Source organism: Allobosea sp. OK403, from assembly GCF_900113835.1.
Classification (GTDB): Bacteria; Pseudomonadota; Alphaproteobacteria; order Rhizobiales; family Beijerinckiaceae; genus Allobosea.
Window position 1 is genome coordinate 572671 of sequence record NZ_FOQV01000001.1, and the last position, 461373, is coordinate 1034043.

General features: G+C 64.6%; 392 protein-coding genes, 4 tRNA genes and 9 pseudogenes (1 of these 405 only partly in view). 199 read left to right on the forward strand and 206 right to left on the reverse strand.

The window, feature by feature from the left end; all coding sequences use genetic code 11:
• Window positions 1-16: 16 nt before the first annotated feature.
• The 9 genes from BMZ97_RS02465 to BMZ97_RS02505 all read left to right on the forward strand — a co-directional run bounded on the left by BMZ97_RS02465 (window position 17) and on the right by BMZ97_RS02505 (window position 5566).
• Window positions 17-445 carry a DUF192 domain-containing protein gene (locus BMZ97_RS02465; RefSeq protein ID WP_244546259.1) on the forward strand — a complete coding sequence of 143 codons (429 nt, stop codon included), beginning with the start codon at window positions 17-19 and terminating at the stop codon, window positions 443-445.
• A gap of 118 nt (window positions 446-563) precedes the next feature.
• A tRNA-Pro gene (locus BMZ97_RS02470) sits at window positions 564-640 on the forward strand.
• A gap of 68 nt (window positions 641-708) precedes the next feature.
• Window positions 709-1014: an ETC complex I subunit gene (locus BMZ97_RS02475; RefSeq protein ID WP_092165107.1), complete on the forward strand. Its 306-nt coding sequence runs from the start codon at window positions 709-711 to the stop codon at window positions 1012-1014.
• 72 nt (window positions 1015-1086) lie between these two features.
• Window positions 1087-1163: transfer RNA gene (locus BMZ97_RS02480), tRNA-Arg, on the forward strand.
• A gap of 223 nt (window positions 1164-1386) precedes the next feature.
• The gene (locus BMZ97_RS02485) at window positions 1387-2091 is read left to right on the forward strand and encodes a hypothetical protein (protein ID WP_139221135.1); all 705 of its coding nucleotides are present in this window, start codon (window positions 1387-1389) and stop codon (window positions 2089-2091) included.
• Window positions 2092-2304: 213 nt separating this feature from the next.
• Complete coding sequence (locus BMZ97_RS02490; protein ID WP_092165111.1) at window positions 2305-2520, forward strand: alkylphosphonate utilization protein; 216 nt, start codon at window positions 2305-2307, stop codon at window positions 2518-2520.
• A gap of 205 nt (window positions 2521-2725) precedes the next feature.
• Window positions 2726-4414 carry an ArnT family glycosyltransferase gene (locus tag BMZ97_RS02495; protein ID WP_092165113.1) on the forward strand — a complete coding sequence of 563 codons (1689 nt, stop codon included), beginning with the start codon at window positions 2726-2728 and terminating at the stop codon, window positions 4412-4414.
• A gap of 73 nt (window positions 4415-4487) precedes the next feature.
• Window positions 4488-5240, forward strand: coding sequence for a glycosyltransferase family 2 protein (locus BMZ97_RS02500; protein ID WP_092165115.1), 753 nt, complete (start codon window positions 4488-4490; stop codon window positions 5238-5240).
• The gene (locus tag BMZ97_RS02505) at window positions 5237-5566 is read left to right on the forward strand and encodes a lipid-A-disaccharide synthase N-terminal domain-containing protein (protein ID WP_092165117.1); all 330 of its coding nucleotides are present in this window, start codon (window positions 5237-5239) and stop codon (window positions 5564-5566) included. The genes BMZ97_RS02500 and BMZ97_RS02505 overlap by 4 nt, the downstream gene beginning before the upstream one ends.
• Window positions 5567-5654: 88 nt before the next feature.
• On the opposite strand, the gene BMZ97_RS31115 is transcribed toward BMZ97_RS02505, so the two are convergent.
• Window positions 5655-5825 (reverse strand): hypothetical protein, encoded by a 171-nt coding sequence (locus tag BMZ97_RS31115; RefSeq protein ID WP_175525399.1) that lies wholly within the window; start codon window positions 5823-5825, stop codon window positions 5655-5657.
• Window positions 5826-5922: 97 nt separating this feature from the next.
• The gene (gene metC, locus BMZ97_RS02510) at window positions 5923-7113 is read right to left on the reverse strand and encodes a cystathionine beta-lyase (RefSeq protein ID WP_092165119.1); all 1191 of its coding nucleotides are present in this window, start codon (window positions 7111-7113) and stop codon (window positions 5923-5925) included.
• A 256-nt stretch (window positions 7114-7369) separates the two neighbouring features.
• On the opposite strand from metC, the gene BMZ97_RS02515 reads away from it, so the two are divergent.
• From BMZ97_RS02515 to BMZ97_RS02550, 8 genes are all read left to right on the forward strand, one after another.
• Complete coding sequence (locus tag BMZ97_RS02515) at window positions 7370-8395, forward strand: amino acid ABC transporter substrate-binding protein (RefSeq protein WP_092165120.1); 1026 nt, start codon at window positions 7370-7372, stop codon at window positions 8393-8395.
• Between the two features lie 147 nt (window positions 8396-8542).
• Window positions 8543-9565 (forward strand): amino acid ABC transporter substrate-binding protein, encoded by a 1023-nt coding sequence (locus BMZ97_RS02520; RefSeq protein ID WP_092165122.1) that lies wholly within the window; start codon window positions 8543-8545, stop codon window positions 9563-9565.
• 169 nt (window positions 9566-9734) lie between these two features.
• Window positions 9735-10757 (forward strand): amino acid ABC transporter substrate-binding protein, encoded by a 1023-nt coding sequence (locus BMZ97_RS02525; protein ID WP_092165124.1) that lies wholly within the window; start codon window positions 9735-9737, stop codon window positions 10755-10757.
• 149 nt (window positions 10758-10906) lie between these two features.
• On the forward strand, window positions 10907-11929 hold the full coding sequence (locus BMZ97_RS02530; protein ID WP_092165126.1) for an amino acid ABC transporter substrate-binding protein: 1023 nt from the start codon (window positions 10907-10909) through the stop codon (window positions 11927-11929).
• Between the two features lie 205 nt (window positions 11930-12134).
• A complete protein-coding gene (locus BMZ97_RS02535; RefSeq protein WP_244546201.1) occupies window positions 12135-13328 on the forward strand; it encodes an amino acid ABC transporter permease in 1194 nt (397 codons plus the stop codon).
• Between the two features lie 10 nt (window positions 13329-13338).
• A complete protein-coding gene (locus BMZ97_RS02540) occupies window positions 13339-14718 on the forward strand; it encodes an amino acid ABC transporter permease (protein ID WP_092165128.1) in 1380 nt (459 codons plus the stop codon).
• Window positions 14719-14813: 95 nt separating this feature from the next.
• Window positions 14814-15530, forward strand: coding sequence for an amino acid ABC transporter ATP-binding protein (locus BMZ97_RS02545; protein WP_092166536.1), 717 nt, complete (start codon window positions 14814-14816; stop codon window positions 15528-15530).
• 190 nt (window positions 15531-15720) lie between these two features.
• Window positions 15721-16023 (forward strand): hypothetical protein, encoded by a 303-nt coding sequence (locus BMZ97_RS02550; RefSeq protein ID WP_092165130.1) that lies wholly within the window; start codon window positions 15721-15723, stop codon window positions 16021-16023.
• 84 nt (window positions 16024-16107) lie between these two features.
• On the opposite strand, the gene BMZ97_RS02555 is transcribed toward BMZ97_RS02550, so the two are convergent.
• Together BMZ97_RS02555 and BMZ97_RS02560 are read right to left on the reverse strand one after the other, a co-directional pair.
• Window positions 16108-17280 carry a glycerophosphodiester phosphodiesterase gene (locus tag BMZ97_RS02555; RefSeq protein ID WP_210188200.1) on the reverse strand — a complete coding sequence of 391 codons (1173 nt, stop codon included), beginning with the start codon at window positions 17278-17280 and terminating at the stop codon, window positions 16108-16110.
• 80 nt (window positions 17281-17360) lie between these two features.
• Window positions 17361-17615 carry a DUF6356 family protein gene (locus tag BMZ97_RS02560; protein WP_244546202.1) on the reverse strand — a complete coding sequence of 85 codons (255 nt, stop codon included), beginning with the start codon at window positions 17613-17615 and terminating at the stop codon, window positions 17361-17363.
• Between the two features lie 116 nt (window positions 17616-17731).
• Here BMZ97_RS02560 and BMZ97_RS02565 point away from each other — a divergent pair, with 116 nt between their 5' ends.
• Window positions 17732-18211: an Lrp/AsnC family transcriptional regulator gene (locus tag BMZ97_RS02565; RefSeq protein WP_092165131.1), complete on the forward strand. Its 480-nt coding sequence runs from the start codon at window positions 17732-17734 to the stop codon at window positions 18209-18211.
• Between the two features lie 22 nt (window positions 18212-18233).
• Here BMZ97_RS02565 and BMZ97_RS31120 read toward each other — a convergent pair whose 3' ends face one another.
• Entirely contained in the window at window positions 18234-18374 is a 141-nt protein-coding gene (locus BMZ97_RS31120) for a hypothetical protein (RefSeq protein WP_175525400.1), read from the reverse strand.
• Window positions 18375-18647: 273 nt separating this feature from the next.
• Window positions 18648-18857, reverse strand: coding sequence for a hypothetical protein (locus BMZ97_RS02570; protein ID WP_092165139.1), 210 nt, complete (start codon window positions 18855-18857; stop codon window positions 18648-18650).
• 110 nt (window positions 18858-18967) lie between these two features.
• Between BMZ97_RS02570 and BMZ97_RS02575 the strand changes: the two genes are divergently transcribed.
• Together BMZ97_RS02575 and guaA are read left to right on the forward strand one after the other, a co-directional pair.
• Window positions 18968-20266 (forward strand): RsmB/NOP family class I SAM-dependent RNA methyltransferase, encoded by a 1299-nt coding sequence (locus BMZ97_RS02575; RefSeq protein ID WP_092165148.1) that lies wholly within the window; start codon window positions 18968-18970, stop codon window positions 20264-20266.
• A 49-nt stretch (window positions 20267-20315) separates the two neighbouring features.
• Window positions 20316-21881 carry a glutamine-hydrolyzing GMP synthase gene (gene guaA / locus BMZ97_RS02580; protein ID WP_092165150.1) on the forward strand — a complete coding sequence of 522 codons (1566 nt, stop codon included), beginning with the start codon at window positions 20316-20318 and terminating at the stop codon, window positions 21879-21881.
• A 749-nt stretch (window positions 21882-22630) separates the two neighbouring features.
• On the opposite strand, the gene BMZ97_RS02585 is transcribed toward guaA, so the two are convergent.
• Window positions 22631-24028, reverse strand: a complete 1398-nt coding sequence (locus BMZ97_RS02585; RefSeq protein WP_244546203.1) for a DUF2252 domain-containing protein — start codon at window positions 24026-24028, stop codon at window positions 22631-22633.
• A gap of 157 nt (window positions 24029-24185) precedes the next feature.
• Window positions 24186-25193, reverse strand: a complete 1008-nt coding sequence (locus BMZ97_RS02590) for a hypothetical protein (protein ID WP_139221136.1) — start codon at window positions 25191-25193, stop codon at window positions 24186-24188.
• 390 nt (window positions 25194-25583) lie between these two features.
• Here BMZ97_RS02590 and BMZ97_RS02595 point away from each other — a divergent pair, with 390 nt between their 5' ends.
• On the forward strand, window positions 25584-25952 hold the full coding sequence (locus BMZ97_RS02595) for an ABC transporter permease (protein ID WP_280141719.1): 369 nt from the start codon (window positions 25584-25586) through the stop codon (window positions 25950-25952).
• Between the two features lie 163 nt (window positions 25953-26115).
• Entirely contained in the window at window positions 26116-26661 is a 546-nt protein-coding gene (locus tag BMZ97_RS30565; protein ID WP_139221137.1) for a hypothetical protein, read from the forward strand.
• Window positions 26662-26975: 314 nt separating this feature from the next.
• Here BMZ97_RS30565 and BMZ97_RS02600 read toward each other — a convergent pair whose 3' ends face one another.
• Window positions 26976-27878 (reverse strand): LysR family transcriptional regulator, encoded by a 903-nt coding sequence (locus BMZ97_RS02600; RefSeq protein WP_092165156.1) that lies wholly within the window; start codon window positions 27876-27878, stop codon window positions 26976-26978.
• Between the two features lie 124 nt (window positions 27879-28002).
• On the opposite strand from BMZ97_RS02600, the gene BMZ97_RS02605 reads away from it, so the two are divergent.
• Entirely contained in the window at window positions 28003-28554 is a 552-nt protein-coding gene (locus BMZ97_RS02605; RefSeq protein ID WP_092165158.1) for a carboxymuconolactone decarboxylase family protein, read from the forward strand.
• 67 nt (window positions 28555-28621) lie between these two features.
• Window positions 28622-29254 carry a pyridoxamine 5'-phosphate oxidase family protein gene (locus BMZ97_RS02610; RefSeq protein WP_092165160.1) on the forward strand — a complete coding sequence of 211 codons (633 nt, stop codon included), beginning with the start codon at window positions 28622-28624 and terminating at the stop codon, window positions 29252-29254.
• A gap of 259 nt (window positions 29255-29513) precedes the next feature.
• Here the strand turns inward: BMZ97_RS02610 and BMZ97_RS02615 are convergent, their stop codons facing one another.
• On the reverse strand, window positions 29514-30077 hold the full coding sequence (locus tag BMZ97_RS02615; RefSeq protein WP_092165162.1) for a TetR/AcrR family transcriptional regulator: 564 nt from the start codon (window positions 30075-30077) through the stop codon (window positions 29514-29516).
• 50 nt (window positions 30078-30127) lie between these two features.
• On the opposite strand from BMZ97_RS02615, the gene BMZ97_RS02620 reads away from it, so the two are divergent.
• A complete protein-coding gene (locus BMZ97_RS02620) occupies window positions 30128-30703 on the forward strand; it encodes a dihydrofolate reductase family protein (RefSeq protein ID WP_092165164.1) in 576 nt (191 codons plus the stop codon).
• Window positions 30704-30781: 78 nt separating this feature from the next.
• On the opposite strand, the gene BMZ97_RS02625 is transcribed toward BMZ97_RS02620, so the two are convergent.
• The 9 genes from BMZ97_RS02625 to BMZ97_RS02665 form a co-directional block, all read right to left on the reverse strand.
• Window positions 30782-31594 (reverse strand): glycosyltransferase family 2 protein, encoded by an 813-nt coding sequence (locus BMZ97_RS02625; RefSeq protein ID WP_092165166.1) that lies wholly within the window; start codon window positions 31592-31594, stop codon window positions 30782-30784.
• A 29-nt stretch (window positions 31595-31623) separates the two neighbouring features.
• Window positions 31624-32388, reverse strand: a complete 765-nt coding sequence (locus BMZ97_RS02630; RefSeq protein WP_092165168.1) for a response regulator transcription factor — start codon at window positions 32386-32388, stop codon at window positions 31624-31626.
• Between the two features lie 251 nt (window positions 32389-32639).
• Complete coding sequence (locus BMZ97_RS02635) at window positions 32640-33359, reverse strand: LuxR C-terminal-related transcriptional regulator (protein ID WP_092165170.1); 720 nt, start codon at window positions 33357-33359, stop codon at window positions 32640-32642.
• A 319-nt stretch (window positions 33360-33678) separates the two neighbouring features.
• The gene (locus tag BMZ97_RS02640; RefSeq protein WP_092165171.1) at window positions 33679-34341 is read right to left on the reverse strand and encodes a response regulator; all 663 of its coding nucleotides are present in this window, start codon (window positions 34339-34341) and stop codon (window positions 33679-33681) included.
• A complete protein-coding gene (locus tag BMZ97_RS02645) occupies window positions 34338-35519 on the reverse strand; it encodes a sensor histidine kinase (protein ID WP_175525401.1) in 1182 nt (393 codons plus the stop codon). Before BMZ97_RS02645 ends, BMZ97_RS02640 begins: the two co-directional genes overlap by 4 nt.
• On the reverse strand, window positions 35494-36051 hold the full coding sequence (locus BMZ97_RS31125; protein WP_175525402.1) for a methanogen output domain 1-containing protein: 558 nt from the start codon (window positions 36049-36051) through the stop codon (window positions 35494-35496). Before BMZ97_RS31125 ends, BMZ97_RS02645 begins: the two co-directional genes overlap by 26 nt.
• 951 nt (window positions 36052-37002) lie before the next feature.
• Window positions 37003-37875 (reverse strand): glycosyltransferase family 2 protein, encoded by an 873-nt coding sequence (locus BMZ97_RS02655; RefSeq protein WP_244546204.1) that lies wholly within the window; start codon window positions 37873-37875, stop codon window positions 37003-37005.
• Window positions 37876-37889: 14 nt separating this feature from the next.
• Window positions 37890-38546 carry a class I SAM-dependent methyltransferase gene (locus tag BMZ97_RS02660; RefSeq protein ID WP_244546205.1) on the reverse strand — a complete coding sequence of 219 codons (657 nt, stop codon included), beginning with the start codon at window positions 38544-38546 and terminating at the stop codon, window positions 37890-37892.
• 137 nt (window positions 38547-38683) lie between these two features.
• Entirely contained in the window at window positions 38684-41545 is a 2862-nt protein-coding gene (locus tag BMZ97_RS02665) for a right-handed parallel beta-helix repeat-containing protein (RefSeq protein ID WP_092165178.1), read from the reverse strand.
• 350 nt (window positions 41546-41895) lie between these two features.
• Here BMZ97_RS02665 and BMZ97_RS02670 point away from each other — a divergent pair, with 350 nt between their 5' ends.
• Window positions 41896-43245, forward strand: a complete 1350-nt coding sequence (locus BMZ97_RS02670; protein ID WP_092165180.1) for a lipopolysaccharide biosynthesis protein — start codon at window positions 41896-41898, stop codon at window positions 43243-43245.
• A complete protein-coding gene (locus tag BMZ97_RS02675) occupies window positions 43245-43964 on the forward strand; it encodes a 4'-phosphopantetheinyl transferase family protein (protein ID WP_175525403.1) in 720 nt (239 codons plus the stop codon). Before BMZ97_RS02670 ends, BMZ97_RS02675 begins: the two co-directional genes overlap by 1 nt.
• A 2-nt stretch (window positions 43965-43966) precedes the next feature.
• Here the strand turns inward: BMZ97_RS02675 and BMZ97_RS02680 are convergent, their stop codons facing one another.
• The 6 genes from BMZ97_RS02680 to BMZ97_RS02700 all read right to left on the reverse strand — a co-directional run bounded on the left by BMZ97_RS02680 (window position 43967) and on the right by BMZ97_RS02700 (window position 60005).
• On the reverse strand, window positions 43967-46216 hold the full coding sequence (locus BMZ97_RS02680) for a condensation domain-containing protein (protein WP_092165195.1): 2250 nt from the start codon (window positions 46214-46216) through the stop codon (window positions 43967-43969).
• Window positions 46217-46222: 6 nt separating this feature from the next.
• Window positions 46223-54157 (reverse strand): non-ribosomal peptide synthetase/type I polyketide synthase, encoded by a 7935-nt coding sequence (locus BMZ97_RS02685; RefSeq protein WP_139221138.1) that lies wholly within the window; start codon window positions 54155-54157, stop codon window positions 46223-46225.
• The gene (locus BMZ97_RS02690; RefSeq protein ID WP_175525404.1) at window positions 54150-56186 is read right to left on the reverse strand and encodes an amino acid adenylation domain-containing protein; all 2037 of its coding nucleotides are present in this window, start codon (window positions 56184-56186) and stop codon (window positions 54150-54152) included. Before BMZ97_RS02690 ends, BMZ97_RS02685 begins: the two co-directional genes overlap by 8 nt.
• Before the next feature lie 530 nt (window positions 56187-56716).
• Window positions 56717-57325 carry a hypothetical protein gene (locus tag BMZ97_RS30570; RefSeq protein ID WP_175525405.1) on the reverse strand — a complete coding sequence of 203 codons (609 nt, stop codon included), beginning with the start codon at window positions 57323-57325 and terminating at the stop codon, window positions 56717-56719.
• Entirely contained in the window at window positions 57297-58721 is a 1425-nt protein-coding gene (locus BMZ97_RS02695) for a mannose-1-phosphate guanylyltransferase/mannose-6-phosphate isomerase (RefSeq protein ID WP_092165201.1), read from the reverse strand. The genes BMZ97_RS30570 and BMZ97_RS02695 overlap by 29 nt, the downstream gene beginning before the upstream one ends.
• Window positions 58722-58757: 36 nt before the next feature.
• The gene (locus tag BMZ97_RS02700) at window positions 58758-60005 is read right to left on the reverse strand and encodes a polysaccharide biosynthesis/export family protein (RefSeq protein WP_092165203.1); all 1248 of its coding nucleotides are present in this window, start codon (window positions 60003-60005) and stop codon (window positions 58758-58760) included.
• A gap of 381 nt (window positions 60006-60386) precedes the next feature.
• Here BMZ97_RS02700 and BMZ97_RS02705 point away from each other — a divergent pair, with 381 nt between their 5' ends.
• The 9 genes from BMZ97_RS02705 (at window position 60387) to BMZ97_RS02745 (ending at window position 74934) form a co-directional block, all read left to right on the forward strand.
• Window positions 60387-61370 carry a UDP-glucuronic acid decarboxylase family protein gene (locus BMZ97_RS02705; protein WP_092165205.1) on the forward strand — a complete coding sequence of 328 codons (984 nt, stop codon included), beginning with the start codon at window positions 60387-60389 and terminating at the stop codon, window positions 61368-61370.
• On the forward strand, window positions 61370-62161 hold the full coding sequence (locus tag BMZ97_RS02710) for a WecB/TagA/CpsF family glycosyltransferase (RefSeq protein ID WP_092165206.1): 792 nt from the start codon (window positions 61370-61372) through the stop codon (window positions 62159-62161). Before BMZ97_RS02705 ends, BMZ97_RS02710 begins: the two co-directional genes overlap by 1 nt.
• Before the next feature lie 92 nt (window positions 62162-62253).
• Window positions 62254-63267, forward strand: coding sequence for an NAD-dependent epimerase/dehydratase family protein (locus BMZ97_RS02715; RefSeq protein ID WP_092165207.1), 1014 nt, complete (start codon window positions 62254-62256; stop codon window positions 63265-63267).
• 354 nt (window positions 63268-63621) lie between these two features.
• On the forward strand, window positions 63622-65010 hold the full coding sequence (locus BMZ97_RS02720) for a sugar transferase (RefSeq protein WP_244546206.1): 1389 nt from the start codon (window positions 63622-63624) through the stop codon (window positions 65008-65010).
• 161 nt (window positions 65011-65171) lie between these two features.
• Window positions 65172-67295 carry a GumC family protein gene (locus tag BMZ97_RS02725; protein WP_175525406.1) on the forward strand — a complete coding sequence of 708 codons (2124 nt, stop codon included), beginning with the start codon at window positions 65172-65174 and terminating at the stop codon, window positions 67293-67295.
• A gap of 452 nt (window positions 67296-67747) precedes the next feature.
• On the forward strand, window positions 67748-70009 hold the full coding sequence (locus tag BMZ97_RS02730) for a right-handed parallel beta-helix repeat-containing protein (RefSeq protein WP_092165210.1): 2262 nt from the start codon (window positions 67748-67750) through the stop codon (window positions 70007-70009).
• Window positions 69945-71924: a type I secretion system permease/ATPase gene (locus BMZ97_RS02735; RefSeq protein ID WP_175525407.1), complete on the forward strand. Its 1980-nt coding sequence runs from the start codon at window positions 69945-69947 to the stop codon at window positions 71922-71924. Before BMZ97_RS02730 ends, BMZ97_RS02735 begins: the two co-directional genes overlap by 65 nt.
• Window positions 71921-73324, forward strand: a complete 1404-nt coding sequence (locus tag BMZ97_RS02740) for an HlyD family type I secretion periplasmic adaptor subunit (RefSeq protein WP_092165212.1) — start codon at window positions 71921-71923, stop codon at window positions 73322-73324. Before BMZ97_RS02735 ends, BMZ97_RS02740 begins: the two co-directional genes overlap by 4 nt.
• Before the next feature lie 200 nt (window positions 73325-73524).
• A complete protein-coding gene (locus tag BMZ97_RS02745) occupies window positions 73525-74934 on the forward strand; it encodes a mannose-1-phosphate guanylyltransferase/mannose-6-phosphate isomerase (RefSeq protein ID WP_092165214.1) in 1410 nt (469 codons plus the stop codon).
• 102 nt (window positions 74935-75036) lie between these two features.
• On the opposite strand, the gene BMZ97_RS02750 is transcribed toward BMZ97_RS02745, so the two are convergent.
• Window positions 75037-75276 (reverse strand): hypothetical protein, encoded by a 240-nt coding sequence (locus BMZ97_RS02750; protein WP_092165216.1) that lies wholly within the window; start codon window positions 75274-75276, stop codon window positions 75037-75039.
• Window positions 75277-75605: 329 nt separating this feature from the next.
• Here BMZ97_RS02750 and BMZ97_RS02755 point away from each other — a divergent pair, with 329 nt between their 5' ends.
• Together BMZ97_RS02755 and BMZ97_RS02760 are read left to right on the forward strand one after the other, a co-directional pair.
• Window positions 75606-77969, forward strand: coding sequence for an Orn/Lys/Arg family decarboxylase (locus BMZ97_RS02755; RefSeq protein ID WP_092166549.1), 2364 nt, complete (start codon window positions 75606-75608; stop codon window positions 77967-77969).
• Between the two features lie 21 nt (window positions 77970-77990).
• Complete coding sequence (locus tag BMZ97_RS02760) at window positions 77991-78554, forward strand: GNAT family N-acetyltransferase (protein ID WP_092165218.1); 564 nt, start codon at window positions 77991-77993, stop codon at window positions 78552-78554.
• 54 nt (window positions 78555-78608) lie between these two features.
• Here the strand turns inward: BMZ97_RS02760 and ppk2 are convergent, their stop codons facing one another.
• The 3 genes from ppk2 to BMZ97_RS02775 all read right to left on the reverse strand — a co-directional run bounded on the left by ppk2 (window position 78609) and on the right by BMZ97_RS02775 (window position 81077).
• Complete coding sequence (gene ppk2 / locus BMZ97_RS02765) at window positions 78609-79508, reverse strand: polyphosphate kinase 2 (RefSeq protein ID WP_092165221.1); 900 nt, start codon at window positions 79506-79508, stop codon at window positions 78609-78611.
• Between the two features lie 420 nt (window positions 79509-79928).
• Complete coding sequence (locus BMZ97_RS02770; RefSeq protein WP_092165223.1) at window positions 79929-80120, reverse strand: hypothetical protein; 192 nt, start codon at window positions 80118-80120, stop codon at window positions 79929-79931.
• Window positions 80121-80177: 57 nt separating this feature from the next.
• Window positions 80178-81077, reverse strand: a complete 900-nt coding sequence (locus tag BMZ97_RS02775) for a LysR family transcriptional regulator (RefSeq protein WP_092165225.1) — start codon at window positions 81075-81077, stop codon at window positions 80178-80180.
• A gap of 173 nt (window positions 81078-81250) precedes the next feature.
• Here BMZ97_RS02775 and BMZ97_RS02780 point away from each other — a divergent pair, with 173 nt between their 5' ends.
• The 5 genes and pseudogenes from BMZ97_RS02780 to BMZ97_RS02800 form a co-directional block, all read left to right on the forward strand.
• On the forward strand, window positions 81251-83401 hold the full coding sequence (locus tag BMZ97_RS02780) for a hydantoinase/oxoprolinase family protein (RefSeq protein ID WP_092165227.1): 2151 nt from the start codon (window positions 81251-81253) through the stop codon (window positions 83399-83401).
• A gap of 18 nt (window positions 83402-83419) precedes the next feature.
• Complete coding sequence (locus BMZ97_RS02785) at window positions 83420-85189, forward strand: hydantoinase B/oxoprolinase family protein (protein ID WP_092165229.1); 1770 nt, start codon at window positions 83420-83422, stop codon at window positions 85187-85189.
• A 215-nt stretch (window positions 85190-85404) separates the two neighbouring features.
• Window positions 85405-86220 (forward strand): NAD-dependent epimerase/dehydratase family protein, encoded by an 816-nt coding sequence (locus BMZ97_RS02790; RefSeq protein ID WP_092165231.1) that lies wholly within the window; start codon window positions 85405-85407, stop codon window positions 86218-86220.
• A 148-nt stretch (window positions 86221-86368) separates the two neighbouring features.
• The gene (locus BMZ97_RS02795) at window positions 86369-87652 is read left to right on the forward strand and encodes an NAD(P)/FAD-dependent oxidoreductase (protein WP_092165233.1); all 1284 of its coding nucleotides are present in this window, start codon (window positions 86369-86371) and stop codon (window positions 87650-87652) included.
• A gap of 86 nt (window positions 87653-87738) precedes the next feature.
• Window positions 87739-87918 (forward strand): annotated as a pseudogene (locus BMZ97_RS02800) (IS5/IS1182 family transposase); the annotation flags it as partial.
• A gap of 30 nt (window positions 87919-87948) precedes the next feature.
• On the opposite strand, the gene BMZ97_RS02805 reads toward BMZ97_RS02800, so the two are convergent.
• The 9 genes from BMZ97_RS02805 to BMZ97_RS02845 all read right to left on the reverse strand — a co-directional run bounded on the left by BMZ97_RS02805 (window position 87949) and on the right by BMZ97_RS02845 (window position 97116).
• A complete protein-coding gene (locus BMZ97_RS02805) occupies window positions 87949-88995 on the reverse strand; it encodes an amino acid ABC transporter permease (protein ID WP_092165235.1) in 1047 nt (348 codons plus the stop codon).
• Entirely contained in the window at window positions 88992-90104 is a 1113-nt protein-coding gene (locus BMZ97_RS02810) for an ABC transporter permease subunit (RefSeq protein WP_175525408.1), read from the reverse strand. The genes BMZ97_RS02805 and BMZ97_RS02810 overlap by 4 nt, the downstream gene beginning before the upstream one ends.
• A 10-nt stretch (window positions 90105-90114) precedes the next feature.
• Window positions 90115-91179, reverse strand: a complete 1065-nt coding sequence (locus BMZ97_RS02815; protein ID WP_210188202.1) for an amino acid ABC transporter substrate-binding protein — start codon at window positions 91177-91179, stop codon at window positions 90115-90117.
• Between the two features lie 127 nt (window positions 91180-91306).
• Window positions 91307-92296 carry a D-2-hydroxyacid dehydrogenase gene (locus BMZ97_RS02820; RefSeq protein WP_092165238.1) on the reverse strand — a complete coding sequence of 330 codons (990 nt, stop codon included), beginning with the start codon at window positions 92294-92296 and terminating at the stop codon, window positions 91307-91309.
• Window positions 92274-92780, reverse strand: a complete 507-nt coding sequence (locus BMZ97_RS02825; protein WP_210188203.1) for a cupin domain-containing protein — start codon at window positions 92778-92780, stop codon at window positions 92274-92276. The genes BMZ97_RS02820 and BMZ97_RS02825 overlap by 23 nt, the downstream gene beginning before the upstream one ends.
• A 9-nt stretch (window positions 92781-92789) precedes the next feature.
• A complete protein-coding gene (gene leuB / locus BMZ97_RS02830) occupies window positions 92790-93863 on the reverse strand; it encodes a 3-isopropylmalate dehydrogenase (RefSeq protein ID WP_092165239.1) in 1074 nt (357 codons plus the stop codon).
• A gap of 60 nt (window positions 93864-93923) precedes the next feature.
• Window positions 93924-94529 carry a 3-isopropylmalate dehydratase small subunit gene (gene leuD, locus BMZ97_RS02835; protein WP_092165240.1) on the reverse strand — a complete coding sequence of 202 codons (606 nt, stop codon included), beginning with the start codon at window positions 94527-94529 and terminating at the stop codon, window positions 93924-93926.
• A gap of 1 nt (window position 94530) precedes the next feature.
• Window positions 94531-95961, reverse strand: a complete 1431-nt coding sequence (leuC, locus tag BMZ97_RS02840; protein WP_092165241.1) for a 3-isopropylmalate dehydratase large subunit — start codon at window positions 95959-95961, stop codon at window positions 94531-94533.
• A gap of 84 nt (window positions 95962-96045) precedes the next feature.
• Complete coding sequence (locus tag BMZ97_RS02845; protein WP_092165242.1) at window positions 96046-97116, reverse strand: LysR substrate-binding domain-containing protein; 1071 nt, start codon at window positions 97114-97116, stop codon at window positions 96046-96048.
• Window positions 97117-97728: 612 nt separating this feature from the next.
• On the opposite strand from BMZ97_RS02845, the gene BMZ97_RS02850 reads away from it, so the two are divergent.
• The 5 genes from BMZ97_RS02850 (at window position 97729) to BMZ97_RS02870 (ending at window position 103906) form a co-directional block, all read left to right on the forward strand.
• The gene (locus BMZ97_RS02850; protein ID WP_092165243.1) at window positions 97729-98391 is read left to right on the forward strand and encodes a DUF1028 domain-containing protein; all 663 of its coding nucleotides are present in this window, start codon (window positions 97729-97731) and stop codon (window positions 98389-98391) included.
• A 165-nt stretch (window positions 98392-98556) separates the two neighbouring features.
• Window positions 98557-100065: an ABC transporter substrate-binding protein gene (locus BMZ97_RS02855; RefSeq protein ID WP_092165244.1), complete on the forward strand. Its 1509-nt coding sequence runs from the start codon at window positions 98557-98559 to the stop codon at window positions 100063-100065.
• 1 nt (window position 100066) lies between these two features.
• Complete coding sequence (locus tag BMZ97_RS02860) at window positions 100067-101023, forward strand: ABC transporter permease (RefSeq protein ID WP_092165245.1); 957 nt, start codon at window positions 100067-100069, stop codon at window positions 101021-101023.
• Window positions 101023-101874: an ABC transporter permease gene (locus BMZ97_RS02865; protein WP_092165246.1), complete on the forward strand. Its 852-nt coding sequence runs from the start codon at window positions 101023-101025 to the stop codon at window positions 101872-101874. Before BMZ97_RS02860 ends, BMZ97_RS02865 begins: the two co-directional genes overlap by 1 nt.
• Window positions 101867-103906, forward strand: a complete 2040-nt coding sequence (locus BMZ97_RS02870; RefSeq protein WP_092165247.1) for a dipeptide ABC transporter ATP-binding protein — start codon at window positions 101867-101869, stop codon at window positions 103904-103906. Before BMZ97_RS02865 ends, BMZ97_RS02870 begins: the two co-directional genes overlap by 8 nt.
• Window positions 103907-104196: 290 nt before the next feature.
• Here BMZ97_RS02870 and proX (BMZ97_RS02875) read toward each other — a convergent pair whose 3' ends face one another.
• The 9 genes from proX (BMZ97_RS02875) to BMZ97_RS02915 all read right to left on the reverse strand — a co-directional run bounded on the left by proX (BMZ97_RS02875) (window position 104197) and on the right by BMZ97_RS02915 (window position 114471).
• On the reverse strand, window positions 104197-105237 hold the full coding sequence (gene proX, locus BMZ97_RS02875) for a glycine betaine/L-proline ABC transporter substrate-binding protein ProX (RefSeq protein ID WP_244546207.1): 1041 nt from the start codon (window positions 105235-105237) through the stop codon (window positions 104197-104199).
• Window positions 105238-105368: 131 nt separating this feature from the next.
• Entirely contained in the window at window positions 105369-106316 is a 948-nt protein-coding gene (locus BMZ97_RS02880) for an ABC transporter permease (protein ID WP_092165248.1), read from the reverse strand.
• On the reverse strand, window positions 106309-107502 hold the full coding sequence (locus tag BMZ97_RS02885) for a quaternary amine ABC transporter ATP-binding protein (protein WP_092165250.1): 1194 nt from the start codon (window positions 107500-107502) through the stop codon (window positions 106309-106311). The genes BMZ97_RS02880 and BMZ97_RS02885 overlap by 8 nt, the downstream gene beginning before the upstream one ends.
• A 193-nt stretch (window positions 107503-107695) precedes the next feature.
• The gene (locus BMZ97_RS02890; RefSeq protein WP_092165252.1) at window positions 107696-108010 is read right to left on the reverse strand and encodes an NIPSNAP family protein; all 315 of its coding nucleotides are present in this window, start codon (window positions 108008-108010) and stop codon (window positions 107696-107698) included.
• Window positions 108007-108852, reverse strand: coding sequence for an alpha/beta fold hydrolase (locus BMZ97_RS02895; protein WP_092165254.1), 846 nt, complete (start codon window positions 108850-108852; stop codon window positions 108007-108009). Before BMZ97_RS02895 ends, BMZ97_RS02890 begins: the two co-directional genes overlap by 4 nt.
• Window positions 108853-108855: 3 nt before the next feature.
• Window positions 108856-109944 carry an LLM class flavin-dependent oxidoreductase gene (locus BMZ97_RS02900; RefSeq protein WP_092165256.1) on the reverse strand — a complete coding sequence of 363 codons (1089 nt, stop codon included), beginning with the start codon at window positions 109942-109944 and terminating at the stop codon, window positions 108856-108858.
• Between the two features lie 38 nt (window positions 109945-109982).
• Window positions 109983-111494, reverse strand: a complete 1512-nt coding sequence (locus BMZ97_RS02905) for an aldehyde dehydrogenase (RefSeq protein WP_092165258.1) — start codon at window positions 111492-111494, stop codon at window positions 109983-109985.
• Window positions 111495-111509: 15 nt separating this feature from the next.
• A complete protein-coding gene (locus BMZ97_RS02910) occupies window positions 111510-112490 on the reverse strand; it encodes a flavin reductase family protein (RefSeq protein ID WP_092166555.1) in 981 nt (326 codons plus the stop codon).
• Between the two features lie 175 nt (window positions 112491-112665).
• Complete coding sequence (locus tag BMZ97_RS02915) at window positions 112666-114471, reverse strand: helix-turn-helix domain-containing protein (protein ID WP_092165260.1); 1806 nt, start codon at window positions 114469-114471, stop codon at window positions 112666-112668.
• Window positions 114472-114618: 147 nt separating this feature from the next.
• Between BMZ97_RS02915 and BMZ97_RS02920 the strand changes: the two genes are divergently transcribed.
• Window positions 114619-115209 (forward strand): amino acid synthesis family protein, encoded by a 591-nt coding sequence (locus BMZ97_RS02920; RefSeq protein ID WP_092165262.1) that lies wholly within the window; start codon window positions 114619-114621, stop codon window positions 115207-115209.
• Between the two features lie 102 nt (window positions 115210-115311).
• Here BMZ97_RS02920 and BMZ97_RS02925 read toward each other — a convergent pair whose 3' ends face one another.
• Window positions 115312-116718, reverse strand: coding sequence for an aminotransferase (locus BMZ97_RS02925; protein WP_092165264.1), 1407 nt, complete (start codon window positions 116716-116718; stop codon window positions 115312-115314).
• 15 nt (window positions 116719-116733) lie between these two features.
• Complete coding sequence (locus BMZ97_RS02930) at window positions 116734-118212, reverse strand: NAD-dependent succinate-semialdehyde dehydrogenase (RefSeq protein WP_092165266.1); 1479 nt, start codon at window positions 118210-118212, stop codon at window positions 116734-116736.
• Between the two features lie 129 nt (window positions 118213-118341).
• On the opposite strand from BMZ97_RS02930, the gene BMZ97_RS02935 reads away from it, so the two are divergent.
• From BMZ97_RS02935 to BMZ97_RS02945, 3 genes are all read left to right on the forward strand, one after another.
• Window positions 118342-118809 carry an Lrp/AsnC family transcriptional regulator gene (locus BMZ97_RS02935; protein WP_092165268.1) on the forward strand — a complete coding sequence of 156 codons (468 nt, stop codon included), beginning with the start codon at window positions 118342-118344 and terminating at the stop codon, window positions 118807-118809.
• A 191-nt stretch (window positions 118810-119000) separates the two neighbouring features.
• Window positions 119001-120035, forward strand: coding sequence for a glycine betaine/L-proline ABC transporter substrate-binding protein ProX (gene proX, locus BMZ97_RS02940; protein ID WP_092165270.1), 1035 nt, complete (start codon window positions 119001-119003; stop codon window positions 120033-120035).
• Window positions 120036-120145: 110 nt separating this feature from the next.
• Window positions 120146-121333, forward strand: a complete 1188-nt coding sequence (locus BMZ97_RS02945) for a M20 metallopeptidase family protein (RefSeq protein WP_244546208.1) — start codon at window positions 120146-120148, stop codon at window positions 121331-121333.
• A 150-nt stretch (window positions 121334-121483) separates the two neighbouring features.
• On the opposite strand, the gene BMZ97_RS02950 is transcribed toward BMZ97_RS02945, so the two are convergent.
• From BMZ97_RS02950 to BMZ97_RS02975, 6 genes are all read right to left on the reverse strand, one after another.
• Window positions 121484-121963 carry a DUF4189 domain-containing protein gene (locus BMZ97_RS02950; protein ID WP_092165274.1) on the reverse strand — a complete coding sequence of 160 codons (480 nt, stop codon included), beginning with the start codon at window positions 121961-121963 and terminating at the stop codon, window positions 121484-121486.
• A 10-nt stretch (window positions 121964-121973) separates the two neighbouring features.
• Window positions 121974-122651, reverse strand: a complete 678-nt coding sequence (locus BMZ97_RS02955; protein ID WP_092165276.1) for a hypothetical protein — start codon at window positions 122649-122651, stop codon at window positions 121974-121976.
• Window positions 122652-122664: 13 nt separating this feature from the next.
• Complete coding sequence (locus BMZ97_RS02960; RefSeq protein WP_092165278.1) at window positions 122665-123255, reverse strand: invasion associated locus B family protein; 591 nt, start codon at window positions 123253-123255, stop codon at window positions 122665-122667.
• 7 nt (window positions 123256-123262) lie between these two features.
• A complete protein-coding gene (locus tag BMZ97_RS02965; protein WP_092166556.1) occupies window positions 123263-127387 on the reverse strand; it encodes a YadA-like family protein in 4125 nt (1374 codons plus the stop codon).
• 17 nt (window positions 127388-127404) lie between these two features.
• The gene (locus tag BMZ97_RS02970) at window positions 127405-127839 is read right to left on the reverse strand and encodes a hypothetical protein (protein ID WP_244546209.1); all 435 of its coding nucleotides are present in this window, start codon (window positions 127837-127839) and stop codon (window positions 127405-127407) included.
• A 431-nt stretch (window positions 127840-128270) separates the two neighbouring features.
• Window positions 128271-129221 carry a LysR family transcriptional regulator gene (locus tag BMZ97_RS02975; protein WP_092165282.1) on the reverse strand — a complete coding sequence of 317 codons (951 nt, stop codon included), beginning with the start codon at window positions 129219-129221 and terminating at the stop codon, window positions 128271-128273.
• A 572-nt stretch (window positions 129222-129793) separates the two neighbouring features.
• Here BMZ97_RS02975 and BMZ97_RS02980 point away from each other — a divergent pair.
• The 3 genes from BMZ97_RS02980 to BMZ97_RS02990 are packed head-to-tail and all read left to right on the forward strand — an operon-like array spanning window position 129794 to window position 132961.
• A complete protein-coding gene (locus tag BMZ97_RS02980) occupies window positions 129794-131044 on the forward strand; it encodes an efflux RND transporter periplasmic adaptor subunit (RefSeq protein WP_244546210.1) in 1251 nt (416 codons plus the stop codon).
• Window positions 131041-132267 (forward strand): ABC transporter permease, encoded by a 1227-nt coding sequence (locus BMZ97_RS02985; protein WP_092165286.1) that lies wholly within the window; start codon window positions 131041-131043, stop codon window positions 132265-132267. Before BMZ97_RS02980 ends, BMZ97_RS02985 begins: the two co-directional genes overlap by 4 nt.
• Entirely contained in the window at window positions 132260-132961 is a 702-nt protein-coding gene (locus BMZ97_RS02990) for an ABC transporter ATP-binding protein (RefSeq protein ID WP_092165288.1), read from the forward strand. Before BMZ97_RS02985 ends, BMZ97_RS02990 begins: the two co-directional genes overlap by 8 nt.
• Here the strand turns inward: BMZ97_RS02990 and BMZ97_RS02995 are convergent.
• From BMZ97_RS02995 to ftsH, 5 genes are all read right to left on the reverse strand, one after another.
• Window positions 132933-133844, reverse strand: a complete 912-nt coding sequence (locus BMZ97_RS02995; protein WP_139221140.1) for an ABC transporter ATP-binding protein — start codon at window positions 133842-133844, stop codon at window positions 132933-132935. The two genes, BMZ97_RS02990 and BMZ97_RS02995, sit on opposite strands and share 29 nt — an antisense overlap.
• Before the next feature lie 108 nt (window positions 133845-133952).
• A complete protein-coding gene (locus BMZ97_RS03000; protein ID WP_244546211.1) occupies window positions 133953-134753 on the reverse strand; it encodes an ABC transporter ATP-binding protein in 801 nt (266 codons plus the stop codon).
• 35 nt (window positions 134754-134788) lie between these two features.
• Window positions 134789-135364, reverse strand: coding sequence for a YeeE/YedE thiosulfate transporter family protein (locus tag BMZ97_RS03005; protein WP_244546212.1), 576 nt, complete (start codon window positions 135362-135364; stop codon window positions 134789-134791).
• 11 nt (window positions 135365-135375) lie between these two features.
• Window positions 135376-135996: a YeeE/YedE thiosulfate transporter family protein gene (locus BMZ97_RS03010; RefSeq protein WP_348272090.1), complete on the reverse strand. Its 621-nt coding sequence runs from the start codon at window positions 135994-135996 to the stop codon at window positions 135376-135378.
• Entirely contained in the window at window positions 135993-137834 is a 1842-nt protein-coding gene (ftsH, locus tag BMZ97_RS03015; protein WP_092165296.1) for an ATP-dependent zinc metalloprotease FtsH, read from the reverse strand. The genes BMZ97_RS03010 and ftsH overlap by 4 nt, the downstream gene beginning before the upstream one ends.
• Window positions 137835-138024: 190 nt before the next feature.
• Between ftsH and BMZ97_RS03020 the strand changes: the two genes are divergently transcribed.
• Window positions 138025-138237: a ChaB family protein gene (locus BMZ97_RS03020; protein WP_092165298.1), complete on the forward strand. Its 213-nt coding sequence runs from the start codon at window positions 138025-138027 to the stop codon at window positions 138235-138237.
• A gap of 137 nt (window positions 138238-138374) precedes the next feature.
• Here BMZ97_RS03020 and BMZ97_RS03025 read toward each other — a convergent pair whose 3' ends face one another.
• The 4 genes from BMZ97_RS03025 to BMZ97_RS03040 form a co-directional block, all read right to left on the reverse strand.
• Window positions 138375-139358, reverse strand: coding sequence for a zinc-dependent alcohol dehydrogenase family protein (locus BMZ97_RS03025; protein WP_092165300.1), 984 nt, complete (start codon window positions 139356-139358; stop codon window positions 138375-138377).
• On the reverse strand, window positions 139355-140101 hold the full coding sequence (locus tag BMZ97_RS03030; protein WP_092165302.1) for a CBS domain-containing protein: 747 nt from the start codon (window positions 140099-140101) through the stop codon (window positions 139355-139357). Before BMZ97_RS03030 ends, BMZ97_RS03025 begins: the two co-directional genes overlap by 4 nt.
• 759 nt (window positions 140102-140860) lie before the next feature.
• The gene (locus BMZ97_RS03035) at window positions 140861-141508 is read right to left on the reverse strand and encodes a BON domain-containing protein (protein WP_092165304.1); all 648 of its coding nucleotides are present in this window, start codon (window positions 141506-141508) and stop codon (window positions 140861-140863) included.
• 591 nt (window positions 141509-142099) lie between these two features.
• Window positions 142100-142552 (reverse strand): host attachment protein, encoded by a 453-nt coding sequence (locus BMZ97_RS03040; protein WP_092165306.1) that lies wholly within the window; start codon window positions 142550-142552, stop codon window positions 142100-142102.
• 142 nt (window positions 142553-142694) lie between these two features.
• Between BMZ97_RS03040 and BMZ97_RS03045 the strand changes: the two genes are divergently transcribed.
• Entirely contained in the window at window positions 142695-143951 is a 1257-nt protein-coding gene (locus BMZ97_RS03045) for an MgtC/SapB family protein (RefSeq protein WP_092165308.1), read from the forward strand.
• Window positions 143952-144041: 90 nt separating this feature from the next.
• On the opposite strand, the gene mgtA is transcribed toward BMZ97_RS03045, so the two are convergent.
• Window positions 144042-146699, reverse strand: a complete 2658-nt coding sequence (mgtA, locus tag BMZ97_RS03050) for a magnesium-translocating P-type ATPase (RefSeq protein WP_092165310.1) — start codon at window positions 146697-146699, stop codon at window positions 144042-144044.
• Window positions 146700-147050: 351 nt separating this feature from the next.
• Here mgtA and BMZ97_RS03055 point away from each other — a divergent pair, with 351 nt between their 5' ends.
• Window positions 147051-147662 (forward strand): hypothetical protein, encoded by a 612-nt coding sequence (locus BMZ97_RS03055; protein ID WP_092165312.1) that lies wholly within the window; start codon window positions 147051-147053, stop codon window positions 147660-147662.
• Window positions 147663-147804: 142 nt separating this feature from the next.
• Here the strand turns inward: BMZ97_RS03055 and BMZ97_RS03060 are convergent, their stop codons facing one another.
• Window positions 147805-148749, reverse strand: coding sequence for a helix-hairpin-helix domain-containing protein (locus BMZ97_RS03060; RefSeq protein ID WP_244546213.1), 945 nt, complete (start codon window positions 148747-148749; stop codon window positions 147805-147807).
• A 194-nt stretch (window positions 148750-148943) separates the two neighbouring features.
• Here BMZ97_RS03060 and BMZ97_RS03065 point away from each other — a divergent pair, with 194 nt between their 5' ends.
• Complete coding sequence (locus BMZ97_RS03065) at window positions 148944-150557, forward strand: MBL fold metallo-hydrolase RNA specificity domain-containing protein (RefSeq protein ID WP_092165314.1); 1614 nt, start codon at window positions 148944-148946, stop codon at window positions 150555-150557.
• 247 nt (window positions 150558-150804) lie between these two features.
• Here the strand turns inward: BMZ97_RS03065 and BMZ97_RS03070 are convergent, their stop codons facing one another.
• Both BMZ97_RS03070 and BMZ97_RS03075 read right to left on the reverse strand, forming a co-directional pair.
• The gene (locus BMZ97_RS03070) at window positions 150805-151377 is read right to left on the reverse strand and encodes a nitroreductase family protein (RefSeq protein WP_092165316.1); all 573 of its coding nucleotides are present in this window, start codon (window positions 151375-151377) and stop codon (window positions 150805-150807) included.
• An 82-nt stretch (window positions 151378-151459) separates the two neighbouring features.
• Window positions 151460-152980: an aldehyde dehydrogenase family protein gene (locus tag BMZ97_RS03075; protein WP_092165318.1), complete on the reverse strand. Its 1521-nt coding sequence runs from the start codon at window positions 152978-152980 to the stop codon at window positions 151460-151462.
• A 144-nt stretch (window positions 152981-153124) separates the two neighbouring features.
• On the opposite strand from BMZ97_RS03075, the gene adhP reads away from it, so the two are divergent.
• The gene (gene adhP, locus BMZ97_RS03080; RefSeq protein WP_092165320.1) at window positions 153125-154198 is read left to right on the forward strand and encodes an alcohol dehydrogenase AdhP; all 1074 of its coding nucleotides are present in this window, start codon (window positions 153125-153127) and stop codon (window positions 154196-154198) included.
• 86 nt (window positions 154199-154284) lie between these two features.
• On the forward strand, window positions 154285-154755 hold the full coding sequence (locus tag BMZ97_RS03085; RefSeq protein WP_092165322.1) for a hypothetical protein: 471 nt from the start codon (window positions 154285-154287) through the stop codon (window positions 154753-154755).
• Window positions 154756-154760: 5 nt separating this feature from the next.
• On the opposite strand, the gene BMZ97_RS03090 is transcribed toward BMZ97_RS03085, so the two are convergent.
• On the reverse strand, window positions 154761-155501 hold the full coding sequence (locus BMZ97_RS03090) for a response regulator (RefSeq protein ID WP_092165324.1): 741 nt from the start codon (window positions 155499-155501) through the stop codon (window positions 154761-154763).
• 137 nt (window positions 155502-155638) lie between these two features.
• Here BMZ97_RS03090 and BMZ97_RS03095 point away from each other — a divergent pair, with 137 nt between their 5' ends.
• Window positions 155639-156397 carry a Crp/Fnr family transcriptional regulator gene (locus BMZ97_RS03095; protein WP_244546214.1) on the forward strand — a complete coding sequence of 253 codons (759 nt, stop codon included), beginning with the start codon at window positions 155639-155641 and terminating at the stop codon, window positions 156395-156397.
• Window positions 156398-156429: 32 nt separating this feature from the next.
• Window positions 156430-158361, forward strand: a complete 1932-nt coding sequence (locus BMZ97_RS03100; RefSeq protein WP_092165326.1) for a hybrid sensor histidine kinase/response regulator — start codon at window positions 156430-156432, stop codon at window positions 158359-158361.
• A gap of 71 nt (window positions 158362-158432) precedes the next feature.
• Here BMZ97_RS03100 and BMZ97_RS03105 read toward each other — a convergent pair whose 3' ends face one another.
• The 4 genes and pseudogenes from BMZ97_RS03105 to BMZ97_RS03120 form a co-directional block, all read right to left on the reverse strand.
• The gene (locus BMZ97_RS03105; RefSeq protein ID WP_092165328.1) at window positions 158433-159608 is read right to left on the reverse strand and encodes an acetate/propionate family kinase; all 1176 of its coding nucleotides are present in this window, start codon (window positions 159606-159608) and stop codon (window positions 158433-158435) included.
• A gap of 22 nt (window positions 159609-159630) precedes the next feature.
• On the reverse strand, window positions 159631-162024 hold the full coding sequence (locus BMZ97_RS03110; RefSeq protein ID WP_092165330.1) for a phosphoketolase family protein: 2394 nt from the start codon (window positions 162022-162024) through the stop codon (window positions 159631-159633).
• Window positions 162025-162219: 195 nt separating this feature from the next.
• A pseudogene (locus BMZ97_RS03115) lies at window positions 162220-162408 on the reverse strand (RpiB/LacA/LacB family sugar-phosphate isomerase); the annotation flags it as partial.
• A 51-nt stretch (window positions 162409-162459) separates the two neighbouring features.
• Entirely contained in the window at window positions 162460-162714 is a 255-nt protein-coding gene (locus BMZ97_RS03120) for a hypothetical protein (RefSeq protein WP_092165332.1), read from the reverse strand.
• A gap of 59 nt (window positions 162715-162773) precedes the next feature.
• Between BMZ97_RS03120 and BMZ97_RS03125 the strand changes: the two genes are divergently transcribed.
• Genes BMZ97_RS03125 through BMZ97_RS03135 form a run of 3 tightly spaced genes read left to right on the forward strand, consistent with a single transcriptional unit; the run spans window position 162774 to window position 165294 of the window.
• Window positions 162774-162995, forward strand: coding sequence for a hypothetical protein (locus tag BMZ97_RS03125; RefSeq protein WP_092165334.1), 222 nt, complete (start codon window positions 162774-162776; stop codon window positions 162993-162995).
• On the forward strand, window positions 162995-163225 hold the full coding sequence (locus BMZ97_RS03130) for a hypothetical protein (RefSeq protein ID WP_092165336.1): 231 nt from the start codon (window positions 162995-162997) through the stop codon (window positions 163223-163225). Before BMZ97_RS03125 ends, BMZ97_RS03130 begins: the two co-directional genes overlap by 1 nt.
• Window positions 163222-165294: an ATP-dependent helicase gene (locus BMZ97_RS03135; RefSeq protein WP_092165338.1), complete on the forward strand. Its 2073-nt coding sequence runs from the start codon at window positions 163222-163224 to the stop codon at window positions 165292-165294. Before BMZ97_RS03130 ends, BMZ97_RS03135 begins: the two co-directional genes overlap by 4 nt.
• Window positions 165295-165516: 222 nt before the next feature.
• On the opposite strand, the gene BMZ97_RS03140 is transcribed toward BMZ97_RS03135, so the two are convergent.
• On the reverse strand, window positions 165517-166929 hold the full coding sequence (locus BMZ97_RS03140) for a M20 family metallopeptidase (RefSeq protein ID WP_092165340.1): 1413 nt from the start codon (window positions 166927-166929) through the stop codon (window positions 165517-165519).
• Between the two features lie 234 nt (window positions 166930-167163).
• Here BMZ97_RS03140 and BMZ97_RS31510 point away from each other — a divergent pair.
• Window positions 167164-167376: pseudogene (locus BMZ97_RS31510) on the forward strand (transposase); the annotation flags it as partial.
• Window positions 167377-167768: 392 nt separating this feature from the next.
• A complete protein-coding gene (locus tag BMZ97_RS30575) occupies window positions 167769-167951 on the forward strand; it encodes a hypothetical protein (RefSeq protein ID WP_139221141.1) in 183 nt (60 codons plus the stop codon).
• A gap of 271 nt (window positions 167952-168222) precedes the next feature.
• Here BMZ97_RS30575 and BMZ97_RS31700 read toward each other — a convergent pair whose 3' ends face one another.
• Both BMZ97_RS31700 and BMZ97_RS03145 read right to left on the reverse strand, forming a co-directional pair.
• Window positions 168223-168348 carry a hypothetical protein gene (locus BMZ97_RS31700; protein WP_280141707.1) on the reverse strand — a complete coding sequence of 42 codons (126 nt, stop codon included), beginning with the start codon at window positions 168346-168348 and terminating at the stop codon, window positions 168223-168225.
• A 174-nt stretch (window positions 168349-168522) separates the two neighbouring features.
• On the reverse strand, window positions 168523-170562 hold the full coding sequence (locus BMZ97_RS03145; protein WP_092165342.1) for a heavy metal translocating P-type ATPase: 2040 nt from the start codon (window positions 170560-170562) through the stop codon (window positions 168523-168525).
• A gap of 148 nt (window positions 170563-170710) precedes the next feature.
• On the opposite strand from BMZ97_RS03145, the gene BMZ97_RS03150 reads away from it, so the two are divergent.
• Entirely contained in the window at window positions 170711-171040 is a 330-nt protein-coding gene (locus BMZ97_RS03150; RefSeq protein ID WP_092165345.1) for a hypothetical protein, read from the forward strand.
• Window positions 171041-171684: 644 nt separating this feature from the next.
• Here the strand turns inward: BMZ97_RS03150 and BMZ97_RS03160 are convergent.
• The 4 genes from BMZ97_RS03160 to BMZ97_RS03175 all read right to left on the reverse strand — a co-directional run bounded on the left by BMZ97_RS03160 (window position 171685) and on the right by BMZ97_RS03175 (window position 178069).
• A complete protein-coding gene (locus tag BMZ97_RS03160; protein WP_092165349.1) occupies window positions 171685-172218 on the reverse strand; it encodes a hypothetical protein in 534 nt (177 codons plus the stop codon).
• Window positions 172219-172542: 324 nt separating this feature from the next.
• Window positions 172543-172911, reverse strand: a complete 369-nt coding sequence (locus BMZ97_RS03165) for a hypothetical protein (protein WP_092165351.1) — start codon at window positions 172909-172911, stop codon at window positions 172543-172545.
• Window positions 172912-173139: 228 nt separating this feature from the next.
• Entirely contained in the window at window positions 173140-176865 is a 3726-nt protein-coding gene (locus BMZ97_RS03170; protein ID WP_092165352.1) for a vitamin B12-dependent ribonucleotide reductase, read from the reverse strand.
• Window positions 176866-177337: 472 nt separating this feature from the next.
• Window positions 177338-178069 carry a TetR/AcrR family transcriptional regulator gene (locus tag BMZ97_RS03175; protein WP_092165354.1) on the reverse strand — a complete coding sequence of 244 codons (732 nt, stop codon included), beginning with the start codon at window positions 178067-178069 and terminating at the stop codon, window positions 177338-177340.
• A gap of 104 nt (window positions 178070-178173) precedes the next feature.
• Here BMZ97_RS03175 and BMZ97_RS03180 point away from each other — a divergent pair, with 104 nt between their 5' ends.
• Entirely contained in the window at window positions 178174-178911 is a 738-nt protein-coding gene (locus BMZ97_RS03180) for an NIPSNAP family protein (RefSeq protein ID WP_092165356.1), read from the forward strand.
• A gap of 71 nt (window positions 178912-178982) precedes the next feature.
• Window positions 178983-179393 carry an NADH:ubiquinone oxidoreductase subunit NDUFA12 gene (locus tag BMZ97_RS03185; protein WP_092165358.1) on the forward strand — a complete coding sequence of 137 codons (411 nt, stop codon included), beginning with the start codon at window positions 178983-178985 and terminating at the stop codon, window positions 179391-179393.
• On the opposite strand, the gene BMZ97_RS03190 is transcribed toward BMZ97_RS03185, so the two are convergent.
• Both BMZ97_RS03190 and BMZ97_RS03195 read right to left on the reverse strand, forming a co-directional pair.
• Window positions 179366-180079, reverse strand: coding sequence for a cysteine hydrolase family protein (locus BMZ97_RS03190; RefSeq protein ID WP_092165360.1), 714 nt, complete (start codon window positions 180077-180079; stop codon window positions 179366-179368). The two genes, BMZ97_RS03185 and BMZ97_RS03190, sit on opposite strands and share 28 nt — an antisense overlap.
• A gap of 70 nt (window positions 180080-180149) precedes the next feature.
• Window positions 180150-181493 (reverse strand): Nramp family divalent metal transporter, encoded by a 1344-nt coding sequence (locus BMZ97_RS03195; RefSeq protein ID WP_092165362.1) that lies wholly within the window; start codon window positions 181491-181493, stop codon window positions 180150-180152.
• A gap of 246 nt (window positions 181494-181739) precedes the next feature.
• Between BMZ97_RS03195 and BMZ97_RS03200 the strand changes: the two genes are divergently transcribed.
• Window positions 181740-182357, forward strand: a complete 618-nt coding sequence (locus BMZ97_RS03200; RefSeq protein WP_092165364.1) for a DUF2155 domain-containing protein — start codon at window positions 181740-181742, stop codon at window positions 182355-182357.
• 62 nt (window positions 182358-182419) lie between these two features.
• Here the strand turns inward: BMZ97_RS03200 and aat are convergent, their stop codons facing one another.
• From aat to BMZ97_RS03225, 5 genes are all read right to left on the reverse strand, one after another.
• Window positions 182420-183100, reverse strand: a complete 681-nt coding sequence (gene aat / locus BMZ97_RS03205; protein ID WP_092165382.1) for a leucyl/phenylalanyl-tRNA--protein transferase — start codon at window positions 183098-183100, stop codon at window positions 182420-182422.
• Between the two features lie 181 nt (window positions 183101-183281).
• Window positions 183282-184646, reverse strand: a complete 1365-nt coding sequence (accC, locus tag BMZ97_RS03210; RefSeq protein ID WP_092166576.1) for an acetyl-CoA carboxylase biotin carboxylase subunit — start codon at window positions 184644-184646, stop codon at window positions 183282-183284.
• A gap of 44 nt (window positions 184647-184690) precedes the next feature.
• Window positions 184691-185152 (reverse strand): acetyl-CoA carboxylase biotin carboxyl carrier protein, encoded by a 462-nt coding sequence (gene accB, locus BMZ97_RS03215; protein ID WP_092165384.1) that lies wholly within the window; start codon window positions 185150-185152, stop codon window positions 184691-184693.
• Between the two features lie 77 nt (window positions 185153-185229).
• Complete coding sequence (aroQ, locus tag BMZ97_RS03220) at window positions 185230-185688, reverse strand: type II 3-dehydroquinate dehydratase (protein WP_092165386.1); 459 nt, start codon at window positions 185686-185688, stop codon at window positions 185230-185232.
• A gap of 103 nt (window positions 185689-185791) precedes the next feature.
• Window positions 185792-186661 carry a DsbA family protein gene (locus BMZ97_RS03225; RefSeq protein ID WP_244546215.1) on the reverse strand — a complete coding sequence of 290 codons (870 nt, stop codon included), beginning with the start codon at window positions 186659-186661 and terminating at the stop codon, window positions 185792-185794.
• A 111-nt stretch (window positions 186662-186772) separates the two neighbouring features.
• On the opposite strand from BMZ97_RS03225, the gene BMZ97_RS03230 reads away from it, so the two are divergent.
• Together BMZ97_RS03230 and BMZ97_RS03235 are read left to right on the forward strand one after the other, a co-directional pair.
• Window positions 186773-187963 carry a pyridoxal phosphate-dependent aminotransferase gene (locus BMZ97_RS03230; protein WP_244546216.1) on the forward strand — a complete coding sequence of 397 codons (1191 nt, stop codon included), beginning with the start codon at window positions 186773-186775 and terminating at the stop codon, window positions 187961-187963.
• Between the two features lie 90 nt (window positions 187964-188053).
• The gene (locus BMZ97_RS03235) at window positions 188054-190327 is read left to right on the forward strand and encodes a mechanosensitive ion channel family protein (protein ID WP_092165390.1); all 2274 of its coding nucleotides are present in this window, start codon (window positions 188054-188056) and stop codon (window positions 190325-190327) included.
• A 130-nt stretch (window positions 190328-190457) separates the two neighbouring features.
• Here the strand turns inward: BMZ97_RS03235 and BMZ97_RS03240 are convergent, their stop codons facing one another.
• Window positions 190458-193262 (reverse strand): Rne/Rng family ribonuclease, encoded by a 2805-nt coding sequence (locus tag BMZ97_RS03240; protein ID WP_092165392.1) that lies wholly within the window; start codon window positions 193260-193262, stop codon window positions 190458-190460.
• Window positions 193263-194001: 739 nt separating this feature from the next.
• Here BMZ97_RS03240 and BMZ97_RS03245 point away from each other — a divergent pair.
• The 3 genes from BMZ97_RS03245 (at window position 194002) to prfB (ending at window position 199164) form a co-directional block, all read left to right on the forward strand.
• Entirely contained in the window at window positions 194002-195222 is a 1221-nt protein-coding gene (locus BMZ97_RS03245; protein WP_139221143.1) for an N-acetylmuramoyl-L-alanine amidase, read from the forward strand.
• Between the two features lie 164 nt (window positions 195223-195386).
• Entirely contained in the window at window positions 195387-197831 is a 2445-nt protein-coding gene (locus BMZ97_RS03250; RefSeq protein ID WP_092165396.1) for a penicillin-binding protein 1A, read from the forward strand.
• A gap of 204 nt (window positions 197832-198035) precedes the next feature.
• A protein-coding gene (prfB, locus tag BMZ97_RS03255) for a peptide chain release factor 2 (RefSeq protein WP_139221144.1) occupies window positions 198036-199164 on the forward strand; the annotation gives its coding sequence in 2 pieces (ribosomal slippage) (window positions 198036-198104 and window positions 198106-199164; 1128 coding nt in all).
• A gap of 297 nt (window positions 199165-199461) precedes the next feature.
• Here the strand turns inward: prfB and BMZ97_RS03260 are convergent.
• Together BMZ97_RS03260 and BMZ97_RS03265 are read right to left on the reverse strand one after the other, a co-directional pair.
• Entirely contained in the window at window positions 199462-200808 is a 1347-nt protein-coding gene (locus BMZ97_RS03260; RefSeq protein ID WP_092165417.1) for a M23 family metallopeptidase, read from the reverse strand.
• A 103-nt stretch (window positions 200809-200911) separates the two neighbouring features.
• The gene (locus BMZ97_RS03265) at window positions 200912-201376 is read right to left on the reverse strand and encodes a peroxiredoxin (protein WP_092165419.1); all 465 of its coding nucleotides are present in this window, start codon (window positions 201374-201376) and stop codon (window positions 200912-200914) included.
• 220 nt (window positions 201377-201596) lie between these two features.
• On the opposite strand from BMZ97_RS03265, the gene BMZ97_RS03270 reads away from it, so the two are divergent.
• On the forward strand, window positions 201597-205061 hold the full coding sequence (locus BMZ97_RS03270; protein WP_092165421.1) for a hypothetical protein: 3465 nt from the start codon (window positions 201597-201599) through the stop codon (window positions 205059-205061).
• 73 nt (window positions 205062-205134) lie between these two features.
• On the opposite strand, the gene tyrS is transcribed toward BMZ97_RS03270, so the two are convergent.
• Entirely contained in the window at window positions 205135-206397 is a 1263-nt protein-coding gene (gene tyrS, locus BMZ97_RS03275; RefSeq protein ID WP_092165423.1) for a tyrosine--tRNA ligase, read from the reverse strand.
• A gap of 218 nt (window positions 206398-206615) precedes the next feature.
• Window positions 206616-207296 (reverse strand): alpha/beta hydrolase, encoded by a 681-nt coding sequence (locus BMZ97_RS03280; RefSeq protein ID WP_069691513.1) that lies wholly within the window; start codon window positions 207294-207296, stop codon window positions 206616-206618.
• A gap of 300 nt (window positions 207297-207596) precedes the next feature.
• Between BMZ97_RS03280 and BMZ97_RS03285 the strand changes: the two genes are divergently transcribed.
• From BMZ97_RS03285 to BMZ97_RS03330, 10 genes are all read left to right on the forward strand, one after another.
• Window positions 207597-208802 (forward strand): cysteine desulfurase family protein, encoded by a 1206-nt coding sequence (locus BMZ97_RS03285; protein WP_092165425.1) that lies wholly within the window; start codon window positions 207597-207599, stop codon window positions 208800-208802.
• A gap of 57 nt (window positions 208803-208859) precedes the next feature.
• Window positions 208860-210332, forward strand: coding sequence for a Fe-S cluster assembly protein SufB (gene sufB / locus BMZ97_RS03290; RefSeq protein ID WP_092165427.1), 1473 nt, complete (start codon window positions 208860-208862; stop codon window positions 210330-210332).
• Complete coding sequence (locus BMZ97_RS03295) at window positions 210329-210781, forward strand: hypothetical protein (RefSeq protein WP_092165429.1); 453 nt, start codon at window positions 210329-210331, stop codon at window positions 210779-210781. The genes sufB and BMZ97_RS03295 overlap by 4 nt, the downstream gene beginning before the upstream one ends.
• Window positions 210782-210834: 53 nt before the next feature.
• Window positions 210835-211587 carry a Fe-S cluster assembly ATPase SufC gene (sufC, locus tag BMZ97_RS03300; RefSeq protein WP_092165431.1) on the forward strand — a complete coding sequence of 251 codons (753 nt, stop codon included), beginning with the start codon at window positions 210835-210837 and terminating at the stop codon, window positions 211585-211587.
• A complete protein-coding gene (locus BMZ97_RS03305) occupies window positions 211587-212936 on the forward strand; it encodes a SufB/SufD family protein (RefSeq protein WP_092165433.1) in 1350 nt (449 codons plus the stop codon). The genes sufC and BMZ97_RS03305 overlap by 1 nt, the downstream gene beginning before the upstream one ends.
• Window positions 212936-213139, forward strand: coding sequence for a tautomerase family protein (locus tag BMZ97_RS03310; protein ID WP_092165436.1), 204 nt, complete (start codon window positions 212936-212938; stop codon window positions 213137-213139). The genes BMZ97_RS03305 and BMZ97_RS03310 overlap by 1 nt, the downstream gene beginning before the upstream one ends.
• 1 nt (window position 213140) lies before the next feature.
• Complete coding sequence (locus BMZ97_RS03315; RefSeq protein WP_092165438.1) at window positions 213141-214379, forward strand: cysteine desulfurase; 1239 nt, start codon at window positions 213141-213143, stop codon at window positions 214377-214379.
• A 28-nt stretch (window positions 214380-214407) separates the two neighbouring features.
• Window positions 214408-214788, forward strand: a complete 381-nt coding sequence (locus BMZ97_RS03320; protein WP_092165440.1) for an SUF system Fe-S cluster assembly protein — start codon at window positions 214408-214410, stop codon at window positions 214786-214788.
• Window positions 214789-214831: 43 nt separating this feature from the next.
• The gene (locus BMZ97_RS03325; protein WP_139221145.1) at window positions 214832-215155 is read left to right on the forward strand and encodes a hypothetical protein; all 324 of its coding nucleotides are present in this window, start codon (window positions 214832-214834) and stop codon (window positions 215153-215155) included.
• 88 nt (window positions 215156-215243) lie between these two features.
• Complete coding sequence (locus BMZ97_RS03330) at window positions 215244-216131, forward strand: PhzF family phenazine biosynthesis protein (protein ID WP_092165443.1); 888 nt, start codon at window positions 215244-215246, stop codon at window positions 216129-216131.
• A 68-nt stretch (window positions 216132-216199) separates the two neighbouring features.
• Here the strand turns inward: BMZ97_RS03330 and BMZ97_RS03335 are convergent, their stop codons facing one another.
• Both BMZ97_RS03335 and BMZ97_RS03340 read right to left on the reverse strand, forming a co-directional pair.
• Complete coding sequence (locus BMZ97_RS03335; protein ID WP_092165444.1) at window positions 216200-216562, reverse strand: MmcQ/YjbR family DNA-binding protein; 363 nt, start codon at window positions 216560-216562, stop codon at window positions 216200-216202.
• A 13-nt stretch (window positions 216563-216575) separates the two neighbouring features.
• Entirely contained in the window at window positions 216576-217649 is a 1074-nt protein-coding gene (locus BMZ97_RS03340; protein WP_092165445.1) for a malate/lactate/ureidoglycolate dehydrogenase, read from the reverse strand.
• 183 nt (window positions 217650-217832) lie between these two features.
• Between BMZ97_RS03340 and BMZ97_RS03345 the strand changes: the two genes are divergently transcribed.
• Together BMZ97_RS03345 and BMZ97_RS03350 are read left to right on the forward strand one after the other, a co-directional pair.
• The gene (locus BMZ97_RS03345) at window positions 217833-218228 is read left to right on the forward strand and encodes a HesB/IscA family protein (protein ID WP_175525409.1); all 396 of its coding nucleotides are present in this window, start codon (window positions 217833-217835) and stop codon (window positions 218226-218228) included.
• Between the two features lie 8 nt (window positions 218229-218236).
• Complete coding sequence (locus BMZ97_RS03350) at window positions 218237-218596, forward strand: TfoX/Sxy family protein (RefSeq protein WP_092165446.1); 360 nt, start codon at window positions 218237-218239, stop codon at window positions 218594-218596.
• Here BMZ97_RS03350 and BMZ97_RS03355 read toward each other — a convergent pair.
• Together BMZ97_RS03355 and BMZ97_RS03360 are read right to left on the reverse strand one after the other, a co-directional pair.
• Complete coding sequence (locus tag BMZ97_RS03355) at window positions 218556-219614, reverse strand: GGDEF domain-containing protein (protein ID WP_175525410.1); 1059 nt, start codon at window positions 219612-219614, stop codon at window positions 218556-218558. The two genes, BMZ97_RS03350 and BMZ97_RS03355, sit on opposite strands and share 41 nt — an antisense overlap.
• Window positions 219615-219810: 196 nt before the next feature.
• Window positions 219811-221376 (reverse strand): DEAD/DEAH box helicase, encoded by a 1566-nt coding sequence (locus tag BMZ97_RS03360; RefSeq protein ID WP_092165449.1) that lies wholly within the window; start codon window positions 221374-221376, stop codon window positions 219811-219813.
• 213 nt (window positions 221377-221589) lie between these two features.
• Between BMZ97_RS03360 and BMZ97_RS03365 the strand changes: the two genes are divergently transcribed.
• Window positions 221590-222300 carry an alpha/beta fold hydrolase gene (locus tag BMZ97_RS03365; RefSeq protein WP_175525411.1) on the forward strand — a complete coding sequence of 237 codons (711 nt, stop codon included), beginning with the start codon at window positions 221590-221592 and terminating at the stop codon, window positions 222298-222300.
• 106 nt (window positions 222301-222406) lie between these two features.
• Here BMZ97_RS03365 and BMZ97_RS03370 read toward each other — a convergent pair whose 3' ends face one another.
• From BMZ97_RS03370 to parE, 3 genes are all read right to left on the reverse strand, one after another.
• On the reverse strand, window positions 222407-222667 hold the full coding sequence (locus tag BMZ97_RS03370; protein ID WP_139221146.1) for a hypothetical protein: 261 nt from the start codon (window positions 222665-222667) through the stop codon (window positions 222407-222409).
• Between the two features lie 116 nt (window positions 222668-222783).
• The gene (locus BMZ97_RS03375) at window positions 222784-223716 is read right to left on the reverse strand and encodes a LysR family transcriptional regulator (RefSeq protein ID WP_092165453.1); all 933 of its coding nucleotides are present in this window, start codon (window positions 223714-223716) and stop codon (window positions 222784-222786) included.
• Between the two features lie 195 nt (window positions 223717-223911).
• Window positions 223912-226002: a DNA topoisomerase IV subunit B gene (parE, locus tag BMZ97_RS03380; RefSeq protein ID WP_092165455.1), complete on the reverse strand. Its 2091-nt coding sequence runs from the start codon at window positions 226000-226002 to the stop codon at window positions 223912-223914.
• Between the two features lie 292 nt (window positions 226003-226294).
• Here parE and BMZ97_RS30580 point away from each other — a divergent pair, with 292 nt between their 5' ends.
• Together BMZ97_RS30580 and BMZ97_RS03385 are read left to right on the forward strand one after the other, a co-directional pair.
• Complete coding sequence (locus BMZ97_RS30580; RefSeq protein WP_139221147.1) at window positions 226295-226495, forward strand: hypothetical protein; 201 nt, start codon at window positions 226295-226297, stop codon at window positions 226493-226495.
• Between the two features lie 203 nt (window positions 226496-226698).
• On the forward strand, window positions 226699-227931 hold the full coding sequence (locus BMZ97_RS03385) for a glycosyltransferase family 4 protein (RefSeq protein WP_092165457.1): 1233 nt from the start codon (window positions 226699-226701) through the stop codon (window positions 227929-227931).
• 27 nt (window positions 227932-227958) lie between these two features.
• Here BMZ97_RS03385 and BMZ97_RS03390 read toward each other — a convergent pair whose 3' ends face one another.
• From BMZ97_RS03390 to BMZ97_RS03415, 6 genes and pseudogenes are all read right to left on the reverse strand, one after another.
• Entirely contained in the window at window positions 227959-228813 is an 855-nt protein-coding gene (locus BMZ97_RS03390) for an FkbM family methyltransferase (protein ID WP_175525412.1), read from the reverse strand.
• A gap of 286 nt (window positions 228814-229099) precedes the next feature.
• Window positions 229100-229258: pseudogene (gene glnA / locus BMZ97_RS30585) on the reverse strand (glutamine synthetase); the annotation flags it as partial.
• Window positions 229259-229314: 56 nt separating this feature from the next.
• Window positions 229315-230703, reverse strand: a complete 1389-nt coding sequence (locus tag BMZ97_RS03400; protein WP_092165463.1) for an MATE family efflux transporter — start codon at window positions 230701-230703, stop codon at window positions 229315-229317.
• Window positions 230700-231191 carry a winged helix-turn-helix transcriptional regulator gene (locus tag BMZ97_RS03405; RefSeq protein WP_092165465.1) on the reverse strand — a complete coding sequence of 164 codons (492 nt, stop codon included), beginning with the start codon at window positions 231189-231191 and terminating at the stop codon, window positions 230700-230702. The genes BMZ97_RS03400 and BMZ97_RS03405 overlap by 4 nt, the downstream gene beginning before the upstream one ends.
• A gap of 184 nt (window positions 231192-231375) precedes the next feature.
• Window positions 231376-232785: a type I glutamate--ammonia ligase gene (gene glnA, locus BMZ97_RS03410; protein ID WP_092165467.1), complete on the reverse strand. Its 1410-nt coding sequence runs from the start codon at window positions 232783-232785 to the stop codon at window positions 231376-231378.
• A gap of 97 nt (window positions 232786-232882) precedes the next feature.
• Window positions 232883-233221 (reverse strand): P-II family nitrogen regulator, encoded by a 339-nt coding sequence (locus BMZ97_RS03415; RefSeq protein WP_066620066.1) that lies wholly within the window; start codon window positions 233219-233221, stop codon window positions 232883-232885.
• A 311-nt stretch (window positions 233222-233532) separates the two neighbouring features.
• Between BMZ97_RS03415 and BMZ97_RS03420 the strand changes: the two genes are divergently transcribed.
• Window positions 233533-235050, forward strand: coding sequence for an NAD(P)H-hydrate dehydratase (locus BMZ97_RS03420; protein WP_348272091.1), 1518 nt, complete (start codon window positions 233533-233535; stop codon window positions 235048-235050).
• A 107-nt stretch (window positions 235051-235157) separates the two neighbouring features.
• On the opposite strand, the gene BMZ97_RS03425 is transcribed toward BMZ97_RS03420, so the two are convergent.
• Both BMZ97_RS03425 and BMZ97_RS03430 read right to left on the reverse strand, forming a co-directional pair.
• Entirely contained in the window at window positions 235158-235700 is a 543-nt protein-coding gene (locus BMZ97_RS03425) for a PRC-barrel domain-containing protein (protein WP_092165469.1), read from the reverse strand.
• A 989-nt stretch (window positions 235701-236689) separates the two neighbouring features.
• Window positions 236690-236764: transfer RNA gene (locus BMZ97_RS03430), tRNA-Lys, on the reverse strand.
• Between the two features lie 161 nt (window positions 236765-236925).
• On the opposite strand from BMZ97_RS03430, the gene BMZ97_RS03435 reads away from it, so the two are divergent.
• From BMZ97_RS03435 to BMZ97_RS03485, 11 genes are all read left to right on the forward strand, one after another.
• The gene (locus BMZ97_RS03435) at window positions 236926-238014 is read left to right on the forward strand and encodes a hypothetical protein (protein WP_092165471.1); all 1089 of its coding nucleotides are present in this window, start codon (window positions 236926-236928) and stop codon (window positions 238012-238014) included.
• A 34-nt stretch (window positions 238015-238048) separates the two neighbouring features.
• Window positions 238049-238360 carry an FtsB family cell division protein gene (locus BMZ97_RS03440; RefSeq protein WP_092165473.1) on the forward strand — a complete coding sequence of 104 codons (312 nt, stop codon included), beginning with the start codon at window positions 238049-238051 and terminating at the stop codon, window positions 238358-238360.
• 297 nt (window positions 238361-238657) lie between these two features.
• A complete protein-coding gene (gene pdhA, locus BMZ97_RS03445; protein ID WP_069693804.1) occupies window positions 238658-239638 on the forward strand; it encodes a pyruvate dehydrogenase (acetyl-transferring) E1 component subunit alpha in 981 nt (326 codons plus the stop codon).
• Window positions 239639-239712: 74 nt separating this feature from the next.
• Window positions 239713-241101, forward strand: coding sequence for a pyruvate dehydrogenase complex E1 component subunit beta (locus tag BMZ97_RS03450; protein ID WP_092165475.1), 1389 nt, complete (start codon window positions 239713-239715; stop codon window positions 241099-241101).
• A gap of 14 nt (window positions 241102-241115) precedes the next feature.
• Complete coding sequence (locus BMZ97_RS03455) at window positions 241116-242453, forward strand: pyruvate dehydrogenase complex dihydrolipoamide acetyltransferase (protein WP_092165477.1); 1338 nt, start codon at window positions 241116-241118, stop codon at window positions 242451-242453.
• Between the two features lie 13 nt (window positions 242454-242466).
• Window positions 242467-243906, forward strand: a complete 1440-nt coding sequence (gene lpdA / locus BMZ97_RS03460; RefSeq protein ID WP_092165479.1) for a dihydrolipoyl dehydrogenase — start codon at window positions 242467-242469, stop codon at window positions 243904-243906.
• Between the two features lie 83 nt (window positions 243907-243989).
• Window positions 243990-244238 (forward strand): GlsB/YeaQ/YmgE family stress response membrane protein, encoded by a 249-nt coding sequence (locus BMZ97_RS03465; protein WP_069691545.1) that lies wholly within the window; start codon window positions 243990-243992, stop codon window positions 244236-244238.
• Between the two features lie 51 nt (window positions 244239-244289).
• A complete protein-coding gene (locus BMZ97_RS03470) occupies window positions 244290-244628 on the forward strand; it encodes a GlsB/YeaQ/YmgE family stress response membrane protein (protein WP_244546217.1) in 339 nt (112 codons plus the stop codon).
• Window positions 244629-244798: 170 nt separating this feature from the next.
• Window positions 244799-245083: a GlsB/YeaQ/YmgE family stress response membrane protein gene (locus BMZ97_RS03475; RefSeq protein WP_092165481.1), complete on the forward strand. Its 285-nt coding sequence runs from the start codon at window positions 244799-244801 to the stop codon at window positions 245081-245083.
• A gap of 101 nt (window positions 245084-245184) precedes the next feature.
• The gene (lipA, locus tag BMZ97_RS03480; protein WP_092165483.1) at window positions 245185-246189 is read left to right on the forward strand and encodes a lipoyl synthase; all 1005 of its coding nucleotides are present in this window, start codon (window positions 245185-245187) and stop codon (window positions 246187-246189) included.
• 16 nt (window positions 246190-246205) lie between these two features.
• The gene (locus BMZ97_RS03485) at window positions 246206-246685 is read left to right on the forward strand and encodes a type II toxin-antitoxin system RatA family toxin (RefSeq protein ID WP_092165485.1); all 480 of its coding nucleotides are present in this window, start codon (window positions 246206-246208) and stop codon (window positions 246683-246685) included.
• Window positions 246686-246693: 8 nt separating this feature from the next.
• On the opposite strand, the gene BMZ97_RS03490 is transcribed toward BMZ97_RS03485, so the two are convergent.
• Together BMZ97_RS03490 and BMZ97_RS03495 are read right to left on the reverse strand one after the other, a co-directional pair.
• Window positions 246694-247191, reverse strand: coding sequence for a CinA family protein (locus BMZ97_RS03490; RefSeq protein WP_092165487.1), 498 nt, complete (start codon window positions 247189-247191; stop codon window positions 246694-246696).
• Between the two features lie 4 nt (window positions 247192-247195).
• The gene (locus BMZ97_RS03495; RefSeq protein WP_244546218.1) at window positions 247196-248392 is read right to left on the reverse strand and encodes a bifunctional 2-C-methyl-D-erythritol 4-phosphate cytidylyltransferase/2-C-methyl-D-erythritol 2,4-cyclodiphosphate synthase; all 1197 of its coding nucleotides are present in this window, start codon (window positions 248390-248392) and stop codon (window positions 247196-247198) included.
• Between the two features lie 281 nt (window positions 248393-248673).
• Here BMZ97_RS03495 and dusB point away from each other — a divergent pair, with 281 nt between their 5' ends.
• A complete protein-coding gene (gene dusB, locus BMZ97_RS03500; protein WP_244546260.1) occupies window positions 248674-249615 on the forward strand; it encodes a tRNA dihydrouridine synthase DusB in 942 nt (313 codons plus the stop codon).
• Here the strand turns inward: dusB and BMZ97_RS31130 are convergent.
• A complete protein-coding gene (locus BMZ97_RS31130; protein ID WP_175525371.1) occupies window positions 249596-249751 on the reverse strand; it encodes a hypothetical protein in 156 nt (51 codons plus the stop codon). The genes dusB and BMZ97_RS31130 overlap by 20 nt on opposite strands.
• Between BMZ97_RS31130 and BMZ97_RS03505 the strand changes: the two genes are divergently transcribed.
• The 8 genes and pseudogenes from BMZ97_RS03505 (at window position 249698) to BMZ97_RS31710 (ending at window position 258765) form a co-directional block, all read left to right on the forward strand.
• The gene (locus tag BMZ97_RS03505) at window positions 249698-250774 is read left to right on the forward strand and encodes a two-component system sensor histidine kinase NtrB (protein ID WP_092166582.1); all 1077 of its coding nucleotides are present in this window, start codon (window positions 249698-249700) and stop codon (window positions 250772-250774) included. The two genes, BMZ97_RS31130 and BMZ97_RS03505, sit on opposite strands and share 54 nt — an antisense overlap.
• 20 nt (window positions 250775-250794) lie before the next feature.
• Window positions 250795-252243: a nitrogen regulation protein NR(I) gene (ntrC, locus tag BMZ97_RS03510; protein WP_092165510.1), complete on the forward strand. Its 1449-nt coding sequence runs from the start codon at window positions 250795-250797 to the stop codon at window positions 252241-252243.
• Between the two features lie 286 nt (window positions 252244-252529).
• Window positions 252530-254788 (forward strand): sensor histidine kinase NtrY-like, encoded by a 2259-nt coding sequence (locus BMZ97_RS03515; RefSeq protein ID WP_092166583.1) that lies wholly within the window; start codon window positions 252530-252532, stop codon window positions 254786-254788.
• Complete coding sequence (locus tag BMZ97_RS03520) at window positions 254785-256152, forward strand: nitrogen assimilation response regulator NtrX (protein ID WP_092165512.1); 1368 nt, start codon at window positions 254785-254787, stop codon at window positions 256150-256152. Before BMZ97_RS03515 ends, BMZ97_RS03520 begins: the two co-directional genes overlap by 4 nt.
• Window positions 256153-256364: 212 nt before the next feature.
• The gene (gene hfq, locus BMZ97_RS03525) at window positions 256365-256613 is read left to right on the forward strand and encodes an RNA chaperone Hfq (protein ID WP_069691554.1); all 249 of its coding nucleotides are present in this window, start codon (window positions 256365-256367) and stop codon (window positions 256611-256613) included.
• Between the two features lie 5 nt (window positions 256614-256618).
• Window positions 256619-258010 (forward strand): GTPase HflX, encoded by a 1392-nt coding sequence (gene hflX / locus BMZ97_RS03530; protein WP_092165514.1) that lies wholly within the window; start codon window positions 256619-256621, stop codon window positions 258008-258010.
• Window positions 258011-258058: 48 nt separating this feature from the next.
• Window positions 258059-258280, forward strand: a pseudogene (locus tag BMZ97_RS31705) (SDR family NAD(P)-dependent oxidoreductase); the annotation flags it as partial.
• A 74-nt stretch (window positions 258281-258354) separates the two neighbouring features.
• Entirely contained in the window at window positions 258355-258765 is a 411-nt protein-coding gene (locus BMZ97_RS31710; protein WP_280141720.1) for an SDR family oxidoreductase, read from the forward strand.
• Between the two features lie 45 nt (window positions 258766-258810).
• On the opposite strand, the gene mazG is transcribed toward BMZ97_RS31710, so the two are convergent.
• The gene (gene mazG, locus BMZ97_RS03540) at window positions 258811-259659 is read right to left on the reverse strand and encodes a nucleoside triphosphate pyrophosphohydrolase (RefSeq protein WP_092165516.1); all 849 of its coding nucleotides are present in this window, start codon (window positions 259657-259659) and stop codon (window positions 258811-258813) included.
• Between the two features lie 37 nt (window positions 259660-259696).
• Here mazG and arfB point away from each other — a divergent pair, with 37 nt between their 5' ends.
• A complete protein-coding gene (arfB, locus tag BMZ97_RS03545; RefSeq protein ID WP_069691557.1) occupies window positions 259697-260116 on the forward strand; it encodes an alternative ribosome rescue aminoacyl-tRNA hydrolase ArfB in 420 nt (139 codons plus the stop codon).
• Window positions 260116-260679 carry a regulatory protein RecX gene (locus BMZ97_RS03550; RefSeq protein WP_244546219.1) on the forward strand — a complete coding sequence of 188 codons (564 nt, stop codon included), beginning with the start codon at window positions 260116-260118 and terminating at the stop codon, window positions 260677-260679. Before arfB ends, BMZ97_RS03550 begins: the two co-directional genes overlap by 1 nt.
• 66 nt (window positions 260680-260745) lie before the next feature.
• Here the strand turns inward: BMZ97_RS03550 and BMZ97_RS03555 are convergent, their stop codons facing one another.
• Window positions 260746-261726: a Bug family tripartite tricarboxylate transporter substrate binding protein gene (locus tag BMZ97_RS03555; RefSeq protein WP_092165518.1), complete on the reverse strand. Its 981-nt coding sequence runs from the start codon at window positions 261724-261726 to the stop codon at window positions 260746-260748.
• Between the two features lie 250 nt (window positions 261727-261976).
• Here BMZ97_RS03555 and BMZ97_RS03560 point away from each other — a divergent pair, with 250 nt between their 5' ends.
• Window positions 261977-262474 (forward strand): class I SAM-dependent methyltransferase, encoded by a 498-nt coding sequence (locus tag BMZ97_RS03560; RefSeq protein ID WP_092165520.1) that lies wholly within the window; start codon window positions 261977-261979, stop codon window positions 262472-262474.
• Window positions 262475-262544: 70 nt separating this feature from the next.
• Here the strand turns inward: BMZ97_RS03560 and BMZ97_RS03565 are convergent, their stop codons facing one another.
• From BMZ97_RS03565 to BMZ97_RS03575, 3 genes are read right to left on the reverse strand one after another with little or no spacing between them, the layout of a single operon-like run.
• A complete protein-coding gene (locus tag BMZ97_RS03565) occupies window positions 262545-264044 on the reverse strand; it encodes a tripartite tricarboxylate transporter permease (protein ID WP_092165522.1) in 1500 nt (499 codons plus the stop codon).
• A gap of 14 nt (window positions 264045-264058) precedes the next feature.
• Window positions 264059-264508 carry a tripartite tricarboxylate transporter TctB family protein gene (locus tag BMZ97_RS03570; protein ID WP_092165541.1) on the reverse strand — a complete coding sequence of 150 codons (450 nt, stop codon included), beginning with the start codon at window positions 264506-264508 and terminating at the stop codon, window positions 264059-264061.
• A 15-nt stretch (window positions 264509-264523) separates the two neighbouring features.
• A complete protein-coding gene (locus tag BMZ97_RS03575) occupies window positions 264524-265519 on the reverse strand; it encodes a Bug family tripartite tricarboxylate transporter substrate binding protein (protein ID WP_092165543.1) in 996 nt (331 codons plus the stop codon).
• A gap of 244 nt (window positions 265520-265763) precedes the next feature.
• On the opposite strand from BMZ97_RS03575, the gene BMZ97_RS03580 reads away from it, so the two are divergent.
• From BMZ97_RS03580 to kdgD, 3 genes are all read left to right on the forward strand, one after another.
• Entirely contained in the window at window positions 265764-266756 is a 993-nt protein-coding gene (locus BMZ97_RS03580) for a Bug family tripartite tricarboxylate transporter substrate binding protein (protein WP_092165545.1), read from the forward strand.
• Window positions 266757-266807: 51 nt separating this feature from the next.
• The gene (locus BMZ97_RS03585; protein WP_092165547.1) at window positions 266808-267713 is read left to right on the forward strand and encodes a LysR family transcriptional regulator; all 906 of its coding nucleotides are present in this window, start codon (window positions 266808-266810) and stop codon (window positions 267711-267713) included.
• A 115-nt stretch (window positions 267714-267828) separates the two neighbouring features.
• A complete protein-coding gene (gene kdgD / locus BMZ97_RS03590; RefSeq protein WP_092166586.1) occupies window positions 267829-268779 on the forward strand; it encodes a 5-dehydro-4-deoxyglucarate dehydratase in 951 nt (316 codons plus the stop codon).
• Between the two features lie 100 nt (window positions 268780-268879).
• Here kdgD and BMZ97_RS03595 read toward each other — a convergent pair whose 3' ends face one another.
• Window positions 268880-270430: a cation:proton antiporter gene (locus tag BMZ97_RS03595; protein ID WP_092165549.1), complete on the reverse strand. Its 1551-nt coding sequence runs from the start codon at window positions 270428-270430 to the stop codon at window positions 268880-268882.
• A gap of 187 nt (window positions 270431-270617) precedes the next feature.
• Window positions 270618-271622: a LacI family DNA-binding transcriptional regulator gene (locus BMZ97_RS03600; RefSeq protein WP_092165551.1), complete on the reverse strand. Its 1005-nt coding sequence runs from the start codon at window positions 271620-271622 to the stop codon at window positions 270618-270620.
• A gap of 202 nt (window positions 271623-271824) precedes the next feature.
• On the opposite strand from BMZ97_RS03600, the gene BMZ97_RS03605 reads away from it, so the two are divergent.
• From BMZ97_RS03605 to BMZ97_RS03635, 7 genes are all read left to right on the forward strand, one after another.
• Window positions 271825-273105, forward strand: coding sequence for an ABC transporter substrate-binding protein (locus tag BMZ97_RS03605; protein WP_092165553.1), 1281 nt, complete (start codon window positions 271825-271827; stop codon window positions 273103-273105).
• A 70-nt stretch (window positions 273106-273175) separates the two neighbouring features.
• Window positions 273176-274117, forward strand: coding sequence for a carbohydrate ABC transporter permease (locus tag BMZ97_RS03610; RefSeq protein WP_092166588.1), 942 nt, complete (start codon window positions 273176-273178; stop codon window positions 274115-274117).
• Complete coding sequence (locus BMZ97_RS03615) at window positions 274114-275166, forward strand: carbohydrate ABC transporter permease (RefSeq protein ID WP_092165555.1); 1053 nt, start codon at window positions 274114-274116, stop codon at window positions 275164-275166. Before BMZ97_RS03610 ends, BMZ97_RS03615 begins: the two co-directional genes overlap by 4 nt.
• 16 nt (window positions 275167-275182) lie before the next feature.
• Window positions 275183-276265: an ABC transporter ATP-binding protein gene (gene ugpC, locus BMZ97_RS03620; protein ID WP_092165557.1), complete on the forward strand. Its 1083-nt coding sequence runs from the start codon at window positions 275183-275185 to the stop codon at window positions 276263-276265.
• Window positions 276266-276326: 61 nt separating this feature from the next.
• Window positions 276327-278612, forward strand: a complete 2286-nt coding sequence (locus BMZ97_RS03625; RefSeq protein ID WP_092165559.1) for a glycoside hydrolase family 31 protein — start codon at window positions 276327-276329, stop codon at window positions 278610-278612.
• A 119-nt stretch (window positions 278613-278731) separates the two neighbouring features.
• Window positions 278732-280279, forward strand: a complete 1548-nt coding sequence (locus BMZ97_RS03630; RefSeq protein ID WP_092165561.1) for an ABC transporter substrate-binding protein — start codon at window positions 278732-278734, stop codon at window positions 280277-280279.
• A gap of 32 nt (window positions 280280-280311) precedes the next feature.
• Complete coding sequence (locus BMZ97_RS03635) at window positions 280312-281655, forward strand: MmgE/PrpD family protein (RefSeq protein ID WP_092166590.1); 1344 nt, start codon at window positions 280312-280314, stop codon at window positions 281653-281655.
• Here BMZ97_RS03635 and BMZ97_RS03640 read toward each other — a convergent pair.
• A complete protein-coding gene (locus BMZ97_RS03640; RefSeq protein ID WP_092165563.1) occupies window positions 281642-282559 on the reverse strand; it encodes a LysR substrate-binding domain-containing protein in 918 nt (305 codons plus the stop codon). The genes BMZ97_RS03635 and BMZ97_RS03640 overlap by 14 nt on opposite strands.
• Before the next feature lie 92 nt (window positions 282560-282651).
• Here BMZ97_RS03640 and BMZ97_RS03645 point away from each other — a divergent pair, with 92 nt between their 5' ends.
• From BMZ97_RS03645 to BMZ97_RS03670, 6 genes are read left to right on the forward strand one after another with little or no spacing between them, the layout of a single operon-like run.
• Entirely contained in the window at window positions 282652-283770 is a 1119-nt protein-coding gene (locus BMZ97_RS03645) for an NAD(P)/FAD-dependent oxidoreductase (RefSeq protein ID WP_092165565.1), read from the forward strand.
• Window positions 283751-284047: a (2Fe-2S)-binding protein gene (locus tag BMZ97_RS03650; protein ID WP_092165567.1), complete on the forward strand. Its 297-nt coding sequence runs from the start codon at window positions 283751-283753 to the stop codon at window positions 284045-284047. The genes BMZ97_RS03645 and BMZ97_RS03650 overlap by 20 nt, the downstream gene beginning before the upstream one ends.
• A complete protein-coding gene (locus BMZ97_RS03655; protein WP_092165569.1) occupies window positions 284044-285465 on the forward strand; it encodes an NAD(P)/FAD-dependent oxidoreductase in 1422 nt (473 codons plus the stop codon). The genes BMZ97_RS03650 and BMZ97_RS03655 overlap by 4 nt, the downstream gene beginning before the upstream one ends.
• Entirely contained in the window at window positions 285462-286592 is a 1131-nt protein-coding gene (locus tag BMZ97_RS03660; protein WP_092165571.1) for an NAD(P)/FAD-dependent oxidoreductase, read from the forward strand. The genes BMZ97_RS03655 and BMZ97_RS03660 overlap by 4 nt, the downstream gene beginning before the upstream one ends.
• Window positions 286589-287533 (forward strand): ABC transporter permease, encoded by a 945-nt coding sequence (locus BMZ97_RS03665; RefSeq protein ID WP_092165573.1) that lies wholly within the window; start codon window positions 286589-286591, stop codon window positions 287531-287533. Before BMZ97_RS03660 ends, BMZ97_RS03665 begins: the two co-directional genes overlap by 4 nt.
• Entirely contained in the window at window positions 287530-288399 is an 870-nt protein-coding gene (locus BMZ97_RS03670) for an ABC transporter permease (protein ID WP_092165575.1), read from the forward strand. Before BMZ97_RS03665 ends, BMZ97_RS03670 begins: the two co-directional genes overlap by 4 nt.
• Here the strand turns inward: BMZ97_RS03670 and BMZ97_RS03675 are convergent.
• Genes BMZ97_RS03675 through BMZ97_RS03690 form a run of 4 tightly spaced genes read right to left on the reverse strand, consistent with a single transcriptional unit; the run spans window position 288391 to window position 294435 of the window.
• A complete protein-coding gene (locus BMZ97_RS03675) occupies window positions 288391-289722 on the reverse strand; it encodes a lysine N(6)-hydroxylase/L-ornithine N(5)-oxygenase family protein (protein ID WP_092166591.1) in 1332 nt (443 codons plus the stop codon). The two genes, BMZ97_RS03670 and BMZ97_RS03675, sit on opposite strands and share 9 nt — an antisense overlap.
• Window positions 289722-291563, reverse strand: coding sequence for an IucA/IucC family protein (locus BMZ97_RS03680; RefSeq protein ID WP_092165577.1), 1842 nt, complete (start codon window positions 291561-291563; stop codon window positions 289722-289724). The genes BMZ97_RS03675 and BMZ97_RS03680 overlap by 1 nt, the downstream gene beginning before the upstream one ends.
• Window positions 291560-292645, reverse strand: a complete 1086-nt coding sequence (locus BMZ97_RS03685) for a GNAT family N-acetyltransferase (protein ID WP_092165579.1) — start codon at window positions 292643-292645, stop codon at window positions 291560-291562. The genes BMZ97_RS03680 and BMZ97_RS03685 overlap by 4 nt, the downstream gene beginning before the upstream one ends.
• A complete protein-coding gene (locus BMZ97_RS03690; RefSeq protein ID WP_092165581.1) occupies window positions 292642-294435 on the reverse strand; it encodes an IucA/IucC family protein in 1794 nt (597 codons plus the stop codon). Before BMZ97_RS03690 ends, BMZ97_RS03685 begins: the two co-directional genes overlap by 4 nt.
• Before the next feature lie 180 nt (window positions 294436-294615).
• Here BMZ97_RS03690 and BMZ97_RS03695 point away from each other — a divergent pair, with 180 nt between their 5' ends.
• Window positions 294616-295746 carry an MFS transporter gene (locus BMZ97_RS03695; protein WP_244546220.1) on the forward strand — a complete coding sequence of 377 codons (1131 nt, stop codon included), beginning with the start codon at window positions 294616-294618 and terminating at the stop codon, window positions 295744-295746.
• 501 nt (window positions 295747-296247) lie between these two features.
• Window positions 296248-297075, forward strand: coding sequence for a helix-turn-helix transcriptional regulator (locus BMZ97_RS03700; protein WP_175525413.1), 828 nt, complete (start codon window positions 296248-296250; stop codon window positions 297073-297075).
• Between the two features lie 13 nt (window positions 297076-297088).
• On the opposite strand, the gene BMZ97_RS03705 is transcribed toward BMZ97_RS03700, so the two are convergent.
• The 3 genes from BMZ97_RS03705 to BMZ97_RS03715 are packed head-to-tail and all read right to left on the reverse strand — an operon-like array spanning window position 297089 to window position 300951.
• The gene (locus tag BMZ97_RS03705; RefSeq protein WP_244546221.1) at window positions 297089-298348 is read right to left on the reverse strand and encodes an MFS transporter; all 1260 of its coding nucleotides are present in this window, start codon (window positions 298346-298348) and stop codon (window positions 297089-297091) included.
• Window positions 298345-298719 (reverse strand): hypothetical protein, encoded by a 375-nt coding sequence (locus BMZ97_RS03710; protein WP_092165597.1) that lies wholly within the window; start codon window positions 298717-298719, stop codon window positions 298345-298347. The genes BMZ97_RS03705 and BMZ97_RS03710 overlap by 4 nt, the downstream gene beginning before the upstream one ends.
• A gap of 6 nt (window positions 298720-298725) precedes the next feature.
• Window positions 298726-300951 carry a TonB-dependent receptor gene (locus BMZ97_RS03715; RefSeq protein ID WP_092165599.1) on the reverse strand — a complete coding sequence of 742 codons (2226 nt, stop codon included), beginning with the start codon at window positions 300949-300951 and terminating at the stop codon, window positions 298726-298728.
• A gap of 366 nt (window positions 300952-301317) precedes the next feature.
• On the opposite strand from BMZ97_RS03715, the pseudogene BMZ97_RS03720 reads away from it, so the two are divergent.
• The 3 genes and pseudogenes from BMZ97_RS03720 to BMZ97_RS03735 all read left to right on the forward strand — a co-directional run bounded on the left by BMZ97_RS03720 (window position 301318) and on the right by BMZ97_RS03735 (window position 303642).
• Window positions 301318-302171, forward strand: a pseudogene (locus BMZ97_RS03720) (LysR substrate-binding domain-containing protein).
• Window positions 302172-302451: 280 nt separating this feature from the next.
• Window positions 302452-302664, forward strand: a pseudogene (locus BMZ97_RS03730) (DUF1275 family protein); the annotation flags it as partial.
• A 273-nt stretch (window positions 302665-302937) separates the two neighbouring features.
• Window positions 302938-303642, forward strand: coding sequence for a spermidine synthase family protein (locus BMZ97_RS03735; protein ID WP_139221148.1), 705 nt, complete (start codon window positions 302938-302940; stop codon window positions 303640-303642).
• Between the two features lie 15 nt (window positions 303643-303657).
• Here BMZ97_RS03735 and BMZ97_RS03740 read toward each other — a convergent pair whose 3' ends face one another.
• From BMZ97_RS03740 to BMZ97_RS03770, 7 genes are read right to left on the reverse strand one after another with little or no spacing between them, the layout of a single operon-like run.
• Window positions 303658-304188: an NADH-quinone oxidoreductase subunit B family protein gene (locus tag BMZ97_RS03740; RefSeq protein ID WP_092165606.1), complete on the reverse strand. Its 531-nt coding sequence runs from the start codon at window positions 304186-304188 to the stop codon at window positions 303658-303660.
• Between the two features lie 9 nt (window positions 304189-304197).
• Window positions 304198-305715, reverse strand: a complete 1518-nt coding sequence (locus tag BMZ97_RS03745) for a hydrogenase large subunit (protein ID WP_092165608.1) — start codon at window positions 305713-305715, stop codon at window positions 304198-304200.
• Between the two features lie 15 nt (window positions 305716-305730).
• Window positions 305731-307179: a hydrogenase 4 subunit F gene (locus BMZ97_RS03750; protein WP_092165610.1), complete on the reverse strand. Its 1449-nt coding sequence runs from the start codon at window positions 307177-307179 to the stop codon at window positions 305731-305733.
• Window positions 307176-307838: a hydrogenase-4 component E gene (locus BMZ97_RS03755; RefSeq protein ID WP_092165612.1), complete on the reverse strand. Its 663-nt coding sequence runs from the start codon at window positions 307836-307838 to the stop codon at window positions 307176-307178. Before BMZ97_RS03755 ends, BMZ97_RS03750 begins: the two co-directional genes overlap by 4 nt.
• A complete protein-coding gene (locus tag BMZ97_RS03760; RefSeq protein ID WP_092165614.1) occupies window positions 307839-308795 on the reverse strand; it encodes a respiratory chain complex I subunit 1 family protein in 957 nt (318 codons plus the stop codon).
• Window positions 308786-310798 (reverse strand): hydrogenase 4 subunit B, encoded by a 2013-nt coding sequence (gene hyfB / locus BMZ97_RS03765; protein WP_092165616.1) that lies wholly within the window; start codon window positions 310796-310798, stop codon window positions 308786-308788. The genes BMZ97_RS03760 and hyfB overlap by 10 nt, the downstream gene beginning before the upstream one ends.
• Window positions 310799-310809: 11 nt before the next feature.
• Window positions 310810-311118 (reverse strand): helix-turn-helix domain-containing protein, encoded by a 309-nt coding sequence (locus BMZ97_RS03770; protein ID WP_092165626.1) that lies wholly within the window; start codon window positions 311116-311118, stop codon window positions 310810-310812.
• Window positions 311119-311266: 148 nt separating this feature from the next.
• Between BMZ97_RS03770 and BMZ97_RS03775 the strand changes: the two genes are divergently transcribed.
• Together BMZ97_RS03775 and BMZ97_RS03780 are read left to right on the forward strand one after the other, a co-directional pair.
• Window positions 311267-311542 (forward strand): hypothetical protein, encoded by a 276-nt coding sequence (locus tag BMZ97_RS03775; RefSeq protein ID WP_092165628.1) that lies wholly within the window; start codon window positions 311267-311269, stop codon window positions 311540-311542.
• Between the two features lie 22 nt (window positions 311543-311564).
• Window positions 311565-312185 (forward strand): hypothetical protein, encoded by a 621-nt coding sequence (locus BMZ97_RS03780; RefSeq protein ID WP_092165630.1) that lies wholly within the window; start codon window positions 311565-311567, stop codon window positions 312183-312185.
• A 72-nt stretch (window positions 312186-312257) separates the two neighbouring features.
• Here the strand turns inward: BMZ97_RS03780 and BMZ97_RS03785 are convergent, their stop codons facing one another.
• Window positions 312258-313889 (reverse strand): Na+/H+ antiporter, encoded by a 1632-nt coding sequence (locus tag BMZ97_RS03785; RefSeq protein WP_092165632.1) that lies wholly within the window; start codon window positions 313887-313889, stop codon window positions 312258-312260.
• 875 nt (window positions 313890-314764) lie between these two features.
• Window positions 314765-314878 (reverse strand): annotated as a pseudogene (locus tag BMZ97_RS30590) (IS3 family transposase); the annotation flags it as partial.
• Window positions 314879-315456: 578 nt separating this feature from the next.
• On the opposite strand from BMZ97_RS30590, the gene BMZ97_RS03790 reads away from it, so the two are divergent.
• Window positions 315457-315837, forward strand: coding sequence for a c-type cytochrome (locus BMZ97_RS03790; RefSeq protein WP_092165634.1), 381 nt, complete (start codon window positions 315457-315459; stop codon window positions 315835-315837).
• Here the strand turns inward: BMZ97_RS03790 and BMZ97_RS31520 are convergent.
• Together BMZ97_RS31520 and BMZ97_RS03800 are read right to left on the reverse strand one after the other, a co-directional pair.
• A pseudogene (locus tag BMZ97_RS31520) lies at window positions 315838-316804 on the reverse strand (hypothetical protein); the annotation flags it as partial. It lies immediately after the preceding gene.
• Between the two features lie 179 nt (window positions 316805-316983).
• Window positions 316984-317634 (reverse strand): TetR/AcrR family transcriptional regulator, encoded by a 651-nt coding sequence (locus BMZ97_RS03800; protein WP_092165635.1) that lies wholly within the window; start codon window positions 317632-317634, stop codon window positions 316984-316986.
• A 148-nt stretch (window positions 317635-317782) separates the two neighbouring features.
• Between BMZ97_RS03800 and BMZ97_RS03805 the strand changes: the two genes are divergently transcribed.
• Window positions 317783-318418: an isochorismatase family protein gene (locus tag BMZ97_RS03805; RefSeq protein ID WP_092166594.1), complete on the forward strand. Its 636-nt coding sequence runs from the start codon at window positions 317783-317785 to the stop codon at window positions 318416-318418.
• 6 nt (window positions 318419-318424) lie between these two features.
• Here BMZ97_RS03805 and BMZ97_RS03810 read toward each other — a convergent pair whose 3' ends face one another.
• The 5 genes from BMZ97_RS03810 to BMZ97_RS03830 all read right to left on the reverse strand — a co-directional run bounded on the left by BMZ97_RS03810 (window position 318425) and on the right by BMZ97_RS03830 (window position 324584).
• Window positions 318425-319231 carry an MBL fold metallo-hydrolase gene (locus BMZ97_RS03810; RefSeq protein WP_092165636.1) on the reverse strand — a complete coding sequence of 269 codons (807 nt, stop codon included), beginning with the start codon at window positions 319229-319231 and terminating at the stop codon, window positions 318425-318427.
• A gap of 13 nt (window positions 319232-319244) precedes the next feature.
• Entirely contained in the window at window positions 319245-320069 is an 825-nt protein-coding gene (locus BMZ97_RS03815; RefSeq protein ID WP_092165638.1) for a TatD family hydrolase, read from the reverse strand.
• A complete protein-coding gene (gene metG, locus BMZ97_RS03820) occupies window positions 320069-321628 on the reverse strand; it encodes a methionine--tRNA ligase (protein WP_092165640.1) in 1560 nt (519 codons plus the stop codon). The genes BMZ97_RS03815 and metG overlap by 1 nt, the downstream gene beginning before the upstream one ends.
• A 22-nt stretch (window positions 321629-321650) precedes the next feature.
• Window positions 321651-322721: a DNA polymerase III subunit delta' gene (locus tag BMZ97_RS03825; RefSeq protein WP_092165642.1), complete on the reverse strand. Its 1071-nt coding sequence runs from the start codon at window positions 322719-322721 to the stop codon at window positions 321651-321653.
• A gap of 150 nt (window positions 322722-322871) precedes the next feature.
• Window positions 322872-324584, reverse strand: coding sequence for an IlvD/Edd family dehydratase (locus BMZ97_RS03830; protein ID WP_175525414.1), 1713 nt, complete (start codon window positions 324582-324584; stop codon window positions 322872-322874).
• Between the two features lie 287 nt (window positions 324585-324871).
• Here BMZ97_RS03830 and BMZ97_RS03835 point away from each other — a divergent pair, with 287 nt between their 5' ends.
• From BMZ97_RS03835 to BMZ97_RS03860, 6 genes are all read left to right on the forward strand, one after another.
• Window positions 324872-325879 carry a LacI family DNA-binding transcriptional regulator gene (locus BMZ97_RS03835; RefSeq protein WP_092165644.1) on the forward strand — a complete coding sequence of 336 codons (1008 nt, stop codon included), beginning with the start codon at window positions 324872-324874 and terminating at the stop codon, window positions 325877-325879.
• A 110-nt stretch (window positions 325880-325989) separates the two neighbouring features.
• On the forward strand, window positions 325990-327240 hold the full coding sequence (locus BMZ97_RS03840) for an ABC transporter substrate-binding protein (RefSeq protein WP_244546261.1): 1251 nt from the start codon (window positions 325990-325992) through the stop codon (window positions 327238-327240).
• Between the two features lie 248 nt (window positions 327241-327488).
• Window positions 327489-328337: a carbohydrate ABC transporter permease gene (locus BMZ97_RS03845; RefSeq protein ID WP_092165648.1), complete on the forward strand. Its 849-nt coding sequence runs from the start codon at window positions 327489-327491 to the stop codon at window positions 328335-328337.
• Window positions 328334-329140 carry a carbohydrate ABC transporter permease gene (locus tag BMZ97_RS03850; protein ID WP_092165650.1) on the forward strand — a complete coding sequence of 269 codons (807 nt, stop codon included), beginning with the start codon at window positions 328334-328336 and terminating at the stop codon, window positions 329138-329140. The genes BMZ97_RS03845 and BMZ97_RS03850 overlap by 4 nt, the downstream gene beginning before the upstream one ends.
• A 9-nt stretch (window positions 329141-329149) precedes the next feature.
• Window positions 329150-330196, forward strand: coding sequence for an ABC transporter ATP-binding protein (locus BMZ97_RS03855; RefSeq protein WP_092165652.1), 1047 nt, complete (start codon window positions 329150-329152; stop codon window positions 330194-330196).
• A gap of 4 nt (window positions 330197-330200) precedes the next feature.
• The gene (locus BMZ97_RS03860; RefSeq protein WP_092165653.1) at window positions 330201-331499 is read left to right on the forward strand and encodes an MGH1-like glycoside hydrolase domain-containing protein; all 1299 of its coding nucleotides are present in this window, start codon (window positions 330201-330203) and stop codon (window positions 331497-331499) included.
• Window positions 331500-331537: 38 nt separating this feature from the next.
• On the opposite strand, the gene tmk is transcribed toward BMZ97_RS03860, so the two are convergent.
• From tmk to BMZ97_RS03875, 3 genes are all read right to left on the reverse strand, one after another.
• Window positions 331538-332173, reverse strand: coding sequence for a dTMP kinase (gene tmk / locus BMZ97_RS03865; RefSeq protein ID WP_210188206.1), 636 nt, complete (start codon window positions 332171-332173; stop codon window positions 331538-331540).
• 163 nt (window positions 332174-332336) lie between these two features.
• Complete coding sequence (locus tag BMZ97_RS03870) at window positions 332337-333557, reverse strand: D-alanyl-D-alanine carboxypeptidase family protein (RefSeq protein ID WP_092165655.1); 1221 nt, start codon at window positions 333555-333557, stop codon at window positions 332337-332339.
• A gap of 49 nt (window positions 333558-333606) precedes the next feature.
• The gene (locus BMZ97_RS03875) at window positions 333607-334689 is read right to left on the reverse strand and encodes a septal ring lytic transglycosylase RlpA family protein (protein ID WP_092165656.1); all 1083 of its coding nucleotides are present in this window, start codon (window positions 334687-334689) and stop codon (window positions 333607-333609) included.
• A 548-nt stretch (window positions 334690-335237) separates the two neighbouring features.
• Between BMZ97_RS03875 and BMZ97_RS03880 the strand changes: the two genes are divergently transcribed.
• Window positions 335238-335327: transfer RNA gene (locus BMZ97_RS03880), tRNA-Ser, on the forward strand.
• A 372-nt stretch (window positions 335328-335699) separates the two neighbouring features.
• On the opposite strand, the gene BMZ97_RS03885 is transcribed toward BMZ97_RS03880, so the two are convergent.
• Window positions 335700-336596 carry a LysR family transcriptional regulator gene (locus tag BMZ97_RS03885; RefSeq protein WP_092166597.1) on the reverse strand — a complete coding sequence of 299 codons (897 nt, stop codon included), beginning with the start codon at window positions 336594-336596 and terminating at the stop codon, window positions 335700-335702.
• A gap of 135 nt (window positions 336597-336731) precedes the next feature.
• On the opposite strand from BMZ97_RS03885, the gene BMZ97_RS03890 reads away from it, so the two are divergent.
• On the forward strand, window positions 336732-337121 hold the full coding sequence (locus BMZ97_RS03890) for a hypothetical protein (protein ID WP_092166599.1): 390 nt from the start codon (window positions 336732-336734) through the stop codon (window positions 337119-337121).
• A 63-nt stretch (window positions 337122-337184) separates the two neighbouring features.
• Complete coding sequence (locus BMZ97_RS03895; protein ID WP_092165658.1) at window positions 337185-337811, forward strand: NAD(P)-dependent oxidoreductase; 627 nt, start codon at window positions 337185-337187, stop codon at window positions 337809-337811.
• Window positions 337812-338133: 322 nt separating this feature from the next.
• Here BMZ97_RS03895 and BMZ97_RS03900 read toward each other — a convergent pair whose 3' ends face one another.
• Window positions 338134-339660, reverse strand: coding sequence for an MFS transporter (locus tag BMZ97_RS03900; protein ID WP_092165660.1), 1527 nt, complete (start codon window positions 339658-339660; stop codon window positions 338134-338136).
• 170 nt (window positions 339661-339830) lie between these two features.
• Here BMZ97_RS03900 and BMZ97_RS03905 point away from each other — a divergent pair, with 170 nt between their 5' ends.
• Window positions 339831-340688 (forward strand): LysR family transcriptional regulator, encoded by an 858-nt coding sequence (locus tag BMZ97_RS03905; RefSeq protein ID WP_175525415.1) that lies wholly within the window; start codon window positions 339831-339833, stop codon window positions 340686-340688.
• Between the two features lie 170 nt (window positions 340689-340858).
• Here the strand turns inward: BMZ97_RS03905 and BMZ97_RS03910 are convergent, their stop codons facing one another.
• Window positions 340859-341242, reverse strand: coding sequence for a c-type cytochrome (locus BMZ97_RS03910; RefSeq protein ID WP_092165664.1), 384 nt, complete (start codon window positions 341240-341242; stop codon window positions 340859-340861).
• A gap of 582 nt (window positions 341243-341824) precedes the next feature.
• Between BMZ97_RS03910 and kdpA the strand changes: the two genes are divergently transcribed.
• From kdpA to rimO, 18 genes are all read left to right on the forward strand, one after another.
• Entirely contained in the window at window positions 341825-343540 is a 1716-nt protein-coding gene (gene kdpA, locus BMZ97_RS03920; RefSeq protein WP_092165666.1) for a potassium-transporting ATPase subunit KdpA, read from the forward strand.
• 27 nt (window positions 343541-343567) lie between these two features.
• Window positions 343568-345598, forward strand: a complete 2031-nt coding sequence (kdpB, locus tag BMZ97_RS03925; protein ID WP_244546262.1) for a potassium-transporting ATPase subunit KdpB — start codon at window positions 343568-343570, stop codon at window positions 345596-345598.
• A 23-nt stretch (window positions 345599-345621) separates the two neighbouring features.
• Entirely contained in the window at window positions 345622-346212 is a 591-nt protein-coding gene (kdpC, locus tag BMZ97_RS03930; RefSeq protein WP_092165668.1) for a potassium-transporting ATPase subunit KdpC, read from the forward strand.
• Window positions 346212-348932: a sensor histidine kinase gene (locus tag BMZ97_RS03935; RefSeq protein WP_092165669.1), complete on the forward strand. Its 2721-nt coding sequence runs from the start codon at window positions 346212-346214 to the stop codon at window positions 348930-348932. Before kdpC ends, BMZ97_RS03935 begins: the two co-directional genes overlap by 1 nt.
• On the forward strand, window positions 348929-349624 hold the full coding sequence (locus BMZ97_RS03940; protein WP_069691613.1) for a response regulator: 696 nt from the start codon (window positions 348929-348931) through the stop codon (window positions 349622-349624). The genes BMZ97_RS03935 and BMZ97_RS03940 overlap by 4 nt, the downstream gene beginning before the upstream one ends.
• A gap of 191 nt (window positions 349625-349815) precedes the next feature.
• Complete coding sequence (locus BMZ97_RS03945; RefSeq protein WP_092165670.1) at window positions 349816-350130, forward strand: 2Fe-2S iron-sulfur cluster-binding protein; 315 nt, start codon at window positions 349816-349818, stop codon at window positions 350128-350130.
• On the forward strand, window positions 350130-350486 hold the full coding sequence (locus tag BMZ97_RS03950; protein WP_092165671.1) for a DUF2849 domain-containing protein: 357 nt from the start codon (window positions 350130-350132) through the stop codon (window positions 350484-350486). Before BMZ97_RS03945 ends, BMZ97_RS03950 begins: the two co-directional genes overlap by 1 nt.
• Window positions 350487-350489: 3 nt before the next feature.
• On the forward strand, window positions 350490-352160 hold the full coding sequence (locus BMZ97_RS03955; protein WP_092165677.1) for a nitrite/sulfite reductase: 1671 nt from the start codon (window positions 350490-350492) through the stop codon (window positions 352158-352160).
• Entirely contained in the window at window positions 352147-352668 is a 522-nt protein-coding gene (locus tag BMZ97_RS03960) for a DUF934 domain-containing protein (protein ID WP_092165678.1), read from the forward strand. The genes BMZ97_RS03955 and BMZ97_RS03960 overlap by 14 nt, the downstream gene beginning before the upstream one ends.
• Window positions 352669-352744: 76 nt before the next feature.
• Entirely contained in the window at window positions 352745-352912 is a 168-nt protein-coding gene (locus BMZ97_RS31140; protein ID WP_158516247.1) for a hypothetical protein, read from the forward strand.
• Window positions 352909-354366, forward strand: coding sequence for a siroheme synthase CysG (gene cysG, locus BMZ97_RS03970; protein ID WP_092165680.1), 1458 nt, complete (start codon window positions 352909-352911; stop codon window positions 354364-354366). Before BMZ97_RS31140 ends, cysG begins: the two co-directional genes overlap by 4 nt.
• A 262-nt stretch (window positions 354367-354628) precedes the next feature.
• Window positions 354629-355666: a sulfate ABC transporter substrate-binding protein gene (locus tag BMZ97_RS03975; protein ID WP_092165681.1), complete on the forward strand. Its 1038-nt coding sequence runs from the start codon at window positions 354629-354631 to the stop codon at window positions 355664-355666.
• 3 nt (window positions 355667-355669) lie between these two features.
• Window positions 355670-356515: a sulfate ABC transporter permease subunit CysT gene (gene cysT, locus BMZ97_RS03980; protein ID WP_092165682.1), complete on the forward strand. Its 846-nt coding sequence runs from the start codon at window positions 355670-355672 to the stop codon at window positions 356513-356515.
• On the forward strand, window positions 356508-357401 hold the full coding sequence (gene cysW / locus BMZ97_RS03985) for a sulfate ABC transporter permease subunit CysW (protein WP_092165683.1): 894 nt from the start codon (window positions 356508-356510) through the stop codon (window positions 357399-357401). Before cysT ends, cysW begins: the two co-directional genes overlap by 8 nt.
• A 14-nt stretch (window positions 357402-357415) precedes the next feature.
• Window positions 357416-358462 carry a sulfate/molybdate ABC transporter ATP-binding protein gene (locus BMZ97_RS03990; RefSeq protein WP_092165684.1) on the forward strand — a complete coding sequence of 349 codons (1047 nt, stop codon included), beginning with the start codon at window positions 357416-357418 and terminating at the stop codon, window positions 358460-358462.
• A 65-nt stretch (window positions 358463-358527) separates the two neighbouring features.
• A complete protein-coding gene (locus BMZ97_RS03995) occupies window positions 358528-358965 on the forward strand; it encodes an OsmC family protein (protein WP_092165690.1) in 438 nt (145 codons plus the stop codon).
• Complete coding sequence (locus BMZ97_RS04000; RefSeq protein ID WP_092165691.1) at window positions 358962-359831, forward strand: sulfurtransferase; 870 nt, start codon at window positions 358962-358964, stop codon at window positions 359829-359831. Before BMZ97_RS03995 ends, BMZ97_RS04000 begins: the two co-directional genes overlap by 4 nt.
• Before the next feature lie 99 nt (window positions 359832-359930).
• The gene (gene rimO / locus BMZ97_RS04005; protein WP_092166601.1) at window positions 359931-361250 is read left to right on the forward strand and encodes a 30S ribosomal protein S12 methylthiotransferase RimO; all 1320 of its coding nucleotides are present in this window, start codon (window positions 359931-359933) and stop codon (window positions 361248-361250) included.
• A gap of 6 nt (window positions 361251-361256) precedes the next feature.
• Here rimO and BMZ97_RS04010 read toward each other — a convergent pair whose 3' ends face one another.
• Together BMZ97_RS04010 and BMZ97_RS04015 are read right to left on the reverse strand one after the other, a co-directional pair.
• Window positions 361257-361637, reverse strand: a complete 381-nt coding sequence (locus tag BMZ97_RS04010) for a hypothetical protein (RefSeq protein WP_092165692.1) — start codon at window positions 361635-361637, stop codon at window positions 361257-361259.
• Between the two features lie 111 nt (window positions 361638-361748).
• Window positions 361749-362723 (reverse strand): quinone oxidoreductase family protein, encoded by a 975-nt coding sequence (locus BMZ97_RS04015; RefSeq protein WP_092165693.1) that lies wholly within the window; start codon window positions 362721-362723, stop codon window positions 361749-361751.
• Window positions 362724-362831: 108 nt separating this feature from the next.
• Between BMZ97_RS04015 and BMZ97_RS31145 the strand changes: the two genes are divergently transcribed.
• Complete coding sequence (locus BMZ97_RS31145; RefSeq protein WP_175525416.1) at window positions 362832-362969, forward strand: hypothetical protein; 138 nt, start codon at window positions 362832-362834, stop codon at window positions 362967-362969.
• Between the two features lie 156 nt (window positions 362970-363125).
• Window positions 363126-364301 carry a UbiH/UbiF family hydroxylase gene (locus BMZ97_RS04020; protein WP_092165694.1) on the forward strand — a complete coding sequence of 392 codons (1176 nt, stop codon included), beginning with the start codon at window positions 363126-363128 and terminating at the stop codon, window positions 364299-364301.
• Between the two features lie 69 nt (window positions 364302-364370).
• Here the strand turns inward: BMZ97_RS04020 and BMZ97_RS04025 are convergent, their stop codons facing one another.
• Together BMZ97_RS04025 and BMZ97_RS04030 are read right to left on the reverse strand one after the other, a co-directional pair.
• Window positions 364371-365498: a CaiB/BaiF CoA transferase family protein gene (locus BMZ97_RS04025; protein ID WP_092165698.1), complete on the reverse strand. Its 1128-nt coding sequence runs from the start codon at window positions 365496-365498 to the stop codon at window positions 364371-364373.
• 36 nt (window positions 365499-365534) lie between these two features.
• Entirely contained in the window at window positions 365535-366506 is a 972-nt protein-coding gene (locus tag BMZ97_RS04030; RefSeq protein WP_092165700.1) for an AEC family transporter, read from the reverse strand.
• 285 nt (window positions 366507-366791) lie between these two features.
• Between BMZ97_RS04030 and BMZ97_RS04035 the strand changes: the two genes are divergently transcribed.
• Both BMZ97_RS04035 and hspQ read left to right on the forward strand, forming a co-directional pair.
• Complete coding sequence (locus BMZ97_RS04035) at window positions 366792-367841, forward strand: HpcH/HpaI aldolase/citrate lyase family protein (protein WP_092165702.1); 1050 nt, start codon at window positions 366792-366794, stop codon at window positions 367839-367841.
• 127 nt (window positions 367842-367968) lie between these two features.
• Entirely contained in the window at window positions 367969-368298 is a 330-nt protein-coding gene (gene hspQ / locus BMZ97_RS04040) for a heat shock protein HspQ (protein ID WP_069691631.1), read from the forward strand.
• 102 nt (window positions 368299-368400) lie between these two features.
• Here the strand turns inward: hspQ and BMZ97_RS04045 are convergent, their stop codons facing one another.
• Window positions 368401-369210, reverse strand: coding sequence for an invasion associated locus B family protein (locus BMZ97_RS04045; protein WP_092165704.1), 810 nt, complete (start codon window positions 369208-369210; stop codon window positions 368401-368403).
• Window positions 369211-369537: 327 nt separating this feature from the next.
• On the opposite strand from BMZ97_RS04045, the gene BMZ97_RS04050 reads away from it, so the two are divergent.
• Window positions 369538-371304 (forward strand): extracellular solute-binding protein, encoded by a 1767-nt coding sequence (locus BMZ97_RS04050; protein WP_244546223.1) that lies wholly within the window; start codon window positions 369538-369540, stop codon window positions 371302-371304.
• A 10-nt stretch (window positions 371305-371314) separates the two neighbouring features.
• Window positions 371315-372334 carry an AMP-binding protein gene (locus BMZ97_RS04055; protein WP_092165708.1) on the forward strand — a complete coding sequence of 340 codons (1020 nt, stop codon included), beginning with the start codon at window positions 371315-371317 and terminating at the stop codon, window positions 372332-372334.
• A gap of 3 nt (window positions 372335-372337) precedes the next feature.
• On the opposite strand, the gene mfd is transcribed toward BMZ97_RS04055, so the two are convergent.
• The 3 genes from mfd to BMZ97_RS04070 are packed head-to-tail and all read right to left on the reverse strand — an operon-like array spanning window position 372338 to window position 376692.
• The gene (mfd, locus tag BMZ97_RS04060) at window positions 372338-375886 is read right to left on the reverse strand and encodes a transcription-repair coupling factor (protein ID WP_092165710.1); all 3549 of its coding nucleotides are present in this window, start codon (window positions 375884-375886) and stop codon (window positions 372338-372340) included.
• Window positions 375883-376383: a hypothetical protein gene (locus BMZ97_RS04065; RefSeq protein WP_092165712.1), complete on the reverse strand. Its 501-nt coding sequence runs from the start codon at window positions 376381-376383 to the stop codon at window positions 375883-375885. The genes mfd and BMZ97_RS04065 overlap by 4 nt, the downstream gene beginning before the upstream one ends.
• Window positions 376384-376395: 12 nt before the next feature.
• Window positions 376396-376692 (reverse strand): FAD assembly factor SdhE, encoded by a 297-nt coding sequence (locus BMZ97_RS04070; protein WP_092165714.1) that lies wholly within the window; start codon window positions 376690-376692, stop codon window positions 376396-376398.
• 158 nt (window positions 376693-376850) lie between these two features.
• Here BMZ97_RS04070 and recG point away from each other — a divergent pair, with 158 nt between their 5' ends.
• Window positions 376851-378953, forward strand: coding sequence for an ATP-dependent DNA helicase RecG (gene recG / locus BMZ97_RS04075; RefSeq protein ID WP_092165716.1), 2103 nt, complete (start codon window positions 376851-376853; stop codon window positions 378951-378953).
• 38 nt (window positions 378954-378991) lie between these two features.
• On the opposite strand, the gene BMZ97_RS04080 is transcribed toward recG, so the two are convergent.
• From BMZ97_RS04080 to glmU, 3 genes are all read right to left on the reverse strand, one after another.
• Complete coding sequence (locus BMZ97_RS04080) at window positions 378992-379702, reverse strand: DUF502 domain-containing protein (RefSeq protein WP_092165718.1); 711 nt, start codon at window positions 379700-379702, stop codon at window positions 378992-378994.
• A gap of 200 nt (window positions 379703-379902) precedes the next feature.
• On the reverse strand, window positions 379903-381729 hold the full coding sequence (gene glmS, locus BMZ97_RS04085) for a glutamine--fructose-6-phosphate transaminase (isomerizing) (protein ID WP_092165720.1): 1827 nt from the start codon (window positions 381727-381729) through the stop codon (window positions 379903-379905).
• Window positions 381730-381848: 119 nt separating this feature from the next.
• Window positions 381849-383219, reverse strand: a complete 1371-nt coding sequence (gene glmU, locus BMZ97_RS04090; RefSeq protein ID WP_092166602.1) for a bifunctional UDP-N-acetylglucosamine diphosphorylase/glucosamine-1-phosphate N-acetyltransferase GlmU — start codon at window positions 383217-383219, stop codon at window positions 381849-381851.
• A 324-nt stretch (window positions 383220-383543) separates the two neighbouring features.
• Between glmU and BMZ97_RS04095 the strand changes: the two genes are divergently transcribed.
• A complete protein-coding gene (locus BMZ97_RS04095) occupies window positions 383544-385103 on the forward strand; it encodes an OpgD/OpgG family glucan biosynthesis protein (protein WP_175525417.1) in 1560 nt (519 codons plus the stop codon).
• Window positions 385104-385120: 17 nt separating this feature from the next.
• On the forward strand, window positions 385121-387277 hold the full coding sequence (mdoH, locus tag BMZ97_RS04100) for a glucans biosynthesis glucosyltransferase MdoH (protein WP_092166604.1): 2157 nt from the start codon (window positions 385121-385123) through the stop codon (window positions 387275-387277).
• A 17-nt stretch (window positions 387278-387294) separates the two neighbouring features.
• Here mdoH and BMZ97_RS04105 read toward each other — a convergent pair whose 3' ends face one another.
• The 8 genes from BMZ97_RS04105 to tpiA form a co-directional block, all read right to left on the reverse strand.
• Window positions 387295-387699 carry a DUF350 domain-containing protein gene (locus BMZ97_RS04105; RefSeq protein ID WP_092165722.1) on the reverse strand — a complete coding sequence of 135 codons (405 nt, stop codon included), beginning with the start codon at window positions 387697-387699 and terminating at the stop codon, window positions 387295-387297.
• A gap of 36 nt (window positions 387700-387735) precedes the next feature.
• Window positions 387736-388611 carry a VOC family protein gene (locus BMZ97_RS04110; RefSeq protein WP_092165724.1) on the reverse strand — a complete coding sequence of 292 codons (876 nt, stop codon included), beginning with the start codon at window positions 388609-388611 and terminating at the stop codon, window positions 387736-387738.
• A gap of 79 nt (window positions 388612-388690) precedes the next feature.
• A complete protein-coding gene (locus BMZ97_RS04115) occupies window positions 388691-389860 on the reverse strand; it encodes a glutathionylspermidine synthase family protein (protein ID WP_092165726.1) in 1170 nt (389 codons plus the stop codon).
• A gap of 1 nt (window position 389861) precedes the next feature.
• Window positions 389862-390467, reverse strand: coding sequence for a DUF1190 domain-containing protein (locus BMZ97_RS04120; protein ID WP_092165728.1), 606 nt, complete (start codon window positions 390465-390467; stop codon window positions 389862-389864).
• A gap of 12 nt (window positions 390468-390479) precedes the next feature.
• On the reverse strand, window positions 390480-390881 hold the full coding sequence (locus BMZ97_RS04125; protein WP_092165730.1) for a DUF350 domain-containing protein: 402 nt from the start codon (window positions 390879-390881) through the stop codon (window positions 390480-390482).
• A gap of 80 nt (window positions 390882-390961) precedes the next feature.
• Window positions 390962-392590, reverse strand: a complete 1629-nt coding sequence (locus BMZ97_RS04130) for a CTP synthase (RefSeq protein ID WP_069691647.1) — start codon at window positions 392588-392590, stop codon at window positions 390962-390964.
• Window positions 392591-392834: 244 nt separating this feature from the next.
• Window positions 392835-393233, reverse strand: a complete 399-nt coding sequence (gene secG, locus BMZ97_RS04135) for a preprotein translocase subunit SecG (RefSeq protein WP_092165732.1) — start codon at window positions 393231-393233, stop codon at window positions 392835-392837.
• Between the two features lie 145 nt (window positions 393234-393378).
• Window positions 393379-394140, reverse strand: coding sequence for a triose-phosphate isomerase (tpiA, locus tag BMZ97_RS04140; protein WP_092165734.1), 762 nt, complete (start codon window positions 394138-394140; stop codon window positions 393379-393381).
• Window positions 394141-394338: 198 nt separating this feature from the next.
• Here tpiA and BMZ97_RS04145 point away from each other — a divergent pair, with 198 nt between their 5' ends.
• Entirely contained in the window at window positions 394339-396252 is a 1914-nt protein-coding gene (locus tag BMZ97_RS04145) for a peptidylprolyl isomerase (protein ID WP_244546224.1), read from the forward strand.
• Window positions 396253-396254: 2 nt separating this feature from the next.
• The gene (trpE, locus tag BMZ97_RS04150; protein WP_092165736.1) at window positions 396255-397778 is read left to right on the forward strand and encodes an anthranilate synthase component I; all 1524 of its coding nucleotides are present in this window, start codon (window positions 396255-396257) and stop codon (window positions 397776-397778) included.
• A 127-nt stretch (window positions 397779-397905) separates the two neighbouring features.
• Here trpE and BMZ97_RS04155 read toward each other — a convergent pair whose 3' ends face one another.
• Window positions 397906-399096 (reverse strand): patatin-like phospholipase family protein, encoded by a 1191-nt coding sequence (locus BMZ97_RS04155; RefSeq protein ID WP_139221150.1) that lies wholly within the window; start codon window positions 399094-399096, stop codon window positions 397906-397908.
• 140 nt (window positions 399097-399236) lie between these two features.
• Here BMZ97_RS04155 and BMZ97_RS04160 point away from each other — a divergent pair, with 140 nt between their 5' ends.
• From BMZ97_RS04160 to lexA, 6 genes are all read left to right on the forward strand, one after another.
• On the forward strand, window positions 399237-399854 hold the full coding sequence (locus BMZ97_RS04160; RefSeq protein ID WP_092165740.1) for an anthranilate synthase component II: 618 nt from the start codon (window positions 399237-399239) through the stop codon (window positions 399852-399854).
• A 15-nt stretch (window positions 399855-399869) separates the two neighbouring features.
• Window positions 399870-400883: an anthranilate phosphoribosyltransferase gene (trpD, locus tag BMZ97_RS04165; RefSeq protein WP_092165742.1), complete on the forward strand. Its 1014-nt coding sequence runs from the start codon at window positions 399870-399872 to the stop codon at window positions 400881-400883.
• A gap of 7 nt (window positions 400884-400890) precedes the next feature.
• Entirely contained in the window at window positions 400891-401703 is an 813-nt protein-coding gene (gene trpC / locus BMZ97_RS04170) for an indole-3-glycerol phosphate synthase TrpC (RefSeq protein WP_092165744.1), read from the forward strand.
• Complete coding sequence (gene moaC / locus BMZ97_RS04175; protein WP_092165746.1) at window positions 401700-402185, forward strand: cyclic pyranopterin monophosphate synthase MoaC; 486 nt, start codon at window positions 401700-401702, stop codon at window positions 402183-402185. Before trpC ends, moaC begins: the two co-directional genes overlap by 4 nt.
• Entirely contained in the window at window positions 402182-403393 is a 1212-nt protein-coding gene (gene glp, locus BMZ97_RS04180) for a molybdopterin molybdotransferase MoeA (protein ID WP_092165748.1), read from the forward strand. The genes moaC and glp overlap by 4 nt, the downstream gene beginning before the upstream one ends.
• A gap of 81 nt (window positions 403394-403474) precedes the next feature.
• Window positions 403475-404194: a transcriptional repressor LexA gene (gene lexA, locus BMZ97_RS04185; protein WP_092166609.1), complete on the forward strand. Its 720-nt coding sequence runs from the start codon at window positions 403475-403477 to the stop codon at window positions 404192-404194.
• Here the strand turns inward: lexA and BMZ97_RS04190 are convergent.
• Window positions 404188-406431: a ComEC/Rec2 family competence protein gene (locus BMZ97_RS04190; protein ID WP_092165750.1), complete on the reverse strand. Its 2244-nt coding sequence runs from the start codon at window positions 406429-406431 to the stop codon at window positions 404188-404190. The two genes, lexA and BMZ97_RS04190, sit on opposite strands and share 7 nt — an antisense overlap.
• A 200-nt stretch (window positions 406432-406631) precedes the next feature.
• Here BMZ97_RS04190 and gltX point away from each other — a divergent pair, with 200 nt between their 5' ends.
• The 3 genes from gltX (at window position 406632) to BMZ97_RS04205 (ending at window position 410749) form a co-directional block, all read left to right on the forward strand.
• Complete coding sequence (gene gltX / locus BMZ97_RS04195) at window positions 406632-408050, forward strand: glutamate--tRNA ligase (protein ID WP_092165752.1); 1419 nt, start codon at window positions 406632-406634, stop codon at window positions 408048-408050.
• 285 nt (window positions 408051-408335) lie between these two features.
• Window positions 408336-409625, forward strand: coding sequence for a citrate synthase (gene gltA / locus BMZ97_RS04200; protein WP_092165754.1), 1290 nt, complete (start codon window positions 408336-408338; stop codon window positions 409623-409625).
• Window positions 409626-409789: 164 nt separating this feature from the next.
• Complete coding sequence (locus tag BMZ97_RS04205) at window positions 409790-410749, forward strand: Bug family tripartite tricarboxylate transporter substrate binding protein (RefSeq protein ID WP_244546264.1); 960 nt, start codon at window positions 409790-409792, stop codon at window positions 410747-410749.
• An 8-nt stretch (window positions 410750-410757) separates the two neighbouring features.
• Here BMZ97_RS04205 and lpxB read toward each other — a convergent pair whose 3' ends face one another.
• From lpxB to frr, 11 genes are all read right to left on the reverse strand, one after another.
• The gene (gene lpxB / locus BMZ97_RS04210) at window positions 410758-411939 is read right to left on the reverse strand and encodes a lipid-A-disaccharide synthase (RefSeq protein WP_092165759.1); all 1182 of its coding nucleotides are present in this window, start codon (window positions 411937-411939) and stop codon (window positions 410758-410760) included.
• The gene (gene lpxI / locus BMZ97_RS04215) at window positions 411936-412802 is read right to left on the reverse strand and encodes an LpxI family protein (protein WP_175525418.1); all 867 of its coding nucleotides are present in this window, start codon (window positions 412800-412802) and stop codon (window positions 411936-411938) included. Before lpxI ends, lpxB begins: the two co-directional genes overlap by 4 nt.
• Window positions 412799-413608: an acyl-ACP--UDP-N-acetylglucosamine O-acyltransferase gene (gene lpxA / locus BMZ97_RS04220; protein ID WP_092165763.1), complete on the reverse strand. Its 810-nt coding sequence runs from the start codon at window positions 413606-413608 to the stop codon at window positions 412799-412801. The genes lpxI and lpxA overlap by 4 nt, the downstream gene beginning before the upstream one ends.
• A gap of 29 nt (window positions 413609-413637) precedes the next feature.
• On the reverse strand, window positions 413638-414096 hold the full coding sequence (gene fabZ, locus BMZ97_RS04225; protein ID WP_069693828.1) for a 3-hydroxyacyl-ACP dehydratase FabZ: 459 nt from the start codon (window positions 414094-414096) through the stop codon (window positions 413638-413640).
• Window positions 414097-414220: 124 nt separating this feature from the next.
• A complete protein-coding gene (gene lpxD, locus BMZ97_RS04230; protein ID WP_092165765.1) occupies window positions 414221-415282 on the reverse strand; it encodes a UDP-3-O-(3-hydroxymyristoyl)glucosamine N-acyltransferase in 1062 nt (353 codons plus the stop codon).
• Between the two features lie 37 nt (window positions 415283-415319).
• On the reverse strand, window positions 415320-417770 hold the full coding sequence (gene bamA / locus BMZ97_RS04235) for an outer membrane protein assembly factor BamA (protein ID WP_244546265.1): 2451 nt from the start codon (window positions 417768-417770) through the stop codon (window positions 415320-415322).
• Between the two features lie 294 nt (window positions 417771-418064).
• Window positions 418065-419213 carry an RIP metalloprotease RseP gene (rseP, locus tag BMZ97_RS04240; protein ID WP_092165769.1) on the reverse strand — a complete coding sequence of 383 codons (1149 nt, stop codon included), beginning with the start codon at window positions 419211-419213 and terminating at the stop codon, window positions 418065-418067.
• 47 nt (window positions 419214-419260) lie between these two features.
• Window positions 419261-420415: a 1-deoxy-D-xylulose-5-phosphate reductoisomerase gene (dxr, locus tag BMZ97_RS04245; RefSeq protein WP_092165771.1), complete on the reverse strand. Its 1155-nt coding sequence runs from the start codon at window positions 420413-420415 to the stop codon at window positions 419261-419263.
• Window positions 420416-420428: 13 nt separating this feature from the next.
• Entirely contained in the window at window positions 420429-421253 is an 825-nt protein-coding gene (locus BMZ97_RS04250) for a phosphatidate cytidylyltransferase (protein WP_092165772.1), read from the reverse strand.
• Window positions 421250-422011, reverse strand: a complete 762-nt coding sequence (locus BMZ97_RS04255; RefSeq protein ID WP_092165773.1) for an isoprenyl transferase — start codon at window positions 422009-422011, stop codon at window positions 421250-421252. Before BMZ97_RS04255 ends, BMZ97_RS04250 begins: the two co-directional genes overlap by 4 nt.
• A 94-nt stretch (window positions 422012-422105) precedes the next feature.
• On the reverse strand, window positions 422106-422669 hold the full coding sequence (gene frr / locus BMZ97_RS04260; RefSeq protein ID WP_092165774.1) for a ribosome recycling factor: 564 nt from the start codon (window positions 422667-422669) through the stop codon (window positions 422106-422108).
• On the opposite strand from frr, the gene BMZ97_RS31815 reads away from it, so the two are divergent.
• The gene (locus tag BMZ97_RS31815) at window positions 422626-423273 is read left to right on the forward strand and encodes a VOC family protein (RefSeq protein ID WP_348272093.1); all 648 of its coding nucleotides are present in this window, start codon (window positions 422626-422628) and stop codon (window positions 423271-423273) included. The two genes, frr and BMZ97_RS31815, sit on opposite strands and share 44 nt — an antisense overlap.
• A gap of 43 nt (window positions 423274-423316) precedes the next feature.
• On the opposite strand, the gene pyrH is transcribed toward BMZ97_RS31815, so the two are convergent.
• From pyrH to BMZ97_RS31150, 16 genes are all read right to left on the reverse strand, one after another.
• A complete protein-coding gene (pyrH, locus tag BMZ97_RS04270; RefSeq protein ID WP_069691669.1) occupies window positions 423317-424024 on the reverse strand; it encodes a UMP kinase in 708 nt (235 codons plus the stop codon).
• A gap of 208 nt (window positions 424025-424232) precedes the next feature.
• Window positions 424233-425156, reverse strand: coding sequence for a translation elongation factor Ts (gene tsf, locus BMZ97_RS04275; protein ID WP_092165775.1), 924 nt, complete (start codon window positions 425154-425156; stop codon window positions 424233-424235).
• A 179-nt stretch (window positions 425157-425335) separates the two neighbouring features.
• On the reverse strand, window positions 425336-426340 hold the full coding sequence (locus BMZ97_RS04280; protein WP_092165776.1) for a 30S ribosomal protein S2: 1005 nt from the start codon (window positions 426338-426340) through the stop codon (window positions 425336-425338).
• Window positions 426341-426592: 252 nt separating this feature from the next.
• On the reverse strand, window positions 426593-427003 hold the full coding sequence (locus tag BMZ97_RS04285) for a pore-forming ESAT-6 family protein (protein ID WP_092165777.1): 411 nt from the start codon (window positions 427001-427003) through the stop codon (window positions 426593-426595).
• Between the two features lie 133 nt (window positions 427004-427136).
• Window positions 427137-427577 carry an EVE domain-containing protein gene (locus BMZ97_RS04290; RefSeq protein ID WP_092165778.1) on the reverse strand — a complete coding sequence of 147 codons (441 nt, stop codon included), beginning with the start codon at window positions 427575-427577 and terminating at the stop codon, window positions 427137-427139.
• 10 nt (window positions 427578-427587) lie between these two features.
• On the reverse strand, window positions 427588-427959 hold the full coding sequence (locus BMZ97_RS04295) for a VOC family protein (RefSeq protein WP_092165779.1): 372 nt from the start codon (window positions 427957-427959) through the stop codon (window positions 427588-427590).
• Between the two features lie 69 nt (window positions 427960-428028).
• Window positions 428029-428721 (reverse strand): helix-turn-helix transcriptional regulator, encoded by a 693-nt coding sequence (locus BMZ97_RS04300; protein WP_092165780.1) that lies wholly within the window; start codon window positions 428719-428721, stop codon window positions 428029-428031.
• 9 nt (window positions 428722-428730) lie between these two features.
• Entirely contained in the window at window positions 428731-429459 is a 729-nt protein-coding gene (gene pncA / locus BMZ97_RS04305) for a bifunctional nicotinamidase/pyrazinamidase (protein WP_092165781.1), read from the reverse strand.
• Window positions 429460-429531: 72 nt separating this feature from the next.
• On the reverse strand, window positions 429532-430350 hold the full coding sequence (locus BMZ97_RS04310) for an FkbM family methyltransferase (protein ID WP_092165782.1): 819 nt from the start codon (window positions 430348-430350) through the stop codon (window positions 429532-429534).
• An 87-nt stretch (window positions 430351-430437) separates the two neighbouring features.
• A complete protein-coding gene (dnaE, locus tag BMZ97_RS04315; protein WP_092165783.1) occupies window positions 430438-433911 on the reverse strand; it encodes a DNA polymerase III subunit alpha in 3474 nt (1157 codons plus the stop codon).
• Window positions 433912-434282: 371 nt separating this feature from the next.
• Window positions 434283-434969 carry an ABC transporter ATP-binding protein gene (locus BMZ97_RS04320; protein WP_069691677.1) on the reverse strand — a complete coding sequence of 229 codons (687 nt, stop codon included), beginning with the start codon at window positions 434967-434969 and terminating at the stop codon, window positions 434283-434285.
• Window positions 434970-434989: 20 nt separating this feature from the next.
• Window positions 434990-436288, reverse strand: a complete 1299-nt coding sequence (locus tag BMZ97_RS04325) for a lipoprotein-releasing ABC transporter permease subunit (protein WP_092166612.1) — start codon at window positions 436286-436288, stop codon at window positions 434990-434992.
• 49 nt (window positions 436289-436337) lie between these two features.
• Window positions 436338-437669 (reverse strand): proline--tRNA ligase, encoded by a 1332-nt coding sequence (gene proS / locus BMZ97_RS04330; RefSeq protein WP_092165785.1) that lies wholly within the window; start codon window positions 437667-437669, stop codon window positions 436338-436340.
• Window positions 437670-437798: 129 nt separating this feature from the next.
• Window positions 437799-438299 carry a pantetheine-phosphate adenylyltransferase gene (gene coaD / locus BMZ97_RS04335; RefSeq protein ID WP_092165787.1) on the reverse strand — a complete coding sequence of 167 codons (501 nt, stop codon included), beginning with the start codon at window positions 438297-438299 and terminating at the stop codon, window positions 437799-437801.
• Between the two features lie 49 nt (window positions 438300-438348).
• Entirely contained in the window at window positions 438349-440451 is a 2103-nt protein-coding gene (locus BMZ97_RS04340; RefSeq protein ID WP_092165789.1) for a methyl-accepting chemotaxis protein, read from the reverse strand.
• 117 nt (window positions 440452-440568) lie between these two features.
• Window positions 440569-440706 carry a hypothetical protein gene (locus BMZ97_RS31150; RefSeq protein ID WP_175525419.1) on the reverse strand — a complete coding sequence of 46 codons (138 nt, stop codon included), beginning with the start codon at window positions 440704-440706 and terminating at the stop codon, window positions 440569-440571.
• A gap of 170 nt (window positions 440707-440876) precedes the next feature.
• On the opposite strand from BMZ97_RS31150, the gene abc-f reads away from it, so the two are divergent.
• Complete coding sequence (gene abc-f, locus BMZ97_RS04345; RefSeq protein ID WP_092165791.1) at window positions 440877-442757, forward strand: ribosomal protection-like ABC-F family protein; 1881 nt, start codon at window positions 440877-440879, stop codon at window positions 442755-442757.
• A 126-nt stretch (window positions 442758-442883) separates the two neighbouring features.
• Here the strand turns inward: abc-f and BMZ97_RS04350 are convergent, their stop codons facing one another.
• Genes BMZ97_RS04350 through BMZ97_RS04365 form a run of 4 tightly spaced genes read right to left on the reverse strand, consistent with a single transcriptional unit; the run spans window position 442884 to window position 445816 of the window.
• A complete protein-coding gene (locus BMZ97_RS04350) occupies window positions 442884-443372 on the reverse strand; it encodes a nuclear transport factor 2 family protein (RefSeq protein WP_092165793.1) in 489 nt (162 codons plus the stop codon).
• A 42-nt stretch (window positions 443373-443414) separates the two neighbouring features.
• A complete protein-coding gene (locus tag BMZ97_RS31525; protein ID WP_244546225.1) occupies window positions 443415-443825 on the reverse strand; it encodes a hypothetical protein in 411 nt (136 codons plus the stop codon).
• A complete protein-coding gene (locus BMZ97_RS04360) occupies window positions 443822-444274 on the reverse strand; it encodes a DNA polymerase III subunit chi (RefSeq protein ID WP_092165795.1) in 453 nt (150 codons plus the stop codon). Before BMZ97_RS04360 ends, BMZ97_RS31525 begins: the two co-directional genes overlap by 4 nt.
• A gap of 48 nt (window positions 444275-444322) precedes the next feature.
• A complete protein-coding gene (locus tag BMZ97_RS04365; RefSeq protein ID WP_092165797.1) occupies window positions 444323-445816 on the reverse strand; it encodes a leucyl aminopeptidase in 1494 nt (497 codons plus the stop codon).
• A 161-nt stretch (window positions 445817-445977) separates the two neighbouring features.
• Between BMZ97_RS04365 and lptF the strand changes: the two genes are divergently transcribed.
• The 6 genes from lptF (at window position 445978) to BMZ97_RS04395 (ending at window position 453954) form a co-directional block, all read left to right on the forward strand.
• Window positions 445978-447168 (forward strand): LPS export ABC transporter permease LptF, encoded by a 1191-nt coding sequence (lptF, locus tag BMZ97_RS04370; RefSeq protein ID WP_092165799.1) that lies wholly within the window; start codon window positions 445978-445980, stop codon window positions 447166-447168.
• A complete protein-coding gene (gene lptG / locus BMZ97_RS04375; RefSeq protein ID WP_092165801.1) occupies window positions 447168-448256 on the forward strand; it encodes an LPS export ABC transporter permease LptG in 1089 nt (362 codons plus the stop codon). Before lptF ends, lptG begins: the two co-directional genes overlap by 1 nt.
• Before the next feature lie 36 nt (window positions 448257-448292).
• Window positions 448293-450851, forward strand: coding sequence for an LPS-assembly protein LptD (locus BMZ97_RS04380; protein WP_092165803.1), 2559 nt, complete (start codon window positions 448293-448295; stop codon window positions 450849-450851).
• A gap of 34 nt (window positions 450852-450885) precedes the next feature.
• Window positions 450886-451902, forward strand: a complete 1017-nt coding sequence (pdxA, locus tag BMZ97_RS04385; protein ID WP_092165805.1) for a 4-hydroxythreonine-4-phosphate dehydrogenase PdxA — start codon at window positions 450886-450888, stop codon at window positions 451900-451902.
• On the forward strand, window positions 451899-452747 hold the full coding sequence (gene rsmA, locus BMZ97_RS04390) for a 16S rRNA (adenine(1518)-N(6)/adenine(1519)-N(6))-dimethyltransferase RsmA (protein WP_092165807.1): 849 nt from the start codon (window positions 451899-451901) through the stop codon (window positions 452745-452747). The genes pdxA and rsmA overlap by 4 nt, the downstream gene beginning before the upstream one ends.
• A 211-nt stretch (window positions 452748-452958) precedes the next feature.
• Window positions 452959-453954 (forward strand): Bug family tripartite tricarboxylate transporter substrate binding protein, encoded by a 996-nt coding sequence (locus tag BMZ97_RS04395; protein ID WP_092165809.1) that lies wholly within the window; start codon window positions 452959-452961, stop codon window positions 453952-453954.
• Between the two features lie 73 nt (window positions 453955-454027).
• On the opposite strand, the gene gmk is transcribed toward BMZ97_RS04395, so the two are convergent.
• The 7 genes from gmk to fabD form a co-directional block, all read right to left on the reverse strand.
• Entirely contained in the window at window positions 454028-454675 is a 648-nt protein-coding gene (gene gmk, locus BMZ97_RS04400; RefSeq protein ID WP_092165811.1) for a guanylate kinase, read from the reverse strand.
• Between the two features lie 6 nt (window positions 454676-454681).
• Complete coding sequence (locus BMZ97_RS04405; RefSeq protein WP_092165813.1) at window positions 454682-455563, reverse strand: YicC/YloC family endoribonuclease; 882 nt, start codon at window positions 455561-455563, stop codon at window positions 454682-454684.
• A 234-nt stretch (window positions 455564-455797) separates the two neighbouring features.
• On the reverse strand, window positions 455798-457186 hold the full coding sequence (gene mltG / locus BMZ97_RS04410) for an endolytic transglycosylase MltG (RefSeq protein WP_244546226.1): 1389 nt from the start codon (window positions 457184-457186) through the stop codon (window positions 455798-455800).
• A gap of 146 nt (window positions 457187-457332) precedes the next feature.
• Window positions 457333-458598, reverse strand: coding sequence for a beta-ketoacyl-ACP synthase II (fabF, locus tag BMZ97_RS04415; RefSeq protein WP_092165817.1), 1266 nt, complete (start codon window positions 458596-458598; stop codon window positions 457333-457335).
• 54 nt (window positions 458599-458652) lie between these two features.
• Window positions 458653-458886, reverse strand: a complete 234-nt coding sequence (locus BMZ97_RS04420) for an acyl carrier protein (protein WP_054207921.1) — start codon at window positions 458884-458886, stop codon at window positions 458653-458655.
• A gap of 259 nt (window positions 458887-459145) precedes the next feature.
• Window positions 459146-459883, reverse strand: coding sequence for a 3-oxoacyl-[acyl-carrier-protein] reductase (gene fabG, locus BMZ97_RS04425; RefSeq protein ID WP_092165819.1), 738 nt, complete (start codon window positions 459881-459883; stop codon window positions 459146-459148).
• A 31-nt stretch (window positions 459884-459914) separates the two neighbouring features.
• Window positions 459915-460859: an ACP S-malonyltransferase gene (gene fabD / locus BMZ97_RS04430; protein ID WP_092165821.1), complete on the reverse strand. Its 945-nt coding sequence runs from the start codon at window positions 460857-460859 to the stop codon at window positions 459915-459917.
• A gap of 328 nt (window positions 460860-461187) precedes the next feature.
• On the opposite strand from fabD, the gene rpsF reads away from it, so the two are divergent.
• Window positions 461188-461373: the 5' portion of a 30S ribosomal protein S6 gene (gene rpsF, locus BMZ97_RS04435; RefSeq protein WP_092165831.1), read on the forward strand. Its footprint extends 279 nt past the window's final position; only the first 186 of its 465 coding nucleotides appear in the window; the start codon lies at window positions 461188-461190; its stop codon lies off the right edge, out of view.

A 461373-nucleotide genomic window follows, 5' to 3' on the forward strand; every position in this document is an offset into this window, starting at 1 on the left:
CCTTGCCTGGATCGCCCTGGCGGCTGGGCCATCTCCCGCTCTGGCGCAGGCCGCGGCTCCGGCAGCCGGGCTCGAGCAGCTCGTCATCGTCAGCGGCGGCACGCGCCATGTCTTCCAGGTCGAGGTCATGCGCACGCCCGACCAGCGTGCCAAGGGGTTGATGTACCGCAACTATATGCCCGAGGATCGCGGCATGCTGTTCGATTTCGCTCGCACCGAACCGGTCGCGATGTGGATGCAGAACACCTATATTCCGCTCGACATGCTCTTCATCCGCGCCAACGGCACGATCTCGCGCATCGCGGAGCGCACAGAGCCGCTGTCGACCCGCACGATTCCCTCGGGCGAGCCGGTGCTCTCGGTGCTGGAGATCAATGGCGGCGTCGCCGAGAAGCTCGGCATCAAGCCCGGCGACAAGGTCGAGCATGTCTTGTTCAAGCGTTGAGCGGTTTGGCGGCTGATTCGGTCGTCGCCTGATTCTTGTCATCGCTTGAATCTTGGCTTTCACTTGCGGCGCAAGCCCGCACCGTGATAGCCAACCGCGACGCGAGGAATGGCTCAGTCGGGGTATAGCGCAGCCCGGTAGCGCATCTGCTTTGGGAGCAGAGGGTCCCAGGTTCGAATCCTGGTGCCCCGACCAGCCTTCTCGCTTCGAAACGGTTCGCCACCGGCGGGCCTGGGCAATTCTGGTGACGGCCGAGCGAGACCATGACCGCACGCATTTACCGCCCCGCCCGCACTGCGATGCAGTCCGGCACCGCCAAGGCCGATCGCTGGCTGCTGGAATATGAGCCGGAGCGTCCGCGCGAGATCGAGCCGCTGATGGGCTGGACCTCGTCTGGCGACATGAAGAGCCAGCTCAAGCTCTGGTTCGACACTGAGGCGGAAGCCGTCGCCTACGCCACGCGCAACGGAATCGCCTACCGGGTCGAGCAGCCCCATGAGGCCAAGCGCCGCTCGATGGCCTATGCCGATAATTTCAAGTTCAGCCGCGTCGGACAGTGGACGCACTGATCAATATGCGCCGCGTCCTGCGTGGCGCGCGAGCTTCCCAGACAGGCGAGGGCGCTTGCGCCCGAGCCCACCGGGCCCGTAGCTCAGATGGATAGAGCAGCAGCCTTCTAAGCTGCTGGTCGCTGGTTCGAATCCAGCCGGGCTCGCCATATTTCACCGGGGTTTTCGCCACTTCGGCAGCCTTGGAAATTTGGAAGGAGGTTGCCACCTTCCAAATCGGTTTCACGAATCGCTCCTAGCGCAGCCCCTGGCCCGATCGGCCTGACAGGTCTTGTCGCGTTCGACGGCCGTGTCGACCCTCTGCCCCAGCGCATGACGAAAACGCTTGTTGCTCCGACACGAGGCGAATAGCTTAGTGTGACGTTGCGTTATGTGCTCGGCGGCACGGTTATCCTTGGACGGCTCTGGGGGGAGTTGATGCTGGAAAACTATCTGCGTCGTGGCGTTCGGCTGAAATGGATGCCGCCGCGCTCACAAACCAGCGACAATAACGGCGCCGTGATACCGACGCCGCCCTTGTCGCCGAACCCGATAAACTATGATGGGATGGACGACCAAATTCTGGCGAACTTCCACGCCAATACGCTGGGCCTGAGGGTGGGTCAGCCGATCCCCTATCGCTGGCTTTCATACGTCGCCGGCCGCACCACCACCATGCCGCTTGCCGGTGGCGATGTCCTCACCGGACCGATGAGCGGCTGCCTGATTGCGACCTGGACGGATGGCGGCGCGAAGATCGCGCATGTCGGCACCATCGACAACAACCCCGCGGCCAGCACGAAAGTGAAACGGACCTTTGCCGCAGAAGCGGGCGCAGCGGGGGACCTGACCGCTTTCAACCCCGCGGCCGTCTGGACCCCGGGCGAGATCGCTGCCGCCATGGGCACGCGCGCCATGGGCTTCCAGATTTACGCGCTCGTGACCGGTCTCGGCGGCTATTTCTCCGTGCTCATCTTCGAATTGCCGATCGGCCAGGGCAACAACCTCGCCGGGCGTGGCTTCCAGCGTGTCGTCGGAGGGATCAAGCCGGTGCCGGTGATGGCAGGCGTGCGGCTGCGTGCCTTTCTGATGTCCTGAGCAGCGCCGCGCGAGCGCTTCCAACTTGTCCTGGGAAAGGCAGGTGGCTATAGGACACCTGCGTTGGAATAGGTCTTGTCAGATCAGCTAAAGCGCTAAGCCTTCCAGGCTGCTGGTCGTTGGTTCGAATCCAGCCGGTCTCACTATTTCATCCGCCTTGCGCGAAAGCGCTGCGCCTTTGGCGCGTCAAGGCTTCAGCTTTCGGGAATTGCCATGAGCGACGTCAGGGACAGCAACGGCACGGCGCTGAAGGACGGCGATTCCGTGACCTTGATCAAGGATCTCAAGGTCAAGGGAACCTCTGTCACGCTGAAGCGCGGCACGCTGGTCAAGAACATCCGCCTGACGGACGATCCGGGCGAGATCGAGTGCAATGCCGAGAAGGTGAAGGGCCTCGTGCTGAAGACCGAGTTCCTGAAGCGCGCCTGAGCCGGGCCGTGCGTCCGCGGCCGGCGCTTGCAGCTCTGCGACAGGCGGCGTAAACCGCGCCGGTCATGGCTTTAGGGGCATGGCTCCGCCTTGATCGCGCCCGAAAGGCTCGTCATCCGGGCACGGCTCCGCTACGGGCTTTTGCTCGTGATGAGGGCTGCCACACCGGCACGTCACGAGCGCGACCTCGGTCGCAAGGATCACTATGGTTTCGCTGAGCCCTGCGATCGAGCGCATCACGAGCTTTGCTTCGGCGAGCCATCTGCGCGCTTGCGCCCTGCTGGTCCTGCTGGCGCTCGCCGCCTTCCTGCCGGGCTTCAGCACGCTCCAGCCGCTCGACCGCGACGAGCCACGCTTTGCGCAGGCGAGCAAGCAGATGCTGGAGAGCGGCGATTTCGTCGATATCCGCTTCCAGGCCGAGGCGCGCCATAAGAAGCCCGTCGGCATCTACTGGCTGCAGAGCGCGGCGGTCTCGGCCGGCGCGGCTCTGGGCGTGCCCCAGGCGCGGACCCAGATCTGGCTTTACCGCTTGCCCTCGCTCGTCGGCGCCGTGGCGGCGGTGCTCCTGACCTATTGGGCGCTGCTCGCTTTCGTCAGCCCGCCATTGGCACTGCTCGGCGGGGCATTGATGGCGGCCTGCGTTCTGCTCGGCGTCGAGGCTCGCATCGCCAAGACCGATGCGGTGCTGGCCGCCTGCGCGGTCGCGACCATGGGGGCGCTCGCGCGGACCTGGCTCGACTGGACGCGCTCGCTCGCCTTCGTGCCGAGCCGCTGGAACTGGCTCGTCTTCTGGGGTGCCACCGCGATCGCCTTGCTGATCAAGGGGCCGATCGTACCGATGGTCTGGGGCCTCGCCATGATCGTGCTCTGTGTGAGCGAACGCGGCGTCCGCTGGTTGAAGCCGCTGCGCTTCGGGCCGGGCCTGCTGCTCTGCCTCATCGTCGTGCTGCCCTGGTTCATCGCCATTATGATGAAGACGGGCGGCTCCTTCTTCACTGAGAGCGTCGGCCAGGACATGCTCGGCAAGGTCTCCGAGGGCCAGGAGAAGCATTGGGGGCCGCCTGGGCTCTATCTGCTGATCTTCTTCGGCACCTATTGGCCGGCGGCGGCATTCGCGGCGATGGCGATCCCCTTCGCCTGGGTGCGCCGGCGCGAACCGCAGATCCTTTTTCTGCTGGCCTGGATCATCCCGTCCTGGATCGTCTTCGAGGCGGTGCCGACCAAGCTGCCGCATTATGTCCTGCCGCTCTATCCGGCCATCACCGCCCTGCTGCTGCTGGCACTCGTCAATGGTGGCATCGACCGCTTCCGGCGCGGCGCCGTGGCGACCGCTGCGCTGGTGCTCCTGGTTCCACTCGCGCTGGTCGGGGTGATCCTCTACGGCAACTGGACGCTCGACCAGACCTTGCCTTATCTGGCGTTGCCGCTGCTTGCTTTAATGCTGCTCGTCGCCTGGCGCGTGGTCGCGGCCTTCCGGCGTGGTGATCTCGAAGGCGCACTCTGGCGCTGCGTGCTGGCGAGCCTGCTGCTCGGCGCCGGCGTCTACGGGTTCGCGGTCGAAAGCCTGCGTTCGTTGAAATTGTCGCCGCGCCTGGCCGAGACCGTCGCCACGGCCGGCTGCACCGATCCCAAGGTCATCACGGCGGGTTATCGCGAGCCGAGCCTGGTCTTTCTGACCGGGACCGATCTCGCCATGGCGGCGGATGGTGCGGCGGCGGCGTCCTTCCTGGGTCAGCCCGGCTGCCGCATCGCCTTTGTCGAGAAGCGCCTCGCGGCCGAGTTCCAGACGGCGATCTCCCAGGCCGGACTGACGCCGCGGCTGCTGACCACGCTGAACGGTTTCAACCTCAATGGCGGCCGCCGGCTCGAGATCGCGGTGTTCGCGCGCCCGTGAGCCAGATGAATGTTCCTTGCCCCGCAGCCCCGCTTGACGCAGGTTGCGCGCCGTTTTCCCGGATGATGTTCCGTTGACCGACAGCCCCTTAGTTCCACAGCCGATTCTCAGCGTCGTCGTCCCCGTCCGCAACGAGGTCGGCAATGTCGGTCCCTTGCTGGCCGACATCGAGGCCGCCTGCGCCACGATCGGCGATTTCGAGGTGATCTTCGTCAATGACGGCTCGAGCGATGGCACCGCGCAGGCGCTGGCGGCGCTGATGGCGAGCCGGCCCTGGCTGCGCGTCGTCACTCACGCCCAGTCCTGCGGTCAGAGCGCGGCCGTGCGCAGCGGCGTGCGCCACGCCCGCTCGGCCATCGTGGCGACGCTCGACGGCGATGGCCAGAACGACCCGGCTTTCCTGCCGCGCATGCTGGAGGCGCTGCAGCAAGCGGGTCTCCAGGCCGGGCTCGTGCAAGGGCAGCGCGTCGGGCGCAAGGACACTGGTTTCAAGAAGCTGCAATCGCGCATCGCCAACGGCGTGCGCGGGCGCATCCTCAAGGACGGCACACGCGATACCGGCTGCGGCTTGAAATGCTTCCGCCGCGAGGCTTATCTCGCCTTGCCCTATTTCGACGCGCTGCACCGCTTCATGCCGGCTCTGATGGCACGTGAGGGCTATGGCATCGTGCATGTCGAGGTCCGTGACCGGCCCCGGCTCACCGGTGTCTCGAATTACGGCTTCTTCGACCGGCTTTGGGTCGGTATTCTCGACCTTGCCGGTGTCTGGTGGCTGATCCGCCGGCGCAAGCGCATTCCTCAGATCGTGCCGGACACGCAATCATGATCATCTCGATTGGCCACGCCGTATCCGACTATATCTATGACGTCTTCGTGCTGAAGTTCGACTTCTGGCTCGCTTTCGGCATCATCGCGCAATTGCTCTTCACGGCGCGCTTCCTGGTGCAGTGGCTCGTCAGCGAGCGCGAGGGCAACTCCGTGATGCCGCTCTCCTTCTGGTACTTTTCGATGGCCGGCGGCGCGATGACGCTGGTTTACGGCATCGTCAAGCGCGAACCGATCATCATCATGGGCCAGGCGCTGGCGGTGGTGATCTATGTGCGCAATCTCATGCTGATCTTCAGCAACCGCAAAAGGCGCTCGGCCTCATAGAGCATTGCGCGAAAAATCGGGTACCGGTTTTTCGCAGAAGCAATGCTCTAAACCCCAGGAATCGATCACGTTTTTTCGCACTCGGACATTACCGTCCGAATGCGACTTGATCGAGCGTCAGGTCGTCGGGCGAAAACCCGTAGCGTGCCATCATGCTGCGGTGCCAGGCGCTGCCGAGCTGGCTGCGCAAGGCCTCATCGAAACGCCGCCTGAAACCAGTAGCCGATTTGGCGAAGGCAAAAGCGCCGCGAGCCGACATCACTGCCTCCCGCCGTCCCGCCTTCCCCGGGAAAGCAGAAGGGCGGTTCGTCGAGATAGGCGAAGACGATCGGGCCCGATGGGCTATTCGCCACGCCTCAGCTCGCCGCGCGCAGCCGGGCGAAGCCGGCGTCGAGATCGGCCTTCAGATCCTCGAGGTCTTCCAGCCCGATATGCAGGCGGATCGTCGGGCCCTTGAAATCCGGCGTCGTCGCCGTGCGGTAGGGCTTGCAGTCGAAGGGCAGGACGAGGCTCTCATAGCCGCCCCAGGACGCGCCCATGCCGAACAGGGTCAGGCCGTCCAGCATGGCGCCGACGGCCTGCATCGCGACAGGTTTCAGCTCGATCGCGAAGAGCGAGGAGGCGCCGGTGAAGTCGCGCTTCCAGAGTGCGTGGCCTGGGTCGCTCGGCAGCGCTGGGTGCAGCACCCGCGCCACTTCCGGGCGCTCGCTCAGCCACTGCGCCATGTCCAGGCCGGCCGGCATCTGCTCCTTCAAGCGAATATGCATGGTGCGGATGCCGCGCAACGTCAGGAAGGCGTCCTCGGGCGCGATGATGACACCGAGCGTTTCCCAGCAGCCCCGGACCAGCTTGTAGAGTTCGGGCGTGCGCGCCGAGACGGTGCCGATCAGCACGTCGGAGTGTCCGGCATAATATTTCGTGCCGGCCTGTACCGAGATGTCGACGCCGAATTTGTGGCTGTCGAAGAAAAGCGGCGTCGCCCAGGTGTTGTCCATCAGCACAAGCACGTCGCGGGCATGCGCGGCTTCCACGATGGCCGGAATATCCTGCATCTCGAAGGTCTGCGAGCCCGGCGCTTCGGTCCAGACCGCCCTGGTGTTCGGCTTGAACAGCTTTGCGATATCGCCGCCGATGGCGGGATCATAATAGCTGACCTCGATGCCCAGGCGCGGCAGCATCTTGTCACAGAAGTTGCGCGTCGGCCGGTAGACGCTGTCCGTCACCAGGACATGATCGCCGGCTGAAAGCACTGCCAGCATTGGCAAGGTGCAGGCGAGCAGGCCCGAGGGGCAGACGACGACGCCCGCGCCGCCTTCCATGGTATTCAGCGCCGCGATCAGCGCGTCGATCGTCGGATTGCCTTGCGTACCGTAGGTGTAGCGCGACTTCCGGGCGAGGAAATCCTCCATATTGGGATAGATCACCGTCGAACCGCGCACGATCGCGGGGTTGACGAAGCCATAGCTATCGGCCGGATCACGGCCTGCGAGGACGAGGCGGGTCTTCTCGCGCAGGCGCGCGAAGTCAGGCGGGGACAGCTTTTTCATGGATGGAATCGCAAGGCCGTTTCTGGTTCCGGGTCAGGCTTGACCACCCTTGGAAACTTGCATGTGATGCGAAGGCGGGAAAGAGGCGTGCCGGATATGGGCCGTTGCTTGACGCTCATGAGCGTCTCTGGCAATCGACCTTGGGGACGCCGTTCAATTCCTGTGCAATCAGAGCGGGCAAAATGCCTGCAAGCGGCGAAGCCGATGACGGCCTGCCGGCCCGGCCGGACAGGAGACCTCAATGGGAGAGAGAGCAATGAAGAAATTCTTGGCAGCCGCGATCGCAGGGCTTGGGCTCGCGGTCACCGCGACAGCGGTTTCGGCGCAGGCGCCTGCGACTTTGGCTCAGGTCAAGTCGCGCAACATCCTCAACTGCGGTTCCAACACCGGTCTCGCCGGCTTCGGCGTGCCGGATGCCCAGGGCAACTGGGTCGGCCTCGATGTCGATTACTGCCGCGCCGTCGCCGCGGCGATCTTCAATGATCCGGCCAAGGTGAAGTTCATCCCGCTTTCGGCGAAGGACCGCTTCACCGCACTGCAGTCGGGCGAGGTCGATCTGCTCGTCCGCAACTCGACCTGGACGATGTCGCGCGACGCCTCGCTCGGCCTGCTCTTCACCGGCGTGAACTACTATGACGGCCAGGGCTTCATGGTCCGCAAGAAGCTCGGCGTCACCTCGGCGCTGCAGCTTTCGGGCGCCTCGGTCTGCACTCAGCAGGGCACCACGACCGAGCTGAACCTGGCCGACTTCTTCCGCGCCAACAACCTGAAATACGAAGTCGTCGCCTTCGCCTCCTCCGACGAGACGGTCAAGGCCTATGACGCTGGCCGCTGCGACGCCTTCACCACCGACGCCTCGGGCCTCTATGCCGAGCGTCTGAAGCTGACGGCGCCGGACGATCACATGGTCCTGCCCGAGATCATCTCCAAGGAGCCGCTCGGTCCGTCCGTCCGCAACACCGACGCGCAGTGGTTCAACCTGGTGAAGTGGGTGCACTACGCCATGCTGAACGCCGAGGAGCTCGGCGTGACCAAGGCCAATGTCGACGAGATGCTGAAGTCGCCCAATCCCGAGATCAAGCGTCTGCTCGGTGTCGAGGGCAAGTTCGGCGAAGGCATCGGCCTCACCGCCGATTGGGCCTACCGCATCGTCAAGCTGGTCGGCAATTACGGCGAATCCTTCGAGAAGAATGTCGGCCAGGGCTCGCTGCTGAAGATCGCGCGCGGCCAGAATGGACTCTGGACCAAGGGCGGCCTGCAATACGCTCCGCCGGTTCGCTGACATCAAACCAAATCCGGGCGCCGACATTGTTCGGCGCCCGGGCTGCTCACGCCAATGCCGAATAGGTCCTCATAAACCGCAGAATATGCGGCCCTGAGCGCTCAGAATATGCGAGAGCGGATGAACCGCTCCGGATAGGGGACTACCATGAAACGATTGCTCGTCGCGGCGCTCGCGCTTGCCGCATTCCTTCCTGGCATTGAACACGCCCAGGCCCAGACCTCCTCGCTCGCAACGGTCAAGAACCGCGGCGAACTCATTTGTGGCGTCAGCCCGGGCTTGGCCGGCTTCGGCATACCTGATGCCCAAGGAAACTGGGTCGGCCTCGATGTCGATCTGTGCCGCGCCATCGCGGCCGAGATCTTCAACGATGCCGGCAAGGTCAAGTTCGTTCCGCTGTCGTCGAAGGACCGCTTCACCGCGCTTCAGTCCGGCGAGGTCGATCTGCTGTCGCGGACGAGCACCTGGACGATGGCGCGCGACACGGCGCTCGGCTTGAGCTTCTCGACCGTGAACTATTATGACGGCCAGGCCTTCCTGGTTCAGAAGAAGCTCGGCGTCCAATCCGCCCTCAAGCTCGATGGCGCGTCGATCTGCTTGCAGCAGGGCACGACGACTGAACTGAACGTTGCGGATTTCTTCCGCGCCAACAAGATCAAGTACGAGGTCGTCGCCTTCGACAAGGGTGATGAGGCGATCAAGGCCTTCGAATCCGGGCGCTGCGATGCACTGACCGACGACTCCTCCGCGCTCTACGCGCTGCGCCTGAAGCTGACCGCGCCCGAGGATGCCGTCGTCCTCCCCGAGATCATCTCCAAGGAGCCGCTCGGTCCGGTTGTCCGCAGCAGCGACATGCAGTGGATCAACCTGGTGAAATGGACGCATTTCGCGATGCTGAACGCGGAAGAGTTCGGCATCACCAAGGCGAATGTCGACGAGATGCTCAAGTCGACCAACCCTGAGATCCGGCGCCTGCTCGGCGTCGAAGGCAAGTTCGGTGAAGCGGTCGGCCTGAGCAATGACTGGGCTTATCGGATCGTCAAGCTCGTCGGCAATTACGGCGAGGCGTTCGAGCGTAATGTCGGCGCCGGTTCCATGCTCAAAATTGCCCGTGGAAAGAATGCGCTGTGGACCAACGGGGGATTGCAGTACGCTCCACCGGTCCGTTGATCGCTTCAGCGGAGCGTCGGTTCTGCCGGCGCTCCGTTCGCGGTTTGGTCGCGTCGGCTTTATTTTGTGGGGGAAGGAGGGGAGGATACCAGGCGAGGATCGCTTGGTCCGGGACTTGCTAGCATTTCGAGAACGGGAAGAACCCGTTCCGCCAACAGGGGAAACAACCATGAATAAGTTTTTCGCAGCCGCGCTCGTCGCGGCGGCAACTGCAGCTTGCATCGGCGGAGCGCAAGCGCAGACTGGCACGCTTGCCCAGGTCAAGAACCGCGGGATTCTCCATTGCGGTTCGGGGACAGGCCTTGCCGGCTTCGGCATTCCCGACGCGCAGGGTAACTGGACAGGCTTGGACGTCGACCTCTGCCGCGCGGTCGCGGCGGCGATCTTCAACGATCCGCTGAAGGTCAAGTTCATCCCGCTCTCGGCCAAGGACCGGTTCACCTCGCTGCAATCGGGCGAGGTCGATCTGCTCTCGCGCACGACGACCTGGACGCTATCGCGCGACACCGCGCTCGGGCTCAATTTCGCGGGCGTGAACTATTATGACGGCCAAGGCTTCCTGGTCCGCAAGAAACTCGGCATCGACTCCGCCTTGAAGCTGGCCGGGGGCTCCATCTGCACGCAGCAGGGCACGACCACGGAACTCAATCTCGCGGACTATTTTCGGTCCAACAAGATGAAGTACGAGGTCGTTGCCTTCGCGAGCAACACCGAGACCGTCAAGGCCTATGAGGCAGGCCGCTGCGACGCCTTCACCACGGATGCCTCGGGTCTTTATGCCGAGCGCCTGAACCTGACGACGCCCGCCGACCACATCGTCCTGCCCGAGATCATCTCGAAGGAGCCGCTCGGTCCTGTCGTTCGCCATGGTGACGACAATTGGCTCGACATCGTCAAATGGACGCATAACGCGATGTTGAACGCCGAAGAACTCGGCATCACCCAGGCGAATGTCGATGAGATGCTGAAATCGGACAATCCCGAGATCAAGCGCTTCATTGGCACCGAGGGCAAGTTCGGCGAGCCGATGGGCCTGACCAATGACTGGGCCTACCGGATCATCAAGCATGTCGGCAATTACGGCGAGGTCTTCGAGAAGAATGTCGGCCAGGGCTCGCTCCTGAAGATCGCGCGCGGCCAGAATGCGCTCTGGACCAAGGGCGGGCTGCAATACGCGCCGCCGATCCGCTGAAGCATCGCGAGCATACGGCGCCGGCTTCGTTCTGGCGCCGTATCGATCCCGGCCCCGCGCCGTCCGTTACGCATCGAAAGCGCATGGTCCGGGACTTGCTAAGCGTTTTAGGTGCGGGCGAAAGCCCGCACCTAAAACAGGGGAACGCAATGAAAAAAGCCGTCACGTCAGCACTGGTGCTCGCATCGCTCGCTCTCGGCGCGGGGGTTGCCCAGGCCCAGACAGGGTTGCTTCCGCAGATCAAGGCGAGGGGTGTTGTCACATGCGGCACGAGCCCGGGCCTCGCCGGTTTCGCGATGCCGGATGCGCAGGGCAATTATACAGGCATCGACGTCGATCTTTGCCGCGCCTTGGCGGCCGCGATCTTCAACGACCCGCAGAAGGTCAAGTTCGTGCCGCTCTCGTCGAAGGACCGCTTCACGGCGCTGCAGGCCGGCGAGGTCGATCTGCTCTCGCGCACCACGACCTGGACCTTGTCGCGCGACACCGCGCTCGGCCTCAATTTCGCAGGCATCAATTATTTCGACGGCCAGGGCTTCATGGTCCACAAGAAGCTCGGCATCGATTCCGCGCTCAAGCTTGCCGGCGCTTCGGTCTGCGTCGCACAAGGCACGACCACCGAGCTGAACCTTGCCGACTTCTTCCGCGCCAACAAGATGAAGTACGAGGTCGTGGCCTTCAGCAGCGGCGACGAGACGATCAAGGCCTATGAATCAGGCCGCTGCGACGCCTTCACCACGGACTCGTCGGGTCTTTACGCCGAGCGCCTGAAGCTCCAGGTTCCGACGGACCATATCGTGCTGCCCGAGATCATCTCGAAGGAGCCGCTCGGCCCGGTTGTCCGCCATGGCGATGACAATTGGCTCGATATCGTCAAATGGACGCATAACGCGATGTTGAACGCCGAGGAGCTTGGCATCACCAAGGCCAATGTCGATGAGATGCTGAAATCGGAGAACCCCGAGATCAAGCGCTTCGTCGGCACCGAGGGCAAGTTCGGCGAGCCGATGGGCTTGAGCAATGACTGGGCTTATCGCATCGTCAAACTTGTCGGGAACTATGGCGAGGTTTTCGAGAAGAATGTCGGTACGGGCTCGCCGCTGAAGATCGCGCGCGGTCTGAACGCACTCTGGACCAAAGGGGGGCTGCAATACGCGCCGCCAATCCGTTGAGGCGCTCTAGCGCGTTTTCGAGCGAAGTGGATACCGGTTCGCATGAAGAAAACGCGTTAAAACAAAGGCCTAGAGCAATTGAACGATCCAATGGGATCGGAAATTGCTCTAGCGCAACGGTCTGAGATCAGAAGGAAACATCCGGCGGCGGCTCTGGCCGCTGCCGGTTCACCTGCCGCAATCAAAACAAAAAAGGGCGTAACACGTGTCGACCATTCCGACCGAGACGGTTCAGCCGGGCAAGGCCTCGCTGCTCTACGATCCCAAGATAAGGGGCTATGTCTACCAGCTGGCCCTGCTCGCCGTTGTCGGCTTCCTGCTCTATTCGGCCGCGTCGAACGCCATCACCAATCTGCGCGCGCAGAAGATCGCGTCCGGCTTCGGTTTCTGGCACAATGCCGCGGGTTTCGACGTCAACCAGAAGCTGATCCCATTCAGCGCCTCGGGCTCGACCTATGGCGAGGCTTTCTATGTCGGCCTTCTGAACACGCTGCTGGTCGCCTCGATCGGCATCGTGCTGTCGACCTTCCTCGGTTTCTTCGTCGGCGTGGCGCGGCTCTCCAGCAATTGGGTGCTGTCGAAGCTCGCGATGATCTATGTCGAGGTCATCCGCAACCTGCCGCTGCTGCTGCAATTGTTCTTCTGGTACAACGCGGTGCTGAAGCCGTTGCCCAATCCGCGCCAGTCGATCGAATTGCCGGCGGGTGCGTTGCTCAACAATCGCGGCCTTTACCTCCCCGATCCTCAGCTCGGCCCCGGCGGTTCGCTCATCGTCTGGACGTTCCTGATCGGCATCGTCGCCTCGATCATCTTCCGCATCTGGGCCCGCAAGCAGCAGGAGGCGACCGGCAAGCAGTACCCTGTCGGCTGGATCGCGCTCGGCTTGATCGTGGTGCTGCCGTTCTTCGTCTATCTCGTCACGGGCCGCCCGATCTCGTTCGTCTACCCGGAGATCGCCGGCTTCAACCTGCGCGGCGGCATCCAGATCTTCCCGGAATTCGTCGCGCTGCTGCTGGGTCTTACGACCTATACTGCGGGCTTCATCGCCGAGGTCGTGCGCGCCGGCATTCTCGCCGTCTCGAAAGGGCAGACCGAGGCCGCCAATGCGCTGGGTCTGCGCGCCGGGCCGACCTTGAAGCTCGTCGTCATTCCGCAGGCCATGCGGGTGATCATCCCGCCTCTGACCTCGAACTACCTCAACCTGACCAAGAACTCCTCCCTGGCGGTCGCGATCGGCTATCCCGATCTCGTCCAGGTCTTCACCGGCACGGTGCTGAACCAGACCGGGCAGGCGGTCGAAGTGGTCGCGATCACCATGGCGGTCTATCTCACGATCTCGCTCGTCACCTCGTTTTTCATGAATATCTACAACAAGCGCATGGCGCTGGTGGAACGGTGAGGGCGCCACGATGACAGACGCAACGCTCGAAAATTCGCCTTACGCCTTCGTACGCAAGGAGACGCTGCCTCAGGAAACCGCGCCGCTTTCGGTCGCGGGGCCTGTCGCCTGGATTCGCGCCAACCTGTTCTCCGGCCCGGTCAATTCGATCCTGACGCTGCTATGCATCTACATCGTCGTGACCACAGTGCCGGAAATGGTGCGGTTCTACTTCATCGACGCCGTCTGGAGCGGCACCAACCGCGACGCATGCCTGGCCGACAAGATCGGCCGGCCGGTCGGCGCCTGCTGGGCCTATATCGGCGACCGTTTCCAGTACTTCATCTACGGCTCCTACCCGGTGCCGCAACGCTGGCGCGTCAACATCGTCTTCGCCATGTTTGCGCTTGGCGTGGTCTGGCTGCTCTGGGAAAGGGCGCCGCTGAAGAAGGTCGGCTTCTTCTTCTTCTTCGTCCTGCTGCCGATCGGCGCCTATGTGCTGCTGCTCGGCGGCCCCAATGCCGAAGGCTTCTTGCGCTGGCTCATCGGCCTGACGCTGGTGCTGATGGTGGTCTATCTGGTGCTGTCCTTCGTGCCCGCTCTGGCGCGTTTCTGGATCGGCCCTGCCTTCCTGGCCGTCGAGGAGGCGCTGCCACCCTGGAAACGCTTCTACCGGCCCAAGCGCCTGATCCTGATGTCGCTGGTCGTCTTCGGCCTGATCGCGATCCTGGCCGACCAGGTCGGCTTGCCGCGTGTCGACACCGGCCTCTGGGGCGGCATGACGGTGACCTTCCTGATCGCGGCGGTCGGCATCGTCTTCTCGCTGCCGCTCGGTGTCATCCTGGCGCTGGGACGGCGCTCGAAGCTGCCGATCATCCAGCTTCTCTCGGTGATCTTCATCGAGTTCGTCCGCGGCGTGCCGCTGATCACGGTGCTGTTCATGGCCAACACCATGCTGCCGCTGTTCGTGCCGCAGGAATATTCGCCGGACCGGCTGCTGCGGCCGCTGGTCGGCGTCGCACTCTTCGCCGCCGCCTATATGGCGGAGGTTATTCGCGGCGGCCTGCAGGCGATGCCGAAGGGCCAGTATGAAGGAGCGATGTCGCTCGGTCTGGGTTATTGGCAGATGATGCGGCTGATCATCCTGCCCCAGGCGCTGCGCATCGTCATTCCGGGCATCGTCAATACGTTCATCGGGCTGTTCAAGGATACGACGCTGGTCACCATCGTCGGCATCTTCGACTTCCTGCGCACCATCGAAGCGACCCTGGTCGATCCGACCTGGGCGACGCCGACCACGCGCGCGACAGGCTATGCCTTCGCCGCGATGTTCTATTTCCTGTGTTGCTGGGGCATGTCACGTTACTCGATCTCGGTCGAGAAGCGGATGGCCGCCGGTCAGAAGCGCTGAAGGGACAAATCAACATGACCATGGCAGAAACGAATACCGCGAGCCGCCCCGCCGCGCTGAAGCAGACCTCGCTGAACACACCGACCGCGGTCGAGATGATCGGCGTCAACAAGTGGTACGGCGAGTTCCACGTGCTGCGCGACATCAACCTGAAGGTCGAGCGCGGCGAGAAGCTGGTGATCTGCGGACCGTCGGGCTCCGGCAAGTCGACGATGATCCGCTGCATCAACCGCCTGGAAGAGCACCAGAAGGGCTCGATCATCGTCGACGGCACCGAACTCACCAACGACCTGAAGAAGATCGACGAGATCCGCCGCGATGTCGGCATGGTGTTCCAGCACTTCAACCTGTTCCCGCATCTGACGATCCTGGAGAACCTGACGTTGGCGCCGATCTGGGTCCGCAAGATGCCCAAGAAGGATGCCGAGGAGATCGGCATGCACTATCTCAAGCGCGTCAAGATTCCCGAGCAGGCGGCGAAATATCCTGGCCAGCTCTCGGGCGGCCAGCAGCAGCGCGTCGCCATCGCGCGTTCGCTCTGCATGAGCCCCAAGATCATGCTGTTCGACGAGCCGACCTCGGCGCTCGACCCCGAGATGGTCAAGGAGGTACTCGACACCATGGTCTCGCTCGCCGATGAGGGCATGACCATGCTCTGCGTCACCCACGAAATGGGCTTTGCCCGCCAGGTCGCCGACCGGGTCATTTTCATGGATGCCGGGCAGATCGTCGAAATGAACGAGCCCAACGCCTTCTTCAAGAACCCGCAGCATGAGCGCACGAAGCTCTTCCTGAGCCAAATCCTGCATTGAGTTCAATTTCGGCAGATTAGGATTTTTCCGATGGCGCACCGATTCTTCCGGTGCGCCATTTTTTGTTGCGATTGAATAATCGTCGACGAGCGATTTTATTACCGCCTTGGGGGTAGGGCGGTGCGTAAACTGCACCTAATGGGAACAAAGCGGTGTCCGGCAGGTTCTTCATCAAACCGGAGGAAACACCATGAACCGCTTCATTCCCGCTCTCGTCGCCACTCTCGTGATGACAGGCGGCGCCTATGCCCAGTCGATCAACATCGGTCCCGGCGGCGTCGGTGTCGATACGCGCGGCCCGCGCGAGCGCGTCATCGAGCGCGAAGTTCGCCGTGATGACGGCGACGGTTACGATCGTCGCTCGGACCGTGGTTATCGACGCGACGATCGTCGTCGCGCCGAGTTCCGCGACCGCGAGCGCTGCCGCACGGTCGTCACGCGCGAGGAGACACGCCGTGGCGTGATCAAGACGAGGCAGCGCGTCTGCAGCTGATCGACAATCCAGCTTCGGCGAAACCCGAATCGAAAGGCCGTCCCGCTCGCGCGGGGCGGCCGTTTTTATGCGCCGTTTGGCAGCCTATTTGCCGTCACGCGCTTTCACGGCCGCGTCCGGGAAATCCGAGAACAACCCATCGATGCCGAGGTCGAAGAACGCCTTGTATTCGGCGCTCGGATCGCCCTTGTAGTTCGAGGCTAGGCGCTTGGGCTCGCTGCGGAAGGTCCAGCTATGGACGAAGAGCCCGGCAGCGTGGGCATTCCTGACGACATCGGTCGCCGGCAGTAGCACGCGGTCGCGCTCGTCGATCACGCCGTCCTTATTCAGATCCTGGGGCTTGCCGTCATCGCCCAGGACCAGCTTGGCTGGCAGGATGTAGGGCTTCCAGGGGGCGACACCGTCGGCATAGGTCTTGATCTCCTTCAGCCCTTCAGCCGTGACGAGATCCTTGAAACTGCGCTTGTCGCCGGTGACGACGAAATCATAGGGCTTGTCGAAGGGGGCGGCCAGAACGACGCCGCCATCCTTGTCGACATCGTCGGCATCGACGAGCTGGATGAGGCGCAGCTGTGTCTTGCCGCGGAGATATTTCAAATTTGCGGTCTCGAAGCTCTGGATGATCACGGGCGAGGATTTCTCGGTCCAGCCGGCGGCCTTGAGCGCGACGAGCAGGCGGTCCTCGAGCGGCAAGCCGATCGCGGCATGGAAGATCGAATGCTTGGTCTCGGGATAGATGCCGATGACGCGCCCAAGCCGTGTGCTCTCGGTCTTGGCGAGGTCGATGATCTCCTGCAGCGTCGGAATCTCGTATTTGCCGTTATGGGTCTGGTCACGATCGGCAAAGGCCTGCTTGGCCCGCAGGGTCTTGATCTCGGCGAGCGTGAAGTCGCCGGCGAACCAGTCGGTGGTGTCGATGCCGTCGATCTTGCGCGTGGTCTTGCGGCTGGCGAATTCCGGCCTGGTCGATACATCGGTCGTGCCGCTCATGATCGGCTCATGCCGTGCGACCAGCACGCCGTCCTTCGTCGCCACGAGATCGGGCTCGATGAAATCGGCGCCCATCTCGATCGCGAGCTTGTAGGACTCGAGCGTGTGCTCGGGCCGGTGGCCGCTGGCGCCGCGGTGGCCGATGATCAACGGTTTCTGGCCCGACAAGGTCGGGGTGGCGGTCTGGGCCATCGCTTCAGGGGCGGCCAGCGCGCCGCAGGCGAGGCCAGCCAGCATCGTGGCACAGAGCAAGGTCGCTTTCAGCATCGGTCCGGTCCCTGGTCGCGTTATCGTTGGCGCGACCATGATCAGGCGATGTGACAGGCCGGTGAAGCCGAAGGGGCGGCCTATTCCGCCGGGGCGACCTGCACTGGAGCTGCAGGATGGGCGCTGCGACGATCCATGTCGGCGACCATCCGGCGCGCCATGGTACTGGCGGTCTTCTCGAAGCAGAAGGGCAGGAAGGCATGGACGAAGGCGCAGAACGAAGCCGCGAACATGCGCCCGGAATAGCGCATCGCGACGCCGAAATGCTCGCCATAGGTCTCGCCGACCGTCTCGGGATGCTGCGTGAAGAGTCTGACCAAGTTGGGTTGTGGCATCGCGTTCTCCCAGATGTCCCGGAAGAGTGCCCATACGGCAGGAAGAGCGCTTCCCAATTATCAGAAAGAAATCCAGGATATCGGGATCATATCCCTGTTGTAAGGCAAAACTCAGTATGGCGTCCCAAAATCCGAGCCTCGATCCATTCGATCTCGCCATCCTGCGTGAGTTGCAGCGCGATTCGACCCGCAGCATCGAGGATCTCGCCGCGCTGGTGAATCTCTCACGCAATGCCTGCTGGCGCAGGATCAAGCTGCTGGAGGAGGCCGGCGTCATCCGCGCCCGCGTCGCGCTGGTCGAGGCGTCGAAGGTCAATGCCGGGCTGACGGTGCTGATCCGGATCAGGACGAGCCAGCACAGCGCAAAATGGGCGGAGGCGTTCCGGGATACGGTCAGGGCCCTGCCGGAGATCGTCGGCGCCTATCGCACCTCGGGCGAGGTCGATTACATCCTGCGGGCTCGTGTGCCGGACGTCGCAGCCTATGACAGGCTCTATCAGCGTCTCATCGCCCGCATCGACATGGTCGATGTCGCGGCGAGCTTCGTCATGGAGGAGATCAAGGACACGACCGAAGTGCCGCTCGGCTACGCTTGAGCGACACTTCGGTCGGCATTCGTCAGTAGCGGTTCTCGAGCGTCGTCTTGGCGTCGAGGCGCTTCTTGGCCGGCGGCGTCAAATCCGGCGGCGGCGTGGTGGCGCAGGCGGCAAGCGCCAGCGTCATGAGCGCAGCAAGGGTGAGGCGGCTGAGGCGGATCATCGGCGGTTCCATTCGGTGGGAGCGGATCGCTTCTTCTTTCCGCCGATGCTGACGCCTCGTCAAGCAAGCTGTCTTACGCTTGGACCAATCACAAACGCGTGCGGGAAGGGAGCCTGCCGTCGATTCCGCTCCGGCGGCAGGGCGCCCCCTCGGGACGCGGGGGCAGGGATGGCTAGAGCGTTTTCGAGCGAAGTGGACACCGGTTCGCGTGAAGAAAACGCGCCGAACAAAGACCTAGAGCAATTGAACGATCCAATCGGATCGAAAATTGCTCTAGAAGGTCCGGTTCTCCATCCGGGTGGTCGCATCCGGCGAGCTTGCCGAAGGCTTCAGCGGTGTCGCTAGCGGCTGGCCCTGCGTTTTCGACGTGCTCGTGAATGACGGATTCGAGCCCATGCTGGCGTGGAAACCGTCGCTCTCGATGCACCCTGCCAGTGACAGGGCCAATGCAGTCAGGATTGTGATAGGGATGATGCGGATCATGACCGTACCTCATGAAATACCGGCATTGCCGGTCTCGCCCCCGCCGATTAATTGTGCCATCACCGCGTCGATTTTGTGTCGCGCATGCCGGCACGACACGGATCCGAAATATGACGCCCGCCGCCCGCATCAGCGCCGCCATCGAGGTGCTGGACGACCTCATCCAGCGCCGCCGCCCAGCCTCTGATGCGCTGAAGGATTGGGGCCTTTCACGGCGTTTCGCCGGCTCCAAGGACCGTGCGGCGATCGCCTCGCTCGTCTATGACGCGTTGCGCCGCAGGGCGTCCTCGGCCTTCGTCATGGCGGCGGAAACACCGCGCGCGCTGGTGCTCGGCATGCTCGCCGGCCTGCGCGGCCTCAGTGCCGAGGAGATCGCGCTGCTCTGCTCGGGCGAGAATCACGCGCCCATGCCGCTCGATGCCGAGGAACAGGCAAGGCTCGCTGCCTTCTCGCTCGATGGCGCGCCCGACTGGATCCGCGCCGACGTCCCGGAATGGCTGTGGCCGGCCTTCTCCGGGGGCTTCGGCACCGACGCGGTGGGCGAGGGCCAGGCGCTGGCCGGCCGCGCGCCGATCGACATCCGCACCAATCGCCTGAAATCGAGTCGCGACGCGCTGATGGCGGATCTGGCCCATGCCTCGCCCGAGCCCGGCGCCTGGTCACCCGATGCGCTGCGCTTCCAGCCCGGTCATGACGGGCGCGGACCGTCATTGCAGGCGGAGCCGTCCTTCTTCGCCGGCGGCTTCGAGATCCAGGATGAGGGCTCGCAGCTCGTTACCTTGCTGGCCGGCGCGCAGCCGGGCCAGACCGTGATCGATCTCTGCGCCGGGGCTGGCGGCAAGACGCTGGCGCTGGCCGCGCTGATGGGCAATCAGGGGCGTCTGTTCGCGACCGACCTGGACAGCCGCAGGCTTGCGCCGCTGCATGAGCGGCTGGCGCGTTCAGGCGCAACCAATGTCGAGATCCGCATTCCGCGCAGCCGCGGTCACGAACCCCTGATCGACCTCGCGGGACAGGTCGACCTTGCTTTGGTCGATGCACCCTGCACGGGCTCGGGCACCTGGCGGCGCAATCCCGATGCGAAATGGCGCGTGCGGCCGGGCGCTTTGGCCGAGCGCATCAAGGACCAAGCCGAGGTTCTGGCGCGCGCGGCGCGGCTGGTGAAGCCGGGCGGGCGCATCGCCTATATCACCTGCTCGATGCTGCCGGACGAGAATGACGAGGCCATCCGGGCTTTCCTCGCGCGCCATGCCGGTTTCGCGGCGGTGCCGCTTGCCGACGTGCTGGCCTCGAGCGAAGGCGACTTTGGTTTGCTCGCCCGTTTCGCCACGGAATTCGGTCTGCAGCTCTCGCCGCGCCGCACCGGGACGGACGGATTCTACCTGGCTTGCACGCAACGCATTGCCTGAAGGCCAACAGGACGTTGCACGCGCGCGCGCGATCCATTAACCGAACGCGATGACGAGCGAAAAAATTCACGACTCCATTCTCATCATCGACTTCGGCAGCCAGGTGACGCAGCTGATCGCGCGTCGCGTGCGCGAGATCGGCGTCTATTGCGAGATCGCGCCATTCCAGTCGGCATCCGAGGCCTTCCAGCGCCTCAAGCCCAAGGGCGTGATCTTCTCCGGCGGCCCGGCCTCCGTGCCGGATGAGGGCTCGCCCCGCGCGCCGCAGGAGGTGTTCTCGACTGGCCTGCCGGTGCTTGGCATCTGCTACGGCCAGCAAACCATGGCGCATCAACTCGGCGGCAAGGTCGAGAGCGGCCACGCAGCCGAGTTCGGTCGGGCCGATGTCGAGATCGTCACGCCTTCGGCGCTGTTCGAAGGCATTTGGGAGGAGGGCGGTCGCTACCCCGTCTGGATGAGCCATGGCGATCGCGTTACGCAGTTGCCGGCTGGTTTCTCGGTCAAGGCGACCTCGGAGAACGCGCCCTATGCGGTGGCGAGCGACGAGGATCGGCGCTTCTATTCGACCATGTTCCACCCCGAGGTCGTGCATACGCCCGATGGCGGCAAGCTGCTGCGCAACTTCGTCGTGACCATCTGCGGTTGCGTGCCGGACTGGAGCATGGCGGCCTATCGCGCCGAGACCATCGCCAAGATCAAAGCGCAGGTCGGCAAGGGCCGCGTCATCTGCGGCCTCTCCGGCGGCGTCGACTCGGCTGTCGCAGCCGTGCTGATCCATGAGGCGATCGGCGCTCAGCTCACCTGCGTCTTCGTCGACCACGGCCTGATGCGGATGAACGAGGCCGAAGAGGTCGTGCGCTTGTTCCGCGACAGCTATAACATCCCGCTCGTTCATGTTGAGGCCGAAGCGCTTTTCCTCTCCGAGCTCGCCAAATGCGGCGCCGATCCGGAAGCCAAGCGCAAGACCATCGGCCGGCTCTTCATCGAGGTCTTCGACGAGGAAGCGAAGAAGCTCGGTGGTGCTGATTTCCTGGCCCAGGGCACACTTTATCCTGACGTGATCGAGAGCGTCTCGTTCTCAGGCGGTCCGTCGGTGACGATCAAGTCGCACCACAATGTCGGCGGCCTGCCCGAGCGCATGAAGATGAAGCTCGTCGAGCCTTTGCGCGAGCTCTTCAAGGACGAGGTCCGGGTGCTCGGCCGCGAACTTGGCCTGCCCGAGGCTTTCGTCGGTCGCCATCCCTTCCCCGGCCCCGGCCTCGCCATCCGCTGCCCCGGCGAGATCACCAAGGAGAAGCTCGACATCCTGCGCAAGGCCGATGCGATCTATCTCGACGAGATCCGCAAGGCCGGGCTCTACGACGTGATCTGGCAGGCTTTCGCCGTGCTGCTGCCGGTGCGCACCGTCGGTGTGATGGGCGACTACCGCACCTATGACCACGTGCTGGCACTGCGCGCCGTGACCTCGGTCGACGGCATGACGGCCGATTTCTACCCCTACGACATGGCCTTCCTCGGTCGCACCGCGACCCGCATCATCAACGAGGTCAAGGGCATCAACCGCGTCGTCTACGACGTGACCAGCAAGCCGCCCGGCACGATCGAGTGGGAATGATTTTGGCCGACCCGAACGCCGCCGATAGCACGCCATGGTACGACGTAAGCTACTGAAAACAAAAATAAATCACCTCGATAGCGATCGGCAGCTATCGGTAGGTAGAGTTTGGCACTGGCGGTCCGTCTGACGGACCTTGGGCACATTGCTTAGCCGCATTTTTGAAAGCACCGCCGTGGGCAATGAGTCTTGTGACGGTGCTTTCTTCATATTAAACCATTGAATTCAATGGATAATATCTGTCTCGAGGCCTCGAATTTGTGCTGACGGTACTTTTCAGGAGCCAGTAGGGACGCTGACGGACGCCGCCATCAAGACATTGAAACCAAAAGAGAAAATTTAGAAAGTTGCTGACCGTGACGGCATGTATGTTCGCGTCATGCCCAGTGGTGCGATCTCATTTCACTTAGAGCGTTTTCGAGCGAAGTGGACACCGGTTCGCGTGAAGAAAATGCGATAAAACAAAGAGTTAGAGCGATTCGGAGAAGCGCGGAATTGCTCTAGACTAAAGGCTCAACGGCCGTCGGGAGACCGTCTACCTGGGCAGGTACGGGCGTGATGGCATCTCGGTCCTCCTGTCTGCCAAAAGACATACTCCAGGGTGGACCAATTCAACGGGAGCGGATCAAACAGGGCCGGGACCCCAAACTGAGATCCGTCGAAGAGGGACTATCGTTTTTGGCGTCAGCTGATCGACACTTTCCATCCTGCCCCCCACTCGTCGCCTGAGCGTCTGGAGCGACGCCCGTTCAAGCGCGGGCTTTCATGGCCGATCTAACCGACGGTGCCACCTTCGGTTTTGTGGCCGTGCCTTTCTCGGCAACAGCGCTCCTTGCTACGACGAGTGCGGCATGATCCAGTCGCGTTTGCTCCGCGTAAGCCATAGAGAATTCGGCAATCGCATCGTCAAATGAACGACCTTTGCCCATATATCCAGCAATCATGGCTGCGTCGCCAGTTCGAGCGTGAGCTCTCGCCAGTGTTCGGCCACATAGCGCGGCATAGTCGGCGAGAGCTTCTGCCTCCACCAATTCCCCGATCGACCCGAGCCGGCGGTTTTTGAGCTGACGGATATAGAAGTGTCGGCCCGAGGCTTGGTCTTGGGTCCAGCCGAGAAAAATATCGCTTGCCGCTTGTAGCGCTCGTTGACCTTCGACGACACGCTGGCCTTGGTGTCCTTGACGACGAAGGTGAGGATCGATTCTTTCAAGAACCGAATGCTGCGCCTCTTTGATTTGCAGGAAGAGCGGCGCCTTGTCGCCTGACATGAACAGTCCGATCGCGCAAAACGTTCCGACACTACCGACACCGACGACTTTGAAGGCGAGATCGACAAGATTGTATCCATCGACGACATACCGGCGATCCGGTGCAAGTGTTTCGCGATAGGCGGCAAAGACGCTCGCGACATCAAGATCTTGGCCTGAATCGTCGTTTTGTAGGTGATAGATGAGCGGCGGGCTATCGGCGATGCGAGGTTTGTCACCGGCGACAAGGTGCGGAAAGTTGTCGTCCTGTTCCAGCCCACCACCACGCGCCTTGCGGATAATCGTCCCAAGCTTCCGTCGCAAATTTTTATCAGTAATCGTTGTAATCTGCTGCTCAAGGTCTATCCGGCTGTGCCAGACCTGCAGAGGAGACAGCGCGTAGGTGGCAAAGATGCGCTCGCGGTAAGCTGTGACTGTCGCTTCGCTGAGCGCGCGTGCCCGTTTCTCCGAAAGATTCGCTGCAAGGGCTGCAACCGCGACACTGGCCGCGAGACGCTTGAGATCGACTGTGAAATCGACACCTGGTAGCGTCTCATCGAAGTCATTGATATCGAAGAGGATATTGTCCTCGGGCGTGGCGAAGGCGCCAAAGTTCATGAGATGGCAATCGCCGCAAGCCTGAACAGGAATCCCAACCATCGGCGCGTTCGCTAGATCCGCGGCCATCACTGCGGCCGCTCCGCGCAAAAAAGTGAAAGGGCTCTGAAGCATGCGGGCGTAGCGCACCGGCAGAAGTGATTGGACCCGGGAGGGATCGCTCTCAGCCAGGATCGCTACCGGATCTCGGCCTTTGAAGCCGTTAAGTTTGGAATGCTGCTCGCGAGGCACTTGTACGCGCAACGCCTTGCCGTTCTTGAAGCGCTCCTGGCTCGATTGCATGTGGCCATCCATAGGAGTTCCTTCCTCTTCCGACGCCCAAACTACGTCATGGAAGCGTGAAAGGCGACGGACTGCAATTCAGTTGCGCGGCGAACTGCGACCGGTCATGCCGCAGAGACCGTCCGAACCCCGAGAGATCTCCATCGGGCCGGAAGGGTTAGAAATCGTGATTGAGTTTCAGCTTGACGATGTGCTGGGAGAAGTTCGTGAGGTCGAGATCGTTCCTGGTTCCCTTGGCTCGGCCATCGACTTGAAGATTCCAAGCTCCAGACAGCGCCCAGCTCTTGGTGAAGGCCCAATAGAAATTTGGCCCCAGGAAGGTGGCGTAACCGAGTTGCTTGTTGAACGCCATGCTGTCGTAGCGTCGGAAATGACTGCCTTCGGCCCCGACAAACAGGCCATCGGAAATCTGATAGGCCAGAGCCGCGCCAAACCGCGCGATCGAGGTATTGGCATAGCCGTTCCGAGGACCCCCGAGATCCTGAAAATTCCAGTCATAGCTCACGTTGAGCGCGCCGTAGAGCTTTCCGGCTACCAATTCCTTGTCGGCGAAGATCGAGAAGGCCGTGTCGTAGACGTTGTCCGACCGCCCAACGACGGTGTAGTAAGCGCCGTTGGTCGCCGCGCCTTGCAGGACAAGATCGAAGGTTAAGCCAAAGCCATGGGGATCGCGGCCCAATAGCTTATACTTCAATTCGATGCCTGCTCCCTCCGTCGAGCCATTGCTCTTGACGCCGAAGGTTTTGGAGCCGGTGACGCCGCCAAAAACATATGGATCGACTTCGACGCAAGGGTAGGGGCTATAGGTCGCCTGAAGATTGCCGGAATGGGAATTCAAATAGCCTGCGCGCGTGCCAAACGAGCCGCCGTAAGTCCCGGACAGCGACAAGCCCTTCCAGTCGTTGACATCGGAACCGCCATTGAAGCCGAAGACATCGTTCACAAGGCCATTCTTTTCCAGGCAGGCCTGAGACGCCTCCGGCGGGGCAGGCGGGCTTTTCTTCCCAGGCACGTCGGCGGCGAAGGCGGCGCTGGAAGCCAGTAGCAAAGCGACGCTCGCGACGATCCGTGAGAGAGATTTAAAAAATACAGGTCTGGATTGACTGCGATCATCGCGGCGCACCCTTTGGCTAGCTGGTTCTGCGATGAAATTATTGTTTGGCACGGTATTGGCTCCTGTCGATTGATCCGGTTGAGGCCTCGAGAAACGGCAAATCCTGCAGCTCGTTCTGAGTGGAAATGTTTGCGGTCACCGGCATCGACGGTTCCGGGGCATCAGGGTCACATGTTGCTCCGGCAGAATTTTTCGGCTGCCCCGGTCGCTGGCGGATACAGCGTCAATGGCGTGGAATAGGACAAATCTCATATCTGCGCCTATGGGAGCGCTGCTGGAATTAAGAGCCTCGCATAAAATCCCGACGACAGGAATCGGGACTGGCCCAAAATACAACGCATCTGCTGCGGGCATCAACATTTAGCCGGCTCTATCGACGGGGCGGTTCCCCGTTGATTGCGCTTGATTACTTCGATCGGAGCGCTGATCCGCCCCCGCTGACTGGTCCGCGCGGAAACCCTGCGCTTGCGCAACATGGATTTTGTCCTGGCCTGCCGGACGATGGGCATGTCCGACACGCGGATCATATTCCGTCAGATTCTACCGAATTGCGTGGCACTCATTGTCGTCGCCTCCTCGGTGCTCGTGGCGACGGCGATCATCATCGAAGCGAGCCTCTTCTTTCTCGGGTTGGGCGATCCCAACGCAACGAGTTGGGGAACCATGATCGGGGCCGCACGGCCATCATTGCGCACGGCATGGTACATGACGCTGGTACCTTCGGCGGCTGTGATCGCAACGGTGCTCGCGCTCAATTTGATCGGCGACGCCTTGAACGACGCACTCAATCCCACACGGAAAGAACGCTAGCTCTTCGTCGCTTTGGCGCAGTTCCGGACCTGCCGAAAGCATGGATACTGAGTCTGACCGTCTAGAAGTAGAATGGCGACATTCCCGAACGCCAGCGGTGTGGTCATCGATTGAGCGACCAAGCCATCAGGTGCTATCGAGGCGTTCAGCACGGAGCAAGAGTATGTCGAACGATCGCCCTCCGGGGGAGGCAATCCGGGCGTTTTTTGAAGCTGCCGGGAACGAGAACCTCTTCCCCAACTGCCCTTTTCGGCGAGAGCTCTCTCATTTGCATGAATTTGATGCCGCGTCGGCCGACAGGATTCTGGGCCATATGCTCGGTCACATCATAGACCACAGGGCAGGTCAGCCGTGCCGCAATGAGTCGGGTGAAATGATATCAGCAATCAATCAGGATGATATTCAGCATGAATTGCGGTTCATTTACAATGATTGCAATAATCCTCGGCTGAATGAAGACAGAAAATCCGGCGCAGAACTTGATCCAGCCGATCTTGATTCGTATCGGTCTCCTGAATATCATGGGTTTGATCCTGAACAGCGAGGGTGTTTCGGTGCCGATGCGCGCGCGGAACTGATGGCGGAAGCCATTCGAGCCTATATGCAGAATCCAAACTACTTGAAAATGGTAGCGCCGAATGTGGCCGCCCGCATCCGGGCCGCGGTGAATCCAAATCCAGCCCTGAACCAGATCATTCAATTCAACTGAAGGTCGCCGACAGGATCACGGTGAGACGCTCGGCCAGGGGGAGGCCGGTGGAGCCTCACGTGAGCGATGTTCCATGGCGCGAAATCGCTCGGCCTGCGGGCGCGCGCAATTTCGCGCGTTGCGGAGCAAGACCAGCCAAGGAGAGCCGCGCCTTTGCGTCCAGACCGAGCGCCAGCGGCCGGCAACCCTACGGGCCTATGAGACGGGCGGGCCCTTCTCCGCCCATCGGCGGTGACCGAGGAGGTCAGAAAAACCTGTTCGGGCAGGCGGCGGCGCGGACGGCCTGACGCGCGGCCCGATCTCGGTGGTCGTCGTCAGCCCAGGGTGGTGAAGGACCAGTCCGTGTCCGTCACCGCCATGTCGATGAAGGCGCGCACCTTGGCCGAGAGCAGGCGCGATGTCGGGTAGACGATCTGGATCGGCAGGGGCGGGCGCTCGTACTCCGCAAGGACGATCCTGAGCGCGCCGGAGCAGATGGCGTTGGCCGCTTGATAGGCTAGCACCATGGTCAGCCCGCCACTGCTGATGGCATGCTGGATGGCGGTGTCGGCACTGTTGGTGACGAAGGATGCGTCGATCGTGACGCGCGCCTTCGCCCCATTCTGCTCGAACTCCCAGTCGCTCCCGGGCGCAAAGCCTGAGAAATGGATGCAGCGATGCGTGCGGATGTCGGCGGGATCGCCGGGTGCGCCACTGCGAGCGAGATAGTCCGGCGAGGCGACGACGACACGCCTCGTCTCGCCGATGCGGCGTGATCTTAGGCTGGAATCCGCCAGATGACCGATCCGGACGGCGGCGTCGACGCCCTCGTCGATCAGGTTAATCATCCGGTCTGAGAGGATAAGTTCGCCGTGCACGGCGGGGTAGCGCGAGAGGTAAGCCGAGAACAGCGGGCCGACATGCAAGCGGCCGAAGACGAGCGGCGCCGAGACAGTGAACCGGCCTGACGGCTCAGCTCGCGTTGCCTGCAGGGAGGCATCTGCCTCGTCGAGCTCGGCGAGGATCCGGCGCGCCTGAAGCAGATAGCGCTCGCCTTCGTCGGTGGGCGTCACCAACCGTGTCGTGCGCTGCAGCAGGCGCACGCCGAGATGCTCCTCCAGTGCTGCCACGAGCCGCGTCACGGCAGACGGAGAGAGGCCGAGCCTGCGCGCCGCCGGCGCGAAGCCGCGCAGTTCCGCGACCTTGACGAAGGCTGCCAGCGTCGCGAACCGGTCCATGGCGATTGCTCCTCTGAGCGCAATAGTGAGATGATAACTGAAAGGATTATCGTCTTCTGGCGCAAGTTTTATCTCTCCGGTGGTCAAGGCGCCGCTCCCGATGCGCCGACCCGGAGAAGAAACCATGTCCGCGATTCACACCCCCGCCTCGATCGCTGAAGCCCCCGAGGGCGCTCGTGCCGCCCTGACCGCCGTCGAGAAGCAGCTCGGCTCGGTGCCGAACCTGTTTCGCGTCGTGGCCAACTCGCCCGCTGCGCTCGAAGGCTATCTCGGCCTCAACGGCGCCCTGGCCAAGGGCAGGCTTGATGCACGCACCCGCGAGCGGATCGCGCTCGCCGTGGCGCAGGTCAATGGCTGCAGCTATTGTCTGGCGGCGCACAGCTATCTCGGCAAGAACCTCGCCAAGCTCGATGACGCCGAGATCCTCGCCAACCGCCACGGCCATTCCAGCGACGCCAGGGCTCAGGCTGCTATCGCCTTCGCCGTGAGCATCGTTCGCGAGCGCGGCCATGTCGGTCCTGACGCCGTCGCAGCGGTCAAGACGGCGGGCTATGACGACGCGCAGATCGTCGAGATCGTCGCCCATGTCGCGCTGAACACGCTGACGAACTACGTCAACGAGGTTGCCGGCACGGTGATCGACTTTCCCGCCGTTGAGCTGCGCCTGGCCTCCTGAGCGCCGGCCCCCCACCTTTTCGCAAGAGCTGGCGACGCCGAGACGTCGCCGGTTCGGGAGCGTCCCGATGTCAGAGACTGAATTTGCCAGCGACATCGCCTTCACGCCGGCGGTGAAGGCGGTCCAGAGCCGCAGGGGCTCGCGTGGCGGCTATCGCAAGATGGAGGAGCGTGGCGGCTGGCAGACGACCGTCACTCCCGATCTCGCGACCTTCATCGCGGCGCGCGACAGCGTCTTCCTTGCGACCGCGAGCGCCGACGGCCAGCCCTATATCCAGCATCGCGGCGGGCCGCCCGGCTTCCTGCGCGTGCTTGATGAGCGGACGCTGGGCTTCGCCGATTTCCGGGGCAACCGGCAATACGTCACGATGGGAAATCTGTCGGAGAACCCGAAGGCCCATCTCTTCCTGATCGATCATGCGAGCCGGCAGCGTATCAAGATCTGGGGCAGGGCGCGTGTCGTCGAGGGCGATAGCGCCCTGATCGAGACGCTGCGCGTTGCGGGCTATGCCGGAGTGCCGGAGCAGGCGCTTCTGTTCGACATCGCCGCCTGGGATGCCAACTGCCCGCAGCATATCCCGCAGCTTCTAGCGGCCGACGCCGTCGCCGCCGCGCTCGCGGAGCGCGACCGGCGTATCGCGACGCTGGAGGCCGAGATTTCCAGGTTGAAAGCGGCTGGATTCGGGGCGTCGCTCGGCTAAATCGGACCCTGCCCGGGGAAACGTCTGAGCCCCCCCAGCGCCGTCGCTGCGTTGAACCCGTCATATTCGCGGCTGAACGGTGCTTCGCTCTGATAGGCGAGGGTGATAGCCCAGGTCGCTCGTTGCGAGGATCAGGCTCTGCATGGGATTTCCTCCAGGGGGCGACCAGCCCAGGGCCGCAGCAGCATGTAGCGAAGAGTACGATGGCACTTTCGCCACCAGTCACGGTTTGAAGCTTGAAGCGCGATCCCGTGATCCGTCACATCGCGCCGACGCTCCGACACCAATCTTCAAGTACGGCCTGGATGCTCGCGTCAGGATCGGTATCGCGCTTGAATGCCCACCAGATGAGAGCGCCTTGCCACACACTGGCCATCTGCCAACCCATTCGCTCGGCATGCGCAGCTTGGTTAGTTAGCCGCCTGCCCAAGGCTGTGGCGAGATAGGTCCCCCAAGCGGCTCCCCGCGCCCGAAGCGTCGGATTTCGAATATCCTCCCGCAATAGAAGGAAGCCGTCGGTCAGGTTGTACTCGGCGCTGCCATCGGGCATGAGCCGCAACAGCATCGAGACGGCACCAGCTGGATCGGCCGGCGCTTCGGCATCAGCTGCTGCGGTAACGGCTTCGAGGCGATCCCACGCGTGTAGCAGAACGGCCTCGATCATCGCCTCGCGAGTGCCGAAACGCTGCACGAGCGTGGGGGCGGACAGCCCCACGGCGCGAGACGCCTTGGAGAATGAAAACCCCTCCGGCCCTTCCTTCTCCAGCGCCTCCAACAGCTTTTCGAGCGCTGCGCTGTCCGAAATCGTCTTGCTTCTACCCATGCGATAATTATAAACGATCATTCGTTTATAATAAAGTGGAGGCGCCGTGCATGGCCAAGATCCTAGGGTACATCGCAACCAGCCTCGACGGATTCATAGCCACCGAGGAGGACAGCCTTGAATGGCTGTTTGAGTACAATGACCTTGACCTTGGCGAGCACGATTATCGGAACTTCATCAAGCGCATAAGAACAGTCGTCATGGGCCGGGGCACTTATGACTTTCTCGCTAGAGACGATTCGCCCTGGGCCTATGGCGAGCAGCGTGTGCTGGTTGTCACGTCTCGGCCGATTCCGAATCCAAAGGGACAGCTGGAGACGCGCAGCGACGTCGATGATCTTATCACGGAGTTACAAGGCCTCAGCGACGGGGGCGTGTGGATACTCGGCGGTGGGCAGTTGCAGATGGCCTTCATCGAACGATGCGCGCTGGACGAAATCGAAATCTATGTGATGCCGGAACTCATAGGCGGTGGGCGACCACTCTTTCCCTCCGCCGGCGTTCGCACGCGCCTCCGATTGCTTCAGACCAACGCGCTCGACCAAGGTTGCGTTCGCCTTCACTACGCCTTCGACCATTCTCCTCGAAGCGAAGATGCCAAGCCACCGAAAACCGCGGGGCGATGAATGGACGCCAGTCACTATGGCGGCCGAACGGTGCTTCGCTCTGATAGGCGAGGGTGATAGCCTAGGTCCCCCGCAGCGTCAGAAATGGGCTTTAGGCTGGAGCTTCAGCGTGGTTCGCGTGGAATCCGCCACTTTCGACAGCAACCAGTCGGGATTGCCGAGGTTGAAATAAGCCTTCAGCAGAAAGCGCCAGAACAGACGCTGCGCGTTCGAGGAAGGCCCGTGGCGCGCCAGTATTCTTGCGCACTCGGCCGTGGTTCGGCTGCCATGGATCGCGCTGTTGTTCACTCCGGTTCGCCGGAAGCAAGCAATCGGCCGATCGATCCGGCCGTAGGGCTCCTTCGTCAGGGCTCGGCAGAACATCTCGTAATCGCCGGCGTCCTTGTAAGCGATGTCGAAGCCGCCCAGTTCCTCGAAGAAGCTCCGCGAGAAATAGGTCGCCATGTGCATGATGGGGTTCCAGCCCAGACAAGCGAGCATTGCGGGCGTTACCCAATTCGGAGGGGCCGCGAGGCCGCCGAGGCTATGCCCTTTTGAATCGGTCCATCTGATGGCTCCGACGACCCAGCGCCGGCGGCTTTCGCGGTAAGCTTTTACCACCGCAGCGGCAGCGCCTTCGAGCATCACGTCATCGGCGCCAAGAAAGCCCAATAATTCACCGGAAGAATTGAAGGACCCTTTGTTGATGGCGTCGAAGATTCCGCTGTCCTTGCCCTGGAGCGCGCGCAGCCCACAGCCTAGCGCGAGCTCGACGGTTCCGTCGGTGCTGCCGCCGTCGACGATCACATGTTCGATGTCGATATCGCGCGTCGCATTCCGACGCGCGGACTCGATGCATTCCTTCAGATACTCGACGGCGTTCAGCGTCGGGGTGACGATTGTCACGATCATGGAACTGCCCTGCCGTTACAGCCGGTCGGTTACGAGAGCTGGGGCGAGGGGGCCGCTTCCGGTCTTGCGGCGATCATCGGCAAGGTCTCATCCTCCGCCATGTCGCTCGCCATGTCGTCCTCCGCCACGACCGGAATCCGGGTTGCCGCGTTCTGCATGGCCCACATGGCTGCCTGGGTGCGGTTCCTGACACGCAACTTGCGCAAGATTGCCTTGACGTGGACTTTCACGGTCGCCTCGGCGATCTCGAGCTTGCGCGCGATGACCTTGTTGGATTCGCCCAGCATAAGCCCCTCCAGAATGCTGACCTCCCGCCCGGAAAGGCCTGAGAAGGGCGACCCGTCGGCCCTGCGCTGCGCGCCTTGGAGAAGGCGCTGCGGTGCGACCGCGACTTCTGAGAGCTGTGACAGAAGCTCGGGTGGAAAGACGGCTCCATTCGCGATGACGACCTCCAGAGACATGATGAGGTCATGCGCGGAGATGGACTCGACAAGATATCCCACCGCTCCCAGTTGCACGGCGCGGTGCATCAATTCGCGGCTGCCGCGCAGGGCGAGGGCCACGATCTTGGCGCTCTTGAACTGCCTCTTGATGTCGCCGACGATGGAGCAGGACATGTCGTCGATCACGACAATGAAGAGATCGGGGGATTTTTGACCGTTCTCGTGCCTATGAAGATCGAGGCTGGCGGTTCGTTGGCTCACCCGGAAACGCGCGCCGTTCAGTAGCTGTGTAATACCTTCCCGGAGCAGTGCGTTGTCGCTTAACACGGCGGTCTCGATGAGTTCAGACATCGCATTTCCCCATTACTCGACACAAAAACTGATACGATAACGGCCTACTGAGACTACAGCACATCCATTAATCTGTTTGAGACATCCTGAGACCAGATTTGCATCTGGTAATCAATTGGAGCACCAGAGCTGCGCAAATTGGCATATGCGCCAGAAAATCATCGTTAATAATTAGTTCATTCGGATGTGTCCGTCTTGTCAGGAAAGTACGACCCTCGTAAGGACAAACCTTACAAGACAAGGCCTGATTGTTATTGACGAGGCTTGATCTTGCGCTGGCGCGGCTTGCTTCGCGACTGCGGATCGATCGCGGACGTATGGATTAGATCTCTGGCGATTACGGCAGCTTCCGTCCGATTCCGAACATTGAGGACACGCATCAACCCCGAGACGTGAATCTTCGTGGTTGGCTCCGCGATGTGGAGTGCCTGGGCAATTTCGCGGTTCGAAAGCCCATCCGCCAGGAGTGTCAGGACATCTTTCTGTCGCGGCGTTAATCCGAACGGGCTCTGCTGCAAGCTGGAGCGCCGTTGTCGAACCGCGGGAGGACGATGGCGTTCGGTAGCGGAGCCGAACGGAGTCAGCGCGCGCGGGATCGAGAGGCGCCCGGCAAGGACCTCTCTGACTGCTTCGACGATCTCGTCATCCCGCTGCAGCGTTGAAATGAAACCGTGGAATCCTTCAGCGATGTAGTGCAGAACTTGGTCGAAGGTACCGTCGGTTGAGATGACGACATAGCGTGTCAGCGCTGAGGCGCGCTTGAAATCCCAGATAATGCTGGGACTCGCCGCTCCCATCAGGTTCAGGTTGACGAGCGCAAGATCGATGTGTCGTTCTGCCTGCAGGGCGCGCATCAGGCTGTCGAGATCGCCAGCTTCCAGAAATTCGGCCTCCGGCAGCGCGGCCTGCAGGACGACGCGCAAACCTGTACGGTAGAGAGCATGTTCGTCGGCAACGAGAATCCTGACCATGGTTCGTGCCGCCGATCCGGTCGCCCTTTGCAGTCGGGAGGCGCAGCAATTCTTGACGCAACTTCCGCTTGGTTACAGGCGGCTATCGAGGCCCTGCCCCCCAGTTCCCCATGCACTGTGGTAGCGGGAACGGTCCTGCAAGTCGCTACGCCCTTCAGGAGAGGGGACCGCATTGTGCATGGCCATCATTTCTCGACGATGCCAAGCTGAGTACTCCGCACAGGTCTGAATGCGACGGCTCAGGGCGCCGATGGCTTAGAGCAGGATGCGAAAAAGTGGGCACCGGTTTTTCGCATTGATCCGGCTCTAGTCAGTGCCATCAGATATCGAGAATCCAACCGTGGCTGGCGCCGTATCTGATGATGTCGAGGCGCGAGTGCAGCATCAGCTTCTTGCAGGCCCTGTACCGGTAGGTCTCGACCGATTTGATACCAAGGCCGACGCGCCGGGCGATCTCCTTATTGGAATGACCGACGGCCGCGAGGCGCAGGACCTGCACTTCGCGGTTGGTCAATGTCCCGTTCGCAACGGCTGCGGGGGCTGGGCTGGGGGCCTGGGAAAGCTTGCGAATCCATTCGGAGCGGAACTCTTCCAGCTCGGAATCGATATAGATGCCGCCGCTCAGCACCGTCCTGATGGCTTGGGTGACCTTGTCGCTCGACGAAGCTTTGAGGACGTAGCCGCGAATGCCTGTCTTCAGCGCCTTCTGTACGTAGCTCGACTCTTCGTAATGGGTCAGCATCACGATGAGGGTCGCGGGGGCCCCTTCAAGAATGCGCTCGGCCAGTGCGAGGCCGCTCATGCCGGGCAGGCCCATATCGAGAATGACGATGTCGGGGTTTCGGTCGCGGACGAGCGCGAGCGCCTGGGAGCCGGACGTGGCTTGTCCCACGAATTCGAGATCAGGCAAGCCGAGTACGAGAGCCCGTAGCCCAGTCAGGATGATCGGGTGATCGTCAACCAGTATGATGCGCGCCGTCATGGCGGGGCACTCTGCTGCGGTTCGGGCCGCAATGGCGCGACTGCCGTCACGATTGTGCCCTTGCCGAAACGCGGACCGATCTGCAGCGTTCCGCCGATGCCGTTCATGCGTTGCTGCATCCCGCGAAGCCCGATGCCTGAACTGCCGAGTTCTCCCTGCTGCTGTGCTTCCGTCGACAAGCCCACACCATCATCGGCGATCGTGAGCGAGACCGACTGGCAGTTGAATTCCAGCACGATATCGATTTTCTGTGCGCCAAGCGCGTGCCTGAGCGCATTCGTCAGCGCCTCCTGGGCGACCCGGTACAGGGCGCTTTCGAGGGCGGCGGGCAGCGCGTCGGACTCCACTCCCTTCTTCTTGAAGGAGAGGTCTAGTCTGCCGTCCGTCGTGAACCAAACGGCCGTGATCTCGATGGCTCGGCTGAGGCCGAGTTCCTCGACAATCCGCGGCCGGCCGCCGACGACGGCATGATGGATCTTGCGACCAACCTCGGAGACATGCACGGCGAGGTCGTTGAGACGGGCTCGTGCCGGGCCGTGGGCGGCGTCTCGCATGCGTCGCAGTTCCACGAGGACGAGGGCCATCTCCTGGCCCGCGTGGTCATGGAGATCCTGGGCAATGCGCTCACGCTCATCAGTGCGGATATGTTTGATCTCGTCCTGGAGTCGGCGATTCTGCGCTTCCGCGACACGCAGCGCCTCGGCGACGAAACAATATTGCTCGACCAGGCGCAGGCGGTCGCTGCGCAGTTCGGCGGATTGCTCCATGGCAAGGCGCCAGTGCCGCTCGGTCCTTAATCTCTTCATACACTCTGCGCGCGCCGCAAACCTTGCATCACGCACAGGGAGGAGGCGCAGCAGAAGGCTGGCCGGGCGGCTTTTGCGTCGCGGAACCAAAGCGTTGCCAAAGCAGCGATAGTCGAAGGCGCCGCCCTCTCCGTTGAAGCTGACTTTTTCGATCAACGGCTGTCGGGAGCCTGAGCAGCGAATGAGATAGGTTCGCAGGGCTTCGGCGCGGCCGGAGCAGATGTCGAAGAGCGACGATATCGAAGTTTGGGGGGAGAGCGCCAAGTGCGCTGCACGATTCCGCGCATGGATGCTTCCGTCGCAGCAGGCAACGAGAGACGGCTCGAGATAGGTTTCCAGGTCTAACTCAGTTCGAAGCTGCAGATGCATCATCGCGGAAGTATTCCCTCGTATCTGGATGCAGTTCTGTTCGCTTGAGGTGAAGCACGACGCGGCATGCGGCGGCTCCCCTGGCGATCGTCTGTTCGAGATCGACGGCTGCATAGCCGACTGCATTAGCTGTCATCACGCCGAAGATATTCGACGTCAGCATGCAGAGAGATGGGTGGTTGATGACGGCCTGTCCCAGGGGGCACTTGCAGTTGCCCAAGACGATATGGTCTTCGTCTTCCTCGATGATGAAGAAGGCGCCGTCAGCGCGCCTGTTCAGGTCGATCAGGACTGCAAGAAGCTGATCTCGGTTGAGATTCTGAACGCCAAGTGCTGTCTTATACTGTTTTTCGATGTCCGATCCCAATCGCGCAGCGATACTGCTGACATAGGCACATGCATCTTCGGCACCGGCGGTGGTTTCGAGCAAATCCGCCATGCCGGCGACCAGAGTCTCGAAGAGACGATGATGGTCGAAATCGACGGCCAGCGAGTCAATACTGGGCGATGTCGCATTGGCAATGATTGGGGGCACGTTGACTGGCCCTCCTGAGCAGATTGCTGATCGGATAGGGGCATTCGAGCGGCGGAGTTCGTGCAAGGTCGATTATACGGCATGCAGGATCTGCGAGTGTTTCCTTTCTTCGATAATCATATTTTTGTAATTGATCTGTATCAAGCTAATGCAGATCTTATGTTCCTTGGTGCGGAAGGAAAGTAGCTGAATGAATGCAACTCAATTGATAATATGCAATTATAGGTTGAATTTAAAATTTGCGTCCCGATCGTTTCATAGCATTTAATCAGTTAAGATATCAAGGGTTGTTATCACATATGCGCGATGCGTTAGGAGATCGGCGCCGCGGTGTTTCTAAGGCGTGGCCAGGAACGCCGATGGCGCAAGAACTAATTAGTTTGAATCTGTATCAGGCACGCTCTGAGCCGAAGAAATGGCTCTCTCCAATTCAGGAATACGTTCATTTTGTCATATAGTACCATATTGAACGAAATTTGCCCGCTGGAATTTAGATATAAAATATAAAACAATGATCATGAAAAATTAATTTGAAAATAGTTGTTTATTTTATTTAACTGATTTAAAGCATGTAAAGAGCGGCTTGCCTAAATATATAAGGAATTAGACGTAGAGTCATTGGTTGCATAATAAGGGTATTTTACGGATAAACTGAGTTGAATTTTTACAAATACTGCAATTAAATGAGATAAAGCATTCAATCGCCAGAAAGTGACATGATTGTATCAAGTATTTGTGTCGATTCCACTGCGTCATTTTAGGTAATCTGTGGCAGGCGTTCACTGAATGTGGTAAACGAGACCGGGTGCGGCACGGTGCCAACGCGCGGCTAGTCAGGCTTTTCAGCGTTATGACCGACGGCGCTTGCATCGCGGCCTATGGTTGATTCCTGGGTACGCTCTCGGCGGCTACCAGCACGTCGCCGTGATGATGGAAGGCGATTGCCCGCATTCACCTGGCGGTCGAGGAGCCGGGCGCCTTGAGCGAAAGATGTGTCTGTAGCAGCAGTAAGGCGACAAGTTTCCGAAGCCGTCGCCAGGCGAATGGCAGGAAGCTCTGCTGGGAGTGGTCGACGGGTGTATGCAGGATCAGACCGGGATCGATGAGCATCCTCGCGCCAGTCCTCTCCGCGAGGCGGCGGTTGAAGACCAGGTGCTCGCAGATGCTGGGGCCGGGCTGGAGATAGCTTCCGAGGCGATAGGCGTCGGTGCGGTAGAGACACAAGCCGTTGAAGGTCGAGGCGCATTCGATCTCGCGATCATCGGTGAGCGCCTGCTGGTGCGGATAGATCCTTGAGCGAAAAAACCGATAATAGGCGAAGATGTTGCTCCGGCTTCCCGCCAGCTCTTCCAGCAGCGTGTCGAAGGATCTGTGATCGTCCTGGAAGGCCAGGAGATCGTAGTAGTGCGGCCGTGATGTCGCCGAAACCCCGAAGATGCCTGGCCGCTCGAGTTTGGCTGCGGCCGCGAGCAGGGCGGTGATCGATGGGGGGCTCGCGATGACGTTGTCGATGTCGAGGACACCGACGAAGCGGGGTTCGAGCCTGGCTGCTTCGAACTCGTTCTTGAGCCGCTCGCGACCGAGAGCCATTCGCCTGAGCCGGTCGCGCTCCTCCGCCATGAAGGGGGTCGGCACCAGAACGATCCGCCCGTTGGCCGCTTCGCGCTGAAGCAGCTCCCGGGTTCCGTCGCGCGAGCCATTCTCGCCGATGAATGCGACGACGCTCAGCCCTTCGGCCCGCAGCGCGGCGAGTAGACCAAGGAAGGAGGGGATCGTCGCGGCGCAATCCCTGGCCAGGGACAGGAAGACGACATCGGGGCTCATCATGGCTTTCCCGCTCAGCTATCCCAGGCCTTGAGGGCGATCAGCGATTTCGCGAGGAACAGGACGTTCTCGGTCACAACCCGCGCATCCGGAAAGAGCTCGGCGATCTGCGCCCGGTCGAGCATCGACGTGCCTTCCACGATCTGCATGGCGTGGTCGAGCGAGGTCGCCTTTGCGTAGAAGCCACGCGCCTTGCGCGACACCATCCGCCGTTGCACCGGCTGCGGCAGCCAATGCAGGATCGGGGCGTTGCTGTGAGGGTCCAGCGGGAACCAGAAATTCGGCGTCTGCACGTAATAGCGCGGAGCCAGCCGCCTGATCTCGGCGGCGACGCGCTTCATGTCGTCCCAGCGACCGACATGCTCTATCAGCGAATTGGAATGGACGAAGTCGAAGCTGAGATCCTCGAACTGCGCGACGTTGCGGGCATCCCCCTGAACGACGTGGAAACGCGGATCGGGTGATGGCTCCCTGGCTTCGATGTTCAGGAGCCAGATTTCGACACCTGAAGCCGGCATGTCGAACCGCCAGTACTCGGCGTCGCCTCCCAGGTCGAGAATCCGGCACGACCCTCGCGTCCTGATCACGCTCTCGATGATCGGGCGGATATAGGTCTTGAACCTTTCCTCGCGGAAATGCGCGCGACGGAATGATTGCGGGATCATGGTCATGGCGCCTTCGCCTCGCGCTAGCCGTGCCGGTCCGGAGCCTGATTCTAACGGCAATCCGTCCGGCGGCGGCCGTCTTCGAGGACTAGGCCTATTGAGCTTGCGGACTACGCCGTTCTGGTGAGATCGGGAGGGAGTGGCTAATTCGGCCGGATGATCCGTCCGTTTGCCTCCTGGCCGAGAGTGCGGAACGCGTCATATGAAATCGGCGCGTGCCCCCAGATGAAGAGCGCGGCCTCGGTCGCCTGCTGCAGCACATAAGTGTTGCGGTCGAAAAGATTGTCACCCGTTTCGATGATCCCGAAATTCGGGCTCGCCGTCGCGACATCGCTCGCGCCGCCCGACAGGCCGGTGGGCCCCTCATAGATCACCTTATTGTCGTGCACGGCGTTGCCGACGGTCCTGTAGAGCGCCTTTGCATGGCCGGCGCTCGCGGGCGGCTGATCGAGCCGCTCGCGGCCCTGATCGACGAGCACGATGCCGCTGCTGCCTTCGCTTACGGTGACCGTGTTGCCGTAGACGCTCACCCGCTCGCAAGCCGCGATCTGGATGCCGGCGCCCCAGACCCAGAAACTGCCTTGCTGGCCGCCGCGCCCGGTCCCGTTGAGGCGGACGATATTGTTGCGGATGATGGCGTCGAAGCTGATCTCGTAGAAGATTCCAGCGTCGGAATTTCGCTCGACGAGATTGCCTTCGATCAGCGCGCCGCGGCAATCGACATCGCACCAGAGGCCTGAGCCGTAATTGTCATGCACATGATTGCCGCGCAGCGTCAGGCGCTCGACATCGCCCGCCTTGACGCCGCCAGCCTCCCAGCCTGCGTCGAAACCATAGATGTTGTTCTCGTAGATCTCGTTGCTCTCGATCACGACATCTGCGCCGTTGGGCGAGATCCCGAGCTGGCCGTTGTGATGAACCTTATTGCCGCGCACGACGCTCCGATCGCCGGTCGCGATTCCCGCTCCGCTGTTGAAGCGAACCTCGTTGTCTTCGATGAGCCAATCCGTGGCGCGGGGGTTCTCATCGCCGAAAATCGCGCCCTGCTGGGCCGGCGTCGCATATTTCTCCACGATCAGGCCTTTGACGGTGACGCCGCGTGCACCGTCATTGCGGAAGGCATAGGGCTGCAGCGTTCGCTCCAACGTGCGGCCGCGCGGATCATCGGCGAGGTAGGACCGCCCCGTTGCCGGGTCGTCGAAGACGGTCCCCGGCCGCAGGCTGGCGAGCTCGGCGACCGGTTCGAGCGGCTGACCGTCGAGGAAGAAGCGCACCGGATCGTTGCAGCGCGGACGCGAAGTCAGGCAGGTGCCGAAGGCCCGATGACCCGGACGTGGCGTTGCGGTGACCCAGAAGGGGCCTGACTGGCGCAAATCCGTAACCAGCTCGGCTCCGTTCAGGATGGCACCGGGTTGGCCGATGAAGACCTGTCCGTCCTTCGGCGCGATGAGCTGAGCCCGATATAGGCCGGGCCCGATGCAGAATGTCGCTCCCGGCGCCGCCTTGGCGACGAGAGCCTGAATGGTTGCGCCGGCAGGAACCTGGATCGATCCGCTCGGGCATTTGGTGATCTCCGTGGCTTTGGATGGAGGGCTACCCAGGCAGGTCGCCGCCAGCAGCGCAGCCGCGCCGGCGATATGCGCCCCGGTGCCTGCCAAGCGCCGGGGCCGGGCGGGCGCGATGACATGCAAGCCGCGATAGACCATCAGCGAGCCGAGGCCGACCCCGAACAGGATCCAGAACGGAATGCCCAGCATCGGTCCTTCGAGCGCGACGTCGAAGGATGCGTCGATGATGATCGAGGCGAGATAGCAGCTGAGGAAGATGAAATAGCGCGACCAGTCGACATCGCCACGCAGCCAGGCCAGGCGCGCCGCACGCAGCATGGCCAGGAGCCAGCTGGCGCAGGTGAGGAGCCAGAGCGTCAGGCCAGGCACGCCGCTTCTGGCGAGATAGGTCATATGGACGCTGTGCGGGCTGCGCAGCAGCGGGCCGCCGCGCTCGAGGCCGACCACGAACCCGTCGGCTTCCGCCAGATTCACGCCGAAACCCTTGCCGGACCAGAAATAGGGCCCGTGGAATGTGTAGTTCCGGATGGCTTCCCACCAGTTCAATCGCCATTGCTTGGTGCCGTCGAGATTATTGGCCTGGCTGGGCGCGGCGATGCTCACGACATTGTCGACCAGCGCGCGGGCGCTGATCGGCCGCTCGCCCCGCGGCAGGTCGATCTCGAGATCGGCCACATAGGCCAGGCCCATGATCAGCGCGATGCCGCCGCCGACGATGATGAGGCGGCGCAGCTGGCCGCTCAGCACCATGGCCAGGACCAAGGGCGCCAGCAGGGCCAGCATGCCGCCGCGGCTCTGACTGGCGATCAGCAAGGCCGCGGCGAGAGCGGCAACGAGCCAGACGCGCCCGACACTGCAGAGGCCGACGAGCACAAGCACGAGCGCGCCGCAGAGATGGGCCGCGAGCTCTCCCGAACGAACCGAGATGACCTCCACATCCTGGCCGGGCAGCTTCGGGATCGAACTGCCTAAAAATCGCGCAACGAGATAGAAGATGATGGCGATCGGGATGAGAATGCGGGCGTGCAGCCTGAAATAGCCAACGATCTGGGCGATCCTGGCCGGGCGCTCCACCAGCAGCGCCGCGACAATGAAGGCAAAGCCGGCATAAAGCGCGACCGCACCGTCTCGCGGTGCGTCGATTCCATAGGCTCCCAAGCCCTGTAGCGTGCGCAGCAGGACCCAGGCCATGAGCAGGGCCGCGCTAACGGCCGGCACCGTGGCCACAAGCACCGTCATGCAGCCCGAGGCGAGGAACGCCAGCAGCCCGAGAGCGAACAAGATCTCGCCGATGAAAAGGGGAGGCAGGCCGAGATAGGCGAAGCTCTTCCCGAAAAGGACATATCCGGCGAAGCCGAGCGCCAGCGCAGGCAAATAGCGATCGGTCGCCCGCCGGTCGGCAAAGCCCTCTGCCAGAGCTGGCGGCCTTCCTTTCATGATCCATCCTCGCTCTGCGCGGCGACCAGCCGGTGGACGGCGAGGGTATCGCGCGGCCGCTTCGAAGCATGATGGGATTTGGAGGTAGCCATCCAGGCGAGGGCGATGCTTCACCCCGTTCTGGGCAGTCCCTTTGCGCAACGCCGCTGCCGCGGGAACGACGCTAAGCTTGCATGGGAGCGATACGGTCGGGCCGTCGTCCGTGATCGACCCTGAGTTGAGAACATGGCCCATGCGGCAGACCGGCACCCACTTTTCGCGGAAGGCTCTGGCGGAGGCGGAATGAAACGCAGCTTGCGGATGAGATCGGCGGGAGCTTCACTCCCCGACCAGCTTCGGAGCGGGTGACCATGGCGCTCTATCGGGGCATGCCGGGCGGCCATGCGCTGAGCGGTGGCAAGGCGCGCTTGCGCCCGATGCTCGGTCCCGTGCTGTCCTTTGGCGATCAGGCGCTCTCCAGCGCCTGCAATTTTCTGACGACCATCCTGCTCGCCAGGGCACTGGGTCTCGAAGCCTTCGGGCTGTACACGATGGTCTGGCTCGCGCTGTATTTCGCCATGAGCCTTCAGCTCGGCCTGATCGTCAGTCCCATGATGAGCATCGGGACGAAAGAGGAGGGGGCTGAGGCGCAAGCCTACTACTCCGTGGTCTTCCTGCACCAGGCCGGTTACGTCGCTGTCGCCAGCATTGCGATCTTTGCCGTCCTGACCTTCGCTGCGGGCGCGGTGCCGCCGCTCGCTGGCCTTGCATTGCCGGGTTCGGTAGCTGCAGCTGCCTATCTGACCCAGGATTTCCTGCGGCGTTATCTGTTCGCGCGCCGTCGGCCGGCAGGTATCCTGCTGATCGATACGATCAATCAGGCCGTGAAGCTCGGGGCGCTTGCGGCTCTCTGGCACGCTGGCATGATCAGCGTCGCGGATTCGCTATGGGCCGTCGCTGGCGCTGCCACGATCTCGGCAATCTGTGGCCTGTGCATGTCGGGACCGTTTCGCTGGAAGCCGGAGATTCTCGCCGAGGTCACGGGTCGGCAATGGCGATCGGCGCGGTGGCTCGTTCTCACCGGATCGGTGCAATGGGTGCTGAGCTATAGCGGCCTGCTGGTGACGGCCGGACTCTTCGGCCCCAAGATCCTTGGCGCGCTGAGGGCGGCCCAGAGCGTGCTCGCCGTATTGAACGTCGTGCGCGAGGCGCTGGATAACGTTGTTCCACCGCTGGCCGGACAGGCATTCGCGGAGGGCGGGTTGCCTGGTCTTAGGCAGACGCTCGGTCGCGCGATGCTGTTTGCAGCACTGACTGGTGCCTCGGCCGTGATCGGCCTTGGCCTGTTCGGCCCGTGGCTGTTGCATCGGCTCTACGGCGGCGAGATACTTGAGTTCGACTGGGTGATCGTCTGGTATTCGTTCGCCTTCCCGATGGCGCTCATGACTCAGGCTCTGGGCTGCGCCTTCCGGGCGCTGGAGCGCACGCGACCGATCTTCCTCGCAACGTTCGCTGGCGGCTGTTTCAACCTACTTGCGGTCTATCCGGCTGCGGTCTTCTTCGGCGTTGCGGGGCTGATCGCGGTCACGCTGCTGTCGGAGCTTACCGTCGTGATCGTCCTGACGATCCAGGTGGTACGGGTGCCGGGCATGATGTCTGGCGAGCCCCGTGAGCGCACTCGCTCTGCCGGCGGCAGGGCGGTTGCTGTGCCGCTGCCATGATGCCGATCCCGTCATCGCAGGTGCATCTCTGGTGCTGCCACATCGATCTCGGCAGCACCGAGGCGCAGGAACGGCACTGGGTCCTGTCCGATGACGAACGCGCCCGTGCCGACCGTTTCCATGATGCGAAGGCGCGGCTCGCATTCGCCGCGGCGCATAGCTGGCTGCGGCATGTTCTGGCCCTCTATACGCTCGCCTCGGCGTCGCAGCTGCGCTTCGTCGAGACGATGTTCGGCAAGCCGATCCTTGCGAACGGGCACAGGAGGCAACCCATAGCCTTCAATCTCAGCCATTCCGGCGAATTAGCCATCGTCGCGGTGTCGGCCGGAATGGCGGTAGGCGTCGATATAGAGCGCATTCGGCCGGTCTCTGCCGAAGTCGCGTCGGGGTGTCTGGCACCCGGCGAGATCACGGCGCTCGCAGCGCTCGCGCCCGCGCTCCGCAATGAAGGCTTCATCCGCTGCTGGACGCGCAAGGAAGCCTGTCTGAAGGCGATCGGTGTCGGCCTGAACGCGGCGCCGTCGAGCTTCGAAGTCTCGCTCGACCCGTTCGTGGCGCAACTTCTGGCAGTCCATTCCGATCCGAGCGAGGCCGATCGCTGGCAACTCGCCAACCTGCGGCCGGCGCCGGGTTATTGCGGTGCGCTGGCGGCGCGGCATCGCGGTTGGTCCGCGATCTGGATGGCGCGCCCAGTGCTGGCGAGCGGAACTCTGCGCTGAGGTCAACTAGGGCGCGTCGCTTCGATGATTCGTTCGGCCATGGTCCGCGAACCGGCTTGCGAGAACGCACCTTCATGGCCTTCTCCCTGAAGGGCGAAGCAAGGCGTTCCGGCAGGTAAACGGCCCGTCCAGCCGAGGGTCGGGTCGGGCGGCCAGCCGTCGGGGATCGCTTCGCTGCGGAAGAGCAGAACGCGGCCGTGATAGCTGGGCGGAGTATAGCGCTGGACCAATATTTCGAGCTCGTCCGTCGTGCGCCAGAAATCGGCTTCGTCGGTGGCTTCGTCGGCGGCTCTCCAGAAGAGCAATCGCTTTGCCCGCCGCATGGCGGCGGTCGATTGCAGCCAGAACGACATGCGGGTCACAAAGCTGCGTGCCCCCGCGTGCCAGAACCGCCGGGCGAAGCGCCTCGCGCGCCTCAGTCTGAAGAGCAGGCGCGCACCGTAGGGTTGCCGCAGGAAATAGCCCGGCGCCCAGCAGTCGATCAGCACGAGCAGATCGACTTCGCGCCCGCTCGCCGCAAGCTGCCTGGCCACTTCGCACGCGATCACGCCGGACCGGCAGAAGCCGGCGATCCGATATCGCCCCTCGGCTCTGGTTGCGAGGATCGCATCGCAATAGGCAGCCGCCAGCTGTTCGATCGCGGCCGGCGCCGCGCCGTCCACGAGCGGGTCGAGCAGTTGCAGGGCAACAAAGGGCTGATCGGGGCCGAGTTCCTGCGACAGCGGCCGATACAGGCGCAGATTATGGGCTGTGTGATTCAGCGCGAACAGGGTCGGCTGCGTGCCGCTCTGTTGCAGCCAGGTCCGGCGCAGCGCCGTGGCATCGACCACAGGCGACGGAGCCGGACCTGCAGGAAGCCACAGCGGGGATGCGATCGGCAGGGAGGTCGGAGCCGGACGGGGCAATCGCTCGGTCGGGCTGGCGAGCAAGGCTTCGGCAAGGCTCTCGTAGCGCGCCACCAGCTCACTCGCAGTCGCCTCGTCATAGAGATCGCGATGATATTCGCAGGTCAGGCGCCAGCCTTCCTCGCGCTCGACCAGAATGAAATTGAGGTCGTAGAGCGCTCCCGGCAGGGGTGAGGGAATTCCCGATAGCTGAAAGCTGTCATTGGCGAGCACACCGATGAAGGCGCGCTGCACGATGAAGTTGACCGAGACCGGCGCCCTGCTGGCGTCCCCGTGGGTCGGCAGCATCGGGGCGACCTTGTCGAATGACCATTGGTGGTGGTCGACCGCTTCCTCGAAGGTGTCGCGAGCGGCGCGGCAAAGGTCGAGAAAGCATTGTTCCTCCGTGAGCTGCGTACGCAGCACGAGCGTGTTGACGAACGGGCCGACGATCGCTTCGAGCTCGACCTCGTCGCGGGCTGCCATCTGCGTGCTCAGGACGATGTCGGAGGCACCGGTGCGCTGGTGCAGCAGCGCCAGGAGCACGGCATAGGCGGCGGAGAAGAACGTCGCGCCTTCGTTGCGTGCCAGCTCGGCGAGCTTCGCGGTCAAGGGGCGGGGCAGCAGCCTGGAGAGTGAGGCGCCGCTCGTGCTGCGCGTCGCAGGGCGCGAGTGATCGGGCGGCACCTCGACGACGAGGGCATTGGCAAGCTTACGCGCCCAATAGGCTTCCTCGTCTTCGAGGCCACCGCCGGCAATGTCCTCATGGCTTCCCTCAGCGAAGTCGGAATATTGCAGCGCGAGATCGGGGAGGGCGGGTTTACGGCCGCGGCCTAGCGCCTGATAGGCGGACACGAAATCCTTGGCGATGATGCCCATCGACCAGCCGTCGCTGACGATGTGGTGGGCCATGACCAGGATCACGGCGTCGGCGCGGCTCTTGCGGAGCAGCGTCGCCCGCAGCAGCGGGGCCTCGCTCAGGTCGAACCCCGTGCGCGCCTCGGCCTGTGCGATACGATCGGCTTCTGTGGTGCGATCGGCTTCCGGCAGGCCGGACAGGTCGATCTCGGCCAGCTTGAAGGGCACATGCTCCGCGATGGCCTGAACGGGGTGGCCATCGATGACCTGAATGGCCGTCCGGAGGCTTTCGTGCCGGTCCAGGATCGCCTGGAACGCATCCTGCGCCAGGCTGGCGTCCAGATGGCCGCGTATCCGCCATTTGACGACGATGTTGAGCGCGGGCGTGCCCGGGTCCCTGCTGTCGAGTTGCCAGTAGCGCTCCTGGGCCGGCGAGCACCGTGCCGTCATCACGATGCGGTCCGGTTCGCGAGTATGGGTTTCGGGATCACGCGAGAACTGGTTTGCCATGGTTGTTCAACCCCGCTCGCGCTGTGGGACGGCGCCTGGTTCGCCTGGCTGCGCGGCGTCGCGCGATTGCCGCCATGGCCGCTTCCAGAATGCCGAAGCGACGGCCGGTTCGGTGACGCCTTCGTCGGGAAGCGCTGCAGCGACGCTGGCGATCGTCCGGTTCCGGAAAAAGTCCCGGGCCGCGAGCTTCAGGCCCTCGCGCCGCGCCCGCCCGGTAATCTGGAAGATGCTGAGGGAATCGGCTCCGAGATCGAACAGATCCTCGTCGACGCCGATATCCTCACGTCGCAGCACATCGCACCAGATGCGGACCAGGATGTCCTCGACGTGGGTGCGGGGCATAACCTTGCCGGCCTGCGGCACCGCGATCTCCGCGTCGGGCGTGGGAAGAGCGGCGCGATCGAGCTTGCCGCTGGCGTTGAGAGGCAGCGCCGGCAGGCCGACCCAGGCCGTCGGCACCATGTAATCCGGCAACTCCTGCGCCAGCAGCGTCCGCAACTCGCTTGATGGCGGGCTTTCCGCGCCGGTGACGTGGTAGCAGACCAGACGGGCCTGGTTCGGGACGTCCTCGCGCAGGATCACGGCCGAGACGAGGCCGGTCTTGCGCGCGAGGACAGCCTCGACTTCCCCGGGCTCGATCCGGAAGCCACGCAGCTTCACCTGGTGGTCGAGGCGTCCCAGATGCTGGATGCGGCCATCGGCGAGGTATTTGGCGCGGTCGCCGGTGCGGTAGGCCCTGGCGCAGGTGCCGGGATCGACCGGGTTGGCGATGAAGTTCTTGGCCGTGAGCCTTGGGTTGTTGGCATAGCCGCGTGCCAGGCCCGCGCCCGCGATCAGCAATTCGCCGGGAATGCCGACTCCGACGGGCTGGTCATTGTCATCGACGATGTAGAACTGCGTGTTGGCGATCGGCAGGCCGATGGTGATGACGTCGTCATCGGGTAGGATGCGAGCGACTGAAGACCAGATGGTGGTCTCGGTCGGTCCATACATGTTCCACAGCTCGCCGCCGCCTTCGAGAAGCTTGCGGGCGAGTTCGAGCGGCAGGGCCTCACCGCCGCAGAGCATCCGGAAGCCCGGGCGCGAGCGGAAGCCGGCCTCCAGCAGGAGCCGCCACGTCATCGGCGTCGCCTGTAGAACGGTGGCGCCGCTCTGTTCCAGCCGTGCCAGAAGTTCCGTTCCGTCCTTCGCCTCCTCGGCGGTCGCGATGGCAACCCGGCCGCCCCGGATCAGCGGCAGCAGAAGCTCCAGCGCCGCGATATCGAACGTCACCGTGGTGACGGCGAGGATGGTGTCGGTGCTGGCGAAGCCCGGCTCGTCCGCCATCGCGAACAGCAGGTTCGACAAGCCGCCATGCGTGACCTCGACGCCTTTCGGCGCCCCGGTGGAACCCGAGGTATAGATGACATAGGCAAGGTGAGCGGCTGAAACCGGCGCCGTCCGGATGCCGGCGAGCTTGCAATCGGTCTGCTCCACATCGATCGGGATGACGCCTTCGTCGAGCTCGAGGACGGACGGATCTAGCGGGCCGGCGGTCAACAGCGCGACGGCTTCCGAGTCCCTCAGGATCGTCTGGATCCGCGCCCTGGGCATCATCGGGTCGAGCGGCACATAGGGGAAGCCGGCCTTCAGCGCGCCCAGCATTGCGGCAATGAGCGCCGGAGAACGCGTGATCAGGAGCCCGACACGGCTCTCGGGCGTGTCGATCCGGGCCATGAGTTCGGCCGCGATACGGTCCGCCCAGGCGTTGAGTTCGGCATAGGACAGGTGCTCATCGCCGAACGACACGGCAATGGCGTCGGGCTGTTGCTGGGCCTGCTGCTCAAAGGCCGCGATGGCGCCCGCCTCGATCTGGAAGGTGACCTGCGTGTCGTTCAGATCCGAGACCAGACGTTGGCGTTCTCCGCCTTCAATCAGCGGCAGCGCGGCGATGGTCATATCGGGATTGGCCGCGATGGCCGCCAGCAGCGTGCGGTAGTGCCCCAGCCAACGGTCGATGGTCGCAGCATCGAAGAGATCGGCACCGTAGAAGCAGTCGATCCGCAGCCCGTCGTCGGATTCCCCGATGTTGAAGTAGATGTCGAAGGTGGAGAACGATTTGGGGTTAGGCTCCGCGCTGGCGCTGACGCCGGGCCCGAAGTCGAGATTGCCTGCCAGACGCTCGAGATTGAACTGCACCTCGACGAGCGGCAGCCGGCCCGAGACGGGCGGGATGCGCAACCGCTTCAGAAGCGCACCGAGCGTGAAGCTTTGATGGTCGTAGGCGTCGAGAATGATGCGCCCGACCTTGTCGAGATGGGCCGAGAACGGCTCGGCCGGATCAATGGTGCCTCGGATCGGCAGGAAGTTGACGCAATGGCCGATCGGCGTGGGGCCCTCCAGCTGCGACTGCCCGGCGGCGGGTACGCCCACGACGAGGTCGCGCCCGCCCGAGAGCCGTAGCAGCAGGACCTGGAAAGCGGCGAAGAGCGTGGTGAACAGGGTTCTCCGGCGCCGCGCGCCGGCCGCCTTCACACTGCGATAGAGCTCGGCATCGATGAAGCTCGTGCGCGTGCCGCCGCGGAAGCTGCGCAGCGCTTGCCGCGGCCGGTCCGTCGGCAATTCCAGCGGGGCGGGAATGTCCGAGAACATCCCGGCCCAGTATGTTCCGGCCTCATTGACGCGCGAATCCTGGCGCATCAGCTTCGCATACTCGGCGAACGGCATCGGGGCCTTGAGGCTGCCGGCGCCGGAGCGATAGGCCGTGGCGATCTCGTCGAGCAGGACATTCGTCGACCAGCCATCGCAGACGATGTGATGCGCCGACAGGATCAGCACATGCCGATCATCGCCGAGCCGGATGATCTCGGCTTCCGCTACCGGGCCCTCCACGAGATCGTAGGGGCGGCTGGCATAGGCCTCGATCGTGGCGCGCAGGGCTCCCAGCGGATCGGGTTCGCCACGCAGATCGCTCATGGCGACCGGAAAGCTCCCCGATGGCGCGATCTGCATCGTCTCGCCATCCCCGGAGAACCTGGCATGCAGGATCGCGTGCCGGGCGGCGACCTGCCTGACCGCCTCCGCGAGGCGGGGTGCGTCGATCTCGCCTTCAAGCGTCAGGCTGATGGACTCGTTGAAAGCGGCGCTGGCCTCTGCACTCGTCTGAGCCGAAAGCCAGATTTCCGTCTGGGCCTCCGTCAGAGGAAGTTCGGTCTCGGAACGTGCTATGGAAATCTCCGCCGCGCGGCTTTCGACCGTGCTGCCAGGCAACATCCCGTCCCGGCGCATGAGCTGGAGGCTTTCGCGGAAAGCCTGGAGGATCGCGGCGATTTCGGCATCGCCGTGCTGCGTCGTCAGGAAGCAGGGATAGTGCTCCTGGATGAAGATGCCGCGGGCCCGCAGATGGTAATGCAGCAGGCTGCCCAGCCTGTGGTCGCGGCCCGGCTCGAAATAGAGAACGCTGCCATAGCTTTCGATCGGTACATCCCAACCGACCTCCACGAAGGCGCGCTTCAGCTCCTCGGCCAGATGTCGCATGCGTTTGGTCAGCGCCTCCATGAGCGCCGGCCCCTTGTCCCTGACATGCTTCAGTACGGCGACGGTCGCGGCCAGGGCGAGCGGATGCCTGACGAAGGTTCCCGCGAAGAAAGTGACGCCGACCTCGGGCGCGCTGTTATCGCCGAAGCGCCAGGCGCCGCCGTCGAGCGCATCCATGAAGCGGGGCGTTCCCGCCAGCAGGCCGACGGGCAGGCCGCCGCCCACGACCTTTCCATAGGTGGCTAGATCGGGACGGATCCCGAGCAGCGCCTGTACGCCGGCCGGATGGACCCTGAATCCGGTCACGACCTCGTCGAAGACCAGCGCCGTGCCGGCCTGTTCGGTGATCTCGCGAAGCGTCTTGAGGAAGGCGGCTGGCAGGTATCCGGGCCGCCGGCTCTGCACGGGTTCGACGAGAACGGCAGCAAGCTCATGAGCGTGCTCGCGGAGCCAGGCGAGGCTTTCATCTGTGCCGTAGTCCAGCACGGTCATGCGACCGACGGCCTCTGCCGGGATACCCGGCGCGGCGGGCACGGAGCGGCGCTGCTCGCCCGCGCCGACACCCCGGACCAGAACCTCGTCGAACTGGCCATGATAGGCGCCGGCGAAAGCGACGATGCGATCGCGGCCGGTCACGGTGCGGGCAACGCGCATCGCAGCCATCACGGCTTCGGAGCCGGTATTGCAGAAGGCGACGCGGGCATGGCCGGTGAGCTCGCAAAACAGCCTGGACGCCTCGTGTGCGAGCGGCGATTGCGGCCCGATGGCAAAGCCTTCGGCAAGCTGGGCCTGAACGGCCTCGACGATGAAATCCGGGGCGTGGCCGAAGGCCGTCTGGCCGTAGCCGTTGACGAGGTCGATATAGGCGTTGCCATCGACATCCCAGATCCGTGCGCCTTTCGCCCGTGCGGCGACGATCGGATAGACCATCTCCTTCCAGTCCGCGGCGAAGCCCGAGACGGTGCGCGGGTCGGCGAGCATCGGGCGATGCTGGTCCGCGAGACGCTTGGAATTCTGGGTCTTGCCGACATAAAGCGCCGTCAGCCGGGCGATATGCGCGCGCTGCGCCTCCGTGAGCGCCTCATTGCCTGTCCGGATCAGGGCCCGGAACCGTGTGGCCGGGCCGGCTGCGGCCGCAGCGTTCGGCGCAGCGGGAGCATTCTCCGGTGGAAGCTGTACGGGGGGTGCCGTCTTCACGCTGGCAGGCGAGGTCGCCTGTCCGCTCAAGACCTGCAACTGACGCTCCATCAAACGCGACATCGCGTCGAGTTGCTCGCGCATCAGTACGTCAATAGCCGAGCCGTCTGGCCGGCCAACGTCGATGGCGGCAGCGAGGGAGGCCGCGGGCAAGGCAAGGCATGGGGCAGGGGATGGAGCGGCCTTCGCCGCCATCTGCACCGTGATGGCAGGCTGCGCGATTTCCTGCGGCTTAAGCTCGGCAATGTGGCGCGCCACCTCGTCGACATTTGGAAGATCGTCGAGAAGCTGCCGAAAGCGGATCTGCACGCCGAACGTCGTCTGCAGGCTTTGGGCAGCCTGTGTCAGCAGCAGCGAGTCGAAGCCGAGCTCAAGGAAGCTCGCGCCGGTCTCGGCTTCGCCGAAGGGCCGGCCCGACAGGTTCTCGAAGATGGCGGCGACGCGGGCGCCGAGACCCGAGCGGCCTGAGATGAGGTCGACATCAGCTTGGCGGTTCATGGCCGGTTCCTGATCAGGTTGACCTTGATGAAGAGTGTCGGGGGCGATGACGGGTATGGCCGGTATGCCGCCAGTGGAGGCTGCGGGAGCCTCGACCCAGTGGCGGCTGCGCTCGAAAGGATAGGTCGGCAGCGAGACGCGTCTGCGGCTGCCTTCGCCATGATAGGCAGTCCAGTCCGGCGCGATGCCGGCACACCAGAGGCGCCCGAGGGCGGCCGCGAGCATTTCTCCGGCGTCGCCCTGCATCGCAGGCAGGCACGAGATGACGGCTCGGCCGGCGCCAGCCCCTTGCAGTGCGAAGCTCGCCAGCGCAGCACCGGGACCGACCTCGAGCAGCACGGGAGACAGCTCGCGCACCAGGGTGGCGATACCATCGGAGAAGCGGACAGGCTCGCGGGCATGCCTGGCCCAATAGGATGGATCGGTCGCTTGTTCGGCGGTGATCCAATCGCCGCTCACACCCGAGACATAGGGCAATTCGGGCGGGTTGAGGCGGATGGCCGCGACCGCTTCGGTGAACGGCTCGATCAACGGGTCGATCATGCCGGAGTGGAAGGCATGCGAGGTCTGCAGCCGGCGATGCGTCACCGTGCGCCGCGTAAGCTCCGCTTCCAGCGCCTCGATCACCTCGAATGGGCCGGCGAGCACGCTCATGCCGGGAGCGTTGACCGCTGCCACCGAGACGCCGTGACGAGCCAGCGCCGCAATCTCGGCATCGGGCAGGCGCACGGCCAGCATCGCCCCGCCCGGCAGATCCTGCATCATGCGGCCGCGCGCCGCGACGAGCGACAGCGCATCCTCGAGCGAAAAGACGCCGGCGAGGCATGCCGCGGCGAACTCGCCGACGCTGTGGCCGATCATCGCGGCAGGACGCAGGCCCCAGCTCGTCAGGAGCTGCGCGAGAGCGTATTCGACCGTGAAGATCGCGGGCTGCGCGAGCACGGTCGCCGAGAGGCGCTCCGGATCGGCGCCGCCATTGCTCGGATAGAGCTGGCTGCGCAGATCGAGATCGAGGCGGGGCTTCAAGATCTCGCAGCAGAGATCGACGGTCCGGCGATAAACCGGCTCTCCGGCATAGAGCTCCCGCGCCATTTGGGGGTATTGCGACCCTTGTCCGGGAAACATGAAGACGAGGTCGCCCGAGCCGGTCACCGCCGCAGTGTGAGCGGTATTCTGCTTGCGCAGCGCTTCGGCGGCCGCACCATGGCTGCTGCCGGCCACGGCAATGCGGTGGGCGAAATGACGTCGTCCCGTCTGCAAGGTGAAGGCGATGTCGGCGAGATTCTGTTCGGGGTGCGCGTCGAGATGCTGCGCGAGCCGATCCCGTGCATGGCCGAGGGCGACTGCGCTCCGGGCCGAGACCGTCAGGATCTGGCTGTTGCGTGCCGGGGCCTCCGCTTCGGTCGCGGGCGCCTGCTCCAGCACGAGATGGACGTTGGTTCCACCGACGCCGAAGGCGCTGACACCCGCACGGCGCGGTCCTTCCTCGGCGGGCCAGCCCTGCAGGCGATCCGCGATGAAGAACGGGCTGTTCGGCAGATCGAGAGCGGGGTTCGGCTGCGTGACATGCAGGCTCGCCGGCAGCGTTCCGGTCGCGACCGCGAGCGTGGCCTTGATCAGGCCTGTGACACCGGCTGCCGCATCGAGATGGCCGATATTGGATTTGACGGAGCCCAGCGCGCAGAAGCCGCAATCCTCGGTCGTCAGGCGGAAGGCCGCGGTCAGCCCGGCGACCTCGATGGGATCCCCCATCGGTGTGCCGGTTCCGTGACACTCGACATAGCCGATGGAGCGCGCCTCGATATCGGCGGCGGCGTGAGCCATGATGATCGCCGCCGCCTGGCCGTCGACGCTGGGCGCCGTGAAGCCGACCTTGCCGGCGCCGTCATTGTTGAGGCCGACGCCGCGGATGACGGCGTAGATGTGATCGCGGTCGGCGACGGCATCCTCCAGCCGTTTCAACGCCACGAGGCCGGCGCCGCTGCCGAAGACGGTGCCATTGGCGCCGCTGTCGAAAGTGCGACAATGGCCGTCCGTCGAGACCATGCCGCCATCTTGGGCAAGATAGCCTCGTCGCTGCGGGAAGGTGATCGAGACGCCGCCTGCCAGGGCCATGTCGCAGCCGTGGTTAAGCAGACTCTGGACGGCTTGAGAGGTGGCCAGAAGCGAGGTCGAACAGGCCGATTGGACCGCGACGCAAGGGCCGGTGAGACCGAGCTTGTAGCCGATGCGCGTCGCGGTGAAATCCGAGGCGGAACCGACCAGCATCGAAAGGTTGCCGATCTGAAAGTTCGACGTGTAGTCGGCGATGGCGGCGCGGTCCTGGAACAGGTTGTGCAACAGATAGGTGCTGGATGTCGCGCCGGCGAAGACACCGATGCACTGGCCGGGCCTGGCGGGATCGTAGCCTGCATCCTCGAGTGCTTCCCACGCACATTCCAGCAACAGGCGCTGTTGCGGATCGGTGACGGCGGCCTCGCGCGGCAGCATGCCGAAGAAGGGTGCGTCGAAAAGCTCGACACCTTCGAGAAGGGATCGGGCTGGGACATAGTTCGGGAGCGCGCGCGTCGCCGCATCGAAACTGTCCTCGAGCGCGGCGGGATCGATCCGGGTGATGGATTCCACCCCGTCCAGAAGGTTCTGCCAGAACGCGCTGATATCGGCCGCGCCGGGAAAACGACCGGCCATGCCGATGATCGCGATGGCGCCGCCGGGGAGGGGGTCACTCATGGGAACCGCCAGCCGGCGCGGCACTGAGCGAGGATACCGTCAGCCCGCGTGAACGCATCCCGCGTTCGCGCGCCGCGGCAAGGGCGCCGAGCGTGCCGTGGCCCGCGGGCGTCAGATGGCTGGCCAGGGCGCGTAGGTTCGGGCGGCGGTAGAGATCGATCAGGCCGAGGCCCGTCATGTCATGGGCAAGGTCATGGGCAAGGCGCCGATAGAGTTCGGCCATCAGCAGCGAATTGCCGCCGAGATCGAAGAAATTATCGTCGATGCCGACAAGGTCGATCCGGAGGACATCGGCGACGACCTCCGCCAGCCGCCGTTCCAGCGCATTGCGCGGCGCGCAATAGGGCGCGGCGGTGTCCGGCCGCGACCGGCCCGGCTCGGGCAGCGCAGCCCGATCGAGCTTGCCGTTCACCGTCAGCGGGAGATGCGGCACGAAGACGAAGGCCGCCGGCACCATGTGATCGGGCAGGGTCGAGGCGAGATGGGCCTTCAGCGCGGCAGGCGAGGGGCGTTCGCCACCCTCCGTCACGAGGTAGCCGACGAGGCGATCATGCCCGCCGCCATCGGCACGCAACAGCACCGCAGCCTGCCTGACCGTGGGATGCGACAGCAGCGCCGTCTCGATCTCGCCGAGCTCGACGCGGAAGCCGCGAATCTTGATCTGCTGGTCGGCCCGGCCGAGATATTCGTATTCGCTCTCGTCGATCTGGCGGGCAAGGTCGCCCGAGCGGTAGAGCCTGGCGCCTGGCCGGTGCGGGTGCGGCACGAAGCGAGCGGAGGTGAGGTCGGGCCGGTTCAGATAGCCGCGCGCAAGTCCCGCCCCCGCGACGAAGATCTCGCCGATCTCGCCTGTGGGAACCGGCAGCAGGGTGTCGCCGTCGAGCAGCAGAATGTCGAGGTCTGCAAGCGCCCGGCCGATCGGGCAGGAGCGCCGCGTTGTGTCGGTTGGCGACAGGGGACGATAGGTGACGTGAACTGTGGTCTCGGTGATCCCGTACATGTTGACGAGACGGGCGTGCTCGCCGCGGCGGTCGTACCAGCCTGCCAGGCGCCTGGGGTCCAAAGCCTCGCCGCCGAAGATGACGAGCCTCAGCGCGAGCCGATCGCGCCCCGAGCGGTCGCGATCGGCCTGGTCGAGGGCGGCGAATGCAGACGGTGTCTGGTTGAGGACCGTGACGCCTTCGTCGGCGAGCAGGCGCAGGAAGGCGGCGGGGTCGCGCGTCGTGCCTTCCGGCACGATCACGAGGCGCCCGCCATAGAGGAGCGCTCCCCAGATCTCCCAGACGGAGAAATCGAACGATACGGAATGGAACAAGGTCCAGACATCGCCTGGCTGGAAGGCGAACCAGGTCTGCGTCGCAGTGAACAGCCGCGTGACGGCCGCGTGTTCGACGGCGACGCCTTTCGGGCGTCCGGTCGAGCCGGAGGTATAGATCACATAGGCGAGGTCGCCAGCCTCGGGCAGATGCCTGGGCAGCGGATGCCTCGCCGTATCGGCGCCTGCGTGACTGTGCGGATCGAGCCACCGCCGACCGGGGGGCAGCCAGCCGGCACAATCGGATGTCGCGACGATGATCGAGGCATCGGCGTCCTCGACCATGAAAGCGAGGCGCTCGCCGGGATAGGCGGGGTCGAGCGGCAGATAGGCGGCGCCGCTCTTCAGAATGGCGAGCATCGCCACGATCAGCTCGAGCGAGCGCGGAAGGCAGAGCCCGACGATGGCGCCAGGCTTCGCCCCCATCGCGACCAGCCGATCCGCCAGCTGGTCGGCGCGGTCGTCGAGCTCGGCATAGGAGAGGTTGGCCGAGCCAAGCGACAGCGCGACATGGCGCGGCTGCGCGGCTGCTCGGGCGCAGAACAGGGTGACGAGGGTCTCGGCTTCGACTGGGGCCGCAGCGCTTGCGGTCCTGTCGGATGGCGGCGTTTGCGCCGAGATGGCCGCTTCATTGAGAGCGGCTCCGGATGGAGCTTGCGACCGGCCGCAATCCTGTGTGCGACGGGGGGCGGTTCTGTCGAGGATCTGGGTCATGAAGGGCAGGCTATGCGCCAAGACCCGGCGACAAAATGGGAGCAGTTGGAGTAACACCATCTTCCCAGAAGTCAGCGCGTTCCGCGCAATTGGGCAGCGCCCGATGTTGCCCATCGGGCATGTCTGCGCAGAAGAGCGTTGCTCTGGAGTGGGCCGGCCTCTGCCGTTTCGCCAGGCCTTCAGCCGGAAACAAAGCCCTGAACAGGTCGCGACATGGCGTCGTGTCGAGGCCGGCGAGGCTCGGTGGAAGCGCGTGACAGGCCGCCTCGAAGCTCCTGCACATGCTGTTCTGGCCGCGATGATATCGATCGGCTCGAAAGCGGGTCTGGTCGAGCCGGCGTCGCCCATGAGCAGAAGAAGGCCGCGAGCGCGGCGGCGCTGGCGCCGTTTGCCGGGAACTGGGTTTCGATGCCATCCGCGCCGTGATTGCGCGCGTGAGCCGAAGCCATCCTGGAGGACGTCGCGCTCGGCCGCCCCCGGATTGCTTCGTCGCTTTGTTTCTTGCAATGACGGTGCGGTTCAGGCTGAAATCATCCGTCTCTTATCCAAGAGTGAGAGCACGATCGATGCGAAAAACCGGTACCCGCTTTTTCGCATCCTGCTCCAGGGCGAAGATCGTGGCCGGGCCACCTTGCCTCCGCCCGCACGGTGACGGCCCGGACGAACAAGCGCGTTGCGGGTTCGGCGAGAAGGATCGTCAAGGCGAGGAGGAACAGGACCACCGTTGCCCGCAGACGGGTGGGGGGCGGTGCGATGGAGCGCGTTTGCAGCACAGGCTGGATCGCCGGCCGGTCATGGGAGATGGAAACGGGCGCAACCCGTCGCAGCGCTTGTCTGGCAGGCGCGCCGAACGTCGCCGTCATCAGTTCAGCACCGCCTTCGTCGACCGCCAGCCAATGCTTTGCAAAGGCCGAATGCTGGACCGCAGGCAAACCCGTCTGGGAGCGCTCGCCGTCGCGGTCTTGCCGGGCAGGGTTCTCCGACGTTGCCAAAGGCGCCTCCATCTGTGTCGCGATGCGCTCCCAATCGCCCGCAGCGGAATCATCGCCGGCTGCAGTGCTGGCTTCGAGATCCGCTGCAGGATGATAGCTTCGGTTCAGCGTCTCATCGTCAGACCCAATGTTGGACGGCGTCGACACGAATGACGTCGTCTTCGCCGAGATAGCTTCCATTCTGGACGCTGATGAGTTCAAGCGGCTCGATACCGCGGTTCTCCAGCTGATGGATGGCCCCCAGCGGGATGAAGATGTGCTCGCTCCTGCCGAAGCGACCGATCGTCTCGTCGATGGTCACGGTGGCTGTGCCACGGACCACCACCCAGTGCTCGGATCGGAAGCGATGCTTCTGCAACGACAGGTGCCCTTGGGGCGAGACGATGAGCCGCTTGACCTGGAAACCCTCGCCGGAATCGACGATCTGGTAGGAGCCCCAGGCGTAATGAACGCTTGAGTGTGTCTCGGCCTGGCTGCAGCCCTTGCTGCGCAAGAGCTCGACGATCTGCTTGACCTCCGCTGCGCGGCTGCGGTCGGCGACAAGAACGGCATCCCGGCTCGCGACGATGATGAGATCCTCCACGCCGAGGACGGAGGTCATCGGCCCGTCCGTCGAGACCAGGCAATTATGCGCGTCGAACAGTTCGACATTGCCGCGGCGGGCATTCCCGCTGCCATCATGGTCGCTCAAGGCCCACAGGGCGTCCCAGTTCCCGACATCGGACCAGCCGCAGGAGGTGGCAATGACGGCGGCTCGTTCCGTGCGCTCCATGACGGCGAAATCGATCGAACGCTTCTCAGCCTTCACGAAATCGGCCAGGGCCAGGGCAAAAGCGCCATCCTCGTCTCGTCCGTTCGCGAGAGCGGCTTCGACCGCCTTCACCGTCGCCGGTTCGAAGGAGCGATATTCCTCGATCAGCGTTTGGGCGCCGAACAGGAAGTTGCCCGAGTTCCAGAGCCAGCCTTTGAGGAGATATTCCGCAGCACGGTGTCCGTCAGGCTTCTCGGCGAAGCGCTCGACGCGCCGGGCTTCGCCCTCGAGGACAACCCCAGGCTCGATCCAGCCATATTCCGTGCAGGCATGGCGCGCCGTAATCCCGAATGTGACGAGGCGTCTGGCGCGGGCGGCGGGAAGGCCGTTCGCAACGGCGTTCCGGAAGGCCGCCGGGTCGGTAACGACATGGTCGGATGCGACCACGAGGACAGGGGTGTCCGCGTGTTGGCTTGCGCTGTCTTGGCTCGCCGCGACCATGCAACCGGCAAGGATGGCAGGCCCGGAATCGCGCCGCTCGGGCTCGAGCACGATATCGGCCGAGGCGTTTATCTCCGCAAGCTGCTTCTCCGCCAGGACGCGATGAGTGTGGTTGGTCAGGATGATCGGCCGCTCGAACAGCTTGTGCCGCAACCGCAGGACGGTGTCCTGGAATGTCGAGCGCTCACCGAGGAGCATAGCGAACTGCTTCGGGAGAGAGTTCCGGGATGTGGGCCACAGCCTTGTCCCGGCGCCGCCGCACATGATGATCGGACGTATCTTCGAAGGCATCTGGGATCCTCTCGGCGGCGTAGCGGCGACGGGGCGTTACCGGCTGGCAAGGCCCGTGAGTGAGCGAATGCTTGTCTGAGTCTCTTCAGACTGTTTGCTGTCGATCGCCCCTCGCTTCGGCGTGATCTGGATGATGTCGCCCGGCTGCAGGGAGGTTTCGAAGCTCGCCTGGATCGTTGCCGGTGCGAGACCTGTTTGGCGCGTGATCCGGAGGTCCCAGTCGGTCGCGGCACCGGATCCCTCGCTGGCGGCCAGCCTGCGGCGCCGGCTCTCGGCGATTTCGCGCGCGGTCGGAATGCTGCGCTCGACCTCCAATATCTTCTGCCGTGTTTCCTGGAGCTCGAGGACGACGCGGCGCATATAGGTCGTGTCGAGTTCCCTTAGCCGAAGCGTCAGCTCGCCCAGCGCCGTTTCGTTCTTGGCGAGTTCGGCCTTGATGCGGGCGGCCTCGCTGCGCGTGCGGGCATATTCGCGCTCGCGCTCGACCTGAACGGTTCGCAGCCCATTCCCGGTCGCGGCGAGCTTGTTGTATTCGGCCGATTGCTCTTGTGTCAGATCGACCTGGCGCTTGGCCAAGTCGGCCTGCTCGGTCAAAGCGGTCCTTTCGGATGCGAGCCGTGCGACCTGCTGGCTCAGCAATTCGCGCTCGCCCTCGCGCGCACGGCGCTGGAAATCGAGGATTTCCTGCTCTCCAGCCATGATCTGGGCGCTGCCCGGCGTCCGCGCTGCCAGCAGCGCGAGCTGCTTCATGCCGTCACGCTCGGCCTCCAGCCGGAGCCGTCTCGCCATCAGCGTCTGGAGCGATGTGCCGAGCAGTTGCTCGCGCTCGTCGGCAAGCAAGAGCTCGGACCTGAGTACGGCGAGCGACTCGTCGCCGACGCGATAGCCGCCGGCCAACGCGATGGCTCCCAGAACACTGAGTCCGTGCCGGAAAGGATAGGTCCCCGGCGAGCGAACCTCACCCATGACGTAGACGGGCTTCAGTTCGGCGATCCGCAGGCTGACGACGGCATCGCGAAGATAGCCGTCCATGAGTGCACCGCGGATGCGCCCCTCCGCTTCGGGCGCGGTGAGCCCGCCGATCCGGATGCGCCCAGCCAGGGGCATGTTCACCGCGCCTGCTCCATCGAGCACGAAGTCGCCGGAGAGATCCGACTGGCCGAAGACGGAGATCGTGACCTTGTCGCCGATCGAGAGCGTTTCGTCCGCTTCGCGTTCCGCCGCCGACGCGCTTTGCCCCATGAGGAAGCTTGGCATCATGAAGAACAGGAAAGCGAGCAGCACCGGGAGGGAATACCGCAGGCTGCGTCGTCCCGAGCTGCCGAGATGCGCAGGTGTTCCGGATGTGGGACGAGGTCCCCGTTGATCAGTTGAGGCGTGCAAGGTCAGCTCCGACCGTCCTACCCAGGCAAATCCCAGGATGGGATGCCGGGCGGCGTCAGGATGTCAGGACTAGGCCTGCTTTCCGCGTTGCCATTCAGGCCAAGGCGCGTCGCCACGGGATTAACCCCAACGTGCTGTGCGGCTGTCGCAGCCGCGTCAGGACATCACGCTGGGGCGCGGGCTCCCACCAGAGGATGACCCTCCCAAAGCGTCCTTTGAGAACGGAATGCTTACGGCAAAGCTGCCGGCTCGTTCCCGTGTACGACCCGGCGGAGTTCCGACATGCAGAAGCGTATTCTCGTCACAGGCGGTGCTGGCTTTCTCGGTTGCCATCTTTGCGAACGCCTGGTCGCTCAAGGTCATCAGGTCCTGGCGGTCGACAACTACTATACGGGTCGCCGCGAAAATCTGAGCGCGCTTCTCGGACAGCCTCAGTTCGAGGTGATGAGGCACGACGTGACCTTCCCGCTCTATCTCGAGGTCGATGAGATCTACAATCTCGCCTGCCCCGCCTCGCCGGTGCACTATCAGCGCGATCCCGTGCAGACCACGAAGACAAGCGTGCTCGGGGCGATCAACATGCTCGGCATGGCCAAGCGGCTCGGCATTCCGATCCTGCAGGCCTCGACCAGCGAGATCTATGGCGATCCCGACGTCCATCCCCAGGTCGAGGACTATCGCGGATTGGTCAGCATCAGCGGACCGCGCGCCTGCTACGACGAGGGCAAACGCTGCGCCGAGACGCTGTTCTACGACTACAACAGGCGCCACGGCGTCGCGATCCGCGTAGCCCGCATCTTCAATACCTATGGCCCTCGCATGAATCTCGAAGACGGCCGCGTCGTCTCGAATTTCATCGTCCAAGCGCTGCGCAACGAACCGATAACGCTCTACGGAGACGGTCAGCAAACACGAGCCTTCTGCTTCGTCGACGACCTGGTCGAGGGGCTGATGCGCTTGATGAACGTCACGCAACCGCTGGACGGCGCGGTCAATCTCGGCAACCCGGTCGAGACCTCCATGGCAGAAATCGCGAAGCTGATCGTTTCGATGACGGGTTCGCGCTCGCAGATCGTCTTCAGGCCGCTGCCCCAGGATGATCCGCGCCAGCGCTGCCCCGACATCGGCAGGGCGCAGGAACTGCTGCACTGGAGCCCCAGGGTCCCGCTGCGCGAGGGCCTCGAGCGCACGATCGCCTATTTCGACGATGTGCTGTCGAGGATTCACGATCCTGTGCGGCGGGTCGAGGTCGCGAGGGCCAGCTGATGACATCGCAAACCCCGATTCCTCGCGCCCGGATCATGGGCGTGAATGTCAGCGCCATCACGATGGCGGATGCGCTGCGCGCGATCGAAGACTGGATCGGCCGGAAGGCTCACCACTTCGTCTGCATCACCGGCGTCCATGGGGTGATCGAAAGCCAGTCGGATCCGGCGCTCATGGCGATCCATGAACATGCCGGGCTGGTTACGCCAGACGGGATGCCGCTGGTCTGGATGGCCCGCAAGCTCGGCCATCGGCATACGCAGAGAGTCTACGGCCCGGATCTGATGCTGCAGCTCTCCGCATTGTCGGCGGAGAGGGGCTATCGCCAGTATTATTTCGGCGGCGCTCCCGGTCTTGCCGAGCGCCTGCGCGACCGTCTCACGGAGCGTTTTCCGGGGCTTGCCGTGGCAGGCACCTTCTCGCCGCCGTTTCGGCCCGCCCCGGCCGAGGAGGACGAGGAGATGGTGCGCATGATCAACGATGCCAGACCCGATATCGTCTGGGTCGGGCTCAGCACTCCGAAGCAGGAATACTGGATGGCCCAGCATCTCGGCCAGATCGATGCGCCGGTCATGATCGGTGTCGGGGCAGCTTTCGACTTCCTCGCCGGCACGAAGCGCCAGGCGCCGCTCTGGATGCAGCGAACCGGGCTCGAATGGCTGTTTCGGCTGTTGTCGGAGCCACGGCGACTCTGGCGCCGCTACGGCAAGATCGTGCCGCAGTTCATGGTTGGAGCCAGCTTGCAGCTTCTTAGGGCGAAGGCCGCGGCAGCGGCTACCCACAAAAGATAGATCGTCTCAAGAGAGGTATAATTCGGTTTGGCGACTGCTGGATAAAGTAAAAATCGATATCCCTGAAACTGAATACTCGGTGGAGTGGTCTAATGTCTCAAAAACCTGTTTTGGTCACGGGCGCTGGCGGCTTTATTGGCTTCCATCTGGTCAATTACCTGAAGAATCGAGGCTACAAGGTCCGGGCCGTCGACATCAAGGACCCGGAGTATCAGGTCAGCACGGCGGACGAGTTCAGGATTCTGGATCTCCGCGAGCTTGACGACTGCCGCGAGGCCGTTCACGGCGTGTCCGAGGTCTACAACCTTGCCGCGGATATGGGTGGCATCGGCTATATCTCCGGCGCGCACGCCTCGATCACCTACAACAACACGATGATCAGCGCTCAGATGCTCAAGGCCGCGCACGACGCCAAGGTCGAGCGCTTCCTGTTTTCGTCATCGGCCTGCGTCTACCCGCAGCATCTCCAGGATGTCCCCTCGGTGGTGCCGCTGAAGGAAGAAGATGCGTTCCCGGCCGATCCGGAACCCGGATACGGGCTGGAGAAACTCTATACCGAAAAGCTGTGCCAGTACTTCATGGAAGATTACGGCTTCCAGACCCGGCTGGTCCGCTTCCACAATGTCTACGGACCGCTCGGCACCTATGACGGCGGCAAGGAAAAGGCGCCCGCCGCCATCTGCCGCAAGGTCGCGCATGCGAACTCCGGCGACACGATCGAGGTCTGGGGAGACGGCAAGCAGACGCGCTCCTTCATGTACATCGACGATTGCGTCGAGGGAATCTATCGCATCATGCGGTCGGATTATTCCGGGCCGCTGAATCTCGGCACGGATGAGCTCGTCGACGTCAGCGGGCTCGTCGACATCATCGCCGAGATCGCCGGAAAGACGATCCTCAAGCGTTTCAACATCAATCGCCCGCAGGGCGTCCGCGGCCGCAACAGCGACAACACCCGCCTGCGCGAAGTGCTGGGATGGGAGCCGCTGATCCATCTCAGGCAGGGGCTGATTCCGACCTATGCCTGGATCGAGGGACAGGTGAAGGCCGGCGGGGCCGACCGTCAGGCTTTGATCGAGCCGATTCCGAGGGTTGCAGCCCAATAGAGCCGGATGACTTCAGATAGGTTCACACCGTGCTCCTGCCTGAAATCTGAATCCGTCTCTCATCGAAGAGTGAGAGCAGGATCGATGCGAAAAACCGGTTCCCAGTTTTCCGCATCCTGCTCCAGAGCGATTTCGAGCGAAGTGGGTACCGGTTCGCGTGAAAAAGTCGCGTTAAAACAATGATCTAGCGCAATTGTACGATCCAGATCGATTGGATGTTGCGCTAGCGCAGCTAGGTTCCGCCATCACGTGGCACGGGAGTTCGCTATGCCGGACGTTGTCACCACCGTTGTCCCATCCGCGATCGCCATCGCAAAGCCTGGCCACCAGCTCGGTGCGAACGTGGAGCCTGCAATGCGGCGGCAGCTCGTCGCCGCTGCGCTGCTGGCGGGAGATCTCGTCGCACTAACGATCGTCGCCGGCATCCTGCAGCTCGGCGCGACCATGGCGGCTGCCGATACCAGAATCGACATGGCGAGCCTGATGTTGGTCTGGGTTCCGGCGCTATGCGGGGCACAGGCCTGCTTTGGGCTGTATGGCTCGGAGCGCGCCGAACCTGTCGACAGGCTGCGCCGGCGCACGCTCGGCAATGTCACGGCGGCAGCGGGGGTGATGTTGTGGCTGATGATCGCAGCGCCGCCCTCCCATTTCTGGGGCTTCGTCGTCATCGGGGCGGCGCTGACCATTCTGCTCGGCTATTATGTCGAGGCGCTCGTCCGGAGCGTATTGCTACGCCACTCGCTGTGGACCGCCCCCACCATCCTTTACGGAACGATGTCGGCCTGCGCGGCTCTTGCACGCAATCTGGTTTTACGACCGGAGCTGGGGCTGAGGCCGGTCGCCATACTGAGCGATGATGACGGCTATGCCTTGTCCGACGCCGGACAGATGGCCGGTATTCCGGTCATCACTTCCGGACAGGCCAATGTCATCTCCTCGCGGATCGAGGTCGCTCTTTGCGCATCGGGCGATCTGCGCGGAGAAAAAGCGGACTGGCTTGCGCGCCTGCCTTTGCGCCAGATCTTCGTCGTTCACGACGCCTCGGCGCTTCAGGTCCTGAATCCGCGGCTAAGGGCGATGGGCGGGTTGCTGGGGCTCGAGCTGCGCAGCACCATTCACATGCCGCGCAATCTGCGCCTGAAGCGCATTGCGGATCTCGCGGTGGCGATACCGCTTGCTCTTCTGGCGCTGCCCGTGGTCGTCCTGTTCGCGCTTGCCGTAAAGGCGGTCGACGGCGGCTCCGCCTTCTATGCGCAGCCGCGGATCGGCCGAAACGGCCGCATCTTCAATGTCTACAAGCTTCGCAGCATGTATGCGGACGCCGAAGCGAGGCTGGCCGCGCATCTTAGCGCCGACAGCGCCGCACGGCAGGAATGGGAGCGATTCTTCAAGCTGTCGAACGACCCTCGGATCCTGCCCGGGATCGGGCATTTCATCCGCCGGTCCAGCGTCGACGAGCTGCCGCAGCTCTGGAACGTCCTGCGCGGCGATATGAGCATCGTCGGGCCGCGGCCGTTCCCTGCCTATCACAGCCAATGTTTCGACGCCGCGTTCCAGGTCTTGCGGACGAGCGTGCCGCCTGGCCTGACGGGCTTGTGGCAGGTGACCGACCGCAGCGATGGCGACCTCGCGGTCCAGAAGCAGCAAGATAGCTTCTACATCCATAACTGGTCGTTCTGGCTGGACTTCTACGTCCTGCTCCAAACCGTTCCGGCAGTGCTGCTGGCGCGAGGTGCGAAGTAACGCGCCGCAAGCGGTTTCGCGTTTGCGGGACGCCTGGGGCGCAGTCGACCGAGACCTTCACTCGGGTCAATCGAGATCAGCCGGGGCAAGCCATCATGGATTTCTTCAGCGAAATGCGAGGCCCTCGCCAGCCGGCGATGTTGTCCAGCCACTATGATGCCGTGAGCTTCAATGTTCTCGCCATGCTTTGGCAGCGACGCGCGCTGATCCTGTCGACGGCCTGCGGCAGCATGCTGCTTGCAGCTTTGGCCACGATGATCATGCCGCCACGCTATGCGGCCGATCTGGTGCTGCAGTTCGACTTCACGCGCGAGGACGCCCCGCATGGAGGCGGCAAATCGAGCAGCGTCGCGCTCGATGCCTCCACGCTCGTCGAAAGCGAGGCGCGGATCATCCGCTCGCTTGCGACGGCGCGCGCCGTCGCGTCGCGCATGGGGCTCGATAGCGAGCCCGAGAAGCCGGCTTCGTCCCTGTCCGGCCTTGTGGCGGGCGCAGCCGAGCTGATCTTTTCTTCGCCGGTTCGCAACCGCATCCGGGAGTTTCTGGGGCTTGGTGGCGCAGGCCCCATGACCGTGCCGGCGAGGCGCGACATCGTCGCGCAGAGATTGCTGTCGTCGCTGACGGTCAGCAACGATGCGAAAGCCTATCTGATCACCCTTAAATATCAGGACACCGACCCCGATCGCGCCGCGCGCATCGTCAATGCCTTTGGCCTTGAATATCTGCGGCGGAAAATGGAGGCCACTGCAAGCGCCTCGCAGCGCTCCAGCCAGTGGTTTGGACTGCAGGCGCAGGAGGCGCGCGCCAATCTCGTCAGGATCGACAAGGAGATCGAGGACTTCCGTGTCCGGACCGGCTTCGTCGAGCTCGGCCAGGACGGGGCAGACATGCAGCAGCAGCAGCTTCGCGACATGCTGGCCCAGCTCAATGCCGCCTCGGTCGCGCGCCTTGGGGAGGAGACGCGCCTGAACCGCGCGCAGGTATCGCTTGCTGCCGGCAATGTGCCGCAGGCGACGGATCTCGGCGGGTCTCCGGTCGTTCAGGCGCTTCTGGACGAGGAAGGAAAGGCGCGCAGGGCCCTGGACGAGATGGTCAGTTCGGCCGGTGATCGCCACCCTGCGGTCGCCCGGCTCAAGCTGACGCTCGCATCGGTGCAGGAGCGGCTCAAAAAGCAGCTGGCGCAGTCGGTCGCCAATATCGAAACCGATGTTCAGGCTGCCCGCGCCGCCGAGGCTGCGCTGACGCAGCGCGTCGCAGCGCTCCAGACGAAATCCATTGAGTCCAGAGGACTGGAAGGCCAGCTGAAAACCCTGCAGGCCGAGGCGACCGCCGCGCGCGATCGGCTGAAGCAGCTCTCGGACGCACAGCAGCAGTCCAGCGCCGTGAGCGAGTTGAGGCCTGTCGTGGCGCAAATCCTGGCGCCCGCTGAAGTTCCCTCGCTGCCGGCTTCCGCCAGCCCCGCGCTCGTGCTCGGCCTCGCTTTGATGGGCGGGCTTGCCGCCGGGGGATCGCTCTCCTATGCGTTGGAGAAGCGCGACCGCGGTTTCCGCAGCGAGAACGAGTTCGCGGCAGAGACCCGCGTCAACTGCGTCGGCCTTCTTCCCAATCTCGAGCACTATCCGGGCGGTTTGGAAAGTCTCGTCTTCGCCGAAGCGGTGCGATCGACGGTGGCCAGTTTGTTCCCTCCGACCAACCCGCCGAAGGTCGTGCTGATCACGTCTTCGGCGCCAGGCGAGGGCAAGTCCTTCGTCGCCTCGGCGATGGCCCGCGTGCTCGCGAAGATGGGGCAGCGGGTTCTGGTGGTGGATGGCTCGCCCCGGCGCTTGCTGCTCGGCGAAAACTTCCCGCACGAAGCCCTGCTCGACCAATGCCTCCCTCAGGCTGGCGATGTCAGCGCCGCGGGTGGGACACCCGTCGCGACAGTCCGGCGAGCGTCCGGCCTACGGGACGGCCAGAACGTCTACTCGAATCCGGCGTTCGAGGCGATGCTGCGCGAGGCGCGGGCGAGGTACGACATCATCCTGTTCGAGGTCGCGCCAGTCCTGCTTTCGGCCGACAGCGCATTGCTGCGCGAGCACGCCGACACGGTGCTGCATGTCGTCAAATGGAACGATACGCGCAAGACGACTGTCGCGACGACGCTCGATCATCTCGCCCGGCTGGGGTTGGATGTCGGGGGCATCGTGCTCAATTGCGTCGATCTCGAGGAGCAGGGGCGCTACAACGCTTCCGATCGCGGTCAGATCTACCGGGACTACAAATCCTTCTATCAGGCTTCGGCATGAGCAGGCGCTCGCCTCACCCCGCTCCGCCCTTGCCAGCCTTGCCGGCAGCCGCGGAGTTCAGCTGTCAGGGCTGTGGTTCGCCTGCGGTTTCGCTGCCGCGCGACCTGTCTGGCCAGGGGCTCGTGACCTGCGATCGCTGCGGGCGACCTGTCGCGACTCTCGCCGCCTTCCGGAACTACGTCGAACGCCTGGCGGCGGGCCCCCAGATCTGCGACCACCATCTGACGGTTTGCCATTCCAGCGCGGCAGAGCCTTCTCCATCCACAGGATGGGGGATAATTCTGTAAGATGCAGCGCGTTGATATAGTGTGCCAATTTTGAACAATTAGTACTGACGTACTAATTCTCTACGATATAAATTCGCCTTTCTGGGTAGAATAGCCTTGCCATCCCGGGGTATCTAGGAGGCGAGACCACGCCAATAGCGTTCTCGCCTTGAAAGGAACCCCTTTATGGCTAATTTCTACGTTTCCTCAACGGGAAATGACAACAATTCCGGACTTGATGCATCGTCAGCCTTCGCGACTTTGGAACGTGCTCAGGAGGCTATGCGGCAAAGCGCCGGCGCCGACACGACCTACCTCGCCGGAGGTACCTATCATCTCGACACTCCTCTTCACCTGACATCCGCCGATTCCGGCTCGTCCTTCGTGGGCATGGCCGGGCAAGACGCCGTGGTCAGCGGCGGCACGCCGGTGACCGGCTGGACGCAAGGCGCGAATGGCATCTGGTCGGCCCATGTCGACGATGCCCAGGTCCTGCAGCTCACGGTCAACGGCGTCCAGCAGGTCCAGAGCCGCTTTCCCAATGTCGATACCAGCGATCCCATCCGCGGCGGTTGGCTATGGGGGCAGGCACTGCCCAGCGGGTCCGATCCCAGCAAATCGCTTGCCTTCAACCCGTCGGATTTCCCCGCCGGTCATGCGCCGCAGATCGGCGAGACGGTCACGGTCTTTTCGGAGAACGGCTACGCCAACGACCACCTGACCATCGCGTCCATCAAGGGCAACGTGATGACCTTCACCACCGCGGCCAATTACGATCTGGGCCCGGCGAGTCGGTTCTACGTTTCGGAGAAGACGCCCGACAGCGTCGGCGAATGGTCGTTCGACAGCCAGACGCACACCGTGCTGTTCAAGGCTCCGGCAGGCTTCGACGGCCAGGGGGCCGTGGTCTCAAATGATCACAGCTTGTTCGTTGTCGATGGCGCCAAGGATGTGAGCATCAAGGGCCTGACCTTGACCGATACGGCTGCAGTTGCAGGCGACCCCGCCACTGCGGCGATCGAGGTGCACGACGCAACCGGATTGACGGTGCAATCGAACCACTTCGTCAATGTCGGCATTGGCGTGGTGCTGCATGGCGACAGCAGCGGAAACCTGATCTCGAACAATAACTTCGAGCATATCTGGTCTAGCGCAATCGCGTTGGCCCCTGGGACCAGCGGCAACCACATTTCGAATAACGCGATCGATCATTCGAACGAGGCCTTCGTTCAATTTGGCTCGATCGACATGCAGGAATCGGCACACAATCAGATCGATCACAACACGATCACCAATGTGCCGCGCTTCGGGATTTCGGAAGTCAATTACGACCCCGGCCAGGTCTCGGGCGGAAACGTCATCGAATACAACGATATCCGCCATTCCGGTCAGCAGACGCCCGATGTCGGCGCCATCTACCTGTTCTCGCAACAGGATCCCGGCGCGCTGGGGGATACGATCCGATACAACCACATCGTCGACACTGGCGGCCTGAACACGCATGCCGGAGGATTTGTGGCCGGCAACGACATGAGCTCCGGCATCTATCTCGACAACCTTGCCAGCAACGCGCAGATATACGGCAATTTCGTTCAGGGAACGGCCTTCAGCGGCATTCTCATCCATGGCGGATCGAACAACCAGATCCACGACAACACGCTGCTGGACAACGCGAAATACGGCATCGCAACCATCGGCGTCGATGGCTACACGATCTCCGGAAACGAGACCCATCAGAACTTCATTCAGGTCTCGGGGGACGGTAGCAACACGATCGACACCGATCAGACGGACCCGCACCTGATCCACGACAATGTCTATTACAACCCCAATGGCGCGGTGTTGACGGTGGCCGATGTCTCGCTCTCGGGCTTTCAGCATAGCGGCGGCGATGCCGGCAGTGTCGAGACGACGCAGGGCGGCTTCGTCGATGCCGCACATGGCGACTACAGCTTTACCGCTGGATCGGTCGCGCAATCGCACGGCATCGAATCGGCCGCGTTCGGGTCTGCCGGAGCCACGATTGCGGCTTCCGTGCCGGTCACAGACACGCCGGTGACTACTCCGGCCACCGGCGAAACGCCGCCGGTCACGGTCGATCCAACGACGCCGGCGGCAGTCGATCCGACGACGCCGGTCACGGCGGACCCGACGACGCATGTCGCAGAAACGCCTCCGGTCACGGCGGAGCCTGCACCGTCGACTGTCGAGCCGCCGACCACCAGCCCGACCGGCAGCCCGGACGTCATTTCTATCCCCGCGGTCGTAACGCCCCCGGCGGTCACCACGCCGGTTGTGCCCTCGGTCCCGGCGGCCCCGTCTGACCCGGGTAGCCATCATGTCTCAGGGGGCGACCACAGCGCTGGCGGCAACTGGCTCCATGATGTCGCCGCGCGCCTCCAGGACAACAGCGACCACCACCAGTCCTCGCACTGGCACTGGCACTAATAGGTCGCGGGCCGAGCCCATGTCGCCCCGGCTCCACGGTTGGAGCCGGGGCGACCTTTCCAGGTTGATCCTGGCCGGCGCTCATTCATCGCCTGTCGGGCAGGCATCCGCATGGTTCCGTTCGCCGGAGCTTCGCGATCACTCCCAGGAATCCAAAGTCAGGAATCCAAAGTCTATGCTCTCGCAAACGGTCCGCAGTCTGACGCCCGCATTCGCTTCGCTTTTCGGGCTGTCCTTCGTGCTCAACCTGTTCGTCTTCGTGTCCCCGATCTATACGATGCAGATCTATGATCGGGTGCTGACAAGCCGGAACGGCACGACGCTGGTCATGCTGTCGCTGATCGTGCTTGTCCTGTTTGCAGCTTATGCCGCACTCGAGCATTTCCGCAGCCGCGCGCTCGTTCAGCTTGGTTTATGCGTGGATCGGGCGCTGTCCGAGCCGGCTTTCGAGGCTGCTTTTCGCGGCGCATTGGAGGCGAAGGGCTCGCAGCAGGTCGTGCCCATTCGTGACGTGGAAACCTTGCGCGCCACGCTGTCGGGCAGCCTCGTGCCGGCTCTCATGGATGCGCCTTGGGTCCCGATCTATCTTGCGCTCTGCTTCGTCCTCCATCCGGCGATCGGCGTCGTCGCCACGGTTGGAGCGGTCGCAATCCTGGGCGTGGCCCTGCTGAACGAGCGCATGACCAAGAATTCCCTGGTTCGCGCATCGGATCTCGGCCACAAGGCGAGCGAACGCCTCGCCGCGTCCCTTAGGAATGCCGAAGTCATCAAGGCATTGGGGATGGGCCGGGCGATCCGCGGCGAGTGGCAGGCCCAGCACGAGCGAGCTCTCGAACATCATACGCTGGCGGCCAACCGGGGCGGAACGCTGCTGGCGGTCACCAAGCTGTTGCGGCTCGCGCTCCAATGCGCCGTGCTGGGCGTCGGAGCTTATCTCGCCATCCATCAGGACATCGCGGCAGGCGTGATCTTCGCCGCATCCCTGATCATGGGACGGGCCCTTGCCCCCATCGAGGGCGCCGTTGGTCAGTGGAAGAGTTTCGTGTCTGCCCGCAGTGCCTTCCGGCGGCTGGGGGCGGCCTTGAAGACGCCGTCCGACCGCCGAGGCATGACGCTGCCGCATCCGGCCGGGTCGCTGCGCGTCGAGGGGTTGAGCGTGCGCGCTCCAAACGGGCAGGCGTTGCTTCTGCACAATGTCTCGTTCGAGGTGGAGCCCGGCGAGATCGCGGCGGTCATCGGGCTGACCGGTTCCGGCAAATCCTCGCTCGCTCGGGCGCTGGTCGGCGTCTGGCAGCCCGCTCAAGGCGTCGTCCGCCTCGACGGCACCGACATCAGCCACTTTTCCGAAGAGCAACGCGGTCGCGTCCTTGGCTACCTCCCGCAGGATGTCGAGCTGTTCGCCGGAAGCGTGCGCGACAACGTCACCCGCTTCGATCCCTCCGCCACGGACGAGGCGGCCGTCGCTGCCGCTTCCGCCGGCTCGGCGCACGACCTTATCCAGAGCTTCCCGGACGGGTATTCGACGCAGATCGGTGACGACGGCGCGACCCTCTCCGGAGGGCAGCGGCAGCGGATCGGCCTGGCGCGAGCGCTTTATGGTCAGCCCGCGCTGGTCGTGCTCGACGAGCCTAACGCCAATCTGGATATGGATGGCGATGCTGCGCTCGGTCGCGCATTGTCGGGCCTGCGCGCCGCGGGCGCGATCGTCGTCGTGATCACGCACCGCCCGCAGCTCCTGTCGCAGGTCGACAAGATCATTCTCATGCAGAAGGGCCAAGCCGTCAGGGTCGGCTTGCGCGATGAAATCCTGCCGGTGCTGCTGCAGCCCGGCGCCGGGGCGCGCGTTCAGCCGCCACAGCGCGTTCAGCCGCGGGGCGGCGAGCCGGTTTCGGTGGCAAGGTGGGGTCGGCGATGAAATTCGCATTCAATTTTGCAGCCTGGTTCGACCTTGCGGCCTGGCGCCAGCGCCTTGAGCCAGCGCTTGCCGTCCTGACGCCTCGCTTTCCGCAGGCCGGGCTCCCTGTCGAGGGCGGCGGCGACTGGCGCGCGCCGGTCCGGAAGGGCTACATCGTCGTTGCCGTCGTGCTGGGTGTGGGCGGGCTCTGGTCGGTGACCGCTCGCCTCGACAGCGCCGTCGTCGCCCATGGCAGCGTTGTCGTGGAAAGCGACCGCAAGGCGGTTCAACATCTAGAAGGGGGGTTGGTCGAGGCCATCGTCGCACGCGACGGCTCGGAGGTTCGATCCGGCGAGATCCTGCTCAGGCTCGATACGACGCATGCGGCCGCGCAACGCAGCGTGGCGCAGTTGGGTGTGCTGCAGGCATTGGGCGAGGAGGCGCGGTATGCGGCCCAGATCGACCGGCTCGATCACATCGTCTTTCCAAAAGAGCTGACCGATGCTGCGGAGACCGGAGAGGTGCGCCGTATCATTCTCGACCAGGAACGGCTCTTCAAGGAGCGGGCTTCGGCCCAGAAGCTCGAAGTCTCCATTCTGGGCGAACGGCTGTCGCAGTCCCAAAAACAGCGCGACTCGACCGAGGCACAGCGCGATTCCGCCGTCACCCAGGCGGCCAGCATCAAGGACGAGCTCGCCAAGCTGCAGCCTCTGGCCGATCAGGGCTACATCGCGGCAACGCGCATCAACCCGTTGCGCCGGTCGTTGACGGAGTTTCAGGGTCGGATCGGGTCGCTGGAGGCCGATTTGATGCGCCTCTCCGTCGCCAACGACGAAATCCGGCTGCAGACGAGCCAAATCGGTTTCCGCGCTGCCGAGGAGGCCTCGACGAAGGTCGCGGAATGCCGGGTGAAGCTCGCCGATGCGCGCGAAAAGCTGCGGATGGCCGAGGATGTGCTGGCGCGTGCGGAGGTTCGCGCGCCGCGCGCCGGGCGGGTCGTCGCCTCGAAGGTCCATACGGTGGGAGCGGTGGTCAAGCCGGGCGAGACCATGATGGAAATCGTGCCGCAGGACGATGAGCTCGTCGTCACCGCCAAGATTTCGCCCCTGGACGTGAACAACCTTCGCCCGGGCATGGCTGCGGAGGTGCGCCTGCCCTCGTTCAAGGGCCGCGCGACGCCCTTCACGGTTGGCGAGGTCAAATCCGTCGCAGCCGATACGCAGCGCGACGAGGTCTCGCAGCAGATGGCCTATGAGCTGCGCGTCAGCATTTCGGCATCGGGCTTCCCTCCGAAGATCCGCGCCAAGCTCAAGCCGGGCATGCCGGCCGATGTCTTCGTCCCGACCGGTGAACGAACGGCCCTGGCCTATCTGATGCAGCCATTGCGGGATTCCATGCGTTCGGCCTTCAGGGAGGAATGAGTCCGAGCCGCGGGGCCGAGTGCGCTCATGGGGCAGCAGGACCGGTTTGTTCGGCGCGGCCCGGGCCATATACGGCTGACTGCGCGCGCGGCATGCACGACGCAAACAGGGTAGCGCGAGCCAAAACAGGGTACGACCGAATCGGGGCTATTGCCGGAAATGCGCCGTGCTAGATCAGCGTCTCCGAGGAGCTGATCGGCATGCATCCGAAGATCATTCCTGTTGTGATGTGCGAAGGGGCCGGCATTGGTCTGTGGCCTGTCTCTCGCGACTCGATGCCCAAGCAGTTCATCCCGCTCTTTGGCCGGGATTCCGCTTTTCAACGCACGGCAAAACTCCTGTCCGACGCGACAGTCTTTGACAGGCTCATTGTCATTGCCAGCGCGGAACACCGTTTCACCGTCGCCGATCAGCTGCAGGTAATCGGCGTGAAGGCCGAGATTGTGGTCGAGCCCGTCTGTCGCGGCTCGGCTGCCGCTGTGGCGATTGCGGTCGAGCTCGGCCTTGCGCGCGATGGCGCTGCGCTCGTCGGGGTCTTCGCCGCCGACCATGTCGTGCAGGACGGCAGGCTTTTCGTCGAGACCTGCGCCAGGGCGGCCGTCGTTGCGGCGCAAGATGGTATCGTGACGATCGGGATACCCCCGGCCTATCCTGCAACGCGCTACGGCTATATCCGCCCCGGCTCGGAGATCACGGACGGCGCGCATCGGGTCGAGGCCTTCGTCGAGGCCTCCGATGCCGTGCAGGCGGCGCGCTATCTCACGGACGGCTATCTCTGGAATTCGGGCAACCTCATTTTCAATGCGGCGACGATGCGCGCCGAACTCGAGACTTTCGAAGCCGATGTCATGGCGTCCGCCGGCGAGGCCGTTGCGAAGGGCGGTCGCGACCTCGGATTCCTGACGCTCGAGCCTCTCGCTTTCGCCGAGGTGCCGAAGGTTTCGATCACCGCCATCATGGAGCGAACGCAGAAGGCATCCGTGATCGCCGGGCAGTTCGGCTGGTCGGATGTCGGGTGCTGGTCCGCGGTCTGGGAGCTTTCCGAGAAGGGGGCGAACGGCAATGTCGTCGAAGGGCGCGGCTATGTGTTCGATGGTGCCAACAACCTGCTGCGCTCCGAGGACGCTCTTCTGGCTGTCGTGGGCGTCGATGACATCGCCGTCATCGCGACGCGCGATTCCATCTTGGTGGTGCCGAAGGCGATGGCCGGAAAAGTGACCGACGTCGTTGCTCTGCTCACGGCAAATGGCGAGCCGGAAGCCGGCAGCCATCGCGAAATCCACCGGCCCTGGGGCAAATACCTTTCGATCGATCTCGATACGCGTCACCAGGTCAAGCGCATCACAGTCAAGCCTGGCGGAGTCCTGTCCCTCCAGAAGCACTACCACCGAGCCGAGCACTGGGTCGTGGTGCGCGGGACGGCCGAAGTCACGCGCGATGACGAAACCATCATCGTGCACGAAAACGAGTCGATCTACCTGCCGATCGGCTGCGTCCACCGCATGGCGAATCCCGGCAAGATCCCGCTCGATATCATCGAAGTCCAGGTCGGTTCCTATCTTGGCGAAGACGACATCATCCGCATCGAGGATATTTACAAGCGATGCTAAGGTGAGGGGCCTGGGGCTGAGGCTGAGCCCTGGGACTTCTGTCCTGTGCGGGCTCTTGCCTTCTGCGAGGTGACCGGCAAGCTAAATGCGGTCCACCTGAAACTACTCTTCGCCACGTCGCTGCAAGGCAAGCCGGTGGAGTTTGCGCGCCGCTGGCCTGTCGGTTTCGCACCGATCGATCATCACCGCGAGCGCGGCCAGCACGATGTCCTTTTTCGAGGCCTCGGGATGCTCGACGCGAACTGCGTTGAACAGGTCCTTCGCATCCGAATAATGATGGGTGAGCCGAAGCAGCGTCGCATTCAAGCTTTTGCGCTTGGACGGCATGTCGGAGCCCTTCATGCTACTAGCCCGGCGCGCAGCGGTTGAGGAAGACCGTGCTGCCGCCGCGCGACAACTCAGTCGAACGGTCGCTTTGGGAGCTAGCCTTCGATGTTGTCGATCGTCAAGGCAGTCCCAATCTGCTCGATCGACGTCGTCACAAAGTGAGGGCGATAGAGCATTGCGCGAAAAAGTGGGTACCGGTTTTTCGCTAGAGCAATGCTCTAAACTGTTAGAATCGATCACGTTCTTTCGCATTCGGACGGTTCCGTCCGAATGCGACGTGATCTGGTCGCCGGACTGTCATGGAACTCGCCGACATCTTCGGGGATCCAGCCAGCGGAGCAGACATGGACTATTTCAGGCGCTTCACCTTTTTGTTTGCGACGCCGAGTTTCGACGCAGAGGATCTCGAAGGCATAAGGTTCAACCAGATCGTCGATGAGATCGAGCGATCCGGCTTCGAGGTCGTGAAGGCTCGCAAGCTCGAAGACGCCGAGATCGCTGTGCAGACCGATGCCGCCATCGGCTGCATGGTCGTCGACTGGGGCAAGAAGGGCCTTGAGGGCAAGACGGCGGCCCTGATCAATCTGATGCGCCGCCGCGGGCTCGACTTCCCCATCATCCTGCTGATCCGCCGCAAGCGCTTCGAGGATTTGCCCGTCGAGGTGCTCGACTTCATCGACGGCTATATCTTCCTGTCCGAGGAGACGCCGCCCTTCATCGCAAAAAGCCTGATCAGCCGCTTGAAGCAATATGCCGAGACGCTGAAGACGCCCTTCTTCGGTGCGCTCGTCGACTATGCCGAGGAGGGCAATCATCTCTGGACCTGCCCTGGGCACAATGGCGGCGTGTTCTACAGCCGCAGCCCCATCGGCCGGGTCTTCATGGAGCATCTCGGCGAGGCCGTCTTCCGCGACGACCTCGACAATTCCGTGCTCGATCTCGGCGATCTCCTGACCCATGAGGGGCCGGCTCTGAAGGCGCAGAAGGAGGCGGCCCAGATTTTCGGGGCGGAGAAGACCTATTTCGTCCTCAACGGCACCTCGACCTCCAACAAGGTGGCGCTGGCGGCGCTCGTGACCGATGGCGATCTTGTCCTGTTCGACCGCAACAACCACAAGGCGGCCCATCATGGCGCCCTGATGATCGGTGGCGGCGTTCCGGTCTATCTGCCGACGATCCGCAACGCCTGGGGGCTGATCGGCCCGATGCGCTGGGACGCCTTCGACGAGGAGGCGCTGCGCGAGCGCATCCGGACGCATCCGCTGGTCAAGGACCCTGACGCCTGGCAAAAACCGCGCCCGTTCCGCGTCGCCGTGGTCGAGCAATGCACCTATGACGGCACGATCCACAGCGCCCAGATGATCCTGAAGCGCATCGGCCATCTCTGCGACTACATCCTGTTTGATGAGGCCTGGGCCGGCTTCATGAAGTTCCACCCGCTCTATGCCGGGCGCTTCGCCATGGGGCTTGCCGATCTGGGGCCGGACTCACCCGGCATCATCGCGACGCAGTCGACGCATAAGCAGCTGGCGAGCTTCTCCCAGGCCTCGCAGATCCACATGAAGGACCGGCATATCCGCGGCCAGAAGCGCCGCGTCGAGCATCGGCGCTTCAATGAGAGCTTCATGCAATATGCCTCGACCTCGCCTTTCTATCCGCTCTTCGCCTCGCTCGACGTCGGCGCGCAGATGATGAAGGGGCGCTCCGGCGAAGTGCTCTGGGATGACACGATCCGGCTCGGCATCGAGCTGCGCAAGAAGATCCGCGCCGTGCGGCGCGAATTCGAGGAGAAGGAAATCCTGCCGGAGCGGCGCTGGTTCTTCGAGCCCTTTGTGCCCGACCGTGTGACGATCCCCGACGCGTCGCGCGAGGGGGCGGTCCATGACGTCGCCTGGGAGACGGTCGGCACCGACCAGCTTGCCAGCGACCCCTCCTATTGGCAGCTCGCTCCGGGCGCCGCCTGGCATGGCTTCTCCGGCCTGGAGCCGGGCTTCGCCATGACCGACCCCAACAAGCTGACGCTGCTGACGCCGGGCTTCGACCGCGCCACGGGCGGCTATGCCGAACATGGCATACCGGCGCCGGTCGTCGCCCAGTTCCTGCGCGAGAACCGGATCGTCGCCGAGAAGAACGACCTTAACTCGCTGCTCTTCCTGCTGACGCCGGGCGTCGAAGCCAGCAAGGCCGGCACGTTGATCAGCGGGCTCGTCGCCTTCAAGAAGCTGCACGACGACAATGCCTTGCTGGAAGATGCGATCCCGGAATTCTACCGGCGCCGGCCTGCACGCTATGACGGTGTCCGGCTTCGCGATCTCTGCGGCCAGATGCACCGCTTCTTCCGCGAGGCTGATGTCAGCGCGTTGCAGGCTAGGCAGTTCTCAGCCGAACATCTGCCAGAGATCGCCATGTCGCCCCATGACGCTGCGCGCTGCCTCGTGCGCAACGATGTCGACTACCTGCCTATCGACGCCATCGCCGGGCGCATCGCCACGACGCCCTTCGTGGTCTATCCGCCCGGGATCGCGACGATCGTCCCCGGCGAGCGCCTGACCGAGCGAGCCCAGCCCATGATCGACTATCTCAAGATGTTCGAGGCGAGCTTCAACGCCTTCCCTGGCTTCGACGTCGAGATCCAGGGCGTCTATCGCGAGGTCAATGCAGCCGGACGGGTGCGGCTCCACACCTATGTCGTCGGCGAACAGGCTTAAGTCTAAAGGTAGCGACGCGCCATGGAGAGCCAAGTCCCGATCACCATCCGCCCGTCGCGTGATAGCGATGTCGAGCCCATGCTGGCGATCTATCGCCGCCATATCCGGCGCGGCATCGAGGCCGGCGTCGAGGACACCGGCACGCCCCAGCCCGACGACCTGCGCGACCGGCGCAAGAATCTGCGCAGCCGTCGGCTGCCGCATCTGGTGGCGACGCTCGGTGGCGAGGTCGTCGGCTATGCCTATGTCGTGCTGTTCCGCAAGCGCCCAGCCTATCGCTACACGGTCAAGCACTCGATCTATGTTCACCACGACCATCTCGGGCGGGGGATCGGGCGATCGCTGCTTCAGGCGCTGATCGATTCCTGTGCGGCTGCCGGGTTTCGTCAGATGATCGGCTATATCGATGCCGAGAACGCCGCTTCGCTGGCGCTTCACGAGCGGTTCGGCTTCGCCAGGGTCGGCCTCCTGCCTGGCGTCGCCTATCGCTACGGCAAATGGTCCGACAGCGTGATGGTGCAGAGATCGCTTGGCGCCGGGGCTACGGCGCCGGTTGCGACAAATGGGCTTCCTCCGGCCTCCTGAACACTTGGATTGGTGCTCACGCGGCCGGAGGAGGGGCGCTTCAGCCGAGCAGCCTCAGTACAGCTCCGGGACGTAGAGTTCGGGCGGCACGGGGTGCCGGGAATAATCCGAATTGCGCACGCGCTCGGGCAGGATGATGTCCGATTTCGGCACGCTCTCATACGGGATCTGGCCGAGCAGATGGGTGATGCAGTTAAGCCGCGCCCGCTTTTTGTCGACTGCCTGAACGACCCACCACGGGGCCGTCTCCGTATGGGTGCGGGCGAGCATGTCCTCCTTTGCGCGTGTGTAGTCCTCCCAGTGGACGCGGCTCTCCATATCCATGGGCGAGAGCTTCCATTGCTTCAGGGGATCCTCGATCCGCATGCGGAAGCGGAATTCCTGCTCTTCATCGGTGATCGAGAACCAGTATTTGATCAGGATGATGCCGGAACGCACGAGCATATGCTCGAAATCCGGAACCGAGCGGAAGAACTCGTCGAGTTCAGCGGGCGTGCAGAAGCCCATGACGCGCTCGACGCCGGCGCGGTTGTACCAGCTGCGGTCAAACAGCACCATTTCGCCGGCCGTGGGCAGGTGCTGCACATAGCGTTGAAAGTACCATTGATGGCGTTCGCGCTCGCTGGGCGCCGGCAGGGCGACGACGCGGCAGATCCGCGGATTGAGCCGCTGCGTGACGCGCTTGATCACGCCGCCCTTGCCAGCCGAGTCACGTCCCTCGAAAAGAACGACGACCTTGAGCTTCTTGTACTGGATCCAGTCCTGAAGCCGCACGAGCTCATGCTGTAACCGGAACAGTTCCCTGAAATAAACCTTGCGGTCCAGCGTTGCGCCCGTCGGAGCCATACCTTCGGAGACGAGTTCGTCGAGCCGGTCCTCCTCGAGCTGCATCTCGAGTTCTTCGTCGAAGCTGTCTGCGATTTCGGCTTTAATGCGCTCCAGATCGTTCGTCATGAATGCGGACCTTTAAATCGGCTTTTAGAAGATGATCGGCGATTTCGGAGATGGGTGGGCACGCTGTGGCGCCGCGATCGTAAAGACCGCGACGAGACGCAGGCTCGGAAGCTGAATCTCGCGCTGCGGACTGACGTCCTCCAATCTCCCATGGCGGCAATCTCGTCGGCGCAAATGACGTGACGATGAAGGTGACGGGCATGCGCGTCTCGCGGGGAGGCGGCACGGCTTTGATGCCCGGGTGGCAGGGCGATCGATCCTGCCCAATGGCCTGTGCGGTATGACAGAGCCGCAGCTGCGCCGACACGCCGGATTCGATCAGAACGGCTCGATCCGAGAGGCCAGGGCGCGAGCGGTTAGCCGATGTCCATCGATCGATCGGGGCTTCGGCGCTATCGGCCCCGCATGGCGGACAGACATCTATTGCGCGAGCGCCGCGCGTTGCTTGAGGAGGGCGTCGAGTATGTCCTGCTGCTCGTTGATGCGGTCCGCGTTGCGGTCTTCGTCGGCAGCGCCTGAAAAGGCAGACGCTTGTTCCATCAGTTCTGCGAGGTTGGCGCGGGCGATGGCGATGCGCTCATCGAGTTCGGCGAGGGTGGCGGCGTCAGGCATGGGCTCGTCCTTTCGGGTTTGATCACATTGTCTGCGGAGCGATCTTGATTGGGCTCCTCAAGCAGCGTTCGGCTTCCAGTCGACGACCTCGACCGCGAGACTTGCCGCCGCCTCGATGACCGGTCGCGCCGGCATCGTGACATAGGACGCGGTGAAATTCATCGGCGTGGGAACCCAATCGCAGTTGAGGGCGACGAGTTCGCCGGATTCAAGGAAGCGCTCCACCAGCGGCGACGGCAAGGTCGCGATGCCCAGACCGTCCAACGTCATGTTCAGACAGGCCGCCAGATTGCTGGATGAGACCGGGCGGCTGAGCCGGCTGCTGTTGCGCTTGAAATAGTCGACGACCTCGGCATAGGGCCGCGTATTCTTCGCATGTGTGAGAATGGGAAACCGGGCGAGGTCATCGGCCCCGGCAGGGTCGGGCAGGGCTGCCGCGAAGCGGGGTGCGGCCACCCATGGCAGCGCAACCGTTCCCAGCGGCAGATTGGCGACCGAGAGGTCAGAGACCGGTCCGTTAAGGAAGGCTATGTCGAGCGAGCCGTCGATGAGATTGCGCTGGAGGTTGAAGGTGAGGTCAACGCTCAATTCGACGACGACGTTGGGGAAGCGGACGGCCATCTCGCGCAGGAAGCGATGGAGCCAGGTCTGGGCGACGGTTTCCGCGACCCCGAGCCGCATGACGGATTGCCGGCTTGTCGTGTCGCCCGCCTGGAGCAGCGCCTCGGTCGCCTCGAGCGCCTTTGCTGCCAAGGGAAGCAAGGCCTGGCCCTGATCGGTGAGCACGACAGAGCCCGCGTCGCGTTCGAACAGGCGTTGGTTGAGGACCCTTTCAAGCGCCGAAATGCGCGCCGAAATATTCGGCTGGGTCGTATTCATCTGCTCGGCGACACGGCGGAAATTCCGAAGCGAGGCCAGCCGGACGAAGGTCTCGATCTGTTTGAGCGTGATCTGCATGGCCCCACCCGGCCTGCGTCGCCTCTGTCAGGCGTCGCAGGATAGATATTTTCTATCATCTCAAGATAATCAAATAATTAGACGTGATTGTCGATCGCAGCCATCTTTTCACCGGTCAGGATGGGCCGGCAGCATCGCCGGGCTCTCCGAGATGCATTGAAAGGTGGCTTTCCGTGAGCGGTGTTGCATCGTCCCAAAGTACATCGTCCCGAGATACATCGTCTCATGGCAATCTCGGCGCCGATATCGGCGGCACCTTCACCGACGTCGTGCTGGAGATCGGTGGCGAGACCTTTTCGGCCAAGGTGCTGACGACCTATGACGCGCCCGAGCGCGCCATCATCGAGGGCATGCACCGCGTCTGCGCGAAGGCAGGCGTGCCCCCCGCCGCGATCGGCCGGATCATCCACGGCACGACGCTCGCGACCAACGCGCTGATCGAACGTCGCGGCGCGAAGACGGCTCTGATCACGACGGAAGGCTTCCGCGATGTGATCGAGATGCGCACGGAGAGCCGGTTCGAGCAATACGACCTCAACCTGACGCTGCCCCAGCCCCTGCTGCCGCGTAACCGGCGCTATACGCTGCGCGAGCGCATTGGCGCCAATGGCGCGACGCTCATCCCGCTGTTGCGTGAAGATGTCGTGCGCCTCGCCGAGGAGATCGCGCAAGCGGGCTATGAGAGCGTCGCCGTCGGCCTGATCCATTCCTATCTCGACCCGGCGCATGAACGGCTGGTCCGCGAGGTTCTGCTGGAGCGCATTCCGGGGCTTGCAGTCTCGATCTCCTCCGAGGTTTCGCCCCAGATGCGCGAATATGAGCGCTTCAACACTGTGGTGGCGAACGCCTACGTCAAGCCGATGATGAAGCGCTATCTCGCCAGCCTCGCAGCGAAGCTGGCCGATGAGGGCGCCGACTGCCCGATCTTTCTGATGCATTCGGGCGGCGGGATCATGTCGCTGGAAGGGGCGGCGGAATTCCCGGTCCGCCTCGTCGAATCCGGACCTGCGGGCGGGGCGATCTATGCAGCCGATGTCGCGGCGCGCTTCGGCCTCGACCGTGTCTTGTCCTTCGACATGGGCGGGACCACGGCCAAGATCTGCCTGATCAAGAACCAGACGCCGAAAACCAGCCGGGTTTTCGAGGTGGCGCGGAGCTACCGCTTCAAGAAGGGCTCCGGCATGCCGATCTCTATTCCCGTGATCGACATGGTCGAGATCGGTGCCGGCGGCGGCTCGCTCGCCCAGGTCGACTCGATGCGCCAGATCCGGGTCGGCCCGGAGAGCGCCGGTTCGGAGCCGGGGCCCGCCTGCTATGGCCGTGGCGGAACAAGGCCCGCGGTGACCGATGCCGATGTGATGCTCGGCAAGATCGACCCCGCCAGCTTCGCTGGCGGCAGCATGGTGCTGGACATCGCCGCATCGCGCCGGGCCGTGCTGGCAAATGTTGCCGACACGCTGGGGATGACGGACGAGACCGCAGCCTTCGGCATCGTCGAGGTGGTCGACGAGAACATGGCCAATGCCGCCCGTGTCCATGCGGTCGAGAATGGCGAAGATCTCTCCGGCTACACGATGATTGCCTTTGGCGGTGCGGCACCGCTCCATGCCGGGCGGCTCTGCGAAAAGCTTGGCATCCAGCGCCTGCTCGTGCCGCCGGGCGCAGGCGTGGGCTCGGCGATCGGCTTCCTGCGGGCGCCCTTCAGCTTCGAGGCGACGCGCAGCCTCTATATGCGTCTGGCTGCATTCGACGCGTCGACGGTGCGCGGTCTCCTGTCGGAGCTCGAAAACGAAGCCACGACCTTCGTGCGCTCCTGCGACGCGCAGGCGCCGCTCAGCGTCGAGACCAAGGTCTATATGCGCTATGTCGGCCAGGGCTGGGAAATTCCGATCGACGTCAGCCACGCCGCACCGACGATCGATGCCTATCGGGACCTGTTCGAGGCCGAATACGCCAAGCTGTTCTCCCGGACCGTCCAGGGGCTGGATATCGAGATCACCGTCTGGGCGGTCAATGCCAGCACGGCGAAAGCGGTGCCGGAGAGGGCCAAGGCCCTGGGAGCTCTGCTGCCTCTGACGGCGATCTCGCAGCGCGAGGTCTTCGATCCCGCCCATGGGGCTCGGCTGATGGCAAGCGTGTTCCAGCGATCGCAGATCGCGGTCGGCCGGGTTGCGGCGGGGCCCTGCGTCATCATCGAGGACGAAACCACCATCATCGTGCCGACGGGCTGCTCGGCGACATGCCGCAGCGATGGCTGCATCGAGATCTTCAAACACGGATCCGAGCCTGCGAAAGCGCGCTTGGCCGAGATGGTCGAGGCTTGAGCCATGACACAGCTATCCATGACACAGCTATCCACCGTTGCGCTGCAGGTGATGTGGAACCGCCTGATCTCGATCGTCGAGGAACAGGCCCAGGCCTTGATCCGCACGGCCTTCTCGACCTCGGTGCGCGAGGCCGGAGACCTCTCGGCCGGTGTCTACAACCGGGCCGGGCTGATGCTGGCGCAGGCCGTGACCGGCACGCCGGGCCATGTCAACGCCATGGCCGATGCTGTCGCGCATTTCATCCGCGAGATCGGGCCGGCGAATATTCTTGAAGGCGACATCTACATCACCAACGACCCCTGGATGGGGACCGGGCACCTTCACGACATCACGGTCGTGACGCCGTCCTTCTACCAGGGCCGGCATGTCGGCTTCTTCGCCTGCACGGCTCATGTCGTCGACATCGGCGGGCGCGGCTTCGGGGCAGACGCCAACTCCGTCTATGAGGAAGGCCTCTACATCCCGATCATGAAGTTCGCCGACCAGGGCAAGGTCGACCAGCCCTTCGTCAGGCTGGTGCGAGGCAATATCCGCGAGCCCGATCAGGTCGTCGGCGACATCTTCGCGCTCGCGACCTGCAATGATGTCGGCCATCGCCGGCTGATCGGTATGCTCGACGAATTCGCTCTCGACGGGCTCGAGCAGGTCGGAGATTTCATCCTCGAGAATTCGCGCCGGGCGACGCTGGAGAAGATCGCCGCGCTGCCCCGCGGCGAGGCCGAGGGCTCGATGCTCAGCGATGGCTTTGCCACACCGATCGAGCTCAGGGTCAAGGTCACGATCGGCACGGACGAGGTTTGCGTCGATTTCGCCGGCTCTTCCGGCGTCGACCCCAAGGGCATCAACTGTCCGATGGTCTATTCCAAGGCCTATGCCTGCTATGCGCTGAAATGTGCGATCGCGCCCGAGATCCCCAATAATGCGGCCTCACTGGAACCCTTCTGCATCACCGCGCCGGACAACACGATCGTCAACGCCCTGCACCCGGCGCCGGTCGCGCTGCGCCATGTCATCGGCCATCTGATCCCGGATACGGTCTACAACGCGCTCGACAAGCTTCTGCCAAGGACGGTTCCTGCGGAGGGGGCAGGGCCGCTCTGCAACTTCCAGGTTTCGCTCCGGCCGGCCTCGGAGGCGTCGCGCCTGGCCGGGGCAAGGCGCGCCGAGGTGCTGATGTTCAACTGCGGCGGCTCGGGCGCACGCCCGACGCTCGACGGCATGAACACGACCGCCTTCCCATCCGGCGTCATGACCATGCCGATCGAAGCGACGGAGCATGCCGGCCCGATCATCATCTGGCGCAAGGAGCTGCGGCCTGATTCCGGCGGTGCCGGCCGCTTTCGCGGCGGGCTTGGTCAATTCATGGAGGTTGGGGCCGTCGAAGGGCATGTCTTCGACATGTCGGCGATGTTCGACCGCGTGAAGCATCCGCCGCGCGGACGCCTGGGCGGCGCTGACGGCGCTGCGACCGAGATCCGGCTTGACGACGGTACGACCATGGCAGGCAAGGGGCGCCAGGCCGTTCCCGAGGGCCGCAAGGTCATGCTGTCGCTGCCTGGCGGCGCCGGCTACGGTCCAGCCGCCGAGCGCGGCCGCGCCGAGGTTCTGCGCGACCTTGCGCTCGGCTACATCTCGGCCAGCACCGCCAGAATCGATTACGGGCTTGGCGACGCCGAGATCGCGGCGGTTGAAGCCGGACTGAAGCGCGGCGAACTGCCGTCGGCTGGAGCGTTTTCGAGCGAAGTGGTCGCCGGTTCGCGTGAAGAAAACGCGTTAAAACAATGACCTGGAGCAATTGAACGATCCCGCTGGATCGGAAATTGCTCTAGATGACGATGCGTCATGACATGAGAGCAATGCTCTAAGCTTTTAGAATCGATCATGTTTCCTGCATTCTGACGGAACCGTCCGAATGCGACGTGATCTAAGGATGCCGATGATCCCTATCGCTGCCGCGCTGGCATGGTGTGGCGGTCAGCCTGTGACGACGCGAGGACCGAATGCCACATTACGACCGAATCCTGATCACCGGCGCGGCCGGCCGTCTCGGCTCGCAGCTTCGCACCGGCCTTGCGCCGTTGGCCAGGACGATCCGCGTCGCCGATCGCGAGCCGCTCGGCCCGCTTGCCGCCAATGAGGAGCAGGCGATCTTCGACCTCGCGGATATGGAGGCGACGATCGCGGCGACCGAAGGGTGCGACGCCATCGTCCATTTCGGCGGCGCGCCGACCGAGCGCGAGTGGCAGACCATCCTCGATGCCGGTATTCGCGGCTCCTACCACATCTACGAAGGTGCCCGGAAACACGGCGTCAAACGCATCGTCTACGCGTCATCGGTCCATGCGATCGGCTATCACGAGGTTGGGGCCCAGATTTCGGTCGAGGCGCCGGTTCGCCCCGACTGCCTGTACGGCGTCGGCAAGACCTTCGTCGAAAGCCTGAGCCGGCTCTATTGGGACAAGTTCGGCATCGAGACGGCGTGCCTGCGCATCTTCTCGTCCTTTCCCGAACCCGTCGACCGCCGGATGCTGTGGTCCTATCTGTCATTCGCCGATTGCGTGCGCCTCGTCGAAGCCTCGCTGACGGCGCCCTTCGTCGGCCACACCATCTCGTTCGGCACCTCGGACAACAAGGTCAAGGCCGTCGACAACAGCGGCGCCGGCCATCTCGGCTACCGCCCGCAGGACAGTTCGGAACCGTTTCGCGCCAAAGTCGAAGCCAACGCGCCGGCTCTCGACCCGAAATCTCCGGCCGGCCGATATCTTGGCGGCAAGTTCTGCGAGATGGGCCATCCCGACGACGAAACGACGGCTTAAGCTCGCGGATAGCCCATCGATCCGTCATTGCGAGCACAGCGAAGCAATCCAGAGGCGGCAGAGCTCGACGTCCCCCTAGATTGCTTCGTCGCTGCGCTTCTCGCAATGACGGTTGGGTCTGAACACAAAAGTTGAACGGAGCAGACATATGCTGGATGACAAGCGGTCGCATGGGCTGTGGGAGCTGTCCGCGCCGCCTCCGCCGCCGACCGCCGCCCTGACCGGCGCCGTCTCGGCCGATGTGGTCGTCGTCGGCGCGGGTTATACCGGGCTGTCGGCGGCCCTGCATCTCGCCAAGGCGGGCAGGTCGGTTATCGTGCTCGAAGCCGTCGAGATCGGCTTCGGCGCGTCCGGCCGCAATTCCGGCTTCGTCAATGCCGGCCTCTGGGTCATGCCCGACGACCTGATCGCGACGCTCGGCCCGGTCTATGGCAACCGCCTGATCGGGCTGCTCGGCGAGGCGCCGCGCGAGGTCTTCGCTCTGGCGGAACGCTATGGCATGCAATGTCAGGCCGACCACCGCGGGACCTATCACTGCGCTGTCGGCGCCAGCGGCCTGAAGCAGCTTCAGGCGCGCCAAGCGCAGTGGAGCCGTCTTGGCGCAAAGGTCGAACTTCTGAGCGCCAGCGACACGCAGTCCAGGACCGGGGCCACCGGCTATACCGGCTCGCTGTTCGACCCCCGCGCCGGCACGATCCAGCCGCTCGCCTATGCACGCGGCCTGGCGAGCGCCGCGATGACGGAGGGCGCCACCATCCACACCGGCAGCGCGGTGACGTCCTTCGACCGCATTGGCGATGTCTGGCAGGTCAAGACCGCCGGCGGCAGCGTCAGTGCCGATTGGCTCATCCTGGCGACGGACGCGTATTCGACCGGGACGACCTCCGCCATCCGCGAGGAGCAGGTCCATCTGCCCTATTTCCATGTCTCGACCGCGCCGCTGAGCCATAATCTCCGCAAGACCATCATGCCGAATGGCGGCGCGGGCTGGGACACCAAGACCATCCTGAGCGGCTTCAGGCTCGATGCGGAGGGGCGGCTGATCGTCGGCAGCGTCGGCGCGCTGCGCGGGACCGGGCTCAGCGTTCATCGCGCCTGGATCAAGCGGCATATCCGCAAGCTGTTTCCGCAACTCGGCGAATTCGAGCTCGAAACGGAATGGTACGGCAAGATCGGCATGACGCCGGATCACCTGCCGAGGCTGCACAGCTTCGGCCCGAACGCGATCGGCTTCAACGGCTACAACGGACGCGGCATCGCGCCAGGTACGGTCTTCGGACGCGAGCTCGCCCGCCTCATACTCGGCGAAATCGAGCTCGAAGGCATGCCGCTGCCGGTGTCCGAGGTCGCCATGCCAGCTTTCCGCGCCGTGAAGGAGGCCTATTATGAGGTCGGTGCGCAAGTGGCGCATCTTCCGATCGCGCCAGCATGACGCGCTTGGCAGGCAGCTGAAGAAGTGGCTGACCGGATCGTCTTGGAGATGATTCACTCTGTCTGCGGCAGGAGCAGGGTCTGACGATGCGCGGACAAGAGCATCGGTCGGATAGCCTGTTCAGCTACGTGCACCTGGAAGAACAGGTTCCTCCGGATCATCCACTGCGAGCGATCCGGGCTTTGGCGGATGAGGTGCTAGCGGGCCTGAACAGTCTCTTCGAGGCGCTGTATTCGGCAATGGGCCGGCAAAGACCATCTAAACCAAGAGTCAGAACAGACTTCTTCAGCAGCCTGCTAGCGCCCGCTGAAGCGACTGTTCAGCCGCCGCTCCATCAATTGACCTGAAAGAGACATCAGCAGGCACCAGACGAAGAACAGCATCGCGGCGAAGACATAGGCCTCTGTGGAGAGCCCCAACCAAGCAGGATCCTTGACCGACTGGGCGGCCACTCCGGTGAGGTCGAACAGGCCGACGATCGAGACCAGCGAGGTATCCTTGAACAGGTCGACCATGATGTTGACGATGCCGGGAACGGCGATACGCATCGCTTGCGGCAGCAGGATCAGGAGAGCGACTTGCGGCTTCCTCAACCCCAGAGCCGCTGCAGCCTCCGTCTGGCCCGTCGGAATATCCTGGAGCGCGCCCCGGAACACTTCCGCCATATAGGCCGAGGTAAACAGCACCAGCACGATCATCGCCCGCATCAGATTATCGACTGAGACGCCTTTGGGCAGGAAGAGCGGCAGCATCACCACCCCCATGAACAGCACGGCCAGCAGCGGCACCGCGCGCCAGAATTCGATGAAGACCGTCGCGGCCCAGGAGATGGTCCGGCTTTTCGACAGCCGGGCGAAGGCGAGCGCGATGCCGGCGGGAATCGAGACCAGCACAGCGACAAAGGCCAGAACGAGATTGAGCATCAGCCCGCCCCATTCAGAGGTCCGCACCGGGACGAGCCCGAGGATGCCACCGGCGAGCAGCACGGCGCCGACGGGGACGCTCGCCATCAGCATCAGCAGCCACCGACCCTTACGCCGTTCGTCGAGCACGCAGCCGGCGAGGCTCGCGACGACGACGGCGAGAGCGAGATGGACCCGCCATTCCTGTTCGGCTGGATAATTGCCGTAGAGAAAGAGCTTCAGCTTGGCGCCGACAAAGGCCCAGCAGGCGCCGCCCGCCGCGCAGCCGGTCTTGCTCTGCGCGATCCAGGTCGCTCCAGAGAGCGCCCAGCTCCAGAGCTGCGGCACGATCCAGGCGAGCAGCGCGAGCATGACCGCCGTCACGAGGCTGTTGAACCAGGAGCCGAACAGCGCCTTGAATGAGAGCCTCATCGTCTTCATCGCCCGGGGATCTCCAATCGACGGTTCCAGGCGTTCATGAGCGAGGCGAGGATCAGATTGAGTCCGACATAGATCGTCAGGATCATCAGCATGATCTCCACGCTGCGGCCGGTCTGATTCATGATCGAGCGCGCGAATACCTGCACAACTTCGGGGAAGGCCACGGCGGCACCGAGCGTGGTCGCTTTGACGACGTTGAGATATTGGTTGGTCAATGGTGGAATCATCGCGCGCAAGGCCTGCGGCAGGATGACCAGGAACATCTCTTGGTGCCATTTCAACCCGAGGCTGGCTGCCGCCTCGCGCTGGCCCTTGGCGACGCCGCCGATGGTAGAACGCACGATCTCGGCGATGAAGGCCGAGACATAGACCGAGACGCCGATCCAGACGGCGAGAAGCTCTGGCGTCAGCAGCCAGCCGCCGCTGAAGCCGAAGCCGCGCAGAACCGGTCGGTTCCAGGACGCGGCGAAGGCGAAGAACAGGGTTGCCAGCGCGGCGGCCAGGAGCGCCGCAGGCACGCGCTGGCGCCATTGAGCGCGCAGGAGGGCAAGGACGCTCAGGGCTGCGACCGGCCACACCGCCCAGCTCCAGCCCCATTCGGGCACGGGCACGAACAGCCCGCGCACGTTGAGATAAATGTCAGGCCCCAGCACGATGCTGGCGCGGGCAGGCGGCAGAAGCTGCAATGCGCCGATATAGAGGAAGATGATCTGCGTCAGCAGGGGTACGTTGCGCACGCACTCGATCCCCGCATAGGACGCGCCCGAGGCGAGCGGATTGCCCGAGAGCCGCATCAGCCCGAGCAGCAGGCCGAGCGCACTGGCGAGCAGGATCGCGATCGCTGCGGTGAAGAGCGTGTTCACCAGCGCGACGAGCAGCGCGTAGCCGTGGCTCTGGCCGAGCTGCCAGGGCAGGATGTGGAACGAGATATCGACGCCGAACGGATCGTGCAGGAAATCGAAGCTGAAATGCATGCCGCGCTGGGCCATGTTCTCGGCGACGTTGTGGCCGAGCCAGGCGAGGAAGAGGGCCAGCGCGACGACGCCGGCGAGCTTGAGCGCAAAGCGCCGCGAGGGACGCCACGGCGCCCCCGCTCCGATATCCTGCACGAGCGCCATCTCAGCGGAAGGGCAGCGGGTAGTGCAGCCCGCCATGGCTGTAGAGGTTGTTCTGGCCGCGCGGCAACTGCAGCCCCTTGGCACCGAAATGCATGTCGTAGAGTTCGCCGTAATTTCCGACTGCCTTGATGACGCGTACGACCCACTCGTCATCGAGGCCGATCATCTTGGCGAGCCCGGCATCGAGGCCAAGGAAGCGCCGGATCGCCGGCTTGGTGCTGGTCCGGAAGCTCTCGATATTGTCGCGGGTGATCTCGTATTCCTCGGCAGTCTTCAAGGCGGCATCGACCCAGTAGACGATGTCGCGCCAACGATCGTCGCCGCTGCGTACATAGGGGCCGAGCGGCTCCTTGCTGAGATTGTCGGGCAGGATCATCCAATCATCGACCTTCTGCATGGTCGAGCGCACGGCGGCGAGGCTGCCGGTGTCGTCGCTATAGCCGTCGCAGCGGCCGGCTTCAGCGGCTTTCGCTGCCTCCTCGGATTTGTCGAAGGTCAGCGTGGCGATCTTGATGTTGTTGGCGCGCGCGAAGTCGCCGATGTTCAACTCCAGGCTGGAGCCGGCGAGGGTGCAGATCGTGGCGCCGTTCATCTCCGCCGCCTTGGCGACATTCAGGCTCTTGCGCACCATGAAGCTCTGCCCGGCATAGAAATTGACTGCTGTAGGCTGCAGGCTCAGCGAGGCGTTGCGCGAGAAGGTGTGCGTGCTGTCACGGATCAGCACGTCGATGTCGCCCGATTGCAGCAAGGTGAAGCGTGTGGGCGTGGTAGTGGGCACGAAGCGCACCTTCTCGACATCACCGAGCAACGCAGCTGCGATGGCCCGGCAATAATCGACATCGAGCCCCTGCCATTTGCGGGCGCCGTCCTGATAGGCGAAGCCTGGAATGCCGGTGTCGATGCCGCAATTGAGCTGGCCGCGCTGCTTGATCGCGGCGGCCGTCGGGCCCGGAGCCGGCAGCGCGCCCTGAGCCTGCGCCGACGTCGCTGCGAAACCCGTCGCGCATAATGCGAGCAGGACGCCGCTGATACGAGCCTTGGTGATCCATTTCGATCGCATCGTCATTCCCCTGTTCTGCATCGGTTTGATGGTTCCGATGTCGATAAGTCAGCTAAGCGCGTCCGGTCGATCGGCCCAAGTCGCGTTCTGCGACCGTGCCGTCGCGAGGTGCGATGCCTGCCGATCGGCGCGTTCAATAGCCCCGTTCCGGGGGCGCCAGATTGGGAGGGCGCCCGTCAGTGAGGTAGGCGTCGAGGCTCTCCAGGAAGAACGCGGCCGAGCGCGATTTCCAATCCGAGACGCTGTCGGACATATGCGGCGTGATCGTCAGGTTCGGGACGCTCCAGAGCGGACTATCCTGCGGGAGCGGCTCTTGTGCGAATACGTCGAGGATCGCGGCGCGGAGATGGCCCCTGGCCAGGAGCCGGGCCAGCGCCGCCTCGTCGACGATGCCGCCGCGCGCGGTGTTGACCAGGATCGTGCCGTGCTTGAGGCGTTCCAGCATGGCCGCATCGAACAGCCACGTCGTTTCTTGCGTCAGCGGAAGATGGAGCGAGACGAAATCGACACTGCCGATGATGTCAGCAAGCTCGCTCGTGGCCAGAACCGTATCGAGATGGGGCGCCGGTGTGGGGTGCGCACGGATGCCGATCGTCTTCATGCCGAAGGCTTTGGCCCGCTCGGCGACCGTCATGCCGATCCGCCCGAGCCCGACGATCAGTAGCGTCTTGCCCTTGACGCCGGTCCAGCCTGTCGCCTCCCAGTGGTGGGCGACTTGCCGGCGCGCATAATCGCCGAAGCCGATATTGGCGGACAGGATTGCGCCGATGACATACTCCGCCATGAAATCGCTGAGCACGCCGGCCGAATTCGAGACCATGAGACGTGCGTTGTCCCAAGGCGCGAGATGGTCGAGCCCGACCCCGGCATAATGCAGCCAACGCAAGCCCGGCGTCGCCAGCATTGGCGCCGTCGTCGCGCCCCTGAAGCCCGGCATCTTGTACTGGAAGACGACCTCCGGACGGTGGTGCGTCAGCGCTTCGGGGAGATCGCCCGGTCGCGACGCGACCGCGACCCGTTCGCCGCCGCGATGCAGGATGGATGCGAGATGGTCGCCTGGCGCCGGGTCGATCACCAGGATGCGCGGAGTGGCTGCCGGCTCAGCCAAAATAGCTGTCGCCATAGATCAGCTCGACTTCCTTGTTGGCGGTCGAGTTGCCGTCGACCGGCTTGCCATGAATGTCCAGGCGCTCGAGCACATCACCGTCATGGCCCTTGTCGGAGCCCACGCGCAGCATGACCAGCGGCTCTCCTTCCCCGGCCTTGAACCAATAAAGCGCCGTATCGGGCAGGAACACGCCCTCATGCTTGCCGACGACGCGCATCTCGTCATTGGGGCCATGGAATTCCGCCGTGCCCTGCAGCACGACGAAGACATGATCCTCGTTGGGATGCCGATGCAAACCGTTCTCGCCGGCCTGGGCATAGGTCTTGAGTACGACCGACATCGTGTCGCTCGCCGCCATCAGCGTGTCGGCCCGCCCCTGGACTGGGAGCCGGGTACGCAGCTTGAAAAAGGTCGGCCCCTTGGTTTTGGCCAGTTCGGCCATCTGCCCGTGCATATCCGCCGTGGTGTTGGCCGTCGCCTTCATGGCTTGGTCGGTCATTGGGTGCTCCTATGATGCCTGAGTGAGTTGCGCGATGACGGCGTCGCCCATTTCGCGCGTGCCGAGGACGCGCGCGCCAGGCTCGGCGATGTCGGCGGTGCGCAGGCCCTGCGCCAGAACTTTGCGCACGGCCTGTTCGATCCGGTCGGCATCGGCCGTCAGCCCGAAGCTGAAACGCAGCATCATTGCTGCCGAAAGAATGGTGGCGAGCGGGTTTGCGATGTTCCGGCCCGCGAGATCGGGCGCGCAACCATGGACCGGCTCGTAGAGGCCCTTGCGGCCGATACCGAGCGAAGCCGACGGCAGCATGCCGATCGAGCCGGTCAGCATCGCCGCCTCGTCGGAGAGGATATCGCCGAAGAGATTGCTGGTGACGATGACGTCGAAGTCCCTGGGTGAGCGCACGAGCGTCATCGCAGCGGCGTCGATGTAGAGATGCGAAAGCTCGACATCGGGGAATTCTGCGGAGACCTCGATCACGACCTGGCGCCAGAGTTCGCCGGTTTCGAGCACATTGGCCTTGTCGACCGAGCAGAGCTTGCCGCGCCGCGAGCGCGCGGCCTCGAAGCCGACCCGCGCGATCCGAGCGATCTCGCGCTCGTCATAGCGCATGGTGTTGAAGCTTTCGCGGCCATGCGGGCCGGTCCTGTCGCCACGCGGTTCGCCGAAATAGATGTCGCCGGTCAACTCGCGCAGGATCAGGAGGTCGAGCCCTTCGATCACGTCCGGTCGCAAGGTCGAGGCCCCGATCAACTCAGGGAATAGCCGGATCGGGCGGAAGTTGGCGAAGAGTTCGAGCTCCGTGCGCAGCGAGAGGAGCGCGTCGCCCGGGCGTAGGCCACGCGGCAGCGTCTCGTATTGGAAGCCGCCCTCGGCGCCGAACAGGATCGCATCGCTCGCCTTGACGAGCGCCAGCGTCTCCGGCGGCAGCGGATGGCCCGTTGCCTCATAGGCCGCCCCGCCGACGAGCGCCTGCGTGAAGGCGAAGGGCCGCTGCGGACTTTCAATGGCGCGCAGAACCTTGAGCGCTTCAGCGACGACCTCGGGGCCAATCCCGTCCCCGGGCAATACGGCGATCTTCATGATGTCTGGCCTTTTCGGCGCGCCCGAGGCAGCGCGATTATGGGAATGCTGCGGTTCGTCTCAGAGCCAGGCGCTGTGAGCACGCCGTAGCTCCTCGAAGGTGGAGATCTCGTCGGCAAGGCCGAGCGTGAAAGCGATCTCATCCTGACCCGTCAGCAGGAGCTGGCGGTTGAAGTCGTCGATCGCGAAGGGGAGGTCCGGCTGCCCAGAGCGCGAAACCCTGAGGTTTTGCAGGTCAATGGCCAGTCGCGTCGAGGGATCAGCCTCGCAAGCGGCGAAGAGCGCTTCGATCTCCATGCCCGGCAGCACGACCGGCAGCAGGCCGTTCTTCAAGGCGTTGGCGTAGAAGATGTCGCCGAAGCTGGGCGCCACCACCGCACGGAAGCCGTAATCGAAGACCGCATAGACCGCCTGTTCGCGCGAGGAACCGCAGCCGAAATTCTCGCCCGCGATGAGGATGCGGGCGTCCCGATGGGCTGGGTTGTTGACGATATAGTCGGGCCTTTCGGCGCCGACCGCATCGAAGCGCAGGTCATGGAAGAAATAGCGGCCAAACCCGTCGGCGCGCGGCTTCTGCATAAAGCGCGAGGGCAGGATGCGGTCTGTGTCGATATTGGCGCCGCGCATTGGCAGCGCCCGGGCTTCCAGTCGCTCGAACGGTTCCATCTCAGGCGCTCCATGCAAAGGAGCGCGGCGCAGGCTGCTGCCGAATATCGGTCAGGCAACCGTTGACCGCGGCGGACGCGGCCATCGCGGGACTCAGCAGGTGGGTTCGCGCACCCGGTCCCTGCCGGTTGACGAAGTTGCGGTTGGTCGTCGCGGCGCAACGCTGGCCTGCTGGTACGGCATCGCCATTGATCGCGATGCACATCGAGCAGCCCGCCTCACGCCAGGCGAAACCAGCCTCCTTGAAGATTCGGTCGAGCCCCTCGGCCTCGGCCTGCCGCTTCACCAGTCCCGAGCCGGGCACGACGAAGCTCGGCACGACCACCTTGCGGCCGGCGATGACGGCTGCGGCTTCGCGCAGATCCTCGATGCGACCATTGGTGCAGGAGCCGATGAAAACGCAGTCGACCGGCAGTCCCGACAGCCGCATGCCAGGCGACAGGCCCATATAGGCAAGTGCGCGCCGCGCATGCTCACGCCGCACCAGATCGACGATCAGATCAGGGTCGGGCACCAACTCGTCAATGCCGATCGCATCCTCCGGCGTCGTGCCCCATGTCACCATCGGGCTGAGAGCGGAGGCATCGAGCGCGACCTCGCGATCGAAGCGGGCCTGCGGATCCGAGGCGAGACGGCGCCAGGCGGCGGCGGCTTTGTCGAACAGGACCCCTTTGGGGGCAAAAGGGCGATCGGCGAGATAGGCAATCGTCGTCTCGTCGGGCGCGATCATGCCGCCCCGCGCCCCGGCCTCGATCGACATGTTGCAGACCGTCATGCGGCCTTCCATCGACATCCGCGCAATGGCACCGCCGGCATATTCGATGACATGGCCGGCCGCGCCGCCGACGCCGATCCTGCCGATGATGGCCAGGATCAGGTCCTTGGCGCAGACGCCGGGGCTGAGCGTGCCCTCGATGCGGATACGCATGGTTCCGGGCCGGCGCTGCCACAGGCTCTGGGTCGCCACGACATGACTCAGTTCGGAGAATCCGATGCCGAAGGCGAAGGCGCCGAAGGCGCCATGCGTCGAGGTATGACTGTCCGCGCAGACGATCGTGCTGCCGGGCAAAGTCAGGCCCTGCTCCGGCCCCATTACATGAACGATGCCCTGGCGCGGATCATCAAGACCAAACAGCGTCATGCCCGTCCTAGCCGCCGTACGCTCCAGCGTCTCGACCATGCCGCGTCGCTCCGCATCGTCATCGGCATCGAAGCGGCGTTTCGTCGTGGGGATGTAGTGATCCGGAGTGCCGAAGCTGCGCTCCGGCCGCCGCATTGGGACGCCGCGATCAAGCACCGAGGGAAAGACATCGGGAAGGATATCGTCGGCGACATAGAGGCGATCGACATAAAGCAGCGTCTGGCCGTCGCCACGCTGTGTGACGACATGGTCGTTCCAGACTTTGTCGAACAAGGTGAGCGATGGGGCCATGGACGCCACGAGCCTGCAGTCTGGGTTGCCTGCCTCGCCGCCGGGCCGGATGATCCGGGACCGGTTGCGAGGTCGAGGCGAAGACTAGAGGCGGGGCAGGATGGGGGAAGTCGCCTCTCGTGAGGCGGGGATCGCGTCTTGCGATGGCTCGTCTCGCGATGGTTCGCCTTGCCCGGCCTTGGAGATCAGGTGCTGCAGCAGCAGGCGGGCAGCATGGGGCAGGCTCGCGGGGTCTCGTGTGCAGATCTTGTGTTGACGTATCGCCCAGGGCTCGTCGAGCGCGATCGCTCGGATATTGATCGAGTTGACGATGCGCCGTGCGAAGAGCTCCGGCACGACGCCGACGCCCAGCCCTGCCTCGACCATGCGGCACATCGCATCGAAACTGCCGACCCTGATGCGTCCCCTGATCGAGCGCCCCATGGTCGAGGCTGCACGCAGCAACAGCAATTCGATCGAACTGCCCCGTTCCTGCTCGATCAGGTCATGCTCGAGCACGTCCGCGAGCTTCAGAGAGGGCCTGCCGGCAAGCTCGTGCTCTGTCGGCACGACCACCAACAACCTGTCGCGGTGATAGGGGTGGACCGTCAGGTCTGCGGTCGGGAGATGTCCGGCGAAGAGGCCGATATCCGCGGCGCTCTCGGCGACCGCCCTGATGATATCGGGGCTGACCTTGGCCTCGAACTCGACCCGGATCTGGGGATGCAAGGCCAGAAATTCCGCCAGTTCCTCGGGCAGATAGCCAAAGATAGTGGAATCATTGGCGAAAACCCGGACATGACCGCGCACGCCGGACGAGTGGTCGAAGACCTCGCTCTCCAACTGCGCCAGATCGCGCAGGATGACACGCGAATGATGCAGGAAGACCCGGCCGGCGGGCGTGGCATCGACTCCCTTGTGATGGCGCTTGATGAGCGGCACGCCGACGGCGTGTTCGAGATCGGAAATGCGCTTGCTGACGGCGGAAGCGGCGATGTTCTCGCGTTCGGCCGCCTTGGCGATGCTCTGCTCCTCGATGATGGTGATGAAGAGCTTCAGGGTCAGCAGGTCGATGCGCGCCAGCAGGCCGCGCCCTGGCAGGACAGGCAGCGCGGCTTCTGCCGTGACTGGGGAAACGGGAACCGTTCTGCGCGATCTGTCGAAGCGATCAGCCATCTGCGCATTGTCCTCCCGGCGCTTGGCTATCGTTGGAGCCGATAACCGCTCCTGAGTCATATAAATTCATGATCCGAGTCCATTTTCTGGACTGCTGGAAGGTAGAGTTTTCCAGCCTTTGTCACGATGGCGGGCCGGCATAAGCCTCTTTCTCTTCCGTCGGACGGCAGTGCCTGGACATGGCTTTCATCCTTCGAAAGCCGGGGTTGCCGGTCAATTGCATCGCTTCAAACTATCTGCCTTGAGGGGCGTATCCAGCTGTCGGATGAATTTGAAGCGGCCTGCGAGCGGGGGCGTCCGAGATCGGTATTCGCCGGCCAAATGGCACCATCGCATAAAGCATAGCTGCACCGATTGCTGCGCCTGCCCATTCGTCACACTCTGATTCTGCGGGAAGCCGGTCAACTGGGGATGCTCCAGCCGATCTTTCTCGCGGCGCCGCTGGCCGAGGCTCGGTTCTTGCTGGCGGCAGAATGGGACTGCGGAGAGGTTTTCAATGTCCGATGGAGAGGCAATGCAGAATGACGCGACAGCGAGCGATCGAGGGATCTTTGTGTGGATCGCCCCAATGGCTGGACACAGCCTTGTTCGCGAAGCGATGAGCCGGCTGCGATGACGTATTCGATTGCCGGCATGTGCCAACGGACAGGCATGTTCGGTCTTGCGGTCACGACATCGTCGATTGCCGTGGGAAGCCGCTGCCCCTTTGCGAAAGCCGGTGTCGGGGCCGTTCTGACCCAGCATTGCACGGATCCCCGGCTGGGGCCGCGAGGCATAGCTCTGCTCGAGGAGGGCAAGACGGCGGCGGAGGTCATCGCCATCCTCACGGATGCCGGGCCCGAGATCGAGCACCGGCAGCTCGCGATCATCGACAGGCACGGTGGCACGGCCTGGTTCCATGGCAAGCGCATCCTGTCGACCCATCACGCCTCTGAGGCCGCCGGTTGTGTCGCAATCGGGAACATCATCCGCACGCCCTCCGTCATCAGCGCGATGACCGAGACCTTCGCAAGCCTTCCAGAGTCCCATCTCGGTGAAAGGCTGATGGCGGCGCTGGAGGCCGGGTACGAGGCGGGTGGAGAGCTGAAGCAGGAGAAGTCCGCCGCCTTGCTCGTCGTCCACAAGGAAACCTTCCCGCTGGTCGATCTGCGGGTCGATTACGACCGGGCCGCGATCTCCCAGCTGCGCTTCCTTTGGGAGAACTACACGCCTGTCATGGCCTCCTATATCGAGCGCGCGCTCGATCCCGAAGCCTCGAAATACTGGGTCAAGTGAGCCGCGTCGCCTTCCCCTGATTAAAGTGCTTTCGAGCGAAGAGGGCCCCGGTCCGCGCGAAGAAAGCACATCAAAACAAATACATAGGGCGCCTGAGCGATCCGATCGGATCGGAAACTGCTCCAGGACGATCATTCCACGCCGCATCTGTGAAGGAGAACAGCCGTGACGATCCTCTCCCGCCGTGATCTTGTCGCGGGTGCCGGCGCTGCCGCCTTGCTCGGCCCCATGCCCGCCCGCGCTCAAGGCGCCAATATTGCGCGTATCGCCATGGCCGGTTCGATCCGGACGCTCGACCCCACCATGACCAGCAGTGCCGACGAGTACATCTACGACGTGCTCGTCTTCAACGGCCTGGTCCGGATCAAGGAAGACATGACGATCGCCCCCGACCTAGCGGAAAGCTGGAGCTGGGACGCGAGCCTGAAGTCCTGCACCTTCAAGCTGAAACCGGGCGTGAAGTTCCATAACGGACGCGAAATGACTTCCGCCGACGTGGTCGCCACCTTCCGCCGCATCATCGACCCGGCTACCGGCGCGATTGCCCGTAATACCTTCGAAATGATCGAGGCGATCGAGGCGAGCGACCCGCTTACCGTCACCTTCACGCTGAAATATCCCTATGCCGGCTTCGTCGACATCCTCGGCGACCGCCAGGCCAAGATCGTCCCGGCAGACGCCATCGAGACCATGGCGACCCAGCCCATAGGGACGGGTCCGTTCCGGTTCCGCAGTCACACGCCCGGCGACCGGATCGTGCTGGTGCGTCACGACGACTATTTCGAGAAGGGCCTGCCCAAGCTCGCCGGCGTCGAGCTGCGCATGATGCCCGAGATGAGCTCACGGTTGAATGCGCTCAAGGCGGGAGACATCGATATCGTCTGGGAGCTGAACCCAGAGGATATCAAGGTGCTGCGCGAGAACCCCAATTTGCGGGTCGAAAGCGTCACCTCTGCATCCTGGGATACGGCGGTGATGAACAACACCATCGCGCCGTTCAACGATGTGCGTGTCCGCAAGGCTTTCCATCTGGCCGTGGACAAGCGCGACGTGATCGATCTGACGCTCTTTGGCGAAGGGGCGCCGGTTCACAGCCCGATCGCGCCGTCGAGCGCGGCTTTTGCAACTGATCTACCGATCGCCAAATCCGATCCGGCGGCGGCGCGAAAGCTGTTGCGCGAGGCCGGTTATCCCAACGGCGTCAAGGTTCCGCTGGTCATTCCGGTCGGCCGCGCCACACGCGAACGGCTTGGCGTCACGCTGCAGCAGCTTGCCCGTCCCGGCGGCTTCGACATCGAGATCCAGCGCGTACCGGCGGCACGCTATCTGGCGGAGGTGTCCGGCAAGGCGCCGCTCTATGTCGACGGCTATCTGGCGCGCCCGACGCTCGATACGGCGACTTATTCCTTCCTCCACTCGACCGGCGTCTTCAACAATCTGCTCTGGCACTACAACAATCCAGACGTCGACAAGACGCTGGAGGCGGCGCGAAAAGCCATCGACCCCGTCCAGCAGCGCGAGCACTATGTCCAGCTGCAGCGCCTGCTCTACGACAATCCGCCCGGCTTCTTCGCTTATGCGGTGAATTTCGGCTGCGCCTATCGTAGCGCCCTGAAGGGCGTCACCGCCCATCCGATGCGCTGGTTCGATCTGCGCAACGCAAGCTTCGCCTGACATGCTGGTCTATGCCGCGCGCCGCATCCTGGGCATGGTCGTCGTCCTCTTCGCCATGTCGGCAGTGGTCTTCGCGGCAATCCATCTGCTGCCCGGCTCGGTCGCGCATATGGTGCTGGGCGAATACGCCACGGCCGACGCCGTGGCGGCGCTGGAGCTGAAGCTCGGCCTGCGCGACCCGATCCTGGTGCAATACTGGCGCTGGCTCTCGGGCGTGCTGCATGGCGAGTTCGGCCAGGCGCTCTCGATCGATCAGCCGGTCGCCAGGCTGATCGGCGGGGCGCTCGAACGCTCGGCTGTGCTCGGCGGCATGAGCCTGCTGCTGGTGGCGCTCATGGGCATCGCGCTGGGCATTCATTCCGCCGTCCATCGCGGCTCGCTGAGCGACCGTGTTCTGACCATGATGCAGTACACGCTGATCGCCATCCCCGAGTTCTTCTGGTGCACCGTCGCCATCATCGTCTTCGCGGTCTGGCTCGGCTGGCTGCCGGCAACCGGCTATACGCCGCTGGCTGATGCCGGCCTGCTGCAATGGCTGCGGCATCTGATCCTGCCGGTGATCTGCCTGTCGCTGGGCCTGACGGCGCATGTCTCGCGCATGGTGCGCTCGTCGATGCTGGAGGCGATCGAGAGCCGCTACGTATTGGCCGCGCGCGCCAAGGGCGTGCCCGAGCGGCTGGTGCTGCTGCGGCACGCGCTGCCCAACGCCATGCTGCCGGCGATCACGGTGCTCGCCATCGACGCCGGCATCCTGATCGGCGGCATCGTCGTGGCGGAAACCGTGTTCTCCTTTCCGGGGCTGGGAAGCCTGTTGATGTACGCCATCCAGAACCATGACATCCCGCTGCTGCAGGCCGGGATGCTGGTCGTCACAGCGGTCTATTCGCTGGCGACGCTCGTCGCCGATCTCGCATCGGCCATGCTGAACCCGCGCATCCGGTTGGGGGGCGCGCACTGATGACGGCCGTCGCGCAGAAACGCCGCCGCCGGCATGTGCCGCTCATTCTCGTGGTGGGAGCCGCCATCGTTGTCTGCATGGTCCTGATCGGGCTGATCGGGCCCTGGATCGCGCCTTACGATCCCACGATGTTTGCGGTCCGCAGCCGCATGCAGCCACCCTCCGGCCTGCATTGGTTCGGCACCGACGAGTTCGGCCGCGACGTGCTCTCGCGCATCCTGGCCGGCGGCTATTATTCGCTGGCGATGGGCTTCGGAGCGACTGCGATCAGCCTTATCGTCGGTGTTCCGCTGGGGCTGATGGCGGCGTTCTATCGCGGCTGGGTCGACGACGTAATCATGCGGATCATCGACCTGATGATCTCGCTGCCGCCAATCCTGGTCGGGCTGCTGATTTTGGCCGTGACCTCGCCGGGGCTGGGCAAGACCATCGTCGCTGTCGGGCTAGTCTACGTGCCGATCATGACGCGCCTGACGCGCTCGGTGGCGCTCAGCGTGCTGGCGCAGGATTTCATCGAGGCCGCCGCCGCCCGTAAAGAGAAGACCTTCTACATTCTCTGGCGCGAGGTTCTGCCGAATGTCTGGCCGACCATCATCGTCGAGACCTCGTTGCGCATCACCTTCGCGATCCTGCTAGGTTCCGCGCTCTCCTTTCTCGGTCTCGGCCCGCAGCCGCCCGCCAGCGAATGGGGCTTGATGATCGCTGAAAGCCGGCCCTTCCTCGATCGCGCGCCCTGGATCGGTCTTGCGCCCGGGCTGTGCCTCTGCGTCCTGCTGGTCGCCGTCAATTTCGTCGGCGAGGGCCTGCGCGACCTGCTCGATCCCCGCATGCAGGGGCGCGGTCATGGCTGACATCCTGCTCGATATTCAAGGTCTGTCGCTGCGCTATGCCACGGCCAACGGACCGGTCACTGCGCTGGACGCCGTTTCGCTGGCGATCCCGCGTGGCGGCGCAATGGGCCTCGTCGGCGAAAGCGGCTCCGGCAAATCGTCCATGCTGCTGGCCATGCTCGGCCTGTTGGGCAAGGGGGCCGCGGTCACGGCCGATGCAGCTCGCTTCGACGGGCAGGACCTGCTGAAGGTCGCAGCCTCCCTGCGCGGGCGGCGGATCGGAACGGTTTTCCAGGATCCTTCGGCTGCGCTCAATCCCGCCTTGACCATCGGCATGCAGGTGGCCGAGCCTTTGACCCTGCATCGTGGCATGAACTGGCGCGAGGCAATGGAGCGAGCCGAGGGGCTGCTGGCGGAGACCGGTATCCACGATCCCGCCGCGGTGCTGAAGGCCTATCCGCATCAATTGTCGGGCGGCATGAAGCAGCGCGCCGTGATCGCCCAGGCGCTCGGCTGTGAGCCGGACCTGCTGCTGCTCGACGAGCCGACGACCGCGCTCGACGTCACGGTCGAGGCGCAGATCCTCGATCTGCTCGACGCGCTGCGGGCGCGGCGCGGGATCTCCTTGCTGTTGGTCAGCCATAATCTCGGCATCGTCGACCGGATCTGCGACGACCTGACGGTACTCTATGCCGGCCGCGTGGTGGAGCAGGGGCCCTGTGCCCGGGTTCTCGCCGGGCCGCGCCATCCCTATGCGCGCGGGCTGATGGCCGCCATGCCGGTCATCAGCCATGCCAAGCAGCGCTTGACCTCGATCGAGGGAAACCTGCCGGATCTGACGCTGGTCGATCCCGGTTGCAATTTCGCGCCGCGCTGTCCCTTCGCGGTGCCGTCATGTGCCGAGCCCCAGGCCTTGGCAGGCGAGGGCGATCATCGCGCGCGTTGCCACCGGGCGACGGAGACAGCCGCTCTGCCCTGGCCGGAACAGGATCAGGCCCGCGTCTCAATGGAGGCCGCGCCGGAGCGCAGGCCCTTGCTCGAGGCGCGGGGCATGAGCCGGCGTTTCGCCGGCCATGGCGGCCTCTGGCGCAGTCTCGACTGGCGTGGCGGTTGGCCGAAGCTGGCGCCGCGCAAGAGTGTCGTCGCGGTCGACGATGTGACGATCGAGGTCCGCAGCGGCGAGGTTCTGGGCCTTGTTGGGGAATCGGGCAGCGGCAAGTCGACGCTTGGGCGGCTGCTTTTGCGTCTGGTCCCGGCCGATGCGGGGCAGCTCGAATTCGGCGGCACTGAGGTTCCGCTGCGCCCCTCCAGCGATTTCTGCCAGCAGGCGCAGATCATCTTCCAGAACCCGGATTCCGCGCTTAACCCGCATCATACGGTTCAGGAAATCCTGAAGCGCCCGCTCGAACTGTTCGGGATCGCCAAGGGGGCGGCGGCGGGCGCGGAGATCGACCGGCTGCTGGATCTGGTCCGGCTGCCGCGCAGCTATCGCACGCGCTATCCGCACCAGATGTCGGGCGGGGAGAAGCAGCGCATCGGCATTGCGCGCGCCCTTGCCGGGCGGCCGCGATTTATCGTCTGCGACGAGGCTGTCTCAGCGCTCGATGTCTCCGTTCAGGCCGCCGTGCTGAACCTGCTCTCCGATCTGCGTGCGCAGTTCGGCCTGTCCTATCTGTTCATCTCGCACGATATCGGTGTGATCGCGCATATCTCCGACCGGATCGCGGTGATGTATCGTGGCGCCATCGTGCAGCAGGGCGAGGCGGCCGAGCTCCTGCGCGGCCCGCACCACCCCTATACGGCATCGCTGCTGTCTGCCGTTCCTGTCGTGGGTTCGGCAAGGTCCCAGGCAGGCAACCGCATCAGGCTGGCCGAGAACGCCATGGCTGCTCCCGGTGAAAAGGGCTGTTCCTTCGCCTCACGCTGCCCGCAGCAGCTCGGCAGCCTGTGCCGGACGCAGGTACCGGCGCAGCGCCGGCTGAGCAATGGCGTCATGATGGCGTGTCACCTGCCGGACGCGCAGTTGGAGACGGTTTCGCTGGGCTTATCCTAGAGCCGGATGGTTCTAGACGGAGTCACAAAGTGACTCCGTCTAGAATCTGAATCCGTCTCTCATCAAGGAGTTAGAGCAGGATCAATGCGAAAAACCGGTTCGCACTTTTTCGCATCCTGCTCTAGAGCCGATCGACATTCATCGCAGCCGTAAGGTGACAATTGTGTCGAGGCAGATTGGGCTCGAAACGCAGCCGCACACTGGGCGGCTGCGTTCGCATGCGGACTATGAGTTCGGGTCCAAAGGCTTCGACAAAACGGTCGCGCGCCCGGATTGAGAAGGACCAGTCCTCATTTTGTCGAACGGGCGGCCTCGACCCAGCCATCGAACACTCCTTTGTGCAAGCCGATCCACTCATCAGCCATCTTGGTCACGAGGGTGGTGCTTCCGCCGTTCTTGTTGATGCTGGCTTCCCAGTTCGACCAGTCTTCGAGCGGGAACTTCATCTGCTCCACGAAGGTTTTCACCGCCGGGTTGGCAGCGACGAACCCCTTATTGGCGACAGCCGACCAGTTCCATGACGACATGGCCATGCGGCACGGATCGGCCCCGCCGGCGCAGCCCTTGACGCCGCTGACCAGTGCCGAGCCCTTGTTCGGCACGGAGGGCGGCAGCGCGTCCGCCGGCGTCGGCAGCCAGACCACATCCTCGCCCGGGACGAGGGCATTGTTCATCCAAGATGGACTCCAGGCATAGAAGAACGCCGGCTCGCCACGTTTCACGCGGGCGACGGCCTCCACCATCAGCGCCTCGTATTTGCCGCGGATCGATTTCACGGTGTCCTTGAGACCGAACTTGTCGAGCTGGAAATCGACGACGTCGCCGCAGCTCCAGCCGGGATCGCAATTGATCAGATCCGCCTTGCCGTCGCGGCCGAACAGCGCCGCGATCTTGGGATCCTTCATCTGCGCGAGCGTGGTGATGTTGTGGGCGGCCGCAGTCTTCTTGTCGATGAGATAGCCATTGATGCCGCCGCCGACGATCAGGCCGGCGCCGACGATTTCGGCCTGCTTCTCGACCGCGCGGAAGCCGGGCTCGCGCTGCGGGAAATTGACGTCGGTTGCAAGGTCGAGGTCGCCCTGCGCCGCCGCCTGGAAGAACAGCGTCGTGTTGACGGTGCTGAGCTTGACCTCATAGCCGAGCTGCTTCATCGCCTTCATCGCGATCTGCGCGACGACGTAATTGGCGCCCAGGCTGTCGCTCTGGGCGTAGCGGATGGTCTTGCCCTTACCGGGGAGCTCCTGCGCAGCCGCAGGCGCTGTCGCGAAAGCGATAGCGGTCATGGCGACGGCCGCAGCCGTCAATGTCTTCAATCCGGTCATGCCTGTCATTGCGGTCTCCTTCTCGATGCCGACCTGTTCGATCGTTTTGTGATTTCCCCTGACCGCCTCGCGGCGGGCCTTCGAGCCGGCGCGCCCTAGCGCTCCGGCTATTCTCCAGTCATGCCGCTTGGCGGCTTGCGTCAGAGCGCTTGCTTTGCCGCTATCGCGGTTGCCGCCGGTTCTTCCGGGCGGCCGCCCTTGACCAGGCGCATCACCGTGGCGAACAGCGAGGTCCGCGTCGCGCCGCCGCGCTTGGGTTCGGCGAGCTTCTGCGTGACGCGATCGAGCACCATTGCCAGCAGCACGATGGCGATGCCGCCGACCGCGGCGCGGCCGACATCGAGACGGCCCAGGCCCTGGAGGACGACGAGACCCAAACCCTCGGCGCCGATCATCGCGACGACGACGGAGAGCACCATCGCAGTGAGCACCGTCTGGTTGAGGCCGCCGAGGATGGTCGGAATGGCCAGGGGGAGCTGGATCTCGAACAGGAGCTGGCGCTTGTCGGCGCCGAAGGCGAGGCCGGCCTCGACGATCTCGTGCTCGACCATGCGGATGCCGAGATTGGTGAAGCGGATCAGGGGCGGGGCTGCGGCCGTGACGACGGCGACCTCGCCCGGCACGGTGCCGACGCCGAACAGCATGACGACCGGCACCAGATAGACGAAGCTCGGCGTCGTCTGCATGATGTCGAGGATCGGCCGCACCACGTTCCAGACACGGTCGCTGCTCGCGCACCAGATCCCCATCGGGATGCCGATAACGGCGCAGAACACAATCGCGGTCGAGATCAGCGAGAGCGTCGTCATCGCCTCGTTCCAGACGCCGAGCATCGCGACCACCACAAGCGATATCGCGCTGAAGGCCGCGATGCCGGGCGTCGCCAGGCGCCAAGCCAGCAACGTGAAGCCGACGACGAAAACCGGGAACGGAATGGCGTGGAGCACGGTGTCGTTCAGGCTGAGCAGGCCCTCGACTGGCCATTTGATGGCGAGGAAGAGGGGGCGCAGATTGAGCGCGACCCAGCTGACACCTTGCTGGATCCAGCTGTCGATCGGGAAAATGGCAAGATCGTCGGCCTTAAACATGGCGATCTCCGGCTGAGGCAGTTTTGGGCGAGGTCGAGGACATGCGGGACAGGAGCTCACCGACGCCCAGTGTCCCGACGAGCCTGCCATCCTCGTCGATGACCGCCATCGGCGCGCCGTTGCGATAGCTGCGCGCGACCTCGATGAGCTTGGCGTTCTCCGGGACGCTGACGTAATCGCTGCTTGGCGTGCCGATTTCGCCGCTCTGGCGAGCATGGCCCAGCGCCGTGCTGTCGAGCGCGCCGAGGATCCTGCCCTCGCCATCGAGAACGAAACCGGGATCGCCGGCCTCCGCGCCACCCACCAGGATGCCGCGCTCGGAGCGCAGGATCGGGGCGGCTTCGCGCATGACGGAACGCGCATCGAAAAGCCGGGCCCGGTCGATCTCACGGGTGAAGGCCGCGACATAATCGCTGCCCGGCTCCAGCACGATCGATTGCGGGGTGCCTTCGCGAACCAGTTCGCCTTCGGACATGATCGCGATGCGCGTGCCGAGCTTGAGCGCCTCCTGGAAATCATGGGTGATGAACAGGATGGTCTTGTTCAAAGTGCGCTGCAGGCGCAGCAATTCGTCCTGCATCTCGGTGCGGATCAGCGGGTCGAGCGCGCTGAAGGCCTCGTCCATGATCAGGATATCGGCATCGGTCGCGAGCGCGCGGGCAAGGCCGACGCGCTGGCGCATGCCGCCGCTCAGCTCATGGGGGAAATGGTAGCCCCAGCGCGCAAGCCCGACGACGCTCAGTACCTCTTCGGCGCGGCGGCGGCGATCCGCCGGCGAGACGCCACGCAGCTTCAGCCCGAATTCGACATTCTCGATGACGCGCTTGTTCGGCAGGAGCGCAAAATGCTGGAAGACCATGGAGATGCGCGTGCGACGGACCTCGCGCAGTTCCTCTTCCTTCAGGGAAACGATATCGCGGCCATCGAGCAAGATCTTGCCGGCGCTGGGTTCGTTCAGCCGGTTGATGCAGCGTGCGAGTGTCGATTTGCCGGAACCAGACAGGCCCATGACCATGTACATGGCGCCTTGGGGCACGTTCAGCGAGACATTGTTGAGCCCGACGACAGCGCCGAGCTTGTCGAACACGGTGTTCTTGTCCCCGCCATTGGCGAGAATCTGCAACGCCGCCTCCGGCGCTGCCGAAAAGATCTTGTACAGATTCTGAATCTGCAGTCGCTCGGTCATGTCCGAAAACCCCTCCTTTCGGCGCCCGATTTCATCGGGCTTGTCCGACCCCCGCCGCGATCGATTAAGAGCCGGCCGACGCGGCCAGTCTTCCTGCGATCCGGAGGACGGATGTCGCGTTCTCTTGTCGGGAAAGCGCTAAGGCCGGCTGTGGCGCTTCACCGGATCCTTGCCCTCAGTGAAATCCTGGCCCTCAGCGCAGCGGCGAAAAATCGGTCGGCAGCAGGATGCGGTTCTCCGCCTGCTCGATGTTCTCCGACAGTCGCGGGAGGAAGGCCTGCCAGCGTGGATCGTCAGCCAGCTGCTGGCGCCGCCGCACCCGATCCTCGAAATCGGCATAGGCCCAGAGATGGGTGACATGGCTGAGCAGGCCGATCTCGGTGGTGAAGTAGCCGATCAGATGGCCGAGGATGGGCTGCTGGATCGCCAGGCCTTCATCCCTCACAAGCGCGAGATAGCGCCCCATCCGCCCGTTGCGGATGCGATAGATCCGTTCCTCGACGATCATTGTGCATCTCCGGCGCTGCTGCCGAGAAATCCGCGCGTCAGTGCGGCCACCTGCTCGGGGGCCTCGGTCAGGATCGAGTGACGCAGGCCGGGCAGGATGTGCAGCTGCGAGCCGCCGATGCGCTCGTGCATGTAGCGCGCCATGCGTGGGTTGGAGCCGGCATCCTCCTCGCCGGTCGCGATGAGGACCGGCATGCGGATCTGGTCGAGCAAACCGCCGAGATCGGTCTGCGCCAGCACGCGATAGGCAGCGGCGTAGCATTCGGGGTCGTTCTCGGCGTTGCGCTGCCGCAGCATCGCGATGAGGTCCGGGTTGCGCGCCTGGAAGCTTTCGGTCAGCCAGCGCGACAGCGAGGCGTCGTAGTGCGAACCGCGATCACCGGCCTGCAGGGCGCTGAGGCGCAGGGCGACGCGCTCGCGCTCCTCCTCGGTGCGACCCGCCACGGTCGCCAGCAGCACAAGCCGCCTGAGCCGCGCCGGATGCGTCAGCGCCATGCGCTGCGCGATCAGCCCGCCCAGCGAGAAGCCGGCGAGATGGAAGGTCTCGAAACCGGCATGGTCGGCGAGCGCCAGCGCGTCGCCGACGAAATCGTCGATCTCGTAGCGCCCTTTGACCTTGCTGGAGCGGCCATGGCCGCGCAGGTCGAAGGTCAGGATGCGGAACCGGTCGGCCAGGCGCTCGGCCACGCCCTCCCAGGCTTCCAGATAGGAGCCGACGCCATGAATGCAGACAAGCGGCGTGCCGCTGCCCTGCAGGCGATAGTTCAAGGTGACGTCGCCGATCGTCAGGCTCGTCGAGCCATGCTCCTGTGGCGCGCGCGCCACTTGCACCGGAGTGCCCATGGCTCAAAACCCGGCTGCTGCGAAGCGCGGTAGCGCAGCGCGCTCCTGCTCGCGGGCGGCGAAATGCGGCATCACCTCGTCGATGAACAATCGCAGCGTCTTCACCTGCAATTCGAAGGGCAGATTGAAGGACAGGCCGAGGCAGTACTGGTCGACGCCCGCATCCTCATAGACCTGCAGCTTCTCGATGACCTCATCAGGCGTGCCGAACATCAGATTGTCGCGAACGGCCTGCGGATTGTAGTTGGCCCGGTTGGCCACGGCCTCGAACGGCACCGCCTCGGGGAAGCCGTTGGTCACGGTGCCGATGTTCTGCATCAGGTTCTCGAAATAGCGCCCGTAATCGACGGAGTGCCGCACCGCGACCTCCCAGTCATCCTGCCGGTCATAGACGCAGGTCCGGCGCTGCATCATCAGGCGCGGGCGCGGCCGCTCGGGATGGTCGGCCACGGCCTTGCGGAACTTCTCGCCGAGCACGCCGACCTCGGCCGGAGGCGAGGAGAGCGGCGTCGAGAGGATGTTGGCGCCGATGCCGACCGCCCAGTCGAAGGTGCCGGGATCGCGTGCCGCGACCCAAATGCTGGGATGCGGCTGCTGCAGCGGCTTGGGCACCGAGGTCGCGAGCGGGAACTTCCAGTAATGCCCGTCATGAGCATAGTCACCGGCCCAGAGCTTCTGTACCGCCGGCACCAGTTCCTTCATGAAGGCGACGCCCTCCTGCTGGGGGATGCCGCCGGCCATGCGGTCGAACTCGTACTGGTACGCGCCGCGCGCGATGCCGAATTCGAGCCTGCCGCCGGTCAGGTGGTCGCAAAGCGCCGCTTCGCCTGCGAGCCGGATCGGCGACCAATAGGGGGCGACCAGTGTCGCGGTGCCGAGCCTGATCCTGTCGGTGTGCTGGCCGAGCCAGGTCAGCACCGTGAAGGGATTGGGCGAGACCGTGCACTCGATGGTGTGGTGCTCGGCGGTCCACAGCGTCTCGAAGCCACCTTCATCGGCGATCTTTGCGAGTGCGCGCATGTTGGCAACCGCGTCCGACATCGAATCCTGGGGCGAGAAACGCTCCATGCTGATCGAAACGGCAAATTTCATGATGGCCTCCCGGCTCGGCGTTCTTGGCTTTTTGGGGTTCAGCGCAGGCGGATCACGAACGGGTCCTGCATGGCGCCCGAGTAGTCGATCACGACGTTCTTCAGGCGCGAGAACTCGCGCATGACCTCGAAGCCGCCGCGGCGGCCGTAGCCGCTGTTCTTCATGCCGCCATTGGCGGACATGTAGGCGGCGGAGCGGTAGGTGTTGATCCAGACCGTGCCCGCCTCGATGTTGCGGGCGAAGCGCATCGCGCGGTCGATGTTTTGGGTCCAGATGCCCGATGCCAGGCCGTATTCGGTGTCGTTGGCGAGAGCGATCATCTCCTCCTCGCTCTTGAACGGCACGACGCCGACCACCGGCCCGAAGATCTCCTCGCGCATGAAGCGCATGTCGTTGCTGGCCTCGGTCATCACCGTCGGCTCGAAATACCAGCCGCGCGCCAGTTCGCCGCTCTGCGGCTTGCGCCCGCCGGCCGCGATCTTGGCGCCCTCCCGCATGCCGGAGGCGACATAATCCTCGACCTTGGCGAGCTGCGCAGACAGCGCCAGCGGCCCGATATCGGTGTCCTCAAGCTGCGGGTGGCCGACCTTGATGCGTTGGGTGCGCGCGACCAGCGCCTCGACGAAACGGTCATAGATCGGCTGCTCGACGAAGCAGCGCGAGCCGGCAACGCAGGTCTGCCCGGCCGCGGCGAAGACGCCGGAAACGACGCCGTTCACCGCCTTGTCGATGTCGACATCGGAGAAGATGACATGAGGCGACTTGCCGCCCAGCTCCATTTGGCAGGGCACGAGGTTTTCGGCGGCGTTGCCGGCGATCTTGCGGCCGGTGAAGGTCGAGCCGGTGAAGACGTATTTCGCGATGCCGGGATGGCGCGTCAGCGCGTCGCCCGTGGTCGCCCCGTCGCCGGTGACGACATTGACGACTCCGGGCGGAATGCCGGCCTCGATCACGAGTTCTGCCAGCGCCAGCGTCGAGGCCGTCGCGTGCTCGGAGGGCTTCACCACGATGGTGTTGCCGATCGCGAGGCAGGGCGCGAGCGTGCCGGTCAGCATCATCAATGGCGAGTTCCACGGGATGATCATCCCGACCACGCCGATCGGCTCGCGCAGATTGAAGTTCAGCGTGTCGAGCTTGTTGACCGGGATCGTGTCGCCCTGGAGCTTGTCGGCCATCCCCGCGAAATAGAGATAGGAGTCCGGGATCGCCCGCATCTGGGCGCGCATTTCCTTGAGCAGCTTGCCGTTGTCGCGGCACTCGATCATCGCCAGCTCGTCGGCGTTCTCGAGCACGAGCTCGGCGAGGTGGCGCACCAGCTTGCCGCGCTCGGTCTGGGTCATGCGCCGCCAGGCCGGGTTGACCAGCGCAGCGCGGGCCGAGCGCACGGCGGCATCGACATCGGCGGCATCGCCTTGCGCGAAGGCGTACCAGGGCTCGGCGGTGGTCGGATCGTAGGAGGGCAGGTAGACGCCGCTCTTGGGCGCGACGAAGCGGCCGTCGATGAAGAGATCCTGGCGTGAGCCTTCGAGGGTTTTGACCGTGGTCTGCATATCTGCTCTGCCGGCTCAGGATTGCGGGTTTGGTGCCCAGGGCTGGGCCTCGCCGACCATGGCGAGACGCCCGCCATCGTTGGAATCCATGTAGATCCCGAAGCGCTTGCTCGCGCTTTCGCGGGCATAGCGGCGCAGCATCGCGCTGATCTCGCGCGTCGGAATCGCGTCATAAGGAAGTTGGTCGATCGGGAAGAACTTCAACCCGGCGGACAGCGCAGCCGCAGCGGAATCCTGCGCGAGGCGGGCGCGGTAGATCAGGTATCCGGGGTCGCCGTCGGTGACGTCGAACACCGAGTAGAGGAAGGTGTCGTCCGGCACGAGCGTCAGCGCGTCGCCGCCCTCAAGCTTCAACTCGTTATCGGCAATGCGGCGCTGCGCGCTCGGCAGCACCCAGCCACCCCGACCATCCGCGCGCAGCAGCAATTGGCCATCGGCCTCGATCAGATATCCGACGATCATGCCATGCGAGGCGAGCCAGCCCGGCGGCAGCGGGTCCTTGACATTGGCGTAGCGGCCCCGGCAGAAGCCGAGCGGCGGCGACGGGCTCGTGCCGAAGGCCTGAATCTCGCCGATCAGCACGACATGGTCGCCGGCATCGACGCGGCGGTGGACCGTGCAGTCGAACCAGGTCAGGCAGTCCGTCAGGACCGGCGAGCCGGTATGGATGCGGTCATGGCTGACGGTGTCGAACTTGTTGGCCGCTTTCGAAGCGAACAGGTTCGAGACGTCGATCTGCCCCTCATGCAGCAGGTTGACCGCGAAGGCGGGCGAGCTGTTGAAGGCTGCGAAGCTGTGCGCGCCCTTGCCGACGCAGACCAGCAGCAGCGGCGGATCGAGCGAGACCGAGGTGAACGAGTTCGCCGTCATGCCGCGCGGCGTGCCGTCGGCATCGCGGGTCGTGATGATGGTCACGCCCGTCACGAACGTCCCGAGTGCACGACGCAGCGCGACGGGATCGATCGTGTTGGGGGCGTTAGTGGCTGCAGCGAGCATGCGCTTCACCTCGATCAAGTCGGGACCGGTGAAGGCTAGGCGGCGATGCAGGCCGCATCTTCCTACGAAAAGAAGGATGGATCCGTAGAATTCCTCTGCGAAGAGCGGGAAGGCATGGCCGCGCTAGAGCAGGATGCGAAAAAAGTGGGAACCGTTTTTTCGCATTGATCCGGCTCTAGCGGCCCGCGGCATTGCCGTTCTCGATCACGCCATGCAGCCGGATCGCCAGTTCGATCGCGAAGCGGCGATCCGCCGTCTCCGGGTCGATCCCGAACAGGTCCTGAATGCGCGACAGCCGGTAGCGCAGCGTCGTCACATGCAGCCCCATCGCATCGGCGCAGGCCTGGGCGCGGCAGCCCTCGCGCAGATAAGCGGCGAGCGTTTCCAGATAGGGCGTGTCGTGCTTGCGGTCATGGGCGACGACCGCGCCGATGCTGCTATCGACGAAGCTGCGCACATCGGCCGATTCAGCCGCGCCGATCAGCATCGGCATCGGGCCGAAGTCCGAGGCCGAGAGGGTCCCCGTACGGCCGAAAGCACGCGCGATGCGGATCATCCGCCAGCAGCGCTCCCATTCCTTGGGGTAGCCATCGAGACCGCCGCAGATGCCGCCAAGCACCACGATCGGCTCCCGGTTGAAGCTGTGCCGCAGGGTCTCGACCATGCGGCGCGCGAGACGTCCGATCCGCTCCTGGTCGTCGTCCCCGTCATGCGGCAGGAGGCAGACCAGCCCGCCACCGACGGCGACGACGCTTACGGGAACGTTCAGCTGGCGTGCCAGCCGCGTCACCGCGTGGTGGCAATCGACGCTGATGTCGGCCGGCAGTGACGGCATGTCCGGAAAATCGACGACCACCATGCGCGCCGGAGCCCCCAGCGCAAGGCCGAGCCGCCGGCCGCGCAGGAGGACGTCGTCTGCATCGCGCCAGCGACGCTCGATGATCTCGAAGAACAGCTCGGTCAATGTCCGCGTCTCGAAGCGGAAGCGGATGACGCTGCGCATCATCTGAACGCTGAGGGCGAACTTCACGCTGTCGAGCAGGAGCCGTTCGAGATCGCCGGCAGCCTGCGCGGTCGGAAAGATCACGAGCGCGCCGACAGCCTGCCCATCGACATTCAGGGGCTCGATCCTGGCCATGAGTTGCAGCTGCCGCTCGCCGTCATCGAGCCGTAAGCCCCGCGGTTCGCTGCGTTGCGCCGCGACGGCGTCCCGCGCTGCCGCAATGATCTGGCTGCCAAGGCTGGTGTCGATCGCCCGCTGCCAGGCCGTGTCGTCGAAATGAAGCGGCGCCGGTGACCGGCTGGCGACCAGCGCATTGCCGGAGAAATCGACGACCAGCACGGGGGGCGGCAGGAGATCCGCCAGCATCGCCGCCAGCGCCGAGGTTGACCCACCGGACAGCACCTCCTGAAGCAGCGTCGTCTGCGTCTGCAGGGCCTTGTGCAACTGCTCTGCCGCCTGGCGTTCGGCCCTGATCCGATGCTCGCGCTCGATCGCGATCCCACCGAGATGAACGATCATGCTCATGAAGGCGAGATCGTCCGGCGACACCTCGGTGATGCCGCGCGAGACGACGTTGAGCACCATCGGCCGGTTTTCGGCATCGGCGCAGCTCATCGGCAGCACGAGCACCGTGCGGTAGTCGCGTTCGAAGGCCTCGCGTCGATAGCCGGGGAACTCGTCGGAGGCGCGAGCGTCGCGGATATAGACCGGCTCGTTGCGTTGCAGCGCGATCAAGGCGGGGCTCGTCGCCAGCTCCCATCGATTCTCGAGCGGCCGGCGCAGCAGCGTCGGGTCATGCCGCACCATGACATGCGCCTCGCCATGGGCCGCATCGATCGCCATGATCGATCCCAGTGTCCAGCCGCCATGCTCGCAGGCGGCATGGATGAGGTCGCGCAGGATCGTCTCGAGATCGCCGTCGGAATTGATCCGGCTTGCGACATCCCGCAACGAACGCATCTGCGATGCCTGATCCACCGTTCAGCCCTCCCGCGCCAGCATAGCGACCTTACCCCGCATCGCAGGGGTAGTCCGCAGAATCTTCCAGCGATCCGGCGGAAGACGTTCGCGCGACCGGGCCGCTACCCTCCGGCCGCATCGGACAATCACAACAGGTGGGCACCCATGGATTTCGGTTTGCGCAAGATCTCGACCTTCGTCGAGGAAACCTTCATCGAGGGCGGCAAAGCGGCCGACCGGCCGGTTCGCATGGTCATCGTCGCCGCCGTGCTGCGCAACCCCTGGGCCGGTCAGGGCTTCGTCGAGAATCTGCGGCCCGAGATCCTGCGCATCGCGCCCCATCTCGGCATCGAGCTGACCAAGCGCCTCGTCGCCCTGATGCCGGCCGAACAGGTCGAGGCATACGGCAAGGCCGCGGCAGTCGGCACCAACGGCGAGATCGAGCATGCTTCGGCGCTGATCCACACGCTGCGCTTCGGCAACATGTTCCGCGATGCCGTCAAGGGTACGGCCTATCTTAGCTTTACGAACACGCGCAATGCGCCAGGCGCGCTGCTCTCGCTGCCGATGATCCACAAGAGCGAAACCGGCAAGCGCTCGCATTTCCTGACGGCGAACTTCCAGATCCCGGATGCGCCGGCCGCCGACGAGGTTCTGGTCGCGATCGGAGCCTGCGACAACAGCCGGGCCCATCCGCGCCTCGCCGACCGTTTCCAGGATATGGACGAGATGAAGCAGGAGTTGGAGAACGCCTGAGCGCATTGCGCCGGCGCCTCTTGGCGTCCGCCACTCGAAACAGGGCCCGCCAACTCGGCGGGCCCTTTTGCATGGGATGAGCACCTGACGCATTGCGACGCCTCAGGCCACCGCGACCTTCTCGCGGACCAGTTCGTCCATGACCTGACGCACCGCTTGCTCGGCGATGGCGACGATCTCGTCGATCTCGCCTTTGGTCGTGACCAGCGGCGGGGCGAAGCCGAGAATATCGCCATGCGGCATGGCCCGCGCGATCAGGCCGCGATCACGCGCCGCCTTGGAGATGCGCGCCCCGACCTTCAGCGCCGCATCGAAGCGGGTCTTGGCCGCGCGGTCGGCGACAAATTCGAGCGCGCCCAGCATGCCGACGCCGCGCACCTCGCCGACGATCGGCAATTGCGCGAAGGTCACCTTCAGCCGGTCCTGGAAATAGCCGCCGACATCGCGCGCCTTACCCGCCAGATCCTCGCGCTCGACGATGTCGAGCACGGCATTGGCCGCGGCCGCGCCGATCGGATGCCCGGAATAGGTATAGCCGTGCGAGAAAGCTCCGACACGGTCCGCACCGTCCTCCAGAACCTTGTAGACCTTCTCTCCGACGATCGCGGCCGAGAGCGGGAAATAGCCGGAGGTCAGGCCTTTCGCGACAGTGATCAGGTCCGGCTCGATGCCATAGAGATGCGAGCCGAAGGGCGTGCCGACACGGCCGAAACCGGTGATCACCTCGTCGGCAATCAAGAGCACGTCGTATTTGCGCAGCACCAGCTGAATCTCGTGCCAGTAGCCCTGCGGCGGTGGGGTGATGCCGCCCGTGCCGAGCACCGGCTCGCCGATGAAGGCGCCGACAGTCTCGGGACCCTCGCGCAGGATCAGGCCTTCGAGTTCGTCCGCAAGGCGCTTCGAGAACTCGATTTCGGTCTCGCCGGCTTGAGCACCCCAATAATGATGCGGTGCGCCGGTGTGCAGAATGCCGGGGAAGGGCAGATCCATATGATCGTGGTAGAAGCTCATTCCGGTCATCGAGCCGGAAACGACGCTGCAGCCGTGATAGCCGCGCAGCCGCGAGATGATCTTCTTCTTCCGCGGCTGGCCGCGCAGGTTGTTGTAATACCAGACCAGCTTGGCCTGGGTCTCGTTCGCGTCCGAGCCGGACATCCCGTAGAAGACCTTGCTCATCTGTCCCGGCGCCATCCTGACGAGGCGGTCGGAGAGGATGGCGAGCTCATCGGTCGTGTGGGCGGCGTAGCTATGATAATAGGCAAGCCGGTGGGCCTGCCGCGCAATCGCCTCGGCCACCTCGGTACGGCCATAGCCGATATTGACGCAGTAGAGCCCGGCGAAGCCGTCGATATAGCTGCGGCCGGTCGCATCCTGAATGCGGATGCCTTTCCCGGTTTCGACGATGGTCGGCTCGCCGAGCTTGCCGCTGGCAAAATCCCTGAGCTGGGTGAAGGGGTGCAGGACGCTGGCGCGATCCAGCGCACCGATGGCTGCGACGTCGATCGTCATGGGGGATCTCCTTGATCAGGCTGCGAGATTCCCGAAGCAGACATATTTCGCTTCGAGATATTCGGTGATGCCGTGGCGCGAGCCCTCGCGGCCGAGGCCCGATTGCTTCCAGCCGCCAAAGGGGATCGGCGCCCCGGTGAATTTTGGCGTGTTGACCGCGACCATGCCGTATTCGAGCTGGTCGGTGAGCCGCATCGCACGGCGCAGGTCGTCGGTGTAGACATAGGCCGCGAGCCCCATCTCGGTGGCGTTGGCCCGGGCGACGACCTCGTCCTCGTCATCGAAAGGCAGGATCGCAGCCACGGGTCCAAAGGTCTCCTCGCGCGCGATCGTCATCGCATCGGTGACATCGGCGAGCACGGTCGGCTGGACGAAATTGCCACTGAGCGGACTGTCCTGCCCGCCCGTGACGATCCGGGCGCCGGCCGCGACTGCCTGCGCGATCTGCTGGCGGCATTTTTCCGCGACGGAGGCCTTGGTCATTGGCCCGATATCGGTGCCCTCGGACAGACCGTGTCCGACCCGCAAGCGCGCAGTCGCCTCGGAGAAGGCCGCAACGAAGCGCGGATAGGAGCTGCGCTGGACATAGATGCGGTTGGCTGCAAGGCAGTCCTGTCCCGAAGTTGCGAATTTCGCTGCGATGCAGCCGGCGACGGTGGCAGCAAGCGGGGCATCGTCGAAGACGATGAAGGGCGCGTGACCGCCGAGTTCGAGCGAGGCCCGCTTGACCGTCTGCGCCGCCTGCCCAAGCAGCAGCCGGCCGACCTCGGTGGAGCCCGTGAAGGAGAAGGCGCGGATATCGGTGTGAGACATCAGGCGATGCGACAATGGCGCGGCCTCGCCGGTGACGATCTGGAGAACGCCGGCGGGCAAGCCGACCTCTTCCGCCAGCCGGGCAAGCGCCAACGCGGACAGCGGCGTCTCAGGCGCAGGCTTCACGATCATGACGCAACCGGCAGCCAAGGCCGCGCCGGCCTTGCGCGTGATCATCGCGCTTGGAAAATTCCAGGGCGTGACGGCCGCCGCAACCCCGATCGGCTGCATCTGGACCGAAAGCCGGCTTCCCGGCAGGTGGCTCGGAATCGTCTCGCCATAGGTCCGCTCGCCCTCGGCCGCGAACCAATCGAGGAAGGCAGCCGCATAGGCGATCTCACCATGCGACTCCGCCAGCGGCTTGCCCTGTTCTGCCGTCATGATGACGGCGAGGTCGTCGGCATGGCGGCGCATCGCGGAGGCCCAGTCGCGCAGCAGGAGCCCGCGTTCGAGAGGAGGGCGCTCACGCCAGGAGCGTTGCGCCTGGACCGCGGCGGCAACGGCCTCATCGACCATGCCAAGCTCGCAGGAGGCGACCTCCGCGATGGTCTCGCCGGTTGCGGGATCCGTGACCGGCTGGCGCAGCAAAGCGTCGCGCCATGCGCCATTCACAAAAGCCCGGCTCTGCAGCAGATCGGCTCGCGCGAGCCCCTTCAGCGCTTTCGCGGATATGCCCTGCATCAAGATCCTCCGGAACCAGTGATTGACCTGCGCTGGAAATTATCGCGGGCGGCGCAGCTCTTTGCTGTATAATCGGCGGTGCTGCGCCGAATTTCGGCGTTGGCTCCCCCTTTCGCGCAGGATTTCTGCATGACTTCGCTCGACAGCCTCGATCGGCGCCTTCTCGCTGCCGTCCAGCAGGACAACAGGCTGACCACCGCCGAACTCGGCCAGCAGGTCGGCCTCTCCGCCACTGCCTGCCAGCGTCGGCTGAAGCGGCTGCGCGACGAAGGCGTCATCGAGGCCGACATTGCAGTGGTCTCGCCCAGGGCCGTCGGGCGTCCGGTTTCCATGCTGGTGCTGGTGACGCTGGAGCGCGAGCGCGCCGACATCGTCGACCGCTTCAAGGCGTCGATCCGCGCGACGAAGGAGGTGATGATCGGCCTCTACGTGACCGGCGACGCCGATTTTGTGCTCTATGTCACGGCCAGCGACATGGAAGATTATGAGCGCTTCACGCGCCGGTTCTTCTATGAGAACCCTGACATCAAGGGCTTCAAGACGATGGTGGTGATGGACCGCGTGAAGGCGGGCTTCGCCCTGCCGATCGAGCCCTGAGCCCAAGCCGGGCAGCGCCTTCGCAGCGCCGTCATCGGTGAAGTAGCGGGCCGGATCATCCCGATATCCGTCGGCATGCGCGATTTCGCAGGAAGAGCGCGCCTCTCCATCCGCTTTGCCACAGGAAGTTCTCTCAGTGCCGGCTCGCTACGAATCCTGACGGGGATCATGACCGCAGGAGATCGAAAACGATGGCCGCATCCAGGACTGGCAAGACGGCGCTGCTATTCGCGTTCGCGTGCGCAGGGCTTCTGGCGCTGTCCCCGGCTGGCGCCCAATCCTTACCCGGCGAGGGCAGGACCGTCCGCATCGCCATCGGCGATACGCTGGGTGCGACGCGGATGCATGACCACATCCTCGAAACCGCGTTCCGGAAGCTGGGCTACAAGACCGCCGAAACGCAAATCAACGCGACATTATTCTTCCAGGCCGCGGCGTTGGGCGATCTCGACATGCTCAGCGGGCTCAATTTTCCGCAGCGCGAGCCGCAGTTCAAGACGGTCGAAAGGCAGCTCGCCACGGTCGGCGACGGCACCATCATCGAGGGCGGCATCAACGGCTATCTCATCGACAAGAAGACGGCCGACGCCAACAATATCACCCAGCTCGACCAGTTGAAGGATCCCAGGATCGCAGCAGTGCTCGCGGCAGACGGCAAGGTCAATCTGATCAATTGCGACCCGGGCTGGTCCTGCGGAGACGTCGTCGAGTACCAGCTCGACAAGTTCGGTCTGAAGAACACGATCAAATCCGTGCGCGGCAAATACGAGGCGCTGATGGCCGAGGCGATCGGCCGGGCGCTGCGCGGCGAGCCGACGCTCTACTATGCCTGGAGCCCGTCCTGGGTGATGGACAAGCTCGTTCCGGGCAAGGATGTGGTCTGGCTGCCGACGCCGTTCGATGCGGTTCCGCCCAATCTCAAGGTCTCGACCAGCGCGCTGGTTTCCGGCGTCAAGGGCTGTGCCGGCGGGCAGGATCCGTGCCGCATGGCGCTCGGCCAGTGGAACTATCTGCCTGTCGCCAACCGCGACTTCCTAGCGAAGAACCCCGCCATCCGGCGCTTCCTCGAACTCGCCCGCTATCCCCGCGACACCTGGGCGAAATGGGAGGGCGTCATCGCGGCGGACAGCTCGCCACGCGCCATCAGGGCCGCCGGCGACAGCTGGATCAAGGAGAACCAGCCGCTGTTCGATGGCTGGATCGCCGAAGCGACGGCGGCCCGCTAGCGTTTTCGAGCGAGGCAGACACAGGTTCGCGAGAAAAACACGTCAAAACAATGCTCTAGGGCGCTGTTTTGATCCGACAAGCCAGCTTACGAGAAGAAATGAGGGACTTCGTGGACAACGCTCGTGAGATGAACGACGTCGGCGAGGCGATCGATGCGATCGTGCAGGATATCGCGCCCAAGCTGATCGGCATCAGGCGCGATCTGCACGCCCATCCCGAGATTGGTTTCGAGCTGCAGCGCACCGCCGGCATCGTCGCCGCCGAGCTCGAGCGGCTCGGTATCGCCTGCCGCACCGGAGTGGGGCGCAGCGGCGTCGTGGCGGACATCGTCGGCGGAGCGCCGGGTCCTTGCCTGGTGATCCGGGCCGATATGGACGCCCTGCCGATCCAGGAGATGACGGGCCTCGCTTATGCCAGCACCATCCCCGGCCGCATGCATGCCTGCGGGCACGACCTCCACACCGCAACGCTGCTCGGCGTGGGGGCCGTCCTCAACCAGCTCTCGGACAAGTTGCGTGGCACGGTGAGGCTGGTCTTCCAGCCCGCCGAGGAGACGGTCGACAGTGGCGCTGCCGCGATGATCGCCGACGGCGTGCTCGATGGTGTCGACATGGCATTGGGCTTCCACAACGAACCCGGCCTGCCCGCCGGGACGGCCGCCTACACTCGCGGGGCGAGTTTCGCCTCGGCGGACAGCTTCCAGATCACCATAGAGGGCCGCTCCGGCCACGCGGCGCAGCCGCATGAGGCTGTCGACCCGATCATGGTTGCCGGCTATCTCCTGACGCAGTTGCAGACCATCGTCTCGCGCGAGATCAACCCGATCCGCAGCGCGGTCCTCACCGTTGGCCGGATCGAGGGCGGCGATGCCTACAACATCATCCCCGACAGCTGCATGATGGCAGGCACGATCCGCACGCGCGCGCCCGAGACGCGCGACGTCATGGAAGCGGCCGTTCGCCGGATCTGCGCCGGCACGGAGATCATGCACCGCGTGACATGCAGGCTCGTCTATAGTCGCAACCTGCCTCCGGTCATGAACGATGACGGCTTGCTGGATCGCACCATCGCGGCGGTTCGCATGCAGGGCGGGGCTATTGACCAGATCGACGGCGGATTTGGCGCCGAGGATTTCGCCTTCTTCTCCGAGCGCGTGCCGTCGTCGCATCTTCGGATCGGCTCCTCGCAGCCCGGCCGGCGGGACCGCGTCCACAACTCGAACTACCAGCCGGACGAGAGCTGCATCGCAGATGGCGTGCTCGCCTTGTCGCGCACCGCCATGGAGTTGCTGAACTAGAGCGTTTTCGAGCGAAGTGGATACCGGTTCGCGCGAATAAAGTGCGTTAAAACAAAGAGATACAGATGTTTGACGACCTAATCTGATCGGAAACGGCTCGAGCCGGGCCGATCGGTGGCCGCACTCCGGTTCGCTCCATCCCACATCGCGTCAGGTGCACACCCATTCGCGCACCGCGCATTGCGTGCCTGTCCGCTCGCAGGCCTGAACGGCCTGATCCTCGGCCTGCTGGCGCGTCGGCGCCGCCTTCGCGCTCCAAGGTGTGATGCGGTCGCTCTTGTCCTTTGCCACAGCGAGCGCGCCGCAGTGATGATAGGGAAACCCGGTGCGGTCATCGTCGTCCCAGTGGCGATGATTGCGGAAGACGCTCACGACGACGCAGTCCTCGCCTCCGGCCCGCCGGCAATGCGCGAGGGCCAGATCCGCCGCCTCTTGCCGCTTGTCCGCGCCCCAGAAGAAGCCGTGCTTCTCGTTGGCGCTCGCATAGGCGATCGCCGCCCAGATGCCGCTCTCCTTGGTCTGGGGCGGGACAGGTCCCTTGATCGGCCCGGCCGGCAGATCGGCCGCGCCTAGTTGCCCCGAACAGGCGAAAAGCACACCGATCGCTGCAATGGCAGAGCGGAGTTTCATCATGAGCTCCTTACTGTCGCGCGGCCGCGGCCACGGAGACGACGACGCAGCCATTCCCCGTCGGGAGAAGCAGTGCGTTTCCGCCATTATTGGCGAGGGCGTAGACGGCAATCTGCCCGAGATTGCTGGCGAGCTTGCTGCCTTGCGGGAGAACGGCCGGAATCTCGGCGCATGAGGCGGAGAAAGGCGCCACCCGGACCATCGTGCCTTCGCAGGTCGATTGCGTCGGTGCGGCGAAAACGACGCCGGCGGCCGGCCCGCTATAGTTCTGGGTGGTGTAGCTCATGCCGACCAGGGCCTGCACGGCATGGCTATCGGCGGCCTCAACGTTCCAGGACGACTGAACGTCGTATTTGGCGCCATTCGTCAGCAACTCGCCGAGAACGGGGAACACCGTGGAGCAGCTCTTCAGGCCCGCCTGCCTGGCGTGCAGCAGGAAGGGCGTTTCGGGGCGGGATCGGTCGGCTTTGTTCGTTTCCGCGATCGCCGGCTGCGCGAACAGGTCACGGATCGAGCCATAGTTCAGCGAGCCATAGGCAACTCCGCCCAAGGCGGCGATGCCGATGACCGAATAGATCGCGACCTTGGCCCAGTTGCGCCTGGGTACGATCAGGTCGCTATTGTCGAGTCGGACCGGACGGCTCTGCTGTCGCGACATAATCCGGTCATGGATGGATTGCTGATTCATCGGGATCGCCTGTTCATTTGATCGCCTCGACCGCTTTCGAGAGCCCTTTGAGGGTGGCAGCAAGCGTCACCGTCGTTCCGCTGGTCGTTTCATAGGAGACCTCCGGGGCTGCGCTCTTCGCGATCTGCTCGCGCACTGCCGGCCCGACGGGCAGCATTCCGACGCAGACCGCGGCGTTGCAGCCATCCAACTCGACCTTGAGCGGGTTGGCCTGGCCCTGAAACCGCAAGGCGACCAGTCCGGGGTATTTCGCATCCGAGGTGGTGCGCAGGATCATGTAGGGTTTGCCGTCCTTCGTGGCGGCAAGCGACCAGCTGAAAGCCAGGCGACCGGCCGAATCCTCGATGGTCTGGGTCACGTTGCAGATCTTTTGATGCGTCTGCAGGTTTTCGTCGCAGATCAAGATCCAGTTTTCGAAAGGCTGAGTGATCCGGCGGTAGCTGCCCAGCTTCGCATTGGCAGGCAAAGCTACGTCGGAGGGTTTGACCCTGTAGTCGGAGCCGGCCGGCATCTGCCCGGCCGAGTGCTGGCCGGACAGGAGCACGCAAGTCACGGCCAAGCCAATGACCATGGCGGAAACGGATAGGGCGCGCCTGCCAGCCATGCCGCCCTCAGTTCAGCGTGACGCTGATGCCTGCGCCGACGCCCCATTCGCCGCCGGTAGTCGCGCCGGTCAGGTTGGCGCGGACGCGGCCGTTCTCGCTGGTGTAGCCGGCGCCGAAGGCAAGCGCGCCTTCGCCACGCCAGACGCCGCCGCCGGCCGCCGCGCTGAACTTGCCGGGACGATCGTCGAAGCGCAGCGACGCCGCCGCCAGCCCGACCGCGGCCGCCTGCCGGGCTTCCTGGCGGGCTGCACGAATCTGCTGGTTGAGCTGCCCGAACTTCTGGTCGGTATAGTTCCTCGCCGCATCGGCCACGGCCCCCATCTGGCTGTCGGTATAGGACTTGGCCTCGGCGACGCCCCTGTTGAGCTGATTGACGTTGACGGCGTCGGTTCCTTTCACGCCCTCGGCGACATTGGAGATGACGACCGGCGCATTGGGATCGCCGCCCTGCAGGGTGAGGCTGTTCTTCTTGCTGCCATCGATATTGAGGTCATAGAAGACGGCGCTGTTGTTGATCGAACCGATGCCGCCCTGCACGCTCTCCAGTGCCAGATTGGTCGCATAGAGCTGCGAGCCGTTGATCGCGTCGGTGCTGGTCGCCGAGATGCGGCCGGCGGCGACATTCGTCAGCGTCCGCTCCGCGCCGACATCGCCAATGCTGACGGTGCCGACCGGGGCGGCGCCGGCGAAGTTGTAGGTCGTGCCGCGGATCGTGGTGCTCGCAGTCGCCACCGTCGCCTGTGTCGCCGAGCCCCCGCCAAGCGCGACGCTGTTGGCGAAATTACTGGTGGCGCCCGCGCCCAGCGCCATGGATTGAATACCGCCTGCCGTCGCATTCGTACCGAGCGCGACGCCGTCGGCCAGCATGACATGCGCGTTCTGGCCGATGGCGGTTCCGCCCGGCGCGGTCAGGTCGACGATCGCGCCATTGCCCATGCCGATGCCGTTATCGCCGTTGACCACGGTCCTCGGGCCAACCGCGATCGACTCCGCCCCAACGGAAAGCGAGTCCAGCCCGGTCGAATTGGCGTGGAAATACATGCTGGGCGTCGTCGCGACCGAAGCGATGGCGCCCTGGAGCTGGCGGATCGTCACGGCATCCTGAGCCTGCGTGCCATCCGCGACATTGGTGATCTGGCGGTACGAGGTCGCCGTGCCGACCGAGACCGCGCCGAGCAGCGTCTTGTCGGTGGTATTGTACTGGATGATCGCCGAACCCGCCGGCAGCGTGCCGGTGAGGGGAGCCAGCGCGCGATCGGAGATCGAGCCGGAGCCGAGCGCGACGCCGCCCAGGATGGTGGCCTGGCTGTCGCGGCCGAGCGCCAGCGAATTATCGGCCACGGCGGTCGCCTGGTAGCCGACGGCGGTCGCCGCGATGCCTTGAGCGAAGGAATCGGTGATCGCAAGCGTCCGGTCATTGGTGCGGACATAGCGGATGCCCTCGCCATTGGCGTCGGTGTAGACGGTCGAGACATTGCCGGCGATGTTTGTGATCGTCGTGCCGAGCGTGGCGATGTCGGTCGTGTTCACCGTGACCTGCTGGTTGGTCGCGAAGAGCTGCGAGCCGTTCACCGCATCGGTCGAGGCGGAGGTGAGCTGCCCGGCCGCGACGTTCTGGATCTGGCGCTCGGCGCCCGCCGAGCCGACCGAGAGGGCGCCCGCAGGCGTCGCGCCGGCGAAGCTGTAGGCCGTACCACCGATCGTCGCGCCCGCCACCGCCGTCGTCGTGCCCGACACCGAATTGAGGCCGATGGCGACGTCGCCAGTGTTGGTGGCGACCGCATTGGGGCCGATGGCGACGGAATTCGTCCCCAGCGCCTGCGAATCCGGCAGGGTCGAGTTGGCGTGGAAGTATTTGATGCCGCCGCCGGTGCTGATGTTGTTGACGGTGACGCCGATGGCGTCGACGGCCTGGTTGGTCGCGAAAAGCTGCGAGCCGTTGATCGCGTCGGTCGAGGAGCCGCTGATCCGGCCTGCCGCGACATTGGTGATGGTGCGCTCGGCGCCCACCGCGCCGACGCTCACGGTCGAGCCCGGCGTCGTGCCGGCGAAATTATAGGTCGTGCCGTTGATTACGGTGCTCGCCGTGCCCACCGCTGTATCCGAGACCGAGCCCGAGCCCAAAGCGACATCGCGGGCGTTGGTGGCGACGGCCGTGTCACCGAAGGCGACCGCGCCCGCGGCTCCCGCGCGGCTGAAATTGCCGATCGCCACGGAGCCCTGGCCGATGGCGACATTGTTGTTGCCGATCGCGACCGCGCCATTGGCCTGGTTGGCGGCGGTGGCGCTCGCTGTGCCGTCAGCATTGGCGATGTTGTTCGCGCCGCCGGTGAAGGCGCCGGTGCCGCTGGCGAAGCTGGGATCGCCGATCGCCACCGCGCCATCGCCAAAGGCGACATTGCCGGCGCCGATCGCCACCGCCTTGCCGCCGGTCGCGGTCGCGCCGGTGCCGATGGCCACCGCGTCGGCGGAGTCCGCAGTAGACTGGAGACCGACGGCGATGGCGTTGGTTGCAGTCGCCTGGCTTTCGCGTCCGATCGCAAGGGCGTCGTTCGCAGATGCCGTCACGTCCGTGCCGATGCCGATGGCGCTCTGTCCACTGGCGCTCGTCGCAAAACTACTCGAGCCGAGATAGACGGAGTTTATCCCGGTCGCCCTCGTCCCAGCGCCGATAGAGACGGCATTCTGGGCGTTGGTTTGGGCCCCGCGGCCGAGCGCGGTACCGTTGATTCCGCTGGCGGTCGCGCCCAGTCCCAGTGCGGTCGCGTTCGCGGCGGTCGCCGTGGCGTTGTTGCCGAGTGCCGTGGTGGAGACGGCTGTGGCCTGGGCTCCCGACCCAGCCGCGACCGCGCCGACTCCACTCGACACGGCCGAATTACCCAGGGCCAGCGCGAAGTTGCCAGAAGCGCTGGCGACGTTGCCGAGCGCTGCCGAGTTGACCCCGCTGGCATTGGCCTGAGGGCCGACCGCAACAGTATTGTCGGCGGTTGCCATGGCATGGAAGCCGATCGATGTCGTTGTATTGGCGGCGACGCCGATGCCGGCATTGGTTCCGATCGCAATATTATCATTACCCGTCACCAGGTTGCCCGCCGAAGCCGAAAGCGTGCCATCGTAAGTGACGGTGCCGTCGCCGGTTCCCAGGGCGAGGTTGCGTGCTCCGGTAACGCCCGAGCCGGCGCCTCTCATGGCGCTGGGAATGCCGCTGCCGACGGCGGTATTCTGTGCGCCGCTCACGAGCGTGCCGGCTGCGACGCCCATCGCAACCGAACTGGAATTGCCAACGGTTGAGCCGGCGCCGGCGCCCTGTCCGACCGCAACCGTGCTGCTGCCGATCGCGAGAGCCTGCGCGCCGAGCGCGAGCGAACTGTCTCCAGTGGCCCGGGCGCCGTTTCCGACGGCGGTGGCAGCACTATTTGTCGCTTGGCTGAGGCTGCCGATGGCGACAGCATTGGTGGAGGTTGCCTGGCTCGATACGCCAACGGCCGTAGCGGCAGCGCCGGCAGTGGCCGCGGTGCCGATGGCAGTCCCGTTCGCCCCGTTGGCAGTGGTGTTGACGCCAAAGGCCGATGCTCCATCCGCGAGTGCACGGGCGTTCCCGCCTATGGCGAGGGCATTGACGCCGGTCGCGTTCGCGAAAACGCCCATGCCGATGGCGTTGAGGCCATTGACACTCATCGAATAGCCGATGGCGATCGAAGCATTGCCCGTTGCGCTGTTGGAGGTGCCCAACGCCACGCTGTCCTGGCCATTCGCTTGGACACCAGTACCGATGGCGGTTGCGGCGACGCCAGTGGCCGTGGCGCCACAACCGATAGCTGTGCTGCTTAACGCTGCAGAGGGAGACGTGCAATTCGCGGTGTTGGTCAGAACCCCATTACCGATGGCGAGCTGCGCGAAAGCCGCCTGCGGGGCCATGATCCCCATGACGGCAAGCAAGGCCGGCCCGCCGACGCCCAATGTCCCGAGCCCCAGACCTTTGCGATCGACGCCGAGCACGCGATGGGCCAGGCGCAGCACCGCCATCAGCCGGCGGCGGAGCGAGCGGCTCTCGCCGCCGCCTGATACCCAATTGCCGGCGAAGCCGCCACGGAACCCACTCTGCGCGTGCCGGTCGGTGCAGTCAGTCATCAGCTCACTTGCGATCATCAGCCCACTTGCTCCTTAAGCCCGCTCGACAGCGTGCGATGCGCCGGATCGGCCCCGGCGTCTGTGTGGTCGTTTCGATCGCGCTGTTCGGCCAGCGTCATTCCGATTTTGGTTCCGTGCTCTTCCGCCAGGTCAAAGGCTCTTTCGACCCATGGCTGGCTGGGTTCAGGAACGGCATGCAAAGCCGCATGGGCGCGCTCGGGCGGCAGCTTGCGCCCGACGAGTTCACCACAGACATTGAAATGAAGCGCTGGCTCGCGCTCGGCGTAGAACGGCGAGCTCAGACCAAGGACGAGGCGGGAGAACAGAAAATCGATCTCCGCCGCAGTCAATCTCTCAGCGTATTGCGTCTGAAGCGCAGCCCATGCTGCGTCGACTTTTGAACAAATTACTTCAAATTCAGAAATTAATTTGCTCATATTCTGGTCAATCACCGCGTTGGTTGCTTACTTGAGCTTCCGTTGCGTACTCATGACTGCTCGACCAGGTAAAGCGCCAATTTGGCCTCTTTGAAGACACGAAATCAGCGCATTGAATTCGTGACATGACCAAAGCAGGGTAAAGGCCAGAAAAATCGGGAAAAAATCGAGAAACGTAGCAGCGCAGGCCGCCTGTCATGCATCGCCGCGCAATCCGTCATGCATCATCCCGGCATATGGTATGCCGCTGAATCATGGCGGATCCAGCCATTCGCTGGCCGGACGGGGCGTCTGCGCGGCAAGGCGGCTTGCCTTGGTCGCCGATCGGCGCCTTCCCGCCTTGCCCGGCAGCGCTCTCGTTCGCGCTATGCCGGCCTTGGCGATTCGGCATCCCCGACGTTCGACGAAATCGCCTCAAGGCCTGGATCCGCGGGATCGGGAACTGTCTATCCTTCTCCAGCTTGACCGGAACGGGCTTCGCGATGTCCGAATGCTCTCAAAGCATCGCAGACGACGTCTGCGAATGCCGCGGCAGCGGGCGAAAGGTTGCGATCGGGCAATTTGCAGCATGCGAGCACGTTCTGCGAGAGAAGGGCGTCCTTGATCTCGACATGAACGAGCCGCGGCCGGCCGTCCTCCCTTTGCGCCCGTCCCGTCACGATGCTGATGCCGGCGCCGTATTCCACCAACGAATGGATCAGCTCGAAGGAGTTTGTCTCGACGAGAGGATGGATCTGCGCATTGGAGCCACGAAACGCGACGTCGAAGATCTGGCGCAGAAACCCCGAGCCGTCCGGCAGGATGAGGTTGAAGCCAGCGAGGTCGGCAAGCGTAACCGACGAGCGCGCAGCGAGCGGATGATCGGGCGAGGCGGCCAGGTACATCCTGAGAGAGACGCTCTCCAGGCAGGACAACTCGACATCCGAAGCAAAATTATAGGCGACCGCGAAATCGATATCGCCATCCTTCAACCGCGAAACGAGGCCGCGCGTACTATCGACCCTGACTCCGAACGTAATGCCCGGATGTGTCCGGTTGAACGTCTTGATCGCCCCCGGCAATATGGAATTCACGACGACATCGTTGAAGCCGATGGTCACATGCCCGCGCTGCAGTCCTTGCAGCGCAATGATTTCATCGTTGGCGATGCGCAGTTCATTGATCGCCGAACGCAGGCGGAACTGCAGGATGCGGCCTGCATCCGTCAATTGCAGCCCTGCGCGACCGCGCGCTCTTTCGAACAGTTTCACGCCGAGGTCGGTCTCGAGGTTGCTGACCTGCCGGTTGATCGCCGACGCCGCGATCCGAAGCGATTCAGCCGCAGCACGAAAGGAACCTCGCTCGGCCACCTCGGAGAAGTAGCGGAGCGTGGTCGAACCCACCAATTTAGGAATCACCGAATGCTCCGATAGCGGTGCAACCTCCTGGCTTTCCGTCGAAAATTCACAGGCGTTGCGATGTCTGATGGCTCGGCGCCCCCGCGCCGCTCTCCCGATAGAGGCGTTATGACGTAAGGCGACTGCAATCGGCTGTGCCGGCAGACCCGCTCAGATGGTTAATGTTCCGAATTTCGAACCTTTTCCTGACTTTTGACACCAGGCCCGCGCTGGGAATGCGGCAGACGCACAGATCGGAATGGCTCGCCGCCATTGAAGAGCCTGGGCTCAGTCTAATGCATGCTCGGCTTGCGCGAGATCAATGAGTGGTGCCGATTTCGAGCAAAGATAGCGCCAAGCATGACTCCCGCTCCGGCATGAGGCGCAGATATGAGCCATATCGCAGTCGATCCTCGAAAAGACGGCCAGCCCATCCTCCGGGCGCGGGACCGCGCCATGTATCACCCCCAACAATGACCCTGCACATGCGCCCCCAGGAACCAGGCTCTGTCGATAAGGCTCCGCCGCCAGTTGATCCGTCGGGCGCGGTACAAGCCTTCCCGGGGGCGGTGCCGAAGCGGGCCGCATCCCGCGTGGCACCGGAGCCCGGCCGCGGCGCGGGGGCAGCCGGGCCGCTGCACTGGCTCTGGGCCCATCGCTGGTTCGCGCTGGCCGTCATCGCCCTCTTGGGGGCGGGGACGTGGCAGGTGGCGCGGGTTCTGATCGGTCCCGCAGTCGTGGTCGATGTCATCAGGCGGGCCGATCTGGTGCAGACGGTCGTGGCCAGCGGCCATGTCGAGACGCCCTACCGCGTCGAGATCGCCAGCCAGATCACCGGGACGGTCGAGGAGGTGCTCGTCGAGGAGGGGCAGTCGGTCGCGAAGGGCCAGCAGCTGGTCACCCTCGAGGCGCGCGAACTCGGCGCGGCCTTCCTCCAGGCGCAGGCTGCGGTCGCGCAGGCGCAGGCGAAGCTGCGACAGACCGAGGAACTCACCCTGCCATCGGCGCGGGAGACGCTCACCCAGGCTCAGGCCGTGCTGCTCAATGCCCAGCGCAGCTATGACCGGGTCGCCGAGCTCGCCCGGACCGGGTCCGCCACCAGGGCGACGCTCGACGATGCGCTCAAGGCGCTCGACGTGGCGCGGACGCAGGTCCGCAGCGCCGAGCTGCAGGTCTTCACTTCAAGCCCCGGCGGGAGCGACGCCGTCATGGCCCAGACCCAGCTCGACCAGGCGCGCGCCAGCCTCGACACCGCCTCGTCCCGGCTGTCCTATGCGACGATCGTCGCGCCGCGCGACGGCGTGCTGATCTCCCGCGCCGTCGAGCGGGGCAGCGTCGTCCAACCGGGCAAGGCTCTGATGGTGCTGGCGCCGCGCGGCGAAACGCAACTGGTCATCCAGATCGACGAGCGCAACCTCGGCCGCATCGCGCTCGGCCAGACGGCGCTGGCCTCCGCCGATGCCTATCCCGACGAGCGGATGAAGGCCACGGTCGTCTACATCAATCCCGGCATCGACATCAGCCGGGCCTCGGTCGAGGCAAAGCTCAAGGTCGAGGATCCGCCGGCCTATCTGCGCCAGGACATGACGGTGTCGGTCGATATCGAGACGGCACGTCGGGCCGCTACGCTCGTCCTGCCTGCGCGCGCGGTGCGCGATGCGGTGTCGTCGGCGCCTTGGGTGATGCGCGTCAGGGACGGACGCGCGGCCAAGCAACCGGTCCGGCTCGGCCTGCGCGGCGCGACCAGTGTCGAGATCCTCGACGGGCTCGCCGAGGGCGACACGGTGGTCCCGGCCAATGCCGGCATTGTCACCGGACAGAAGATCAGGGCGGTCCTGCCATGATCCGCTGGATGCCCTTCGTCTGGACGGGCGCGCTGCGCTTCCTGGCGGAGGGGCGTCTGCAGACCGGCTTCATCGTCGGCGGCATCACGATCGGCGTCGCCGTCATCGTCTTCATGTCGGCGATGCTGGCCGGGCTCGAGGCGAATTTCATCAGGCGCGTGCTGACATCCCAGCCGCAGATCCAGCTTCTGCCGCCTGACCAGATCGCCAGGCCGCTGCGCAGCGGGCCGCGCGAAATCGAGGATGCACTCGTCCAGCGCCCGAGCCAGCGCGTGTTGTCGATCGACCAGTGGCAGATGATCGCGCGCCGGATGGAGGCGCTGCCGGAGGTCACGGTGGTCGCGACCAGCATGTCGGGTGCAGCCCTGGCGGTGCGGGGCAGCGCCAGCCGCTCGGTCTCCGTCCTGGGCATCGAGCCCGAGACCTATCTGCGGATCGTGAAGCTGCCAGATTATCTCGTCGCCGGCCGCATTCGCCTGACCAGCGACGATATCGTGGTGGGAACCGAGCTCGCCGCCGATCTCGGCGCCGTAGTCGGGGACAAGCTGCTGCTGAACGGCGCGAGCGGATCGAGCCGGCTTCTGACGATCACCGGCATCGTCGATTTCGGCAACAAAGGCGCCAATCTGCGCAACACCTATGTCGCCTTGCGCACGTCGCAGTCCCTGCTCGGCATGATCGGCGGCGTCACCGAGATCGGGCTTTCGGTCGGGGACATCTATGCCGCGGAGACGATTGCGCAGCAGATCCAGGCTTCGAACGCTGTGCAGGCGGATAGCTGGATCAAGACGAATGCGCAGTTCTTCACTGCGGTCCAGGCGCAGAAGAACACTAATCTCCTGATCCGCCTGTTTGTTGGGCTCTCGGTTGCCTTCGGCATCGCGGCGGTTCTCGTCGTCTCGGTCATCCAGCGCTCGAAGGACATCGGCATCCTGCGCGCCATGGGCACGACGCGGACCCAGATCCTCAAGTTGTTCCTGCTCCAGGGCGGGCTTCTGGGCTTTGCTGGTTCCCTGACCGGGTCGACATTCGGTGCCCTTGCCCTGGTCTACTGGCACCAGACGACGCGGCAGGCCGACGGCAGCGAGCTGTTCCCCCTGATCATCGAGCCGCAGCTCTTCGTGACCACGGCGCTACTGGCGACGCTGACCGGTGTCGTCGCGGCGATGGCGCCGGCGCTGCGCGCCTCGCGGCTCGATCCGGTGGAGGCGATCCGTGGCTGAGGCGATCGTCAGGCTCGAACAGGTCTGCAAGGCCTATAATATCGGCGAGCCGAGCGAGACGGAGGTCCTGCATGCAATCGATCTCGAGCTCGAGGCCGGCGGGTTTCTCGCGCTGGTCGGACCATCGGGCTCCGGCAAGAGCACGCTGCTCAACATTATCGGCTTGCTCGACCGCCCGACCAGCGGCTCGCTCTCGATCGCAGGTGAGCCGACGAGCCGCCTCGACGATGCCGAGATCACTCATCTGCGCGGCCATGAGATCGGCTTTGTCTTCCAATCGCATATGCTGATCTCGGCCTTCACGGCCTGCGAGAACGTGATGATGCCGATGGTGGTGGCCAATGGCCGGGCAAGCGCTGCCATCGAGCAGCGGGCGCTCGATCTGCTCGATCGCGTCGGGCTTGCGCCGGTCGCCCATAACCGCGCGCTCAATATGTCGGGAGGACAACAGCAGCGCGTCGCGATCGCGCGGGCCCTGGCGATGCGCCCCCGCCTGATCCTTGCCGACGAGCCGACCGGCAATCTCGACACGCAATCGGCGGAAGGCGTCTTCCAACTGATGCGGGACGAGAACCTCGCCTCCGGCACGACCTTCCTGATCGTGACGCATAATATGGCGCTGGCCTCGCGCTGCGACCGGATCATCGAGGTCGTCGACGGGCGGATCACGCAGGGCCGGCGGCCGCGGGGCTGAGGGGAGGACGCCCGGCTGCCGCGGGATCGTCGCCCAAGGGCGAGCACCCATCGACGATCAGACGATATTTGACCCGTGTGACCGCGAGGTTGCGCGCCCAATCGACCATGTCGTTCCAAGGGTCGACCACCTTCGACATGGCAGAGACGAAGGTGACGACCGTCGCGATCTCCAACTGCCCGCGCAGCACCAGCAGGCTGCCAATACCGAGAACGAGGACGTTCCCGAGCGAATAGCTGAGGTTCATCAGGAAATTCAGCGAGAATTTCAACTTGAAGATCCCCATGGCGAGAGAGAAGGCGGCGTTGAGCGGTGCTCCGGCCTCAATCCCCAAGGGCGATACCAGCCCGTCTCCAAGCTGGCGCAACACCAGCGTTCGGTCGGCGACGCGCCGGTTGATCGCCTTCTGCATGATCGGCACGAATAGAAACTGCGATGCCAGCACGACCAGGCTGAGCAGCATCATCGCTGAATCGAGCCTGGCGAGGTAGATGAACACGCTGATCAGGAATCCGGCTTCGACGATCGGCACGCTGATGCTGGATCCGACGAAAGCGCCGACATCATCGGCCTCGGCGAAGATCATCGATAGCCCCGTGCCATCTCCGGCATGGCGCTGTCGCGGCTCGGTCCGGGCGAAGAGGCTCCGGTCTACGGTGAGCCGCAGGGTCCGGGTGGCGCACTCGCCGAGCCAGGCCCGATAGATATTCATCAGCAGCTTGATCAGGCCGAAGGACAGAATGACTGCGCAGTTGATCAGCAGAGCGGTCATGATCGCGCTCGCCGGCCCGCCCTTCACCGCCATATCGATAATGCGCCGCTGCAATTCGATCGGTGCGGCATTGAGCAGAAAGACCGCGATCGAGAGGAAGCAGACCAGCAACTGATGCCAACCTCCGGAACGAAGCACAAAGGCATAGAATGAAGTGGGCAGGGGGCTCACCAGCGCCAAATCTTGTGAACGGCGTGAAGGCTTGGCGAAGATCATCGCTTATGCTGCTGCGACATTGGTGCGCATGATCCGGTCCGCGAAGATTGTCCGGCCGCGCTCGCCCGCGAAATAGGCCTTGACCCAAGGATGCTGGGAGGAGAGCAAATCTTGGAGCGTGCCGATCGCCACGATCTTGCCGCCGGCAATGGCCGCGATCCTATCACAGGCTGTGTGCAGGGTACTGAGGTCGTGCGTGATCATCATCACCGTGAGGTTGAGGCTGGCCTTGAGTGTCAGGATGAGCTGGTCGAAGGCATCCGCCGCAATCGGGTCGAGGCCCGAGGTCGGCTCGTCCAGAAATAGGATCTCGGGATCAAGAGCGAGCGCCCGCGCCAAGGCGGCGCGCTTGGTCATGCCGCCGGAGAGCTGAGCGGGATATTTGCCTGCCGCGTCGCGCGGGAGCCCGACCATTTCGAGCTTCAGCATCGCCATCTCGTCGAGGAGGCCGGGCGACAGCGAGAGGCATTCGCGCATCGGAAGCTGGATATTCTCAGTGATGGTCAAGGAGGAGAAGAGGGCGCCTTGCTGGAACATCACGCCGCAGCGCTGTTCCATCATGCGGCGCTCGGCTTGCGGCAGCGGGTCGATGTCCTGGCCAAAGATTTCGATGGTGCCGCTGCGCTTCGGCACGAGACCGAGGATGGTGCGGGTCAGGACCGATTTGCCGGAGCCGGATGCTCCGATCACACCGAGGATTTCGCCGCGCATGATATCGAGGTCGAGGTGATCGAGAATGATTTTGTTGTCGAAGGCGACATCGAGCCTGCGAACGCTGATCGCCACGTTTTTGTTCGTGGTCATCGCCGTTCCCGCGGAAAATCGAGAGGACATGGTCGCTATCTCGGGCTCCGCCGCAGATGCGGCGGAACCGTATGACGCTCGATGAAGACAAAGAAGGCGGTGGCTATTGCGGTCAGGCCGATGAACCAGACCAGGTCGGGAATGCCCGTCAGATCCGGAAGGCGGACCTTGCCGAACCTCCAGACCGCCAGGACATGAGCCTGCATCCAGTCGAATGAGAGGGCGTAAAGGATCCCGCCCGTGATCATGCCGAATGCGCCGACCAGCGCGTGGATGCTGCCGGTGCCGATCGCTGCCAGGCCAGTGCCCGGGCAATAGCCATAAATGACCATGCCGACCCCGAATATGGAGGCTCCGAGCCCGACTGCGAGCAGATTGGCATCTTTGATGTGATAATTCGCCCAGCCGGATTGATGGAGAGCGAGCACGCCGACGCCGCCTACGATGATCGCGGTCAGCATGACTTTGAGCACCGTGAAATCGCGCAGCAGGAACTGATCGATAATGACGTTATAGTCGGTGACTTTCCCGCGATGCAGAAGCCATCCGAAAGCGAAGCCGAAGAGCAGCCCGAATGCTGCGAAGGTGAGCCCGACCATGATGATGAACATCGTTTCCCCCTTCAGGCCTGACGCTGGAATGTGAGATGCGCGGTTGCAATGCCGACGGGGAACATCACCGCCAGGAAGACCCAGCTCGACAGGGCCAGCTGCAGTCCGCCGGATATGCCGTGTCCGCTTGTGCAGCCTCCCGCCAGCCGCGCCCCGAACATCGTCAGAATCCCGCCGAGGAAGGCGGCCGAAAGGCGCTTGGCGACCGACGGCCCAAAGCGCTCCCGCCAGACCGACGGGATGGTCTCGATATGGAAGCGGCGCGATAGCAGGGCGGAAGCGAATGCCCCCAGCAACGTGCCCGCCAGGAAGATGACGCCATAGTCGAGAACGAACGGATTTCCTGCCCAATAGCTGTTGGCGGAGACGGCATCCGACCCAAGAAACGGGATAGCGGCCCCGGCAGATAGTTGTGAAAGCGCTGTCGTGATGCCGATCGGCTGATCGACTACGGCAAACACAATCCAGCTCAGGACCCCGATGCCGGCGCCGGCGAGATAGGGCGACCAGTCGACCGTATGTGAGTAGCTTAGCGAATAAGAGAGATCGGATGTGTGCGTGACCATGCTGGCGCTCCTTTCTATTTGCCGCAGTGTGCGCTTCGAGCCGCGGCTGTCCTTGATCCGGCTCAAGACGCTTTGGCGATAGCCACCCGCGCGCCGTCGCAGGCTAGAGCCGGAAAATCTGCCGCAGTGATGGTCTCCTGTTTGATCAGCAACTGCGCCCCTGCCTCGAGGTCCGCCCTGCGCCTTGTCAGAATCTGGGTCGCGTCGTTCAAGGCGGCTGCCACGAGGTCGCGCACGGCCAGGTCGATCTCGCGTTCAGTGGCTTCCGAGGCCGTCGGGCGTTCGGTTCCGCTTGTCGCGAGAAAAGGGTTCGTTGGCGGAAGGTAGGTCCGGTCTCCGAGCGTGGCGGCCATGCCGTAGCGCGTGACCATATCGAGCGCGAGTTCTGTCGCCCGCTGCAGGTCGTCGGCAGCTCCTGTCGAGATGTCGCCTGCGAAGACGAGCGCCTCGGCGGCGCGGCCGCCCATCAGGACTGCGAGCTTGTCGCGCAACTCCGCGGTGGTGAGGAGGAAGCGGTCGCGCGTCGGCCGCTGGATCGTGTAGCCCAGCGCGCCGATGCCGCGGGGAATAATGGAGACCTTCAGCACCGGATCCGCGCCCGGCACGCTCGCGGCGACCAGCGCATGGCCCACTTCATGGAAGGCCACGCGGCGCTTCTCCTCAGGACTAAGCAGCCGGCCGCGCTTCTCAATGCCGGCGACCACCCGTTCCATAGCGGCGGTAAGATCGTCGAGCGTGATCGCAGCGGCCTTGCGGCGCGTCGCGACGATTGCCGCCTCGTTGACGAGGTTGGCGAGATCGGCCCCGGTGAATCCTGTCGTTATCGCGGCGACCTGGTCGAGATCGAGACCTTCGGCGAGGCGGACCTTCTTGGCGTGGACCTTGAGAATGTCGAGCCGTCCCTTGCGGTCGGGGCGGTCGACAAGCACCTGCCGGTCGAAACGGCCGGGCCGCAGCAGGGCGGGGTCGAGCACCTCCGGGCGGTTCGTCGCGGCCAGCAGGATGACGCCGATCGTCGGATCGAAACCGTCGAGTTCCGCCAGCAATTGGTTGACCGTCTGCTCGCGCTCGTCATAGCCGCCAAACGGCGTCGCACCCGCACGGCTGCGCCCGAGCGAGTCGAGTTCGTCGATGAAGATGATCGCGGGCGCCGCCTGGCGCGCTTGCTCGAAGAGGTCGCGCACCCGCGCAGCGCCGACGCCTACGAACATTTCAATGAACTGCGCGCCCGAGATCGAAAAGAAGGCAACACCCGCTTCGCCGGCGACAGCGCGCGCCAGCAGCGTCTTGCCGGTTCCTGGCGGCCCGACGAGCAGGATGCCCTTCGGCATGCGTGCACCGAGGCGCCCGAATGAGGCCGGATCCTTCAGGAAGGAGATGACCTCCTGCAACTCGAATTTGGCCTCGTCGACACCCGCGACGTCCTTGAAGGTCACTTTCGTGTCGGTCTCGACGAAGATCTTCGCCTTCGACTTGCCGATCGTCATGATGCCGCCCAACCCTTGCCGCTCTGCGACGCGCCGGATGAGGAAGGTCCAGATCAGGTAGAAGGCGAGAGTGGGTAAGACCCAGGACATCAGGCTGGCCAGGAAGGCGCCGGATCCAGCGCCACGGATCACGATGTCCTTGCCGGCCAACCGGTCGGCCAGTGCTGGATCGACTCGCTTCGCCGTGAAGAAGCGCCTGCCGTCAGCGGTAGTCTCCCGGAACGTGCCTGTGATCGTCTCGGCGCCGACCACGACCTCGGCGACCTTGCCGTCCTGGATCAGTTGCTCGAATTGGCTGTAGGGAATGGTCTCGGTCTGGCGCCATGCCGTCAGCACATCCTGGACCAGCAGGATGCCCATCACCGCCGCGAACACGTACCAGATCAGCCAGTTCGTTTTGGGCGTCGTCTCGGCCATCGCATCGGCTCCTGCTGCAGAGCCCGAATGATGGCCGACCGCGGCTCATCTGCGCTTGCGCTGGATCAAGTCTGGCCCGGGCAACCAGGACCGCAGGCCGTGCCGCCATGCTGTTCGTATCGTGATTGATCTTCGACAACCATGCGCCCTTGGCGGGCCGGTATCACTGCAGGCGATATTGGAGTGAGCCATGCCGTACCGCTTGCTTGACGATTTGCCCGAATCCGTGCGTGCGCATCTCCCTCCGCATGCGCAGGAGATTTATCGCGCGGCCTTCAACTCCGCCTGGGCGAACTATTCGGATGAGAACGGGCAAGGGCACGAGGAGCGCGCTCATCGCGTCGCCTGGGCGGCAGTGAAGCACAAATACCGCAAGGAAGGAGCGGCCTGGGTCGCGCGATGACGGGCCGACCTGCAAGAGCCGGATGATTTCAGACGGGGTCACTTCGTGATCCCGTCTGAAATCTGAATCCGTCTCTCATCAAGGAGTTAGAGCAGGATCAATGCGAAAAACCGGTGCCCACTTTTTCGCATCCTGCTCTACGGAACGAGCACGGCAGCGCCTTGCAGCCTGCCGTCGCGGAGATCGTCGAGAGCCTCATTCGCCTGTTCAAGCCGATAGGTCTTGGTTGTGGTCCTGATCCCGGCTCGCGGCGCGATTGCGAGGAAATCGAGGCCGTCTTGCCGTGTCAGGTTCGCAACGGAGAGGAGTTGCCGCTCCTGCCACAGCAACCGGTAGGGGAATTGCGGAATGTCGCTCATATGGATACCGCCGCAAACGACGCGGCCGCCTTTGCGAACGGCCTTCAGTGCGACGGGGACGAGTGCGCCAACCGGCGCGAAAATGATCGCAGCATCCAGCGGCTCAGGCGGCATTTCGTCCGACGATCCGACCCAGCAGGCTCCCAGTGACCGCGCCAAGGCCTGGGCGGGCGCGTCGCCGGAGCGCGTGAAAGCGTAGACGTCGCGGCCCTGCCAGCGACAGATCTGGGCGACGATGTGGGCGGCTGCACCGAAGCCATAGAGGCCGATCCGGTGCGCCGGCCCTGCGATCTGAAGCGAGCGCCAACCGATCAGCCCAGCGCACATCAGCGGGGCGGTTGCTATGGCGTCGGAGAACCCATCCAGAGGAAAGGCGAAGGCCGCGTCGGCGAGCATGTGGGTCGCAAAGCCGCCATCGCGCGTGTAGCCGGTGAAGGTCGGCTCGTCGCATAGGTTCTCATGGCCGCCGGCGCAGTAGCTGCAGTGGCCGCAGGCGCGACCGAGCCAGCCAATCCCGACGCGAGAGCCGATCAGGCCCGATGATACGCCCGGCCCCACAGCATCGACGATGCCGACCACCTCATGACCCGGTACGATCGGGACTCTGATATCGGGCAGCTCGCCGTCCACGACATGAAGATCGGTCCGGCAGACGGCGCAAGCCTCGACATGGATGAGCAGTTCGCCGTTCCCGGGACAGGGGACGGGCCGCGCTTCATAGGCCAGGCGCTCGCCGACCTTGCGCAGCACCATCGCCTTCATGCGGAAGGCCGTGCAGAGGCGGCGGTCTTAACTTCGCCCATCTCCGAGGGCGTGATCACGACGCCCGACATTGGCTCTATCCATGCCAGCTGATCCGATATGGATCGCACACCGGCGACATTCTCCGCGACGACATGAGCCGCCTGGCGCTCGCGTTCGTCGAAGATCGCGCCGCTGAGCTCGACGGCGCCGTGGTCGACATGGACATGGATCATCTGCCCGCCCCAGCTTTGCTTGGCGAGTTCACTCAGAATGTCCGTGCGGATGCGTTCATCGTCGACGACGACCGCATCGGCGGTAGGCAGCGCGTCGGCCATCGCGCGCAACAGGTCGGAGCGCGCGACGATGCCGACCAGCTTGCCGTTCTCGACGACGGGGAGCCGCTTGATCCGGCGGCGGCTCATCGTCTCCACGACCTCCTCGAGCGTCGCATCCCGGCGGGTCGTCTCGATATTGCTCGACATGACCTCGCCGACCTTACGGCCATGCGCATGAACATAATCGTCCGCGACTGTGCCGGGTCCGACCAGGAATTCGAGCCACCACGAGCGCTTGCGCTGCGTTCCGAGCTCGCCGCGCCGCAGGAAATCTCCTTCGCTGACCATGCCGACCAGCGCCCCGTCGCCGGCGACGACGGGCAGGCCGCTGATCCGATGGGCCAGCATCAGGCGGGCGGCGTCACGGACCGAGGTCGCGGGGGCGACGCTGATCACCGGGGTGGTCATGATGGCTTGGACGAGCATGGCGGCAATCTCCCGCAAGGTTGCGGCACGCGGGCTTGCGCACCGACAATGTCTTCATTGCTGGCAGTTCTGGCACAGTGGCCGCGATGGCGATTTGATCGGAGTCAAGCAGGGGAGCTCTTAGAGTCACCCTCGCAGCCCTGCCCACCGGCACTCGTCGATGCGCCATCAGGATCGGCAGGTTCGAGCTCTGGGGCAGATCACCGGCCGCGCTGCCGAGGAACCATTCGCGTAGCGTGTGACCATAGGCCCTGCAACGATCAGGTCTTCGGAAACCCGATGGGGCCCGGCGAGGCGCGTAGCAGCGGGCGCGTCGCTGCCGGAGAGAAGGCTTGCCGCCGGGTTTCAAAGTGGAATGGACGAGTTCTGGAGAGGGGAACTGCCGCGTCCTTCTACCGGGAAGCCTTCAGCTGCACCGCCTGTCGAAATGTTTTGGATTTCAGGGCAGGGGGCCGAAAGATGCCCCCTGCAACACGAAAGCTCACGATCTGCCGTGAACCGTTCTCGCCATTGATCTGCGGCCCGACGCTGTCGCCGATGAACAGAGGCTGTCGGACAGATCGCCTTCGTTGTAGATCAGACGCCCTTTTGGCAAATCGGACGGGCTAGCGTTCATCGAGCGAAGATGGAAATGTCCTGCCATGAAGATGCCTTGACGCAAGTCTTTGCGTTGAGCTGATCTTAGGTCAGCCCCCTCGGGGCGGGCAGGACGGAGGGAGCGGCCGGCAAGGTGGTGAGAACTCACCGGCCACGGGAGCGTCAGGCCACCAGGAGATGGTCATCGACGGATTTGACACCGGGGGCCGACCATGCGGCGCGTTCCGCGACGCCGCGCTCATACCAGGCATGGACCTTGCCATCGAGTGTGACGCGGTTGTCGTTGCCGACCGTCACCCGGATCGTGCTCGCCTCAAGCTCGGCGTTGCGCTTGAGCGCGTCCTCGATCGCCTTCTTCACGTCATTGGCGCTCGCGCGCTGCTTCAGCTCGATCAGATTGCTGACGCCGACGACGCCCGACAGCTTTCGGATGGCGTTCTCCGCAGCACGCCGCTGGTACTGCCAATCGACGGTGCCCGACAGCTGCACCCAACCCTTCTCGACCTTGACCTTCACGGCATCGGGCACCGTGACATCCCAGGCGATGATGCTGAGCGCGCGCTGGGCGATTTCGGTGTCGCTGGTCTTCTTGTCGTGCGGGTAGCGCACTTCGATCTCTTCCGCGATGGCGCGTACGCCCTTGACGCGACGGACGGCCTTCTCGGCGGCGATCTTCTCGGCGTAGCTCTGGACGTGTCCGGTCAGCGTCACCACGCCGTCTTCCACCGCGACGCCGATATGGGCGGCCTCGATGCTCGGTTCGAAATCGAGTTCGTCGATGATCGTCAGTCGCAACTGCTTGTCAGTCATGTCTGTTCTCCAGGATTGGGACATCCGACCCGTGTCCGTGGGCGAGCCGTATTGTAGCTCTCGGCGGTCGACCGGCCGCAAACGCGGAGCCGAAACCCACCGTGCCCGCAGAATGGCAGCACCCGGGCTGCCGTCATTGATCGGCGTCAAGGTGCGGTGCCACGCCCGTGATCGAATTCGAGATCGGGAACAGCAGTGACCGGATGTCTTGCCGGGGGCTGTCGTTGACCGAGGCCCGAACGCTTACGCGTCATGCCCACAGGGTTCTTCGGCCCGCGGGCAGGCTACCGCAAACGTCACAGAACAGGAGAATTGTCATGGCTGAAGCCGCAACCAAGTTTCCCGTGCGCTCGGAGCAGAAGCCGGCGGCGGAAAAAAACCTGCCGAAGCCTGGACCCCTATCGACAGTCTATTCCACGAGGTCGAACGCCTGTTCGAGCACTTCGGTGCGGGCGCAGTCCGGCATCCCATCGGCCGGGGATCACTGTTCCACAGCACATCGCTATCAAGGCGGCCTGACATCTCCGCGGGAGGAGCGCGCCTGGTGTGATCCTCCCGCGCTCCTCTCTGTTTCGTCTCAGAGCGCGAAGCTCACCCGCCGAAATGCCGCTCGATCTCCGGGATGGGCAGCTTGGTCAGATCCTTGCCAATCTCGGCCACGACGAGGGCTTGTACAGGCGGCGTCAGGCAGCGCCTGAGTTCTCCCAGCAGCTTCGGCGGCGCGACCAGCACGAGTTTCAAGACGGCTTGTCCACGGACGGATTTTTCGACCATCGCGGAGACGTCCTTCACAAAGGACAGCTGCTCGGCGAGATGCAGATCCGGCTCCTCGACGGCGCTGCGAGCTGACCCGTGCGACTGGTGCACGCGACCCGGACGATCCCGTCCGAGTTCATGCGAGGGTGGCGAGCGATGCTGCATCGCTTCGACCAGTTCGAGCTGCGGCGCCTGTTCATTGCCGATGTTGCGCAGGATCAGCGCCTTGGCTCCGTCGAAGACGACGAGCCAGCTCTTGTGAGGGAGGCGAACTGGATGGGTCGACATGGCTCTGAACCTCATTCGGTCAAGCGTCGCCGGGATGCGACGCATTTCGCACCTTATGCGCCCCAGCTGGACGAGGATTTGATGCGGCTCAAGCGCCTTTGCGGCACAGTCTCATGTGCCCCGGCAGAGGATCACCGTGACGATGACGGAGGATGTCTATTTCAGGTTCGGCGTTGCGCTTGCGATCGGTCTCGTGATCGGGATCGAACGTGGCTGGCGCGACCGCGACGGCCCGCCTGGCAGCCGAACGGCCGGGATTCGAACCTTTGCGCTGGCGGGGTTGCTCGGGGCGGTCAGCGCGACAGTCGCCAGGGACATGGCCGCGCCTTTCGTCTTCATCGCATTGCTGATTGCGTTCACGAGCGTTTTCGCCTGGTTCAAGGTCCGCGAAGCCGATGAAGACAATGATTTCAGCGTCACTTCGGTCGTCGCGGCTCTGCTCGTTTTTGTCCTGGGCGCCTATTGCGTGGTTGGTTCTCCTCAAACGGCGGCGGCGGCGGGCGTCGCTGCGGCGGGCCTCCTCGCCAGTCGCGATTTTCTCCACGGGGCGCTTGCGCGTCTGACCTGGCCCGAATTGCGATCGGCCCTGCTCCTGCTGGCGATGTCGGTGATCGTCCTGCCGATCCTCCCCAACACGGCGATTGATCCGTTCGGCAGCGTCAATCCGCGCGAGGTCTGGATTTTTACGGTCCTCGCCGGAGCGATTTCCTATTTCGGCTACATCGCTGTGCGCCTGTTGGGCGCGTCCCGTGGTTTGCTCGTCACCAGCGCGGCGGGAGCGCTGGTGTCTTCGACCGCCGTTACTGTCCTGCTCGCGCGCCGGGCCGGGGAAGGGGAGGCAACAGCCAGGCTTGCCGGAGCTGCCGCCCTCGCCGGCATGATTTCTATCCTGCGGGTCCTGGTGCTCGTGGCGGCTGTTGCTCCGGCTGTTCTGGTCCATGCCGGTCCGGCTGCTTTGGCAGGTGCGGGGGCGTTCGGAATGGCTTCATTGCTCTTGCTCCGCTCGTCCGGGCAGGAGCTCGACGGCAAGGCACCGCCCCTGACCAACCCGTTCGACTTGCAGCCTTTGCTCGCCTTCGCCGTCACGTTGACGCTGGTCCTGTTACTGGTCGGATGGTTGACTAGCCTGATCAGCCAGCAGGGGCTGTTTCTCTCTTCCGGTCTCGTGGGCCTCGTCGATGTCGATGTCGCCGCTCTGACTGCGGCGCGAAACGTCGAGGCGCTCGGTGGCCCGCGTCGAGCTGCGATCGCGATCCTTCTGGCGCTCGCTGTCAATGCGGTCGCGAGAGTCGGCTACGCCATGATCACGGGGCCGCTGGCGTTTTCAGCCTGGCTCCTGCTGATAACGGGGGCGGCATTCGGTTGCGGACTATCGATCCTTGCCATACTCGCGCTCTGAGCGAGTTATTGCCCCCGCGACGGGAGCACTGCGCGAAAGTCCGCCGGAGTGGCGAATGACTGGCTCCGCAATGGTTGGTTTTCCAACATGTTACGCTGTCGGGCGTTTGCCAGAGTGTCTGGTACGCTGAATCGCTGGGGCATGTTCGATAGCGCGTGCGTGAGCGAGCTGGCCAGCGGGCGCATGGGATTTTGACCTCATCGCGAAGCGCTTCAGGATCTCTGCCGCGGCGAGATAGCTCAGGCTGATGCCGGTGATCGCGGCGAGGATCGGTAGCGGCAATGCGGCGAAACCGATGAAGCCACCGAGTGGCGTCAAGGCCAGGATAAGCGCGACGGCAAGCGCGCCGAGCGATGTTGCCGCGAGCACGGGATGGGGGCGGCTCGTCCAGAGCGGCCTCGCGGTCCGGATGATGAAGATCACGAGAATCTGGGTCGCGATCGACTCGACAAACCAGGCTGTCCGGAACACGGCGACATCAGCGCCGAACCCCCAGCGCAGCAGAACGAAGGTCGCGATATCGAAGAGGGACGAGAGCGGCCCCATCACGAGAGTGAAGCGCAGCACCGATTTCATGTCCCAGACTTGCGGTGTCGCAAGCGTCTCCTCGTCGGCGCTGTCGAAGGGAATGCCGATCTCGGAGAGGTCATAGAGCAGGTTGTTGAGCAGGATCTGCAGCGGTGCCAACGGCAGGAAAGGCAACACCAGCGAGGCGAGCGCCATCGACAGCATGTTGCCGAAATTGGAACTCGTGCCCATGCGGACGTATTTCATGATGTTGGCGTAGGTACGCCGGCCTTCCGCCACCCCCGTGGCGAGAACGCCCAGATCGGGGGCGAGCAGGATGATGTCGGCGGCCTCGCGGCCGACATCGGTGCCGCCCTCGACTGACAAGCCGACATCGGCTGCATGGATTGCCGGTGCATCGTTGATGCCATCGCCGATGAAGCCGACCGTATGACCGCGCCGGCGCAACGCCCTCACGATCCGGCTCTTCTGGTCGGGCGAGACGCGCACGAAGAGGTCGGTCTTGCCCACACGTGCCGCGAGCGCCGCCTCGGAGAGACGAGAAATATCTTCGCCTGTCATCAGGCCGCGTGTCGGAAGGCCGAGCGTCTCGACCAGGTGCTGAACGACAGGCGCAGCGTCGCCGGAGATGATCTTGACGCATATGCCGGCCTTGACGAGCCGGGCCACAGCCTCTGTCGCCGACGCCTTGGGCGGATCAAGGAAGGCCGCGCAGCCGATGAAGACGAGACCAGCCTCGTCGGAGAGGCCAACCTGCCGGCAGTCGGCCCGCATCCTCCGCCTTGCGACCGCGAGCAGGCGGAAGCCCTGCCTACCCTTGTCGTCCAGTAGCACTGCGATCCGGGCGCGCTGCGCCTCATCGAGCGCGGAGACGGCGCCGTCGGGCGCCTCGACATGCGTGCACAGGCTTAGCACTGCCTCCGGCGCGCCCTTGGTGACGAGCGCGCGCTCCCCATCGTGCGAGACCAGGACCGAGGCACGACGCCGTTCGAAGTCGAAGGGCAGGTCGTCGATATGCGCCCAACCGTCCTCATCGGCCGCCGGCGCGCCCGCCAGGATCGCATCGTCGAGATTGCTGCGCATGCCGCTGGCAAATCGGCTGTTGAGGCGGATGAATTGGGCAGCACGCGCGCTGTCGCGGCCATCGGCTCCGAAGCTGCCGATATGGACGATCTTCGCCTCGGTCAGCGTGCCGGTCTTGTCGGTACAGAGCACATCCATGGCGCCGAGGTCATGGATGGCCGAGAGACGTTTCACCACGACTTTGCTGGCCGCCATGCGCACTGCGCCGCGCGCGAGGGTGACCGTCATGACCATAGGCAAGAGCTCGGGAGTCAGGCCGACCGCCAGCGCCACAGCGAACAGGAAGCTCTCCAGCGACAGGCCGTGATGGATGAGCTGGGTCAGGAGGACGAAGAGGACGAGGAAGCCGGTCAGCCGTAGGATCAGCATGCCGAGCGCATGGACGCCGCGCTCGAAGGCGGTCGGCGGTTCCTTGGCCAGCACCGAGGCCGAGATGGCGCCGAAGCGGGTCGCCGCGCCTGTGGCGGCCACCAGCATGAGCGCTTCGCCACCGACCATGCTGGTGCCGCCGAACAGAGCGTTGAAGGCGTCGGAGGGAGAAGAGCCCGAGGCCGGACCCGGCCGCTTCTCGACCGGATAAGGCTCGCCGGTCAGGATGGCTTCATTGGCGAGCGCGCCGTGGCCCGACAGCACGATGCCGTCAGCTGGTACCAGGTCACCGGCGCGCAATTCCACGACATCGCCCGGTACGATGTCCTTGACCGGCAACTCCTCGACCTTGCCGTCCCGGCGTACGGAGGCTGTCACGGCGACCGAACGCTTCAGAGCCTCGACGGCACTCTCGGCCTTCTGCTCCTGAGCGAGGTCGAGCCCGATGGAGAAGAAGACGATGATCAGGATGATGACGAAGCTCTGCCAGTCTCCCGTGGCGCCTGAAATGCCCGCCGCAATGAGCAGGATGGCGATCAGTGGCTCGGAGAGCCGCTTGGCGAGCTTTGCAATGAGACTGCGGTGAAGGCCCACGACCGCGCGGTTCGGGCCGTAATGGTCCAGTCGGTCGCGTGCCTCCGCCGAGGTCAGCCCCTCCGGTCGGGCGTCGAGCATCCGCAGGCTGTCGTTGTTGCTCGCGGTCCAGAAAGCTGGTTGCTCGCCCTTGCGGGCCAGCGCTGCCGTTGCAGCATCGATCGCTCCATTCATCGCTGATCATCCTTGCGATATGCGTACCTCATCGCCGTGGGCATCGTAGAAGCCTGCGCGGCCCCATCATTTGATCCAGGGCAAGCCGCGCATGCGTCGCAGGAGGCAGGGCCGTACGGATGTCCGCCCGCAAGAGAAGCTCAATCGGCGCGGTTGAAGTTGGTATGAGCCGAGGGCGCTTCCGCGTTCGTCGCAATGATGGTCGTGGGCGCAGGAGGACGTCATCGCACGCCGGGTGTCGGACATCGCGCTTGGTTTCAGCTAGGCTTTCGCTCTGCAGAGGCCACGCTTTCACCCTCGGTGGCAGCCCACGATTGCGCGGCCCTGAAAAGCCGAAGGAGCAGATGCCGGATGACGCACCGCATGCAGGAGTTGGCCAGCGAGATCGTCCGGCTGCAAGTCGAATTGGACCGCGAAATCGAGGCACGCCGCAAGATCCTCGGCTGGCGTCTCAAGAAGCGGATCGTCGAATTCGAGCACGGCATCGTGTTCGAGCATCGCCGCCTGCGCAAGAGCGTCCGGGGCTTTCTGGCGCGCTCGCCGATCACCACGATCATAACCGCGCCAGTGATCTATTCGCTGATCGTTCCGATGCTCATCGTTGATGCCTGGGCAAGCCTGTACCAGGCGATCTGCTTTCGGGCCTATCGCATCCCGCGTGTCAGCCGCGGCCGCTATATCATGTTCGACCGGCGGCACCTCGCCTATCTGAACTGGATTGAGGCGCTCAACTGCCTCTATTGCGGTTATGCCAACGGCGTGATCGCCTATGTCAGGGAAATCGGTAGCCGCACGGAACAATATTGGTGTCCGATCAAGCACGCGTTGCGGGTCAGCGATCCACATCGTCGGTACTATGATTTCCTCGAATACGGCGATGCCGACGGGTATCGCGCCCGGCTCGACGAGTTTCGTAAGCGCCTGCGGGACGCCCCGCTGGAGGAGGTAGCCCAGCGCGACTGAGCGGCTGGGACGTGTGTCCGAGATGCTCGGTCATCATGCGCATGAGTGCCGCGCGCTCGAGACTGTCGAGGTCGTCAAGGCCTGAGCGGCGGAGGAACGCTTTGACAGCAGCGCCTGTTCGGCAGGCGCATTTCAGGCCCGATCACACGGGTGCCGTGCCTGCGGATTGAGCGCCTTGTGGCGCTAACGCCCGGTGCTCCTTCTCGCGTCCGCGCACAACCCTTCGGCCTTGCAGGCGCCCTTTGACAGGCGTCACGACGGTGCATTGGCCTTCCGGCCCAGCCGAAGAATGATAATAAATGATCACCCAGTCGTGGGTCCGACCCAGCTCATGCGCGAGCGGGGTATTGGAATATAGCGCTGTAAACGACCAATCGTCCCGCTTGGTATGAAGCACCGGCAACCAGGCTTCGCCCTGCGGGTTGAAGCGCTTCGGCGCGATCGTGCGGAGTGTTCCGGCCTTGGCCCGCTCACGATACTCTCTGTCGACATCGAGCAGGAGCCCGAGCGGCGGCAACGCTTCGCCCGGACTGCCTTGGCTCAGGCGGAAGCGCCCCAGTCTTTCGTTCAGCGCCGTTCGCACCATCTGCGTGCGTCTGGTTCCAAAACCTTCGATCGCTTCAAGACTGCCATCGTGAGCGGCGAGTTCGAGCGCCTCCAGGGTGTCGATTTGCAGTTCACGAACAATTCGGTCGGCAAGATTGCGACCGATCCCAGGAATAGAGCGGAAGATAATTTCGGGCTCAAGGTCCCCCCGTAACCGCGCAAGCTGCGACCATCGGCCTGTCGCGGTCATCTCGGCGAGAGCGCTGGCGATACTTTGCCCGATAGCAGGCAGTTTCGTCAGGCCGTCTCTTCCCTCGGCCTTGATGATCTGGCTGATGGGGCGGAATTGTTCTTCGACGACGTCTGCAGCCGCGCGATAGGCCTGAATGCGAAAATGGTCGGCGCCCTGAGCCGTCAACAAATCCGCATACTCCCGCAACTTGGCAGCCAGCGAGAGGTTCTCCGAAATCGATGTTCGCAGATCATTCATCTTGGAAAGATCGCAGATGAATTGCGTCCATCCCTTGATCCAAATCATCATCAGGGATTGGAGAGGCCATCACCTGACCATGACAAGTCTGCAGACAACGATGGCTGATTCAGGCGAGCAATTCCGGCACGGGCGTACGTGGTAAGCCGGGCGCCGACGATGTCGCTTCTGGTGCGTTGATCTCGCTCAAAGGTCAATCCGCGCGGGCTGCTACGTTTCGCGTGAAGACATGCGGAGCCGTCGTCATGCCGAGATCAGAAGCCGTTGCGAAAGGCGAGATTCGTTTGCGCTTCCACGGTGCGGCCCAGGCGGTCACCGGATCCTGCTTCGCCCTCCAGACGAGCGAGGCCAATATCCTCGTCGATTGCGGGCTATTCCAGGGTTCGAAGACGGAGAAGGAGCTGAACTACCGGCCCTTTCCCTTCACCCCCGCATCGGTTGACGCGGTCCTCCTGACCCATGCTCATATCGATCACAGCGGGCTGTTGCCGAAGCTCGCGAAAGACGGCTTCGTCGGACCAATCTTCGCGACCGCTGCGACGATAGACCTCTGTTCGGTGATGCTGCCGGATTCCGGGCATATCCAGGAGATGGAAGTCGAACAGCTCAACCGGCGCAATGCCCGGCGCGGCCGGCCGATGGTCCAGGCTATTTATGACGCGGAGCAAGCGCTGGCGACCCTCACGCAGTTCCGGCCTATGCCTTTCGGGACTTGGGCTCCGGTCGCCAAGGGAATTCGCGCGCGGTACTGGAATGCCGGGCACCTGCTGGGCTCCGCCTCGATAGAGCTCGAGATTGACAGACAGGGCGTTCGGCCGCTGCGGCTGCTCTTCTCCGGCGATATCGGCCCCAACCACAAGCTCCTGCAGTCGGACCCCGCCGCGCCGCATGATCTCGACTATGTCGTTTGCGAAGCGACTTACGGGGATGTCGATCGTCCGGACGCCTCATTTGAACGGCGGCTGCAGGTCTTGCGGTCAGAGGTTCAGGCCGCGGTGAAAGCTTCCGGTGTGCTGCTTATTCCGTCCTTCGCCGTCGAGCGAACCCAGGAACTGCTCGTCGACCTCGTCCACCTGATGAAATCTGGCGATATTCCGAGCGCACCGATTTTCGTCGACTCGCCACTCGCGACCAAGGCGAGTGCCGTATTCGAAAAACACTCGGGCGACATCGAGCGCGGCGAGGAGTTGCGCGACGCCTTGCGGTCCCCTCAGGTCAGGTTCACGGAATCGGCAGAGCAGAGCAAAGCCATCGCTCGTATCCGAGGCTTTCATATCGTGATGGCGGCAAGCGGAATGTGCGAAGCCGGCCGGATTCGCCATCACCTCAAGGACTGGCTCTGGCGTGAGCAAGCGACAGTGCTTCTTGTCGGATTCCAGGCACAGGGGACACTCGGCCGGATCTTGCTCGATGGCGCCCCCCGCGTCCGGCTGATGGGCGAAGAGGTCCAGGTCAGGGCACGCATCCGCTCTGTCGATCTCTATTCAGGCCATGCCGACGGGCCTGAACTCGCCGCCTGGCTGGCTGGGCGTCAGCCGGTCTCAGGCTCGATTTTCCTGACCCACGGTGAACGGGAGGCCATCGATGGCCTGCGAAACCGACTGATCGATGCAGGCATGGGCGCGCGCGTCGTGGTGCCAACGCTCGACAGCGCCTTCGACTTATCCGCAGAAGCCGCCCACCAGATCAAGCATGAGGAGCCTGTGCGCATCGCTGCCGACAGCGCTGGTCGGCGCGACTGGCACAACGATCTCTCCAAGCTGATCCTCGACATCGATGAAGCCGTGGCCAAGGCAGTTGACGAGCGGGCCCGCAAGCAGATCATCCGCCAGCTGCGGAAGGCGCTTGCGCCGGATTGAACCGCGCATCTCTGCCAACCACGACGGCGAGCGCGAGTTCAGAGTGGCTCGATGCTCCGATCTTTCACGCCAGAACGAGATCGAGCGGTCCTTCCATGCCCTGGCGATCTCGACTGCGATCGGAATGCCATCGCGCGGCCGTGCATAGACGACAGGCAGTCGAGGCGGCGCGCTCAAGGACAGGTCGCGAGCATCTGCGACGCGTCGGCCAGGTCTAGAAATGGTGCTCAGGCATTGGCGTTTGGCTTCAGAATTTATCCATGGCGACATGTCGAATGTCGGGTGTCCGCCGCTCAGTGGCCTGGGTCGGGCCTCCCGGATAACCGATGATGATGGGGGCGACGGGCCTGAATTCGACCGGAATACCAAGCCTGGCCTTGCCTGCCGGCGTGTTCAACCACGCCTCCGAAAAGCCGATCCAACAGGTTCCGAGACCTTGGGCATGAGCGGCCAGCATCAGGATCTGGGCGGCGAGACAACAATCCTTGAGCGCCATTTCGTCGGGTGTGGTCGAGCAGATCACGATCAGGACGGGTGCGTTGTAAAAGATGTTGAACTCGGGCGATGCCAGTCGCTCGCGCATGTCAGCAAGTTTTGGATGTAGCTCTGTTTGCTTCAGCATCAAGGCCTTGGCCGCAGCCGAGCAAGCAGCCAGCGTGGCCGGGTCATCTACCACAAAAAAGCACCAAGGCTGGAGATTGATGCCGCTCGGCGCCCAGACGGCCTCGCCGATGAGGGAGTGGATCACGGATTCCGACAGAGGTTTATCCGCATAGTCACGAACCGCGCGCCGTCCATGGATGGCTTCAAAAATGTCCATGAAATCCTCCTGCCAAGCCCGTCTTGGAAACACTCGATCGCCGGCGATCTGCCGGCCCGGCGTCCACACGCCGCCTCCGACGTCAGAACAGCCCTGCCGACTTGGTGGAGTAGCTGACCAGAAGATTCTTCGTTTCCTGATAGTGGTCGAGCATCATCTTGTGGTTCTCGCGACCAAAGCCCGAAGCCTTGTAGCCCCCGAATGCGGCATGGGCTGGGTAGGCGTGGTAGCAATTGGTCCAGACGCGCCCGGCCTGGATGCCGCGCCCAATGCGGTAGGCGTTCGTGCCGTTGCGTGACCACACGCCCGCGCCGAGGCCGTATGGCGTATCGTTGCCGATACGGATCGCATCGTCCACGGTCTTGAAGGTCGTGACCGACAGGACCGGGCCGAAGATCTCCTCCTGGAAGATGCGCATGCTGTTGTCGCCGCTGAACACCGTCGGCTTCAGGAAATAGCCCTTTTCCAGATCGCCGCCGAGATGGGCTCGCTCACCGCCGGTCAGGCATTTCGCGCCTTCTTCTCGGCCGATCTCGATATAGCCGAGTATCTTGGTCAGCTGGTCCTGCGATGCCTGGGCGCCCATCTGCGTCGTCGGGTCGAGCGGGTCGCCGACCTTGATCGCGGCGACGCGGGCGACCGCACGCTCCATGAACTTGTCGTAGATCGATTCCTGCACGAGCGCTCGAGATGGGCAGGTGCAGACCTCGCCCTTGTTGAAGGCGAACAGGGCGAAGCCTTCGAGCGCCTTGTCGAAGAAATCGTCATCGGCATCCATCACATCGGCCATGAAGATGTTGGGCGACTTGCCGCCGAGCTCCATCGTCTGCGGGATGAGGTGCTCGGCCGCGTAGCGCATGATCTGTCTGCCGGTCGTGGTCTCGCCGGTGAAAGAGACCTTGGAGATGCGCAAATTGGCAGCGATTGCCTGGCCGACCGAGCCTCCAGGGCCGGTGACGACGTTGAGCACGCCGGGCGGCAGGATGTCGGCGGTGAGGCCGGCGAGGATCAGGAGCGTGAGCGGTGTGTTGGAGGCCGGCTTGATCACCGTGCAATTGCCGGCGGCCAGGGCAGGGGCGATCTTCCAGGCGGCCATCAGCAGCGGGAAATTCCAGGGAATGATCTGGCCGACGACGCCGAGCGGTTCCTTGAAGTGATAGGCGATGGTGTCGGCGTCGATCGTCGAGATCGAGCCCTCCTCGGCGCGGATGCAGCCAGCGAAATAGCGGAAATGGTCGATCGCGAGCGGAACATCGGCGCCGCGAGTCTCGCGGATCGGTTTGCCATTGTCGAGCGTCTCGGCCAATGCCAGCAATTCCAGGTTCTCTTCCATGCGATCGGCGACCTTGTTGAGAAGCCGCGAGCGCTCGGCGGGCGACATGAGCGCCCAGGCATCCTTGGCCTTGTAGGCCGCGTCGAGTGCCGCTTCCACATCCCTGGCTGTCGACTTGGCCGCCTCGACCAGGCGCTGTCCGTTGATCGGGCTGTAGTCGGTGAAGTATTCGCCGTCGAGCGGGGCAACCCACTTGCCACCGATGAAGTTGCCGTAGCGGGCGGGGATGTTCCCCTTCGAACGGACGAGTTCCAGAGCGTGATGGGACATAACGTCCTCCTTCTGTGGAAGCCGGCGATCGGCGCCTAGCTTACGATCTCATGCTAGATGCCGCGCATGTTGCGGCTTTGATCTCGCTCAAGGTCGAGCCCGCCAATGCGTCTAGCCTTGCCGGATCGACAGAGGAGACGAGGCATGGCGAAGATGATGAAGGCTGCGGTGGTGCACGCGTTCGGCAAGCCGCTGGTGATTCAGGATGTTCCGGTGCCCGTGCCAGGACCTGGCGAACTTCTCGTCAAGGTGCTGGCCTGCGGCGTCTGCCATACCGACCTCCACGCGGCCGAGGGCGATTGGCCGGTGAAGCCGGTACCGCCCTTCATTCCCGGCCATGAAGTGGTCGGAGTGGTTGCGCAGCTCGGGCCGGGCGTGACCGACTTCAAGGAAGGTGACCCGGTGGGCGTCGCCTGGCTGCACGATTCCTGCCTGCGCTGCGAGTATTGCGAGACCGGTTGGGAGACGCTGTGCGAGCATCAGCACGACACCGGCTATAGTTGCGACGGCGGTTTTGCCGAATATGTCATCGCCTCGGCGGCCTTCGCGGCTCGCCTTCCCACCAATGTCGATGCCGCGCAGATGGCCCCGATCCTGTGTGCCGGTGTCACCACCTACAAGGGGCTGAAGGAAACCGAGGCACGCCCGGGCGAATGGGTGGCCATCTCCGGTATCGGCGGTCTGGGCCATGTCGCCATCCAGTACGCCAAGGCCATGGGCCTCAAGGTGGTCGCGCTCGACATCGCGCCGGACAAGCTTGCTCTGGCGCGCACGACCGGAGCCGATATCGTCATCGATGCGGGCTCGCCCGATGCGGTGGCTCAGGTGGTGAAGGCGACGGGCGGCGGAGCCCACGGCATCCTGGTGACTGCGGTCTCGCCGCCGGCCTTCTCCCAAGCTGTGCGCATGGTTCGCCGGAAAGGCACGGTTGTCCTCGTCGGGCTGCCCCCTGGGGAGTTTCCCACTCCGATCTTCGATGTCGTGCTGAAGCGGATCACCCTGCGAGGATCGATCGTCGGCACCCGGCGTGACCTCGATGAAGCCATCGCCTTTGCCGTGGAAGGCAAGGTCAAGGCTGAGATCACCAAGGCGCCGTTAGCGGACATCAACGCGATCTTCGCCAAGCTTAAGGCCGGTAAAGTCGAGGGCCGCATCGTCCTGGATCTCACCATGCCGGCCGAGGCGTCCATGCAGAAGGCTGAACCCGCCTACGTTTAGACGGCTGTCAGCCCATTCTGCGCTTTGAGGCAGATCATGGTCCGGCGACTGGCCGAACCTAACCTGTAGGTGGGAGGAGCCTCGCGATGCAGCCAACCTACAAGATCGGCCAAATAGCCGACCAAGAGATCGACCGGGCCTATCTCTTGGTCGGTCTGGTCGCGCCCAGGCTCGCTCTTGAGGAATGGCGGGCCCTTTGCTGCGACGCCCTGACCCGGAAACGCCTGGCGATCGCCCAGGATGACATTGTCGTCGCGGTGAATCCCGTCGGATACGTTCAGGGCGTGTGTGTCTACGCCGTGAGAAAACACCCCTTTCATGACCGAATCCTGGACGTCTCAATCTTCGTGATCACCAGCGCGGCCGACGAAGCCGGCGTCGCGAGCGAATTACTAGGTTACCTCCGGGGTCTGGCGCGGCGGGAGGTTTGCCAGGCGATACGCATCTGGACATTGGGACAAGACAATTGGAGCCGCCATCTCCGCGAGGGGGAGATCAGCCGGTCCGACCATGGCGTGCTAGTGCTCCTCGATGCACCAAGGGCTGCCCAAGCCTGATCTCTCTAAAGTCGTGAGGAATCGGGCTTGCCGGTGAAAACGTAGCCGATGCCGCGAACAGATTTTATCAATGATGGTCGCTTGGGGTCGCGTTCCACCTTTTTCCGCAGCCGCGCAATCTGCGCGTCGATCGTCCGATCGAAGGCCTCCAGCGTCCGCCCATGCGTCAGATCCATCAGCACGTCGCGGGAGAAGACGCGCCCCGGATGCTTCGCCAGCACCGCCAGCATATCGAACTCGCCGGTCGTGAGGATGATTTCCTCGCCTTCCGCCGTCACGAGCTCGCGGCGTGCGAGGTCCAGGCGCCAGCCGTCGAAGTGAAAAATCTCGCTGTCGGCGCCGCTTGCCGACGCTATCGCAGGCTGCCGACGGCGCAGCACCGTCCTGAGCCGCGCCAGCACCTCCCGAAGGTGGAACGGCTTGGCGATATAGTCGTCGGCACCGACTTCGAGTCCGACGATCCGGTCGACCACGTCATCGCGTCCGGTCAGCATGATGATCGGTACATCCGACTGTGAGCGGATTTCGCGGGCGAGTACGAGACCATCCTCGCTGCCGGGGAGAACAAGATCGAGCAGGATGATGTCGACGACGGTCATTTGCAGGCATTCCCGCATGGCTTGGCCGCCGGCAACTGCGGTTATGCGGTAGCCCTCATCCTCGAAGTAGTGAATGAGCATCTGGCGAATGCGCGCATCGTCATCCACGACGAGGATATGTTCACTACGGCCCCGCGGCTCAGACATGTTCGAGCTTCAAGGCCATAGGCCATTCCTGCCTGTTACAATCCGTCACGTCATCGCACCGATTGTGACGCTGGCATCGTCTCGCCGTGACGGGAGTGACGTCAATTCTCTGCATCGACAGGCAAAGAGAGACGCTCATGTTCACGGAAACCATCATGTCACAGCGGCCCGGCTTTGTCAGCGCCATCGCTGATACAACGCCTCCTGCCGTGAACCTGCGGACCCTGTTCAGCAAGCAGGTGGTCGAGACGTTCGAAGGCGGTTCCGCCGTGTTCTGGGAAGGGGACGCGGCCAAGCATGTCTTCGAAGTCGTCGAGGGCGTCCTGCGCGTATTCAAGATTACAGGCGACGGCCACCGGGTGATCACTGGTTTCATCTATCCTGGCGATCTGCTGGGCGTTTCCGTCAAGGACCAGTATCTTTATACCGCTGAAGCCGTGACGAAGACCAAGCTTCGCCGCTTCACCCGCAGGCGCTTTCAAGAGGAGATCAACCGGTCTCCGGAGCTCCGGCCGCAACTCTTCGCACGTCTCTGCGATGAGATGGCTGCGGCACAGGACCAGATGGTGCTGCTCGCGCGAAAGAGCGCCGAGGAACGGGTCAGCAGCTTTCTGCTTGTCATTGCCCGTCGGCTGTCGAGCGTCCAGCTAGCCCAGCCGATCGTCGAGATTCCGATGACACGGCTCGATATGGCGGATTATCTCGGCCTTACCATCGAGACGGTCTCGCGGACCATGACCAAATTGATCGGCGCGGGGGTGATTGCTCAAAGCGGTCGCCATTCCGTCATCGTTCGAAAACTGGCAAAGCTTGCCCGGCTTGCAGGCGAGGGGGATGATGACGATAAGCAGACATGGGGCCCGGCTTCGGTTCGGCAGGCGGTCTGGCCTCAATGATGGATCGAGCCGGTCGTGAGGTGGCGCTTGTAATGAAGTCCAAGCTCACCAGCGATCACAGCCTGGGCGAGATCGTGCGCGTCCTCGACGGCGCCAACATCATCGTCCATGGCTTCGATGGCGTCATCAGCCGTTGGACGACAGGATGCGAGGAACTTTACGGCTGGACCCGCGAGGAGGCGGTTGGGGCGGTCGCGCATGATCTGCTCGAAACCGTTTTTCCTGTGCCACTCCATGAGATTCACGCTCATTTGCGCCAGCACGATATCTGGGCTGGAGATCTGACACATCGGCACAAGGACGGTCATGTGATCGTTGTGGCCGGCCGTTGGGTGGCTGTCAGATCGGAGGCTCCGTCGGACCTCGTGATCGTCGAGACCAATATCGACGTCAGCGCCCTGAAGCATACCCAGACCGATCTCATCGCCCGGGAAGCGCATCTCCGCTCGATCCTCAACACCGTGCCCGAAGCCATGGTGGTCATTGATGAAACTGGCACGATCACCTCCTTCAGCCCTGCTGCGGAGCGCCTGTTCGGCTATGCGGCAAACGCTATCTGCGGGGAGAACGTCCGCTGTCTGATGCCGCAGCCGGACCGCGACGCGCATGACGGCTATCTCTCGCGCTACCTGACCACGGGCGAACGGCGCATCATAGGCTACGGGCGTGTCGTGACGGGCCTCAAGAAGGACGGCACCCGCTTTCCGATGGAACTGGCGATCGGCGAAGCGATCGCCAATGGCAATCGCATCTTCACCGGCTTCATCCGTGATCTGACCAGCCGTCACAGGATAGAAGAAGAGCTACGCCAGGCCCAGAAGATGGAAGCCGTCGGGCATTTGAGCGGCGGTATAGCTCACGACTTCAACAACCTCCTGACCGTCATCAATGGCAATCTGGAGATGATCGAGCGGCGCCTCGATGATGTGAAACTGCGGGCTCTTCTGCGCGAGGCGCAGGATGCGGCCGATGACGGCGCCATCCTCACCGCGCAGTTGCTGGCATTCGGCAGAAGGCAACCGCTCAACCCGAAGCTTGCTGATGTCGGCCAGCTGGTGTCGAATTTCTCTGATCTTTTGCGCCGGACGCTTGGGGAAGCGATCGAACTGCGGACAATCGTGAGTGGAGCCATGAATCGGGCTCTTGTGGACGCGTCGCAATTGCAGAACGCGTTGCTCAACCTGGCCTTGAACGCCCGCGATGCGATGCCGCGCGGTGGGCGCCTCACCGTCGAGGTTTCTCCCGCGCAGATCGACGCGGATTATGCGCGCATGTTTCCCGAAGTGCGCTCCGGCAGCTATTTGCTGATTTCCGTCACCGATACCGGGGTCGGGATGCCGCCTGAGGTCCGGCAGCGCGCATTCGAGCCCTTCTTCACGACGAAGGATGTCGGCGCAGGGACCGGCCTTGGTCTCAGCATGGTCTACGGCTTTGCCAAACAGTCGGGCGGACATGTCCAGCTCTACAGCGAACCGGGGCAGGGCACGAGCGTGCGGCTGTTTCTGCCTGCGACCGCCGCCGGCAAGGTCCACGAGGACCCCGCCGCGACCGAAAGCAAGGGCGTGGCCGATATGCCGAAAGGTACCGAAACGATTCTCGTCGTCGAGGACGATGCCCGCGTACGCCGCGTCGCGGTCGCTCGGTTGGAGGATACAGGCTATCGGGTCATCCAGGCGGCGGCCGGGGCGCAGGCGCTGCAACTGCTTGCCGCCCATCCCGAAATCAGGCTGCTCTTCACGGATATTATCATGCCGGGCGGTATGACGGGCGACGAGTTGGCGAAGAAGGCAAGGGTAGCGCGGCCCGACATCAAGATCCTCTTCACTTCAGGCTACGCGGAGCCAAGCGTCGCCGGACGCGAGCTGGCAGCGGAGGGCAGTTGGCTAAAGAAGCCCTACACCGCCTGGGAGCTTGCCATTCGGCTGCGCGAGCTGCTCGATGAGAGAAGCGGGTCGTTGGCGTAGCCTTGCGCACTTGGCTTGCTGCCTGCGAGCCGTTCGATGGAACAGCTGAGAATGACTGCGCTGCGCGCTCATTAGCCGATGGCGCGGCAGACATGGCGTGCGATCGTCAGTTCCTCATCGGTGCCGAGAACCAGCACTTCAATGCGGCTGTCATCGCGGGATATCCGTTGCTTGCCTTCCAGATTGGCCTTGTCCTCGAAGCATAGGCCCAGCCATTCCAGGCGCCGGGATGTAAGAGCCCTGATCTGATGGGCGTGCTCTCCAATTCCGCCGGTGAAGACGAGGCGATCGAGCCCGCCCAGCGTATTGGCCATTGCCGCGATCTCACGGGTCAGCCGGAATACGAAGAGATCAATCGCTTCAGCGGCATGCGGGTCTTGGCTCGCGAGCAGCGTTCGCATGTCACCGGAGATGCCGGAGACGCCAAGCAGGCCCGATTGGCGATAAAGCAGATCTTCCAGTTCCACGACCGAGAGACCCTCGACCTGTTGAAGATAGAGCAGGACGCCGGGATCGAGCGCGCCGCAGCGCGTGCCCATGACGAGGCCATCGAGCGCCGAGAAGCCCATTGTCGTATCGAGGCTCTTGCCATCTCGCATGGCGCACAGGCTCGCACCATTGCCGAGATGGGCCACCACTGTCCGCTTGCCGGTCTCCTCAGGCGCGATCTCGGTAAGGAGCCTTGCGATGAACTCATACGACAGCCCGTGAAAGCCGTAGCGCCGTATGCCTTTCTCCTCCAAGGCGCGTGGAATTGCGAAGCGGCTGACCGGCGATGTCAGGCCATGGTGAAAGGCGGTGTCGAAGCAGCCGAATTGCGGCAAGTCGGGGCGCAGGCGTGCGAGCGCCCGTACTGGCGCGAGGCTGCGCGGCTGATGCAATGGCGCGAGCGATGTTAGGGCGGTCAGCGCTGCGATCGCGCGCTCATCCAGCCGGCAGGTTTCGAAGTACTCGCGGCCACCATGGACGATCCGATGGCCGGCCGCGACCAAGCGATCCTTGCCGAGATGGGCTTCGATCCAGCCAAGCAACTCACCGAGCAGATCGTCCTGCTCGGCTCGTTGCGAGCCCCAGCGACGATCGGCGAGGCTTTGGCCGGCTGCATTCCTGGCGACGAGACGAGGCGAACCGTCATTCTCCTCGATCTCGCCGCGCACCAAAAGTGAGGGGTTGCCGGAAGCAATCTCAAACAGGCTGAACTTGATGCTCGAAGAGCCTGCATTCAACGCAAGGATCGCATCCGTCATGGCTTCGCCCTACCGAGAAGGGTCATGGAATGCCCGCGGCAGATGCATCGTGCGGCCAGCGCCAATCGCGAATCTCCGGCATGTCCTCACCATATGCGCGGATATAGGCCGCATGGGCGATCAGCTGGTCGCGGAAGCATTGACGCGCGCGTGAGCCATCGGAGCCGAGCTCCGGGAGCCGGTCGATCACGGCGATGGCGAGATGGAAGCGGTCGAGTTCGTTCAGCACCAGCATATCGAACGGAGTCGTGGTGGTGCCTTCCTCCTGATAACCGTGGACATGCATGCCGGCATGGTTGCCTCGATCATAGGTCAGCCGGTGGATCAGCTGCGGGTAGCCGTGAAAGGCGAAGATCGCCGGCCGATCCCGCGTGAACACGGCGTCGAAATCCCGGTCGCTCAGCCCATGAGGGTGCTGTTTGTGGCTCTGCAGCGTCATCAGGTCGACTACGTTGACGACGCGGATGGTGATTTGGGGCATTGCCGCCCGCAGCAATGCGACGGCGGCGAGGGTCTCGATCGTGGGCACATCGCCAGCGCAAGCCATGACAACGTCGGGCTCCGAGCCCGTCTTCTCGTTGCCGGCCCACTCCCAGATGCCGATTCCCGCGGCACAATGGATCGCCGCGGCCTCGCTGTTCAGCCATTGCGGCGCCGGAGCCTTGCCGGCGACGATGACATTGATGCGATCATAGGTGCGCAGGCAGTGATCCGTGACCCAGAGCAGGGTGTTGGCATCCGGCGGCAGATAGATTCTGCCAATATCTGCCTTCTTGTTGGCAATGAGATCGAGGAAGCCCGGGTCCTGGTGGCTGAAGCCGTTATGATCCTGCTGCCAGACATGCGAGGTCAGGAGATAGTTCAGCGAAGCAATCGGCTGACGCCACGGGATTCCGCGCGAGACCTTCAACCATTTGGCGTGCTGATTCACCATCGAATCGACGATGTGGATAAAGGCCTCGTAGCAGGAGAATAAGCCGTGGCGGCCGGTGAGCAGGTAGCCCTCGAGCCAGCCCTGGCAAAGGTGTTCGCTCAGCACCTCCATGACCCGGCCATCCCGGGCGAGATGGACGTCATAGGGCTCTATCGGCTCCATCCAGACGCGTTCTGTAACATCGAACACCGCGTCAAGGCGGTTTGAGGCTGTCTCGTCGGGACCCATGATGCGGAAATTGCGTGCTGGCGCGTTCAGCACCGCGACGTCTTTAAGATAGGCGCCCATAACTCGCGTCGCCTCTGCGACGAGGCCGCCAGGGCAGGGCAGTTCGAGGCTGTAATTGCGATAATCCGGCAATTTCAAACTGCGTTTGAGCAGACCGCCATTGGCGTGCGGGTTGGCGCCCATGCGGCGCGTCCCCGACGGCGCCAGCGCTCGCAGCTCTGAGCGCAGCTCGCCAGCCTCGTCGAACAGCGTCTCGGGCTCATAGCTCCGCATCCACTCTTCGAGCAGCTTGAGATGGGCGGCGTTGCCGCGCGCGTCGGTAATCGGCACCTGGTGAGACCGCCAGAAGCCCTCGACCTTCTTGCCATCGACGAATTTCGGTCCGGTCCAGCCCTTTGGGCTGCGCAGCACGATCATTGGCCAGCGCGGGCGTTCGTCGATGCGTCCAGCGTCGCGAGCCTCTGTCTGGATGGCATGGATGCGGTCGAACACCGTGTCCAGCGTGCCCGCCATGAGCTGGTGCATCACCTCCGGTTCGCTGCCTTCGACGAAGAAGGGCTCGTAGCCATAGCCCATGAGCAGGTTGCGCAGCTCTTCGGGCGGCATCCGGGCCAGCATCGTCGGATTGGCGATCTTGTAGCCATTGAGGTGCAGGATCGGCAGGACAGCGCCGTCATGGACCGGATTGAGGAATTTATTGGAATGCCAGGAGGCGGCGAGCGGCCCGGTCTCGGCCTCACCGTCGCCGATGACGCAAGCAACGATCAGGTCCGGGTTGTCGAGCGCGGCGCCGAAGGCGTGAACCAGCGCATACCCCAGCTCGCCGCCCTCATGGATCGAGCCTGGCGTCTCGGGCGCAGCATGGCTCGGAATCCCGCCAGGAAACGAGAACTGCCGGAAGAGCTTGTGCAGTCCTTCCGCATCGCGGGAGATATCGGGATAGGTCTCGCTATAGGAGCCTTCGAGATAGGTGTTGGCGACCATGCCGGGGCCGCCATGCCCGGGGCCGCAGACATAGATCATGTCGAGATCGCGTGCCGCGATCATTCGGTTCAGATGCGCATAGATGAAGTTGAGGCCCGGCGTCGTGCCCCAGTGGCCGAGGAGGCGCGGCTTGACGTGCTCAGGCCGGAGCGGTTCGCGAAGCAGAGGATTGTCGAGCAGATAGATCTGGCCGACCGAGAGATAGTTCGCGGCGCTCCAATAGCGATGGATGAGGCTTAGCTCGTCTCGGCTCATGGGGTCGGCGATCATGGTTTCTCCTCAATCCCGTTGCCTGCGGAATGGAGCATACCCTTTCGCTGCGCGTGCTGATCTAGCGCAAGGAACGCGGGCTTCGCCGATGCATAGCGCTCACATGTCGCGGCAAGCACGGCCTGCCTGGCCCCAATGGCGCGCCGTGCGATAAGCGCGACATTGATCGATCAGCGTACGGGTCGCCTGTTCTTCTCAGCCTTCCGCGTCCATCGCGTGCAGCTTCTCGACACGACGGCGGAAATCCTCGTCGGTCGAAAATTCGGCCGCCAGGAAGGCTGTGATGAGATCGCTCGCCAACCATGGGCCGATGATCTGCGCGCAGATGCACATGACGTCGGCGCGGATGCCCTTCCTCTTATTGGCCGCGATCGAGGCGCCGACCACGCTCCGGCCTGGATGTCCCTGTGCTGACATTTCGATCTCGACAGGCCGTCACAGCGCGCGGATCTGCTCTTCGAACTCCTCTGGAATCGCGCCATGGCGCGCCAGGACGGAGAGCGCGCTGACCTCGCCGGTTTCATCGTCGGCGGTGACATGGATCACGGCGAGCCCCTCGGCAGTGCGCGCCATGCGCTCTCCATCGTTGATCGCGTGATGTTTCGTCCTCGCCAGCACCCGCTGCCCCGGTACGAGACGCTTGCGATGCGTTTTGAAGGGTTGGAGGAAGAACGTCTCGACATTGGCCATAGCTTGACTCCGCAGGCAGCTATGTTCTCATTACGTTCGCATTTCCGGGAACGCAATCGATGTCGTCACAGCCGCTTGAAAAGACCGAGCCGGAGGTTTCAGAGCAGGAAATCGACGACGTCCTGGCCGAGTTCAACGGGGATCCCCGGGCGGCGATTCGAGCCCTGCTGCATGATCAGGCCGCGTTGATCCGGGATGCGCAGCAGGCAGTGTCGCGCGGCTTTATCCGTGGCGTGTTCTCAGCTGGAGCCCGACGCCTGGACGTTGAGGACGAGGTTTGATGGTCCAGAGAACCAAGCGCGGCCTAGCGCCGGGGAAAGCCCGCGAGACGCAGGCGAAGCTGAAGGCGTTCCACGACGACGTGCGAAAACGGTGCGTCGAAATCCCGATCGGCTCAACCCTCTATGTCGCGTTGGATGCGCTCAACTCCTCCCTGAACTTGAACGCTGATCAGCTCAATGCGGGCTTTGCTTCGAACGACGTGTCGGCGAGCGTGGGCTGGAAGAGATGAACGCCATAACCCCGATCTCCTATCTGGACACGCTGAATCCCGCGCAACGTCGCGCAGTCATTCACGGCGTCGGTTCCCTTTTCGCGTCCCCGCTTCTCGTCATTGCTGGTGCCGGCTCGGGCAAGACCAACACGCTCGCCCATCGCGTGGCGCATCTGATGGTGAGCGGCGTCGATCCACGCCGCATTCTGCTGATGACCTTCTCCCGCCGCGCGGCCGCGGAGATGGCAAAGCGCGTCGAGCGGATCGCCCGGAAGGTGCTTGGCGATGGCGCCGGTGTCCTGGCGGACGCGCTGACATGGGCAGGTACCTTCCACGGGATCGGCGCGCGCCTGCTGCGTGACTATGCCGACCAGATTGGGCTCGATCCTGCCTTCACGATCCATGACCGCGAGGACGCTGCCGACCAGATGAACCTCGTCCGGCACCAGCTCGGCTTTTCCAAGACCGAGACACGCTTCCCGACGAAGGGGACATGTCTTTCGATCTATTCGCGCTGCGTGAATGCGGAGATGCCGATCGAGGATGTCCTTGACCGATCCTTTCCCTGGTGCGTGGCCTGGGCGGCGGAGCTGCGGGACCTGTTCGCGGCCTATGTTGAGGCCAAGCAGAGCCAGAATGTGCTCGATTACGACGACCTGCTGCTCTATTGGGCCCAGGTCATGGCGGACCCTGATCTTGCCGCCGATATCGGCGGGCGCTTCGATCATGTCATGGTCGACGAGTATCAGGACACCAACCGGCTCCAATCCTCGATCCTGCTGGCGATGAAGCCAGGCGGCCACGGGCTCACCGTCGTCGGCGACGATGCCCAGTCGATCTATTCCTTCAGGGCCGCGACGGTCCGCAATATCCTCGACTTCCCCGCGGCCTTCTCGCCTCCGGCCGAGATCATCACGCTCGATCAGAACTACCGCTCGACCAGCGCCATCCTGGCGGCAGCCAATGGCGTCATCGACCTGGCAGCGGAGCGCTTCACCAAGAATCTCTGGACCGATCGGGCAGCCGGCGCGGCGCCGCAACTCGTCAATGTGCGCGATGAGGCGGATCAGGCTCGCTTCATCGCCGAGCGGGTGCTCGAGAACCGCGAGGCGGGATCCACGCTCAAGCAGCAGGCCGTGCTCTTTCGAGCGTCGCATCACAGCGGCCCGCTGGAGATCGAACTGACCCGGCGCAATATTCCTTTCGTCAAATTCGGGGGCCTCAAATTCCTTGACGCCGCCCATATCAAGGATGTCCTGGCATTTCTGCGCTTCGTCGAGAATCCGCGCGACCGGGTCGCCGGTTTCCGCATCCTGCAGCTTCTGCCCGGCGTCGGGCCAACCTCGGCGCAGCGCGTGCTCGACCACATGGCCAAAGCCTGCGACCCCATCGCGGCGCTGCATGACGCTCCCGCGCCGCCGCGCGCCGGCGAGGATTGGACAAGCTTCCAGATTGCCGTCGCCGCGTTGCGTTCGGGCGGCTGCGGCTGGCCCGCTGAGATCGGGCGCGCGCGGCTCTGGTACGAACCCCATCTGGAACGCATCCATGAAGACGCCTCGACGCGACAAGCCGACCTTGTCCAGCTCGAGCAGATCGCCGGAGGCTATTCCTCGCGAGAGCGCTTCCTGACCGAACTCACGCTCGATCCGCCTGACGCGACCAGCGATCAGGCCGGAGTGCCACTGCTTGACGAGGACTACCTGATCCTCTCGACCATCCATTCGGCCAAGGGCCAGGAGTGGAAATCGGTCTTCGTCATGAACGTCGTCGATGGCTGCATTCCGATCGATCTCGGTGTCGGCACGTCGGAGGAGATCGAGGAAGAGCGGCGACTGCTCTACGTCGCAATGACGCGGGCCAAGGACGATCTGCATCTCGTCGTGCCGCAGCGCTTCTTCACCCATGGCCAATCATCGACCGGCGACCGCCACGTCTATGCGAGCCGGACCCGGTTCATTCCCAACGGCCTGCTCGGGCATTTCGAGCGCTGCGCCTGGCCGCGCGTCGCGGCTGAGGAGGCCGGCCGGATGCCCGGCAATGGGCCGAGGATCGATGTGCGTGCGCAAATGCGGGGCATGTGGCGCTAATCGGACAGCTAATCTGGCAGCAGTATCGATACGCCTCGGCCGAGAAATTCCGTGACATAATTCCCGGGAACCAGCCTCAAGGCGATGTCCGGGCATTGGCGAGCTCACACAAGCGCCTGGTCATGGCCCGATCGATCGTCGACCGGGCCAGGGTTTTCCTTGTGTCAGAAATGGCTTCCCACGCGTCAGAATTGGCTTTCCAGCCAGAGCTGGCTTTGCCCGTCAGAACATGTGGAAAGGCGGCTTGGCGTCGTCCGGCAGGAGCGGCTTATAGGGTGTCCGGACAAGGCGCTCCGCGAAGTCGGCCTTGGCCTTTTCCAGCAATCCCGGTTCGACGAGCACATCTGCGGCAACGCCCGCCATGACCTTGGCAACGTGAACCATGCCCTTATGCGCCAGCGGCGATTGGCCATGGGCCGTCAGCTGCCAGGAATGCCCGGGTGTGCCGATCGTATAGGTCGCGCCACGCGCCTGGACCGTGGGGACGGCCCAGGAGACATCGCCGACATCGGTCGAACCCATCATCCGCGGCCCCGGCACCTCCCGGGGGGCGATCGCGTTGCACAGGGGAAAATCCGTCACCGGCAAGCCCGAGCGGCGAAATGCGCTTTCGATATGCGCGGGCGTCACGGTCTTCTGCATACGCCTGGCGAAGGCGACGTCGTCTGCGTCGAAAGGGGGCGGGCCGAGCCGATCGAAGTTGCGCTGCATCGCATCTTCCAGCGGCGTGTTCGCCAGCAGGCTGCTCATCGCGCTGACGATTTCGCTGGTGACGGTCGTCTCGGTCATCAGCGCCGCGCCTTCGGCGATTTTCCGGACGCGGGCGATGAGCTCATGGACCTGGGAGACCATCGTCGCGCGCACGACATAGCGCAGCCTGGCCTTGGCCTGCACGACGTTGGGCGCGATGCCGCCGGCATCGAGATAGGCATAGTGAATGCGGGCGTCCGAGGGCATGTGCTCGCGCATATAGTTGACGCCGACATTCATCAGCTCGGCGGCATCGAGCGCCGAACGGCCGAGATGCGGCGCGGCGGCGGCATGCGAGGCGCGGCCGGAGAACTCGAAATCGAGCGTCGTGTTGGCCAGGGATATAGCTGCCGTCACCGCCGCGAAATCGGCCGGATGCCAGGAAATGGCGATGTCGACATCCTTGAAGGCACCGTCCTTGACCATGAACGCTTTGCCTGCCCCGCCTTCTTCGGCCGGGCAGCCATAATATCGGACGCGGCCCTTGAGCCCACGCTCCGCGAGGAAATCCTTGACCGCCGCGGCCGCCAGCATGGCGCCGGCGCCCAGCAGGTTGTGGCCGCAGCCATGGCCGGCCGGCTGGTTGGGAAGCGGCTGATGCTCGGACACGCCAGGAGCCTGCGACAGCTCCGGCAGCGCGTCGTACTCCCCGAGGATGGCGATCACCGGCCCGTCTTCTCCCGCTTCGCCCATGACGGCGGTCGGCAATCCGGCAATGCCCGTCTCCACGCGAAATCCCTCGCGCCGAAGCTGCTCGGCGTGGGCGGCAGCCGATTTGACCTCCCGGTAGTTGAGCTCGGGCATCTCAAAGACGCGGTCGCTCAGCTCGATATAGTCCGCCTGCTTTGCATCGACGATCGTCCAAATCCTATCGGTATTCTGCACAGCCTTCTCCCGAGATTGCGTTCGCGCCCATAGCCGCCGCTCTTGCCGCCATCATCCGCAATAACTCGGCGTCGGCAGCCCCAGCTGCGAGAGGCTACTACAAGGCGGATGGCAGAATGGCTGAATTTTGCTCCGAAGAATCGGCGATTATTGCAGGCTCGACCTTTGCCTGTGCCCTCCGAAATTTGGGTTATCGGGTCCCGTGTCCCGGCAAGTGGTGTAGCTGAGGCCCGGCAGCGCTGCCGCGTCCACTTCATGCGCAACGCCCTGGTTCATGTCATCCTTGGCGAACGGTGCGTTGTCTCCGCTTTCATCGCCACGGCCTTCGCCTAGAAGGACGCCGCTGCCAGCCTGCGATGGCGCAGGGTCTCCGACCAGCTCGGGCCGACCGTCCCCAAGCGCGCCGCCCTCATTGAGAAATCCAAGATTGACGTGCTCGCCTACATGATCTTACCGACGCAGCATCGCGCCATGCTGCTCAGCCCTAGAGGACACGACCTGAACTGCTGATCTTGGGAAAATGCGTAGCTGAAATGTATGATTTATGGCGTCGAAATCATTCATGCAGCAATACATTCTTAGAAAATACTATTCTCGTATCGCAGTAAGGCTGCATCTGAGAGATTTTAAAATACGTCAGATCGGCGATGACAGCTAACTCGGATATTCAGCAAATTGTTATCGAGTGGCGACTGAGTGGCGATCTATATCGATATCTCAAGACCGTTCTGTTTGATCGAAATCAATCTCCGTTTGGCAGTTCGTAAATTGCCCCACCAGTTATGAATTGATCAATGTCCCAAGCGCAGCATCGCGCGTGTCCTTAGGAGGGACGAAACATGTCAGTATCAGCCACCACGAGCAGCACTGCCGCGCAGAGTCTCTTGCAGACGAAGGGCGCGCCCCCGGCGGCCCCACTCGACGCCGATGGCGACCATGATGGGACGACGGCGGCCGCGACCGAGAAAGCAAAGGCACCGCTCCCGCCCGGCTCCGGAGGCAACATCGACACGACGGCTTGAACAAAAACGGGGCCGTTCACCCTCGGCGTGAGCGGCCCAAGTCACGCATTAGACGCTCTTCATCCGCTGTGGCCGCCTCACCGGAGCTTGGGCGCCTGCATTTGGCCGCGGAAGTGATACGACGCGCCTGATCGGATTTCGCGCTAGTCTATCAAAAAGGGCAGGGCGGTTTGACTGCACCGCGTCGTAATCACGCAGCCTTCCTTTGGAACTGCATTGCCCACTGAGACGTAGTCATCATAATGCCGCAGCGTCGCCCGCATCCTGTGCCTCAACGCTTGATCGGCAGCATCCGCATCAGGGTCGCGTCCTTGCGGATGAAGCGATGCCAGAGAGCGGCGAGGGCATGGATGCAGGCCAGCATCAGGGCGGCCATCAGCCAGTGCAGCATGCGCACGACGCTGTCCTAGCGGGCAATTCCGCTGGATGGCGCGGAAGGTCTGGGAATCATCGAGCGGCTCGCATCCTGTTTGTCGCCAAATGGCGCGGCATCAATGCTCGGTGACGCGATAATCTGGCTGTGCGACGATTCCGACTGGCCCCCGAGCGCCTATCCGGAATCGCCAATCTCTCAACTCTGCGGCAACGCCTTCGAATCCGACGCCTGTGCAGTCCGTGGCAACCTCATCTTATCAGCGGCGGGGAGCAGCCGCGCCGAGTTGGAGATGAAGATCAGTTCCGACGAGACATGGATGAAGGCGGCCAAGAGCGGGTTCAGGAAGCCGAACGCGGCAAGGGCGATGCCCAGAGCATCGACGGCGATCGTGCCGGAGAAGTTCTGCCAGATGACGCCGCGCGTACGCTGGGCGATCCGAACCGTCTCAACGAGGCGCTCCAGGTTGTTGGCAAGCAGGACGATGTCGGCACTCTCCTTGGCGACATCGGTGCCCGAGCCCATCGCGATCCCGACACTCGCAGCCGTCAAAGCCGGAGCGTCATTGATGCCGTCGCCGAGCATGGCGACCTTGGCGCCGGACGCCGCCAGCGCCCGCACGCGCTCCAGCTTTTGCTCGGGCAGCATGCCAGCCTCGACCGTACCGATTCCCAAGCTGGTACCGACGCTCTCGGCCACCTCGGCATTGTCGCCGGTCAGCAGGATGGTGCGGATCTTCATCGCGTGCAGGGCGCGGATAGCGTCTGCGGCCTCCGGACGCACCTCGTCGGCGACGGCGAAAGCCCCGGCATAGAGCCCGTTGACCGCGACGTAGATCTCGGAGGAGAGGGCGTCGCTCGCACGGCCGGCGGCAACGTCGATCCCCTCAGCCTGCAGGAGCTTGACGCTGCCGATCAGGATGCGGTCATCGCCCAGCTTTGCCGTGACACCGCGCCCAAGCGTGTAGTCGAAGCTGTCGGGCTCCGGCACCGCGATATCTCGAACGCGGGCCTCCGCCACGATCGCCTTGGCCAGCGGGTGCTCGGAGCGGAGTTCTGCCGATGCAGCCAGCCTGAGCAGGTCGGCCTCTGTGCGGCCGGGCGCCGGATGAATCGCCGAGACGCGCGGCTCGCCGAAGGTCAGCGTGCCCGTCTTGTCGAGCACGATCGTGTCGATGCGGCCGAGCATCTCGAGATGCATGCCGCCCTTGATGATTGCGCCGTTACGCGCCGCGCGACCAATGCCGCCCAGTACCGCCAGAGGCGTTCCTGCCGCGACGCCGCAGGCGCCGGCGACGATGATCACCGAGATCGTGTCGCGGATGTTGCCAGTGAGCAGGTAGGTAACGATCGCCGCGGCGAAGGAGAAATAGACGAGATAGCCTGCCAGCTGATCGGCGAGGCGCTGGACCGGAGCGCGCGACTGCTCGGCGTTCTCGATCGCATCGATGATGCGCCCGAAGCTGGTGTCACGCCCGATCCGGTCGACCTGGATGTCGAGCGCGCCAGACTGATTAATCGAGCCGGCGAAGACGGCATCGCCTGCGCTACGCCTGACCGGCATGGATTCGCCGGTGATGCGCGCCTGATCGACATAGGAGAGGCCCGACTTCACGACACCGTCGACAGGGATGTTTTCGCCGGGCGCGACTAAGACGCGGTCGCCGACGACGATTGTATCGATTGGAACCAGCGAGATCACGCCAGCGCGGCGCACCGTCGCCTCATGGGGCATCACGTCGATGAGGTCGGCGATGGCGGCCCGCCCGCGATCGACGGTGAGATGTTCGAGCTCCTCGGCGACGAGCACGAAGAAGGTGACGACCAGCGCAGTGAAGAACTCCGAGATAGCCGCGGCCGCCAGGATGGCGATCGACATGGAAAGTTCCATGGTCATCCGCCGGTCTTTGATGTTCTCGACCGCCTCGCGGACGATCGGCCAGGCACCGACCAGCAGACCGACCACGCCGACCAAGTCCAAGCCGGCCACGGAACGGATAGCGCCGAACCAGACCAGCGTCGCCGAGACAGCGACGACCGCGACGCGCAAGACTTCGACTGTCTCGACGTCATGACCGAACAGGCTCAGCGCCCGCGGAACACGGTTCCCGAACCAGCCTGCAGAGACCTTGGCCTGCTGGGCCGCGCTCGCCGAGCAGGTGCGCTCGAACGGACGAAAGCAGGTGCAGGGCTGCGCGCTGGCAGGGCAGAGCGGTGGGGAAGCAACGACGGTCGTCATGGCGGAATCATCCCGTTCGAAAGGATGCCTGGCTGGCCCGCTCTATCTAGTTTGGAATTATTCTAATTACAAGAACTGCTTCACTTTGACGAGACCTCCTCTCATTGTGGCGATCGCTAGCGAGCGGTCACCACAGAGGAGACAACCGATGAAACAGGGAGGCTTGGTTTTTGCTGGCGCCGTCGCGGCGCTGACGTTTTGCACGATGAGCCCGGCCTATGCGGACGCTATCGATGGTGCTTGGTGCTCCGAGAATGGGCGGCGCTTCACAATCGAGGGCTCCGCCGTCACGACGACCAAGGGACTGAGGCTGTCGGGGAACTACACGCGACATACGTTCAACTTCACCCTGCCTCCCGAGGAGGCGGATGCAGGCTCGCCTGTTGATATGGTCCTTCAGGGTGAAACGCAGGTGCGGGTGACGATCGGTTCCGCCGCCGCCCAAACATGGCGCCGGTGTACGCCCGGAATCAGTTGACGAGAAACGCTTCCCCTCGCTTTAGGGAGGAGGTCTATCTGGGAGTCGCGAAGCGGATAACGATGTCGTCGACGCTGTCCGACGCTTCCAGTCTCACAGCGAGGGGCCCTCGCGAGCCACTCGCATTTCGAAGTGAATTTCTTGCTGAAGTGACGCCCTTCCGGAGGGCGGATTGGATTGCCCGCTGTCGGAAAAACCGAACTTCTCAGCTCGTCTGGATAAGGAAGCGACGCCCGGCAAGCCGGGCGCCGCGTATCAGATTGCGGAACTTTTCCGACAAGCGCGGCGACACTATGCCTCGCTCTTCAATATCCCCAGCGATGCAGACTAGCTGCACCCCGTCGTTAATCCGCACAAACAAAAATCAGTATTTCGTTTTCTGCCAATTTATCAACAGGTTATGCTGCGGCATACGGGTGTGGCATATGCCGGTCTTCGTTGTGCATCAGTTGAGCTTGTGCGGCCGGCCTAAGCGGATCAGGTCGTTGTCGCGTAGCGCTAGTCCACAGTGCTTGGCCCGCCCAAAGGAGAGCACTCGTCGACGAGATCACGGACTGTGACTTTTAACGCCTGAGCCATTTGCCAAAGGTTAGTGGTGGTCGGGTTTCTCTGGCCCATTTCCAGCGCGCTGACATGAGCCCGATCTACGCCCAATCCATGGTGTTGGGATTTAGGCGAACGAAATCGCAGTGTACTTGAAGGCTTTCGGTCGGATTCTGATGAATCTGGAAACCACAAATGCTTAGCGCGCCGCGCACATCCTCTAGTAGCAGGCGGTATTTTTTCACTCGCCGTGCCTGCCACCGAAGCGGAGTAAACACGCTGACGGGCAGGAACGATAGCCTTCGGCCATCCAACTCGATCGAGATGTCAACATGGGTACCATCCAGGTCGTGACCATTGGCTCCGAAGATCTCGTCGACTTCATTGTGGCGGTTTGAAAACAACAATCTAAACAGCTTTCTTCCAGCGTAACGGCTAAGAGTTCGATGAATGCTGAGATAGGAACTGCGTGGTTCGTGGCCGCGCGTTAGGATCAGTCGAAGATTTCGTGGCAGCCTCAAATGGACGAGTTGGAGGCTGGCAAAAGCAGCCTCGTCGACTATGACCCTGGTCGATGGCCATCGAGGCGCAACTTTTATGCCAAAATGAACTCCAGAATTCAGAACAAGGGGCATTATTTCCTCTTACCGGCTGGATTTGCGCGACCTGAATATTGTCGTGATGTCCAATCTGCGCGTTCGTTACCGCTACAGCTTATGCGGGCAAATAAGTCGTGGCGATAGCAACAGAGCCAGACTTGGCAGCCTAGGCCTTCTTAGCATGAACGTGGCGCGTCTTGGTTCCTTCTCCACTGAGGGCTGGCGCGAAGCCGAGGATATCGCCCTCCGCATGGCGCGGCCGATGACGCCTTTTTTGACCAGGACGGATCGGATTTTTGTAGTGTCATCGGAAATCCCAATCGAGAGGGGACGAGGAGCGTGAAAAGGGTTGCCGTCTGTTCATTGCGGCCTCCTGACGCGGTCGGGCCCGCCGCTGGCCAAGTCAAATCCGGCTTCCCCGACGCTGCGCCAATCCTCTTCGGTTAGTTCCTTCAGCGAGACGTCTCGCCCTCTCTGGATTACTGCGCCGACGACTTCACAGGTCCTGATTGCAACGTAGCAGGGCAGGGCGTCGAGCCACAGGGAGCCGGTGAGCCCGTCTAGCCTTTTCTGGACGTAGTGCTCAAGGCGGGTCGGTTCGCGCTTGATGGCTTCGGCGGCCAGTTGTGGAATACGAGGGATCGTCGCAGCCGCGCTTCGCGCGAAGTCCTGGACCAGCGAGAGATTGTCGGTATGGGCAACGCACACGAGGTCGACGTGGTGAACCATGCAGATGCGTGAGTGCTGAAAAAGACAGGCGGCTCTTGACCGAGGCTCTCGGGGGGGGGAAGGCGGACGGGTAGGAGGGCTGCAATCGCCACCCAGCGGAGCTGTTTCACGAAGGGGGCTGGCTAGCGAGCCGCGCCCCATAGCAGAAGAGGAGCCCCCGGTTCAGCGGAAGCTCCTCTCGCGTGTCTAATCGCTCAACTCTGTATGGCCAAACATCAACTCGGCATATCAGGAACAGCCGGTTGTGCTACCGCAGGTGTTGCACTTCAGGCAGGTGCCGTTGCGGACCAGGGTGAAGTTGCCGCATTCGCCGCAGCTGTCCCCGACATAGCCCTTCATGATCGCCTCGGCGCGGCGCTCGGATGCGCTGGGCTGGGCGGCGGGGGCCGAGAAGCCGAGCTTGGCCATGTCGGCCTCGCCGTAAGCTTCAGGCTCCTCCTTGAGCGCCGTCGGGCTCGTGGTGATCAGCGCGGTCACTGTGGCGCCGCCGCGCGCCACCGTCTCGGTGCCGGTAGCGAGGCCGCCGCCGCCCTGGATGGCGTGGAAGTTCATCGGCTTGCCGCGCCGAAAGCCGGTCGAGGCCAGCGGGCTCGTGGTGATAGGCGTGGCCGTGTCAGGCGCCTTGTCCTGCCCGACGCCGCCGCCGATCACGTCATGGCCGATCTCGCTCGGGTCGATATGGGCGAGGTCGTGCCGGCCAAGATAGGAGATCGCGAGCTCCCGGAAGACATAGTCGAGGATCGAGGTCGCGTTCTTGATCGACTGGTTTCCCTGCACGAAACCCGAGGGCTCGAAGCGGGTGAAGGTGAAGGCCTCGACATACTCCTCCAGCGGCACGCCGTATTGCAGGCCCAGTGACACCGCGATGGCGAAATTGTTCATCATCGCGCGGAAGGCGGCGCCCTCCTTGTGCATGTCGATGAAGATCTCGCCGAGGCGGCCATCGGCATATTCACCGGTGTGGACATAGACCTTGTGGCCGCCGACGACCGCCTTCTGGATGTAGCCTGTGCGGCGCGAGGGCATCTTCTCGCGCTCGCGGACGACCTTCTCGATGATGCGCTCGACGATCTTTTCGGCGATCTGCGTTGTGCGGGCGGCCATCGGCTGCTGGTAATGCGCCTCGACGGCGTCCTCCTCATCGTCCTCGTCGGAGATCAGGGCAGAGTTCAGCGGCTGCGAGAGTTTCGAGCCGTCGCGGTAGAGGGCGTTGGCCTTCAGCGCCAGCTTCCAGGAGAGCATATAGGCGCTCTTGCAGTCCTCGACGGTGGCGTCGTTGGGCATGTTGATGGTCTTGGAGATCGCCCCCGAGATGAAGGGCTGGGCTGCGGCCATCATGCGGATATGGCTCTCGACCGAGAGATAGCGCTTGCCGATGCGCCCGCAGGGGTTGGCGCAGTCGAAGACGTTGTAGTGCTCAAGCTTGAGATGCGGCGCGCCTTCCAGCGTCATCGCTCCGCAAACATGCACGTTGGCAGCCTCGATCTCGGCCTTGGAGAAGCCGAGGAAAGGCAGCAACTCGAAGGACATGTCGGCGAGTTTCTCAGCCGGAACCTTAAGCGTGTTGACGAGGAAATCCTCGCTCAGCGTCCATTTGTTGAAGACGAACTTGATGTCGAAGGCGGCTTTCAGGTCCTTCTCGATCGCGTCGATCTTGTCCTGGGTGAAGCCCTTGGCCTTGAGCGAGCCGTGGTTGATGCCGGGCGACTGCGCCAGCGTGCCATGGCCGACCGCATAGGCCTCGATCTCGGCGATCTCGCTCTCGCGGTAGCCGAGTGCGCGCAGAGCGTCGGGCACCGCGCCGTTGATGATCTTCCAGTAGCCGCCGCCGGCAAGCTTCTTGAACTTCACCAGGGCGAAATCGGGCTCAATGCCGGTGGTGTCGCAATCCATCACCAGGCCGATCGTGCCGGTCGGAGCAATCACGGTTGCCTGCGCATTGCGGTAGCCATGCTTCTCGCCGAGCGCGAGCGCATTGTCCCAGGCGATGCGGGCGCGTTCCGAGAGCAGGACGCTGGAGCCGCCCAGGCGCGCCAGCGTGCCATGATCGAGCGGGACTGGCGTGACCTGCAGGCCTTCATAGCCCGTAGCCAGGCCATGGGCTGCGACGCGGTGGTTGCGGATGACGCGCAGCATATGCGCGGCGTTCTTCTTGTAGCCGGGGAAGGGGCCGAGCTCGCCCGCCATCTCGGCCGAGGTCGCATAGGAGACGCCGGTCATGACCGCTGTCAGCGCGCCGGCGAGTGCGCGGCCCTCGTCGGAATCATAGCCCAGGCCCATGGTCATCAAGAGGCCGCCGATATTGGCGTAGCCGAGGCCGAGCGTGCGGTATTCATAGGAGAGTTCGGCGATTTCCTTGGAGGGGAACTGCGCCATCGTCACCGAGATCTCGAGGACGATCGTCCAGAGCCGGCAGAGATGCTCATAGGCTGCGACATCGAAGGCCTTGGCCTCGCGATCATAGAACTGCAGCAGGTTGGCCGAGGCCAGGTTGCAGGCCGTGTCGTCGAGGAACATGTACTCCGAGCACGGATTGGACGCCCGGATTCGGCCGGAGGCCGCGCAGGTGTGCCAGTCGTTCATCGTGGTGTTGAAGTGCAGGCCGGGATCGGCCGAGGCCCAGGCGGCGTAGCCGATCTTCTCCCAAAGGTCGCGGGCCTTCAGCGTCTTGGTGATCTTGCCGGTCGTGCGGCCGGTCAGGTTCCAGTCGCCATCGGTTTCCACGGCGCGCAGGAAATCGTCGGTCAGCGAGACCGAGTTGTTCGAGTTCTGGCCGGAGACCGTGAGATAGGCTTCCGAATCCCAATCGGTGTCGTACACATCGAACTGGATGTCGGTGTAGCCCTGCTTGGCGAACTGCATCACCCGCTTGATGTAGTTGTCGGGCACCATCGCCTTGCGGGCGAGCTTGATCTCGCGCTTCAGCGCCGGGTTCTTCTCGGGGTCGAAGCAGGAATCGCCATCGCCCTCGCAGTTCACGCAGGCCTTCATCACGGCCTTCATGTGCTTCTGGACGACCTTGGAGCCGGTGACGAGGGCGGCGACCTTCTGCTCCTCGCGCACCTTCCAGTCGATATAGGTCTCGATATCGGGGTGGTCGACATCGACCACGACCATCTTGGCGGCGCGGCGCGTCGTGCCGCCCGACTTGATCGCGCCCGCAGCCCGGTCGCCGATCTTGAGGAAGGACATCAGGCCCGACGAGCGACCGCCGCCGGCGAGCTTCTCGCCTTCGCCGCGCAGCAGCGAGAAGTTCGAGCCGGTGCCGGAGCCGTATTTGAACAGGCGTGCCTCGCGGACCCAGAGGTCCATGATGCCGCCCTCGTTGACGAGGTCGTCCTGCACGCCCTGGATGAAGCAGGCATGGGGCTGCGGGTGCTCGTAGCTCGACTTCGACTTCACCAGCTTGCCGGTCTTGAAGTCGACGTAGAAATGGCCCTGGCTCGGGCCGTCGATACCATAGGCCCAATGCAGGCCGGTGTTGAACCATTGCGGCGAATTCGGCGCGACGCGCTGGGTTGCGAGCATAAAGCGCAGTTCGTCATGGAAAGCCTGCGCATCCTCCTCGGAGGAGAAATAACCGCCCTTCCAGCCCCAATAGGTCCAGCAGCCGGCGAGCCGGTCGAAGACCTGCTTGGATGAGATCTCCGAGACGAAGCGCTCGGCTTCCGGGAGCTTGGCGAGCGCGGCCTCGTCGGGCGCGGAGCGCCAGAGGAAGGAGGGAACGTCGTTTTCCTCGACCTTCTTCAGGGCCGCCGGAACGCCGGCCTTGCGGAAGTATTTCTGCGCGAGCACGTCGCTGGCGACCTGCGACCAGGCTTCGGGCACCTCGATGCCCTCCAGCCGGAACACGATCGAGCCATCGGGGTTGCGGATCTCGCTGACGGCAGAGCGGAACGGAATCGCCGAATAAGGCGATTGGCCGGCGGAGGTGTAACGGCGCTCAATGCGCATGATCTCGTATCCCCATGCAATGCCGCGGGCTCCAAAAGCCCCGCGCGGCCGGTTGATCACCGGCTCCTGATGTCAGCCCAACTCGGTTTGTGCCCTGTGGACGTCGCGGCGGCTATGTTCCGCCTTCATTCGTCCGGTTGCGGCCAGAACAGTCCGCAAACAATCGCTCGCCGCTGCCGTTGCCGGCATGCCACGTGATGATCGCCTCGACCCTTCTGGAAACTCTTTTGCGGGTGTCGATTGGCGTTTCCGCCGGCCGTCACGCGACCGTCAAAATTTAGTCCCGAATGGGCCGCCTCGTCAAGGATTAGTGCGCATCAAACCCTGTGGACACGACATCTGGTATTAGCTGTGGTTTCCGGGGATAAGTTTCAAGGCCCGCGCTAAGCCCTCGGAATCGCTGGCGGAATCGGCGGGACAAAAACAGGATGATCCATCTCGGCCGGATCGGAAAGATTAAAATTCGCGGCGTCTATGGTTGCTCGATGGTTAATCGACTTGCGGGCACGTCCAGTGCAAGCTCGGTCTGCGCGCCTTCGTTCAAGTCTCTGGAGATAGGGGCTCTTCGCCGGATCTGGCCCGGTGCCGGCACGGCTTCGATCATGGTCGAATCATGTCGTGGCGACGGCAGGAGCTGGGCGAGCGCCTTGGCGCAGGCGGTCAGCGCCTGGGAATCCTGCTCCGCCTTCGCCTGGGCCATGGCGCCTGAATAAGCGGCGATGACGACACGCGCGAGGGGCTGGGGGTCACCGGGCGCGTTGTCCTCTCGCAGCTTGGCGGCGATGGCGTCGCGCCAGCCGGCGAAGAGATCAGCCGCCGCCGCACGGAAATCGGGATCGGCCAGCGCGAGCTCGCTCGCCATGTTGTTGAGCGGGCAGCCGCGCACGGCGCCGCGCCGGTCGAGCTCGGAGCCGATGGCAGCAAGAACCTCGGCGACGCCCGCGCGCGCGCTCGCGGCCGCGCGCACGGGCTCTATCCAGGTCTTCGCGACGGCCTCGGCCACGCGTTCGCGCAGGACAGCAAGTGCGAGCGCTTTCTTGGTCGGGAAATGGTGATGAAGCGCGCCACCACTGAGACCGGCGAGCCGCAGCAGGTCGTGCATGCTGGTGGCGTGATAGCCGTGCCCCTGGAAGGCTTCGAAGGCGGCGTCGAGGATGCGGCGACGAACGCCCTCGGGATCGTTGCTGCGAATACGCCCTGCCATCTTCGTCCTTCCTGCCTCGTGGACCTTACCAGTTTGACAAAACAGGACAACCGGTTTGTTCTTAAACAGGTCGATTGACCTGTTTTATAGAATGGAGAAACGAGATGCTGCAGCGAGATCGTGAGGCCAGTCAGCATGCGTCGCCGGACCAGCGGCAAGGCAATCAAGTCTTCGAACTACGGCGCTACCGATTGCATCCGGGTCGGCGCGAGGCGCTGATCGCGCTGTTCGACCGCGAGTTTGTCACCACGCAGGAGGAGGTCGGGATCAGGGTGGTCGGCCAGTTTCGCGATCTCGACCAACCGGATCAGTTCGTCTGGTTCCGCGGCTTTTCCGATATGGACGCCCGCCGCGCCGCACTGAACGCCTTCTATACCGGGCCGGTCTGGGTCGAGCACGGGCCGGCAGCCAATGCGACGATGATCGATTCAGACGATGTCCTGCTGCTCAAGCCGATCTCGATCGGCAGCGGTTTTTTTGCGGACCAGGCGGAGCCTCAGGCTTCCGGCGCGGCTGCCGGCAGCGTAGCTGGCTTCCTGATCGTCACGCACCATTTCCATCCGCAAGCGGGGGAGGCCGAGGCTGAGGCGTTCGCCAGGGATTTCGCCCGGCAGGCGAGGGAGGCCGGTGCGACGATCCAGGCGAGCCTGATCAGCGAGACGCAATCCAACAGCTTTCCGCGCCTGCCCATCCGCGAGGGAGAGAGCGTTGCCGTGACCGTGCTGCGTTCCGATGCCGATATGGCGGGAGTGTTGGCGCGGTTACCGCTCGCGCCGGCCGGAACCGTGCTGCGCTGCGTGGTCGCGCGTGTCATGCCGACGGAGGGCTCGAGGCTTCGATAGCTGCCGAGGCTGGACAGCGCGCGGCGCTGCCGCCATAAGTCGCGCGAGCCCGACCGACGCGGACGAGAGCGATGAAGCAAACGCTGCTGCAGATCTTCACTTGGTGGAACGGCCAGACCATCGGCACGCGCTTCCACACCTGGCGCTTCGGCGAGCGCGTCGGCGCCGACGAGTTCGGCAATGTCTATTACCGCACCAAAGGCGGGGTGAAGGACAAGGCGCTGGGCATCCAGCGTCGCTGGGTTGTCTATAACGGCGAAGCGGAAGCCTCCAAGATCCCGCCGGGCTGGAATGGCTGGCTGCATCACACTGTCGATGTCGCGCCCTCCGAGGAGCGCTACGAGCCGCGCGAGTGGCAAGAGCCACATCAGCAGAACTGGACCGGCACGGCGCTGGCCTATCGTCCGCAGGGCTCGACGCTGGTTGGCGGCCACCGCCCGCCGGCAACCGGCGACTACGAGGCCTGGACGCCGGGGCGCTGAGGCGCTGGCCGGGCAGGGCGCTTCGCACCCTCGATCAAATCCAGAACCTCTGCTGTCGGCCTGACATCGCCGAAGCAGCGGTAGATCGTCGTCAACGAGGCCTCGTGCAGGCCGTGAGAGTGGCCCGTATTCGCATCCGAGACCATGACGATGCGATAGCCTAGTTCGACGGCGTCGCGAGCCGAGGATTCGCAGCAGATATTGGTGACTGTGCCCGCGATCAGCAGCGTGTCGAGCCCGCGCCGCTGCAATTGCGCGTGCAGGTCGCAGCGCCCCGGGAAGAAGGCGCTGTAGCCCTGTTTCATGGTGTGGATGTCGCCCGGCTGCGGCGCGAGTTCGTGCCAAAGCCGCGAGCGCGGATCTTCGGGCCGGGCACCGTCCTGGAAATGGCGCAGGCGTTCCGGGCCATGAATCGCCGCCAGGACAGGGCTCTCCAGCAGCATCGGCGCTGCGGTGACCCAGGCCACCGTGCCGCCGCGGCCTCGCAATGCTGCCGCTATCTGGTTGATCGGGCTGATGATCTCGCGGCAGGCTTCGTCATTCTCAACCGAGGCGCGCATCAGGTCGATGACGACGAGCGCGGTCAGCGCCGGGTTCAGGCGCTCGAAGGCATGGAGACGCCCGCGCCGGGACACGACCTTGGCGACGACCTTTTCGTCGATGCCGCTTGGATGGCGCAATGTCATCGGTTGTCCCGCGATCAGCCTCAGCCTTGCGGAAGAGAGCTGATTCGCGGTCGCCAGACCAATCGTCGCGTCAGCTGCCGATCACGAAATCGAACAGCAGCTTGATGTTGAGCGCCGCGATCACGATCGCGATCAGCCAGGCGAAGATGGCGAGCCAGCGCGGAGCGACGAGCGCACCCATCTTCGCCTTGTCTGCTGTGAACATCACCAGCGGGAAGACGGCGAAGGAAAGCTGCAGACTGAGCACGACCTGGGTCAGGATCAGGAGCCGCGCCGTGCCGCTGTCGCCATACCAGATGGTCACGGCAGCGGCAGGCACGATGGCGATGGCGCGTGTGATCAGGCGGCGCAGCCAGGGCGCCAGCTTGATATTGAGGAAACCCTCCATGACGATCTGGCCAGCCAGCGTCGCCGTCACCGTCGAATTGATGCCGCAGCAGAGCAGGGCGATGCCGAACAGGGTTGGTGCGATCGCCAGCCCCAGCAGCGGACCGATCAGCTTATGCGCCTCGCCGAGCTCGGCGACATCGGTCTGGCCGGTCTTGTTGAAGGTCGCTGCCGCCAGGATCAGGATCGCGGCATTGATCAGGAGCGCGAAGGTCAGCGCCACCGTCGAATCGATCGTGGCGTACTTCAGTGCCTGACGCTTCTCGGGCAGGCTCTCGCCATAGGCGCGGGTCTGTACGATGCCCGAATGCAGATAGAGATTATGCGGCATCACCGTCGCCCCCAGGATGCCGAGTGCGAGATAGAGCATCTCGGGATTGGTGACGATCTGCGTCGTCGGCGCGAACCCCTTGATCACCGCCCCCCAATCGGGATCGGCCAGCGCGATCTGGATAGCAAAGCAGATGGCGATGACGCCGAGCAGGGTGATGATCAACGCCTCGACCCAGCGGAAGCCGAGCCGCTGCAGATACAGGATCAGGAAAACGTCGAGCGCCGTGATCAGGACGCCGATCTCGAGCGGAATGCCGAAGATCAGGTTGAGCCCGATCGCGGTGCCGATCACCTCCGCGATATCGGTCGCGATGATTGCGGTCTCTGCGAGAAACCAGAGCGTGAGCGCCACCGGCTTCGGAAAGGAATCGCGGCAGGCTTGCGCGAGATCGCGGCCCGAGCCGATGGCAAGCCGCGCGCAGAGCGCCTGCAGCACGACCGCCATGATGTTCGACAGCAACGCGACGATAAGCAGGGTGTAGCCGAATTTGGAGCCGCCGGCGATCGAAGTCGCCCAGTTGCCCGGATCCATGTAGCCGACGGCGACGAGATAGCCCGGTCCGACGAATGCGACCGCGCGTCGCCAGCCTGGCTTGGAGGCTTGAACGTCGACCGAGCGATGCACATCGGTGAGCGAGGCCTCACCGCGATCCTGGCGCCAACCGGCGGGGGGCTTCCTGACGAAGGCGTCCATTAGACATCACCTGCTCTTGCGAATTATTTGCAAGATACAGTTCTGCAAATTATTCGCAACAAGGAAAATCACGCTGTCGTGCGATGGCGATATCCGGCGCATCCGCAATCGGGGGGACACCCGCCCAGCCCCCATGACGATGAGGCATGGCTGGCGCGGAGACAGCAATCGCCCTTTTTCCGCTCGCTTTGCCATGGTAAGCCGCCAGCGCGCGGAGACCTCGCGCGACAGAGAATCGTTTTGAGCATGCCGTCCCGCAGCCTTTCCGTTCTGGCCCTTGCTACGTTTGTTTCGTTTGCGCTGGGCGGGCCCGCTGCCGCCGATCGCATCCGCAACCCGACTGCGGTCTTCGCCGGGCTGGACAAGATCACAGGGCGGATCATCTCCTTCGAAGTGGCGGTTGACGAGACGGTGCAGTTCGGCGCTTTGCAGATCACGCCGCGCGTCTGCTGGACGCGCCCGCCGACGGAAGCGCCGCAGACGACCTCCTTCACCGAGGTCGACGAGGTGACTTTCAACAACGAATACCGGCGCATCTTCACCGGCTGGATGTATGCGGCGAGCCCCGGCCTGCACGGCGTCGAGCATGCGATCTACGATGTCTGGCTGACCGACTGCAAAGGCGGAACAGAACTCGTCGTCGATCCCAAGGAGCCGGAGGCCCCGGTCCCCGAAGAACCGCGCCGGCCGCGCACCGCGCCGGCCCGCGACGTCAATCAGGCGCCGAACGCGCCTGCGCCGGGCGGACGCATCGATGTGCAGCCGCCCCAGGGCGTGCCGGTCGCGCCGCGCCAGGCGCCGAGCCAGCGCTTCTTCCCGACCAACCCGGCGCAGCCGCGTGATCCAGCCGGCGGCAACCGCTGAGGCCATTCGGCATGCTCCGGCATGAGGGCTGAGATCAGACTGACCTCCAGCTGGCTCGGGTCTCAGCCTGGCGTGAGTTCGGCCAGCGCCTGCCGCCCATCGATGTTCGCGCCCCTGGGCCAGGACCACCAATTGCCGGGTTTGGCGACGGCTCGCTCCAGCAGTCCCTGATAAGCCGAGCGCGGCACCTCCTGTGTGCCGAACTGGGCGAGATGCGAGGTCTGGAACTGCGCGTCGAGCAGGCTGTAGCCACCGCGCCTGAGCCGCGCGACGAGATGGACGAGGGCGACCTTCGAGGCGTCGGTCTCGCGGTGGAACATGCTTTCGCCGAAGAAGGCGCCGCCAAGCGAAAGCCCGTAAAGCCCGCCGACGAGCTTGTTCTCGCGCCAGCATTCCACCGTGTGGACATGGCCGAGGTGGAACAATTCACCGAAGATCTCGCGTATGCGGCCATTGATCCAGGTCTCGGGCCGGTCGGGCTTGGGCTCGGCGCAGGCCGCGATGACATGGTCGAAGGCGCTGTCGACCCTGATCTCGAAACGGTCGGAGCGGACGGTGCGGGCCAAGCGCGACGACAGATGGAAGGCGGCGAGCGGGATGACGCCGCGAATCTCGGGCTCGACCCAGAACAGATTAGGGTCGTCGGCGCTCTCCGCCATCGGGAAGATGCCGGCTGTATAGGCGCGCAGCATGATCTCAGGCGTGATCAGCGGCGAGCGGACGGGCACGGAGCGGGCCTTCATGGCGTGATGGGAGCGCGGGCAGCGCGGGGAGTCAAACGGCGGCCACGCCATTCCCAGGCGGAGCAAAGCGCAGCCTCAGGAATCTCGGGCAGAGGACATATCTCGGGCAGACATCACGCCTCTCCCGCAAGAGATGGCCGGGTCAAGCCCGACCATGACGTGTGCATCCCGCGAAGAGCGCTCAGCCCTCCTTGGTCTCACCCATCCCGCCGGCTGCGAGGAATTTCTCCAGCCAGTGGATGTTGTAGTCGCCGTTCAGGATGTCGGGGTTGCGCACCAGTGTGCGGAACAGCGGCAGCGTGGTGTCGACGCCGTCAACCACGAATTCGTCGAGCGAGCGGCGCAGGCGCATCAGGCATTCGGCCCGGTTGCGGCCGTGGACAATCAGCTTGCCGACCAGCGAATCGTAATGGGGCGGGATCGTATAGCCCTGATAGGCAGCCGAATCGACACGCACACCGAGGCCGCCCGGCGTATGAAACGACGCGATTTTGCCCGGCGAAGGCCGGAAGGTCGCGGGATGTTCGGCATTGACCCGGCATTCGATGGCGTGGCCCTCGATCACCACATCCTTCTGCATGATCGAGAGTGGCGCGCCGGCCGCGATCCGGATCTGCTCGTTGACGAGGTCGATGCCGGTGATCATCTCGGTGACGGGATGCTCGACCTGGATGCGCGTGTTCATTTCAATGAAATAGAACTCGCCATCCTCGTAGAGGAATTCGATCGTGCCGGCGCCGAGATAGCCGAGCTTGGCCATGGCATTGGCGCAGACCATGCCGATCTTGTCGCGTTCGCCGGCGTTAAGCGCGGGCGAGGGGCCTTCCTCCCAGACCTTCTGGTGGCGGCGCTGCAGCGAGCAGTCGCGCTCGCCAAGATGGATGGCGTGGCCCTTGCCGTCGCCGAGCACCTGGATCTCGATATGGCGCGGCTTCTCGAGATATTTTTCGATATAGACGGCGTCGTCGCCGAAATTGGCCTTTGCCTCGGTGCGGGCGGTCGAGAGCGCAACCGACATGTCGTCGGCATTGCGCACGACCTTCATGCCCTTGCCGCCGCCGCCGGACGCCGCCTTGATGATGACCGGGAAGCCTATCTCGGCTGCGATCCGCAAGGCTTCGTCATCGTCGGTGACGCCGCCCTCCGAGCCCGGCACGCAAGGGATACCGAGCGCCTTGGCGGTACGCTTGGCCTCGATCTTGTCGCCCATGCTGCGGATATGCTCGGCCTTGGGGCCGATGAAGGTGATGTTGTGCCGGTCCAGGATCTCGGCGAAGCGGGCATTCTCGGAGAGGAAGCCGTAACCGGGATGAACGGCATCCGCGCCGGTGATCTCGCAGGCCGCGATCAAGGCGGGGATGTTGAGATAGCTCTCGCGCGCCGAGGGCGGGCCGATGCAGACGCTCTCATCGGCGAGGCGCACATGCATGGCGTTGGCGTCGGCGGTGGAGTGCACCGCCACCGTGGCGATGCCGAGCTCCTTGGCGGCGCGCAGCACGCGCAGCGCGATCTCACCCCGGTTGGCGATCAGGATCTTGTCGAACATCTTGAAGCCCAAATCGGATCGGCCATCCTCGCTCGGGGCCCGGCTCACTCGATCACCAGCAGCGGTTCGCCATATTCGACCGGCTGTCCGTCCTCGACCAGGATCGCGACGACCTTGCCGGCGCGGGGGGCGACGATGTCGTTGAAGGTCTTCATCGCTTCGACCAGGAGGACGCGCTCGCCCGCCTTCACGACGCTGCCGACCTCGACGAAGGGCTTGGCCTCAGGCGAAGCGCGGCGATAGGCCGTGCCCACCATCGGCGAAGCAACCGCGCCGGGATGGGCGGCGGACGGCTTGCCCTCGACCGGGGCAGCGACGACAGGCGCCGCGGCGGCGACGGGCAGGGGCGCAGCGGCAGCGGGAACCTGCACGGTTGCCGTGATGGTGCGGGCCACGCGGACGCGCAGATCGCCCTTCTCGACTTCGATCTCGGTCAGATCGGTCTCGTTCAGGAGCTGCGCGAGTTCGCGCACCAGTTCGGGGTCGATCGGGCTCTTGGTCGCCATAGCGGTGTCACCGTCTTTGTCGTCTTGGCAGCGGAGCGCTGAGCGCGCTCACGCCATCCTGTGGAAGTACTGGCGGTTCAGGCCGCCGGTTTCGCGAGCCGCTTCTGCAGAAGCGGCACGATCGCGTCGAAAGCAAGATCATAGCTTGCGACGCCGAAGCCGCAGATCACGCCGACACAAACCGGCGCCATATAGGAATGGTGCCGGAACTCCTCGCGGGCGTGGACATTGGAGACATGCACCTCGATGGCCAGCGCCTCGGTGCCCTTGATCGCGTCGCGCAGCGCGACCGAGGTGTGGGTATAGGCGCCAGCATTGATGACGATGCCCGCGCCGGCAAGGCCCGCCTGCTGAATGAAGCTGACGAGCTCGCCCTCGTAATTGGTCTGACGGAAAGTCAGCTCGACGCCGGCCGCGACCGCCTTGGCCTTGAGCCTCTCCTCGACGCCTGCCAGCGTCACCGCGCCATAGGTGGCGGGTTCACGGGTGCCGAGCAGATTGAGATTGGGACCGTTGAGGACGTGGACGGCGACCATGGTGCGCGGTGATTCCAGCGCCGCATGAAAGCGGCAGACGCCGCCCTCATAAACGCTGCGGACCGGCAGGGGAAGGGCGAAACCCGACCAAAGTCGGCCGACCTCAGCCGCTGCAGGTCGCCTTGCCGCATTTGCGGACGGCGTCGATCTTGGCCTTCAGCGCCGCCTGGCCGACCGCGCCGAAGACAACCTCGTCGCCCAGGATGAAGGCGGGCGTGCCGGTGAGGCCCAGACGATCGCCCAAGGCGACGGTGTCCTCGATCACGGCCTTGGTCGCCGAGGCGTCCATGTCCTTCTTCAGGCGCTCGATATCCGCGCCGGCGTCCTTGGCGACCTCGAGCGCCTTGGCGCCGTTGACGCGTCCCTTGGTCGCCATCAATTTGTTGTGGAAGTCGAAATATTTCGCGCCCTGGAGCTGATTCATGGCGGCAACCGCGACGCGACTGGCCTCGACCGAATCCGGTCCGAGGATCGGGAAATCCTTGATCACGACCTTGAGCTTGGGGTCTTCCTTGGCAAGCGCGCGGACATCTTCCAGCGCCCTTTTGCAGAAGCCGCAATTGTAATCCATGAATTCGACGATGGTAACGTCGCCCTGCGGGTTGCCGACGATCGCCGAAGTCGCGGGATCGACGAGGCGGGCCTTCTCGGCCGTGACAGCGCCGCGCTGCGCCTCGGCCTGGGCGACCGTGTTGCGGCGTTCGATCTCGACCAGTGCTTCCTGGACCAGTTCGGGGTTCTGCTGCAGGGTCTCGCGGATCAGATCGACCACGGCCTTGCGCTGCTCGGGGGTGAGAGCGGAGCTTTGCGCGCGGGCCGGCGCCATCGTCAGGCTGCCGGCAACCAGGAACGCGGAGAGCGCGAGGCCGGCGCGGCGCAGCACCGCGAGGTCAAGGCGCAGCAGGAAGGGAAGCGCGATCATCGTCGTCCTTTCGGGCAGGCCGGCACTGGCCGGCAGGGCGTCTCGCCCCATCATGGTTTCGAAGAACCTTCAAAATTGCTTCTGGGCTCTTGCCGGGATCGCGTCAAATCACAGCTGTGACAGCGGTTGCGGGATAAGGGCTGCTCGGTTACGGCAGCGGACATGACCCAGCCAGCCCCTTCCAGCCTCCTCATGCCCACGCTCGCCGCGCGGGCCGAGCGCGTTTCGCCCTTCATCGTCATGGATGTGATGAACCAGGCCGCCGCCATCGAGCGCAATGGCGGTTCGGTGGTGCATATGGAGGTCGGGCAGCCTTCCGCGCCGACGCCGGCCAGCATTCGCGCGGCAGCCGGCCGCGCGCTGGAGCATGGCCGCATCGGATACACCCAGGCTCTCGGCACGGATTCGCTGAGGGAACGCATCGCGCGGCATTATCGGGATGCTTATGGCGTCGGCGTGGCGGCGCAGCGCATCGTGGTGACGACCGGCTCCTCGGGCGGCTTTATCCTGGCGTTCCTGGCCTGTTTCCAGCCGGGCGCGCGGGTCGCCATCACCGCGCCGGGCTATCCGGCCTATCGCAACATCCTGATCGCGCTGGGGCTGGAGCCCGTCGCAATCGAGGTCGGGCCCGAGACCCGCTTCGCGCTGACGCCTGAGCTCATCGCCAGGGCACATGCCGAGGCTCCGCTCGCCGGCGTGCTGACGATGAGTCCCGCCAACCCGACCGGCGTGGTGATGGCGCCCGACGCCATCGCCGCCGTGGCGGCGGAGTGCCGGCGGCTCGGTCTCTGGTACATCTCCGACGAGATCTATCATGGGCTGACCTATGAGGCGCCGGCGACGACGGCGCTCGCCGCCGATCCCGACGCCATCATCGTCAACTCCTTCTCAAAATATTACTGCATGACCGGCTGGCGCGTCGGCTGGCTCGTGGTGCCCGAGCGGCTGGTGCGCACGATCGAGCGGCTGCAACAGAATTTGTCGATCTCGGTGCCTTATCTGAGCCAGGTCGCGGGCGAGGCGGCTTTCGAGGCCACCGCGGAGTGCGAGGCGATCAAGGCCGGCTACGCCGCAAACCGCGCCTATCTGCTGAAGGCTTTGCCGGAGATCGGGCTGGGTGACTTCCTGCCCGTCGACGGCGCATTTTACATCTATCTCGACATAGGCCGATATTCGAACGATTCCATGGCCTTCTGCCGAGATGTTCTCAATCAGGCCGGCGTCGCGATCACGCCTGGGCTCGATTTCGACGAGGCGCGCGGCGCAAGAACCGTGCGGATGTCCTTCGCCGGTTCGCTGCAGGAATGCGAGCAGGCCGTCGAACGGATCGGAGCCTGGTTGAAAAGTCGCTGAGCGCAAAGGGAGCAAGGCGAGCCCGACGCTTGCCAGGAGCAGGGATTCCCGTCCAACTCACGCGGTTCTTGATGTTGGGGAGCGAGTTCGATGCGACATCGCTTTGCGTCTTCGCGCACGCCGGTCGCGCCCTGCGCCCTGGCGCTGCTCTTGTGCCTGTTCGCCACGCTGGGCCTTGCGCCCGCGGGTTTCGCCCAAGCTCAAGACGACACGCATGTCACGCTGACGCTGCGCGGCGACGAGACACCGGAGACGGTGCGCAAGCTGGTCGACACTTTGTCGACCGGCGGCCGCAAGGTCGAGATCAGGATCACCGGCAAGGACCAACCCGCCCAGGCCACTCCAGCGGCAGTCGCGAACAACGTTGCCACGCCACAGGCCAACACCAACCCGGATCAGGGCGAAACACCGGTCGAGGCGTTCTGGGATCATTTCGTCGATGGGCTGACCCAAGGGGTCAGCGCAGTGCCACGCCTGGCCGAACTGCCGGACGCCTGGCGGAGGGCCTGGGCGCAGAACCGCAACGGCGCGAGCGGGCTTTCGGCCGGCTGGGGGATCAGCGCTGGCCTGGTGCTCGCGATCATCGCGGCGGGGCTGGTCCGTTTCGCGACCGCAGGCTGGTTCGCGCCTCGGCTGCGGCCCAAAGGACCTGAATTCACGCCGCGCCTGATCGCGTCGTCTTGGGGACTGTTCCAGGATCTGATGACGCTCACGGTCGGCCTGATGGCGTTGCACGCCGCGCGCATGCTCTGGCTGCCCGAACCCGATCTTGCCGCGACGACTTTGCGTGTCATCGCCAACGGCGTCGTGATCGGGGCAGGACATCTGATCCTCGGGCGCTTCCTGCTCTCTCCCGGCGTGCCGGAACGGCGGATCATGCCGCTGCCGCGCGCCAAGCGGCATTTCGGCCTGCTCGCCTTCTACGGCATCGCCTCGCCGATCCTGCTGACGGCCGCGGTTGCAGGCCAGCACGCAGCTGGCCCGGGCCCGGTCGCCGGACTGTTCACGCTGGTCGGCATTGCCGTGACGCTGTTCAAGGCGTGGTGGTTCATCGATGCGCGACACGATCTTGCAACGCTCATCCTCGAATCAGCGCATGAGCCGGGGCTAGGCCGGCGGGTGATCGCGGCTGGGGCAGGCTGGCTCTACGCCGCCTCGGCCGTGGCGATCTGGATGGTCGGCAACGCGGCGGCGATGATGGAGGGCGGAGCACGCTGGGCCGAGGCTGCCGGATTGACGCAGCTCATCATCGTGCTGGGACCGATCCTGGCGGTCGGCATCACCAGCCTGATGGCCTGCCGGCAGGCGCATGCCGCTGCCCTGGGCGAGCACGCGCCGCTCACGCTCGCGCTTGGCCATGCGGCGCGTGCGGCAGTCGGGGGCGTGATCTGGGCCGGCGGCTTCTACCTGCTGGCGCGGCTCTGGGGCGGCTTTCTTCTCGGCGGGAGCTCGACGGCGTTCTCCGCTTTCTCGCAGCGGGCGGCGGGCGTCGCCATGCTCGCCTTCGCGGGCTGGGTCGCGCTCGTCTTCCTGCGGGCCTTCTTCGACGCCTATGCACCCAAGCGCGGCGCAACCGGGCCTATCGACGAGGACGCCACGCTTGAAGAGAGCATCCCGTCAAGGCTCGCGACCGTTCTGCCGGTGTTGCGCGGCGTCGTACTGGGCGCGGTCGTCGGCCTGACCGGGCTCGTCGTGCTGTCGCGCCTCGGCGTCGATATCGGACCCTTGCTCGCCGGCTTCGGCATTCTGGGGCTCGCCATCTCCTTTGGCTCGCAGGCGCTGGTGCGCGATATCGTCTCCGGCTTCTTCTTCATGATCGAGGACGCTTTCCGCGTCGGCGAATATGTCGATACCGGGCGGCTCAAGGGCACGGTCGAGAAGATCTCGCTGCGCTCGATGCAATTGCGCCACCAGAGCGGGCAGATCCATACGGTGCCGTTTGGCCAGATTCCCTCCCTTACCAATGCGAGCCGTGACTGGGCGACGCTGAAGTTCAACGTTCGGCTCGATCACTCCGCTGATATCGAAAAGGCGCGCAAAGCGATCAAGAAGACGGGCTTGGCCCTGCTCGAAGATCCTGAATTCGCGCCGCATTTCATCGCGCCGCTCAAGATGCAGGGCGTCGCCGACATCACCGACAGCGCCATCGTGGTCAGGCTGAAATTTACCGCCAAGCCGAACCAGGCCTCCTCGCTCCAGCGCGAGGCGTTGAAACGGGTCTATCGCGCGCTCAACGAGGCGGGGGTGCCCTTCGCCTCGAACGCCGTGACGGTGCGCGGCGGGGAGGCGACTTCGCAGGCCGCCGCGGCGGCAGCGATCAGCGCCGTGCCGCCACCGAGCCCGCTCGCGCCGGCAGCGGGGTGAGGTTTGCGCCAGAACGGCAGAATAGGCGCTCGGCCGGTTCGTAGGCATCCGGGCGCACAAGCTTTCTTGGTGGCAGCATAGTCCGCGACATGAAAAAGGCCGCTGCGGTGTCCCGCAGCGGCCTTCTGATTCAGTTCCTGCCGGCCAGCTTGTTCCACCAGCCGCCGCGCTTGGGGCGGTCCGGGTCGGGCGGGGTCAGGACCACCGCGACCGGCTCCTCGACCACGCGGGGAACGGGGACGGGCTCTGGTTCCGGAACAGGCGCGGGCGCGGCAGCGACCGGTTCTGCGACGGGCTCAGCCGGCGGGGGCACGGCGACGACCGGCGCCGCTTCACCGTCTTCCGTGATCGGCACGACCTTCTTGCGCGCGCGGCTGCGCTTGGGCTTCTCGGCCGGGGCGGCTTCAGCCTCGACCGTGACGGCCTCGGCCACGACCGCGGGAGCGTCCACGACCTTGGCAGCCTCGGCCGGAGCCTCGGCATCGGCCGGCGTCTCGGCGTCAGCCTTGGGCTTGCGTCCGCCACGGCGGCCACGGCGCGGCTTGGCGTCCGCCTCGGCTTCCGGTTCGGCCGCCACTTCGGTCACAACCGGCTCGGGAGCCGCAGCAACGATCTCGGTCTCCTGCGATTCGGTGGCGTTCTCGTCGCCGTCCTCATCGTCGTCCTGACCATCCTCATCGCCCTCGGCATCCGTGCCGCCGTCGAGGCGCACGCCATTGGCATCGCGCTCGCCGCCACGCCGCCGCCGGCGACGACGCCTGCGCTTGCGACCGCCTTCGCCGCGCGCTTCGCCCTCGCCACGCTCCGGCTTGTCGTCATTGGCGGCCGCGGCCGTCGTGGCCTCGCCGGCTTCCACGCCCTCGTCTTCGGCGCCGAGCGCTTCGGCTTCGGCCGCGGCGTCGAGCGCGTCATCGTCGATATCGGCGGGGATCGCCTCGGCCTTGAAGGAGGTCGGAACGATGCGACCTTCATTGCCGACGAACTCGCCGCGCTCGACCTCGAAATAGCGCGTGCCGAGCAGGGTTGCGTCGACAGTGATGCTGATTGCGATGGCGAAACGGGTTTCCAGATCGGTGAGATGGGCGCGCTTCTGATTCAGCACATAGAGCGCGACCTCCGGCCGGGTACGGACGATGAGGTTATGCGAGGCGCTCTTGATCAGGTTTTCCTCGAGCGCGCGCAGGATCTGCAGCGAGACGGACGCTGCCGAGCGCATCATGCCGGCGCCGGCGCAATGCGGGCAGGGCACGGACGAGCTCTCGAGCACGCCGGTGCGAATGCGCTGGCGCGACATTTCAAGCAGGCCAAAGGCCGAGATGCGTCCGACCTGGATGCGGGCGCGGTCGTCCTTGAGGCAATCCTTCAGCTTCTTCTCGACCGCGCGGTTATTGCGGTTCTCCTCCATGTCGATGAAATCGATCACGATGAGGCCGGCCAGGTCGCGCAGGCGGAGCTGGCGGGAGATCTCCTCCGCCGCTTCGAGATTGGTCTTGAGGGCAGTGTCCTCGATATTGTGCTCGCGGGTCGAACGCCCGGAGTTGATGTCGATGGCGACCAGCGCCTCGGTCTGGTTGATGACGATGTAGCCGCCGGATCTCAGCGTCACATTGTTGGAGAACATCGCGTCCAGCTGGCTCTCGACGCCGAAACCGGCGAAGAGCGGCGTCTGCTCGCGATAGGCCTTCACGCTCTTGGCATGGCTCGGCATGAGCATGCGCATGAAGTCCTTGGCCTCGCGATAAGCCTCCTCGCCGGCGACGTGAACCTCGTCGATGTCCTTGTTGTAGAGGTCACGGATCGAGCGCTTGACGAGGTTGCCCTCCTCATAAACCAGCGCCGGCGCGACCGAGGCGAGCGTCAATTCGCGCACGCTCTCCCACATCCGCATCAGATATTCGTAGTCGCGCTTGATCTCGACCTTGGTGCGCGAAGCGCCGGCGGTGCGCAGGATGATGCCCATCCCCTCTGGAACCTCGAGCTCGGAGGCGACCTCCTTCAGGCGCTTGCGGTCCTCGGCATTGGTGATCTTGCGCGAGATGCCGCCGCCCTTGCCGGTATTGGGCATGAGCACCGAGTAGCGGCCGGCGAGCGAGAGATAGGTGGTGAGTGCCGCGCCCTTGTTGCCGCGCTCTTCCTTGACGACCTGGACCAGGATGATCTGGCGGCGCTTGATCACCTCCTGGATCTTGTACTGGCGGCGATGATGGCGCTGGGGCCGCTCGGAGATGTCGTCGAGAGCATCGCCGCCACCGAGCTGCTCGGGCTCCTCATGCTCGCCGTCTTCGTGAGCGTGCTCTTCGCCGTCCTCTTCCTCCTCGGCCGGCTTGCGCGCCTCTTCGCCTTCCGGCGCGGCTTCGTCCGTGGCGACGGCCTCGACCGTTTCCGTCTCGTAGGTCAGCGAGGGCGCGTTCTCGATGGCGTCCTCGGTCGCGGATTCGGTGATGGAGGGCGCGAATTCCTCTCCGAAGGCAGCTCCGCCTTCGTTGACCATCGCGGCGCCCTTGCCGTCGGCCTCGATCTCGGAGGTGACGGTCTCGTCGTGGGATGCCTTCTTGGCGCGTCCGTCGCGATCGCCTCGGCGGCCACGGTCGCGGCGACCGCCGCCACGCTTTTCGCGCTTCTCCTCGTCGCGCTCTTCCTCACGGTCGGCGCGCGCCTCTTCGGCGATCAGCGCCTGACGGTCGGCGACCGGGATCTGGTAGTAATCCGGATGGATTTCGGAGAAGGCGAGGAAGCCGTGGCGGTTGCCGCCATATTCGACGAAGGCGGCCTGGAGCGAGGGCTCCACGCGCGTCACCTTTGCCAGGTAGATGTTGCCCCGCAGCGGTTTGCGGCTGGCAGACTCGAAATCAAATTCCTCGACGCGGGATCCGCGAACCACCACGACCCGGGTCTCCTCCGGGTGGGTGGCGTCGATGAGCATCTTGTTGGCCATATGAATTTTCCATAGGCGCGGCCGCCATCAAAACCCGCCGGGCTGCGGATGCGAATCCGCGGCCGCGGGCAGGGGCGCCGCGCGAAAACCGGCGAAAGCCGGCATGTTGCAGGAGCAAAAGCCGGCGCAAACCGGCGTCTGGGACGGGGAAGTGTTCGATCGAGACAGGATAGCGGCTCGGGAAACCCGGCCGGGCAAACGCCCCGGCACAGTCCCGCAGGTATGGACGAATCACCGATGAAAAATGCGGCGTCGTATGCCCCGACATCTGTCCTGACCTGCGACGCACTCGCCTAAAGACGAAGCACGCCGCGTTTGCACGCTCGCGAGATCTAGCCGGGCGCCGAACTTTCGTGGCTGACGCCGGCCGTCCGCGGACGATCCGTTGGCGGTTGCGCTGCTGCGGCCGAACCCGGAAGGGTCGGCCGCCTTAAGCCTGACCCCGGACGCCGACGGATCCTCGGATCCGGATGCGCACCATGGGCGGCTTCGCAATGCAACCATCCCCATTACAGACAGGTGACAGTGATTTGCAAGTCACATCGTCCAGCCATCGTAACAGCAAGGCGGGTAAGCGTGGTTCACGCCCGAGGACGGGCATGGTAACGCCCTGTTAAGGCCCCGCGCCCTTATGGTTAAGCGTCCGTGACGCAGACAGGGATCAATTACCCCTTTGCTCCGCTTTCGCAGCCCAGCTTTCCGCAGCCTTCGCGCCGTCCTCGTCCGGCGCAGCGCGAGCTTGCTCTTGCGCGTGCTGCTCGGCTCCTGGCTTGCCGCTGCCTGTGTGAACGCCAGCGGCGCCAATCCCGGGCCCGCCAATGACTTTCCGGTCGCGACCGACGCCAGGATCGAGCAGGCCGGAGAGATCATACGCCTGACCGTGGCGCTTTCGCGGCCTGTTTCCGTCAGCACATCGGTGATGGCCTCGCCCGATCGGGTGATCGTCGATTTGCCATCCGTCAATTTCCAGATGCAGCCCACGACCGGGCGCAATGGCGCGGGCTTCGTCAGCGCCTTCCGTTTCGGCCTGTTCACGGCCGAGCGCTCGCGCATCATCATCGACCTGGCGCAGCCCGCTCTCGTCGCGCGCGCCGAGATGCGCAACCGGCGCGGCGGCTTCGGCGAGCTGGTGATCGAGCTGAAGCGCTCCTCACGAGTGGAGTTCCAGGCGGCGGCGAATGAGGCCTCGAAAAACCGCCGCGAGGCGGCCATATCGCCGGTCGAGATCGTCAAGCCTGCCGGAGATGCCCGCCAGATCGTGGTGATCGACCCCGGCCATGGCGGCATCGACCCCGGCACGGTGGTGGCGTCGATTGCGGAAAAAGCGGTCGTGCTGGCTTTCGGCATGACGCTGAAGGAGAGCTTGGAGGCGTCGGGGCACTATCGCATCCTGATGACCCGTGATGAGGATCGCTTCGTGCCGCTGGGCGAACGGGTGAAGATCGCGCGGGAGGCGGGGGCCGATCTGTTCATCTCGATCCATGCGGATTCGCTGACACAGGCGCAGGATGTGCGCGGCGCCACGGTCTATACCGGCTCCGAGCGCGCGACCGATGCGGAAGCAGCCCGGCTGGCGGCCAAGGAAAACCAGGCCGATACGGTCGCGGGCCTCGATTCGAGCGAGGATACGCAGGACGTCGCCGGCATCCTGATGGATCTGGCCAAGCGCGAGACGCGGACCTTCTCTTCGGTGTTTGCGCGCAATCTCGTCGAGACGCTCGGCGGCTCGGTGAAGATGCACAAGGTGCCGCTCCGCTCGGCGGGGTTCCGTGTGCTCAGCGCCCCCGATGTTCCGTCCGTACTGATCGAGCTCGGCTATATGTCGAGCCCGAAGGATGCGGAATTGCTCAATTCGGCGGCCTGGCGGACGCAGGCCGTAGCGGCCGTGCATGCCGCGGTCGACGGGTATTTCGCGCAGGCCCGCCCGCCTGCCGGCAAGGCTGCGGAGAACCGGCGCTGAGCCAGGACTTTCGCTGGGGCAGGGCTTTCGCTGAGCCAAGAGGCTTTGGCGTGAAATTGTGGTCCTGAGGCCACGGTTCCGCCATCTCTGTTATGCTATAGAATTGATTCACGCTGCCCGTTTTTCGGGCTGGCTAGCCATGACAGTGAGGGCCAGGGCCTCCTATGCGGTTTGTTCTGCGACTCTTCGGGTGGCTTTTTGCCGCCGGCACGATCGTCTTCGTGATTGGCGCCGTGGGCGCGGCCGGCCTCGTCTGGCATTACTCGAAGGACCTTCCCGATTCGGCCCAGCTCAGGAACTATGAGCCGCCGGTGATGACACGCGTCCATGCCGGCGACGGCAGCCTGATCGCGGAATTCGCGCGCGAGCGCCGGCTCTATATGCCGATCCAGGCCGTGCCCAAGCTCGTCATCCAGGCCTATCTCTCGGCCGAGGACAAGAACTTCTACAAGCATGTCGGCGTCGATCCCGAAGGGCTCGTGCGCGCTGCAATCAGCAACTTCCGCAACAAGGGAGTCCGCAGACCGCAAGGCGCATCGACGATCACCCAACAGGTTGCGAAGAATTTCCTCGTCGGTGCCGAACAGAGCTACGAGCGCAAGATCCGCGAGGCGCTTGTCGCCCTGCGCCTCGAGGCGACCTATTCGAAGGACAAGATCCTCGAACTCTATCTCAACGAGATCTATCTCGGCGCGCCGGCTCCGGGACAGGGCAGCTATGGCATCGGCGCGGCGGCGCTGAACTATTTCGGCAAGTCGGTGCATGAACTGAACCTGCAGGAGGTGGCGTATCTGGCCGCCTTGCCCAAGGCGCCGACCGACCTGCACCCCTTCCGCAATCGCGAGCGTGCAATCGAGCGGCGCAACTATGTGATCGATCGTATGGTCGAAAACGGCTACGTCACACGCGAAGCCGGCGACACGGCCAAGAAGCAGCCGCTCGGCGTCAATCCGCGCACGGTTTCGCCCAACAACATCGCCGCCGGCTATTTCGCCGAAGAAATTCGCCGCGAATTGCAGGATCGCTATGGCGAGAAGAAGCTGCTCGAAGGCGGCCTCTCCGTGCGCTCGACCGTCGACCCGAAGATGCAGTTGATGGCGCGCAAGGCGCTGGTCGACGGGCTGGTGCGTTTCGACGAGGCGCGCGGCTGGCGCGGCGCGATCCAGAAGATCGATCTGAGCGCTCGCGACTGGGGGCTGGCGATCGGCGAGCTGAAAGTGCTGGGCGATGTCGCGCCCTGGCGTCTCGGTGTCGTTCTCGATGTCACCGGCGACACAGCTCGCATCGGCCTCCACCCGCTCAACGATACCTCGGGAGCGCTGCGCAGCGAACGGACCACCGTGATGCTCGGCGCCGACGGCATCAAATGGACGCGGCGCGCACGCGTGTCGCAGGCCGTATCGGTTGGCGATGTCGTCTATGTCGAGCCCATCGACAACCGGCCAGGCCAGGTCCGCCTACGGCAATTGCCCGAGGTCAACGGCGCCATCACCGTGATGGATCCGTTCTCCGGCCGCGTGCTCGCCATGGTTGGCGGCTTCTCGCATGACCAGTCGGAGTTCAACCGCGCGACGCAGGCGTTGCGCCAGCCCGGCTCGTCGTTCAAGCCCTTCGTCTACGCCACCGCGCTCGACAATGGCTATACGCCGTCGAGCATCGTGCTCGACGGCCCCATCGAGATCGACCAGGGCGGCGGGCTCGGCATGTGGCGGCCGGAAAACTATGACGGCAAGTCGACCGGGCCTCACACCCTTCGCTATGGCATCCAGTTCTCCAAGAACCTGATGACCGTCAGGCTCGCCAAGGATGTCGGCATGCCGCTGATCGCGGAATATGCCCGCCGTTTCGGCGTCTATGACGACATGCTGCCCGTGCTCTCGATGGCGCTGGGCGCTGGCGAGACCACGGTGATGCGGATGACCGCCGGCTACGCCATGCTCGTCAATGGCGGCAAGCGCATCCGCCCGACTCTGATCGACCGCATCCAGGACCGCTGGGGCGCGACCATCTTCCGGCACGACCAACGCGTCTGCGAAGGCTGCGACGCCGAAAAGTGGAACAATCAGCGTGAGCCGCGGCTCGTCGACAACCGTGACCAGGTTCTTGACCCTCTGACCGCCTATCAGATGGTCTCGATCCTCGAAGGCGTGGTCAATGCGGGTACGGCGACGGTGGTGAAGTCCGTCGGCAAGCCGCTGGGCGGCAAGACCGGCACGACCAACGAGGCCAAGGACGTCTGGTTCGTCGGTTTCTCGCCGGACCTCGCCGTCGGCGTCTATATGGGCTTCGACAAGCCGAAGTCGCTCGGCACCTCGGCGACCGCCGGCCAGTACGCCGCGCCGATCTTCCGCGATTTCATGATGGCGGCGCTCAAGGACAAACCGGCGACGCCATTCCGCGTGCCTGCCGGCATCAAGCTGATCCGAGTCGATCCCAAGACCGGCATGCGCACGGGCGGTGAGGGCGGCATCCTGGAGGCATTCAAGCCCGGTACCGCGCCGCCCGACAGCTACTCCGTCATCGGGGCCGCCGGCGACGGCTCTACCCCGCTCAGCGTCTCACCCGGCGGCGGGCGCTCGGTCGGCTCCGGGACGGGCGGGTTGTACTGACCGGGACACGTCATTCCCCGGTCAAGCCCTCGGGTCCGATCTTCGATCGGCCCAAGGGCAAACTCGGCGCAAGCCCGGGAATCTTTCGCAGGAGATGGTCGGCTCAAGGCCGGCCATGACGATGTCGGGCGTTTACAGTCGGCGTTTTCACCCCTATCTCAGCGCTTCACTTCAAGAAGCTTCAGCGAAAGTTCTGACACGCCCATGCGTCCTGAAATCCAGACCCAGCTCGACAACGCCAAGCAGTCGATTGGACTGCTGAGGAGGCATCTTTGACTGGGATCAAGCACAACGCCGTCTCGCCGAACTGAACGCCCTCTCGGAGGGACCCGATTTCTGGAACGATGCCGATGCCGCGCAGAAGCTGATGCGCGAGCGCACCTCGCTCGAGGATCAGATCAACGGCATCGTCAAGCTCGAGCGTGATCTCGACGACGCGCTGACGCTGATCGAGCTCGGCGAGATGGAGGAGGATGAAGCCTCCATCACCGAGGGCGAGGGCGCGATCAAGGCCGTCGAAGTCGAGGCGGCGCGCCGGCAGGTCGAGACCCTGCTGTCGGGCGAAGCCGACATGCTCGACACCTATCTCGAGATCCATCCTGGCGCGGGCGGTACCGAAAGCCAGGACTGGGCCGAGATGCTGCTGCGGATGTATCGGCGCTGGGGCGAGCGGCGCAAGCTCAAGGTCGAGACGCTGGAATACCAGGACGGCGACACCGCGGGCATCAAATCGGCGACCCTGCAGTTCAAGGGGCACAACGCCTATGGCTGGCTGAAGACAGAATCAGGCGTGCACCGGCTCGTACGTATCTCGCCGTTTGATTCCAACGCGAGACGCCAGACCTCCTTCGCCTCAGTCTGGGTCTATCCCGTTGTTGACGACCGCATCGTCATCGACATCAACGAATCCGATTGCCGGATCGACACCTACCGGGCGCAGGGCGCGGGCGGCCAGCACATCAACACGACTGATTCGGCTGTCCGCATCACCCATATCCCGTCAGGCATCGCGGTCTCGTGCCAACAGGAGCGATCGCAGCACAAGAACAAGGCCAAGGCCTGGGACATGCTGCGCGCACGCCTCTATGAGGTCGAGCTGAAGAAGCGCGAAGACAAGGCCAATGCCGAGCAGGCCTCGAAGACCGATATCGGCTGGGGCCACCAGATCCGCTCCTATGTGCTGCAGCCCTATCAGCTGGTGAAGGATCTGCGCACCGGAGTGAGTTCCACAGCCCCGAGCGACGTGCTCGACGGCGCGCTCGACCCCTTCCTGGAAGCCTCGCTGGCGCAGCGCGTCTATGGCACCGAGGTCGAGGTCGAAGACATCGACTAGAGCAGTTTCCGATCCAGTTGGATCGTTCAATTGCTCTAGGTCATTGTTTTAAAGCGTTTTCTTCACGCGAACCGGTATCCACTTCGCTCCACTAAGCAAAATGGCCGGCCCAGTCAGGGTCGGCCATTCTGTTTTCGTCTGGCTTCAGCTTGCTGCCGTCACGCGAGCCGAGCTCCGCTCCCGCTCGAGAAATCCTACAGCATCAGGCCGAACACCACGTTCGGCCTGATGCTGTAGGGCTTTGATCTTGCATCGGCTTGTCCCGAAAACCGGTTCCCACTTTTCGGGCCGATGCTCTTAGAGCGTCGCCCGCCCGGCGAGCTTGGCTCCGGCGCGCAGAAAGCGGGTCGGGTCCATCGGCTCTTCGTTGATCCGGGTCTCGTAATGCAGATGTGGGCCTGTCGAGCGGCCGGTGGTGCCGACACGGCCGATCACCGTGCCCGTGGTCACGACCTGGCCGACCGAGGCCAGGATCGCCGACATATGGGCGTAGCGCGTGCTGATGCCGTTGCTGTGCTCGATCTCGACCATATTACCGTAGCCGCCGTTATATTCGGCGACGATGACCTTGCCCGGCGCGGTGGCTCGGATCGGCGACCCAGCCTCGGCCCGGAAATCGACGCCGGTATGCATCGCCGGGCCGCGCGTGAAGGGGTCGACGCGATAGCCGTAATTCGAGGTGAAATCGGCATCGCCTGCCATGGGGCGAGCAAGCGGCAATTGTTCGGTGAGGCCTCGCAGGCGGAAAACCGCGGCAATACGTGGCTGCAGCGCATCCAGCGTCGCCTCGAACGGCCCCTTGGACGGGTCGACCTTGAAGGGCACGAAGGGGCCGCCGGTACCGCCAGCCACGGGCACGACCGGGTTCATCTTGTCGGTGTCGATGCCGATTTCAGCGAGCGCGCTACGCATGCGCTTCTGCGAATCGGCCAGGCTCTCATCCATGTCCTTGAGCGCGGCAAGCTGCGCGCCTGCAGTGGTCGCAATGGCGCGATCCAGCCGTGTCAGGGCCGCCGCGACCCGCTGGGCAGGAGGCTGGGGCTCGGATTCGTCTGCTCCCGACACCCAGGGAGCGGCCTTACCGGCATCGGTCTTGTTGGCATCCGCCTTGCCGGCTTCGGCGCCGCGCAGGCCCGGGGCATCCGGCGCCGGCATCGGCTTGGCCGGCATGATCGGCGCGAAGCTGGTGATACCGGAGGCGCGAATCGGCTCCTCCGGCTTGAGCAACCGGGGGCGCAGCGGGGCCTTGATGCTGGAGGTGATACCGCCGGTCTGAAGCGTGTCGGCGAGCGCGGTGACGAGCGCCTGGCGGGATTCGACTTCAGCCTGCCGGGTCGCGAGCTCGTCGACGCGGGCCTCGACGCCGTCCTGGTCGAGAAGTGCACGGCTGGCCAAGCGGTCGATATCGGCCCGCAGGACGGTGATCCGGTCCTCATAGGCGTATTGGCGGGTGGTTTCGCGCGTGATCAATCGCGCCGCCAGGTCGTCCTTGCTGAGGATGTACCAGCCAGCGGCGCCGCTGCAGGCCGTGGTAACCGTCAGCCAGGCAAGGCCAGCAAACACCGTCGCGCGGCGTATCGTGTAGGTCTTGTGGGTGAAGAGCCCGGTGACCGGAAGGGCGGGGGCGGAGAAGGACTGTGTCATACGCGGGACCGGATGTTACGCTGCCGATCCCGCTATTAGGGTTGGTTAAGGTTAATCTTTCGCAAATTACTTGCTTTTCGAGGGTGCGCCCGTCGGCTCCGCGTCATAGCGCCTGGGCGGCGGCGAGGACTTCGTCGGCATGGCCGGCGACCTTCACCTTGAGCCAGATGCGGGCGATCTTGCCATCCTGGTCGATCAGGAAGGTGGTGCGCTCGACGCCCATATAGGTACGGCCATACATGCTCTTCTCGAGCCAGATGCCATAGGCCTGCAGCACGGTCTGGGTTTCGTCGGCGGCAAGCGCAAAATCGAGTCCGTGCTTCTTCTTGAACTTGTCGTGGCTCTTCACCGGATCGGGCGAAATGCCGACAATCTCCGTGCCGGCCTCAGTGAAAGCCTTGCGCAGGCCGTTGAACGCGATCGCCTCCTGGGTGCAACCCGGTGTATCGTCTTTGGGATAAGCGTAGAGGACGACTTTTCGTCCCTTGAGGCCAGCGAGCGAAAGCCTGCCGCCGCCATCCCGCGCGAGCGTGAAATCGGGGGCCTTGTCGCCTTGCTTCAATGCCATGTTTCGCCTTCCTTTCGTCGCCTTCGGTCTGCAAGAGCAGCGCTCCGCCACTTGGCCTCAATATGGCGCGCGCAGGCGCAGCCGCTAGTATGTTTTTATTCGTATCGATGCCGATTCGGGCGCGACGCCGAAACATCGTCCGGCATTGGGCGTTGACGTCCGAGTGCTGACGGCCGACCCCCCTGAAAACACCTTTTCCCAACGCAGGACGACGCAGGCATTGCAAGAGCAGCACGCGAACAGGGGCACCCCGCCGGCGGAGGCAGCCGCCGCCGCGCAGGAGGCTTGCGACATCGCGGCTGTGAAGAAGCGGGCGAAGGCCGGGTTGGTCACGATCGCGGTCGCAGTCATCGTAGCCGTTCTGACCCTGGCGGGCGCTGCGGTGACCCTCCTGGTCACGGGGTTGATCCCGCTATCGGGTCTCGAGGGGCGCATCGCCGGCGCGATCGAGGAGAGGCTCGGCGCGGGCTGGAAGGTCGAGGCGGCGTCCGCCGAACTCGGCCGCATCGACGGCCACTCGCAACTGCGTGTCAGGCAGGTCTCGTTTCGTCATACCAGCGGGGCAGTCATCCGCGCGCCGGAGGCCGTGCTCGGCTACGAGCCGCTTCCACTGTTGTTGGGAGAGATCAAGCTGATCTCGGTCGATCTGCGCGGCGTGAATGTCCGCCTCGGCGTCGACAAGAACGGGGCGCTGATCGTCAATGCCGATTCGGCTCCCGCGGAGGCGCAGCCGGCCTCGACGCTGCCCGATACGGGCCAGTGGAACGCCTTCACCGGCATCATGGGAGCAGTCGCGACGCTTGCGCAGGGCGAGGGCCTGCTCGGCGCGCTGCAGACGGCGGGCATGCATGGCGCCCGCCTGTCGCTGATCGACCCTGATGGGCGCCAACGCGCCGGTTTCGAGGATGTCGAGATCAGCCTGTCACGCACGGGCGAGCGGACGACGCGCCTGAGCGCGAAGGGCCGCACCGGGCAGCGCTGGAAGGAACTCGCGATCGATCTGTCGAGCGAGGCCGACGGTACGCAGCGCGCCGATATCGACATCGTCCGCTTCGAGCCGGCCGAAGTCGTAGCGCTCGCCTTCGGCAGCGGCGGAATCACCATCGAGGGCCTGCCGCTGAAGGGGCGCGCGACGCTGACCCAGAAGCCGAACGGCCAGAAGGCGATTACGGCCCGGCTAGACGTGCTGCCGGGCACCATCCAGTTTCCCGGCGGGCCATTAGCGCCGATCGCCGTCGAATCGGGCCATATGGAGGTCGCGAGCGAGAATGATTTCTCCGTGCTCCAGGTGTCCAGGGGCGAGTTGAATGCCGGTGCGACCCGCCTCAAGGGCGCGGGCACTCTGCGTGAGGAGAATGGCGCCTGGAGGCTGGATCTGGACGCTGCCGGCCAGATCCCGGGCGTCGATCAGGAGCCGCCTGTCGCCATCGACAGCCTGAAAGCCAATCTGCTGCTCGACCCGCGCTCGAACGAGGTGCGGATCGACGCCTTGTCGGTGAAGGGCCCCGCGATCACGGCCGACATGACGGGGCTGGTGCAGAAGACCGGCGAATCGCCGACACAACGCTTCTCGATCAAGGCGACCGATTCCGATGTCCGGGCCGTGCTGGCGCTGTGGCCGCGCTGGACCTCGCCCGATGTCCATACCGCGTTGTCGCGGCAGTTCGTGGCTGGTCGGGTCGGCAGTCTCGCGGTCGAACTCGATTTGCCGGCCGAGGATCACGCCCGTTTGCTGCACGGCGCCGGCTTGCCCGATGGCGCGCTCAGCGTTGTCATCGAGGCCAATCAGGTGCGCTATCTGCCCGGGCCGGGGCTGCCGCCGCTGGTCGACGGCGTCGTCTCAGGCAAGACGACAGGGCGAACGGTGCAGCTCCAGATCGCCAAGGCCGCGGCTGATCTGGGCAGCGGCAGGCAACTCATGCTGAGCGAGGGCAGCTTCAGCATGGCCGAGACCTGGATGCAGCGAGCGCCGGCGCGCGTGGCGTTCCGCTCGACGGGACCAATGGAGGCGCTGATGGCGCTGTTCACCTTCCCGGCCCTGAAGGATTTCTCATCGGGACCGCTCGACCCTGCCGCGGTCAAGGGCATGACCGACCTCAAGACCGTCATCAACTTGCCATTGGCCGACGACCCCAAGCCCAACGAGGTCGTGGTGCAGAGCGTTGGCACGCTGTCCAATATTTCGTCCGATGTGATGCTCGGCAACGACAAGCTCGAAGGCGGCAATCTGAGCTGGAACTTCGACAAGGCCGGCTTGCTGATAAAGGGAGAGGCTCGCATCAGCGGCGATCGCGGGCAGATCGAGGTTCGACAGGACAGCCACGGCAAGGGCGAGGCGACCTTGTCCTTGCTACTCGACAGCGCGGCGCGACAGAGGCGCGGGCTAGGGCCGGAGAGCGGCATCGGCGGCCCTGTTCAGGTCAAGGTGGCGAAGGTGCTGGGCAAGGGCGTCGATACGCCGCTGCGCGTCGAGATCGATCTGACCAAGGCGACGCTCGATGGTGTCATTCCGGGCCTCACCAAGGCGGCAGGTCGGGCAGGGCGTGTGAGCTTCAGCTATGTCGCCGACGCCAATGGCCCCGACCTCGAGGATTTCGTGCTGGACGCGGCGCCGGCCCTGATCAAGGGCCGGATCGAACTGAACAAGCAGAACGGTTTCGAGAGCGCGACGCTGTCCCAGCTCAAGATTTCGCCGGGCGATAATCTCAAGGTCGATGCCAAGCGCGACGGCAATGTGACCAAGCTCGTCATTCGCGGCGCGGTGGCCGATGTGCGCCCCTTCATCCGCGACCTGCAGAGCGCCTCGGGCCCAACTGCGCGCGGCGACAAGAATGCGGCCAAGGGCGGCGATCTCGATATCGACCTCGACGTCCCGATCCTGACCGGCTTCAACAGCGAGGCGATCAGCAATGCTTCGCTCAAATTGTCGAAGCGCGGTGGCGACATACGCGCGCTTGCCTTCCAGGGCCGGATTGGCCGGGCCGACGTTACCGCCAAGCAGGGCCGGCAAGGCGATACGCCGGGCGCGATCGTCATCCAGTCCGAGAATGGTGGCGCGCTGTTGCGTTTCGTCGATCTCTATCGGCGCGCCTATGGCGGCGACTTCATCCTGAGCCTGGGGCCAGGCGATACGCGCCAGAGCGGCGAATTGCTGTTCCGCGACTTCATCGTGCGTGACGAGCCGGCTCTGCGCCGGGTCGTCGGCGAGCAGCCGGGAGCGGCACCGGCTGGGGATCGAACCGGTGGCGCGGGGCCGGCTCCGGCGCCGCTGCGGATTGACGTCAGCGAAGTCGCCTTCACCAAGCTCAGGGCCGTCTTCACCCGCTCGGCCAGCAGGCTCGACGTCTCCGACATGGTGATCTGGGGGCAGCAGCTCGGCTTCACCCTGCAGGGCAATGTCGATTATGGCCGGGATCGCGTCGATATCGGCGGCACCTTCGTGCCGGGCTACGCTTTCAACAACGCCTTCGCCCAGGTTCCTGTCGTCGGCGCATTGCTCGGCGGCGGCAGCCAGTATGGCGGGCTGTTTGCGGTGAACTTCCGGATATCGGGCGCCGCAAGCGCTCCGACCATGACGATCAATCCGCTCTCGGCACTCGCGCCCGGCATCCTGCGCCGCTTCGTCGATCCGCTCGGCGGCTCGCCAATCCAGCAGCCGCAGGCCGCCCCGGCGCCCGGTCGCTGAAACCACAACGCCGGAATGGGCCTGATACCCGCTCCGGCGTTGGTATTCCGGTGATACGACGGCTTCCTTGGTGTTACTGCGCCCGCAGCAGGACGTGCTTCTTCCTGCCGAAGGACAGTTTGATCACCCCTTCGCCCGAGAGTTCAGAGAGCGTCAGCGTTGCGCGCTCGTCCGCGACGGCAGCGTCATTGACCCGAAGGCCGCCCGCCTTGACCTGCCGTCGCGCCTCCCCAGTCGAGGGCACAAGGCCGGCTTTGACGAAGGCGGTCAGCACACCGAGACCAGCCTCAAGCTCGGACCTTGCCACGGCGACGCTGGGAAGATCGTCTGCAAGCGCCCCATCCTCGAAGGTCTTGCGCGCAGTCTCGGACGCCGCCTCGGCAGCCTCCCGGCCATGCAGCATAGCTGTGACCTCGGTCGCGAGAATCTTCTTGGCCTCGTTGATCTCGGCACCGCCCAGCGCCGCAAGCCGGGCGATCTCTGCCATCGGCATCGTGGTGTAGAGCTTCAGGAAACGCTCGACATCGGCGTCCTCGGTGTTGCGCCAGAACTGCCAGAAATCGTAGGCGCCCATGAGTTCGGCGTTGAGCCAGACGGCGCCCGAGGCCGTCTTGCCCATCTTGCCGCCAGACGACGTCGTCAGCAGCGGCGAGGTCAGGGCATAGAGCTGGACATTGCTCATGCGGTGCCCAAGGTCGATGCCGTTGACGATGTTGCCCCACTGGTCGGAGCCGCCCATCTGCAGGATGCAGCCCGTGCGCTTGTTCAGCTCGACGAAGTCGTAGGCCTGCAGGATCATGTAGTTGAATTCGAGGAAGGACAGCGATTGCTCGCGCTCCAGCCGCGTCTTGACGCTGTCGAAGGACAGCATGCGGTTGACCGAGAAATGTCGGCCGACATCACGCAGGAATTCGAGATAGTTCAGCCCGAGCAGCCAGTCGGCGTTGTTCATCATCGTCGCAGAGTTCATCGACGAGGATTCGCCGCCGAAATCGAGGTAGTTGGCGAAGACGCGCTTGATGCCGGTGAGGTTGCGCTCGATGTCCTCGACCGTCAGCAGCTTGCGCGATTCCTCCTTGAAGGAGGGATCGCCGACCATCGAGGTGCCGCCGCCCATCAGTGCGATCGGCCTATGGCCGGTCGCCTGCATCCAGTGCAGCATCATGATCTGGATCAGCGAGCCCGCATGCAGCGAGGTCGCGGTGGCGTCGAAGCCGATATAGGCGCTGATCGGCCCTTTGAGCGCAGCAGCGTCCAGGCCCTCGGGATCCGAGATCTGGTGGACGTAACCACGCTCGGAGAGGACATGGAGAAGGTCGGATTTGAAGCTGGTCATGGCATGATCAATCGGCTGGCTGGTTCGTTTGGCATGGCTCGCGACCGTCTCGAGGCGGGCGAGCCATCATGGCCCGATCGGGCCTGCCCGTCATGGTCGGGCTTGTCCTGACCATCCACGTCTTCATTCGCCGAGAGCGGTATTCAAGAGCGATATTCAAGACGTGGATGCTCGCCACAAGGGCGAGCATGACGGTGGGGCGGTGGAAGCTGAGGAGACTACTCCTGCTCCTGCGCCTCGCGCTCTTCCTTGGGAATCTCCGGGCCGACATTGCGGTCGAGATAGGCGCTGACCTGCTCCATCAGCTGGTCCACACGGCCGTCGAAGAAGTGGTTGGCACCCTCGACCACCGCATGTTCGATCAGGATGCCCTTCTGGGTCTTCACCTTCTCGATCACCGCCATGACCTCCTTGACCGGCGCGACGCGGTCTTCCGAACCGTGCACGAACAGGCCGGAGGAGGGGCAAGGCGCCAGGAAGGAGAAGTCATAGCGGTTGGCCATCGCTGCGATCGACATGAAGCCCTCGATCTCCGGGCGGCGCATCAGGAGTTGCATGCCGATCCAGGCGCCGAAGGAGACGCCGGTGATCCAGCAGCTCTTGGCCTCGGGATTGAGCGCCTGCATCCAGTCGAGCGCGGCGGCGGCATCAGACAATTCGCCCGCGCCATGGTCGAAATGGCCCTGGCTGCGACCGACACCGCGGAAATTGAAGCGCAGCGCCGAAAAGCCCCGGTTCACGAAAGTGTAGAACAGATTGTAGACGATCTGGTTGTTCATCGTCCCGCCGAACTGCGGGTGCGGATGCAGGATGATCGCGAGCGGCGCGCCGCGCTTCTTGGCGGGCTGGTAACGGCCCTCGATCCGGCCGGCCGGTCCGTTGAAAATCACCTCTGGCATTGTCGTCTCGCCTTTTGTTGGGCCAAGGCCGCGCGCGCCGGGCAAAACAGCGCGCAAATGCCGCCGAAAATGCCCGGTCGCCCTTGACGACCCCGCCGCTCGCGCCCTACATCAAGCGCTTAGAATAGTTCTAACAGCCGTGAACAATACGGGAACGAACAGGTAGCGCATGATTTCCGCGCAGCCGTCGTCCCAGCCACGGCCGGTTCGGACGGGCGGCTATAGCACGGCGCATGGGTGCAATTTCAAGCATTTCGTGCCGACCGTCTTCCGCAAGGCAGGATCGGAGCCAGTGAGATCGTGACAGGAGCGACCCGCGCCTATCTCGACCACAATGCGACCACGCCGGTGCGGCCGGACGTGGCGCAGGCGATGGCGTGCGCGCTGACGCTCCCCGGAAACCCGTCATCGGTCCACCATGAGGGCAGGGCGGCCCGCGCCGCGATTGAACAGGCGCGGGCGCAGGTCGCCGCGCTCGTCGGGGCGAAGGCCGCCAATGTTGTCTTCACCAGCGGCGGCACTGAGGCCAATGCGACCGTGCTGTCGCCTGGATTGATGGATTGCAGCGGCGGGCGCGACTGCGTCAGGACACCCGCCTCGCTGCTCCTTTATGGCGCAACGGAACATGCCTGCATTCGCGACGGACATCGGTTCCCGGCCAACGCGGCCGAGGCGATCCCTGTCGATGCTGACGGGCTTGCCGACGAGGATTGGCTCGCGGGGCGGCTAGGGCGGCTCGCCGCGGAGCAGCCGGGGGCGCGCGCGCTGGTCTCGCTGCACCTCGCCAATAATGAGACCGGCGTGCTTCAGCCGATTGCCGCGATTGCGGCCATTGCCAAGCATTTCGGGGCGCTGATGCATTGCGACGCGGTCCAGGCCGCCGGCAAGATCGCCATCGATATCACTATGTTGGGTGTCGATGTTCTGACGCTGTCCGCCCATAAGCTCGGCGGACCGAAGGGCGTCGGCGCAATCGTCTTCCGCACCGGGGCGCTGGAGCTTGCCGACAAGCCCATGCGCGGCGGCGGGCAGGAGCGCGGCTGGCGCGCCGGCACCGAGAATGTGGCCGGTATTGTCGGCTTCGGGACGGCGGCGGAGATTGCAGCCAGGGCCATCGAGGCTGAAGCCGACCGGCTTTCCGCCTTGCGCAACAGACTGGAGGCCGGGCTGCTGGCGCTCGCGCCCGATACCATGATTTTCGGCCGCTCTGCGCCGCGCCTGCCCAACACCAGCGCCTTCGCCACGCCCGGAACTCGGGCGGAGACGGCACTGATCATGCTCGACCTGAATGGCGTCGCGCTGTCTTCCGGCTCGGCCTGCTCGTCAGGTAAGGTCAAGCGCTCGCATGTGCTGGACGCCATGGGCGTCGACCCTGCCATGAGCGCAGGGGCCTTGCGGGCGAGCCTCGGATGGACCACCTCCGAGGCAGAGATCGATCAGTTTTTGGCGGCCTATGCGAAAGCATTGGTCGCGACCAAGGGCCGGGAGGTTCAGGCGGCGGCCTGAATGTCCCGATAGATGACCAAACCGGCGGGCCTTGAACCCGCGACTGGAGAGTAGGCAATGGCAGCGGTCCAAGAGACCATTGATCAGGTCAAGTCGATCGACGTGACCGAATACAAATACGGTTTCGTTACCGAGATCGAGATGGACAAGCCCGCCAAGGGCCTGACCGAAGACACGGTGCGCTACATCTCGGCGCGCAAGAACGAGCCGGAATGGATGCTGGAATGGCGGCTCGACGCCTTCCGCCGCTGGAAGACGATGACCGAGCCGGCCTGGTCGCGCGTGCAGTACCCGCCGATCAACTATCAGGACATCTATTATTACGCCGCGCCGAAGAAGGGCGCCGATCCGAAATCGCTCGACGAGGTCGATCCGGCGATCCTGGAGACCTACAAGAAACTCGGCATCCCGCTGCGTGAGCAGGAGATTCTGGCCGGCGTCGCGCCGGAAAATCGGGTCGCGGTCGATGCCGTGTTCGACTCGGTCTCGGTCGTCACCACCTTCAAGAAGGAGCTGGCCGAGGCCGGCGTGATCTTCTGCTCGATCTCGGACGCGATCCAGGAGCATCCCGAGCTGGTGCGGAAATATCTCGCTACCGTCGTGCCGGTGACCGACAATTATTTCGCGACGCTGAACTGCGCCGTCTTCACCGACGGCTCCTTCGTCTACATCCCCAAGGGCGTGCGCTGCCCGATGGAATTGTCGACCTATTTCCGCATCAACGAACAGAACACCGGCCAGTTCGAGCGCACGCTGATCATCGCCGATGAGGGCTCCTATGTGAGCTATCTCGAAGGCTGCACCGCGCCCAAGCGCGACGAGAACCAGCTCCACGCTGCCGTGGTCGAATTGATCGCGCTCGACAATGCCGAGATCAAATACTCGACCGTGCAGAACTGGTATCCGGGCGATGCCGAGGGCAAGGGCGGCATCTACAACTTCGTCACCAAGCGCGGCGACTGCCGCGGCAAGAACTCGAAGATCTCCTGGACGCAGGTCGAGACCGGTTCGGCGATCACCTGGAAGTACCCGTCCTGTATCCTGCGCGGCGACGGCTCGCGCGGCGAGTTCTACTCGATAGCGGTGTCGAATGGCGCGCAGCAGGTCGATAGCGGCACCAAGATGATCCATCTTGGCAAGAACACGACCTCGAAGATCATTGCCAAGGGCATCGCGGCGGGCAAATCCGACTCGACCTATCGCGGCATGGTCTCGGCCCACCGCAAGGCGACGGGCGCGCGCAACTTCACCAATTGCGATTCGCTGCTGATCGGCGACCAGTGCGGCGCGCACACCATCCCCTATATCGAGGCCAAGACCGCGACCGCGATCTTCGAGCATGAGGCGACGACCTCCAAGATCGGCGAGGACCAGCTGTTCTATTGCCAGCAGCGCGGCCTCTCCGCCGAGGATGCGGTGGCGCTGATCGTCAACGGCTTCGTCAAGGAGGTGCTGCAGCAACTCCCGATGGAGTTCGCCGTCGAGGCGCAGAAGCTGATCACGATCTCGCTTGAGGGGAGCGTGGGGTGATTGCCTTGCAAACGCAGCCTTTGCTTGGCGTTGCAACGGTGATCGCCGCTTTGGTCGCACATGCTGAATTGGCCAATGCGTGTTCCTGCATCGACGAAGGACTGAGGGGCGAGGCCCTAATGTCTGCGCGTCTGCAAAAGGCCAAGGATGTCGTGCGTGGCAAGTTCATTTCGCTTAACGCTGGACGCGACGTGGTTCGCGAAGGACGTCGTCTCATCGTTGGGAAGCTTCAAGTCGATGAGACTTTGAAGGGTGATTTGAAGGGCGAAATCGAAGTGGTCACCGGCTTTGGAACCGGTGACTGCGGCGTGCCCGATGCACTGCTGATCTCGATCGCATGGGATAGGCAGATTGATCTCGAAATATCGAGGTCGGGAGGCCAAGACCCGCTCTATAGCGTGAATATGTGCGGCTACGGCAAGGTTCTGCCTATGCCGACTGCCAAGTGACACCACGAATTTAACTTGCGGATTTTGTCCGCTACGGAATGGAACTCTAACCAATGCTCGAAATTCGCAATCTCGTCGTCAAGATCGCTGACGAAGACAAGCAGATCATCAATGGCCTCAACCTCACCGTCAATGACGGCGAGGTTGCCGCAATCATGGGCCCCAACGGCTCCGGCAAATCGACGCTCTCCTATGTCATCGCCGGCAAGGAGGACTATGAGGTCCTCGACGGCGAGATCCTGCTGAACGGCGAGAACGTGCTGGAGATGGAGGCCGATGCGCGCGCCGCCGCCGGCATCTTCCTCGCCTTCCAGTACCCGCTGGAGATCCCCGGTGTCGCCACCATGACCTTCCTGAAGGCTGCGATGAACGCGCAGCGCAAGGCGCGCGGCGAGGCCGAATTGCTGACGCCCGACTTCATCAAGCGCGTCAACAGCGCAGCCGATGCGCTCAGCATCGACAAGGCCATGCTGCGCCGGCCGCTCAATGTCGGCTTTTCCGGCGGCGAGAAGAAGCGCATGGAAATTCTGCAGATGGCGCTGCTCTCGCCCTCGATGTGCATCCTCGACGAAACCGATTCCGGCCTCGACATCGACGCGCTGCGCATCGTCGCCGAGGGCGTGAACGCGCTCCGCGACAAGAGCCGCGGCTTCCTCGTCATCACCCATTATCAGCGCCTGCTCGACCATATCGTGCCCGACACGGTGCATGTCATGTCGAAGGGCCGCATCGTGAAGACCGGCGGCAAGGAACTGGCGCTGGAGCTCGAGAAGAGCGGCTATGCGGCCTATGCGGAGGCGGCGTGATGGCCATCGTCACCCCGCTGAAGACGGCAGCCGAGCAGGCCCTGTCGCAGCAATTCGCCAATGTGAAGGCTGAATTGCCCGGCACGCTGCCCGTGCGCAAGCTGCGCGAGGATGCCTTCGCCGGCTTCGAGGCCAAGGGCCTGCCGCATCGCCGGCTCGAATCCTGGCGCTATACCGATCTGCGTGGTCTGCTGCGCGAGGCGAAGCCGCTGGCGACCGCTGCGCGCGTCACGCCCGCAATCACCGCCCGGCTCGCGGCGCTGCCATTCGACGGCGTCCGGCTCGTGCTGGTCGATGGCGCTTTCACGCCCGAACTCTCGACGCTTGAAGGCCTGCCCGAAGGCGTGAACGTTCAGCCGCTGACTGAGGCGCTGGTCTCGACCCGCGAGGATCTGGCTCGCATCCTGTCGGGGCCGAGCATCGCCGATAGCGATACCGGCCTGATGCTCAATACCGCGCTGATGCGCGACGGCGTCTTCGTCGAGATCACCGAGGGCACGGAGCTTGCCGCGCCGATCGCCATCGTCTCGCTGGCTTCGGGCGAGGAGGAGACTGCGATCTTCCACCGATCGGTCGTGCTCGCGGCCAAGGGCGTCAAGGCGACGATCGTCGAGGTCAGCGAAAGCACTGGGCCCAAGGCGTCCCAGATCAACGGCGCGATCGTTTTCGAGACCGGCGACGAGAGCGATGTGCAGCATCTGCGCCTCGTCACGCGCCAGGTTCCGGAGACCGTGCAGGTCCAGAGCCTGCTTGCGACAATCGGCGCTCACGCCAAGTTCGAGAGCTTTGCGCTGGTCTGCAAGGCGGCCACGCTGCGCCAGCAATATTTCGTGAAGTATGCCGGCGAACACAGCGAGATCGGCCTGCGGGGCGTCAATCTGCTTGGCGGAGCCGAGCATTCCGACGTCACTTTGGTGATGGACCATGCGGTGCCTCACGGCGTCAGCCGTGAGCTGTTCAAGAATATCATCGGCGGCGAGGCCACCGGCGTTTTCCAGGGCAAGGTCATCGTGCGCCCTCATGCGCAGAAGACCGATGGCGGCATGAAGAGCAACACGCTGCTGCTGAACGACGGCGCCTCGATGTTCAACAAGCCGGAGCTCGAAATCTTCGCCGACGACGTCGTCTGCGGCCATGGCGCGACAGTCGCGCAGATGGATGGCGAGCAGCTCTTCTACCTGATGGCGCGCGGCCTGCCGCGGCCGCAGGCCGAAGCGCTGGTGCTGCAGGCCTTCGCCGGCGAGGCGGTCGAGTTCGTGGCCGATGAGGCACTGCGCGCCTTCGTCATGGCTGAGATCGAAGCCTGGCTTTCCCTGCGTGAAGCCTCCTCGGTGGTGAGCGCGGTCTGATGCCCTACATCAATCTCCAGATCACCAAGGGCGCGACCCGTGAGCAGAAGGCGGAGATCGTCAAGGAGTTCACCGACACGCTGGTGCGCGTGCTCGGCAAGAATCCGGCGAACACGCATATCGTGATCCAGGAGATCGAGCGCGAAAACTGGGGCCATGCCGGCGCCCTTGTCGACAAGCCGCGCGAGCCGGGAAAGGCGTGACATGAACGCGATGGCGAAACCTTACGACGTCGAGGCGGTCCGCAAGGATTTCACCATCCTGTCGCGAGAAGTCTACGGCAAGCCATTGGTCTATCTCGACAATGCGGCCTCGGCGCAGAAGCCCGAGGTCGTGATCGAGGCGATGACGAAGCTGATGCGCGAGGACTACGCCAATGTCCATCGCGGCCTGCACTACCTCGCCAACGCCTCGACCGAGGCCTATGAGGCGGCTCGCGAGAGCGTCCGGCGCTTCCTCAACGCGGCGCATCTGGAGGAGATCGTCTTCACGCGCTCCTCGACGGGCTCGCTGAACACGGTCGCATCCTCGCTCGGGCGCTACCTGAAGATCCAGGAGGGTGACGAGATCATTCTCTCGATCCTGGAGCACCACTCCAACATCGTGCCCTGGCACTATTGGCGCGAACGGCAAGGCGCCGTGATCAAATGGGCTCCGGTCGACGAGGACGGTAATTTCCTCGTGGAGGAGTTCGAGAAGCTGATCACGCCGCGGACCAAAGTGGTCTCGTTGACGCATATCTCGAACGCGATCGGTACGATCGTTCCGATCGCGGAGGTCGCCGCGATCTGCCGGGCCTACAAAATCCCGCTGGTCGTCGACGGCAGCCAGGGCGCGGTGCATCTGCCTGTCGATGTGCAGGCGCTGGGCTGCGATTTCTACTGCTTCACCGGCCACAAGACCTACGGGCCGACGGGCTCCGGCGTGCTCTGGGGCAAGCGTGAGTGGCTGGAAAAGCTGCCGCCCTATGAAGGCGGCGGCGAGATGATCGTTACCGTCAGCGAGGACGCGATCACCTATAACGATCCGCCGCATCGCTTCGAATCCGGCACGCCGGCGATCATCGAGGCGGTCGGGCTGGGTGCGGCGCTCGACTACATGATGGCTCTCGGCCGCGAGAACATCGCAGCGCATGAGGCGAGCCTCAACGACTACGCCATGAAGCGGCTCGGCGAGATGAACTCGATCCGCATCTTCGGCAAAGCCCGGCAGAAGGGCGCTATCGTCGCCTTCGAGATGAAGGGCGCCCATGCCCATGACGTCGCGACCGTGATCGATCGGGCCGGTGTCGCGGTTCGGGCCGGCACCCATTGCGCCATGCCGCTTCTGGCCCGATATGGAGTGACATCGACCTGCCGCGCTTCATTCGGGCTCTACAACACGCTCGAGGAAGTCGATACACTGGTCGAAGCCCTGCGGAAGGCCGAGACGCTGTTTGCGTGACGGCTGATCGCCTGAACTGGAATTAGCGATGACCGATACCGCCGAGGAACTGAAGCCGAATGCGCCGACCATGGGCGCGAGCTCCAGCCTGCCGCCCGAGGAGATCGATCGGCTCACCGACGACATCGTCGCCGCGCTGAAGACGGTCTATGATCCCGAAATCCCGTCCGACATCTACGAACTCGGCCTGATCTATCGCGTCGACATCGCCGATGATCGCCAGGTCGCGATCGACATGACACTGACCGCGCCGGGCTGTCCCGTCGCCGGCGAGATGCCGGGCTGGGTCGAGAACGCTGTCAGCACCGTGCCGGGTGTCTCGGGCGTGACCGTCAACATGACCTTCGATCCGCCCTGGGACCAGTCGCGCATGTCCGACGAGGCGAGAGTCGCGCTCGATATGTGGTGATCTGGACGCTCTCCCGCTGCGCATGCATCATGGCATCATGCGCATGACGAAGTGGGATTACGTCGCTTTTCCGATCCTGGCGGCGCTGCTGCTTGGCGTGACCTATGCGGCCTTCCGGCTCGTTGGGTTCTTTGGACTTGGCGTCCTCGGCCTCGTCATTGGCTTCATCGCGGTGCGCATGGACCTCGAGCGCGACGGGGCGAGCAGCGGCCTTGCCGAGCAGTTCAAGGCGCGCGAGCGCATGTCCCGCGCGGAGCGCGCCGGCTTGCAGGCGGAGCAAAGCTTCCGGTTGAAGCCGCTTTTCGTGGCGCAGATTGTCGCGACCGGCTTCATCATTCTCGGTTTTGGGCTCCATTTCCTGCTCTGATCGATCGCATTCGCTTTGTTCATTTCTGCAAGCCGCGAAACGATGGCATCTGAAGCCGGGGCCTGATCCTGCCCCGCCGGAGCCAGCCATGCGCAAATTCGCCTATGAGACCGTCGACGTCTTCACCGAGACCCGTTTCGGCGGGAACCAGCTCGCCGTCTTCACCGATGCGCGCGGTCTCTCGGACGCCGAGATGCAGTTGCTCGCGGCTGAGATGAACTATAGCGAGACGACCTTCGTCCTGCCGCCGAGTGACCCCGCCAACGACGCCCGCGTGCGCATCTTCACGCGCAAGCATGAGATGCCCTTCGCCGGACACCCCAATGTCGGCACCGCCTTCGTCCTGGCCCGCCATGGCCGCGACAGGGACGGCATGTTGCGCTTCGAGGAGCTGGCGGGGCTGGTCGAGGTCAGGATCGCCGGCAACGCGCAAGGCGAGATTCAGGGCGCCACCATCGCTGCGCCTCAGCCTCTCTCCACGGGAATAGAGTTGCCGGTCGAAGGCATCGCAGCCTGCGCCGGCCTCCAGCCCTCCGATATCGTGGTCGCCAACCATCGCCCGGTCCGCGCCTCGGTCGGCGTGCATTTCGTCCTCGCCGAGGTCGCGGCGGACGCCTTGTCGAAGGCGCTGCCGGATATCGCGGCCTTCCGGGCCTTGCGTGACGCGACGCCCGCGCTCGAGGGCCGGCTCTCGCTGTTCATCTATGCCCGCGACGGCGCCACGATCCGGGCGCGGATGTTTGCGCCGCTCAGCGATACCTGGGAGGATCCCGCCACCGGTAGCGCCAGCGCCACCACGGCCGCGCTCCTGCTATCCCTTCAGGGCGGCGAGATGGCGGAGTTTACGTTGACGCAGGGTGTCGAGATGGGGCGGCCGAGCCTGCTCAAGCTCAAGGCCTGGCGTGCACCCGACGGCATCCGCGCCACGGTCGGCGGTTCCTGCGTGCCGGTGCTGCGCGGCGAGGCGCTGCTTTAGAGCATCGGCCGGAGAAGCGGGAACCGGTTTTCGGGAGAAGCCGATGCTGTCTGGCGTTCCAGCGCGGCTCAAGCCTCGAGGCCCAGCCCCGCGCGGATGCGTTTGCTCAGCTTGTTGGCGATCAGCCGGTGGCTCTCGCGCAGATAGTCCAGCAAGACCTCATCGGGCATGCCCTCATCGGTCTGACGCTGGATCCAGCTCATGCCGCGCGAGGCGAGGTAGGGGGCAGGCCGCAGGCCGGGCTGCTCCTTCAGGATGTCGTAGCTCGCCCAGGAGCATTTGAAGGTCACGGCGAAGGCCTCATCCGCGCTCTCCCTGGCTATGGCGAAGACCTTGCCGCCGACCTTCCAGACATGGGCGTCGCCCCATTGCACGACATGGCTCGTGGCGGGGAGGGCGGCGCAGAAGGCGTCATATTCGGCGAGCGTCATCGTCGCGCCCTGCTCAGTAACTCTCGGCGTCGATGCCGAAGCGCTTCGCCGCCGCGCCGATCTGCGACCAGGTCTCGTCGTCGAGCGGAATGCCGGTCTTAGCCCGTTCGATCCGCGTCGCACGCTCCTTGTCGCCGGGTGCGAGAACGGGATTGGCTTCGTCCTGCGGTTTGGCGGCGCGCACGAAGGCGAGATAGCTCTCGATCCGGCTCTTGCGGAGCGAAGCGTCGGGCTCCAGCCGGGCGGGGTCGATCAGCACCCCGAAGAGCGAATTGATGATCCAGCTCTTCTGCGGCTTCTCGTCGATGCGGGCGGCACCCATCAATCCGGCCGAGAGCAGTTCCGCGATCAGTGAGAGGCCTGCACCCTTATGGTCTCCGAAAGGCAGGAGCGCGCCCAGCGGCAGGTCCGGAATGGCGTGCTGGAAGACGTGCTTGGGGTCGGTTGTCGGCCGGCCCTCGCCGTCGATGATGTAGCCTGGCGGCACCGGCACACCCTTGTTCAGCGCGACGCGGGCCTTGCCATGGGCCATGCGGCTGGTGGCGAAATCGAGGATGATCGGATCGCCTTCCGGCACCGGAATGCCGATAGCGTGCGGGTTGGTGCCGAAGCGCGCTTCCTTGGCGGCGAAGGGAGCGACGATCGGTGCGCGCCCGGCGACGTTGACCCAGAACAGCGAGATCAATCCAGCCTCGGCGGCGATCTCGGCATAATGGCCGATGCGGCCGATATGGTGGGAATCGAGCAGGTTCAGGATCGCGACCCCGCCGGACTTCGCCATTGCGCCGGCCTGCTCGACCGCGTTGCGGGCGGCCGGCTGGCCGAGTGCGACCTGCGCATCGACGATCAGGAAGGGGGCGGCGTCGAGCCGGGCATGGGGCCTGGATTGCGGCTTCAGATTGCCGTCGGCCAGCGACTGGAAATAGAGCGGAATCATCCCGACGCCATGGCTGTCATGGCCACTCAGATTGGCCAGGACGAGATGGTCGGCGGTCTCCTGCGCCTCGGCTTCCGTCCAGCCGGCCTTGGTGACCATGTCGCGGACGAGGGTGCGGAGCGCTTCGGGGCGGTGCGTGCGGTAGGTCATCGTCTGTCGTCTTCGTCCCGTTGTCGAGGCGGCCACAGTGCATGAGCGGGCGCTCCACGCAATGCGCGCAGTGAAAGGACGGCCGTGCGCTCCGGCATCTCGACGTTGCGCTCACCAATCCTTATGTTGTGGGCTGCAATCTTGCTTCATCGGGCCTTGAACCCGATCGAGGAGGGACGACGAATGTTTTCGATTCCAGGCCTGAAGGTGGTCTCCCTGACCGACGCTGCCGCCTCGCGCATCCGCGAGATCATGGCGCAATCGGCGCTCGATAACCCCGACGCACCGGCGCTCGGCTTGCGGGTCGGCGTCAAGAAGGGCGGTTGCGCCGGCATGGAATACACCTTCGAGGTGGCGCGCGAGACGGCCAAAGGCGACGAGGTCGTCTCCGAGAAGGACGCGACCGTGATCGTCGACGCCAAGGCCGTGCTGTTCCTGCTCGGCACCGAACTCGACTTCAAGACCGACCGCTTCTCCTCGACCTTCGTATTCAACAACCCGAACCAGATATCGGCCTGCGGCTGCGGCGAATCGGTCGAGATCAAGCCGCGCGCCGAGAGCGCGCTCGCAGCGCACTGAGCCAGTCGATGGATGCTGAAGGCATCCGCGAGCTCTTCGCAGATATTCTGCCGGTGCGGGTGCGTAGATTGTTCGGCGGTCTCGGCGTCTATGACGGCGAGATGATCTTCGCCCTGGTTTTCAAGGGTGACATCTATCTCAAGACCTCGCCCGCGACGCTGGAGCGCTTCGTTGCCGCCGGCTGCCGGCCTTTTACCTATGAAGCGCGCAGCCGGGAGCGTGCGCTCGGCTATTGGAGCCTGCCGGATGCCGCGCTGGATGACTTGGATACGTTGAGAATCTGGACGAATCTGGCGCGCGAGGCGGCGCGGCAGAAGGCTTCGCGCCTCAAGCCACGCGGCTCAAGGCTTCGAGCGCCTCTTCCGTGACGGTGCGGTTGCGGCCGTCGCGCTTGGCCTGCATCAGGGCCTGGTCGGCGCGGTCGACCAGCGATCCCGCGGTGTCGCCGCGACGATAGCCTGCAACGCCGAGCGAGATGGTGATGCGGCCGAGATTCTCGTTGGTCGAGCGCTTTACCAATTCGCGCGTCAGCAGCGCCTGGCGCACGGTCTCGGCGCCGAACTTGCCGGCGACAAGATCGGACTCCGGCAGGATGATCGCGAATTCCTCGCCGCCGAAGCGGGTGATCACCGCTTTTTCCTTGAACTTGTCCTTCATGGTGCGGGCAACGAGGCGCAGCACCTGGTCTCCGGTAAGATGGCCATGGGCGTCATTGAACTTCTTGAAATAGTCGATATCGGCCATGACCAGCGCGAAGGGCTCGCGGCGCAAAGTCGCCTGATCGATCGATTTCTGCAGCATTTCCTCGAAATGGCGGCGGTTGGCGAGGCCAGTCAGCGGATCGGTCAGAGCCTCGGCGCGGGTCATCTCCAGCGCCTCACGGAGATTGCGGATCTCGTTGGAGCTGTTGCGGAGCTGGGCTTCGAGCTGGGTCTTGCGGGTGACCTCTTCGCGCGTCGACAGCACGAGCGCCTCGACCCATTCGCGCAGCCTCTGCCGGTCCGCCGCCGGCGGCACGTCCTCGGACATGGCGGAGAGGCGGCCATGATAGCGCTCGCTGGACACGAGCGTCTTGTCGACCAGCGACATCAGCCCGTCGATCTCGCCCAGGACCTGAAGGCTCGTGCGCTCTGCCTGTTTGGCGAGCCGGTCATTGCCGATGAAGCGATCATAGAGATTGTCGATGTCGGCGACGCCGACCTTGCCCTCGCTGCTGGCGAGGATCGCGGTCATCGCCATGCTCACGGCCGGCATCTCGCCGCTGAGATGGGCGTACCAGACCTCGAAAGCGCGCGGATAACCCGGGGAACCATGTTCGCGCATCGCTGCGACGACCTGATCGGCCAGATCACAGGATTGAGCGGAAATCTGCGCGTGGTCGCTCATTGCCAATAGCCCGGACATGAAGCCGGTTCATGGTTTTCGACCATGACAGCTTCGATTGCACATCGAAGCGGGACATCCTGTCCGTCACAACGGCGGCATGCGCCCGTTCATGACCGCCGCGCTAACAGCAGCCATTCCGGAAACATGACGCCTCTGAGTTAATGCGAGGTTATGACCTAAGGTCAGATCCTAAAATTCAGCCGACCTTGACGGGGCGCATCAGGAAGGCCGGCACATGATCGCCGAGCCCCTTGACCTTCGGACCATCATCATCGTCGCGCCGACGCGGCTCGGCGGTGCGCTCGGGCCTGGCGGCGCGCGGCTCAGGGCTGCGCTCCGGCTTGGCTGAACGGGATTCCGGTGCCCGCTCCGGCTTGGCGGCCTGAGGAGCGGGGCTCTCGCCACGGATCTTGGTCTTCGTCGGCCCGTCTGCTTCGGGGCGGCGGCGGCGCGGCGCGGCCTCGTCGTCGGAGGCCGGGCGCTCCACTCGGATCGGGCGCGGCGTCGTCTCGGGCTCGGCGCGGGGGCCGCGCTCGGGGCGGCCACGGCCACCGCCGCGCGCCGGGCGGCGATCCTCGCCACGTCCGCCGCGACCGCCATGGCGCTCCTCGCGCGGAGCGCCGGGCGGCAATGTGTCGACACCGCCGCCTTCCCAGGCGATGGGCTGACCCATCAACTTCTCGATCGCCGTGACAAGCTTTTCGTCATGGCGCGTCACGATGGTGAAAGAGGCGCCCTCGCGGCCGGCGCGGCCGGTGCGGCCGATGCGGTGGACGTAATCCTCGGCATGGGTCGGCACGTCGTAATTGAAGACATGGCTGACCGCAGGAATGTCGAGCCCGCGGGCGGCGACGTCGCTGGCGACCAGGATCGGGTTCTCGCCGGTGCGGAAGGATTCCAGCGCTGCCATGCGGGCGTACTGGTCCATGTCGCCATGGAGCGAGACGGCCGGAAAACCATGCTTCTGCAAAGATTTATGCAGCGTTGCTACATCGCGCTTGCGGTTGCAGAACACAATCGCGTTCTGCAGGTCCTTGGCCTCCTTGATCAGCTTGCGCAACGTCTCGCGCTTCTCGAAATCCTGTCCGTTCGAGGCGATCAGGCGCTGCGTAATCGTGGTGGCTGCAGTTGCGGGGCGCGAGGCCTCGATGCGCACTGGATTGTGCAGGAACTGCTCGCTGATGCGCGTGATCTCGGGCGGCATCGTCGCGGTGAAGAACAGCGTCTGCCGCGTGAAGGGAACCAGCTTACAAACCCGCTCAATATCGGGAATGAACCCCATGTCGAGCATGCGGTCGGCCTCGTCGATGACAAGGAGCTCGACGCCGGTGAGCAGCAGCTTGCCGCGCTCGACATGATCGAGCAGGCGGCCGGGCGTCGCGATCAGCACGTCGACGCCGCGGGTGATCTTGGCGTCCTGGTCGCCAAAAGAGACGCCGCCGATCAGCAGCGCAACGGAGAGCTTCTGGTTGACGCCGTAGCGGGAGAAGTTCTCCTCGACCTGGGCGGCGAGCTCGCGCGTCGGTTCCAGGATCAGGGTGCGCGGCATCCGGGCCCGGGCGCGGCCGGTTTCCAGAATGGTCAGCATCGGCAGGGTGAAGGCTGCCGTCTTGCCTGTGCCGGTCTGGGCGATGCCGAGAACGTCGCGGCGGGCGAGGACGTGGGGGATGGCCTGGGCTTGGATCGGGGTCGGCGTGGTGTAGCCTGCAGTCGTGACCGCGGTCAGAACCTTTTCACTCAGGCCGAGTTCGGCAAATGACATCGAATGTTGCGCTTCTTTAGGGTCGGTTACTCGAGGCGGGATGACCTATCAACCGCGACGGTGGCGCGACATCTCTTTCCAGCGCGCCTTCGGACTTCCGTGCAATGCAGAAAAAGCGCGGCGAAGTCAATAAACTAGAGAGCGATGTCCATAAATGCGACACGGCTTTAGGACGACATCGCGCTTTGAATTAGGAACGAGGCCAACACCGATATGATCGACGCCACGCAGGAACCGCTTGTTCTGATCCCGGGACTGAGCTGCGACGCCTCCCTCTATGCGCCGCAATGGCCGGCTCTGGCTGCCGGCGGCAGGCCTATCCTCATCGCCGAGCATGCGCAGGACGAAACTCTGGACGCCATTGCGCAACGGCTGCTCGCCGCGGCCCCGCCGCGCTTCGCGCTCTGCGGCCTGTCCATGGGCGGCTATATCGCTTTCGAAGTGATGCGGCAGGCGCCGGGGCGCGTCACGCGATTGGCGCTTCTCGACACCAGCGCCAAGCCGGCGACGCCTGAGACGAACACGCCGCGCGAACAGATGATCGCCCTGGCGCAGAAGGGCGCCTTCGACAATGTCACGACCTTGCTCTGGCAGCGCTTGGTCGCGCCGGCGCGCCTTGTCGACGAACCCTTGCGGTTGCTCGTCAGGCGGATGGCGGACGAGGTCGGTGCGGAAGGTTTTATCCGGCAGCAGCGCGCAATCATGACGCGGCCCGACTCGCGGCCCGGACTGGCGGCGATTGATGTGCCGACGCTCGCGCTGGTCGGCGCGGAGGATTTGATCACGCCGCCGAGCGAGGCGCAGGAGATCGCGGCCGGGATCGGCGCCAAGGCCAAGCTGGTGGTCGTGCCGGGCTGCGGCCACCTCTCGACGCTTGAGGCGCCGGATGCCGTGACCGCCGAGCTGCTAGCCTGGTTCGGCTAACGTGTTTTCGAGCGAGGTGGGTACCGGTTCGCGTGAAGAAAACACGTCAAAACAAAGATCCAGAGCAATTGAACGATCCAATCAGATCGGAATTCGCTCTAAAATCTCAGCGCGGGACCACGCAGGGGTCGAGACGGGTCTGGTTCGCCGACTTTTGAAGCGAACCCGTGATCATCGGATCGACCGGCTTGCCTTTCGAGGCGGCGGAGGCGACCTGGGTCAGGCGTTCGGTGTCGAGCTTGGCGGTCTGGTTCGAGACGAAATTCACCGCGACGACCGACAGGAATCCGATCGCGGCGGCAGCCTTGGCGACGTCAGCGACCATTGTGCCGCGGTCGTTCTTCCAGAAGAGTTCGATCAGCCGCATCTGGCCTGCTCCGCCCATTCGAGCGCCAAGGCACCCCTCGCCATGACCTTGCGCCATCAGCGGTAAAAAGACGGTTAGCAAACCGTTGCCGCGATCCCGCGTTGTTCATGAAATCGCTAGAGCAGGACGTCGGGGCCCGGGGCCGGCTGGCCATTGAGTCTGGCGCGGTTGTTGCGAAACAGCTCCCGCAAAGCGCCCAGCACGGCAAGAACGGCGGGCCGCTGCCGCGAGACGTCATGCGAGACCAGGAATATCTCGTCGGCTGTCCTGTCCGGCGGCGGCTGCAGCCGGACGAGCGTCTCATCGGCGTCGCCCATGAAACAAGGCACCATGGAGACCGCGCCGGCTGAACGGACGCTTTCGTAGCGCGCCGCTGAATCGCCGACGCGCGCCGCGACAGGGCGGCCTGCAGCCCATTCGAGGATATGCTCCTCGATCCGCGACGACACGTCCCGGCTGACCGAGATGATCGGCGCCGTCGCAGGGTCGATATCCCGCCGGACGTAGAGCGCTTGTACAAGCCGCCCGATTTTCTGGGCAAAATAGCCTTGCTGTTCCGGCACCTTGCTCATCCGCAACGCGATGTCGGCATCGCCCCGCGCGAGATCGAGCTTGTCGCGGGTGCTGATGATGACGATTTCGACCCCTCCGGCAGCTGCGGAAATCGTCGTCGCATGCATCGTCAGGAACAAGCTGATCGAGGTCGTGGCGGTGATCCTGACCGGCGCGCTATCCGAGGCGCGCGCGGCCCGCGCCCGGCTGGCGAAACGCTCAGTGGCGGCAGCGACCTCGCTTGCATCCTGCGCCAGGGCCTGACCGAGCTCGGTGAGGATCAGGCGATTGGCGGCGCGCCGGAACAGTTGCAGCCCAAGCCTTGCCTCGAAAGCCTTCAGCCTCCGGGCAACCGTCGCTTCGCTCAGTCCGAGTTGCGCCGCCGCCACGGCCAGCGCCCCGCTCGCGGCGATGGCGTGGAAGATTCCGATGTCGTCCCAGCCGGGGGAAACCAGATCGCCGTGGCGTCGAGCTTGAGAGGGAGGAGGCTGCCCCATGCGGTCACTGGCCAAGCTTGCGGGGAGCGAGAGACATGGCTCGCGAAGACGTGACGGGGATCGCGGGAGAGCTTGTTCGACATGCCGGCAAGGTGCCGGCTCCGATCTGTCTTGGCAGCCCCGCAGCGATGACGGGCAGGCCTGTGAAAACGAAGGGGTGCCAATGGCCCGGCCACGCTTGCCAGGCCTGGCGCCTCACAGGTCGATCAGTTCGCCGGCAAAGGCCGCGCGCTCCTGGATGAAGATGAAGCGGGCTTCCGGCTTGTTGCCCATCAAGCGCTCAACCGTCTCCGAGGTCTCGTCGCGGGCCTCGTGCTCGACCATGACCTTGAGCAGGATGCGCTTGGCCGGGTCCATGGTGGTTTCCTTGAGCTGGGCCGGCATCATTTCGCCCAGACCTTTGAAGCGGCTGATCTCCGGCTTCTTGCCCTTGAAGACGCTCTCGATCAGCTCGTCCTTATGAGCATCGTTGCGGGCATAGACCGACTTGCCGCCATGCTGGAGCCGGTAGAGCGGCGGCACGGCGAGATAGAGATGGCCCTTTTCAATCAGGCGCGGCATCTGCCGCCAGAAGAAGGTCACCAGCAGCGAGGCGATATGGGCGCCGTCGACGTCGGCGTCGGTCATCACGATGACCTTCTCATAGCGCAGATCATCCTCGCGGAACTGCAGGCCGATGCCGCAGCCCAGAGCCAGGATCAGGTCGGCGAGCTGCTGGTTGGCGTTGAGCTTGTCGCGCGTGGCATTGGCGACGTTCAGGATCTTGCCTCGCAACGGCAGAATGGCCTGCGTCGCACGGTTGCGCGCCTGCTTGGCCGAGCCGCCGGCGGAATCGCCCTCGACGATGAAGAGTTCCGAGCCGGCGGCGCCCGCGCTCGAACAATCCGCAAGCTTGCCGGGCAGGCGCAGCTTGCGGGTCGCGGTCTTGCGCGAGACTTCCTTTTCGAGGCGACGGCGAAGGCGCTCCTCGGCGCGGTCGACCGACCAGTCGAGCAGGCGCAAGGCCTGCTGCGGCGCGGCGGCAAGCCAATGGTCGAAGGCGTCGCGCACCGCGTTCTCGACGATGCGGGCAGCCTCCAGCGTCGCCAGCTTGTCCTTGGTCTGGCCCTGGAACTCCGGCTCGCGAATGAAGACCGAAAGCATGGCGGCGCAGGTCGCCATCACATCGTCGGACGTGACCTGGGCCATGCGCTTGGACTGGCCGATGCGCTCGGCATGGTCGCGCAGACCGCGCAGCAATGCGACGCGCAGGCCCTGCTCATGCGTGCCACCCTCCGGCGTCGGGATCGTGTTGCAATACGAGGAGGAGAATCCGTCCTCGCCGGTTGCGAGCCAGGCGATCGCCCATTCGAGCGAACCATGGCCGCCATCTTTGGTGATCTTGCCCGAGAAGATCGGCTCGGCGACGAGGTCCTTGCCCTCGATCTCACGACCAAGATAGTCGCGCAAGCCGCCGGGGAAACGAAAGACCGCTTCCGCCGCGACATCGCCTTCCGGCTGCAACAGCGAGGGTGCGCAGCGCCAGCGGATTTCGACGCCGCCGAAGAGATAGGCCTTCGAGCGAGCCATGCGGAACAGGCGCGCGGGCACGAAATGCGCGCTCTCGCCAAATATCTGCGCATCGGGGTGGAAGCGCACACGAGTGCCGCGCCGGTTAGCGACCGGGCCAACCGTCTCCAATGGCCCCTGCGGCAAGCCGCGCGAGAAGTGCTGACGGTAGAGCGTCTTGCCGCGCGCGACTTCAACCTCGAGCCGGTCGGACAGCGCATTGACGACGGAGACACCGACGCCGTGCAGGCCGCCTGAGGTCTCATAGGCCTTGGAGTCGAATTTTCCGCCGGCATGCAGCGTTGTCATGATGACTTCGAGCGCCGATTTGCCCGGGAATTTCGGATGCGGGTCGACGGGAATGCCGCGGCCGTTGTCGGTCACGGCGATTGAGCCGTCTTCCAGCACCTCGACATCGATGAAGCTGGCGTGTCCCGCCACGGCTTCGTCCATGGCGTTGTCGATCACCTCGGCAAAGAGATGGTGCAGGGCGCGCTCGTCCGTGCCGCCGATATACATGCCGGGTCGGCGCCGCACAGGCTCCAGCCCTTCGAGCACCTCGATCGCCGAGGCGTCATAGCCGGCTTCGGACAAGGTGCCGTTGCGTGGCGGCGCCGAGGCGGGAGAGGGCTTTGTGGGATTGGCAGGCGCGGAAGCCACGGCGCGCGGCTCCGGCCTTGGCTGTGCCGGGGGCTGCCGGTCACCATCCGAGCCGAAAAGATCGCCGTTCTCCGTCATGGCCGTGGTCGATTCCCTGATTCGCAACTGCGAATGATAGCGCAGGCGGATGCAAACCGCGCTGCGACACTGCCTATAGGCGCAAATGGTTTGAGGAAAAATGCGACAGGACGCACCATACGATGTGGCGCCGTGGACAGAATGTCGCGCATTCGTCACGAGACTCGGCAAATCAGTCCGGAACCCGAGCTGTTCAGCCTGCGTTAACCACACCGGAGCAAGGATCATCAAATGGCTACCGGGGCTATGCGGATTGCCGCGAGGCAAAGGGCTCCGGATATGGGAGGGTATCGTGACGTTGCGTCAGTCTGTGCCGAACATCAGAGTCGCGGGCCTCGAACGGGCGGCCCGCATGGCCGGTGAGGCTTTCGGCCACGAGGATCTCGGCCCGCTTCCCAGATTCTCCTCCCAGGCGCCGCAGACGTCGCATCTTGTCTGGCTGCTTGCCGCGCTCGCGGCGGTCGCCGGTTTCGCAGCCATCCTCTTGCGCTGACATCCTGTTGCGCTGACATCCTGTTGCGCTGAAACGACACGCCCGGCTTCCTCCGACGAAATATCAACCTTTCGCTGCGTAGGGTGCTCTCTGAGCCCTAGGCTTCGGGAAGCCTTCAGGCTCTTCGTTTCGACGCATTGTCGGGCCGGCGGGGTCCGCTTCTCCCAAGGATAATTCGGGCGAAGGTCGCGGAGGGTGTCAGCATGCGCAGCGTGATCATCAGCGATTTCGGCTCGGTCAATGGCGGTGCCGCCAAGGTCGCGATCGAGAGCGCGCGCGGGCTGGCCGAGGCCGGCGTCGAGATCATCTTCGCCTGCGCCATCGGCCCCGTCTCCGACCGGCTCGATCATCCGCGCATCCAAGTCGAGATGTTCCGGGGCGAAGAGATCTGGAAGGTCGGCAGCAAGCTTACCGCCGCGCGCCAGGGCATCTGGAATGCGCCGGCCCACACCTTCCTGAGCGCGCTGCTGTCGCGCCAGCCGGCCGGAACGCTGGTGCATCTGCACCAATGGACCAAGGCCTTCAGCCCAGCCGCAATCGCAGCCGCAGGCGAGAGCGGGCTGCCGGTCGCAATCACCATGCACGACTATTTTTCGTTCTGCCCCGTCGGTGGCTATTTCGACTTCAGGGCCGGCGCGCCCTGCACGCGCAAGCCGATGTCGGCCAGCTGCATCGCCAGCAATTGCGACCGCGCCTCCTACGTCCACAAACTGGTGCGCGTCGCCCGGCAATGGCGCTCAGACGAGGCGATGCGCAGTCTCAAGGCGCCGCTCTTCATCCATGTCAGCGATTTCGCCCGGCGCTTCGCCGAGCCGTTCCTGCCCAAGACCGCCCGCCATGCGGTGGTCGAAAACATGATGGAAGCCGAGAGGCGCCCGCCGGCGGACATTGCGAGCAACCGGCATGCGCTGTTTCTCGGGCGTTTCACGCAGGAAAAAGCCGGCGATGTGCTCGCTCATGCCGCGCTTAACGCCGGCATGCCGGTGCGTTTCGTCGGCGAGGGACCGCTGGCGGAGGAGATCGGGCGGATCAATCCTGGCGCCGAGATTTGCGGCTGGGTTCCAGCCGAGCACGTGTTCGACGAGATCGCCCAGGCACGCTGCCTCGTGCTACCTTCGCTCTGGTACGAGCCAGGGCCTTTGGTGATCGCCGAGGCGCGCTCGCTCGGCGTGCCGGTCGTGCTGGCGCGCACCACCGGACCAGCGAGCTGGATCGTCGATGGCGAGGACGGGGTTCTGGTCGATGGTGGCGATGTCGCGGGGCTGGCGGCGGCGCTCGACCGAATGAAAGACGATGCCGCCGCAGCCGCGATGGGGAAGGCTGCCTATCGCCGCTACTGGGCCGACCCGCTGACGACCGAGCGCCATGTGGCGCGGACGATCGACGCCTATCGCGGTGCCATCACAGGCGAGGTGCCGTTGACTGCCTTGGCCTGAGGTCGAGCATACCTTGCCGGGACGGCGTCAAACGAAAGCTTCCGGCCAACCTTCTTTCCGCCTGAGCGCGATCAGGTTGTAGCCCTTCGTCCGATCGCGCTTATAGGCGTCAAGCTCATCCACCCGCGTGATGGCAACGATGGCGTCGTCGCACAGGAGATGAACGAGAAGACCGCGCTCCTCGATAATATGACGCGTCAGCGCGTGCGTTGGGTCGGAGCCGTGATCCTCGTAGATCACCAATGCATCCTGGGCGAGGGCGCGTTCCATACCCATCAGGGCCTCGCGCTCGACCCCTTCGACGTCAAGCTTCACGACCACCCTGCGCCCCGACCAGCCCTCCCGATCGAGCAGTTCATCGATGGTGATGGAAGAAACGATCTCGCCGCTCGAACCCTGGCCTTCGGCGGCGATGCCACGCGCCTCATGAGCGGCATCGCTCAGCGAAACCGCGATGTCCGAGCGGTCGAGAATAGCGCGATGGAAGACTTTGATCTTGTCGAGATGAGGCTCGGCATTGGCCGCGAGCATGGCGAAGGTCGTGGCCGACGCTTCCACCGCGAGGACCGGCTTGCCACCGCCGCATGAGCGAGCGGCGACGAAGACCGACCAGTAGCCGATATTCGCGCCGCAATCGACGAAGCTGTAGTCGACATGCGCCAGAAGCCGCAGGAAGTGGGCCATTTCAGGCTCGTGGTCGTAGGAGCGCAGCAACATCCGGTTCCAGTAGGGATCGCGCGCTGGGAAACGCACCTCGGCGTCCTGCCCCAAGACGATGCGCGCCGTTCGATCGGTCCAGACAGCAGAGCCTACGAGGCGGCAGGCCTTGTAGAGGCCGCGCTGCATGAGCGGGCGCGATAGCGCGCCATAGCTGTCGAGCACGCCGACGAGCGCGCGTTCGCACCATCCGGCATTGATCAAGCGGCCGGTTGCGCGGTCAACGGCAATGTCGGTCATGGCGAGCTCTATCTGGGGCCTGGCGCATTGTCCCTACCGCAAGAGCTTTTCGGCAAGGTAAAGGCGATCGTCGAAAGTGAAATATCGGAGCCGGCCACGGATTGGCGCCAAGCACAAAAAACCGGGACATTTCTGCCCCGGTTTCGCAGGTGGACCGCGAGACGCGCAGTCGGGAGGAAGCGTGATTCCGCCTGAGCCTGAAGGCTCGGTAGGAGTTGTACATCGCGAACTCGACCGGGTGCGGCGTCATCTCGAAGCGCGCCACATCCTGCATCTTGAGCTCGATATAGCTCTCGATGAAGTCGTCGTTGAAGACGCCACCGGCCTTGAGGAAGGCGTTGTCCTTCTTGAGCGTGTCGAACGCACCGCGGTAGCCTATCGCAGCGTCATAGGCGGACACGGCGCAGGCGTGACCGCAGCCTGAACTCAGCGCGTTTTGCGGAACCAGGCTCCCGACCGAACCGCGGCCAACAGCATCACGCCGTAGACCACAAGCGCCAGGCCCAGCGCTGCAAACAATGCCTGAAGCGAACCGCTCAGGCGCAGCACGAGCCAGCCGCCGCCGAGCGCGATGGCGAAGCGGACGAAGCCCGCTGTGACGGGCCATAGCAACCGGCCCGCGCCCTGCGATGCGAAATAGAGAGCAAGACCCAAGCCGAAGAAGCCATAGGTCGGGCCGACATAGCGCAGATACTGGCTGCCCGTCTCGATCGCGCCCGGAGCGGTCGTGAACAGGCCGAGCCAGGCGGCAGGCCAGAGCGCCGCCGCCAGCCCGATCGCTTCGGTCATGGCGAAGGCGATGCCCCCGCCGATCATCGCGACCCGCATCGCCCGCTCGGGCTGGTCGGCGCCGATATTGGTGCCGACGAGTGCGACCAGCGGCGCGCCGAGGCCGAAGACGAGCGGGATCAGGAGATATTCCAGCCGCGCGCCGGTGCCGAAGCCTGCCACCGCATCGACCCCGGCATGGGCCGCAACCATCGCCGTCGATAGCGCGATGGTGAGGTTTGTGAAGAGTGAGGTGATGGAGCCGACGGCGCCGATACGCAGGATGTCGGCGAAGATCGCCCAGCGCAGACGAATCCAGGCGAAGCGCACGACATTGCGGCCGGACAGGATATACCAACCCAGCACAAGCGCGCCGCCGAGATAGAACAGCACCAGCGCAGCTCCGCCGCCGGCGATGCCGAGCGCGGGAACCGGCCCCCAGCCGAAGATCAGCAGTGGAGAGAGAGGCACCAGCAGCGCAACGCCGACGCAGATCACCAGCGCCGGAACCAGCATGTTGCCGGTGCCGCGAACGACGCTGGCGAGCCCATTCATGATCCAGAGGAGGGCGGTGCCGGCAAAGACCACGTCGGAATAGGCTAGCGCCGCCTCGAGCTCGCCGCCCGTGCCGCCGAGCGCCTGGTAGATCGGCCGGCCGAAGGCCAGCATCACGACCGAGAAGAACAGGCCGAGCGCGAGATTGATCAGGATCGCATGCAAAACGATGCCGTCGGCCTCAATGCGGCGACCGGCGCCGAGCGCGCGCGCCACGGCAGACGAGATACCGCCCCCCATCGCGCCGCCGGAGATCATCTGCATCAGCATGACCGGCGGAAAGACCAGCGCCATGCCGGCAAGCGCGTCGGTCCCGAGTCGCGAGACCCACCAGGTCTCGATCAGCCCCGTTGCCGATTGCGCCAGCATGATCAGGATATTGGGCCAGGCCATGCGCAGCAGCATTGGCAGGATCGGATCCTGGAGCAGCCGCAAGGTACGCGCGCTATGGGCCGGCGCCATGGCGCTCGTCGGGGCGTGAACCGCGCTCATGTGCTCGACTCCACGGCGGCGTAGCGCTGGCTGATCGCGGCCGTCGCGGCGGGACCCGGCGCATTACGGAAGACCGGGTCCGAGAGCGGCCGGCCGCTGACGCGATCAACCAGGATCGGCTCGGCCGCAGTGCCGGTCTCGCCGTTCAGAATGATGACGCTCGCACCTTCCGGTGCGAAATGACGGTTGCCCCAGGTCAGCAGCGCCTGCAGCACAGGGCGGAAATCACGTCCTCGCTCGGTCAGCAGATAGTCGAAGCGCTTCGGACGGTCGCTATAGGGGCGCTTTTCCAGCAGGCCGCTTTCGATGAGGCCATTGAGCCGTCGCGTCAGCATGTTCGGCGCGATGCCGAGGCTGGCCTGGAAGCCGTCGAAGCGCGTGATGCCGGCGAGGGCGTCCCTCAGGATCAGGATGCTCCACCATTCCCCGACGCGCTCCAGGCTGCGTGCGACCGGGCAGCTCATCGCGCCGAAATCCTTGCGTCGCATCAGACGATTCCTGTTCAGTGACTTTCACGATGATAGTCAGTTTTCGCTAGCTTTCATCATGCAAGTTTCAACTGGCACCCTTGCGCCAAGCACAAAAAAACCGGGGCATTTCTGCCCCGGTTTCGCAGGTGGACCGTGAGACGCACGGTCGGGAGGAAGCGTGATTCCGCCTGAGCCTGAAGGCTCAGTAGGAATAGTACATCGCGAACTCGACCGGGTGCGGCGTCATCTCGAAGCGCGCCACATCCTGCATCTTGAGCTCGATATAGCTCTCGATGAAGTCGTCGTTGAAGACGCCGCCGGCCTTGAGGAAGGCGTTGTCCTTCTTGAGCGAGTCGAGCGCTTCGCGCAGCGAGCCGCAGACAGTCGGGATCTTCTTCAACTCGCGCGGCGGCAGGTCGTAGAGGTCCTTGTCCATCGCCGGGCCCGGATCGATCTTGTTGATGATGCCGTCAAGACCGGCCATCAGCATCGCGGCGAAGGCGAGATAGGGGTTCGCCATCGGATCAGGGAAGCGGACCTCGACGCGCTTGGCCTTGGGCGAGGTCGTCCACGGAATACGGCAGGAGGCCGAACGGTTGCGCGCGGAATAGGCGAGCAGAACCGGGGCCTCATAGCCCGGGACGAGGCGCTTGTAGGAGTTGGTCGAGGGGTTGGTGAAGGCGTTCAGCGCCTTGGCGTGCTTGATGATGCCGCCAATGTACCACAGGCACTCCTGCGACAGGTCGGCGTACTTGTTGCCGGCCATGACAGGCTTGCCGCCCTTCCAGATCGACTGGTGGACGTGCATGCCCGAGCCGTTGTCGCCATAGATCGGCTTCGGCATGAAGGTCGCGGTCTTGCCGTAGCTCTGCGCGACGTTGTGGATCGCGTACTTATAGACCTGCATGGTGTCGGCCATGTGGGTCAGGGTGTCGAACTTCAGGCCGAGCTCGTGCTGGGCCGAGGCGACCTCGTGGTGGTGCTTCTCGACCTTGGCGCCCATGGCCGCCATGGCTGCCAGCATTTCGCCGCGCATGTCCTGCGCCGAATCCTGCGGCGGGACGGGGAAGTAGCCGCCCTTGGTGGCGATGCGGTGGCCGAGATTGCCGCCCTCATAGTCGGTCATGCCGTTGATCGGCAGTTCGACGTTGTCGAGCTTGAAGCCCGTATTGTAGGGGTCGGCGGAGATCTTGACGTCGTCGAAGACGAAGAACTCGGCCTCGGGACCGACATAGATGGTGTCGCCGATGCCGGTCGACTTCAGATAGGCCTCAGCCTTCTTGGCGATGCCGCGCGGGTCGCGGTTATAGGGCTCGCCGGTGGCGGGCTCGAGCACGTCGCAGGTGATGACCATGGTCGCTGCGGAGAAGAACGGGTCCATGACGGCCGTCGTCGGATCCGGCATCAGCAGCATGTCGGACTCGTTGATGGCCTTCCAGCCGGCGATCGAGGACCCATCGAACATCGTGCCCTCGGCGAAGATGTCCTCATCGATCATCGTGACGTCGAACGTCACATGCTGCCACTTGCCGCGCGGGTCGGTGAAGCGGAAGTCGACATACTTGACGTCGTTGTCCTTGATCGCCTTGAGGACATCCTTGGCGCTCTTCATCTCAGCATTCCTCTTGAAAGCAGTTTCTCAACATTGACTGATCCGCGGTGTGTCCAAACCACCGGGACGCAGAACCTTCGGGTCGGGATTGAAGCCCTTAGATAGCGTCCGCGCCGGTCTCTCCGGTGCGGATGCGGATCGCCCCCTCCACCGTCGATACAAAAATCTTGCCATCACCGATGCGCCCCGTCTGGGCCGCTTTCTTGATGGCCTCGATGGCGGCCTCGACCATCTCGTCGGCGAGCACGATCTCGATCTTCACCTTGGGTAGAAAATCGACGACGTATTCGGCGCCGCGATAGAGTTCGGTATGGCCTTTCTGGCGCCCGAAGCCCTTGGCCTCCAAAACGGTGATGCCCTGCAGGCCGACCTCCTGAAGCGCCTCTTTCACCTCGTCCAATTTGAACGGCTTGATGATCGCCTCGATCTTCTTCATGCGCCGACCGGCCTCCCTCGCGCGTGATGAGACCTGGACTTCCCTCCAGGCTTGCGAACCGCCTGCTCGCCGCCGAAAACATCAAGGGTTCCGTCAGTGACGGCCCCAGCGTCTCGTCAGGCGAGCGAAACACCCGCTCTTCATGCTCATAGCATCGGCGTATGCCCCCCGCCACGTGGAAGAAAGCCTCCTGGCGCCTGATGATAAGGCAAAAAATAGCATATAAATTGATCATTTGATTAATTTAAGAGCAATCGCCTTTACGCCACTCCGTGCTTGCCGGACGTGAGCGGCTTCTGGATGATGCCTTCGTGGATAGAGCTGACAAAACCGGGCTGGCGCTGCTGAGCGTGGCCGATATGGCGGCGGCCGATCGTGCGACGATCGCGGCCGGCACGCCGGGACTCGCGCTGATGGAGCGGGCAGGGCGAGCGGTTGCCGATGCGGTCAGCCGGCGAGCCCGGCCCGGTAACGGCGTGCTCGTTCTGTGCGGCCCGGGGAACAATGGCGGCGACGGCTTCGTCGCGGCGCGCTTGCTGCGCGAGCGCGGCTTTGACGTCACTGTCGCGCTGGCCGGCAAGCGCTCCGCTCTGACGGGCGATGCCGCCACCATGGCCGCACGGTGGACCGGGGCGATCGCGCCGATCGCGGCCATCGTACCGCACGATCACGCCTTGATCGTCGACGCGCTTTATGGCGCGGGGCTCAACCGGCCCCTGGCCGGCGATGTTGCCGGGCTCGTCGCAGCGGTCAATGCAGCGGACAGGCCGGTGATCGCGGTCGATGTGCCGAGCGGGTTGCCGGGCGATAGCGGCCGACCCGAGGGGGTGGTCGTACAGGCCGACGAGACCGTGACCTTTTTTCGGCTGAAGCCCGGCCATCTACTCGAGCCCGGGCGTGGGCTCTGCGGGGTCGTCACGCTTGCCCAGATCGGCCTGAGTCCGGAGACCGTCTTCGGCGTGGGCGGGTTGAAGCCTGCTATGTTCCGCAATGGCCCCGCCTTGTGGCGCGAACTCTGGCCGAGACATCAACGCGATACACATAAATACCGCCGCGGCGCCGTTCTCATCGTGGCTGGCGGACTTTCCGGGGTCGGCGCGCCGCGGCTCGGCGCGCGGGCTGCGCTTCGCATCGGCGCGGGCCTCGTCACCGTGGCTTGTCGCCCTGAGGCCCTGGCCGCCCATGCGGCGCGCGGGCCCGACGCCTTGATGCAGAGGCCGATCCCAACGGAGGCCGCGCTTCAGGGCCTGCTTGACGATGAACGTCTCGGCGCCGTCCTGATCGGGCCGGCTCTCGGGCTCGATGCTGAGGCGAGGGCTGCCGTGATGGCTGTGCTGCGCGCCGACATTCCGGCGGTGTTCGATGCCGATGCGTTGACGCTGCTCGCCTCGCGGCCGGGTTGGTTGCGCCAGCGGGCTAAGCCTTGCGTGCTGACGCCGCATGAAGGCGAGTTTGCGCGCTTGTTTGGCGATGACGAGCGAATCGTCGCGCAGGCGTCGAAGCTGGAACGGGCGAAGCTGGCCGCGGCCGCCTCGGGCGCGGTCGTCGTGCTGAAGGGGTCCGATACCGTGATCGCCGATCCCGATGGCAGGGCGGCGATCAACGCGACCGGCTCCTGGGCGCTGGCGACGGCCGGGGCGGGCGATGTTCTCGGTGGTCTCATCGCCGGATTGCTGGCGCAGGGCATGCCGGCCTTCGAGGCGGCCTGTGCCGCAGTCTGGCTGCACGGCAAGGCTGGCGAGGCACTCGGTCCGGGCCTGATCGCCGACGATCTGCCGGAAGCGATCCCGTCTCTCGTCGCGCCTGCCTTGGCAGATGATGACGCCTGAAGGCGCCTCAACCGTCAGGCCCGCCTTCCGAGGAAGGCGGGCCTGCTCTATTATTCCCTGACTGTCAGACCTGATCGAACGCGATGCCGATCAGTCCCTGGGTTAGATCAGGTGCCGGCATAGGAGACCGCAGGCGCGGCGTGGAGCTGATCCTTGGTCAGGTTGATCTTGCCGTGATCAGGATACATCGCCGGAGCCCTGGGAGCAGGCTGCACTGAGGCGATGCCGCCAGAGCCACTACCTGTGCCGCCGCTTGGAGCCGGGGCAGGCGCTGCGGTGGCCAAGGGCTGGTCGCTCCAGCTCACCTGCTCGAAGGGAATGGCGACATCCTTGGCACCGATGCCGAGGAAACCGCCGACGCCGACGGTGATCATCTCGACCTTGCCGGTCTTGTCGAACAGCACCTCTGTCACGCCGCCGACCTTCTTGTCGTCGGGGCCGTAAATATTCACGCCAATCAGTTTCGAGGCGCGCCACTTCCCCTGGCCGGCGAAATTCTGCTCCGGAGCCTTGGTACTGCTAGCGGACGGAGCCGGCGCGGAGGTGGAGGGCGACGGCGCGTTCGGGCTCGGAGCGCTGGTCTGCGCGATGGCGGTCGCCGCGAGCATGGCGAAACCGATAGACGTCAAAGCGATACGACGCTTGAACATGTGAGCCTCCTGTCAGTAACCGCAAGTAGCGGAATGCAGGAGCAACGCGTGGGCAGCGCATTTGTTCGGGTCGCGGGCGGATGAATTTGTTTTCCTGGCGGAGATGCGCTCGAATTCGAGCTTCTGCGCATCTGCAATATGTGCGCTGCAGGCGCGAAATCATCAGGGCGCGATTCTATCGCCCTTATTTTGCCTCAATCCCGATCCGTCGAGAACGCCTATGTCATATGCCATTTGAGATGCCACAGCGGAGACTATGCGCTCTTGGCGAGATCCGTGAAGCGGCAGGCCCTGCAATCTCAGTTGACCGGGTTGCACTCCATCCGCACCCGCTGGCCTGGCTGCGCGAATGTCTGGCAGGACACGGCGGTCGGCAACGGTGCCGGGGTCTCCGCGGCTGAGGCCGGAATGCGTTTTGGCTGGGGCGCAACTGGCCTTGGTGTGGCGAGGCGCGTTGGGGCAGGCGGTGGTTTGCTCGGCTGCAGACGTTTGGCCGATGGCGCGGCTATCGGTTGAGGCTCTGTCACCGGCAGCGTTTCCACGAGAGCGGTCTGAGGTTGCTGCGGCCGCTCCTCCGCCTTGGGTTGCCAAGGTCGCCAGGCGCTCAAATGCGCGAAGGCCTCCATGGTCGGCTTGGTGATCGTTTCCGCTGACGGAATCGTTTGCCCCATGCATCCCGCGAGAGCCAAACCCGTCAGGCACGCCGCAGTTGCGCGGCCGTTGATAGTCATCATCGTCGCCCTTTCCTGCTACTTTTTCCGCCACCGTAGCGAAGCGTAGCCTAAATCGACGACATGCGTGTGTAAATCAGTGGAATTCGGCGCCGCGCGCCAATTTTCCCGGCTTGGCTCAGCGGATAGAAACGCAGAAACCCTCATATCGCGAGGCGTTAGCGCGGGTTCCACGAGATTCTCAACGTCGGAAATCTGCTTCCCAGCGCCCGAGCAGGACGCCGTTTACATCTTCAATCACAACGTTGTTGAAGACGCTGGTGAGCGGGGAGGGGATCGAACCCTCGACCACATGATTAAAAGTCACGTGCTCTACCACTGAGCTACCCGCCCTCACCGGTGCGCTGACATAGGCAGGCGTCGCGCGCGGGTCAACATTGTTCGTAAGGCCGCTTCTGTGGCAGAAGCGCGCCGGAGGTTCGCGATGTTCGTTTTGCCCAGATCCCCTGCAGCAGGAGCCCCCGGTCTCGATGCCGTTCGGGATTGATACGACGATGGCTGATGCCCCCAGGGCGCAACGCCCGGCCTGGCTGGCATGGACGACGGCATTTCTGGCCTCGGCCCTCGTGCTGGGTGGGGTGTTGTTCGGTTTCGTCGTGGCACTTGATCCGTTCGGGCTGCGGGTGCGGGCCGGCGCGCCGGCGCGGCCGCTCATGGATCTCAACCAGCGCTATATGTATCCGCAACTCGTGCGCTCGGGCGCCTTCGATTCGGGGGTCTTCGGCACCTCGACCATGCGCTTGCTCGATCCCGCGATTCTGTCGCGCTCGATCGGCGGGCACTTCGCCAACCTCGCGATGAATGCGGCCACGCCCTGGGAGCAGGTGCAGATGGCGGATCTGTTTGCGCGCACGATCACGGCTCCGAAAGCCGTGATCTGGGGGCTCGACCTGACCTGGTGCGAAAGCGACGCGACCACGCCGGCCAAACGCCTGACACCACGGCCGTTTCCGCCCTGGCTCTATGACGGCGCAAGCTGGGCCGACGCGCTGAGGCAGCTGAACCTGACGACGCTCGAGATCTCGGCGCGGTTGCTCGCGCACAAGCTCGGTTACCTGCCTCCACGCATCCGCGGCGATGGCTACGAGGTCTTCACGCCGCCCGAGGCCAGCTATGATCTGGCGCGGGCGCGCAGCCATCTTTATGCCGATAATCACGGTTCTGCGCCGGATTTGACGCCGCTATCGCCGCCTGCGCCCGTCAGCGAGGCCGAGCGCCTGGGTTGGCGTTTTCCAGCCCTGGCCTGGCTCAACGAAGCCTTGTCGTCGTTTCCCGCGGAAACCTCGAAGTTGATCGTGCTGCCGCCGACCCATGTCGCCGCGCAGCCGCGCGAAGGCTCGGTCGCTGCGCAGCGCTACAATGCTTGCAAGGCTGCCTTGCGCGAGCTCGCCGCGCGCCAGGGCGCGACCATTGTCGACTATGCGCATGGTTCGGCCGTGACGCAGATCGACGAGAATTACTGGGACCCGCTGCATTTCAGGCTGCCGATCGCCCGGCGCGTCGAGGCTGACCTGGCGGCCGTCTCGCATGACGAGGCTCTTGCGCCCGATGGCGTCGCCTGGGTCACGCGACCTCAGCGTTAACCCGTCGGAAACCAACGCGTCCTAGCCTGCCGGAATGGTTATTCGTCGCGGTGTCAGATCCGTCCTCGTCACGCTCGCGCTCTATCTCGTCTCGGGCGCGGTGGTGAGCTATTTCCTGTTCCACGCCCAGCACGGCGCGCGCGGGCTGGAGGCGCGCGACACCTTGCAAGGGACATTACGCGGGATGGAGGCGGAGCTCGCCGCCCTGACCACCGAGCGCAAGAGCTGGGAGCAGCGCCTGTCGCTCGTGCGTGATGAGGCGGTTGATCGCGACCTGCTCGAAGAGATGGCGCGTAACACGCTCGGTCGGGTCCACAAGAACGATGTCATCCTGATGGGGCGCTGAAGGCCGCAGATGCCGGCAAATAGTCCCCGACACATCGATTAACTGGATTCCAGTTATTTCTTGAAAACGACGCAATTACAATAAATTAGCAAATGCTGCAGTGCGAGATGGCTCTCTCGCCAAGGGTTTTGCGATCCTCTACAACCAAGGTCGAATGACCCTGGAGGACCGCTGATGGCCGTTGCCGCGCGTAAGACAAAAGCTCCCGCTCAATCCAAGGCCGCCGCGAAGACGGCGACCAAGACGGGCTCCGCCAAGACTGGAGCCGATAAGGGGGCATCCAAGGCGCTCAGCAACATGCCGACCTTCGATAAGGCAGAAGAGCTTCACGCCTATCGCGAGATGCTGCTGATCCGCCGCTTCGAGGAAAAGGCGGGCCAGATGTACGGCATGGGCCTGATCGGTGGCTTCTGCCACCTCTATATCGGGCAGGAAGCCGTCGTCATCGGCATGCAGATGGCCTCCAAGGATGGCGATCAGGTCATCACCGGCTATCGCGACCACGGCCATATGCTGGCATGCGGCATGGAATCGCGCGGCGTGATGGCGGAGTTGACCGGGCGCCAGGGCGGCTATTCCCGCGGCAAGGGCGGCTCGATGCATATGTTCTCCCGCGAGAAGAACTTTTATGGCGGCCACGGTATCGTCGGCGCACAGGTCTCGCTCGGCACCGGCTTGGGGTTCGCCAACTGGTATCGCAATGACGGGCGGGTCTCGTTTGCCTATTTCGGCGATGGCGCGGCCAATCAGGGCCAGGTCTATGAGAGCTTCAACATGGCCCAGCTCTGGAAGCTGCCGGTCGTGTATGTGATCGAGAACAACCGCTACGCCATGGGCACCTCGGTCAGCCGGGCCTCGGCGCAGACCGATTTCTCACGGCGCGGGCTGTCCTTCGGCATTCCCGGCGAGCAGGTCGACGGCATGGATGTGCGCGCCGTGCGCGCCGCCGCCGAGCGCGCCATCGAGCACGCCCGCTCCGGCCAGGGGCCTTATATCCTGGAAATGCAAACCTATCGTTATCGCGGCCATTCGATGTCCGACCCGGCGAAGTACCGCTCCAAGGACGAGGTTCAGCGCATGCGCGAGGAGCACGATCCGATCGAGCAGGTGAGGGGCCGTCTGACCCGCGACTTCAAGGTGAGCGAGGACGAACTCAAGGCGATCGACGCCAAGGTCCGCGAGATCGTCAACGACGCGGCCGAATTCGCGACGCACGATCCCGAGCCCGATGTCTCCGAGCTCTGGACCGACATCACGCTGGAGACGGCGCGCGCCTGAGGGGCGCGCCCGCTTCCGCAGGCCTCTCGGCCTTAATCCCAATCCCCGCGTCTTTCAGAAATCCGGGTGCGTTCATGCCGATCGACATTCTCATGCCTGCTCTTTCGCCGACGATGGAGCAGGGCAAGCTCTCCAAATGGCTGAAAGCCGAAGGAGATACGGTCAAGGCCGGCGACATCATCGCCGAGATCGAGACCGACAAGGCGACGATGGAGGTCGAGGCCGTCGATGAAGGCATCCTGGCCAAGATCCTGATCGCCGACGGTACCGAGAACGTCGCGGTCAACACACCGATCGGCGTGATTGCGGCCGAGGGCGAGGATGTCAGCGCGGCAAGCAAGCCGGCCGCTGCCAAGCCTGCCGAGAAGCCTGTCGAGCCCGAAACCAAGGCTGAGCCGGCGCCGGTCGCCTCCGCACCGCCAAGCGTACCGGCTCAGGCGAAGTCCTATGACGCTTCCTCCGAATTCCCGGCAGGCGCCGAGGTCGCGACCATGACGGTTCGCGAAGCTTTGCGCGATGCCATGGCCGAGGAAATGCGCCGCGACGGAGATGTCTTCGTCATGGGCGAGGAGGTCGCGGAATATCAGGGCGCCTACAAGGTCACCCAGGGGCTGCTGCAGGAATTCGGCGCCAAGCGCGTCATCGATACGCCGATCACCGAGCACGGCTTCGCCGGTATCGGCGTTGGTGCGGCGCTGACCGGCCTGAAGCCGATCGTCGAGTTCATGACCTTCAACTTCGCCATGCAGGCGATCGACCAGATCATCAACTCCGCCGCCAAGACGCTCTACATGTCGGGCGGTCAGATGGGTTGCCCGATCGTCTTCCGCGGCCCCAACGGCGCTGCCGCTCGCGTCGGCGCCCAGCACAGCCACGACTACGCCGCCTGGTATTCGAACGTACCCGGCCTCAAGGTGGTGATGCCCTACAGCGCCTCGGATGCCAAGGGTCTGCTCAAGAGCGCCATTCGCGACCCGAACCCGGTCATCTTCCTCGAGAACGAAATCCTCTACGGCCGGACCTTCGAGGTTCCCAAGAGCGATGATTTCCTGGTCCCGATCGGCAAGGCCAAGATCGTACGCCCGGGTACGGACGTCACCATCGTCTCCTTTGGCATCGGCATGACTTATGCGCTGGGCGCAGCCGAAGCGCTCGCCAAGGAAGGCATCGAGGCCGAGGTCATCGATCTGCGCACGATCCGGCCGATGGACATCGAGACGGTTATCGCCTCCGTGCAGAAGACCAATCGCTGCGTCGCGGTCGAGGAGGGGTTCCCGCAGTCGGGCGTCACCGCCGAGATCGGCATGCGCATCATGGAAGCGGCGTTCGACTATCTCGACGCGCCGGTAGCCCGCGTCACCGGCAAGGACGTGCCGATGCCCTACGCGGCGAACCTCGAGAAGCTCGCCTTGCCGAATATCGGCGAGGTCGTCGCTGCGGCCAAAGCCGTCTGCTATCGCTGAGAAGGGGCTGACCGATGCCAACCAACATCCTGATGCCCGCGCTCTCTCCCACCATGGAGAAGGGCAATCTCGCCAAATGGCTGAAGAAGGAAGGCGACACGATCAAGTCGGGCGACATCATCGCCGAGATCGAGACTGATAAGGCGACCATGGAGGTCGAGGCCGTGGATGAGGGCATCCTGGCCAAGATCCTGGTGCCGGACGGCACGGCCGATGTTGCCGTCAACGAGATCATCGGCGTGATCGCGGCCGAGGGCGAGGATGTGAAGGCGGTTGCCGCTCCGGCCAAGGCCGAAGCTCCCAAGGCTGAGGCTGCGCCCAAGGCAGCGGCTCCCGCACCAGTCGCCGAGGCGCCCAAGGCGAGCGAGGCTCCCAAGGCTGCCGCTGCTCCGGCAGCCTCGACCAGCGGCGAGCGCCCCTTCGCCTCGCCGCTCGCCAAGCGCCTCGCCAAGGAAGCCGGCCTCGATCTCGCAAAGATCCAGGGTTCGGGTCCGCATGGCCGCATCGTCGAGAAGGACATCGAGGCTGCGAAGGCCGGCGGAACCGCCAAGGCCGCGCCGCCCGCTGCTCCCGTGGCCGCGCCCAAGCCGGCTGCAGCGCCGCTGGCTGCCGGTATGTCCGACGAGGCGGTCAAGAAGCTGTTCGCGCCGGATTCCTACGAGGAAGTGCCGCATGACGGCATGCGCAAGACGATCGCGCGCCGCCTGCTCGAATCCAAGCAGACGATCCCGCATTTCTACCTGACGATCGATTGCGAGCTCGACGCGCTGCTCAAGCTGCGCGCGGAGCTCAATGCCGCCGCGCCCGAGAAGGACGGCAAGCCGGCCTACAAGCTCTCGGTCAACGACATGGTGATCAAGGCGCTGGCACTGGCGCTGCGCGCGGTGCCCGAGGCCAATGTGAGCTGGACCGAGAACACCATGCTCAAGCACAAGCATGCCGATGTCGGCGTCGCGGTCTCGATCCCAGGTGGTCTGATCACGCCAGTGATCAGAGACGCCTGCCACAAGACGCTCTCGCAGATCTCCAACGAGATGAAGGACCTCGCGGCCCGCGCCAAGAACCGTAAGCTGAAGCCCGAGGAATATCAGGGCGGCACCACGGCGGTCAGCAATCTCGGCATGTTCGGCGTCAAGGACTTCGCGGCGATCGTCAATCCGCCGCATGCGACGATCCTGGCGGTCGGCGCCGGCGAGCAGCGCGCTGTGGTCAAAGGCGGACAGCTCGCGGTCGCGACCGTGATGTCGGTGACGCTCTCGACCGACCACCGCGCGGTGGACGGCGCACTCGGGGCCGAACTGATGCAGGCGTTCAAGGGCTATATTGAGAAGCCCATGGCGATGCTGGTTTGATGGGAGCCTGACCATGGCTGACTACGACGTCATCATCATCGGCTCCGGCCCCGGCGGCTATGTCGCCGCCATCCGTGCGGCGCAGCTCGGCTTCAAGACGGCGATCGTCGAGCGCGAGCACCTTGCCGGCATCTGCTCGAATTGGGGCTGCATACCGACCAAGGCGCTGCTGCGCTCGGCCGAGATCCTGCATTACGGCCAGCACGCCAAGGATTACGGGCTGAAGCTGGAGGGCACCTTCACAGCCGATCTCGCCGCCGTGGTGGCGCGTTCGCGCGGCATCGCTGCGCGCATGAACAACGGCGTCCAGTTCCTGATGAAGAAGAACAAGGTCGACGTGATCTGGGGCGAGGCGAAGCTCACCAAGTCCGGAACGGTCGCGGTCGCGCCGACGAAGAAGCCCGCCATGCAGCCGCAGGTGCCGCCGCCCAAGGGAGCCAAGGGCGAGGGCACCTACACCGCCGACCATATCATCGTGGCGACCGGCGCGCGGCCACGCGCTCTGCCCGGCATCGAACCCGACGGCAAGCTGATCTGGACCTATTTCGAGTCGATGGTGCCGGCGAAAATGCCAAAATCATTGCTCGTGATGGGCTCGGGCGCGATCGGCATCGAATTCGCTTCGTTCTACCGGACGATGGGCGTCGAGGTCACCGTCGTCGAGGTCATGCCGCAGGTCGTGCCGGTCGAGGACGCCGAGATCGGCGCCTTCGCGCGCAAAGCCTTCGAGAAGCAGGGCATGAAGATCCTGACCGGCGCCAAGGTCACCAAGGTCGAGAAAGGTGCCGACAGCGTCACCGCCCATATCGAGGACGAGAAGGGCGGCAAGCAGACCATCACTGCCGACCGGATGATCTCGGCCGTCGGCGTCGTCGGCAATATCGAGAATCTGGGCCTGGAAGCGCTCGGCGTGAAGACCGATCGCGGCTGCATCGTCATCGACGATTTCTGCCGCACCAATGTGAAGGGCGTCTATGCGATCGGCGATGTCGCCGGCCCACCAATGCTGGCGCACAAGGCCGAGCATGAGGCGGTGATCTGCGTCGAGGCGATCAAGGGGCTGCATCCGCACGCGATGGACAAGCTGATGATCCCGGGCTGCACCTATTGCCATCCGCAGATCGCCAGCGTCGGCCTGACCGAGGCGAAGGCGAAGGCGGCCGGCTATGAGCTCAAGGTCGGGCGCTTTCCCTTCGTCGCCAACGGCAAGGCGGTGGCGCTGGGCGAGGATAGCGGTCTGGTCAAGACGATCTTCGACGCCAAGACCGGCAAGCTCCTCGGCGCCCATATGGTCGGTGCTGAAGTGACCGAACTGATCCAGGGCTTTGTCGTGGCCATGAACCTCGAGACCACCGAGGAAGAATTGATGCACAGCATCTTCCCGCATCCGACGATCTCGGAGACGATGAAGGAAAGCGTGCTCGACGCTTATGGGAAAGTGCTGAACGCCTGACCGAACCGAAGATCGAATCGCGCGTTCACGCATCTTGTGGAGATGCCGGCCGATAAAGGACCGGTAGGGGCTGGAGACTCGTCATGGACACGCGTTCGATCATCGTCGCAATCGTCATCGGTCTTGTCGCAGGCTGGCTCGCCAGCATCGTCGTGGGCGGCGGCGGGCTGATCCGCTACATCATCACCGGCCTGATCGGTGCCTTTGTCGGCAGCTTCCTGCTCTCGGCACTCGGCATCAATCTCGGAATCGGCAATCCGCTCGTCTCGCAGATCATCACGGCGACGATCGGCGCGATCGTCGTGGTCCTGCTGGCCCGGCTGATCGCCTGATATCAGGCTCGATTCCGCAATCCGCTCGACGCGGGAGGGGCTATCGCAGCGATGACCAGCCGCCCGCGCAAACCCCGTGGCCCCGAGCGGATCGTCCCAGATGATAAAGTCGAGATCCTGCCGCCTGGTGGCGGCTTGATGCTCGACTGGCGCGTGTTGGCGCCGACGATCGCGTTAGGCACCGTGACGGGGTTCGTCGCCAGCTTGATCGTGGGCGGCGGCGGGTTGCTCCGCCACGCCGTCGTGGGCGTGCTCGGCATGCTCGTCGGACAGGGGCTGGTGCGGTTGACCGGCTGGCGCCTGCGTACCGGCCATGGTTTTCTCGATGAGATGGCCATGGCTGTATTGGGCGCAATTCTTGTGGTGCTTCTGGCGCGCTTTATCGCGTGACGGCAAATAATAACCTAGAGCATTTTCGAGCGAAGTGGACACCGGCTCGCGTGAAGAAAATGCGATAAAACAAGGACGTAGAGCATTTCCGCATTTTGGAGAAACGCGGAAATGCTCTAGATTGGTTCCGTTTCTGCCCTGTTTCACAATGAGCTGAAAGGTCGACGACGATGAACTCCTTCAACGCCGCCATGTCGGCGCAGCCGGGTTACGGCTTCTTTGCGACGATCTTCATCGGCCTTCTTGCCGGCTGGATTGCTGAGCGCATCACGTCTTCGAACCATGGCATCCTGACCAATATGCTGGTCGGCGTCGCCGGCTCGTTCCTTGGCAGCCGGCTGGCGGAATTGCTCGATATCCCGATCTTCGGCTTCTTTCGCACCCTCGTCGCCGCGATTGCGGGCGCGGTCATCGTCATCGTGGTCTGGAACGCCCTCCGCAAGCCCGTCGCCTGACGCGACATCGGTTCCTGTTGTCGTCCGCCTCAAGGCGGATTAGCTAGAGGGCAGGCGGGGGCGTCGGCCCCGGCCTGCCCCATATACGGAAGTTTTTGAGCATGGCGCTCGTTCTCGATCTGCTGAACCGCGATCCGCGACCCAATATCGGCAATCCCAAGACGGAGGCTTCGCCGCCGGTTGCGGAACTGCGCCATCCCGAGAAGCAGAAGCGGCCCGAGAATCCGATCCTGCGCAAGCCGGACTGGATCAGGGTCAAGGCGCCGGGCTCGCCGAAATGGGCCGAGACCCAGAAGATCGTCAAGGAAAACAAGCTCGTCACGGTCTGCGAGGAGGCCGGCTGTCCCAATATCGGTGAGTGCTGGGAGAAGAAACACGCCACCTTCATGATCATGGGCGACACCTGCACGCGGGCCTGCGCCTTCTGCAACGTCAAGACCGGTGTGCCGCAGCCTCTCGACCAGGATGAGCCGCATAAGGTGGCTCAGGCCGTCGCCAAGCTCGGGCTGGAGCATGTCGTCATCACCTCGGTCGATCGCGATGATCTCAAGGATGGCGGAGCAGAGCATTTCGCCCGCGTCATCCGCGCGATCCGCGAGGCTTCGCCGGCTACGACCATCGAAATCCTGACGCCGGACTTCCTGCGCAAGCCCGGCGCGCTGGAGGTCGTGGTGGCGGCCAAGCCCGATGTCTTCAACCACAATCTCGAGACGGTGCCCGGCAAGTACCTGACCGTGCGGCCCGGCGCGCGCTATTTCCATTCCCTGCGTCTGCTCCAGCGGGTGAAGGAGCTCGACCCGACGATCTTCACCAAATCCGGCATCATGGTCGGCCTGGGCGAGGAGCGGAACGAAATCCTCCAGCTGATGGACGATCTGCGCTCGGCCGATGTCGATTTCATCACCATCGGCCAGTATCTCGCGCCGTCGCGCAAGCACCATGCGGTGATCCGCTTCGTCACGCCCGAGGAGTTCAAGGGATTCGAGGCGATCGCCTATGTGAAGGGCTTCCTGATGGTGTCCTCGACGCCGCTGACGCGCTCTTCGCATCATGCCGGCGAGGATTTCGCCAAGTTGCGCGCCGCGCGTTCCGCGAAGCTCGGCTGAGGACGCCCAGACCCTCATGCCGATGTTCAACAACACCCGCCGGGTGAGGCACTCGCCCGAGCAGATGTTCGCGCTCGTCGCCGATGTCGAAAAATATCCGGAGTTCCTGCCGCTCTGTGAGGGGCTGACGGTGCGCAAGCGGACACCGCGCGAGGGCGGCGGCGAGGTTCTGCTCGCCGATATGAGCGTCGGCTATAAGGCGATCCGCGAAACCTTCACCAGCAGGGTGACGCTCGACCCGATCAATCTCAAGATCCTGGTCGAATATGTCGACGGGCCGTTCCGCTATCTTGAGAACCGCTGGACCTTCAAGTCGGGCGAGGGCAGCTGCGAGGTCGGCTTCTTCATCTCCTACGAATTCGCCAGCCGCATGCTCGGCCTGCTGATGGGCGCGATGTTCGACAAGGCCTTCCGCAAATTCGCCGAAGCCTTCGAGCGCCGGGCGGATGTCGTCTATGGGCGGGGCAAGCCAGCGCTACCCACAGCCCAGGCCTGACGATCGCGTCAGACCGCATCGCGCGCGGCTTCACGCAGCATCTCGAGCGCGGTGACGACCGTCAGACGGCGAATCTCGTCGCGTGACAGAGGCCCGAAACGCTGTTCGCGATGAACCGTCGCATGGCCTCCGGCGCAAGCGAAATGCACCAGCCCCACGGGCTTTTCCGCGCTGCCGCCGCCGGGGCCGGCCACGCCCGTGACGGCGACGGCGAGGTTGGCGGCAAGCCGCATCCAGCCGCCCTCGGCCATGGCGCGCGCGACCGGCTCGCTGACCGCGCCATGGGCTTCGATCAATGCGGCCGGCACGCCGGCGAGCGCGCTCTTGGCGGCGTTGGAATAGGTCACCAGCCCGCCATTGACGACATCGGAGGAGCCCGGAATCGCGGTCAGCGCGCCGGCGATGAGGCCGCCCGTGCAGGATTCGACGGTCGCGACGGTTAGCCCAGCCTTGCGGCAGGTGTCGAGCACCTCGGTTGCCAGTTTGGTGATCTCGGCGTCGAACATGGCTTTACTCCGGCTCCGGCAAGCGGATCGTCGCCGTCGCCAGGGCCGCCAGGCCCTCTCCGCGCCCGGTGAAGCCCATACGCTCGGAGGTGGTCGCCTTGATGGCAACCTGATCGATGCGGATCGCGGCGGCGGCGGCGATTGCGGCGCGGATCGCTTCGCGATGCGGGCCAACCTTGGGCGCCTCGCAGACGATGGTGAGATCGAGGAAGTCGATGCGCCCGCCGCGCTGCCTGACGCGCCCGGCTGCGAAGGCCAGGAACTGCGTGGAGGCGGCGCCCTTCCATTGCGGGTCGCTGGGCGGGAAATGCGTGCCGATATCGCCCTCGGCCAGCGCGCCGAGAAGCGCATCCGTCAAGGCATGCAGCGCGACATCGCCATCGGAATGCGCCAGCACGCCACGATCATGCGCTATGCGGACGCCACCGAGCCAGACATGGTCGCCATCGCCGAAGGCGTGGACGTCATAGCCGGTCGCAACGCGCACATGCAGAGGCGCACCCTGGGAGCGATCGAAGTCCTGCGGATGAGTAAGCTTCACGTTGGCCGGGTCTCCGGGAAAGGTTTTCACAGGATGCCCGGCCCATTCCATCAGAGCCGCATCGTCGGTGAAGCCCGACAGGCCGGCGGCGACAGCAGCTTCGTGAGCTGCGAGCAGCGCCTGGAACTGGAACCCCTGAGGCGTCTGCACGCTGACGAGCGTATCGCGGGGCGGTGTCTCGGCGACGCGACCATCGCTACCGAGGCGCTTGATCGTGTCCGTCACCGGCAAAGCGGGGATGGCCGCGATCTCGCTTTGGAGCGCGTCGACCGCGCGGCGCATGAGCGCGGCGGTGACGAAGGGGCGGGCGGCGTCATGGACCAGCACGATGCCGTCGAAGCCGCTGGCGGCAAGTGCTTGCAGGCCCAGGCGCACGGAATCCTGCCGTGTCGCGCCCCCCTGCACCGGCGGGAGCAGTTTCTCCATCGGCAGATCGGTGACGGCGTGGGCATAGCGTGCCTCATCGCCCGGCCCGATGACGACCATGACATGGTCGATCGCAGCGTCAGCCAAAAAAGGCGTCAGGGCCTGCGCAAGAACTGGCCGGCCCGCGACCAGGGCGCGATATTGCTTGGGCAGGTCTCCGCCGGCACGCAGCCCGCGCCCGGCGGCGACGATCAGGGCGGCGACGGCTGCGCGGCTGTTTGTTTCTGTGAGCACGAGCAATGGTCCAGCAGGGGCAATGGTCCAGCAGGGCAATCGTCCAGCAGGGGATTGGGTGATAGTGGCAAGGCGCTGAATCGCCAAGTCCGGAGGCCAGATGCTCTGAAAACCCATGCGGCAGGGGTGCGGCGATGATGCACCGCAATATGTTTCGAGACCTCTTGCGCTCTCGCAGCAATGTCCAATAAATATGCATAATGGAAGTTGCCTCAAATTCGAGCGCCGACGTAGCGACCCTGCCGGACGTCGCTCCTGTGTCGCGCGCTTTCCTGGCCCCGATGTCGGGTGTCACCGACATCGTGATGCGTCGGATCGCGGCGCGCCATGGTGCGGGCCTCGTCGTCTCCGAGATGGTTGCCTCCGACGAGTTCGTCAGGGGCAGCGAGGAGGCGCGCATCCGCGCCGAGGGGGCCGGTGTCTCTCCCCATGTCGTTCAGCTCGCCGGCTGCGATCCGCATTGGCTGGGCGAGGCGGCACGGCTGGCCGAGGCCAATGGCGCGGCCATCGTCGACATCAACATGGGCTGCCCCGCCAAGAAGGTCACGGGCGGCTGGGCCGGCTCGGCACTGATGCGCGATCTCGACCATGCGATCGCGCTCGTCGAGGCCGCGGTCAAGGCCGTGAGCGTGCCTGTCACCGTCAAGATGCGGCTGGGCTGGGATGATGCCTCGCGCAATGCACCGGAATTGGCGCGCCGTGCCGTCGCGTCGGGCGCATCGATGATCACGGTGCATGGCCGGACCCGGCAGCAATTCTACAAGGGCGTTGCCGATTGGGGCGCTATCCGGGCGGTGCGCGAGCAGGGCGATTTTCCGCTCGTCGCCAATGGCGACATCCATGACGAGGATGATGCGCGCAAGTGCCTTGCCCAATCGGGGGCTGATTTCGTGATGGTCGGCCGCGCCGCGCTCGGCAGGCCATGGCTGGTCGGCGAGATCGGCGCTGCGCTTGCCGGGCGGCCGTTCCCGCAGCTCGGCCTTGGCCAGAAATTCGCCATCGCGCGCGACCATTATGAGGGGCTGCTCAGCCTGATGGGCATCGCCCATGGCGTGCGCCATGCCCGCAAGCATCTGGCGGCCTATGCCGATGAGGCTGTGGCGAGCGGCGGCGTGCCCGATCCCGAACAGCGGCGCGCGCTCCTGACTTCTGACGATCCGCATCTGGTGCTCGGCGCATTGACGCGACTGTTTTCTCCGGAGCTCAGCCGCGCTGCGGCCTGACCGAAAGGTGTTGCGTATGGCAATGGCGTTTTTCGATGGTGGCGGACGGGGCAGGGACGATTTCCTGCTCGATCCGATCGAGATGCAGGCCCTCAATGTACTGCCGATGCCGGTCGTCGTGATCGGCGAGGGCCATGGCGTCCTCTACGCCAACACGGCCGCCGAGGACTTCTTCCAGTCCAGTGCCGTCGTGCTGAAGCGGCAGCGCATCGACGATCTGATCGCTTTCGGCTCGCCGGTGCTGGCGCTGGTGGAGGAGGTGCAACGGCGCGGAGCGAGCGTCAGCGAATATCGGCTCGACCTCGGCTCGCCCCGTCTCGGCGTCGATCGCGTGGTCGATGTCTTTGCCTCTCCTTTGTCCAGCCAGAGCGATGCCGTCGTGCTCATGCTGCAAGAACGGACAATTGCTGAAAAAATGGACAGACAGCTGACCCATAGAGGGGCAGCACGTTCGATCACCGCGCTGGGGGCCATGCTGGCCCATGAGATCAAGAACCCGCTATCGGGCATTCGCGGCGCGGCGCAGCTGCTTGAGGCCTCGGTACCCGACAGCGAACGCATGTTGACGCAGCTGATCTGCGACGAGACCGACCGGATCGTGAAGCTCGTGGAACGGGTCGAGCTCTTCGGCGACGAGCGCCCGAGCGAGCGCGATGCCGTCAATGTGCATGACGTGCTCGACCATGTGAAACGACTGGCGCAATCGGGCTTTGCGCGCCACATCCGCTTCAACGAGGTCTACGATCCGTCGTTGCCACCGGTGGCTGGCAATCGCGACCAGCTCGTTCAGGTCTTGCTGAACTTGATGAAGAACGCGGCAGAAGCCATTGGAATGCAATCGATCGATGGCGAGATCACGCTGACGACCGCTTACCGGCCGGGCATTCGCATGCAGCTCGCCGGCTCGCCGGGCCGGATCGCCCTGCCGCTCGAGATCGGCATCCGCGACAACGGGCCTGGCGTGCCCTCGGACCTGCTGCCGCATCTGTTCGATCCCTTCGTCACCACCAAGGCGCAAGGCAGTGGCCTTGGACTTGCACTTGTTGCCAAGGTGATCGGCGATCATGGCGGAATCGTCGAATGCGAATCCGTTCCTCGCCGTACGACGTTTCGAATTCTGCTGCCTCTGCACCAGCCCCGGGCGCGGCAGACAGTTTAAGGCCTACAGGACCACAGTGAATGCCGACCGGTAACATTCTCGTCGCGGACGACGACGCCGCGATCCGCACCGTCCTCAATCAAGCCCTTGCCCGGGCCGGATATGAGGTGCGGACCACCGGCCAGGCGGCGACGCTCTGGACCTGGGCCGCGCAGGGCCTCGGCGACCTCATCATCACCGATGTGGTGATGCCCGACGGTAACGCCTTCGACCTGCTGCCGCGCATCAAGCGGGTGCGCCCCGAACTGCCGATCATTGTGATGAGCGCGCAGAATACCTTCATGACGGCGATCAAGGCCTCCGAGCGCGGCGCCTATGAGTATCTGCCCAAGCCCTTCGACCTGAAGGAGCTCGTCGCCATCGTCGGACGTGCCCTGTCGCGGCCGCGCGGTGATGGTGGCAGGGCCAATGCGGCCGAGCCGGACGATATTCCCCTGATCGGCCGCTCGCCGGCGATGCAGGACGTCTATCGCGCGCTTGCCCGGCTGATGCCGATCGATCTCACCGTGATGATCAACGGCGAGTCCGGTACCGGCAAGGAGCTGGTCGCGCGTGCGCTGCACGATTACGGCAAGCGCAAGAACGGTCCATTCGTGGCGATCAACATGGCCGCGATCCCGAAGGACCTGATCGAATCCGAGCTGTTTGGCCATGAGAAGGGCGCCTTCACCGGCGCGCTGACGCGCTCATCGGGCCGCTTCGAGCAGGCCGAGGGCGGCACGCTCTTCCTCGACGAGATCGGCGACATGCCGATGGAGGCTCAGACGCGCCTGCTGCGCGTGCTGCAGCAGGGCGAATACACCACCGTCGGCGGCCGGACACCGATCAAGACCAATGTCCGCATCGTAGCCGCGACCAACAAGGATCTGCGTATCTCCATCGCGCAGGGGCTGTTCCGCGAGGATCTGTTCTTCCGGCTCAACGTCGTGCCGATCCGCCTGCCGCCCTTGCGCGAGCGGGTCGAGGATATTCCGGATCTGACGCGCCATTTCTTCTCGCTGGTCGAGAAGGAGGGGTTGCCGCACAAGCAGATCGATTCGGAAGCGATGGACGTGATGCGGCGCTATCGCTGGCCCGGCAACGTCCGCGAACTCGAAAATCTCGTCCGCAGGCTTGCCGCGCTCTATCCGCAGGAAACCATCACAGCGCCGATCGTCGATGCGGAGCTCCAGCCGGCTTCGCCGACGACGAGCTTCTCGGGCGGAACCGCGCCCGAGCGGGCCGAGACACTGTCGGGCTCGGTCGAGCGCCATCTCAACCAGTATTTCGGCGGCTTCGGCGACAATATCCCGCCGCCTGGCCTGTATCACCGCATTCTGCGCGAGGTCGAGCCGCCTTTGATCGCTGCAGCTTTGGCCGCGACGCGGGGCAATCAGATTCGTGCCGCCGAATTGCTCGGCCTGAATCGCAACACCCTGCGCAAGAAGATCCGCGAGCTGGACATGCAGGTCGTGCGCTCGCCGCGCTAGAGCAGGATGCGAAAGAGTGGGAACCGGTTTTTCGCATCGATCCTGCTCTAACTCTTTGATGAGAGGCGGATTCAGATTTCAGGCGGGATCTGCTTGGTGATCGCGACTGAAATCATCCGGCTCTGAGGCTTCTGCGAGGGCGGCCGCGCCGCCTTTCATATGTCGCATTTTGACAACACCGTTGCGGCGGCGCATCTATGCCGCCCGCAAGCTCGGATGTCCGTCCGCGCTTGCTGCACCGGAGTTGTCGAAGAACGTGTCAGCCTCGATCAGCGATGTCAGAATCATGCCGCGTGGGGAGGATCCGCCGCGCCGTGTCTCGGGCTGGCTCGGCGCGATCGTCGTCGTTTTCGCGCTTGTCTCGGCGCTCGTCACCTTCCTGGTGCTGTCAGGCGTCACGCCGATCGCCCCGGTCCATGAGGTGGTCGTCGGCGTCTTCATCCTCAATGCCCTGCTGATTCTGCTTCTGCTCGTCATCGTCGCTTTCGAGACGGCGGTACTGATCCGAGCGCGGCGAGCTGGAGCCGCAGCGGCCGGCCTGCACGTCAGAATCGTCGGTCTTTTCAGCATCATCGCGACGTTGCCTGCTATTCTGGTGGCGGTGATCGCGACCGTGACCATCGAGCGCGGGCTGGAGCCCTGGTTCTCCGACCGGATGCGCGACGCGATCTTCAAATCCGTCGAGGTCGCCGATGCCTACGCGGCGGGACAGTGCAAGTCGCTGGGGCGTGAGATCCGGATCTTCGCCGACGACCTGGCGCGCGCGAAGCCTGCCTTCGATGTCGATCGCAAATGGTTCGAGAACTTCCTGACGGCGCGCGCGACAGCTCTCGGCGTGCCGGTCGCGGCGATCATGAGCCCGCCCGACAAGGTACTGGTGCGGGCGAATATCGACGTTCTGCGCGATGCGCCCAAGCCGGATCGGGCCGCGTTCGACGATGCGCAATCGGCCCCGGAGCCGATCTGTGTCGTGCCTGAGACCAGCCGGATCTTTGGCGCGCTCGTCAAACTGCCGACCTATGACAACGGCTTTCTCTACATCGCCCGTGAGGTCGATCCGCTCGCGGTCGAATTTCCCGCCGTCGCGCGCGGAGCGGCGGTCGAATATCTCGCCATCGACGCCCGGCGAAAGGGCGTGCAGATCGCTTTCGCCTCGATGTACGGGCTGATCGCGGTGATCCTGCTGCTCTCGGCGATTTGGCTCGGTCTCAGCTTCGCCAATGGCCTCGTCGCGCCGATCCGTCGGATGATCCATGCGACCGACCAGGTTTCCAGCGGCAATTTCTATGTCCAGGTGCCGATTCGACGATCGGAGGGGGATCTTGCCCATCTCGGCGAGACCTTCAACAAGATGACCGCGGAGTTGCGCCGTCAGCGCGATGGCTTGGTAACCGCAAGCGAGGTGATCGACCGACGACGACGCTTCACCGAGACGGTTCTGTCGGGCGTCTCTTCAGGCGTCGTTGGTCTCGATGGTGACGGCCACATCACCATCATCAACCGCTCCGCCGAGGGGCTGCTCGGCACGGGTGGGCGGGTCTTCGGCGAGCCGATCGCGCAGGTCGCCCCCGAGATCGCCGCCTTCGTCGGCGACGCGCTGCACGGCCGCCAGCGGCAGAGCGCCGGCCAGGTCGCAATCACCCGAGCCGGGCGCGACCGCATGGTCAATGTTCGCGCGGTCCGCGAAGGCGAGGGGGCGGGCGCCGGGCTCGTGGTAACGCTCGACGACATCACCGATCTGGTCTCGGCGCAGCGCACGGCCGCCTGGGCCGATGTCGCGCGCCGTATCGCCCATGAGATCAAGAACCCGCTGACGCCGATCCAGCTCTCGGCCGAGCGCATTCGCCGCAAGTTCGGGCGCGTCATCGTCGAGGACAAGGAGATCTTCGATCAGTGCACCGCCACCATTGTCCGCCAGGTCGAGGACATCCGGCGGATGGTCGATGAATTCTCCTCTTTCGCCCGCATGCCCAAGCCGTCGCTCTCTCGCGACGACATCGTCGAAACGGTGCGCCAGATCGTCTTCCTGATGCGGGTCGGCAACCCCGAGCTGACGATCTCGGAGAACTTACCGGCGACGCCGGTGTTAGCCCAGTTCGACCGCCGATTGATCTCGCAGGCACTAACCAATGTGATCAAGAACGCTACGGAGGCGATCGAGGCCGTACCGATGGAGACGCGTGGCCCAGGCCAGATCGAGGTCGCGTTCGCGCGCTATGAAGATGGCCGGATCGTCATCGACGTGATCGACAACGGCAAGGGCCTGCCCGCCGATCAGCGCCAGAAGCTGCTGGAGCCCTATATGACGACGCGCGAGGGCGGCACCGGGTTGGGGCTGGCGATCGTGGGCAAGATTCTGGAGGACCATGGTGGCGGGATCGAGCTTCTCGACCGCCCCGACGCGGCGGAGGGGCAGCGCGGAGCGCGGGTCCGGCTCTGGTTCCCCGAAACCGGCCCCGCTGAGGATCCGGATAACGAGACTGCGAATGGCCGCGATACGAACGCGCCCGATGCCCGAGACAAGCGAAATGGAATTGCCGTATGAGCGCCGATATTCTGGTTGTTGATGATGAAGTCGATATTCGCGAGCTGGTGGCCGGCCTGCTGGAGGATGAAGGCTATCGCACGCGCAAGGCAGGCTCCGCCGACGAGGCGCTCGCGGCGATCGCTGCGCGCCGACCCAACCTCGTCTTCCTCGACATTTGGCTGCAGGGCAGCCGGCTCGACGGCTTGCAGGTGCTCGAGCTGATCAAGGAGAGCCATCCCGATCTCGCGGTGGTGATGATCTCGGGCCATGGCAACATCGAGACCGCGGTCTCCGCGATCAAGAGCGGCGCCTACGATTTCATCGAGAAGCCGTTCAAGGCCGACCGTCTCGTGCTGGTGGCCGAGCGGGCGCTGGAGGCTTCGCGCCTCAGGCGCGAGGTTCGCGAGCTGAAGAAGGGCTCGGTGCAGGCAAGCCGGATCGTCGGCCATTCGACCGTGGTCAATCAGTTGCGCCAGACGATCGAACGCGTCGCCCCCACCAATGCCCGCGTGCTGATCAGCGGCGAGCCGGGCTGCGGCAAGGAATTGACGGCGCGCACGCTGCACGAAGCGTCGAGCCGCTCTTCGGCGCCGTTCATCGTCATCAATGCGGCGACGATCACGCCCGACACGATGGAGGAGGAACTCTTCGGCGTCGAGGGCGGCGAGGGCCGCACGCGCCGCGTCGGCGCGCTCGAGGAGGCGCATGGCGGCTCGCTCTACATAGACGAGATCGGCGATATGCCGCGCGAGACGCAAAACCGCATCCTGCGCGTGCTGGTCGACCAGAATTTCCAGCGCGTCGGCGGCGCAGCGCGCGTGCATGTCGATGTGCGGATCATTTCCTCGACCAGCCTCGATCTGGCTCAGCTGATCAGCGAGGGGCAGTTCCGCGAGGATCTCTATCACCGCCTCAGCGTCGTGCCGATCAAAGTGCCGGCGCTGTCGGAGCGGCGCGAGGACGTACCGGAATTGATCGAGTTCTTCATGGACCAGATCTCGGTCGCGACGGGCCTGCCGAAGCGGCGCATCGGCTCGGACGCGATGGCGGTGCTGCAGTCGCATGAATGGCCGGGCAATGTCCGGGAGCTGCGCAACAATGTCGAGCGATTGATGATCCTGACCAAGGGCGACCCCACGGCGGATGTCACGGTCGAGATGCTGCCGGCCGAGGTCGGCGCCATGGTGCCGACGACGCCGTCTGGCTCGGGCGGCGAACGCTTGATGAGCCTGCCGCTGCGCGATGCGCGCGAGATCTTCGAGCGCGAATATCTGATCGCCCAGATCGCCCGCTTTTCCGGCAATATCTCGCGAACCGCCGAGTTCATCGGGATGGAGCGCTCGGCCTTGCATCGCAAGCTGAAGTCGCTCGGGGTCGGTTGAGCGGCGGCTAAGCGCTAATTGCATGTCCGTCTGCACGATACGCAGGCGTCATGCGCAAATAGGATGCGGCATCGCCCTTGCTTTGTCATAGAACACGACGATCTAATGCAGGATCGGTGTTTCGAAGCGGCGCGCTCAGCGTGTGATTGCGAACGAAACGAAATGGATCGCGGGTGCAACCCGATGAGCGATCCCAACAATAGGGGCTACCCATGGCCGCAGAGCGGGCACAAAACCTTCAGGACACTTTTCTCAATCACGTTCGCAAGCAGAAGATTCCTCTGACGATCTTCCTCGTCAACGGCGTGAAGCTGCAGGGCGTCGTCACCTGGTTCGACAATTTCTGCGTGCTGCTGCGCCGCGACGGGCATTCGCAACTCGTCTACAAGCATGCGATCTCGACGATCATGCCGGGCCACCCCGTGCAGCTGTTCGAGCCCGAGGAAGTGGACAAGGCCTGAGCCTCATGGCCGGTCGCGACGGGGCAGACGAGACCGAGAAGACCGTCAAACCGCTCGACGAGATCGAACGCGACATTGCGGTCAATACGCGCGCCTATGTCGTCGGGCCTTATTCGCAGCGTCGCGGCGGCGCGGGCAGCGCGGACACGAATCAGCGCTCCTTCGCGGCACGGCTCGATGAGGCCGTCGGCCTCGCCGGCGCCATCGATCTGACCGTCATCGAGCCGATCCAGGTTCTGCTCACGGCGTTTCGCCCGGCGACCTATCTCGGCAAGGGCAAGGTCGAGGAGCTGGCCGAGCGCATCAAGATCGAGGAAATTGGCCTGGTCGTGATGGATTGCGCGTTGTCGCCGGTGCAGCAGCGCAATCTCGAGAAAGCGTTCGGTTGCAAGGTGATCGACCGCACCGGCCTGATCCTCGAGATCTTCGGTCGGCGGGCGCGCACACGCGAAGGCACGCTGCAGGTCGAGCTTGCACATCTCAACTACCAGAAGAGCCGGCTGGTGCGGTCCTGGACCCATCTCGAGCGCCAGCGCGGCGGCTTCGGCTTCCTCGGGGGCCCCGGCGAGACACAGATCGAAGCGGACCGCCGCATCATCCAGGAGCGCATGACCAAGATCGAGCGTGATCTTGAGAGCGTGAAGCGGACCCGTTCGCTCCACCGCGCCAGCCGTAAACGCGTGCCATACCCGGTGGTTGCACTGGTTGGTTATACCAATGCCGGAAAATCGACGCTGTTCAACCGCCTGACCTCGGCCGAGGTGCTGGCGCAGGACATGCTGTTTGCCACGCTCGATCCAACCGCACGCGCGATCAAGCTGCCGCATGGCGCGCGGATTATGCTCTCGGACACGGTCGGCTTCATCTCGGACCTGCCGACGCAGCTCGTCGCGGCGTTCCGCGCGACACTGGAAGATGCAATCGAGGCCGATGTGCTGCTGCATGTCCGCGACGTGGCGCATGAGGACACACAAGCCCAGGCCGCTGACGTGCAAGGCATCCTGCGCGACCTCGGCATCGATCCCGATGACGGCCAACGCGTGATCGAGGTCTGGAACAAATCGGACCTGCTCGATGGGGCGGAACGAGAGCGCCAGCTTGGTCTCGTCGCGCTGAAGCCCGAGGCCTCGCGGCCGGTGCTGGTTTCGGCCTTGACCGGCGACGGCATCGCCCGGCTGACGGATGCGATCGAGACGCGCATCGCCAGGAGCCGTCCGGTCTACCGGCTGGTGCTGGCGCCCGGCGACGGTAAATCGCTTGCATGGCTGCACGCCAATGGTGAAATCCTGGAGCGGGCCGATGCCGAGGATGGGGCGCTGAGCCTCACTGTAAGGCTGCCGCCGGAGCGGGAAGGAGCCTTTGGCGCGCGGTTCCCGGAGGCGGAGCGGCAAAGCTAGGTGTCCAAGTGCAGCAGGTAATGTGATCTCGGTCGAGGAGCACATCGCATGGTTGGCGCGGATGAAACGGTTGTCGTGATTGGCGGCTCTTCCGGGATTGGCCTGGCCGTCGCGCGGCTGGCGGCCTCGCAAGGCGCGCGCGTGGTCATCATTGGACGTGACAAGACGAAGCTGGAGGCTGCCGTCTCCACGATCGGACCGTCAGCGCGCGGCGAAATCGTCGACGCCCGGGATCGCACGGCTTTGGCAGCGTTCTTTCAGGGACTTGGGCCGTTCAACCACCTGGTTTTGGCGGCTTCCGGGGGCGCGGGGCCGGAGCGTTTCGCGAACTCGACGGCGACGGGCTGCGCGCCGGCTTCGAAGCCAAGTTCTGGGCGCAGTGGAACGCAGCCCAGGCGGCGCTTCCGACGCTTCAACCCGCCGGCTCCATGGTCTTCATCACCGCGGCTTCGTCGCGGCTGGCAAATCCCGGAACCTCGGGGCTGGCAGCCGTCAATGGCGCGCTCGAGCGCATGGTCGTGACTCTGGCTCGGGAGTTGGCGCCAATCCGCATCAATGCGGTATCGCCAGGCGTGATCGATACGGGCTGGTGGGACGACAAGCCGGCCGGCCTGTTTGAAGCTTCCTATGGCAAGGCGCCGCTCGCCCGCCCCGGCCAGCCCGAGGAGGTCGCCGATGCGGTGCTCTTCCTGATGGGAAACGCCTTCGTTACCGGAGTGATTCTCGATGTCGATGGCGGCCTGCATCTGACATAGCGGCCTGAGTCTGACATAGAGAGTGGCTAAGACCGGCCTCGCGGTTCAGCCTGTGCCGGGTGGCGATGCCTTCTCCCCGCGCTTGACCTGTTGCCAGAGTGCTTCCAGCTCTTCGAGAGTGGCGTCCTTTGCATGGCGCCCCTGAGCCTCCAGCGCCGCCTCGATGCCCTTGAAGCGGCGCTCGAACTTGGCGTTGGCGGCGTGGAGGCAGCCTTCCGGATCGGCATCGACATGGCGGGCGAGATTGGCGACGACGAAGAGCAGATCGCCGATTTCCTCCCGGATCGCTGCCTTGTCGCCCAGTGCGAGCGCCTCCTCGATCTCGGCGGTCTCCTCCCGGACCTTGTCGAGCACGAGCCTGGCGTCGTTCCAATCGAAGCCGACGGTCGAGGCCTTGGCCTGGAGCTTCCAGGCTCGGCTGAGAGCGGGCAGGCTCTGGGTGACGCCGGCCAGCACACCCTTCTCCTCGACCTGCTCGGGCAGGCCGGCCGCTTGCCGCGCTGCTGCCTTCTCGGCCTTTTCCTGCGCCTTGATGCTGTGCCAGAGCGCCTTGACCTCAGCGGGAGACAGATCGCGCGCATCGCCGAAGACATGCGGGTGGCGGCGGATCATCTTGCTGGTGACGGCCTCGACCACATCGGGAAAAGCGAAAACGCCTTCCTCCTCCGCCATCTGCGCGTGGTAGACCACCTGCAGCAAGAGATCGCCGAGCTCGTCCTTGAGATCGAGCCTGTCGCCGCGCGCGATCGCATCGGCAACCTCATAGGCCTCCTCGACCGTATAGGGCGCGATCGAGGCAAAATCCTGCTCCAGATCCCAGGGGCAGCCTGTGCCGGGCGTGCGGAGCGCCGCCATGATCTCGATCAGGCGGGCGATGTCGCGAGAAGGCTTCAACGCTGCAAATCTCCGTGAAGTGAGATAGCCTCGTCCCATGATTCAAGTGACCCCGTCCATCGCCATCGACGAGAGCGAGCTCGAGGAAAGCTTCGTGCGCGCCTCTGGCCCAGGCGGCCAGCACGTCAACAAGGTGTCGAGCGCGGTCCAGCTCAAATTCGACATCCGGCGCTCGCCCTCGCTGCCCAACGACGTCGCGGTGCGCCTGATGAAGCTCGCCGGCAGCCGGCTGACGCAGGATGGCGTCATCGTCATCGTGGCGCAGGCGCAGCGCAGCCAGAAGCGCAATCGCGAGGAGGCACGCGAACGCTTGCTCGAGCTGATCCGGGCGGCGGCGGTCCGCCCGCAGACGCGGCGGCCGACGAAGCCGACCAAGGCCTCGAAGGAGAGACGGCTGGTCTCCAAGGACAAGCGCGCCTCGATCAAGGCCGGTCGCTCCAAGCCGGGGGCGGATTAGTGGCGGGTGACACTTCGGGCGTGCCGCGCGACAAGCGGCAGGAGCGCAAGCCGCCACGCCGCATCACGCCCGACTATCTGCAACGCGCCGCCATGCACTATCTCGAACGCTATGCGGCGCCCGCCGCGCAGCTTCGCCGCGTGCTGGAGCGCAAGGTCGTACTGAGCTGCCGCCACCATGGCGACGAGCCCGGCGGGTTCTCGGATCTGCTCGACGACGTGGTGGCGCGCTGCGTCGCCTCGGGGCTGGTCGATGACCGTCGTTTCGCCGAGGCACGCGCGGCGAGCTTGCGCCGGCGCGGCCAGTCCGCGCGGGCCGTGGCGGCGAAGCTCGCGGCTAAGGGCGTGACGCGCGACCTCGCAACCGAGGCTAGCGCGACTGAACCGGAGGACGAATTGGCGGCGGCGCGCATCGCCGCGAAACGCAAGCGGATCGGGCGCTGGGGAAAGGGCGACCGCGTTGCCAGCCGTCAGAAGGATCTGGCGGCGCTGGCGCGCGCTGGCTTCAGCATGGCGATCGCCCGCGCCGTGATCGACGAAGCGGGCGATGAGGATGGGCCGTGAGGCATTGTGCCAGGACAGAGCTCTTGGAGCGAGGGCAGGGCTCTAGGTGCCCCGCCGATCGCGGCCTCATTCGAGCCGGATATTCGCTTCGTTGACGACCTTACCCCAGCGGACGACCTCGGCAGAGACGAATTTGGCGAAATCCGGCCCATAGAGCGCTGGTACGGCCGATCCGTTCTTCTTCCAGGCTTCCACGATCATCGGGGCCTTCAGGGCCTTCTGGAGCTCCTCGCTCACCCGGGCGACGATCGGCGCTGGCGTGCCTTTGGTCGCCCAGATCGCGTACCAGGTCGCAACGTCGTAGCCGTCGAGCCCGGCTTCCTTTGCGGTCGGGACTGTGGCGATCACCTCGGAGCGGGTCGGCGCGGCAACAGCCAGCGCACGCAGCGCGCCGCCGGAGATCTGCGGCGCCGAGGAGCCGAGCCCGTCGAACATCACATCGACCTGGCCGGCGACGAGGTCCTGCATCGCCGGGCCGGCGCCGCGATAGGGCACATGGGTGAGCGGCGCCTTTGCCAGCAGCTTGAACAATTCGCCGGCGAGATGATGCGTCGTGCCATTGCCGGCCGAGGCATAGTTCAGCTTGTCGGGATTGGCCTTGGCGAAGGCGATCAGCTCGGCGAGGGTTTTGGCCTCGACCTTCTTGGGATTGACGACGATGACCTGTGGCGGCTGAGCGATCACGCCGACGGGGATGAAATCCTTCTCGATGTCATAGTCGAGCTTCGGATAGAGCGCCGGCGCGATGGTGTGATGGGCGGCACCGACGAAGAAGGTGTAGCCGTCGGGCGCGGCCTTCGAGGCGGCTGAGGCGCCGACTGTGCCGCCTGCGCCGCCGCGATTGTCGATGATGATGCGCTGGCCGAGCTGCTGCTCCAGCTGCGCCGCGATCGGCCGGGCGAAGGCATCCGTGCCGCCGCCGGCAGGGAAAGGCACGATGAAGGTGATCGACTTCGTTGGCCAGGTCTGGGCGAGGGTTGGAGCCGTCGCTGTCGTTGCGAGCCCGGCCGCAGTGAGCAGCAGCAGGATTCGGCGCGAGATGAACATGATGAGAGACCTCCCATGGATTGTGAAATCGGGCTCTTTTCGGCCATTTCTGAAGGAAAGTGACGCAATCGCATCCGCTATCTTGCAGATTAGGGCATTAGACTGTCGCTTTAGCAAGTACATGGCCTGGGCGTGCAGGCATCGGGTTATTGACTTCCTTCGCCAAGAGCAGGATGCGAAAAAGTGGGAACCGGTTTTTCGCATCCTGCTCTCGCTTTTGGATGAGAGACGGCCCCCGATCAGGAACGACATGAGCCGCCTCGACAGTTTCATCCGCCGTCTCGAGGCCCAGCGCCGGGTTCTGGACTGGGCTGCCGCCGCCATCACGGGGCGGGACGGGCTCGTGCTTGAGCTCGGCCTCGGCAATGGCCGGACTTACGACCATTTGCGCGAGATCCTGCCGGAACGTGTGATCTACGCCTTCGATCGTGAGGCCAGGGCCAATCCGCGTTCGCTGCCGCCGCCCGAGGCGCTGGTGCTGGGCGACATGGCGCAGACGCTGCCGGCCTTCGCCGCTGCCCATGGTCGCCGCGCCGTCCTGCTCCATGTCGATGCCACAACCGGAGTCCCCGAGCGCGACGCCGTCGCATTGGCCTGGCTGCCGGGGCATGTCGCGGCGCTCGCTGCGGACGAGGCGCTCGTCATCAGCGGGTCGGAGTTGGTCGACGAGGCGCTGCTGGCGACGCCTTTGCCCGAGGGCGTGCCGCTCGGGCGCTACTTCGCCTATCGGCGCAGGTCGAAGGCCTGAGCACAGCCAGCTTATCGCCGCAGGAACATTGCAGAAAATCAGCTGATCGCTTTCATTTGCCGGCTACAGATCATTCAGCGAGTGCTTCCTTGCGCGTCTTCAGGATCGCCGGCGACAGGAGAGCGAGCAGCAGGACAGCGACGACAGCGAGCAATACGGCGCTGATCGGCCGGGACAGGAACACGGAGAAATCCCCCTCCGACAACAGCATGGCGCGGCGGAAATTCTCCTCGAGCTGCGGGCCCAGCACCAGGCCCAGCAGCAGCGGCGCGGGCTCGACCCCGACCTTGATGAAGAAGTATCCGATGCCGGCGCAAGCCAGCATCAGCCAGACATTGAACAGGCTGTTGGCGATGCCATAGGTGCCGATGCAGCAGAACAGCACGATCGCCGGGAAGAGCAGGCGATAGGGGATCTTCAGCATCGCGACCCAGAGGCCGACCAGCGGCAGGTTGATCACCAGCAGCATCAGATTGCCGACCCACATCGAAGCGATGACGCCCCAGACCAGTTTGGGCTGTTCGGTCATGATCTGCGGGCCGGGCTGGATGCCTTGCATCATCAGGGCGCCGATCATCAGCGCCATCAGGGCATTGGCGGGGATACCGAGCGTCAGCAATGGGATGAAGCTCGTCTGCGCGCCGGCGTTGTTAGCGGCCTCGGGCCCAGCGACGCCCTCGATCGCGCCCTTGCCGAAGCGAGAGGGATCCTTGGCGAGCTTCTTTTCCAGCGCATAGGAGGAGAAGGGGGGCAGCGCCGCGCCGCCGCCCGGCAATACACCCAGCACCGAGCCTAGCAGCGTGCCGCGCACCATCGCCGGAAAGGCGGCCCTCAGATCGGCCCGGCTCGGGATCAGATCGCGGATCGACTGGCTGACGACGCGCCGCTCCGCCGGCCGTTCCAGATTGGCGATGATCTCGCCGAGGCCGAACAGCCCCATGGCGACCGGCACGAAATCAATTCCATCAGACAATTCGGCGACGCCGAAGGTCATGCGCGCGGCGCCCGACGAGACATCGATGCCAATGAGACCGAGCAGGAGGCCGAGCAGCACCATCGCCAGCGACTTCGCGACCGAGCCATGCGCCAGCACGACGGCGGCGATCAGCCCGAGCACGAGCAAGCTGAAATACTCGACCGCGGTGAATTTCAGCGCCAGCACCGAGAGCGGAACGCTCAGCACCGCGATGATGACGGTCGCCACCGTGCCGGCGAAGAAGGAGGCGATCGCCGCAATGGCGAGCGCCGTTCCGGCCTTGCCCTGCTTGGCCATCTCGTGGCCATCGATGCAGGTCACCACGGAGGAGGTTTCGCCCGGCACATTGACCAGGATGGCGGTGGTCGAGCCGCCATATTGCGCGCCGTAATAGATGCCAGCCAGCATGATCATGGAGCCGGCCGGGGTCAGCCCGAAGGTGAAGGGCAGGAGCAACGCGATCGTCGGGATCGGCCCGATGCCGGGCAGCACGCCGATCGCCGTTCCGATCACCACCCCAATCAGGCACAGGCCGAGATTGTTGAGCTCAAGCGCCGTCGAGAGTCCCATCAGCAGATTGTCGAAGAGTTCCATCGGTCGGTGAGCCTTCAGCGCGGCCAGAGCGGAACCGGCAACGCCAGAACCTTGATGAAGAGGATGGCCGCCGCGCAGGAGAGCAGCAGCGCGAAGGGGACCGTCTCGCGAAGGCGGCCTTCGCGCGTGGCAAAACCGGCGAGGATCACGGTGACGACCGAGGCGATGGCGAGCCCCAGCCGCTCCGCCGTCAGCGCGAAGATGCCGACGGCACCGAGCACGGCGAGCAGCGGGCGGATCTGCACGGGAACGATCGCCGGGCCCGCCCGCCTCGCTCCGCGGGCGCAGAAGAACAGGCCGAAGCCGAGCAGCCCGAATGAGACGACGCGCGGCATGTAGCCCGGCCCCATATCCGCGGCATTGCCGACGACGAGGTGGCGGGTCGCGATCAGCGCAGCCGCCGCCACCGCGACAAGGAACAGGCCGAAGAGCAGATCCTGCCAGTCGATCCGGGAACGGGTCATCGGCCAGGCTCCGGCTCAGCTACCTTTGATGCCGGCTTCACGGATGATGCCGCCCCAGCGGGTGGTCGCATCCTTCAGCCAGGCGGAGAAATCGGCAGGCGAGCCGGCCCGGACGACGCCGCCCTGTTCGGCGATCCTGGCCTTGATGTCGGGCGTCTCGAGGATCTTGCCGATCTCCGCGTTGAGGCGCGTGACCATGGCGGGTGGGGTGCCGGCCGTGGTCAGGATGCCTTGCCAGGTGCCGGCATCGCCGCCGGGCAGCCCGGCTTCCTTGAAGGTCGGCAGCCCCGCGACACGCTCCTCGCCGGTAACGGCAAGGCCGACGAGCTGCTTGTTGGCGACGAAGGGCAGTGTCGCGGTCGAGCCGTTGATGATGACGCCGCTCTCGCCGGAGACCACGGCGCGCGAGGCCGCAGCCCCGCCCTTATAGGGCACGTTCTTCCACTGGATGCCGAGTTCCTTCGCCATCGAGACGGCGGTGATGTGGTTGGCCGCGCCCACACCTGAATTGGCGACGGCGAGCTTGTTTGGATTGGCCTTGGCGTAGGCGATCAGCTCCTGCGCCGTCTTCGCCGGAATGGAGTCATGCACCGCCAGGACATAGGGGCCGAACATCACCATCGAGACCGGCGCCAGATCCTTGTTGGGATCATAGGTCAGGTCCGAGAACAGGCTCGGCGCCGTCGCGAGCGAACCGACATCCATCAGCAGCAAGGTGTGACCGTCGGGCGGTGCCTTGGCGACTGCATCGGCGCCGAGATTGCCGGCGGCGCCGGGTTTATTCTCGATCACCACGGTCTGGCCGATCGCGGCCGAGAGTTTGGGGCCGATCAGCCGCGCCAGGATGTCCGAGGTCCCACCTGGTGCGAACGGCACGATGAGGCGGACGGGGCGCTCGAATTTCTGGGCCGCGGCCGGGTTGCTCGCGAATGCAACGCTGGCGAGTGCCGCGAGGGCAAGGCCTTTTGCGGCGATCGCTGGCAAGCGGAATGGTGATCTGGATAGGGACATGATTTCCTCCGGTGGGATGCAGACCGGCCCGGACCAGCCGGGCAGCGAGCGTGCAGGCAGTCTTGAGAGCTGCCTTGTCAGCCCGGAGGATAGGTCAGGCACGATGCGCCAATGAGTTAGATTGGCAATGGAACGATATCTTTTTTGGATCGCACGATAGCGCCAACGGGCTTGCGAGCCCGTCGACCTCGCCTACTCTCGAAGGCAGACGGCAAAAGCCGCGAGGCCTGTCCTGGGAGGAACAATGAAACGACTGATCACGCGCCGAGCGGCGCTCAGCCTGGTTGGCGGCGCATTCGCCATGCCCCTCATCGCACGTCGCAGCTGGGCGCAGGCCTATCCCACGAAACCCGTGACGGTGATCATCCCCTTCGGCGCCGGCGGCACCACCGATCTGATCGGGCGCATCATCTGCGAGAAGCTCTCGCAGCGCATGGGCAAGTCCTTCGTCATCGAGAACCGGGCCGGGGCCGGCGGCAACACCGGCGTCGCGGCTCTCGCCCATGCCGCGCCCGATGGCTACACGATCGGCATGACGACGGTCGCCACGCACGGCATCAATCCGACCCTGTTCAAGGACAAGCTGCCTTTCAGGGCGCTGGAGGATTTCGAATTCCTCTCGCTGGCTTCCTCGCAGCCTAATTTCATGTGCTGCCACCCTTCGGTGCCTGCGCAGAACGTCGCGGAGTTCATCGCTTATCTGAAGGCCAATCCCGGCAAGGAGACATTCGCATCCTCGGGGCTGGGCACCTCCATCCATCTCTGCGGCGAGCTGTTCATGCAGCTCGCGGGCGTGAAGATGCAGCATGTCAGCTATCGATCCTCCGGCGCATTGATGCAGGATGTCATCGCCGGCAACGTCAAGATCACCTTCGACAATTTCACCTCGCCGTATCCGCACTACAAGGCCGGCGCCGTGCGCGGGCTCGCCGTTACCACGATGCAGCGGGCCAAGATCGCGCCCGAGATTCCAGCCCTCTCCGAGACGCTGCCGGGTTTCGACATCGCCTCCTGGAACAGCTTCCTTGCTCCGAAAGGAACGCCCAAGGAGATCTGCGACAGGCTCGTCGCCGAGCTGCAGGCCGCCCTGAAAGACCCGTCCGTGGTCTCGCGCTTCGAGGAGCTCGGCGCGGCGGCGACGCCTTCCAGCGCAGATGAGGCCAGGGCGAAATCGACCACCGAGATCGCCAAGTTCAGGGACATCATTGAAAAGGCCGGGATTAGCATCCAGAACTGATGCCGAGCCTCGCCCGCGATACGGCACGGGCAATCCTGGGAGAGGCGGAGCATGTTCGAGCTGAGCCAGCTGCGCTGCTTCGTCGCCGTCGCGGAGGAATTGCATTTCGGCCGCGCTGCCGTGCGGCTGAACATGACGCAGCCGCCGCTCAGCCGCCAGATCCAGATTCTCGAGCGGGTGCTCGACGTGATCCTGTTGGAACGCAGCAACCGCACGGTGAAACTGACGCCGGCGGGCCAGAGCTTCCTGGCCGAGGCGCGTCGCCTGCTCAAGCTCGCCGAGAGCGCGGCGCTGCTCGCAAAGCGCGTCGCCAATGGCAAGGCCGGCTCGATCAATATCGGCTTCACCGCGACCTCGGCCTATTCCTATGTGCCCGAACTCGTGGCAGCCTGCCGGCGCGAATTGCCCGATGTCGAGGTCTCGCTCAAGGAGATGGTCAGCGGCGACCAGCTCAAGCGGCTTGATTCCGGCGAGATCGACATCGGCCTGCTGCGCCCGCCGATTCCGCGCAACGGCCTGCGCTCCTTTCGGGTCACGGCCGAGCCGCTGATCGCGGCCGTACCGTCGGGGCATGCGCTGGCGCGGGCCGAGACGGTTATCCTCGATGAGCTCGTGCGCGAGCCCTTCATCATGTACGCGCCCTATGAGGCGCGCTATTTCCACGATCTCCTGGTTGAGCTGTTCTCGCGCACCGGGCTGGTGCCGAATTATGTCCAGCACCTCGCTCAGATCCACTCGATCCTGGCCATGGTCCATTCCGGCGTCGGCGTCGCGCTCGTGCCGGAGACGGCGACGAACCTGCATTTCAGCGGCGTTGCGCTGCGCCGGATCGAATTGCCACGACAGCGGCCGGCCGAGCTCTTCTTCGTCAGCCGCGACGACAACGACAACCCGCTGCTACCGATCATCGCCTCCTTGGCGAAGGGGCTCGCGCAAGATCTGCCCAGGACCGGCTGAACGATCAAGAGCCGGCTGAACGATCCAATCAATGGATCGACCGATACAGTGATTGGTCTCCATCGGCATCGTTCTTGATCTACTCCTGCGTCTGAGTTCAGCGAAGGACGCAACCATGAGCAAGATGACCCCGCAGGAGATGGCAAGGCATATCGGCAACGGCCTGCTGTCCTTTCCCGTCACGCCCTTCACGGCCGGCAATGCCTTCGACGAGGCGCGCTACCGCTCCAATCTCGACTGGCTTTGCGGCTATAATGTCGCCGGGTTGTTCGCGGCGGGCGGCACGGGCGAGTTCTTCTCGCTTTCTCCGGCCGAGGTCGTGAAGGTCGTGGCGACGGCGGTTGCCGAGACCAAGGGCCGGGTGCCGGTGCTTGCCGGCGTCGGCTATGGCACGCAGATCGCCACAGAACTTGCCGCCGGCGTCGAGCAGGCGGGCGCCGACGGCATCCTGCTGCTGCCGCCCTATCTCGTCTTCTCCGAGCAGGAGGGGCTCGCCGCCCATATCGATGCGGTCTGCAAGGCAACGAAGCTCGGCGTCATCGTCTACAACCGCGACAACGCCATCGTCAGCGAGGAGACGCTGGCGAAGCTCTGCGAGCGCAATCCGAACCTGGTCGGCTACAAGGACGGCATCGGCGATATCGAATTGATGACCCGCATTCATCTGCGCATGGGCGACCGGCTGACCTATATCGGCGGCCTGCCCACGGCGGAGACCTTCGCGCTGCCTTATCTCGAAATGGGCGTCACCACCTATTCCTCGGCGGTGTTCAACTTCGTCCCGCATTTCTCGACCAAATTCTACGTAGCGGTACGCCGGCGCGACCGCGAAACCGTGCAGGCGGGCCTGCGCGACTTCATCCTGCCGCTGATCGCGATCCGCAACCGCAAGCGCGGCTATGCCGTCTCGATCATCAAGGCGGGCATGAAGGTGATCGGCCGCGATTCAGGCTCGGTGCGCAGCCCGCTGACCGATCTAAGCGAGAGCGAGACGGCGGAACTCGCCGCGCTCGTCGCCCGGCTCGACCAAGGCGAATTCGCGGCGCGCGAACTCGCGGCCGCCTGATCGTCCTCGGTTACCGGAAGTGCTTGCCGCCACGCCCCATCGGGCGTGGCGGCGACTTCACCGTCCGGAGCGAGGAAGTGGAGCGGCACCTGCAGGCGCGCTATTGGCGCTCCTCTGCGGGCAGGGAGCTAAGCTCCAGCCAGTCGAATTCCGCTTCGACGCGTCGATAGGCGTCGTCGCCGATGGTACCGGCGTTGCGGAGCGCGTCGAGCGCGTCGCGCGCCACGGCCACCACGCGGCGGCGCAAATCATTCTCCGGAGTATCGAGCGGGTCATGTCCGCGCTGGGCGAGGTTCAACGCCTCGCCATACTCGATGGAGAGGCGCTGAGCGGCAGGCGAGGCGTCGCGCTCCAGCTCCGTGATCGCGGCGCCGAGCGCGGCCTTACGCGCCAGGCGGAGTTCGGAATCCACGAACCCGTCCTTCGGCAGGCGCAACAGGATGAGGAGCGGGCGCAGCGTGACGCCCTGGATCACAAGGGTTCCCAGCACGACGACGAAGGCAGCGAGCTGGATGAAGTCGCGATAGGGAAAACCGGCGGGGAGAGCCATGGCGGCCGCCAGCGTGACGATGCCGCGCATGCCCGACCAGCCGATCACCAGACCTCCTTTCGCACTTGGCGGCGGCATCGTGGATGTGGCGGGTGGCGCCCCGAACAGCCGGTTCTTCCATTCCACCAGCATGTGGTGCGTCATCACCCAGGCGATGCGAACGGTGATCACTGTCGCCAGGACGGCAAGCGAGGCGCCGAGATAGCGCAGGCGCTCGGCATCGCTGAGAGGCTCGAGGATAGGACGGATCTGCAGCCCGATCAGCGTAAACGCCAATACGTTCAACACGACGGTCGCCGTTTCCCAGATGGCGAAGGACGGCACGCGCAGCCGCGCCGGCATTGGCGGGCCCGACCGCCACGCCATCGTCAGCCCATAGACGACGATGGTCACGACCCCCGAAAGTCCGAGATGTTCAGCAAGGAGCCATATGCTGAAGGTCGAGACGAACTGGAAAATGACGGAGCTCGGCGCATCCTCGATGAGCCCGATCAATCGGCCGACCGGCCACACCAGCGCCCAGCCGACCAGCACGCTGCCGAAACTGACGAGGGCGAAGGTTGGCAGCGCATCCGTGACGGCGAAGCTGCCGGCCACGACGGCTCCCACGGCCAGCTTGTAGATCAGCAGCGCCGAGGCATCGTTGAGCAGGCTTTCGCCTTCCAGCACCATCCGGATGCGGTGCGGCGGATCCACTTGCTTCAGGACGGCCAGCGCCGCGACGGCGTCCGGCGGCGCGAGCAGCGCGCCGAGCGCGATCGCTGCGCCCCATGGGAAATCCGGAAAGATGGCGCGAACGACAAGCGCGACGATCACTGTGGTGAGGCCAACGGCGGCCAGCACGAGAGACAGAATCGGCGCCCAGTTGGTTTGAAGATCGCGCAGCGAGGTATCATAGGCGGCATCGAGCAGCACGGGGGCGACGAAGAGGGCGAGGATGAGCTCCGGCGGCAGATCGAGCCGCGGCGCGCCCGGCAGGAACGCGACCGCGGCGCCCGCCAAGGCGAGGAGCGTCGGATAGGGGATGTTCAGCCGCTTCGCGACCACCGACAGGATCGTCGCTCCCAGCAGGAGCACAAGGATGGTCTCGAAGATGAGCATGGGGCGACGATCTTTTCCTGGGCGCTCCGAATGAACAGGAATACCGGGCTTTGGGTGAGGTCGCATACCCCTTTGCGTGCGCCTGCGAGGCTTTCGCTGAAGGAAGGCGCTGCGGCGGGCACAACTGTTTCCGTGCCGGTAGTCGTGAGCGCCTGCTCCATCGATCCGGCGCATGTCTCCTTGCCGATCAGGTCTCCAGGGAGTGCGGCAACAGGATATCATCCGGCATCGTGCCGCCCCAGAGCGCGGTGAGCTGCTCGACGACCTTGGCGCCAAAATCGGGGTAGGGGATATGGACCGAGGTCAGCCAGGGCGCGATCCAGGCGTTGAGCGGATTGGCGTCGATGCCGATGAGCAGGCAGGTTTCAGGAATGGCGACACCGCGCTCGACGGCCAATCTGTAGGCGCCATAGGCCATCATGTCGCTGACGCAGAGCAGTCCTTTCGGCCAAGCCCCGGCGCTTGCCGCGACAAGGGCCCGCGCCGCGTCATAGCCGACCTGAAGATGCGACAATCCGGGAGCCGAGGCGCGCCGGATACGGTCGGCCTCGACACCGCGCGCGATCAGTCGCTCGACGAAACCGGCGACGCGCTCCGCCGTCGATGAGGAGCCCTGCGCGGGAAAGATCACGGCTGGTTCGGTGATCGCGCGCGTCAGGCAATAATCGGCGGCAGCAGCGCCCGCGGCGTGGTTGTCGATGCCGACATAGGCGCCGCCCTCGGGATTGCGGCGACTGACGAAGACGATCGGCTCTCCGCGTGCGAGCGCGTCGCTGAGCGCCGGGCTCGTGACGGCGCTCACCAGGACATAACCCTGCACCAGCTGCGAGCGCATGGCCTGCAGGTATTCGTCCTGCAGATCGGCGCGGTCATGCGTGTCGCACAGGATCATGACGTAGCCGGCCGCACGCAGCGCCGCTTCCGTCGACACTGCGATGGCGGCCATGGCCGGGTTGTCGAGGTTGGGGGCGAGCATCGCGATGACGCGGCTCTGGCGCCGGCGCAGCGCACGCCCGACATGGTTGGGCTGGTAGCCAAGCGCGACGACGGCCGCCTGTACGCGCATCACCGTCTGAGCCGAGGCCCGCCGCGTCTCGCCATTCACGATCCGCGATACGGTGGCGACCGAAACCCCAGCCTCGGCGGCAACAGTCGCAAGCGAAACCTGGGCGGCAGACACGAATCTTTGCATCGGCTCCAATCGATTCTCAGGTTCCAACCGATTTCCTGCCGGCAGGATGCGCCGCAAAGAACCTGCGCCAGCCTCCCGTCACAATCGAGACCTGTCTTTCAATGCCTCGTCGCGCCGCCGTTGACAAGTTAGGCAAACGTTTGCCTAATAGCCGCAAGGCATCCAGCTGAGATGCCAGGAACGATCCCGGGATGGAACGCAGATGACAATGAGAGCGTGGGTTTCGGCCTTGGCCGTCGTGACAGGGCTTCTGGCGGTCGATGTCGCTCAGGCGCAGACCACCGTGCGCATGAGCTGGTATTCCGATGGCAATGAGGGCGAGGTCATCGCCGATCTCCTCAAGCGCTTCGAGGCCCAGAACACGGACATCAAGATCGTTCTCGATCAGGTGCCCTACAAGGCGATCACCGAGAATCTGCCAGTCCAGCTCGCCTCGGGGCAGGGGCCGGACATCGCCCGCGTCGTCGATCTTGGCGGCATCGCCCGCTATGCGCTCGACCTGCGGCCTTATCTGAAGGATGCCGCTTATTGGGACGCCAATTTCGGCCCGTTTCTGGAGTGGATGCGTCCGCAGGGCGACACCAACTCCATCCCCGGCTTCATGACGCAGCTCACCGTCACCGGGCCCTTCGTCAACAAGACATTGTTCGAACAGGCCGGCATCGCACTGCCCGGCGCCAAGGCGACATGGGAAGACTGGGCCAAGGCGACGAAGGATGTCGCCGCCAAGGTGCAGGCGCCGTTCCCCATCGCCATGGACCGCTCGGGCCACCGCTTCTTCGGCCTGGCGATCTCGGAAGGCGCGAAGCTGTTCGACGCCAAGGGCGAGCCTGCCGTGATTGATGACGGCTTCAAGCGCGCGGCGCAGCTCGTCTATGACTGGCACAAGAGCGGCATCATGGCCAAGGAGCTCTGGGGCTCGGTCTCCGGCGCGGCCTATCGCGGCGCCAATGACGAGTTCAAGAACGCCCAGGTCGTGATGTACATGTCCGGTTCCTGGCAGATCGCCCAGTTCGACAAGACGGTCGGCAATGCGTTCGATTGGGTCGCCGTGCCGACGCCATGCGGCCCCGCCGGATGCACGGCGATGCCGGGGGGCGCCGGGCTCGTCGCGATCAAGACGACAAAGAACCCCGCAGCCGTCGCCAGGGTCATGGAATATCTCGCCAGCGAGCCGGTGCTGAGCGAGTTCTACAGCCGCTCGCTCTTCGTTCCCGGCCATATCGGCATCGCCGCGAAGGGGCTCGACTACAAGGATGCGAGCCCGCTGGCGAAGGCCTCGCTCAAGGTCTTTTCCGACCAGGTCGCGGGTCTGTCGCCGGTTGCCTACAAGCTGCAGGGCTATGCCAACAACCGCATCATCTTCAATGCGGTGATCAGCCGTGTCGGCCAGGCGATCTCGGGCGAAACCACGTTGGACGAGGCCTATAAGCGGGTCGCCTCCGATATTGAACAGCAGATCGCCGAGCGCAACAAGAAGTAGCCCGGTGACGCCTCCGCTTTCCCTCCGCCGCAGTGCAGCACGCTGGCTCGGCCTGTTCGTCGCGGCGCTGATGCGGCTGGTCGATTGGCCGATGCGGTGGCTGCAGCGGCTGCTTGGCGAGCGCCGGATGGCCTATGTCTTCCTGCTGCCGAACCTGGTCTTCTTCTCGCTCTTCGTCTTCCTGCCGCTGATCATCAACGTCGTCTTCTCGGTGACGGGAGGGACAGCCTTGTTCCCGTCGGAGCGGCCCTATGTCGGCGGCGGGCAGTACGCCTATCTCTTCGACTGCGACAGCTTCCTCGATCCCGGCTCGTGCCGGGAGGACCATTTCTGGCGCGGCGTCGCCAATACGCTGCGCTTCACGACCTTCCAGGTCGTCGCCATGGTGCTGTTCTCGCTGGTCACCGCGGTGGTGCTCAACATGCGCATCCGCGGCCGCGGCTTCTTTCGCGCCGTCTATTTCTTCCCCGTCCTGCTCTCGCCCGTCGTGGTGGCGCTGATCTGGAAGTGGATCCTGCAGCGCGACGGCCTGCTCAATGCCGGCCTCACCGCGCTCGGCGGCCAGAAGATCCTGTTCTTCATCGATCCGGGCTGGGCGATGTTCTGGGCGGTCTTCGTCTCGATCTGGGCCCATATGGGCTTCTACACGCTGATCCTGCTCGCCGGCCTCCAGGCAATACCCGCCGATCTCTACGAGGCGGCGGAAATGGATGCGACGCCGCGCTGGCGCGCCTTCTGGCGCATCACCTTGCCGCTGCTCTGGCCCAATCTCATCGTCGTCATCGTGCTGGCGCTGATCCGCGGCGTGCAGACCTTCGACGAGGTCTTCGTGCTGACAGGAGGCGGGCCGGGCACGGCGACGCTGATGGTCGTGCAGTACATCTACGAGACGGCATTCTCCAACCAGGTGCAGAATTTCGGGCTGGCAGCGGCAGCCTCGGTGGTGCTCGGCATCGTGCTGTTCGGGTTGACGCTGGCACAGCTCGCGGCCAGCCGCAGGAGGTCTGCATGAATCGTGTCGCGCGCCTGCTGCAGATCCGGCGCAAATCCGGGCGCTGGCATTGGACCGATATCGCCGCCTACAGCTATCTGGCGCTCGGCGTCGTGCTGATGTTCGGGCCCGTGCTCTGGCTCGTGCTGTCCTCCTTCAAGACGCAGGCCGGCTTGCTGGAATTCCCGCCTTCGCTGCTGCCGATGTCGCAGCGCGAGGTCGCGGTAGCGGGCTTTCCGCAGCCTTTGCCGCTCTTCAGCGTGACGCTCGATGACGGCTCGACCCGGGTCCTGGCCCAGGTCCGGCGCATCGGCATCGTCGCGCAGATGGTCGATCCGGAAAGCCCGGCCCAGCAGTTCCGGATACCGATCGACAAGCGCACGCCGGTGCGCGAATTCAAGCTGGCGACGGAGAACTACACCGAGCCGCTCGAACGCTTCGCCTTCACGCGCTTCCTCGGCAATTCGGTCTTCGTCACGGTGGTGGCGACGCTGATCACGCTGCTGATCAACTCGATGGCCGCCTATGCCCTCTCGATCTACGAGTTCAAGGGCAAGAACGCCGCGATGCTGATGGTGGTCGGCACGCTGATGATCCCGATCACCATCATCCTGGTGCCGGTCTATCTGGTGATCACCAAGCTCGGCCTGGTCAACTCGCTCTGGGCCGTGATCCTGCCGGGCGCCGCGACGCCGACCGGCGTCTTCCTGTTGCGGCAATACATGCTGACCCTGCCGCGCGACCTGATCGAGGCCGCGCGCATGGACAAGGCCTCGGAATGGCAGATCTATTGGCGCATCGTGATGCCGCTCGCCATGCCGGCGCTCGCCGTGCTCGCGATCTTCTCGATCATGTGGCGCTGGAACGAGTTCCTCTGGCCGCTCGCGGTCTTGACCAAGACCGAAGTCCATACGCTGCAGATCGGCCTCAACGCCTTCCAGGGCGAGCTGCAGACGCAATGGCACTATCTGCTCGCCATGACAGTGGCGACCCTGGCGCCTGTCGCGCTGGTCTTCGTCTTCCTGCAGCGCTTCATCACCACCGGCATCGCCAATACGGGAATGAAATGACCGGAACGGGTTCTCAATGGCTGAACTGACGCTCAGCGGCATCACCAAATCCTTCGGCGCGACCACCGTGATCCATGCTGTCGACCTGCATGTCGCGGATGGCGAATTCGTCGTCTTCGTCGGCCCGTCCGGCTGCGGCAAGTCGACCTTGCTGCGCATCATCGCCGGGCTGGAAGAGGTCACGACGGGGTCGATCGCGATCGACGGCGCCGACGTCACCGGGCGGCCGGCCTCCGAGCGCGGGCTTGCGATGGTGTTCCAGTCCTATGCGCTCTATCCGCATATGAGCGTCTACAAGAACATGGCCTTCGCGCTCGAGAATATGGGCCTGAAGGCGCCCGAGATCGATGCCAGGGTGCGTCGCGCCGCGGCTATGCTGCGCCTGACCGACTATCTCGAGCGCAAGCCCAAGGCGCTCTCGGGCGGGCAGCGGCAGCGCGTCGCCATCGGCCGCGCCATCGTGCGCGATCCGAAAATCTTCCTGTTCGACGAGCCCTTGTCGAATCTCGACGCCGAATTGCGCGTCGCCACCCGCAAGGAACTCGCCGGCCTGCATGCCGAACTCGGCGGCACGATGATCTATGTCACCCATGATCAGGTCGAGGCGATGACGCTGGCCGACCGTATCGTCGTGCTCCAAAGCGGACGCATCGAGCAGATCGGCACCCCGCTCGAGCTCTACAACAGTCCTGACAACCTCTTCGTCGCCGGCTTCATCGGCTCGCCGCGCATGAACCTGTTGCCAGCCCGCGCCGCAGGACAGGGAGCCGTCGCGCTGGGGGAGGCGGGGCAAGAGGTGGAGCTGGGTCGCGAAACCGCGCTCCCGGCTGGAACCTCCGTGACCCTTGGCATCAGGCCGGAGCACATCGCTCTTGCGGGGGAGGGCGAGGCGGGTCTCGCCATGACGGTCGAGCTCGTCGAGCGGCTCGGCGGGGAGAGCTATCTGTACGGCTCCGCTCCCGGGCTGCCCCAGATCACCGTGCGGCTGGACGGGCAGACGAGCCATGGTCGTGGCGACCGCGTCGCCCTGCGTTTCGCGCCGGCGCATCTGCATCTGTTCGACGCGGCCGGCAAAGCTCTGCGGCCCGACCGAGCCTGAACGCCGCCGCGCAAACCCTCATTCTCATACCTGCTCATATCTGTCCTTCTGGAGCCCCGCGATGAAAGCCCTGACGCTAGGCCGCTATATCGGCCGCGATGGAGAAGCCGCCCTGTTCGATGTCGGACTCGGCAACACCATCGCCGTTCGCATTCTCGAAGGCGATATCGGCCGGGTCACATTGAAGCCGCAGGACGGCTATCGGCTCGACCGCGGCTGGTCGATCGCGCCCGGAGGGCTGGAGCCGTCCTATGAAGGGCGCCAACGCGACGATCTGTCCGGCTTCGCGAACCCTCAGGCCAGCGTCACAGAGGGCGAGGGCAGGGTGGTGCTCTCAGCCGGCAGCCTTTCCGCCGAGATCACGCTCGAGCCCTTCGGCATTGCCTGGTGCCGCGACGGCGAGGAGACCCCGTTCCTGCGCGACCGGCCGACCCAGGCCTATCTCGCGTCGCCTCGCACCGGCGCCGTCGCGCATTACATGGCGCGCGATTATCACGAGCGGCATTATGGCCTCGGCGACAAGGCCGGCCCGCTCGACCGCACCGGCCGACGCTTCGCCATCGATGCTGTCGACCCTTGCGGTTTTGATGCCGAGCTCAGCGACCCGCTCTACAAGATGCTGCCCTTCTTCATCGTCGACGGCCCGCAGGGCGCCCATGGCGTGTTCTACGACAACCTCGCCACCGGCTCTGTTGATCTCGGCTGCACGCTCGATAATTATCACGGCCTGTTCCGCTCCTGGCGCGGCGACGATGGCGACCTCGACTATTATGTCCTGGCCGGCCCGACCGTGCCGGCGGTGACGCGCCGCTTCTCCTGGCTCACCGGCGGGCAGGCCTTTGCGCCGCGCTGGTCCTTCGGCTTCGGCGTGACGTCCATGGCGATCGCCGATGCGCCTGATGCCGATGCCCGCATCAGCGATTTCATCGGCAAATGCGAGACACACCGCATTCCCTGCGACAGCTTCCATTTCGGCTCGGGCTACACGCAGATCGGCCATCGCCGCTACGCCTTCAACTGGAACCGCGACAAGTTTCCCGATCCCGCCGCGACGATGGCGCGGCTGAAACAGGCGGGCCTGCAGCCGGTCGCCAATCTAAAACCCTGCCTGCTTGACGACCATCCACGGCTCCAGGAAGCGCTGGACCAGGGCATACTGGTGAAGGACGGCAAGACCGGGGAGCCGGCGGTCGCGCAGTTCTGGGATGGCCTCGGCTTCCACATCGACTTCACCAATCCTGCCGGACGAGCCTGGTGGCGCAATGGCATCGAGACCGCGCTGCTCGATTACGGCTTCACCACCGTCTGGAACGACAACAACGAATACGAGATCTGGGATGAGGACGCGCTTTGCCATGGCGATGGCCGCCCATTCCGGCAGGCCCTGGCCCGCCCGGCTCATGCGCTGCTGATGACCAAGCTCTCCTACGAGGCGCAAGCCGCGCGCGAGCCCGGCAAGCGGCAATATTCGGTGACGCGCGGCGGCGGCGCCGGTATTGCCCGCTACAGCCAGACCTGGTCCGGCGACAACGAGACCGCCTGGAAGACGCTGCGCTACAATCTCACCCAGGGGCTCAATATGAGCCTGTCGGGCATGTTCAGCATCGGCCATGACGTCGGCGGCTTCCACGGGCCGACGCCCGGTCCCGAGCTGTTCGTGCGCTTCAACGAGTTCTGCGCGCTCTGGCCGCGCATGGTGATGAACTCCTGGAACGATGACGGTGTCGTCAACCTGCCCTGGATGTATCCGCAGGTGGTCCCGCAGGTGCGCGAGGCGATTGGCCTGCGCTACCGGCTGATGCCTTATCTCTATACCCAGATGTGGCGCGCCAGCCGCGACAACGAGCCCGCCGTGCGCCCGCTCTTCTACGATTTCCCCGATGATCCGGCAGTGCGCGGTATCGATGACGCCTTCATGCTCGGCCCCGACATCCTGGTCGCGCCGGTGCTGGAGGAGGGCGCGACACAGCGCGAGGTCAGCCTGCCCAGCCATCCCGGCGGCTGGTATGACTGGCATGGCGGCCAGCATTATCGCGGCGGTGGCGTGGTCAGCGTCGAAGCACCGCTTGGGCGCCTGCCGATCTTCGTTCGTGCCGGCGCCATCATTCCAGTCGGCGATGCCGAGCGGTTGAGCCCGGTGCGGGAGCTGCTTGCCTTCGGCGCAGATACGGACGCGCGCGGCGAGCTTTACGAAGATGATGGCGAGACCACCGGCTGGCACGACGGCAGCGGCCTGCTCAGGAGCTTCTCGATCAAGGACGGCGTTCTCTCGGTCCGCAGCGAAGGCCGGCATCACCCCGGCCTCGAGACGATCCCGCTGCGGAGCATGGGCGAGGCACAGCCTTAAGCTGCTTGCCCCGTTGCTATAACCCTGCGGAATAATCCATCCCTGATTTCGACTTGGACAGCTTGGGATAGTCGCCCCCACTATTCCGTCCAAATAACGGAAAACGAGGGGATCGAACGATGAAGCCGTCTGTCTTGGGGCTCGCGAGCCTGATTCTGGTCGCCTGCCTGCCGGGTGCAAGCTCGGCCCAGGAAAGCTTGCTGCGTGTCGCCGGCGATGGCGATGTCTCGACGCTCGACGCCCATCGCGCCAGCGCCACCAGCGACAAGACGCTGGTCGGTTGGATCTATAACGGCCTCGTCCGCTTCAAGCCGGGCAGCGCCGACCCGAAGGACCTCGAACCCGATCTCGCCGAACGCTGGGACACCTCCGCCGACGGAAAGACCTGGACCTTCCATCTGCGCCAGGGCGTGAAGTTCCAAGGTGACTGGGGCACGCTCAGCGCCGACGACGTCGTCTATTCCTTGCAACGCTCGGCCGATCCCAAACGCTCGACCTTCTCCTCGGATTTCTCGGCAGTCGAGAGGGTGGAGAAGGTCGACGATCTTACCGTCCGCATCACGCTGAAATATGCCGATGTCAATTTTCTCGGCCGCGTCTCCAACTATCACGGCGGCAACATCGTCAGCCGCAAGGCGGCGGAGGAACTGGGCGACAAGTTCGGTAGCAAGCCCGTCGGCACCGGCCCCTTCGCCTTCGTCGAGCAGGTGACGCAGCAATATGTGAAGCTCACGGCTCATCCCGGCTATTTCCGCGGCAAGCCGAAGATCGACACGATCATGGTGCGCGTGATCCCTTCCGACAGCGCCCGCGAACTCGCCTTCACCTCCGGCGAAATCGACCTGATGTATGGCAAGCGCGAGCAGCGCTGGGTCGATGCCGCCCGCCGCCGGCCCGGCTTCAATGTCGAGATCTTTCGGCCGGGCGAGTACCGGCTCCTGCATATCAACCAGAGCATGCCGCCGCTCGACGATATCCGCGTGCGCCGCGCCATCGCGGCCGCGATCAATGTCGACGACCTCGTGCGCTATGTCGGCAAGGATGTCGGTCCCAAGGGCTGTTCCGTCGTTCCGCCGGGCTATCTCGGGGAGGACTGCTCGGTCCGCTACAGCTTCGATCTCGCCAAGGCGAAGGCGCTGCTGGCCGAATCCGGCCACAAGGACGGCATCACGATCAAGGCCATCGTCTCCAATATCTCGGCGCAGCAGCCCTTCATGGAGATCATGCAGGCGCAGCTCGCCAAGGCCGGGATCAAGCTCGAGATGCAGGTCGTCGACCACGCGACCTATCAGAGCCAGACCCGCAAGGATCTGAGCGCTCTCGTTTTCTACGGCGCGGCGCGCTTCCCCATAGCCGATACCTATCTCAGCGAGTTCTTCCACTCACGCGCGACCGTCGGCACGCCGACCGCCGCGACGAATTTCTCGCATTGCGCCGTGGCCGACAAGGAGATCGAGCAGGCCCGCATCGAACCCGACGCCGAAGCCCAGAAAGCCCTCTGGAAGGAGGCGCAGCGGAAGATCATGGAGAATGTCTGCGCCATTCCCCTGTTCGAACTGCGTCAGGTCTGGGCCCGCAGCGACCGACTCGATTTCGGCTACGAGCTGAAGGGTGCGCTGAACCTCGCGCCGCCGATCACCGAGGCCACGACGCTGAAGCCGCGCTGAGGGCGGCGGCAATGAAGGATGGGGCGTTGGCCGTGGAGATATCGCGCCAACTGGCGGGCTACGTCGCCACTGCCAGCAGGCAACCGCTGACGGACGAGCTGCGCGAGGCCGCTTGCCGCAGCGTCCTCGACCTCGTCACTGCGGCCGCCGCCGGGATCGCCGCGCCCGGACCGCGAGCGGTTCGCCAGGTGGCGCGGATGACGATGGCGGGCGGTGCGCTTCCGGTCTGGTTCTCCGGGCAGACGGCCGGCCTTGCCGCTGTGGTCTGGTGCAACGCCGCCGCTGCGGCCGCGCTCGATCTTGATGACGGCCACCGCTTAGCGCGCGGCCATCCCGGTGCGGCCGTCATCCCAGCAGCCTTCGCCGCCGCGCAGGAGATGGACGCGACGACAGAGGACCTGCTGCAGGCGATCGTCATCGGCTACGAGGTCGGTGTTGCTGTCGGGGCTGCGCGGCACTTTTACGCCAATACCGGCATGTGGTCGGGCTATGGCGTGGTCGCGGCGCTCGGATCTCTCAGGCGCACGCCCCCGGAGCAACTGGCCCACGCCTTCGCCATCGCCGGCATGAGCGCTCCCAACCAGCTCCATGCCGGGGCCGGGCCTGCCTTTCGCGCGCAGGAAGGCAGCGACGTCAAGGAAGGCATACCCTGGTCGAGCCTGACGGCGGTCAATGCGCTCCTGCTCGCCGAGGCCGGCCATACCGGGCCGCTCGGCCTGCTCGACAATGAGGAGCATTTCCGCCTGGACGGACTGGCCGGTGGCCTCGGCGGGCAGGGCTATGTCGCCCGCAACTACATGAAGTTCCACGCCTGCTGCCGGCATGTCCATGCGCCGGTCGAAGCGTTGCTCGGCCTGCTCGCCCAGCATCATATCGATCCGCAAGCGATCGAAGGGATCGAGGTCGCGACCTATAGCGGTGCCCTGCGCCTCGCCAATCGGCCGCGTCCCCAGGGCTTCACCGATATCCAGTTCTCTATTCCCTACTGCCTCGGCCTTGTCGCGATAGACGGACCGGACGCCTTGCTGCCGCTGGCAGAAGCCGCCCTCGACCGGTCCGACATCGTCGCCCTCGCGGAGAAGATCTCGCTGCGCCTCGCCCCCGAGCTCGACGCGCGTTTTCCCACCGAGACGCTGTCGCGCGTCACCATCCGTGTCGGCGGGCGCGAATTCGTCTCGCCCGTCACCGCGCCGCGCGGCGAGGCTTCCGCGCCCCCATCATGGCTCGATCTCGAAGAAAAGCTCCGGAAAGCCAGCCGCTTCGTTGCGACGCCCGCGCAGCAGGAGCAGTTGCTCGCCGCCTCCAGCCGGTTGCGAGCTGGCGACCATGCTCCACTGCTGGATGCCTTCGCGACGATCCGGCTCAGCCTGGGCTGAGGATCGTTCGCGAAATCTCGGCAGCGGCTTCGCGTGCGCCGTCCAGGAAGGCATCGACGAGCCGGGCGTTGCGGCTGTCACGGATGCGGCAGAGCTGGAAGTCGAGCTGAACGGCCGGCTCAAAGCCTCGTATCGCCACCTTGCCCCGCAAGCCCCCGACGGCCGACGGATGAACCAAGGATACCCCGATGCCGGCGGCCACGAACTCGCACAGGGTCGGCGAAATGCTCACGACCATGACGATCTCGGGTGCTACTCCGTGTGCCTCGAAAACCTGCCCGATACGCCGGCTCGTAAAACTCTCCGGATCGAATGAGATGAAGGCGGTTCCGTCGAGATCATGGGGGGTGATCACGCTCTTTTCCGTCAGCGGATGGTCCAGCGGCAGGATGCAGACGAGTGGATGAGCCATCAGCGGCTCGGAGACGATGTACGGATTGTCGATCGGCGAGACGGTGAATCCGACGTCGAGCTTTCGGGTCACGAGCCCGTCGGCGATCCACTGCGAGCTGCGCGACTGCACCGAGCAGAGCACACCCGGCTGGCGGGCGAGAAAGCGCGTGGTCGCCTCCCTTATGAAGGCGCCCGAGAGCGCCGGCATGACGCCGATCAGCAGGCGGCTCTGCTCGTCGCGGCGGATCGCCTCGACGGCATTCTCGACCTGGCGCACGCCGGCGAAGATCCGGTCGATCTCCTCATAGAGCCGCATCCCGCGCCGGGTCAGCACGAGCCGTCCCTTCACGCGGTCGAATAGCTGCAGAGCCGTGTCCTCCTCCAGATGGGCGATCAGCTTGCTCATGGCCGGCTGCGAGATGTTCATCATCTCGGCTGCGCGGCTGACCGTGCCGTATTCGATCACAGCCTTGAAGGCCTCGACCTGCCGAAGATTGAGCCGTCGCGCCATTGCATAACCCTGGAGAATAGCATCGAGAGAAAAACGACTTTGACGAAATACAATAAGGCTTCCTAACGTCAAAGCCGGCAAGGGAAATTCACATGCGGCCGGACATCATCGTCATCGGAGGGGGCACGGTCGGCGCGGCGATCGCGTATGGCCTCGCCAAGAAGCAGCAGCAGGTACTGCTGCTCGACGGCGACGACGGCGACTTCCGCGCAGCCCGCGCGAATTTCGGGCTCGTCTGGCTGCAGGGCAAGGGGCTCGGCATGCCGGCCTATCAGGCCTTGACCCATGACAGCATCGCATTGTGGCGCGGCTTCACCAACGAAATCGAGGCCGAAACGAAGATCGACCTCGCCTATGAGCAGAATGGCGGCCTCGCTTTCTGCCTGGGAGAGAAGGGCTTCGAGCAGCGACGGCACGACCTGATGCGACTGCACAACCAGCGCGGCGAGGGCGCGCCGGATTGGGAGATGCTCGATCGTTCGGCGCTGGAGCATTTGCTGCCTAAGGTCACCCTCGGCCCCAAGGTGACGGGGGCGAGCTTCGGTCGACATGATGGGCACGCCAATCCGTTGCGGCTGCTGGCCGCTCTGCACGGAGCGCTCCTGCGCCATGGCGGCAGCATCCGCCATCGGGCGCGCGTCGAGCGTATCGAACCGGTGGGCCGCGATTTTCGCCTGATCCTCGACGACGAGGCATTGATCGCGCCCCGCATCGTCATCGCGGCCGGGCTCGGCTCCCCCCCATTGGCCCGGCAGGTCGGGCTTGAGGTGCCCCTGCGTCCCGAACGCGGACAGGTGCTCGTCACCGAGCGGCTGGCTCCCTTCCTGCCGCTGCCGGCGAGCGGCTTGCGCCAAACCGGCGAGGGCACGGTGATGATCGGCGCAACCAAGGATCACCCGGGCTTCGATGTTTCGACGACGGCGGAAGCCGCCGCCGGGCTGAGCCGCAAGACGGTCGAGATCGTCCCTGCGCTGGCCCAGGTCCGCCTCGTCAGGCAGTGGGCCGGCCTCAGGATCATGACGCCCGACGGCTATCCGATCTATGCGCAGTCGCACAGCCATCCCGGCGCCTTCGTCGCGCTCTGCCATTCCGGCGTGACGCTCGCGGCCTTCCATGCCGAGACACTGGCGGGAGCCATCGCCGCCGGTACTCTGCCCGAAAACCTTTCTCCCTTTCACCAGAGACGCTTCGATGTTCCGCAAGCTGCATGATCCAGGGGCGCAAGCCATAACGATCTTCATCGATGGGCGTCCCGTGCCCGCCGAACTCGGCGAAAGCGTCGCCGCGGTGCTGCTGCGCCAGCCCGAAGCCTGGTGCCGCACAACGCCGGTCTCGGAGAGTCCGCGCGCGCCCTATTGCATGATGGGCGTCTGTTTCGAATGCCTCGTCGAGGTCGACGGCCTGGCCTCCGTGCAAGGCTGTCTGACGCCGGTTCGAAGCGGCATGCGCATCGCCCGTCAGCAGGGCCCCAGGAGCCTGTCGGCATGAACGTGAACGAGACCGATCTCCTGATCGTCGGCGCAGGGCCCGCGGGCATGGCCGCTGCCGTCACCGCCCGCCGCCACGGCCTCTCCGTGCGTGTCCTCGACGATCAGCCGGCGCCCGGCGGCCAGATCTGGCGCGCGATCGAGACCGTAGCCGCGACGCCGCGCCTCGCGCGGCTTGGCGAGTCATACCGGGCTGGAGCGGATCGGGCCTCCGCGTTCCGCTCCTGCGGCGCGCTCTACGAGCCGGAAAGCCAGCTCTGGCAGATCGAGCCCGGTTTTCGCGCCTTCCTGACGCAGCAAGGCAAAGCGCGTAGCGTGACCGCGCGAGCCGTCATCCTCGCCACCGGCGCACAGGAACGCCCAGTGCCGTTTCCCGGCTGGACGCTGCCGGGCGTGCTGACCGTCGGCGCCGCACAGATTCTGCTGAAGACAGCCGATTCCGTCCCGACGAGCCCTGTCTGGATCGCTGGTTGCGGGCCGCTGCCATTGCTCTACATGACGCAGCTGCTCGCAGCAGGCGGCCGGATCGCCGGCTTCCTCGATACGACCCCGCGTGGGCGCATCGGCGCGGCTTTGCGGCATCTGCCGAAGGGCCTTGGCCGCCTCGCCGATCTCGCCAAGGGCCTGTCCTGGTCGCTCGCGCTTAAACGGGCCGGGTTCCCGATCATCCACCATGTCGCGGAGCTTCGCGCAGAGGGGGCAGGGCGCCTCGAAAGCCTGCATTACCGGACGCAGGACGGCCGCGAAGGCGAGGTGACCGCGGAGGTACTGCTCGTCCATGAGGGCGTGGTGCCGAACATCCATGCCCCGCTCGCGCTCGGCTGCGCAGTGAGTTGGCATGCCGGCCAGCACTGCTATGTCCCTGAGTTGGACAGTTGGGGCGAGACCTCACAAGTGAATGTCTTCGTCGCGGGCGACGGCGCCGGCATCGGCGGCGCCGAAGCAGCCGAACCGCGCGGACGGATCGCCGCACTGCGCGTCGCTGCCCGGCTCGGAAAACTCGGCGAAGGCGAAGCCGAATCCGCCGCCCGGTCGGAGCGGAGCAGGCTTGCCCGCGCGCTCGCCTTGCGGCCCTTCCTCGATGCGCTCTATGCACCGCGTCCGCAGGTCTTCGCCCCGGCCGACGAGACGCTCGTCTGCCGCTGCGAGGAGGTCACGGCCGGCGAATTGCGCGCCCGCGCCGTGCAGGGGCGACCTGGCCCCAACCAGATCAAGGCCTTCACCCGTGCCGGCATGGGGCCCTGCCAGGGCCGGCAATGCGGCTACACCATGGCCCATATCGTCGCGGCCGCGCAGAACCGACCGGTCGAGGAGGTCGGTTTCTATCGTATTCGCCCACCGCTGAAGCCGGTGACGCTTGGCGAGTTGGCAAGTCTTGGCGAATTGGCAAGCCTCGACGAGCGGGAGCCGGCGGCGTGAGCACTGAGGCATTCGACGTCGCGGTCGTGGGCGGCGGCTTGCACGGCCTGTCGGCGGCGCTGCATCTGGCCCGCGCCGGCCGGCGCGTGGCGGTGATCGAGCGGCGCTGGACTGGCCGGCACGCCTCCGGCGCCACCGCAGCCGGCGTGCGCACGCTGGGTCGCGACATCGCCGAGATCCCGATCTCGCTCGAAGCGATGGCGATGTGGCACAAGATCGCGGACATCGTCGGCGACCCTTGCGGCTTTCATGCCCATGGCCAGCTCCGCGTCGCGGAGACTGCGGAGCACATGCCGGCCTTGCTCCAGCGCGAGGCGAAAATCCGCGCACTGGGCTGCACGCATGAAGAGATCATCGACGCTGCCGAGCTGCGCCGCCTCGTGCCGGCCTTGAGCCCGCATTGCGTCGGCGCGCTGGTGGCGCGGCGCGACGGCGCCGCCGATCCACACCGCACCATCCTCGCCTTCCGCCGCGCCTGTGAAGCGGAGAACGTCGCCATCGTCGAGGACTGCGGCGTCGAGGCGGTCGACCGGCAGGGAAACGACTGGCTGCTCGTTTGCGGCCAGCGCCGCTTCCGCGCGCCCGTCGTCGTCAACGCGGCCGGCGCCTGGGCCGCCCGGCTCGCAGCCCTGTTCGGCGACGAGATTACGCTTGGCGTCAGGGCCTCAATGATGATCGTAACGGAGCGCCTCGCGCCGCTGCTCGCCCCCGTCGTTAGCGTCGTCGGCCGGGCGCTCTCCTTCAAGCAATCGGACCAGGGCACTCTGGTGATCGGCGGCGGCTTGCAGGGCGCGGCCGATCTCGACCGGGAGCGCAGCAGCGTCAACTTCAGCGAGCTCGCCAAGGGTGCACGGGCCGCGAGCGACCTCTTCCCGGCCGTGCGCGGCGTGCGCATCGCCCGCTGCTGGACCGGGATCGAAGCGCAAACGCGCGACCACCTGCCGGTCATCGGCGCCTCGCCGAATGCGCCCGGCCTGTTCCATGCCTTCGGTTTCTCCGGCCATGGCTTTCAGCTCGTCCCTGTCGTCGGGGCGATCCTGACGGATCTCGTCGTTGAGGGAACGACGCGGCGCGAGATCGCCGCCTTCGCGCCGCGGCGCCTGATGCAGGAAAGGGTCGCGGCATGATGAGCTATGTCTTCAGGCGCGTGCTCCTCGCCGTGCCGACGCTGTTCCTGATGCTGACGGCGATCTTCGTGCTGGTCCGGCTCGTGCCCGGCGACGCCGCCTCCGTGATCCTCGGCGATCAGGCGAGCGCAGCCTCGCTTGCGGCCCTCAGGGAAAAGCTCGGGCTCGACCAGCCGGTCCATGTCCAGTATCTCGCCTTCCTCGGCAAGGTCCTGACTGGCGATCTCGGCCAGTCCTTGAGCAGCGGCCGCAGCGTCATCCAGGAGGTGCTGCTGGTGCTGCCCTCGACGATCGAGCTCACCATTGCGGCAGTCGCGATCGGCCTTGTCTTCGGGTTGCCGCTCGGCGTCGCCGCCGCGCTCAGCCGCAATGGCTGGGTCGACTATGTCTCGCGCGTCGTCTCGCTGGTCGGCCTGTCCTTCCCGGCCTTCGTTTCCGGCATCCTGATGCTGATCGTCTTCTCGATCCAGCTCGGCTGGTTCCCGGTGCTGGGCAACACCAGCGGCGCGGGGAACCTCGCGGAGCGGCTGCGGGCGCTCGCACTGCCGGCGCTCAATCTCGGCATCATCATGACGGCCTATGTGATGCGCGTGACCCGCGCCGCGATGCTCGGCGTCCTGACCGAGGATTATATCCGCACCGCCCGCGCCAAGGGGGTGGGCCCAGGCCAGCTCGTCGTGACCCATGCGCTGCGCAACAGCCTGATCCCGATCATCACGGTGGTCGGGCTCTATTTCGGCACGCTGATCGGCAATTCGGTGCTGACCGAGATCATCTTCAACCGCCCGGGCCTAGGCAAGCTGATCATCGGGGCGCTCAACGCCCGTGACTACACGCTGCTGCAGGGGCTGATGATCATCTTCGCCATCTGCGTGATCATCGTGAACACATTGACCGATCTGGCCTACGGCCTCGTCGATCCGAGGGTGAAATACACATGAGCGCAGTTGCCACCACGACCGTCGACATCCGGCCGGGCGGGCTCTGGCTCGCCTTCACCCAGAACAAGCTCGCCTGGGTCGGGCTCGTCCTGCTCACGCTCATCGTCCTCGCCGCGGTCTTTGCACCATGGCTCGCCCCCTATGATCCTCTGGAGCAGAACATCATCGTACGGCTCGAGCCGCCCTCGGCGGAATTCTGGCTCGGCACCGACAGCTATGGCCGCGATGTGCTCTCGCGGTTGATCTACGGTGCGCGCATTTCGCTCTTCGTCGGCTTCGTCGCCATCCTGATCGCCATGCTGATCGGCACGACGATCGGCGTGCTGGCCGGCTATATCGGCGGAATCTTCGACCAGATCGTCATGGGCTTCCTCGACGTGCTGCTCGCCTTCCCGACTTTGCTGCTCGGCTTGATGATCGCGGCCATGCTGGGCGCCAGCCTGGAAAACCTCATCATCGCGATCGCGGTGACGGAGGTCGCGCCCTTCGCCCGCGTCGCGCGTGCTCCGACGATCACGCTGCGTCAGCGCGATTTCGTCGAGGCGAGCCGCTCTTACGGCTGCGGCCCGTTCCGGATCATGACGCACCACATCCTGCCCAACATGATTTCGGATGTAGTGGTGATGAGTTCGCTCTGGCTCGCTTCCGCGATCCGGACCGAGGCTTCGCTTAGCTTCATCGGCCTCGGTGTGCCGCCGCCGGCTGCGACCTGGGGCGGCATGATCCGCGAGGGCTTCGAGAACATCCTCGATGCCTGGTGGCTTGCCGTTTTCCCGAGCCTCGCGATCCTGGCGACGGTGCTTGCGCTCAACCTCCTCGGCGACGCCCTGCGCGACGTATCCGATCCCCGCAGCCGTTCAAGGTGAGAACAGCCGCCCATTCGAGCGCACCGTGTCCAGGCGAGCATCTGTGTGCATCTGACTGCGCCAGTTCACCATGGAATTCGGCACCTCGACATCGAACTGGCACCGGCCGAGCAGCGCATTGGCGATCACCGCGCCGCGCCAGGCCATCAGGCTGAGCTGCGGTTCGGCGATGCCATGGCTGATGAGGCCCGCATTCAGGGCAAAGATCCGGTTCGCGTTTGGGCCATCCCAGGCGATGGCGAAGTCCGCGCCAGGCACGGGGCGGCCCGTGCGGTCGATGACGATGCGCCCAGTCAGCGGAGCGAGACAGTCGGGCAGCTCGTAGCGGTAGCCAGTCGCGAGAATGACGATCTCCGCATGGCCGATCTCCATCATTCCGTCCATGCCGTTGCGCATGATGAGCTGGTAGCCGCCCTCTCTCGGCTCGGCGTTGACGACGTCGCGATGCGGCAGGAGCTCGACCTCCGGGCCCGATGGCTCCAGATGCCGCAGAACGTAGAGACGGCGATAGATGGCGGTGAGCGTCTCGCTCGACACCCCGTCACCGGCGAGCTTCTCGCGCTCCACGGTAGCGTGGCGACGCGGCTCCGGCAGATCGCGGAAGCTTGCTACATAAGGCGGCGTGAAGAGCTCGTTGGTGAAGGGCGTCTCGTCGAGCGGGAGGAAATTGGGACGCTGGCTGATCCAGGCGACATGGCTCGGCGCAGTGTCAGTCTGGTTCAGCAGGTGCAGCAGGATTTCGGCGCCGCTCTGGCCGCCCCCGATGACCGCCACGCGCTTGCCGGCGCAGGCGCCCAGTCGGAACCGCGCCTGTGAGGAGTGGAAATGGTCGTCCTCCCTCAGCCGGCCGGCGAAGGCCGGCAAGGCCGGCTTCAGCCCGACACCGAGTGCGATGTTGCGGGCGCGCTGTTCCCGGTTGCCGCTGCGCAGGACGAAGTTGCGGCCATCGAAGTCGACCGCGTCGATGCCGGCGCCGAAACGCAAGGTCGGCAGCCCCTGCGCCGCCCAGCTGAGATATTGCGCGAATTCGCGCCGGGGAATCGCACTGAAATCCGCGTTCATGAAATCGTAGAAGCGCTTCTTCGCCACCAGGAAGGAGAGGAAGGTCCAGGGGCTCGACGGATGGGTGGCGCTCACCAGATCCTTGAGGAAGGAGGTCTGCAGCGTCACATCCGGCAACATCATGCCGGGGTGCCAGTCGAACGCGTTGCGGCGCTCGAAGAACAGCACCTCGACCCCTTCGACCGCGTCGAGATGCGCTGCGAGGCTGAGGTTGAACGGCCCGATGCCGATGCCGGCCAGGTCGAGCGGGTGGTTTGTCATCATGGCTGGGCTCCGACGGGGCTGCGCGGCTGCTCCGTTTCGGAGCGCTCGGCGAGATGAAGGGGGTTGTCGAGATTGCTGCCGAGGCTCGGGACCGGACGGCGATTGGCGTCGCCATAGCCGATGGCCAATCGCACCCGGTTGATGCAGATGCGTGGCACCTTGGCGGTGAACAGGTCGAACAGGGCAAAGCGCTCGGCCAGTTCCGGATGAGCCGCCTGATAGCGCCGCAGGCTGCGGGCTAGGCAGGCATAGAAGCGCAGCTCCGGAAAACGGTCATGCGTCTCCAGCGCATCCGAAAGGAAGCGCAGGACGCTGGTGAAATGGCCGGTCTGGAGGTGCTGCTGCAGATGCGCGGCGGGCCGGCGCTGCAGAACCGCCCTGATCTCGGGAGCGAGATCGTCCGCCTCCGGGAAGTCCTGATCGACGAGGTCGGCGTCGCCCTGCAGATCCTTCAGCGCGACGCCCCTGGGCGTGAATTGCTCCAGCACCAGCGTGACGTTCTGGCCATGGGCGATGAAGCCGACGCCGTAGCGGCACAGGAAGTGGTAGAGCGGCACGGCGACTGCATCGAAGAAGCGCTCCAGCCAGACCTCGTGCGACAGGCCGGAGCGGGCGATCAGCGCGCTCACGATCGGTCGCCCCGCCGAGGTCAGCTTGGTGAGCGCGCCCAGCATCATGGCGTTCTGGCCGGGCTCCAGATGGGTCTCGACCGATTCGCGCCAGATCGCGCCGAGCATCTCGCGGAACTGGTAGGGCACGCCCTCGATCCGCTCGTAGAGCGGGTGCGGATAGAAGGCGCCGGCCGGCTCGCGCAGCACTGTGGCTGGAGCGAGCGCCGGGTCGCTCGCCGCCTTCTCCGCGAGCCAGGTCGAAAAGGCCGGCCCGATCGCCATGTACTTGCCCGGCACGCCGCGCCAGGCCGAGGTGTTGAGGATGCTGAGCGAGAGCTTGAGGTGCAGCGCCCGCGGGGCACTGGCATTGGCGAGCGTCCGCAAGGATTGCTGCGGCAGGTAACCGCTGCCGAAGGAGCCGAGCGGCAGAAGCCGACCGGCCGCGATCTCGCCGGCGAATTGCAGCGCGACCATGTTGTCCCACTGCCAGGGATGCACGGGCAGGAGCAGGTAGCGGGAGCGGTCCAGGTCGAGCCGCTGGCAGGCCTCCAGGCAGGCCTCTTCGAGTCCGCGCCGCTCAGTTGAATCGAGCGAGGCGGCGAGGAGGTGCTCCTCCAAAATCGTGGGATCATGCGAGATCTGGCAGGCATCGCGTGCGGCCGCCACCCAGAAGAGTTGCAGCTCGGCCTGGAATTCCGGCGCATAGACCTCGGCATCGCCGAGCCCCCAGCCGATGCGCCCCTTGGCGGCGGGCGCCTTCGGATGCCCGTCGAGATATTGCTGCAGCAGATGGTCGGGCAGGGTAATCAGCTCGTCCTCGCCGATCACGGCGTTGATGGCCGCGACCCTGGCATCCGAGGACAATGTGCTCGACAATTCCCGGATGTAGATGGCGAGCGTATCGGGCTCGATCTCCAGCACCGCCCTGGCATCGATCATGAAGCTGGCGACATCGTCCGCCGCGGCCGCGAGCGCGCCGTCATGGCGCGACAGGCTCCGGGGCTCGATCGCGAGATTGCCCCAGATCCGCCGCTTCGCCTTGAACCGATAGCTCACCGTCTCGCTGAGCCGCAGCGTCCAGAGCTCGTGCTGCTGGTCCAGTGGTTCGGGCTTCAGCCCTTCTTCGAAGCTAAGCTCGCTGATCGCCCGGGCGATGAGGGTCTGGTTGAGCTCGCGCCACAGCCGGGCCTCGACCGGCCCGCCGCCGGGGAGGGGGCCGAGATTCACAGCGCGATCTCCCGGAAGAAGCGCTCGCGCTCGCAGCAGACGAGAGCCGCGCGCTTGTGCGGGAAGTCGAACTCCTTGACCTTGTCATAGGCTGCGTCGGCGCAATAGCTCAGCATCTTGTGATGCGAGGCGCGAGGCTCTCCGACGATGCGCTGGGTGCGCGGCTCGTCGAGGAAGAGATAATGCGTGAGCGAGCGGAACCAGGCCAGCGTCTTGGCGCGGCCGAGATGACGCGGATTTCCGATGAGGCCGTGCCAGCCCCTGTCGAAATCCTCCACCTCGTAATGCGGGCCGAGCCGGTCTTCCCTAGCCCAGTAGAACTCGAAATAGCCGACCGGCTCGTCATCGAAGCTGCCGATAACGCCGAAGATATGCGGATCCGCCTCCTGCTCTGCGAGGTAGCGATCGAGCTCCTCGCGTGATTGCGCCAGCTCCCAAAAGAAGGCGACGCGCGGCTGGTTCATCCAGTGGTGGAACAGGTCGAGGTCGCGGCGGCGATCGATGGTGCGCAGCGAGAGCGTCATGCCCAGATGTGGCATCCAGCGCCGGTAAATCAGCCCGTTCGGCTGCGCCGGCCGCAGCACCGGCAGGCGCTCCGCCGGCCCGAGCGAGGAGCGGATCGCCGGATAGGCCGCATGCGCACCGGCTTGCCGCCAGAGCAGCGGCAGCTGCTGGAAGACGCTGCGGGTGATCACCGCGCAGTCCAGGCCGTCCGCCGTCCGGCCGGTCTCGACGCAGAGCCCCATTATCGCGGGCTTGCGGGCATAGCCGGGCAGCTCCAGCCGCGACAGCGACGGGGTGCTCTGGAAAGCCGCTTCGATCAGGGCCGCAAGCGCGTCCGCATCGGCGGGATGGTCGCCGTTGGGCCGGGTCACGTCGAGGCGGCCGCTGGCTGCATCCACCGCAGCGGTGAGCCGTGCCCCGATCCCGCGCTCCGCGTCCCCCGTGAACAGCACGCCGTTGGCGCTGTCGCTGGCCTCGATGACGAGCGCGGTCTCGCCGCGCGCTGGGAAGTGCCGGCTGGTCGCCCGCTTCGTCAACGGGGTCACGGCGGCGGTGTCGATCCTGGGGGCGATGGTCATGACCGCGCCCCCGCGATCGGATTGGGCAGCTCGACATAGCCGGCGAGCGGGTCCGTCACATCGGTGTTCTCGTTGATGTTGCGGAAACAGATCATGAAATTGCCCTTGCTGAGGAGGGTTGGCGAGGAGAGGAGGTAGTCGAGGCAGGTCCTGTCGCGCAGCGGCTGCGCGGCGAGCGCCGCCAGCGCGGCGCGCAGCGCTGCGAGCAGGCGCTCCTCGCTGGCAAGACCCGCAAGCGCGAGCGCGCCGATGACCGAGAAGACGCTGTTTACGATGAGGTAGTAGCCGGCGAGCCTGGCCGCATAGGCGCTGTCGAAGACATGCCCGGCTTCGAGCCGCACATCCGGCGCCTGTCCCGCAAGCTCCGGCAGGAATTCGCGGACATAGCCGGTGCCCTGGCAGTCGCGGAAATGCAGCGTAACGGGCCAGCCATCATCGAGGCCGACGACGATGTTCTGCTGATGCGCGCCGAAGAGCAGGCCGTGATCCGCCTGGATGCCGAGCAGGGGGACGGCGATGTTGTGCAGGAAGCGCTCAAACCAGGCCAGCGCGGTTGCGGCAGGGGCGCTGCGCTGGCACGCCGCGATGCGTCCGATGGTGGTCGCGAGCGCGCTGCTGCGCCCATCCGGGCCAATCTCGCAGAGCGCTGCCAGCACCGCTGCTGTGCTGTGCTGGCGAACGCCGCTGAACGGGTTGTCGCGGAAGACGACGATGGTCGAGCGCAGCGTCGCGCCAGTCTCGTCGCGCAGGGCGAGATAGCCCGGCTCTCCTATGACCTGGAAGCTCGGAAACCGCGCGGCGATCCGCTGTCCCACGGGCCCTGCCAGGAGCTTGTCGATCTCCAGCCCGCGCTCGCATTCATAGGGCTCGATGATGCGCTGCGAATTGGTCAAGCGCAGGCTCAGCGACATCTTCAGCATCCAGGCGGCATGCGGTGCATGGATGCTGCGCAGGGACGAGGTGGCGTACCAGTTCGAGCCTGCGGGGCCGAGTGCGCGGATCTCGCCTGTCTTGATCAGGCGCGTGATCGCGGGATCGAGCATGAGCTGCGAGGCCTGCCAGGGATGCATGGGCAGCAGCACGCGCCCCTCTTCCACCTGCCGGCGAACGGCCGGCTCCATGGCGGCATCGTCGATGGCGAGGCCGGCAGCCATTTCCGGGGCAGCCTGTCCGCGCGAGCTGCCCTGGAGCACGATCCGCGGCGAGACGGACCACCAATGCAGCGCGAAGCCCCGGCCGTATTCGGGCGAGAAGCGGCGCGTATCCTCCAGCGTGAACTGGTCGCGGCTGCGTGGCGTCGGGTGGACATTATGGCCGAAGCGCAGGGCCTGCTCGGCCTCGATGAAGCTCGGGTCGCGTTCGGCGAACACCGCCTCGCCGAGGCAGGGATGGCGCAAGGCGTCTTCGATAGTGGCGAGGCTGTCGAGCGCGCGACGCAGGAAGACGAGCCCTCGTATGTCGGCATCCGCGCCCGCGATGCCAGGTTCTGCCGTGATCAGGTTCAATAGCTCGGGGAGGGGGACGACACGCATCGCGCCTTCCGGCCCGATCTCGTAGAAGGGCGGGCGCAGACCATGGGCGCCGACCTGCGAGAGATGGGTGAGCGCGACATGGATCTCGCGCCCGGCCAGCGGCAGCTTGAGAACCTGGCGCGGAGGGGAATCCGCAGCGGATTTGCCATCCTCGTTGCCGATGGACCAGCCTTGCCATTCCCGCATCAGGCTCAGGAGAAGTGCGCGCGCCGAGATGCGGCTGGCGAGCTCCAGGGTTTTAGGTTTGGTTTCGATCATGGTTCGACCTTCATTGTCGAGGTATACAGCTTGATATTGCTGATAAATTCTCAGATTAGAATTCATCTATATTGTATATTTCGTTTTGATATCGAAGACATTGCATGTATCGGCGTGATTTGGATTGATCACTTCGAGGGATTTGCAATGGCGGCCAGGGATGTGACTCGACTCTCGCTCATGGCGGCGACCGTCGGCTTCGGCCAGTCGGCGTTGCTGGCGCTGGTGCCGATCATCTCGGGGGCGACGGGGCTCGATGCGCCGGCGATCGGTGCGATCGGTTTCCTCGGTGCGCTGGCCTTCCTCGCCGCCGCGCCGGTCTGGGGCTGCCGCGAAGATGGGCTGCGCAGCCGCTTCCGGCTGCTGGCCTGGCTGATGGTCGGGGCGCAGCTCACCTTCCTGGGCGTGCTGAGCGCCGGACCGATGCCCGCCATGCTCGCCTTCGCGCTGCTGGCCGGTTCGCGCATCGCCTACAGCGCCGCGGCCGCAGGCGTGATGCCGCAGGCGCAGGCCGCGATCGTGCGGATGAGCAGCCCGGAGAAGCGCCATGCCGCCCTGGCGCGATTGAGCGCCGGACTGTCCGTCGGCCGTGTCGTCGGTCCGCTCGTCACCTTGCCCGGTGCGGCGGGCTTGCTGCCAGCGCTCGCGGTCATGACGGTCATGCCACTCGCCTTGCTGGCCGGCCCGGACATCGCGCCCGCCGAGCAGCGGGCGGAGCGGGTTCCCCGCCGCTGGGATGTGGCGCGCGCCGTCTTGCCTTTGCTGGGGGTCGGCTTCGCCCTGACGCTCGGCCTCGGCCAGATTCAGATCACGCTCGGCCTCTTCCTGCAGGCGCGCTTCGGACTGGACGCCCATGCCGCCGCCCGCTGGAGCGGCGTGACCTTCATGCTGGTCGCTATGGCGATGATCGTGGTGCAGCTCGTTCTGGTGCCGCGCCTCAGGGGCGGACTCCGGCGCAGCCTGCGCATCGGCCTGGTCGTCTTCGCTCTCGGCAGCGCCGGCGCGGGCTTCGCCCCTTCGGTGATCGTGGTCATGCTGGGCGCCATGATTGCCGGCGGCGGCATCGCGCTTGCGACGCCCGCCTATACGGCCTGGCTCGTCGGCCGGATCGCGCCGCGGGAGCAGGCCGCTGCCGCGGGCTGGCTCGCCAGCGTGCATGTGCTGGGGCAAGGCGCGGGCGCGCTGAGTGGCGGGCTCGCCTTCGCGCTGTCGCCGCTCGCGCCCTTTCTCATCTGCGCGGGGCTCGGAGCGGCAATCGCCCTGGCGCTCGCTTATATCGAGCCGCCGCGCGATCATCGCGAGGCCCCATAAGTTCGCGCGCCGGCGACGGCATCCGCGTCGTGGGAGCACGCCAATGCAAAAAGGCAATGATGAATTGCTGTAGAAGGCATATCGCGTCCAAATTTCTCTTAATTCGGCGAAAACATCGGCCACCGATCGGATTAGTTCGGATATTCAGGTTTTTATACTTTTAGGTATTCGCTAGTTTTAAATTAGAATAAACAGGAAATGACTGCATATTTGACTTCTGCAGCTTTCGTAACAATTGAATTCTGTAGCTTTTGTTTGCATGCTGGTGGAAATGATTTCTTGGACTGGTGCGAAATGCCTAGCGGACTGAAACGCAGTGCTCAGGAGGCGCCTCCTGTATCCGGGCGAGGGCGGCGCTCTGCCCAGGTGGAGGAGCCTGGCCCCCTCTGGCTGCTCTCCAGTGAGATGCCCCAGTCAGAGATCGACCTTCATCTCGGGGCGAGGGCGGAGCGGCGTTTCGTTTTCGATGGGGCGAGCCCGGCTCCGTTCGGCGCCAGAGCCATGCTGCGGCTGGAGCCCGATATCGGCCTGATGTCGCTGTTCGCGCCGAGTACGGCGGTTTCATTGCCTATGCGAGATCTGGGCGCAGAGGGCGAGGCTCTGCTGCTGCGCCCCGCCGACGGCGCGCTGATCGTGACCTGTGGCGCGCGCCGGGCTGTGGTCGGCGGCCGCGAGGCCATTCTCCTGATGGCGCCCGCCCAGGCGACGCTGCTGCCGATGCAGATCTCGCGTCTCGATTGCCTGACCATCCCGACTGACGCGGTCAGCGAGCGGGCGAGCCTCCTGGCGCGGGAGCTGCGCGTCTTCGGGGCTGGCGACGACGCCCTGCAGATGCTCGGCAACTATGGCGCGGCGTTGTTGCGCGGGATGATACCGATCAGGACGCCGGAGCTGCACGAACTCGCCAGGCATTTCATGTTCGATCTCGTCAACATCATCTCGCCGGAGAGCTTGCCGGGCCGCGAGCCTCGGCATCGCCCCGACGAGCGGATGAACGCGATCAAATCCGATATCGAGGCGAGGCTCGAGGATCGCAGGTTGACCGCGCGCGAGATCGCCGACCGGCACGGCATCAGCCTGCGCTATCTCCAGAAGCTGTTCGAGGACGAACGAACGACCTTCTCGGAATTCGTGCTGCAGCGCAGGCTGGATAGGGCCTTGCGCCTTCTGCAGTCGGCCGGCTCCTGGGAGACCAGCATCACCGAGATCGCCTTCGGTGTCGGCTTCGGCGATCTCTCCTATTTCAACCGCACCTTCCGGCGCCGCTTTGGCGCCGCGCCGCGCGACATCAGGGCAAACCAGCGCGCCATCGTCGCGGTGCAGGCTTAGAGCCGACGCAGGATCAAGAAGCCTCGGCGCCTGCGCTTTTCGACTGCCGCCACAGCATAAGCATGCGCAGCGTGGCCAGGACGGCGATGGCCGACAGCGCGGTTGCGATCGCGAAAAGCCAGCCATAACCGAGCGCGTCGGCGAGCTTGCCGGCGAGCATCGAGCCGACGAGATAGACGAGCAGCTGTGCGCAGGCGAGGATGGTGAAATCCGTGCCGGGCTGGTCGGAGGTCGTCACAGCCATGAACAGCGAATAGAGCGCGACGATCTCCATATAGCGGATCAGCGTCTGGAAGCCGGCGGCGCCGAACAGGGGCCAGGAACCGGTGACGACGCCGATTGCGTGACAGGTGAAGAGAAGGAAGCACAGCGTCCTCATGCCGCCGAGCAGGCCGAGCACGAAGGAGAGGCCGCGCCGCTTCACCAGCCAGGCGGCAATGAAGGAGCCCGCCAGGCCAGCCGTGGTCGCCGAGAGGCCGGAGAGGTAGCCGATCTGGTCGAGCGGGATGCCGGCATCGACGAGATAGGGGCCTTCCATCGCCTTCACCAGGCCCTCGCTCGCCCGGTAGATCAGCGCGATCCAGAGGATCTGGCGGGCCTCAGGACGGCGCAGGAAAGCGCGCAATGAGGGCTTCTGCAACGCCGGCGCCGCAGCGTCGCTTTCGCGCATCAGCGCGGCGGCCGCCAGCGGCAGCAGCGACACGGCCGCGATGACGAGAAGCATGCCGGTCCAGCCGATGCGGTGATAGAGCACGAGGCCGAGCGTGCCGCCGATGACGACGCCGAAGGCGATCGCGCCGCCCTGGATCGCATTGCCCATCGCACGGTCGGCCGCCGGCAGGTATTTCGCGGCATAACCGTCCGTGGCGATGTCCTGCGTCGAGACCAGCAGTGAGGTGATGAAGCCGACCGCGACGATACCGACGATGTTCGTAGAGCCTATCGGGATCAGGGCGAGGATTGCGAGGATCGTCGCGCTCTGCGTGATCAGGACCCAGCCGGCCCGGTGCGCCCGCGCGAAGGGCCTGACGCGATCGACCCAGGGCGCCCAGAACAGCTTGATGACGAGCGGCAGGAGCAGAATGCTCATATAGCCGATCGCGGTTCGCGACACGCCGGCTTCGCGCAGGATCGGCGGGATCGCCGCAACAAACAGATAGGACGGGATCGACTGGGCGAGATAAAGCCCGGCGAGAACGCCGAACAGGCGGTAGCGCCCGATGGGCTCGTGCCCATTAAGGCCAGCGGCGCTCGCCGAAGTGGTGACCGTCACGGCACGTCCGCCTGATACTGGAGCAGGAAGGCCCGGCCGGCCTCCTCCTCGCGCTCCGCGATGATCGGGAAGGGCCAGAGCCGGCGGAAGGTCTCTGCCGTCTTCTCGTCCGCGTCGGGCCGGATGATCGCGCAAGCCTGGCAGAACCGGCTCAGGCGTGCCTTCGTCGCCTTGAACCAGAGCGCCTGCTCGCGCTCGCCAGCCTGCGAAAGCGCCCGCCTGCCGCCGAAGATCGTCAGCAGGACATAGGGCTCGACGCGCTCGCCGATCCTGGCGAGCGCGTCGAGATAGGCGCGCTCGTCGCTGTCGAGATAGGGCGGGAGGTAGCGCAACGTCAGGATCGCGTCGGCGCCGATGTCGAGGCTGACCATGATGCGTCAGAAGGTTTTACGGAAGCCGACCGTCACGGTGCGGCCCCAGGCATAATTGGCGAGGTTGCGCACCGAGGTTGCCGTCGGGTTCTGATAGGCCCGGTCGAACAGGTTGTTGACCGCGACATAGGCCTCGCCCTCCCAGACCGGCGCGGTGAAGGCGGCGTTCATCGTCACGGCGCCCTTCAGCTTGTAGCGGGTGCCCGTGAGGTCGATGGCGACGTCGCGGTCCGAGAAGCCTTCGCCCTCGAGGCGCAGCTGCATGCCGTTCACGAAACGATAGCTGCCATAGAGCATGCCGCGCCACGGCGAGCCGATACGATTGTTGGGCAGATAGCTGTCGAGCTTGCCATCCTTGTTCGTGTCGTAACGGCCCTCGCGATAGGACACGACCGAGCCCATGGTGAACTGCTCGGTGAAGGCATAATCCGCCGTCGCCTCCGCGCCCCAGATGCGCTCCTTCTGCTGCGAGAGCGTGTTGGTGGCGGCATCGAAGGTCACGCCGTCGTCCGAGGTGCTGATATAGCCGGTCAGCGATCCCTTGAAGGCGCCGTAGCTGCCGCGCACCCCGAGCTCGTAATTGTTGACGATCTGCGCCTCGGGCGCGATCGAGGCAAAGCTGATCGAGCGGCGACTGGCCGGCAGGCAGTTAATATTGGCCAGGGTGCAGGCATAGGCGGTCGAGAGACCGGCGCGCCGGGTGAAGGCGCCAACATCAGGCAGCGCGAAGCCCTGCGACCAGCCGCCGAAGACTTCACTCGTGTCCGACAGCTTGACCGTCGCGCCGAGATTACCGGTCAGCGCCGAATAGTCGAAATTGCCGCCCGTCACATTGAGGGCAGGTAGGACGAAGCTCTGATAGCCGAGCGCATTGTTCGCGGCCACGGCCGCATAGGCCGCCGGGCGGACATAGTCGCTGACCGAGAGCGCGAAATGCTCGTAGCGTAAGCCGCCACGGAGCACGATCCGCTCCCCGACCGGGATCTGCAACTGGCCGAAGCCCGCGGTGGTCGTCTGTTTCAATGGCGTGAAGACGTCCTGGCCGTTGGTCAGCGTCTGCCAGGTGCGGTCCTGGATCAGGTCGCCGCCCCAGGTCAGCTTCGCGCCGGGCAGGAGCCGGTCGAGCGAGGTGTCGATTGTGACGTTGACGCCGCCGCGCTGCGAATAGAGCGTCGTCTGGTTGTCCGGGCTCGTCGGCGAGAGCGGGTTGAAGGAGTAGTAGACCTGCGTGTTGTAAGGGTATGCAAAAGTTGAATAATTGAAGCGCTTCTTGATGTCGTTGTAGTAGCCGAGCACGCTCAGGCTGCCGAGCGCGAAATCCTTGTCGGTGTAGCGCAGCGAGAGCGACTTGGTGTCCTCGATGACATTCTGGCCGGGATAAAGCCGCGTCCGGTCCGGGCGGGCGTAGGGAGCGGCGTAGTTCGTCAGATATTTCGGATCCTGGTCGAAGGCGATCAGCGAACCGTTGATCTCGATGCGCTTGCTCGTGTCGAAATCATAGCCGAGCTTGGCCAGCAGGTTGCCGGCCTTGTAGCGGTCGCCGCCGCCCTGGCCGAGCAGGCCGTCCGAGGGCAATTCGCGGCCGGCGCCGTCATAGGTGCGGCCGGCGCCGCGTCCGCTGGCCGTGACCAGGTAGTCGAAGCCGTTGGGGACCTTGCCGGAGACGGTGACGGAGGCCTCCGGAGCGAGCGAGCGGCCGGTATTCTGCGTGAAGGCGCGCATCGCGGTGTTGACCGTGACGGTCGGCTTGCCCTCCGCCGCCTTCTTGGTGATGAAGTTGACCGTGCCGCCGGTCGCGCCGGCGCCGTAGAGGCTCGAGGCGCCAGCCACGACCTCGATGCGCTCGACCGAGTTGAGATCGATCATCGACAGGATGCGCGAGACGTCGCGCAACGGCGTGGTCATCGGCACACCGTCGACCAGCACGAGCAGGTCGCGCCCGCGATAGTTTTCCGAGGCGCTGGACACCGTTTGCGTGGACATCGAATAGCCAGGCACCAGCTTGCCGAGGGCGGCAGCCGCGCTCGGGCTGAACTTGAGCTGCTCCTCGATCTGGGCCCGGTCCAGGACCTGGATCGATTGCGGTGTCTCCGCGGTGCTGCGCTCGGTGCGCGCCGCCGTGACGGTGATCGTGTCGAGATTGATGACGGGGCTCGGATTGGCCTGGCCGAAGGCGGTGGTGGCCGCGGACAGGGCAGCGAGGCTTACCGTGAACGAAAGGAGCTTTGTCATCGTGGTGCCCGTCAATCTTTTCTAGAAAACCGCTGGGAGCGGAAAGCAAAGTCGGAGTCATTCTCTGGGTAGAGATCTTGTCTTCAGTTTTGAACCAAAATAAACTAGGCGTGATCTTCTTCTATTTCCGCATTTCCGTCATATTTCCTAACGGCTCTCTATGGTGTCCGCAGGTGATAGACTTGGACTTGAGCGAACGCCGAATGGGACAGAAACGAACGGACACGCCGGCGGTGACCGATGTGTCGTCGCTGCAACGCGGTTGCGCCGTGCTGTAACGGCCTGTCCGCGCTATCGGCTCGTTTCGTCGGAAGCGGGGGAGGCCGGGCGATCCCGCGCAATTCCGGCCGCCGCCCCGGCTTTGCCATGGTGGCGAGGGAGCGCAGCTTCACCAAGGCCGGCGCCAAGCTGGGAGTGTCGCAGTCGGCGCTGAGCCAGACCATCAAGGGGCTCGAAGAGCGACTCAAGCTGCGCCTGCTCACCCACACGACGCGCAGCGTCGCGCCGACTGAGGCCGGCATCCGATTGCTGGAGACGGTCGGGCCGCGCTTCGAGAAGATCGAGGCGGAGATCGCCGCCCTCGGCGAGTTGCGGGGCAGGGCGGCTGGCACGATCCGCATCACCGCTGGAGAACACCCGGCAATTTCAATCCTGCAACCGGCCTTGAGACGGTTCCTGCCTGACCATCCCGACATCAAGGTCGAGATCATCGTCGATTACGGTCTGGTCGATATTGTTGCAGCGGGCTACGACGCGGGCGTGCGCCTGGGCGAACAGGTCGCGAAGGATATGGTTGCGGTTCGGATCGGCCCCGAGATGCGCATGGCCATCGTTGGATCGCCAACCTATTTCGAGCGCTACGGCGTTCCGCGGACCCCTCAGGATCTGACATCCCATAATTGCATCGCGTCTCGTCTCCCGACCTATGGCGGCCTGTTCGCCTGGGGCTGGAAAAGGACGGTCATGAGGTCAAGGTGCGTGGCGAGGGCGAGCTCGTGTTCAACAGCCTCGCCATGCGGCTCAATTCGGCGCTGGATGGACTTGGCCTTGCCTATATGCCGGAGGCTCAGGCGATCCCGCATGTGCAGGAGGGGCGCCTCGTAAGCGTACTGGAAGACTGGTGTGCGCCGTTTCCGGGCTATCGCCTCTATTATCCGAGCCGGCGGCATTCATCGTCGGCGCTGTCTGTTCTCATCGACGTTCTACGCTATCGGGGTTGATGCCGCCGCCAGAACCGGATGGCGGCGCCGATCCAGCCCTCCGCGCTCGTCCCGACGCCGAGTCCGAAGCCATGGCCGAGGCCCGGATATTCGCGATATGCGACTTCGGCTCCCACGCGCCGCAAGTCGCTGATGCGCCGCTTCATGGCGGATGGGGGAGATATGCCGTCCCGCTCGCCGACAACCGCGAAGGTGGGCGGCTCCTCAGCCGCATGGTCGGAACTGGACCAGCCTCAGCTCGTAATAGGCCACGACCATCACCAGCCCGGCCGCTGCCATCATGACGGGTGTGGTCACGGATATCGGAATCGAGCTGGGGAAGCTGTTCTATTGGAATAGGACCGCCGGCTCCAGTTACGGTCGCGTCCTGGCCGATCGCGCGAAACTACGCTTGCTCGGCTCGCTGCTCGGCGCGTTCTTCATCGGCGGAGTGATCGGCGCCCTCGGTTTCAATCATATCGGCTTCGTCACAACGGTTCCGCTGGCGACACTCCTGCTGCTACTCCCAGGGTGGCAGATGCCATCGCCAGACAACGCGTGACGTCCAAGACAGACGATTTTTCCCGGTAACCGACTGCCACTCCAGATCGGCCTGCCGTAATGTGTCCAGACCTGATCGCCGCAGTCATCTCGTTTGGTGTTCCTGCCTCAGAACCGCTATCCTGATGCTAAGTAGTGATGCCTTAGACATCACTACTAACGCCGGATGTAGGTTGTGGGCGTCTGAGCGGGGAAGCCTTGGTAACGGGACTAGGCGATGCGGACGTTGGGATATTTCGAGGGGGCATATGGGACGATTTGCATCATAGAGGACAAGGCGACCGGCGCCCGTCGGTACTACGAAGGCAACGCATTCCAGAGCCATGCCCTGCCGAGTGGCGAAAGCTGCTTCACTTATATCCACCTGATGAGCAACCTTCTTCGGCAGACAACGAACGTGCTGTTGCTTGGATGCGCCGGAGGCACGCTTGCGACCATGCTGTATCGGCAGGGAAAGGCGGTCACGCTCGTCGATCACAATCCCATCAGCTTCAAGCTCGCGCAGGAATATTTCTGGATGCCGCGCGGGATTCGATGCATCGAGGCGGATTTCAAAGATTTTCTCGGGATGACGTCCGAGCGCTTCGACGGCATTGCAATCGACGTTGGGGGCACGGACTTTCGGTTCGGGGATGAGTTCGGTCGCCAGACCTGTCAGGCGTTGCGCGGTACGCTGACGCAGTCCGGGCGAATTGCCATGAACCTTCTTGTCGAGCACGATCTGGATCCACTACCCGATGAGATCACCGCTGACCTTGCGGGGTCGGATCTGAATGCCTGGATCATCGATGAAGCCTTTGGAGAACCGGAGCGCAATGCTGTCATCGCATGCGCGCCGGAACGGCGACTGGAGCTGGGGCAAGAAGCCTTTCCACCAGTTATCGCCGCTGAGTTCCTGAGCTGGTCCGTGCGGCGCCCGCGGCTGTGGTAGCTGCGAGATAGCGGGTCACAGCGGGACCCGGGCTCTGCCGTTCGCCATGAGCGCGAGCAGCCCCTTGAGCAAGGCAGTCGGGGTCGGAGGGCAGCCGGGGATATACAGGTCGACCGGAACGACCGCAGCGACACCGCCGAGGCATGCGTAGCCTCCGGCAAAGAGGCCGCCATCGTAGGCGCAGGCTCCCACGGCCACGACCCATTTTGGTGCTGGAATCGCCTGATAGGTCCTCAGGAGCGCTTCGCTCATGTTCCGGGTGACAGGTCCTGTCACGAGCAAAACATCGGCGTGCCGCGGGGAGGCAACAAACCTCAATCCGAAGCGCTCCAAATCGTAGAACGCATTGCTGAGAGCATGGATCTCAAGTTCGCAGCCATTGCACGACCCGGCATCGACTTCGCGGATGGACAGGCTGCGTCCAAGCCTGGCGCGTGCGGCGTGGTCGAGCTGAATGGCGAGTGCCGAAATCTCGGCGTCGGCTTCGCCAGGGGCAGGCTCGGTGAGCGGCGTTTTCGTAAGGCTCTCGAACAAGATCTTCCGCATGGCGTGGACCTAGAGGTCATGCCCCGAATAGGAGCAGTTGAACGATTTGTTGCAGAGGGGAAAGTCGGCGACGATATTGCCCTCGATCGCGGCCTCCAGCAGCGGCCACTGGAACCAGGACGGATCACGCAGGTGGCAGCGATCGACGCATCCATCTGCTCCGAGGCGGACCCAGGCGAGAATATCGCCGCGGAATCCTTCGACCAGCGCCAAACCCTCAGCGGGTTTGCCGGTCGCCCCCACGGATGCGCGCAGAGTGCCGTCCGTCGGCATGGCATCAAGAATCTGTTCTATCAGCGCAAGGCTCTGCTGGACCTCCTGGATGCGGATCCAGACCCGCGCGTTGACATCGCCTTCACCGCGCACGGGGACCTCGAAACGTAAACTGTCATAGGGCGCATAGGCGAGGTTGCGTCGAACATCAAAGTTCCGCCCCGATGCCCTGCCGACACAGCCTCCGCAGCCATACTGCCGGGCCAGCGTCGGATTCAGGATGCCGGTTCCGACCGTCCTGTCCTGAAGCGAGGCGGTATTATCATAGAGCTCAACCAGCGCCGGAAAGGCCTTCCCGGCGATATCGGCCAATTCACGGATTTGCCCGGCCCCTTCCGGAGTGAGATCCCCTGCGACGCCACCCGGCGTGATGCAATCCATCATCAGGCGATGCCCGAAGCAGGCGGCAGCGGCCCGCAGCACGCGCTCGCGCAGAACGCTGGTATGGGCGTGCAGGAGCGCGAAGGCGGCATCGTTGCAGATCGCGCCGATATCCCCGAAATGATTGGCGAGACGTTCGAGCTCGGCCATCAGGGCGCGCAGCCAGAGGGCGCGCAGGGGCACGTCGATGCCAAGCGCCGCCTCGACGGCGCGGGCGAATGCGAAGGCATAGGCGACCGTGCTGTCGCCCGAGGTTCGTCCGGCGAGGCGCGCGGCCTGTTCGATGGATGCGCCGGCCATTAGCGACTCGACGCCCTTGTGGGTGTAGCCCAGCCGCTCCTCGAGCCGCACTACCGTCTCACCATTGGCGGTGAAGCGAAAATGGCCCGGCTCGATGATGCCCGCATGCACGGGGCCGACCGGAATCTGGTGCAGGCCCTCGCCCTCCGCGCCGAGGAATGGATAGCTCGTGGGCTCCCCGGCTGCTTCGGCATAGCGAGCCAATGGGTTGCGCAGTCCCCACCGGCCGTGATCAAGCCAAGGCCGGGTGTCAGGCAGCTCCGCAAGTTCGATCCCGAACAGATCCCGGAGTGTGCGTTCCAGGCGCAGGGCCGGAGGATGAACCCGGCTCACCGAGGGGATCGGTCCCTCGCCGGTCAGCGCCGTGGCAACGATGACACCTCCCTCTCTCTCGTCGAGAAGCGCCATGTGAACTGCATCGGCATCTCCCCAGAGTCCAAGAAGGGTGCTCTCTCCATGGGAAAGCCGCGAGATCAAAGTCTGCCAAAGCGAAGCACTCACCACGACCCGAGGGTATGGTCGATGCGCCTCGATCACGCGACCGGTTGTAATTATGTCGGAGAGGGTCGGCATCGCTTATGTCCTCCCTTACCCGAGCAGGCCTGCAACGTGCCGAAACCAGTCGACGAGTGGTGGCGGCAGATAGATGCCCGCCATCAGGACCAGAGCGAGATGTCCGATCATCGGAAGGTAGGACGCCTGCACCGGTTCGCTGCTGCCGGTAGGCTCGCCGAAGGCCAGCCCATGGACCCGCAGCATGAGCGCTCCGAATGCGACGAGCAGGCCGAGGACCAACGGCAGCGCCAACAGAGGCTCGCGGGCGAAGGTCGAGCTGACCACCAGGAATTCGCTCATGAAGATTCCGAGCGGCGGCATGCCGGCGATGGCAACCACACCCACGACTAGGCCCCACCCCAAGACTGGATGGCTGACCGTCAAGCCGTGGAGGTCGGCAATCTTCTGCGTGCCCTTGGCCTGGGCGATATGGCCGACGGCAAAAAAGATCGCCGACTTTGTCAGGCTGTGCATCGTCATGTGCAGAAGGCCCGCGAAATTGGCCAGCGGTCCCCCCATGCCGAATGCGAAGACAATGATGCCCATATGCTCGATCGACGAATAGGCGAACATCCGTTTGATGTCGCGGCGGCGGTAAAGCATGAACCCGGCGAAGACGAGCGAGAGCAGGCCCAGCGTCACCATCAACGGCCCGGGCGTCAGCGCCGCGGGATTGGCGGCCAGCAGCAGCTTGAAGCGCAGGACGGCGTAGAGCGCGACATTGAGCAGCAGGCCCGACAGCACGGCCGAGATTGGCGTTGGGCCTTCGGCATGGGCATCCGGCAACCAAGCGTGCAACGGTGCCAAGCCTACCTTTGTGCCGTAGCCGAGCAACAGGAAAACGAAGGCGAGGTTGAGTAGCGCGGGATCGAAGCCGGAGACGCGCTGGATCAGCACAGTCCAGACCATGCCGTCCAAGCCTTCGCCGACCACCGGCCGGGCAGCCATATAGACCAGAATCGTCCCGAAGAGCGCGAGCGCGATGCCGACGCTGCCGAGGATGAAGTATTTCCAGGCCGCCTCGATTGCGGCGTCGGTGCGGTAGATGCCGACCATGATCACTGTAGTGAGCGTCGCCATCTCGATCGCTACCCACATCAGGCCGATATTATTGGCCACCAGCGCCAGGTTCATGGCGAACAGCAGGGCCTGGTACATGGCGTGGTAGAAGCGCAAATGGGCCGGAGTGAGCCGCTCCGTCTCCAGTTCGTGGGCAATGTAGCTGGCGCTGAAGACGCTAGTGGTGAAGCCGACGAAAGTGTTGAGGACGACGAAGACGATATTGAGATCATCGACCAGGATGTAGGGACCGGGCTCGGGCTTCGACGCGAACAGCGACAGCGCCGCGAGGAAGGTCAGGAAGGCCGAGAGGACGTTGAGCCGCGCCGAGAGACGGTAGTTTGGCAACAATGCCAACAAGACACTCGTCGCGGCAGGAATGGCCAGGATCAAGGTGACGCCGTCGACCGGAAGCGGATTCATCGCTGGTCCCCGCGGAACCGGTCGAGCGCGTGGACATCGACGGTGTCGAACCGCTCGCGGATGCGAAACAGGAAGATGCCGATCACGATGAACGCGACGAGAACCGAAAAGGCCACGCTGATCTCGACCACAAGCGGCATGCCCTTGGCGCCGGTCGCGGCCAGGATCAGGCCGTTCTCCAGCGACATGAAGCCGACGACCTGACTAACCGCGTTGCGGCGTGTCACCATCATCAGTAGACCCAGCAAGACGACGGAGAGGGCAAAGGCCAAATCCTCCCGCGCGAGCGGGTCGGCGTCGGCCGTCACTTTCAACATGACCACCATGGACAGGGCGACAAGCCCAATGCCCGCCAGCATGGTGGGGCCGATGCTGACGACGTTCTCGATCTCGCGATGGATGCCGAGCCGGGCGATGATCCGATGCAGCGCCACCGGAATCACGATCGCCTTGACGACCAGCGCGATCACGGCGGTGATGTAGAGATGCGGGGCGCCCTGGACCCAAGCCTGCCACGCAACCGACATGGCGAGCACCGTCGCCTGCAAGGCAAACACGTTGAGAAGCGCGTAGAGCCGATCCTGGTACAGCAGCATCAGGCTGACGAGCACCAATCCGCCGGCGAGCAAATGGGCGATATCGAAGGCCAGGTTGCCCATCTAGAGGCTCCGCGACACGAAGAGCAGCAAGGTGCCGAGCAGACCGAGCATGAGGGCGGCTCCAAGGAAGTCCGGCACGCGGAAAACGCGCATCTTCGCGACGGTGGTTTCGAACAGGGCGAGCAGAAAGCCGCCGGCGGCAAGCTTGGCGATATAGGCCGCGACGCCCGCGACCTGGGCCGCGGCACCTGCGCCGGGCAGCGCCAGCCCCCAAGGCAGGAACACGCAGCCGATCAGCGAGATGTAGAGCAGGAGCTTCAGCGACGCCGCGAGTTCGATCATCGCGAGGTGCCGTCCGGAATATTCCAGCACCATCGCCTCGTGGACCATGGTCAGTTCGAGATGCGTCGCAGGGTTGTCAACAGGAATGCGGGCGTTTTCGGCGATCGCCACCATTACGAGCGCGACGAGCGCAAGTGCGAGCGAAACCCTCACTCCAACCGACGAGGACAGCATGAAGCTCGCGACATTCGAGAGCTGGGTCGATCCAGCGAGGAGCGCGAGCGTGAACACGATCATAATCATCGCGGGTTCGGCGAGCGTTGCGATCATGACCTCCCGGCTCGACCCGATGCCGCCAAAGCTCGTGCCGACATCCATCCCGGCGAGAGCCAAAAAGAACCGCGCGCTGCCGAGCAAGGCGATGATCGCGATCAGATCCGCGGACCAACTGAACAGAAGGCTGGTGGCGAAGGTCGGCACCAACGCTGCAGCCACCCAAATCGTCGCAAAGATCAGGTAGGGGATCACCCGAAACAACCAGGAAGCAGTATCCGCAAGGATCACCTCCTTGCGTAGGAGCCGCAAGAGATCCCGGTAAGGCTGCACGATCGGCGCGCCGCGGCGGCGCAGCAGCCGCGCTTTCACCTTGCGGATGAAGCCGGTGAGCAGCGGAGCCAGCATCAGTACCAGGAGCATTTGCGCGCTCTGGATGGCAAGGTCCGAGATCACGACCATAGCGCCAGGACCAGCAGGAGGAAGACAAGGGCGAAGAAGACCAAGCTGAGATATTGGCGGATGGTCAGGAACTGGAGCCGGTTGAGCCGCTCGGCTGCGAAGGACACGGCGTTGGTGACGGGGGTATAGATCAGCTCCCAGGCGCGATCATGCAGATCAACCTCGATCCGGGCTGGACGCAGGTCTCCCGGCGGGGGCATCTCGACACGCTCCTGGGCCTGAAAGGCATAGCCGCCGAAGACGCGGCGAATCGGTTGGGCGAAGCTGCTGGCAGTGTATTGCGTGGCCGGACTGGATTGCGGAAAGCCGCAATCCCATGCCGGCGCGCGGCGCAGGGCATGCGAGGCTAGCCGGTGGATGACGTAAGCTGCAAGCGAGGCCGATGCCGCGATGAAGCAGAAGACGAGGAGGCCGTTATAGGAGCTCCGGCTTTCGACGACCGGTACGATCGAGAACCAGTTGATCCCGCCTTGTACTGGCATTCGGTCGCCGACGAGGCTCTGCACCACCGGCGCAATGGCATCGATCACAAAACCGGGCAGGATGCCGGCGAGAATGCAGAGCCCTGCAAGGATAACCATCGCGCTGAGCGACCAGCGATCGACCTCCGCAGCCCTTTCTGCTGCCTGCGTGCGGGGCCGGCCGAGAAAGACGATCCCGAAGACCCGGACGAAGCAGGCCGCGGCGAGCGCGGCCGACAGGGCCAGCAGCGCGCCGACCGCGGGCACGAGTAGCTTCAGTCCCCATAGCGGAAGTTGCGGGCTCAGCAGAATGGCCTGGAAGGCAAGCCATTCGGAGGCGAAGCCGTTCAGAGGCGGCAGCGCCGAAATCGCGACGCAGGCGACCAGCACCACGACGCTCGTGGTCGGCATGCGATGGATCAGCCCTCCAAGACCCTCCATCTGACGCTCGCCGGTCGCAGTGAGCACGGCGCCAGCCCCAAAGAACAAAGCGCTCTTGAAAAGCGCGTGATTGAAAGCATGGAAGAGCGCCGCGGTCAGCGCCAAGGCGCTCGCTGCGGGCAGGCTGTTTGCGCGGAATGCGAGTGCGAGGCCGAGCCCGACGAAGATCAGGCCTATATTCTCGATCGTGCTGTAGGCAAGCACGCGCTTGAGATCTGTCTCCATCAGCGCGTAGAGCACGCCGAGTACGGCGGTCCCACTACCGATGGCCAGAATCGGAAAACTCCACCACCAGGCCGCCGGGCCGAGCAGATCGAAGACGATCCGGATGAAGCCATAGACCGCGACCTTGGTCATCACCCCGCTCATCAACGCCGAGACATGGCTTGGCGCCGCCGGGTGGGCGAGCGGTAGCCAGACATGCAGCGGCACGAGGCCAGCTTTCGATCCTGCGCCGAGCAAGGCAAGGCCGAGGACGAAACCTGCGAGCGGCGGCGAGAGCTGGTGAGCGCGGATCGAGGCGAAGGCGTAGCCCCCCTCCGGCCCCGCCAGCAGGCCGAAAGCGAGCAGCAGGGCGAGCGTGCCGAAACACGCCATCACGATATAGACGTAACCGGCACGAATATTGTCGCGCTCGTGGTGGTGCGCCATGACGAGCGCCCAGGAGGCGAGGGACATGAATTCCCAGGACAGGAGGAAACTGAAGGCGTCATCCGCCAGAATGACGAGATTCATGCCGGCCAGGAACGCCGGAAAGAACGGTAGCACGCGTTGTGGCTCGCGCTCGTGCTGACCATAGCCGATACCGTAGAGGCTCGCAGCCGCACCGCCGAGATTGATCACGACCAGGAAGAAGGCCGACAGCGCATCCATGCGGAAATGAGCGCCGATCCAGGGAAGGCCTAGAGGCAACACGATACTGGGCGGAGCTCCAACGCCTCCAACAAGCTGGAGCACCGCCGTGATCAACGCAACGGTGCTGGTGGCGGCAGTCGCGCCATAGATGAGACGCGACCCTTGCGGCCAGTTGCCGGCGACGATGCCGAAACCCGCAATGCCCAGCAGAGCCGCCACGCACCACAGTCCGACGATCGTTACCATCGTGCTCGCTCCTAGGCCGCTCTAGCCCCGGCTGTCTGGGTCATTTTGCGGGGCTGGTGCTCGACGCCGACGGCAGCTTCCTTGAGGCGAACGCCGCGCCCCTTGCCTTGACTGGGTATCCCTTCTCCGATGAGCTCGATTCCGGCTGTGTCCAACGCACCGATCAGCTTCATCAGTGAATCGACATTGCCTCGGATCACCCCGTCGCTTCCCTCCATGCGCTGGATCGTCGGCACAGAAAGCTGCGACAGCGCGGCAAGACCACGCTGGTCGATACCAAGAAGGGCGCGTGCGGCCCGTAACTGCGCTCCGGTGATCATGGGCAGCCCATTGATTGCGACGCACCGAGTGTCGATAATGATTCCTACGCTTCTAACGATATTGTTTCCAGCATGATATTCGACGCTTGAGATATCAAATTGCCGGCACGGCCAGCCAACGAGCCACGTCTGTCGCAAGGAGGATGTCATGCAGACCCGAGCGCTCTACAGCTTGTATCGGAGGCGTATCGAAGCGCTGTCCGAGAAGGCGGAGCCCAAAGACATCTGGGCGCCGGATTTACGTGCTCTCCTGAGCGAGCTGAAGGACCACTTGTCCGAAATTGAGCCTGCGAGCGCCGGGCTCGTGTGCGAAGGGCTCTGCCAGCAGCTTGAGCATGAAGCGCTTCAGGTCACCGATGCGCGTCGTCGCGAAATTCTGTCCTGCGCGATCAAGGGCATCGAGCAGCTATCGCTCCCGGACTGAAGCAAGCAGCTTTGTCGCGAACATGGTGCCCATTCAGCGCTTTTCCGCTCAGCTTCCCACGGATGGTCCGCGCCGAACCATCCGCGACGCCATTTTCACCGAAGCGATGGCAAGTTTCGGCTATACGCTTCTCGTCCCCGTCCTTGGCTCACAGCCCGAGGGCCTTATTGGAGGCGCGGTTGGTTGGTGGGTCGATGAGACCGTCGGGGTGTCAGAGACCCTGCTTTTCCTCATACCCGTCCCAAATGGTTTCCCCGAGGACGTGTCGGCTCACCAGGTCGCTACCTATCGGCACATCCTGGCGGTCTCGATCCTGCTCGCGATGGGATGTCTCGCAGCCTCGCGCAAGCGCTGGCCGTACTGGGCCTCGCGCACCACCTTGAGTTTAGTGCGCCTGCTTGGCGGGAGATGGGCCGCGAGAAAGGCTGCGTTGACCGGATATCGGCGAATGGTCCTTGGCCTGGTCGCGGTCACGTTGCTGCTGTTCTTTTTGGAGGCCCGCGCCGGAACGACCGCGGCCTTCCTGTATTCCCAGAGTTGGACGTTCTTGCGTGCTCCCCTGTTTGCGACAGCGGCATTCGCATTTACCTGCTACGCCGCCGTCTTTCGGCAGTGTGCGCTATGGCGGAGAGACAATCGCTAAACACGCCAGCCCCATCACGACGCCATGGCCATCGCAATCCTCTCTGATTGTCGCACTCGTTGTGTGCGGAAATTATCCCGTGTAACGGGCTTCAAGCAGGTCAATTTCGCGGATGAACTTGCGTGCAGTTTCGCCATCCAGCTCGCGGTTGCGAGACAGCCGGTACAGCTCCGTACGTTCAGCGCGTAAGCCAGCGACCCGCAGCTTCCGCTCAATCGCCTCAATGCTTCGGCCAAGCGAAGCTGCCTCCGGGCTCTGCAATCGGCCATCGAGGCGTCGGCGATAGAGTTCCATGACTCGGGCAGAGGCGTCGGCGTAAAGGTCGGCATCCGAGCGGCCCGAGGACATCGCGTGTTGAGTTCGTTCGATGGCCTTGATCGCGGTTTCGGCGGCGGACGCTCGAGCGCGATCGACCTGGACCTGATCGAATGCCTCCGGCGGCAATTCAAGGTTACGCAGTAAGCTGGGGAGGCCGATGCTCGCTGCGACGAGCGAGACAAAGATGACGCCCGCCGCCAGGAAGATGGCCAGATCACGAGCTGGGAAAGCGGAGCCATCCGCCAGGGCAAGGGGCAACGTCAACACGCCGGCCAAGGTAATCGCACCGCGGACGCCTGCGAGCGACATGGCCGCGATCAATCGCCAGCTCACCGTCCGTAAAGGCTGCCCTTTTTGCTTAGCCCGGAAGAGCGTGAGCTTGAGTGATATCCAGACCCAGGCAAAGCGTAGCGCCGCCAGCGCACCGCTGATGACCAGGACATAGATGGCCAGCCACCAAGGCTCATGATGGCCGGTCAGCTTCACAGTTTCGACCGCGCCCGCAAGAATGCCCGGCATCTGCTCGCCGAGCAGTACGAAGATAACTCCGTTGGCGGCGAACTGGACCATGTCCCAGACCGCAGCGCGCCGCACTCGGGTCACCGCCAGAGCCTGGCCCGTTTCCTCGACCAGGCTCATGGTCATGCCCGCCGCAACAGCCGCGAGGATACCGGAGCAATGGAAGTGCTCGGCCAGCAGATAGGCTCCAAATGGAATCAACAGGCTAATCAGGATTTGGGAGCTTGTGTCCTCTCCCAGATGGGTTGTGACCCATTGTTTGCCTTTCGATATCGCCCAGGTGACGCAGATGCCGATGGCAACGCCCCCAAGTGCGACCCATAAGAACGTGACGAAGGCGGCCTGGATGGAGAAGGTCCCGGTGAGCATCGCGGCCACGGCGAAGCGCATGCAGACCAGCCCCGAGGCATCGTTCAACAGCGATTCTCCTTCGAGGATATGCATCAGCCGCTTGGGAATCGGGACGCGAGCCGCAATTGCCGATACCGCGATGGGGTCGGTCGGGGACACCACAGCTGCCAGGGCGAAGGCGACCGGGAGCGGCATGGCGGGGATTAGCCAGCTGACCAAAAAACCGACGCCGACGACCGTGAAAAGGACAAGACCCAATGCCAGTTCGAGGACTACTGCCCGGTCTCGAACAATATCCTCTTTGGGGATACGCCAGCCATCGAGGAACAGCAGCGGCGGCAGGAAAAGAACGAAGAAGAGCTGGGGCTCTAGTTCCACTGTCGGCACGACGGACAGCGCAACCAGGGCACCGAGCGCAATCTGAACCAACGGCAATGGCAACGTAGTCAACCGCGCCAGCGAGCTGCTGATCACGACGGCCAGAAGCAGGAAAAGGATGGTCGCGACAGAGTCCACATTATCTCCGATTTGTGTAGGCGTGTCGCGCTTATGAGGCGAACCGCCGATCAAACGCAAAGTCGTTCCACGTGCTTTTTGCACACGGCCGAAGGCCCCGTCTTGCCTGCCGATCAGGCCTCGAGCTTCGGGTGCGACAGATCTGGACGTCCTCATCGTTCTCGCCCAGCCATAGGGCTGCGGAGATGGAGCGTTGAAGCTCGGTTCCCGCAACCCGATGAGGCTGCCGGATATGTCGCCCGTGCCAAAGAAGGGATCGTTTTGTCGCGCTCAACAAAATGATCGAGGGCGGCGGGGGCTGCCGCTACGGGAATTGACCTTATAGAGGGGAGAAACTATTCGTCCGCAGATGAATGCGATTTCGCCGTCACGGTTTGAGTGTTCAGTTTGCGGGTCGCCGTCGGTCTTGCTCCCCGAGCCCTTGTCTAACGAAGCTCTCGTCAGATGTCGCGAATGCAAGAGGGATCTTGGAACGTGGCGGAGCTTTCGGGAGCGCATTGCAGCGACCTTGAGGGTTTCCGGCCAGCCAGTATCGGCTGATCCATATCCTAGGGATTGATCAGGTGCCGAGAGCCTTCTGAGCCTTGACGAAAAATGTCTCGGACTCATGGAGTTCGTTCGTGCCGCCGTTGATCTTCCGCGAAGCCGGCAGCACCAAGCCAGCGATCTTACCCTCGCAAACTGAATCGTTTGACGTTGGAGTGATGCTTCGATCTGCTGGGTGGTCTGTGAACGTCAGACGTGTCGAGTGAAGCTGGCGGGGGGGAGGGGCTCAAGGTGCCCGCAGGCAGCCGGAGGAGTGCTGTCTGGTCGGATAGCTAATCAGTGGAATGAGAACTTGCCTCTGGCCTGCTGCCGGTTTCGTGGACTGGCAGTTAGGCTAATCCAACCTTCTTTTCGAGCTCGACCGGGCTGAGATAGCCGGTGGGCGAGTGCCTTCGGATCGTGTTGTAGAACCGCTCGATGTAGTCGAACACGTCGGCCCTAGCGGCGCCGCGCCATGGCTGCCGATCAAGGCGGCCATGCGGGCACCGGCGGAACTGCCCCAGAGCGAATAGCCGCGTGTGTCGACGCCGAGCCTGGCGGCGTTATAAGCGAGAGGTTCATGGCCAATCGTCGGGCCGATCTGTCAGGCGCCACCGAGAAAGAATGCCGCCGAGCAATGGAGGCCTGCACGAAGCTTCCTCATTCTAGGGAGGGCACAATCGAGCCATACGGTCGTGCCCCATCGTGCCGACAACAGGGCCAAACGTCACTCAGCTAGGCTGCATGCGGCCGGGGGCTCGGCCGTGACACGCCCGGTTAGATGCGAGAGGGGAGAAGCGAGCTAAAGTCAGCTCGCGATCTATGCCTTTGACAAACTCAACGGTTGATTGGGGCTGATCTCGCTCATTGTCGGGAAAATCCGGATTTTAGGACGTTGCGAAAATCTGCGATTTAACTCATGCAAAACTCGGGCGTTTTACGATGCTTTTTCAGCCTGTGCCCCATAGTCGTCAAAGACATGGGCTACAAAGCACGCCCTCACACGAAACATATACCGGTTCCATTGGGTGCACAGAGAGCAATGAAGGTTGAAGAAATTTTCATCGCCGTTCTGGCAATAATATTTTTGATTCCGTCTGTATCATTTGCAGAAAATGGCAATGGAGAGAGAATCTATTTGAATAGATGCGCCATGTGTCACGGAATTGATATCAAAGGAACAGGACTATTGGCTAATAAAAGTATCCCTCCAACGCCTGATCTTACAACACCCGCATTCAAGAATCGTCTTCTTGATTATCCTGGCGTCATTGTATCATCCATAATATTGCGTCCAAACGGGGATCTGATTCCAAAAACACTGCGAGAAAACGGCGTAAAACTGCCCGCATTCACGTGGGCAGTTAAGGATTTTCGCGATCTAAACGAATATCTGACCGGCGCAATCTCCAAAAGCAAATGATCACATCGTCGCGCAACTCCTGATTCTCGCGCCGATGACGAGGGGCATTGATCGTCCGGCACTACGCCTGTCGCAAAACTCCGCAGCAAAAGTCGACATTTCGCGACAGATTGAATGGCTGCTTGCGACCCATCTAAGACACCATCGATCGTCTGGCTGTCCCGCTTTGCTAGCCCGCCTTGAAGATGCTCTTGCCCTGCCTTGTTGCCGAGGAGCACGGCCACCGCGCGCCATGTTGAGCTCTTTTTGGCGCTCGGCAATGTAGGCCAGTGCCAGCCTTTGCCGCTTGTTCTCGACGATCGCGGCCTGGTCAACCTGCTGCAGCTCATCGAAGGTTCGGTAAGGCAGGTCGAGGCTTGATGCCGGATCGCAAACCGGCCATCGGGATGGTCGAAGATCGTTACGCGCTGGCGGGCGAGGGGCCGCGTCACCGGCGTCGGCTCTGGAATGAACAGCAACTTGTCGTATTACAGCGTCGGGTTCTGCGAGACCGTCCGTTGAACGGCTCCTTGGCGAAGCGCCGGTTGAAATCCTCCATGAAGCCGGCAGGAACGCGTTCCCGGCCTCGATCGACGAGATCCCAGCGAGCCGCAGCTCATTCACCAGCCGGTCCTGCAGGGTACCATTGGCGCGCTCAACCCGGCCTTTAGAGCATTTTCGAGCGAAGTGGACACCGGTTCGCGTGAAGAAAATGCGACAAAACAAGGAGATAGCCTGTGGAACATTGGCGCAGACGCCGCCGGTCGCGCCGACCTTGTTCACCCGAAACGGCATGCTTGTCCGAGTAGAAGGCGACGCGCTTGCCGTGGCGCTGCAGATAACTTCGCGTTGCCGCAAAATACTCGAAGGTCGACTCCGTCGTGACAAATTGCAGGTGCATCAGCCGGCTGGTCGCATCATCGAGGAAGACGAGCAGGGTGCATTGCGGGCCGCGATCCTCACGCCACCAATGCTGCAAGCCGTCGACGGAAAAAACGACATGTCTAATGAGGAGAGGTGCGACCTTTCTAATGAGGCCCTAGGAGATGATTCGCATAAGACATATTATGGAACTTAAATTGACCCCGAACCCTGCCGCACTCGGTCTCGATTGCAGCAGGCTTGCTCTTGATAGCACCAATTTGCCAAGGGCTTGCCGAATGTCTCTCACCTGCTTTCTTTGACGACCGGTTTGGCGAACATGATGTCTCCCGCTGCGCCGTCGATGATGTGCGGCAGCATGGCCTTCCAGGATTCGATCATCTCGCGGTAGTAGCCGGGCTCCGGGCGCAGCACTGTCTGCACGCCCATGCCGCGCATCAGGCAGACCGTCAGGTTGAGGATGATGCGCGCCTGGCGTGGCGCGCGGCGCTGCGGATCGCAGAATGCCAGCCAGATCTCGTCGAGCGCATCGTGGAAGCGCTTCACCACCGGGATCATGCGCTCGCGCAGGCTTGCGTCGTTGCGCGCCTCGGTGATCATCTCCAGCGACAGATAGAAGAAGCGGCCCGAGAACAGCCGCCACAGGAATTCGACGAAATCGCCGAGCGAGACCTTTCCGTCCTGCAATTCACTGGCAACCGCCTTGATCTGCCTGGTGCCGTCTTCGAGCAAGGCCTCCATCGCAGCGAGCACGATATCGGCCCGCATCGGGAAATGATGCAGCAGCGCGCCGCGCGACACGCTGGCGCGGACAGCGATCTCCTGCGTGGTCGCGGCGTGGTAGCCGACCTCGAAAATCTCGTCGAGCGTGGCCTGGATCAGCCTGTCCCGCGTCAGGACGCTGCGCAATTGCTGTTGTCTCGACGATTTCGCCATGACGCCATCCGACTGTGATAACCGGCCGCGCATTATGCGCCGGGCGACAGGATATCGAGTTATCCTAAAAAAACAATCTTGCTTGCTTTTTTAAAGCAAGAAAGGATGGCGCAAGACCACCCGTCCTATCCCATGAAGGAGCCATATGATGTCGGATGACTATGCAAATCGCAGCTATGGCGAGATTCCCGTCGGCTTCGGCAAGAAGCCAGGCATCGTCGTGGTCGATTTCCAGCTCGGCTTCACCGACCCGCAATACCCGCTCGGCGGTGCGCCCCTGGTGATGCGGGCGCTCGAAAACACCGAGCGGCTGCTCAAGGTGGCGCGGCGCTACAATGTGCCCGTCGCGGTCTGCAACACGGCCTATCTGAACGAGCGCGAGATGCCCTATTGGAAGATCACGGCGGTGCGCGAGACCTTCCGCCACGACCACCCCAGTGCCGCGCTCGATCCGCGGATCCATGATCCGGCCTATGATCTGACAGTGTGCAAGAAGGGCCCATCGATCTTCTTCAACACCGGCGTCAGCGACTATTTCACCAAGGAACGCGTCGACACGGTCATCGTCACCGGCTGCAACACCAGCGGCTGCATCCGCGCGACCTCGATCGACAGCTTCAGCTACCGCTATCGCACCATCGTGCCGGAGGATTGCGTCGGCGATATCGAGGAGCAGCCGCACAAGGACAATCTGCGCGATCTCGGACGCCGCTATGTCGATGTATCGGATCTCGCAGCCGTGCTGGCGCAGCTCGAGGACTGGCATCGGCAGAACACCGAATGAGGCGCCCTACACGGCCTTCGACGTGATCGTCATGCCGTCGAAGGCCGGCTCGATATCCTGCGGCAGGCGCCGGGCCAGTGCCGCATAGTCGAGATCACTATGCAGATTGGTCAGGATCGTGCGGCGCGGCTTGAGTTCGGCGATCGCCGCCAGCGACTGCTCCAGATTGAAATGGCTCGGATGCGGTGTCTCGCGCAGGCAATCGAGGATCAGGATGTCGAGGCCGGCCATCGCAGCCTTGGCCTGCGCCGGCAGGAAGCTGACATCCGGGAGATAGGCCAGATCGCCGAAACGGAAACCGAGCGATTCATAGCCTGGGCCATGTTCGACGGCGAAAGGCAGCGCCTCTATGGGCTTCCCGGCGCCCTCTATCGTCAAGGGGGTGCCGACCCGCATCGGCCGCAGATCCAGGATCGGCGGATAGGTGCTACCAGGCGGCGTCTCGAAGATGTAGCCGAAGCGGACGGCAAGCGTCGCGGATGTGCGCTCGTCGGCATAGACCGGCAGCCTGCGGCGCATGTGCATGACCAGCGCTCGCATGTCGTCGATGCCATGAGTGTGGTCGGCATGATCATGCGTGACCAGCACCGCATCGAGATGCATCACGCTGGCGTCGATCAATTGCTCGCGCAGATCGGGCGAGGTGTCGACGATCAGGCTGGTCGTTCCGTTCGGGCCGGCACTTTCGACCAGGATCGAGCAACGCCGCCGCCGGTTCTTCGGCTCGGCGGGATCACAAGCCCCCCAACCGGAGCCGGGCCGCGGCACGCCGCCAGACGAACCGCAGCCGAGTATGGTGACCGTCAGCGCCATGCGAAGCGATGTCTCATGGGCGTTGGGCCAAGGGTTGGACCTGGGGTGCGGCCAAGGGTGCGGCGTGGTCCATCTTCCAATAGCAACGGCGTGCATTGGCCGTGGTCAGGGCCGCGATCTCGTCGTATCCGACGCCAATCGCTTCACCCAGAACTCTCGCTGTTTCAACGACATAGGATGGTTCGTTGCGCTTGCCTCTGAACGGGACGGGCGCGAGATAAGGCGCGTCCGTCTCGACCAGAAGGCGGTCGCTCGGCACGAGGCGCGCGATCCGGCGCAGCTCCTCCGAGGTCTTGAAGGTCAGGATCCCGGAGAAGGACACGTAAAGCCCCATCTCGACTCCGGCCAGCGCCAGCGCCTCGCCTGCCGTGAAGCAGTGCAGGATGGCGGGGAAGGCGCCCTTCCCCATCTCCTCACGCAGGATCGCGATCATGTCGTCATCGGCCTGGCGGGCGTGGATGACGAGCGGCAGCTGCGTCATGCGCGCAGCGGCGATATGGGTGCGCAGTCCTTGGGCCTGCGCCTCGCGCGGGCTCTTGTCGTAATGATAGTCGAGCCCAGCCTCGCCGATGGCGACACAGCGTGGATGGCGAGACAGCGCAACCAATTGCTCGGCCGTGACATCGAGCTCCTCATGCGCGCCATGGGGATGCGTGCCGACGCTGCACCAGACCGAGGGGAAGCGTTCGGCGATTGCCGCATAGGTCGGAAAGCGCGCCACGCGGGTCGAGATCGTGACCATGCGGCCGACGCCGGCGGCCTCGGCGCGCGCGACGAAGGCGTCGAGTTCCTCAGTGAAATCAGGGAAATCGAGATGGCAATGCGTATCGATCAGCATCAGGCGCCCTCGCCGGCCTCCGGCTCGATATAGCGCGGGAAGATGCCGCTCGGCGCCGGAAGCGAGATCCCGGCGGCCAGGCGGCTCGCTTCGCCCAGCGCAGCGAAGCTGCGGGCTCCAGGCGCAACGCCCAGCAAATCGAGCAGTTTGGCGCAAGCCTCGGGCATCACCGGCTGTACCAGGATCGCGACCTGCCGCAGCACCTCGGCCGTGACATAGAGCACGGTGTCGCGGCGCACGGGATCGCTCTTGGTCAATCGCCAGGGTTCGTTCGCGGCGAAATAGCGGTTCGCCTCGGCAACCAGGGCCCAGAGCTCGGCCAGCAGGCTATGCAGGGCGAAATCCTGCATGGCGTCGCGGGCCTTGGCGAGCGCGCCATCGGCGAGCGCGAGCATGGCGTCATCGCCCTCGGTCAGCACACCGCATTCAGGCACCCTGCCCTCGCAGTTCTTGGCGATCATCGAGAGCGAGCGTTGCGCCAGATTGCCGAGATCATTGGCAAGGTCTGCGTTGATGCGCCCGACGATTGCCTCATGGCTGTAATTGCCGTCCTGGCCGAAGGAAACCTCGCGCAGGAAGAAATAGCGCAGCTGGTCGACGCCATAGGCGTCAGCCAGCGTAAACGGGTCGACGACATTGCCCAGCGACTTCGACATCTTCTCGCCCTTGGAGAGCAGGAAGCCGTGCCCGAAGACGCGCTTGGGCACCGGAAGACCGGCAGACATCAGCATGGCGGGCCAGTAGACGGCGTGGAAGCGCACGATGTCCTTGCCGATGATGTGGACATCGGCCGGCCAGTAATGCCAGCGCGGATTGCTCTCGTCAGGGAAGCCGCAGCCGGTCAGGTAGTTGTTGAGAGCGTCGACCCAGACATACATGACGTGGTTCGGTGCGCCTGGAACCGACAGCCCCCAGTCGAAGGTGGTGCGGCTGACCGAGAAATCTTCCAGCCCGCTCTTCACGAAGCTGACGACCTCGTTCTTGCGCGTCTCCGGCGAGATGAAGTTCGGCACCTCCTCATAGAGCTTCAGGAGACGGTCCTGATAGGCGCTGAGGCGGAAGAAATAGCTCTCCTCCTCGACCCACTCCACCGGGGTGCCCTGCCCGCCGAGCCGCGTTCCATCGGGCTGCAGCGTGGTTTCCTTCTCGGCATAGAAGGCCTCGTCGCGAACCGAGTACCAGCCGGCATATTTGGCGAGGTAAATGTCGCCATTGGCTTCCAGGCGCCGCCAGAGCTCATGCGTCGAAGGCAGATGGTCTGCGTCGGTGGTGCGGATGAAGCGGTCGAAGGAGCAGCCGAGCCGCTGCTCCATCAGCTTGAAGCGCTCTGCGATCTGATCGACGTAGGCCTTTGGCACAAGGTCATTTTGCGCTGCCGTGCGCTGCACCTTCTGGCCATGCTCGTCGGTGCCGGTCATGGCGAAGACGTCGTAGCCATCGAGGCGCTTGAAGCGCGCGATCGCGTCCGACGCCACCATCTCATAGGCGTGGCCGATATGGGGGGGACCATTCGTGTAGTGAATGGCGGTCGTCAGATAGAATTTGGGCGCCGTGGCCATAGTCCGGTCCGAAGGGTTCGCTTCACGCTGCGCGCGAGCGGGCAACCGCATCCGACAGATCATGAAACATCGTCATCACGAGAGGGCGGCGATCGAGGTTATAGGTGTCCACCTCGCGGGCCGCGCGTCCCAGCTTTTCCCATACCTCCGCCAGCGGTGCAAGGCGCGCCGGGCTCGCAGCCGCATGGGCATGGAGATGGTCGCCGAGCCAGCTCTGGATGGTGTCGATCATCACCGCGAAATCGCCCTCGCCCGCCTTGCCGGCGACGTCCTCGGCGAGCGCCAGCAATGCCGTGAGGTCGATGCCTGGAAGCGCATCGAGCCGGGCCCGCACGGCCTCGACGAGTGCCAGCGTCTCGGGATCGACATAGGTGAGCGCGCGGCGCACCGAGCCGTCACTGAAGCTGGCTGCGCGCAACAGGGCCGATTCGTCGAAGGGATCGCCCATTCGCTCCAGCGCGATCCGGCCGGCCTGCGCGATAGCGGCCTCATCCAGAGCCTCGAAGGTCAGCAGCCGGCAGCGCGAGCGGATCGTCGGCAGCATGCGGCCAGGCGCATGCGCCACGATCAGGAAGAGCGCGCGCGGCGGCGGCTCCTCCAGCAGCTTCAGCAAGGCGTTGGCGGCCGAGCGGTCCATGTCCTCGGCGGAATCGACGATGGCGACGCGCCAACCGCCTTCGGCCGCGCTCGAACCGAAGCGGTCGAGCACACGGCGAACCGAATCGACCGGGATATTGCTGGTGTAGCCCTTGCCATCAGGCTTCTGCGTCCGGCGCAACACGTGCAGATCGGGATGCGATTGCGCCATGATGCGCCGGCTCGCGGGATCCTCTTCCGCCATGGCGAGCGAGGCTGCGCCGGCCGCACGCCGGGCCGGGTCGCCGGCCGCCAGCATGAAGCGCGCGGCGCGATAGGCGAAGCTCGCCTTGCCGATGCCTTCCGGTCCGCCAAGCAACCAGGCATGGTGCATCCGGCCCGAGCGCAACGCTTCGAGAAAATCCTGCTCCTGCGTCCCATGCCCGACGAGCGCCAGCGTCTCGCGCGGGTGCGGAGCATTCGGCAGCCGGTCGGGTTCGTCGCTCGTCGCGCGCATCAGGCGTCCTGTGGCAATGGCAGGCGCTGGTGGAGCACAATCTTGACCGCAACGGCAAGCATTTCCGCCACGCTGGAAACGTCAGCCACCGCGATCGATGGGCCCAATGCCTGGGATGGCAGCCTCTGGCCGACGAGGCCGGGAGGACTGTTACGGCGCCTCATCGGGCGGGCGGACCATGAAGTCGAAATCGCAGCCTTCATCGGCCTGCAGCACCGTTTGCTGGAACAGCCGCGCATAGCCGCGCTTGGGCATTGCCGGCGCAGGCGATGTCTTCAGCAGGGCTCTGCGGCGCTCGAACTCGCCATCGTCGATCAGGAGATCAATCCGGCGGCCGGCCAGGTCGAGACGGATCATGTCGCCGCTCTCGACCAGCGCAAGCGGCCCGCCAATGGCCGATTCCGGCGTGATATGCAGCACGATCGTACCGAAGGCCGTGCCGCTCATGCGGGCATCAGAAATCCGCACCATATCCTTGACGCCCTGGCGGCCGAGCTTCTTCGGGATCGGCAGGTAGCCGGCCTCGGGCATGCCGGGCGCGCCCTTCGGGCCGGTATTGCGCAACACGAGGACGTCGTCCGCGCTGACATCAAGCTCGGGATCGTCGATGCGGGCCGCCATGTCCTCGACCGAGTCGAACACCACCGCGCGGCCGGTGTGCTGGAGCAGCCGCGCGGATGCCGCCGCCTGCTTGATGATCGCTCCGCCCGGGGCGAGATTGCCATAGAGCACCGCCATCGAGCCCTCAGCCTTGATCGGCGCCGAGCGCGGCCGGATCACCTCCTGCCCCGGCACATCCTCGGCCTTGGCGACGATATCGCGCAATGTCCCGCCCGCGACCGTGCCGGCATCGAGGTCGATCAGCTCGCCGAGCTGGGCGAGCAGCTTGGGCACACCGCCGGCATGGTGGAAATGCTCCATATAATGGGCGCCCGAGGGCTTGAGGTCGACCAGGACCGGCACCTTGCGGCCGATCTCGTCGAGCATGTCGAGGTCGTAGCGGTGCGGGGTGCGATTGGCGATCGCGGTCAGATGGATGATGCCGTTGGTCGAGCCGCCGATCGCCTGCATCACGACCGTCGCATTGCGGAAGGCCTGCGGCGTCAGCAACGCGCTGGGACGTGGACCGCCATCGACCGCCATGCGCGCAGCCGCCGCGCCGCTGGCTTCGGCCAAGCGGATGCGCTCGGCATGGGGCGCGGGAATCGTCGCGCTCATCGGTAGGGACAGGCCAAGTGTCTCGGTGATGCAGGCCATGGTCGAGGCCGTGCCCATCACCATGCAGGTGCCGACGGAGGGCGCCAGGCGGCTGTTCACGGTCTCGATCTCGGCCTCGTCGATCTCGCCGGCGCGATGCGCGCTCCACAAGCGCCGGCAGTCAGTGCAGGCGCCCAGCACCTCGCCCTTGTGGTGACCGACCACCATCGGCCCGACCGGGACCACGACGGTGGGCAGGTCGACGCTGGCGGCCGCCATGATCTGCGCAGGCAATGTCTTGTCGCAGCCGCCGATCACGACGATCGCGTCCATCGGCTGGGCGCGGATCATCTCCTCGGTGTCCATCGCCATCAGATTTCGCAGGAACATCGAGGTCGGATGGGCGAAGCTTTCATGGATCGAGATGGTCGGGAACACCATCGGCATCGCGCCCGACAGCATGACGCCGCGCTTCACCGCCTCGATCAGGGCCGGAGCGTTGCCATGGCAGGGGTTGTAGTCGCTGTAGGTGTTGGTGATGCCGACGATCGGACGATCCAGCGCATCGTCGGAATAACCCATCGCCTTGATGAAGGCCTTGCGCAGGAACAGCGCAAACCCCTCGTCGCCATAGCTCGTCAGTCCCTTGCGCAGGCCTTTGGCCATTATCGTTCCTCCCATGGCCGCGACCGGCCAAGCCATGATGCAGCATAGACCGACCGCATCCGATTCCTCGATGAGCAGAATGCCGAGCGGGGTGTCGTGGGGATCATGGGCAAGCGCATGAGCGCGAGATGGTCGCCTTCCAGTCCAACCGCCTCTGCAAGCTTCAAATGGCCCTTCGACAACCTCTTCCAAAACGTTTCGGATGACATTATCGTGCCGCGCAGGCTGAGGTCGGGATCCGTCGCTCCCGGCCCATGACGCTCTTGGCCAATGAGCAGAGGCGACCGATGAGTTCATTGCGCGAATTGGCGCAGATGCTGGGTTTGTCGATCACGACCGTGTCGCGGGCGCTCGACGGCTATGGCGACGTCGCCGTCGCGACGCGCGAGCGCGTCCTCGCCGCGGCCGAGACGACCGGCTACCGGCCCAATTCGGCGGCCAGGCGGCTACGGCGCGGATTGACCGAGATCGTCACCATGGTGCTCCCGGCCGAGCCCGGTCATTTCAACGAACCGCTCTATATCGAGTTGCTGAGATCGACCGGCGAGCGGCTCGCGCAGCAGGGCTACGATCTGACGCTGATCGCCGCCCTGCCCGGCCCCGACGAACTCAAGACCTATCGCCGCCTCATCGAAGGCCGGCGCACCGACGCGATCATCGTCGTCCGGACCCGGCGCGAGGATGCACGCCTGCGCTATCTCACCGATATCGGCTTCCCCTTCGTCGCGATGGGGCGCAGCGATTTCTCCGAGCCATATGCCTATGTCGACGGTGACGGCGAAGCCGCCTTCCATGACGCCGCACTGCGATTGGCCGGTCTCGGCCATCGCAGGATCGGCCATCTCGCCGCCCCGTCGGCCTTCACCTTCGCGCATCTGCGCCGCAGCGGTTTCGCCCGCGCCATGCGCGATTCCGGGCTTCCCGGCGAGATCGTCGAGGACAGCGCGACCGAGGCCGGCGGCTATCGTGCCGCGGGCGTCATGCTGGCGCAGGCGGAGCCGCCGAGCGCCCTGCTCTGCGCCACCGACAGCATGGCGCTGGGCGCGATGCGCGCCGTGCGCGAGCGGGGTCTCGTGGCCGGGCGCGACATCGCGATCATCGGCCACGACAACATCCCGGCAGCCGCGTTCTCCGACCCGGCGCTCGCGACGATGGAATTGCCGATCGCCGCGACGGGCCGCCGCCTCGCCGAAATGGCGCTGGCGCGCATCGGCGGCGCCGATCCGCGCGACATGACCGAGATCAACCCCGTCGAGTTCCTCCCGCGTGCCTCCCTTGGGGAGGCGCGCGGCTGATCCATCACGGAAGGCGCGGGCCTCTCGCAGCCGCCGCTTCCGACGCCAATCAAAGCAAGCGAGCCAGGGAGGAAGCCATGAAGACACTCAACCAGCTGGCGATCGCCGCCATGACGGCGGGAGCCATTCTCGCCGCGCCGGTGGCGAAGGCGCAGGATCTCGTTTTTCTCTCGACGCAATTGCGCCCGATCGACGAGGCGCAGAAGGTGCGCGAGGTGCTGCTCAAAGGCGCGCCGAAAACCACCTATGTCGTTGAAGAGCCGCCGCAATTCGCCGTGCGCATGAAGGCGGAGCAGGCCGCCGGCAAGCGCACGATCAGCCTGATGGGTGCCTTGCATGGCGAATTGCAGCCGCTCGCGCCGACCGGCTCGCTCGACGCCATCGACGATGTCGCGGCCAAGCTCAGCGCAAGCGGCATACCTGCCGGTTTGATGGAACTCGGCAAGCTCGGGACGTCCACGCAGCAATACATCCCTTGGATGCAGGCGACCTATGTCCTCGTCGTCAGGAAGGAGGCTTTGCCGTTCCTGCCGGCGGGCGCCGACGTCAACGCCTTGACCTATGAGCAGCTCGCAGCCTGGGGCAAGGCAATCCAGGACAAGACCGGGCAGCGCCGCATCGGCTTCCCGGCCGGCCCCAAAGGCCTGTTTGCCCGTTTCATCCAGGGCAATCTCGTGCCCTCCTATACCGGCTCGATGGTGACCGAGTTCCGCTCGGCCGCCGCCGAAAAGGGCTGGACCGACTTCAAGGCGCTCTGGGCGACGGTCAATCCCAACGCCAACAACTATAATTTCATGCAGGAACCGCTGATGGCTGGCGAGGTCTGGATCGCCTGGGACCATATCGCCCGCGTCAAGGACGCGCTGACCGCCGAGCCCGACAAATACCTCGTCGTGCCGCCGCCGGCCGGCAGCCAGGGCCGCGCCTATATGCCGGTCGTCGCCGGCCTCGCCATCGCCAAGGATGCGCCGAACCGGGCCCAGGCTGCGGCCGTCATCGAGCATCTGCTCAAACCGGCGACGCAGATCGCCACCGCCATGGAGGTCGGCTTCTTCCCGGTCATCAACGCACCGCTTCCGGCCGATCTGCCTGCCGGCGTCAAGCTGCTGGCCGACGGCATCGCCAAGACGCAAGGCGCGAAGGACGCGATCGTCGCCCTGCTGCCGGTCGGCCTCGGCGACAAGGGTGGCGAGTTCAACAAGGTCTATTTCGACACCTTCCAGCGCATCGTGCTGCGGGGCGAACCGGTCCGCGCGGTGCTCGATTCCCAGGCCGAGACCTTGCGCGCGCTGATGACCCAGACCGCCGCGCCCTGCTGGGCTCCCGACAAGCCGAGCCAGGGCGCCTGCCCGGTGACGTGAGGGTTACGCCGGATCGTGTGACAGCTTCCGCAAACACGCCGTCATCCCGGACGCAGCCCCTGGGTCCGATCTTCGATCGGCCCAAGGATAAACTCCGCGGAGATCCGGGATCCATCGTAGAGCCGATTCCTTGATTCAAGAATCCGCCCTTCGATGGATCCCGGGTCAAGCCCGGGATGACGGTGTGTTCCCTGACCAAGATAACGTGGTCGGGAAAGCAAGACCCTAAACGTCAAAGGCCCACACCAATGCCCCAGCCGCGCTGGCTGCCCTATCTGCTGATTGCGCCCTCGGTCGCCTTTCTCGCGGCCTTCTTCCTGGTGCCGCTCGGCCAGACCATCCTGCTCTCCTTCGATGGCGGGCAAGGGTTCTCGCTCGCCAATTACGCCCGCATGGCCGGCGATCTCAATTTCCCGACGGCGCTGCGCAACACCTTCGCGCTCGTCATCGTGGTGATCCCGCTGCAGGTGGCGCTGGCGCTGGTCATGGGCCTGATGCTGCAAAAGATGACGCGCGGGCGCGAGCTCGTGCTCTGGATCTGGACGATCCCGCTCGGCGTCTCCGATCTCGCCGCTGGTCTCGTCTGGCTCGCGATCCTGCAGGATTCCGGCTATCTCAACACGCTGCTGTTCCAGTTCGGCCTGATCAGCGGGCCGACCGCCTATCTCAACAGCGAGACCCCCATCGCCTTGTTCTTCGCCGTCGTGCTGGCGGAGGTCTGGCGCGCGACAGCCATCGTCCTGATCATCCTCGTTGCCGGCATCCAGCTCATTCCCAAGGAGTTCGGCGAGGCGGCCGACATCTTCGGCGCGAGCCCCTGGACCAAATTCCGCAAGATCACGCTGCCCTTGCTGAAGCCCAGCCTGCAATCGGCGCTGATCCTGCGGACCGTGCTGGCCTTCGAGGTCTTCGCGGTCGTCTATGCGCTCGGCGGGCGCAATTTCCCGATCATCGTCGGCGAAGCCTATACTTGGCAAAACGAGAACCAGAATTACGGCGTCGCCGCAGCCTATGCCGTGCTGGTGATGGCGATCTCGCTGGCAGCGACGGTGATCTACCTCAAGGCGCTGCGTGTCGATCCGGAGGCGCAAGCATGAGCGCGCCCCGCAAATGGCTCTACGTCACCGGCGTCATGGCGCTCTGCGCCTGGGTGCTCGTGCCGATCTACCTGATCGGGCTTGGCGCGATGGGCGGGCGGATGGCCGTGTTCAAATGGCCGAAATCGCTCGCTCCCACGGAGGCATCCTTCACAGCACTCGCAGCCTTCCTGAAGATCGAGGGCGTCTGGAACGCGGCGCTGAATTCGCTCATCGCCGCCTCGCTCACCATGCTGTTCTCGATCCTGCTCGGGGCTCCGGCGGGCTATGCGCTGGCGCGGTTCAGCTTCAGGGGCCAGAGCGCCTTCCGCCTTCTGGTGCTGCTGACGCGGGCTTTCCCGCTCGCGATCCTGGCCCTGCCGCTGACCGTCATCTTCATCAAGGTGGGGCTTTACGACACGCCGCTGGGCGTCTCGCTGATCCATACCGCCCTGGCGCTGCCTTTCGCGGCACTGGTGACCTCCTCGCTCTTCATGGGCATCCCGCGCGAATATGAGGAGGCGGCCTGGGTTTTCGGCTGCACGCGCTGGCAGGCCTTCCGCAAGGTGGTGCTGCCGCTCGCCCTCCCCGGCATCGCGGCGGCTGCGATCTTCGCCTTCGTGATCTCCTGGAACGAGGTCTTCGCAGCCTCGGTGCTGACCGTGCGCGAGCGCACGCTGACGGCCTATCTGCTCGCGGTCCTGTCCGAATCGCCGCTGCATTACCGCTTCGCCGGCGGCTTCATCCTCATCGTCCCTTCGGTGCTCTTCATCTTCGCGGTCAGGAAATACCTGTTCGCGATGTGGGGCGTCTCAAGCAAATAGGAGGCGCCCATGGCCGGCATCCTGATCGACAAGGTCGCCAAGCAGTTCGGCAATGCTGTCGCCCTGCAGGAGATCTCACTTACCGTGGCGGACGGCGAATTCGTCGCCCTGCTTGGCCCTTCCGGCTGCGGCAAGACCACCCTGCTGCGCATCATCGCGGGGCTCGAGGTGCAGAGCTCCGGCAAGGTCGTGATCGGCGAGCGCGACGTCTCGGCGCTCAAGCCATCCGAGCGTGGGCTTGCCATGGTCTTCCAGAACTATGCCGTCTTCCCGCATATGACGGTGTTCGAGAACGTCGCCTTCGGCCTGCGCATGAAGGGCGCGGGTCAAGCCCGCGTCGAGGCGCAGGTGCGCAAGGCCGCCGCCCTGCTGCATATCGAGGAGTATCTCGGACGCTACCCCGCCAAGCTCTCGGGCGGGCAGCGCCAGCGCGTCGCCGTGGCGCGCGCGCTCGCCGTCGAGCCCGCCGTCCTGCTGATGGACGAGCCGCTCTCCAATCTCGACGCCCTGCTCAGGCTCGAGATGCGCGCGGAACTGCGCAGCGTGCTGCGTGAGGCCGGCACGACGACGATCTATGTCACCCATGACCAGACCGAGGCCATGGGGCTCGCCGACCGCATCGCCGTGATGCATGGCGGCCATATCGTCCAGATCGACACGCCGACCACTATCTATTCGAAGCCGGCGACCCGTTTCGTCGGCGGCTTCGTCGGTTCGCCCCCGATGAATTTCGTCAACACCACCGCCACCGCCGGCAGCGCCAGGCTCGGCGGCATCACGCTCGCTTCTCCCGTCGACGGGCCGATCATCCTCGGCTTCCGCGGTGAGGACGCCAGATTGACCGACGCCGCCAGCGGCATGCCGTTCAAGGTCAAGGTCGCGGAGCCAATGGGCTCGCATCTGCTGCTCACCGGGCATGTCGGCGACGACCTCGCCCGCATCGTCGCCCCATCGAGCACGCGGATCGGCGCCGGCGCGACGCTGGGCCTGGCGCTCGACCCCACCCGCATCATCTGGATCGACCCGCAAACCGGTCGCACCCATCCTGGAGCCTGAGCCTGTGCTGTCGACAACCCCTCCGACCGATTTCGATGACGCGGCGCGCGCCGTGCTGCGCCGCAATGACCGTGGCGGCTTCACGGTGCCCAATGGCCGGGTCTACCCCTTTCAGTGGAACTGGGATTCCGCCTTCGTCGCGCTCGGCTTCGCCACCTTCGATCTCGACCGCGCCTGGCGCGAGCTGGAGACATTGTTCGAAGGCCAGTGGCAGGACGGCATGGTGCCGCATATCGTCTTCCGCGCCCCGGCCGAGGGCTATTATCCCGGCCCCGAGGCCTGGGGCATCCAGCGCCAGCCGCTGACCTCCGGCATCTCCCAGCCGCCCGTGGCGGCGACCGCCGCACGCGTGCTGCACGATCTCTCCGCCGGCGATGCGGCACGGATCAGGGGCCTGTTCCCGAAACTCTTCGCCTCGCATCGCTGGTGGCACGAGATCCGCGATCCTGATGGTACGGGGCTCGTCACCATGGTTCACCCCTGGGAATCGGGGCGGGACAATTCGCCGGACTGGGATGAGCCGCTGAGCCATGTCGTTGCGAGCGTCGATGTCGCGCATCTGCGCAAGGATCTCGGCCATGTCGACGCCACGCAACGCCCGACCCATGATTTCTACAACCGCGTCATGACCCTGGTCGAGGAGGCCAAGGCGCTGGCCTGGGACGGGGTGTCGGTCGCCCGCACCCTCTCCTTCCGGGTCTGCGATCTCGGCATCCAGTCGATCCTGCTGCGCGCCGATCGCGATCTGCTCAAGCTCGCGGAAGAGCTCGGCTTCACCGATGAAGCCTCGGCCCTGCGCGACTGGGTCGCGCGTAGCGAGACAGCGATGCAGCGCTTGAAGGGCGCAGACGGGCTCTACCGCTCGCTCGACCTGCGCAGCGGTCAACTGAGCGAGGCTGTCACCTGTGCCGCTTTCCTGCCGCTCTATGCCCGGACCGCCAGCCAGGAGGATGCGCTGGCCCTCAAAGAGTACCTTGCAGCGACGCGAGCCGTGGCCAGCTTCTCCGTCGCCAGCACTGACCCACGCGACAGGCGTTTTGATGCCACGCGCTACTGGCGCGGGCCGGTTTGGCTGATGATGAACCGGATGATCGCCGACGGCCTGTCCGGCTACGGCCTGACCGAGGAAGCCAACACGCTCCGACAGGACAGCGGCGCGCTCGTCCGGCGCAATGGCTTCTGGGAGTATTTCGACCCGCGCAACGGCACGGGCTGCGGCGGTCCGGATTTTTCCTGGACCGCGGCGATGTGGCTGTCCTGGTGTGGATCGCCAAGCGCCGGACAGGCGCTGACCGCGCTTTGATGTAGTTTATATGAAAACCGCGCCAAATGGCTTTGTAGTCAGGCAATTCTCTCGGCGATAACACCGCTGACGTGCTCGAAAGCCTCCCGTTCCACGAGCTCGGGCGGCCGATCGGCGTCGACGACCTTGTACGGGGCGGGAAGTTTCGCGGCCTGGTCCAGGAATGATTGGCGAACGCGGCGATGGAAGGCCAGGTCGAGCGCCTCGAACCGGCCTTCGTCGATTTGCGACTGCTGCAATCGCGTCCGGCTGCGCTCCAGCGCGACCTTGGGATCGAGATCGAGCACCAGCGTCAGGTCGGGCCAGAGATCCTCGATGGTCAGGCGATGAAGATCGAGGATCAGCGCTTCTGAGAGCCCCCGCCCCGCGCCTTGATAAGCGATCGTCGAGCCGACGAAGCGGTCGCAGAGCACGATCTTGCCGGCCTGGAGCGCGGGCAGGATGACCTGGTCGATATGCTGCCGCCGGCTGGCGTTCATCAGCAGCAATTCGGCGGTGGGCGTCCAATCATAGGCGTTGCTGGCCAGCAGGATCTTGCGCAGGGCGGCGCCGGCCTCCGTGCCGCCCGGCTCATGGGTCGCCAGCACCTCATGCCCGGCGTCCCGCAATGCGGCGGACAAGGAACGCGCCAGCCCCGACTTGCCGCTGCCGTCGACACCTTCGAGGGCGATCATGAAACCGCGAGACCGCTTGTGCCAAGACTGCTTGTGCATTGCTATCAAAACCAGTTTGCCGCGGTGCGGCACGGATGCCGAAGACTGCATACGAGATTCGAGGGCGGTCGATAACGCAAGCTTACAGGCTTGATGAGATATCCTGGCTTCGGTTGCGCGCCGTTCAGCTTCGCTTCAAGACCTTGCGCACCCAGCCGGTGGCGAGCTCCATCACCGCATCGAGCGCGCGGCGCTGCAAGGTACCGGGTTCGACGGTCTCGGCGGCGTAGAGCGGGATTTCAAGAGTCTTGACCTCGCCGCGCGTGACGAGCAGGCGCCCGACCTCCGTTCCCTCCTGAACCGGCGCGACCAGCGGACCGCGATAGACGATCCGCGCATTGAGGCGCTCGCCCGCGCCACGCGGCAGGAGCAGGCTGACCGGCCCTTTCGCCTTCAGCGCGACACGCCCCTTCTCGCCGCCAAAGACGCTGGCCTCGCCGACGATCTCGCCCTCCCCGAAGATCTTGCGCGCCTCGAAGGCGCGAAAGCCCCATTCCAGCAGCTTGCGTGCTTCCTGCGCCCGGTCGCGGGCGGTCTTCAGGCCATTGACCACCACGATCAGGCGTTGGCCGTTCTGGACCGCCGAGCCGACAAGGCCGAAGCCCGCCTCGTCGATATTGCCGGTCTTCAGGCCATCCGCGCCGATCTCCATCGCCAGCAAGGGGTTGCGATTCTGCTGCTTGATCTTGTTCCAGGTGAATTCGCGCTGGCCGAAGATCTTGTAGAGCTCGGGATAGGTCTTGATGATGTGGTCGGCGAGCCTCGCCAGTTCGCGGGCCGTGACCTTCTGCTCCGGGTCGCCTACTCCGGTAGCGTTGCGGAAGACGGATTTCGCCAGGCCGAGTGCACGCACGCGCTCCGTCATCACCCGGGCGAAGGTGGGCTCATCACCGGCAATGGCCTCGGCCAGGGCGATCGCGGCGTCATTGCCGGACTGGACGATGAGCCCCTGCAGAATATCCGACAGCTTCACCCGGCTGTTCAGGATCGCAAACATCGTCGAGCCGCCGGACACGCCGCCACCCTTGCGCCAGGCGTTCTCGGAAATGCCGATCTCGCTATCGAGGGTGAGACGGCCCTGCGTGATCTCCTGGAAGGCGACGAGCGCCGTCGCGATCTTGGCGAGGCTGGCCGGGACCATCAGCTCATCAGCGGCCTTCTCGTAGAGCACCGTGCCGCTGGCTGAGTCGAGCAGGACGGCATAAGGCGCCGGCGATTGGAAATTCTGGGCGCGCAGGCCCGTTCCGACCAGCGATAGGACCAGGCTCAAAAACGCAACGACGCCCAGCCGCAAGGCGGCAGAGCGTCGATCAGATCCGTCGTTGCTTGTGACAGGCGCGCTCATGCTCCGATCTGAAGCAGAGGCGGGCTCGGGCGGTCAAGCCCGAACGGCTTCAATTGCGCGAAAGCGACTGCAATGTCTGGGGCGAGAGATCGCGCACCAGCGGATGCGCGTTCGAGAAGCGCTGGGTCGGGCTGCGCTCAGGCGCGGCGAACAGGCTTGCGACATTGGTGCGCACCGGCGGCAGCGGTGTCATGGCCCGCGGCTGCATGACGACCGGCTTGCCGGCATTGGCGATGGTGTCGAGATCAAAGGGGCGGTTAGGCGGCAGCGGCGCGCCACGGACCGGAACCCCCACACTGGCGGAACTTGCGCTGGCCGAGTTCGAGGACGCGGTCAAGACCATGCTGGCAGCGACCGGGGCGCTCGGCGCGATGGTGCGGACCGGCTCGGCGGCATAGGCCTGCGCGATCGGCTGCGAGACGGCGGCCCGGGCGGGCTCGACCGGCGCCTCGTCAAGATTGGCGCTGGCGTAGCGGTCCGTCGCTGTCGGGGCGGTGCTTGCGACCATGGTCGGGGCGCTGGTGCCCGGGATCGCGGCAGGCTGTCCGTCCGTGCGCAATGTCGCCAGAAGCAGCTTGTCGTCGGAGCCGGCGAGCGAAGCCTGGCCGAGATATTCGAGCTTGATGCGGGCCGTGCCGAGATGGCGGAAGGCCAGTGCCTCGGCGGTCTTCTGCGAGACGTCCATCAGGCGGTTGCCGTGATAGGGACCGCGATCATTGACGCGCACGATGATCGAGCGGTTGTTCAGTACGTTGGTGACGCGGGCATAGGCCGGCAGCGGCATGGTCGGATGCGCTGCGCTGATGCCGTTGCGGTCATAGACCTCGCCATTGGCGGTGCGGCGGCCATGGAAGGCCTCGCCATACCAGGAGGCGGTGCCGACCGCCGTGTAGCCGACCGGCTTCTCATAAGGCGTGTAGCGCTTGCCGGCGACCGAATAGGTCTTGCCGATTAACTGGCGCCCGCCGCCCTTGGGCACTTCCTCGCCCTCCGCGACGACGCGCGGGCTGGCAGGGCCGTATTTCGACTGGGGGAACGCACCGATTTCCTTGGAGCGGCCACGCTGGGCGACCTGATTGCCTGCGCAGTTGGCGACGAAAAGCCCGGCAAGCGCGACGCAACCAATGCGCATGACACGCGTTGTCAGGGTGTAACTGCTGAGGCCGCTTGGCTCGGACGCGTCGGAGGGCGATTCCGGGACCGATGAGCATGCGCCTCGAGTCATTCCGTCGTTCCGCTTTCTGCGCCGAAAAACTCAAAAGACCGGCCAGCCGCAACAGCGGCGAAACCGAAGTTTTCGGACAATCCGATTAAGAGTTCGTTAAGCGGAGGATCGCGGATCGCGACACCGTTAACGACATCCCATGTGCTCTTGGGCGGGCACAAAGGTGTCGGAAATGCGGCTGGTGTCAACCTGGGATGGGGACAAGGCGCGATTTTGGGCGCGCGTGGCAGCCTTGCAACGTGGTCGCCAAGGCGGGGCATGCGGGCTTGCGCCCCGCGCCTCCGCCAGCGACCGAGACCTAGCCATGTGAAACGGATCATCCTGCTATTGCAGAGGTTTTTCGGTTTTGGCCGGAGTTTTCCGCCACACCGAGAAAGGCAGATATGGCGTGCGTTTCACTAGGGCGATAAGCGGGCTTGCCAAAACGCCATGCGCCCGGCAATGACAAGCACACCGGAAGGGTGGCCGAGTGGTTTAAGGCAGCGGTCTTGAAAACCGCCGTGGGTGCAAGCCCACCGTGGGTTCGAATCCCACCCCTTCCGCCAGGCCCGCCGACCGTACGCCATGGTACGATATCCCGCGCATGGCCACGCAAGCGCCGCCATTGCCGAACGTCATTTCCGTCCAAGCTGAAGCATCGGCATTGTCCGCAGAAGATCGCCCCCCTTCGACAGGCCCTGTTCGACGAGCAGCCGGCGATCTTCGTCCGAGCTCGTGCGGCAACTAAAACAATCGGCGGTCGCACGCCTCGCAACCATTCACGACAGCCGCCTGCGCTACGACGCGAACCGTTGAGGCCCTCCAATCAAGCGCACGAACACGAAGCCGGAATGACGTCTATCTCCGGCTCGTCCTGAATCGGCCACTTGATTCAGGCCATTCGGATTAAGGGTTGAGACGCCCCCCCGATGTGTCGTTCATATTGGCGCGATGAAGACCTTTTCCGGGAAGGCTTTCTCCACCACCTCGAGGAATGCCCGCACCTTGGCGCCGACCAGGCGGCGTGAACTCTGCAACGCCCAGATCTCCACCGGCGGACCGGCATATGGTCCCCAATAAGCAAGCCTGCCGGCCTCGATATCGTCGGCAACGAGCAGCTTTGGCAGCAAGGCCGCACCCGCGCCCGCCAGCACGGCGTCGCGGACCATGATAAGGGACGAGAGACGGAGAACCGGGTCCGGCCTCAGGACGATGTCAGCCTCCGTTCCCGAACCGATCCGCCAGACGGTCGTCGGCGGTGTCGCGGAGAGCAGGACGGCCTTTACCGTCGTTTCCTCGCCATCCACCCCTGGAAAGGGACGCGGCATATCAGGCGGCGCCACGATCAGGCGTTCATCGTTGAGGAAACGGCGGCCGACGAGGCGTTCGTCCGGCGACGGGTCGATCCGGATGATCAGGTCATAGCCATCCTCGACCGGATCGACCTTGCGGTCCTCAGCAACGATTTCGAGCTGGACCTCCGGATAGGCCAGAGCAAAGCGCGCGCCGATCCGGGGCAACGCGACATGCGCGAAGACCATCGGTGCGCTCACCCGCAACCTGCCTTTCGGCGTGGATGCGCCCAGGACGACCGCCTCTCCGGCCTCGGTGATTTCACTCAGCAGTCCGTGCGTGCGCTGATGAAGCGCCCGTCCTTCATCCGTCAATCGCAGGCTCTGGGATCCACGCTCGATCAGCCGCACGCCAAGGCTCTGTTCGAGTTCGGCGACGCGCCGCGACAGCGTGGCCTTTGAGCGACCGGAGACGCGGGCAGCGCGGCCGAACCCGCCATGGGCAGCGACAAGGTCGAAATCAGACAAAGCCTGAAGATCCATCATCGCGTTCCGTATTCGAGACAGGCAATCTCGATACTGGCGTCTCTTAAACGATAATGAAACGGCTATCTTGCTCCCAGCGGCTCGATGCCCTGGCCGAAGACGCCCCTCCAACTCAGTCAAAGGAGCTTGATCATGACACACGTATTGTTTGTCGGGCAGAAGCCGGACACCGTCGACTTTTCCGACCCCTCCCTGCCACCGGGGTTCGATGCTGAAAAAATCCAGGCGGGCATCGACATCGCTGAGAAGACCATGACGGAGCGCGGTTGGGACGGCGACATCTGCATGATCGCTCCCGACGACAGTGGCATCGCAACATTGGCCGCGCAGCTGGCGAGGTTGGACTATGATTGCGTCGTGATCGGTGGCGGCCTGCGCATCCCGCCCAATGGGTTGCTGTTCTTCGAGCGGGTTGTCAACGCGATCCACCAAGGCGCACCGAAGGCGGCGATCGCATTCAACACCCGTCCCCAGGATACGGCGGAGGCCGTGGCGCGGTGGGTCGGCGAACGGCATCGGTGATGTCCTTCGCCAGTGGCTCGTCGATGCGTCCCTGTCCATCAGCAAAAGCTTCGGAGATTTGACATGAAAGTTCTGGTATTGGGCGCCACCGGCGCCACCGGCAGGCTGATCGTCAGCAAGGCCGTCGCAAAGGGATACGAGGTCGTCGCGCTCGTTCGCTCCAAGGCAAAGGCAGACCTTGCCGGTGTCGAACTCGTGGAAGGCGACGCCCGCGATCCCGCCGCGCTGACCCGCGCCCTCGCCGGCTGTGATGCCGTCATCAGTTCGCTGGGCACGGCCATGAGCCCGTTCCGCGAGGTGACCCTGCTCTCGACGGCGACGCGCGCGCTGGTCGGCGTCATGGCGGATCAGAACATCCGCCGGCTGGTGTGCATCACGGGCCTCGGCGCCGGCGACAGCCGCGGCCATGGTGGCTTCTTCTTCGACCGGCTGTTCCTGCCTCTGATGCTGCGGAAGGTCTATGAAGACAAGGATCGCCAGGAAGATGCGATCCGCGCCAGCACGCTCGACTGGACCATCGTCCGGCCGACGGTGCTCAACGACAAGCCGGCGCGCGGTCACGTCAAGGCGTTGACCGACCTGTCAGGCGTCCATGGCGGGACCATCGCCCGATCCGATGTCGCGGAGTTCGTCGTACAGCAACTCACCGCAGATACGTGGCTGCGCAAAGCGCCGCTGATCACATGGTAGGATCGATTGCGGCCTCTTTCAGCAGCGAGCCGTCCGAGCCGAACGATCGGAATTTCCCAAGTCATCCGATCGACGGCCAATGCACAGGCAACAGGTCTGGAATGAGCGAAGATTGGCTAGAGCATTTTCGAGCGAAGTGGACGCCGGTTCGCGTGAAGAAAATGCGATAAAACAAGGAACTAGAGCATTTCTGCGATTCGGAGAAACGCGGAAATGCTCTAGTTCTCGGTTTCGTCGTTCGCTGCCCACCAATTCAGCTCCGACTGCCGCGATGTATGATGCGCCGTTCAGCGATCCGACCGCGCATGCGAAATGATGGACGTCATTCGCGCGACGAACAGGCCGTTTCTCCGCGCCCGAAGACGACGAAGCTGAGCGCCGCAAGCAGCCAGACGCCGATGCCGCTATAGAGCATGACCCAGCCGAAGCCCTGGGTGAGCGCCTGGTGGACAACGGCGGCAGAAACACCCTCTTTCGGTAAAAGAACGGTTCCCGATGCGATCCGCTCCGCCAGCGATCGCAATTGCACCGCATCGGCATCGCCCGGTAGCGCTGCCGCCAGCGATGCTCCAACACCCTCGACCAGAACGAATCCCATCAGCGCGATATTGACCGCGAGCGAAATCATCCTCGCGCTCATGTCGATGCCCGACGCCATGCCCGCGCGTTCATGGGACACCGAGCCGGTGGTCGTATTGGTGACGGGCGTATTGGTGAAGCCGAGGCCGATTCCAGCTAACACGCAGCCGGGCAGCATCGTCAGCCAGCTCGCATGCGCAGCCGTGCTTCCAAGCTTCATCAGGATAAAGCCAAGGCCGATGATGAACAGGCCGGCCGGGATCACCAGGCCAGGCCGATAGCGCAGCGACAGGCGCTCCGCCAAAGGCGGCACCGCCAGCGTCGGCAAGGTGTAGGCGAGCAGCGCCAAGCCGGCCGCCAGACTGTCATAACCCAGCCCCGCCTGGAACCAGATCGGCAGGTAGATCATGAATGGCCAGAAACTGATGTTCATCGCCGCCGAGCCGATGATGGCGCCCGAGAAGGCGCGAATGCGGAACACGGAAAAATCGAACATCGGCCTCGGGCTGAGCTTCTCGGCGACGAGGAAGACGATGAAGCTCGCGACGGCGACGCCGAGGATCGCGAGCGCTGCGGCGCTTGAAAAGCCGAGATCCGGCCCCTGCGTGATGAAGAAGGCGAGGCAGAAAACCGACAGGGACAGGGTGAGAATGCCGGCGAGGTCGAGATGCGTCGCGCCGGGATCGCGTGATTCCTGCACGCCATGGAGGGCGAGGAGGAAGGTCACGACGCTAAGCGCGACATGGACGAGGAAGACCCATTCCCAACTCGACAGGGCGACGATCACCCCGCCGACGATCGGACCGAAGCCGAGCCCGATGCCGAAGATGATGCCCCACCAGCCGAACGCCATGCCGCGCTCACGCCCCTCCCTGAACTGATGGGAGAGAACCGCAACCTGGCAGATCAGCATCGCTCCGCCGCTCATGCCCTGAAGGAAGCGGGCGACGATCAGAACGGGCGCGCTCTGCATCAGTCCGCAGAAGAGCGAGGCGATGCCGAAGGCGACGATCCCGATCAGGAAGACGCGCTTGCGGCCGTAGCGGTCGGCCAGCGTACCCGTCGCCATGAGCACCGTGGTCACGGCGATCGTATAGGCGTTCATGATCCACTGGAGCTGCTTGAAATCCGCATGCAGCACCTGTTCCAGCGTCGGCAGGATCGCCGGCACGCTGGAGATCTCCAGGCCGAACATCAGGGAGGAAAGGCAGACGGCGGTGAGAGCGACGCTGCTCCGGCGTGAAGGGGACAGGGGAACGGCAAGGGTCATGCTTCGATCGGCCTTTCGACGTTGGGACGGCAACGGCGAAATCCGACCAGACGGGAGGAGCTGCGTGGCGTGGTCCGCATGTTGCTGTGGCGCGGCACGATAGCGGGAGCTTGATCACATCAAAACTGGATGTATTTATATTTTAGAGACAACAATATTGGATGATTGCGATGATCACGCTGGATGTGGAGTCGGTCCAGGCCTTCATCGCCATCGCCGATTTCCAGAGCTTCACCCGTGCGGCCGCCGCGCTCGGCACCACTCAGGGAGCGATCAGCGTGAAGCTGAAGCGGCTGGAAGACCGGATCGGCCAACGGCTTATCGAGCGGACCCCGCGCTCGGTCCGATTATCGGCCCAGGGAGCGGTGTTCCTCGACGGCGCGCGCGATTTTCTGGCCGCACATGAACGCGCTGTCGCCGGGCTGTCCGCCTGCCGTCGCCGCTTTGCGCTCGGCATAGCCGCGCATGTCGCGGGACCTGAACTGACGACCCAGCTGGCGCGGCTCAACGCCCATGATCCTGGCCTGACGATCGAAGTGCGCCTCGACAATTCCCGTGGCTTGCTCGACGCTTTCGATCGCGGCGAACTCGACGCGACGATCATCCGCAGAGAGGATGATCGCCGTGACGGCGAGATTCTGGGGCCGGAGCATTTCGGCTGGTTCGCGGCGCCGCAGTTCGAGCACAGTCAGGGCGAGCCGGTGCGTCTCGCCGCGCTGGATCCCTCCTGCGGCGTACGGGATATCGCGACCCAGGCGCTCGATGCCACCGGCATTCCCTGGACGGAAGTTTTCCTCGGCGGCGGATCGTCGGTGGTGACGGCTGCCGTCTCGGCCGGCCTCGCCATCGGGGCCTTCTCCTGTCGGCTCGCTCCTCCCGGCACGGTGGAGGTCAGCCAGCGCTTCGGATTGCCTGACCTGCCATCGTCCGAAATCGTGCTGCACTCGACGCTCACCGACGCCAAATCCCGTGAGGCGCTACGTACGCTGGCGGCAGCATTCCGGGAGCATCGCGCGACGAGCTCCTGACAGCGATTTCTGCCTGCTCGGCGCAGGCATCAGCGCGCTGACGATCGGCTTCTGGGCAGCGACCCTGCGAGCCACGCCTTCAATGGCCACAGGACGCACGATTGCCTCGGAGTGATTGAGTCGGAGCGCTCTGGCTGAACCTCAGCGCAATCTCAAAGCTTCTTTCCGTCCTAAAGCTTCTTGCCGTCCTGGCCGAACTGCTTGAGGAAGGCGGTGAGGTCCTTGATCTCCTGCTCGTTCTTGATGCCGGCGAAGATCATCTTGGTACCCGGGACCTTGGCCTTGGGGTCCTTGATGTATTCGGCGAAGGTCGCCTCGTCCCAGGTGATGCCGGAATCCTTGTTGGCCGCGGAGTAGCTATAGCCCTCGGCCGAGCCTGAGTGTCGCCCGAACAGGCCGTTGAGCTGGGGGCCGACCAGGTTCTTGGCGCCTTCGCCGGTCTGATGGCAGGCGCGGCATTTATTCCAGGAGCGCTCGCCGGCGCTGATGTCCTGGGCAAGAGCCGGCAGGATGGCGGTGGCGGAGATCAGGATGGCGCAGGCGATCGCTTTCATCAGGCTTCCTTCGAGGCTGGGCTGGGGCCGCACCGGTGAGATATGGGCGCGGTGAATCATGGCTGTCTGCGAACCGTTCTAACCTGCGAGTATGGAAATCTGGAGAACCCGCCGACCGCATTTTCCCTGTCGCCGCTCACATTCTCGGGATGGGTCGCTTCGACATCTCTTCCTTCGCACGGATCCGGACACGTTCTCATCTGCACAGCCTCGCTCGGACTCCGAACGGATGTCGTTGCGTTACATCAAATGCGCGCCGCTTCATGGTGCGACTCGTTTCAATCTTTATGCCGCCTTTATGCACCGCCCTGCCCTTCCGGCTCGACCCTTGAGCCCTCCGGGCACCATCTCTCCGGTCTAACCTGACCGGAGTAAGGCTCATGGCCGACATCCTTTATCTCGTGCTGGGAACCGGAGCCTTCGTGCTCTTCGGTTACTACGCAACGCTGCTGCGCAAGGTCTGACGATCATGGCGCTCACCTGGCTTTACGCGACTGCTGCCCTCGGGCTGGCGGTCTATATGGTCGCCGCGCTTTTGCGCCCCGACCGCTTCTGACCTCAAAATCATAAGGAGACCTCGCAATGGATTGGCGGGGCTGGGCCGAGATCGTTTTCACGATCGCGTTGACGGTGGCCATGGGTTGGCCGCTCGGTATCTTCATGGCGCGCGTCTGGGCGGGCGAACGAACTTGGCTCGATCCGGTGCTGCGGCCGGTCGAGGCGCTTGCCTATGCCGCCTTCGGCATCGACCGCAACAAGGGGCAGAACTGGCTGGGTTATGCAGGGGCCGTGCTCGCCTTCAGCGCGGCCGGCTTCGTGCTGCTTTATCTGCAGCTGCGCTTCCAGAACCTGCTGCCGCTCAATCCGCAAGGCTTCGACGGCCTGTCGCCGCATCTCGCCTTCAACACGGCGGTCAGCTTCGTCACCAATACGAACTGGCAGTCCTATGCCGGCGAGGCGACGATGAGCAATCTCAGCCAGATGGCTGGCTTGACCGTGCATAACTTCGTCTCGGCCGGCACAGGCCTCGCGATCGCGGCTGCAGTCGCACGCGCCTTCGCCACCGATCGCGGCGAGAACCTCGGCAATTTCTGGGTCGATCTGACGCGCACCACGCTCTACGTGCTGCTGCCGCTCTCGATCGTGACCGCGCTTGTGCTGGTCGCGGCCGGCGTGCCGCAGACCCTGCTCGCCAATGTCGAAGCCTCGACCATCGAGGGCGCAAAGCAGGTGATCTCGCTGTTCCCGACCGCCTCGCAGGAGGCGATCAAGCAGTGGGGCACCAATGGCGGCGGCATCTTCAACGTCAACTCGGCGCATCCGTTCGAAAACCCGACGCCATTCACCAACCTGATCGAGGCCACCTCGATCAACGCGCTCGCCTTCGGCACCGTGATCGCTTTCGGTCGCATCGCCGGAGCGCGCAAGGAGGCCAAGGCGCTGATCGCGGTGATGATCATCCTCGTCGGTACCGCAGCCGCTGCGATCTATGCGTCGGAGACGCTCACGCCGCAGCCGGCGATGATCGCGGCCGGCATCACCGACGCCCCCTCCAACATGGAGGGCAAGGAAGTCCGCTTCGGGCCTGCCGCCTCATCGGTCTGGGCGGCGCAGACCACCGGCGCTTCGAACGGCTCGGTCAACGCAATGCATGGCAGCTTCATGCCGCTTGGCGGCGGCGTTGCGATGTTCATGATCCAGCTCGGCGAGGTCCTGCCGGGCGGCGTCGGCTCCGGCCTTTACGGCATGGTGGTGATGGCCCTGCTCGCGGTCTTCGTCGCGGGGCTGATGGTCGGACGTACGCCTGAATATCTCGGCAAGAAGGTCGAGGCGCGCGAGATCAAGTTCGCCATGCTGGCGGTGCTGATCCTGCCGCTCGCCATTCTCGGCTTCTCCGCCATAGCCGCCGTGCTGCCGGTCGCGCTCGAAGGCTTGCTCAACAAGGGGCCGCGTGGGCTTTCCGAGATCCTCTACGCCTATTCGTCGGCGGCGGGTAACAACGGCTCGGCCTTTGCCGGGCTCACCGCCAACACCCCCTGGTGGAACACGACGCTGGCCATCGGCATGCTGCTCGGCCGCTTCGCCTATATCGTGCCGGTCCTCGCCATCGCCGGCGCGCTCGCGGCCAAGCCGAAGCTTCAGCCGACCGCCGGCACCTTGCCAAGCGACAGCCCGCTCTTTGTCGGCCTGCTCATCGGCATCGTCTTGATCCTGGGCGGCCTGCAATTCTTCCCCGCGCTCGCTCTGGGCCCGATCGTCGAGCATTTCCAGCTGCTTGCGGCTGCGGCTTCACGCTGAGCCGACAAAGGAAATCCAATCATGTCCATGTCTTTCGTCAAATCCGGCGCGATCGACCAGAGCGTCGTGACGACCGCGCTGAAGAGCGCCTTCGTCAAGCTCGATCCGCGCGCACTGACCGGCAACCCGGTGATCCTCGCAACCGAGGTGGTCGCGGCGCTCGCGACCGTCTCGGCCGGCGTCGCCATCGCGGGCGGCCTGCCGGCCAGCTTCCCGATCCAGATCGCGGCCTGGCTCTGGCTGACCGTGCTCTTCGCCAATTTCGCCGAGGCCATCGCCGAAGGGCGCGGCAAGGCGGCGGCCGACAGCCTGCGCGCCACCCGCGTCACCACCAAGGCCAAGCTGATCATCGACGCCGCCCGCAATGCGATGGTCCCGACGCCGGCTCATGAACTCGTGCCGGGCGACATCGTGCTGGTCGAGGCCGGCGACGTGATCCCTGCCGATGGCGAGATCATCGAGGGCGTCGCCTCGGTCAACGAGGCTGCGATCACCGGCGAATCCGCCCCCGTCATCCGTGAGAGCGGCGGCGACCGCTCGGCCGTCACCGGCGGCACCACGGTCGTCTCCGACTGGCTCAAGGTGAAGGTCACCTCGCAGCAGGGCTCCTCCTTCCTCGATCGCATGATCGCGATGGTGGAAGGCGCCGACCGCCGCAAGACGCCCAACGAGCTCGCGCTCGCCGTGCTGCTGGCCGGGCTGACGCTGGTCTTCCTGATCGCCGTCGTCACGCTGACCGGGCTTGGGGCGTTCTCGGGTGTGACGCTCGATCCCATGGTGCTCGGCGCGCTCTTCGTGACGCTGATCCCGACCACGATCGGCGGGCTGCTCAGCGCGGTCGGCATCGCTGGCATGGACCGGCTGCTCAAGGTCAATGTGCTCGCAACCTCCGGCCGTGCGGTCGAGGCGGCCGGCGACGTCGACACGCTGCTGCTCGACAAGACCGGCACGATCACCTTCGGCAACCGCATGGCGGTCGAGGTCGTGCCGGCTCCTGGCGTGCGGCCCGATGCGGCGCTGCGCGCGGCGCTGATCGCCTCGCTTGCCGATGAGACGCCTGAAGGCCGCTCGATCGTCGAGCTCGCCCGCAATCAGGGCGTGACGGCCCAGGTCCCGGCGGGAGCGACCTCGATCCCGTTCAGCGCCACGACACGCCAGTCCGGCCTCGATGCCGACGGCAAGTCCTGGCGCAAGGGCGCGGTGGATGCGGTCATCCGGTCGCTCGACCTCTCCGAGAGCCAGGTTCCCGCCGAACTGCGCCAGGCGGTCGACCGCGTCGCGCGGTCCGGCGGCACGCCGCTCGCCGTCAGCGAGAATGGCGCGCTGGTCGGCGTCATCCATCTCAAGGATGTGGTGAAGCCCGGCGTCAAGGACCGCTTCGCCGATCTGCGCCGCATGGGCGTGCGCACCGTCATGATCACCGGCGACAACCCGGTGACTGCGGCGGCCATCGCCTCCGAGGCCGGCGTCGACGACTTCCTCGCCGAGGCGACGCCCGAGGACAAGCTGCGCATCATCCGCACCGAGCAGGCCAAGGGCCGGCTGGTCGCGATGTGCGGCGACGGCGCCAATGATGCGCCTGCCCTGGCGCAGGCCGATGTCGGCGTCGCCATGCAGACCGGCGCACAGGCCGCCCGCGAGGCCGGCAACATGGTCGATCTCGACTCGGACCCGACCAAGGTCCTGGAAATCGTCGAGGTCGGCAAACAGCTCCTGATCACGCGCGGGGCGTTGACGACCTTCTCGATCGCCAACGACGTGGCGAAGTATTTCGCCATCATCCCGGCGATGTTCGTCGTCGCCCTGCCCTCGCTCGGCGCAATGAACATCATGGGTCTGTCGAGCCCGCAGAGCGCCATCCTTTCGGCCGTGATCTTCAACGCGCTCGTCATCGTCGCGCTGATCCCGCTGGCGCTGCGTGGCGTGCGCTATCGCGCGATCGGGGCTGCCAAGCTGCTCTCGCGCAACCTCACCATCTACGGCATCGGCGGGCTGATCGCGCCCTTCGTCGGCATCAAGCTGATCGACATGATCGTCGCGGCGCTGAAGCTCGCCTGACAGCTCATCAAAGGACAACGACCATGTGGTCCCATCTTCGCCCCGCCATCGTCTCGATGGTCTTCTTCATCCTCCTGCTCGGCATCGCCTATCCGCTCGGCGTCACCGGGCTCTCCCAGGCGCTGTTCCCGGCGCAGGCCGGCGGCTCGCTGATCCGCAACCAGGCCGGCGAGATCATCGGCTCGGAATGGATCGGCCAGATCTTCAAGGACGATGCCTATCTGCGGCCCCGGCCGTCGGCTGCCGGCAAGGACGGCTATGACGCCGCCAATTCCTCCGGCTCCAATTTCGGGCCACTGAACGAGGATCTCGCCACGCGCATCAAGACCGATGCCGAGGCGATCCGCGCCGCTGATGGCGCCGGCCCTCTGCCGGTCGACGCCGTGACGGCGTCGGGTTCGGGTCTCGACCCGCATATCTCGCCGGAGAACGCGGCGCGCCAGATCGAACGCATCGCCAAGACGCGCGGCGCCCCGCCGGCGCAGGTCGCCGAGATCATCGCCCAGAACACGCAAGGTTATCTGCTCGGTTTCATCGGCCGGCCGCGCGTGAACGTGCTGACCGCCAATCTCGCCCTCGACGCGCGCTATCCGAAGGCTCAAGCTAAGCCGTAATGACCACTGACGAGACCCGATTCCGGGAACAGGGACGCCCTGATCCCGACGCCCTTCTGGCCCAGGCCGGCCGCGGTAAACGCGGCCGGCTGAAGATTTTTCTCGGCATGGCGCCGGGTGTGGGCAAGACCTACGAGATGCTCACCCAAGGCAATCGCGCCCAAGCGGAGCATGGCGAGGTGCTGGTCGGCCTGGTCGAGACGCATGGCCGCCGCGAGACCGAAGCGCTGCTCGACGGGCTGGAGGTGATGGCGCGCCGGCCGATCGAGCATAACGGCCGCATGCTGATGGAATTCGACCTCGATGCGGCGCTGGCCTGCAAGCCGCGCCTGCTGCTGGTCGACGAATACGCGCATTCCAATGCGCCGGGCAGCCGGCATCCCAAGCGCTGGCAGGATGTCGAGGAGTTGCTGGCAGCCGGGATCGACGTCTGGACCACGCTGAACGTCCAGCATCTCGAGAGCCTCGTCGACGTGATCTGGAAGATCACCGGCGTGCGCCAGCGCGAAACAGTGCCTGACAGCGTACTGAGCAGCGCCGACGAGATCGAATTGATCGACATCACGCCGAGCGAACTGCGCCAGCGCATGGCCGAAGGCAAGGTTTACCTCCCCGAGACGGCACGGCTCGCCGCCGACAATTTCTTCAAGCCGGAGAACCTGACCGCGCTGCGCGAGCTGGCCTTGCGCCGTGCTGCGCAGACCGTCGACGACCATCTGAATCAGGCGATGAAGCGCGCCGGCGTCGAGGGGCCCTGGGCTGCGGGCGAGCGCATCCTGGTGCTGATCGGGCCCGACGCGATGGCGTCCTCGCTCGTGCGCGCCGGCCGGCGCCTCTCCGACATGATGATGGACGCGCCCTGGACGGTCGCCCATGTCGAGCGACCCAACGGTTCGGACGCCGATCCGGCACGCGGTCAGAGGCTGGCGGAGGCGCTCAAGCTCGCCGAACAGCTTGGGGCCGCCAATGTCGTGCTGACCAGCGACGATCTCGTCGCCAGCGTGCTGGAATATGCGCGGCGCAACAACGTCACCCAGATCGTCGTCGGAAAATCGCATCGCAAGGGTTGGCGCGCCTGGTTCCATCGCTCGCTCGCCCCTGCCCTGCTGAAGGCGCAGAACGGTGCGGCGCTTCACATCATCACCGATATCGCCTCCGTACCGGCCGGCCCGCCCCCGGCCGCCCCCAAGCGCGATCTCTCCTGGCGCGGCCATATCGGCGCGGCGGTCATGGTAGCCGCGGCTGTCGCCGTCGCGACATTGGTCGATCGTCAGGCGGAGAACGCCAACCTCGCCATGCTGTTTCTCGTCAGCGTGCTGGGAGCAGGCGTCGCCTTCGGGCTTTGGCCGTCGCTGACGGCAGCAGGGCTCGCCGCCTTCGCCTATAATTTCTTCTTTCTCGAGCCGCGCCTGTCGATGTGGATCGGCAATCCGGCCGATGTGCTGACCTTCGCCGTATTCTTCGTCGCAGCCGTCGCTACGGGCGGCCTGACCGGGCGCATCCGCGACCAGGCCAAGGCGACAGCGCGGCGCGCCTCGGCGATCACGGCGCTGCTGGCAGCGAGCCGCAGACTTTCGGGCGCCGCGCGCAGGGAGGACGCCGCAACCGTACTGGCCGAGCAGCTTTCGGCGGCGACGGCCGGAAAGATCATCGTCCTGCTCCCGCAAGGAGACGAGATCGCGCCCAGCGCCGGCGCGCCCTCGCTGGAGCCATTGACCACCGCCGACATGACGGCTGCGCGCTGGAGCTGGAACCGGGGCGAGCCCGCCGGAGCCGGCACCGGCACGCTGCCCAATGTCGCCTGGACCTTCCGGCCTTTGCAGGGTGTGCGGATGCGCTCGGGCGTGGTCGGGTTCGAGCCCAAAGCCCTGCTGGGTGCGGAGAATGAGCGTTTTGCCATGGCGCTGCTCGACCAGGGCGCGATCGCGCTGGAGCGGGTGGAACTCGCTGCGGCCGCCGTCGATGCCGAGGCGCTGCGCCGGACGGATCGATTGCGCTCGGCGCTGCTGAACTCGGTCAGCCATGATCTGCGCACGCCGCTCGCCACCGTGCTCGGCTCCGTGACGACGCTGATCGATTTCGGCAAGAGCGTCGAGCCGGCCGTGGCCGACGATCTGCTTTTGTCCATTCGCGAGGAGGCCGAGCGCCTCAACCGCTATGTCGGCGACCTGCTCGACATGACACGGCTGGAAGGCGGCGCGCTGGTGACACGCCGCGATTGGACCGATGTCCGCGACGTGATCTCGGCCGCGATCGCGCGGGTGTCGCGGCGACTGGAGAACCGCCGCATCCAGCGCGATTTTCCAGCCGAACTTTCAGCCGTGCCCGCCGACCCGTCCTTGCTCGAACAGGCCCTGGTCAACATCCTGGAGAACGCGATCGCCTATAGCGAGAACGGTTCGCTGATCGAAACCGCGGCCTATGAGGACCGGGGCAATGTCGTGATCTCGATCGAGGACGAAGGTCGCGGCATCCCGACAGCCGAGCTCGAACGCGTCTTCGAGAAGTTCCGGCGCATGGAAGAGGCGACCGATCGCGGCGGCGAGCGCGGAAAAGGGGCGGGCCTTGGCCTTGCCATCTCCAAGGGCTTCGTCGAGGCCATGGGCGGGCGCATCGCGGCCGCAAGCCCGATCCAGGATCGGCCTGACGGTTCCAAGGGGGGCACCCGCATATTGATCAGCCTGCGCAAGGACGGCGCGGCGCCGGAGGTTCTGTCATGACCGCTTTCCGCCCCCGCATCCTCGTCATCGACGACGAGCCGCAGATCCACCGCTTCCTCGGCCCGGCGCTCGATGCGGCGGGCTACGAACATGTCCGCGCCGACGACGCCACTGCCGGTCTGCGCGAGATCGCGCGCAAACCGCCCGACGCCGTGGTGCTCGATCTCGGCCTGCCCGACATGGACGGCAAGGAGGCCCTGGCCAAGGCGCGCGCCTTCTATGACGGGCCGGTGATCATCCTCTCGGCGCGAGACCGCGAGACAGAGAAGATCGATGCGCTCGACGCCGGCGCCGATGACTATGTCGAAAAGCCCTTCGGCGTCGGCGAATTGCTGGCGCGCCTGCGCGTCGCGCTGCGTCACCGCATCGAGCGGCAGGGCGCGGAGGCGACGATCCGCTCGGGCGATGTCGAGATCGACCTCGTCAACCGCCGGATCAGCCGCGCCGGGGTGCATGTGAAGCTTTCACCGAAGGAATACGACCTGCTCGCCAGCCTGGCCGGCGGAAATGGCCGCGTGTTGACGCATCGCCAGATCCTGACCGCAGTCTGGGGGCCGGCGCATGAGCATGACGTGCAATATCTGCGCGTTTTCGTCGGGCAATTGCGCCAGAAGCTCGAGGATGATCCGGCGGCGCCGAAGCTGATCGAGACCGAGCCCGGGGTGGGCTATCGGCTGGGCGGATTGGTCTGACGCCGCCGTCGTCGCTCCTCCTCCTACGGAGGAGAATCCACTCGATGCCCGCTAGGTCCGATGAGCCGGAAAGACAAATCTCCTCCTTTTGATCGGGAATAAGAAAAAACACGCTACCTTGCGTGAATTGAATCGATCGCCGCTCTGGCTTATTTGAAACGTTCGGAAGAACGAACGGGGCAAGCGGCGCAGTGGCCATTCTGAATGTGATCGACCGCGACGGTCGCGCCCATGAACTCGAAGCCGTCGAAGGCTGGCGGGTGATGGAGATCCTGCGCGACTACAAGGTCGGGATCGAGGGCGTCTGCGGCGGTTCCTGCGATTGCGCCACTTGCCATGTCGTCGTCGCGTCCGATTGGGCCAAGCGCCTGCCGGAGCCACGCGAGGATGAAATCGACGCGCTCGACACCCTGCCATTGATCGAGGCGACCTCGCGCCTCTCCTGCCAGATCATCTGGTCCGACGAGCTCGACGGGTTGACGCTCACCTTGGCGGAGGCCGCGTGATGGCTGCCGCCCCCAAGCGCGTCCCCTTGCCGGCGATCCTGCTCGCCAACGACCTGCTCGATGGCGATGTCGTCTTCGCCGTTGCCGGCGCCAACGGGCAACTCATCTGGACGCGCGATCCGGCGCTGGCGCTGGTCGCCTCGGACGATCCCGCCGCAGAGAGCCTCGAGGCTTTCGCGGCGGCCGAGCTCGCGGGCAATCGCGTGGTCGATGCCTATCTCGTCGATGTCACCATGGAGACCGGCCAGCCGGTTCCGCGACATTTCCGCGAGCGCTTCAAGACGCTGGGGCCCAGCAATCGTCCCGATCTCGGCAAGCAGGCCGGGGATGGGATCTCAGCCGGGCAGAGGGCCTGACCGATGTATCGCTATGATGAATTCGACGAGCGTTTTGTCCGCGAGCGGGTTGCCCAGTTCCGCGACCAGGTCTCACGGCGGCTCGACGGCTCGATCACCGAGGATGAGTTCAAGCCGCTGCGGCTCAAGAACGGCGTCTATCTGCAGCTCCACGCCTATATGCTGCGCATCGCCATTCCCTATGGCACGCTGTCATCGAAGCAACTGCGCCAGCTTGCGCTGATCGGCGAACGCTACGACCGCGGCTACGGCCATTTCACCACGCGCCAGAACCTGCAGTTCAACTGGCCGAAGCTGCGCGACGTACCCGAAATTCTGGACCTGCTCGCCGATGTCGAGATGCACTGCATCCAGACCTCCGGCAATTGCATCCGCAACGTCACGGCCGACCATTTTGCCGGCGTGGCGCAAGACGAGATCGAGGATCCGCGCCCGACCGCCGAGTTGATCCGGCAATGGTCGTCGCTCCATCCCGAATTCGACTACCTGCCGCGCAAGTTCAAGATCGCGGTGACAGGCGCCGAGCATGACCGCGCCGTGATCAAGGCGCACGACATCGGCCTGCGCCTGCGCCGCCATCCCGACACCCATGAGATCAGCTACGAGGTCAGCGTCGGCGGCGGCCTCGGTCGCACCCCGATGATCGGCAAGGTCGTGCGCGACTACCTGCCCAAGGATGACCTGCTCGCCTTCCTCGAGGCGATCATGCGGGTCTATAATCTCGAGGGCCGGCGCGACAACAAATACAAGGCGCGGGTCAAGATCCTCGTCCATGAGATCGGCGTCGAGGAGTTCCGCCGCCGCGTCGAAGAGGAATTCGCGCGGCTCGATGGGCCCTCGGTGAACGCCGATCCGGCCGAGGTCGCGCGCATCGCCGCCTACTTCAAGGCGCCCGATTATGAGGTCCTGCCGGCAACGAGCCGGGTGCTGGAGGCAACGAAAGCCGCCAACCTCGGCTTCGCGCGCTGGGTCGAGGTCAATACGATCCCGCACAAGGCGCCAGGCTATGCGGCGCTGACGATCTCGCTGAAGCCCGTCGGCGAGGCGCCGGGCGATGCGACCTCCGACCAGATGCGGCTCGTCGCCGATCTCGCCGAGCAGTACTCGCAAGCCGAAATCCGCGTAACCCATGCGCAGAACCTCGTGCTGCCCTATGTCCGCCAGCGCGACCTCTTCGCGATCTGGCAGAGGCTCGGCGAAGCGGGGCTCGCAAGCGCCAATATCGGCCTGATCACCGACATCATCTCCTGCCCCGGGCTCGACTATTGCGCGCTCGCGACGGCGCGTTCGATCCCGATCGCGCAGGCGATCCAGCATCGTTTCGCCGATGACAATCGCCAGAAAACGATCGGCGAGCTCAACATCAAGATTTCGGGCTGCATCAACGCCTGCGGCCACCACCATGTCGGCCATATCGGCATTCTCGGCCTGGAGAAGCGCGGGATCGAATCCTATCAGATCACGCTTGGCGGCGACGCGACCGAGAACGCCGCGATCGGCGAGATCCTGGGGCCCGGCCTCGCGGCGGAGGATGTTCCCGACGCGATCGAGCGGATCGTGAACGTCTATCTCTCCGAGCGGACTGAGGGCGAGAGCTTCATCGAGAATGTCCGCCGCATCGGCCTTGCTCCGTTCAAGGCCGCCTTCCAGGAGGTCGCCCATGCCGTTGCTTGATCGGAACGGCAGCAAGGTCGACGCCTGGACACGTAGCGAAGGCTCAGGGGTCGACAATCTCTCGCAGGCGCTGGTGCCGTGGGAAGCGCTGACCGAGGCCCTGCAACAAAAGGCGCGCGACCAGCGCATCGGCGTCGTGATCCCCAACAACATCCGTATCGCCGAGCTCAAGCTGGTGCTGCGCCAGCTCTCGCTGATCGCGATCAGCTTCCCGGCCTATTCGGATGGGCGCGGCTTCAGCCTTGCCAAGCTGATCCGCAATCATGGCTTCACCGGAACCTTGCGCGCGAGCGGCCCCCTGATCGCCGACCAGTTCGCCTATGCGCTGGCTTGCGGCTTCGACGAAATCGAACTGCCCGAGGCCAGCGCTGCGCGTCAGCCGGTCGAGCAATGGCTCAAGACAGTGGGCCAGATCAGCCATGGCTATCAGCGCGGCTATGGCGACAGCCACAACATCCTCGATCAGCGTCGCACGGCCCGCGCCGCCGGCCGCCTCGCCGCATCGTAACGCGATGACGCCCGGCGCGGCCGATCGAAACAGCGCCGCCGGACCGGCGACATTGCGCGGATTGAAGGAGGACAGCATGGACAGCGAGATCGCAAATCTGCTTCCGAAGCAGCCCCATGAGCGCTGGTTCGATCTTTGCTTTCGCCTTATCATTGTGCTCTTGGCTGTCTTCTGGTTGCTGATGCCGCCAGCGGGGGGCGAGACGCGCCCCACGGATGTCAGAGCCACCACAGCGACGCGATGAGCGAAAGACAACCAGAGCCGACCACCGCGCGCCGCATCGACAGGCTGGCGACGCTGCCGCTCTTCCACAAGCTGGAAGGACGCAAGGTCGTGCTCGCCGGTGGCAGCGAGAGCGCGCTCTGGAAGGCCGAATTGATCGCGGCGGCCGGAGCCGACCTCCGCGTTTTTGCCGGCGATGCGGCTGACCGCTTCACGGCCCTCGCCAACGAACCGCCAGCCGGCTCTGTGACCGTGGTACCCCGGCATTGGCAGCCTGACGATCTGGCCGACGCAGCACTTGCCATCGGCGATATCGAGGATCTCACTGAGGCGCGCGCCTTCGCGGCGGCCGCGCGGCAGCTGGGCGTGCCGGTCAATGTCGTCGACAAGCCCGAATTCTGCGATTTCGCCTTCGGTTCGCTGGTCAACCGTTCGCCCCTGATCGTCGCGATCTCGACCGATGGCGCCGCGCCCGTCTTCGGGCAGGCGATCCGGGCCAAGATCGAAGCGTTGCTGCCGGCCGGGCTGAAGAGCTGGGCCCAGGCGGCCAAGGACTGGCGGCCCGCCGTGCAGGTGCGCGAGCTTCCTTTCGCACTTCGCCGCGCCTTCTGGGAGCGCTTCACGGCGCGCGCCATCACAGCTCCCGAACGTGACCCCGGCGAGATCGACAGGAGCGACCTCTTCAGTGCGCTCGACCGGCTCGAAAGCGCCCATGACGGCAACGGCCGGGTGACCTTGGTCGGTGCCGGCCCGGGCGACCCGGAACTCTTGACGCTGAAGGCCATCCGCGCGCTGCAGAGCGCCGACATCATCTTATATGACGACCTCGTCTCGTCTGGCGTGCTGGAGTTCGCCCGCCGCGAAGCCAAGCGCATGCTGGTCGGCAAGACCGGCTATGGGCCGTCGGTCAAACAGAGCGACATCAACGCCCTGATCGTCGCGCTGGCGAGCCAGGGCAAGCATGTCGTGCGCCTCAAGGGCGGTGATCCCGGCATCTTCGGCCGCGCCGGCGAGGAGATCGAGGCCTGCGCCGCTGCCAATATCCCGGTCGCGATCGTGCCCGGTATCTCGGCGGCACAAGGAGCCGCGGCTTCGCTTGGCCTCTCGCTGACCCATCGCGACCATGCGCGCCGCCTGCAATTCGTCACCGGCCATGCCCGCACCGGTGACCTGCCGGACGATCTCGACTGGCAGGCCATGGCCGACCCCTATGCGACGACGGTGATCTATATGGCGCGCGCCACGCTCGCGGGCTTCCGCGACCGCGCGGTGGCGGCCGGGCTCGATCCGCAAACGCCGGCCGTTGCCGTTCTGGCGGCGACACGGCCGGACGAAGTCCGGGTGGCCGCGACGATCGCGACATTGCCTGATATGCTCGGCCAACTGCCAGCCAAAGGGCCTGTGCTCGTCCTGGTGGGGCATGCGCTGGGGGCCGTGGCCGCCACCAGCGTATCGCAGGATCTGCGCCGGGCCTGAATTCGGCGCTGCGACAACGGCCTATTCGGATTTATGCCTGATTTGCCCGCAAATCGCGTTGCGCGGGAAATGCCTGACCAAAAATACGGTGGAACGCCTTCAAGGGAGACGCGTTTTCTCCCACAGGGTTCAAGTTTGGAATGGGCCTGCTGCAGCATGCCGTTGAGGCTGGTGCGAAAATTCAGTACGTTTCGTTTGTTATTCAGAACGAATGTCGGTGGTTCCCTGGGGCCTCCGGCATTGATCGCAACGGAGCCCTGACATGACGCAACCTATCTTTCGCCGTGTGCTTAGAGCCGGGCTCGTGCTCGGGGCTTTCACCCTGTGCTTCGGCGTCGTGGCCGGCGCGCGCGCCCAGACTGAGTTGCTGAACGTCTCCTACGACCCGACGCGGGAGCTCTACCGCGACCTGAACGCGGCTTTCATCGCCGAATGGAACGCGAAGAACACCAAGAAGCTCACGACCATCCGCCAGTCCCATGGCGGCTCGGGCGCTCAGGCGCGCACGGTCATCGACGGTCTCAATGCGGATGTGGTGACGCTGGCGCTGGCGGGCGACATCGACGCCATCGCCCAGCGCTCGAAGAAGCTGCCGGAAAACTGGCAAACGCGCCTGCCCAACAACTCCTCGCCCTACACCTCGACGATCGTCTTCCTCGTCCGCAAGGGCAACCCCAAGGCGCTCAAGGACTGGGGCGACCTGGTCAAGCCGGGCGTGCAGATCATCACGCCAAACCCGAAGACCTCGGGCGGGGCGCGCTGGAATTACCTCGCTGCCTGGGCCTATGCCGACAAGGCCTTCAACAAGGACGAGGCGAAGGTCCGCGACTATATCGGCAAACTCCTGGCAAACGTACCCGTGCTCGACACCGGCGCGCGCGGCGCGACCACGACCTTCACCCAGCGCGGCATTGGCGACGTGCTCCTGGCCTGGGAGAACGAGGCCTTCCTCGCCTTGCATGAATTCGGCGCCGACAAGTTCGACATCGTCGTGCCGAGCCTCTCGATCCTGGCGGAGCCGCCGGTCGCACTGGTCGACGCCAATGTCGACGCCAAGGGCACGCGGGCCGAGGCGCAGGCCTATCTCGACTTCCTCTACACACCGAAGGCCCAGGCGATCATCGCGAAGAACTATTATCGGCCGCGCAATGTCGAGGCGGCCGACCCAAAGGACATCGCGAATTTCCCGAAGCTTGAGCTGGTCACGATCGACCAGGATTTCGGCGGCTGGGCCAAGGCACAGCCGACCCATTTCGGCGACGGCGGCAGCTTCGACCAGCTCTACAAGCCGGCGCGCTAGCTGATGGCAGCGGCGACCTCAGTTTGGCGGCAGCCGAGCATCCTGCCAGGCTTCGGCATCGCGCTCGGCATCACGCTGAGCGCCTTGTCCCTGATCGTGCTCGTGCCGCTGGTGGCGCTGGCGCTGAAGGCGGCGAGCGCCGGCCCGGCAGATATCTGGGCGGTGACGACCTCGCCGCGGACGCTGGCAGCGTTGCGCCTATCTTTTCTGGGAGCGCTGTTTGCCGCCTGCATCAACGCCGTCTTCGGCATGATCCTCGCCTGGGTGCTGGTGCGTTACGACTTTCCAGGCCGACGCTTCATCGATGCAGCGGTTGACCTGCCCTTCGCCTTGCCGACGGCGGTCGCCGGTATCGCGCTCGCGGCGATCTATGCGCCCAATGGCTGGGTCGGCAGCTTGCTGGCGCCTTATGGCATCAAGATAGCCTATACGCCGCTCGGTGTGATGGTGGCGCTGATCTTCGTCGGCCTGCCCTTCGTCGTGCGCACGGTGCAGCCGGTGCTGCAGGAGATGCAAGCCGATGTCGAGGAGGCCGCGGCGCTGCTCGGGGCCGGCCGCTGGCGCACCATCTTCACGGTGATCCTGCCTCCGATCTATCCGGCGTTGCTGACCGGCTTCGTCCTGGCCTTTGCGCGCGCGGTCGGCGAATACGGCTCGGTGATCTTCATCGCCGGCAATGTGCCGATGGTCTCGGAGATCGCCCCCCTGCTGATCGTGATCCGGCTGGAGCAATTCGACTATGCCGGTGCGGCTGTCGTCGCGATGCTGATGTTGTTGATCTCCTTTGGCCTCATTCTCTTCGTCAACCTGATTCAGGCACGGGCACGCCGGAGGTTCGGCGATGTCTGATGCTGCTCTGCCCCAGTTCCGGACCGACACGGCCCAAAAGCGTGATACGCGCCGCATCCGCGGCGAAGGCGTTGTCGTCCAGGCCGTGCTGATCGCGGTCTCGCTCGCCTTTCTGGCGCTGTTTCTGCTGCTGCCGCTGGTCTCGGTCTTCGTCGAGGCGGGTGCGCGCGGCTGGACGGCTTACAAGGCGGCCGTGACCGAGCCCGATGCGGTCGCGGCGATCCATCTCACTCTGCTGGTCGCCGGCATCGCCGTGCCCTTCAACGTCGTCGTCGGCATCGCAGCCGCCTGGGCGATCGCCAAGTTCGAGTTTCGTGGCAAGAACCTGCTGATCAGCCTGATCGACCTGCCCTTCTCGGTGTCTCCGGTGATCTCGGGCCTCGTCTTCGTGCTGCTCTTCGGCGCGCAAGGCTATTTTGGCGCCTGGCTCAAAGCCAATGACGTGCAGATCGTCTTCGCCCTGCCCGGTCTCGTCCTGGCGACGGTGTTCGTGACCTTCCCCTTCGTCGCACGCGAGCTGATTCCGCATATGCAATCGCTCGGTTCGGCCGATGAGGAAGCGGCGCTGACGCTCGGCGCTTCGGGCTGGCGGACCTTCCTGACGATCACGCTGCCCAATGTGAAGTGGAGCCTGTTTTATGGTGTGCTGCTCTGCAACGCGCGCGCCATGGGCGAGTTCGGTGCGGTTGCGGTCGTCTCCGGCAAGATTCGGGGGCTGACCAACACCATGCCGCTGCATGTCGAGATTCTCTACAACGAGTACATGAGCGCTGCGGCCTTTGCCGTCGCCTCGCTTCTGGCCGGGCTGGCGCTCGTCACGCTCGCGCTCAAGACGCTGCTGGAATGGCGTTACTCGGATTCCATCGCCGCCAGCCGCCGCCATTGATGAAGGACGCAAGCATGTCGGTCGCAGTCACCATCGAATCGATCGAGAAACGCTTCGACGCATTTGCTGCCTTGCGCGGCGTCTCGCTCGACATCCAGCCTGCCGAGCTCGTCGCCCTGCTCGGCCCCTCGGGCTCAGGCAAGACGACACTGCTGCGCTTGATCGCCGGCCTCGAACAGGCCGATCAGGGCCGCGTGCTGTTCGGCGAGACCGATATGCGCGACCTCTCGCTGCGCGACCGGCGGATCGGCTTCGTCTTCCAGCACTACGCCCTGTTCCGGACCATGACGGTCGGAGAGAACGTCGCCTTCGGCCTGAAGTCGCGCCCGCGGGCGCAGCGGCCGGAACCGGCGGAGATCAGAAAGCGCGTCGGCGACCTGCTCGAACTCGTACAACTGCCCGGCCTCGACAAGCGTTATCCGAGCCAGCTCTCGGGCGGCCAGCGCCAGCGCGTGGCGCTGGCTCGCGCGCTGGCGATCGAGCCGCGCGTGCTGCTGCTCGATGAACCTTTCGGGGCGCTCGATGCCAAGGTCCGCAAGGATCTGCGCGCCTGGCTGCGCGACCTGCACCGCCGCACCGGACACACCACCGTCTTCGTCACGCATGACCAGGAGGAGGCGCTGGAACTCGCCGACCGGGTCGCGATCCTGAATGACGGCCGTATCGAGCAGGTCGGTTCGGCGGATGATGTCTATGATCATCCGGCGACGCCCTTTGTCTGCGAGTTCCTCGGCGAGGTGAACAAGCTGCCGGTCAAGGTCGTCGGCAGCCAGGCCTTTTTCGGCGATCGGCCGGTTCTGGGCGGGTTGTCGCAGAACCAGGGCGGACAGGCCGCGCTCTATGTCCGGCCCCAGCACCTGCGCATCGTCGACGATCTGCCGCTGGCGCTGCCCGGCGTCGTCGAGCATCTGCGCCGGAACGGCCCGCTGCGGCGCGCCGAGGTCGCGGTTCAGGGGCTGGCGAAGCGCCTCGACGTGGATCTGGCGAGCCAGGTCGCGCCGGCGATCGGCGAGCGCATCCGTTTGCGCATCACACATGGCAGTCTGTTCGCGGCAGCCTGAGCGGTCTCGCTTCGGCCTTCACCAGCCGCTAGCCTGGGTGCAAGTGATTTGCATAGGAGCGAACGATGAAAGCGCGGGCGAAATGGGTCGAGGGCATGGCCTTCATGGGCGAGGCCGGCAGCGGCCACGCCGTGACGATGGACGGCGCTCCTGAATATGGCGGCCGCAACATTGGCATCCGGCCGATGGAGATGCTGTTGATCGGGCTCGCCGGCTGCACCGGCTTCGATGTCGTGCAGATCCTGAAGAAGGGCCGCGAGAGCGTCACCGGTTGCGAGGTCGAGGTCGAGGCGGAACGCGCCACGGAGGATCCCAAGGTCTTCACCAAGATCCACCTCGCCTACAAGATCACCGGGCGTGGGCTATCGCAGGCGAAGGCGGAACGGGCCGTCACATTGTCGAAGGAAAAATACTGTTCGGCTTCGATCATGCTCGGGGCGACCGCCGAGATGAGCTACACGCTCGATGTTGTCGACGAATTGCAGAAGGTGGCGGCCGAATGAGCAAAACCCAATTCTCCGGACTGATCACGCCCGAGGCTCTCGAACAGCGCCTGGGCGACAGCAATCTGGTCGTCGTCGACATCCGCTCCTCGGTCGATGGCGGCGGCAAGGCTGCTTATGAAGCGGGACATGTTCCCGGCGCCGTGCACAGCGACTATGCCGCCGATGGCTGGCGCGCCAAGGTCGGCAATGCGCCCGGCATGCTGCCACCGCTTGAGCATCTGGCCGCGCTCGCGGGACGGCTCGGCATCAAGCCTCATGACGACGTCGTCATCGTGCCGGCGGGCGTCAGCGCTACGGATTTTGCCGCCGCCGCGCGGATCTACTGGACACTGAAGTTGATCGGCCACGGCCAACAGGCCATTCTCGACGGTGGCTTCAAGGCTTGGAGCGTCGACCCGCAGCGCCCGATCGAAACCGGGCCATCCGCTCCGAAATCGACCGATCCCTACCCGATCGTGATGCAACAGCAATTGCGCAGCAACACCGACGCAACCCTCGTGGCTTCGCGCGGCAAGCTCGCGACCCTGGTCGATGCGCGTTCAACCAGCTATTTCGAGGGCCGCGAGAAAGCCGCCGAGGCGGCCCGCGCCGGGCATATCCCGGGGGCAGTCTCGCGCGACTATGCCGAGGCCTTCGACCCCGGGACAGGTGCTCTGAAGCCGATCCGCGATCTATCCGCGCTGTTTGCCGGCGTGCCGAACGGGCCGGCGATCTCCTATTGCAACACCGGCCACACGGCAGCGCTGAACTGGTTCGTGATGTCCGAGGTGCTCGGCCGTGAGGAGGTCGCGCTCTATGATGGCTCGATGACCGACTGGACGCAGGATTCGGAGCGGCCGGTCTCGACGGAAGCCGCGGCATAAGCTTCCAGATTTGCCAAACAGGCTGAAACGGTTCAAAGGAAGCGCCGTGCGCGAGCCATGCCGCGCCGCTTCCTTTCAGAATTGTCGAGTCGCCTGCCGATGAATGCCGTCGCGCCGAAAATCTCTTTCGTTTCGCTGGGCTGCCCCAAGGCCCTGGTCGATTCCGAGCGGATCATCACCTCGCTTCGCTCGGAGGGCTATGAGCTCAGCAAGTCGCATGCGGGCGCCGATCTCGTCATCGTCAACACCTGCGGCTTCCTCGACAGCGCCAAGGCGGAATCGCTGGAGGCAATCGGGGCGGCCATGTCGGAAAACGGCAAGGTCATCGTCACCGGCTGCATGGGCGCCGAGCCCGAGCAGATCCGCGACGCCTTCCCGAACGTACTCGCGATCACGGGCCCTCAGGCCTATGAGAGCGTCGTCTCGGCCGTGCACCAGGCGGTGCCGCCACGGCACGACCCCTTCGTCGACCTCGTCCCTGACCAGGGCATCAAGCTGACGCCGCGCCATTACGCCTATCTGAAGATTTCAGAGGGCTGCAACAACCGCTGCAGCTTCTGCATCATCCCCAAGCTGCGCGGCGATCTGGTCTCGCGGCCGATCGGCGAGGTGCTGCGCGAGGCCGAGAAGCTGGTCAAGGCCGGCGTCAAGGAACTGCTGGTGATCTCGCAGGACACCAGCGCCTACGGCCTCGACATCAAATACGCGCCCTCGATGTGGCAGGACCGCGAAGTTCGCACCCGCTTCTTCGAACTGGCTCGCGAATTGGGCCAGATGGGCATCTGGGTGCGGATGCATTACGTCTATCCGTATCCGCATGTCGACGAAGTCATCCCCCTGATGCAGGAGGGGTTGATCCTGCCTTATCTCGACATCCCCTTCCAGCACGCTTCCCCCAATGTTCTCAAAGCGATGAAGCGGCCGGCCCACCAGGACCGCACGCTCGACCGCCTGCGCAAATGGCGCGAGATCTGCCCTGACCTCGCCATCCGCTCGACCTTCATCGTCGGCTTCCCCGGCGAGACGGAGGAGGATGTGCAGTTCCTGCTCGATTGGCTGAAGGAGGCCAAGCTCGAGCGCGTCGGCTGCTTCAAATACGAGCCTGTGAAGGGCGCGCCGGCCAATGATCTGGGCCTCGCTCTCGTCCCGGAAGAGGAAAAAGAGGCGCGCTGGCACCGCTTCATGAAGGCGCAGGCCGAGATCAGCACGCGCATCGTCAAGAACCGCGTCGGCAAGCGCATTTCCGTCATCATCGACGAGGCCGGCCCGACCGTCGCCAAGGGCCGCTCGAAATGGGACGCGCCCGAGATCGACGGCAATGTCTATGTCGCGAGCCGCCGGCCGCTCAGGGCCGGCGACATCGTCACAGTGAAGGTCGAGCGGGCCGACGCGTATGACCTGCACGGCGTCGCCGTCTGAAAATCATCACGGGTACTCGCAGAAATAGCGGATGACCTGGCTGCCCCGGCCGCGCGCCGCGAAGACTTCGCCGCCGGCGCAGGCATTGCCGGTATCCGCGACCTGCCGCACCGGCCGCTGACGCGGCGGCGGCGGTTCGTTGCAGACATGGGTGAGGCAGCCCGTACCGGCGCGACGCAGCTCGACCGCACGGGTCAGGCGAGCCCTGGCATGATCTTCGCGCAGCACCTGCAGGATCGAGGGATCGCCGCCACCTCCTCCATTGCCGCCATTGCTGCCGCCGCCATCACCGCCACGGCCTCCGCCGCCACCCTGCTGGGCCATGGCGACTGTCGAGATGGTGAGCGAAGCCAAGACGAGCCCCGCGAAACGAATGGTCCGGTTCATGACCTGTCTCCCGAATGAGGATCAGCATGTGCTGACCATCATTGGTCGCAGGCCGGGCCGGGCAGGTTCAAAGCCGGTTCGATTTTTCTCAAACCGGCTCGGCCACTCGCCTCAGGGGATCAGGACAGTCGAGCCGGTGGTGCCGCGGCTTTCCAGGGCGCGATGCGCATTGGCTGCATCCTGCAGCGCGAAAGTCGCGTTGACCGGCACGGTGACGGCGCCCGACGCGACGGCACCGAACAGATTGGCCGCCATCTCGATCATGATCTCGCGCTTGGCGATATGGGTGAAGAGCGTCGGCCGGGTCACGTAAAGCGAGCCTTTCGGCCCGAGCAGGCCGAGATTGAAGGGCTCGACGGCGCCCGACGCATTGCCGAAGCTTGCCAGCACGCCGAAGGGGCTCAGGCAATCCAACGAGGGCAGGAAGGTGTCCTTGCCGACGCCGTCATAGACCACCGCGCAAAGCTTGCCACCAGTGATCTCCTTGACGCGGGCCGGGAAGTTCTCCTCGCGATACAGGATGGTGTGGTCGGCGCCATGCGCCTTGGCGAGCGCGGCCTTTTCCTTGGAACCGACAGTGCCTATCACGGTCGCACCCAGCGCCTTGCCCCACTGGCACAAGATCAGCCCGGTGCCGCCGGCCGCAGCATGGACGAGGATGGTGTCGCCCGGCTTCACCTTATAGGTGCGGTGGAGCAGATATTCCGCCGTCATGCCCTTCAGCATCATGCTGGCGGCGGCTTCATAGGTGACGGCGTCCGGCAGCGCCACGACCGAATTGACCGCGACGATGCGCTCCTCGGCATAGGAGCCCAGCGTCGCGACATAGGCGACGCGGTCGCCGACCTTGAACTCGGTGACATTGGGGCCGACCGCCAGAACTTCGCCCGCGCCCTCATTGCCGGGCACGAAGGGCAGTTGCGGGGCAGCGTAAAGGCCGGTGCGGAAATAGGTGTCGATGAAATTCAGGCCGATAGCGCGGTTCCGGACCAGCACCTCGCCCGGCCCCGGCGGAGGCAGCGTGATGTCGTCCCATTGCAGCACTTCGGGGCCGCCGACCTTGTGAACGCGGATGGCCTTGACCATGAATCCAACTCCCTGACTCGAAGACGGGACCATAGGGACTTGCATCCGTACAGTGCAACGGCTGGACTGCGCGGAGGACCAGCGTGCAGCGCCGATTCGAGCGCAGCCGTGGCCTTGAAGGCGGTGATCGACAAGGCGAAGCATCATGGTGCGACCGTCGAGATCAGCGGCGCAACCCTGCCCGTGCGGCGCGTATTGCTGCATGAGGGCATCCGCGAGCCGCTCGTCGCCTTCCGCAACACCTGACCTGCGACGCAGCGGCCGATGGTCAAGCCCGTTCGCTTCGGCTAGAGCGTTTTCGAGCGAAGTGGACGCCGGTTCGCGTGAAGAAAACGCGTTAAAACAAAGGGCTAGAGCAATTGAACGATCCAATCGGATCGGAAATTGCTCTAGCGACAGAGCATGAGTTCTTCTGAAGACCACGAGGTCGATATCGCGATCGTCGGCGCTGGGGCCGTCGGCCTCGCTGCGGCGCTTGCGCTGGCCAAGGACGGGCGGTGTATCACAGTGCTCGGCCCCCTCGCCGCGCCACGTGATGGACGGACCGTGGCCTTGCTCGACGGCTCCTGGCGGCTCCTCGCCGAGCTCGGGCTGACCGATGCGCTCACCGGCAAGGCCGCTCCCCTCGAAACGATGCGGCTTGTCGACGACACGGGCAGCCTGTTCCGCCAGCCGCCGGTCGAATTCAGGGCCTCGGAGGCCGGGCTCGAGGCTTTCGGCTGGAATGTCGAGAACGCCGAGCTTGTGGCGGCGTTAGTGAGTGCAGCGCGCCAGCATGACGGCATCCGGCTGGTCGAAAGCCTGGTCTCGGCGATCGCGCCCGATCAGGATGGCGTGATGCTGTCCGGCGAGGGCTTTTCGCCGTTGCGCGCCCGCCTCGTCATCGGGGCCGATGGTCGCCTGTCCCGGGTGCGTGGCGCCGCCGGCATTGCCGCGCGCGACTGGCGCTATCCGCAGATCGCGCTGACGGCGATCCTCAACCATCGCCGCGACCATCAGGAGACCTCGACCGAGTTCCACACCCGCAAGGGCCCCTGCACGCTGGTGCCGCTGCCCGGCCGACGCTCATCGCTGGTCTGGATGGTGGACCCCGCGGAGGCAGAGGCGGTCGCCGCGCTGGACGATGCTGGCTTCGCCCGCCGGGTCGAGACGCAGACGCATTCGCTGCTCGGCGCGATGAGCCTCGCCGGCCCGCGCGGGCGCGTTCCGATGGGCGGGTTGTCCGTCGAGCGCTTCGCAGCCAGCCGCATGGCGCTGATCGGCGAGGCCGCGCATGTGTTTCCGCCGATCGGCGCACAGGGCCTCAATCTCGGCCTGCGCGATGTGATGGCCTTGCGTGAGACGCTGCTCGGCTCGGACGATCCGGGCGACGATGTCGTGATGGCGGCCTATGATCGGGCGCGCCAGAGCGATGTGCGCCTGCGTACGGGGGCGGTCGACGCGCTGAACCGCACGCTGCTGACCGATCTGCTGCCGGCCGATCTATTGCGCGGCGCCGGGCTCCTGGCGCTGTCTCGGATCGGCCCGCTGCGCCGCTTCGTCATGCGGCAGGGGCTGGCGGGCGGAACTGCCCGCTGAATCGCTCAGGAGCGCTTTCGAGCGAAGCGGATACCGGTTCGCGTGAAGAAAGCGCGTTAAAACAAAGATCTACCTTGCGCCGGGCTTGAGCAGTTCGTCGGTATCCACGCCGCTGGCAGCAACCTTGCGCAAGGGTTGCGCCTGATCGCGAAAGACCGGCGCGAGCGGCAGCGGCGTCGACACGAGGCGCCGCCCGCCCGGCTCCTCGGCCTGCGCGTCGAGCAAACCGCGCGCGGTCAGGTGCGGGTCCGCGGCGGCTTCCTCCAATGTCCGCACCATCGTGCAGCAACAATCGAGCGGCTCCAGCAGATCGCGCCAATGCGCTGCGGGAGCAGATGCGATGATCGCTTCGATGGCAGCTTTCGTGGCGGCCGGATCGGTGCCGTCGTCGCGCAAGCGCTCTTCAAGAGCGATCGCCTCGCAGAAGCCGTCCCAGAATTTCGGCTCCAGAGCGCCAACTGCGAGGAACCAGCCGTCCTGAGTGGCATAGAGCCCGTAGCGCGGGCTTGCCCCGGTCAAGAGGCCCTCCCCACCGGCGGGATAGCGTCCGGCCGCCTGGCCCTGCGCCATGCCGTACCAGGCGAAGGCCGGCATCGCGTCCGACATGGCGATGTCGAGATGGCAGCCCTCGCCGCTGCGCTCGCGCTGGCGTAGGGCGAGCAGGATGTTGAGCACGGCCGGCATCGTGCCGCCGCCGATATCGGCGACGAGCGCGGGCGGTAGTGGCGCGGGCGCGCCGCGCTTCAGCGACTGGCCGAGCAGGCCGCCGATAGCCTGGTAATTGATGTCGTGGCCGGCTTCCTGCGCGCGCGGGCCGGTCTGGCCGAAACCGCTGATCGAGCAATAGATCAGGCGCGGATTGATGGCCTTCAACGCCTCGAAGCCGAAACCGAGCCGTTCCATCACGCCAGGCCGGAACTGCTCGATCAGGATATCGGCCCGCGCGATCAGCGGCGTCAGGCGAGCCAGGGAGTCCGCTGCCTTGAGATCGATCTCGAGGCTCGCCTTGCCGCGGTTGAGCACGGCGAAGGGCGCAGAGGTCTCACCGAAGCGTGGCGGAAAGCGGCGCATGTCCTCGCCGCCCGGGCGCTCGATCTTGATCACCTGCGCGCCGGCCTCGGACAGGAACAGGCTCGCCAGCGGTCCCGGCAGCAGCGTCGAGAAGTCCAGAACCAGCAGGTCGTCCAGCGGCAGCATCGGGCGCCTCGCTTCGGCGCCGGCTTGGCCACGCGCTCAGGGGAACAGGTCGGCGACCATCCTGCCCGTCTTCACCAGCCACAGGAAGCCCGTCAACGTGCCCATCGACACGATGGTGCCGACCAGGATGCAGGCCGAGGCGCGCTCGACACCGACCTTGTACTGCGTCGAGATCACGAAGATGTTCAGCGCCGGCGGCAGCGCAGCCATGATGATGGCGGTGAAGATCCACTGGTCGGGCACATCGGCGATGGCCGAGAGCAGCACCCAGACCAGCAGCGGATGCAGCACGAGCTTGACCAGCACCAGCAGCGGCACCTCGCCGGGCATCGCCTTCATCGGCCGCAGCGCCACCGTGACGCCGAGCAGGAAAAGCGCGCAAGGCGCGGCGGCCTGCGAGAGCCAAAGTGTCATCTTGTCGATCGCCGTCGGCAATTCGAGATGGGTGAAGGCCGCAATCACTCCCGCTGCGGTGGCGAGGTTGAAGGGGTGGGTCAGGACCTTCCAGACGATCTCGCCGGCGGTCGCGAGCAGGCTCTTCTTCTCGACACCGGCGATCGCCATCAGGAAAGGGACCAGCGAAAACAAAAGGATGCTGTCGAAGACAAAGACCAGCACCAGCGGCGCGCTCGAGGCAGGTCCGAGCGCGGCCAGGATCAGCGGCGGGCCCATATAGCCGATATTCGAATAGGAGCCGGCCACTCCCTGCATCACCGACTGGGGGATGTCGCGGCGGGTGAATTTCATCCCGATCGCGAAAGACAGGGCAAACGCGCAGAAGGTCGACAGCGTCGTAGCGATGACGAAGCGCCAATTGCTGAGCTCGCTCAGCGGCTTGTCGGCGATCAGCCGGTAGAACAGCGGCGGCAGCGCGACATAGATCAGGAAGAACTGCAGCCAGGCGAGCCCCGCCTCCGGCAATCGCTTGTAACGCCCGATGACGAAGCCGAGCAGGATCAACCCGAAAAAGGGCGCGACGAGATTGAAGATACCGGCGAGATCAGCCATGCGGATGAAAGCTACCTGAGACGGGCACGACGGCCCGTACTTGGCCGAACTGACGGCGTTCCCTGCCGTTTAGTCGCTTCGTGCAAGTGAGCAAGCGCGTTTGCGCCGTGCCGGCAGTCAACCACCGCCGAGCAAGGGTATTGTTCCTAAGAATATAGACCTAGCGAGATTGCTAGGTAATATTTCCTAGGCATCAAATCTCTATCTCGCCCTGCCCGCATAATGGACGATGGACGGGATAGGCGGCCTTCGTCACATTGCGGCATTGCACCATGGAGCCTCGCCATGACCGTCAAGACGCCGCGCCAGTTCTTCCGTCCACTCGCCATCGGCGCGCCGGAGCCGTTCCGCGAGCTCCCGCTGAAACTGGAACGGATGATCCATTTCGTGCCGCCGCATCTGGACAAGGTGCGCGCCAAGGTCGGTGAGCTCGCGGGCCAGGTCGATATCGTGCTCGGCAACCTGGAGGACGCGATTCCCGTCGAGGCGAAGCAGGCAGCGCGCGACGGCTTCATCGCGATGGGCAAGGCCGTCGATTTCGGCAAGACCGGGCTGTGGACGCGGGTGAACGCGCTGAATTCGCCCTGGTTCCTCGACGATATCACCGCGATCATGGCGGAGATCGGCGGCAAGCTCGATGTCGTGATGGTGCCCAAGGTCGAGGGACCATGGGACATCCATTATGTCGACCAGTTGCTGGCCCAGTTCGAAGCCCGGCACAGCCTGCCCAAGCCGATCATGATCCACGCCATCCTCGAGACCGCCGAGGGGGTGAAGAATGTCGATACGATCGCAACCGCCTCCCCGCGCATGCATGGGATGAGCCTGGGGCCAGCCGATCTCGCGGCCTCGCGCGCGATGAAGACGACGCGCGTCGGCGGCGGCCATCCGGAATACAAGGTCATCGCGGATCCTACGACGGATGGCGCCCCGCGCGCCGTCGCCCAGCAGGACCTCTGGCACTACACCCTCGCCAAGATGGTCGATGCCTGCGCGGCAGCCGGCATCAAGCCATTCTACGGGCCCTTCGGCGACTTCGCCGATACCGCCGCCTGCGAGGCGCAGTTCCGCAACGCCTTCCTGCTCGGTTGCTCGGGCGCCTGGACATTGCACCCCTCGCAGATCGAAATCGCCAAACGCGTCTTCAGCCCGGATCCCGCCGAGGTCGCCTTCGCCAAGCGCATCCTGGAGGCGATGCCGGACGGCTCCGGCGCTGTGATGATCGACGGCAAGATGCAGGATGACGCCACTTGGAAACAGGCTAAGGTCATCGTCGATCTGGCAAAACAGGTCGCAGGTCGCGACCCGGCACTTGCGGAACGCTACGGGTTATAATCACTAATTTCAGCTGGAACTTATTGATTTTGACGTATTTGCGACGCAATCCTCAAGCAAGCGCCTGACAATATTTTAGCCGGACATCTCTTCCGCCTACCCGCTCCAGCATGGACCAAAGCCTACGATGCAAGCACGTTCGGCGAAATTCAGGATCGGACAGGTGGTCAAGCACCGCGTCTATCCGTTCCGTGGCGTGATCTTCGACGTCGATCCCGTTTTCGCCAACTCGGACGAATGGTGGCTGGCGATCCCGGAGAATCTGCGCCCGTCGAAGGACCAGCCTTTCTACCATCTCTTCGCCGAGAACGAGGAGACGGAATACGTCGCCTATGTCTCGGAGCAGAACCTCGTGATCGACGAGTCGGGGCGGCCGATCCGCCACCCGCAGGCCAAAGAATTCTTCCGCCGCGATCGCAAAGGGCAATACCAGATCGATCGCGCCGGGTTGAACTGAACTCAACCCGCGACGCACAGAAGCCCGCATCCATGCGACCATGAAAAAGGCCGGCCCCTCCTGGGACCGGCCTTTTCCTTGTGACGTCGTCTCTCCCGCCTATCAGGGCTTGGGAGCAGCTCCCGGGGCCGGCGCGGCGCCCGGGGCCGAAAGCCCTCCCGGCACGGCAGGCGCCGCTCCCGGGACGCCCGGAGCGGCGTTGGCGCCGCTGCCGCCAAGACGCTGGCGCAGTTCTTCCTGACGCTTGGCCAACTCGTCCTGCAAGGCCTTCTGCTGGTCCTCGAGCACCTTGGGATCGATCGGCGCGCCGTCGAAACCCTTGGCAAAATCGGCGAGCGGAATGGAGAAGGAGACCTCGCGCGCGCCCTGGTTCTGGACGCTGATGCTGAGATTGGTGCCCTTCTTCATCGCATTGATGAAGTCGTCCTTGACCTGCGCCTCGGCGAAGCAGCCGTTCGGGAAGCAGATCGCATAGCGGCCAGGGGTGGGCTGCGCGGTATCGACGCCGAAGCGGATGCCGGGCTGCAGCAGCAGGCCGAGCGGCATCAGGAAGCGCACGATCTTGTTGGGATCGCCCTTGACGTCATAGACGGCGACCGCGAGCACCGGCTGGCCCTGGTCGGAGACGAAATCGCGCGTGGTGTAGCAGATTTCCTTGTTGGCAGCCTGGTCCTTGCCGCAGACCTTGGTCCAGTTGGTCTGCGAGGGCTCGGGCTTGACCTGAACGACGGTCGGGCCGGCTGCGGCCTGTCCGCCCTGGGGAGCGGCGGGCTGCTGAGCCGGTTGGGCAGGCTGCGCAGGGCGCTGCGCGGGGCGCGGTGCCTGGGCAAAGGCGGCGACGGGCCCAAGACCCAGCGCTGCGCTAAGGGCGACGCCCAGGACGCGCGAGGACAAGCTAAACGAAGCGGACATCTGTCATTCCTTAATCTGCGAATTCGGGACCACGACTTCGCAAGCCGCGCGCGCCACCATCGACAGCCCAATCGCATATCAGCGCCAGCCACCGCAAGCCGAGCACATCAGGGGTGATTGAGGCGTTTGCATGACACCTAGCGTCGCCTTTAGCGAGTTCCGTTACAGGATTCCAGTCCGAATAGCTGCGTGACTGCGAAGTTGCCGTGTTATCCTCACGCACGGGAATCAGGTTTGACGATGTCTTCGCCTCGCATGGGCCGCTCAGCATTGCACACTGCGGCCAAAGCAATCTTCTCTGCATTGACGCTTATCCTGGCGATGGGCGTGGATTCGCATGCCGAATCGCCCTCCTCTGCCCATGCTATCGCGATGCATGGCGAGCCGGCCCTGCCGCCGGGCTTCGTTCACCTGCCCTATGCCGACCCTGACGCACCTAAGGGCGGGCGCATCGTCTTTGGTCTGCAGGGCACGTTCGACAGCCTGAATCCGCTGGTCGTGCTCGGCGTCGCGCCCGACGCCGTGCCGCGCTACGTCCAGCAGAGCCTGCTCTACCGCTCAGCCGACGAACCCTTCACCGCCTATGGCCTGCTCGCATCCCGCGTCGAGCTCAACGAGGCGCGGACCCGGCTCGCCTTCGAGATCGACGAGAGAGCGCGCTTCTCGGACGGGACGCCGGTTACTGCCGACGACGTGCTCTTCACCTTCGAAATGCTGAAGACCAAGGGCAAGCCGTTCCACCGCTCCAGCCTCGGCCGCGTGACGAAGGCTGAGGCGCCCTCGCCGCGCTCTGTCGTGTTCGAGCTCGGCGACGGCTCGAACCGCGAATTGCCGTTGGTGATCGGCGCGATGCCGATCTTCGCCAGGCACGCGACAAACGCGGACACTTTCGGCGAAACCAGCTTCAAGCCGGCGCTCGGCTCGGGTCCCTATCTCGTCAGCGAGGTCAGGCCCGGCGAGGCACTGACGCTGAAGCGCCGCAAGGATTTCTGGGCCGAGAACCACCCGCTGACGCGCGGCCTCTTCAATGCCGATGAGATCCGCTACGATTTCTATCGCGACGCCAACGCCTTGTTCGAGGCCTTCAAGGCAGGCCTCTACGACATCCGGCTCGAACCCGATCCGACACGCTGGATGACTGGCTATGACGTGCCTGCCGTGCGCGATGGCCGCATCGTGCGCGAGGCGCTGCGCTTCCAGGCCCCCAAGGGCATGACCGGGCTCGTCTTCAACACGCGCCGGCCAGCCTTCGCCGATGTCCGCGTGCGCGAAGCGCTCGGCATCATGTTCGATTTCGAATGGGTCAACCGCAACCTGTTCCACGGCGTCTATCGCCGCGCCGGCAGCTTCTTCTCCGATTCGGAGCTGTCGGCGCTCGGCGTCCCCGCCGATGCGCGGGAGAAAGCCTTGCTGGCTGCGTTTCCCGGCAGCGTGCGCGACGATATTCTCGCCGGGAGCTGGGCGCCGGCTGCAACCGATGGCTCAGGTCGCGACCGCGAGCAGGCCCGCAAGGCGCTCGATCTGCTGCAGACAGCGGGATACGAGCTTCAGGATGGGGTTTTGCGCAATCGCAGGACGGCGGAGCCCCTTGCCTTCGAGATCACCGTCACCAACCGGCCGCAGGAGCGTCTCGCGCTGAACTATGCCGCTTCGCTCGGGCGTCTCGGCGTCGGTGTCAGTGTCAGGCTGATCGACGATGTGCAGTACTGGCGCAGGCTGTCGGCCTTCGATTTCGACATGATCCAGTGGACATGGCCGGCCTCCGCCTCGCCCGGCAACGAACAGGTCGGCCGCTGGGGCTCGGCCAATGCCGACCGCAAGGGGGCGCTGAATTATGCCGGCGTGAAATCGCCCGCCGTCGATGCCGCCCTGCAGGCGATTCTGGCGGCGCGCGAACGCGAGGATTTCGTCGCCGCCGTGCGCGTACTCGATCGGGCGCTGCTCTCGGGCTTCTATGTCGTGCCGCTCTATTACCTGCCCGAGACATGGCTGGCGCGTTCACGCGATGTCACCCTGCCAACCCGCAAGCCGGCCTATTTCCTCGCCACCGAAGCTCTGGCGCGCCGCCCGGCGTCGTCGGCACCAGCCAACTGAAGGCCAGCCGATGCGGGCAGAACAGGACGACGCCGCCTCCGCCCTGCTCGACGGGCTCGACCTCGACACGCTGCTGAAAGCCCTGACCCGCGGCCGGGGATATGAGGCGGCGCTGCGCGACCCACCGGGACGCCGGGGCTGGAGCGACACGATCCCGACCTCGCTGAGCTTCTTGCAGCTAGAGGAGCGCGTCGACCAGCTCGCGCGATTGCTCGCGGTCAATCACGCGCAGCCGGGCGCGACCGTCGCGATCCTGGCGCCGCTCGGTCCGGAGGCGATCGTCGCCATCCTCGCCAGCCTGCGGGCAGGCCTGTCGCCGCTGATGCTGCCATTGCACGGCAACGAGCTCGAATTGCTGGGACTGATCGAGGCGTCCAGCGCAGTGATGGCGCTCGGCGTCGGCCGTGTCGGGCCGCTGCAGCCGCTGATCATGCTGCGCAATCTCGCGGTCCGGGCCTTTGGCACGCGCTTCGTGGGCGGTTTCGGGCAGGATGTCCCCGACGGCGTCGCGCCTCTCGATGCGCTGATGGCGAGCGCCGGCCTGCATCCGCTGCCCGAACAAAGCGCGCGCCCGGCTCTCCAGGTCGTCAATGCCCCGAGCCTGGCTGGGCCCTTGAAGATTTCCGAGCGCGACGTGCTCGGCAAGTCGTTGGAGATATCGCGCCTGCTGAAGCCGTTGGCCTCGTCGCGGATCGTGACCACGCTCGTTGGCGGCGACCTCGCTGCGTTGGCGACCGGGCCGGGCATGGCGCTGCTGACCGGCGTCGAATTGTTGCCGCTCGGCCTGTTCAGCCTCGGTGACCTGCAGGCCTGTGTCGCGGGTGGACGCAATGTGCATCTCGTCTTGCCGGGCGCGATGGAGCCCGCGCTGGCGCGCTCACGGCTGGCCGCCGACCCCTCGCTGGCAAGTGTCGTCCTGGTGCACCGTCCAGGCGAGGGGCGCGCCTTGCCGGCGCTCGACCGGCCCGACCTCGCCATCGTCGACATCGATGTCCGCTCGGCGGCGGAGATCGACGTCAGCAGGCGCTGACCGTCAAGCCGCCTTCTTGCGCTCGGCAATCCGGGCCAGGTCGGTCAACAGGCGGCGCGTGCCCTTGAGCCGCAACTCGGCGGTCTCGAAATCATCGATGAAGACCACGCGCATGTCTGGGCGCACCTTCGCCAGCGTGCCTTGCTTGGCGACATAGCCCACGAGGCCCTCGGGATTGGCGAACTCATTGTCGCGGAAGGCGACGATGATGCCCTTCGGGCCGGCCTCGACCTTCTCGACATTGGCGCGTTTGCACAAAGCCTTGATCGCGACGATTTCCAGAAGCTGCTGCACCTCGTCCGGCAGCGGGCCGAAGCGATCAACCAATTCCGCGCCGAAGGACTGGATGTCGCCATCGTCGTCCAGCGTCGAGAGGCGCTTGTAGAGCGTGAGCCTAAGCGTCAGGTCGGTGACGTAATGCTCGGGGATCATCACCGGCGCGCCGATCTGGATCGCCGGCGACCAATGCGCGTCGCTCTCGAAATCGACACCGGACTTCAGCGCCGCGACCGCCTCCTCCAGCATCTGCTGATAGAGCTCGTAGCCGACTTCCTTGATATGGCCCGACTGCTCGTCGCCGAGCAGATTGCCGGCGCCGCGAATATCGAGATCATGGCTGGCGAGCTGGAAGCCTGCGCCCAGCGTATCGAGCGATTGCAGGACCTTGAGGCGGCGCTCGGCCTGCTCGGTCAGCTTGCGGTTGGCCGGCATGGTGAAGAGCGCATAGGCACGGATCTTCGAGCGGCCGACACGCCCCCTGAGCTGATAAAGCTGGGCAAGGCCAAACATGTCGGCGCGGTGGACGATGAGCGTGTTGGCATTGGGAATATCGAGGCCCGATTCGACGATCGTGGTCGAGAGCAGCACGTCATACTGGCCCTCGTAGAAGGCCGTCATGACGTCCTCGAGCTGGCCTGCCGCCATCTGACCATGGGCGATACCGACCTTGGCCTCGGGCACCTGCTTGTCCAGGAAATCCTTGACGTCGGAAATGTCCTCGATACGCGGCACGACATAGAAGCTGCGCCCGCCGCGATAGCGCTCGCGCAGCAGCGCCTCGCGCACGATCAGCGGATCGAAAGGCGTCACGAAAGTGCGTACCGCAAGTCGATCGACCGGCGGCGTCGCGATGATCGAGAGCTCGCGCACACCGGTCATGGCGAGCTGGAGCGTACGCGGGATCGGTGTCGCCGTCAGGGTCAGCATATGGACCTCGGCGCGGAACTCCTTCAGCCGCTCCTTGTGGTTGACGCCGAAATGCTGCTCCTCATCGACGATGACGAGGCCGAGATCCTTGAACTCGATCGCCTTTCCCAGCAGCGCATGGGTGCCGACGACGATATCCATCGTGCCGTCCTTGACACCCTGCTTGACCGCCTTGAGATCGGCCGCGGGGACGAAGCGCGAGGCCTGGCCGACATTGATCGGCAGCCCTTTGAAGCGCTCGGCAAAATTGCGGTAGTGTTGGCGCGCCAGCAGCGTGGTGGGCACCACGACCGCGACCTGCTTGCCGTTCAGCGCGCAGGCGAAAGCGGCCCGCAGCGCGACCTCTGTCTTGCCGAAACCGACATCGCCGCAGACCAGCCGGTCCATCGGCCGCCCCGCTGCCATATCGTCGAGCACGGCATCGATCGTGGCCTGCTGGTCCTCGGTCTCCTCGAAGGGGAAGCGGGCGCAGAACTCGTCATAGAGCCCTTCCTGCGGGACCAGGCGCGGAGCCTCCTTGAGGGCGCGGGCGGCTGCGATCGCGATCAGCTTGCCCGCCATCTCACGGATGCGCTGTTTCAGCTTGGCCTTGCGCGCCTGCCAGCCGCCACCACCAAGACGATCGAGCGGAACATCGGTATCCTCCGAGCCGTAGCGCGAGAGCAATTCGATGTTTTCGACCGGCAGGAAGAGTTTCGAATCCGCGGCATAGTGGATTTCGAGGCAGTCATGTGGCGCCCCCACCGCCGTGATCGTGCGCAGGCCGATGAAGCGGCCGATGCCGTGATCGACATGGACGACGAGATCGCCGGGGCTGAGTGATGACAGTTCGGCGATGAAATCCTGCGGCCGGCGCGTCTTCTTGCGGGGACGCACGAGACGGTCGCCCAGGATGTCCTGCTCGCCGATGACCGCGAGCTTGCCGGCCTCGAAGCCGGTCTCGAAGCCCCAGACGGCGAGCGCCGTCGTGCCGGGCTTGAGATCGAAGGCGGCGCGCAACGAACCCGTGGTCTGCACGGTCTTCAGGCCGTGATCAGCCAGCACATGCGCCAGGCGCTCGCGCGAGCCTTCCGACCAGGCGGCGAGGATGACGCGGCGGCCATCGGCCTGCAGCGCCTTCACATGGGCAACGGCTGCATCGAACACGCTGCCGGCATTGTCGGCGCGCTCGGCGGCGAAGCTGCGGCCCTGACGCGCACCGAGATCGACGATCAGCTTGCCGTCGCTGTCGGGCAGCTGGAACGGCGTCAATGCAGCGACACCCGCCTGGTCGACGATACCGCGCCATTCCGCAGGAGAGAGATAGAGCGCATTCGGCAATAGCGGTTTATAGGGCGCACCGCCTGCGCTTGGCTGGTCCATCGCCGCTTTGCGGGCGTCGTAATAATCCTTGATCAGGCTGATGCGCTCGCCGACGGCATCCTCGGCCTGGGCGTCGAGCACCAGCGGGACATCGGGCAGATAGGCGAAGAGCGTGTCGAGCTTGTCGGCCAGCAGCGGCAGCCAATGCTCGAGCCCGGCTGGGCGGCGGCCTTCGCTGACCGCTTCATAGAGCGTGTCGTCGCGGCCAGGCGTGCCAAAGGTCGTGATGTAGCTCTGGCGAAAGCGCTTGATGCTTTCGCTGGTCATCTGCGCCTCGGACATCGGCACGAGGTCGAGCCCGCGCAATTGCCCGGTGGTGCGCTGCGTCTCGGGATCGAAGGTGCGGATCGATTCCAGCGTATCGCCGAAGAAATCAAGCCGGATCGGCGCCGGCATGCCCGGCGGGAACAGATCGACGATGCCGCCGCGCACGGCGAACTCACCGGTCTCGCGCACGGTCGAGGTGCGCAAATAACCGTTCATGTCGAGCCAGCGCGCGAGCTGCTCGGTATCGACCATGTTGCCCGGTGCGGCCGAGAAGCTCTCGGAGGCGACCTTGCTGAAGGCCGGCACGCGCTGGAGCGCCGCATTGACCGTGGTCAGCAGCAGGCGCGGCTTGTCGCCGGACTTCGTCTTGGCCAGCCGCGACAGCGTCGTCATCCGATGCGCGACGATCGAGGGGGCCGGCGAGACGCGGTCATAGGGCTGGCAGTCCCAGGCCGGGAACGACATCACCTCGAGATCGGGCGCAACGAATTGCAAGGCGTTCTCGAGCACCTGCAGGCGCTGGCCGTCGCGGGCGATGAAGACGAGCATGGCCGCGCCCTCGGCCTTCTTCGCCCGGGCGCGCACGAGATCGGCCAGGATGACGGCGTCGAATCCGTCGGGAACGCTGGCAAGCGTCGGCTTGTCGCCGCGATTCAACGCATCGAGAATGCGGTCGCTCTGGAGTTTGGCGAGTTGGGCGGGAGGCGGGATGCTCATTCAATCATCGACGAGGGATCGTCGGCCTTCTGATCGTCGTCTACGGGAGTGATTGTGATTTTCGAGATTGTTGCGCGCAGTGTGCCGAATGGCCCGAAGCAGGGTTCGAATTCGAATTCGACGTCTCCACGCCCTAGTCCAGTGCCAATAAAACTAGCATCAGGCTTGGCCTCGTCAGCAACGCGCAGCCACATGCCTCCAATCACGTTCTGATGGCTGAAGCCGTGCATCGAAACTTCGATAACGTCATCCTCGCTGAAGTAGAACGTGAAGATCGCATGTCGGAAAGGCGCCCCTCCGTTGTGGCCTTTGGCGCTGAAGCTTTGGGACAGGGCCAGCGATGCACCACGTCGATTGAGATCAAGCCTGAGAATCTCGGCGTCGCCGAAATTTGGATGTCCGCTGAACCATTCGACGACGGCCGCGCCGCCATCTATCGTCCGCAAGACATCAATCGTGGCTGCACGGCGAGCGTCATCATCGAGAGCCGTCGTCATTTCGAAAACCGGTCACACATGAATCGGCTTGCCGTGGTGATGAAACGCCTTCAGCCGCCGGAACACCTCGGTGTCGTAATTCGCGGGAACCTCGGCTTCGCCCGTGATCCATGACAGCAGGTCGCGGTCGAGCACTTCGATCAATTGCTCGAACAGATCGAGTTCGGCGTCGCTCAGCGTGCCGATCTCGGCATCGGCGAAGCGGCCCATGATCAGATCGGTCTCGCGCATGCCGCGATGCCAGGCGCGAAACAGGATCTTTCGCCGGCGCGGGTCGAGATCGGCGCTGGTCCTCGTCGAGCCACTCATGTGAAAACCTCGGGCAAGAAATCCGGAACGGTGCAATGACGATCGGGCCGGCCCCGTCGCGGAGCCTGCCGTCGCGCGCTATATAGCGTTGCAACCCGGCGAAGTCAGCGGCAGAACGCCGAAGATCTTCGCACTCCTGACATGTCCCGAGTAGCCGCTTGCGCCCATCCCTTCTCGACCCGCTGTTCGCCCCCGTGACGACGCTGCCGGGCGTTGGCCCCAAGCTCGGCAAGCTGCTGGATAAACTCCTCGGCGACGAGACACGCCCCGCACGCGTCATCGACCTGCTGTTTCGCTTGCCCACCGGCGCAATCGACCGGCGGCCGAGCCCTTCGATCGCCGATGCGCCGATCGGCGATGTCGCGACCTTCAACGCGCAAGTGACGGAGCATCGCCCCGCGCCGCCCACCAAGGCGAAGGCGCCCTATCGCATCATCGTCGAGGACGAGACCGGCGATGTGACGCTGGTGTTCTTCCATGCTGATGTGCGCCATCTCCTGCAGACCCTGCCTATCGGCGCCTATCGGCTCATCTCCGGCAAGCTCGAGCTCTGGGACGGCATGCGCCAGATGGTCCATCCCGACCGCATCCTCGATCCCAAATTCGCCGCGACATTGCCGGCGATCGAGCCGGTCTACGGCTTGACCGAAGGCATTGGTGCGCGGGTGATGACGCGGATAGCCGGCGCAGCCGCAGAAAAATGCCCGGATCCGGCGGAATGGCAGGACCCGGGCTTCCTGGCCAAGAGCGGGTTTCCGCCCTTCTTCGAGGCGATGCAGGCCTTGCATCATCCGCCCGATCTCAAGGCGATCGAGGGCGATACGATCGCGCGTCGCCGCGTCGCCTATGACGAATTGCTGGCAAGCCAGATCGCGCTCGCTCTGGTGCGACGCCAGCAGAAGAAGCTGGCCGGGCGGGCGACCGCCGGCGACGGCGTGTTGCGGCGGCGGATCGAGGGCGCCCTGCCCTTTACGCTGACGGATGGCCAGCGGCAGGCGCTCAATGACATCCATGACGACATGGAAAAGCCCGAACGCATGCTGCGGCTGCTGCAGGGCGATGTCGGCTCGGGCAAGACGGTCGTCGCCTTGATGGCGATGGCCGCCGCCGCCGAGGCCGGTCGGCAATCCGTGCTGATGGCCCCGACCGAAATCCTGGCGCGCCAGCATGCCGAGCGGCTGGCCCCGCTCGCCGAAGCCGCAGGCCTCAAGCTCGCATTGCTGACCGGGCGCGAGAAGGGCCCGGGTCGGGCCCGCGTGCTGGAGGGGCTGGCGAATGGCGAGATTGCGATCGCAGTGGGCACCCATGCTCTGTTCCAGGAGGGGGTCGCCTTTCGCGATCTCGCGCTCGCCATCGTCGATGAACAGCACCGTTTCGGCGTGCATCAGCGCCTGCAGCTCGGCTCCAAGGGCGAAGCGGTCGATATTCTGGTGATGACGGCGACTCCGATCCCGCGCACGCTGTCGCTGACCTGGTTCGGAGACATGGATATCTCCGTGCTGGCCGAGAAGCCGGCGGGACGCAAGCCGATCGCGACCAAGGCGATCTCGCTCGACCGCTATGACGAGGTCGTCGGCGCGGTCAGGCGTGCAGTCGAGGCCGGCGCCCAGGTCTATTGGGTCTGCCCCCTGGTGCAGGAATCCGACACGCTCGACGTCGCCGCCGCGCAGGAGCGTTTCGATGCTCTGCGTGAGTTCTTCGGCGACCGGGTCGGTCTGCTGCACGGCCAGATGCCCGGGCGCGACAAGGATGCGGCGATGTCGGCTTTCGTGGCGGGCCAGACGCGCATCCTGATCTCGACCACGGTAATCGAGGTCGGCGTCGATGTGCCCAATGCCAGCGTGATGGTGATCGAACATGCCGAACGCTTCGGTCTGGCCCAGCTTCACCAGCTGCGTGGGCGCATCGGGCGCGGCTCTGCCGCCTCGACCTGCCTCCTGCTCTACAAGGGACCTCTGGGACCGGTGGCCGAAGCGCGACTGACCATCATGCGCGAAACCGAGGACGGTTTTCGTATCGCTGAGGAGGATCTGCGACTGCGCGGCGAAGGCGAGGTGCTGGGCACCAAACAATCAGGCTCGCCGGACTGGCGGGTCGCACGACCGGAAACGGATGGCGATCTGCTCGCCGCCGCGCGCGACGATGCCCGCCTGCTGATCGAGCGCGATCCGCAGCTCGAGGGGCCACGCGGCGAGGCTGTGAGGACATTGCTCTATCTGTTCGAGCGGGACGTTGCGATCAGGCTATTGCGCGCGGGGTAGCAATCCCGATCAAGTGCGCCCCGACGATCCAGCCAGTACTATTTGCCGGTATCCGTGTCCGGCATCAGCTTCGGCGCGGCCTCGCCCGGCTGGATCAACCCCGCCGACATGATCAGCTTGGCGCCGTCCTCGACGGAGATCGTCAGTTCGATGACCTCCTTGCGCGGCAGGTAGAAGAAGAAGCCCGTCGTCGGGTTCGGCGTGCAGGGCAGGAAAACACCGATCTGCTCATTTCCATCCGGCAGTTTTCCGGCGATCTCGGGCGCGGCCTCCTGCGCGATGAAGACGATCGACCACATGCCCGGCTGCGGGAACTGCACCATCCCGACCTTGCGGAACGAGGTGCCCGATTGCGAGAAGATGGTCTCGAAGACCTGCTTCACGCCCTTGTAGAGGCTGCGCACCACCGGCATGCGATTCAGCAGCGCCTCGCCCGCCTCGATCAATGTGCGGCCGACCAGGTTGGCGGTGAGGAAGCCGAGCAGCGTCAGCCCGATCAAGCCGATGATGATGCCAAGACCGGGAATCGGAAACGGCAGATAGGAATCAGGCAGGTAGGAATTCGGGATCAGCGGCTTCACCAGCCCGTCGATCAGGGTGATGAACCACCAGGTCACGGAGGCCGTGATCGCCAGAGGAGCCGCAATGACGAGCCCGGTCAGGAAATAGCGCCGCAGCCGCGTGCCAGCCGTTGGGCGCAACAGGTCGGTCTGGATGATGAGGCGGGGATCAGGCGGGCCGGCGGTCATGCGAGGGTTCCGGTCAATCGGGCGTTCAGCCGCCATTGGCCGGCCACCATGCGACAGACCTGCCAACGCTCCCAGCAGAATTCAAGGATCCAGCAGAATTCAAGGATCGTAGCGTGGCCCGGCGGACAAGCTCGCCCCGACATATTGCCGCTTGATGTCAGCTCGCCGCGAGCCAGCCGAAGCCGGCTCGCGAACAGACCTCATTCCACCGTGACGGACTTCGCCAGGTTGCGCGGCTGATCGACGTCCTTACCCATGAAGACGGCGGTCTGGTAGGCGATCATCTGGATCGGCAGGGCGTAGACGATCGGCGCGAAGGTCGGATCCATGTCCGGCATGACGATCGTCGCCTCCGGCTCGATGCCGCATTCGGCCGCGCCCTTGGCATCGGTGATGAGGATGATCCGCCCGCCGCGCGCCGCGACCTCCTGCATGTTCGACGCGGTCTTCTCGAACAGCGCGTCATGGGGCGCGACGACGATGACCGGCATATCCTCGTCGATCAATGCGATCGGACCGTGCTTGAGTTCGCCAGCCGCATAACCTTCGGCATGGATGTAGCTGATTTCCTTGAGCTTCAAGGCGCCTTCCAGCGCCAACGGGAAGCTGGTGCCGCGGCCGAGATAAAGCACGTCCTTGGCGCGCGAGAGCTTGTGCGAGAGCTGCTCGATCTGTGGCTCGAGCTCCAGCGCGCGAGCCATCAAACCCGGCAGCGAGATCAGATGCTGCACATGGCCGGCCTCGTCCTCGGCCGAGAGTGTGCCGCGGGCACGGGCTGCGGCGAGCGCGAGCGACGCGAAAACCGCGAGCTGGCAGACGAAGGCCTTGGTCGAGGCGACGCCGATCTCGGGGCCGGCGAGCGTCTGCGCGACCGCATCGCTCTCGCGCGCGATCGTCGAGGTCGGCACGTTGACGACCGAGAGAATGACTTGCCCGTTCTGGCGGGCATAGCGCAACCCGGCCAGCGTATCGGCGGTTTCGCCGGACTGCGAGACGAAGAGCGCCAGGCCCTGGTCCGGCAGCGGCGCCTCGCGATAGCGGAACTCGGAGGCGACATCGATCTCGACCGGCAGGCGCGCCAGCTTCTCGAACCAGTATTTCGCGATCAGGCCGGCATAATAGGAGGTGCCGCAGGCGCTGATCGTCAGGCGCGAGAGGCTCTTCCAGTCGATCTGGTCGCCGAAGGGCAAGCGCACCTTGCCGTTGGCCATGTCGAGATACTGCGTCAGCGTGTGGCCGACGACCTCGGGCTGCTCGTAGATCTCCTTGGCCATGAAATGGCGGTGATTGCCCTTCTCGACCAGGAAGGCGCCGGCGGCGACGCGCTGGGCGCGGCGTTCCACCTGCTTGTTGGTCTTGTCGTAGAAGGTCGCGCCGCGGCGATGGAGCACGACCCAGTCGCCCTCCTCCAGATAGGCGATGAGACTGGTGAAGGGCGCGAGCGCCAGTGCGTCCGAGCCGAGATACATCTCGCCCTCGCCGACACCGACGGCCAGCGGCGAGCCCTTGCGGGCTCCGATCAGCAGGTCGTCCTCGCCCTGGAACAGGAAGGCGAGCGCGAAGGCACCGTGCAGGCGTGGCAGGCTGGCAGCGACCGCATCGACCGGGTTCTTGCCACGATCGAGTTCGCGGGTGACGAGATGGGCGACGATCTCGGTATCGGTCTCGGTCTCGAAGACGTAGCCGTCGGCCTGGAGCTCGGCACGCAAGTCGCGGAAATTCTCGATGATGCCGTTATGCACGACCGCGAGCTTCGGCGTCGCGTGCGGATGGGCGTTGGTCTCGTTGGGCTTGCCATGGGTCGCCCAGCGGGTGTGGCCGATGCCGATCAGGCCTTCGAGCGGCTCGTTCGACAGCCTGATCTCGAGGTTCTTGAGCTTGCCTTCGGCGCGGCGGCGGGTGAGCTGGCCGGCTTCCAGCGTCGCGACGCCGGCGGAATCATAGCCGCGATATTCGAGCCGCCGCAGCGCCTCGACGACCTGGGGCGCGACCGCTTCCTTGCCCAGAATGCCCACGATGCCGCACATGCCAAAACCTCTTCAGACGTTGCCGTTGGCACACCGCATAGCGGGCGACGGCGAACATTCCCAATCACTCTAAATGTAGAACTATGAACGGCGGCTTGTAGGGAGGCCGTTCTTCAGGGCTATTCCGGCGTTTTTGGGGCCGCGGACTTCTTCGCCATGGCCTTGTCGCGGAATGTCTTCGCCCAACCTTCGCGCTCGATCTGACGGCCGCGGCCGATAGCCAGCGCATCGGCTGGAACATCCTTCGTGATCACCGAGCCCGAGCCGATGATGGCCCGGTCGCCGATCGTCACCGGGGCGACCAACGCGGAATTGGAACCGACAAAGGCGCCGGCTCCGATCGTCGTCTTGTTCTTGAAGAAGCCATCATAATTGCAGGTGATGGTGCCGGCGCCGATATTGGCATCGGCGCCGACACTGGCATCGCCGATATAGGTGAGATGGCTGACCTTGGCGCCCTCACCAATATCGGCTGCCTTGATCTCTACGAAATTGCCGACCTTGGCATTGGCGCCGAGCTTGGCGCCCGGACGCAGGCGGCCATAGGGGCCGACCGTCGCGCCAGGGCCGACATCTGCCCCCTCCAGATGCGAAAAGGCGTGGATGACAGCACCGTCAGCGACGCTGACGCCTGGGCCGAAGACGACATTGGGCTCGACCAGCACATCCTGCCCCAACCGCGTGTCGAAGCTGAAGAACACCGTCTCAGGCGCGATCAAGGTCGCCCCCTGCTTCATCGCCTCCAGTCGCTTGCGTTTTTGGAATTCGGCTTCCGCGGCAGCAAGCTGCGCGCGATCGTTGACGCCTTGCACCTCGCTCTCGGCGGCCTGCAGCGCGACTGCCTTCAGCCCTCGTTCGCGCGCGACGCTAACGGCATCGGTCAGATAGAACTCGCCTTGCGCATTGGCGCTCCCGATCGCCTCCAGGATCGATAGCGCCTGCCGACCGTCGAGCGCCATCAGCCCGGCATTGCACAGGCGGATCGCGCGTTGCGCCTCGGTCGCGTCCTTATGCTCGACGATGGCCACGAGTTCGCCGTTCCTGGTCACGAACCGCCCATAGCCGGCCGGATCTTGCGCCTCGAAGCCAAGCGCGGCGACGCTGGCGCCCTCGGCCAGCGCCTGGCGGAGGCCGAGCAAGGTCTGCGGCCGGATGAGAGGCGTATCCGCGAAGGCGACGAGGATGTCGTCATGCTTGCCCAACAGCGCCTCGCGCGCCGCGAGCACGGCATGGGCCGTGCCGCGTCGCTCGGCCTGGATCGCGATCACGGCCGAGGGCAGCAGCGCGCGGACTTCGCTTGCGACATCGGGCCTATCGGGGCCGATCACGACCACGACCGTATCGGCTCCGGCCTCCGCCACGGCAGCGAGCGCATGAGCCAATAGCGAGCGGCCGCCGACCTCGTGCAGCACCTTCGGCTGCCGCGATTTCATGCGCGTGCCCTCGCCAGCCGCAAGAATGATGGCGAGACAGGACCGGTCGGACTGCATTTTGGTCATGATTGTCGTTTCCCTTGGCGCCTCAACGGCAAACCCTGCCGGCCACTTCCCGGGTCGTCGCTGGCGATCTGGCGCATGGTGGTGTTGCGAACGCCGTGGATAGCCGATCCTGTCGGCATTTGCCAAAGTCGCTTCCGAAAGCTGCCGTTGCGGCGCAGCCGGTCGGCAGGCGGCGGCATTGTATACGGCGACGTAAGAAACAGTCTCTAGGAACGCGACCATCTGCATTTTCCGGACGCAAACGCTTTTCAGATCGCCGGGAAATGCTCTAGAAGCGCGAGAGGGCGAGGGCGTCGCCCGTCTATGTTGGATATCATGTCGAAATCCTTGAATCGTCGGCAGTTTCTGGAAGGCGCGGCGATCGGCCTAGCCTCCGCTCCGCTGATCGGCGCGACGCCGGCGGCGGCGCAAAGCAGCTGGGCGGCGCTTGTTCAGTCGGTGATCGCCGAGGGCCAGAAATTCGACCCGGCCCTGGTCGTCGAGACCGCGCGACAACTGGCGCGTCGCCCGCTGGTGCCGGTCGTCACGACCGACCTGCCGGACGGCTATACCACCCTGCCCTTCGATCAGTATGCGGGAATCAGGGCGCAGCCCGGTGGCCTGATCTGGTCCGGCGAGAATCGTGGCTTCACCATCGAGCCGCTGCATCGCGGCTATGTTTTCTCCAGCCCGGTCAGCCTGTTCACGGTCGAGGACGAGATCGTGCGCCGCGTCGCCTTCGATCGCGGCAAGTTCGACTATGGCCGCGTCACCCCGCCGCCGGCGAATGTCGACCTGCAATTCTCCGGAATGCGGATCGCGACCGGACTGGAACGGCCCTATGAGGTCGCGATATTCCAGGGCGCAACCTTCTTTCGCTCGCTGGCGCGCGGGCAGAATTATGGTTCGACGGCGCGGGCGCTGATCCTGCGGCCGGGCGAGACGCGCGGTGAGGAGATTCCGTTCTTCCGCGCCTTCTGGATCGAGCGGCCGAGCCCCGCTTCCGGCTCGCTCGTCATCCACGCATTGCTCGATTCGGAAAGTCTCACCGGCGCGGTGCGGATGACATTGCGGCCCGGTGACGTCACCCTGATCGATGTCGAGATGACGCTATTTGCGCGGCAAGCGCTCGACCATGTCGGCCTGGGCTGCACGATGGGCACCTTCCTCTCGGGCCCGCAGAGCCGGCGCAGCTTCGACGATCTGCGCCCCTCCGTGCACGAAGTGTCCGGGGTGCAGATGCTGACAGGCAATGGCGAATGGATCTACCGCCCCGTGAGCAATCCGGCGACCTTGCAGGTTTCGTCCTTCATGGACTCCAACCCGCGCGGCTTCGGCCTGGTCGAGCGCGAGCGCGACCCCGCAGCCTTCCAGGATGACGACCAGCGTTTCGAATTGAGGCCGAGCGTCTGGGTCGAGCCGCTCGGCGAATGGGGCGCGGGTTCGGTGCAGCTCATCGAGATCCCCAGCGATTCCGATGTGAACAAGAACGTCATCCTGTATTGGCGGCCGCGCCAGGTGCTGGCGCCGGGCAGCGAGACGACACTGGCCTATCGGCAGGCCTGGTGCTGGCAGCCGCCGGAGCGGCCGGCACTGGCGGTCTCGGGGCGGGTGCGGCAAGGCCGCGGCTCACAAGGCCGCCGCCGCCGCTTCATCGTCGATTTCACCGGCGACCGCCTGGCCGATGCCGCGGTCGTCGCTTCCACCCGCGCCAACATCACTGCGACGCCGGGCGCGATCCAGAATGTCCGGATCTGGCCCTATCCAGAGCGCAAGCTGATGCGCGTCGGCTTCGAGGTCGATCCCGGCACGGAGAATTTGAGCGAGCTCAGGCTCGTCTTGCAGTCCGGCGGTCAGCCGGTCTCGGAAACTTGGTTGAATCGATGGACGTGGTGACCGCAGCGCGCCCGGATATGGCCACTGGGACTGAAGCGCGACGCTATGCGGTCAGCGCCGAGCCGGCGACACCGCCCGAGAACCGGCTGCTCATGCCGGTGCAATCCTTTCGGAGCTGGAACGCCTCCGACCGGCGCAAGCCCACCTCGCCGAAGCTCTGGACGACGCCTTGGCTGAAACGGCTATTCGTATTCGGCGGTGGCATGGTGCTGACCGCCTATGGCGCCTGGGAAATGTACAATGTCGTGTCGGTGAGCCGCACGACCTCGCTGCAGTACGTCTTGCTCGTGCTGTTCACGGTCAATTTCTCATGGATCGCGCTCGCCTTCACCAGCGCATTGCTGGGTTTCTTCGGACTTCTGGTTGGAAGCGGACGCACGGGCCGGGTCGAGACACTGCAACATCGCACTGTCGTGGTGATGCCGATCTACAATGAATCGACGGCGCGGACCTTCGCCGCGCTCGCCGCCATCAAGGAATCCGTCGAGGCGACGGGCCTTGGCGCGCATTTCGACTATTTCATCGTCTCCGACACGACCAATGCCGATGTCTGGATCGCCGAGGAACGCGCCTTCCTGGCGCTGCGTGAAAAGCTTGGCCCCGAAGCCCGCGTCTATTACCGGCATCGGCCGAAGAACCACCACCGCAAGGCCGGCAACATCGCCGATTTCGTCACGCGCTGGGGCGGGTATTACGAGCATATGGTCGTGCTCGACGCCGACAGCCTGATGACCGGCACCTGCATCGTCCGGCTTGCAGCAGCGATGGAGGCCGATCCCGATGCCGGCATCATCCAGTCGCTGCCGCTGATCATCAATCGCAACACCTTCTTCGCACGGCTCCAGCAATTCGCGGCCCGCGTCTATGGCCCCGTCATTGCGACCGGGCTCGCCATGTGGTCGGGCCGCGACGGCAACTACTGGGGCCACAACGCGATCATCCGCACGAAAGCCTTTGCCGATCATTGCGGCCTGCCTGACCTGAAGGGCAAGCCGCCCTTCGGAGGCCATGTGCTGAGCCACGACTTCGTCGAGGCAGCGCTGATGCGCCGGGCCGGCTGGTCGGTCTATATGCTGCCCGACCTGACGGGCTCCTATGAGGAAAGCCCACCCTCGCTGATCGACATCTCGGTGCGCGACCGACGCTGGTGCCAGGGCAATCTGCAGCATTCGCGCATCATCGGGGCGAAGGGTTTCGTCTGGTCGACACGCCAGCATTTCGCCACCGGCATCATGGGCTATCTCGCCTCGCCGTTCTGGCTGATGCAGCTGGTCGTCGGTATTTTGATCGTGCTGCAGGTCAATTACGCGCGGCCGGAGTATTTTACGCAGGAATTCACGCTCTTCCCGGTCTGGCCCCGCTTCGACCCCGAGCGCGCCTTGAACCTGTTCGCGCTGACCATGGCGATCCTGCTCGCACCGAAAGGCTTCGGGCTGATCCTGACCCTGATCAACGGCAAGCTCCGGCGCGCCGGCGGCGGCGCGATCAGGCTGATCTTCTCGGCCTTGCTCGAAATCCTGTTCTCCGCCTTCTTCGCGCCGATCATGATGCTGATCCAGTCCGGCTCGGTCTTCCAGATCCTGCTCGGGCGCGACACCGGCTGGAATCCGCAGCGGCGCGACGACGGTTCGATCCCACTGAAGGACATCATCCGCCGGCACCGGACTCATACGGTGCTCGGGGTCGTCGCCGGCATCTCTGCCTTCATGATCGCGACATCGCTGTTTGCCTGGATGTCGCCCACGATCGTCGGCCTCGTGCTGGCGATTCCCTTGTCCTGGGCATCGGGACAATTGGGGCTGGGCCTCTGGCTGAAGCGGCACAAATTACTGGTGACGCCGGAGGAAGGCGACCCGCCAGCCATCGCGCTGCGGGCGAATGCGCTGCAGGCTGAATTCGCCAAGGCTGGCTTCGACGACGCAGACGGGCTCGTAGCGCTTCACGCCGACGCGGCTTTGCGCCATGCCCATGACATGATGCTGCCGGAGGGCCAGCCGCGCCGGCGCGGCGAGATCGAACCTGACCGCGCCGTGGCGCAGGCCAAGCTCGTCGATGCCGAGACGATCGAGGATGCAGCGATCTGGCTGAAGCCCAAGGAACGCATGGTGGTGCTGCACGACCGGGCGCTCGTCGGCCTGCTGGCGACCCTGCCCAAAGAGCGCGCCTCAGCCTGAAGCGGCGTCTTGCGCGATCAGTAGCTCATCGCGGCGGCGTTGATGACGCCGGCCGCCAGTGAGGCGGCCCCGAGAAAGAGCGCCGCCGCGAGCTCTCCCGAGGCGATCCGCGACGACAGGTTGGGCAGCACCAGCCGCACCAGCGCATAGACGATCAGTTGCACGATGATGGCGACGATGCCCCAAACCGCGAGATCCACGATCGTCGTAGAATGGACGATGGCGCTCGACAAGGGCAGCGCGAATCCGATGAGGCTCAAACCCAGCGAGAGTGCGGCAGCGAGGTTGTTCTGACGGATCAGGCCGAACTCGTTATGCGAGGTCGCGAGCGTGTAGATCAGCAGATAGAGGCCGACGAGCGCCAACGAGCCGGCGAAGAACAGGGCGAAATCCGGAAGTTTCGCCAAAGCTTCAGCTATCATGGATGGATCTGTCTCCTTCGCCGTACCAGGATGGCTTCAACCCTGCTCGAAGGCAATGACACAGCCCAGCGCTGCAGCCGCCGGCACGACGATGCGCTCCTCGCCTTGCGCGAAAGGAACGCCCGCTGCGCTCAGCCGCGCAGCGGCGGCTTCGAGATCCGCCACCGTCACACAAAATCCGAGAAAGCGTGCCGGCGTCGGGTCCGGCTCGACATGGTAGATTGCGCTCGCGGCCTCACCGTCGAGCACGTCGATGCGACCGCGCGGCAGGTCCAGGACATAATCCTCATTGCCCTCGAGGATTTCGGCCCCACCGGTGAAGGCAGTGAGGAAGGTGCGGTGCTGCTCGGGCTCGTCCGTCACCAGGATCGCCGCAGACAGCCCGGTCGCACCATTCTCATGCTTCTGGAAGGCCGGATTCCAGAAATTCTGCGGCTCGTGCTGCTCACAGACGAAGAAGCCGCATTCCGGCGCGGCGGCATCGTCGGCAAAGGCGAGCGAGAAGGCGACGCGCACCTCCTCCCCGCTCGGGCGGCGCGCCTGCCGCTCGAAGAAGAAGGGCTCGAAGGCGCCGATGCCAGCAGCCTTGAAGGCGAGATTGTCGGCCTTGGCGTCCTGGCTTTCCAGAACCAGCATCGACATGCCCTCACCGCGCTCCAGCGCATCGCGCACAAAGGCTCCGAAGGAGAAGCGGCCTGGCGCAGGCTCCGGAATCGCTTCGGCATCGCCGATCGTGATTAGCTCCAGGAAGGCGCCTGGAAACTGGACGATCCGATTCTGCGTGCCCCAGGGATGGCTGTTGCGTGCTCCAACCCGGAAGCCGAGCTTCTCATAGAAGGCGCCGGCGGCGTCGAGATCGCGTACGCCGATGACGAGGTGGTCGAGGCCGCGAGGGGTGGTGGAAGCAGGCATGGCGATGTCTCGCAAGGCAGGAGGCTCGGACAGCTCCTTGTCTAGCAGGTCATCGGGCGCAGGTCATGGTTCGATCAGGTCATGGCTCGATATAGTGCGGCAGGAAGCGCGAGGTGTTCTTGGTGATCGGCGTCGCATCCTCGCGGATGCACAGACCGCAGGCCTGCGAGGCGACGAGCCAAGAGCCGATCACCGCATAGTTTCCATCGGACTGGAACAAATTGGTCGCAGCGTCCTGCAGGATGAAGCCCTCGGCACCATAAGGACCGTCATCGCTGTCCAGCACCTTGCCGCGTTCCAGCAAGGTGATGTTGGCGCCCTCGCGCGAATAGAGCGGCTTGCGAACCCGGCGCGGCGACAGGCTTTCGCAGCGGGGGTCACCCTCGAAGAAGGCCGGCAGCAGGTTCGGATGACCGGGTTCCATCTCCCAGAGGCAAGCAAGCAAGCCCTTGTTCGAGAGCAGCGCCTTCCAGGGCGGCTCGATGAACTGGCAGCGCGAGCCCGCGAGCGCGCTGGCATAGCGTTCGCGGAAGAGCCATTCCCAGGGATAGAGCTTGAACAAGGCCTCGATCGGCACGTTGGAACCGTCGCAGAAGCGGCCATCGGTGAGCAGACCGATCTCTTCGATGAAGGTGAAGCGGGCGTCGAGCCCGGCTTGCTTGGCGCAATCGAGCAGGTAATCGACAGTGCCTCTGTCCTCGGCGCTCTCCTGCACGCAAGCAAGATGCAAGCGATAGGGCGAGGGCGTGCGCAGCCCGGCAAAGGCGGCGATCAATCGCTCATGCAATGAATTGAACTGGTCGCAGCCGGCGGGCAGCCGGCCATTCGCCATAGCTTGTTCGAGCCAATCCCATTGCACGACACTCGATTCGAACAGGGCGGTCGGCGTGTCGGCATTGTATTCGAGCAGCTTGGCCGGCCCGCGCCCGTCATAGGCCAGGTCGAGCCGGCCGTAGAGATTGCGCTCGCCGCGCTGCCAGCTCTCGCGGATGAAGGCCCATTGCGCTTCGGGAATGGCGAGCCGGGTCAGGACCGCGTCATCGTCGATCGCCTTCTCGATGAAGGCGAAGCAGAGCTGCTCGATCGCCTCGGTCGGCGCCTCGATATCACGCTCGATCTCGTCCAGCGTGAAGGCATAGGCCGTGCGCTCATCCCAATAGGTCGCGCCGTCGATGGTGTGGAAGGCAAAGCCGAGGCGCTCGACCTGAGCCTGCCAATCGGCGCGCGCTTCGAGGACGACGCGGCGCATCTCAGGACGAGGATGAGGAGCTGAAGGAATGCGAGGTCGAGCCGAAGCCGCCGCGCGAAGCAACGCTGGTCGTGCTGACGCCGCGGCTGGAGCCGCCGCTGCGCGCGACGAGCGCTTGTCCCGATGACGTCGAATAGGCGCGGGAATAGCTGCCTCCGCGGGAACCACCACCACTGCTGCTCGATGAAGAGCGCGCCTGCTGGCATTCCTGTGCCGGGGAGCCCGGCGGGCAGGCGTCACGCGTCGGCGGCAGCAGCGGCTGCGCCGCGCCGCCGCCCTGGGCCAGGCTGCGCGCCAGCATGATGCCGGCAAGGGCGGGAATGACAACCTGCGCCCCGTTCCAGGTTGCGCTCTGGCAGGAGCCGGCGCCATATTCGGTCTCGCAGGCGCTGGTGCTGCTGAATTTCCTGGCGTCGCGCAAATGATTGGCCGTGGCCTCGTTGAAGCGCTGCTCGCATTGGCTGGCGCTCAATTGCCCACCGGCGCGGCACTCGGCCAGGCTGTTGTAGACCAAGCTGTCTTCGTCATCCTCGCCCGAGAACGACCAGACGGTCGCAAACAGCACCACGCCCGCCGCCGCCAGTCCGATCTGCGTCGAGCGCTTCACTGCGCCGCCCTCTCAGACGGTCATGCTGGCGGCCGCCAGCGTTCCGGAAATCACGGCGATGACGGCCAGCATCGCCGCCGAGGGAAGGCGATCCTCCTCGATCTTGTGCGAAAGCTCGGGAATGATGAGGCGGGTGAGCCCATAGACCGCGAACTGGATGAGCATCGCGGCAATGGCCCAGAGCACGCAATCGGCGATGCTGCTCGCCTGCGCGATCGCTTTTTCCAGTGGAATCGCAAACCCCGTCAGATTGCCGCCGAGCGCGATCGCAGCCGAGAGATTTCCGGCGCGGATCAGCGCGATCTCGTCATGCGCCGTGATCCGCAAATAGATCGCGGCAAAGCTCGCGATCAATGCAGAGCCAAGCGCGAAATAGAGCAGAAAGGCAGGGAGCCCCGCCATCGAGATCGCCATGCCGCTCGCCCCCGGGCCGCCATAAGCTGTCCGGGGACTATACGTGAGTTGCGCGGCGATGCCAGCGTGTCTCCGCGGGGTCAGACCAGGCGGCTTTGCACCACCGCCGCCTCGACGAAGCTTGCGAAGAGCGGGTGCGGCTCGAAGGGCCGCGACTTCAGCTCCGGATGATACTGCACGCCGATAAACCAGGGATGGTCGGGATATTCGACCGTTTCCGGCAGCAGCCCATCGGGCGAGACGCCGCTGAACTTCAGCCCTTGCGCCTCGAGCCGCTCGCGATAGCTCATATTGACCTCGTAGCGATGGCGATGACGCTCGGAAATCTCGGTCCCACCATAGATCTTGGCGATCTTGGTGTCGGGATCGAGGATCGAGGCATAGGCGCCAAGCCGCATGGTACCGCCAAGATTGCCGTCGGCAGCACGCTGCTCGAGCTCATTGCCGCGCATCCATTCCGTCATCAGGCCAACGACGGGCTCTTCTGTCGGTCCGAACTCGCTGGAATTCGCCTTCTCGATATGGGCGAGCGAGCGGGCCGCTTCGATCACGGCCATCTGCATGCCGAAACAGATGCCGAAATACGGCACCTTGTGCTGCCTCGCGAAGGTCGCAGCCTTGATCTTGCCCTCCGCACCACGGTGACCGAAGCCGCCGGGCACGAGGATGCCGTGAACATGCTCGAGGAAGGGCGTCGGGTCTTCCTTCTCGAAGACCTCCGATTCGATCCAGTCGAGATTCACCTTCACCCGGTTGGCGATGCCGCCATGCGTCAGCGCCTCGATGAGGGACTTATAGGCGTCCTTCATACCGGTATATTTGCCGACGATGGCGATGGTGACCTCGCCCTCGGGGTTCTTCACCCGCTCGGAGATGCGCCGCCAGTTCGAGATGTCGGGTTCAGCGCTGGCATCCATGCCGAAGGCGGCGAGCACCTCGTTGTCGAGCCCCTCCGCATGGTAGGACAGCGGCACGTCATAGATCGATGCGACGTCCCTCGCCTCGATCACGGCGGTCTCGCGGACATTGCAGAACAAAGCGAGCTTGCGGCGCTCCTCGCGCGGGATCTCGCGATCAGTGCGGCAGAGCAGGATGTCGGGCTGGATGCCGATCGAGCGCAATTCGGCAACCGAATGCTGGGTCGGCTTGGTCTTCAGCTCGCCCGCAGTCGGAATATAGGGCAACAGCGTCAGATGGATGAAGATGCACTGGCCGCGCGGCAATTGCTGGCTGGTCTGGCGGATCGCTTCCAGGAAGGGCAGGCTCTCGATGTCGCCGACCGTGCCGCCGACTTCCATCAGGACGAAATCATAGCCCTCATTGCCGGTGAGGATGAATTCCTTGATCGCATTGGTGACGTGCGGAACGACCTGGATGGTCGCGCCGAGATAGTCGCCACGGCGCTCCTTGGTCAGGATGTCCATGTAGATGCGACCGGTGGTGATATTGTCACCCCGGTTGCACGGCCGGCCGGTGAAGCGCTCGTAATGGCCGAGATCGAGATCCGTCTCGGCCCCGTCATCGGTGACGAAGACCTCGCCATGCTGATACGGGCTCATCGTGCCCGGATCGACATTAAGGTAGGGGTCGAGCTTGCGCAGGCGGACCGTGTGGCCGCGCGCTTGAAGGAGAGCTGCGAGAGCCGCCGACGCCAGGCCTTTGCCAAGCGAGGACACCACGCCGCCGGTGATGAAAACATACCGCGTCATGGGAGGTCACCTTTAACGCCAAGGTTTCGATTCGCGAAGCGGGGCCGCGCAGGGCCGTTGTGCTTCACACGCTTGTCCACAGCCTGACGAGTCCAGCGACCCTCCAGGCTGTATTTGTCCGTCGGGACTGATCCATCGGGGCCACTATAGCAGCGCAGCTGGATCAGGCTCGGTGGGAAAGGCCGGTTTCCCGGCGACTTCCTGTCAAAAGAGAAGGGCCGGTTTCCCGGCCCCTGCCCTGTCGTCATTGCTGCGGCGCCGCGGGGGGCGTCGGCGGCTGCGAGCCGCCGCTCGGCCCTTGCAATTGCCGCAGTTGGTCGAGCACGCCGCCGGCATTGGGGGCGCTCGGGCCAGTCGGGTTGACGGGCGCGCTCGTCGTGGGCGCGCCGTCGATGATCGAACGCTGCACGCGGCTGCGATTCGCGATCACCGCGAGTACGATCGAGGTCAAGAAGAAGGCCCCGGCCAGAATCGCCGTAGCGCGGGTCAGCGCGTTGGCCTGGCCGCGGCCGGTCATAAAGCCGCCCGCACCGCCGCCGCCGGAGCCCATGCCGAGCCCGCCGCCTTCGGAGCGCTGCAGGAGGACGACACCGACGAGTGCGACCACGATGATCAAATGGATGACGATGAGAACGTTCTGCATGGTCTCACGAAAATGGGTATGGAGCGGGCCGCCGCAAGAGCGCCCCGCCCCGTCTGCCCGTATCGGGCTTGTAGAGGTCGCGGCGCACATAGCACGCGTCTACGAAGCGCACCACCCGGCAAATCACGCTTGGCGACACCCGGACTCAGGCGCAGGCCCGCGCGATCGCCAGGAAGTCCTCGGCCTTGAGGCTCGCGCCGCCGACCAGCGCACCATCGACATGGGCGACATTCATCAATTCCGCTGCGTTCGAGGGCTTCACCGAGCCGCCGTAAAGCAGGCGAACGCCGGCAGCCGCCCCTTTGCCGAGAAGCCGGCCGAGCTCTGTGCGGATCGCCTCATGCATTTCAGCGACATCGGCGGCCGTCGGGGTCAGACCGGTGCCGATCGCCCAGACCGGCTCATAGGCGATGACGAGGCTCGCCGCCGTCGAATCCTCCGGAACCGAGCCGCGCAGCTGCTTCTTGACGATCGCCAGCGCCTTGCCGGCCTCGCGCTCATCCCTGGTCTCTCCGACGCAGATGATCGGCACCAGCAGTGCGTTCCGCGCAGCTTGCGCCTTCGCCTTGACGATGGCGTTGGTCTCGCCGTGAAGCGTGCGCCGCTCGGAATGGCCGACAATGGCGAAGCTCGCGCCGGAATCGGCGAGCATCGCGGCCGAGACCTCGCCGGTGAAGGCGCCACCGGCATTGGAACTGCAATCTTGCCCGCCTGTTGCGATGCGCGATCCGATCAATGCGGCCGTAGTGGTATAGAGCAAGGTCGCGGGCGGGCAGATCGCAAGATCGACGGCCGCCTTCAGCGCGGCGTCATAGCCCTTGGCGACCTCGACTGCGATGGCGAGATCGGCCTTCAGCCCGTTCATCTTCCAATTGCCGGCTACCAGCGGCCTGATGTTGCGCGTCACGTCTCGCCTCCCAATATGCTGCGCCGGCTCTAGCCTTGCCGCAATCGTCCGGCAACACCGCCGAGTCGATCGATTCAAGAATGGCCGATCGACTCAGGAATGATTGCGAGTTGCGCAAGCGGTTCCTATAAGCGGCACCGACAAAAACCGGCGGCGCGCCCGCTTGCGCCGCATCCGGACAGGAAAGACTCAAATTCAATGATGATGCAGGGCATCCGCAAGGCGGGTCAGAGTTTCCTCGGGAAGCTTATCATCAGCATAACGTTCGGCTTCCTGATCCTGTCCTTTGCGATCTGGGGCATCGGCGACATCTTCCGCGGCTATGGCCGCAACGAGGTTGCGCGCGTCGGCAAGGTCGAGATCGGCCTCGAACAGATGCGCACGGCCTATCAGAACGAGATCCAGACGCTGACCCGCCAGCAGCGCCGCCAGATCACGCCCGATATGGCCCGCGCGATCGGCCTCGACCGGCAGGTGCTGTCCCGGCTGGTGACGGAAGCGGTGCTCGACCAGACGGCGCAAGGCATGCGGCTCGCAGTCTCCGACGAGACGATTCGTAACCTGATCTTTGACGATCCGAGCTTCCGCGACGCATCGGGCGCTTTCTCGCCGGCGCGTTTCAACGAATTGCTGCGCAGTAACGGCTATACCGAGCAGGTCTATGTCCGCGAGCAGCGCGCCACGATCCTGCGCCAGCAGCTTGCCGAGATGGTCGTGGGCGCAGTCGCCGCGCCCGTGGCGCTGCAGGAGATTGGCCACCGCCTGCGCAACGAAAAGCGCAGCGTCACCCTTGCCCGCGTGCCCGTGAGCGCAGCCAGCGATATCGCCGCGCCCACCGAGGCGCAGCTCAAGACCTTCTTCGACGAGCGTAAAGCCGCTTTCCGCGCCCCCGAATACCGCACCGCCAGCGTGCTCTCGATCACGGCCGAGACGATCGCCGATCCGGCCTCGGTCAGCGAGAACGATGTCAAGGCGCGTTACGAGCAGATCAAGGGGCAGCGCTTCAGCTCGCCCGAGACGCGCACCATCCAGCAGATCGCCTTCCCGACATCGGAAGAAGCACAGGCCGCCAAGACTCGCATCGATGGTGGCGAGACCTATGAGGCCGTGGCGACCCAGCGCAACGTCGCCGAGAAGGACCTCTCGCTCGGCACCTTCACCAAGAGCCAGGTCTTCGATCCGGCCGTGCGCGATGCCGCCTTTGCGCTGGCGCAAGGTGCGGTCAGCGCTCCGGTGACGAGTGCCTTCGGCTCCGTCCTGCTGCGTGTGACCGCGATCACGCCCGAGCGCGTGCGTCCCTATGAGGAGGTCGCAGCCGAGCTGCGCAGCGAGATCGCGACCAGCCGCGCCGCAAGCCTGATCACCGATCTGCACGACAAGATCGAGGATCAGCGCGCTGCCGCCAAGCCGCTGGCGGAGATCGCAAGCGAATTGAAGCTGCCCTTGCGCACCCTTGGCCCCGTCGATGCGAGCCTGCGCAAGCCCGATGGCGCGACCGAGGCGGCCGTGCCGGGAGGCGACGCGACCGTGCAGGCGATCTTCCGTTCGGATATCGGCGTCGACAACGAGGCGATCCGGTTGCCGCGCGATGTGGGCTATGTCTGGTTCGATCTGACCAAGATCGAACCCGGCCGCGCGCAGGGCTTCGACGAGGTCAAGGCGCAGGTCGAGGCGCAATGGCGCGCCGACGAGGTCGCGAGCAAGCTCTCGGCCAAGACGCGCGAACTCGTCGCACAGCTCGACAAGGGCGAGGCCTTCGACACGGTCGCGTCAGCCGCTGGCCTCACCATTGAGAAGGCCGCCGATCTCGGCCGGCAGGAGCAGCGTCCCGAATTGCCGGCCAATGTGGTCAGCCTGATTTTCGGCACCGCGGTCGGCAAGAGCGGCGCGGCGGCGCTTGCCGATGGCGGGCGCGTGCTGTTCAAGGTCGATAGCGCGACCGTGCAGCCCTATGCCCGCACGACACAGGAGGCGGAGAATTTCGCCCGCCTGCTCGCTTCAAGCATCAGCGAGGACATCCTGTCGCAATATGTCGGCAAGCGGCAGTCGGAGCTCGGCGTCAGCGTCAACGAGGCTGCGTTCCGCAACGCCACCGGCGGCGCGCAGAATTGACCATGCAAGCCCCTTTCGAGCGCTTCGCGCAAAGCTACGAGGCCGGCACGGCGCAATTACTGCGACAGGTACTGGTCGGCGATTGCGAGACGCCGGTCGCCGCCTTCCTGAAGCTGCGGCACGCCACGACGGGCCCGGCCTTCCTGCTCGAATCGGTCGAAGGCGGTGCCGTGCGCGGGCGCTACTCGATGATCGGGCTCGAGCCGGACCTGATCTGGCGCTGCCATCACGGTGAGGCCGCCTTGTGCCGGCCGGCGCTCGGCGACAGCTTCCTCACTGATCCGCGCCCGGCCTTCGAGAGCCTGCGCTCATTGCTGGACGAGAGCGCGATCCCCGACGGCGAAGGGGCGGAAGGCGAGAAACTGCCGCCCATGGCCGCCGGCGTGTTCGGCTATCTCGGTTACGACATGGTGCGCCTGATGGAGCGCCTGGCTGAACCGAAGGAAACCGGCACCGGCGTTCCCGACGCCATCCTGATCCGCCCGACGCTGATGGTCGTGTTCGATTCGGTGCGCGACGAGATCCACGTCGTGACCCCGGTGCGGGCTCAGCCCGGCATCGCCGCCCGCGCAGCCTATGAGCAGGCGCAGGACCGGCTGGACGCCGTGGTGATGGCGCTCGAAGGGCCGTTGCCGGCCGATGCCGCTATCGACATCACCAATTTGCCGGAGCCGGCGATTGTCTCGAACACCAGCGAGGCGGATTTCCACGCCATGGTCGCCACCGCGCAGGATTATATCCGTGCCGGCGACATCTTCCAGGTCGTGCTGTCGCAGCGCTTCGAGGCGCCCTTCCGGCTGCCGCCCTTTGCTCTCTATCGGGCTCTGCGGCGGGTCAATCCAGCGCCGTTCCTGTGCTATCTCGACTTCGCCGACTTCCAGATCGTCTGCTCCAGCCCCGAAATCCTGGTCCGCCTGCGCGACGATACCGTGACCATCCGGCCGATCGCCGGTACGCGCCGGCGCGGCGCGACGGTGGCTGAGGATGACGCGCTTGCCGCGGAATTGCTGGCCGACCCGAAGGAACGCGCCGAGCATCTGATGCTGCTCGATCTCGGCCGCAACGATGTCGGCCGGGTCGCGCAGATCGGCTCGGTGAAGGTGACCGACTCCTTCTTCATCGAGCGCTACAGCCAGGTCATGCACATCGTCTCGAATGTCGAAGGGACGATCGACCCGCAGCATGACGCATTGGCCGCATTGGCCGCCGGCTTTCCCGCCGGCACGGTGTCCGGTGCGCCGAAAGTCCGCGCGATGGAGATCATCGACGAACTGGAGCGCGACGCGCGCGGCGCCTATGGCGGCTGCATCGGTTATTTCGGCGCCAATGGCGAGATGGACACCTGCATCGTGCTGCGCACGGCGGTGGTCAAGGACGAGCGCATGCATGTCCAGGCCGGCGCCGGCATCGTCTATGATTCCAACCCGGCATCCGAGCAGGCCGAATGCGTGAACAAGGCGAAAGCCCTGTTCAAGGCGGCGGAAGAAGCGATCCGCTTCGCCTCGCGGGCCGGGCGCGGGCAATAGAGGCTGTCAGGGCCTCTAGAGTATTTCCGCGTTTCTCTGAATCGCGGAAATACTCTACCCCCTTGTTTTATCGCATTTTCTTCACGCGAACCGGGGTCCACTTCGCTCGAAAATGCTCTAGCCCACCTCAGCGCAAGGCCAGCGTCGGCGAGGCCGGCGCCTCGGTCAGCCAAGCGCGGCCGGCGCGCGCTTGTTCGTAGCCGAGGTTGAACAGCTCCTGCATGTAAAGCGAGTCGAACTCCGAGCGCGGCTTGCCCGCGAAATCGTCCGGCACAGCCGTGAAAGCGAAGCGCGCCTTCAACCGCCGGGCCAGTTCCGAGATCGCGGCGATGTTGGAGAGCGCCTGGTACTTCACCAGGGTCGCGATCGAGCGCGTCGCCAAGCCTGCGACCGTCTGGATGCTCGCCTTGTATTCGGGCTTCAGCTTGCCATTGCGGATGACGAAGAGCGCCAATCTGCGCTCATGTCCGAGATTGCGCTGCGCCGCGCCGTTCAGATCGAGCCCCGGCGGGGCGAAGAAGATCTGCGAGGCGACGCCGCCATCGACGTGGAGTTCGTCATAAAGCCGCTCATTGCTGGAGACGCTGAGCCGCACCGGCGGGAACACGGCCGGGATCGCGGCCGAAGCCAGCAGGATGTCGACGAAGAGCCGGCGGCGGCTCGCCTGGCCGCTGGCAGCAATCGCGCCCATGTCCCAGATCACCGGGCGCTGAGCGTCGAGATTGGTGGTCTGCACCAGCAGGCGACGGCCCTTGCGATGCTCGACCGCGATGGCGTCGAGCAGGTCGTCGCTGGCATAGCGCTCGATCAGGTGACGTAACGGCGCGGTGTCGTAGAGCGATTCACCGACGAGGCCGATCACGCCCTTGTCGTTGAAGAGGTCCTTGTCACCATATCGGGTGTAGATTTCCTCGAGTTCGGCATCATGCGCGGGGCCAAGGAAAGCAAAGGGCGCGGCGAGCGAACCGGTGCTGACGCCGGTGACGACCTCGAAGTGCGGGCGATCACCGCGCGCACTCCAGCCCTTGAGGAAACCCGCACCATAGGCACCGTCCGCGCTGCCGCCCGAGATCGCCAGGAAGGACGCTGATCTCTGGCAAGGCTCGCAGCCCGACCTTGCGATCTGGCGGTACTGAATGTCGAGATAGGTCTTCGTCTGCGCGTCAACCGCATCGGCCCAGAAGCGGATCACGCCATAGCCGGTGAGTTCGGCCGTTGCGAGCCCTTCATAGGGCAAGGCCTGAGGCCGCTCGCCCGTATTGCAGCCGGCCAACAACAATGCGGCCGTCACCATAACGATATATCGATTGAACGCCACGCACCGCCCTCGTGCACTCGCCGGAAGCGCATCATGCTCGGCGATACCCTTACCGCGCAATGGCGTCCGACGGCACTGCAACTTGACCACCCTGCCCTCGACCGTGCATGACCTTGCGCCTTAACTTGAGCCTTGAACCGATGCGCATCCTGCTGATCGACAACTACGACAGCTTCACTTGGAACCTCGTCCACCTGATTGGCGGGCTAGGCGCTGACGTTGTCGTGCGCCGCAACGATGCGATCACGGTCGCGGAGGCGTTGTCCGACGATTACGACGCTATCGTGCTGTCGCCCGGCCCCTGCACGCCCAACGAGGCCGGCATCTGCCTCGACCTCGTGCGCGAGGGCGCCGGGGTCAAGCCGATCTTCGGCGTCTGCCTCGGCTTGCAGGCGATCGGACAGGTCTTCGGCGGCGATGTCGTGCGAGCCCCCCTGCCGATGCACGGCAAGATCTCGGCGATCCGACATCAGTCACGCGGCATGTTCCGCGGCATCAACGGGCCGATCCAGGCAACGCGCTACCATTCGCTCGTCGTCTCCCGTCAAACCTGTCCCGCAGCACTCGATATCGAGGCGGAAAGCGATGACGGGTTGATCATGGCGCTGTCGCATCGCGAGTTTCCGGTGCTGGGCGTGCAGTTCCACCCTGAGAGCATCGCCTCCGAGCATGGCGCGACGATCCTGCGCAATTTCCTCGATATTTCTCAAGCGTGGTCGCGGCAGCATCGACCCGCCGCCCTGCCCCAGACCGCCTGATTTCACAGAGTTCCCATGGACGACTTCAAACCCTTCATCGCCAAGGTCGCGACCGGAGCCACGCTTTCGCGCGACGAGGCCAAAGACGCCTTCGACACCATCCTCTCGGGCGAGGTCACCAACGCCCAGGCCGCCGCCTTCCTGATGGCCCTGCGCGTGCGCGGCGAGACCACTGAGGAGATTGCAGGCGCCGTCAGCGCCATGCGCGGCAAGATGGTGAAGGTCCAGGCTCCGGCTGATGCCATCGACATCGTCGGCACCGGTGGCGATTCGTCGGGCTCCTACAATGTCTCGACGCTGGCTGCGATCATCACGGCCGCCTGCGGCGTTCCCGTCGCCAAGCATGGCAACCGCGCCGCCTCCTCGCGCTCGGGCGCGGCCGACGTGCTGATGGCGCTCGGCGTCAAGGTCGGGCTCGACGCGGCGGCAACCGAGCGCTGCATCAAGGAGGCCGGCGTCGGCTTCATGTTCGCGCCGACGCACCACGCCTCGATGCGCCATGTCGCGCCGGTGCGCACCGAACTCGGTACCCGCACGATCTTCAACCTGCTCGGCCCCCTATCGAATCCGGCCGGCGTGACCAGGCAGCTCGTCGGTGCGTTCTCCGAGACCTGGCTGGAGCCCATGGTGAAGGTTCTGGCCTCGCTCGGCTCGCAGCGGATCTGGGCCGTGCACGGTTCCGACGGTCTGGACGAGATCACCACGACCGGGCCGACGCGGGTCGTCTCGCTCGATGGCGGCAAGATCGAGAGCTTTACGATCAGCCCGGGCGATGTCGGGCTCGCGCTGGCGAAGCCTGCGGAGCTGCGCGGCGGCGAGCCCGAGCAGAATGCAGCCGCGCTGCGCGCCGTTCTCGATGGGCAGAAGACCGCCTTTCGCGATATCGCGGCCTTCAATGCGGCGGCTGCGCTCGTCGTTGCCGGCAAGGCGGGCGATCTGCGCGACGGGCTGGCTCAGGCATTCGCCGCGCTCGACAGCGGTCGCGCCAAGGCCCGTCTCGATGCATTGATCGTCAGCTCGAACGCTTGAGGCGGCGATGACCGATATTCTTGCGAAGATCGAGACCTATAAGCGCCAGGAGATCGCTGCCGCCAAGGCTGCGATCCCACAAGCTGAGATCGAGCGACTGGCACTGGCCGCCTCACCGGTACGCGGCTTTGCTGCTGCGCTCGCGGCGAAGCATGCCACGGGCCAGTCGGCCTTGATCGCGGAGATCAAGAAGGCGAGCCCGTCAAAGGGGCTGATCCGGGAGGATTTCGATCCGGCCTTACTGGCGAAGGCTTATGCGGCAGGCGGGGCCGCCTGCCTCTCGGTGCTGACAGACGCACCGTCGTTCCAGGGTCGGCCCGAATTCCTGACGCAGGCGCGCGAGGCCTCAGGCCTGCCGGCGCTGCGCAAGGACTTCCTCTACGACGCCTATCAGGTGTTCGAAGCGCGCGCCTGGGGCGCCGATTGCATCCTGATCATCATGGCCGGGGTCGACGACGCCACGGCGCGCGAGCTCAACGCCACGGCGCAGAGCCTTGGCATGGACGTCCTCGTCGAGGTCCATGACGAAGCCGAGCTCGAACGCGCCCTGGCGATCGACAGCCGCCTGCTCGGCATCAACAACCGCGATCTGCGCAGCTTCCATGTCGACCTCGCCGTCACAGAACGCCTGGCACCGCGCATTCCCGATGACCGGATCATCGTCGGCGAGAGCGGTGTCTTCGGCCCAGCCGATATCGCAAGGCTGCGGCGCGTCGGTGTCGAAACCTTCCTGGTCGGCGAGAGCCTGATGCGCCAGGCGGATGTGGCGCAGGCAACGCGCGCTCTGCTCGCCAAGCCGGGCGACGAGGTCGCGGCATGACCGGCCTCAGCCACCTCGATGCGCAGGGCCAGGCGCATATGGTGGATGTCGGCGACAAGGCCGAGACGACGCGTGTCGCGATCGCCGAGGGCAATGTGGTGATGCAGGCAGCCACGCTCGACATCGTGCGCCGTGGCGACGCGAAGAAGGGCGACGTGCTCGGCACCGCAAGGCTCGCCGGCATCATGGCGGCCAAGCGCACCCATGAGCTGATTCCGCTTTGCCACCCGCTGCTGATCAGCAAGATCGCCGTCGATCTCACCATCGACGCGGCATTGCCCGGCGTCCGCGTGCGCGCCGAAGTTAAGATGAAGGGCCAGACCGGCGTCGAGATGGAAGCGCTCACTGCCGTCAGCATCGCCTGTCTCACGGTCTACGACATGGTCAAGGCCGTCGATCGCGCGATGCATATCGAGGGCATCCGGCTGGTGCACAAATCCGGCGGGAAATCGGGCGTCTACGAGGCGGAGCAGCCGGCATGAGCCTGACCCCGGTCAAGGTCGCGCTGCAGGCGCTGCTCGACAGCGTTCCCGGGCCGACATCCGTCGAGATCGTTCCGCTCGCCTCCTGCGCCAGGCGCGTGCTGGGGGCCGATATCGTCGCGCTCAGAACGCAGCCGCCTTTCGCCAATTCGGCCATGGATGGCTACGCGGTGCGAGCGGTAGATCTTGCGCCGGCAAATGAACTGCGTGTTATCGGCGAATCGGCGGCTGGGCGCGCCTTTGCAGGGACGGTCGGCCCCGGCGAGACGATTCGCATCTTCACCGGCGCGCCGATGCCACAGGGTGCGGACACGATCCTGATCCAGGAGAATGCCGACGGTGTCGGCGGCGCGGTCATCCGCGTCCGCGAAGGGGCCGAGCCGGGGCGTTTCGTCCGCCCGGCCGGGCTCGATTTCCGGGAAGGCGACGCCCTCCTCCCGGCGGGACGCCGGCTCGACAGTGCCGCGCTCGGCCTCGCGGCTGCAGCCGGACACCCGGCGCTGCCGGTTCGGCGCAAGCCTCTGGTCGCGATCCTGGCTACGGGTGACGAACTCGTTCTGCCGGGTGAAACGGTCGGACCCGACCAGATCGTCGCGTCGAACAGCTATTCCCTGGCCGCGATCGTCGAGGAGATCGGCGGAACGGCCTTCGATCTCGGCATCGCACGCGACAATCATGCCGATCTCGCCGCCAAGATCGAACAGGCGCGAGCCGCCGGGGCGGATGTCCTGATTACGCTCGGCGGTGCCTCGGTCGGGGCGCATGACCTCGTGCAGGAGGCCTTGAAGCGCCAGGGCATGGAGCTCGGCTTCTGGAAGATCGCGATGCGGCCGGGCAAGCCGATGATGATGGGGCGGCTTGGAGCCATGGTCGCCGTAGGCCTGCCCGGTAACCCGGTCTCGTCGATCGTCTGCGGGCATCTGTTCGTGGCACCGCTCATCGAGGCGCTTCTGGGCATGCCCGATCCCGCGCGCGACCGCAGCGAGCCGGCGCTTCTCGGAAGCGATATGCCGGCTAATGATGAGCGCGAGGATTATCTGCGTGCCGATCTTCAGCACATCGAGGCCGGTTGGCTCGCCACCCCCTTCGCCAAGCAGGATTCCTCGATGTTGGGCAATCTGGCGCGTGCTCGAGCGCTGCTCATTCGCCCGGCCCATGCAGAGCCGGCAAAAGAAGGCGCGCCCTGCCGGATCATCCGCCTCCGCTAGGCTTGCTTGCGGAACACAACACGAACGTGTATGATGTTCGTGATTTGTTTCGAATTCGCGCCGCGGGCGCTGGCGGGGACCATGCTGACACGCAAACAATTCGAATTGCTCCGCTTCATCCAGGAACGCCTGCGTGAAAGCGGCGTGCCGCCCTCCTTCGACGAAATGAAGGACGCGCTCGATCTCCGCTCGAAATCCGGCATTCATCGCCTGATCATGGCCTTGGAGGAGCGGGGCTTCATTCGCCGGCTGCCCAATCGCGCCCGCGCGCTGGAGGTCATCAAGCTTCCCGATGGCGTCGGCACGCCACAGGGCGCGCGTGCGCGCTTCAGCCCCTCCATCGTGCAAGGCGGCCTCGGCCAGGGCGGCGGCCTCGGCAAGGCACGTCCGGCGCCGAGTCCGGAAGAGGATGCGCGGGCCACGATCGCAATCCCGGTGATGGGGCGGATCGCCGCCGGCACGCCGATCTCGGCGATCCAGAGCCGCAGCCACAATGTGGCGCTGCCGGCGGACATGCTCGGCGCCGGTGAGCATTTCGCGCTTGAAGTGCGCGGCGATTCGATGGTCGAGGCCGGCATTCTCGACGGTGACACCGTCGTCATCCGCCGACAGGACACGGCCAATACCGGCGACATCATCGTGGCGCTGATCGATGACGAGGAGGCGACGCTGAAGCGCCTGCGCAAGCGTGGCTCGTCGATCGCGCTTGAAGCCGCAAATCCCGCTTATGAAACCCGTGTGCTCGGCCCCGACCGGGTCAAGATCCAGGGCCGGTTGGTCAATCTGATGCGGCGCTACTGAAGCCGGCCGGGCTCGGCTGCCACATCACCCGTATCAATCCTCTCCGGCTGCCGCGCAGGCGGCGGCGTCGAGGGCCTTGAGCTTGTCGTCGCGCGCTTACGCATCCAAGGGCGGTCGGCATCCTGCCGTTCCGATTGGACTGTGCGCCAGCCACCTGCAGTGCCGATGAGGGAGGTCGCGCCGTCACGGTTCAGGGCCGTCCGGTCGACCAGTTTTGCTGCGCAGGGCGCCGACCAGGGTATCGGCGTGACGACGAGATCGGCGCGCAGGCAATCCTCGATGACGGCGAGCCGGTCTTTCGCATAGGCGATCCGGCGGCCATTGCGGGTGGTGACGACACAGCCTTGCGTATCGCAAGCCGCATTCGTGCGCAGGCTCGCATCCGTGGGCTGCCGCCCATCGCCATCGGCGGTGAGCCATTGTTGCAGCACGAAGCTGCTTGGCCGGCCGGCCAGAATGAAACGGTCGTCGGCTCCGCGCACGACGAGGCCGGAACCGTCGCGTTCGATGACGATATCCGGCCGGTCCGGCTTGGCCGCGACCGTGACGCCCATTACCAGCGGCACGATGGCGAGCAGCCGAAGCTTCGTGCTCCACAGCGTCAGCCAGAGCAGCGTCATTGCAAGGCAGACCAGCGCGGCCTCGCCGAAGGCGGGAATGATCAGCGTCGAGTGGTCGATCGCCGCGACCCAGTGGGCCAGCCGCAGCACGACGTCGGAGGCGGCGCCCATCAGCCACCAGGCTGGCCAATCGAGGCCGAAGGGATAGGCCAGCACGCCGAACACCGCAGCCGGCATGACGAACAGCGAGACGAAGGGCAAGGCGAGCGCATTGCCGAGCAGCCCGAACGGATTGAAGGTCTGAAAATGATAAGCGCCGAACGGGGCCGTCGCCGCCGTCGCCAGCAGGGTTGTGATGACGGTGCCGCTGGCGGCGATCCAGAGGGGACGCAGCGGCCAGGGCCACGGCGATGGCGGCGCGGTCTGATTGCGTTCGTCCCAGCGCTCGGCAAAGGCGATCAGCGCCGCGACCGCCCCGAATGACATCTGGAAGCTCGGCCCGAGCAGCGCTTCGGGCTCGCGCAGCAAGACGATGATCGCCGCCAAGGCAAGGTTGCGCATGCTCAGCGCCGGGCGGTCGATCAGGATTGCGCCGAGCATCACCAGCGTCATGATCAGTGACCTGACGGTTGCGACATCGGAGCCGGAGAAAATGCAATAGGCGGTTGCCCCGATCATGGCGGCAACGGCGGCGATCTTCTTGATCGGCCAACGCAAGGCCAGGGTCTGCGAGAGCGCCAGCAGCGCCCGCACCAGCCAGAGGATCGTGCCGGCGGCGAGCACCATGTGCAGGCCTGAGATCGAGACGACGTGGTAGATGCCCGCCGCGCGCAGATCGGCATTAGTCGTTTCCGTGATCAGGCCGCGCTTGCCGGTCACCAGCGCCGCCGCCATCGCGCCGGCCTGCCCCCCTCCGACGCTGGCGATGCGGGCGGTCAGGGCGTTGCGGGCGCGGTCGATCAGCACGGCTCTCGCGAGTTCGGGCGGGGGCGGGCCTGGCGGCGGCGTCAGCATGATCTTGCCGGGGATGTTGCCGACCGCGCCGATACCGCGAAAGAACGCGTCCCGGCCGAAATCATAGCCGCCCGGTCGCGCCGGACCAGGCGGCGGCAGAAGGCGCGCATTGGCCATGATGTGATCGCCCGGCGCGACTGTCTCCGCCTTGATGTTGACGCGGACGCGTTTGGGCCGTCGCTCCGCTTCGACGCCGGCCATCCCGGTGACCAGCACGACGAGGCGAGCACCTGCATCGCGCGCCTCGACGGATTCGACATAGCCGGTGAGCTGGCCGCTGCGCGGGCGATCCAGGATCGGCGCCATGATCGTCGCGGTGCGCCAGGTCGCCGCCGAGAAGCCGACGAAGACCGCAACGAGCCCGAGACAAACCGGCAAGGCCAGCCGCCGCCGGCGCAGAGCGATGGCGAGGCCGCTTGCAAGCGCGACGCCGGCAAGTGGCGCCCATAGCGCGGGCTCCCGGTCGCCGGCGAAATAGAGCAGAATGCCGATGCCCATCATGACCGGGAACCAGAGGAAGAGCCGCCTGCGCTCCGCCTCGGCGGCGAAGGCCTGTCGCGCCTGCCCGGGCCAATCCCGCCATGTCAGGCCGACATCGCTGCCGAGCCAGGAGACGGCCGGGCGCGACGGCAGGGCGCTGGCCAGCGCGCCGCGTGACTTCATCCGCTCTGACGGTCCCCTATGCACCGCCGCCCCTTCCCCCTGCCCGCCCGCGATCTTGCGCTTAACGCGGGCGGCCGAGCCATGTTACAGGGGCCACGCCGGCTGTCATGTCATGACCGGTGGATTGTCCTGTTTTTGCCGTCCCTTCCTGTTTTGCCTTTGGGCTGCCGATTCACGAGCCCAGCCGGAGCCCAGCCTTCATGAGTGATGCGGTCGTCACGCGCTTTGCCCCCTCGCCCACCGGCTTCCTGCATATCGGCGGAGCGCGGACGGCCCTGTTCAACTGGCTCTATGCGCGCCGCCATGGCGGCAAGATGCTGTTGCGGATCGAGGACACGGACCGCGAGCGCTCGACGGAACCGGCGATCGCCGCGATCCTCGACGGGTTGAGCTGGCTCGGGCTCGATTGGGATGGCGACACCGTCTACCAATTCGCCCGTGCCGAGCGGCATCGCGAGGTGGCGCAGCAGATGCTGGCTGCCGGCAACGCTTATTATTGCTATGCGACGCCGGCCGAGCTCGACGAGATGCGCGAGAAGGCCAAGGCCGAGGGCCGGCCGATGCGCTATGACGGCCGCTGGCGCGATCGTGATCCGGCGACGGCCCCGGTCGGCGTGAAGCCGGTCATCCGCCTGCGCGCGCCGCAGACCGGTGAGACCGTGGTCGAGGACGAGGTCCAGGGCCGCGTCGTCTGGCAGAACGAGAATCTCGACGATCTCGTCCTGCTGCGCTCCGACGGAAACCCGACCTACATGCTGGCTGTGGTGGTCGACGACCATGACATGGGCGTGACCCATGTCATTCGCGGCGACGACCATCTGACCAACGCCGCCCGCCAGACCCAGATCTACCAGGCGATGGGCTGGCAGGTGCCGAGCATGTCGCATATCCCGCTGATCCACGGGGCGGATGGAGCGAAACTCTCCAAGCGCCATGGCGCGCTCGGCGTCGATGCCTATCGCTCCATGGGCTATTTGCCGGTGGCGCTGCGCAATTATCTGCTGCGCCTCGGCTGGAGCCATGGCGACCAGGAGATCTTCTCGACCGACGAGATGATCGCGCTGTTCAACCTGTCCTCGATCGGCCGTTCGCCGGCGCGTTTCGATTACGCCAAGCTGGAGAGCTTGAACGGTCTCTATATGCGCCAATCCACCGATCACGACCTGCTCGCGGCGTTGAAGACGATTCTGCCCGAGATCGGTCCGGCGCGCGGCGTGCCGGCAGAGCTTTCGCCCGAGCTGGAGGCGCGTTTCCTCGCCGCCATGCCTGGCTTGAAGGAGCGCGCCAAGACGCTGATCGAACTTCTCGACAGCGCCTATTATCTTTACGCCCCGCGCCCGCTGCAGCTCGATCAGAAGGCTACAGCCCTGCTCGACGAACCCGCACGCCAGCACCTGCCGGGCCTGGCGGCGAAACTCTCGGCCGTGAACGACTGGTCGCCGGAGGCGCTGGAGGCAGTGGTTCGCGGCTATGCCGAGGAGCATGGGCTCAAGCTCGGCCAGGCTGCGCAGCCCTTGCGCGCCGCCCTGACCGGCCGCGCCATGTCGCCGGGCCTGTTCGACGTCATGGCGGTGCTCGGCCGCGAGGAGACGTTGGCGCGTCTGGCAGATCAGTCATGACGTGGCGAGGGCTCCCTCCCCCTTTCGGCTCTGTTGAACCGCCTCTGCAAATGGTCTAGTGACGCGCCATGTGCCCGGCTCCGCCGCGTGGTGGAAGGGGCACAAATATTGCTTGAATATCAGTTGGATGAACCACCTTCCTGCCCGTATCCGCATTTGCCGTTCCGTCACAGGGCCGTTACGTCCAGGCCTTCGGATGACAGAGATGTCTCGTGCGCAACAATTCGGTGTTGGGCCTGATGGAACAGCGACTGGTCAGCAACGAGCCTGAAAGGATCGGTATCGATGAGCGGAAATAGCAGCCAGCTCCAGGTCGACGGAAAAACCATCGACATGGCGATCAAGAAGGGGTCGATCGGCCCCTCCGTCATCGACATCGCCAAGCTCTACTCGCAAACGGGCATGTTCACTTATGACCCGGGCTTCACCTCCACGGCGAGCTGCGAATCGCAGATCACCTATATCGACGGCGACGAGGGCATCTTGCTCTATCGCGGCTACCCCATCGAGCAGCTCGCCGAGCATGGCGACTTCCTCGAGACCTGCTACCTGCTGCTGGAAGGCGAATTGCCGACCGCCGCGCAGAAGGCCGATTTCGACTATCGCGTGACGCGCCACACCATGGTGCACGAGCAGATGGCCCGCTTCTTCCAGGGTTTCCGCCGCGATGCCCACCCGATGGCGGTGATGGTCGGCTCGATCGGCGCGATGTCGGCGTTCTATCACGACTCGACCGACATCTCCGACCCGCAGCAGCGCATGATCGCCTCGATGCGCATGATCGCGAAGATGCCGACGCTCGCCGCCATGGCGTTCAAATACACCATCGGCCAGCCCTTCGTGTTCCCGCTGAACTCGCTCGATTACACCTCGAACTTCCTGCGCATGTGCTTTGCGGTGCCTGCCGAGGAGTACAAGGTCAATCCGGTGCTGTCGCGCGCGCTCGACCGGATCTTCATCCTGCACGCCGACCATGAGCAGAACGCCTCGACCTCGACGGTCCGGCTCGCCGGCTCGTCGGGCGCCAATCCTTTCGCCTGCATCGCGGCCGGCGCGGCCTGCCTCTGGGGCCCGGCTCATGGCGGCGCCAATGAAGCCGCCCTCAAGATGCTCGAGGAGATCGGCTCGGTTGAGAACATCCCGAAATACATCGCCAAGGCGAAGGACAAGAACGATCCTTTCCGCCTGATGGGCTTCGGCCACCGCGTCTACAAGAACTACGATCCGCGCGCCAAGATCATGCAGAAGACCACGCATGAGGTGCTCAACGAGCTCGGCATCAAGGACGATCCGCTGCTGGACGTCGCCATCGAGCTCGAGCGCATCGCGCTGTCGGACCCCTATTTCATCGAGAAGAAGCTCTATCCGAACATCGATTTCTATTCGGGCATCACGCTGAAGGCGATGGGCTTCCCGACCTCGATGTTCACGGCGCTGTTTGCGCTTGCGCGCACCGTCGGCTGGATCGCGCAGTGGAAGGAAATGATCGAGGATCCGTCCCAGCGCATCGGCCGTCCGCGCCAGCTCTACACCGGCGCCGGCCCGCGCGAATACACCCCGATCGGCCGGCGCTGAAGCATCCGGTCCAGCTGCTGAAAGGCCGCGACGAGCAATCGTCGCGGCCTTTTTATTGCGCAGGATTGATAACTGAGACGCATCTGCGCCTACGCTATCGTCGCTCCATCAATTGGGAGTGCAGTTTTATGTCGAACCAGAACGGCTTGAATCGTCGCGTTTTCCTGACCGGAGCCTCGGCGCTTTCGGTCAGCGGATGTCCCGCGCTCGCGCAGGCGCAGGCCAGCTTCCCAACGCGACCGGTTTCGCTGATCGTCCCCTTCGCCGCCGGCGGCTCCACCGACATCGTCGCCCGTCTCGTCGGCCAGAAGATGGGTGAACTGCTCGGGCAGTCGGTCGTCATTGAGAACCGCGCCGGAGCGGGCGGCAACCTTGGCTCCACCGCCGTTGCCCGCGCCGCACCTGACGGCTACACCATCCTGATGGGCACGATCTCGACCCATGCGCTCAACCCCGCGATCCTCAAGACCGTCACCTTCGATCCGGTCAAGGATTTCACGCCGATCTCGCTGCTGGCCATAGTGCCCAACGTCATGGTCGTGCATCCGGACTTTCCGGCCAAAACGGTGCCAGAAGTCATCAAGCTGCTGAAGGAAAACCCCGGCAAATACGCCTATGCGTCGTCGGGTGTCGGCACGCCGCTGCATCTGTCGGGCGAGCTGTTCAAGTCGCTCGGCGGCGTCAGCATGAACCATGTGCCCTATCGCGGCGCGGGCCCCGCCTTGAACGATGTGGTCTCGGGCGCAGTGCCGATCATGTTCGACAACCTGCCCTCCTCCGCGCAATTCATCCGCACGGGGCAATTGCGCGCCATCGGCGTCACCACCAAGGCCCGGGTCTCGTCCTTTCCCGACATCCCGACCATCGCCGAGGGCGGCCTGACCGGCTATGAGACCTATACTTGGAATGCGCTGTTCGGGCCGGCTAATCTGCCTCGCCCCATCGTCGACAAGCTCAACAGCGTGGCGAACACGGCACTGACCGATGCCAATGTGAAGCAGCGCCTCAACGACGTCAGCGCCGAGATCATCGGCTCGACACCCGAAGCGCTCGGCGAACACGTCAAGATCGAGGTGGCGAAATGGTTCCCGATCGCCAAGGCGTCAGGCGCGGCGCTCGAGTGAACCGGGGTTCAACCCCGCACCGCATCATCTGATGCAAGCAAGGCCAGCGCGGCCTCGACGGCATTCGCCGCCGGGCTCGCGCCGGCCGAACGCATGATCGTCTCGACCTCGTCGAAACCGGCCAATTGGCGAGCACGTGCCTCGCCCTCGGGGATGATCGCCAGAACCTCCCGGCTCAATGTCTCAGGCGTCGCCGTCTCCTGGATGAATTCGGGCACGACACTGCGCCCCAGGATCAGGTTCGGCAGGATCACGCTCGGCAACTTGATCAAGCGCTTGGCGATTGCGGCTTCCCAATTGGCGCCGCGATAGGCGGCAACCGTGGGGATTTGTGCCAGAGCGAGCTCGAGCGTGACGGTGCCCGATGCTGCAAGCGCCGCGCGTGCCCCGCGGAAGGCTGCGAGCTTGTTGACCTCGCCGGTGACGATCTCGGGCTTGACCGGCCAGGAAGCGACGGCTTCGCCGATCAGGCCCCGAAGATGTGTGACAGCCGGCAAGACGAAGCGCACCTGCGGCCGCTCGGCGGCGATCAGCGCCACGGCCTGCCCGAAAGCCGGCATCAGGTGATTGATCTCGGAGCGACGGCTGCCTGGCAGGATCAGGATTTCCGGTCGCTCGCTATCGGCGCGGCGAGCAGCTTCATCGGCGTTCGGGCGCAGATCGGCCAGGCGCTCCATCAGCGGGTGACCGACATAGACCGTGCTTGGCCCATGCAACCGCGCCAATGCGGCCGGCTCGAAGGGCAGCAATGCCAGAATGCGGTCGACATGTGGTGCCATGCGCCGTGCCCGCCCCGAACGCCAGGCCCAGACGCTGGGGCAGACCCAATGCACGATCGGGACCGCCGGCGCGCGGGCTCGAACCTTCTTGGCGACGCGCAAAGAAAAGTCCGGGCTGTCGATCGTCAGCAGCAGATCGGGCGCGAAGGCGGCAATGCCCTTCGCCGCATCCGACATCCGCCGCAGCAGCAGCGGCAAACGCGCGATGACGGGCCCAAATCCCATCACGGCGATATCGGCTTGCGGGAACAGCGGGACGAGCCCCTGCGCGATCAGGCTCTCTCCGCCCACGCCCGTGAGTTCGAGCGGCCGCTCGCCCAAGCGCGCGCGCAGCGCCACGAGGAAACGCGTCGCCAGCGCGTCGCCCGAGGCTTCACCCGCGATGATGGCAAGTCGGAATGGCCGGCTCATATGACCCCCTCGACGAAGACGCCGAGCTGATCGGCAAGCCGGCCGAGTTTGCCGCGATCACCGACGAGCACGCGGCCGGTCCTGAGCGCGATACCGGCAAGGCCCGCCTCTGCGATGTTGCGCAAGGTATCGGGACCGATCGCCGGCATGTCGACGCGCAAGTCCTGGCCCTCCTTCGGGGCCTTGACCAGAACGCCGTCGCCCCTGGCGATCTTGAGCCGACCGCTGGAGGCGAGCTCGGCGACACGCCGGATCATCGCATCGGTGCCCTCGGCCGCTTCTATCGCGACGATGCGATGATCGGCCAGGATCGCCGCCTGCCCGACATCGAAAGGGGCGAGCGCGGACAGCATGGAGAAGCCGCGCGCAATCAATTCATGCTGGGCCGGCGTGGCGACCTTGCGGCCGAGCGCACCCATTGGGGCGGTCAATTCCGGCGCGATCTCGGCGGGACCGTGGACGCGAAAGCCGCGCTCCTCGAAGAAGCGGACGACGCCGCGCAGCAAATGGTCGTCTCCACCCTGAAAGGCGCGCGCAAAATGAGGCAGATATTTCAAGGTCGAGGCTTCCGGCCTCAGCGCGCCGAAGCTCGGGCGCGGCAGCGAACCGATCAGGACGAGATCGGCGATTTCCCGACGGCGCAAATCGTCGAGCAGCCGTCCGAGTTGGCCGAGCCTGTAGGAGGTGAGCTCGAGCGCGCCGAAACGTGCCGGGTCAGCCGCACCATCGAGCGCGGCGACAAATAGGCCGTGGCCATCCCGGGCCGCGATTTCGGCAAGAGCAGGCGGAAAATCGCCGCCGCCGGCGATGATCGCGAGCGGCCCGCGCACCACCGCCACCGACTCTGGATGAGCAGCCGTCACCGATCCGGCGCGTTGACGTCGCGCGGGACGCAGATCGCCCTCTCGTTGCCGTTGCGGATGAAATCGAGAATTTCGTGAATCAGGGGATGGGCGGCAAACTCGCTGGCGACATCCTCGACGCGCTCCGACAAGGTGCCTTCATCGGCGAAGAGCAGCCTGTAGGCACGACGCAATTCATGAATCTGCTCGCGCGAGAAACCGCGTCGCTTGAGCCCGACGAGATTGAGACCGGCCAAGTGAGCCGGATTGTCGCGCACCAGGCCGAAGGGGATGACATCGTTATGGACGCCGGAGCCGCCGCCGACGAACGCGTGATCGCCGACGCGGATGAATTGCTGGAGTCCAGCGCCGCCATTGACGATGACGAAGTTCCCAATGGTGACATGGCCTGCGCACATGACATTATTGGAGAAGATGACGTTGTTGCCGATGTGGCTGTCATGGCCGACATGCGAATTGGCAAGGAAGAAGCAACGGTCGCCGACCGTGGTCTTCATGCCACCGCCCTCGGTGCCGGGGTTCATCGTCACACCTTCGCGGATCAGGCAATCGGCACCGATCGTCAGCGTCGAGGGCTCGCCGCGGTACTTCACATCCTGCGGCGGGTGGCCGATCGAGGCGAAGGGATAAAGCTTCGTGCGCTCGCCGATCGTCGTGAAACCCGCGACCACCACATGGCTGATCAGTTCGACATTATCGGCCAGGGTCACGTCGGGTCCGACAGTACAAAACGGGCCGATCTGAACACCCGCCCCAAGGCGCGCTTTCGGATCGACGACCGACATTGGGTGAATGGTCACGCTCATGGAATCGCTGTCCTGACCTTTGCTGACCGTCAAACCACCATGGCCGAAAGATCGGCCTCAGCGACCAGGACCCCATCGACCCGGGCCTCGCCGCGATAGAAGTAGAGATTACGCTTGCGAGTCACCTTCGTCAGGTGGAAGCGCAGCGTGTCGCCTGGAATGACCGGCTTGCGGAACTTGGCCTTGTCGATCGTGGTGAAGAGCACGGTGCTGACGGCCGGATCGTCGCTGCCCCTGGCATTGACGACAAGGACGCCGGCGGTCTGCGCCATCGCCTCGATCATCAGCACGCCGGGGAAAACCGGGCGGCCAGGAAAATGCCCGGTGAACTGAGGCTCGTTCATCGTCACGTTCTTGATGCCGATGCCGGAATCCTCGCCGTCGATCTCAACGACGCGATCGACCAGCAGGAACGGATAGCGATGGGGGATGCAGGCCATGATCCTCTGGATGTCCGCCACACCCAGGGTTTTCGTCGCGTCGTTCATGGTGTCCCCATTATCCATCCGGGCCCCGCGCTGGGCACCGCATTTTCCATTCGTTCTAGAGCCGGAGCGATCTAGGTGATGCAATCCTTGCCTGTCATGCCATGGCCGACAGCAATGGATCTTGTCAAACGTCCGAGCGATCCGAGGTCTTGCCGCGCTTGGCGACCAGCGACTTCAGCAGGGCGCTCTCGCGCGCCCAGCTCAGCGCGGGCTGGGCGGGATAGCCACCATAGCGCGCGCCGCGCGGCACATCGCCCGCGACGCCGCTTTGAGCTGCGACCTGCGCGCCCATGCCGATCGTCAGATGGCCGGCAAGCCCGACCTGACCGCCGAGGACGACGAAATCCTCCAGCGTCGACGAGCCGGCGATGCCGACCTGGGAGACGATGACGCAGTGGCGCCCGATGACGACATTATGGCCGATCTGGACCAGGTTATCGATCTTGGTGCCCTCGCCGATCACCGTATCCCGGCTCGCGCCGCGGTCGATGCAGGTGTTGGCGCCGATCTCGACATCGTCCTGGATGATGACGCGCCCGATCTGCGGCACCTTCATGTGCCCTTTCGGGCTCATCGCGAAGCCGAAACCGTCCTGGCCGATGCGCACGCCGGGGTGAATGATGACGCGGTTGCCGATGAGGGTCGATTGCAATGTGCTGCCCGAACCGATCGCACAATCGCGCCCAATGCGGACCTGCGGTCCGATGACGGCATGGGAGCCGACCACGGTCCCAGCCCCGATCTCGGCGCCAGGGCCGATGACCGCGCCGGGATCGACCGTGACACCCGCCTCCAGAACGGCCGTCGCGTGAACGAAGGCGCCAGGTGCCACGCCTTGCGAGCCGAACATCGAGCCTGGCTTCAAGGCCGTCGGGAAGAAGCGGGCGAGCACCCGGGCAAAGGCATGGTAGGGGGTGTTGGAAACCAGCGCGGTGGTGCCAGCCGGCACCCGCATGGCGAAGCGCGACGACACCAGGCACAGCCCTGCGCCCGTCGCCGCCAGGGCATCGGTATATTTCGGGTTGTCCATATAGGCGAGGTCGGACGGACCAGCAGCCTCGAGGGCTGCTGCGCCCGTGATCATGCGAGCCGCATCGGCGCCTTCCGGCAAAGCGGCGCCCGAAATGGCTGCGACCTCGCCGAAGCTGAGCGAGGTCGCCAAGGGAAAGAACTGAGGGTCTGACATCGAGAAGATCCGGGACGGGGCAAGCTGCCCCGTCGCGTCAGAATCGCGTGCCGCCGGAGAAGCGGAAGGCCTGCAGCCGGTCGCCGCCGAGCTTCACGCCAGAGGCCGGGTCGCGATAGCCGTCATCCTTCGACAGGGCATAAGCATAGTCGAAGCGGATCGGGCCGAGCGGCGACTGCCACAGCAGGCTGACGCCGACCGAAGACCGGATGACATTCTTGTCGCGAACGCAGGCCTGGTTGCTCTGATACGTCGAGTTGGAGGCGACGTTGAACTGACGTGCCTCGGTTCCCGCCGGGCAGCCCGTGAGGGCCACCTTGTTGCCGCCCTCGTAATTGAACAGCGTACCGGCATCGGCGAAGACCGCTCCGCGCAAGCCGAGATCACGCGGCAAGCCGAAGATCGGGAATTGCACTTCGAGCGTGCCACCGAAATAGGTGGTGCCGCCGAGTGCGTTGGTCGTCGGGTCGGTCGGATTGAGCGTCGTGCCGATATCGCGCGGGCCGATACCCGAGGGCGCAAAGCCGCGCACCAGGCTCGGTCCGAGGAAGTAGTGGTCGATCATGCGCAGATTGCCGCTGGTCGCCTGGACATGGCCACCTTGCACACGAGCGAAGCCGACGACATCGTCGAAGATCTCGCGGTAATAGCGGGCATCCGCCGCGATGCGCAGGAACTTCGAATCGCCGCCGACGCCAGCGAATTCCGGCTTGATCTCGGCCAGGAAGCCGTTGCGCGGGTTCTGGTAGTTGTCGAGCGAGTTGTAGTTGAAGTTCAGGCCGACCAGCGAGGTCAGCGTGGTGCCGACTGCTTCCTTGACCGCGATCGTCGCCTCGCCATTGGTGACACAGTTATAGGTCCTGTCCGCCCCGATCGCCCCATCCGTTCCCGGCGTAACGCCAGCCAGCGGCGCGGAGCAGTCGTTATAGGGACGGGATACCGTGTTCGGAACCGTGATCTCGGTCGTATAGAGCGAATAGCGCGGCGTGATCGAAAACTCTTCCGTGATCGGGAAGGTCAGGCGCACCTGCCCGCCATTCACGCGGCTTTCGAAACGGCCCGTGTTGTAGTTGTCGTTGAACTTCGAGAACAGATCGAAACCCGCTCCGATCCGGCGGCCGAGGAAGTACGGCTCCGTGAAGGAGAAATCGACGCCCTGCGTGCGCTGGCCGAGTGTGCCGGCGATACGAACGAACTGGCCGCGGCCGAGGAAGTTCGACTCCGACAACGAGACTTCGCCGATGACGCCGTCCGAGGTCGAGTAACCGCCGGCAATCGAGAACGAACCGGTCGCCTTGTCCTCGACATCGATATTGACGATGACGCGGTCAGGCGTCGAGCCCGGCTCGTTGGTGACACGCACCTTGCTGAAGAAGCCAAGGTTGTTGAGGCGGCGCTCGGCCCGGTCGACCAGAACCTTGTTGTAGGCGTCACCCTCACCGAGATCGAGCTCGCGGCGCACGACATAGTCGCGCGTACGGGTGTTGCCGCGCACATTGATGCGCTCGACATAGACCCGCGGACCTTCGTCGATGACATAGGTGATGCCGATCTGGCGCCCGGCAGAATCGCGGTCGCCGCGCGGACGAACCTGCGCGAAGGCATAGCCACGGCGCGAAACTTCCGTCGTCAAAGCCACCAGCGACTTCTCGACCGCCTCGGCATTGTAGGTATCGCCAGCGGAGGTCGCGATGACGCGCTGCAGCGCATTGGGATCGATGTCGGGCAGCTTGGAATCAACCGCCACATTGCCGACGCGGTATTGCGGACCTTCATCAACCGCGATGTCGATGACCCAGCCACCCTGCGCCTCGTCGAAGCGGGCGTTGTTCGAGACGATCTGGAAGTCGGCATAGCCGTTCTTCAGATAGAAACGACGGATAAGCTCGAGATCGGAAGAGATCCGGTCGGCCTCATAGACGTCGGAGGTCTTGATGAAGCTGAGGAAGTTCGACTCGGTCGAGGTCATCAGACCGCGCAGACGCCCCGACGAGTAAACGCCATTGCCGCTGAAATTGATCGACTTGATGCCGGTCTTGCCGCTCTCGACGATGGTGAAGACCACATCCGAGCGCCCGTTCGGCAGCGGAGCGATACGGCCGCTCACCGAGGCCAGACCGTAACCGGCGCGGCGATAGGCGTCCTTCAGACGCTGAACGTCGGCATCGATCAGCGCCTGGCTCATCGGGCCTTGCGCTTTCGACTGGACCTGCTGGAGCAGCACATCGCTCTTCAGGCGGCGGTTACCCTCGAAGGCGACACGGTTGATCGTGTCGTTTTCCCTGACCGCGATCACGGTCTGCGATCCGCGGCGGCTGACCTGCACGCTGGAGAACAGGCCGGTAGCCATCAGATTCTGACGGATATCCTGGGGGGCGGTCGAGCCCTGCCCGGCCGCATAGGTGCGGATCGTCTCCGCATCGACGCTTCTGTTGCCCTGGACAATCACGGCCTGCGCGAACACTACGCCACCGCTTACGGCCAACATAAAGGCCGAAAGTCCGACTGATCGAGAGAGCCGCAGCTTGAAAGACAGGCTCTTTTGGGTCGACGTCATCGGGTCGCCTATTCCATTTTCTCGGGTCGCCACCCCAGACGGGGACCACCGCCTAGGGGCAGCGGCATGGCGACATTGCAGTCCAAACGCTTCTACAAAGTTTCCTGCAGGACGCAAACCGCCATTGTCGTTAACAAAATATTTTTAAGCGCCTCGTTGCCAGGAGGCCACGCGTCCTGCCGCGTTTCCGCCGCAAAGCGGCGCGGTCAGAACGTGGAAATCCGGTCAAAGCTGCGAATGGACGTGAAGAATGTCATTCCAGGTCACGAACAGCATCAGCATCAGGACGAGGCAGGCCCCGACGCGGAAGCCGATTTCCTGAGCACGTTCACTGAGCGGCCGGCCGCGAAGTGTTTCTATCGCGTAGAACATGAGATGCCCGCCATCGAGTATCGGGACCGGGAGCAGGTTCATCAGGCCAATCGAAACTGACAGGATCGCCGCCAGGTTGATCAGGCCCAGAAACCCGCCATTCGACGCCACCAGGCCGGAAACCTGGGCGATCCGGATCGGCCCCGACAGCTGGTCGGTCGATTCGCGCCCGCTGACCAATTTGCCGATGTAATCATAGGTCTGCTTGACCACGAACCAGGTCTCGGAGACGCCGTTGTGCAGCGATTCCAGCGGCCCGAAATGCTGGACTTTCCAATCCTCCGCCTTGCGCGATGCCTCGACGCCGATGACTCCAATCCGCTGTTTTCCAAGCGGCGAGGTCGTCTCGACCAAGGCAGGCGTCACCGGAATCGTCAGCTTGGCACCGGCGCGCTCGACGGTGACCGAGACCACCTCGTTGGGCCGTACCGAGATGATGCGCTGCATGTCGCTGAAGCTGCCGATCGGCTGGCCGTCGATCGCGATGACGAGATCGCCCGCCTGCAAGCCTGCTCGTTGGGCAGCGCTGTCGGCCTTGACCTGATCGACCCTGGGGATCAGCACTTGCTTGCCGAACAGGAACACGGTGGCAGAGAAGATGAAGATAGCGAGCAGGAAATTGGCGATCGGCCCGGCCGCAACGATAGCGGCTCGTTCGCCGATCGACTGCGCTGGGAAGGAGCGCGCCCGCTCCTGCGGCGTCATCTGCGCGACTTCGGCATTGTCGGGCGCACTCGATGCATCGGCGTCGCCGGAGAACTTCACATAGCCGCCGAGCGGGATCAGGGCGATGCGCCAGCGCGTTCCGTACTTGTCGTTGAAGCCGTAGATCTCACGACCGAAGCCGATCGAGAACACCTTCACATCGACGCCGCACCAGCGGCCGACGAGGAAATGCCCGAGTTCATGGATGAAGACGACGATGGCGAGGACGAACAGAAACGGCACGAGATAGCCCAACAGGGAGCCGCCCGCATTCCAGATTGTCGCTACGAATTCCATCAACAACTCCCGATCTGTCGCCCTTAGGTGACAGCGAAAGGGGTCTACTACAAGAGCGCCCGCGCTCGCTTTCTCGCATCTTGGTCAATAGCGAGGGCGGCCGCCACGTCCGCCGGAGCCGCCATCTGCGGCGCCGATTGGCTGCAGACGGCCTCCACCAATGCGGCGATTCCAGGAAAGCTGATCGCGCCGGCGAGATAAGCTGCGACGGCTATCTCATTGGCCGCGTTGAGGATCGCCGGCATGGCGCCACCTTGTGCCAACGCCGCCATGGCAAGGCCGAGCGCCGGAAAGCGCACGAGATCGGGACGCTCGAAGGCGAGCGGCGCTGTCAGCGCAAGGTCCAGAAAGCGCGCCGGCGGCGCATCGAGCCGACCGTCCACACCCAGGCAATGGGCAGCGGCGACGCGCATATCCGGCACGGCCATGCCGGCGCTGACCGAGCCGTCGCGGAAGGTCACGAGCCCATGGACGATCTGCTGCGGATGCACCAGCACATCGAGCTGGTCATGGCGCAATCCGAACAGGAAGCAGGCCTCGATCAGCTCCAGCCCCTTGTTCATCATGCTGGCGGAATCGATCGTGATCTTGGCGCCCATCGCGTAGTTGGGATGAGCCAGCGCCTGCTCCGGCCGTGCTGCGGCAATGTCCTCGACGCTCCAGGTGCGGAAGGGTCCGCCCGAAGCCGTCAGCGTCATCGTGCGGATGGCCGAGATCGGCTCGCTACCAAGGACTTGGAACAAAGCGTTGTGTTCGGAATCGAGCGGCAGGATCCGCACGCCAACCGCTTGCGCGCGCGCCATGACGGCGGCTCCGGCGCAAACGAGGCTTTCCTTATTGGCGAGCGCCACGACCCTGCCTGGCGTCAGCGCCGCGAAGGTCGCCTCCAACCCTGCCGCTCCGGAAATCGCGCTGACGACGATATCGCTCGGCATCGCCACGGCGTCGAACACGGCCGAACGCCCTGCGCCATGGGCGATGCCGCTGCCCGACAACGCCTCCGCCAGCGCCGCCGCACCGCCCTCGTCTGCCAGCGCCGCGAAACGCGCCCCGGTCTCGATGGCGACCTTGGCGAGCGCCGCCGCATCCTTGCCGCCGACAACAGCCGAGATCGCCAGACGATCGGGATTCTCGGCGACGACCTCGCGGGTCGAGCGGCCGATCGAGCCCGTGGCGCCGAGCAGGGTGACGGTGCGAAGCATCGGGTTCTCTACGTCAAAGACGCGTCAGGAAGAGCAGCAGGCCAGCGAAGATCAGCACGGCCCAATAGCCGTCCAGACGATCCAGGAAACCGCCATGGCCGGGGATCAATCGGCTCGAATCCTTCGCTCCGAAGCGCCGCTTGATGGCGGATTCGAAAAGATCGCCAGCCTGGCTGAGGACGGAGGCCGCGAACGACGCGGCAATCGCGAGGCCTGGCCCGACGACCATCGCCGCCTGAGGCGTCAGTGCCCAGACCGCGTAGCCTCCGAGCGTGCCTGCCATCGTGCCGCCAATCGCGCCGGACCAGGTTTTCTTCGGGCTGAAGCGCGGCATCAATTTGGGGCCGCCCAGCGTGCGGCCCGTGAAATAGGCCGCGATGTCGGTGAACCAGACCGCAGCGAAGCTCCAGATGATCAGAGCCAGGCCAAGATCGGGAACTGCGCGCAAGGCCGGCGTGATGAGCGCGAAGGCCAGCGCATAGGCGACACCGCAGATTTCGAGCGCCAGGCGATTCTGGGTCAAGGGCGTCAGCACTGCGCCACACAGGGCCAACGCAGCCGCGACGCCGGCCAGCGCCGGCGGGCTTGCCGGCGAAAACCCGAGCAGCAATCCCGCAAGCACGACTCCGATACCTGTCGCGACCGCGTTCTGGCGACTGACGATCGAGAGCCACTCATAAGCGACAAGGCCCGCCACGAGCGTCCAGACCAACCGGAACGGCCAGCCGCCCCAAAGCGTCGCAGCAAGAATGCCCGCCGCCAGGACAAGGGCCGACGCAACCCGCAGCTTCAGTTCGCTGGAGGCGACCGGCGCGGCGTCGGAGCGCGGCTCATTCACGCTGCCCCCACATTGCGGTCTGCGGGCTCGGACACTCCGCCGAAGCGGCGCTCGCGACGACGATACTCCGCGAGCGCGTCTTCCAGAGCGGCGCGGTCGAAGTCCGGCCAGAGCACCGGCGAGAAGACGAATTCGGCATAGGCTGCCTGCCAGAGCAGGAAATTCGAGATGCGCGTCTCGCCGGAGGTGCGGATCACCAGTTCCGGGTCGGGCAGATCCCTCGTGTCCAGGCGGCTCGAGAACAGAGCCTCGTCGATCGCGCTCGCCGCAATGCGGCCGGCAGCAACCTCGGCGGCCAGCGCGCGTGCCGTGCGGACGATCTCGTCGCGCGAGCCATAGTTGAAGGCGATGGCGAGCGTCATGCCGGTATTGTTGCAGGTCATGGCTTCGGCATGCTCGACCAGACGACGCAGATCCGGAGCGAGATCCTCGCGGCCGCCAATGATGCGGACCTTCACCCCGGAGGCGTCGAGCTCGGCGAGATCCTTTTCGACGAAACGCTTCAGCAGGCCCATCAGGAAGGAGACCTCGGCCTGGGGCCGGCGCCAGTTCTCGGTCGAGAAGCTGTAGAGCGTCAGCACCGCGATGCCGAGCTCGCCCGCGTTCTTGACCGTGCGGCGCAGGGCCTCAAGCCCGCGCCGATGACCTTCCTGACGCGGCAGGCCGCGCATCTGCGCCCAACGCCCATTGCCATCCATGATGATGGCGACATGGCTGGGGCCTGCGGGCTGCTGCCCCTGACGCTGGCCTGCTGACATTCCTATGCCTCGTTCGGCCTAGCGCCGTGATGAGCGTCGCGCGGGGCATTCCCGCGCAGGCTTGATCTTAGTCCTCGTCTCGGAAACCCGTGCCTCAGACGTGCAGAATCTCTTTTTCCTTCGCCGCCAGCGCCTGGTCGATCTCGGCTATGTGCTGGTCGGTGACCTTCTGGACCTGATCGGACTGCCGGACCACGTCATCCTTGGTGAGGTGACCGTCCTTTTCCAGCTTCTTGATCAGGTCGATGCCGTCACGGCGGACATGGCGCACCGCGATCTTGGCATCCTCGGCATATTTATGGGCGACCTTGACCATCTCCTTGCGGCGCTGCTCGTTCAGCTCCGGAATACGGATGCGTAGCACCTGGCCTTCCGTCTGCGGGTTCAGGCCGAGATCGGATTCGCGGATCGCCTTTTCAACGGCCGCGGTCATGCTGCGGTCCCAGACCTGAACGCTGAGCAAGCGTGCTTCCGGCACACTGACGGTCGCAAGCTGGCTGAGCGGCGTGCGGGCGCCATAGGCCTCGACCTGAATCGGGTCGAGCATGTTGGCGGAGGCGCGACCGCTGCGCAGCGAGGCGAGATCGCCCTTGAAGGACTGGAGCGAACTCTGCATGCGGCGCTTCACGTCCGCGAGATCGAATGTCGTCTGGGCCATTATCTTCAAGACCTTGAGAGCTTATACGAAACCGGGCGCGACCATGGCGGCGGGTCCGCGCAGGGTCAAGGATTTCATGCGCCGCCGCAGTTCCAGAACGGGACACCTGGACGCGTCGGGGTTGACCACCCGTTCATTCGGTTCCGCCATGGCGAGCCCCCCGAAACGAGTCCAGACACCGGAGTCGGCCATGCCACGCCTGAATCGCATTATCGAGACCGCACTTTATGTTGATGATCTCGAGCGCGCCGCGGCGTTCTACGAGAACGTTCTTGAAGTCAAAGCGATGCTACGCACCAAGACATTGTACGCTTACGATATAGGCGGGTCGAGCGTGTTGCTGCTGTTCCACCGTGGAGAATCACTTAGCAGCCAGACATCACCCAACGGAATCATCCCACCGCATGACGGATCGGGACCGCTGCATATCTGCTTCGCCGTCGATGCTGAAGAATTGCCTGCCTGGGAGACCAGGTTGAACCAGCATGGCGTCACCATCGAGGGTCGCATGACCTGGGAACGCGGCGGGGAGAGCCTCTATCTGCGCGATCCGGATGGGCACTTGCTCGAATTGATGAGTCCGGGCGTCTGGACCACTTACTGACCCCGCAAACCTGAACAGTGGCCCGGCTCGAGCCTGCCCGGCTTCAGGGCGTCACATATGTCGCCCTGCCCTCGCCGCGCAGCACGGCCGCAAGAGCGCCGGTCTCGGCGATCGAGAACACGACAATGGTGAGGCCGGCATCGCGCGCCAGGGCAAAGGCTGCGGTGTCCATCACCTTGAGGTCACGCTTGATCGCTTCGGCGTGGGTGAGCGTGTCGTAGCGCGTCGCCTTCGGGTCGATCTTGGGATCGGCAGTGTAGACACCGTCGACCTGCGTCGCCTTGAGCAGGTGGCTGCAATCGAGCTCGGCGGCGCGCAGCGCGGCGCCCGTATCGGTGGTGAAATAGGGATTGCCGGTGCCACCGCCCAGAATCACCACCTTGCCATTGCTGAGATGGTCGAGAGCACGTCGGCGCGCATAACTCTCACAGAGCGAGGGCATCGGCACGGCCGACATCGCGCGCGCCGGGGCGCCGGCGGTCTCGATCGCATGTTCTAGGGCAAGCGCGTTCATCACCGTGCCGAGCATGCCGATGGAATCGGCGCTCGGCCGATCGAGGCCCTTGTTCAGGCCCTGCAGGCCACGAAAGAAATTGCCGCCGCCGACCACGATGGCGATCTCTACGCCTTCGCGCGCGGCATGCGCAATGTCAGCCGCCAACGCCGTCAGCGTGTGGCCGTCGAGGCCAGATCCCGCTTGTCCCGCAAGGGCTTCGCCGGAGAGCTTCACAAGGACGCGTTTAGGTCTCACGGATTCGTCTCCCTGGCTACAGCATCAGACCGAATATCCTATTCGGTCTGATGCTGTAGGGCTTTAATCTTGCATCGGCTCGTCCCGAAAACCGGTGCCCACTTTTCGGGCCGATGCGCTAACGCGAACTCGATTCGTATCCGCAGCCATCTTCTTACAAAAAAGGCCGCGCTGGGCGCGGCCTTTTTCTCAATCGTCAACTGGCATTTCAGCCCGTCGTGCCGCCGGCTGCTGCGACTTCCGCCGCGAAATCCTGCTCTTCCTTCTCGATGCCTTCGCCAAGCGCAAAGCGCGCGAAGCCGGTGAGCTTCACCGGAGCGCCGACCTTGCCTTCGATCTCCTTGAGCACCTGGCCGACCGACTTCGAGCCATCATGGATATAGGCCTGCTCGAGCAGGCAATATTCCTTGGCGTAGCTCTTCAGGCCGCTCTCGGTGATCTTCTCGAGCACATTGGCGGGCTTGCCGGCGTTCTTCTCAGCCAGGATCGCCTTCTCGCGAGCCAGCACCTCGGGATCGACCGAAGCAAGATCGAGCGCGACCGGGTTGGTCGCCGCGACATGCATGGCGAGCTGACGGCCGAGCACTGCGAGCTCCTCGGCGTTGCCGGTCGATTCCAGCGCGACGATGACGCCGATCTTGCCGAGGCCGTCGGCGACCGCGCCATGGACATAAGAGCCGATCAGGCCGGCCGAGACCTTCAGCGACGCGACACGGCGCAGCGTCATGTTCTCGCCAATGGTGGCGATGGCATTGGCGACCGCCTCGGAAACCGTGCCACCGCCGGGATAGTGATGGGCGAGCACCGCATCGACGTCGCCGCCGCGCTCAAGCGCGACATTGGCAATGCCATGAGCGAGCGCCTGGAATTCGAGGTTGCGCGCGACGAAATCAGTCTCCGAGTTCAGCTCGATGACAACGCCGCTATGGCCGACGATCGCAACAGCGACGAGACCTTCGGCAGCGACGCGACCAGCCTTCTTGGCGGCCTTGGCCAGACCCTTGGTGCGCAGCCAGTCGATCGCGGCCTCGATGTTGCCGTCGACGGCGCTGAGCGCGGTCTTACAGTCCATCATGCCCGCACCGGTCTTGTCGCGGAGTTCCTTCACCATGCCGGCGGTGATCGCTGCCATTTGCCTTGTCCTTAATTGTCGTGCGGACTGCGCCCTCACCGGGGGCAGCGGCGCAATTCGTCTCGAAACATCACTTGAAGGAAGAACGCCGACGCTCCGTTTCCGGCCGCCGGCGCTCGTCTCGCATCATTGAAGAATGCGCTTTCGCGACGCGCCGATGACGCGTCGCGGAATTAAGATCACGCGTCGGCGAGATCGCGCGCCTGGGCGACCCAGCCGTCACGCTCGATGCGACCGGCGAGCTTCAGGTCGTGATCGACCTTGGTCACATCGGCAGGCGACATCGCAGCGAACTGCCAGAAATGGAACAGACCACCATCATTGAGCTTCTGGACGAGCTCGGGGCCCATGCCGGAAAGCTTCATAAGGTCGTCCGGCGCGCCGCGCGGCGCGGTCAGCAGCTCGAAGGTCGGGCCGGCGTCGTTGGCGGGCTCGGCGACGACGTCCTCGACGATCGGAGCCTCGGCAGCGCCGAGATCGATGCCATGGTCGCCCGAAGCGCGCGAGATGCCGTCGATGGCCGAGCGCGCAACCAGATCGCAATAGAGCGCGATGGCGCGGCCGGCGTCGTCATTGGCCGGAACCGGGAAGGTGATGCCGTCCGGATCGCTGTTCGAGTCGATGATGGCGGCGACCGGAATGCCGAGGCGCTGGGCCTCCTTGATCGCGAGCGCTTCCTTGTTGGTGTCGATCACGAAGATCATGTCGGGCGTGCCGCCCATGTCCTTGATGCCGCCGAGCGCGCGCTCGAGCTTGTCGCGCTCGCGCGCCAGCATCAGGCGCTCTTTCTTGGTCAGGCCGGTGCCGCCGCCATTGAGGAGCTCATCGACCTTGCGCAGGCGCTGGATCGAAGCCGAGATGGTCTTCCAGTTGGTCAGCATGCCGCCGAGCCAACGCGAATTGACATAGTACTGAGCCGAGCGCTTGGCAGCGTCAGCGATCGAATCCTGCGCCTGGCGCTTGGTGCCGACGAAGAGGACGCGGCCGCCGCGGGCGACGGTGTCCGAGACCGCCTGCAGGGCGCGCGACAGCATCGGCACCGACTGCGAGAGATCGAGGATGTGAATGTTGTTGCGCGTGCCGAAGATGTAGGGCGACATCTTCGGGTTCCAGCGATGCGACTGGTGGCCGAAATGCGCGCCGGCCTCGAGCAACTGGCGCATAGAGAAATCTGGCAGAGCCATGGTATCAAACGTCCTTCCGGTTGAGCCTCTGGGGTGCGAATGAACAAGGCATAAGCTGCCAAGTCACCGGAACGCTTCGAGTATGAAGCGATGCTCCCCATGTGGGATGGGCTGCGCCATACAGGGGATGACGCGGGAATGCAAGGTGTTCGCCGGCTGATGGGATCACAAACCGCGGGAATGCCCCGACCCGCGACGCAAACTCGTTGCGCAGGGCCGGGGTCGTCGCGTTCGACGCGAGGCGATCAAGCCTTATTTCGGCAGGGCCGCGCCCATCTGCGTGACCACGGCGCCGATCTGCTTGCAGTAGGTTTCAGCCGTGGCGTTCTGTGCCTTGGCGATCGTCTCGATATTCTGTTGGATGCCCATCGCCGCGATGGTGCCGGTGCGGCCCTGGGCTTCGGCCGAGTCGCCGCCGCTCTTGTCGGCGGGAACCGGCACCATGCCGAGCAACTTCTTCTGGATGTCGATGACGTCGGTGCCGACTAAGCCCTTGTCGTTGCAATAGCTCAGAATGCCGAGCTGGTTTCGCCCGGCCTGATAGGCAAGCTTGAGCTGGTCGACCTGGGTAGGAGTCTGGGCCAGCGCCGATGCGCTCGAGGTCAGAAAAGCACTCGCGGCAACGATATAAATAAAATTCTTAGGAGAGGTCATCTCGGCCATCCTTGGTTATAATTCTCAGCATGATCTTCATGCTTTACCTCCCCCACCCGCCGCTTGATTAGCCTCGCGCGTCTCGTGATGCAATAGAACGATGCTTAGCCAGCAATACTGAGAGCTCTGCGAGGAAACGGCACTACAGCGAAACTGCGCTTACCGCATGAGCCGACATCGCCGAGGCGATGATCTCGAAATCATGCGCCTCGGCACGCAGGAGCCCAAAACGAAGCTGATAACCCCAATTTCGCTGGCCTGCGGTCAGATGCAATTGCTCAAGCAGCGTCCTGATCGGCGCCTCCTGCGCCTCCAGCCAATCGACATCGCGCCGGAAAGGTTGGAAGCCATTGCCCATATCGGCCCGGTACGGCTCCTTGTCCCGCACCCTCCCAATCGCGGTGAACGCCTGCAGCCGGTCCAAGCCGCCGAACGTGGCGGTCGGCGAATAATAGATGACATGGTCACCCGGTTTGATGCGCTGCAATGGTGCGCCCTTGCCGTGGCAAACCTGCATGAATCCGCCCGACAGGCCGCGCCTGACATGCTCGGCGGCAGCCACCGCAATCCAGTGCCCGTTCATCGAAACCTCCTCACGCCTGTCCGGGCGAGAAGACCCGCAACCGGTGGCCATCGGGATCGAGCGCCACGAAAGTGCGGCCAAAATCGAGATCCGTCGGCGCCTGCAGGATGGCAAGCCCACGCGCTGCCCAATCGGCGTGGGCGGCATCCACAGCAGCGGCGTCAGTGACCGTCATGGCGATTTCCGCGCCGCCGCCGGCCGCCCCAGCCGCAGGTTCGACAGTGTGGCGCGACCACAGTCCCAGCATGATGCCGGACGGCAAGGCGAACATCGCGAAGGTCGCAGACGAATCGAGCGGCTCGCGGCCGAGCAGGTCGGCGTAGAAGCGGGCGCTCGCAAGCGGGCTGTCGACATAGAGAATGATGAAATTGGCATCCAGCATCGGAGGCTCCTGTTCTTGGAAGGCCTCGTCACATTAGATGTCGATGCTGCCAGTTTCCGGCAGTGTCGGTTATTCCGGCGACGGGATGCCCTCGCTCTCGCGCCATTCCTTGAGGAGCGCCAGCCTGCGGCGTGGATAGCGCATCTCCAGCGCGGTCAATTCGGTAATGCGGTCGGCGCGGAAATGCCGGAACCCCTGTCGCAATTCGCACCAGGCGACGACGATCCGGACATGATCGAAGAAGCTCAGCGCGAAAGGCCAGATCACGCGCTCCGAGCGCGCCTCCTTGCCATTGCGATAGAGGATGGCAAGCTTGCGCTCGGAGCGAATGGCCTTGCGGATGAGGCCGAGATCGATGCGGCCTTCGCTGATCGCCGCGCCGGGCCCGACGAGCAGCGCCGAAGCCTCGGCGCGCTCACGCAGGTCAGCCGGCAGAACCGCCGCGATCTTGGCCATGGCGTCGCGCGCCGCCGCGCCCAGGCGCTCATCGGCCCGGTCCGCAACCCAGCGCGAACCCAACACCAACGCCTCGATCTCGTCGTCCGTGAACATCAGCGGCGGCAGCATGAAGCCCGGATGCAGCACATAGCCGAGGCCGGGCTCACCCTCGATCGGCGCGCCCTGCCCCTGCAAGGTCGCGATATCGCGATAGAGCGTGCGGATGCTGATGCCGGTTTCCTCGGCGAGCCTACGGCCGCTGACCGGCCGGCGGTGCCGGCGCAGCACCTGAACCAGATCGAGCAGGCGCTGCGAGCGCGACATCTGAAGCTTTCAGCCCGGCAAATCCGCCGCCTTGATCCGCTTGATCCCCAACGCCGCCATATCCGCCCAGGCTTTGGCCAGCGAGCCGTTGAGATCGATCGCGCGGCAGGCCTCTTCGACGACCCGCGTCTCCAGCCCTGCTTTGGCTGCGTCCTGAGCCGTCCAGTTTACGCAGAAATCCGTGGCGAGGCCGACGACGACAGCGCGCGTGACGCCGCGCTCCTTGAGGTAGCCGCCCAGGCCCGTCGGCGTTTTGCGGTCGGCCTCGACGAAGCCCGAATAGCTGTCGATCTCCGGTCGGTAGCCTTTCCGGACGATGGTCTGGGCCCGGGGCAGATCGAGATCGGCCCGGAATTCGGCGCCCTTGCTGCCCTGAATGCAATGGTCCGGCCACAGCACCTGCGGGCCATAGGGCATCTGGATCAGTTCGAACGGCTTCTTGCCGGGATGGCTCGAGGCGAAGGAGGAATGGCCGGCGGGGTGCCAGTCCTGCGTCAGGATGATGGTCTCGAAACGCTTGCCCAACGCATTGATCACCGCAACGACCTCATCGCCCTTGGTCACGGCGAGATTGCCGCCGGGGCAGAAGTCGTTTTGCACATCGACCACGATGAGCGCGGTGCGGGCGTCGATCATCGGCTTCTCCTGTGCTTGCAGCGGCCCGGCCGCAATGGCGACGCCCAGCACCGTCGCGCCGGCGATCAGGCTGCGACGATCGACGGCGATAGAATTCAGCATGGAAACGTTCCCCATCCTTGTCCAATCCCACAGTCAGGCCAGCGCGCCTGCAGCGGCGCGGCGCCCCCTCGCTCATCCCTTGGCCGTGCGCCTCATGCGTGTCACGCCCTTACGCACAGCAAACTTGCGCCCATAAACGTCGCCCGCCAGATCGGGCCGGTAGCAGCGCTGTTCGAGCAGGGGATCCCAGGAGTGCTCATGGGTGTCGATCAGGTCGAAATCCGCTCTCAGGCGGGCTTCCAGCCGGATGCGGTTCTTGCGATTCTGGTATTCAAGCAACACCAGCGAAGCCTTTGACAAGTCGATATGATCCAGCACATCGCCCTCGCCGCCCTCGATATCGATTTTCACGATGTCCGGTGATGGCAGGCTGGCAGGATCCACGACGGCGACCTCGTAGCGCTCGACCATGGCGCCCGCCACGAAGGTGTCGCCGGCATAAGATGCCAACCCGGATTCGCCGTCCCCGGCAAAGCGGCTCAGGAAGCTCGCCGTCTTCTGTCCGCCCGGAAACAGAGCCGCGTTGACGATGACGATATCGCGGCGCTGATGCGTATTGCGTTTCAGGAACTCGAAGGTGCCGGGATGCGGTTCGTAGGAGGTCACCACGCTGCCCGGCCAACGCGCCGTCGCCCAGAGCGCAAAAGAACCGACGTTCGCGCCGATATCGAGGATATCGAGGCCGACACCATCATAGCCCGCCTCGTACTCGCCCTCCAGCACGTCCTTGATGGCCCAGTGCATCGCCTCGGGCACCGCAAGGCTCATCGGAATGCGCGCGATATAATGCTTCACGACAGGCCCCCAAGGACTCCGGGTGCGCTCCCGTCCTCTGGTGAGAAACGCCGTCGCACACGGATGAAAACGCTTTCCCGCCGCATTTGAAAGCATTGCTCTCGTGTCAGCACAAGGCCGGTATGACGCCGGCCGGTCGAGCAGGCGAAAACCCGCGCGACCTCAAGCGGTTTTCGCGCCTCTTCAGCGCAATTCGACGCTGACCACGCCAGGCGCGGCGCGCACCGCATTGGCGATCTGCTGGTTGACCGGATAGCGCCCCGGCAACTCGATCTCGACCTCTTGTGCGCCATCGTTCAGGATCATGATCAGCGCGATCTTGCCCTCGGCCCTGATGCCGTCGCTGCGCGGCCGGACACGCTCGGCGATCGAGGCCAGCGCCTTGTCGTCACGCAGATAGACCAGCAGATCCTGCTTCTGACGCGCGGCAAGATCGTCCAACACCTCGACATCCTCGATGCGCGGCCGAACCTCCTCGCCGTCGAGCACGGCAGACAGGCGCAGGACCAGCGCCCTGCCCGGCTCCAACAGATCCCGGTAGCGCTGCAGCCCTTCCGAGAACAGGATCGCTTCGAACTGGCCGCTCGGATCGGAGAGATTGACGATGCCCATCTTCGAGCCGGATTTCGTCCGCCGCTCCGATTTGTCGATGACGGAAACGGCGACCTTGGCGACCGAAGTGCCGTTGGTGCGCACGGTCTGGGCGAAATCGGCATAGCGCTGCACGCGCAGGCGCTTGAGCACGTGCTCGTAATCGTCGAGCGGGTGGCCGGAGAGGAAGAAGCCGACCGCGTCATGCTCGCGCCTGAGCCGTTCGGCCGGCGACCAGGGCTCGACGGGCGGGATGCGGAAAGCCTCCTGGACCATGCCGCCGCCGAAGAAATCGGATTGCCCCGCCGCCGCCTCGTCACGCGTGCGGTTGGAGAGCGCCAGCATGCCGTCGATCGCCGCCATGGCCCGGGCGCGCTCCGGCTCCAGCGCATCCAGCGCGCCTGCCGCAATCAGCGCCTCGATGGTGCGGCGATTGACCAGTTTGGTGTCGATCCGCCGGGCAAAGTCGGCGAGATCCTTGAAATCGCCGCCGGCGCGGCGCGCGACGACGACGGATTCGACCGCAAGCCGCCCGACACCCTTGATCGCGCCGAGCGCATAATGGATCGCGCCATCGGCGACGTCGAACTCGACGCCGGAGCGGTTGATCGCGGGCGGCAGAACCTTGATCCCAAGGCGCTCGGCGTCGCGGCGGAATTCGTTGAGCTTGTCGGTGTTGCCCATATCGAGCGTCATCGAGGCTGCGAGGAATTCGACCGGATAATTCGCCTTGAGATAGGCGGTCTGGAAGGCCACCACGGCATAAGCGGCCGCATGGCTCTTGTTGAAGCCGTAATCGGCGAATTTCGCCAGAAGGTCGAAGATCTCGGAAGCGATATCCTTGGTCATGCCGCCTTCGACGGCGCCGCGCACGAAACGGTCGCGCTGGGCGTCCATCTCGGCCTTGATCTTCTTGCCCATGGCGCGGCGCAGCAGGTCTGCCTCGCCGAGCGAATAGCCCGAGAGCGCCTGGGCCACCTGCATGACCTGCTCCTGGTAGACGATGATGCCGTGCGTTTCGGCGAGGATCGGCTCCATCTTGGGGTGCAGATAGGTCGGGCTTTCCTGACCGAGCTTGCGGCGGCAATAGCTCGGGATGTTATCCATCGGGCCCGGCCGGTAGAGCGCGACCAGCGCGATCAGATCCTCGATCCGGTCGGCTTTCATGTCGACGAGCGCACGACGCATGCCGGCGCTTTCCACCTGGAACACGCCGACCACCTCGCCGCGCGCCAGCATCTCGTAGCTCTTGGGATCGTCGAAAGGCAGGCTCGCGAGGTCGACCGCGATGCCACGCTGGGCGATGAGCTTCACCGCCGTCTCCAGGGTGGTCAGCGTCTTGAGGCCGAGGAAGTCGAACTTCACCAGCCCGGCCTGCTCGACCCATTTCATGTTGAACTGGGTGACGCGCATGCCGGTGCGCGGATCGACCGAGAGCGCGACGAGCTGTTCGAGCGGGCGGTCGCCGATGACGACGCCTGCCGCATGGGTCGAGGCGTGGCGGTGCAGGCCTTCGAGCTTCTGGCCGATCTCGAGCAGGCGCGCGACGATCGGCTCCTCCGCAGCCGCTTCCTGCAGCTTGGGCTCGCCTGCAATCGCATCGACCAGCGAAATCGGCTTCGCCGGATTCTGCGGCACGAGCTTGGTCAGCTTGTCGACCTGGCCGTAGGGCATTTCCAGAACACGGCCGACGTCGCGCAGCACGCCGCGCGCCAGCAGCGTACCGAAGGTGATGATCTGGGCGACGCGCTCCTCGCCATAATGGCGTTTGACGTAGTCGATCACCTCTTCTCGCCGATTCTGGCAGAAGTCGATGTCGAAATCCGGCATCGAAACGCGGTCGGGGTTGAGGAAGCGCTCGAACAGCAGGCCGAAGCGCAACGGATCGACGTCGGTGATGGTCAGCGCATAGGCGACGAGCGAACCAGCGCCCGAACCACGACCGGGCCCGACCGGAATGCCATGGTCTTTGGCCCATTTGATAAAGTCGGCAACGATCAGAAAGTAGCCCGGGAACTTCATCCGGGTGATGATGGAGAGCTCGAAATCGAGCCGCTTCTCATAGTGCTCGACCGTATAGCCAGAAGCCGGGCCGTGCTTGGCAAGCCGCGCGGCAAGGCCTGCGCGCGCCTGTACTTCCAGCTCCTCCGCCTCGTCACTCCCTTCCGCACCGAAGCGCGGCAGGATCGGCTTGCGCAGGCCGACGCGCCAGGAGCAGCGCATCGCGATCTCGACGGTCGCGCTCAAGGCCTCCGGCAGATCGGCAAAGCGCCGCTTCATCTCGGCGCGGCTGGCAAACTGATGCAGCGGCGTGACGCGGCGGCGCTCGCCATCGGAAACCAGACGCCCTGCGGCGACCGCCAGCAGCGCGTCATGGGCATCGAAGTCGCCAGGCTTTGCGAAGAAGGGCTCGTTGGTGGCGACGATCGGTAGGTCGGCATCATAGGCAAGCCGCAGCAGATGCGCCTCGACCACGGCCTGCCCCTCGCGCTCATGGCGCTGGATCTCGACATAGAGCCGGTCGCCGAAAATGGCGGCGAGTTGGTCGAGCCGGTTTTTTGCCTGCGGCGCCTGCCCAGCCCGCAGCGCCATGTCGAGCGGACCGCCATACCCGCCCGTCAAGGCGATCAGCCCTTCATGATGCGCCGCCAGGCGCTCCAGCGACGAGATCGGCTGCCCCGAGCCGCCGGCCGCCAGGCAGGCCTCGGAGACGAGCTTCATCAGGTTGCCATAACCAGCTTCCGTCATGGCGAGCAGGACGATGTGCGGTGTGTCCTGCTGTACGGGCTTGCGGCCGCCCTCGGCTTCGTCGGCGAAATCAACCGAGAGCTGCACGCCCACGATCGGTTGCAAGCCGGAGCCCGCCAGCTTCTCCGAAAATTCGAGCGCGCCGAACAGGTTGTTGGTGTCGGTCAGCGCCAGCGCCGGCTGCCCGTCCCCGGCAGCCATCTTGGCGATGGTCGAGATGGTCATCGCACCTTCGAGCAGCGAATAGCTTGAATGGACATGAAGATGGACGAAGCCGACCTCCGACAGAATGCGTGCCTCGTCGGATTCTCGACTCATTCCACCCTCGCCTGCCGCCTGCTCAGGGCGCGACTCGCGGTGTCGCGCCAGCGTCATATGAAGCGGTTGCGTGGCAGGCGTCGAGGCGGTGGCATGCCGCGCTGTGGATAGCCATGCCGCGCTGTGGATAGGTCAGACGCGCGGCCCCGCCATCAACGCCGCCCAGATCCAGATCATGCCGAGGAACAGGCCAAGCGACAGGATTTCAGCCAGCCCGACGACCAGTTTGCGCGCAGCGATCATGTCCATCTCCAATGTTCTCTATACGTCCAATTTAATTCATGTTTTGTTCTCGTCAATGCCTATAGGTCAGCTCCGCTCTGCACATATGAATGGCAGTTAACAGAATATTAAATGACGCTGACTTGCCGTCAGAGCGGCACCACCAGCCCGTCGCGGATCGTCACCTGGCGATCCATGCGGCGAGCAAGGTCGAGATTATGGGTCGCGATCAGCGCCGCCAGCCCCGAGGCACGTGCCAGGGCCACGAGCGTCGAGAAGACATGCAGCGAGGTGTGCGGATCGAGATTGCCGGTGGGCTCGTCGGCCAGCAGCAGGCGCGGCGTATTGGCCATGGCGCGGCCGATCGCGACGCGCTGCTGCTCGCCGCCGGAGAGTTCGCCCGGCAGATGGTCGAGGCGCGCGCCCAAGCCGAGGAAGGTCAGGAGTTCGGCGGCCCGCTCCTCCGCCAGTTGCTTTGGCAGGCCACGGATGCGCTGCGGCAGGACGACGTTCTCCAGCGCGCTGAATTCCGGCAGCAGATGGTGGAACTGGTAGACGAAGCCGATCTCGGTGCGCCGCAGCCGGGTGCGGCCCTTGTCGTCGAGCTTGGCGGTCGCCATGCCGCCGACGAAAACCTCGCCGGCATCCGGCTTTTCGAGCAGGCCGGCGACATGGAGCAAGGTCGACTTGCCCGTGCCGCTTGGCGCGACGAGCGCGACGAGCTCACCCGGCCACAGCGCGAAATCCGCCTTGCGCAGGATTTCGAGCGGAGCATCGGTCTGGGGGTAGAAGCGCTCGACCTGGGAGAGGAAGAGTGCAGGTGTTTCGCGTTGCATGATGCGGCCAGTTCCTGCCTTCAACCCATCCTGAGCGCTTGGACGGGGTCGAGACGCGCCGCCTTCCAGGCCGGATAGAGCGTCGCCAGCAGCGACAGGACAAGCGCCATCACCACCACGCTCGTGACCTCGCTCCAATCAATGACGGAGGGAATGTCGCTGAGGAAACGCACGGTCGGATCCCAGAGATTGGCGCCGGTGAGCCAGTTCAGCGCCGCGGTGATCGACTTGATGTTCCTGGCGAAAACGATCCCGAGCCCGAGGCCCGCCAGCGTCCCGAAGACACCGATCGCCGCGCCCGTAATCAGGAAGACGCGCAGGACCGTGCCGCGCGTCGCCCCCATCGTCCGCATGATCGCGATGTCCGATGTCTTGTCCTTCACCAGCATGATCAGGCCCGACACGATGTTGAGCGCCGCGACGAGCACGATCAGGGCCAGGATGATGAACATGACGTTGCGCTCGACTTCGAGCGCGCTGAAGAAGGTCCGGTTGCGCTGGCGCCAGTCGGACAGCACGAGCGGTCGCGGCGCATCGGCCTCGATAGCGTCGCGCACGGCCTGGGTCTTGTCGGGATTGTCGACGAAGATCTCGATGACGTTCACGTCGCCGTCGCGGTTGAAATAGGCCTGCGCCTCCGTCAGCGGCATGAAGACGAAGGAGCTGTCGAACTCGGTCATCCCGATTTCGAACACGGCCTGCACCGGATAGGCCTTGATGCGCGGCGCCGTGCCAAAGGGCGTGGAGGCCCCGCGCGGCGTCACGATGGTGATCGAATCACCCGGTTGCAGCGACAGGGAATCCGCCAGGCGCTTGCCGATGGCGACGCCGCCTGCCGTGTCGAAGCCATCGAGCGTGCCGCGCTTGATGTTGCCGCCGACGAAGGGGATCGATTTGAGGTCGGCCTCGCTGATGCCGCGCACCAGCACGCCGCCATTGGCGTATTGCGACGACGCCAGCGCCTGCCCCTCGACCAGCGGGATGGCGAGCTTGATGCCCGGCACCTTCCGAAGCCGCTCCGCCACCGCCATATAATCGTCGAGCGGGCGGTCGATCGGGGTCGCGAAGATGTGGCCGTTCACGCCGACGATCTTCTCAAGCAGCTCCTTGCGGAAGCCGTTCATCACCGACATCACGATGATCAGCGTAGCGACGCCGAGCAGGATGCCGAGGAAGGAGAAGCCGGCAATGACCGAAACGAAGCCCTCGCGCCGACGCGTGCGCAGATAGCGCCCGGCCAGCAGCCATTCGAAGCCAGCGAAGGGGCGGGTTCCGGTGGGCTGAATCTGCGCGCCCGCATCGGCCGTCTCAGCCGACATCGCCTGCGTCGCCATATTCATCGACCCCTGCCCTGCCGGTTGCGCTGGTTCACGCGGCCTTGCCCTTGAAGCGGTCGAGCGCAGCCTCGAGCGAGACGAGCTCGCGCTCGCCGCCGGCGCGGCGCTTGATCTCGACCTTGCCCTCAGTCAGCCCCTTGGGGCCCACGATGATCTGCCAGGGCACGCCGATCAGGTCAGCAGTGGCGAATTTGCCACCCGGACGCGTGTCGGTGTCGTCGTAGAGCGCGTCATAGCCCTTGGCGAGCAGCGTCTTGTAGAGCTGCTCGCAGGCGCCGTCGGTCGCAGCGTCGCCGACCTTGAGGTTCAGCACCGCGACATCGAAAGGCGCGATTTCATCGGGCCAGATGATGCCGCCCTCGTCATGGCTGGCTTCGATCAGGGCGGCGACCAGCCTGCTCGGGCCGATGCCATAAGAGCCCATATGGACCGGCGAGAGCGTGCCATCCGGCCCGGTCACCGTGGCACCCATCGGCTCGGAATACTTCGTGCCGAAATAGAAGATGTGACCGACTTCGATGCCACGCGCCGAAAGCTGCTTGTCGGCGGGGATCGCGTCAAAATCCGCAGCCTCATGCATCTCCTCGGTCGCGGCATAGAGGCTCGTCCATTTGTCGACGAGGCTCTGGAGACCGTCCACGCTGTCGAAATCGGTGTCGATCGCGGGCGTCTCGAAGTCGAGATAGTCCTTGTGGCAGAAGACCTGGCTCTCGCCGGTCGAGGCCAGCACGATGAATTCGTGGCTGAGATCGCCGCCGATCGGGCCGGTATCGGCGCGCATCGGGATCGCCTTCAGTCCGAGCCGCGCAAAGGTGCGCAGATAGGCCGTGAACATGCGGTTATAGGCGTGGCGTGCACTGGCCTGGTCGATGTCGAAGGAATAGGCGTCCTTCATCAGGAACTCGCGCCCGCGCATCACGCCGAAACGAGGGCGGACCTCGTCGCGGAACTTCCACTGGATGTGGTAGAGATTGAGCGGCAAGTCCTTGTAGGACTTCACGTAGGACCGGAAGATGTCGGTGACCATCTCCTCGTTGGTCGGGCCGTAGAGCATCTCGCGATCGTGCCGGTCCTTGATGCGCAGCATCTCCTTGCCATAGGCGTCGTAGCGGCCGCTCTCGCGCCAGAGATCGGCCGACTGGATCGTCGGCATCAGGATCTCGATGGCGCCCGAGCGGTTCTGCTCCTCGCGGACGATGCGGCTGATCTTGTCGAGGACCCGCAGGCCCAGCGGCAGCCAGGAATAGATGCCGGCGGACTGCTGGCGGATCATCCCCGCGCGCAGCATCAGGCGGTGCGAGACGATCTCGGCTTCTTTGGGCGTATCACGCAGCAGGGGCAGAAAGTAGCGGGAGAGGCGCATGGAGGAACTCGTGGAACGGTGGACCCGCACCGAAACGATGCGAGTCAGTGGTGCCAGAGACACCATCGCCGTTCACAAAATGCAAATGCAAATCCAATTCGCACCACCGAAAATGGCGCGGAACCGGGGTTAGCGCGTCGGGAATTTGACCTTGAGCCTGGTGCTGACCAGCGGCGGAACGAAGGCCGAGACATCTCCGCCCATCGACGCGATCTGGCGGACCAGCGTCGAGGTGATGTAGCGCGTATTGGCGGAAGCCGGGAGGAACACGGTCTGCAAATCGGGCACCATGGTCTGGTTCATGCCGGCGAGCTGCATCTCGTAGTCGAAGTCGGTGGCGTCGCGCAGGCCGCGGATCATGATGGTCGCGCCGGCGGCCTGGGCGGCCTGGACGGCGAGATAGTCGAAGGTCACGACCTCGATGGCAACGCCCTCCGCCGCAGCGATCGGCCCTGCGACCTCGCGCAGCAATGCAGCGCGTTCATCGGCCGAAAAGATCGGGGCCTTGCCGGGATGCACGCCGATGGCCAGGACGAGCCGGTCGCAGAGCCGGCAGGCGCCAGCGATGACGTCGGCATGGCCGTTGGTGATCGGGTCGAAGGATCCGGGATAAAAGGCTGTGCGGCTCATGAGGAAGGGTTAGCCCCTGCCCGCCTCGCCGACAAGCGGCTCGCCGCGCTCACGCCGCACGGACCTGGGTGATGAACTGATCGATCCGCGCCTTCAGCGAACCCGCAAGCCCGCTCAATTCGCTCGACGCCCGCAGGACGGCAGCCGCGGCTTCCGAGGTCTGCTGCGAAGCGTTCGAGACCAGGCTGGTGGCATCGCCGATTCGGCTGAACTCATGGGTCGCAGCGCTGACATCGGAGACGATAGCATGGGTCACGCCATGCTGCTGGCGCATCGTTCCTGCGGTGCGGCGGACCGCGTCGCTCAGATCGGCGATCATGCCGCGAATGCCAGCGATGGCATCGACTGTCTCGCCCGTGGCCTGGTTCATCGTCGCGATCTGGCGCGAAATGTCCTCGATGGCGCGCGCGGTCTGGGCCGACAGCCCCTTCACCTCGGAGGCGACGACGGCGAAGCCGCGACCGGCGTCTCCGGCGCGGGCGGCCTCGATCGTGGCGTTGAGCGCAAGCAGATTGGTCTGCGCGGCAATGCCGGAGATCAGACCGGTGACGTCGGAGACGCGCGCGGCGCCTGTCGCCAGCGAATCCACAATCGCCCCCATCTCGTCCGCATAGTCCCGCGCCGACCGTGCCGAGCGGTCGGAAGATTGGACGTCGCCGTCAAGCCGATCAATCGCCAGGCGCAGATCGCGTGCCGCTTCCTCGATCGAGCTCATGCTGAAGATCGCCCGCGAGGCCGCCTCATGGACCGTACCGGCATTGGCCTGCGTCTCGCGCGCTCCCGCCGACAATTCGCTCGCCGTCACGCTGAGAGCCTCAGCGGCATTGGAGACCGCGCTCGTGACGCCCAGCACGGAGCGCTCCAGATCGGAGGCGAGATCGCTGAGCAAGGCCGCGCGCTGCCGCTGTGTGTCGCTGTCGCGCTCCTCGCGTTCCTGCAGGCGAGCCTGCTCGTCGCGCACCATGGTTTCGCGGATGCTCTGGACGGACGCCGCAATCGCACCGATCTCGTCGCGTCGCTGCGCGCCAGGGATGCGCAGATCAGTGCGCCCGGCAGCGGCCCCCGCAAGCGCCTCGGCGAGCCCGGCGATCGGCCGCGCCACCGAGAGGCCAAGCAGCAGCGCCACCAGCAGCACGGGGCCGAGCACACTGAGGCTGGCCACCACGATCGCTCCCTTGAGCTTGTCGATGACGGCGAAGGCCGAACTCTCCGGCTCGGTCAGCCAAAGCAGCCAGGGCCAGCCATCGACCGTCATGCTGCGCCCGGTCACGACCAGCGGCGCGCCATCGCGGCTCGTCATCTGGAGCATGGCTCCGCCCGAAGCGGCAAGCCGGCGCGGATCGAGCGTCTCGACAGGCGCCGTGCCAGCCTGCCGCGCGGCAGGGTTCGAGCGCATGAAGCCGTCCGCGCCGACGACATGAGCCTCCGTATGGCGCGACGCGCTGGCGCTCGCAGCCAGAACATCGTCGATCAGCGAGGTGTTGATCGCAAAGATGAGCGTGCCGGCCGCCTCGGAAGTCCCGGCATCGGCGTCAGAGAAACGCTGCGCCAGGAAGGCGCGCGATTCGCCGCCGACCGGGTCGTAGGGTGCGAAATCGATGACAGCCTGCTCGCCGATGGGCAACTTGCTTGCGGCCTCGAAGACTGTGCCAAGTCCTGATCGGGCAAGGTCGGGCTCGCTGATCAGGCGACCGAATTCGGGCCCCTTGGTCACGCTGTAGACGACGCGCCCCTTGGCGGAGACGAGGTAGACGTCGGCATAGCCGAACTGCTTCAGGATCGCGGAATAGGTCTCGTGGATCGCGACGTGGCGCCAGGAATAGCCATGCTTGTGATCCTGGCCGGTCCGCGCCATGCGCTCGGCTGAAGATAGTGAACCATCTCCTTGATAATATGACAGAATGGCGCTTCGATCATAAGCACCCAACTCCATCCATTTGCCGATCTCGTCCAGCGTCGTGACCGTATAGGCGCTACGCGCCTGCACCGAAAGCTCGGAGCGGATCTGCCGCCAGCGCCGCTCGATCGCTTTGGCATGGCTTTCGGCGAGAATGTCGAGGCGCTCGCGCACCGCTTCGCGGGTCCATTGCTGAACGGCGAAATAGGCCGACCCGCCCACGGCGAGCGCAGCGAGGCACGCCAGGCCGAGCATGGCAGCAGGAAGTCTGAATCTCAGACTGAACAAGCGTCCTGGCCCCCGCAGCGACACCAATAATGGTCCCAGCTGAATAGACCCGTCCGCGTTAACTTTCGCTGAAGGGGCTCGCGATCAGGACAATGGCAGCCAGGATAGCGGCAGCAATGCCGCAGCGGCGGCGGCACTGCCGACGATCACCGACGTCAGGGCGATCAGGATAGACGCGACCGAGACATGGCGCCGGCCGGCAAAGCTGGGATTGAACTGCATTGGATGCTCTGGGCGAATCGAATGATATTCGGCTTACTTTGCGTGAGGGCGCAGCCGGGCCGTGGAAAGGCGAGACCGTGGCGGAACCATGACGACGTCAGTCGAATCAGATCGTCGCCTACGCGCGTTTGACGATTGCTTTAGGGGGGAATTCCCGCCTAAACCGCCGCATGCTCACGATCAACGACATTACCTACAGGCTCGGTGAACGGCTTCTGCTCGATCACGCCAGCGCCTCGCTTCCCGATGGCTCGCGCGTCGGCCTCGTCGGCCGCAACGGCACCGGCAAGACCACGCTCTTCCGCATCATCACCGGCGATCTTTCACCGGAAGGCGGCAGCATCAGCCTGCCCAAGGGTCGGCGCATCGGCGGCGTCGCGCAGGAGGCGCCCGGCGGTCCGGAAACGCTGATCGAGGTCGTGCTCGCCGCCGACACCGAGCGCGCGGCCCTGATCAAGGAGTCCGAAACCGCCGAGGACCCGCACCGCATCGCCGAGATCGAAACCCGGCTTGCCGACATCAACGCCCATTCCGCGCCGGCCCGCGCCGCGACCGTGCTGCACGGCCTCGGCTTCGATGAGGCGGCGCAGCAGCGCCCCTGCTCGGATTTCTCTGGCGGCTGGCGCATGCGCGTCGCGCTCGCCGCCGTGCTGTTCTCGGAACCCGACTTGCTGCTCCTCGACGAGCCGACCAACTATCTCGACCTCGAAGGCACGCTCTGGCTCTACGACTATCTCGAGCGCTACCCTCATACCGTGCTCGTCGTCAGCCATGACCGTGAATTGCTCGACACCTGCGTCGACCACATCCTGCATCTCGACCAGGGCAAGCTGACGATCTATCGCGGCGGCTACACCTCCTTTGCCAGGCAACGCGCCGAAAAGCAGATGCAGCTCTCCAAGGCCAAGGAGAAACAGGACGCCGAGCGCAAGCATCTCCAGGCCTTCGTTGACCGCTTCAAGGCCAAGGCCTCGAAGGCGCGCCAGGCACAGTCGCGCGTCAAGCGGCTGGAGAAGATGGAATCGATCGCCACCATCGTCGACCGCGATGTCCAGCCCTTCAGCCTGCCTGGCCCCGAGCGGCCACTCTCGCCGCCGATGATCGTGCTGGACAACGCCAGCGCCGGTTATGGCGACCGAACCGTGCTGTCGAAGCTCAACTTGACGCTCCTGCCCGACGACCGCATCGCACTGCTCGGCTCGAACGGCAACGGCAAGTCGACCTTCTGCAAGCTGATCGGCGGCAGGCTGCCGCCGCTTTCGGGCACGATGCGGAAATCATCGAAGCTGGAGACGGCCTATTTCGCCCAGCACCAGCTCGACGAATTGCGGCTGGAGGACACGCCGGTCGCGCATCTGCGCGATCTGATGCCGGACGCCCCCGAGGCCAAGGTCCGCTCCAAGGCGGCGCAGATCGGCTTCCCCGCGAGCAAGGCCGAGACGCCGGTGAAGAACCTCTCCGGCGGCGAGAAGGCCCGGCTGATGCTGGGGCTCGCGGCCTTCGGCGGTCCGCATCTGCTGATCCTCGACGAGCCGACGAACCATCTCGACATCGACAGCCGCACCGCGCTGGTCAATGCGATCAACGACTATCCCGGCGCGGTCATCCTCGTCAGCCACGACCGCTTCCTGATCGAGTCCTGCGCCGACCGGCTCTGGCTGGTGGGCGACGGCACGGTCAAGAATTTCGACGGCGACATGGAGGATTACCGCAGCTTCGTGCTCGGCACCGCGAAGGCGGCCAAGCGTGAGAAATCCGCGACCGAGGCAGCCCCGTCAGGCAATGGCAAGGCCGAGGAGCGCAAGGAGGCCGCGGTGAAGCGCGTCGCGCAGGGCCCGTTGCGGCAAAAGCTCAATCTCGCCGAGGCGCGCATCGCCAAGCTGACCGGATTGATCGAGAAGGTCGACGGCGTGCTCGGCAATGGCGCGGCCTTCGCGCGCGACCCCGACAAGGCGCTGATCTTGTCACGGCAGCGGGCGGAACTCGCCGAGGCGCTGGCGGCAGCCGAAGAGGAGTGGCTGGGGCTGAGCGAGGAACTGGAGAGCGCCTAGAAGTTGTTAGGGACTAACAAATTCTAGGCCCAACGACCCGATATGGATCGTTCAGATGCGGGCCCGACAAGCGATCCGGCTCGCCGGAAATGCGCTCCAGGGGTAATCGCTTCTGCAGCCATATCGTCAATTCCTGACGGGCTTCAGCGCCGGGTCCCAATGCTCGACGATCTTGCCGTCCTTGACCCGGAACAGATCGAACCAGTAGCTGTCATAGGTCTTCAGCTCATTGCCGGGCTCTGCCCGGCTGCGACGCATCACCAGCTGGACGAGATCGCCCTGGGTCACGACGGCCACGAACTCGGTCGCGATGATCGCGGTGGCGGATTTGGGGTTGGGCCAGATCTTCGAGAAATACGCGTTGAAACCGGCCAGTCCACTCGCCACGTTGGGATTGTGCTGGACATAGTCGTCGGCGAGATAATCCTTCGCCCTGGTCCAGTCCTGCGCATCGAAGACCTTGGACCAGAAGTCGAGGACGAGCGCCTTGTTGGCGGCTTCGGCTTGCGACAATTGCGAGGCCGGCTGCGCCAAAGCGGTCCGCGGCATGGTCGAAAGCAGGGCGAGGCCCGTCAGGGCGACGATTGCGAAACGAATGATCGATAACCGCCGCATATCTTGGTTCCTGCTCCCGATGCGGGAATCTGCCGAAGAGGCTCAGCCCTGCCCGGGCTTCACGATCCGGCTCAGCCGGTTGTCGGTGAACATGTAGATCTCGCGGCCGCCGGGCTCGGAATAGAGCACCTGCACCTCGCGCTGGCCCTTGCCGCTGTCGCCGATCAGCACATCGGTCGGGCGCGCGCCCTTCAGCTTGACCAGTTCGCATTCGGTGATGCCTTCCGCGATCTGCGGCGGCAAGGGGCGCGTCGAGGGATCGAGCGAGACATCGGCGCTGCATTCGCCGTCCGCGGTCAATTGCGCTTCCTGCGTCGAGGCGCGCGCCGTGGCGCTGCTCGTCGTCGTGGTGGTGCGCCCGCCATTGGACTCCGAGGTAAAGGCGAACCCGCCCATATCGACGGAACATCCGCCCAGAGCGGCGGCGCAAACGAGCAGGACAGGCAATCTCACGCTTTTTTCTCCCAGCGGCCGGCCTCGTCCTGCTGCCAATAGCTGGCGCTGGCGCCCGAGGCCCGAACCGACTTCCAATCCTCGCGCGCCGCTGTCAGCGCGTCGGGATCGTCACCATCGAAAATCAACACGACGCGCTCGTAGTCCTGCAATGCGTCGGGAATGCGGACACCCTCCGCGCAGATACGGACCTGCGCCGCGTTGGGATTATGCGCTTTCGTCGTCAGCACGATCGGATTCGCCGCCGCATCGGCCTCGGCCGCCGTGACATGAGGCAGGAAGCTCTCGTCGGAATAGGTCCAGAGATGATCGTCGAGCGCGCTTAGTCGCTCCGGGCTGGACAGCTCGACCACGACCTTCTGCCCGCGCGAAACCGCCCGATCGAGAATCGTCGGCAAAACCTGTTCGAGCGGGCGTGACTGCAGATGGAAGAACAGGATTTCCGGCATGAAAGCCTTTCTTTCCAAAATGTTGCGGAGATAGTCCCCGAAATCGAATCAGCCTTCGTAATGCTCAGCCACCAGATGGTCGAGCAGGCGCACGCCCCAGCCCGAGCCCCAGGAGCGGTTGGTCTCAGTATTGGGCGAGCTCATGCCCGTGCCGGCAATGTCGAGATGCACCCAGGGGGTGTCGTTGACATGGCGCTGTAGGAACTGAGCGGCGGTGATCGAGCCGCCATAGCGGCCGGCCGAGTTCTTCATGTCGGCGAATTTCGAATCGATCATCTTGTCGTAGGCCGCCGAAAGCGGCATGCGCCAGACCGCTTCACCGGTCGCCTTTCCGGCGACGCTCAATCGCTCTGACAATTCGTCATTGTTGGAGAACAGGCCGGCATGTTCCTGCGCCAAGGCAACCAGGATCGCCCCGGTCAGCGTCGCGAGATTGATCATGAACTTCGGCTTGAACTCGGCCTGGGTGTACCAGAGCACATCGGCCAGCACGAGGCGGCCTTCCGCGTCGGTGTTGATGATCTCGATGGTCTGGCCCGAAAGCGAGGTAACGATGTCGCCGGGGCGCTGGGCATTGCCGTCGGGCATGTTCTCGACGAGGCCGATCACGCCGATGGCGTTGACCTTGGCCTTGCGAGCGGCGAGCGCATGCATCAGCCCGGTGACGCAGGCCGCGCCCGCCATGTCGCCCTTCATGTCCTCCATGCCGGCGCCGGGCTTGAGCGAGATGCCGCCGGTGTCGAAAGTCACGCCCTTGCCGATGAAGGCGACGGGCTGGACGCCGGACTTGGCGCCGTTCCAGCGCATCACGACGACGCGGCTTTCGCGGCGCGAGCCCTGGCCGACGGCAAGGAGCGCGCGCATCCCGATCTTCTTCAACTGCTTCTCGTCGAGGATCTCGACCTCGACGCCGAGCTTCTCGAGCTTGGCGGCGCGATCGGCGAACTCTTCGGGGTAGAGAACATTGGGCGGCTCGTTGACGAGATCGCGCGCCAGTTCGACGCCGGCCGCGATCGCCTCGCGCGCCTTCAAGGCTTTCTTGAGCGCCGCAGGGTCAGACACCCGCAGCGTCACCGTAAGCGGCTCGGCCTCGTCCTTCTCCTTCGTCTTGGTCTTGTAGCGATCGAAGGCATAAGCGCGCAGCCGCATCCCAAGCGCGATATCCGCGGTCTGGTCGGCCGTCGGCTCACCGTCTGGCAGGGCCAGAATCACATCGGCGCTGCGGCCATGACCAAGGCGCCCGGCGATGGCGCCCCCAAGCTTGGCGAAATCGAGCTTGCCGCGCTCCGCTTCCGGGCCGACGCCGATGGCGATCAGGCGCTCATAGCCGGCTCCGTCGGGAGCCAGCAGGGTCAGCCCCGACAGAGCCTTGCCTTTGAAGCGCTCGGCCACGGCAGCGCGCGCGAGCAGGCTGCGGACGCCTTCACCGAGCCATTCCTCGGCCACCTTCGGCGGTGTCAGAGCATCCGATACGAGAATCACGAGATCCTGACCGGAGATTGCGTTCAGGGCTTTGACCTCGAGCTTCAGGCGCTGCGACATGACGGGCTCTCGATTTTTGGGATTGGGGCGTCGGAAAGGGCGAAACGAGACGAACACAAACGATTCCCGTTTGCGCCTTGATTGCGCCTATACCATAGGGTGAGTTCGTCGAACCGTCCAAGGGAGCGCTTGCCTCCCAGCCTCGCATCGGAATCAGAAGCTTGTTCCTTAAGCGCCTCGACCGCTACATCCTGAAGATCGCGACGGTCGCGGCCATCGTCCTGCTTGTCGGGCTGACGAGCGTGATCTGGGTCACGCAGGCCCTGCGCGAGGTCGATCTGATCACCGGCAAGGGCCAGACGGTCCTGATCTTCTTCACCGTCACGCTGCTCTCGCTGCCGGCGCTGGTCGCAGGCATCGCGCCGGTCGCGCTGTTCATGGCGACGCTCTACACGTTGAATCGGTTGAACAGCGATTCCGAATTGATCGTGATGAACGCGGCCGGCGTCGCGCCCCATCGCCTGACGCGCCCCTTCATCGTCCTGACGATCGCGACCTCGCTGATCGTCTGCTGGATGACGCTGTCTGTGATGCCGGCGGGCTTTCGCATGCTGCGCGATCTGATCACGCTGATCCGCGCGGATTTCGTCGCGAACGTGGTCAAGGAAGGACAATTCGTCTCGCTCGATTCGGGGGTGACCTTCCATTATCGCGAAAAGTCTGGCGACGCGCTGGTCGGCATCTTCATGCAGGACAGGCGCGATCCGAAGCAGCCCTCGATCTATATCGCCGAGCGTGGACGCACCGTCGATGTCGACGGCAACAGCTTCCTGATGCTGGAAAAGGGCACGATCCAGCGCGAGAATCGTCAGGATACGACTTCGATCATCTCGTTCGAGCGCTACGCGCTCAACCTGTCGGCGTTGTCGGGTGATCCGACGGGAGGGGCTGGCGAAGGCGATGGCGACAAGGTCACCTACAAACCGCGCGAACGCTCGACCTGGGCGCTGCTGAATCAGGACCCCAATGAGAGCTATTACAAGCTCCAGGAGGGTCGTTTCCGCGCCGAACTGCACAACAGGCTGTCGGCGCCGCTCTACCCGATCGCCTTTATGCTGATCGCGTTCGCGGCGATCGGCGAGGCACGCACCACCCGCCAGGGCCGAGCGGTCGCGCTCCAATCCGCCATCCTCATCGTCAGCGCGACGCGCATCGGCGCCTACGCCGCCTGGACGGCCAGCGTCAGATCAAGCTTCGCGGTCTGGCTGCTTTATATCCTGCCGCTGGCCGCCATCGTCATTTCCGTCTCGCTCATCGTCTTCGGCCAAAGGCTGCGGCCTTTCCTGGGACGCCTCATGGCGCCGTTGTTCGCGCCGTTCAACCTACTCGCAGCAAGGCTTCGGCGCGCCTGATGCTTCTGATCTCGACCTTTGGCCGCTATCTGACAAAGCGGTTCGCACGCGCCATCCTGGGCGTCTTCAGCACATTCTTCTTCCTGATCGGAACGCTCGATTTCGTCGAGTTGATGCGGCGCGCGGGTGATTCGCCCATCGCCACGACGCCGCTGATCATCCAGCTCGCGCTCTACCGCGCGCCGGCGGTCGCCGAGCAGATCTTCCCGTTCGCGGCGCTGTTTGGCGGCATGTTCGCGCTGTTGACGCTGAGCCGGAAGCTCGAACTCGTCGTCGCGCGCTCCGTCGGCGTCTCGGCCTGGCAATTCCTGCAACCCGCGGCCCTCGTGGCCGTGGTCATCGGGCTGGTCTCGATCCTGATCTACAATCCGGTGGCGGCCGAGTTGAAGCGCAAGGCCACCGCACTCGAACTGCGGCTGTTCGCGCGCACCGGCCAGACGGCCAGCGGCCAGGACATCTGGATGCGGCAGCGCAGCGTCGACGGCCAGGCGATCATCCGCGCCGCCGGCGCGCTGCCGGATGGCGACGGCCTCTCCGACGTCGCGATCTTCAATTTCGACGCCAATGGAGGCTTCGTGGAGCGCATCGACGCGAAACGCGCCGTGCTCTATCGAGGGCACTGGGAACTCACCGATGCGCGCGTGATCTCCGCCATGGAAGAGCCGCAAAACTACAAGACCTACCTGCTCGCGACCACGCTGGAGCCGGAGCAGATGCGGCAAAGCTTCACACCGCCCGATGCAGTCGGCTTCTGGGCCATGCCAACGGTGATCGAGAGAACGCAGCGTGCGGGGCTCGATACGACGCGTTATGAGCTGCGCTATCAGTCACTTAAGGCACGGCCGCTGCTGCTCGTCGCCATGGTTTTGGTCGCTGCGTCCGTTTCCTTAAGATTTTTCCGGTTTGGTGGGGTAACTAGACTGGTGATAGGTGGCGTGGCGGCCGGCTTCGTGCTGTATGTTGCGACGCAGCTGTCGGAGGAGCTCGGATCGTCGGGAATCGTCAATCCGATCGTCGCCGCCTGGCTGCCCGCGGCCGTCGGAACGATGCTGGGAGCCTTGGCCCTCCTTCATCAGGAAGATGGGTAAGAGTACTGTGCCTATGGTTAATTTAGGATTGAGCGTATGAATGTGGGCGTGAGACGCATGGCGCGCTTTGCTGCGGCGACCGCCCTCGCCTCGAGCTTGGCCTATATGCTGACGGCCGGCGGCATTGCCGTCGCGCAAGCGCCTGCTGCTGCCCAGAATCCCGCCGGGGCCAAACCGCAAGCCGGGGCCAAGCCGCAGGAGCGGATGGTCGTCGATGCCCGCGAACTGGTCTACGATAAGGACAACAACACCGTTTCCGCCGTGGGCGACGTCCAGATTCTCTATCAGGGGCGGACGATCGAGGCCGACAAGGTTGTCTATGACCGCGCCAGCAAGCGCGTCGTCGCAACTGGAAACGCCCGGATCACCGAGACCAACGGCACGGTGATCAGCGGCGACCATTTCAACCTGACCGACGATTTCCGCGACGGCTTCATCGATTCGTTGCGCGTGGTGAACCCCGACAAGACGCGTTTTACCGCGCCGCGCGGCGAGCGCACCGACGGCGAGACCTTCATCTTCGACAAGGGTATCTACACGGCCTGCGAGCCCTGCAAGGACAACCCGGAAAGACCGCCGCTCTGGCAGGTGCGCGCCGCCCGGATCATCCACAAGAAGTCCGAGCAGACGATCTATTACGAGGATGCGCGCCTCGAATTCCTCGGCGTGCCAATGGCCTATTTGCCTTACATGTCCGCGCCGGATTCGACGGTGAAGCGGAAATCCGGCTTCCTCTCGCCGAAGTTCCTGAATACGGGGGCGCTTGGCTATGGCGTCGGCCTGCCATATTTCCTGAATTTGGCGCCCGATTACGACCTGACGATCACGCCGACCTATCTGACGCGCCAGGGCCTGCTCGGCCAGGTTGAATGGCGCCAGCGTCTCGTCAACGGCGCCTACAAGATCCGCGCCACCGGCATTTTCCAGCAGGACCAGTCCGCGTTCCTGGCGACGCCGCTGGGCGCCGGCGACAAGGAGTTCCGCGGGTCGATCGAATCGAACGGCAAGTTCTACCTGAACCCGCGTTGGTCCTTCGGCTGGAATGTGGCGATGTCGACCGACCGCTGGTTCTACAAGAACTACCGCGTCGCCAACGAAAGCATCAGCTCGACGACCTATCTGCAGGAGTCGATCTCGACGGTCTATCTCAACGGGCAGAGCGAGACGGCCTGGTTCGACATGCGCGGCTACTATTTCCAGCCGCTGACCTCGACCGATTGGCAGAAACAGCAGCCTGTGGTGCTGCCGGTCATCGACTATGACAAGCGCGTCAACAAACCATCCTTCCTCGGCGGCGAAATAACCTTCAACGCCAATGTCACCGCCCTGCACCGCGATGCGACGGCCTTTCAGGAAATCCCGCAGCAGAAGACCTATCTGGTCACGACGCCCTCCTATTCGCTCTATGATGGCTGCGCGGTCTATCAGAAGAGCACCTGCCTGGTGCGTGGCCTCGCCGGCAATACCGCACGTGCCACGGCGGAAGTCTCCTGGCGGCGCAACTTCATCGATCCGATCGGCCAGGTTTGGACGCCTTATGCGTCGCTGCGGGCCGATGTGTTCTCGGTCAACCCGTCGACCACCGGCTACGCCAATGCCAAAGCCGCGACGATCGCCGACGCCTCCGACGAGATGTTCGGCCGGGCGATGCCGGCAATCGGCCTGATGTACCGCTATCCGTTCGTCGCCAAGACGAGCTGGGGGACGCACATCATCGAGCCGGTCGCGCAGATCATCGCTCGCCCAAACGAGACGAGCAGCCTGCGCGTGGCGAACGAAGATTCCCAGAGCCTGGTCTTCGACGACACCAACCTGTTCGAGTGGAGCAGCAAGTTTTCGGGATATGACCGGCTTGAAGGCGGCACACGCGCCAATGTCGGCGCCCGCTATACCGGGCGCTTTGGCACCGATGGCTACGCCAACGCCTTGTTCGGACAATCCTATAGCATCGCTGGACGCAATTCCTTCGCGCGCGGGGATCTGGTCAATACCGGGCTCGATTCCGGCCTCGACACCGCCCGCTCGGACTATGTCGCGCGCGCCCAGATCTCGCCCTTCAAGAATTTCGTCCTGACGGGCGCGGCTCGCCTGAACGAGAGCACCTTCGAGGCGCAGCGCATCGACGCGGCAGCGACCTATACCAACAGCATCTTCACCGCGACGATCGGTTATGGCCGCTATGAGCCCCAGCCTGATCTCGGCATCCCGCGCCGGCGCGAAGGCCTGTCGCTCAACGGCTCGGTCCTGGTCGCACAGAACTGGCGCGTGCGCGCCGGCGTGCTGTTCGATCTCGACAAATACAAATACGACCGGGAAGTCTGGCGCGCCAGCTACGCTGCGGGAACCGCGACCATCGCCACTTACCCGAACACGACTCCGTTCCAGACGGCCTCGACCTCGTTCGGCGTGAACTACACCGACGAGTGCACCATTTTCGACGTCAGCTACACGCAGAACTACGCGGACAAGCAGGTCTCCGGCACGGCGAAAGATACCCGCACGATCATGTTCAAGCTCGAGCTCAAGACGCTCGGACAGATCACCTATTCCCAGAATCTCGGTGGCTCTTCGACGGGCGACGGCGTCACCCAGTGACGCCGACTGGCATCGCCCCCCAGCGGAGGTAAAGGTGCCAGCGCTACCACTGGCCCTGACGCAGGGCGATCCCGCCGGAATCGGCCCAGAACTCGCATTGCTGGCCTGGCAGCAACGCGAGCAGCGCATGCTGCCCGCCTTTGCCTGCATCGCGGATATCGACCATCTCGGGCAGACCGCGCAGAGGCTCGGGCTGGATGTGCCGATGATCTCCTGCGAATGGGATGCGGTGAACCGTTCCTTCGCGACGGCCTTGCCTGTCATCGCGCATGGTCACGCCGTTACAGCAATGCCGGGACAGCCAGATCCGGCGTCGGCCGCGGGCACCATCGGCTCGATCACCTCCGCGGTCGCGGCTGTGAGACAGGGACAGGCCTCGGCCGTCGTCACCAACCCGATCGCCAAATCCGTGCTCTACGCCGCAGGCTTCGCCTATCCCGGCCACACGGAATTCCTCGCGCATCTCGCCGCCGATGGCGGCGCGCCGCCTCACCCGGTCATGATGCTGTGGTGCGAGGACCTCGCGGTCGTTCCCGTCACGATCCATATCCCGCTGCGGTCGGTCCCGGATGCTCTGACGCAGGAGCTGATCGTCGAAACCGGCCGAATCGTCGCGGATGAGCTGTCGCGCCGTTTCGGCATAGCCGCGCCCCGCATCGCGGTGAGCGGCCTGAACCCGCATGCCGGAGAAGGTGGCGCGCTCGGGCGCGAAGACGATGAGGTGGTCGCGCCTGCCATCGCGAGGTTGCGGGCGCTGGGCATCGAGGCGCACGGCCCCTACCCGGCCGACACGATGTTCCACGCCCGGGCGCGCGCCGGCTATGATGTCGCGCTGGCGATGTACCATGACCAGGCGCTGATCCCGATCAAGACGATCGCCTTCGACGAGGGGGTGAACGTCACGCTCGGCTTGCCCTTCATCCGAACCTCTCCGGACCACGGCACCGCCTTCGACATTGCCGGGCAAGGCATCGCTCGGCCCGACAGCCTCTGCGCCGCGCTGCGGCTTGCGGCACGCATGGCGGCCCAACCCGCGCAGGCTTCGGCGTGAGCCAGATCGACACCCTGCCGCCCCTGCGCGATGTGGTCGAGCGCCATGGCCTCATGGCTCAGAAAGCACTCGGGCAAAACTTCCTGTTCGACCTCAACCTGACCGGCCGGATCGCGCGGGCGGCCGGTCCGCTAGAGGGCGAGACCGTGGTCGAGATCGGGCCGGGCCCCGGCGGGTTGACGCGAGCCCTGCTGGCCAATGGCGCCGGCCGGGTGATCGCGATCGAGCGCGACCGACGCTGCCTGCCCGCTTTGGCGGAAATCGCCGCGCATTATCCAGGTCGTCTGGAGGTCATTGACGGCGACGCGCTGGCTGTCGATCTCAGACCGCATCTTGCAGGTAAACCGGCCCGCATCGTCGCGAACCTGCCCTATAATATCGGCACGCCGCTGCTCGTTGGCTGGCTCAGCCAAGACCCCTGGCCGCCCTGGTGGCAATCGCTGACGCTGATGTTCCAGCGCGAGGTCGCCGAGCGGATCGTGGCGACGCCCGAGGAGCGTGCCGATTACGGCCGGCTGGCTGTGCTGTGCAACTGGCTCTGCGACACGAAAATTCTGTTCGACGTGCCACGCACCGCTTTCGTGCCCCAGCCGAAGATCACCTCGTCGATCGTGCAGCTGGTTCCGCGCGCCGAGCCGGAGCCTTGCGACCGGCGGCTGCTCGAGCGGATCACGCTCGCCGCCTTCGGCCAGCGGCGCAAGATGCTGCGCCAGAGCCTGAAGCCGATCCTGTCGGATCCTCTGCCGCTGATCGAGGAGGCCGGACTTGCGCCGACAGCCCGGGCCGAGGAGATCCCGGTCTCGGGCTTCGTGCGGCTCGCCAACGCCTTGGCGCGGCAACGATGAATAGAGCAGTTTCCGATCCAATTGGATCGGAAACTGCTCTACCTCCTTGTTTTAACGCGTTTTCTTCACGCGACCCAATGACCGACTTCGCTCGGAAACACTCTGGGCAAGATGCCGGCTGTCCAAGGCTTTGATCTTGCATCGGCTCTCCCGAAAACCGGCTCCCAGGTTTCGGGCCGATGCTCTGGTTTGCTGTCAGGAGGCCGCGCCGATGCGCCGCGCCATCGCGTCCTTGTTGAGCTGCATCACGGTCGCCGCCGGCATGGCGGGCGCCCGCCCGGCCGAAGCCCAGCCGACGGACTATCCAACGAAGCCGGTCCGGATCGTCGTCGGCTTCGCGGCGGGCGGCGCGCCCGATGCGCTTGCCCGCATCGTCGCCGAGAAGCTGACGCAACGCTGGGGCAAGCCGGTCATAGTCGAGAACCGGGTCGGCGCCCAAGGCAACACCGCCATGGCCGCCGTCGCCAAGGCGGAGCCTGACGGCTACACGCTGGCGCTGATGCCGGTCGGCAATGCGGCGGTCAATCCGGCACTGTTTGCCAATCTGCCCTATGATCCGGTCAAGGATTTTACCCCGATCACGCAGATCGCCAGCGTCGAGAACGTGCTGGTCGTTGCCTCCGGATCACCGATCGCGACCGCGCAGGATATGATCGCGCGCGGGCGGCCTGGCCCGAACCAGCGAGGCCTGACCTACGCGTCTCCCGGCGCCGGCAGTCTGGCCCATCTCGCCGCCGAATTATTGGCGCGTTCGACCGGCCTATCGATGACACATGTGCCCTATCGCGGGGTCGCGCCGGCCCTGACCGACGTCCTGCGCGGCGATGTCGACCTGATCTTTGCGCAGCTCTCAACCGCCAAGCCCTTGATCGATAGCGGCCAGTTGCGGGCGCTCGGGCTCGCCAGTGCGCAGCGCAGCCCGGTGATGCCGCAATTGCCGACCATCGCCGAGGCCTTCGGATTGCCGGGCTTCGAGGCCGTTTCCTGGTATGCGCTGATGGCGCCTGCGGCGACGCCGGCCTCGGTCGTGGCGAAGCTGAACGAGGCCGTGTCCCTAGCGATCAGATCCGCCGATGTTGCGCAGGCCATGCAGGCCCAGGGCGCGACGCCGATAGGCAATTCGCCAGCCGAGCTTTCGGCGGTGATCGCAGCCGACCGCGCGCGCTGGTCCAAGCTCGTCCGCGACGCCGGCATCCAGCCGAACTGACACGCCGGAGCCGGATCTCGCATCGGTTTGTTCCGAAAACCGGCTCCCGCTTTTCGGGCCGATGCTCTGGCTGCTATGGCAAGGCCTCGCCGAGCAGGCGATCGACGAAATCCTTGAGGCCGGTCGCCCGGCTGCGCTTCAGCCGCTCCGCCGTCAGGATCGCCTTGATCGATTCATAGGCCGCACCGAGATCGTCATTGACGATGACGTAGTCGTATTTTTCCCAGCGCGCGATTTCGTCGCGGGCATTGCCGAGGCGCTTGGCGATGACCTCGGGAGCATCCTCGGCGCGGCGCACGAGCCTGGAGCGCAATTCGGCCATGGAAGGCGGCAGGATGAAGATGGTGACGACATCCTCGCGCGCTTTCTTGACGATCTGCTGGGTGCCTTGCCAGTCGATGTCGAAGAGCACGTCCCGGCCATCGGCGAGCGACGTCTCGACATCCTTGCGCGGCGTACCATAGCCATTGCCGTGGACCTCGGCCCATTCCAGCAACTCGTTGTGCTGGCGCATGGCGTCGAACGTCGCGCGGTCGATGAAACGGTAGTGCACGCCGTCGATCTCGGAGGGGCGCTTGAGCCGTGTCGTCACCGAGATCGACAGATCAAGATTGTTCTCGTTCTGCGACAGGTTGCGCGTCAGCGTCGACTTTCCCGCCCCGGATGGCGAGGACAGGATCAACATAAGCCCGCGACGGGCTGGGCGAACGGCGTCAGCCATCAGCGCTCACTCCACATTCTGCACCTGCTCGCGCATCTGGTCGACGACGGTCCGCAGTTCCAGGCCAATCCGCGACAAGCCCGCATCACCCGCCTTGGCGCAAAGGGTCGAGGCCTCGCGACCAAACTCCTGCGAGAGGAAATCAAGCTTGCGGCCGATCGCGCCGCCCTGGTCGAGCAGCACCTGCAAGGCGGCGACATGGGCGCGCAAACGGTCGACCTCCTCGCGGATATCGGCCTTGACCGCCAGCAGGGCCGCCTCCTGATGCAAGCGCTGCGGATCGAGCGCCGGGCTTGCCTCCATCAGCGCCTGCAACTGAGTGGCCAGGCGCTCACGGATCGCCTCGACGCCGCGGGCGGGGTGGCTCTCGGCCTCGGCCGTGAGGCGGGCGATGCTGTCGCGATGCCCGGAGAGCACGGTTTCGAGCGCCCGTCCCTCGCTCGCCCGCGCCTCCTTCAAGGCCAGCACGACGGCTTCGAGCCCCTTCAGCGCAGATGCTTCGACGGCTGCGAGCGCGTCCTGAGCTTCTTCAGTGAACTCGACCACGCCGCGAATGCCGAGCAGCCCGTCATAGGAGGCTGGTCGAATGGCATCCGAGGCAGGCAGGCGCGATACCGCCTCAAGAAGCGTGGCGAGAGCCGCTTCGTTGATCCGCGGACGCGGCGGGCCCGCATCGCTGGTCACCGTGAGGTTCACATGCAGGGTCCCACGCGAAAAGGCGCTGGAGATGCGCTTGCGCGCGGCTTCGGCAATGCTCTCGAACCCCGGCGGCACACGCACGCGCACATCCAGGCCACGCCCGTTGACACTGCGGATCTCCCAGGCCCAGGCATGGATGCCCACCGTGCCGGCGACGCGGGCAAATCCCGTCATGCTCTCGATGGCCATGGAAATCCCTGTCTCTGCCGCAACAACGCGGCGGACCCTAGAGCCGGATGATGTCTGATGGAATCACGAAGTGGTCCCATCTGAAATCTGAATCCGTCTCTCATCTAAAAGTGAGAGCAGGATGCGAAAAACCGGTTCCCACTTTTTCGCATCCTGCTCTAGTGACAGCTATCCCGGCGAGCAAGGCTTGCCGCCGCGACGCCTCGTTCAGGATGTGGATAGCACCCGGATGGCTCAGGGGCGCAGCGAAGGCACCTGCTTGGGGCTGTTCAGATCGAAGCTCTTGTTCAGCAGCGGATCGCGCGGCGTGCCTTCCGAGGCGTCGAAGGCGCGGGCCCGTCCGGCGACGCCGGCCTGGACGTTGGCGCCCGGCTGAGCCACGGGAGCCCCCGCACGGCGGCTCCCGGGCGTCGGGAAGGTCTCAACATCATCCGTATCGGTGTTGGCCCGCTGCGGTCCGGGGGCCTCGGTGCGCGTATCGGGCGCCGGCGGCGGCTCGACCTTGTCGACCGAGGATTCCGACGGCGGCTTGCCCGGCTCGCGACGCCCTGCCTCGAGCTGGCGCCAGCGCCCGACATTGCGGTTGTGCTGGTCCAGCGTCTCGGCGAAGGCATGGCCGCCGCTGCCGTCGGCGACGAAATAGAGCTCCTTGGTCCGCGAGTGATTGACCACGGCCTCCATGGCGGCGCGGCCCGGATTGGCGATCGGCCCCGGCGGTAGCCCGTCGATGACATACGTGTTGTAGGGCGTGGCCTGGGTGATCTCGTTGCGCTGGATCGAGCGGCCGAGCGTGCCCTTGCCTCCGACGAGGCCGTAAACGATCGTCGGGTCGGACTGGAGCTTCATCTTGCGGTTGAGGCGGTTGATGAAGACGCCGGCGACGCGCGGCCGTTCATCGGCCCGGCCGGTCTCCTTCTCGACGATGGAGGCCAGTATCACCAGCTCCTGCGGCGTCTTGATCGGCAGATCGGCAGGGCGTTTGGTCCAGATCGCGTTGAGGGCGATGCGCTGGTCGCGCGTCATCCGATCGACGATGGCCTGGCGGGTCGAGCCGCGCTGGAACTTGTAGGTATCGGGCAGGATCGAGCCTTCACGCGGCACCTGGATCACGTCGCCGGTCAGAAGGTCGTTATCCTTCAACCTGGCGATGATCTGCTCGCTGGTCAGCCCCTCCGGCACCGTGATCGAATGCTCGACGGCCTTGCCCTCGGCGATGATGTCGAGAATCTCCTGCTGGCTGGCGCGAGCCTTGAACAGATATTCGCCAGCCTTGAGCTTGGTCCAGTTGCCGGTCACCAGCGCCGAGACGCGGAAGGCCCAGGGGTGCTCAATCAAGCCCTCGCGCAGCAGGAGATCGGAGATCTCCGTCAGGCCGCTTTCCTTCGGGATGATCAGAACACGGTCGCTGGCGAGCGGGCCTGGTGCCTTGCTCTGACTGCCGATCACGGCAATGCCGGCGCCGACGACACCCGCCAGAACCAGCAGCGCCGTGAACAGGCCGCTCATCATGGCGATGAACGGGCTGCGACGACGGCGGCGCGCCTTTGGCGGCGGCGCGGGGGGAGCGACCGGCTTGAGTGCCTCGCTGGGGCTCTTGGGGGCGACGCGGGGCGACTGGTTCACGGTTCGACGCTCGCACTTCTTCAAATCGATACAGGCTTCGTGCCGCCAGCGAGACGGGTACGACCAGCAAGCCAGCCTGTCGTGGTTTCGACCGGCAGACTAGCAGAAATTATGGCGAAAGCGCGCTGCCCCCCGAAATACGGAGCTCAGTCGACGTAGCGCCGCATAACCAGAGAGGCGTTGGTCCCGCCAAAGCCGAAGGAATTCGACAGCACAGCGTCGATGCGGCGCTTCTTGGCGACATGAGGCACGAGATCGAGATCGGTCTCGACGGAGGGGTTGTCGAGATTGATCGTCGGCGGCGCGACCTGGTCGCGAATCGCCAGGACCGAGAAGATCGCCTCGATCGCGCCGGCGGCGCCGAGCAGGTGGCCCGTGGCCGATTTGGTCGAGGACATCGCCGGCTTGCGCGAGGCGTTGGCCAGAAGCCGCTCTACCGCGCGCAGTTCGATCTCGTCTCCGAGTTGCGTCGAGGTGCCGTGCGCGTTGACGTAATCGAGATCGGATGCCGTCAGCCCCGCCCGATTCAAGGCCGCGGACATGCAGCGATAAGCGCCGTCTCCGTCTTCCGAAGGCGAGGTGATGTGATAGGCGTCCCCCGACATGCCGTAGCCGGTGATCTCGGCATAGATGCGGGCGCCGCGCGCCAAGGCGTGTTCGAGTTCCTCCAGCACGACGACGCCGGCGCCCTCGCCCATGACGAAGCCGTCGCGGTCCTTGTCATAGGGACGCGAGGCCTTCTCGGGCGTGTCGTTGAAGCCGGTCGACAGCGCGCGGCAGGCGCAGAAACCTGCAATGCCGAGCCGGTTGATCGCCGATTCCGTACCACCGGCCACCATCACCTCGGCATCGCCGAGCGCGACCATGCGGGCAGCGTCGCCGATCGCATGAGCGCCGGTGGAGCATGCCGTCACAACCGCGTGGTTGGGGCCCTTGAGGTGGTTCTCGATCGAGACATAGCCCGCCGCCAGATTGCTCAGGCGGCCGGGGATAAAGAAGGGCGAGAGCCGGCGCGGGCCGCGCTCCTTCAGGAGGATAGAAGCCTCATAGATGCCGCCGAGCCCGCCGATGCCGGAACCGATCGCGACGCCGGTCGCGGTCTGGTCCTCATAGCTCTCGGGCGCCCATTTCGCATCGGTCAGCGCCTGCTTGGCCGCCGCCATCGCGAAAACGATGAAATCGTCGACCTTGCGCTGTTCCTTCGGCTCCATCCAATCATCAGGATTGAAGGTGCCTTCGGTTCCATCGCCACGTGAAATGTTGCAGGCGATCCGCGCAGGCAGATCGCTCGCGTCAAAACTCGTGATCGGCCCGGCGCCGCTGGCGCCGGACAGAATGCGAGCCCAAGTCGGCTCGACGCCACATCCAAGCGGCGTCACCATGCCGAGGCCGGTGACGACGACACGTCGCATCGTAAAACTGCGTGAAACCATGGGACTTTCGGCGGCGAGCGACCTGAAGGCGGCTCAGGCGGTCTTCGACAGGAACTTGACGGCGTCACCGACGGTCACGATCGTCTCGGCCGCATCGTCGGGGATCTCGACGCCGAACTCTTCCTCGAAGGCCATCACGAGCTCGACGGTGTCGAGGCTGTCCGCGCCCAAATCCTCGATGAAGTTCGCGCCGTCCACGACCTTCTCCGGCTCGACGCCGAGATGCTCGACCACGATCTTCTTCACGCGCTCGGCGACATCGCTCATGGGTCTCTTCCTTAAAGCTTGAAACACACCGCTGGATCGCGACGCGTATAGGGGAATTGCACTTCCCGTATCCCGCCTCACCAGAATGGTGCCGGCGGGCCGGAACTCTCGAAGCCTGCACAAACGCAACAACCGGGTCCTCGTCAAGTCCCCTCGGCACCTGCGCTGCAGTGCGACGGCGCTCAGTAACACAGGCCGCGGAGGCTGGCGAGAGTACAAAACCCTCTTTAAAAACTTTTGAAAAGCTTTAGCAAGCCATTCAAATCATTGTCATTCCGCCGTTGACGTGCAGAGTTTGCCCTGTCACGTAAGCGGCCTCATTGCTGGCGAGATAGGCAACCGCGGCAGCAACATCTGCGCCCGAGCCCAGCCGGCCCATCGGCACGTCGGACAAGATGCCCTCGCGCTGCTTTTCGTTAAGCGCCTGCGTCATCGGCGACTCGATGAACCCCGGCGCGACGATATTGACGGTGATGTTGCGGCTGGCGACCTCGGCCGCAAGCGCCTTCGACATGCCGATCAACCCGGCCTTGGAGGCCGCGTAATTGCCCTGCCCGGGATTGCCTGTCGTCCCGACGACGGAGCCGATCGAGATGATGCGGCCATAGCGGCGGCGCATCATCGTCTTCACGGCCGCGCGCGAGAGCCTGAAGGCCGCGGTCAGATTGACGGCAATGACGCTGTCCCAATCCTCGTCCTTCAGGCGTAGGAACAGGTTGTCGCGCGTGACGCCGGCATTGTTGACGAGGATGTCGAGCCCACCGAGTTTCTCTTCCGCCGCCGGCACAAGCGCCTCGACCGATTCCTTGTCGGACAGATTGCAGGGCGCGATCACGGCCCGCTCGCCGAGTTCAGCGGCCAGAGCCTCCAGAGCCTCGAGCCGCGTGCCGGAGAGCGCCACCGTCGCGCCCTGGCTGTGCAGCTGCCGCGCGATCGCGCCACCCAGGCCGCCGGTCGCACCGGTGACCAGGGCCTTCTTGCCCGTCAAATCAAACATGGTCTCTCCCTGTGTTCGGCGCCCCGCCGTTTCACCCGTTCCGGGTTTTGTAATTTGCGATGTCGTCGGCCGTGCCGACGGAGATGGTGGCGGTACCTGCCGCGATCCGCTTGATCAGGCCGGCCAGCACCTTGCCGCTGCCGGCCTCGACGAACTGGGTGACGCCTGCATCGGCCATCGCCAGCACGCATTCGCGCCAGCGCACCGTGCCAGTGACCTGCGCCACCAATGAGGCGCGAATGGCGGCCGGGTCGCTCAGCGGCGCGGCGCCGACATTGGCCATCACGGGAACGACGGGCGCCTGCATCGAGACCTCGGCCAGCGCGGCGCGCATGGCCTCGGCGGCAGGCTGCATCAGGGCACAATGGAATGGCGCGGACACAGGCAGCAGCATGGCGCGCTTGACGCCGCGCTCGGCGGAAAGCGCGATGGCGCGCTCAATCGCCGCCTTGGCGCCCGACAGCACGACCTGGCCGCCGCCATTGTCATTGGCCGCCTCGCAGACTTCGCCCTGGGCGGCGTCATTGGCAATGGAGCGCGCGAGATCGAGCTCCGCCCCCAGAAGTGCGGCCATGGCGCCCTGCCCGGCCGGCACGGCCTTCTGCATGGCGTCGCCCCGGATCCGCAGCAGACGCGCCGCATCCGTGATGCTGAAGGTCCCGGCCGCAGCAAGCGCCGAATATTCGCCGAGCGAGTGGCCGGCGACGAAGGCCGCGTCGCGCTTCAGGTCGAGTCCGGCCTCGGCCTCGAGCACGCGAATGACGGCAAGGCTGACGGCCATCAGCGCCGGCTGCGCATTGGCGGTCAGCGTCAAGTCCTCGGCAGGCCCTTCCCACATCAGGGTCGAGAGCTTCTGCGAGAGCGCCGCATCGACCTCGTCGAACACGGCTTTCGCCTGGGGGAAGGCCTCGGTCAGGCTCTTGCCCATGCCCACGACCTGGGAACCCTGGCCGGGAAAGATGAACGCTGTGGTCATTTCAGGCTAACCTCGATCGTCACGCCATAGTGATCAAGACGGCGCTGTCACATTGCTGGAGAGCTCCCGTCAAGCAACTCATGCGACATTTCCGCAGTTCATATGGGTTCTTTGCACTGATTTTGGTTGCGCGAGGCGTCGTCAGCCTGTAACGACCCGCTTCTGCTTGTTCGGCCGGAGGCTGAACGGATGGCGGGCTTTCGCCCGCAGGTTCCTCATCAGGACCGTCATCCCGTGTCTCCGCCTTCGATGAAATCCTGTCGGGCCTGTTCCAGGGCTCGGAGGGCTCCGCGCCGGGCGAAGCAGGGTGAAACAGAAAGGCCACTCAATGGCATTGTACGAGCATGTCCTGCTCGCGCGACAAGACGTCAGCGCGCAGCAGGTCGAAACCCTTGTCGAGCAGTTCAAGGGCATCATCGAGGCGAATGGCGGCTCGGTTCCGAAGGTGGAGTACTGGGGCGTCAAGTCGCTCGGCTACCGCATTAAGAAGAACCGTAAGGCGCATTACTCGCTG

Bases quoted from the DNA above. Each gene is read 5' to 3' on its own strand.
- BMZ97_RS02475 (WP_092165107.1), top strand. From the start codon at position 709: ATGACCGCACGCATTTACCGCCCCGCCCGCACTGCGATGCAGTCCGGC.
- BMZ97_RS02490 (WP_092165111.1), top strand. From the start codon at position 2,305: ATGAGCGACGTCAGGGACAGCAACGGCACGGCGCTGAAGGACGGCGAT.
- BMZ97_RS02495 (WP_092165113.1), top strand. From the start codon at position 2,726: ATGGTTTCGCTGAGCCCTGCGATCGAGCGCATCACGAGCTTTGCTTCG.
- BMZ97_RS02505 (WP_092165117.1), top strand. From the start codon at position 5,237: ATGATCATCTCGATTGGCCACGCCGTATCCGACTATATCTATGACGTC.
- BMZ97_RS31115 (WP_175525399.1), bottom strand. From the start codon at position 5,825: ATGTCGGCTCGCGGCGCTTTTGCCTTCGCCAAATCGGCTACTGGTTTC.
- metC (WP_092165119.1), bottom strand. From the start codon at position 7,113: ATGAAAAAGCTGTCCCCGCCTGACTTCGCGCGCCTGCGCGAGAAGACC.
- BMZ97_RS02515 (WP_092165120.1), top strand. From the start codon at position 7,370: ATGAAGAAATTCTTGGCAGCCGCGATCGCAGGGCTTGGGCTCGCGGTC.
- BMZ97_RS02520 (WP_092165122.1), top strand. From the start codon at position 8,543: ATGAAACGATTGCTCGTCGCGGCGCTCGCGCTTGCCGCATTCCTTCCT.
- BMZ97_RS02525 (WP_092165124.1), top strand. From the start codon at position 9,735: ATGAATAAGTTTTTCGCAGCCGCGCTCGTCGCGGCGGCAACTGCAGCT.
- BMZ97_RS02530 (WP_092165126.1), top strand. From the start codon at position 10,907: ATGAAAAAAGCCGTCACGTCAGCACTGGTGCTCGCATCGCTCGCTCTC.
- BMZ97_RS02540 (WP_092165128.1), top strand. From the start codon at position 13,339: ATGACAGACGCAACGCTCGAAAATTCGCCTTACGCCTTCGTACGCAAG.
- BMZ97_RS02545 (WP_092166536.1), top strand. From the start codon at position 14,814: ATGATCGGCGTCAACAAGTGGTACGGCGAGTTCCACGTGCTGCGCGAC.
- BMZ97_RS02550 (WP_092165130.1), top strand. From the start codon at position 15,721: ATGAACCGCTTCATTCCCGCTCTCGTCGCCACTCTCGTGATGACAGGC.
- BMZ97_RS02555 (WP_210188200.1), bottom strand. From the start codon at position 17,280: ATGCTGAAAGCGACCTTGCTCTGTGCCACGATGCTGGCTGGCCTCGCC.
- BMZ97_RS02560 (WP_244546202.1), bottom strand. From the start codon at position 17,615: ATGCCACAACCCAACTTGGTCAGACTCTTCACGCAGCATCCCGAGACG.
- BMZ97_RS02565 (WP_092165131.1), top strand. From the start codon at position 17,732: ATGGCGTCCCAAAATCCGAGCCTCGATCCATTCGATCTCGCCATCCTG.
- BMZ97_RS31120 (WP_175525400.1), bottom strand. From the start codon at position 18,374: ATGATCCGCCTCAGCCGCCTCACCCTTGCTGCGCTCATGACGCTGGCG.
- BMZ97_RS02570 (WP_092165139.1), bottom strand. From the start codon at position 18,857: ATGATCCGCATCATCCCTATCACAATCCTGACTGCATTGGCCCTGTCA.
- BMZ97_RS02575 (WP_092165148.1), top strand. From the start codon at position 18,968: ATGACGCCCGCCGCCCGCATCAGCGCCGCCATCGAGGTGCTGGACGAC.
- guaA (WP_092165150.1), top strand. From the start codon at position 20,316: ATGACGAGCGAAAAAATTCACGACTCCATTCTCATCATCGACTTCGGC.
- BMZ97_RS02585 (WP_244546203.1), bottom strand. From the start codon at position 24,028: ATGCAATCGAGCCAGGAGCGCTTCAAGAACGGCAAGGCGTTGCGCGTA.
- BMZ97_RS30565 (WP_139221137.1), top strand. From the start codon at position 26,116: ATGTCGAACGATCGCCCTCCGGGGGAGGCAATCCGGGCGTTTTTTGAA.
- BMZ97_RS02600 (WP_092165156.1), bottom strand. From the start codon at position 27,878: ATGGACCGGTTCGCGACGCTGGCAGCCTTCGTCAAGGTCGCGGAACTG.
- BMZ97_RS02605 (WP_092165158.1), top strand. From the start codon at position 28,003: ATGTCCGCGATTCACACCCCCGCCTCGATCGCTGAAGCCCCCGAGGGC.
- BMZ97_RS02610 (WP_092165160.1), top strand. From the start codon at position 28,622: ATGTCAGAGACTGAATTTGCCAGCGACATCGCCTTCACGCCGGCGGTG.
- BMZ97_RS02615 (WP_092165162.1), bottom strand. From the start codon at position 30,077: ATGGGTAGAAGCAAGACGATTTCGGACAGCGCAGCGCTCGAAAAGCTG.
- BMZ97_RS02620 (WP_092165164.1), top strand. From the start codon at position 30,128: ATGGCCAAGATCCTAGGGTACATCGCAACCAGCCTCGACGGATTCATA.
- BMZ97_RS02625 (WP_092165166.1), bottom strand. From the start codon at position 31,594: ATGATCGTGACAATCGTCACCCCGACGCTGAACGCCGTCGAGTATCTG.
- BMZ97_RS02630 (WP_092165168.1), bottom strand. From the start codon at position 32,388: ATGTCTGAACTCATCGAGACCGCCGTGTTAAGCGACAACGCACTGCTC.
- BMZ97_RS02635 (WP_092165170.1), bottom strand. From the start codon at position 33,359: ATGGTCAGGATTCTCGTTGCCGACGAACATGCTCTCTACCGTACAGGT.
- BMZ97_RS02640 (WP_092165171.1), bottom strand. From the start codon at position 34,341: ATGACGGCGCGCATCATACTGGTTGACGATCACCCGATCATCCTGACT.
- BMZ97_RS02645 (WP_175525401.1), bottom strand. From the start codon at position 35,519: ATGATGCATCTGCAGCTTCGAACTGAGTTAGACCTGGAAACCTATCTC.
- BMZ97_RS02655 (WP_244546204.1), bottom strand. From the start codon at position 37,875: ATGAGCCCCGATGTCGTCTTCCTGTCCCTGGCCAGGGATTGCGCCGCG.
- BMZ97_RS02660 (WP_244546205.1), bottom strand. From the start codon at position 38,546: ATGACCATGATCCCGCAATCATTCCGTCGCGCGCATTTCCGCGAGGAA.
- BMZ97_RS02665 (WP_092165178.1), bottom strand. From the start codon at position 41,545: ATGAAAGGAAGGCCGCCAGCTCTGGCAGAGGGCTTTGCCGACCGGCGG.
- BMZ97_RS02670 (WP_092165180.1), top strand. From the start codon at position 41,896: ATGGCGCTCTATCGGGGCATGCCGGGCGGCCATGCGCTGAGCGGTGGC.
- BMZ97_RS02675 (WP_175525403.1), top strand. From the start codon at position 43,245: ATGCCGATCCCGTCATCGCAGGTGCATCTCTGGTGCTGCCACATCGAT.
- BMZ97_RS02680 (WP_092165195.1), bottom strand. From the start codon at position 46,216: ATGGCAAACCAGTTCTCGCGTGATCCCGAAACCCATACTCGCGAACCG.
- BMZ97_RS02685 (WP_139221138.1), bottom strand. From the start codon at position 54,157: ATGAGTGACCCCCTCCCCGGCGGCGCCATCGCGATCATCGGCATGGCC.
- BMZ97_RS02690 (WP_175525404.1), bottom strand. From the start codon at position 56,186: ATGACCCAGATCCTCGACAGAACCGCCCCCCGTCGCACACAGGATTGC.
- BMZ97_RS02695 (WP_092165201.1), bottom strand. From the start codon at position 58,721: ATGCCTTCGAAGATACGTCCGATCATCATGTGCGGCGGCGCCGGGACA.
- BMZ97_RS02705 (WP_092165205.1), top strand. From the start codon at position 60,387: ATGCAGAAGCGTATTCTCGTCACAGGCGGTGCTGGCTTTCTCGGTTGC.
- BMZ97_RS02710 (WP_092165206.1), top strand. From the start codon at position 61,370: ATGACATCGCAAACCCCGATTCCTCGCGCCCGGATCATGGGCGTGAAT.
- BMZ97_RS02715 (WP_092165207.1), top strand. From the start codon at position 62,254: ATGTCTCAAAAACCTGTTTTGGTCACGGGCGCTGGCGGCTTTATTGGC.
- BMZ97_RS02720 (WP_244546206.1), top strand. From the start codon at position 63,622: ATGCGGCGGCAGCTCGTCGCCGCTGCGCTGCTGGCGGGAGATCTCGTC.
- BMZ97_RS02730 (WP_092165210.1), top strand. From the start codon at position 67,748: ATGGCTAATTTCTACGTTTCCTCAACGGGAAATGACAACAATTCCGGA.
- BMZ97_RS02735 (WP_175525407.1), top strand. From the start codon at position 69,945: ATGTCGCCGCGCGCCTCCAGGACAACAGCGACCACCACCAGTCCTCGC.
- BMZ97_RS02740 (WP_092165212.1), top strand. From the start codon at position 71,921: ATGAAATTCGCATTCAATTTTGCAGCCTGGTTCGACCTTGCGGCCTGG.
- BMZ97_RS02745 (WP_092165214.1), top strand. From the start codon at position 73,525: ATGCATCCGAAGATCATTCCTGTTGTGATGTGCGAAGGGGCCGGCATT.
- BMZ97_RS02750 (WP_092165216.1), bottom strand. From the start codon at position 75,276: ATGAAGGGCTCCGACATGCCGTCCAAGCGCAAAAGCTTGAATGCGACG.
- BMZ97_RS02755 (WP_092166549.1), top strand. From the start codon at position 75,606: ATGGACTATTTCAGGCGCTTCACCTTTTTGTTTGCGACGCCGAGTTTC.
- BMZ97_RS02760 (WP_092165218.1), top strand. From the start codon at position 77,991: ATGGAGAGCCAAGTCCCGATCACCATCCGCCCGTCGCGTGATAGCGAT.
- ppk2 (WP_092165221.1), bottom strand. From the start codon at position 79,508: ATGACGAACGATCTGGAGCGCATTAAAGCCGAAATCGCAGACAGCTTC.
- BMZ97_RS02770 (WP_092165223.1), bottom strand. From the start codon at position 80,120: ATGCCTGACGCCGCCACCCTCGCCGAACTCGATGAGCGCATCGCCATC.
- BMZ97_RS02775 (WP_092165225.1), bottom strand. From the start codon at position 81,077: ATGCAGATCACGCTCAAACAGATCGAGACCTTCGTCCGGCTGGCCTCG.
- BMZ97_RS02785 (WP_092165229.1), top strand. From the start codon at position 83,420: ATGACACAGCTATCCACCGTTGCGCTGCAGGTGATGTGGAACCGCCTG.
- BMZ97_RS02790 (WP_092165231.1), top strand. From the start codon at position 85,405: ATGCCACATTACGACCGAATCCTGATCACCGGCGCGGCCGGCCGTCTC.
- BMZ97_RS02795 (WP_092165233.1), top strand. From the start codon at position 86,369: ATGCTGGATGACAAGCGGTCGCATGGGCTGTGGGAGCTGTCCGCGCCG.
- BMZ97_RS02805 (WP_092165235.1), bottom strand. From the start codon at position 88,995: ATGAAGACGATGAGGCTCTCATTCAAGGCGCTGTTCGGCTCCTGGTTC.
- BMZ97_RS02815 (WP_210188202.1), bottom strand. From the start codon at position 91,179: ATGACGATGCGATCGAAATGGATCACCAAGGCTCGTATCAGCGGCGTC.
- BMZ97_RS02820 (WP_092165238.1), bottom strand. From the start codon at position 92,296: ATGGCGACAGCTATTTTGGCTGAGCCGGCAGCCACTCCGCGCATCCTG.
- BMZ97_RS02825 (WP_210188203.1), bottom strand. From the start codon at position 92,780: ATGACCGACCAAGCCATGAAGGCGACGGCCAACACCACGGCGGATATG.
- leuB (WP_092165239.1), bottom strand. From the start codon at position 93,863: ATGAAGATCGCCGTATTGCCCGGGGACGGGATTGGCCCCGAGGTCGTC.
- leuD (WP_092165240.1), bottom strand. From the start codon at position 94,529: ATGGAACCGTTCGAGCGACTGGAAGCCCGGGCGCTGCCAATGCGCGGC.
- leuC (WP_092165241.1), bottom strand. From the start codon at position 95,961: ATGGCCCCATCGCTCACCTTGTTCGACAAAGTCTGGAACGACCATGTC.
- BMZ97_RS02845 (WP_092165242.1), bottom strand. From the start codon at position 97,116: ATGGCTGATCGCTTCGACAGATCGCGCAGAACGGTTCCCGTTTCCCCA.
- BMZ97_RS02850 (WP_092165243.1), top strand. From the start codon at position 97,729: ATGACGTATTCGATTGCCGGCATGTGCCAACGGACAGGCATGTTCGGT.
- BMZ97_RS02860 (WP_092165245.1), top strand. From the start codon at position 100,067: ATGCTGGTCTATGCCGCGCGCCGCATCCTGGGCATGGTCGTCGTCCTC.
- BMZ97_RS02865 (WP_092165246.1), top strand. From the start codon at position 101,023: ATGACGGCCGTCGCGCAGAAACGCCGCCGCCGGCATGTGCCGCTCATT.
- BMZ97_RS02870 (WP_092165247.1), top strand. From the start codon at position 101,867: ATGGCTGACATCCTGCTCGATATTCAAGGTCTGTCGCTGCGCTATGCC.
- proX (WP_244546207.1), bottom strand. From the start codon at position 105,237: ATGACAGGCATGACCGGATTGAAGACATTGACGGCTGCGGCCGTCGCC.
- BMZ97_RS02880 (WP_092165248.1), bottom strand. From the start codon at position 106,316: ATGTTTAAGGCCGACGATCTTGCCATTTTCCCGATCGACAGCTGGATC.
- BMZ97_RS02885 (WP_092165250.1), bottom strand. From the start codon at position 107,502: ATGACCGAGCGACTGCAGATTCAGAATCTGTACAAGATCTTTTCGGCA.
- BMZ97_RS02890 (WP_092165252.1), bottom strand. From the start codon at position 108,010: ATGATCGTCGAGGAACGGATCTATCGCATCCGCAACGGGCGGATGGGG.
- BMZ97_RS02895 (WP_092165254.1), bottom strand. From the start codon at position 108,852: ATGGGCACTCCGGTGCAAGTGGCGCGCGCGCCACAGGAGCATGGCTCG.
- BMZ97_RS02900 (WP_092165256.1), bottom strand. From the start codon at position 109,944: ATGAAATTTGCCGTTTCGATCAGCATGGAGCGTTTCTCGCCCCAGGAT.
- BMZ97_RS02905 (WP_092165258.1), bottom strand. From the start codon at position 111,494: ATGCAGACCACGGTCAAAACCCTCGAAGGCTCACGCCAGGATCTCTTC.
- BMZ97_RS02910 (WP_092166555.1), bottom strand. From the start codon at position 112,490: ATGCTCGCTGCAGCCACTAACGCCCCCAACACGATCGATCCCGTCGCG.
- BMZ97_RS02920 (WP_092165262.1), top strand. From the start codon at position 114,619: ATGGATTTCGGTTTGCGCAAGATCTCGACCTTCGTCGAGGAAACCTTC.
- BMZ97_RS02925 (WP_092165264.1), bottom strand. From the start codon at position 116,718: ATGACGATCGACGTCGCAGCCATCGGTGCGCTGGATCGCGCCAGCGTC.
- BMZ97_RS02930 (WP_092165266.1), bottom strand. From the start codon at position 118,212: ATGCAGGGCATATCCGCGAAAGCGCTGAAGGGGCTCGCGCGAGCCGAT.
- BMZ97_RS02935 (WP_092165268.1), top strand. From the start codon at position 118,342: ATGACTTCGCTCGACAGCCTCGATCGGCGCCTTCTCGCTGCCGTCCAG.
- proX (WP_092165270.1), top strand. From the start codon at position 119,001: ATGGCCGCATCCAGGACTGGCAAGACGGCGCTGCTATTCGCGTTCGCG.
- BMZ97_RS02950 (WP_092165274.1), bottom strand. From the start codon at position 121,963: ATGAAACTCCGCTCTGCCATTGCAGCGATCGGTGTGCTTTTCGCCTGT.
- BMZ97_RS02955 (WP_092165276.1), bottom strand. From the start codon at position 122,651: ATGAATCAGCAATCCATCCATGACCGGATTATGTCGCGACAGCAGAGC.
- BMZ97_RS02960 (WP_092165278.1), bottom strand. From the start codon at position 123,255: ATGGCTGGCAGGCGCGCCCTATCCGTTTCCGCCATGGTCATTGGCTTG.
- BMZ97_RS02965 (WP_092166556.1), bottom strand. From the start codon at position 127,387: ATGACTGACTGCACCGACCGGCACGCGCAGAGTGGGTTCCGTGGCGGC.
- BMZ97_RS02985 (WP_092165286.1), top strand. From the start codon at position 131,041: ATGATCCGCTGGATGCCCTTCGTCTGGACGGGCGCGCTGCGCTTCCTG.
- BMZ97_RS03000 (WP_244546211.1), bottom strand. From the start codon at position 134,753: ATGACCACGAACAAAAACGTGGCGATCAGCGTTCGCAGGCTCGATGTC.
- BMZ97_RS03005 (WP_244546212.1), bottom strand. From the start codon at position 135,364: ATGTTCATCATCATGGTCGGGCTCACCTTCGCAGCATTCGGGCTGCTC.
- ftsH (WP_092165296.1), bottom strand. From the start codon at position 137,834: ATGGCCGAGACGACGCCCAAAACGAACTGGCTGATCTGGTACGTGTTC.
- BMZ97_RS03020 (WP_092165298.1), top strand. From the start codon at position 138,025: ATGCCGTACCGCTTGCTTGACGATTTGCCCGAATCCGTGCGTGCGCAT.
- BMZ97_RS03025 (WP_092165300.1), bottom strand. From the start codon at position 139,358: ATGAAGGCGATGGTGCTGCGCAAGGTCGGCGAGCGCCTGGCCTATGAA.
- BMZ97_RS03030 (WP_092165302.1), bottom strand. From the start codon at position 140,101: ATGCTCGTCCAAGCCATCATGACCACCCCGGTGATCAGCGTCGCCCCC.
- BMZ97_RS03035 (WP_092165304.1), bottom strand. From the start codon at position 141,508: ATGACTGACAAGCAGTTGCGACTGACGATCATCGACGAACTCGATTTC.
- BMZ97_RS03040 (WP_092165306.1), bottom strand. From the start codon at position 142,552: ATGTCGACCCATCCAGTTCGCCTCCCTCACAAGAGCTGGCTCGTCGTC.
- BMZ97_RS03045 (WP_092165308.1), top strand. From the start codon at position 142,695: ATGACGGAGGATGTCTATTTCAGGTTCGGCGTTGCGCTTGCGATCGGT.
- mgtA (WP_092165310.1), bottom strand. From the start codon at position 146,699: ATGAATGGAGCGATCGATGCTGCAACGGCAGCGCTGGCCCGCAAGGGC.
- BMZ97_RS03055 (WP_092165312.1), top strand. From the start codon at position 147,051: ATGACGCACCGCATGCAGGAGTTGGCCAGCGAGATCGTCCGGCTGCAA.
- BMZ97_RS03060 (WP_244546213.1), bottom strand. From the start codon at position 148,749: ATGATGATTTGGATCAAGGGATGGACGCAATTCATCTGCGATCTTTCC.
- BMZ97_RS03065 (WP_092165314.1), top strand. From the start codon at position 148,944: ATGCCGAGATCAGAAGCCGTTGCGAAAGGCGAGATTCGTTTGCGCTTC.
- BMZ97_RS03070 (WP_092165316.1), bottom strand. From the start codon at position 151,377: ATGGACATTTTTGAAGCCATCCATGGACGGCGCGCGGTTCGTGACTAT.
- BMZ97_RS03075 (WP_092165318.1), bottom strand. From the start codon at position 152,980: ATGTCCCATCACGCTCTGGAACTCGTCCGTTCGAAGGGGAACATCCCC.
- adhP (WP_092165320.1), top strand. From the start codon at position 153,125: ATGGCGAAGATGATGAAGGCTGCGGTGGTGCACGCGTTCGGCAAGCCG.
- BMZ97_RS03085 (WP_092165322.1), top strand. From the start codon at position 154,285: ATGCAGCCAACCTACAAGATCGGCCAAATAGCCGACCAAGAGATCGAC.
- BMZ97_RS03090 (WP_092165324.1), bottom strand. From the start codon at position 155,501: ATGTCTGAGCCGCGGGGCCGTAGTGAACATATCCTCGTCGTGGATGAC.
- BMZ97_RS03095 (WP_244546214.1), top strand. From the start codon at position 155,639: ATGTTCACGGAAACCATCATGTCACAGCGGCCCGGCTTTGTCAGCGCC.
- BMZ97_RS03100 (WP_092165326.1), top strand. From the start codon at position 156,430: ATGAAGTCCAAGCTCACCAGCGATCACAGCCTGGGCGAGATCGTGCGC.
- BMZ97_RS03105 (WP_092165328.1), bottom strand. From the start codon at position 159,608: ATGACGGATGCGATCCTTGCGTTGAATGCAGGCTCTTCGAGCATCAAG.
- BMZ97_RS03110 (WP_092165330.1), bottom strand. From the start codon at position 162,024: ATGATCGCCGACCCCATGAGCCGAGACGAGCTAAGCCTCATCCATCGC.
- BMZ97_RS03120 (WP_092165332.1), bottom strand. From the start codon at position 162,714: ATGGCCAATGTCGAGACGTTCTTCCTCCAACCCTTCAAAACGCATCGC.
- BMZ97_RS03125 (WP_092165334.1), top strand. From the start codon at position 162,774: ATGTCGTCACAGCCGCTTGAAAAGACCGAGCCGGAGGTTTCAGAGCAG.
- BMZ97_RS03130 (WP_092165336.1), top strand. From the start codon at position 162,995: ATGGTCCAGAGAACCAAGCGCGGCCTAGCGCCGGGGAAAGCCCGCGAG.
- BMZ97_RS03135 (WP_092165338.1), top strand. From the start codon at position 163,222: ATGAACGCCATAACCCCGATCTCCTATCTGGACACGCTGAATCCCGCG.
- BMZ97_RS30575 (WP_139221141.1), top strand. From the start codon at position 167,769: ATGTCAGTATCAGCCACCACGAGCAGCACTGCCGCGCAGAGTCTCTTG.
- BMZ97_RS03145 (WP_092165342.1), bottom strand. From the start codon at position 170,562: ATGACGACCGTCGTTGCTTCCCCACCGCTCTGCCCTGCCAGCGCGCAG.
- BMZ97_RS03150 (WP_092165345.1), top strand. From the start codon at position 170,711: ATGAAACAGGGAGGCTTGGTTTTTGCTGGCGCCGTCGCGGCGCTGACG.
- BMZ97_RS03160 (WP_092165349.1), bottom strand. From the start codon at position 172,218: ATGCCCCTTGTTCTGAATTCTGGAGTTCATTTTGGCATAAAAGTTGCG.
- BMZ97_RS03165 (WP_092165351.1), bottom strand. From the start codon at position 172,911: ATGGTTCACCACGTCGACCTCGTGTGCGTTGCCCATACCGACAATCTC.
- BMZ97_RS03170 (WP_092165352.1), bottom strand. From the start codon at position 176,865: ATGCGCATTGAGCGCCGTTACACCTCCGCCGGCCAATCGCCTTATTCG.
- BMZ97_RS03175 (WP_092165354.1), bottom strand. From the start codon at position 178,069: ATGGCAGGGCGTATTCGCAGCAACGATCCCGAGGGCGTTCGTCGCCGC.
- BMZ97_RS03180 (WP_092165356.1), top strand. From the start codon at position 178,174: ATGCTGCAGCGAGATCGTGAGGCCAGTCAGCATGCGTCGCCGGACCAG.
- BMZ97_RS03185 (WP_092165358.1), top strand. From the start codon at position 178,983: ATGAAGCAAACGCTGCTGCAGATCTTCACTTGGTGGAACGGCCAGACC.
- BMZ97_RS03190 (WP_092165360.1), bottom strand. From the start codon at position 180,079: ATGACATTGCGCCATCCAAGCGGCATCGACGAAAAGGTCGTCGCCAAG.
- BMZ97_RS03195 (WP_092165362.1), bottom strand. From the start codon at position 181,493: ATGGACGCCTTCGTCAGGAAGCCCCCCGCCGGTTGGCGCCAGGATCGC.
- BMZ97_RS03200 (WP_092165364.1), top strand. From the start codon at position 181,740: ATGCCGTCCCGCAGCCTTTCCGTTCTGGCCCTTGCTACGTTTGTTTCG.
- aat (WP_092165382.1), bottom strand. From the start codon at position 183,100: ATGAAGGCCCGCTCCGTGCCCGTCCGCTCGCCGCTGATCACGCCTGAG.
- accC (WP_092166576.1), bottom strand. From the start codon at position 184,646: ATGTTCGACAAGATCCTGATCGCCAACCGGGGTGAGATCGCGCTGCGC.
- accB (WP_092165384.1), bottom strand. From the start codon at position 185,152: ATGGCGACCAAGAGCCCGATCGACCCCGAACTGGTGCGCGAACTCGCG.
- aroQ (WP_092165386.1), bottom strand. From the start codon at position 185,688: ATGGTCGCCGTCCACGTCCTCAACGGTCCCAATCTCAATCTGCTCGGC.
- BMZ97_RS03225 (WP_244546215.1), bottom strand. From the start codon at position 186,661: ATGGGGCGAGACGCCCTGCCGGCCAGTGCCGGCCTGCCCGAAAGGACG.
- BMZ97_RS03230 (WP_244546216.1), top strand. From the start codon at position 186,773: ATGACCCAGCCAGCCCCTTCCAGCCTCCTCATGCCCACGCTCGCCGCG.
- BMZ97_RS03235 (WP_092165390.1), top strand. From the start codon at position 188,054: ATGCGACATCGCTTTGCGTCTTCGCGCACGCCGGTCGCGCCCTGCGCC.
- BMZ97_RS03240 (WP_092165392.1), bottom strand. From the start codon at position 193,262: ATGGCCAACAAGATGCTCATCGACGCCACCCACCCGGAGGAGACCCGG.
- BMZ97_RS03250 (WP_092165396.1), top strand. From the start codon at position 195,387: ATGCGGTTTGTTCTGCGACTCTTCGGGTGGCTTTTTGCCGCCGGCACG.
- BMZ97_RS03260 (WP_092165417.1), bottom strand. From the start codon at position 200,808: ATGACACAGTCCTTCTCCGCCCCCGCCCTTCCGGTCACCGGGCTCTTC.
- BMZ97_RS03265 (WP_092165419.1), bottom strand. From the start codon at position 201,376: ATGGCATTGAAGCAAGGCGACAAGGCCCCCGATTTCACGCTCGCGCGG.
- tyrS (WP_092165423.1), bottom strand. From the start codon at position 206,397: ATGACCAGCTTCAAATCCGACCTTCTCCATGTCCTCTCCGAGCGTGGT.
- BMZ97_RS03280 (WP_069691513.1), bottom strand. From the start codon at position 207,296: ATGCCAGAGGTGATTTTCAACGGACCGGCCGGCCGGATCGAGGGCCGT.
- sufB (WP_092165427.1), top strand. From the start codon at position 208,860: ATGGCAGCGGTCCAAGAGACCATTGATCAGGTCAAGTCGATCGACGTG.
- sufC (WP_092165431.1), top strand. From the start codon at position 210,835: ATGCTCGAAATTCGCAATCTCGTCGTCAAGATCGCTGACGAAGACAAG.
- BMZ97_RS03305 (WP_092165433.1), top strand. From the start codon at position 211,587: ATGGCCATCGTCACCCCGCTGAAGACGGCAGCCGAGCAGGCCCTGTCG.
- BMZ97_RS03310 (WP_092165436.1), top strand. From the start codon at position 212,936: ATGCCCTACATCAATCTCCAGATCACCAAGGGCGCGACCCGTGAGCAG.
- BMZ97_RS03315 (WP_092165438.1), top strand. From the start codon at position 213,141: ATGAACGCGATGGCGAAACCTTACGACGTCGAGGCGGTCCGCAAGGAT.
- BMZ97_RS03320 (WP_092165440.1), top strand. From the start codon at position 214,408: ATGACCGATACCGCCGAGGAACTGAAGCCGAATGCGCCGACCATGGGC.
- BMZ97_RS03325 (WP_139221145.1), top strand. From the start codon at position 214,832: ATGACGAAGTGGGATTACGTCGCTTTTCCGATCCTGGCGGCGCTGCTG.
- BMZ97_RS03330 (WP_092165443.1), top strand. From the start codon at position 215,244: ATGCGCAAATTCGCCTATGAGACCGTCGACGTCTTCACCGAGACCCGT.
- BMZ97_RS03335 (WP_092165444.1), bottom strand. From the start codon at position 216,562: ATGACGCTCGCCGAATATGACGCCTTCTGCGCCGCCCTCCCCGCCACG.
- BMZ97_RS03340 (WP_092165445.1), bottom strand. From the start codon at position 217,649: ATGACCTACCGCACGCACCGCCCCGAAGCGCTCCGCACCCTCGTCCGC.
- BMZ97_RS03345 (WP_175525409.1), top strand. From the start codon at position 217,833: ATGTTTTCGATTCCAGGCCTGAAGGTGGTCTCCCTGACCGACGCTGCC.
- BMZ97_RS03350 (WP_092165446.1), top strand. From the start codon at position 218,237: ATGGATGCTGAAGGCATCCGCGAGCTCTTCGCAGATATTCTGCCGGTG.
- BMZ97_RS03355 (WP_175525410.1), bottom strand. From the start codon at position 219,614: ATGAGCGACCACGCGCAGATTTCCGCTCAATCCTGTGATCTGGCCGAT.
- BMZ97_RS03360 (WP_092165449.1), bottom strand. From the start codon at position 221,376: ATGTCATTTGCCGAACTCGGCCTGAGTGAAAAGGTTCTGACCGCGGTC.
- BMZ97_RS03365 (WP_175525411.1), top strand. From the start codon at position 221,590: ATGATCGACGCCACGCAGGAACCGCTTGTTCTGATCCCGGGACTGAGC.
- BMZ97_RS03370 (WP_139221146.1), bottom strand. From the start codon at position 222,667: ATGCGGCTGATCGAACTCTTCTGGAAGAACGACCGCGGCACAATGGTC.
- BMZ97_RS03375 (WP_092165453.1), bottom strand. From the start codon at position 223,716: ATGGGGCAGCCTCCTCCCTCTCAAGCTCGACGCCACGGCGATCTGGTT.
- parE (WP_092165455.1), bottom strand. From the start codon at position 226,002: ATGACGGAGAACGGCGATCTTTTCGGCTCGGATGGTGACCGGCAGCCC.
- BMZ97_RS03385 (WP_092165457.1), top strand. From the start codon at position 226,699: ATGCGCAGCGTGATCATCAGCGATTTCGGCTCGGTCAATGGCGGTGCC.
- BMZ97_RS03400 (WP_092165463.1), bottom strand. From the start codon at position 230,703: ATGAGCGCGGTTCACGCCCCGACGAGCGCCATGGCGCCGGCCCATAGC.
- BMZ97_RS03405 (WP_092165465.1), bottom strand. From the start codon at position 231,191: ATGCGACGCAAGGATTTCGGCGCGATGAGCTGCCCGGTCGCACGCAGC.
- glnA (WP_092165467.1), bottom strand. From the start codon at position 232,785: ATGAAGAGCGCCAAGGATGTCCTCAAGGCGATCAAGGACAACGACGTC.
- BMZ97_RS03415 (WP_066620066.1), bottom strand. From the start codon at position 233,221: ATGAAGAAGATCGAGGCGATCATCAAGCCGTTCAAATTGGACGAGGTG.
- BMZ97_RS03425 (WP_092165469.1), bottom strand. From the start codon at position 235,700: ATGTTCAAGCGTCGTATCGCTTTGACGTCTATCGGTTTCGCCATGCTC.
- BMZ97_RS03435 (WP_092165471.1), top strand. From the start codon at position 236,926: ATGGCTGATGCCCCCAGGGCGCAACGCCCGGCCTGGCTGGCATGGACG.
- BMZ97_RS03440 (WP_092165473.1), top strand. From the start codon at position 238,049: ATGGTTATTCGTCGCGGTGTCAGATCCGTCCTCGTCACGCTCGCGCTC.
- pdhA (WP_069693804.1), top strand. From the start codon at position 238,658: ATGCCGACCTTCGATAAGGCAGAAGAGCTTCACGCCTATCGCGAGATG.
- BMZ97_RS03450 (WP_092165475.1), top strand. From the start codon at position 239,713: ATGCCGATCGACATTCTCATGCCTGCTCTTTCGCCGACGATGGAGCAG.
- BMZ97_RS03455 (WP_092165477.1), top strand. From the start codon at position 241,116: ATGCCAACCAACATCCTGATGCCCGCGCTCTCTCCCACCATGGAGAAG.
- lpdA (WP_092165479.1), top strand. From the start codon at position 242,467: ATGGCTGACTACGACGTCATCATCATCGGCTCCGGCCCCGGCGGCTAT.
- BMZ97_RS03465 (WP_069691545.1), top strand. From the start codon at position 243,990: ATGGACACGCGTTCGATCATCGTCGCAATCGTCATCGGTCTTGTCGCA.
- BMZ97_RS03470 (WP_244546217.1), top strand. From the start codon at position 244,290: ATGACCAGCCGCCCGCGCAAACCCCGTGGCCCCGAGCGGATCGTCCCA.
- BMZ97_RS03475 (WP_092165481.1), top strand. From the start codon at position 244,799: ATGAACTCCTTCAACGCCGCCATGTCGGCGCAGCCGGGTTACGGCTTC.
- lipA (WP_092165483.1), top strand. From the start codon at position 245,185: ATGGCGCTCGTTCTCGATCTGCTGAACCGCGATCCGCGACCCAATATC.
- BMZ97_RS03485 (WP_092165485.1), top strand. From the start codon at position 246,206: ATGCCGATGTTCAACAACACCCGCCGGGTGAGGCACTCGCCCGAGCAG.
- BMZ97_RS03490 (WP_092165487.1), bottom strand. From the start codon at position 247,191: ATGTTCGACGCCGAGATCACCAAACTGGCAACCGAGGTGCTCGACACC.
- dusB (WP_244546260.1), top strand. From the start codon at position 248,674: ATGTCGGGTGTCACCGACATCGTGATGCGTCGGATCGCGGCGCGCCAT.
- BMZ97_RS03505 (WP_092166582.1), top strand. From the start codon at position 249,698: ATGCAGGCCCTCAATGTACTGCCGATGCCGGTCGTCGTGATCGGCGAG.
- BMZ97_RS31130 (WP_175525371.1), bottom strand. From the start codon at position 249,751: ATGGCCCTCGCCGATCACGACGACCGGCATCGGCAGTACATTGAGGGC.
- ntrC (WP_092165510.1), top strand. From the start codon at position 250,795: ATGCCGACCGGTAACATTCTCGTCGCGGACGACGACGCCGCGATCCGC.
- BMZ97_RS03515 (WP_092166583.1), top strand. From the start codon at position 252,530: ATGCCGCGTGGGGAGGATCCGCCGCGCCGTGTCTCGGGCTGGCTCGGC.
- BMZ97_RS03520 (WP_092165512.1), top strand. From the start codon at position 254,785: ATGAGCGCCGATATTCTGGTTGTTGATGATGAAGTCGATATTCGCGAG.
- hfq (WP_069691554.1), top strand. From the start codon at position 256,365: ATGGCCGCAGAGCGGGCACAAAACCTTCAGGACACTTTTCTCAATCAC.
- hflX (WP_092165514.1), top strand. From the start codon at position 256,619: ATGGCCGGTCGCGACGGGGCAGACGAGACCGAGAAGACCGTCAAACCG.
- arfB (WP_069691557.1), top strand. From the start codon at position 259,697: ATGATTCAAGTGACCCCGTCCATCGCCATCGACGAGAGCGAGCTCGAG.
- BMZ97_RS03555 (WP_092165518.1), bottom strand. From the start codon at position 261,726: ATGTTCATCTCGCGCCGAATCCTGCTGCTGCTCACTGCGGCCGGGCTC.
- BMZ97_RS03560 (WP_092165520.1), top strand. From the start codon at position 261,977: ATGAGCCGCCTCGACAGTTTCATCCGCCGTCTCGAGGCCCAGCGCCGG.
- BMZ97_RS03565 (WP_092165522.1), bottom strand. From the start codon at position 264,044: ATGGAACTCTTCGACAATCTGCTGATGGGACTCTCGACGGCGCTTGAG.
- BMZ97_RS03570 (WP_092165541.1), bottom strand. From the start codon at position 264,508: ATGACCCGTTCCCGGATCGACTGGCAGGATCTGCTCTTCGGCCTGTTC.
- BMZ97_RS03575 (WP_092165543.1), bottom strand. From the start codon at position 265,519: ATGTCCCTATCCAGATCACCATTCCGCTTGCCAGCGATCGCCGCAAAA.
- BMZ97_RS03580 (WP_092165545.1), top strand. From the start codon at position 265,764: ATGAAACGACTGATCACGCGCCGAGCGGCGCTCAGCCTGGTTGGCGGC.
- BMZ97_RS03585 (WP_092165547.1), top strand. From the start codon at position 266,808: ATGTTCGAGCTGAGCCAGCTGCGCTGCTTCGTCGCCGTCGCGGAGGAA.
- kdgD (WP_092166586.1), top strand. From the start codon at position 267,829: ATGAGCAAGATGACCCCGCAGGAGATGGCAAGGCATATCGGCAACGGC.
- BMZ97_RS03595 (WP_092165549.1), bottom strand. From the start codon at position 270,430: ATGCTCATCTTCGAGACCATCCTTGTGCTCCTGCTGGGAGCGACGATC.
- BMZ97_RS03600 (WP_092165551.1), bottom strand. From the start codon at position 271,622: ATGCAAAGATTCGTGTCTGCCGCCCAGGTTTCGCTTGCGACTGTTGCC.
- BMZ97_RS03605 (WP_092165553.1), top strand. From the start codon at position 271,825: ATGACAATGAGAGCGTGGGTTTCGGCCTTGGCCGTCGTGACAGGGCTT.
- BMZ97_RS03610 (WP_092166588.1), top strand. From the start codon at position 273,176: ATGCGGCTGGTCGATTGGCCGATGCGGTGGCTGCAGCGGCTGCTTGGC.
- BMZ97_RS03615 (WP_092165555.1), top strand. From the start codon at position 274,114: ATGAATCGTGTCGCGCGCCTGCTGCAGATCCGGCGCAAATCCGGGCGC.
- ugpC (WP_092165557.1), top strand. From the start codon at position 275,183: ATGGCTGAACTGACGCTCAGCGGCATCACCAAATCCTTCGGCGCGACC.
- BMZ97_RS03625 (WP_092165559.1), top strand. From the start codon at position 276,327: ATGAAAGCCCTGACGCTAGGCCGCTATATCGGCCGCGATGGAGAAGCC.
- BMZ97_RS03630 (WP_092165561.1), top strand. From the start codon at position 278,732: ATGAAGCCGTCTGTCTTGGGGCTCGCGAGCCTGATTCTGGTCGCCTGC.
- BMZ97_RS03640 (WP_092165563.1), bottom strand. From the start codon at position 282,559: ATGGCGCGACGGCTCAATCTTCGGCAGGTCGAGGCCTTCAAGGCTGTG.
- BMZ97_RS03645 (WP_092165565.1), top strand. From the start codon at position 282,652: ATGCGGCCGGACATCATCGTCATCGGAGGGGGCACGGTCGGCGCGGCG.
- BMZ97_RS03650 (WP_092165567.1), top strand. From the start codon at position 283,751: ATGTTCCGCAAGCTGCATGATCCAGGGGCGCAAGCCATAACGATCTTC.
- BMZ97_RS03655 (WP_092165569.1), top strand. From the start codon at position 284,044: ATGAACGTGAACGAGACCGATCTCCTGATCGTCGGCGCAGGGCCCGCG.
- BMZ97_RS03665 (WP_092165573.1), top strand. From the start codon at position 286,589: ATGATGAGCTATGTCTTCAGGCGCGTGCTCCTCGCCGTGCCGACGCTG.
- BMZ97_RS03670 (WP_092165575.1), top strand. From the start codon at position 287,530: ATGAGCGCAGTTGCCACCACGACCGTCGACATCCGGCCGGGCGGGCTC.
- BMZ97_RS03675 (WP_092166591.1), bottom strand. From the start codon at position 289,722: ATGACAAACCACCCGCTCGACCTGGCCGGCATCGGCATCGGGCCGTTC.
- BMZ97_RS03685 (WP_092165579.1), bottom strand. From the start codon at position 292,645: ATGACCATCGCCCCCAGGATCGACACCGCCGCCGTGACCCCGTTGACG.
- BMZ97_RS03690 (WP_092165581.1), bottom strand. From the start codon at position 294,435: ATGATCGAAACCAAACCTAAAACCCTGGAGCTCGCCAGCCGCATCTCG.
- BMZ97_RS03695 (WP_244546220.1), top strand. From the start codon at position 294,616: ATGGCGGCGACCGTCGGCTTCGGCCAGTCGGCGTTGCTGGCGCTGGTG.
- BMZ97_RS03700 (WP_175525413.1), top strand. From the start codon at position 296,248: ATGCTGCGGCTGGAGCCCGATATCGGCCTGATGTCGCTGTTCGCGCCG.
- BMZ97_RS03710 (WP_092165597.1), bottom strand. From the start codon at position 298,719: ATGGTCAGCCTCGACATCGGCGCCGACGCGATCCTGACGTTGCGCTAC.
- BMZ97_RS03715 (WP_092165599.1), bottom strand. From the start codon at position 300,951: ATGACAAAGCTCCTTTCGTTCACGGTAAGCCTCGCTGCCCTGTCCGCG.
- BMZ97_RS03740 (WP_092165606.1), bottom strand. From the start codon at position 304,188: ATGCGGAAGATCTTGTTCGAGAGCCTTACGAAAACGCCGCTCACCGAG.
- BMZ97_RS03745 (WP_092165608.1), bottom strand. From the start codon at position 305,715: ATGCCGACCCTCTCCGACATAATTACAACCGGTCGCGTGATCGAGGCG.
- BMZ97_RS03750 (WP_092165610.1), bottom strand. From the start codon at position 307,179: ATGAATCCGCTTCCGGTCGACGGCGTCACCTTGATCCTGGCCATTCCT.
- BMZ97_RS03755 (WP_092165612.1), bottom strand. From the start codon at position 307,838: ATGGGCAACCTGGCCTTCGATATCGCCCATTTGCTCGCCGGCGGATTG.
- BMZ97_RS03760 (WP_092165614.1), bottom strand. From the start codon at position 308,795: ATGGTCGTGATCTCGGACCTTGCCATCCAGAGCGCGCAAATGCTCCTG.
- hyfB (WP_092165616.1), bottom strand. From the start codon at position 310,798: ATGGTAACGATCGTCGGACTGTGGTGCGTGGCGGCTCTGCTGGGCATT.
- BMZ97_RS03770 (WP_092165626.1), bottom strand. From the start codon at position 311,118: ATGATCACCGGAGCGCAGTTACGGGCCGCACGCGCCCTTCTTGGTATC.
- BMZ97_RS03775 (WP_092165628.1), top strand. From the start codon at position 311,267: ATGCAGACCCGAGCGCTCTACAGCTTGTATCGGAGGCGTATCGAAGCG.
- BMZ97_RS03780 (WP_092165630.1), top strand. From the start codon at position 311,565: ATGGTGCCCATTCAGCGCTTTTCCGCTCAGCTTCCCACGGATGGTCCG.
- BMZ97_RS03790 (WP_092165634.1), top strand. From the start codon at position 315,457: ATGAAGGTTGAAGAAATTTTCATCGCCGTTCTGGCAATAATATTTTTG.
- BMZ97_RS03800 (WP_092165635.1), bottom strand. From the start codon at position 317,634: ATGGCGAAATCGTCGAGACAACAGCAATTGCGCAGCGTCCTGACGCGG.
- BMZ97_RS03805 (WP_092166594.1), top strand. From the start codon at position 317,783: ATGTCGGATGACTATGCAAATCGCAGCTATGGCGAGATTCCCGTCGGC.
- BMZ97_RS03810 (WP_092165636.1), bottom strand. From the start codon at position 319,231: ATGGCGCTGACGGTCACCATACTCGGCTGCGGTTCGTCTGGCGGCGTG.
- BMZ97_RS03815 (WP_092165638.1), bottom strand. From the start codon at position 320,069: ATGCTGATCGATACGCATTGCCATCTCGATTTCCCTGATTTCACTGAG.
- metG (WP_092165640.1), bottom strand. From the start codon at position 321,628: ATGGCCACGGCGCCCAAATTCTATCTGACGACCGCCATTCACTACACG.
- BMZ97_RS03825 (WP_092165642.1), bottom strand. From the start codon at position 322,721: ATGCGCGCGACGAGCGACGAACCCGACCGGCTGCCGAATGCTCCGCAC.
- BMZ97_RS03830 (WP_175525414.1), bottom strand. From the start codon at position 324,584: ATGGCCAAAGGCCTGCGCAAGGGACTGACGAGCTATGGCGACGAGGGG.
- BMZ97_RS03835 (WP_092165644.1), top strand. From the start codon at position 324,872: ATGAGTTCATTGCGCGAATTGGCGCAGATGCTGGGTTTGTCGATCACG.
- BMZ97_RS03840 (WP_244546261.1), top strand. From the start codon at position 325,990: ATGACGGCGGGAGCCATTCTCGCCGCGCCGGTGGCGAAGGCGCAGGAT.
- BMZ97_RS03845 (WP_092165648.1), top strand. From the start codon at position 327,489: ATGCCCCAGCCGCGCTGGCTGCCCTATCTGCTGATTGCGCCCTCGGTC.
- BMZ97_RS03850 (WP_092165650.1), top strand. From the start codon at position 328,334: ATGAGCGCGCCCCGCAAATGGCTCTACGTCACCGGCGTCATGGCGCTC.
- BMZ97_RS03855 (WP_092165652.1), top strand. From the start codon at position 329,150: ATGGCCGGCATCCTGATCGACAAGGTCGCCAAGCAGTTCGGCAATGCT.
- tmk (WP_210188206.1), bottom strand. From the start codon at position 332,173: ATGATCGCCCTCGAAGGTGTCGACGGCAGCGGCAAGTCGGGGCTGGCG.
- BMZ97_RS03870 (WP_092165655.1), bottom strand. From the start codon at position 333,557: ATGAGCGCGCCTGTCACAAGCAACGACGGATCTGATCGACGCTCTGCC.
- BMZ97_RS03875 (WP_092165656.1), bottom strand. From the start codon at position 334,689: ATGCGCATTGGTTGCGTCGCGCTTGCCGGGCTTTTCGTCGCCAACTGC.
- BMZ97_RS03885 (WP_092166597.1), bottom strand. From the start codon at position 336,596: ATGGATCTTCAGGCTTTGTCTGATTTCGACCTTGTCGCTGCCCATGGC.
- BMZ97_RS03890 (WP_092166599.1), top strand. From the start codon at position 336,732: ATGACACACGTATTGTTTGTCGGGCAGAAGCCGGACACCGTCGACTTT.
- BMZ97_RS03895 (WP_092165658.1), top strand. From the start codon at position 337,185: ATGAAAGTTCTGGTATTGGGCGCCACCGGCGCCACCGGCAGGCTGATC.
- BMZ97_RS03900 (WP_092165660.1), bottom strand. From the start codon at position 339,660: ATGACCCTTGCCGTTCCCCTGTCCCCTTCACGCCGGAGCAGCGTCGCT.
- BMZ97_RS03905 (WP_175525415.1), top strand. From the start codon at position 339,831: ATGATCACGCTGGATGTGGAGTCGGTCCAGGCCTTCATCGCCATCGCC.
- BMZ97_RS03910 (WP_092165664.1), bottom strand. From the start codon at position 341,242: ATGAAAGCGATCGCCTGCGCCATCCTGATCTCCGCCACCGCCATCCTG.
- kdpA (WP_092165666.1), top strand. From the start codon at position 341,825: ATGGATTGGCGGGGCTGGGCCGAGATCGTTTTCACGATCGCGTTGACG.
- kdpB (WP_244546262.1), top strand. From the start codon at position 343,568: ATGTCTTTCGTCAAATCCGGCGCGATCGACCAGAGCGTCGTGACGACC.
- kdpC (WP_092165668.1), top strand. From the start codon at position 345,622: ATGTGGTCCCATCTTCGCCCCGCCATCGTCTCGATGGTCTTCTTCATC.
- BMZ97_RS03935 (WP_092165669.1), top strand. From the start codon at position 346,212: ATGACCACTGACGAGACCCGATTCCGGGAACAGGGACGCCCTGATCCC.
- BMZ97_RS03940 (WP_069691613.1), top strand. From the start codon at position 348,929: ATGACCGCTTTCCGCCCCCGCATCCTCGTCATCGACGACGAGCCGCAG.
- BMZ97_RS03950 (WP_092165671.1), top strand. From the start codon at position 350,130: ATGGCTGCCGCCCCCAAGCGCGTCCCCTTGCCGGCGATCCTGCTCGCC.
- BMZ97_RS03955 (WP_092165677.1), top strand. From the start codon at position 350,490: ATGTATCGCTATGATGAATTCGACGAGCGTTTTGTCCGCGAGCGGGTT.
- BMZ97_RS03960 (WP_092165678.1), top strand. From the start codon at position 352,147: ATGCCGTTGCTTGATCGGAACGGCAGCAAGGTCGACGCCTGGACACGT.
- BMZ97_RS31140 (WP_158516247.1), top strand. From the start codon at position 352,745: ATGGACAGCGAGATCGCAAATCTGCTTCCGAAGCAGCCCCATGAGCGC.
- cysG (WP_092165680.1), top strand. From the start codon at position 352,909: ATGAGCGAAAGACAACCAGAGCCGACCACCGCGCGCCGCATCGACAGG.
- BMZ97_RS03975 (WP_092165681.1), top strand. From the start codon at position 354,629: ATGACGCAACCTATCTTTCGCCGTGTGCTTAGAGCCGGGCTCGTGCTC.
- cysT (WP_092165682.1), top strand. From the start codon at position 355,670: ATGGCAGCGGCGACCTCAGTTTGGCGGCAGCCGAGCATCCTGCCAGGC.
- cysW (WP_092165683.1), top strand. From the start codon at position 356,508: ATGTCTGATGCTGCTCTGCCCCAGTTCCGGACCGACACGGCCCAAAAG.
- BMZ97_RS03990 (WP_092165684.1), top strand. From the start codon at position 357,416: ATGTCGGTCGCAGTCACCATCGAATCGATCGAGAAACGCTTCGACGCA.
- BMZ97_RS03995 (WP_092165690.1), top strand. From the start codon at position 358,528: ATGAAAGCGCGGGCGAAATGGGTCGAGGGCATGGCCTTCATGGGCGAG.
- BMZ97_RS04000 (WP_092165691.1), top strand. From the start codon at position 358,962: ATGAGCAAAACCCAATTCTCCGGACTGATCACGCCCGAGGCTCTCGAA.
- rimO (WP_092166601.1), top strand. From the start codon at position 359,931: ATGAATGCCGTCGCGCCGAAAATCTCTTTCGTTTCGCTGGGCTGCCCC.
- BMZ97_RS04010 (WP_092165692.1), bottom strand. From the start codon at position 361,637: ATGAACCGGACCATTCGTTTCGCGGGGCTCGTCTTGGCTTCGCTCACC.
- BMZ97_RS04015 (WP_092165693.1), bottom strand. From the start codon at position 362,723: ATGGTCAAGGCCATCCGCGTTCACAAGGTCGGCGGCCCCGAAGTGCTG.
- BMZ97_RS04020 (WP_092165694.1), top strand. From the start codon at position 363,126: ATGAGTTCTTCTGAAGACCACGAGGTCGATATCGCGATCGTCGGCGCT.
- BMZ97_RS04025 (WP_092165698.1), bottom strand. From the start codon at position 365,498: ATGCTGCCGCTGGACGACCTGCTGGTTCTGGACTTCTCGACGCTGCTG.
- BMZ97_RS04030 (WP_092165700.1), bottom strand. From the start codon at position 366,506: ATGGCTGATCTCGCCGGTATCTTCAATCTCGTCGCGCCCTTTTTCGGG.
- BMZ97_RS04035 (WP_092165702.1), top strand. From the start codon at position 366,792: ATGACCGTCAAGACGCCGCGCCAGTTCTTCCGTCCACTCGCCATCGGC.
- hspQ (WP_069691631.1), top strand. From the start codon at position 367,969: ATGCAAGCACGTTCGGCGAAATTCAGGATCGGACAGGTGGTCAAGCAC.
- BMZ97_RS04045 (WP_092165704.1), bottom strand. From the start codon at position 369,210: ATGTCCGCTTCGTTTAGCTTGTCCTCGCGCGTCCTGGGCGTCGCCCTT.
- BMZ97_RS04055 (WP_092165708.1), top strand. From the start codon at position 371,315: ATGCGGGCAGAACAGGACGACGCCGCCTCCGCCCTGCTCGACGGGCTC.
- mfd (WP_092165710.1), bottom strand. From the start codon at position 375,886: ATGAGCATCCCGCCTCCCGCCCAACTCGCCAAACTCCAGAGCGACCGC.
- BMZ97_RS04065 (WP_092165712.1), bottom strand. From the start codon at position 376,383: ATGACGACGGCTCTCGATGATGACGCTCGCCGTGCAGCCACGATTGAT.
- BMZ97_RS04070 (WP_092165714.1), bottom strand. From the start codon at position 376,692: ATGAGTGGCTCGACGAGGACCAGCGCCGATCTCGACCCGCGCCGGCGA.
- BMZ97_RS04080 (WP_092165718.1), bottom strand. From the start codon at position 379,702: ATGACCGCCGGCCCGCCTGATCCCCGCCTCATCATCCAGACCGACCTG.
- glmS (WP_092165720.1), bottom strand. From the start codon at position 381,729: ATGTGCGGCATCGTGGGCATTCTGGGCAAGGAAGCGGTCGCGCCCCAG.
- glmU (WP_092166602.1), bottom strand. From the start codon at position 383,219: ATGCAGTCCGACCGGTCCTGTCTCGCCATCATTCTTGCGGCTGGCGAG.
- BMZ97_RS04095 (WP_175525417.1), top strand. From the start codon at position 383,544: ATGTCGAAATCCTTGAATCGTCGGCAGTTTCTGGAAGGCGCGGCGATC.
- mdoH (WP_092166604.1), top strand. From the start codon at position 385,121: ATGGCCACTGGGACTGAAGCGCGACGCTATGCGGTCAGCGCCGAGCCG.
- BMZ97_RS04105 (WP_092165722.1), bottom strand. From the start codon at position 387,699: ATGATAGCTGAAGCTTTGGCGAAACTTCCGGATTTCGCCCTGTTCTTC.
- BMZ97_RS04110 (WP_092165724.1), bottom strand. From the start codon at position 388,611: ATGCCTGCTTCCACCACCCCTCGCGGCCTCGACCACCTCGTCATCGGC.
- BMZ97_RS04115 (WP_092165726.1), bottom strand. From the start codon at position 389,860: ATGCGCCGCGTCGTCCTCGAAGCGCGCGCCGATTGGCAGGCTCAGGTC.
- BMZ97_RS04125 (WP_092165730.1), bottom strand. From the start codon at position 390,881: ATGGCGATCTCGATGGCGGGGCTCCCTGCCTTTCTGCTCTATTTCGCG.
- BMZ97_RS04130 (WP_069691647.1), bottom strand. From the start codon at position 392,590: ATGACGCGGTATGTTTTCATCACCGGCGGCGTGGTGTCCTCGCTTGGC.
- secG (WP_092165732.1), bottom strand. From the start codon at position 393,233: ATGCAGAACGTTCTCATCGTCATCCATTTGATCATCGTGGTCGCACTC.
- BMZ97_RS04145 (WP_244546224.1), top strand. From the start codon at position 394,339: ATGATGATGCAGGGCATCCGCAAGGCGGGTCAGAGTTTCCTCGGGAAG.
- trpE (WP_092165736.1), top strand. From the start codon at position 396,255: ATGCAAGCCCCTTTCGAGCGCTTCGCGCAAAGCTACGAGGCCGGCACG.
- BMZ97_RS04160 (WP_092165740.1), top strand. From the start codon at position 399,237: ATGCGCATCCTGCTGATCGACAACTACGACAGCTTCACTTGGAACCTC.
- trpD (WP_092165742.1), top strand. From the start codon at position 399,870: ATGGACGACTTCAAACCCTTCATCGCCAAGGTCGCGACCGGAGCCACG.
- trpC (WP_092165744.1), top strand. From the start codon at position 400,891: ATGACCGATATTCTTGCGAAGATCGAGACCTATAAGCGCCAGGAGATC.
- moaC (WP_092165746.1), top strand. From the start codon at position 401,700: ATGACCGGCCTCAGCCACCTCGATGCGCAGGGCCAGGCGCATATGGTG.
- glp (WP_092165748.1), top strand. From the start codon at position 402,182: ATGAGCCTGACCCCGGTCAAGGTCGCGCTGCAGGCGCTGCTCGACAGC.
- lexA (WP_092166609.1), top strand. From the start codon at position 403,475: ATGCTGACACGCAAACAATTCGAATTGCTCCGCTTCATCCAGGAACGC.
- BMZ97_RS04190 (WP_092165750.1), bottom strand. From the start codon at position 406,431: ATGAAGTCACGCGGCGCGCTGGCCAGCGCCCTGCCGTCGCGCCCGGCC.
- gltX (WP_092165752.1), top strand. From the start codon at position 406,632: ATGAGTGATGCGGTCGTCACGCGCTTTGCCCCCTCGCCCACCGGCTTC.
- gltA (WP_092165754.1), top strand. From the start codon at position 408,336: ATGAGCGGAAATAGCAGCCAGCTCCAGGTCGACGGAAAAACCATCGAC.
- lpxB (WP_092165759.1), bottom strand. From the start codon at position 411,939: ATGAGCCGGCCATTCCGACTTGCCATCATCGCGGGTGAAGCCTCGGGC.
- lpxA (WP_092165763.1), bottom strand. From the start codon at position 413,608: ATGAGCGTGACCATTCACCCAATGTCGGTCGTCGATCCGAAAGCGCGC.
- fabZ (WP_069693828.1), bottom strand. From the start codon at position 414,096: ATGAACGACGCGACGAAAACCCTGGGTGTGGCGGACATCCAGAGGATC.
- lpxD (WP_092165765.1), bottom strand. From the start codon at position 415,282: ATGTCAGACCCTCAGTTCTTTCCCTTGGCGACCTCGCTCAGCTTCGGC.
- bamA (WP_244546265.1), bottom strand. From the start codon at position 417,770: ATGTTGGCCGTAAGCGGTGGCGTAGTGTTCGCGCAGGCCGTGATTGTC.
- rseP (WP_092165769.1), bottom strand. From the start codon at position 419,213: ATGGAATTCGTAGCGACAATCTGGAATGCGGGCGGCTCCCTGTTGGGC.
- dxr (WP_092165771.1), bottom strand. From the start codon at position 420,415: ATGCTTCGCACCGTCACCCTGCTCGGCGCCACGGGCTCGATCGGCCGC.
- BMZ97_RS04255 (WP_092165773.1), bottom strand. From the start codon at position 422,011: ATGTCAGCAGGCCAGCGTCAGGGGCAGCAGCCCGCAGGCCCCAGCCAT.
- BMZ97_RS31815 (WP_348272093.1), top strand. From the start codon at position 422,626: ATGCGGCGCTTCACGTCCGCGAGATCGAATGTCGTCTGGGCCATTATC.
- frr (WP_092165774.1), bottom strand. From the start codon at position 422,669: ATGGCCCAGACGACATTCGATCTCGCGGACGTGAAGCGCCGCATGCAG.
- tsf (WP_092165775.1), bottom strand. From the start codon at position 425,156: ATGGCAGCGATCACCGCCGGCATGGTGAAGGAACTCCGCGACAAGACC.
- BMZ97_RS04280 (WP_092165776.1), bottom strand. From the start codon at position 426,340: ATGGCTCTGCCAGATTTCTCTATGCGCCAGTTGCTCGAGGCCGGCGCG.
- BMZ97_RS04285 (WP_092165777.1), bottom strand. From the start codon at position 427,003: ATGGCCGAGATGACCTCTCCTAAGAATTTTATTTATATCGTTGCCGCG.
- BMZ97_RS04290 (WP_092165778.1), bottom strand. From the start codon at position 427,577: ATGAACGGGCACTGGATTGCGGTGGCTGCCGCCGAGCATGTCAGGCGC.
- BMZ97_RS04295 (WP_092165779.1), bottom strand. From the start codon at position 427,959: ATGCTGGATGCCAATTTCATCATTCTCTATGTCGACAGCCCGCTTGCG.
- BMZ97_RS04300 (WP_092165780.1), bottom strand. From the start codon at position 428,721: ATGTCGCGCTCGCAGCGCCTGCTCGATCTGGTTCAGGTGCTGCGCCGG.
- pncA (WP_092165781.1), bottom strand. From the start codon at position 429,459: ATGCTGAATTCTATCGCCGTCGATCGTCGCAGCCTGATCGCCGGCGCG.
- BMZ97_RS04310 (WP_092165782.1), bottom strand. From the start codon at position 430,350: ATGCTTTCAAATGCGGCGGGAAAGCGTTTTCATCCGTGTGCGACGGCG.
- dnaE (WP_092165783.1), bottom strand. From the start codon at position 433,911: ATGAGTCGAGAATCCGACGAGGCACGCATTCTGTCGGAGGTCGGCTTC.
- BMZ97_RS04320 (WP_069691677.1), bottom strand. From the start codon at position 434,969: ATGCAACGCGAAACACCTGCACTCTTCCTCTCCCAGGTCGAGCGCTTC.
- BMZ97_RS04325 (WP_092166612.1), bottom strand. From the start codon at position 436,288: ATGTCGGCTGAGACGGCCGATGCGGGCGCGCAGATTCAGCCCACCGGA.
- proS (WP_092165785.1), bottom strand. From the start codon at position 437,669: ATGCGCCTCTCCCGCTACTTTCTGCCCCTGCTGCGTGATACGCCCAAA.
- coaD (WP_092165787.1), bottom strand. From the start codon at position 438,299: ATGAGCCGCACAGCCTTTTATCCCGGATCCTTCGACCCGATCACCAAC.
- BMZ97_RS04340 (WP_092165789.1), bottom strand. From the start codon at position 440,451: ATGCTCGGCCTGGCGTGCCTCGCTGCGCTCGCCGTGGGCGGGTCGGCC.
- BMZ97_RS31150 (WP_175525419.1), bottom strand. From the start codon at position 440,706: ATGCAGTTCAATCCCAGCTTTGCCGGCCGGCGCCATGTCTCGGTCGCG.
- abc-f (WP_092165791.1), top strand. From the start codon at position 440,877: ATGCTCACGATCAACGACATTACCTACAGGCTCGGTGAACGGCTTCTG.
- BMZ97_RS04350 (WP_092165793.1), bottom strand. From the start codon at position 443,372: ATGCGGCGGTTATCGATCATTCGTTTCGCAATCGTCGCCCTGACGGGC.
- BMZ97_RS04360 (WP_092165795.1), bottom strand. From the start codon at position 444,274: ATGCCGGAAATCCTGTTCTTCCATCTGCAGTCACGCCCGCTCGAACAG.
- BMZ97_RS04365 (WP_092165797.1), bottom strand. From the start codon at position 445,816: ATGTCGCAGCGCCTGAAGCTCGAGGTCAAAGCCCTGAACGCAATCTCC.
- lptG (WP_092165801.1), top strand. From the start codon at position 447,168: ATGCTTCTGATCTCGACCTTTGGCCGCTATCTGACAAAGCGGTTCGCA.
- BMZ97_RS04380 (WP_092165803.1), top strand. From the start codon at position 448,293: ATGAATGTGGGCGTGAGACGCATGGCGCGCTTTGCTGCGGCGACCGCC.
- BMZ97_RS04395 (WP_092165809.1), top strand. From the start codon at position 452,959: ATGCGCCGCGCCATCGCGTCCTTGTTGAGCTGCATCACGGTCGCCGCC.
- gmk (WP_092165811.1), bottom strand. From the start codon at position 454,675: ATGGCTGACGCCGTTCGCCCAGCCCGTCGCGGGCTTATGTTGATCCTG.
- BMZ97_RS04405 (WP_092165813.1), bottom strand. From the start codon at position 455,563: ATGGCCATCGAGAGCATGACGGGATTTGCCCGCGTCGCCGGCACGGTG.
- fabF (WP_092165817.1), bottom strand. From the start codon at position 458,598: ATGCGACGTGTCGTCGTCACCGGCCTCGGCATGGTGACGCCGCTTGGA.
- BMZ97_RS04420 (WP_054207921.1), bottom strand. From the start codon at position 458,886: ATGAGCGATGTCGCCGAGCGCGTGAAGAAGATCGTGGTCGAGCATCTC.
- fabG (WP_092165819.1), bottom strand. From the start codon at position 459,883: ATGTTTGATTTGACGGGCAAGAAGGCCCTGGTCACCGGTGCGACCGGC.
- fabD (WP_092165821.1), bottom strand. From the start codon at position 460,859: ATGACCACAGCGTTCATCTTTCCCGGCCAGGGTTCCCAGGTCGTGGGC.